At 36.1% G+C, this 452,181-nt stretch carries 365 protein-coding genes, 3 tRNA genes and 1 riboswitch; of the genes, 210 read left to right on the top strand and 158 right to left on the bottom strand.

Going from position 1 to position 452,181, the window contains the following annotated elements; translation table 11 throughout:
* Positions 1 to 269: 269 nt before the first annotated feature.
* The 13 genes from BUL40_RS08775 to rluF all read right to left on the bottom strand — a co-directional run bounded on the left by BUL40_RS08775 (position 270) and on the right by rluF (position 13,078).
* On the bottom strand, positions 270 to 1,319 hold the full coding sequence (locus BUL40_RS08775) for a tetratricopeptide repeat protein (RefSeq protein WP_080318943.1): 1,050 nt from the start codon (positions 1,317 to 1,319) through the stop codon (positions 270 to 272).
* A 334-nt stretch (positions 1,320 to 1,653) separates the two neighbouring features.
* Positions 1,654 to 3,870 carry an Ig-like domain-containing protein gene (locus tag BUL40_RS08770; protein WP_080318942.1) on the bottom strand — a complete coding sequence of 739 codons (2,217 nt, stop codon included), beginning with the start codon at positions 3,868 to 3,870 and terminating at the stop codon, positions 1,654 to 1,656.
* Positions 3,871 to 4,246: 376 nt separating this feature from the next.
* Positions 4,247 to 4,789, bottom strand: coding sequence for a DUF3592 domain-containing protein (locus tag BUL40_RS08765; protein WP_080318941.1), 543 nt, complete (start codon positions 4,787 to 4,789; stop codon positions 4,247 to 4,249).
* 97 nt (positions 4,790 to 4,886) lie between these two features.
* The gene (locus BUL40_RS08760; RefSeq protein ID WP_080318940.1) at positions 4,887 to 5,534 is read right to left on the bottom strand and encodes a hypothetical protein; all 648 of its coding nucleotides are present in this window, start codon (positions 5,532 to 5,534) and stop codon (positions 4,887 to 4,889) included.
* A 97-nt stretch (positions 5,535 to 5,631) separates the two neighbouring features.
* Complete coding sequence (locus tag BUL40_RS08755) at positions 5,632 to 5,859, bottom strand: hypothetical protein (protein ID WP_141239652.1); 228 nt, start codon at positions 5,857 to 5,859, stop codon at positions 5,632 to 5,634.
* Positions 5,860 to 6,393: 534 nt separating this feature from the next.
* Positions 6,394 to 6,801: a hypothetical protein gene (locus tag BUL40_RS08745; protein ID WP_080318937.1), complete on the bottom strand. Its 408-nt coding sequence runs from the start codon at positions 6,799 to 6,801 to the stop codon at positions 6,394 to 6,396.
* A gap of 1,096 nt (positions 6,802 to 7,897) precedes the next feature.
* A complete protein-coding gene (locus tag BUL40_RS08740) occupies positions 7,898 to 8,563 on the bottom strand; it encodes a hypothetical protein (RefSeq protein WP_080318936.1) in 666 nt (221 codons plus the stop codon).
* Between the two features lie 147 nt (positions 8,564 to 8,710).
* Entirely contained in the window at positions 8,711 to 9,373 is a 663-nt protein-coding gene (locus BUL40_RS08735) for a tetratricopeptide repeat protein (RefSeq protein WP_244901848.1), read from the bottom strand.
* A gap of 97 nt (positions 9,374 to 9,470) precedes the next feature.
* Positions 9,471 to 9,896, bottom strand: coding sequence for a hypothetical protein (locus BUL40_RS08730; protein WP_010518571.1), 426 nt, complete (start codon positions 9,894 to 9,896; stop codon positions 9,471 to 9,473).
* Positions 9,897 to 9,953: 57 nt separating this feature from the next.
* On the bottom strand, positions 9,954 to 11,081 hold the full coding sequence (xerA, locus tag BUL40_RS08725) for a site-specific tyrosine recombinase/integron integrase (RefSeq protein WP_244901847.1): 1,128 nt from the start codon (positions 11,079 to 11,081) through the stop codon (positions 9,954 to 9,956).
* 454 nt (positions 11,082 to 11,535) lie between these two features.
* Positions 11,536 to 11,784: a YgjV family protein gene (locus BUL40_RS08715; RefSeq protein ID WP_010517471.1), complete on the bottom strand. Its 249-nt coding sequence runs from the start codon at positions 11,782 to 11,784 to the stop codon at positions 11,536 to 11,538.
* Positions 11,781 to 12,260, bottom strand: coding sequence for a MarR family transcriptional regulator (locus BUL40_RS08710; RefSeq protein ID WP_080318934.1), 480 nt, complete (start codon positions 12,258 to 12,260; stop codon positions 11,781 to 11,783). Before BUL40_RS08710 ends, BUL40_RS08715 begins: the two co-directional genes overlap by 4 nt.
* 92 nt (positions 12,261 to 12,352) lie before the next feature.
* Positions 12,353 to 13,078 (bottom strand): 23S rRNA pseudouridine(2604) synthase RluF, encoded by a 726-nt coding sequence (gene rluF, locus BUL40_RS08705; RefSeq protein ID WP_080318933.1) that lies wholly within the window; start codon positions 13,076 to 13,078, stop codon positions 12,353 to 12,355.
* Positions 13,079 to 13,380: 302 nt separating this feature from the next.
* Here rluF and BUL40_RS08700 point away from each other — a divergent pair, with 302 nt between their 5' ends.
* The 5 genes from BUL40_RS08700 to BUL40_RS08680 all read left to right on the top strand — a co-directional run bounded on the left by BUL40_RS08700 (position 13,381) and on the right by BUL40_RS08680 (position 20,997).
* The gene (locus BUL40_RS08700) at positions 13,381 to 14,049 is read left to right on the top strand and encodes a hypothetical protein (RefSeq protein WP_080318932.1); all 669 of its coding nucleotides are present in this window, start codon (positions 13,381 to 13,383) and stop codon (positions 14,047 to 14,049) included.
* A 2-nt stretch (positions 14,050 to 14,051) separates the two neighbouring features.
* Positions 14,052 to 16,817, top strand: a complete 2,766-nt coding sequence (locus BUL40_RS08695; RefSeq protein ID WP_080318931.1) for a TonB-dependent receptor — start codon at positions 14,052 to 14,054, stop codon at positions 16,815 to 16,817.
* A gap of 1 nt (position 16,818) precedes the next feature.
* Positions 16,819 to 17,991, top strand: a complete 1,173-nt coding sequence (locus tag BUL40_RS08690) for a DUF4249 domain-containing protein (RefSeq protein ID WP_080318930.1) — start codon at positions 16,819 to 16,821, stop codon at positions 17,989 to 17,991.
* 6 nt (positions 17,992 to 17,997) lie between these two features.
* Positions 17,998 to 19,737, top strand: coding sequence for a hypothetical protein (locus tag BUL40_RS08685; RefSeq protein WP_080318929.1), 1,740 nt, complete (start codon positions 17,998 to 18,000; stop codon positions 19,735 to 19,737).
* Between the two features lie 78 nt (positions 19,738 to 19,815).
* Positions 19,816 to 20,997 carry a DUF4249 domain-containing protein gene (locus BUL40_RS08680; RefSeq protein WP_080318928.1) on the top strand — a complete coding sequence of 394 codons (1,182 nt, stop codon included), beginning with the start codon at positions 19,816 to 19,818 and terminating at the stop codon, positions 20,995 to 20,997.
* Positions 20,998 to 21,004: 7 nt separating this feature from the next.
* Here the strand turns inward: BUL40_RS08680 and BUL40_RS08675 are convergent, their stop codons facing one another.
* Positions 21,005 to 22,024, bottom strand: a complete 1,020-nt coding sequence (locus BUL40_RS08675; RefSeq protein WP_080318927.1) for a GntR family transcriptional regulator — start codon at positions 22,022 to 22,024, stop codon at positions 21,005 to 21,007.
* A gap of 262 nt (positions 22,025 to 22,286) precedes the next feature.
* On the opposite strand from BUL40_RS08675, the gene BUL40_RS08670 reads away from it, so the two are divergent.
* From BUL40_RS08670 to BUL40_RS08630, 9 genes are all read left to right on the top strand, one after another.
* Complete coding sequence (locus tag BUL40_RS08670) at positions 22,287 to 25,502, top strand: SusC/RagA family TonB-linked outer membrane protein (RefSeq protein ID WP_080318926.1); 3,216 nt, start codon at positions 22,287 to 22,289, stop codon at positions 25,500 to 25,502.
* Between the two features lie 10 nt (positions 25,503 to 25,512).
* Positions 25,513 to 27,384 (top strand): RagB/SusD family nutrient uptake outer membrane protein, encoded by a 1,872-nt coding sequence (locus BUL40_RS08665; protein ID WP_080318925.1) that lies wholly within the window; start codon positions 25,513 to 25,515, stop codon positions 27,382 to 27,384.
* Positions 27,385 to 27,491: 107 nt separating this feature from the next.
* The gene (locus BUL40_RS08660) at positions 27,492 to 30,833 is read left to right on the top strand and encodes a VCBS repeat-containing protein (RefSeq protein WP_080318924.1); all 3,342 of its coding nucleotides are present in this window, start codon (positions 27,492 to 27,494) and stop codon (positions 30,831 to 30,833) included.
* Between the two features lie 17 nt (positions 30,834 to 30,850).
* A complete protein-coding gene (locus tag BUL40_RS08655) occupies positions 30,851 to 32,176 on the top strand; it encodes a vanadium-dependent haloperoxidase (RefSeq protein WP_244901845.1) in 1,326 nt (441 codons plus the stop codon).
* Positions 32,169 to 33,842, top strand: a complete 1,674-nt coding sequence (locus tag BUL40_RS08650; RefSeq protein ID WP_080318922.1) for a CRTAC1 family protein — start codon at positions 32,169 to 32,171, stop codon at positions 33,840 to 33,842. Before BUL40_RS08655 ends, BUL40_RS08650 begins: the two co-directional genes overlap by 8 nt.
* Before the next feature lie 158 nt (positions 33,843 to 34,000).
* The gene (locus BUL40_RS08645) at positions 34,001 to 36,322 is read left to right on the top strand and encodes a GH92 family glycosyl hydrolase (protein ID WP_080318921.1); all 2,322 of its coding nucleotides are present in this window, start codon (positions 34,001 to 34,003) and stop codon (positions 36,320 to 36,322) included.
* Positions 36,323 to 36,353: 31 nt separating this feature from the next.
* A complete protein-coding gene (locus BUL40_RS08640; protein WP_080318920.1) occupies positions 36,354 to 37,877 on the top strand; it encodes a glycoside hydrolase family 28 protein in 1,524 nt (507 codons plus the stop codon).
* Between the two features lie 3 nt (positions 37,878 to 37,880).
* Positions 37,881 to 40,853, top strand: coding sequence for a glycosyl hydrolase 115 family protein (locus BUL40_RS08635; protein ID WP_080318919.1), 2,973 nt, complete (start codon positions 37,881 to 37,883; stop codon positions 40,851 to 40,853).
* A 48-nt stretch (positions 40,854 to 40,901) separates the two neighbouring features.
* Entirely contained in the window at positions 40,902 to 44,963 is a 4,062-nt protein-coding gene (locus tag BUL40_RS08630) for a hybrid sensor histidine kinase/response regulator transcription factor (RefSeq protein WP_080318918.1), read from the top strand.
* A gap of 3 nt (positions 44,964 to 44,966) precedes the next feature.
* Here BUL40_RS08630 and BUL40_RS08625 read toward each other — a convergent pair whose 3' ends face one another.
* Entirely contained in the window at positions 44,967 to 47,105 is a 2,139-nt protein-coding gene (locus BUL40_RS08625) for an alpha-N-acetylglucosaminidase (protein ID WP_080318917.1), read from the bottom strand.
* A gap of 263 nt (positions 47,106 to 47,368) precedes the next feature.
* Between BUL40_RS08625 and BUL40_RS08620 the strand changes: the two genes are divergently transcribed.
* From BUL40_RS08620 to BUL40_RS08570, 11 genes are all read left to right on the top strand, one after another.
* Entirely contained in the window at positions 47,369 to 48,241 is an 873-nt protein-coding gene (locus BUL40_RS08620; protein ID WP_080318916.1) for an inositol oxygenase family protein, read from the top strand.
* Positions 48,242 to 48,335: 94 nt separating this feature from the next.
* Complete coding sequence (locus BUL40_RS08615; RefSeq protein WP_080318915.1) at positions 48,336 to 49,916, top strand: solute:sodium symporter family transporter; 1,581 nt, start codon at positions 48,336 to 48,338, stop codon at positions 49,914 to 49,916.
* Positions 49,917 to 49,925: 9 nt separating this feature from the next.
* The gene (locus BUL40_RS08610) at positions 49,926 to 51,062 is read left to right on the top strand and encodes an acyltransferase family protein (protein WP_080318914.1); all 1,137 of its coding nucleotides are present in this window, start codon (positions 49,926 to 49,928) and stop codon (positions 51,060 to 51,062) included.
* A gap of 9 nt (positions 51,063 to 51,071) precedes the next feature.
* Positions 51,072 to 52,253: a mannonate dehydratase gene (uxuA, locus tag BUL40_RS08605; RefSeq protein WP_080318913.1), complete on the top strand. Its 1,182-nt coding sequence runs from the start codon at positions 51,072 to 51,074 to the stop codon at positions 52,251 to 52,253.
* A 285-nt stretch (positions 52,254 to 52,538) separates the two neighbouring features.
* On the top strand, positions 52,539 to 55,601 hold the full coding sequence (locus tag BUL40_RS08600; RefSeq protein ID WP_080318912.1) for a SusC/RagA family TonB-linked outer membrane protein: 3,063 nt from the start codon (positions 52,539 to 52,541) through the stop codon (positions 55,599 to 55,601).
* A 21-nt stretch (positions 55,602 to 55,622) separates the two neighbouring features.
* Complete coding sequence (locus BUL40_RS08595) at positions 55,623 to 57,266, top strand: RagB/SusD family nutrient uptake outer membrane protein (protein WP_080318911.1); 1,644 nt, start codon at positions 55,623 to 55,625, stop codon at positions 57,264 to 57,266.
* Between the two features lie 142 nt (positions 57,267 to 57,408).
* The gene (locus BUL40_RS08590) at positions 57,409 to 58,023 is read left to right on the top strand and encodes an MCP four helix bundle domain-containing protein (protein WP_080318910.1); all 615 of its coding nucleotides are present in this window, start codon (positions 57,409 to 57,411) and stop codon (positions 58,021 to 58,023) included.
* Between the two features lie 34 nt (positions 58,024 to 58,057).
* Complete coding sequence (locus BUL40_RS08585; RefSeq protein WP_080318909.1) at positions 58,058 to 58,651, top strand: NAD(P)H-dependent oxidoreductase; 594 nt, start codon at positions 58,058 to 58,060, stop codon at positions 58,649 to 58,651.
* A 3-nt stretch (positions 58,652 to 58,654) separates the two neighbouring features.
* Positions 58,655 to 60,553 (top strand): monovalent cation:proton antiporter-2 (CPA2) family protein, encoded by a 1,899-nt coding sequence (locus tag BUL40_RS08580; protein ID WP_080318908.1) that lies wholly within the window; start codon positions 58,655 to 58,657, stop codon positions 60,551 to 60,553.
* A gap of 232 nt (positions 60,554 to 60,785) precedes the next feature.
* Positions 60,786 to 62,507 carry a GMC family oxidoreductase gene (locus BUL40_RS08575; RefSeq protein ID WP_080318907.1) on the top strand — a complete coding sequence of 574 codons (1,722 nt, stop codon included), beginning with the start codon at positions 60,786 to 60,788 and terminating at the stop codon, positions 62,505 to 62,507.
* Between the two features lie 3 nt (positions 62,508 to 62,510).
* A complete protein-coding gene (locus tag BUL40_RS08570) occupies positions 62,511 to 63,224 on the top strand; it encodes a gluconate 2-dehydrogenase subunit 3 family protein (RefSeq protein ID WP_080318906.1) in 714 nt (237 codons plus the stop codon).
* Between the two features lie 93 nt (positions 63,225 to 63,317).
* Here the strand turns inward: BUL40_RS08570 and BUL40_RS08565 are convergent, their stop codons facing one another.
* A complete protein-coding gene (locus BUL40_RS08565; protein ID WP_080318905.1) occupies positions 63,318 to 65,342 on the bottom strand; it encodes a thioredoxin domain-containing protein in 2,025 nt (674 codons plus the stop codon).
* A 216-nt stretch (positions 65,343 to 65,558) separates the two neighbouring features.
* On the opposite strand from BUL40_RS08565, the gene BUL40_RS08560 reads away from it, so the two are divergent.
* On the top strand, positions 65,559 to 66,542 hold the full coding sequence (locus BUL40_RS08560; protein WP_244901844.1) for a sialidase family protein: 984 nt from the start codon (positions 65,559 to 65,561) through the stop codon (positions 66,540 to 66,542).
* Between the two features lie 18 nt (positions 66,543 to 66,560).
* On the opposite strand, the gene BUL40_RS08555 is transcribed toward BUL40_RS08560, so the two are convergent.
* Positions 66,561 to 67,259 carry a LytR/AlgR family response regulator transcription factor gene (locus BUL40_RS08555; RefSeq protein ID WP_010517425.1) on the bottom strand — a complete coding sequence of 233 codons (699 nt, stop codon included), beginning with the start codon at positions 67,257 to 67,259 and terminating at the stop codon, positions 66,561 to 66,563.
* Complete coding sequence (locus BUL40_RS08550) at positions 67,249 to 68,028, bottom strand: sensor histidine kinase (RefSeq protein ID WP_317044013.1); 780 nt, start codon at positions 68,026 to 68,028, stop codon at positions 67,249 to 67,251. The genes BUL40_RS08555 and BUL40_RS08550 overlap by 11 nt, the downstream gene beginning before the upstream one ends.
* Positions 68,029 to 68,477: 449 nt before the next feature.
* On the opposite strand from BUL40_RS08550, the gene BUL40_RS08545 reads away from it, so the two are divergent.
* From BUL40_RS08545 to BUL40_RS08490, 12 genes are all read left to right on the top strand, one after another.
* On the top strand, positions 68,478 to 70,736 hold the full coding sequence (locus BUL40_RS08545) for a GH92 family glycosyl hydrolase (protein WP_080318902.1): 2,259 nt from the start codon (positions 68,478 to 68,480) through the stop codon (positions 70,734 to 70,736).
* A 25-nt stretch (positions 70,737 to 70,761) separates the two neighbouring features.
* Positions 70,762 to 71,841: a carbohydrate-binding family 9-like protein gene (locus BUL40_RS08540; RefSeq protein ID WP_080318901.1), complete on the top strand. Its 1,080-nt coding sequence runs from the start codon at positions 70,762 to 70,764 to the stop codon at positions 71,839 to 71,841.
* Entirely contained in the window at positions 71,838 to 72,959 is a 1,122-nt protein-coding gene (locus BUL40_RS08535) for a family 10 glycosylhydrolase (RefSeq protein WP_080318900.1), read from the top strand. The genes BUL40_RS08540 and BUL40_RS08535 overlap by 4 nt, the downstream gene beginning before the upstream one ends.
* Positions 72,960 to 72,983: 24 nt before the next feature.
* Positions 72,984 to 75,314, top strand: a complete 2,331-nt coding sequence (locus tag BUL40_RS08530) for a beta-N-acetylhexosaminidase (RefSeq protein ID WP_080318899.1) — start codon at positions 72,984 to 72,986, stop codon at positions 75,312 to 75,314.
* Positions 75,315 to 75,316: 2 nt separating this feature from the next.
* The gene (locus BUL40_RS08525) at positions 75,317 to 77,701 is read left to right on the top strand and encodes a glycoside hydrolase family 3 N-terminal domain-containing protein (RefSeq protein WP_080318898.1); all 2,385 of its coding nucleotides are present in this window, start codon (positions 75,317 to 75,319) and stop codon (positions 77,699 to 77,701) included.
* A 264-nt stretch (positions 77,702 to 77,965) separates the two neighbouring features.
* Positions 77,966 to 81,064 carry a SusC/RagA family TonB-linked outer membrane protein gene (locus BUL40_RS08520; RefSeq protein WP_244901843.1) on the top strand — a complete coding sequence of 1,033 codons (3,099 nt, stop codon included), beginning with the start codon at positions 77,966 to 77,968 and terminating at the stop codon, positions 81,062 to 81,064.
* Positions 81,065 to 81,074: 10 nt separating this feature from the next.
* Entirely contained in the window at positions 81,075 to 82,580 is a 1,506-nt protein-coding gene (locus BUL40_RS08515) for a SusD/RagB family nutrient-binding outer membrane lipoprotein (protein WP_095529368.1), read from the top strand.
* A 113-nt stretch (positions 82,581 to 82,693) separates the two neighbouring features.
* Positions 82,694 to 86,026 (top strand): VCBS repeat-containing protein, encoded by a 3,333-nt coding sequence (locus BUL40_RS08510; protein ID WP_080318895.1) that lies wholly within the window; start codon positions 82,694 to 82,696, stop codon positions 86,024 to 86,026.
* Positions 86,027 to 86,063: 37 nt separating this feature from the next.
* Positions 86,064 to 87,479: an alpha-L-fucosidase gene (locus BUL40_RS08505; RefSeq protein WP_244901842.1), complete on the top strand. Its 1,416-nt coding sequence runs from the start codon at positions 86,064 to 86,066 to the stop codon at positions 87,477 to 87,479.
* A gap of 138 nt (positions 87,480 to 87,617) precedes the next feature.
* A complete protein-coding gene (locus BUL40_RS08500; protein ID WP_080318954.1) occupies positions 87,618 to 88,139 on the top strand; it encodes a 5' nucleotidase, NT5C type in 522 nt (173 codons plus the stop codon).
* A 1-nt stretch (position 88,140) separates the two neighbouring features.
* A complete protein-coding gene (locus BUL40_RS08495) occupies positions 88,141 to 88,845 on the top strand; it encodes a carboxylesterase family protein (RefSeq protein ID WP_010517405.1) in 705 nt (234 codons plus the stop codon).
* Position 88,846: 1 nt separating this feature from the next.
* Positions 88,847 to 89,578 (top strand): M15 family metallopeptidase, encoded by a 732-nt coding sequence (locus BUL40_RS08490; protein ID WP_080318893.1) that lies wholly within the window; start codon positions 88,847 to 88,849, stop codon positions 89,576 to 89,578.
* Here the strand turns inward: BUL40_RS08490 and BUL40_RS08485 are convergent.
* The 5 genes from BUL40_RS08485 to tsaD are packed head-to-tail and all read right to left on the bottom strand — an operon-like array spanning position 89,556 to position 94,312.
* The gene (locus BUL40_RS08485; RefSeq protein WP_080318892.1) at positions 89,556 to 90,758 is read right to left on the bottom strand and encodes a class I SAM-dependent methyltransferase; all 1,203 of its coding nucleotides are present in this window, start codon (positions 90,756 to 90,758) and stop codon (positions 89,556 to 89,558) included. The genes BUL40_RS08490 and BUL40_RS08485 overlap by 23 nt on opposite strands.
* Before the next feature lie 8 nt (positions 90,759 to 90,766).
* Positions 90,767 to 91,873, bottom strand: a complete 1,107-nt coding sequence (locus BUL40_RS08480) for an AI-2E family transporter (RefSeq protein WP_080318891.1) — start codon at positions 91,871 to 91,873, stop codon at positions 90,767 to 90,769.
* A complete protein-coding gene (locus tag BUL40_RS08475) occupies positions 91,870 to 92,511 on the bottom strand; it encodes a DUF4159 domain-containing protein (RefSeq protein ID WP_080318890.1) in 642 nt (213 codons plus the stop codon). Before BUL40_RS08475 ends, BUL40_RS08480 begins: the two co-directional genes overlap by 4 nt.
* A gap of 29 nt (positions 92,512 to 92,540) precedes the next feature.
* A complete protein-coding gene (locus tag BUL40_RS08470; protein WP_080318889.1) occupies positions 92,541 to 93,245 on the bottom strand; it encodes a 16S rRNA (uracil(1498)-N(3))-methyltransferase in 705 nt (234 codons plus the stop codon).
* 44 nt (positions 93,246 to 93,289) lie between these two features.
* The gene (tsaD, locus tag BUL40_RS08465) at positions 93,290 to 94,312 is read right to left on the bottom strand and encodes a tRNA (adenosine(37)-N6)-threonylcarbamoyltransferase complex transferase subunit TsaD (protein WP_080318888.1); all 1,023 of its coding nucleotides are present in this window, start codon (positions 94,310 to 94,312) and stop codon (positions 93,290 to 93,292) included.
* An 84-nt stretch (positions 94,313 to 94,396) separates the two neighbouring features.
* Here tsaD and BUL40_RS08460 point away from each other — a divergent pair, with 84 nt between their 5' ends.
* The 4 genes from BUL40_RS08460 to BUL40_RS08445 all read left to right on the top strand — a co-directional run bounded on the left by BUL40_RS08460 (position 94,397) and on the right by BUL40_RS08445 (position 101,892).
* Entirely contained in the window at positions 94,397 to 98,824 is a 4,428-nt protein-coding gene (locus BUL40_RS08460; protein ID WP_080318887.1) for a translocation/assembly module TamB domain-containing protein, read from the top strand.
* 133 nt (positions 98,825 to 98,957) lie between these two features.
* Positions 98,958 to 99,944: a 6-phosphofructokinase gene (pfkA, locus tag BUL40_RS08455; RefSeq protein WP_080318953.1), complete on the top strand. Its 987-nt coding sequence runs from the start codon at positions 98,958 to 98,960 to the stop codon at positions 99,942 to 99,944.
* Between the two features lie 42 nt (positions 99,945 to 99,986).
* Positions 99,987 to 100,988: a type I glyceraldehyde-3-phosphate dehydrogenase gene (gene gap / locus BUL40_RS08450; RefSeq protein ID WP_080318886.1), complete on the top strand. Its 1,002-nt coding sequence runs from the start codon at positions 99,987 to 99,989 to the stop codon at positions 100,986 to 100,988.
* Between the two features lie 52 nt (positions 100,989 to 101,040).
* Positions 101,041 to 101,892: an N-acetylglucosamine kinase gene (locus BUL40_RS08445; protein WP_080318885.1), complete on the top strand. Its 852-nt coding sequence runs from the start codon at positions 101,041 to 101,043 to the stop codon at positions 101,890 to 101,892.
* Here the strand turns inward: BUL40_RS08445 and BUL40_RS08440 are convergent.
* Positions 101,885 to 102,265 carry a RidA family protein gene (locus BUL40_RS08440; protein ID WP_010517386.1) on the bottom strand — a complete coding sequence of 127 codons (381 nt, stop codon included), beginning with the start codon at positions 102,263 to 102,265 and terminating at the stop codon, positions 101,885 to 101,887. The genes BUL40_RS08445 and BUL40_RS08440 overlap by 8 nt on opposite strands.
* Before the next feature lie 92 nt (positions 102,266 to 102,357).
* A complete protein-coding gene (locus tag BUL40_RS08435; RefSeq protein WP_080318884.1) occupies positions 102,358 to 105,135 on the bottom strand; it encodes a putative LPS assembly protein LptD in 2,778 nt (925 codons plus the stop codon).
* A gap of 78 nt (positions 105,136 to 105,213) precedes the next feature.
* Here BUL40_RS08435 and BUL40_RS08430 point away from each other — a divergent pair, with 78 nt between their 5' ends.
* From BUL40_RS08430 to BUL40_RS08395, 8 genes are all read left to right on the top strand, one after another.
* Positions 105,214 to 106,425, top strand: a complete 1,212-nt coding sequence (locus tag BUL40_RS08430) for an N-acetylmuramoyl-L-alanine amidase family protein (RefSeq protein WP_080318883.1) — start codon at positions 105,214 to 105,216, stop codon at positions 106,423 to 106,425.
* Positions 106,426 to 106,475: 50 nt separating this feature from the next.
* Entirely contained in the window at positions 106,476 to 107,444 is a 969-nt protein-coding gene (locus BUL40_RS08425) for an MlaD family protein (protein ID WP_080318882.1), read from the top strand.
* Between the two features lie 3 nt (positions 107,445 to 107,447).
* Positions 107,448 to 108,776, top strand: a complete 1,329-nt coding sequence (locus tag BUL40_RS08420) for a 4Fe-4S dicluster domain-containing protein (RefSeq protein ID WP_080318881.1) — start codon at positions 107,448 to 107,450, stop codon at positions 108,774 to 108,776.
* A 10-nt stretch (positions 108,777 to 108,786) separates the two neighbouring features.
* The gene (locus tag BUL40_RS08415) at positions 108,787 to 109,572 is read left to right on the top strand and encodes a (Fe-S)-binding protein (RefSeq protein ID WP_010517381.1); all 786 of its coding nucleotides are present in this window, start codon (positions 108,787 to 108,789) and stop codon (positions 109,570 to 109,572) included.
* Position 109,573: 1 nt separating this feature from the next.
* Positions 109,574 to 110,056 (top strand): hypothetical protein, encoded by a 483-nt coding sequence (locus BUL40_RS08410; protein WP_010517380.1) that lies wholly within the window; start codon positions 109,574 to 109,576, stop codon positions 110,054 to 110,056.
* Between the two features lie 97 nt (positions 110,057 to 110,153).
* Positions 110,154 to 113,075 (top strand): glycoside hydrolase family 3 N-terminal domain-containing protein, encoded by a 2,922-nt coding sequence (locus BUL40_RS08405; protein WP_080318880.1) that lies wholly within the window; start codon positions 110,154 to 110,156, stop codon positions 113,073 to 113,075.
* Between the two features lie 28 nt (positions 113,076 to 113,103).
* Positions 113,104 to 114,246: an N-acetyl-alpha-D-glucosaminyl L-malate synthase BshA gene (bshA, locus tag BUL40_RS08400; RefSeq protein WP_080318879.1), complete on the top strand. Its 1,143-nt coding sequence runs from the start codon at positions 113,104 to 113,106 to the stop codon at positions 114,244 to 114,246.
* A 96-nt stretch (positions 114,247 to 114,342) separates the two neighbouring features.
* On the top strand, positions 114,343 to 115,518 hold the full coding sequence (locus BUL40_RS08395) for an OmpA family protein (RefSeq protein ID WP_080318878.1): 1,176 nt from the start codon (positions 114,343 to 114,345) through the stop codon (positions 115,516 to 115,518).
* 2 nt (positions 115,519 to 115,520) lie between these two features.
* Here the strand turns inward: BUL40_RS08395 and BUL40_RS08390 are convergent, their stop codons facing one another.
* The 4 genes from BUL40_RS08390 to BUL40_RS15745 all read right to left on the bottom strand — a co-directional run bounded on the left by BUL40_RS08390 (position 115,521) and on the right by BUL40_RS15745 (position 121,571).
* Positions 115,521 to 116,216, bottom strand: coding sequence for a hypothetical protein (locus tag BUL40_RS08390; protein ID WP_080318877.1), 696 nt, complete (start codon positions 116,214 to 116,216; stop codon positions 115,521 to 115,523).
* The gene (locus BUL40_RS08385; RefSeq protein ID WP_080318876.1) at positions 116,213 to 119,761 is read right to left on the bottom strand and encodes a PQQ-dependent sugar dehydrogenase; all 3,549 of its coding nucleotides are present in this window, start codon (positions 119,759 to 119,761) and stop codon (positions 116,213 to 116,215) included. Before BUL40_RS08385 ends, BUL40_RS08390 begins: the two co-directional genes overlap by 4 nt.
* A gap of 74 nt (positions 119,762 to 119,835) precedes the next feature.
* Positions 119,836 to 121,344: an FAD/NAD(P)-binding protein gene (locus tag BUL40_RS08380; protein ID WP_080318875.1), complete on the bottom strand. Its 1,509-nt coding sequence runs from the start codon at positions 121,342 to 121,344 to the stop codon at positions 119,836 to 119,838.
* A gap of 135 nt (positions 121,345 to 121,479) precedes the next feature.
* A tRNA-OTHER gene (locus BUL40_RS15745) sits at positions 121,480 to 121,571 on the bottom strand.
* A 186-nt stretch (positions 121,572 to 121,757) separates the two neighbouring features.
* On the opposite strand from BUL40_RS15745, the gene BUL40_RS08375 reads away from it, so the two are divergent.
* Together BUL40_RS08375 and BUL40_RS08370 are read left to right on the top strand one after the other, a co-directional pair.
* On the top strand, positions 121,758 to 128,234 hold the full coding sequence (locus tag BUL40_RS08375) for a PKD domain-containing protein (protein WP_080318874.1): 6,477 nt from the start codon (positions 121,758 to 121,760) through the stop codon (positions 128,232 to 128,234).
* Positions 128,235 to 128,343: 109 nt separating this feature from the next.
* A complete protein-coding gene (locus BUL40_RS08370) occupies positions 128,344 to 129,855 on the top strand; it encodes a hypothetical protein (protein WP_080318873.1) in 1,512 nt (503 codons plus the stop codon).
* Between the two features lie 40 nt (positions 129,856 to 129,895).
* Here the strand turns inward: BUL40_RS08370 and BUL40_RS08365 are convergent, their stop codons facing one another.
* Both BUL40_RS08365 and BUL40_RS08360 read right to left on the bottom strand, forming a co-directional pair.
* Positions 129,896 to 130,672 (bottom strand): polyprenol monophosphomannose synthase, encoded by a 777-nt coding sequence (locus BUL40_RS08365; RefSeq protein WP_080318872.1) that lies wholly within the window; start codon positions 130,670 to 130,672, stop codon positions 129,896 to 129,898.
* 1 nt (position 130,673) lies between these two features.
* Positions 130,674 to 131,165, bottom strand: coding sequence for a GtrA family protein (locus BUL40_RS08360; protein ID WP_080318871.1), 492 nt, complete (start codon positions 131,163 to 131,165; stop codon positions 130,674 to 130,676).
* Between the two features lie 278 nt (positions 131,166 to 131,443).
* Between BUL40_RS08360 and BUL40_RS08355 the strand changes: the two genes are divergently transcribed.
* Together BUL40_RS08355 and BUL40_RS08350 are read left to right on the top strand one after the other, a co-directional pair.
* Positions 131,444 to 135,526, top strand: a complete 4,083-nt coding sequence (locus BUL40_RS08355; RefSeq protein ID WP_080318870.1) for a PQQ-dependent sugar dehydrogenase — start codon at positions 131,444 to 131,446, stop codon at positions 135,524 to 135,526.
* Positions 135,527 to 135,642: 116 nt separating this feature from the next.
* Positions 135,643 to 136,740, top strand: a complete 1,098-nt coding sequence (locus BUL40_RS08350) for a GNAT family N-acetyltransferase (RefSeq protein WP_080318869.1) — start codon at positions 135,643 to 135,645, stop codon at positions 136,738 to 136,740.
* Positions 136,741 to 136,790: 50 nt separating this feature from the next.
* Here the strand turns inward: BUL40_RS08350 and BUL40_RS08345 are convergent, their stop codons facing one another.
* The 11 genes from BUL40_RS08345 to BUL40_RS08295 are packed head-to-tail and all read right to left on the bottom strand — an operon-like array spanning position 136,791 to position 149,537.
* Positions 136,791 to 137,918, bottom strand: coding sequence for a glycosyltransferase family 4 protein (locus BUL40_RS08345; RefSeq protein ID WP_080318868.1), 1,128 nt, complete (start codon positions 137,916 to 137,918; stop codon positions 136,791 to 136,793).
* 4 nt (positions 137,919 to 137,922) lie between these two features.
* The gene (locus BUL40_RS08340) at positions 137,923 to 138,570 is read right to left on the bottom strand and encodes a sugar transferase (protein WP_080318867.1); all 648 of its coding nucleotides are present in this window, start codon (positions 138,568 to 138,570) and stop codon (positions 137,923 to 137,925) included.
* Positions 138,563 to 139,615, bottom strand: a complete 1,053-nt coding sequence (locus BUL40_RS08335) for a hypothetical protein (protein WP_080318866.1) — start codon at positions 139,613 to 139,615, stop codon at positions 138,563 to 138,565. The genes BUL40_RS08340 and BUL40_RS08335 overlap by 8 nt, the downstream gene beginning before the upstream one ends.
* A 7-nt stretch (positions 139,616 to 139,622) precedes the next feature.
* A complete protein-coding gene (locus BUL40_RS08330; RefSeq protein ID WP_080318865.1) occupies positions 139,623 to 140,801 on the bottom strand; it encodes a glycosyltransferase family 4 protein in 1,179 nt (392 codons plus the stop codon).
* Between the two features lie 4 nt (positions 140,802 to 140,805).
* Complete coding sequence (locus tag BUL40_RS08325) at positions 140,806 to 141,951, bottom strand: glycosyltransferase (protein ID WP_080318864.1); 1,146 nt, start codon at positions 141,949 to 141,951, stop codon at positions 140,806 to 140,808.
* 10 nt (positions 141,952 to 141,961) lie between these two features.
* Positions 141,962 to 143,806, bottom strand: a complete 1,845-nt coding sequence (gene asnB / locus BUL40_RS08320) for an asparagine synthase (glutamine-hydrolyzing) (protein ID WP_080318863.1) — start codon at positions 143,804 to 143,806, stop codon at positions 141,962 to 141,964.
* A 50-nt stretch (positions 143,807 to 143,856) separates the two neighbouring features.
* The gene (locus tag BUL40_RS08315) at positions 143,857 to 144,954 is read right to left on the bottom strand and encodes a glycosyltransferase (protein WP_176465465.1); all 1,098 of its coding nucleotides are present in this window, start codon (positions 144,952 to 144,954) and stop codon (positions 143,857 to 143,859) included.
* Positions 144,955 to 144,961: 7 nt separating this feature from the next.
* The gene (locus BUL40_RS08310) at positions 144,962 to 146,134 is read right to left on the bottom strand and encodes an O-antigen ligase family protein (RefSeq protein ID WP_080318861.1); all 1,173 of its coding nucleotides are present in this window, start codon (positions 146,132 to 146,134) and stop codon (positions 144,962 to 144,964) included.
* 10 nt (positions 146,135 to 146,144) lie between these two features.
* Positions 146,145 to 147,089 (bottom strand): ATP-grasp fold amidoligase family protein, encoded by a 945-nt coding sequence (locus BUL40_RS08305; RefSeq protein WP_080318860.1) that lies wholly within the window; start codon positions 147,087 to 147,089, stop codon positions 146,145 to 146,147.
* Positions 147,090 to 147,121: 32 nt separating this feature from the next.
* On the bottom strand, positions 147,122 to 148,414 hold the full coding sequence (gene murJ / locus BUL40_RS08300) for a murein biosynthesis integral membrane protein MurJ (protein ID WP_176465464.1): 1,293 nt from the start codon (positions 148,412 to 148,414) through the stop codon (positions 147,122 to 147,124).
* Between the two features lie 40 nt (positions 148,415 to 148,454).
* Positions 148,455 to 149,537: a glycosyltransferase family 4 protein gene (locus tag BUL40_RS08295; protein WP_080318858.1), complete on the bottom strand. Its 1,083-nt coding sequence runs from the start codon at positions 149,535 to 149,537 to the stop codon at positions 148,455 to 148,457.
* Positions 149,538 to 149,666: 129 nt separating this feature from the next.
* Here BUL40_RS08295 and BUL40_RS15920 point away from each other — a divergent pair, with 129 nt between their 5' ends.
* Positions 149,667 to 150,137, top strand: coding sequence for an acyltransferase (locus tag BUL40_RS15920; protein ID WP_317044011.1), 471 nt, complete (start codon positions 149,667 to 149,669; stop codon positions 150,135 to 150,137).
* Here BUL40_RS15920 and BUL40_RS08285 read toward each other — a convergent pair.
* From BUL40_RS08285 to BUL40_RS08265, 5 genes are all read right to left on the bottom strand, one after another.
* Positions 150,134 to 151,825 (bottom strand): Ig-like domain-containing protein, encoded by a 1,692-nt coding sequence (locus BUL40_RS08285; protein ID WP_141239651.1) that lies wholly within the window; start codon positions 151,823 to 151,825, stop codon positions 150,134 to 150,136. The two genes, BUL40_RS15920 and BUL40_RS08285, sit on opposite strands and share 4 nt — an antisense overlap.
* A 256-nt stretch (positions 151,826 to 152,081) precedes the next feature.
* The gene (locus tag BUL40_RS08280; RefSeq protein ID WP_080318855.1) at positions 152,082 to 153,365 is read right to left on the bottom strand and encodes a nucleotide sugar dehydrogenase; all 1,284 of its coding nucleotides are present in this window, start codon (positions 153,363 to 153,365) and stop codon (positions 152,082 to 152,084) included.
* 1 nt (position 153,366) lies between these two features.
* Positions 153,367 to 154,698 (bottom strand): UDP-glucose dehydrogenase family protein, encoded by a 1,332-nt coding sequence (locus tag BUL40_RS08275; protein WP_080318854.1) that lies wholly within the window; start codon positions 154,696 to 154,698, stop codon positions 153,367 to 153,369.
* A gap of 7 nt (positions 154,699 to 154,705) precedes the next feature.
* Complete coding sequence (locus tag BUL40_RS08270) at positions 154,706 to 155,704, bottom strand: SDR family oxidoreductase (RefSeq protein WP_080318853.1); 999 nt, start codon at positions 155,702 to 155,704, stop codon at positions 154,706 to 154,708.
* Positions 155,705 to 155,804: 100 nt separating this feature from the next.
* Positions 155,805 to 156,815 (bottom strand): NAD-dependent epimerase, encoded by a 1,011-nt coding sequence (locus tag BUL40_RS08265; protein WP_080318852.1) that lies wholly within the window; start codon positions 156,813 to 156,815, stop codon positions 155,805 to 155,807.
* A 241-nt stretch (positions 156,816 to 157,056) separates the two neighbouring features.
* Between BUL40_RS08265 and BUL40_RS08260 the strand changes: the two genes are divergently transcribed.
* From BUL40_RS08260 to BUL40_RS08245, 4 genes are read left to right on the top strand one after another with little or no spacing between them, the layout of a single operon-like run.
* Entirely contained in the window at positions 157,057 to 158,193 is a 1,137-nt protein-coding gene (locus BUL40_RS08260; protein ID WP_141239650.1) for a DegT/DnrJ/EryC1/StrS family aminotransferase, read from the top strand.
* Positions 158,190 to 160,136, top strand: a complete 1,947-nt coding sequence (locus BUL40_RS08255; RefSeq protein WP_080318851.1) for a polysaccharide biosynthesis protein — start codon at positions 158,190 to 158,192, stop codon at positions 160,134 to 160,136. Before BUL40_RS08260 ends, BUL40_RS08255 begins: the two co-directional genes overlap by 4 nt.
* Before the next feature lie 4 nt (positions 160,137 to 160,140).
* Positions 160,141 to 160,905 carry a polysaccharide biosynthesis/export family protein gene (locus BUL40_RS08250; RefSeq protein ID WP_080318850.1) on the top strand — a complete coding sequence of 255 codons (765 nt, stop codon included), beginning with the start codon at positions 160,141 to 160,143 and terminating at the stop codon, positions 160,903 to 160,905.
* 45 nt (positions 160,906 to 160,950) lie between these two features.
* A complete protein-coding gene (locus BUL40_RS08245) occupies positions 160,951 to 163,317 on the top strand; it encodes a GumC family protein (protein ID WP_080318849.1) in 2,367 nt (788 codons plus the stop codon).
* Here BUL40_RS08245 and BUL40_RS08240 read toward each other — a convergent pair.
* Positions 163,314 to 164,054, bottom strand: a complete 741-nt coding sequence (locus BUL40_RS08240) for a tyrosine-protein phosphatase (protein ID WP_080318848.1) — start codon at positions 164,052 to 164,054, stop codon at positions 163,314 to 163,316. The genes BUL40_RS08245 and BUL40_RS08240 overlap by 4 nt on opposite strands.
* Before the next feature lie 995 nt (positions 164,055 to 165,049).
* On the opposite strand from BUL40_RS08240, the gene BUL40_RS08235 reads away from it, so the two are divergent.
* From BUL40_RS08235 to BUL40_RS08215, 5 genes are all read left to right on the top strand, one after another.
* Positions 165,050 to 166,756 carry a sulfatase family protein gene (locus BUL40_RS08235; RefSeq protein WP_176465463.1) on the top strand — a complete coding sequence of 569 codons (1,707 nt, stop codon included), beginning with the start codon at positions 165,050 to 165,052 and terminating at the stop codon, positions 166,754 to 166,756.
* Between the two features lie 304 nt (positions 166,757 to 167,060).
* Complete coding sequence (locus BUL40_RS08230) at positions 167,061 to 167,900, top strand: MBL fold metallo-hydrolase (RefSeq protein WP_080318846.1); 840 nt, start codon at positions 167,061 to 167,063, stop codon at positions 167,898 to 167,900.
* A gap of 1,424 nt (positions 167,901 to 169,324) precedes the next feature.
* Positions 169,325 to 172,330 carry a SusC/RagA family TonB-linked outer membrane protein gene (locus tag BUL40_RS08225; protein WP_080318951.1) on the top strand — a complete coding sequence of 1,002 codons (3,006 nt, stop codon included), beginning with the start codon at positions 169,325 to 169,327 and terminating at the stop codon, positions 172,328 to 172,330.
* 11 nt (positions 172,331 to 172,341) lie between these two features.
* Entirely contained in the window at positions 172,342 to 173,997 is a 1,656-nt protein-coding gene (locus BUL40_RS08220) for a RagB/SusD family nutrient uptake outer membrane protein (protein WP_080318845.1), read from the top strand.
* 12 nt (positions 173,998 to 174,009) lie between these two features.
* On the top strand, positions 174,010 to 176,874 hold the full coding sequence (locus BUL40_RS08215) for a glycosyl hydrolase 115 family protein (RefSeq protein ID WP_080318844.1): 2,865 nt from the start codon (positions 174,010 to 174,012) through the stop codon (positions 176,872 to 176,874).
* Between the two features lie 123 nt (positions 176,875 to 176,997).
* On the opposite strand, the gene mnmE is transcribed toward BUL40_RS08215, so the two are convergent.
* On the bottom strand, positions 176,998 to 178,368 hold the full coding sequence (gene mnmE / locus BUL40_RS08210) for a tRNA uridine-5-carboxymethylaminomethyl(34) synthesis GTPase MnmE (RefSeq protein WP_080318843.1): 1,371 nt from the start codon (positions 178,366 to 178,368) through the stop codon (positions 176,998 to 177,000).
* Positions 178,369 to 178,454: 86 nt separating this feature from the next.
* Between mnmE and BUL40_RS08205 the strand changes: the two genes are divergently transcribed.
* The 5 genes from BUL40_RS08205 (at position 178,455) to BUL40_RS08185 (ending at position 182,189) form a co-directional block, all read left to right on the top strand.
* Positions 178,455 to 178,817 carry a DUF4870 domain-containing protein gene (locus tag BUL40_RS08205; protein WP_080318842.1) on the top strand — a complete coding sequence of 121 codons (363 nt, stop codon included), beginning with the start codon at positions 178,455 to 178,457 and terminating at the stop codon, positions 178,815 to 178,817.
* A 60-nt stretch (positions 178,818 to 178,877) separates the two neighbouring features.
* Positions 178,878 to 179,270, top strand: coding sequence for a hypothetical protein (locus BUL40_RS08200; RefSeq protein WP_080318841.1), 393 nt, complete (start codon positions 178,878 to 178,880; stop codon positions 179,268 to 179,270).
* 75 nt (positions 179,271 to 179,345) lie between these two features.
* Complete coding sequence (locus BUL40_RS08195) at positions 179,346 to 180,128, top strand: MbnP family protein (protein ID WP_080318840.1); 783 nt, start codon at positions 179,346 to 179,348, stop codon at positions 180,126 to 180,128.
* Positions 180,129 to 180,181: 53 nt separating this feature from the next.
* Positions 180,182 to 181,231 carry a cytochrome-c peroxidase gene (locus tag BUL40_RS08190; protein ID WP_080318839.1) on the top strand — a complete coding sequence of 350 codons (1,050 nt, stop codon included), beginning with the start codon at positions 180,182 to 180,184 and terminating at the stop codon, positions 181,229 to 181,231.
* Complete coding sequence (locus BUL40_RS08185; RefSeq protein ID WP_080318838.1) at positions 181,194 to 182,189, top strand: transporter family protein; 996 nt, start codon at positions 181,194 to 181,196, stop codon at positions 182,187 to 182,189. Before BUL40_RS08190 ends, BUL40_RS08185 begins: the two co-directional genes overlap by 38 nt.
* Before the next feature lie 59 nt (positions 182,190 to 182,248).
* On the opposite strand, the gene dnaN is transcribed toward BUL40_RS08185, so the two are convergent.
* The 5 genes from dnaN to BUL40_RS08160 all read right to left on the bottom strand — a co-directional run bounded on the left by dnaN (position 182,249) and on the right by BUL40_RS08160 (position 187,020).
* Positions 182,249 to 183,367, bottom strand: a complete 1,119-nt coding sequence (gene dnaN / locus BUL40_RS08180; RefSeq protein WP_010517307.1) for a DNA polymerase III subunit beta — start codon at positions 183,365 to 183,367, stop codon at positions 182,249 to 182,251.
* A gap of 123 nt (positions 183,368 to 183,490) precedes the next feature.
* Entirely contained in the window at positions 183,491 to 185,158 is a 1,668-nt protein-coding gene (gldG, locus tag BUL40_RS08175; protein ID WP_080318837.1) for a gliding motility-associated ABC transporter substrate-binding protein GldG, read from the bottom strand.
* Between the two features lie 2 nt (positions 185,159 to 185,160).
* Positions 185,161 to 185,889, bottom strand: coding sequence for a gliding motility-associated ABC transporter permease subunit GldF (gene gldF, locus BUL40_RS08170; protein WP_080318836.1), 729 nt, complete (start codon positions 185,887 to 185,889; stop codon positions 185,161 to 185,163).
* Between the two features lie 4 nt (positions 185,890 to 185,893).
* Complete coding sequence (locus tag BUL40_RS08165) at positions 185,894 to 186,190, bottom strand: putative quinol monooxygenase (RefSeq protein ID WP_080318835.1); 297 nt, start codon at positions 186,188 to 186,190, stop codon at positions 185,894 to 185,896.
* Positions 186,187 to 187,020: an SAM hydrolase/SAM-dependent halogenase family protein gene (locus BUL40_RS08160; protein ID WP_080318950.1), complete on the bottom strand. Its 834-nt coding sequence runs from the start codon at positions 187,018 to 187,020 to the stop codon at positions 186,187 to 186,189. The genes BUL40_RS08165 and BUL40_RS08160 overlap by 4 nt, the downstream gene beginning before the upstream one ends.
* 119 nt (positions 187,021 to 187,139) lie before the next feature.
* Here BUL40_RS08160 and BUL40_RS08155 point away from each other — a divergent pair, with 119 nt between their 5' ends.
* The 5 genes from BUL40_RS08155 (at position 187,140) to acs (ending at position 193,212) form a co-directional block, all read left to right on the top strand.
* Positions 187,140 to 188,099 carry a PhoH family protein gene (locus BUL40_RS08155; protein ID WP_010517300.1) on the top strand — a complete coding sequence of 320 codons (960 nt, stop codon included), beginning with the start codon at positions 187,140 to 187,142 and terminating at the stop codon, positions 188,097 to 188,099.
* Between the two features lie 3 nt (positions 188,100 to 188,102).
* Complete coding sequence (locus BUL40_RS08150; RefSeq protein ID WP_080318834.1) at positions 188,103 to 189,059, top strand: phosphoribosylaminoimidazolesuccinocarboxamide synthase; 957 nt, start codon at positions 188,103 to 188,105, stop codon at positions 189,057 to 189,059.
* 186 nt (positions 189,060 to 189,245) lie between these two features.
* On the top strand, positions 189,246 to 189,500 hold the full coding sequence (locus BUL40_RS08145) for a DUF4212 domain-containing protein (protein ID WP_080318833.1): 255 nt from the start codon (positions 189,246 to 189,248) through the stop codon (positions 189,498 to 189,500).
* Positions 189,500 to 191,275: a sodium:solute symporter family protein gene (locus BUL40_RS08140; protein WP_080318832.1), complete on the top strand. Its 1,776-nt coding sequence runs from the start codon at positions 189,500 to 189,502 to the stop codon at positions 191,273 to 191,275. Before BUL40_RS08145 ends, BUL40_RS08140 begins: the two co-directional genes overlap by 1 nt.
* A 29-nt stretch (positions 191,276 to 191,304) precedes the next feature.
* Entirely contained in the window at positions 191,305 to 193,212 is a 1,908-nt protein-coding gene (gene acs, locus BUL40_RS08135) for an acetate--CoA ligase (protein ID WP_080318831.1), read from the top strand.
* Positions 193,213 to 193,248: 36 nt separating this feature from the next.
* Here the strand turns inward: acs and BUL40_RS08130 are convergent, their stop codons facing one another.
* The 8 genes from BUL40_RS08130 to BUL40_RS08095 all read right to left on the bottom strand — a co-directional run bounded on the left by BUL40_RS08130 (position 193,249) and on the right by BUL40_RS08095 (position 203,820).
* On the bottom strand, positions 193,249 to 195,288 hold the full coding sequence (locus BUL40_RS08130) for a DUF2231 domain-containing protein (RefSeq protein ID WP_080318830.1): 2,040 nt from the start codon (positions 195,286 to 195,288) through the stop codon (positions 193,249 to 193,251).
* Between the two features lie 4 nt (positions 195,289 to 195,292).
* Positions 195,293 to 196,105: a hypothetical protein gene (locus tag BUL40_RS08125; protein WP_080318829.1), complete on the bottom strand. Its 813-nt coding sequence runs from the start codon at positions 196,103 to 196,105 to the stop codon at positions 195,293 to 195,295.
* Positions 196,105 to 197,136 carry an NHL repeat-containing protein gene (locus BUL40_RS08120; protein ID WP_080318828.1) on the bottom strand — a complete coding sequence of 344 codons (1,032 nt, stop codon included), beginning with the start codon at positions 197,134 to 197,136 and terminating at the stop codon, positions 196,105 to 196,107. Before BUL40_RS08120 ends, BUL40_RS08125 begins: the two co-directional genes overlap by 1 nt.
* On the bottom strand, positions 197,136 to 198,629 hold the full coding sequence (locus BUL40_RS08115; RefSeq protein WP_080318827.1) for a DUF1501 domain-containing protein: 1,494 nt from the start codon (positions 198,627 to 198,629) through the stop codon (positions 197,136 to 197,138). Before BUL40_RS08115 ends, BUL40_RS08120 begins: the two co-directional genes overlap by 1 nt.
* Positions 198,626 to 200,956, bottom strand: coding sequence for a PSD1 and planctomycete cytochrome C domain-containing protein (locus BUL40_RS08110; protein WP_080318826.1), 2,331 nt, complete (start codon positions 200,954 to 200,956; stop codon positions 198,626 to 198,628). Before BUL40_RS08110 ends, BUL40_RS08115 begins: the two co-directional genes overlap by 4 nt.
* A gap of 154 nt (positions 200,957 to 201,110) precedes the next feature.
* Positions 201,111 to 201,758: a 3'-5' exonuclease gene (locus BUL40_RS08105; RefSeq protein WP_080318825.1), complete on the bottom strand. Its 648-nt coding sequence runs from the start codon at positions 201,756 to 201,758 to the stop codon at positions 201,111 to 201,113.
* 1 nt (position 201,759) lies between these two features.
* Complete coding sequence (locus tag BUL40_RS08100; RefSeq protein WP_080318824.1) at positions 201,760 to 203,679, bottom strand: DUF294 nucleotidyltransferase-like domain-containing protein; 1,920 nt, start codon at positions 203,677 to 203,679, stop codon at positions 201,760 to 201,762.
* Positions 203,680 to 203,746: 67 nt separating this feature from the next.
* Positions 203,747 to 203,820 (bottom strand) — tRNA-Met (locus BUL40_RS08095).
* A gap of 132 nt (positions 203,821 to 203,952) precedes the next feature.
* Here BUL40_RS08095 and BUL40_RS08090 point away from each other — a divergent pair.
* Together BUL40_RS08090 and BUL40_RS08085 are read left to right on the top strand one after the other, a co-directional pair.
* Positions 203,953 to 204,336 (top strand): START-like domain-containing protein, encoded by a 384-nt coding sequence (locus tag BUL40_RS08090; protein WP_010517282.1) that lies wholly within the window; start codon positions 203,953 to 203,955, stop codon positions 204,334 to 204,336.
* A 54-nt stretch (positions 204,337 to 204,390) separates the two neighbouring features.
* Positions 204,391 to 205,245, top strand: coding sequence for an aminotransferase class IV (locus BUL40_RS08085; protein ID WP_080318823.1), 855 nt, complete (start codon positions 204,391 to 204,393; stop codon positions 205,243 to 205,245).
* Here the strand turns inward: BUL40_RS08085 and BUL40_RS08080 are convergent.
* The 5 genes from BUL40_RS08080 to BUL40_RS08060 form a co-directional block, all read right to left on the bottom strand.
* Positions 205,232 to 205,792 carry a YqgE/AlgH family protein gene (locus BUL40_RS08080; RefSeq protein WP_029511396.1) on the bottom strand — a complete coding sequence of 187 codons (561 nt, stop codon included), beginning with the start codon at positions 205,790 to 205,792 and terminating at the stop codon, positions 205,232 to 205,234. The genes BUL40_RS08085 and BUL40_RS08080 overlap by 14 nt on opposite strands.
* 115 nt (positions 205,793 to 205,907) lie before the next feature.
* Positions 205,908 to 206,180, bottom strand: a complete 273-nt coding sequence (locus tag BUL40_RS08075; RefSeq protein ID WP_010517279.1) for an HU family DNA-binding protein — start codon at positions 206,178 to 206,180, stop codon at positions 205,908 to 205,910.
* Positions 206,181 to 206,357: 177 nt separating this feature from the next.
* The gene (gene fmt / locus BUL40_RS08070; protein ID WP_080318822.1) at positions 206,358 to 207,314 is read right to left on the bottom strand and encodes a methionyl-tRNA formyltransferase; all 957 of its coding nucleotides are present in this window, start codon (positions 207,312 to 207,314) and stop codon (positions 206,358 to 206,360) included.
* Positions 207,304 to 209,190: a RecQ family ATP-dependent DNA helicase gene (locus tag BUL40_RS08065; RefSeq protein WP_080318821.1), complete on the bottom strand. Its 1,887-nt coding sequence runs from the start codon at positions 209,188 to 209,190 to the stop codon at positions 207,304 to 207,306. Before BUL40_RS08065 ends, fmt begins: the two co-directional genes overlap by 11 nt.
* A gap of 4 nt (positions 209,191 to 209,194) precedes the next feature.
* Positions 209,195 to 209,770, bottom strand: a complete 576-nt coding sequence (locus BUL40_RS08060; RefSeq protein ID WP_080318820.1) for an AAA family ATPase — start codon at positions 209,768 to 209,770, stop codon at positions 209,195 to 209,197.
* Between the two features lie 73 nt (positions 209,771 to 209,843).
* Between BUL40_RS08060 and BUL40_RS08055 the strand changes: the two genes are divergently transcribed.
* The 3 genes from BUL40_RS08055 (at position 209,844) to murA (ending at position 212,184) form a co-directional block, all read left to right on the top strand.
* Positions 209,844 to 210,131, top strand: a complete 288-nt coding sequence (locus BUL40_RS08055; RefSeq protein WP_010517274.1) for a DUF493 family protein — start codon at positions 209,844 to 209,846, stop codon at positions 210,129 to 210,131.
* Between the two features lie 68 nt (positions 210,132 to 210,199).
* Positions 210,200 to 210,856 (top strand): DUF4290 domain-containing protein, encoded by a 657-nt coding sequence (locus BUL40_RS08050; protein ID WP_010517273.1) that lies wholly within the window; start codon positions 210,200 to 210,202, stop codon positions 210,854 to 210,856.
* Positions 210,857 to 210,876: 20 nt separating this feature from the next.
* Positions 210,877 to 212,184 carry a UDP-N-acetylglucosamine 1-carboxyvinyltransferase gene (murA, locus tag BUL40_RS08045; RefSeq protein ID WP_010517272.1) on the top strand — a complete coding sequence of 436 codons (1,308 nt, stop codon included), beginning with the start codon at positions 210,877 to 210,879 and terminating at the stop codon, positions 212,182 to 212,184.
* On the opposite strand, the gene BUL40_RS08040 is transcribed toward murA, so the two are convergent.
* The 7 genes from BUL40_RS08040 to BUL40_RS08010 form a co-directional block, all read right to left on the bottom strand.
* Positions 212,181 to 212,609: a BLUF domain-containing protein gene (locus BUL40_RS08040; RefSeq protein WP_080318819.1), complete on the bottom strand. Its 429-nt coding sequence runs from the start codon at positions 212,607 to 212,609 to the stop codon at positions 212,181 to 212,183. The genes murA and BUL40_RS08040 overlap by 4 nt on opposite strands.
* 61 nt (positions 212,610 to 212,670) lie before the next feature.
* Entirely contained in the window at positions 212,671 to 213,675 is a 1,005-nt protein-coding gene (locus BUL40_RS08035) for a pirin family protein (protein WP_080318818.1), read from the bottom strand.
* A 7-nt stretch (positions 213,676 to 213,682) separates the two neighbouring features.
* A complete protein-coding gene (locus BUL40_RS08030; RefSeq protein ID WP_080318817.1) occupies positions 213,683 to 214,552 on the bottom strand; it encodes a VOC family protein in 870 nt (289 codons plus the stop codon).
* A gap of 8 nt (positions 214,553 to 214,560) precedes the next feature.
* Positions 214,561 to 215,991, bottom strand: coding sequence for an amidohydrolase (locus BUL40_RS08025; protein ID WP_080318816.1), 1,431 nt, complete (start codon positions 215,989 to 215,991; stop codon positions 214,561 to 214,563).
* Between the two features lie 45 nt (positions 215,992 to 216,036).
* Positions 216,037 to 217,347 carry a cryptochrome/photolyase family protein gene (locus tag BUL40_RS08020; RefSeq protein WP_080318949.1) on the bottom strand — a complete coding sequence of 437 codons (1,311 nt, stop codon included), beginning with the start codon at positions 217,345 to 217,347 and terminating at the stop codon, positions 216,037 to 216,039.
* A complete protein-coding gene (locus BUL40_RS08015; protein WP_080318815.1) occupies positions 217,347 to 218,042 on the bottom strand; it encodes an SDR family NAD(P)-dependent oxidoreductase in 696 nt (231 codons plus the stop codon). The genes BUL40_RS08020 and BUL40_RS08015 overlap by 1 nt, the downstream gene beginning before the upstream one ends.
* A gap of 1 nt (position 218,043) precedes the next feature.
* Positions 218,044 to 218,535 carry an SRPBCC family protein gene (locus BUL40_RS08010; protein ID WP_080318814.1) on the bottom strand — a complete coding sequence of 164 codons (492 nt, stop codon included), beginning with the start codon at positions 218,533 to 218,535 and terminating at the stop codon, positions 218,044 to 218,046.
* Positions 218,536 to 218,647: 112 nt separating this feature from the next.
* Between BUL40_RS08010 and BUL40_RS08005 the strand changes: the two genes are divergently transcribed.
* A complete protein-coding gene (locus BUL40_RS08005; protein ID WP_141239649.1) occupies positions 218,648 to 219,841 on the top strand; it encodes a hypothetical protein in 1,194 nt (397 codons plus the stop codon).
* Positions 219,842 to 219,917: 76 nt separating this feature from the next.
* Entirely contained in the window at positions 219,918 to 220,760 is an 843-nt protein-coding gene (locus BUL40_RS08000; protein WP_080318812.1) for a DUF2911 domain-containing protein, read from the top strand.
* A gap of 51 nt (positions 220,761 to 220,811) precedes the next feature.
* Here BUL40_RS08000 and BUL40_RS07995 read toward each other — a convergent pair whose 3' ends face one another.
* From BUL40_RS07995 to BUL40_RS07965, 7 genes are all read right to left on the bottom strand, one after another.
* Entirely contained in the window at positions 220,812 to 222,521 is a 1,710-nt protein-coding gene (locus BUL40_RS07995; protein WP_080318811.1) for a sodium:solute symporter, read from the bottom strand.
* A gap of 124 nt (positions 222,522 to 222,645) precedes the next feature.
* Positions 222,646 to 225,156 carry a PIG-L family deacetylase gene (locus BUL40_RS07990; RefSeq protein WP_080318810.1) on the bottom strand — a complete coding sequence of 837 codons (2,511 nt, stop codon included), beginning with the start codon at positions 225,154 to 225,156 and terminating at the stop codon, positions 222,646 to 222,648.
* A gap of 74 nt (positions 225,157 to 225,230) precedes the next feature.
* Positions 225,231 to 225,785 carry a mechanosensitive ion channel domain-containing protein gene (locus tag BUL40_RS07985; RefSeq protein WP_010517260.1) on the bottom strand — a complete coding sequence of 185 codons (555 nt, stop codon included), beginning with the start codon at positions 225,783 to 225,785 and terminating at the stop codon, positions 225,231 to 225,233.
* The gene (locus tag BUL40_RS07980; RefSeq protein ID WP_080318809.1) at positions 225,782 to 226,726 is read right to left on the bottom strand and encodes a septum formation inhibitor Maf; all 945 of its coding nucleotides are present in this window, start codon (positions 226,724 to 226,726) and stop codon (positions 225,782 to 225,784) included. The genes BUL40_RS07985 and BUL40_RS07980 overlap by 4 nt, the downstream gene beginning before the upstream one ends.
* Before the next feature lie 37 nt (positions 226,727 to 226,763).
* Entirely contained in the window at positions 226,764 to 227,360 is a 597-nt protein-coding gene (locus tag BUL40_RS07975) for a Maf family nucleotide pyrophosphatase (protein WP_080318808.1), read from the bottom strand.
* Positions 227,353 to 227,880: a KdsC family phosphatase gene (locus BUL40_RS07970; protein WP_080318807.1), complete on the bottom strand. Its 528-nt coding sequence runs from the start codon at positions 227,878 to 227,880 to the stop codon at positions 227,353 to 227,355. The genes BUL40_RS07975 and BUL40_RS07970 overlap by 8 nt, the downstream gene beginning before the upstream one ends.
* A complete protein-coding gene (locus BUL40_RS07965) occupies positions 227,864 to 228,622 on the bottom strand; it encodes a Rossmann-like and DUF2520 domain-containing protein (RefSeq protein WP_080318806.1) in 759 nt (252 codons plus the stop codon). The genes BUL40_RS07970 and BUL40_RS07965 overlap by 17 nt, the downstream gene beginning before the upstream one ends.
* 134 nt (positions 228,623 to 228,756) lie before the next feature.
* Between BUL40_RS07965 and ccsA the strand changes: the two genes are divergently transcribed.
* Together ccsA and BUL40_RS07955 are read left to right on the top strand one after the other, a co-directional pair.
* On the top strand, positions 228,757 to 231,945 hold the full coding sequence (gene ccsA, locus BUL40_RS07960; protein WP_080318805.1) for a cytochrome c biogenesis protein CcsA: 3,189 nt from the start codon (positions 228,757 to 228,759) through the stop codon (positions 231,943 to 231,945).
* A gap of 45 nt (positions 231,946 to 231,990) precedes the next feature.
* A complete protein-coding gene (locus tag BUL40_RS07955) occupies positions 231,991 to 232,542 on the top strand; it encodes a hypothetical protein (RefSeq protein ID WP_080318804.1) in 552 nt (183 codons plus the stop codon).
* 3 nt (positions 232,543 to 232,545) lie between these two features.
* On the opposite strand, the gene BUL40_RS07950 is transcribed toward BUL40_RS07955, so the two are convergent.
* Positions 232,546 to 233,829 carry a M14 family metallopeptidase gene (locus BUL40_RS07950; RefSeq protein WP_080318803.1) on the bottom strand — a complete coding sequence of 428 codons (1,284 nt, stop codon included), beginning with the start codon at positions 233,827 to 233,829 and terminating at the stop codon, positions 232,546 to 232,548.
* Positions 233,830 to 234,001: 172 nt separating this feature from the next.
* Here BUL40_RS07950 and BUL40_RS07945 point away from each other — a divergent pair, with 172 nt between their 5' ends.
* The 3 genes from BUL40_RS07945 to bshB1 are packed head-to-tail and all read left to right on the top strand — an operon-like array spanning position 234,002 to position 237,340.
* Positions 234,002 to 235,408, top strand: coding sequence for an MATE family efflux transporter (locus BUL40_RS07945; protein ID WP_080318802.1), 1,407 nt, complete (start codon positions 234,002 to 234,004; stop codon positions 235,406 to 235,408).
* Between the two features lie 38 nt (positions 235,409 to 235,446).
* The gene (locus tag BUL40_RS07940; RefSeq protein ID WP_080318801.1) at positions 235,447 to 236,616 is read left to right on the top strand and encodes a trans-sulfuration enzyme family protein; all 1,170 of its coding nucleotides are present in this window, start codon (positions 235,447 to 235,449) and stop codon (positions 236,614 to 236,616) included.
* A gap of 1 nt (position 236,617) precedes the next feature.
* Entirely contained in the window at positions 236,618 to 237,340 is a 723-nt protein-coding gene (gene bshB1 / locus BUL40_RS07935; protein ID WP_080318800.1) for a bacillithiol biosynthesis deacetylase BshB1, read from the top strand.
* Here the strand turns inward: bshB1 and BUL40_RS07930 are convergent, their stop codons facing one another.
* The 4 genes from BUL40_RS07930 to BUL40_RS07915 form a co-directional block, all read right to left on the bottom strand.
* On the bottom strand, positions 237,341 to 239,434 hold the full coding sequence (locus BUL40_RS07930; RefSeq protein ID WP_080318799.1) for a tetratricopeptide repeat-containing sensor histidine kinase: 2,094 nt from the start codon (positions 239,432 to 239,434) through the stop codon (positions 237,341 to 237,343).
* Positions 239,435 to 239,564: 130 nt separating this feature from the next.
* The gene (locus tag BUL40_RS07925) at positions 239,565 to 241,406 is read right to left on the bottom strand and encodes a hypothetical protein (protein ID WP_080318798.1); all 1,842 of its coding nucleotides are present in this window, start codon (positions 241,404 to 241,406) and stop codon (positions 239,565 to 239,567) included.
* A 112-nt stretch (positions 241,407 to 241,518) separates the two neighbouring features.
* Positions 241,519 to 243,435, bottom strand: coding sequence for an ATP-binding protein (locus tag BUL40_RS07920; RefSeq protein ID WP_176465462.1), 1,917 nt, complete (start codon positions 243,433 to 243,435; stop codon positions 241,519 to 241,521).
* A gap of 100 nt (positions 243,436 to 243,535) precedes the next feature.
* On the bottom strand, positions 243,536 to 245,449 hold the full coding sequence (locus BUL40_RS07915; RefSeq protein WP_176465461.1) for a tetratricopeptide repeat-containing sensor histidine kinase: 1,914 nt from the start codon (positions 245,447 to 245,449) through the stop codon (positions 243,536 to 243,538).
* Positions 245,450 to 245,635: 186 nt separating this feature from the next.
* On the opposite strand from BUL40_RS07915, the gene BUL40_RS07910 reads away from it, so the two are divergent.
* Positions 245,636 to 245,711 (top strand) — tRNA-His (locus BUL40_RS07910).
* 53 nt (positions 245,712 to 245,764) lie between these two features.
* Here the strand turns inward: BUL40_RS07910 and BUL40_RS07905 are convergent.
* A complete protein-coding gene (locus BUL40_RS07905) occupies positions 245,765 to 247,318 on the bottom strand; it encodes a M28 family peptidase (RefSeq protein ID WP_080318795.1) in 1,554 nt (517 codons plus the stop codon).
* A 158-nt stretch (positions 247,319 to 247,476) separates the two neighbouring features.
* Between BUL40_RS07905 and BUL40_RS07900 the strand changes: the two genes are divergently transcribed.
* Entirely contained in the window at positions 247,477 to 248,406 is a 930-nt protein-coding gene (locus tag BUL40_RS07900) for a hypothetical protein (RefSeq protein ID WP_080318794.1), read from the top strand.
* Here BUL40_RS07900 and BUL40_RS07895 read toward each other — a convergent pair.
* Complete coding sequence (locus BUL40_RS07895; protein ID WP_080318793.1) at positions 248,396 to 249,034, bottom strand: alpha/beta hydrolase; 639 nt, start codon at positions 249,032 to 249,034, stop codon at positions 248,396 to 248,398. The genes BUL40_RS07900 and BUL40_RS07895 overlap by 11 nt on opposite strands.
* 52 nt (positions 249,035 to 249,086) lie before the next feature.
* Here BUL40_RS07895 and BUL40_RS07890 point away from each other — a divergent pair, with 52 nt between their 5' ends.
* From BUL40_RS07890 to BUL40_RS07850, 9 genes are all read left to right on the top strand, one after another.
* Positions 249,087 to 249,509: a PaaI family thioesterase gene (locus BUL40_RS07890; protein ID WP_080318792.1), complete on the top strand. Its 423-nt coding sequence runs from the start codon at positions 249,087 to 249,089 to the stop codon at positions 249,507 to 249,509.
* A gap of 1 nt (position 249,510) precedes the next feature.
* Positions 249,511 to 250,545, top strand: coding sequence for an isochorismate synthase (locus BUL40_RS07885; protein WP_080318791.1), 1,035 nt, complete (start codon positions 249,511 to 249,513; stop codon positions 250,543 to 250,545).
* A 48-nt stretch (positions 250,546 to 250,593) separates the two neighbouring features.
* Positions 250,594 to 252,333 carry a 2-succinyl-5-enolpyruvyl-6-hydroxy-3-cyclohexene-1-carboxylic-acid synthase gene (gene menD / locus BUL40_RS07880; protein WP_080318790.1) on the top strand — a complete coding sequence of 580 codons (1,740 nt, stop codon included), beginning with the start codon at positions 250,594 to 250,596 and terminating at the stop codon, positions 252,331 to 252,333.
* Between the two features lie 33 nt (positions 252,334 to 252,366).
* Positions 252,367 to 252,708: a DUF2853 family protein gene (locus tag BUL40_RS07875; RefSeq protein ID WP_010517227.1), complete on the top strand. Its 342-nt coding sequence runs from the start codon at positions 252,367 to 252,369 to the stop codon at positions 252,706 to 252,708.
* 56 nt (positions 252,709 to 252,764) lie between these two features.
* Positions 252,765 to 253,604, top strand: a complete 840-nt coding sequence (locus BUL40_RS07870; protein WP_176465460.1) for a CvfB family protein — start codon at positions 252,765 to 252,767, stop codon at positions 253,602 to 253,604.
* 143 nt (positions 253,605 to 253,747) lie between these two features.
* Positions 253,748 to 254,341 carry an SPOR domain-containing protein gene (locus tag BUL40_RS07865; protein ID WP_010517223.1) on the top strand — a complete coding sequence of 198 codons (594 nt, stop codon included), beginning with the start codon at positions 253,748 to 253,750 and terminating at the stop codon, positions 254,339 to 254,341.
* On the top strand, positions 254,342 to 255,250 hold the full coding sequence (gene menA, locus BUL40_RS07860; protein ID WP_080318788.1) for a 1,4-dihydroxy-2-naphthoate octaprenyltransferase: 909 nt from the start codon (positions 254,342 to 254,344) through the stop codon (positions 255,248 to 255,250). It abuts the gene before it with no gap.
* 33 nt (positions 255,251 to 255,283) lie between these two features.
* A complete protein-coding gene (locus BUL40_RS07855; protein ID WP_080318787.1) occupies positions 255,284 to 256,042 on the top strand; it encodes a LytR/AlgR family response regulator transcription factor in 759 nt (252 codons plus the stop codon).
* A 638-nt stretch (positions 256,043 to 256,680) separates the two neighbouring features.
* On the top strand, positions 256,681 to 258,639 hold the full coding sequence (locus BUL40_RS07850; protein ID WP_080318786.1) for a sensor histidine kinase: 1,959 nt from the start codon (positions 256,681 to 256,683) through the stop codon (positions 258,637 to 258,639).
* A gap of 1 nt (position 258,640) precedes the next feature.
* Here the strand turns inward: BUL40_RS07850 and BUL40_RS07845 are convergent, their stop codons facing one another.
* Positions 258,641 to 259,429: an SDR family oxidoreductase gene (locus BUL40_RS07845; RefSeq protein WP_080318785.1), complete on the bottom strand. Its 789-nt coding sequence runs from the start codon at positions 259,427 to 259,429 to the stop codon at positions 258,641 to 258,643.
* A 45-nt stretch (positions 259,430 to 259,474) separates the two neighbouring features.
* Between BUL40_RS07845 and BUL40_RS07840 the strand changes: the two genes are divergently transcribed.
* From BUL40_RS07840 to BUL40_RS07795, 10 genes are all read left to right on the top strand, one after another.
* Positions 259,475 to 260,527 carry an o-succinylbenzoate synthase gene (locus tag BUL40_RS07840; RefSeq protein WP_080318784.1) on the top strand — a complete coding sequence of 351 codons (1,053 nt, stop codon included), beginning with the start codon at positions 259,475 to 259,477 and terminating at the stop codon, positions 260,525 to 260,527.
* Positions 260,518 to 261,450: a CPBP family intramembrane glutamic endopeptidase gene (locus tag BUL40_RS07835; RefSeq protein WP_080318783.1), complete on the top strand. Its 933-nt coding sequence runs from the start codon at positions 260,518 to 260,520 to the stop codon at positions 261,448 to 261,450. The genes BUL40_RS07840 and BUL40_RS07835 overlap by 10 nt, the downstream gene beginning before the upstream one ends.
* Complete coding sequence (locus BUL40_RS07830; RefSeq protein ID WP_080318782.1) at positions 261,422 to 262,486, top strand: AMP-binding protein; 1,065 nt, start codon at positions 261,422 to 261,424, stop codon at positions 262,484 to 262,486. The genes BUL40_RS07835 and BUL40_RS07830 overlap by 29 nt, the downstream gene beginning before the upstream one ends.
* Before the next feature lie 31 nt (positions 262,487 to 262,517).
* Entirely contained in the window at positions 262,518 to 263,864 is a 1,347-nt protein-coding gene (locus tag BUL40_RS07825; protein WP_080318781.1) for a M24 family metallopeptidase, read from the top strand.
* A 76-nt stretch (positions 263,865 to 263,940) separates the two neighbouring features.
* Positions 263,941 to 265,722 carry a carboxypeptidase-like regulatory domain-containing protein gene (locus BUL40_RS07820; RefSeq protein WP_080318780.1) on the top strand — a complete coding sequence of 594 codons (1,782 nt, stop codon included), beginning with the start codon at positions 263,941 to 263,943 and terminating at the stop codon, positions 265,720 to 265,722.
* 298 nt (positions 265,723 to 266,020) lie between these two features.
* Positions 266,021 to 267,217, top strand: coding sequence for a carboxypeptidase-like regulatory domain-containing protein (locus BUL40_RS07815; protein WP_080318779.1), 1,197 nt, complete (start codon positions 266,021 to 266,023; stop codon positions 267,215 to 267,217).
* Between the two features lie 118 nt (positions 267,218 to 267,335).
* A riboswitch (TPP riboswitch) is annotated at positions 267,336 to 267,429 on the top strand.
* Between the two features lie 60 nt (positions 267,430 to 267,489).
* On the top strand, positions 267,490 to 268,218 hold the full coding sequence (locus BUL40_RS07810) for a class I SAM-dependent methyltransferase (protein ID WP_080318778.1): 729 nt from the start codon (positions 267,490 to 267,492) through the stop codon (positions 268,216 to 268,218).
* Positions 268,218 to 269,279, top strand: coding sequence for an AIR synthase-related protein (locus tag BUL40_RS07805; RefSeq protein WP_080318777.1), 1,062 nt, complete (start codon positions 268,218 to 268,220; stop codon positions 269,277 to 269,279). The genes BUL40_RS07810 and BUL40_RS07805 overlap by 1 nt, the downstream gene beginning before the upstream one ends.
* On the top strand, positions 269,270 to 269,902 hold the full coding sequence (locus BUL40_RS07800; RefSeq protein ID WP_080318776.1) for a thiamine phosphate synthase: 633 nt from the start codon (positions 269,270 to 269,272) through the stop codon (positions 269,900 to 269,902). The genes BUL40_RS07805 and BUL40_RS07800 overlap by 10 nt, the downstream gene beginning before the upstream one ends.
* Positions 269,899 to 270,177, top strand: a complete 279-nt coding sequence (locus tag BUL40_RS07795) for a Trm112 family protein (protein WP_010517203.1) — start codon at positions 269,899 to 269,901, stop codon at positions 270,175 to 270,177. Before BUL40_RS07800 ends, BUL40_RS07795 begins: the two co-directional genes overlap by 4 nt.
* A gap of 10 nt (positions 270,178 to 270,187) precedes the next feature.
* Here the strand turns inward: BUL40_RS07795 and BUL40_RS07790 are convergent, their stop codons facing one another.
* Positions 270,188 to 271,816 carry an acyl-CoA carboxylase subunit beta gene (locus BUL40_RS07790; protein ID WP_080318775.1) on the bottom strand — a complete coding sequence of 543 codons (1,629 nt, stop codon included), beginning with the start codon at positions 271,814 to 271,816 and terminating at the stop codon, positions 270,188 to 270,190.
* Between the two features lie 74 nt (positions 271,817 to 271,890).
* Here BUL40_RS07790 and BUL40_RS07785 point away from each other — a divergent pair, with 74 nt between their 5' ends.
* Genes BUL40_RS07785 through ettA form a run of 3 tightly spaced genes read left to right on the top strand, consistent with a single transcriptional unit; the run spans position 271,891 to position 274,805 of the window.
* Positions 271,891 to 272,868, top strand: a complete 978-nt coding sequence (locus BUL40_RS07785; RefSeq protein WP_080318774.1) for a Gfo/Idh/MocA family protein — start codon at positions 271,891 to 271,893, stop codon at positions 272,866 to 272,868.
* Between the two features lie 49 nt (positions 272,869 to 272,917).
* Positions 272,918 to 273,094 carry a CAL67264 family membrane protein gene (locus BUL40_RS07780; protein WP_095529367.1) on the top strand — a complete coding sequence of 59 codons (177 nt, stop codon included), beginning with the start codon at positions 272,918 to 272,920 and terminating at the stop codon, positions 273,092 to 273,094.
* A gap of 19 nt (positions 273,095 to 273,113) precedes the next feature.
* Positions 273,114 to 274,805, top strand: coding sequence for an energy-dependent translational throttle protein EttA (gene ettA / locus BUL40_RS07775; RefSeq protein ID WP_010517196.1), 1,692 nt, complete (start codon positions 273,114 to 273,116; stop codon positions 274,803 to 274,805).
* Positions 274,806 to 274,849: 44 nt separating this feature from the next.
* On the opposite strand, the gene BUL40_RS07770 is transcribed toward ettA, so the two are convergent.
* On the bottom strand, positions 274,850 to 275,659 hold the full coding sequence (locus tag BUL40_RS07770) for an MBL fold metallo-hydrolase (RefSeq protein WP_080318773.1): 810 nt from the start codon (positions 275,657 to 275,659) through the stop codon (positions 274,850 to 274,852).
* 159 nt (positions 275,660 to 275,818) lie between these two features.
* On the opposite strand from BUL40_RS07770, the gene BUL40_RS07765 reads away from it, so the two are divergent.
* A complete protein-coding gene (locus BUL40_RS07765) occupies positions 275,819 to 276,706 on the top strand; it encodes a hypothetical protein (RefSeq protein ID WP_010517194.1) in 888 nt (295 codons plus the stop codon).
* A gap of 87 nt (positions 276,707 to 276,793) precedes the next feature.
* Here the strand turns inward: BUL40_RS07765 and fumC are convergent, their stop codons facing one another.
* Entirely contained in the window at positions 276,794 to 278,191 is a 1,398-nt protein-coding gene (fumC, locus tag BUL40_RS07760; protein WP_080318772.1) for a class II fumarate hydratase, read from the bottom strand.
* Between the two features lie 141 nt (positions 278,192 to 278,332).
* Between fumC and BUL40_RS15740 the strand changes: the two genes are divergently transcribed.
* A complete protein-coding gene (locus tag BUL40_RS15740; RefSeq protein ID WP_095529366.1) occupies positions 278,333 to 278,506 on the top strand; it encodes a hypothetical protein in 174 nt (57 codons plus the stop codon).
* A gap of 194 nt (positions 278,507 to 278,700) precedes the next feature.
* On the opposite strand, the gene BUL40_RS07750 is transcribed toward BUL40_RS15740, so the two are convergent.
* From BUL40_RS07750 to prfB, 3 genes are all read right to left on the bottom strand, one after another.
* Complete coding sequence (locus tag BUL40_RS07750) at positions 278,701 to 281,193, bottom strand: TonB-dependent receptor domain-containing protein (RefSeq protein ID WP_080318771.1); 2,493 nt, start codon at positions 281,191 to 281,193, stop codon at positions 278,701 to 278,703.
* Between the two features lies 1 nt (position 281,194).
* Positions 281,195 to 281,656, bottom strand: a complete 462-nt coding sequence (locus tag BUL40_RS07745) for a hypothetical protein (protein WP_244901841.1) — start codon at positions 281,654 to 281,656, stop codon at positions 281,195 to 281,197.
* Positions 281,657 to 281,755: 99 nt separating this feature from the next.
* Positions 281,756 to 282,854, bottom strand: a protein-coding gene (gene prfB / locus BUL40_RS07740) for a peptide chain release factor 2 (RefSeq protein ID WP_122950811.1) whose coding sequence is annotated in 2 segments (ribosomal slippage) — positions 281,756 to 282,790 and positions 282,792 to 282,854 — 1,098 coding nt in all. Because the reading frame shifts where the segments join, the coding sequence is not laid out codon by codon here.
* Between the two features lie 83 nt (positions 282,855 to 282,937).
* On the opposite strand from prfB, the gene BUL40_RS07735 reads away from it, so the two are divergent.
* From BUL40_RS07735 to BUL40_RS07725, 3 genes are all read left to right on the top strand, one after another.
* Positions 282,938 to 285,352 (top strand): zinc-dependent metalloprotease, encoded by a 2,415-nt coding sequence (locus BUL40_RS07735; protein WP_080318768.1) that lies wholly within the window; start codon positions 282,938 to 282,940, stop codon positions 285,350 to 285,352.
* Between the two features lie 9 nt (positions 285,353 to 285,361).
* Positions 285,362 to 286,384 carry a threonine aldolase family protein gene (locus tag BUL40_RS07730; protein WP_080318767.1) on the top strand — a complete coding sequence of 341 codons (1,023 nt, stop codon included), beginning with the start codon at positions 285,362 to 285,364 and terminating at the stop codon, positions 286,382 to 286,384.
* A 467-nt stretch (positions 286,385 to 286,851) separates the two neighbouring features.
* Positions 286,852 to 287,955, top strand: coding sequence for an OmpA family protein (locus tag BUL40_RS07725; RefSeq protein ID WP_010517185.1), 1,104 nt, complete (start codon positions 286,852 to 286,854; stop codon positions 287,953 to 287,955).
* A 51-nt stretch (positions 287,956 to 288,006) separates the two neighbouring features.
* On the opposite strand, the gene BUL40_RS07720 is transcribed toward BUL40_RS07725, so the two are convergent.
* Both BUL40_RS07720 and BUL40_RS07715 read right to left on the bottom strand, forming a co-directional pair.
* Complete coding sequence (locus BUL40_RS07720; protein ID WP_080318766.1) at positions 288,007 to 288,456, bottom strand: thioredoxin family protein; 450 nt, start codon at positions 288,454 to 288,456, stop codon at positions 288,007 to 288,009.
* Positions 288,457 to 288,466: 10 nt separating this feature from the next.
* Complete coding sequence (locus BUL40_RS07715) at positions 288,467 to 288,793, bottom strand: YbaB/EbfC family nucleoid-associated protein (RefSeq protein ID WP_080318765.1); 327 nt, start codon at positions 288,791 to 288,793, stop codon at positions 288,467 to 288,469.
* 63 nt (positions 288,794 to 288,856) lie between these two features.
* On the opposite strand from BUL40_RS07715, the gene BUL40_RS07710 reads away from it, so the two are divergent.
* From BUL40_RS07710 to BUL40_RS07700, 3 genes are all read left to right on the top strand, one after another.
* A complete protein-coding gene (locus tag BUL40_RS07710; protein ID WP_080318764.1) occupies positions 288,857 to 291,001 on the top strand; it encodes a S9 family peptidase in 2,145 nt (714 codons plus the stop codon).
* A gap of 52 nt (positions 291,002 to 291,053) precedes the next feature.
* Positions 291,054 to 292,094: a PLP-dependent cysteine synthase family protein gene (locus BUL40_RS07705; protein ID WP_080318763.1), complete on the top strand. Its 1,041-nt coding sequence runs from the start codon at positions 291,054 to 291,056 to the stop codon at positions 292,092 to 292,094.
* A 122-nt stretch (positions 292,095 to 292,216) separates the two neighbouring features.
* Positions 292,217 to 293,476 carry an aminotransferase class I/II-fold pyridoxal phosphate-dependent enzyme gene (locus BUL40_RS07700; protein WP_010517180.1) on the top strand — a complete coding sequence of 420 codons (1,260 nt, stop codon included), beginning with the start codon at positions 292,217 to 292,219 and terminating at the stop codon, positions 293,474 to 293,476.
* A 1-nt stretch (position 293,477) separates the two neighbouring features.
* On the opposite strand, the gene BUL40_RS07695 is transcribed toward BUL40_RS07700, so the two are convergent.
* From BUL40_RS07695 to BUL40_RS07685, 3 genes are read right to left on the bottom strand one after another with little or no spacing between them, the layout of a single operon-like run.
* The gene (locus BUL40_RS07695) at positions 293,478 to 294,332 is read right to left on the bottom strand and encodes a fructosamine kinase family protein (protein ID WP_080318762.1); all 855 of its coding nucleotides are present in this window, start codon (positions 294,330 to 294,332) and stop codon (positions 293,478 to 293,480) included.
* The gene (locus BUL40_RS07690) at positions 294,332 to 295,453 is read right to left on the bottom strand and encodes a GTP cyclohydrolase (protein WP_080318761.1); all 1,122 of its coding nucleotides are present in this window, start codon (positions 295,451 to 295,453) and stop codon (positions 294,332 to 294,334) included. Before BUL40_RS07690 ends, BUL40_RS07695 begins: the two co-directional genes overlap by 1 nt.
* A 60-nt stretch (positions 295,454 to 295,513) precedes the next feature.
* Positions 295,514 to 296,428: a transporter gene (locus tag BUL40_RS07685; protein WP_244901840.1), complete on the bottom strand. Its 915-nt coding sequence runs from the start codon at positions 296,426 to 296,428 to the stop codon at positions 295,514 to 295,516.
* Between the two features lie 135 nt (positions 296,429 to 296,563).
* Between BUL40_RS07685 and BUL40_RS07680 the strand changes: the two genes are divergently transcribed.
* From BUL40_RS07680 to BUL40_RS07665, 4 genes are read left to right on the top strand one after another with little or no spacing between them, the layout of a single operon-like run.
* A complete protein-coding gene (locus BUL40_RS07680; RefSeq protein WP_080318759.1) occupies positions 296,564 to 296,824 on the top strand; it encodes a DUF4834 family protein in 261 nt (86 codons plus the stop codon).
* A gap of 25 nt (positions 296,825 to 296,849) precedes the next feature.
* Positions 296,850 to 299,285, top strand: coding sequence for a YfhO family protein (locus BUL40_RS07675; protein WP_080318758.1), 2,436 nt, complete (start codon positions 296,850 to 296,852; stop codon positions 299,283 to 299,285).
* A complete protein-coding gene (locus BUL40_RS07670) occupies positions 299,285 to 300,571 on the top strand; it encodes a glycosyltransferase (protein ID WP_080318757.1) in 1,287 nt (428 codons plus the stop codon). The genes BUL40_RS07675 and BUL40_RS07670 overlap by 1 nt, the downstream gene beginning before the upstream one ends.
* On the top strand, positions 300,555 to 302,024 hold the full coding sequence (locus BUL40_RS07665; RefSeq protein WP_080318756.1) for a lipopolysaccharide biosynthesis protein: 1,470 nt from the start codon (positions 300,555 to 300,557) through the stop codon (positions 302,022 to 302,024). The genes BUL40_RS07670 and BUL40_RS07665 overlap by 17 nt, the downstream gene beginning before the upstream one ends.
* Positions 302,025 to 302,069: 45 nt before the next feature.
* Here the strand turns inward: BUL40_RS07665 and BUL40_RS07660 are convergent, their stop codons facing one another.
* Positions 302,070 to 303,326, bottom strand: a complete 1,257-nt coding sequence (locus tag BUL40_RS07660) for a hypothetical protein (protein ID WP_080318755.1) — start codon at positions 303,324 to 303,326, stop codon at positions 302,070 to 302,072.
* 220 nt (positions 303,327 to 303,546) lie between these two features.
* Entirely contained in the window at positions 303,547 to 306,327 is a 2,781-nt protein-coding gene (gene uvrA, locus BUL40_RS07655) for an excinuclease ABC subunit UvrA (protein WP_080318754.1), read from the bottom strand.
* A 252-nt stretch (positions 306,328 to 306,579) separates the two neighbouring features.
* On the opposite strand from uvrA, the gene BUL40_RS07650 reads away from it, so the two are divergent.
* Positions 306,580 to 307,161, top strand: coding sequence for an RNA polymerase sigma factor (locus BUL40_RS07650; RefSeq protein ID WP_010517168.1), 582 nt, complete (start codon positions 306,580 to 306,582; stop codon positions 307,159 to 307,161).
* Positions 307,162 to 307,232: 71 nt separating this feature from the next.
* Entirely contained in the window at positions 307,233 to 307,376 is a 144-nt protein-coding gene (locus tag BUL40_RS15735) for a hypothetical protein (protein WP_010517167.1), read from the top strand.
* Between the two features lie 36 nt (positions 307,377 to 307,412).
* On the opposite strand, the gene BUL40_RS07645 is transcribed toward BUL40_RS15735, so the two are convergent.
* On the bottom strand, positions 307,413 to 308,075 hold the full coding sequence (locus tag BUL40_RS07645; protein WP_080318753.1) for an endonuclease III domain-containing protein: 663 nt from the start codon (positions 308,073 to 308,075) through the stop codon (positions 307,413 to 307,415).
* A gap of 44 nt (positions 308,076 to 308,119) precedes the next feature.
* Between BUL40_RS07645 and bcp the strand changes: the two genes are divergently transcribed.
* Complete coding sequence (bcp, locus tag BUL40_RS07640) at positions 308,120 to 308,572, top strand: thioredoxin-dependent thiol peroxidase (RefSeq protein ID WP_080318752.1); 453 nt, start codon at positions 308,120 to 308,122, stop codon at positions 308,570 to 308,572.
* A 27-nt stretch (positions 308,573 to 308,599) separates the two neighbouring features.
* Here bcp and BUL40_RS07635 read toward each other — a convergent pair whose 3' ends face one another.
* The gene (locus BUL40_RS07635; RefSeq protein WP_010517163.1) at positions 308,600 to 310,069 is read right to left on the bottom strand and encodes a nucleotidyl transferase family protein; all 1,470 of its coding nucleotides are present in this window, start codon (positions 310,067 to 310,069) and stop codon (positions 308,600 to 308,602) included.
* A gap of 75 nt (positions 310,070 to 310,144) precedes the next feature.
* Here BUL40_RS07635 and BUL40_RS07630 point away from each other — a divergent pair, with 75 nt between their 5' ends.
* Together BUL40_RS07630 and BUL40_RS07625 are read left to right on the top strand one after the other, a co-directional pair.
* On the top strand, positions 310,145 to 310,921 hold the full coding sequence (locus BUL40_RS07630) for an MBL fold metallo-hydrolase (protein WP_244901839.1): 777 nt from the start codon (positions 310,145 to 310,147) through the stop codon (positions 310,919 to 310,921).
* Position 310,922: 1 nt separating this feature from the next.
* Positions 310,923 to 311,417: a hydrolase gene (locus BUL40_RS07625; protein WP_080318751.1), complete on the top strand. Its 495-nt coding sequence runs from the start codon at positions 310,923 to 310,925 to the stop codon at positions 311,415 to 311,417.
* Here BUL40_RS07625 and BUL40_RS07620 read toward each other — a convergent pair.
* From BUL40_RS07620 to BUL40_RS07600, 5 genes are read right to left on the bottom strand one after another with little or no spacing between them, the layout of a single operon-like run.
* Entirely contained in the window at positions 311,414 to 312,076 is a 663-nt protein-coding gene (locus BUL40_RS07620; protein ID WP_080318750.1) for an alpha/beta hydrolase, read from the bottom strand. The genes BUL40_RS07625 and BUL40_RS07620 overlap by 4 nt on opposite strands.
* A 13-nt stretch (positions 312,077 to 312,089) precedes the next feature.
* Positions 312,090 to 312,422, bottom strand: coding sequence for a DUF4870 domain-containing protein (locus tag BUL40_RS07615; RefSeq protein ID WP_080318749.1), 333 nt, complete (start codon positions 312,420 to 312,422; stop codon positions 312,090 to 312,092).
* Entirely contained in the window at positions 312,419 to 313,675 is a 1,257-nt protein-coding gene (locus BUL40_RS07610; RefSeq protein ID WP_080318748.1) for a dihydroorotase, read from the bottom strand. Before BUL40_RS07610 ends, BUL40_RS07615 begins: the two co-directional genes overlap by 4 nt.
* The gene (locus BUL40_RS07605; protein ID WP_080318747.1) at positions 313,672 to 315,585 is read right to left on the bottom strand and encodes a BatA domain-containing protein; all 1,914 of its coding nucleotides are present in this window, start codon (positions 315,583 to 315,585) and stop codon (positions 313,672 to 313,674) included. Before BUL40_RS07605 ends, BUL40_RS07610 begins: the two co-directional genes overlap by 4 nt.
* A gap of 35 nt (positions 315,586 to 315,620) precedes the next feature.
* On the bottom strand, positions 315,621 to 316,616 hold the full coding sequence (locus tag BUL40_RS07600; RefSeq protein WP_080318746.1) for a glycosyltransferase family 2 protein: 996 nt from the start codon (positions 316,614 to 316,616) through the stop codon (positions 315,621 to 315,623).
* A gap of 80 nt (positions 316,617 to 316,696) precedes the next feature.
* Between BUL40_RS07600 and BUL40_RS07595 the strand changes: the two genes are divergently transcribed.
* On the top strand, positions 316,697 to 318,097 hold the full coding sequence (locus tag BUL40_RS07595) for a glycoside hydrolase family 71/99-like protein (RefSeq protein WP_080318745.1): 1,401 nt from the start codon (positions 316,697 to 316,699) through the stop codon (positions 318,095 to 318,097).
* Here the strand turns inward: BUL40_RS07595 and BUL40_RS07590 are convergent.
* From BUL40_RS07590 to BUL40_RS07570, 5 genes are all read right to left on the bottom strand, one after another.
* A complete protein-coding gene (locus BUL40_RS07590; RefSeq protein WP_080318744.1) occupies positions 318,094 to 318,768 on the bottom strand; it encodes an SGNH/GDSL hydrolase family protein in 675 nt (224 codons plus the stop codon). The two genes, BUL40_RS07595 and BUL40_RS07590, sit on opposite strands and share 4 nt — an antisense overlap.
* Before the next feature lie 38 nt (positions 318,769 to 318,806).
* The gene (locus tag BUL40_RS07585; protein WP_244901838.1) at positions 318,807 to 319,829 is read right to left on the bottom strand and encodes an LLM class flavin-dependent oxidoreductase; all 1,023 of its coding nucleotides are present in this window, start codon (positions 319,827 to 319,829) and stop codon (positions 318,807 to 318,809) included.
* Between the two features lie 40 nt (positions 319,830 to 319,869).
* Entirely contained in the window at positions 319,870 to 320,139 is a 270-nt protein-coding gene (locus BUL40_RS07580) for a hypothetical protein (protein WP_080318743.1), read from the bottom strand.
* A gap of 140 nt (positions 320,140 to 320,279) precedes the next feature.
* Positions 320,280 to 320,912 (bottom strand): CatA-like O-acetyltransferase, encoded by a 633-nt coding sequence (locus BUL40_RS07575; RefSeq protein WP_080318742.1) that lies wholly within the window; start codon positions 320,910 to 320,912, stop codon positions 320,280 to 320,282.
* Positions 320,912 to 322,399, bottom strand: coding sequence for a S10 family peptidase (locus BUL40_RS07570; protein WP_080318741.1), 1,488 nt, complete (start codon positions 322,397 to 322,399; stop codon positions 320,912 to 320,914). Before BUL40_RS07570 ends, BUL40_RS07575 begins: the two co-directional genes overlap by 1 nt.
* 105 nt (positions 322,400 to 322,504) lie before the next feature.
* On the opposite strand from BUL40_RS07570, the gene BUL40_RS07565 reads away from it, so the two are divergent.
* Entirely contained in the window at positions 322,505 to 323,638 is a 1,134-nt protein-coding gene (locus BUL40_RS07565) for a Gfo/Idh/MocA family protein (RefSeq protein WP_080318740.1), read from the top strand.
* Positions 323,639 to 323,663: 25 nt separating this feature from the next.
* On the opposite strand, the gene BUL40_RS07560 is transcribed toward BUL40_RS07565, so the two are convergent.
* The 5 genes from BUL40_RS07560 to BUL40_RS07540 form a co-directional block, all read right to left on the bottom strand.
* Positions 323,664 to 325,481 carry a cytochrome-c peroxidase gene (locus tag BUL40_RS07560; RefSeq protein WP_080318739.1) on the bottom strand — a complete coding sequence of 606 codons (1,818 nt, stop codon included), beginning with the start codon at positions 325,479 to 325,481 and terminating at the stop codon, positions 323,664 to 323,666.
* An 8-nt stretch (positions 325,482 to 325,489) separates the two neighbouring features.
* Positions 325,490 to 326,962 (bottom strand): alkaline phosphatase PhoX, encoded by a 1,473-nt coding sequence (locus BUL40_RS07555; protein WP_080318738.1) that lies wholly within the window; start codon positions 326,960 to 326,962, stop codon positions 325,490 to 325,492.
* Between the two features lie 121 nt (positions 326,963 to 327,083).
* Positions 327,084 to 327,845: a TIGR02757 family protein gene (locus BUL40_RS07550; protein ID WP_080318737.1), complete on the bottom strand. Its 762-nt coding sequence runs from the start codon at positions 327,843 to 327,845 to the stop codon at positions 327,084 to 327,086.
* A complete protein-coding gene (locus BUL40_RS07545) occupies positions 327,842 to 328,402 on the bottom strand; it encodes a CPBP family intramembrane glutamic endopeptidase (protein ID WP_080318736.1) in 561 nt (186 codons plus the stop codon). The genes BUL40_RS07550 and BUL40_RS07545 overlap by 4 nt, the downstream gene beginning before the upstream one ends.
* Positions 328,402 to 329,061 carry an ABC transporter ATP-binding protein gene (locus BUL40_RS07540; protein WP_080318735.1) on the bottom strand — a complete coding sequence of 220 codons (660 nt, stop codon included), beginning with the start codon at positions 329,059 to 329,061 and terminating at the stop codon, positions 328,402 to 328,404. The genes BUL40_RS07545 and BUL40_RS07540 overlap by 1 nt, the downstream gene beginning before the upstream one ends.
* A 131-nt stretch (positions 329,062 to 329,192) precedes the next feature.
* On the opposite strand from BUL40_RS07540, the gene msrA reads away from it, so the two are divergent.
* The 3 genes from msrA to BUL40_RS07525 are packed head-to-tail and all read left to right on the top strand — an operon-like array spanning position 329,193 to position 330,689.
* Complete coding sequence (gene msrA, locus BUL40_RS07535) at positions 329,193 to 329,744, top strand: peptide-methionine (S)-S-oxide reductase MsrA (protein ID WP_080318734.1); 552 nt, start codon at positions 329,193 to 329,195, stop codon at positions 329,742 to 329,744.
* Position 329,745: 1 nt separating this feature from the next.
* A complete protein-coding gene (folE, locus tag BUL40_RS07530; protein WP_080318733.1) occupies positions 329,746 to 330,345 on the top strand; it encodes a GTP cyclohydrolase I FolE in 600 nt (199 codons plus the stop codon).
* Between the two features lie 44 nt (positions 330,346 to 330,389).
* Complete coding sequence (locus BUL40_RS07525) at positions 330,390 to 330,689, top strand: hypothetical protein (protein ID WP_010517123.1); 300 nt, start codon at positions 330,390 to 330,392, stop codon at positions 330,687 to 330,689.
* 49 nt (positions 330,690 to 330,738) lie between these two features.
* On the opposite strand, the gene BUL40_RS07520 is transcribed toward BUL40_RS07525, so the two are convergent.
* The 9 genes from BUL40_RS07520 to BUL40_RS07480 all read right to left on the bottom strand — a co-directional run bounded on the left by BUL40_RS07520 (position 330,739) and on the right by BUL40_RS07480 (position 338,966).
* A complete protein-coding gene (locus tag BUL40_RS07520; RefSeq protein WP_080318732.1) occupies positions 330,739 to 331,290 on the bottom strand; it encodes a type 1 periplasmic binding fold superfamily protein in 552 nt (183 codons plus the stop codon).
* Between the two features lie 10 nt (positions 331,291 to 331,300).
* Entirely contained in the window at positions 331,301 to 333,700 is a 2,400-nt protein-coding gene (locus tag BUL40_RS07515) for a TonB-dependent receptor (RefSeq protein ID WP_080318731.1), read from the bottom strand.
* A gap of 37 nt (positions 333,701 to 333,737) precedes the next feature.
* Positions 333,738 to 334,037 carry a hypothetical protein gene (locus BUL40_RS07510; RefSeq protein ID WP_080318730.1) on the bottom strand — a complete coding sequence of 100 codons (300 nt, stop codon included), beginning with the start codon at positions 334,035 to 334,037 and terminating at the stop codon, positions 333,738 to 333,740.
* Positions 334,038 to 334,092: 55 nt separating this feature from the next.
* Positions 334,093 to 334,608 carry a DUF6787 family protein gene (locus tag BUL40_RS07505; RefSeq protein WP_080318729.1) on the bottom strand — a complete coding sequence of 172 codons (516 nt, stop codon included), beginning with the start codon at positions 334,606 to 334,608 and terminating at the stop codon, positions 334,093 to 334,095.
* Between the two features lie 28 nt (positions 334,609 to 334,636).
* Entirely contained in the window at positions 334,637 to 335,077 is a 441-nt protein-coding gene (locus BUL40_RS07500) for a DUF6146 family protein (RefSeq protein WP_080318728.1), read from the bottom strand.
* Positions 335,078 to 335,146: 69 nt separating this feature from the next.
* Positions 335,147 to 335,788 carry a DUF937 domain-containing protein gene (locus BUL40_RS07495; protein WP_010517117.1) on the bottom strand — a complete coding sequence of 214 codons (642 nt, stop codon included), beginning with the start codon at positions 335,786 to 335,788 and terminating at the stop codon, positions 335,147 to 335,149.
* Between the two features lie 74 nt (positions 335,789 to 335,862).
* A complete protein-coding gene (locus tag BUL40_RS07490) occupies positions 335,863 to 336,792 on the bottom strand; it encodes an NAD(P)-dependent oxidoreductase (protein ID WP_080318727.1) in 930 nt (309 codons plus the stop codon).
* 5 nt (positions 336,793 to 336,797) lie between these two features.
* Positions 336,798 to 337,862 (bottom strand): 3-phosphoserine/phosphohydroxythreonine transaminase, encoded by a 1,065-nt coding sequence (serC, locus tag BUL40_RS07485; RefSeq protein WP_010517112.1) that lies wholly within the window; start codon positions 337,860 to 337,862, stop codon positions 336,798 to 336,800.
* A gap of 60 nt (positions 337,863 to 337,922) precedes the next feature.
* Positions 337,923 to 338,966: an acyl-CoA reductase gene (locus tag BUL40_RS07480; protein ID WP_080318726.1), complete on the bottom strand. Its 1,044-nt coding sequence runs from the start codon at positions 338,964 to 338,966 to the stop codon at positions 337,923 to 337,925.
* 67 nt (positions 338,967 to 339,033) lie between these two features.
* Here BUL40_RS07480 and BUL40_RS07475 point away from each other — a divergent pair, with 67 nt between their 5' ends.
* The gene (locus tag BUL40_RS07475; protein WP_010517110.1) at positions 339,034 to 339,387 is read left to right on the top strand and encodes a 4Fe-4S dicluster domain-containing protein; all 354 of its coding nucleotides are present in this window, start codon (positions 339,034 to 339,036) and stop codon (positions 339,385 to 339,387) included.
* 34 nt (positions 339,388 to 339,421) lie between these two features.
* Here BUL40_RS07475 and BUL40_RS07470 read toward each other — a convergent pair whose 3' ends face one another.
* The 4 genes from BUL40_RS07470 to BUL40_RS07455 form a co-directional block, all read right to left on the bottom strand.
* A complete protein-coding gene (locus BUL40_RS07470; protein ID WP_080318725.1) occupies positions 339,422 to 342,349 on the bottom strand; it encodes a TonB-dependent receptor in 2,928 nt (975 codons plus the stop codon).
* Positions 342,350 to 342,367: 18 nt separating this feature from the next.
* Positions 342,368 to 343,426 carry a FecR family protein gene (locus BUL40_RS07465; protein WP_080318724.1) on the bottom strand — a complete coding sequence of 353 codons (1,059 nt, stop codon included), beginning with the start codon at positions 343,424 to 343,426 and terminating at the stop codon, positions 342,368 to 342,370.
* A gap of 189 nt (positions 343,427 to 343,615) precedes the next feature.
* A complete protein-coding gene (locus BUL40_RS07460; protein ID WP_080318723.1) occupies positions 343,616 to 346,483 on the bottom strand; it encodes a TonB-dependent receptor in 2,868 nt (955 codons plus the stop codon).
* 145 nt (positions 346,484 to 346,628) lie between these two features.
* Positions 346,629 to 347,198 (bottom strand): RNA polymerase sigma factor, encoded by a 570-nt coding sequence (locus BUL40_RS07455; protein WP_080318722.1) that lies wholly within the window; start codon positions 347,196 to 347,198, stop codon positions 346,629 to 346,631.
* Between the two features lie 340 nt (positions 347,199 to 347,538).
* Here BUL40_RS07455 and ychF point away from each other — a divergent pair, with 340 nt between their 5' ends.
* The 5 genes from ychF (at position 347,539) to BUL40_RS07430 (ending at position 355,225) form a co-directional block, all read left to right on the top strand.
* A complete protein-coding gene (ychF, locus tag BUL40_RS07450; protein WP_080318721.1) occupies positions 347,539 to 348,633 on the top strand; it encodes a redox-regulated ATPase YchF in 1,095 nt (364 codons plus the stop codon).
* A 67-nt stretch (positions 348,634 to 348,700) separates the two neighbouring features.
* Positions 348,701 to 349,603, top strand: coding sequence for a DMT family transporter (locus tag BUL40_RS07445; RefSeq protein ID WP_080318720.1), 903 nt, complete (start codon positions 348,701 to 348,703; stop codon positions 349,601 to 349,603).
* Positions 349,604 to 349,712: 109 nt separating this feature from the next.
* Positions 349,713 to 351,563: a DNA topoisomerase IV subunit B gene (locus BUL40_RS07440; protein ID WP_010517101.1), complete on the top strand. Its 1,851-nt coding sequence runs from the start codon at positions 349,713 to 349,715 to the stop codon at positions 351,561 to 351,563.
* 30 nt (positions 351,564 to 351,593) lie between these two features.
* Positions 351,594 to 354,212, top strand: a complete 2,619-nt coding sequence (locus BUL40_RS07435; protein WP_080318719.1) for a DNA gyrase/topoisomerase IV subunit A — start codon at positions 351,594 to 351,596, stop codon at positions 354,210 to 354,212.
* Positions 354,213 to 354,271: 59 nt separating this feature from the next.
* On the top strand, positions 354,272 to 355,225 hold the full coding sequence (locus tag BUL40_RS07430; RefSeq protein ID WP_080318718.1) for a sterol desaturase family protein: 954 nt from the start codon (positions 354,272 to 354,274) through the stop codon (positions 355,223 to 355,225).
* 78 nt (positions 355,226 to 355,303) lie between these two features.
* On the opposite strand, the gene BUL40_RS07425 is transcribed toward BUL40_RS07430, so the two are convergent.
* Positions 355,304 to 355,675, bottom strand: a complete 372-nt coding sequence (locus BUL40_RS07425) for a hypothetical protein (RefSeq protein WP_010517094.1) — start codon at positions 355,673 to 355,675, stop codon at positions 355,304 to 355,306.
* Between the two features lie 32 nt (positions 355,676 to 355,707).
* Positions 355,708 to 356,058 carry a helix-turn-helix domain-containing protein gene (locus BUL40_RS07420; protein ID WP_080318717.1) on the bottom strand — a complete coding sequence of 117 codons (351 nt, stop codon included), beginning with the start codon at positions 356,056 to 356,058 and terminating at the stop codon, positions 355,708 to 355,710.
* Between the two features lie 349 nt (positions 356,059 to 356,407).
* Between BUL40_RS07420 and BUL40_RS07415 the strand changes: the two genes are divergently transcribed.
* The gene (locus BUL40_RS07415; protein WP_010517091.1) at positions 356,408 to 356,887 is read left to right on the top strand and encodes an Lrp/AsnC family transcriptional regulator; all 480 of its coding nucleotides are present in this window, start codon (positions 356,408 to 356,410) and stop codon (positions 356,885 to 356,887) included.
* A gap of 2 nt (positions 356,888 to 356,889) precedes the next feature.
* Positions 356,890 to 357,411, top strand: a complete 522-nt coding sequence (locus tag BUL40_RS07410; RefSeq protein ID WP_010517089.1) for a DinB family protein — start codon at positions 356,890 to 356,892, stop codon at positions 357,409 to 357,411.
* Here the strand turns inward: BUL40_RS07410 and BUL40_RS07405 are convergent.
* Positions 357,408 to 357,683, bottom strand: a complete 276-nt coding sequence (locus tag BUL40_RS07405) for a hypothetical protein (protein WP_080318716.1) — start codon at positions 357,681 to 357,683, stop codon at positions 357,408 to 357,410. The two genes, BUL40_RS07410 and BUL40_RS07405, sit on opposite strands and share 4 nt — an antisense overlap.
* 95 nt (positions 357,684 to 357,778) lie before the next feature.
* A complete protein-coding gene (gene aroB, locus BUL40_RS07400; protein WP_080318715.1) occupies positions 357,779 to 358,837 on the bottom strand; it encodes a 3-dehydroquinate synthase in 1,059 nt (352 codons plus the stop codon).
* Between the two features lie 90 nt (positions 358,838 to 358,927).
* On the opposite strand from aroB, the gene BUL40_RS07395 reads away from it, so the two are divergent.
* Positions 358,928 to 360,094 (top strand): proline dehydrogenase family protein, encoded by a 1,167-nt coding sequence (locus BUL40_RS07395; RefSeq protein WP_080318714.1) that lies wholly within the window; start codon positions 358,928 to 358,930, stop codon positions 360,092 to 360,094.
* 2 nt (positions 360,095 to 360,096) lie between these two features.
* Here the strand turns inward: BUL40_RS07395 and BUL40_RS07390 are convergent, their stop codons facing one another.
* From BUL40_RS07390 to porX, 5 genes are all read right to left on the bottom strand, one after another.
* Positions 360,097 to 360,456, bottom strand: a complete 360-nt coding sequence (locus BUL40_RS07390; RefSeq protein WP_010517083.1) for a hypothetical protein — start codon at positions 360,454 to 360,456, stop codon at positions 360,097 to 360,099.
* A gap of 2 nt (positions 360,457 to 360,458) precedes the next feature.
* The gene (locus BUL40_RS07385) at positions 360,459 to 361,655 is read right to left on the bottom strand and encodes an alanine dehydrogenase (protein WP_010517082.1); all 1,197 of its coding nucleotides are present in this window, start codon (positions 361,653 to 361,655) and stop codon (positions 360,459 to 360,461) included.
* Positions 361,656 to 361,681: 26 nt separating this feature from the next.
* Entirely contained in the window at positions 361,682 to 362,224 is a 543-nt protein-coding gene (locus tag BUL40_RS07380; RefSeq protein WP_080318713.1) for a hypothetical protein, read from the bottom strand.
* Positions 362,225 to 362,626: 402 nt separating this feature from the next.
* A complete protein-coding gene (tsaE, locus tag BUL40_RS07375; protein ID WP_080318712.1) occupies positions 362,627 to 363,037 on the bottom strand; it encodes a tRNA (adenosine(37)-N6)-threonylcarbamoyltransferase complex ATPase subunit type 1 TsaE in 411 nt (136 codons plus the stop codon).
* 1 nt (position 363,038) lies between these two features.
* Positions 363,039 to 364,580: a T9SS response regulator signal transducer PorX gene (gene porX / locus BUL40_RS07370; RefSeq protein ID WP_080318711.1), complete on the bottom strand. Its 1,542-nt coding sequence runs from the start codon at positions 364,578 to 364,580 to the stop codon at positions 363,039 to 363,041.
* Between the two features lie 114 nt (positions 364,581 to 364,694).
* Between porX and BUL40_RS07365 the strand changes: the two genes are divergently transcribed.
* The 20 genes from BUL40_RS07365 (at position 364,695) to hisIE (ending at position 386,119) form a co-directional block, all read left to right on the top strand.
* Complete coding sequence (locus tag BUL40_RS07365) at positions 364,695 to 365,921, top strand: HD domain-containing protein (protein WP_080318710.1); 1,227 nt, start codon at positions 364,695 to 364,697, stop codon at positions 365,919 to 365,921.
* Between the two features lie 23 nt (positions 365,922 to 365,944).
* Positions 365,945 to 366,976, top strand: coding sequence for a UDP-3-O-(3-hydroxymyristoyl)glucosamine N-acyltransferase (gene lpxD, locus BUL40_RS07360; protein WP_080318946.1), 1,032 nt, complete (start codon positions 365,945 to 365,947; stop codon positions 366,974 to 366,976).
* The gene (locus BUL40_RS07355; protein WP_080318709.1) at positions 366,963 to 368,369 is read left to right on the top strand and encodes a bifunctional UDP-3-O-[3-hydroxymyristoyl] N-acetylglucosamine deacetylase/3-hydroxyacyl-ACP dehydratase; all 1,407 of its coding nucleotides are present in this window, start codon (positions 366,963 to 366,965) and stop codon (positions 368,367 to 368,369) included. Before lpxD ends, BUL40_RS07355 begins: the two co-directional genes overlap by 14 nt.
* A gap of 3 nt (positions 368,370 to 368,372) precedes the next feature.
* Positions 368,373 to 369,158 carry an acyl-ACP--UDP-N-acetylglucosamine O-acyltransferase gene (lpxA, locus tag BUL40_RS07350; RefSeq protein ID WP_010517074.1) on the top strand — a complete coding sequence of 262 codons (786 nt, stop codon included), beginning with the start codon at positions 368,373 to 368,375 and terminating at the stop codon, positions 369,156 to 369,158.
* 6 nt (positions 369,159 to 369,164) lie between these two features.
* Positions 369,165 to 369,731 (top strand): elongation factor P, encoded by a 567-nt coding sequence (gene efp / locus BUL40_RS07345; RefSeq protein ID WP_010517072.1) that lies wholly within the window; start codon positions 369,165 to 369,167, stop codon positions 369,729 to 369,731.
* Positions 369,732 to 369,740: 9 nt separating this feature from the next.
* Entirely contained in the window at positions 369,741 to 370,676 is a 936-nt protein-coding gene (locus BUL40_RS07340) for a UDP-3-O-(3-hydroxymyristoyl)glucosamine N-acyltransferase (RefSeq protein ID WP_080318708.1), read from the top strand.
* Between the two features lie 62 nt (positions 370,677 to 370,738).
* On the top strand, positions 370,739 to 371,611 hold the full coding sequence (gene sucD, locus BUL40_RS07335) for a succinate--CoA ligase subunit alpha (protein WP_010517068.1): 873 nt from the start codon (positions 370,739 to 370,741) through the stop codon (positions 371,609 to 371,611).
* An 89-nt stretch (positions 371,612 to 371,700) separates the two neighbouring features.
* Positions 371,701 to 374,661, top strand: coding sequence for a M16 family metallopeptidase (locus BUL40_RS07330; RefSeq protein WP_080318707.1), 2,961 nt, complete (start codon positions 371,701 to 371,703; stop codon positions 374,659 to 374,661).
* 77 nt (positions 374,662 to 374,738) lie between these two features.
* The gene (gene fabG / locus BUL40_RS07325) at positions 374,739 to 375,485 is read left to right on the top strand and encodes a 3-oxoacyl-[acyl-carrier-protein] reductase (protein WP_080318706.1); all 747 of its coding nucleotides are present in this window, start codon (positions 374,739 to 374,741) and stop codon (positions 375,483 to 375,485) included.
* Positions 375,486 to 375,497: 12 nt separating this feature from the next.
* On the top strand, positions 375,498 to 377,519 hold the full coding sequence (locus BUL40_RS07320) for a hypothetical protein (RefSeq protein WP_080318705.1): 2,022 nt from the start codon (positions 375,498 to 375,500) through the stop codon (positions 377,517 to 377,519).
* A gap of 10 nt (positions 377,520 to 377,529) precedes the next feature.
* Positions 377,530 to 378,345, top strand: a complete 816-nt coding sequence (locus tag BUL40_RS07315; RefSeq protein ID WP_010517060.1) for a prohibitin family protein — start codon at positions 377,530 to 377,532, stop codon at positions 378,343 to 378,345.
* 218 nt (positions 378,346 to 378,563) lie between these two features.
* Entirely contained in the window at positions 378,564 to 379,418 is an 855-nt protein-coding gene (gene hisG / locus BUL40_RS07310) for an ATP phosphoribosyltransferase (RefSeq protein WP_010517058.1), read from the top strand.
* A gap of 1 nt (position 379,419) precedes the next feature.
* On the top strand, positions 379,420 to 380,706 hold the full coding sequence (gene hisD / locus BUL40_RS07305) for a histidinol dehydrogenase (RefSeq protein WP_080318704.1): 1,287 nt from the start codon (positions 379,420 to 379,422) through the stop codon (positions 380,704 to 380,706).
* A gap of 2 nt (positions 380,707 to 380,708) precedes the next feature.
* Positions 380,709 to 381,755 carry a histidinol-phosphate transaminase gene (gene hisC, locus BUL40_RS07300; protein WP_080318703.1) on the top strand — a complete coding sequence of 349 codons (1,047 nt, stop codon included), beginning with the start codon at positions 380,709 to 380,711 and terminating at the stop codon, positions 381,753 to 381,755.
* Positions 381,756 to 382,892 carry a bifunctional histidinol-phosphatase/imidazoleglycerol-phosphate dehydratase HisB gene (gene hisB, locus BUL40_RS07295; protein WP_080318702.1) on the top strand — a complete coding sequence of 379 codons (1,137 nt, stop codon included), beginning with the start codon at positions 381,756 to 381,758 and terminating at the stop codon, positions 382,890 to 382,892. It abuts the gene before it with no gap.
* Positions 382,889 to 383,467 carry an imidazole glycerol phosphate synthase subunit HisH gene (hisH, locus tag BUL40_RS07290; protein WP_080318701.1) on the top strand — a complete coding sequence of 193 codons (579 nt, stop codon included), beginning with the start codon at positions 382,889 to 382,891 and terminating at the stop codon, positions 383,465 to 383,467. The genes hisB and hisH overlap by 4 nt, the downstream gene beginning before the upstream one ends.
* 2 nt (positions 383,468 to 383,469) lie before the next feature.
* Complete coding sequence (locus BUL40_RS07285; RefSeq protein ID WP_080318700.1) at positions 383,470 to 383,889, top strand: GNAT family N-acetyltransferase; 420 nt, start codon at positions 383,470 to 383,472, stop codon at positions 383,887 to 383,889.
* A gap of 28 nt (positions 383,890 to 383,917) precedes the next feature.
* Entirely contained in the window at positions 383,918 to 384,691 is a 774-nt protein-coding gene (locus BUL40_RS07280; RefSeq protein WP_080318699.1) for a 1-(5-phosphoribosyl)-5-[(5-phosphoribosylamino)methylideneamino]imidazole-4-carboxamide isomerase, read from the top strand.
* 14 nt (positions 384,692 to 384,705) lie between these two features.
* Complete coding sequence (gene hisF, locus BUL40_RS07275) at positions 384,706 to 385,461, top strand: imidazole glycerol phosphate synthase subunit HisF (RefSeq protein WP_080318698.1); 756 nt, start codon at positions 384,706 to 384,708, stop codon at positions 385,459 to 385,461.
* Positions 385,462 to 385,522: 61 nt separating this feature from the next.
* A complete protein-coding gene (gene hisIE, locus BUL40_RS07270) occupies positions 385,523 to 386,119 on the top strand; it encodes a bifunctional phosphoribosyl-AMP cyclohydrolase/phosphoribosyl-ATP diphosphatase HisIE (RefSeq protein ID WP_080318697.1) in 597 nt (198 codons plus the stop codon).
* 1 nt (position 386,120) lies between these two features.
* On the opposite strand, the gene BUL40_RS07265 is transcribed toward hisIE, so the two are convergent.
* Positions 386,121 to 386,924: a DUF1853 family protein gene (locus BUL40_RS07265; RefSeq protein ID WP_080318696.1), complete on the bottom strand. Its 804-nt coding sequence runs from the start codon at positions 386,922 to 386,924 to the stop codon at positions 386,121 to 386,123.
* Between the two features lie 78 nt (positions 386,925 to 387,002).
* Between BUL40_RS07265 and BUL40_RS07260 the strand changes: the two genes are divergently transcribed.
* The 6 genes from BUL40_RS07260 (at position 387,003) to BUL40_RS07235 (ending at position 393,382) form a co-directional block, all read left to right on the top strand.
* Positions 387,003 to 388,163 carry a vWA domain-containing protein gene (locus BUL40_RS07260; protein ID WP_080318695.1) on the top strand — a complete coding sequence of 387 codons (1,161 nt, stop codon included), beginning with the start codon at positions 387,003 to 387,005 and terminating at the stop codon, positions 388,161 to 388,163.
* Positions 388,164 to 388,222: 59 nt separating this feature from the next.
* A complete protein-coding gene (locus tag BUL40_RS07255) occupies positions 388,223 to 389,686 on the top strand; it encodes a MoxR family ATPase (protein ID WP_080318694.1) in 1,464 nt (487 codons plus the stop codon).
* A 109-nt stretch (positions 389,687 to 389,795) separates the two neighbouring features.
* On the top strand, positions 389,796 to 390,953 hold the full coding sequence (locus BUL40_RS07250; protein ID WP_080318693.1) for a hypothetical protein: 1,158 nt from the start codon (positions 389,796 to 389,798) through the stop codon (positions 390,951 to 390,953).
* 85 nt (positions 390,954 to 391,038) lie between these two features.
* A complete protein-coding gene (gene corA / locus BUL40_RS07245) occupies positions 391,039 to 392,112 on the top strand; it encodes a magnesium/cobalt transporter CorA (RefSeq protein WP_080318692.1) in 1,074 nt (357 codons plus the stop codon).
* A gap of 189 nt (positions 392,113 to 392,301) precedes the next feature.
* Entirely contained in the window at positions 392,302 to 392,802 is a 501-nt protein-coding gene (locus tag BUL40_RS07240) for a Dps family protein (protein ID WP_080318691.1), read from the top strand.
* A gap of 40 nt (positions 392,803 to 392,842) precedes the next feature.
* Positions 392,843 to 393,382, top strand: a complete 540-nt coding sequence (locus tag BUL40_RS07235; RefSeq protein ID WP_141239647.1) for a hypothetical protein — start codon at positions 392,843 to 392,845, stop codon at positions 393,380 to 393,382.
* A gap of 50 nt (positions 393,383 to 393,432) precedes the next feature.
* Here the strand turns inward: BUL40_RS07235 and cysM are convergent, their stop codons facing one another.
* Both cysM and epsC read right to left on the bottom strand, forming a co-directional pair.
* Entirely contained in the window at positions 393,433 to 394,317 is an 885-nt protein-coding gene (gene cysM, locus BUL40_RS07230; RefSeq protein WP_080318689.1) for a cysteine synthase CysM, read from the bottom strand.
* On the bottom strand, positions 394,310 to 395,104 hold the full coding sequence (gene epsC / locus BUL40_RS07225) for a serine O-acetyltransferase EpsC (protein ID WP_080318688.1): 795 nt from the start codon (positions 395,102 to 395,104) through the stop codon (positions 394,310 to 394,312). Before epsC ends, cysM begins: the two co-directional genes overlap by 8 nt.
* Positions 395,105 to 395,207: 103 nt before the next feature.
* On the opposite strand from epsC, the gene BUL40_RS07220 reads away from it, so the two are divergent.
* Positions 395,208 to 395,885, top strand: a complete 678-nt coding sequence (locus BUL40_RS07220) for a DUF2461 domain-containing protein (protein WP_080318687.1) — start codon at positions 395,208 to 395,210, stop codon at positions 395,883 to 395,885.
* Here the strand turns inward: BUL40_RS07220 and BUL40_RS07215 are convergent.
* The gene (locus BUL40_RS07215) at positions 395,882 to 396,289 is read right to left on the bottom strand and encodes a glyoxalase (protein ID WP_080318686.1); all 408 of its coding nucleotides are present in this window, start codon (positions 396,287 to 396,289) and stop codon (positions 395,882 to 395,884) included. The genes BUL40_RS07220 and BUL40_RS07215 overlap by 4 nt on opposite strands.
* Positions 396,290 to 396,591: 302 nt before the next feature.
* Here BUL40_RS07215 and BUL40_RS07210 point away from each other — a divergent pair, with 302 nt between their 5' ends.
* Positions 396,592 to 397,011 carry an acyl-CoA thioesterase gene (locus BUL40_RS07210; protein ID WP_010518871.1) on the top strand — a complete coding sequence of 140 codons (420 nt, stop codon included), beginning with the start codon at positions 396,592 to 396,594 and terminating at the stop codon, positions 397,009 to 397,011.
* Here the strand turns inward: BUL40_RS07210 and BUL40_RS07205 are convergent.
* Positions 397,008 to 398,309 (bottom strand): dipeptidase, encoded by a 1,302-nt coding sequence (locus BUL40_RS07205; protein WP_080318685.1) that lies wholly within the window; start codon positions 398,307 to 398,309, stop codon positions 397,008 to 397,010. The two genes, BUL40_RS07210 and BUL40_RS07205, sit on opposite strands and share 4 nt — an antisense overlap.
* Before the next feature lie 166 nt (positions 398,310 to 398,475).
* Here BUL40_RS07205 and BUL40_RS07200 point away from each other — a divergent pair, with 166 nt between their 5' ends.
* The 6 genes from BUL40_RS07200 (at position 398,476) to BUL40_RS07175 (ending at position 407,609) form a co-directional block, all read left to right on the top strand.
* A complete protein-coding gene (locus tag BUL40_RS07200) occupies positions 398,476 to 400,212 on the top strand; it encodes an ATP-binding protein (RefSeq protein WP_080318684.1) in 1,737 nt (578 codons plus the stop codon).
* Positions 400,213 to 400,587, top strand: a complete 375-nt coding sequence (locus BUL40_RS07195) for a response regulator transcription factor (protein ID WP_080318683.1) — start codon at positions 400,213 to 400,215, stop codon at positions 400,585 to 400,587.
* 144 nt (positions 400,588 to 400,731) lie between these two features.
* A complete protein-coding gene (locus BUL40_RS07190) occupies positions 400,732 to 402,639 on the top strand; it encodes a HEAT repeat domain-containing protein (RefSeq protein ID WP_080318682.1) in 1,908 nt (635 codons plus the stop codon).
* 5 nt (positions 402,640 to 402,644) lie between these two features.
* Positions 402,645 to 404,075 carry a glycosyltransferase family 2 protein gene (locus BUL40_RS07185; RefSeq protein ID WP_080318681.1) on the top strand — a complete coding sequence of 477 codons (1,431 nt, stop codon included), beginning with the start codon at positions 402,645 to 402,647 and terminating at the stop codon, positions 404,073 to 404,075.
* Entirely contained in the window at positions 404,075 to 406,381 is a 2,307-nt protein-coding gene (locus BUL40_RS07180) for a sulfatase-like hydrolase/transferase (protein WP_080318680.1), read from the top strand. The genes BUL40_RS07185 and BUL40_RS07180 overlap by 1 nt, the downstream gene beginning before the upstream one ends.
* Before the next feature lie 4 nt (positions 406,382 to 406,385).
* Entirely contained in the window at positions 406,386 to 407,609 is a 1,224-nt protein-coding gene (locus BUL40_RS07175; RefSeq protein WP_080318679.1) for a YaiO family outer membrane beta-barrel protein, read from the top strand.
* Positions 407,610 to 408,179: 570 nt separating this feature from the next.
* Here the strand turns inward: BUL40_RS07175 and BUL40_RS07170 are convergent.
* Positions 408,180 to 409,043: a sigma-70 family RNA polymerase sigma factor gene (locus BUL40_RS07170; protein ID WP_010518862.1), complete on the bottom strand. Its 864-nt coding sequence runs from the start codon at positions 409,041 to 409,043 to the stop codon at positions 408,180 to 408,182.
* A 229-nt stretch (positions 409,044 to 409,272) separates the two neighbouring features.
* Here BUL40_RS07170 and BUL40_RS07165 point away from each other — a divergent pair, with 229 nt between their 5' ends.
* Complete coding sequence (locus tag BUL40_RS07165) at positions 409,273 to 410,784, top strand: DEAD/DEAH box helicase (protein WP_080318678.1); 1,512 nt, start codon at positions 409,273 to 409,275, stop codon at positions 410,782 to 410,784.
* Positions 410,784 to 412,016: a glycosyltransferase gene (locus tag BUL40_RS07160; RefSeq protein ID WP_080318677.1), complete on the top strand. Its 1,233-nt coding sequence runs from the start codon at positions 410,784 to 410,786 to the stop codon at positions 412,014 to 412,016. The genes BUL40_RS07165 and BUL40_RS07160 overlap by 1 nt, the downstream gene beginning before the upstream one ends.
* Before the next feature lie 68 nt (positions 412,017 to 412,084).
* Here the strand turns inward: BUL40_RS07160 and BUL40_RS07155 are convergent, their stop codons facing one another.
* The gene (locus BUL40_RS07155) at positions 412,085 to 412,918 is read right to left on the bottom strand and encodes a formate/nitrite transporter family protein (protein WP_080318676.1); all 834 of its coding nucleotides are present in this window, start codon (positions 412,916 to 412,918) and stop codon (positions 412,085 to 412,087) included.
* A 108-nt stretch (positions 412,919 to 413,026) separates the two neighbouring features.
* On the bottom strand, positions 413,027 to 413,449 hold the full coding sequence (locus BUL40_RS07150; protein ID WP_244901837.1) for a GNAT family N-acetyltransferase: 423 nt from the start codon (positions 413,447 to 413,449) through the stop codon (positions 413,027 to 413,029).
* A 111-nt stretch (positions 413,450 to 413,560) separates the two neighbouring features.
* Between BUL40_RS07150 and BUL40_RS07145 the strand changes: the two genes are divergently transcribed.
* Genes BUL40_RS07145 through BUL40_RS07135 form a run of 3 tightly spaced genes read left to right on the top strand, consistent with a single transcriptional unit; the run spans position 413,561 to position 415,399 of the window.
* Positions 413,561 to 414,205, top strand: a complete 645-nt coding sequence (locus tag BUL40_RS07145; protein ID WP_080318675.1) for a SatD family protein — start codon at positions 413,561 to 413,563, stop codon at positions 414,203 to 414,205.
* Entirely contained in the window at positions 414,192 to 414,551 is a 360-nt protein-coding gene (locus BUL40_RS07140) for a hypothetical protein (protein ID WP_010518855.1), read from the top strand. Before BUL40_RS07145 ends, BUL40_RS07140 begins: the two co-directional genes overlap by 14 nt.
* Before the next feature lie 2 nt (positions 414,552 to 414,553).
* The gene (locus tag BUL40_RS07135; RefSeq protein ID WP_010518854.1) at positions 414,554 to 415,399 is read left to right on the top strand and encodes a 1,4-dihydroxy-2-naphthoyl-CoA synthase; all 846 of its coding nucleotides are present in this window, start codon (positions 414,554 to 414,556) and stop codon (positions 415,397 to 415,399) included.
* A gap of 26 nt (positions 415,400 to 415,425) precedes the next feature.
* Here the strand turns inward: BUL40_RS07135 and BUL40_RS07130 are convergent, their stop codons facing one another.
* Positions 415,426 to 415,827 (bottom strand): hypothetical protein, encoded by a 402-nt coding sequence (locus tag BUL40_RS07130; RefSeq protein ID WP_141239646.1) that lies wholly within the window; start codon positions 415,825 to 415,827, stop codon positions 415,426 to 415,428.
* Positions 415,828 to 416,281: 454 nt separating this feature from the next.
* The gene (locus tag BUL40_RS07125; RefSeq protein WP_080318673.1) at positions 416,282 to 417,619 is read right to left on the bottom strand and encodes a serine hydrolase domain-containing protein; all 1,338 of its coding nucleotides are present in this window, start codon (positions 417,617 to 417,619) and stop codon (positions 416,282 to 416,284) included.
* A gap of 14 nt (positions 417,620 to 417,633) precedes the next feature.
* On the opposite strand from BUL40_RS07125, the gene BUL40_RS07120 reads away from it, so the two are divergent.
* A complete protein-coding gene (locus tag BUL40_RS07120; protein WP_080318672.1) occupies positions 417,634 to 418,392 on the top strand; it encodes a peptidoglycan recognition protein family protein in 759 nt (252 codons plus the stop codon).
* Positions 418,389 to 419,873, top strand: a complete 1,485-nt coding sequence (locus BUL40_RS07115) for a M14 family zinc carboxypeptidase (RefSeq protein ID WP_080318671.1) — start codon at positions 418,389 to 418,391, stop codon at positions 419,871 to 419,873. The genes BUL40_RS07120 and BUL40_RS07115 overlap by 4 nt, the downstream gene beginning before the upstream one ends.
* Positions 419,874 to 419,919: 46 nt before the next feature.
* On the opposite strand, the gene BUL40_RS07110 is transcribed toward BUL40_RS07115, so the two are convergent.
* The 3 genes from BUL40_RS07110 to BUL40_RS07100 form a co-directional block, all read right to left on the bottom strand.
* Positions 419,920 to 420,843: a 3-keto-disaccharide hydrolase gene (locus tag BUL40_RS07110; RefSeq protein WP_080318670.1), complete on the bottom strand. Its 924-nt coding sequence runs from the start codon at positions 420,841 to 420,843 to the stop codon at positions 419,920 to 419,922.
* Between the two features lie 93 nt (positions 420,844 to 420,936).
* Entirely contained in the window at positions 420,937 to 421,758 is an 822-nt protein-coding gene (locus BUL40_RS07105) for an OmpA family protein (RefSeq protein WP_080318669.1), read from the bottom strand.
* Between the two features lie 139 nt (positions 421,759 to 421,897).
* Positions 421,898 to 422,986 (bottom strand): vWA domain-containing protein, encoded by a 1,089-nt coding sequence (locus tag BUL40_RS07100; RefSeq protein WP_176465459.1) that lies wholly within the window; start codon positions 422,984 to 422,986, stop codon positions 421,898 to 421,900.
* Positions 422,987 to 423,152: 166 nt separating this feature from the next.
* On the opposite strand from BUL40_RS07100, the gene BUL40_RS07095 reads away from it, so the two are divergent.
* From BUL40_RS07095 to BUL40_RS07045, 11 genes are read left to right on the top strand one after another with little or no spacing between them, the layout of a single operon-like run.
* Positions 423,153 to 423,614: a (2Fe-2S)-binding protein gene (locus tag BUL40_RS07095; RefSeq protein ID WP_080318667.1), complete on the top strand. Its 462-nt coding sequence runs from the start codon at positions 423,153 to 423,155 to the stop codon at positions 423,612 to 423,614.
* 18 nt (positions 423,615 to 423,632) lie between these two features.
* Entirely contained in the window at positions 423,633 to 425,867 is a 2,235-nt protein-coding gene (locus tag BUL40_RS07090) for a xanthine dehydrogenase family protein molybdopterin-binding subunit (protein ID WP_080318666.1), read from the top strand.
* Between the two features lie 7 nt (positions 425,868 to 425,874).
* Positions 425,875 to 426,129, top strand: coding sequence for a MoaD/ThiS family protein (locus tag BUL40_RS07085; protein ID WP_080318665.1), 255 nt, complete (start codon positions 425,875 to 425,877; stop codon positions 426,127 to 426,129).
* Between the two features lie 6 nt (positions 426,130 to 426,135).
* Entirely contained in the window at positions 426,136 to 426,774 is a 639-nt protein-coding gene (locus tag BUL40_RS07080; protein WP_080318664.1) for a transglutaminase-like domain-containing protein, read from the top strand.
* Positions 426,775 to 426,783: 9 nt separating this feature from the next.
* Positions 426,784 to 427,767 (top strand): GTP 3',8-cyclase MoaA, encoded by a 984-nt coding sequence (gene moaA / locus BUL40_RS07075; RefSeq protein ID WP_080318663.1) that lies wholly within the window; start codon positions 426,784 to 426,786, stop codon positions 427,765 to 427,767.
* A gap of 10 nt (positions 427,768 to 427,777) precedes the next feature.
* On the top strand, positions 427,778 to 428,371 hold the full coding sequence (locus BUL40_RS07070; RefSeq protein ID WP_080318662.1) for an NTP transferase domain-containing protein: 594 nt from the start codon (positions 427,778 to 427,780) through the stop codon (positions 428,369 to 428,371).
* On the top strand, positions 428,358 to 429,428 hold the full coding sequence (locus tag BUL40_RS07065; RefSeq protein ID WP_080318661.1) for a HesA/MoeB/ThiF family protein: 1,071 nt from the start codon (positions 428,358 to 428,360) through the stop codon (positions 429,426 to 429,428). The genes BUL40_RS07070 and BUL40_RS07065 overlap by 14 nt, the downstream gene beginning before the upstream one ends.
* A complete protein-coding gene (locus BUL40_RS07060; RefSeq protein ID WP_080318660.1) occupies positions 429,415 to 430,185 on the top strand; it encodes a sulfite exporter TauE/SafE family protein in 771 nt (256 codons plus the stop codon). Before BUL40_RS07065 ends, BUL40_RS07060 begins: the two co-directional genes overlap by 14 nt.
* 2 nt (positions 430,186 to 430,187) lie before the next feature.
* A complete protein-coding gene (locus BUL40_RS07055; RefSeq protein ID WP_080318659.1) occupies positions 430,188 to 431,384 on the top strand; it encodes a molybdopterin molybdotransferase MoeA in 1,197 nt (398 codons plus the stop codon).
* On the top strand, positions 431,385 to 432,392 hold the full coding sequence (locus tag BUL40_RS07050; protein ID WP_080318658.1) for an XdhC family protein: 1,008 nt from the start codon (positions 431,385 to 431,387) through the stop codon (positions 432,390 to 432,392). It begins immediately after the preceding gene.
* Entirely contained in the window at positions 432,392 to 432,994 is a 603-nt protein-coding gene (locus BUL40_RS07045) for a nucleotidyltransferase family protein (protein WP_080318657.1), read from the top strand. Before BUL40_RS07050 ends, BUL40_RS07045 begins: the two co-directional genes overlap by 1 nt.
* Positions 432,995 to 433,167: 173 nt before the next feature.
* Here the strand turns inward: BUL40_RS07045 and BUL40_RS07040 are convergent, their stop codons facing one another.
* Positions 433,168 to 433,770, bottom strand: a complete 603-nt coding sequence (locus BUL40_RS07040; RefSeq protein WP_080318656.1) for a GntR family transcriptional regulator — start codon at positions 433,768 to 433,770, stop codon at positions 433,168 to 433,170.
* A gap of 103 nt (positions 433,771 to 433,873) precedes the next feature.
* Here BUL40_RS07040 and BUL40_RS07035 point away from each other — a divergent pair, with 103 nt between their 5' ends.
* Entirely contained in the window at positions 433,874 to 434,812 is a 939-nt protein-coding gene (locus tag BUL40_RS07035) for an EamA family transporter (RefSeq protein ID WP_080318655.1), read from the top strand.
* Positions 434,813 to 434,903: 91 nt separating this feature from the next.
* Positions 434,904 to 435,455, top strand: coding sequence for a DUF4251 domain-containing protein (locus tag BUL40_RS07030; RefSeq protein ID WP_080318654.1), 552 nt, complete (start codon positions 434,904 to 434,906; stop codon positions 435,453 to 435,455).
* A gap of 50 nt (positions 435,456 to 435,505) precedes the next feature.
* Here the strand turns inward: BUL40_RS07030 and BUL40_RS07025 are convergent, their stop codons facing one another.
* Together BUL40_RS07025 and BUL40_RS07020 are read right to left on the bottom strand one after the other, a co-directional pair.
* Complete coding sequence (locus BUL40_RS07025) at positions 435,506 to 435,856, bottom strand: DUF779 domain-containing protein (RefSeq protein WP_010516826.1); 351 nt, start codon at positions 435,854 to 435,856, stop codon at positions 435,506 to 435,508.
* A gap of 1 nt (position 435,857) precedes the next feature.
* Positions 435,858 to 437,381, bottom strand: coding sequence for an aldehyde dehydrogenase family protein (locus BUL40_RS07020; protein WP_080318653.1), 1,524 nt, complete (start codon positions 437,379 to 437,381; stop codon positions 435,858 to 435,860).
* 199 nt (positions 437,382 to 437,580) lie between these two features.
* Here BUL40_RS07020 and BUL40_RS07015 point away from each other — a divergent pair, with 199 nt between their 5' ends.
* The 5 genes from BUL40_RS07015 (at position 437,581) to BUL40_RS06995 (ending at position 441,396) form a co-directional block, all read left to right on the top strand.
* Positions 437,581 to 438,492, top strand: coding sequence for an AraC family transcriptional regulator (locus tag BUL40_RS07015; RefSeq protein WP_080318652.1), 912 nt, complete (start codon positions 437,581 to 437,583; stop codon positions 438,490 to 438,492).
* Positions 438,493 to 438,587: 95 nt separating this feature from the next.
* On the top strand, positions 438,588 to 439,016 hold the full coding sequence (locus tag BUL40_RS07010) for an FKBP-type peptidyl-prolyl cis-trans isomerase (protein ID WP_080318651.1): 429 nt from the start codon (positions 438,588 to 438,590) through the stop codon (positions 439,014 to 439,016).
* 186 nt (positions 439,017 to 439,202) lie between these two features.
* Positions 439,203 to 439,577 (top strand): hypothetical protein, encoded by a 375-nt coding sequence (locus BUL40_RS07005; RefSeq protein ID WP_080318650.1) that lies wholly within the window; start codon positions 439,203 to 439,205, stop codon positions 439,575 to 439,577.
* A 115-nt stretch (positions 439,578 to 439,692) separates the two neighbouring features.
* A complete protein-coding gene (locus tag BUL40_RS07000; RefSeq protein WP_176465458.1) occupies positions 439,693 to 440,142 on the top strand; it encodes a MarR family winged helix-turn-helix transcriptional regulator in 450 nt (149 codons plus the stop codon).
* Positions 440,143 to 440,298: 156 nt separating this feature from the next.
* Complete coding sequence (locus BUL40_RS06995) at positions 440,299 to 441,396, top strand: adenylate/guanylate cyclase domain-containing protein (protein ID WP_080318648.1); 1,098 nt, start codon at positions 440,299 to 440,301, stop codon at positions 441,394 to 441,396.
* Between the two features lie 11 nt (positions 441,397 to 441,407).
* On the opposite strand, the gene BUL40_RS06990 is transcribed toward BUL40_RS06995, so the two are convergent.
* The gene (locus tag BUL40_RS06990; protein WP_080318647.1) at positions 441,408 to 443,519 is read right to left on the bottom strand and encodes a sigma 54-interacting transcriptional regulator; all 2,112 of its coding nucleotides are present in this window, start codon (positions 443,517 to 443,519) and stop codon (positions 441,408 to 441,410) included.
* A gap of 190 nt (positions 443,520 to 443,709) precedes the next feature.
* Here BUL40_RS06990 and BUL40_RS06985 point away from each other — a divergent pair, with 190 nt between their 5' ends.
* The 10 genes from BUL40_RS06985 (at position 443,710) to BUL40_RS06940 (ending at position 452,016) form a co-directional block, all read left to right on the top strand.
* Positions 443,710 to 444,426, top strand: coding sequence for a pirin family protein (locus BUL40_RS06985; protein WP_080318646.1), 717 nt, complete (start codon positions 443,710 to 443,712; stop codon positions 444,424 to 444,426).
* A gap of 32 nt (positions 444,427 to 444,458) precedes the next feature.
* The gene (locus BUL40_RS06980; RefSeq protein ID WP_080318645.1) at positions 444,459 to 444,983 is read left to right on the top strand and encodes a YceI family protein; all 525 of its coding nucleotides are present in this window, start codon (positions 444,459 to 444,461) and stop codon (positions 444,981 to 444,983) included.
* A 108-nt stretch (positions 444,984 to 445,091) separates the two neighbouring features.
* On the top strand, positions 445,092 to 445,376 hold the full coding sequence (locus BUL40_RS06975) for a GNAT family N-acetyltransferase (protein WP_080318644.1): 285 nt from the start codon (positions 445,092 to 445,094) through the stop codon (positions 445,374 to 445,376).
* A gap of 40 nt (positions 445,377 to 445,416) precedes the next feature.
* A complete protein-coding gene (locus BUL40_RS06970; protein WP_080318643.1) occupies positions 445,417 to 446,307 on the top strand; it encodes a pirin family protein in 891 nt (296 codons plus the stop codon).
* Positions 446,308 to 446,417: 110 nt separating this feature from the next.
* Positions 446,418 to 446,990: a Crp/Fnr family transcriptional regulator gene (locus BUL40_RS06965; protein ID WP_080318944.1), complete on the top strand. Its 573-nt coding sequence runs from the start codon at positions 446,418 to 446,420 to the stop codon at positions 446,988 to 446,990.
* 120 nt (positions 446,991 to 447,110) lie between these two features.
* A complete protein-coding gene (locus BUL40_RS06960; protein WP_080318642.1) occupies positions 447,111 to 447,863 on the top strand; it encodes a type 1 glutamine amidotransferase domain-containing protein in 753 nt (250 codons plus the stop codon).
* Position 447,864: 1 nt separating this feature from the next.
* The gene (locus BUL40_RS06955) at positions 447,865 to 449,070 is read left to right on the top strand and encodes an MFS transporter (RefSeq protein WP_080318641.1); all 1,206 of its coding nucleotides are present in this window, start codon (positions 447,865 to 447,867) and stop codon (positions 449,068 to 449,070) included.
* 4 nt (positions 449,071 to 449,074) lie between these two features.
* Complete coding sequence (locus BUL40_RS06950) at positions 449,075 to 450,013, top strand: aldo/keto reductase (RefSeq protein ID WP_080318640.1); 939 nt, start codon at positions 449,075 to 449,077, stop codon at positions 450,011 to 450,013.
* Between the two features lie 51 nt (positions 450,014 to 450,064).
* The gene (locus BUL40_RS06945) at positions 450,065 to 451,063 is read left to right on the top strand and encodes a TIGR03571 family LLM class oxidoreductase (protein ID WP_080318639.1); all 999 of its coding nucleotides are present in this window, start codon (positions 450,065 to 450,067) and stop codon (positions 451,061 to 451,063) included.
* Between the two features lie 56 nt (positions 451,064 to 451,119).
* A complete protein-coding gene (locus BUL40_RS06940; protein WP_080318638.1) occupies positions 451,120 to 452,016 on the top strand; it encodes a metallophosphoesterase family protein in 897 nt (298 codons plus the stop codon).
* Positions 452,017 to 452,181: the final 165 nt, after the last annotated feature.

The raw sequence follows: 452,181 nt of genomic DNA, 5'->3' as shown, positions 1-452,181 counted from the left end.
CAGTTGCAAAAACCATTGAAGTGAACAATGCCAAAGTCAAAGTCAAAATTATTTTTCTCATAAATTCTATTTTTTTAGAAGACGACATTCAATTTCTTATGTTGCAAAATTTCGGTATTAAATGTATTAAAACGTTATCGGCTATGATTTCGTTGTGGAATTTCACGTAGTGAACATTCCGCCCGAAATCAAACCTTGGCTTGAAGTTAATGATTTCCGTTTAAGTAAATCCGCCCACAATGAATTATAGCCCGTGTTGTGCGCTGTTTTTATTGGCATTTATTCACCAACTCGATTTCGGCTTCTTTTTTTCCTAAGTCCAAAGCCTTTTTAAAATAATCGCAGGCCTTTGACTTATTTCCGATTTCATAGTTGATTAAACCAAGATTATAAAAAGTCCAGCTGTTTTCATTATTCAATTCCATCGCTTTTTGGCAGTCCTCAAGAGCTTCTTTTAGATTTCCAAGTTTATATTTTGTAAATCCCCGATTATTATATGCATAGTCATGATTTGAAATATCCACAGCTTTGTTGAAATCAGATAGAGCTTCATTATATCTTTCTAGGTTATTTAATGTCATGCCCCTTAAATTGAAGTACCTCCAGTTGGTTGCTTCCAGTTCAATTGCGCGATTTATACTAATCAATGAATTTGAATAGTTCTTTATCTGAAAATGAGCGCGGGCTTTCATGAAGTGTGCCCATGCTTTTTTGTCATTCAATTGTATAGCCCTTTCCAAATCAGTAATGGCCTTTTCATATTCCTTTGTTTCAAGAAACAAAACACCTCTATTCATAAAAGGCAATTGACTCTCCGAATTTTCTTCAAAACTTAGTGACTTATTAAAATCAGCTAATGCATTTGGAAAATCTTTTAAAATCTGATGCTTAATCAGACCCCTATTATTGTAGGCTATAGCAAGATTTCTATTTATGTTTGAATCTTGGGAAGGCTCAAATTTTGTAATAATGTAGTTCAATCCTTGAAGTGCGGAATCGTGCTGTTTTAATTTGATTTGCGTTACAGCCTTATTCACGTGGATGTAAATTAAATCTTCGTTTATAGCTATTGCCTTGTTGAAGTTCAGAATTGCTTTTTGATACTTTTGAGTGGATTGCAGTGCTCTTCCACGATAATAATATGCTAAATCTGTCCCACCGTTTAAATCTATATCCTTGGTTAATAATTCGATAGCCTTGGTATAGTTCCCTTCATCATATAATGACTTGCCCTTTTCATAGTATTGTGAAGTCCCATTATTACAGGAAAAAATCAAAAATTGAAAAATGGAAATTAGATATAAGTTCTTAATTGTCATTATCGAGGTTTAAATAGCGTACAACGGTTCGGCTAAGCGTAGTGCGGAGACAAGGAAACTTTTCGTTTCCGTCTGCCGACGTAGCTAAAGCTTATTGTTTTGCTTTTTCTTTTTTTTGTCCAAAGCTAAATCCATAAGATTTAGCGACATCATAAATATACACACACCTTTCAGTTTTGCCCTAAAGTCCGTATTACGTTTAGGTTTTGTTGTACTTAGTGCTTTCTGGACAGTTGGTCTCCTAGTAAAACAAGTAGGAACAGAATTCTCCAGATATCAAATTTAGTTGGCAATTCCTTTTAATAATCCTCTCCGGTATGAACTTATTTCCTACTTAATCCAATAAAAAATGAGACGCTTTTTTGTAATATCCCGGTACAGTTGATTTGAATTTAGATTCCATTACTGGTGACACTAAATATGAGTGACGATTATCTTTGATAACCTTATATAGGTATTCGTCATATGAGTTTATATTTTCATAGCGTTTTATCTCAACCTGTTGTACCTCCATATTCCCCTGTTCATACAATTCATAAAACCCCCATGTTTTTATTTCTTCAGGAATTTTTGGAAGTTTGATGTTATCTGTCTTTTGACTATCAAAAACCAGGCTCCAACGATAACTTATATTTAGTCCTTCTATAACCACATATGGGTCACTATTAATAAAAACCTTCCCAACAGTATGGTCCAATCCATTCTTAATTACTTCAATTTCGTTATTTGAATAAGAATAATCTATTGACCAATCTAAAGTATGAAATGACGGTGCAAGCTCCCCGGTTCGTTCTGTGTAATAGTCATTAATTCTAACATTGTACTTATAATTAGTAAAAATAGAATTGAAATAATAAGGTATACCCTCTAATCCCTGATAACCATATCCATGTCCGTCAATACGGTGGTAAACATTGTTTTGAAAATCATCATTGCTAAAATAACCCGCAATCCAGTAAGATGATGATTCAAACGTTTCTCCATTGCTTAGAATGGGTTGATAGAATCTTTTTTCTACATTTTCATTTGTAAATAGCTGTGGCGTGAAAACAAAATCCGACGGTATATCCCAATCAGCAACATAATAACTATATTCATTCAAAGTCAAATTAATTTGAGGAACATAAATGAACTCAGAATTTACGGCACTTGTTGTATTTCTTCTTCTATCTATGTTAAACTCTTCTGTTTCGCTATAGAAGCTACCCCCATATCCAAAACCTTCAGAATTCATTGAAATAATATCTTGAGAATCGAAACCTTGAGTTGGAAACTGAAAAGGATTCGTAGGGACGTAGTCAAATCGTGGATAAGTTTTAAAATTGATTTCACCTAAAGTGGATGGGGTTAAGTTTTGAAGTGTTGTAAACTCACTTGAATTTCCAAATGCACCTGTACTATATTCACCTATCGTGAGCATAAATTCCGAATTAGGGTTGATCTCTTCTATAGTACGTAGTATTATCTTGTCGGTGTCTTGGGTAACTCTTTTATTGTCAAGTAGATTTCCTTCTGCGTCGGAAGCAAACACGTATATTCTTGCTAATTGTGGGTCGTAAAAATTAGAGGGAAAATTCAAAGATATTAACCTTCGATATATTTCTATTGGAATAATTAACTCGGATACATTATCTAAACTATCAGTAGCTATAATCTTTACTGAATTGGCACCTGTTGCGTATAGGTTAGGGTCAAAGTCAAAGCTGTAGTCTGTCTGATTTGCTAAAGAAACTATCGTAGAATCTCCTAAAAACACTTTCAAAGAATCTACCTCAGAATATAAATCATTAACATTTGGACTTAATGTTATAAGGCTATCTAAAATTTGATTTTCAACCAATGATTCAATTGTTATTTCCGGTCCTGTGTTGTCAGAAATAAAGGTTACTTCAAACGTACCAAGATTTTCGCCAGAGTCTATTGCTTCTATTTTTAAAACGTTCTCCCCATCAGTAAGGTTAGTGGTGTTAATGTTGATTGATAAACTATCAAGCGGTAGGTCTATTAACAGCTCATTGTTTAAAAAAGCCTTAACTGAAGTCAATTCTTGATTATCCATAACATCAAAAGTTACAGTATTGGTATCTCCGTTAATAACTGCTCCAGTAAAAAGGCTGACCCCAGATATTGTTGGTTTCTCGTTGTCTACATTGATAATTGTGTTCTTTGATTCTGAATTACCAGAGTTGTCCGTAACAACTACCGTCAAGGTATAGTTCTTAAAAGTATTTGTTTTACCTATTTTAGAAGCTAAAGAAGAGACATCGACAATTATGGAGTATGGCGCACTAGTGTCTTCTCCCGCTTTTTCGTCATCTATAAAAGCTTCTACTTTCGAAATACCGCCTGCATCTTGGGCGTTAATATTGATTTCTATTTGATTGCTTACAACAATTGGAATAGCAGATGAATTATTGTTGAAACCGGTAATTGAAAAATTGAAGGTTGGCGCCGTTACATCTGGCTCAACAGTAGGGTTTGACGATTCTTTTGAACACGAATATGTAAAGATAAAAGTAATCGTTAAAAGTGTTAGAATTGATTTTTTCATAAAAAAATAATACGCTTGGTTTTCAGCTGTTGTAATTGGTTCGTAATTTGATTTGATTTGATTTCAAACTGTTGCTTTAAAAACTAAATACTGGCCATTTTATTTTAAAATAGAAAATAGGCAACTCAATACCTATTATCAATAGAGAGTATATGCTTTTATAAATAGCACTTGGAATTCTTGTGATTATTCACAAAAACATTATGTGAATTATATTTTCTTTTCATCATTAAGTACAACGGTTGGTATAACCGAAGTTACGGTATTTAGTTGGTAGTGTTAGAATTAAGTACAGGTTTTAGCAATTCGCGCTGGATTCGGACATAGTCGAATCCGCCGTAATTGCGGTTATACGTTGTTGTAGGTAGTTTTTTATTCATATTTTATTAATCAACCATATAATTCCAATTCCAGAAAATAAAAATCCACCGATTATAAAAATCATTGGGAAGTTTTTTTCCCACCAATCATTGTCCTTTATTATTTTGTATTCATTTCCTTTTTTCAGGTAAATAATGTCAATCAGTTCATTAATTCGTTTCGGGTTTTCACTTAAGTCCAACTTTTGAGTCGTTTCAACTCCATTTCGGTCGGTAAAACTTACTATCGGAAAATAATATTCATAAGAATCTCCATCAGCATCTTTATTCTGTTCTTTTTTAAAGTCAACTATTTTCGCTTTAGCTTTAATTCCGTTGGTTTTTATTCTGTAATTAATATTTCGAATATAGAATCCTGCGTATAAAAATCCGCAACCAACAATTAGAAAAACTAGTCCTCCAAGTAAATCTTGATTGTAAAAAAAGAAACTAAAAATGACTATCAAAAGTCCAATGGGTAATATGTGTTTTTTTATGTCGATACGCACTTTTAAATTACCTACAACGGTTCGTGTATGATTAGTTGCGGACTTTTCCAACGGAAAATGTCCGCCTGTACCGAAGATAGTTAATTGTAAGGATTTCCATTTGGGAAATCCACCCGCAATTAATTATACACCGTGTTGTAGAGCGTTTTTATAATTTTTCAAAGTCCACAAATTTGGACTTAAAATAAATTTTCATGTCCATTCTTGTTTTCTTCCTTTCACCATGCTCCTCATTATCCACTAGCATTGCCCCAGAATAATAATCTTTGCTTTTAAATTCGACAATTCCGTAAATTACGTCATTCATATTTGGTTCTGGAAATTTTGAAAGTGTGAGGGTGCTTTCGGTACATTGTACTTCAATTCTAAATTTTAGTTGTCCATCTGCAGACTCAGAATATTCGGGAAAATCGTCCCCAGCCAGCATGTGATAAACCATTGGTTTGTTTTCCACAAACTTTATTGAAAATCCAAAACCACCAAAAAGTCCATATGCGCCATCTATTGAAATAGTGTCGTTTTTAACGTAATAAAATGATTTAAAGGGCATCTTCCGCTCCTTTCCAATAGTAGAGACCATCAAAGAGTCATTTTCATAAAAATTAGCCAAAAGGACATTGTCATACACTAAGAAAAGTTCATTGAAAGATTCGCCAAATTCCGACTCAGACAGTTTAAAATCCACCTCTTTTTTTATGTTTTCGTCAATTTTAAAGTCTGACTTTCCGTTATTCTCTTTTTGTCCACAAGAAGAGATTGAAATTAGGATGGAAAATAATATTACTGTTTTTTTCAATTTTTGCTTTTAAATGCTCTACAACGGTTTGGCTATGCGCAGTGTCCCGCAGGATATTGCGTATAGGTGTTGTTGGCGTGTCGTGCTTTTTTCTTTTTTACCATTGCTTTTCTATTCTCTTCAAATAATCATTCTCGAAAATGAGAGTAAGTCGTTCAATTTCAATTGTGTCTGTTCTAAAGTCCATGTATTCATAAAGTCTATGGTCTTTAAGCACATTCTCAATTTCTTGTTTGGTTTGGTCAGTTTGTCCAACAATTTGAATGATTGTTTCTAAGTCCGATTCCGTGTCAGAATATCCTTCTTTCATGTGTGTTAATGCCACTGCTTGGTCGACAACTGAATAGAATCCAATTCCTGTCGTAACAATTAAAAGAAGGAGACAAATCCAAAATCCTATTTTCCACTTATTCTTCATCCTTCTTCAGTCCACTTCTTTGTTTCGGATCTGTAAATTTTGGATTCTCCAACACCGAGTCCATACCAAACCATATAAGTCGTGTCACTTGTTAGTTGGTAAAATGAAAGGTGCATTTGAGTATCGTCTAATCCTATTTCGGTCACATTCTTTGGAAGTCGTCCGTTTTCTTGTTTGAACTTCTCGACTTTCTCGATAATTAATTCAGCATATTCTTGTCGTTCACATAGAATGTCACAACATGAAGTTGTCACAAATAGTAAAGCAATGGTCAATATTTGAAAAAGTCGTTTCATTTTTTTTGCATGCACGCCAACGGTTGGTATAACCGAAGTTACGGTATTTAGTTGGTAGCGTTAGAATTAAGCACAGGTTTTAGCAATACGCGCTGGATTCGTACGTAGTCGAATCCGCCGTAATTGCGGTTATACATTGTTAGCTTTAGTTTTTTTGTTTTTCATTTACTCGTTTTCTAATATTCATAATGCTTGGAAAAATTAGAAATATTTGTACTAATATTACAAATCCAATTAGAGCAATTAAAATAGTCCAAATATTTTCCAATTCTATGTTTTCAAAATAAGTCAAAATGACCAAAGCTATTGGAATAAAAAGAAAAGTATAGAAATTCGGAATTGGTATTATTTTTAAATCGGTTTCTGTTTTAAAAATGAATTCAGGTGAATAATAGTAAGCAGAATTTCCAGGTAAATATTTCACGTAATATTTGAATTCAGATTTATATTTAGTTGTTATTGATGAACCGTTTTCAAACATAACTCTTCTTTTCCGTTCCATTTCAGTCGGAATAAAATGTTTTAAAAATAGTTGTTTGTCAATAGCGTTCATTCAAATTAAAGCTAACGTTAAATGTATGGCGAGTTGCGCCAAAAGAGCGCTTACCACACGGTTGGGAATAAATATAGTTAATACGGTTGAATTTCCGTCTGGAAATTCGACCGCAATTAGCTATACATCTTGTTATAAATTGCCTGCAGGGCAGAACAAACCCATGGCACGGCAGTAAAATTGATGTCTCAAAATTTTGCCGCATTAATCGTTCCGTTCCCGTCCACCTTGCGTAACCCTTGCGCACTGGCGGCAAAAAGGAAAGTAACAAGCCATACTTTATTTTAAAACCCAACCTTTGGCTTTGGACAGACTTAAGCAATGAAAGACAGGCATTTTTTGCTTTTCTGATAAACGTTCTACTTGCGTATTGTTGCGTCCGACTAGCACGTTAAAAGCAAAAAAAGGAAAGTAGCAGACCAAACTCTACTTTTTTAAGTGCGGGTTATTTATAACGTTAAATGTATGGCAAGTTGCGCCCAAAAGAGCGCGTACCAAACGGTTGCGAATAAATATAGTTAATACGGTTGAATTTCCGTCTGGAAATTCGACCGCAATTAGCTATACATCTTGTTATAAATTGCCTGCAGGGCAGAACAAACCCTTGGCACAACAGTAAAATTGATGTCTCAAAATTTTGCCGCTTTAATCGTTCCATACCCGTCCACCTTGCGTAATACTTGCGCACTGGCGGCAAAAAGTAGGGTAACAAGCCACAATCTACTTTAAGACCCAAACCTTTTGTTTTGGACAGACTTAAGCGATAAAAGAAAGGCATTTTTTGCTTTCCTGATAAACGTTCTGTTTGCGCATTGTTGGGTCCGACTAGCACGTTAAAAGCAAAAAAGGGAAGGTAGCGGACCAAACTCTACTTTTTTAAGTGCGGGTTATTTATAACGGTTTAGCTATGAACAGTACGGGGGCAAATTGGCGTTTGCTTTCCGCCACGCACATAGCAAAATCTTTTTATTTTGATTTATTTTTTCCTTTCTAGAGCAAAATCCAAAAGATTTTGCAGACTTCATAAAAATACGCAAACCTTCTGTTTAAGTCCGAAGCCCGTATTGTTTATAGGTTTTGTTGTACCACGTTATTTTTAGAACGTTAAGGGTAACGCAAATCCTCCACCAAAAAGTCCAACTGATTTATTCATATAAGTTGCAGGTTTGTATTCTGTTAAATTTTCTAATAGTTGACTTATTAATTCTCTTTTGTTCTCAGGAACTTCTCCACGTATTTTGGTTACTAATTTTCCGTTTATGTCAACATTTATTAGAATGCTTGCACGTCCTTTAATTTGTTTCAGTTCCTTAGAATTTTTTATTTCCGCTCTAATTAATTTCATGTAATTAGGATTCAGTTCCTTTTTGTTGATTATGAGTGGAAAAAATTTGTCTTTGTAGAGAAATTTTGGAAGCTCATCGACATGGAATAAGAACATTTTTTCAGAGTAATTAAGTTCTCCGCATTGTTCTTTAATCAGGTCATACGCTCCAAAGTCGCCCAGAGAATATGATTTTTGGAGCAGCTCGCATGCCCTAAATTTGTTCCCTAAATTCAACTCAGTTCCAGCTAAATTGTAAATAGCGTCTTTGTTAGTTGAGTCAATTTTAATTATAGATTCGTAATTGATTTTTGCATTTTGAAAATCAGAATTTTGATAGGCATCATTACCTTTAATTAAGAGTTTTTCAATTTCAGATTCCTGTCCGAATAAAGGGCAGATTGAATATAGAATAATTAAGATTAACAATTTTTTCATAATGTGGTACAACGGTCTCGGCTATGAATAGTTGCGTGGTTTAGTACGGACTTTTACAATTACACGACAAGCTGAAAATTCCGCAGGAATTTTTCAGGATAAGCCTGTAATAGCAATTGTTTATAGCCATTGTTGTAACCAGTTATTTTAGTTTATTTTTTGTTTAAATTTCTGTATCTCGGAAATATAAATTTCATTTAAAAACTCGTTATAAACATCATCTCGTTTATAATGCATATTATTTTCCGCTTTCAAGATTTGCTCTTTTGCTTTTTCGATTTGCCCAAGTTTTTGGTAGGATTTTGCCATTCCAAAATAAGATTCGGGAATGTGTTCCGATTGTTTTAAAGCCCGTTCAAATTCTGAAATCGCTTTTTTGTAATTCCCGAGTTCGTACTCACAAAGTCCGAGATAAACGAAACTATGAATATCTACCCAATCCTCTTTTTGATTTTTGATATTGCGATTAAACAATTCAATGGCTTTTTGATATTCCTTCTTTCCGAAAAAGCATTCTCCTCGCAAAAAGTCGATATCTTCTCCCCAAGGCGCATCTACGAAGTTTGGTGTTAAACTGTCAAGTCTGTCAAAATCTTCGAGAGCTTTGTCAAAATCTCGCATTTTTCTTAACCTTATCCAACCTCTGTAACCTAAATGTAATTTTGGGTCGAGTTCGACTGCTTTATTAAGATATTCAAATCCTTTCTCGAAATTTCCAGCTTTATTAAATGCAACTGAACGTTCCATCCAAGCATCGCTATTTTCTTGGTCATATTCAATGGCTTTTTCGTACTGGTGAGATTCTACCATTAACCTTGATTTTTCCTTGTCCGATTTTGTTTTCCACCAAATTGTAACTCCGATTATTAACAGAAGAATTATGGAACCTAAACCGATGAATAAATATTTAAAAAATTTCTTCAATTCTTCCGTCTTTGATTTTGAGTCTAATTAGGTTGTACGTTTTATAATCTTTATCTCTTTTCCAGTCTGTAAGTCCGATTGCAATTTGTTCCAATTCCTTTATTAGTTGTCCGTTATTAAACTCGGTACTTTTATAATTTTCATCGATTTGGAATGTTTCGATATCGCAAAGCTTTCCTGTTTTCGAGATATTTAACCTCAATGTTACAAATCCATTTTTTGGTTGAATTTCTGTTTCGGAAAGTTGGATTTTCTCAAAGGCTTTTCTTAAAGCGGGATTTTCGCCCTCAATTCGACTATTAATTCCGTTTGCCCAATATGGTAAAGTCCGTTCGTCACAATCATTTTTTTCTTGCGAAAAAGATTGAATAGTGAAAAGCAATATTGTTAGGACGAGAATTTTTTTCATAATTGGTTACAACAATTGGATATCCGTCATATGACGGATATTTCTTTTTTGTGAATACTAATCTAGTGGATTTTTAATTGCCGTAAAAGTATGTTTGGCTACATGGGTATATATTTCTGTTGTTTTGGTACTTCCATGGCCTAATAAAACTTGTATTTGCCGTAAATCGGTACCAGATTCTAGCAAATGTGTAGCAAAACTATGTCTTAGTACGTGTGGGGTAACCGTTGTGCGTATACCGGCTCTATTGGCTGCATCTTTTACTATTTTTAATACACTTACGGCACTGTAGGTTTCTTTATTTCTGCCTTCAAACAAATAGGTGGTAGGTTGCCACTCTTTATAATATCGTCTTAAATTCTCCAAAACATTTGAACTCAATATGGTAATTCTATCTTTTTTGCCTTTGGCTTGTTTTATACGTATTATCATACGTTTGCTGTCTATATCTTCTAGTTTAAGACTTACCAATTCACTTCGCCTTAATCCTGAAGAATACAGTAGTTGTACTATACATTGGTGTTTTAAGTTATTGGTATGGTCAATAATACGTAATACCTCTTCTTTAGATATAACTTTGGGTAAATGGCTTTCTTTTCTAGGTCTTTCTAGCTCATAAAACCGATTGGGCATACCCAAAACACCTTCGTAATAAAACTTAATGGCATTAATGGCCTGGTTTACGTAAGAGTTAGAACAATTACGGTTAATTAAACTTTTTAAGTATTCTCGTATTTCACTCTCGTTCAGGGTTTCCAGGTCTTTTTCTGGATATCGATTTATAAATTGTTCAAAAAACTGCACATACACTTTAACCGTGTTTTTAGCGTAGCGTTTAAGTTCTAAACGTTGTAAATAGGGCTCTGGACACCGCCGGTAGCTAGGCGGTAATTCGCGCGTTCTAAACCAATTGGCATCTACTTCTTGGTTATGTGTGTTTATAGGTCTGTTGGTTAAAAATTTATTGTAGTTAATCCATGCCACCCCTTTAAAAGTGCTATATATTCGGTTTAGATTGGTTTTGCTATTGGGTACATAGGCCATACGGTATTTGGTGCTCCACTTGCATTGTGGTAAGCCTTTAAGAAGGTCTTGTATTAGTTTATCTGGACTAAATTGAATGCCAATTATCCGTTTGTTGGCAATCATTAGATGATGCAGGGTTATGGATTTAGAAGAAATCATTTTACAATCCTAGCTTAAAAAAGAATCATAAGTCGTATTTTAAACGTATAATATTCATTTAAATGTAATGGAAACACGGCATTGTCCAATTTGCGGGGAGGTCATTAAAGGTCGTTCCGATAAAAAGTTCTGTGGTGCAAAATGTAAATCTAGCAGCCAATATGAAAAAAGACAGACAGAAGAAGTTTATTTTTTTAAAGTGGATAAGCAGTTGAAGGTGAACCGAAAAATCTTAAAACGTTTTAACCGGTCTGGTTACACTACAATAAGGCAAGCCTAATTAAAAAGGGAAGGGTTTAATCCAAGATTTCATACCCATTATTGGAAAAATAGTAAGGGCGAAATCTACTTTTTTGTGTATGAATATGGTTTTTTGGCAAAAACCATAAACGGTGTGCCAAAGTTTGTGTTGATAACATGGCAACCGTTTATGGACAAGGGGTAACAGATCTAGCTAGCACCCGCTACCGTTAAGCTTTTCATTTTTTGGTAACCGCATTTTATACAAGTGATAAATATGTATTATGCAGAAGATAATACCAGAAATTACTAAGGGGCCAGAGGCTAAAAATACCCCATATACTACGTAAAAAGCACTAGAAACTAGATGCCATACCCTAAAATGTGCCATTTCTTTTTTAGTAGCGGCAAAAAAGCCGGCTACAATGGCAATATAACCAATGGTTTCTACTATTACTGTCATTGCTCTAGTTGGGTTAATACACGTTGTTTATAATCTTGTTGTTTTAGTTGTTCCTCAATGTGGCCCAGTTCCGTTAAAAAATTGGGACTATCTTTTAATAGGTGAGTTAATACCGTTATTTGGGTTTGCCATAGCTGTTCTAATTGCGGTAGTTGTTTAAGTGCCTTTGGGGTTAGGAGTAAAAGTTGTTTGCGGCCATCGGTCTGGTCTGGTTGCGTTTTTACAAATCCTCTTTTTTTCATTTTTTTTATAATTTTTACCACTGCCGGATGCGAAAAATTAATTTGGTCCGCAATTTCCATCAAAGTCATTTGTTGGTTCTTCTGCAATAATCGAATAACCAAGTTCCAGTTGGGTTCAATGGCAATATCCAACTCATCGTACAAATCACGTGTGCTATACAACAGGTAATCACTTAATCGTTTTAACCTACTTGTAAATCCCTCAATATTTAATGTCAACAAAAAATCATCCATAACATATACGTAACTGGTTACGCAAATATATATAATATATGTAACTAGTTACGTATATGTCCTAAAAAAATGTATTGCATTAGGGTTTTTGGTTAAGGGGTGTATGTTTTGGTAGAGTGGGCCAGAAGTTTGTTTAAATCTGCCAATTCTTTTTCAGTTAGATGTCGCCATTTGCCTACGGGTACATCTAAATGAATATTCATAATACGGTAGCGTTTAAGACGGGTTACTTTATTGCCTAAATATTCGCACATACGGCGTATTTGCCGGTTAAGGCCTTGGGTAAGTATAATTTTAAATTGATGGGTATTTATCTGTTCTACATAACATTTATTGGTTACGGTATCTAAAATTGGTACGCCATTACCCATACGTTGAATAAATTTTGTGGTTATAGGATCTTTTACCGTTACAAGATATTCCTTTTCATGGTTGTTACGAGCCCTTAAAATCTTGTTTACGATATCTCCATCATTGGTTAGCAATAGTAGTCCCTGGCTATCCTTGTCTAGCCTACCAATAGGAAAAATACGATCTGGGTAGTTTACAAAATCTACAACATTATTTTTTTCTCTTTTGGTATCTGTAGTGCAAACAATACCTCTTGGTTTGTTCAATAGCAAATAGACTGGTTTAGGCTTATTGTTTTTTGCAGAAATTAGCTTGCCGTCTAATCTTATTTCGTCCGTTTGGGATACCTTGCTACCCATCTCGGCCACTTGTCCATTAATAGTTACCCGCTGTTGGGCAACCAACTTGTCTGCTTCTCTTCTAGAGCAATAGCCAATTTCACTAAAATACTTATTTATGCGTACCAATGGGGTTTGTTTAATGTGGCAAAATTAGGATGAATAAGACAAAATTAAAAGATGAACCGTAAATCTCTCTATGTATAAAGAATAGTTACTTAATTTAAGTCTTGGTATATTAAAAAATTACGGTAATATTCTCGTTACTAGATGGTTAAATTATTGAACATTAAAAATGTAACATTTTAACAAAAATATTAACTATATTTAACCAGACCAATTAGATATTTAAAACAAAATTGACCAATCCAAGTTTCTTGCTTCCATGTAATGGATGCACTTTCCGTAGTATTTTATCTCTTGTTTTTACCTTGCAGTTTACCTTTCATGCCTTGGGGCAAGACAATAAAGCAATATACAATTTGCACGATGCAGTTATAGGAGATCAAAATCTTGCTATCTACAATGGTATTCTATATAAAGAGGAGTACACCAATACCGAACTTGTTAATGTATTCTATAAAAATTTAAACTTTTTTGTTGGAGACCTTAACTATGATCAACAATCTTACTATGGTCAAAAGTTAAAATTAGATACCTATAATGATCAATTGTTAATTACGCCAAAAAATTTAGCTAACGCATTATTATTGGTGTTGGACAAATCTAAGGTATACTGGTTTACCCTAGACCAAGAAACATTTTATAATGCAGATAATCTTACAGAAAGTCCTAAAGTTACTGGTTACATAAAATTATTGGCCAAGGGAGATAAGGGCTGGGTTTTTAAGAAAAGTAGAAAGCTTAGGATTATCTATAGAAAAGATAAAAAAGAAGCGCTAAAGTATATTTTAAAAGAATCATTTTGGGTTTTTAAGGATAACATTTTAATAGAGGTAAAGGGTAAACAAGATTTAAGAGACCTATATCCGTTAAAAAAGGATTTAATTAATCAGTATTTTAAAGAAAACAGATTGTTATATAAAAATAATAAAGACCAGTTTTATTCAAGACTGTTTAATTTAAATATAAACAGTTAGTCATGTTAAAGAAAACTATCTTTCTTTTTGTCTTTTGTCTAATAGGATTCTCCATTTATGCTCAAGATAACCCTGCAAAGGATACCATTAAGATTAATGCACAAACGCTTAAGGAAGCCTTAAAGCAATTAAACTCTATAGCCGACTATTCTTTTTACTATGATGCCAATAGTTTGGACAGTATTAGATTAACCAAAACCTATACCAGTACTACAATACAAGAATTGTTGGAGGCGGTATTGCAAAACACAAATCTAAACTACTACGTATTTGAAGGTAACAAGATTATCTTAACCGAAAATAACATTATATACGATAAGCTGCCGGAAGGATTTTTTAAAAAAGATTCCGTGGTAAAACCAATAGAACCTGTTAGCAGACCCATATTTTACTCCAGAAACAATAAACAAACACGTTTAAGGAGTAGAATAGAAACGGTAAGATTGGGTAAAGAACAGAAAAATAATAGTAGAACTTCATTTAGGGTTTACGGCCGTGTAACCAATAATAACACTGGAGAACCCATTCCAGATATGACTATTATAGCTCAAAATGGAACATTGAAAGCATTGACATCTCTTGATGGAAATTTTGAAATGGAATTAAATCCGGGTGAAAACGTGCTCAATTTTAGGGCCCTGGGAATAAAGCAAGCTACAAAGCGATTGATTATTTTTAATGATGGTGAATTAAACTTTGGGTTTGATGAAAGTTTGGAGCAATTAGATGAAGTAGTAGTGCAGGGTAATATATACAGAAATGTAGAAGAAACTGCGGGAGCTCCAGAAGAAATAGACAGTGAAGAAAGTAAAACGGTGCCTTTGGTCTTAGGAGAAAGAGATGTTTTAAAAGTGGCAACCGCATTACCGGGTATATCTACAGCAGGTGAAGGTTCTACCGGTTTTAATGTAAGGGGTGGTAGGGCAGACCAGAATTTAATGCTGTTTGATGGTGCTACTATCTATAACCCACAACATTTCTTTGGTATATTTTCTGCTATTAACCCATTTAGTATTGGTAAATTAAGTGTTTACAAGGGTAATATACCCGCTGCTTACGGAGGTAGGTTATCTTCTGTTTTTGATATCAATACCAAAATTGGAGACACAACAGCTTTTAAAGGAGAGGCCTCCTTAGGACCCGTAACTGGTAATTTGGTATTGCAATCACCAGTTAAAAAAGGGAAATCTTCTATATTGTTTGGTGCCAGAGGAGCGTACGCAAACTGGATTCTAAGATCGCTCAATGAGAAGTCTTTGAACAAAAGTAGAGCGTCTTTTTATGATGGTGTTCTTAATTATAATGATAGAGTCAATGAAAATAATACGGTAAAGGTCACTACATATTACAGTGATGATAACTTTAGTATTTCATCAGACTCAACCTACATTTATAGGAATAAACTAGCTTCACTACAATGGCAACACAAGTTCAATGATAAGAACCTTGCCAATGTACAATTAAGTTATACAGGCTATGGTTTTAATATAGATTACGAGAGGGGCTCTAATGATGACTTTAAACTTGGTTTTGATATCGAAGAATATAGGGCCAAATTTGATTTTAATTATTTAAAAAGTACAAAAACAAGTTTTAATTACGGCATAGAGTCCGGACTCTATAGCGTAGTACCAGGGTATATTGAACCGTTGAATAATAATTCTATTGTTAAATCCAATGAGTTAAAAAGAGAAAAAGGACTAGAAACAGCAGCTTATCTTAGTGTTGAACAAGATATTTCTAAGGAATTTTCCATTAATATGGGAGTAAGGTACTCTTCCTACGCTGGTTTGGGTAGTAGCACACAATATACTTATGATCCCAATGCTCCAAGATCAGAAAGTACAAGACAAGATACCATTAATTACCAAAATAATGAGTTTATAGATTTTCAAGGAAATCCAGAATTTAGAATTGGTGCGCGCTATTTGTTAAATCCTTCTTTGTCCATTAAGGCTGGTTTTAATACGGCAACTCAGTATATTCATATTTTAACAAACAATACCACTATTTCGCCAATAGATACTTGGAAGTTAACAGATACGAATATAAAAGCACAAAAAGGGCAACAATTTTCCTTGGGTGTATTTAAAAATATTGAATCAAACACCTACGAGGTAAGCTTAGAAGGCTTTTATAAAACGGCTAGGAATGTAATTGATTTCAAAACTGGTGCGCAGTTACTCTTAAACGAAAATATTGAAACAGAAATTTTACAAGGAGACGGTAAGTCTTACGGTGTAGAATTTTTAATTCGAAAAAACCTAGGTAAGCTTAATGGCTGGTTGGGTTATACCTATTCAAGATCATTTTTAAAATTAGATAGCGAATTTGAAGAAGAGCGTGTCAATAACGGTGAATTCTTTGCCTCTAATTTTGATAAACCACATGATGTTAGCTTAGTTGCCAACTATAAATTCACAAAAAGATATAGTCTTTCTGCAAATTTTGTATACCAAACGGGTAGGCCTGTAACGGTCCCCGTAGGTAATTTTAATTTTAATGATGCGCAATATGCGGCTTACAGCGACCGTAACAGCCTTAGAATACCAGACTTTTACAGATTAGACCTTGGGTTTAATATAGAGGGTAACCATAAGCTAAACAAGGTAGGGCATAGCTTTTGGACCATATCTGTCTACAATGCCTTAGGGCGAAACAACCCATATTCTGTTTTTTATGTTACCGAGTCAGGAAGAATAAAAGCTTATAAAAGTTCTATTTTTTCTATACCTGTACCATCCATTACCTATAATTTTAAATTTTAAGATGTTGAGGAATAAGAGCATTACTAAAATAGTAGCGGTACTTGTTATAGGTATAGGGTTGTTAATAGCTTCTTGCACAGAACCCTTTATAGCGCCTACTTTAGAATTTGAGGATTTATTGATTATTGATGCTAGTATTACGGATGAGCTAAAACAACACGATATTAGATTAAGTAGAAGCTATCAAGAAGATTCAACAAATGTGAACATATCTAGCGCCAAGGTATACATAAAGGATAATAATGGTAATCAATTAGATTTTTTTGAAGTTAAAGAAGGGCTTTACCGTTCTAACGAAGCTTTTAGGGCATTGCCAGGTATGGAATACCAGTTATTTGTTACGGATGAAAAAGGGGAAGAGTACCTTTCTGACAAGGTGATGTTACCAGAAAAAGCGACAGTAGATAATGTAAGGGCGGCAAGGGTATTAAATGATGATGGTGTGGATGGGGTTGAAATTTACGTAGATGGCTCTAATACTACTAACACTACTTCATTTTTTAGGTATGAGTTTGTAGAAACGTATAAGTTTGAATCATTTTTTAAGCCAACAAAAGAATTTAGGTTAACCGCTAATCCAGCAGAACCTTTAGAATTGGTAGAGAAGCAAGAAGAAGAACGTATCTGTTATGTATCTAATAAATCCAATACAATTCTTTTAACGGCTACGACTAATTTAGGTAGTAATAGTATTAAAGATTTTCCTGTAACTTTTATTAATAGGAGAAATAGAAAGGTTGCCTTACGTTATAGTATTCTTGTAAGACAATTAAGTTCTAGTAGGACTGCCTATGAATTCTACAACACACTTCAAAATTTCTCTAGTAGTGAAAGTTTGTTTTCTCAAATACAGCCAGGACTTTTAGTCGGTAATATAGAACATGTTTCCAACTCTAATAAAAAAGTAGTTGGTTTGTTCGAGGTGGTATCCATATCCGAGAAGCGATTGTTTTTTAATTATAAAGAAATTTTTGGCAATGACATTCCTTATCTTGGTAATTGTGAAGCAGAAGGCTTTGGTATCAACAGCCCTTTATTGTTAGAAAGAATAGAATCAGGAGCATATCAATACACCTCCGAAAATCCACCGGGTATATTTAATATCTCTTCAATTAGATGTATAGACTGTACGTTGTTTGGTACAGCTGAAGTACCAGAATTTTGGACAGAATAGAAACACATGAAAAGATCACTCTATATAATTACGTTTTTTTTAATTGGCACCCTAAACGTACTTGGGCAAAATCAAGCCAAAATGGCCAACTTATCCCAAAAAGCTAGTATTGAATCTATTTATGTACACTACAGCAATAACCTTCTGCTCACTGGAGAGTATTTATTTTTTAGAATAGATGTTATAAATAAAAAACAAAGCAATTATTCCAATTTAAGTAAGTTGGGTTATGTGGAATTATTGTCTGCCAAAGGTGATCGTATTGCAATTAAAAAAGTAACTATTAAAGATGGTATGGGAGATGGAGACATCTTTATACCCACTAATACGCCATCTGGTTATTACAAACTAATTGGGTATACAAAGGCAACTAGGAGTGGGCAGTTTAGTACGTTTTTTAAAGATGACATTGTAATAATTAATCCCTATACAAACGAGCAAAAAGTATTTTGGCCAAATAATGAAAGTACTGTAGATGGCAATTTAGAAGACTTAAAAAGTGGTGCAAAGCTTGATAATAATTCAAATAGAAATCCTATAGAATTACAATTGAATAAAAGTGTTTTTTCTACCCGAGATAGGGTTGAGCTACATTTGGAAGCACCAAAAAATTTACAAGGAAGTTATTCGCTTTCGGTAAGAAAATTAACGAACTCTTTAACGTATTCAATAAAGAAAAACCCATTTAATGCAGGCTTGAAAAATGAGAAAGCAATAAATGAAAACAATAAAGTTATTCCTGAAGTTAGGTCAGAAATTATTCAAGGTACACTTAGGGCGCTAAATAATGAAGTTAGTGCGGCTAACAGAAAAATAGCATTTTCTCTACCTGGCTTCAACAATGAGTTTAGAATTGTAAATACAGATAACAACGGAGATTTTGCCTTCAATTTAGAAGGGCGTAACCTAGAGAGTAATTTATTTTATAAAATACTAGATGGTCAAATCCAAGATTTTAAAATTGAAATTGAAAATCTGCCAATATTAGAAGTAGCTGAAGAGGAAATACCTCCTTTTATCTTAACACCGGATATGGAAAATTCCATTACCAAAAGAAGTGTCTACAATCAAATAGAGAATGCATTTTATGGTTTAAAACCAGATACGGTTCTACTAGAAAACGTTAAAATTTCAGAATTTGGTAACAAATTCATTTCTTATGAATTAGATGAATATACCCGTTTTCCAAGTTTTAAAGAAACACTTGTAGAGGTAGTGGATAACGCTTGGATAACGAATCAAGGAGGTAAAAGTAGCATATTTGTGAGAGATACAGATGCAACCAGAGAAACAGTTGGTTATGAGCCATTGGTGGTTGTAGACGGTCTATATGTAACGGATCATCAAAGCGTAATTAATTATCCAGCTTCCAAGATAAAAACTATTAAAGTTTTCAGAAATCAGTACACCTTTGGTGGTACCATCTATCAAGGAATTTTTCAGATTGAAACGTTTGAAAAAGATTTTTTTAATCTATATGCGGATTTATATGCTAATTTGGAGTTGCTTAGACCAGATGTTCCAAAGAAAAGATTTAAACAATTGTATGGTAAAGAACAAGAAAAAAGTATTATCCCAGATTTTAGACATCAATTATATTGGAATCCAGATCTTAGGGTAAAGAACGCAATTACGGTAGATTACTTTTTTACATCAGATGTACCTGGTGAGTATGTAATTGAATTGGAAGGTTTTTCAGATAACCTCTCTCCAATTAGGTCAGTAAAAAAGTTTACGGTTAAGTAAACTGCATTTATTTTAAAATTTTCTTTAGGTATTTTTTCCTTACCTATTTTAAGCGTACTAAATGAACTATATCAATAGTTGAAAACGATTTATAAATATAAGGTAGTAAGGGGCTTATTATTGGGGATAGGAGTGTGCATAATTTCTTGTACCGAGCCATTTGAAGCTTCCAGTTTGGACTTTGAAGATATGTTAATTGTTGAAGCTAGCATTACAGATGAGTTAAAACAGCACGATATTAGAATTAGCAGGAGTTACCAAATAGATTCTACCAATGTAAATGTATCAGGTGCAAGTGTATATATAGAGAACCAAAATGGGGTTAAAACTAACTTTTTTGAGGTAAAAGAAGGTTTATACCGTTCATCAACCCCGTTTAAACCCCTAAAAGGAAATAGTTACAGATTATTTATTACGGATGAAAGGGGTATTTCTTATACCTCTGAGCAGGTAGGTTTACCAGAACCTTCAGTTCTAACTAATTTATGGGCAGAACGGGTTTTAAATGACGAAGGGGTCGACGGGGTTGAAATATATGTGGATGGTCTTTCGACAAATAACCAAACGGCATTTTTAAGATACCAATTTATAGAAACATATCGCTTTGACTCTTTTTATAAGCCTTTAAATGAATTTAGAGTTATTTCTAATGAACCACCTGTATTGGAATTAGTGCCAAAGTTGGATGAAGAACGGTTTTGTTACATAACTAATAATTCAAATACAATATTAACAACCACGACTAATAATAGTATTGATAATAGTACCAGAAAATTTCCCATAACTTTTATCGAACGAACGAATAGAAAAGTGCGTTATAGATATAGTATATTGGTAAAGCAGTTGAACTCTTCAAGACAATCTTTTGAGTTTTATTCAACCTTAAAGAACTTTTCTACAAACGTAAACTTATTTACGCAGGTACAACCAGGTCCTTTGGTTGGCAATATAAAAGGAATTTCAAATGAAGTAAATAATGTTATTGGTTTGTTTGAGTTGGTTTCGGTTTCACAACAACGTATCTTCTTTAATTATGAAGATATCTTTCAAGATGCATTACCCTTCATAGATTCATGTGAAAGCCCACAAGGTCCTTTTCCAATAGATGATACCTTCCTTTTTGAACGAATAGCATCTGGCACGCATCAATTTGTGTCAGAACAACCTGGCCTACCTATCAGCTACTTTATAGCGCCAATAAATTGTATAGATTGTACTTTATATGGTACCGCAATCCCACCTGATTTTTGGAAAGACTAGAAATATATTACAGAGAATTGCGCCAAACCATTTTTGTAGGAACAATTTCTTGCATTAGAGTATTCTCTCTAATATGCTGGGCAGCTAGTTCTGCCATTCTTTTAAAGTCAGTAGAAATAGTAGAGATTCCCTCACAAACCAATTCCTTTAATATGTTATCATCATAAGACAACACACCAACATCTTGGCCAACCACTAAACCTTTGTTTTTACAAGTTTTAATTAGAGGCCAAAGGCAACTATCATTTTTTACGAAGAAAAGAATTCCTTTTTTTACTTTGTCCTCTTGCATGGTTTTATAAATTTCATGATTCATGCTATTATTGGTTACAAATTCTAGAAATACTTTCTTCAATACTTCTGGTGAGTAATCGTTACTAGGATTGAATATAAAATGAATGGCACTGTATTTTGCAATTACATTTTTGTAATCTTCTAGAATGGAATAGGTATTTTTTTGAAATTCTTGTGTTACGTAAGATATATTGGGGCCAACATTAATATACCGATCTACTAACAATAATTTTTGGGCCTCCAATCCATTTAGTAAAGGAATCAAGGCTTCATTCTGTATTGGGGCCACCACATATTTACCATAATTTCCAATAATGCTTTTTAAAATTGATTTAAACAACGGAATATTGTTGTGATGAAAAAATATGTCTACCCTATATGTTGCTCCTAGGGCTTCGGTAAAAACAGTATGAAAATCTTCCTGTATGCTTTGATAAGCAAATAAGACCAAAGCTACTTTAGTATTTATTTGCGTATTGGTATCAACTATAAAGTAACCCTTGTTTTGTTTAGAAGCAACAAGTCCTTTTTCCTTTAAAACTTCATAGGCCTTAACAACGGTTCTTCTAGCATAGCCAATTTTAGATACCATCAAATTTATAGAGGGCAATTTATCTCCAATACCTAGCTTTTTTGCGTCAATAGCTTCTGTTATAGCTAAACTAATTCTCTGGTGTTTACTTAGCGTTTTGTGCTCCTGTAATGATTTTATTTTATGTATTAAAAAATCCATTTCTTAACCCTCAGCCTGTTATTTATACTATTATTTAACATAACGTTACAATATAAAATCTTTCACACTTAATTTATGTTAAAATACTAATAGAGCAATAATAAGGTGTTAATAATAAAAAAAATATAATTTTATATGTAAAAAAATGTATATATAATATATTATATACTATATTAGCAAGGTAGCACAGTGTATCACAGTTTTATTTTGTTTTTGTGAGAACTTTTGTGTTAACAAGCTTTTAACTAAAACTAAACTATTTATGAACAACCTATCTATTATGAAAAGGTGTGGTATTAGGCCCCACCTTTACTTATTTGCGTTGCTTTTTGGAAGTGTGTTCTGGACACTTGCTTTTGCCCAGACTATTACTATTTCAGGAACAGTAACTGCAACTGTAGACGGTATGCCCTTACCAGGAGTATCAATTGTAGACTTAAACGATAATACCAAAGGCGCTATTACCGATTTTGATGGAAATTACACAATTACAGGTGTAGATTCCAATTCAACTTTAATTTTTAGCTACGTAGGATTTAAAAGACAAGAAGTAGCCGTTAATGGCAGAACAACAATTAATCTATCTATGGAAGAAGATAGGGCCGCCTTGGATGAGGTGGTGGTTGTTGGCTACGGAACACAAAAGAAAGCCACGGTAACTGGAGCGGTTACGGCCGTAAAGGGTGCGGTTTTGGAAGAGTCGCCTACAATTAGTGTTTCTAATTCATTGGCGGGTCGTTTACCTGGTCTAGTGGTTATACAGACTAGTGGTGAACCAGGTAGTGATGCGGCAAGCATTAGTATACGGGGAACCAACACTTTGGGTAACAGTTCTCCCTTAATTGTAATAGATGGTATCCCGGATAGGGACGGCGGTATTGCAAGGTTAAATGGGATGGATATAGAGAATATTTCTGTTTTAAAAGATGCTTCTGCTGCTATCTATGGTGCAAGGGCTGCTAACGGAGCTATTATTGTTACCACAAAACAAGGTAAGGTGGGTAAACCAGAAGTTACCTACACAGCTGACTTTGGTATGGCGCAACCCACAAAAGTTCCAGAGATGGCCAGTGCAATTGAGTATGCCAATATTATGAACGAGATCACCATTTTTAATAGCAATATTCCTGTAGGTCAATGGGGGGCAGCTTGGGACTCTTTTAACACTAATGGTAGTTATACTATACCAAGTACAGATGAGACGGTAACTGGGGCATTTTCACCAACCGCTTTGCAAGGGTATGCAGCTGCGGAAGATCCGTGGATTTACCCAAACACCGATTGGTTTGATGCTACCTTTAAGGATTGGTCTTACCAAAGCAGACATAATATAACCTTGAGCGGAGGTAGTGAAGATGTAAAATATTTCTCTAGTATTGGATATTTTGACCAAGACGCATATTATAAAAATTCAGGAACAAGATATCAACAGTATAACTTTAGAATTAATACGGATATTAGAGTTTCAGATCACATAAAAACTAAATTGGGTTTTGGTTACAGAAAAGAAGATCGTAAGTATCCAACGGAAGGTGCTGGTGCAATTTTTAGAATGTTGATGCGTGGTAGGCCAACAGATCCTGCAATATGGCCAACGGGAGAACCTGGCCCGGATATTGAAAATGGGCAGCAGCCAGTGGTTATAACAACCAATGCGACAGGATATGACAGGCAACCAACAGATTATATACAGTTTACCGGGTCAGTAGACATTACTAATCCTTGGGTAGATGGTCTAAAATTAACCTTATTGGCCGGTGTTGATCAAAGCCAATTAAGAAGAAAATTATGGCAAACGCCTTGGGAGTTGTACTCTCTGGATAGGGAGACGTATATTAATACAGGTGTACCTGTTTTAGAGTCTGCGGTTCGTTCTAGTTTTACCGACCCTAGATTAACACAATCTGCTACCAATAATTTAAATACCAACCTTACCGCTTTGGTAAGTTATGACAGAATATTTGCAGAGGACCATACCGTAAATCTTATGGCGGGCGTAACAAGAGAACGTTTTCAAAACGAATTTTTCTCTGCATTTAGTAGAAATTTTATTTCGCCTTCAATTGATCAATTATTCTTTGGTGGTCAAGACGGACAACAAGTGGATGGTAGTGCCTTTAATAGAACAAGACTTGGTTATTATGGTAGGGCGCAATATAACTACAAGCAAAAATATCTAGCGGAATTTATTTGGAGATATGATGGCTCATATATTTTCCCAGAAGGCGATAGATTTGGTTTCTTTCCTGGTTTCTTAGCTGGTTGGAATGTCTCAAATGAAGATTGGTTTGATGTTAAAGCTATTGACTATTTAAAAATTAGGGGTTCTTACGGGCAAATGGGTAATGATCAGGTGTTTTTTGACGGTTCATTACAAGAATATGCTTTTTTATCTACCTACGCACCAAATCAATACCCTATTAATGGGCAAGTAGTAAATACGTTAACAGAATCTTTATTGGCTAATCCAAATTTCACATGGGAAAGAGCCAACAATTTCAACGTAGGATTGGACGCTGCCTTATTTAATAGCAACTTAACGGTGGGCTTTGAATATTTTTACAATAGAAGAGATCAAATTCTTATTCAGAAAACAGGATCTACGCCTGGATCCTCTGGTATAGCATCTAAATTACCACCTGTAAATGCTGGTAAGGTAGATAACAAAGGTTTTGAATTTGCTTTAAATTATTATGGAAATAGCCAAGGTGATTTTAAATGGGATGTAGGATTAAACGGTGGTTATGCCAAAAACGAAGTGGTTTTTATGGATGAAGTTCCAGGTGCTCCAGATTATCAGCGAATGGAAGGTAAACCAATTGGAGCATATTTGGTTTATGAATATGATGGGGTTTTTCGTGACAATGCCGATATTGCTTCAACAACTTTGGATTACAGCGAAGTAACTCCTAACTTAAGGCCTGGAGATATGAAATTTAAAGACATTAATAACGATGGTGTTATTAATGGAGACGATCAAGTAAGATTAGAGGAAAATATTGTACCAAAGTTCAATTTTGGAGCCACCTTTAATGCAGAATATAAGAACTTTAGATTGGCAGTATTGTTCCAAGGTGCTACCGGTGCTTCATTACCTATACAAACAGAGTCTGGAGATATTGGTAATTATTTAAAATACTCTTTTGATAATAGGTGGAGTATCACTAATCCAAGCAGTGTACACCCAAGGTTAGCTACGCGTGGCGATACTTATTACACTGGCGGAGGTTTTGGTAATAATACCTATTATTTGTTTAGTAAAGACTACATCAGATTAAAGAATATACAATTAGCATACAATTTTCCAGACAATATTATTGAACCATTTGGTTTAACTGGATTTAGTGTATATGTAAGTGCAAACAATGTATTTACTTGGGCTAAGAGTGATATTTATGATCCGGAATCTACTGTGAATAGTGGTCAGTTTTATCCACAAGCTAGAGTTGTCAATACTGGATTTACATTAAAATTTTAAATAAGCTGTTATGAAAATTAGAATTAAGGTTTTGTTGGCCTTTTCGGCTACAGTTCTTTTGACGGCGTGTGCGGAAGATTATTTAGAGACACGTCCGTTAGACAAGGTTTCGTCAGATGCTACATGGGCAGATGGATCATTGGCAGAGGCATTTGTTTTTGGCGTATACTCAAATCTAAATTATGGGGGGTTTGAGGAAGAAGGTCTTGCTTCCCTAACAGACGAAGCAATGTTTACCCATTCTGGGAGGGGTATCAATGTTATTAACGAGGGAACTTTATCTCCTACAGGTACCGGAAATGTAAATATTGTACCCCAATGGGATGAGCTTTATTCAGCCGTTAGGCAAGCTAATATTGCTATTCAGGAGCTGCCAAATGCTACTTTTGAAGATGAAGGTTTAAAAAATAAACTTTTAGGAGAGTCTTATTTTTTGAGAGCTTATTTTTATCACCAGTTAGTTCGCTATTATGGTGGTGCGCCAATAATAGAAGTGCCATATGGTTTGGATGATGATTACACCGTAGCAAGAAACACCTACGAAGAACTAGTGAATTTTATCACTAATGATATTGATCAAGCAATTTCTTTGTTAGGAGACGTTGCTGATCCAGGAAGGGCCACAAGATTTAGTGCAATGGGGTTAAAATCTAGAGTGCTTTTATATGCAGCTAGCGATTTGCGTCATGGTCCTACGGTCAGTGCCAGTTCAACTGCACATTCCGGTTATGGAAATCTAGAATTAGTTGCCTACACAGGAGGTGACCAAGCAGCAAGATGGAATGCCGCTAAGGTTGCATCCAAAGCATTGCTAGATGCCACAACTGGCTATAAACTTGATTTGACTGCACCAGTTTCTGCAGAGGAAGGTACTGCAAATTACGTGGCATTGTCAATGGGTGGTGGTAGTAACGCTGCCGATCCTGCAGGGCATGATGATATTTTGTTTGAAAGGACACATTCACCTTTATTTACCCAAGAAAGTAATTGGCCTTTAGGAGGTATTCATAATGGTATTAATAACGGACCTAATGGATATCATAATTGGGCCGGTAATACCCCAATTCAACAACTGGTAGATGACTATCAAATGATGGACGGTACAGACTTTGATTGGGATAACCCAGACCATGCAGCGGCACCATACGATGATAGAGACCCACGTTTATATGCAACCATATTATATGATGGTGCAGATTGGAAGCCGCGACCAAGTGATGTTGTATCTATCGATCCCTATGACCAAATTCAAACTGGTAGTTATGCAGATGGTTCTGGCGGTATAATACCAGGTGTAGATACTAGAAGTTCATCAATAGAAAATTGGAATGGTAGTAGAACTGGTTATTATGTAAGAAAGTTTATTGACCCGGATCCAGGTGTTATAGATAATATGTCTAGCGCTCAAGTGGTACCTTGGCCGTTTATAAGATACACAGAGATTGTTCTAAACTATGTTGAGGCTTGTTTGGAAACAGGTGATGAAGCCGAAGCTGTGGCATGGCTAAATAAAATTCGCTATAGAGCTGGTATGCCCGCAATCAATGCTTCGGGAACTGAGTTAGTAGATGCTTACAGAAACGAGCGTAGAATTGAGTTGGCATATGAAGAGCATAGATTCTTTGACGCAAGAAGATGGTTAATTGCAGATGAAACATTAGGAAGGGGAATAAAGGTTGTTCGTGTAACTGCAACTTTAAAACCCGGAGCAACTCCGCATGTACCTTATCGATATGACCCGGCTGTTTACGATTACGTTTACAATGTTGTAGATAATACTGAAAACGAAACGCGTACCTGGGACGATAAAATGTATTTTATGCCTATTAGCAGGGATGAGATAAATAAAAATGAACTTTTGGTCCAAAACCCAGGTTATTAAGGACCATCAAGAATTGATTTAGAGTAAGTTAATTTAAATTTGTAATCCTATTTCATTAATTTGAAATAGGATTACTACCTTTTGCTCCTAACCAAAAAACTATCGGATTGATCAATAAATTTATCTGTAATATATTACTCTGTATTTCTATTTTCTCCTTTCTAATATTAAGCTGTAAAGAAAAGGAGCATATCTCAGAAGATTCAGAATCCAGAAAAACACCTTTGTATACTTCATTATCGTATGATTTTACAGGTATAGATTTTCAAAATAAACTGAAGGAAGGGCCTAATACCAACGTTTTAATGTACGAGTACTTTTATAACGGTGGTGGTGTTGCTTTGGCAGATATTAATAATGATGGTTTATTGGATATTTATTTTACCTCCAATATGGGAGAAAATAAATGCTATTTAAACCTAGGTAATATGAAATTTAAGGATATTACCATTAAGGCTGGTTTGCTGGGTAGAAAAGGACCGTGGAAAACCGGTATTTCTGCTGCAGATGTAAACGGTGATGGGCTAATAGATTACTATTTGTGTTATTCTGGGGCACTTCCCGGTCATAAAAGGGTCAATCAGCTATTTATCAATCAAGGGGTTGGTACAGATGGCGTACCTCGGTTTAAAGAAAAGGCCAAGGAATTTGGCTTAGATTCAGAAGGCTATAGCAATCAAGGTTATTTTTTAGATTACGACAAAGATGGTGATTTGGATATGTTGTTGTTGAACCACAATCCAAAATCACTACCTATTCTTAATGTGGCCAGTACCAAAAGGTTTTTAAAAGAGGATGATACTAATTCTGGTTTAAGGCTTTTTAATAATCACAAAAATTACTTTACAGATGTTACATTAGAATCGGGAATTAATGGTTCACCTTTATCCTATGGTTTGGCAATTGGTATTGCAGATTTAAATGAAGATGGTTGGCCAGATTTTTATGTCTCCAATGATTATGCCGTGCCAGATTATCTATATATAAATCAAAAGAATGGCACTTTTACAGACCAACTTAAAGAGAAGATAGGCCACACCAGTCAGTTCTCTATGGGTAATGATATAGCTGATGTAGATAATGATGGTCTACTGGATATATATACTCTAGACATGTTGCCAGAAGATAACAAAAGACAAAAACTTTTATTGGCACCAGATAACTATGAGAAATTCGGATTAAATGTAAAAACAGGTTTCCACTATCAATACATGCGTAACATGTTGCAAAAAAATATCGGTAATGGAGTGTTTTCGGAAATAGGGCAATTGGCCGGTATAAGTAATACGGATTGGAGCTGGTCTGCCTTATGGGCAGACTATTCAAATAATGGAAGCAAGGAACTCTTTGTAACCAATGGGTATTTAAGGGATTATACAAACTTGGATTACATTGATTATATGGATAGTTATGTAGCCTCAAAAGGAAGGCTTCAAAGAGAAGATGTTCTTAAGCTGGTGAGTAATATGCCCTCATCCAAATTGCAAAACTATTTTTTTACCAAGCAAACCGATTTTAGATACCTTAATACGGCAAGTATCAATGGGTTAAATGAAAAGGTAAATAGTAATGGAGCAGCATATGGAGACCTGGACAATGATGGGGATTTAGATTTAGTAGTTAACAATATTAATGAACGGGCATTTATCTATCAAAATAACACCAACAGTACAATTAACAATTATTTGGATGTTGTTCTAAAAGGTTCTTCCAAAAATACTTTGGGTATTGGTGCAACTGTAAAGATTTTTACTGGAAAAGAACAGCAGATATTATATCAAATGCCTACCAGAGGGTATTTATCTACTGTTAGCCCAATTCTACATTTTGGATTGGGAACTCAGACCAAAATAGACTCATTAATAGTGATTTGGAATTCCGGAGAAAAACATAACCTGTACAACTTACAGAGTAATCAAAGAATAGAGCTAAAAGAATTAATACATAAAAGTAACACTGAGCAGGTATCAAAAGATTCAATTGATGCGATGTTCAAATGGGTAAAAAATTCTTTCTCTTTTAAGGATATACATAATAACATTAACGATTTTAATAGGCAGACACTGTTATTAAAGCAGTATTCCCATAAGACGCCCACCTTGGTTAAATCAGACTTTAATGGTGATGGTAAAGAAGATTTTATTGTAGCAGGAGGCGTTGGGAATGGCGTTTACCTTTATTTAGGAGATGGCAATGGCCAATTTAATATGGTTGGCAACACAGGTTTGCCAAAGGCTTTAAAATCTAACATACAAGCCATGTGTTCAGGTGATTTTAATGCGGATGGGTTTTTAGATATCTATTTAGGGTATGGTGGCTATCATAGCTTTAAAGAGGATGATAATGCCATGGTTGATCAATTGTACTTGGGTAACGGTCAAGGAAAATTTGTAAAATCACAAGAATCAATTGGCGCTTATGGCAGCAGTACCAACGTAGTGGTAAAAAATGATATTGATAAGGATGGTGATTTGGATCTATTTATTGGAAGTGGCGTTATTCCTGGTAATTATCCAAGAGCTTCTGAAAGTTATTTTTTGATTAACGATGGGAAAGGTAATTTTTTAAGAAAATCGTTGAAGTCACAAGCCTCCCAAAATCACATAATAACAGGGGCAAACTGGGTTGATATAGATAGGGACGGAAAAGAAGAACTCGCTCTAGTAGGAGAATTCATGCCATTTACAGTTTTAAAAATCAAGGGCTCCCAAGTAATAAATATGAATAAAGACTTGGGACTTAATAATAACAATGGTCTTTGGAACACTCTATCTATTGCGGATTTAAATGATGATGGAAAAGCAGATTTTGTTTTAGGTAACCTTGGAGAAAACACGCAGCTAAGGGCAACGGTAAAAGAACCAATAGAATTATTCTATTCGGATTTTGATAATAATGGATCGGTGGATCCCATATTAAATACCTACATTCAAGGAACTAGTTACCCTTATCTATCCAGAAAAGAACTGTTGAACCAATTGTCTTTCTTAAAGTCCAAATACACTACCTATGAAAGTTTCTCAGAGGCAACCATAGAAAATATATTAACTAAAGAACAGTTGGGGCAAGGAGATAAAAAAGAAATTAATACCCTTTCATCCCTTGTGTTGTTGAGTACTTCGGGTGGTAATTACAAAGAAATCACATTGCCAGTAGAAGCCCAGAAAACAGCAATAAAAAGTATTATTATTTCAGATTTCAATAAAGACGGGTTTAAAGATTTACTGCTATTTGGTAATGAAGGCTTCTTAAAACTTAGCCTTGGAAAACTTGATGCTGGTTACGGTTCTTTATTGCTGGGAGACGGTAATGGAAATTTTAATCCTATAGGTAATAAATCAAGTGGCTTAAAAGTAACGGGAGATGTACATGGTGCATTGTTCATAGATGATTATTTAATAATAGGTGCACATGGGCAACCTTTAGAAACTTATAAACTAAACTACTAATGCCTAAGAATAAATTAGTGAAAAATATATTTTTTGTTCTAGTTGGTATGCTACTGTTGGGTGGTTGCCAGAGTCCTAAAAAAAAATATGACGCTACTGAAACTGCATTGGAATGGGCCAAATTAACAACTTACATAACACAATACACACCTTCTAATTCGCCCACTTTTGCGTCTAGGGCATTTGCCTACATTTCATTAACAATGTATGAGTGTGTTGTACATAGCGATACCAGTTACAATTCAATGGCGTTAAAACTGAATGGACTGAACCAATTGCCGCAACCAGATAATCAAATAAAATATAACTGGACAGCTGTTTTAAATGCGGGCCAGGCAAAAATTATAAAATTGATTTATCAGCAAACTTCAGATGAGAATATAATCAAGATAGATTCTTTAAAAAATGTGATTCATGATCAACTAGTTCAAGATTCTACAATTGAAATTATAAAGAAATCAGAGTCATATGGAGAGCAAATTGCTCAATCTATCTTTAATTGGTCTAAAACGGATGGAGGGCACAGAGGTTATTTGAAAAACTTTGATAAAGACTTTTACAGAGAGGAATTTTTAGGTTCTTGGAAACCTCCTTTATTCGCACAGTCTTTTAGCCATAAACCATTGCACCCCTACTGGGGACAAAACCGGACTTTTGCCAAATCAAATAGAGCAATTTCTATTCCTGAGTACTTAAAATTTGATACGGTTCCCGGTAGTCCTTATTATGAACAGTTTTTGGCGGTTTATAAAAAAGAAAAAACGTTGACCCAAAAAGAAAAAGAGGCAGCTATCTGGTGGGGAGATGACCCAGATGTTAGTTTTACCCCGCCAGGACATTCGTATTATCTAGCTACCGTTGTATTAGATAAAGTTAGGCCAGATGTTGTAAAAACAGCACAAACTTTGGCGCAAACAGCTCTTGCCGTTGCTGATGCTTTTATAAAGTGCTGGGAATGGAAATACCACTATTTTTCAGAACGTCCAAATACCTATGTTCCAAAATATATTGATCAAGAATGGGAGTCTTTTTGGCCCGATCCACCATTTCCTGCTTTTCCATCTGGGCATGCCATACAAGCTGCAGCTGCAGCTACTGTATTGGAAGCAAATTTAGGTACTGTTTCATTTATTGATAAAGCCCATGAAGGTAGACCAAAAGATGAGGTTAGGGATACTGAGTTTGTAAGTAGACGTTTTGATTCTTTTTGGGATTTTGCACTTGAAACGGCAGATTCTAGATTTTATGGTGGTATACATACGCCCATTGATAATACCGTAGGTTTAGAAAATGGAAAACGTATAGCCAACAACATTTTGGATTTAAATTGGAAAAATGAATAAACAACAATTTTTGACCATTGCCTTTTGTTCACTAACTGTTTTTTTGCAGGCTCAAATTTTTAAAGAAGCTACTAAAGCATCCAATATTGATCATGTGTATAAAGTTTATGAGGGTACTTTTGGTGGTGGAGCCGTTGTTTTTGATTACAACGCAGACGGATTTGAAGACGTGTTTTTAACTGGAGGTATGGCACTAGATGCCTTGTATAAGAATAACAAGGACGGCACATTTACCAATGTTTATGAGTACTCCGGTCTTGGAGCCAGTAAAAACTACGTTACACAAGGAGCCATAAGCGCGGACGTTAATAAAGATGGTTGGGTAGATTTATTTATAACCACCATTAATACTAAAAATAATCCAAAAGAAATACCAAGGGCAAAAAACCTATTGTTTATAAATAATGGAAATGGCACATTTTTGGACAAGACAGATGATTACGGACTAGCAGACTTAAACTCGTTTAGCACCGGAGCGTGTTTTGGTGACTTTAATGCCGACGGTTATCCGGATATCTATGTTGGAAATTATTTTAAAAACTTTGAAGGTAAACTTGGTATTATAAAAGATGCTACCATCGTAAGTGCAAACCAGACGGCAGAAGGTTATCTATTATTGAATCAAGAAGGCAAAACATTTGTAAATGTTTATCAAGAATATGGCTTAAACCATAAAGGTTTTGGTTTTGGTGGGGTTTTTACGGATTTTGATAATGACGGAGACCAAGATTTGATAGTAAATCAAGATTTTGGATATAAGGCGGTGCCCAATTTATTATATCAAAATATGTACCCCAAAAAGACTTTTAAAGAAGTTGGGAAAGAATTGGGTATGGATTTGAAAATTAATGCCATGGGTTCTGCGGTGGGAGACATAGATAATGATGGCAATCTAGACTATTACATGACCAATATAAAATTCAATTGGTTAATGTACAATGAAGGTTCCAAAGGATTTAAAGATAGATCTAAAGAATTGGGCACTTATTCATTCGCAATTAGCTGGGGTGCTAATTTTGCCGATTTTGATAATGATGGTGATGTTGATTTATATGTTTCAAATGGAGATTTAAACCCAAACTGTGTGCCAATGGGTAATTTCTTTTTTGTAAACCAAGATGGAAGCTTTACAGATAATTCTAGATTTTCTAATACCAATGATTATGGTATTGGAAGGGGTTCTGTAGTTTTAGATGTGGAAAATGATGGAGATTTGGATATTCTGGTGGTAAATCAAGAACCTATTTTAGAGTATCCTGTGGAATCAAAAACACGACTATTTTTAAATGAAGGAACTGATAACGATTGGATAAAATTTAGACTAAAGGGAAAACACTTTGAATCTAATGGTACCGGAGCTAAGGTGTATGTTACTAGTGATAATAAGACGATGGTTAGAGAAGTGGATGGTGGCGGATCCAGTCATTTATCCCAAAATTCTTCAACACTTCATTTCGGCTTAGGTAAAAATAGTGTTATTGAAGCGGTTAAGGTGGTATGGCCAGATGGAAGTACGCAAGTTGTTCAGAATCCAAAGGTTAATCAACTTAACATAATTGAAGAAAATATTCCTAAAAAGTCAACTTTGAATTTATGGTTTATAGGAGCTCTGGTTTGTTTGCTTATTTTAATACTTTCCATTTTATATAATAGAACTAAAAGTTAGATTGTTCGCTACTTATAGCTACTGTACAATACATCCATATTTCTGCACAAACTGTCCATAAGGCGGCTAAAACCTTCCAGTATTTTAGCAGGTAAGCCCTAGTGCACACAATTTAGTGTGGGTTAGCGGCTATTAACGACTGAATAAATAAAAACGGATTGAGAATAATTAAACAGTGGGCAGCCTCCCTTTTAGTAGCCGCAACGCTAGGGTCTTGTAGCAACCAAAAAGTAGAAAATACGTCTAAGGAAAAACCAAAACCCAACCCGGTAGATTTGGTATACAATCAATTGGATACAGAAAATTCCAGATGGTTTTTCTTTAGTAGTGCTTGTAGGCCATTTGGTATGGTAAATCTTAACCCAGATACAGAGGTAGACGGGGCATGGGGCAGTGGCTACAGGTATATAACAGATACCATACGTGGTTTTAGCCATATACATGCTTGGCAAATGGCTGGTTTAACGGTAATGCCTATTTCAAAAGAAAAAGGAGCAACATTTAGTTATACTAAGTACCATTCTAGTTTTAGTCATGACAAAGAAGTTGTAGCACCCGGTTACCATAAGGTGGAGTTGGATAGGTATAATAGTACGGTAGAATTAACCAGTACCAAACGGGTAGGCTTTCATAAATACCAATTTGATAATACCAAAGAAAATCAATTGGTTATAGATTTAGAAGGTATATTAGGGCCATGTGAAATAACCAAAGGTGAGGTTGTTCAAGAAACCGAAACTAGTTTTTACGGTTCTTTTGTAATGCAGCCCACAATTAGAAGGCCAAAACCGTTTAAGGCCTATTTTAAAATTGAAATGAATACACCGGTTACCCATTTTGCAAAAGATAATTTATCTAACAATTATGTGCTAACCCTATCCAACAGTGCAAATCCGGTTTTAATGAAGGTTGCACTTTCTTATACCTCTGTAGAAAATGCATCCAATAATTTGAAACAGGAGTTGAACCACTGGAACTTTGATCAAGTGGTTGCGGATTCTAAGGAAGAATGGAATCAAATGTTGTCTCGTATTCAAGTTACCGGCAATACCCAACAGGCGCAGCGTAGATTCTACACAGATTTATGGCACGCGTTGCAGGGAAGACGCATTATTTCCGATGCCAATGGTGCTTACCCGGATAATACGGGTAACAGCTTTAGAATTGGCCATTTACCTCTAGATGATACAGGTAAACCCTTATTTAACCATTACAATTCTGATTCGTTCTGGGGTGCACAATGGACGTTAAATACCCTGTGGGGTTTGGTTTATCCTGAAATTATGCACGAATTTTCACAATCTTTAATGCAGTACTACAAAGATGGCGGCCTAGTACCAAGAGGCCCCTCTGGTGGTAATTATACCTACGTGATGACGGGTGCATCCTCAACGCCTTTTTTAGTAAGTGCTATACAAAAAGGTATTGTAAAAGATAGTTTGGAATTTATCTATGAGGCTTTAAAAAAGAACCATACGTTAGTGGGGTTAATGGCTAAAGCAGGTTATGAACATACTACCCATTTAGGTGGTGGTTTTAAGCATTACCTTACTAAAGGCTACGCGCCATTTCCTTTACCAACGGAAGAGCAGGGCCATGGTATTCATTTAGATGGTACGGGGCAAACTTTAGAATACAGCTACCAAGATTGGACCTTGGCACAGTTGGCTAAAAAATTGGGTAAAGATGAGGATGTAGAATTATTTCAAAATCGTGCCAAAAATTATAAGAATGTATATCATAAAGGTTTTGGTTGGATGGTTCCTAAAACAGCTTCTGGTGACTGGAAACTGGATTTTGACCCTTACCAATATGAAAATGGTTTTGTAGAGTCCAATAGTGCGCAGGCAACTTGGTTTGTTCCACATGATTTGGAAGGGCTGGCCAGTTTAATGGGGGGCAAGGAGGCTGCTGTTGCCAAGTTAGAAAATCAGTTTAAAGACGCAGAAAAATTAAAGTTTACCTCTGGAAATTCACATGATAAGGAGCTGCATCCGGAATATAGTAGGATACCGGTAAATTTTGGTAACCAGCCCTCTATACAAACAGCTTTTGTTTTTCATCTACTAGGAAGACCAGATTTGACCCAGCTTTGGTCAAGAAAAGTTGTAGAACAAGCTTTTAGCGGACTTTCGCCAGCAACGGGTTATTGCGGGGACGAGGACCAAGGTCTTATGGGGAGTTTAAATGTGCTACTCAAAATAGGGCTTTTTCAGATGAACGGCGGTACAGAGGCCAATCCGGTTTATCAAATTGGTAGTCCAATTTTTGACGAGGTAAAAATCAGTTTAAATCCAGATTACTACCCAGGAAATGTTTTAACCATAAAAGCTAACGGTGCCGCAGCAGGTAATTACTATGTAAATTCAGCAACGTTTAATGGAAGTAACCTAGCTAACTTCGCTATAGACCATAACCGCCTGGTTGCAGGAGGGGAGCTAGATTTACAAATGACCAAAACATTTGATCCAATGCCTTAAGATAAGGTGGTATAATTAAAAACTAATGTAAATGTATTCAAATTTAAAAGCGATTGTCTTCCTAGGATTTTTGCTTATAACCATGCTGGTTACGGCCCAAAAAAACCGCAAAACCTATAATGTTCTAGATTTTGGGGCAGATAGTAGTGGTGTGGCTTTAAGTACCCAGGCCATACAAAATGCCATAGATAAAGCAACTAAAAGTAAAGAAGGGGCCACGGTACTTTTGCCTAAAGGAACGTTTTTGTCTGGCAGTATAGAACTAAAAAGTAATGTAGAACTATATCTTGAAGATGGTACAACTCTATTAGGTAGCACGGATATTTACCAATATAGAAAAATAGATGGGGGGAATTTAGCGCTGCTTTTGGCCAAAGGTGCTACCAATTTTGCCATAAGTGGTAGCGGCACAATAGACGGACAAGGAAGGCCGTTGGCATTGGCGGTAGATAGCTTGCATCATATTGGTAAGCGCATAGACCCTAAATACAATACGCGTAGAATGCGGCCAAACGAACTGGCGCGTCCAGAACTAATAAACTTTTTCCAATGTAAGGGATACACCGTATCTGGTATTACTTTAAAAAATTCCGCGAGTTGGTTACAAACCATTGATCAATGTGAAGATGTCTTATATGACGGAGTAACTATTTTTAATAGGGCCTATTGGAATAACGACGGTTTTGACATAGTAGATTCCAAAAACATAACCGTACAGAACTGCAATTTAAATACTGCAGATGATGGCATTTGTTTAAAATCGCATTCCGCTAATCATTTTAATGATAGTATTACCATTAAAAATTGTACCATTAGGTCAAGTGCTAGTGCTATTAAGTTCGGTACGGCTTCTTTGGGTGGTTTTAAAAATGTAACCATAGATAGTATTCAAGTTTATGATACGTTTCGTTCGGCCATTGCTATTGAGTCGGTAGATGGTGGAGTTATAGAAAATATTAAGGTCTCTAATATCCTAGCCAAGAATACGGGCAATGCAATTTTTATTCGTTTAGGGCATAGGTCTGGAGAGAAACCAGGAGTGGTCCGTAACGTAAGCATTAGTAATATAGAGGTAGAAATACCCTTTGGAAGACCAGATATAGCTTATGACGTTCGGGGCCCCGAGGTAAATTTTTTCCATAACCCGTTTCCTTCTTCTATCACTGGCATTCCTGGTGCCCAAGTAGAAGATGTCCGTTTAAAGAATATTACAATTACCTATCCCGGTAGGTCTTCCAAAGCTATGGGTTATGTGCCCTTAAGTAGATTGTCTCAAGTACCGGAAGAGGTTAAAGGCTATCCTGAGTTTTCTATGTTTGGCGAGTTGCCGGCCTACGGTTTATATGTTAGGCACGTAAAAGGGCTTCAAATGAAGGATATCACCTTCAAATTAAAAGAAAAGGATTATAGGCCTGCTATGGTTTTTGATCAAGTAAGCAACCTGCAAATAAAAAAGGTAAACTTGCCAAATCCTAAATCAGAAGCCCTTATTCTAAAGGAAGTAAAAGACGTACAAATTGCCGACGAATTAATAAAACAGGTTAAAACCTATTAAGTTATGAGATATCTAAGCCTTGTTTTCTTCAATTTTTTAGTTTGTTCATTTTATGCCCAATCCAATGCTCCTTTTACAGTTGATTTGGTAACAGATGTGGCGCCAACCATAATTACGGATGCCAAAGATGCAGCAGTGGTTCATATTGCAGCGCAATTATTGGTAGAAGATATATTTACTGTTACTGGTAAAAAAGCGGTAATTTCTCATTCGCCTAAAACAACTAAATCCACCGTTATACTTGCGGGTACCCTTGGTCACAGTAAATTCATAGACCAATTGGTAAAAGCAAACAAAATAAATGTTGATGCATTTAAAGGTAGCTGGGAGCGTTACGGGTATTTTCTTGTGGCAAATCCACATAAAAATATAGACCAAGCTTTAATGGTAGTGGGTAGCGACCGTAGGGGCACTGCCTATGGATTATTACAACTTTCTAAAGAAATAGGTGTTTCTGCTTGGAAATGGTGGGCAGATGTGGAGCCTGCCAAACAAGAACGCATTTCGTTACAAATTAAAGACCCAATTTCTGAGTCGCCCTCAGTAAAATACCGTGGTATTTTTTTAAACGACGAAGATTGGGGCTTACAACCTTGGGCAGCTAAAACTTTTGAACCAGAAACAGGAGATATAGGTCCAAAAACGTATGCAAAAATATTTGAATTAATGTTGCGCCTAAAAGCCAATACCGTTTGGCCGGCAATGCATAGTAGTACACAGCCTTTCTATTACTATCCAGAAAACAAAGTAGTTGCAGACCAATATGCCATTGTGGTAGGTAGTTCTCATGCAGAACCCATGTTGTGCAATATTAATATGGAATGGAACAAAGAAACCATGGGGGAATATAGGTATGATACCAATGCGGAACCTATTAAAGAACTATTTACCAAAAGAGCCAAAGAAACCGCAAATTTTGAAGCTATATATACCACCGGTATGCGGGGAGAGCATGATTCTCCTATGATTTTGGGTGATTATGATATTGAAGGGCAAGTAAAACTATTGGAAACTATTATAAGCGACCAAAGAAGCATATTGGAAAAGACCCAAAAAAAACCGGCACATAAAATTCCACAAGCTTTTATTCCGTACAAAGAAGTATTAACTAGCTATCAAAATGGGCTAAAAGTACCAGAAGATATTACCCTTATTTGGACAGATGATAATTACGGATATATTAGACAACTAAGCACCCCAGAAGAACAACAGCGTAAAGGCGGGGCGGGCGTTTACTACCATACTTCTTATTGGGGTAGACCTCACGATTATCTCTGGTTAAATTCTACACACCCATTGCAGATGTGGTCCGAAATGAAAAAGGCCTATTTCTTTGGTGCCAAAGATATTTGGATACTTAATGTGGGCGATATTAAGCCACATGAATACAATCTAGAACTCTTCTTGGATATGGCCTGGAACATAGAAAGTTTTAAGGAGGTAACAGACGTTAAAAAACATAATGTTAAGTGGTTGCAAGCTTTGTATGGCGATACAATGGGTTTAGAGGCGTATACTATTTTAGAAGAAGAAAGATACTTGTCTTTTAAAAGAAGACCAGAATTTATGGCTTGGAGCCAAACAGAGCCTACAACAAAACCCAAAACGAACGAATTTAGTCAATTTCAGTATGGTGATGAGGTGGGTAAACGGCTGGCTGCTTTTAAACGTATAGAAGAAAAAGTAGAAAGGCTTTACAACGCTATTGATAAAGAAAACCAAAGCTCATTCTATCAATTGGTATATTATCCTGTTATGGCTTCAGTAAAAATGAACCAGAAATGGTTGTATACGTATAAAAATGAGTTTTATGCAAAGCAAAACAGACAAAGTGCTAACGATTATGCGGTATTGGCCCATAATGCTTATAAACGTATTGTAACAGAGACCAATTTTTATAATAACGAGTTGCTGGGGGGTAAATGGAAGCATATAATGAGTATGTCTCCTAGGTATTTGCCGGTTTACGATAAGCCTAGTCAATACGCTATTCCAGAAGAAAACACATCTAGTATAGGTGTACTATTAGAGGGCTATGATATGCCTGTAAACAATAAAACGGTAAACAGTTTTGCAGATGTACTGCCTGTTTTTAATCGGTATACCAATAGTAGTTATTTTATCGATCTGTTTTTAAAAGGTGAACAGGCACAAAGTTGGAGCATTAAACCTTTGGCAGATTGGATAAAAGTGAGTGCCACGGAAGGAACACTTTTAAATGAATTTGGAAAAAAAGAAGAGCGTTTATGGGTAACCATAGATTGGGAAATAGTACCTAAAGGGAAAGATGCCAAAGAGGCACCATTAGGCCACGATTACCAGTTAATACCGCCTAGCTTTAAAACCAACAGTGCCTTACAAATTAAGACAAAAGACACCACTTTTACTATTGGCGTTTCTGCTTACAATCCAAAATTTAAGGCGTTAAATAATTTTAATGGTTTTGTAGAAGACAAAGGTTATGTGTCTATAAAAGCAGCCAATTATACAACTAAAACGGATGCGGACAACCAAGGTTGGGTTACCATTTCTGGTTTGGGCTACAGTAAAGAACTAATAGGAGTTGGTTTTACTAAGAATGGCATAAACAAAACCACTACTAAAGATTTAGAGGGTTTGCCCGTATTAACTTATGATTTTTACAGCTTTAATCTAGGTGAGGCAATCGTTTCCGTTTCTGCATTGCCCACACATCCCGTTCATAAAGGAAGAGGGGTAAAATGTGCTATTGCAATAGATGATGGTGCACCAGTAATTTTAGATTTTGAAACCATAGGCAGAAGTGATGAATGGAAGCAGAATGTACTAAAAAATAAAGCCGTTGCCCTTAAAAAACAATTGGTAAAACAAGCCGGTAAACATACCCTTAAAATTTGGATGTTAGATGAAGGCTTGTTTCTAGACCAGATTTTAATAGACTTAGGGGGAAGAAAACAGAGCTATGATTTTCCTCCAGAAACAAGAATTAATAACTAAAAGAGTATATTTCCAATTCTATTTAAAAGAATAAACCTAATTGCAATAATGCAGGTATCAAACCATAAGTTTACAAAGAGCGGCCTTCTAATTCTGGCATGCTTGTTCTTGGTACAATTTCATTTTGCTCAAGAAATAAAGTTAGAGCACTATAACGACAATAATGGATTGTCTCACAATTCCATAAGGCATATAGTACAAGACAAGAACGGCTTTTTATGGTTTGGAACTTTTGCGGGTTTAAACCGTTTTGATGGTTATGAGTTTAAGACTTTTACGAGTAATTCTGAGGAAGGTAAATATTTAAATAATGATGATATAACTGCTTTAGAGTTAGATAATACCAATAATATTTTATGGATAGGTACCCGTAAAGGCTTAACCCGTTTTGAAATGGATACCTATACCTTTACCACTTTTTTGACTCAACCAGATAATCCCGCTAGTCTACCAGACGAAGAAGTTCGTTCCGTTTTGGTAGACCGGAAGGGTACTGTTTGGGTGGGTACCAAAACCAAAGGTTTGTATCGGTTTTTAGCAGATACGGACAGCTTTCAAAAAATTGAGCTTACGGGCTTTAATTATGTTAAAGAAATTTTTGAAGATAAAAATGGTAATATTTGGGTGGGTAGCTATGAAAACGTGGGCATAGCCAAACTACGTTTAGATGCGAACGGAAGGGTGACCCAGAAACAAACGTTTGAATTGGAAATACCACAAACCAACCAAAAAAACCCTTATATCAATTTTATTTACGAAGATTTAAAGCAAAATATTTTTGTAGGGACTAGGGCCGGTCTCTATAAATTGGATACGGAAACGGACCAATTTGTAAATCTTTATATACAAGACGAAACCAGAAGAAGAAGTCTTGGTCCTTATTTTTTATCGGTGGCACAAACCCAAGATGGTTCGTATTGGGTGGGTACCCTTGGCGGTTTGTTGGAATGTAAAAATTTAGAAGATATTCCTAATGGGGATTATACATGGTACTATTCTGTTTTATCTGATGATACCAGTTTAATAGACAATTTGGTTTCTTCACTCTATTTAGACGATTCTGGCGTATTATGGATTGGTACGGAAGATGGATTGGATAAATATGATCCTTTTCAAAACCAGTTTAAAATAAGTAAGGATATTTCAAAATATATTGGAAATAAGGCCCCTAGAATTAGAGGCTTTGCTAAAACCGCCAACAACCAAGTAGTGGTAGCTACCCGCCATAACGGTTTGTTTATAAGTGATAAAGGTAGATTTATTCCCCTGTATGATCAAAATGAGGACATTGCGAGCATTTATTCCGTAGACGGTAATTCTTTTTACTGCGGTTTATGGAACGGGAAAATACTGCATTACAATTTGGCGACCAAAAAGCATAAGGAACTCGATTTAGGTTTTGGAAATTTCCCAATCTTCGCTTTTCAAGAAATAAGCAATGCCCAACTATTGGTGGGCTCTTTTGGAGATGGGGCAAAACTACTAGATCTTAAAACCAACACGGTTGTTGATGCCAATATGCATTTGGTACCTGGTTTTAAGATCAATGCACTAGATAAAGATGAAAAGGGTATTGTTTGGATGGCTACGGAAACGGGTATTGTAAGGTATGTAGTAGACACCGGTTCTATTAGAACTTATAAAACCAAACCCCAAGATGGCGATAAATTGGTTTTTGAGGACAACGTAGGCGATGTATTGGTAGATAATCAAAACAAGGTTTGGATCGCAACGCGTGTAGGTTTAAGTTATTTTGATGCACAAACGGAGCAATTTGTAAATGTAAAAGAGCCCAAAGAGCTGGTAGGAAAATGGATTACCGATTTGGAAACAGATGGAATGGGTAATCTATGGTTAAACATTAATAACAATAATATCGCTAGGTTAAACCCGCAAAATAAAGACTTAAAAACCTTTCAGGTAAACTCTGGGAATCGGTTAGATGTGTTCAGTTCTAGTGGCTTTCTAAATGTTGATGGTAGAAATATTTATCTAGCGGGTAAGAACGGGATAGTTCATTTTGATACCCACCATATAAAAGAAAACCAATGGAGTCCTAGACCGTTTATTACAGATTTACGCGTTAAAAATAAGGAGGTGTTGCCACAGCAAGAAATTAACAACCAAATTCCTTTAAAAGAAGATATAAACCTGGGCGAAACAGTTCATCTTACCTATGACAATAGGGATTTTTCCGTGCAGTTTTCTACCCCTTCTTATACCAACCCCAAATTAAACCGTTACCAATATAAATTAGAGGGGTTTAATGAGGAATGGATTACGGTAAACAGCAATTCACGTACCGTACAGTATACCAATTTATTTCCTAACACGTACACCTTTAAAGTTAGGGCCACCAATAATTTTGGGGTTTGGAGCACGCCCAGATCATATACCATTAAGATTTCACCTCCATTCTGGTTAACCCCGCAAGCACTGGCCTTATTGCTGGCAATTATAGCAATTGCTACTTTTTTGATTAGAAGGGAATTAAAGCACAGAAGTAAGCTAAAGGCAGATTTGCTTACCGAAAAGGTGAACCGGGAACATGATGTAAAACTCAACAACGAAAAGCTACGTTTTTTTACCAACATTTCGCACGAATTACGTACACCGTTGACCTTAATTTTAGGTCCGTCCAAACAGCTATTGGAACATAATGAAGGGGCAACCGAATACCAAAAAAGTAGGTATAATTTAATTTATCAAAATGCCAGTAGGCTCCTAAACTTGGTAAATCAGGTTTTAGATTTTAGAAAAGCCCAGACCGGTGAACTAAAACTTAAAGTGGCACAAACAGATGTTGTCCTGTATACCAAGCACATATTTGAATCTTTTAAAGAACTTGCTTTTAAAAAGAACATCACCTATAATTTTATAGTAGAGGAAGAAGAAATTAAGGGCTGGATAGATTCTGATAAGTACGATAAAATCGTATATAACCTATTATCCAATGCGCTAAAATTTACCGAGGCATATGGAACGGTAGATTTGTTCTTACGTACCAAGGAGAACAACAAGAATATTCTGGTAGTAGAAATTTCTGATGATGGTATTGGTATACCTGCCAAAAGTTTAGATAAAATATTTAGTCGTTTTTATCAAGCTACCAACAATAAAGATTACAATACCGGCTCTGGAATTGGGTTATCCTTGGTAAAATCATTAATTGGGTTACATAAAGGAGACATTACCGTAAATAGTGCATTGGGCAAGGGTAGTTCTTTTGTGGTAGAATTGCCTATAGGTAGGGATAGTTATACAGAGGATGAAGTTTTTGAATATGTAGTAACTGCTAAACAGGATAGGCCAATTGAAGTTCTAGAAATAACAGCTAAAAAAGCCCAAAATAACACCCAAGTAAAGCAAAAAATACTGGTTGTAGAAGATAATGTAGAGCTACGTAAGTACTTGGTAGATTACCTATCTGATTTCTATAAGGTGTATATGGCAGAAAATGGAGAAGAAGGTTTAAATCTATGTAAAAAAATAAAGCCAATACTTTGTATTGCAGACGTAATGATGCCTGTAATGACCGGAATTGAATTTTGTAAAGCATTAAAACAAGACGAAGAGATAAGCCATATACCCGTAATTCTATTAACAGCTTTATCTGAAAATGAAGATAAAGTAAAGGGCTACGGAGCAGGTGCAGATGGGTACATTGTAAAACCTTTTGAACCGGCTCTGTTGCGAACTGTTGTAGACAACATGATAAAGAATAGATTAGAGCTAAAAGCTAAATTTTCTGAAGAGGTAGAGAGCGAAGTAAGTTTGCTAACACATTCGCCCATAGATGAAGAGTTTATGCAGAAAGTAACCCAAATCATTATGGATCAAATGGGCAATTCTGAACTAACTACTACCTATCTATGTAAAGAAATGGGAGTAAGTTCTTCTAAGTTATACAGAAAAATTAAGGAGCTTACAGATTTGTCTCCCAATGAGTTTATCCGTACGGTTAGGCTTAAAAAGTCCGCCCAATTACTAAAATCTAGAAAGTACAATGTTTCTGAAGTTGCATATACTACAGGCTTTAAAGATCCTCTATATTTTAGTAGATGTTTTAAAAAGCAATTTGGATTTCCACCTAGTAAATTATTGAACTAAAAATCAATGCGGATAGTCTAACCATAATTCATCCCATTCCTTGATGTTTTGCTCTATTCTTTCTTGGTTTAATTCACCGCCTAATTCTGAATTGGCTCTAAGAGAACCCAAAAAAATATCCCATCTTAATTTATAGAGTAATTGGTATTGATCTTTCCAAGCTCTGGAGGCATAATTATTTAAATTACCAACACCGCCCCACTGGTTAATTAATAAACGTGCGTTTTTATTATAAAATGCTTTAGTTTCCGGGGTGTCCCCATAATTTGTGGCTTCTTGCACCCAATAATCCAAACGGTCTAGTTTGCTATTTTCTAATAATTGTTCCGTGCTGTCTATTAAAGTATGGAATTGTAACTGTAAACTGTCTCCTTTTTCAAAATCGTTATTTATGTAGGCGTACGTAGCTTGTTGTAGTAGGGTATCTATTTTTAGAGAAAGTTCGTGCCTTTTGTGTGCTATAAAATCCTCTTGTATCAGCGGGTTGTTTTCTTTATTTTTTTCAAGCAAAAGATTCGCTTCTTCAAGCAATTTAAGATTGGTAGGATGCCCCTTAAAGGCTGTTATTTCTTTAGATGGTTGTTTAAAGAGTAAATAAGCTCCTGCTTGATCGTTCCACCAACGAGGTGTCCAATATTTAGTGCTATAAACCGCACTATCTAACTTTATCCAGGCGGTTAGCGTTTCTTTAGTAAAATCTTTGCCATACCTAGCTTTAACGTTAGTTTTTAGCCAATCTTTAACGGGTATTTTGCTATCCCAAGGTAAATCGTATAAATACTCATAAACCATAGAGTTCTGGTGTAAACCTTCTGGCATTACACCATAACCTAAAACTTTAGTGCTCTTATCATGCTCTAGCAAATAATTAATTTCTTCTTTGTAAAAATCAAAATCACCATAAATAGGATTAGAGCCGCCGTAGTTATGTACATAACCATACGTCCATTGCTTGCCATAAAATGCATCTTGTTTTTCCCAAACTTTGTATCTATCGTTTCCAAAGTCTTGGATTATCAACTTGTCGTTGGGTACTTTACTTAAAAAGGCAATAACGGCGTCTTTTTCCCAGAAGTCGGCATCATGTCCAAATAACCAACCTTGCATTACCCACGTGGCACCAGGAGCGGCTTCGTTCAAGGTTTCATAAATTACTTGGCCATAGGCGGCTAATTCATCTAGCTTATTTTCTGTACTAACAGGTGGTGTAACCTCATTAAAACTATCTGCCAAATAATATTCGGCCTTGCCGTATTCTTGATTATATAGTTCTATAAAACGCTTACCAATTTCTTTAAACAATGGGTCTTTAGGGTCTAATAAATAGGTGCTATCAAATCCGCCTCCAGACCAACCGTTAAGTTCACTAATTTTCGCATTCGGAAATTTCTCGGCCAAAGCAGCAGGTATGTAACCGCTAAAGGCCGGCACCACTGGTTTCATTCCCAAATCACGCATTTTTGACAGAATCTTTTTCTGTAGTTTGGCTTTTTTAGTAATCCATTCTTGGGGTATAGGTCCTGCATGTCCGTTTATATTGCCCATACGCTGCCAAGGTAAAAAAGCAGGGCCGGTAAAATGTTTGTCCAGTTCGGCTTGTGTTACGCCATACTCTTTCCATAATTTTTGCCAGATATATTCCTGCCCTTCCATAGCCGTGGGCATATTTATACCATGTAGGGCCATCCAGTTAATTTCCTGGTTCCATCTTTCCCAATCCCACCACGGTGTGGTGTAACCATAAGTAACCACATTCAAGTATTTTCTAAACTCAAAAGGTGTTTGCTTTCTAAGTTTTTTTTGGGGCCATTTTGCGGGTAAATCCAAAGCAGTACCCTCCCAGCTATTGAATGCCGCTCCAATTTGTTTTAAATAATAATAAGCTCCGTAGGTAAGGGCAATTTTAGAAGAAGCTTTAATACGTACTTCCTTTGGCTTGGCATCTACTTCAAAATAATCACCTTTAGTAGTAGAAAGGGTATCTAAGGTTAAAACAAATTCATTAGCTCTTTTGCCCAAAAGTTGCACTAAAACGTCTTGTTCAGGAGATACAGGTACTTTAGTTTTAGTGGTACATGCATTCATTAACAAGGTTATGGCAATGAGAATTAAGCAGGTGAAATTAGAAGTACGGTTTTTCATAGAATAAAGAAACTACATTGTATAAAAGTAGCCATGTAAAAATAAATCAAGTATATAGATGATTTTATAGATTGAAATTAGTAGTACTTAAAACTATTTTTTAACTATCTGTGCTATATGGTTTTAGGTTTATTTTTATCTATATTTAAATAAACAAGCCTTAAATATCCATGTATTTGAAAAATACATCCATTCTTAACATAATGGCAAGGTGTATCTTGAGCATTGCAACTGATAACGACTAAAATTTAAATTGACAATCTATGAAAGACCTAAAGAACCATAAAAATTTATTGAGTATTGAGGACGATTGGGAGGATGATTTAAAAAGAAGATATCCTAATCCAGATGAACCGGTAAAGGAAAAAGAGGAATTTAGAAATTATGTGGATTCTGATAGGGTAGCTATTGTTAGGGAATTTTATAAGGAAAACCATACGTACCAAACATATGATTTTGTCTGCAAGAAAGAAGAAGAATTTTTAAAACTACAAAAACGGGAAATGAGTGTCTGGGAGGCGGTAGAGTTTTTAAATACGCTTGTAGATGATAGTGATCCAGATATAGATTTAGACCAAACCCAACATTTGTTGCAAACGTCTGAAGCCATCCGCGCGGACGGACATCCAGACTGGTTTGTACTTACTGGGTTTTTACATGATTTAGGTAAAATACTATGCTTGTTTGGAGAGCCACAATGGGCAGTAGTAGGGGATACTTATCCAGTTGGGTGTGCTTTTTCTGAAAATATAGTGTATCCAGAGTTTTTTCAACTAAATCCTGATACCACCAACGATAAATTCAATACAAAATACGGTGTTTACGAAGCCAATTGCGGCTTGGATAAGGTAAAAATGAGCTGGGGGCATGATGAGTATCTATACCATGTAATGAAAGATTACCTGCCAGAACCAGCATTGTATATAATAAGATATCATTCTTTTTATGCGCAACATAAGGAAAATGCATACACCCATTTAATGAATCAAAAGGATCAAGAGATGTTTGAGTGGGTAAAGAAATTTAATCCGTACGATTTGTATACTAAAGCACCGGTAAAGCCAGATGTGGCTGCCTTGATGCCGTATTACAAAGAATTGGCTGCTAAATATTTACCTGAAAAGATTAAATTTTAGAAAGTAAACAATCACATTTTAACGTTGTAAAACCTTCATTCTAAATCAATAATGGATTTAGAAAGGGGGTTACTTGTCTAATTGTAAAGATATTATGTATACATTACTTTCATTTCTTGCCTTTACTTTATTTGTTGCATTTTTTAGTTGGTTTAAACTTAGAAAGGAGTCTTTAAAGACTAAAGATGGCTATTTTTTAGGAGGTAAAAGTCTAACAGGAGTGGTCATTGCCGGTTCCATGCTATTGACCAATATTTCTACGGAACATTTAATAGGCATGAATGGTTCCTCTTACAAGAACGGGTTTATCATCATAGCGTGGGAGGTAACTTCTGCCATAGCTTTGGTAATAGCGGCACTTTATTTTATACCCAAGTATTTAAAAATGGGCTTGACCACCATTCCAGAATATCTTGAAAGACGTTTTGATGGTACCACAAGAACCATGGTAGCCTTTTTTCTAATGGTTTCTTTTGTGGTTACTATTTTGCCCATTGTACTTTATACAGGCGCAATAAACCTTGAGAGCATATTTAATGTTTCTGAAGTGTTACAATTACCGAAGCAAGAGAGCCTATGGGTAACCGTTGTGGTAATTGGTAGTTTAGGTGCACTTTATGCAATTTTAGGAGGGTTAAAAGCAGTTGCAATATCAGACACCATTAATGGGTATGGTCTGTTAATAGGTGGTGCTGCTATCCCTATTTTCGCTTTATTGGCCATTGGAGACGGAAACCCATTGCAAGGCCTACAAAAAGTATATGAAAATAGCCCTGATAAATTTAATGTAATAGGTGACAAAGATTCCGTTTTACCTTTTGAAGTCCTTTTTACGGGCTTAATGATTAACCAGTTGTATTTCTGGGGTATGAACCAAACAATAATACAGCGTGCATTGGGTGCAAAAAACTTGAAAGAAGCGCAAAAAGGTCTTCTGTATACAGGGGTGCTCAAAATCATAATTCCTATAGTTATTATTTTGCCCGGCGTCATCGCTTTTTATTATCTAGGGGATAGTATGTATGCAGAACAGGATATGATTTATCCTGAATTAATAAAGCGGGTGTTACCAGTAGGTCTGGTGGGTATTTTTGCAGCTGTAGTTCTAGGGGCGGTATTAAGTACTTTTAATAGTGTACTTAATAGCGCTGCTACCATATTCTCTGTAGATATTTTTAAAAAGCATATAGACAAATCTAGTAGCGATGCAAAATTGGTACGTGTAGGTAAAACCACATCTATTATCTTAGCTGTATTTTCAATATTTGTTGCGCCTTTTGTAGCCAATGCGCCAGATGGCTTGTACCAGTTATTGCAGCAATTAAACGGTATCTTTTTTATTCCCATTGCCTCTATTTTATTGGCGGGGTTTTTCTTAAAAAACATATCTGCAATGGGCGCAAAAGTGGCGTTATTTGTGGGTCTTTTGTTCTACATCCTAACCACTTTTGTTTTTGATACGGGTATCCATTTTGTTCATTTATGGGGAATAGAATTTGTATTGAACCTCGTTATCATGTTTGGAGTTTCTTATCTGTATCCAAGAGTAAACAATACTGACGATATGCCAGAAAGTACCCAAGAGAAGTTAGAAACGTGGCGGTATGCCAAACCAATGGGGTTGGTGCTATGTGCCATTACCTTAGTTATTTACATTTTTATGGGTCAACTTTAAAATCAGAATATGTCTACCAGTATAAACAAAACAAACCGGTTTTTGGCCTTAGATGTATTTAGGGGCTTAACCATATGTTTAATGATTTTGGTAAACTCACCAGGTACGGGAGCAGATATTTACCCCTATTTGTCACATGCAAACTGGTTTGGTTTTACCTTGGCAGATTTGGTGTTTCCTTCATTTTTATTTGCTATGGGTAATGCCATGAGCTTTTCTATGGCAAAACTAAAAACTACTCCAGCATCTAAATTTTATAAGAAAGTAGTTAGAAGAACCCTCATTATTTTCCTTTTAGGATATCTAATGTATTGGTTCCCGTTTTTTGAATGGTCAGCGCAAGATTTCTCTTTAAAACCTGTTGCAGAAACCCGTATTATGGGGGTTTTACAGCGTATAGCCTTATGTTATTTTTTTGCTTCTGTCTTAATCTATCATTTAAACAGTAAACTTGTTGCCCTAATTTCAGCACTTATTTTACTGTTATATTGGTGTCTTTTGTATTGGTTTGATGGCAACGGGGGCGTATTGGAAATGGGCAGTAATGCAATTACAAGACTAGATTTATTTCTTTTAGGAGAAGGGCATGTTTACAAAAAAGACAGTGTGCCCTTTGATCCAGAAGGGTTGTTAAGTACATTACCATCTATTGTAAATGTATTAGGTGGTTATTTTGCGGGTGTTTATCTTAAAAAAAACGGCAACACTTTTAAATCAATAGCCGTTTTAATGGTAGCTGGTTTTTTGATTTACACGTTAGGTCAATGGTGGAACCTTATTTTTCCTATTTCTAAAAAATTATGGACCAGTAGTTTTGCCTTACATACTATTGGGTTAGATTTATTTATTATGGCCACTCTGGTTTATGCAATAGAAATAAAAAAAGTAAGATTTGGTGTATACTTTTTTGATGTCTTTGGTAAAAACCCACTTTTCATTTATTTATTTTCTGAATTGTTTTTCATCACTTTACGACTTATACCAGTAACCAAAAATCATGATGCGTTTGAGTGGTTTAGCGAAGCCATAGTACAACAGATTTTTCCGGGTGCTTTTGGTGCCTTAATTACTGGGGTTTTGTTTATGTTGTTGTGTTGGTTCGTTGGTTTATGGCTTCACAAAAAGAAAATTTACATAAAAATTTAAATAGCTAGAATGGCTTTAGAAGAAACTTGGAGATGGTATGGACCAGATGATGTGGTCTCTTTATCAGATATAAAAATGGCAGGGGCAACCGGTATTGTTACCGCTTTACATCAAATTCCAAATGGGGAAGTATGGTCCAAAAATGCCATTTTGGAACGTAAAAAGATAATCGAAAGGGCTGGCTTACAATGGTCTGTTGTGGAGAGTGTACCTGTACACGAAGATATCAAGAAGAGAACTGGTGCCTATCAAACCTACATTGCTAATTACCTAGAGACCATAAAAAATTTAGGAGCGTGTGGTATAAAAACCATTTGCTACAATTTTATGCCTGTTTTGGACTGGACTAGGACAGATTTGTCTTTTGAAATGCCAGATGGTTCAAAGGCCTTACGTTTTGATGCGGATCAATTTGCCGCTTTTGAACTTTTTATCTTAAAACGCCCAAATGCTGAAGCAGTATACAGCAAGGAGCAAGTAACTAGGGCAAAGACGGTTTTTAATTCCTTGACCAAGGAAGCAATAGCAGCGTTAACCAAAAATATAATTGCTGGTTTACCAGGGGCAGAAGAAGGGTATACTTTAGAACAATTTCAAGAAGTACTCACTAGTTATGCCCATGTAGATGATAAAAAGTTAAGGGAAAACTTATATGAATTTCTAAAGGAAATTATTCCCGTAGCCGAAGAACATGGCGTAAATATGGCAATACACCCCGATGATCCTCCGTATCCAATTTTAGGATTACCCAGGGTGGTGAGCACAGAAAAAGATGCCCAGCAACTGTTGGCGGCAGTAGATAGTCCAAATAACGGACTCTGTTTTTGTACCGGTTCTTATGGAGTAATTGTTGAGAATGATTTAGAGGGAATGGTGAAGCGTTTGGGCGATAAAATAAATTTTGTTCACCTAAGGAGTACCAAAAGGGATCAATGGGGCAGTTTTTTCGAAGCAGATCATTTGACTGGAGATGTAGATATGTATGCTGTAATGAAAGCCTTATTGGCTGAGCAAGCCAAAAGAAAAAAAAGTGGGAGACAAGACCACCAAATGCCAATGCGGCCAGATCATGGGCACCAAATGTTAGACGATTTAAAGAAGCAAACAAATCCAGGTTATTCTGGAATTGGTAGATTAAGGGGTTTGGCAGAGCTTAGAGGGTTAATGTTAGGTATAGAACGAAGTAATTAACAAATACAAATTAGGATTGTTAATCAAAATTAAAACGGGCATGGCCCGTTTTTTTTATTTCTAAATCGTTTTCGTGAAGTTAGCGGCTAAAAGTATGGACAGCTCGTTTATTTTGTAATCTTCTAATTAATATAAATGCTTTTTTTTGAGGTTTATATGGCTGTGAGCCCAGTAATGATAAGCTATTGAAGATATATCCATGTATTTGAAAAATACGTCCATGGTAAGAACATCCGTACCCTCCTAATTTTATGCAATAACTGAAATTTAACTAAACAATAAATTATGCTTAAATCATTTTTAACGCTACTCTTGGCGTTTGGTACTTGTCTGCTATCTTATGGGCAAGACCGTACAATTTCCGGAACGGTTACGGATGATACGGGTGCTCCCTTGCCTGGTGCAACTGTTGTCCAAAAAGGAACTAACAATGGGGCACAAACAGATTTTGATGGTAATTATACCATTAATGTTTCTGGAGATGCAGTTGTACTTACCTATTCCTATATAGGATTTAGTTCCAAAGATATTACGGTTGGCAGTCAAAATACAATTAACGTACAACTACTAGAAGATGTAAGTAAACTAGACGAGGTTGTGGTTATTGGTTATGGCGAGGTTAAAAGAGCAGACCTAACCGGTTCTGTTGCCTCTGTGGGTAGTGAGCAAATAGAGCAGGCCAATAAGGTAGATGCAGTTTCTGCATTACAAGGGCAGGCTCCTGGTGTTGTTATTCAACGTACGGACAATAAACCTGGTGCAGGTGGTTTTAACATTCGTATTCGTGGTGCCAGTACCATTAATTCTAATCAGACCGCAAATCAAGGTGGTTTTAATCCTGGACAAAATCCATTGTTTATCGTAGATGGAATATTTGTAGATGATATTTCCTTTTTAAACCCTGCGGATATTGATAAAATGGATATTCTTAAAGATGCTTCTGCTACGGCTATCTATGGTTCTAGGGGTAGTAATGGGGTGGTTATTATAGAGACTAAAAGAGGTAAGCAAGGTAAAATGCGTGTTAACTACAATAATTACATTGGTTTTAAACAAGCATACAATTTACCTTCTGTCTATGACGGTCCTGGTTATATTGAGTTTCTTAAGGATGTTGTTGTGGGTAATGAGTTTGCACAAACCAATGGTGATTTAAGTTTTAGAAGAGACCAAGTAGATTTAACCAATTATTTAGATAGTGAGGAACAGCAAAACGTAGCAGATGGTGTAAGTACGGATTGGGTAGATTTATTGTTGAAAAGTGGTTTGCAAAGCAACCATACCATAGATATGAGTGGTGGTAACGAAAACACTACCTATGCAGTAGGTCTTGGGTATACATTAGATGAAGGTACCGTAGAGGGCGAAGATTACAATAGATATAATATTAGAGGTAGCCTTTCTAGTGATTTAACAGATTGGTTAAATGTTAGTGTTAACAATTATGTAACTAGTGTGGTGCAAAATACCGGTAGCTGGGAGGCGTTTAGAAGTGCTTATCGATTAAAGCCAATTGGTAGACCTTATAATGAAGATGGTAGTTTACGATTTTTTCCTACACAAAAAGAAACGCAGATTACAAACCCATTGTTTGATACGCAAAATATAACAAGAGAAACACGTTTTCTTCAATATTTGGGAGATATTTCTTTAAAACTGACCCCAGTTAATGGATTAAGTTTTACCACAAAATTCTCCCCAAATATTAAATACCAAAGATATGGTGAGTATAGGGGGTTACTGTCTAAAAGTGTTTCTGGTAATCCTTCTAATAGGAGAGCGGTAGTAGATAACACCAATTATTTCTCATATACATGGGATAATATATTAAACTGGAACTGGTCTAAAGACATCCACTCTTTAAATGTAACCGGTGTTGTTTCTAGGTTTTTAGAACGTAGAGAAGGGTATTATTCTCAAGTAAGAAACTTTACTACAGATGAGTTTTCATTTTACAACTTAGATGCTGGTTTAGATATAAGGGACCTGTCTAGTGGTTTTTCTAAACAAACCCTTGAATCCTATACGGGTAGAATTAACTATACCTTAGACAACAAATATTTGTTTACGGTAACCGGCCGTTATGATGGTGCGTCTATCTTGTCTGATGAAAACAAATGGGCATTTTTCCCTTCGGCAGCTTTTGCTTGGAAAATGATGGAAGAAAATTTCCTTAAAGACCAAAATGTAATTTCTAATGCCAAACTTAGGTTAAGCTACGGGCAAACCGGTAATAATGGTCAAGGTGGCGGGTTGGCACCATTGGCTTCTCAATCTTTGTTGTCTTCTAGTGCAACCAATTTAGGTGATGCAGCAGTTTCTACGGCTTACATAGGTGGTTTGGCTAATGAAGATCTAACATGGGAGCGTACTACGGAAGTTAACGTAGGTATAGATTTTGGATTTTTACAAAACCGTATTTACGGTTCTGTAGATGTGTATAACAGAAAAAACTCAGATATTATTTTCTTTTCACCATTACCAGATGTTACCGGTTTCTCTGGAACATTTGATAACGTGGGTGAGTCTACCAACAAGGGTATAGAAATTGGTTTAAATACGGTAAATATTGATAATGAGAACCTAACGTGGACCACCAATTTCAATTTTGCTAGAAACAAAAACACCCTTGATAGATTGTATGGCGATTTAGATGAGATTATTTTCAATGTAAACGGTACTAATCTTATTCATAGAGTAGGAGAATCTATAGGTTCTATATATGACTATGAGTACGAAGGTATTTGGCAATTAGACGAAGCTGCCGAAGCGGCTACTTTTAACCAAAGACCTGGACAGGTAAAAGTAAGGGACATTAATGGAGATGGCCAGATTACCCCAGATGGTGACAGAACTATAATTGGTAATGTAGTTCCTAAATGGACGGGTAGTGTTACCAGTACGTTGAACTATAAAGATTTTGATTTTACGTTCTTAATTAGCACAAGTCAGGGAAATAGTATGATGAGTAACTTTCACAATGCTTTCTCTTTCCCATGGGACAGTGAACCAACCCGAACTTTTAACGGTTACAACGTAAATTATTGGACCCCTGAGAATCCTACGAACAACTGGTACCAACCTGGTAACGGCGGTACCTTCCAAAATGCTATAAAGTATAGGGATATTTCATTTACTAAAGTAGGTTTCATTACCCTAGGTTACAAGTTACCGGACAATGCATTGAATACTTTAGGTTTAGACAAATTAAGATTTTACGTAACTGCGCAGAATCCATTTATATTTACGGATTATGATGGTTGGGATCCAGAAAATGCTGGTAGAAACCACTGGGGAGCGGCATTCTTATCGCGCTCAATTATAACAGGTATCAACGTAAGTTTCTAACAAACGAATAAAACTGAAAAAATGAAATTAAATCGATATAAAATTGTAGCTGCCTCATTGGTCTTAGGACTATTTATGACTGGCTGTGAAGATTACTTGGAAGAAGAGAATAATGAGGCCCTAGGTTTGGATAACGTAGCAACAGACCCAGCAATATTTGGCCAATTGGTAGCTTCTGTTTACGAAAGGGCTAGAGAAACTACTACCAGATATACTGGAGATATGTATTATGTTTTGGAAGATCTAGGTACGGATATCGTCACAAGGGGTACGGCTTTAACGGGTACAGATGAGATTAACGATTATGTTAATCTAACTGGTAGAAATTGGCCCGTAGATGTATATTGGGGTAATCAATATAGGGTAATTGCAGCGGCTAATGTGGCCATTGAGGCCGCGGCAATTGCAGAAGATGTGCCACAAACAGAATTGTCTAGCGGGGTTGCAGAGTCTAAATTTTTTAGAGCTTTGGCCTACTTTAAACTGGTAGAAAACTTCGGTGGTGTTCCACTAATTACCAGTCAGGTAACAACCGCAGAGATTAATTATCCTAGAGCTTCAGAGGAAGAAGTGTATGCACAAATTGTTCTAGATTTGAACGATGCTTTAGCAGATCTTCCAGAAACTACGGATACGTATGGTAGGTTAACCAAAGATGCTGTAAGGCAGTTTATGGCCAGGGTTTTATTGACAAGAGGATATAAATCATTTGGATCATCCTCTGATTTTCAGACTGCTGTAAGTCTTTCAGAAACGGTTATTGCCAATCACCCATTGGTAGCTTCTTTTGAATCTTTGGTAAGCGAAGAAAATCAACGTAACTCAGAAGTTGTTTTTTCCTATTTATTTGGTACTAACTCTGTAAGTAGAGGTTGGGGTAATTCTAGGCACATGCTGTATAAATTCCGTTATTTTGATTATCCGGGTCTTATTCGTGGCGATAAATATCAAAAAGGGCTAGGTGCGGCGCCAACAGAATTTTTCTACTCTTTGTTTGAAGATGATGACGAACGTGCAGATGCTACGTTCCGCAGGGTACTCTTTGCAGATGAGGATTTTGAGTCTACCGCTAATGGTATTACCGTTAATGTAATGGCTGGCGATACGGCAATTTATTTTCCTAAGGTTGCATGGACGCAGGCCGAAATGGATGCGGTACCCTATAAAGTAATTAACCCAGGAACTTATTTTGAGAACAATGGTGTTACCGTAGTACATTACCCAATGTTTAAAAAGTTTGATGATCCAGGCGTTCCTTTTACACAACCAGATCAGTCTTCTCAAGGAGAAAGGGATATGGTGGTAATGCGTTCTGGTGAGGCATACTTAATTGCGGCAGAAGCATACTTACAGTTAAATGATGCTGCGAGCGCAGCAACCTTATTAACCACATTGCGTTCTAGAGCAGGATTAACAACAGCGGTAACTGCTGCGGAGGTAGACCTTGACTTTATTTTGGACGAAAGAGCAAGAGAACTTGCTGGAGAAGCAAATAGGTGGATGGATTTAAAACGTACGGGTAAGTTAATAGAGAGAACCTTAGCGAACAATCCGCATGCGGCATTAAATGGTGCTCTGGAACAAAAGCACTTACTAAGACCTATTCCACAGGCAGAAATAGATAATTCTGGTGGTAGTATTAGCCAAAATCCAGGATACGAATAAAAGTTGGTACAGTTAGAGTTAGTTTAGTTTAATCATTTTTAATTTGTTAAACCCCGTTGTGTCAGCAACGGGGTTTTTCTTTTTTAAGGACTAATTTTTAATTGGTATATTTAATTACAGACTTAAATTAATTAGACCTAAGATGAATTTTTTGACCAAACTAAAGTGGATACTGGGTATCCTACTGATTTTCTTCGTAATTGTTGCCACCAATTTAGTAGACCGTAATAGTTTTTCTTTGGTAAAAGAGTCTGTTGCCACCATTTATGAAGACCGGCTAGTAGCAAAAAATCTTATTTTTAATATGTATAAGATTCTGCAAGAGAAAAAGCTAGATGCTGTAACGGCTAAACCTTTTGCCACAACAGAATTGGCCGGCCAACAAAAAGAACTTAATTTATTGTTAGACCGTTTTGACAATACCAAGCTTACCAGAGAGGAGGGTGTAATTTATTCCGATTTTAAAACTGAGTTAGAAAATCTTTTTGCCTTAGAAAAGAATGAGAAAATTATGGAGGTAGATAACGCAGCTTATTTAAAACAACTTTCGGTATTGGAACGAAGCCTTAATCAATTGGCCAATATTCAATTAGAAGAAGGGAATAGGCAAGTGTCTATTAGTAGAAAAGCCTTGAATACAGTAGATCTATTTACCAAAATAGAAATCTATTTATTAATTATCCTAGCAGTAATTATTCAGGTAATTATTATGTACAATCCTAAAAAAGGGGATAAGGACAACCTAAGGGTTTCTTAGTCGCTTTTCTTAATTTAGGTGCCAAACTGGTAGTATGAGAAAAATACTTGTGCTTTTTGCGCATCCTAAATTGGAACAATCAAAAGCCAACCTAGCATTAATCAATGCAATAAAAGACTTGGAAGGGGTAACTTTTAGAGATTTGTATGAGCTCTACCCAGATTTTAATATTCACGTAAATGAAGAAAAAAAGATACTTGCCTTGCATGACATCATTGTTTGGCATCATCCATTTTATTGGTATAGCTGCCCGCCACTGTTAAAACAATGGATAGATTTGGTATTAGAATATAACTGGGCATATGGCCCTAACGGACGGGCATTATGGGATAAGACTTGTTTCAATGTCATAACTACAGGAGGCTCTAAAGAACTTTATTGTTCTTCTGGGTCTAACCATTATTCGGTGGCAGAGTTTCTAAGGCCTTTTGAACAAACTGCAATTTTATGTGGTATGGATTACCTATCGCCATTTACAGTAATGGGCACACATAGGGTAGAAGCAATAGACCTTAATGCTTATGCGGAAAAATATAGGGCCTTGTTAGAAGAAATGATGCGCGTACCAGATCTAGCGTATTTTAAAACCACTAATTTTCTTAGCGAGATTACACTACCAAATCAATAGCCCATGACTACTAGCATTTTATTTCAAGCCATAGTTTTTTTACTTGGGGCATTAATTTGTGTTCCGTTGGCCAAGCGGTTTGGTCTAAGTTCTGTAATAGGCTACTTATTAGCAGGTGTACTAATAGGTCCATTTTTATTGGGTTTCGTAGGTGAAGAAGGGGAAGATATATTGCATTTTGCAGAATTTGGTGTCGTAATGATGTTATTTCTAATTGGGTTGGAAATAGAACCCAAGACCTTTTGGCAGATGCGAAAGCGTATAGTAGGTTTAGGGGGGCTTCAAGTTGGGGTAACCTTGATATTAGGCTACTTGCTATTTTATTACATAGGTTTTGAAACAAATGTAGCTATTACCATAGCCATGGCAGTAGCCTTATCTTCCACCGCAATTACCTTACAAACCCTAAAAGAGAAAAATTTAATGGATAGTACCTACGGTACTTCCTCCTTTTCCATTTTGTTATTTCAAGATATAATTGTTATTCCCATGTTGGCGGTTTTACCATTATTGTCTTCAGGAGGGGAAAACAACACCACATCTCATACTACAGATAATTTTCATTTTTTAGATGGTCTATCTCTAGGCTGGCAAGCAGCTGCTATTCTACTATCCATTGTAGCAATTGTACTGGCGGGTAGGTATTTGATCGTACCGCTCCTACGATTGGTGGCACAGGCAAGAATTAGGGAGCTACTTACGGCATCCGCACTTTTTATTGTTCTAGGTATCTCTTTTTTAATGGAAATGGTTGGCCTTAGCCCAGCGCTAGGTGCTTTTTTGGGTGGGGTAGTTTTGGCTACTAGCGAATTTAAACATGAGTTAGAAAGTAATCTAGAACCATTTAAAGGGCTATTACTGGGGCTGTTTTTTATTACTGTTGGTGCCTCTATCAACTTTCAGGTCATAGCAGAAAATCCTATTATGATTATTGGATTGGTCATTGCCGTTATAGCCTTAAAAGCGTTGGTGATTTACGGTGTAGCCAAGGTATTTAAAATTAAGACAGACCAACGTCTATTGCTTATGATTGGTTTGGCGCAAATTGGTGAATTTGCGTTTGTGTTATTTTCTTTTGCCTTTCAACTGAATATCATAGATCAGTTTAATTTAGATATGATGTTGGTGATCACGGCGCTAAGTATGGCGCTAACACCCATTTTAAGTTTGCTAAATGAGCGGTTTTTATTGCCTAAAATAGGTACCAAAAGACAAGAAAATAGGCCCATGGACCATATTGCCAAAACGCATAAAGTAATTTTAGTTGGGTTTGGACATTTTGGTAGTACTGTTGGTCGCTTTTTACGCGCCCATGGTATTGAAGCTACTATCTTGGACCATGATTCAACTCGAGTTGATTTTTTGAGAAAAATGGGTTTTCAAGTATACTATGGAGATGCCACTCGTATGGAACTTTTAGAAGCTGCGGGTATTGCGGATGCTAAGCTGCTAATTTGTGCCATTGGCAGTACAGAAACCACCAACCATTTGGTAAAAATCGTTAAAGAAAAATATCCAAAATTAAAATTACTGGTTAGGGCAAGAAACCGGTATGATGCTTATGAATTAATGGATGCTGGAGTAAAGGATATTTATCGTGAATCGTTAGATACTTCTGTAAAATTAGCTAGCGATGCATTAACCCATCTAGGTTTTAGAAGATATTCTGTTTACAGACAGGCACAAAATTTTATTAGGTATGATGAGCAGGGTCTTAAGAATATGGCAGAAAGGCCAAAAGATAGAGACGCTTATATTTCTAAAGCCAGAAGAGAGTTAGAACAACAAGAAAAACTATTAGAAGAAGATTTTACCCGCGGTATCTTATCTCATGATAAACTTTGGGATAGTGATGAAATGCGTTCCGCTGCGCTGGCTAAACAGCGTGTAAAGAAGACCTAAACAAAAAAGTAGAGATGAGGTTAAAAGTTTTGTAGTTAATGGTTTATATGCGGTTGTTAAGCTTTTTAAAATTGTTGTTTATCTAAAAATTTAAACAAAATTCAGTAAGAATGTAGATAATTAAGGTAATGTTGTTGAATAGTTGAAGTGTAAAGTTATTTTTAATTATAATATCGTAATTTTTATCCATTTGATATTCAACCGATAAGACTAACAAACTAACGCACATTGCATGCAAATAAAAGAGAATGCTACTATCTATGATGTAATCATAGTAGGATCGGGAGCAGGTGGTGGTATGGCCACTAAAGTGCTTTCCGAGGCTGGATTAAAAGTAGCAGTAGTAGAAGCCGGTCCCTTTTTTGACCCTGCAGACCCAGAACAACGTACCCAATTAAGATGGCCTTATGAGTCCCCAAGAAGAGGGGCGTCTACCGTAAGGCCCTTTGGTGATTTTGATGCGGCTTATGGAGGATGGGAAATAGAAGGGGAACCGTACACGCGAGCAGAAGGCACCAAATTTGATTGGTTTAGATCTCATATGCTTGGAGGTAGAACCAATCACTGGGGTAGAATTTCTTTGCGCTTTGGTCCAGACGATTTTAAACATAAAAGTATAGATGGTTACGGGGACGATTGGCCAATTGGTTATGAAGATGTAAAACCGTACTATGATAAAGTAGATAAATTAATTGGTGTATTTGGTACCAATGAAGGGCTTAGGAATGATCCAGATGGCTTTTTCTTACCTCCGCCCAAACCAAGATTACATGAGCTTTTTTATATAAAAGGAGCCCGTAAAACCAATATACCGGTTTACCCTTCTAGAATGTCCATGCTAACCAAGCGTATCAATAATGAGCGCGGTGTTTGCTTTTACTGCGGGCAGTGTTCTAGGGCATGCCAAGTTTATGCAGATTTTTCTGCCGGTACCTGTTTAATATTTCCAGCTCAAAAAAATGGGGGTCAGGTAGACCTTTTTGTTAATTGTGTGGTGCGTACCGTTACCACAGATGAAGAAGGTAAGGCTACTGGAGTTTCTTACATTAACAAAGAAGACAGAACAGAATATAAACTAAAAGGTAAAGTAGTGGTATTGGGCGCTTCTGCCTGTAGCTCTGCACGAATTCTGTTAAATTCTAAAAGCAAACAACATCCTAATGGTTTAGGTAACAGCAGTGATCACGTTGGCAAATATTTACATGATTCTACTGGTGCCGATCGTGCTGCTTTTATCCCGGATTTGATGAACCGTAAGGTTTCCTACAATGAAGATGGGGTTGGCGGTATGCATGTCTATTCTCCATGGTGGGGAGATAATTCTAAATTAGATTTTCCAAGAGGTTACCACATAGAGGTTTGGGGTGGTATGGGTATGCCTAGTTATGGATTTGGGTTTAACGCCAACGAATTCAACAAATTTTTTGGAACTAAGGTTGGGGGCTATGGCGATGTACTTAGAAGCGATGTAAAAAAATATTATGGAGCCGTAGTAGGTATGGCAGGCCGGGGCGAATCTATTGCGCGTAAGGACAACTACTGCGAGATAGATGATACCGTAGTGGACGAATGGGGTATTCCTGTTTTAAAATTCAATTACAAATGGTCTGATCTGGAACGTAACCAAGCCAAACACATGCAAGATACTTTTGAAGAAATCTTGACCAATATGGGTGGGGAATTACTGGGAGAAAAACCCGGTAAGGATGTAGATTATGGGTTGCATGCTCCCGGACGTATTATACACGAGGTTGGAACCACCCGTATGGGAGATGACCCCAAAACTTCTGTAACCAACAAATACCAACAGTTGCATGATGTGGACAATGTTTTTATTGTAGATGCAGGGCCTTTTGTGTCTCAAGCAGACAAGAATTGTACATGGACAATTCTGGCGCTCTCCTGGAGGGCTTCGGATTATATTGTAGAACAATTTAAAAAGCAAAACTTCTAAGTTATGGATAGGAGAAAAAGTTTAAAATCTATAGTTTTTGGAGGTGTAGCCGGCGGATTGGCCTTGCATGGTTGCAAACCAGGTACGGATACGGAAATTGCCCCAGAGGTTGTAGAGAGTTCTATGGTTAAATGGCGAACCGCTAGCGAAAATGAACTTGTACAAGAATTACATGATGATCAATTCTTTAATAAGCACGAAATAGAAACCTTAACGGTGCTTTGCGATTTAATTTTACCTTCTAGCGAAACCTATAAAGGTGCCTCGGATGCAAATGTGGTAGACTTTATAGAATTTATGGCTAAAGATATTCCAGATTTGCAATTAGACCTTAGGGGTGGTTTAATGTGGTTAGATCACGAAGCCAATACACAGTTTAATACCAACTTTGATAGTTTACAAGAAAACCAACAAAAAGAAATTTTAGACGAAATAGCGTATTACGATCCAGAAACACCCCAAATGGAAAGACCCTTTGCCGTAAACTTTTTTAGTCTGGTCCGTAATTTAACCATGACCGGATTTTACACCTCTAAATTAGGAATAGAAGAATTGGGTTATAAAGGCAATTCGCCAAATGTTTGGGATGGTGTTCCACAAGATGTTTTGGACCAGCATGGCGTAGCTTATGATGAAGAATGGCTTGCTAAATGTGTGGATCAGAGTAAACGAAACGACATCGCCCAATGGGACGACGAAGGCAACTTGTTAACATAGTCAACAAAACAGACAACTACTTAACCAACAACCAACCTTTTAGTTGACTATTGAGAGAGCTATTGTGCAGACCAATGTGCAATAGCTTTTCTTTTAATTAAAATCCATTTGAAATAAGGCCTCTTCTACCGTCTCTACTGGTAGTTTGCAGCTATTATTTTGGCAAACGTATATGTAAGTTTGGTTAGGTTCATACCGGCCTTTAAAAAGCGGTTGGTCATTTGCAATAGTACTGTAAACAATTATACCATTTATAGGCTTTGCGCGGTTAAATTCTGCTGCCAGTGATTCGGCTTTGGGGCCTACTATGGCTATCTCATAAAAGGGATACGTGTAATTAAGGGCCAAAGCACCAATGCTAGGGTAGTGTTCCGGTTGGTCTTGATAAAGGTTATAGGTATTTTTCAAAATCTGTTCTGCCATTTGTAAATAGGCTTTCTGGTATAAAATATGCCCCCATTTAAAATAGTTGTCGGCTAAAACCAAAGTAGGACTAGGTAAAACATCATCATTGGTCTTATAAATTTTAGACACCAATTGGTTGTTACTGGCATATTTAAATAATCCCTCCTCTTTATCATAAAACAATTCCTTGGAAGCCTCTAAAAATTGCAGTGCATATACTTGATAAGCTTCATTTTGTGTGGCAAGGTATAATGCGGTTGCAGCGTCTGCCAAGTAGGCATAATCCTCTACAAAAGCATTTACATGATTTCCGTTTTCGCTTTTTAGATGTACTAATTCTCCGTTATAAAATTGATTATTTATAAGGTATGCAAAAAGGTTTTCGGCTTCTTTTAAATAAGATTCATTTGCCAACGCCCTGTACGCATCCACATAGCCTTTTACCAAAAGGGCATTCCAGCTAGTAATAATTTTACGGTCTTTTAAGGGCATTTGCTTGTTTTTTCTAATTTTTACCAGTGCTTTGTTCCATTCCGTAATTTGGGCTTTATGTTTTTTTGGTACTAATTTATTCTTGGTAATTATGTAGAAAGTTTCTTCAAAAGGTATTGGATTGTAAATTACTTTGAATAAAGTTTCCTTTTTTTGCGCAACTGTTTTTAATTCATCGGAGGAGTATACGTAATAACCACCTTCCATGCCATTACTATCTGCGTGTAAAGAAGCAAAGTAACCCCCATTTTGGTTTTTCATAGTATGCTTTAAAAAACCAATGGTTTGGATTATGGCTTCTTTGTAGGCCAATTCCTTGTATTGGTTATAAGCCTCGGCGTATACACTTAGCATTTGAGCATTGTCATACAACATTTTTTCAAAATGCGGCACCTGCCACATACTATCGGTACTGTAACGGTAAAAACCACCATCTACAGCATCAAACACACCATTGAAAAGTATATTGTTTAGGGTACGTTTGTTGTGGGCTAGGGTTATGGTATCCTTGCTTAGGTTTGCATATTTAATATTGTAAAGAAGGTTCTGGGGTAACAGAAATTTTTCTGTGCCCTTTAGACCACCATAGCGTATATCCCAAGTCTGATATAATTTTTGTTGAATTTTGTCAATATCTTTATTGGTAATGTCAATAGCTTCTTTAGGAGCTATTAAATTGAGTTCTTTTATACCTTTTGTGATTTTTTCCGCAAATGCAACTGCTTTTTCAGGTTCTTTTTTATAAAGTTCTTCGAGTTGTTTTAAAACAGATATCCATTGTGTTTTACTATGGTAGGTACCTGCATATATTGGTCTACCATCTGGCAGTGCAACCACATTCAAAGGCCAGCCCCCTTCTCCCTTTATCAATTGAAGGGCACGCATATATATTTGGTCAATATCTGGGCGTTCTTCACGGTCAACTTTAATATTTATAAAACTGGAATTCATTACTTTGGCTACGGTTTCGTCTTCAAAAGACTCTTGAGCCATTACATGGCACCAATGGCAACTAGCATAGCCAATACTTATGATTAGTAGTTTGTTTTCGTCTTTGGCTTTCTCTAAAAAAGTAGTGCGCCAAGGGTACCAGTTTACAGGATTATATGCGTGGGATTGTAGGTAGGGACTGGTTTCTTCTAAAAGGGCGTTTGGTTTTTGTTGTGCGGTTAAAAGGAAGCAAAAGCAAAAATAAACGATGCTGAATCTCAATAATCTCATTCGCGTTAAGAAAGTAATTGTTTTCTAATTTAAATGAAAAAATACGGTTGGTACAGGTAAAGAAAGAAATTCTTTTTGGCCTTTACGCTTAATGCCTGCCATAAGTTGTTTAGCGAAAATTTTTTGTGCAATACCAAATTAAGGCTATCTAGCTAGGTTATGAATTATAGCTCTTGTTTGCAGTGTGTTTGTTTACTATTTACAGTGCCTTTTTTGTTGGCACAAGAAGCAAACATCAACGTATCGGAATTTGTTTTTGAGAAAGGTCCTTTTAAAGAATGTCATGCGCCTACATTAGTTGTATTGGAAGATGGCAGCATAATGGCTTCTTGGTTTGCAGGTACTCATGAACGCCATGAGGATGTTGCTATTTATACGAGCATTAAAAAAGGGGGTTCTTGGTCTTATCCAAAATTAGTGGCCAATGGAGTTGCTGCAAATGGTAAAAAATATCCTACATGGAATCCAGTTTTATTTAAAAACCCAAACGGCTTGTTGTATCTGTATTACAAAGTTGGCCCTTCGCCATCTACTTGGTGGGGAATGTATAAAACAAGCAAAGACAATGGGAAAACTTGGAGTGAGGCAAAAAAACTTTCTGATGGTATTTTGGGCCCAATTAAGAATAAGCCTTTGCTCTTAAAAAATGGAAATATTCTTAGCCCTTCTAGTGTAGAACTGGAAAATGGAGAAATTTGGTTGGCCCATATGGAGCACAGTATTGATAGTGGTAAAACTTGGCAGAAAATAAAAATTCCACAAAAGAAAAAACACAAATTAATTCAGCCAACGTTACTCACCCTTAAAGACAAATCTATTTTAGCTTTGTTTAGAAGCAATCAAGATAAAGTAGTCTATTCTAAAAGCAAGGACAATGGAATTACATGGAGCAAGGCAAAGGCCATGGAATTAGAAAACCCTAATAGTGGAATAGATGCGCTTACCATGAAAAATGGCAACCATCTGCTTGTTTATAATCCTGCCCTAAGTGGAGATCAATGGTGGGATGGTAGAAGTAAACTAAACCTAGGATATAGCCAAAATGGAATGCAATGGAAATCTATAGTATCATTAGAAAATCACCAAAAGGGCGAATACAGTTATCCGGCAATTGTGCAGGACCAAGATGGATACATCCACCTGGTATACACCTATGATAGAAAAAAGATAAAATATGTTAAGTTAAAAATAGAGGATTAGCAATTAACGTCTTAAATATTAAGAATTGAAAATCTTTTCTTTAGCACTGTCTATATAGCTTCTACCAATAGTAAAACGCTGCCCACCTATTTCTAGACTGTTGCCTTCTACGGTGTCTATTTTGTCTATAGAAACCGTTATAGATCGGTGAATGCGTATAAACTGGTCTGCTGGTAATTGGTCTGTAAAGCTGCTAAGCGTACTGTGCACTACATAGTTTCCATTTTTGGTAATTATTTTTATGTAGTCTTTAAGGCTTTCCACATAGATAATTTCTTCAAAGCAGATTTTTTTCATCTTCTTTTTATCCACCTTAACAAATATATGTTCGCTACTACTTGCTTTTTCTTCTTGTTCTTTTCTATGTAAGCCAATGGCCTTGTTTACGGACTTGAGAAACCTTGGAAAAGATATTGGCTTTAATAAGTAGTCCAATACTTCTAATTCAAAACCTTTGATGGCGTGTTCCGCATGTGCAGAGGTAATTATAACCATAGGTTTTTGGTTAAGGCTTTCCAGAAATTTAAAACCGTCTAGCACAGGCATATTTACGTCTAGAAAGATTAAATCTGGTTGGTTGTCATGTAAAAATTTTAAACTTTCTACGGCATTGGTAAATGTAGCTACGGTTTCTAGCTCCTCTATTTGATCCACATGTTTTTTAATCACGTTAATGGCCAAGGGTTCATCGTCAATAATCACACATTTAAGCTTCATCTGGCATCAATTTTAAGTTTAATTCTACTTGAAAGTTAGTTTTGGTTTCGGTAATATTTAAATCATATTCATTTTCGGCATACCGCAATTCCAATCTCTTTTTAACGTTGGTTAACCCAACACCCCCTTTATCTTTTTTAGATACGGTGATAAATTTTTGAGTGGGTTTGGTGTTGTTGATTTTAAATGTTAACCAATCTTCTTTAATAATTAGGTCAATTAATATATCAACCTTTTCTATGCTTTTGTTAGCACCGTGTTTAAATGCATTTTCTACAAAATTTATCAGTAGTAACGGAATTATTTTTTTGTCTCTTGGATTGCCTTCTACATGGTAGACCAAATTTAGATTTTGAGTATGTCTTATGCGTTCTAGCTCTATATAGTTTTCCAAAAACTCTAATTCCTTCTTAAGACTTTGGTATTTTTTTTTGTTGGCATCATATATCAAATACCGCATTAAATCTGATAATTTTAAAATGGTGTCCGGAGTGTCTTTAGAATTATCAAGGCTTTGCGCGTAAATGTTGTTTAAGGTATTAAAGAAAAAGTGGGGAGATATCTGGTTTCGCAAAAATTTTAATTCTGTTTCTAACTGGGCCTTTTCCAGTTTTGCTATTCTACCACTTTCTCGCAGCCAATCTATAGTAAGCTTAATAGAGGCTACAAAGGTTATCACGTAAAGTTCTCCCAACATCATTACAATGGTGTAATCAAAGGTAAGGTAGTACGTTTCTGGACCTTCTGGCCATACGTTGTTACTGATCAAAAATTTTGTAAGCTCAAACTTAAAAAATACCATAATGAATATGGAGAGAATAAGTAAGACAACAAAACTTAAAAATTTCTTCCTGAATATATATCTGGGTATTAGATAGTAAATGGTAAAATAGGAGAGTATGATATGAATAGGAAAACCTAATAAGTTAGATTTAAAAGAGTACAGATAATCGCTATAAAAACTGCCCCAACGTAAAAAATTGAATAAAAAATAAAACGCCCAAAATACAACATGATGAAACGGTTTTATTTTAAAATTTGTAGCATTGGTAAGTGCTAACCGGTTTTTTACTTTCTTATTTAATGTATTCAAATTATAAGGAACTAATTTTATCGCGTTAAGCTAGTGTTAACTGTTGTTGGTCTAATAAATAACCAAATTCTGCCGTAAAATAGAAAAATTTATAATTCTATAAGTCCAAAAAGGATTTCATAAAGATGATTTTAGATAAAAAATATTGTTGCCTTTTAATAATTACACAATTCGTTTTTTTTGCGTGTAAGCAACACGAAAAAGACACTTCCCATAATTTAGAACAATCTAAAACCCCATTGGCCTACGTTGACCCTTTTATAGGTACAGGCGGTCATGGCCATACTTATCCTGGTGCAACCGTCCCTTTTGGAATGATTCAGTTGAGTCCAGATAATGGTACCAGTGGTTGGGATTGGAGCTCTGGTTATCATTTTTCTGACTCTATCATAGCTGGTTTTAGCCATTTGCATTTAAGTGGTACGGGCATTGGAGACTTATCTGATATACTTTTTACGCCAGCTACCAAATCACTGGATTTGGCAAACATGCCAAAAGAAAATAAACTTAAGCCTTACGTTTCCTCGTTTTCTCATTTGAATGAAAAGGCAACTCCAGGATTATATTCGGTTTATTTAGAGGATAGTAAAGTTGCGGTAGGGCTTACCGCTACGGAACGTGTAGGGTTTCAAAAATACGATTATAAACAAGCTAAAGTTAAAAGTGTTGTTCTAGATTTAGCTTTTGCCGTTAACTGGGATACACCCATTAATACGTCAATAAAGGTAGAAGATAGTGTAACTATTTCTGGATATAGGCATAGTAAAGGTTGGGCCAAAAATCAAAAAGTGTTTTTTGTTTCAAAGTTTTCCTCACCTATAAAGGATGCTAAGCTTTATACTAAACAGGAATTGGTAGAAAATTCTATGGCTGATGGTATTAGCGCAGCGCAATTCTTTTTTGATACTACCTTGGATACCCTGGAAGTTAAAACGGCCATTTCTAGTGTAAGCGTCGCAAATGCCAAATTAAATTTAGAAAGCGCAGCAAACGTAACATTTGAAGAAGCACAAAAAACGGCTCAAAAAGAATGGGAACAGGCATTATCTAAAATACAGGTTACCACAGCGGTAGACAGTCTAAAAACTATTTTTTATTCGGCATTATATCATAGTCAAGTAGCGCCTGTATTGTTTAGCGATAGTAATGGACAATTTAGATTTAGTAACGATAGCATAGGATCGGCTAAAAACTTTAAGGTTTATAGTACACTGTCCCTTTGGGATACCTTTAGGGCAGAACAGCCCCTACTAACCCTGGTAAACCCAACTGTAGTGTCTGATATTATTAACTCCATGCTGGTCTATTATAAGCAAAGTGGCAGTTTACCAGTTTGGACTTTATACGGTAATGAAACGGATACCATGACGGGTTACCATTCCATTCCCGTAATCGTGGAAGCATATTTTAAAGGTATTCAAGGTTTTGATGCTGAATTGGCATTTGAGGCCATGAAGCAAACCATGATGCAAGATAAGAGGGGCCTTAAGTATTTTAAGGAGGTTGGTTACGTACCTTTTGATAAAGTAGATGAGAATGTTACCTATACCCTAGAATACGCGTATAATGATTGGTGTGTTGCGCAACTGGCAAAGGCCTTAAAAAAGGAAGCGGATTACCAGTATTTTATTGAGCGTTCCAATGCCTACAAAAAGGTATTTGATGCAGAGACCCGTTTTATGCGAGGTAGGTCTTATGATGGTGGCCAATTTAGAACTCCGTTTGACCCTAAATATTCCAAACATATGGAAAATACGGATTATACGGAGGGTAATGCATGGCAACATAGTTGGTTTGTGCCACATGATGTTAATGGTTTAATAGAGCTGCATGGTGGCAAAACATCATTTTCAGAAATGTTGGAGCAGCTCTTTACGGAATCTTCAGAAATTACGGGAGAGGAAGCCTCTAATGATATAACGGGACTTATAGGGCAGTATGCCCACGGCAATGAACCAAGCCACCATATTGCTTATCTGTTCAACAAAGCAGGTAAACCATGGAAAACTCAATTTTGGGTAGATTCTATTTTGCAAACCCAATACAATACTACCCCAAACGGACTTAGCGGTAATGAAGATGCTGGCCAAATGTCTGCATGGTATGTGCTAAGTGCTATGGGTATTTATCCAATGAATCCGGCTAGTGGCACTTATGAAATAGGTAGGCCTTTATTTGCAAAATCAGAAATTAAATTACCAGGTGGTAATACCTTTTCCATTGTTGCAGAACAGGTTTCTAAAGAAAACAAATACATACAATCGGCCACCTTAAATGGGCAGCCATTCAATACTACCACATTAGAACATAAAACTATTCTAGCCGGTGGTACCCTTACGTTAATAATGGGGCCAGAACCCAATTATAAGTGGGGTTTAGATTAAGCTATAAAAGAGACAGGTAAAGCATATGAAAGTGAATATTATAAAATCTACTATTTTAATTTTACTGCTAATTGGTGGCGTTGCCAACACGTTGGCGCAAAATATTAGAACGCCAAGAACCTATGTGGTACATAAAGCGGAGAGTGCTATTAAAATTGATGGGAAGGCAGACGAGAAAACTTGGAACAATGCACCGTGGTCTGCAGATTTTATAGATATTGAAGGCAATAAAACACCAAAGTACAAGACCAATCTAAAAATGCTCTGGGATGAAGAAAACCTCTATTTCTATGCGCATTTAGAAGAGCCACATGTTTGGGCAACACTTAAACAACGAGACACCATTATTTTTTATAATAATGATTTTGAGGTTTTTATAGACCCGGATGGAGACACCCAAAATTATATGGAGTTTGAAATGAATGCCTTGAACACGGTGTGGGATTTGTTAATGGTGAAAGCCTACCGTGATGGTGGTCCAATTATCTACAATTGGGATATAAATGGCTTAAAATCTGCAGTATCTGTTGAAGGTAGTATAAATAATGCCTCTGACACGGATAAAAGTTGGAGTATTGAAATTGCAATGCCATGGTCTGTTTTAAAAGAACCTAGTGGTAGTAATAAATTGCCAATTGGAGATTTTTGGCGCATAAACTTTTCGCGGGTTAATTGGGATTTTGAGTTGAACGATGGCAAATACTATCGTAAAAAAGATGCTAAAGGTAATTTTTTGCCAGAATACAATTGGGTTTGGTCGCCACAGGGCGTCATTAATATGCACGAACCAGAACATTGGGGCTATGCCTATTTTTCAGAAAAAACAAAAGGGGATAGCTTTATTATCCCTAAAGACGAACAAATTAAATGGTATTTGTATAGTTTATACAGGGCGCAAAAATCGTACACAGAAAAATATGGTAGGCCTGCAAATGCCTTAACTGTTCTAGGTTTAGAACCTCATACCATTTTGGGTAAAACAATTATCGTAAAATTTACAAATACTATTGGCGGTTGGTTTATTACCGCTGTAAGTCCATTTACCGGCAACCAGTTAACGGTGCAAGAAGATGGCGATTTTCAACTTAAAAAAACAGACTCATGAAAAAAATAAGTTTATCGCTGCTAGCAGCTGTTTTAGTACTCACCAACTATGCTTGTTTGGATAATATTGGAGCAAAACCAATAACGGATACCAAAAAGGCCACCGATTTATCCATTATAGAAGAACCCTTTAAGTATTGGACTTGGATTACGGCGGATCCAGAACGTACAGACGAATCTTATACAGAAGAGTTTAAAAAGTATAAGCAAAATGGATTGGATGCTATTTTAATTAACACCAATGCAGATGCAAAGCTCTTAGCTAGATTGGCACCTTTGGCAAAAAAAGAAGGATTAGAGTTGCATGCGTGGATAATGGCCATGAATAGACCAGGAGATAAAGAGGTAAACAAACATCCAGAATGGTACGTGGTTAGCAGAAGTGGTAAATCTGCTTATGATAATAGACCTTACGTTGGTTATTATGAATTTTTATGTCCTACTAGAACAGAATCTAGAAACCACGTGCTAAAATTGGTTTCAGAATTGGCAGATGTTGAGGATGTTGCCAGTGTACACTTAGACTATATAAGATATCCAGACGTGTATTTGCCGGTTGGTCTATTGCCAAAGTATGATTTAAAGCAGGAGACAGAGCTACCAGATTATGATTTTTGCTATTGCGATGTATGTGTAGAAACCTTTGAGAAAGAGCATGGTAGAAATCCAAGAGAAATGGAAAACCCTGCAATAGATATTGAATGGAAACAATTTAGGTTAAATAAGATTAGAGCAGTGGTAAATGATGCTTATGACATCGTTCACAAGAAAAACAAAATATTGACCGCAGCTGTTTTTCCTTATCCAGAAATGGCCGATCATATGGTAAGACAACGTTGGGATAAATGGAATGTCGATGTAGTATTGCCAATGATTTACAATAACTTTTATAATGAACCTGTAGAGTGGGTGGGTTTTGCCACAAAACAAGGTGTGCAAGATTTAGCTGCTAAAAATACACAATTACATACGGGTATATATGTGCCAGAAATGTCTGGTGAAGATGTGGCCAAGGCAATACAATTGGCTAAAGATAACGGTGCCAAAGGTGTTGCTATTTTTGACGGCCCTGCAATAACAGAAGACCACTTTAAGGCCATTAGGGAGAGTAAGAAATAATAAGCCCGAACCAAACGAATTTCAATGAAAACCAACCAACCAAAAGCAGGAATAATGCTATTGATTGCAATGTCAATAGCGTTGTTTTCCTGTAATACAAATAATACTTCTTCTGTTTCAAAAGAAGATATTGCCTTAATACCGCAACCCAATTCGGTTGTAATGAATAAGGGTGGTTTTGTTCTAAACAAGAACACCCAATGGGTGGTTTCTAAACATCTTTCGGAGCAAAATCTTTACCTTGAGATTAAAGAAAAAATTCAAAATAGCAATGCTGTTCTAGCAGATGTCAAAGAGGTTTCAGAAGGTAATTATATCGTATTTGTTCTCAACAAAAGTCTAGATCCAGAAGCCTATGTCTTAGAAGTGTTAGAAGATAAAATTACTGTAGAAGCGGCATCAAAATTAGGTTTTAGCCATGCACAGCAAACGCTAAAACAAGTAATAGGTAAGGAATATTTTACTTCGTCCAGTCAGGAATTTACAATTCCTTTAGTACGGATAGAGGACAAACCAAGATATCAATGGAGAGGGGTAATGTTAGATGTATCTAGGCATTTCTTTGATAAATCTTACTTATTGAAAACGATTGACCGTTTAGCTTTCCTTAAAATGAATACCCTTCATTTGCATTTGGTAGATGATCAAGGTTGGCGAATGGAGATAAAGCAGTATCCAAGACTAACAGCAGTTGGGGGTTATAGGGTAGACCAAGAAGAAAAACACTGGAATGCCCGTACGCCAAATTCACCAACGGATAAAGCAACATTTGGAGGCTTTTATACGCAAGAAGAGTTAAAAGAGGTTGTTGCTTATGCTGCTAAATACGGTATACAGGTAATTCCAGAAATAGAAATGCCCGCGCACGTAATGAGTGCTATTGCGGCTTATCCAGAATTGGCTTGTTTTGATCAAGAGATTGGTGTGCCTTCTGGTGGCGTTTGGCCAATTACAGATATCTATTGCGCAGGCAAGGAATCTACTTTTGAATTTCTAGAAAATGTGTTAACAGAGGTTATGACGGTGTTCCCGTCTAAATACATACATATTGGTGGCGATGAGGCCACTAAAACCAATTGGGCCAAATGTCCGCATTGTAGAAAACGAATTGCGGAGGAAGGATTGCAAGATGTTGCCGAATTACAAAGCTATTTCATCAAACGTATAGAGACTTTCTTAGATAGCAAAGCCAAAACCTTAATTGGTTGGGACGAGATTTTAGAAGGTGGCTTGGCACCCAAAGCCACGGTTATGAGTTGGCGAGGTATTCAAGGTGGATGGGAAGCCTCAAAGCAAGGGCATGATGTAATTATGACTCCTGAATCTCACGTTTATCTAAACTTTTATCAAGGAGACCAAGATAGGGAGCCACAGGCGTTTGGAGGGTATACGCCTTTAGAAAAAGTATATGATTTTGACCCAGTGGTAGATTCCATGTCGGTTGAGCAGAAAAAACATGTGTTGGGCGCACAAGGAAATTTATGGTCAGAGTATATAGAGACGGAAGCTATATCAGAATACATGCTATATCCAAGACTGGTTGCCCTTTCTGAGGCATTATGGAGTTCAGGGAAGCAAAAAAATTATGTAGCATTTACATCTAGATTGGTTCCACTATTGGAAAGTTTGGATGCCATGGGCATTAACTATGCAGAAAGTGTTTATAATGTAAGCGCCTCAACAGAAACAGATTTTGAATCCAAGTCTATAAACATCGATTTAAAAACGGATTTTCCAGAAGCCACTATTTATTATGCTTTGGGTAATGAGGCATTAACGGAATCTTCCAAGGTTTATGATAGTACGCTACACTTTAAGGCTTCAGATTCTTTAAAAGCCGTTGTTTTTGTTGATGGTAAGAAAAAAGGTGTCGCCCTAAAAACGTATATCGATTTTCACAAAGGTTTTGGGTCAAAACTGGCCATGAGTCCAAATCCGCATAAAAATTACCAAGGAGAAGGTGCAAGTACTTTGATGGACATTCGCAAGGGTAGTAAAAACTTTGGCGATGGTAAATGGTTGGGTTGGTACAATAAAGAGGTTACGTTAACCATGGAACTACCTATTGCGGAAAACATAAGCTCTGTAGTGGTTAACGCTTTGGAAAACCAAGGAGCAGACATTTATTTCCCCAATAAAATTCAAGTAAGTACTTCTATGGATGGTGTACATTTTACCAAAAAGGTGAGTGTGGAAAGACCAGAGGTTGCTAACGGCGATGCTGCCATAGAAGGTTTTAAACTGGCATTTGAGCCACATGAGGCCAAGATTATAAAAATTGAAATTTCTCCCATAAAAAAATCCAGTAAAGGTCGTGGTACATTCATATTTGTAGATGAAATATTGGTAAAATAATTATGATTAAAAATATAGTATTACTGCTGTTAACCTGTAGTGCGCTAACAATACAAGGGCAAAATAAACCAAGTAAAAAGGCACCCTATAAAAATGCCTCTTTAACCATAGACGAGCGGGTAAACGATTTGCTACCAAGAATGACCATTGAAGAAAAAGTAGGTCAATTATTGTCTCCTCTAGGTTGGAAGATGTATGAAAAAACCGGTGATAAGGTGCAGGTAAGCGAACATTTTAGAGCAGACATAGCAAAGCGTCATATAGGAATGCTTTGGGGGTTTTTAAGGGCAGACCCTTGGACAAAGAAAACATTAAAAACAGGACTTAACCCATCGTTGGCCGCAAAGGCAACCAATGCCCTGCAGAAATATGCCAAAGAAGAAACGCGTTTAGGAATACCCATTTTTTTAGCAGAAGAAAGCATGCATGGGCATATGGGAATTGGTGCTACTGTTTTTCCTACCGCAATTGGGCAAGCCAGTACTTGGGATGTAGATTTATTAGAAGAAATGGCAAAAGCCACCGCCAAAGAGTTAAGGGCTCAAGGCGCGCATATAGGTTATGGTCCCATTTTAGATTTGGCCAGAGAACCAAGATGGTCTAGAGTAGAGGAAACTTTTGGAGAAGACCCGTATTTAGTCTCTAAAATGGGTAAGGCGGTTATAAAAGGTTTTCAGGGAGAAGGAATTTCTAATCCAGATAGGGTCTTGTCTACATTAAAACACTTTGCGGCCTATGGCGTTTCAGAGGGTGGTCATAACGGTGCTGCTGTTCATATGGGAGAAAGGGAATTGTTTCAATCCTATTTATTTCCGTTTAAAGAAGCTATTGCAACTGGAGCACTGTCTGTTATGACGGCCTATAGCTCTATAGATGGCATACCAAGTACATCCCACAAATACCTCTTACAAGATGTTTTAAAAGATAAGTGGGGGTTTAAGGGCTACGTGGTTTCAGATTTAGGAAGTATAGAGGGGTTATTGGGTGATCATAAAATTGTAAGCAGTAATGCAGAAGCGGCAGCTTTAAGCCTTAACTCTGGTGTAGATGTAGATTTGGGCAGTAATGCTTTTCAGTTATCGATAGAAGAAGTTAAAAAAGGCAATGTTTCAACAAAACGTATAGATGAAGCTGTGGCTAGGGTATTGCGTTTAAAATTTGAAATGGGTCTTTTTGATACTCCATATGTGGATGAAAATCAGGCCAACGAAATAGTAAGAAGTACTGAACATAAGCGTTTAGCAAGAAAAGTTGCCCAAAAATCAATAGTGTTGCTTAAGAATGAAGCGCAGTTATTGCCGCTATCAAAAAATCTTAAAACAATCGCCGTAATTGGTCCTAATGCGCACAATACGTATAATCAATTGGGAGATTATACGGCACCACAAGACCCCGAACATATTATTACCGTATTAGAAGGGATACAAAACAAATTACCCAATGCTAAGGTTAATTACGTAAAAGGTACAGCGGTAAGGGATACCACCCAAACGGATATTAATGCTGCTGTAGCAGCGGCCAAAGATGCAGAAGTAGCGGTTGTAGTTCTTGGCGGCTCAAGCGCAAGGGATTTTAAAACCGAGTATTTGGAAACAGGTGCGGCCACTGTGGCCAAAACTAAAAAAGAGGAAATTATAGGGGATATGGAAAGTGGCGAGGGTTATGACCGTGCTACATTAGATTTAATGGGTAAACAAAATGAATTACTGCAGGCAGTAGTGGCAACGGGCACACCTACCGTTGTGGTTTTTATAAAAGGTAGGCCGCTTTTGATTAATTGGCCTATGGAGAACGCCAAAGCCGTATTAGATGCTTGGTATCCTGGGGAACAAGGTGGTAATGCCATTGCAGATGTATTGTTTGGAGATTACAATCCTGCTGGTAGATTACCTGTTTCTATACCTAGGTCTGTAGGGCAACTTCCAGTTTATTATAATAATTGGAACCCTGCAAGAAGAGATTATGTAGAAGAAACGGCAAAGCCGTTATTGCCGTTCGGTTATGGTCTAAGTTACACACAGTTTAAATATTCCAATTTAGAAATAGCGGTTTCACAGGAAGAGGAGTTGGCTATAAAATGTACACTTACCCTACAAAATACAGGGGAAGTAGCTGGTGAAGAAGTAGTGCAAGTTTACGTAAAAGACCTAAAAGCAAGTACCGTGCAACCTATGCTGAATTTAAGAGGGTTTAAAAGGGTGGCGTTAGAACCGGGAGAGGTCAGACAATTAACCCTTTGGTTGAGTCAAGAAGATTTAGCCGTTTATACTAGTACTATGGATTTTGTTGTAGAAGCAGGAGCATTTAAGGTAATGGTAGGCGGTTCTTCAGAAGATATTAGGCTAGAACAAGATTTTGAAATTGTTAATTCTATTAAGGTAGAGTAGTTAATATTATAAAACATTAACAGAAAGCCGAATCAGTTTAATAACTGATTCGGCTTTTTATTTAATGGGGTTTTTGGCAATTGTGATAACCTAAAAGTTATGTAAACGTTAACGTAATGTGGTCCAAAAATGCCGCATTTAGCTTTTCGGCTTCGTTGTTGGTCGAAAAAGTTTCGAAAACCTTAGAGTTATTCGAAAATTAGGGTCGGATGTTAACTTCAAATTAACTGACTCATTCAAATTACTAACGAAAAAACAACTAGTATGAATCAAATGACAAAGTATCTACTAATTGCTCTGGCCTGCTTAGGTATTCAAGGTGCCGTAGCCCAGACAATTACTGGTACCGTATCTGATGAGGCCGGTATGCCATTACCAGGCGTCAATGTTGTAGAAAAGGGTACCTCTAATGGTACTTCTACAGATTTTGATGGTAATTATGCCATTAATGTTTCTAGCGATAATGCCGTATTGGTATTTTCTGCTTTAGGTTTTAAAACCACTGAAAGAAGTGTTAGCGGAGCTAGCCTTAATGTAACTCTAGCAGAAGATGCAGAATTACTTGGTGAAGTGGTAGTAACCGCTTTGGGTATCAAAAAAGAAACCAAGGCCTTAGGTTACTCTTTAACAGAGGTAGGCGGTGAAAAGCTATCTGAAGTTAAGCAAGTAAATGCAATCAATGCATTACAAGGGCAAGTTGCCGGTGTTAACGTAACTGGTGCTGCAACAGGTCCGTCTGGTACCAGTAAAGTGGTTATTCGTGGTGTTTCCTCTTTAAGTGGTACATCGCAACCCTTATATATTGTTGATGGTATTCCAATTAACAACCAAAACTTAGGTTCTGCTAGTAGATGGGGTGGTTCTGACTATGGTGATGGTATCTCTAGTATTAATGCAGATGATATTGAAAGTGTTAGTGTACTAAAAGGTGGTGCAGCTGGTGCATTGTATGGTTCTAGGGCCTCTAACGGGGTAATCGTAATTACTACTAAATCTGGTAAAAAACAGCAAGGTTTAGGGGTAGAATTGTCTAGTTCCGTTCAGTTAGAATCTGTAAATACAGATTTGTATGAGTTTCAAAATCAATACGGCCAAGGTTTAAATGGTGTTGCGCCAACAACCCAACAAGAAGCTTTGGATGCAGGTATGCAATCTTGGGGGTCTAGATTGGGAAGTGTTAGTACGGCAGCCCAGTTTGACGGTGTAAACAGACCTTATGTAGATACCGGTGATAATGTTAGTCGTTACTACAGAACGGCAAATACATTGATTAATACCGTTGCTATTAGTAAAGCAGGCGAGGGTTATAACTTGCGTTTTTCTGCTACAGACTTAAACAACAATGATATAACACCAAATTCTGGTTTAAATAGAAAATCTTTTTCATTAAATGGAGGTGCTGTTTTAGCAGACAAATTAACATTGGATGTTGCGGGTAAATTTGTTGTAGAAAAGGTTAACAATAGACCTAGGTCTTCAGATTCTCCAGGTAATGGTAATTTCTCTGTTGTGTTATCTCCTTCTAACATCAATGTTTTGGATTACCAACCGGGAATTGCAGAAGATGGTACGGAATTTAGAATTTCATCCAACACATTTCAACAAAACCCATATTGGACAGCGTATCGTTTTTCTAACGAGAGTAGAAAAAATAGATTTATCGGTTCTAGTACGCTAAGATACCAAGTTACAGATTGGTTGTATTTAATGGGTAGGGCCGGTATAGATAATTATACGGCTAGAATTACATCTGTAGAGCCCTTTGGTACGGCATACAAACCTTTAGGTGGCATGCAAGAACAAACTTTTAATGTAAGTACGGTAGACGCGGATTTCATTATAGGTATAGAAAAAGATATTACGGAGAATTTCTCTAACACCACTATTTTGGGTGCAAACAGTAATAGTCTTAAAAACGAATTTATTCAATTAGTAGGTAATGAATTCGTGATTCCTTCTTTAGAAGATATCGCTAATGTGGCAAACAGACAATACAGTTACTCAGATTCAAGAGTTAAGCGTAACGGTTTGTATTTCTCTACAGAATTTGCATATAAAAACTATTTGTACTTAACGGTTACCGGTAGAAATGACTGGTTCTCTACCTTATCTAAAGCGGGTAAAAGCGCGCCAAATAACTATTTCTACCCATCTGCTAATGCTAGTTTTGTATTCTCAGATGCGTTTGAGTTGCCTTCTTGGTTTAACTTTGGTAAGGTTAGAGCAGGTTATTCAGATGTTGGTGGGGGTGCCAATGATCCCTATCAGCTTTCTTTAAATTATGCTATCAACGACACCTATAACGGTCGCGGTACTGGGGTTTCTATTGGTAGTATTAGTAATAGCGGCGTACCTAATGAAAACTTGGAACCTTTTAGCAAGAAGGAATATGAAGTTGGTTTAGATATGCGATTCCTTAACAATAGATTGGGCTTGGATTTAGCATATTATAGCAATAAAACAACCAATGATATTGTAGGTATTAACACTTCTCAAGCATCTGGTTATAATAGTGCCTTTATTAATATAGGTGAATTAACCAACAAAGGAGTAGAGGTATTACTAACAGGTAAGCCTGTAGTTTCAGAAAACTTTAGTTGGGACATTAACTACAACATGACCTATAATGAAAATGAAGTGGTTAAAACAGACCCTGACGGAAATCCTATTTTCCCAGGTGATGCAGCTTACGGTGTAAACTCTCAAGCAGGTTATTTAGAAGGTTACCCAGCGGCAACACTTTACGGAACTACTTTTGTTAGGGATGAAGACGGTAACATACAGTACGATTCTGATGGTACCCCAACTGTAGGTGATAATGATGTTATTGGTAATGGAATTGCGCCTTGGACAATGGGTATTACCAATACATTTCGTTATAAAAACGTAAATCTATCTTTCTTGATTGATGCCAAATTTGGGGGAGAAATTTTCTCTGGAACTAGTGCTTTTGCCAATTTCTACGGAGCAAGTAAAAATACTTTGGTAGGTAGGGAAAATGGTTTGCCGGTTTCTGGTGTAGATGCAGATGGTAATGCTTTTAGCACTACTATACCTGCAGAGAATGTAAATATTTACTACCAGAGATTGTACAGTATTGCCGAGGCTAATGTGCAAGATGCAGATTTCATCAAGTTCAGACAAATAAGTCTTGGTTACCAATTTCCATCTGCAATGCTAGAAAAAACTTTTATAAAGAATGCTTCTATTTCTTTAATAGGTAGAAACTTATTTTTCTTAATGCGTAAAACGGAAAATATTGACCCAGAATCCGCATACAACAATACTGTAGCTAATGGTATTGAACGTTTTGGATTGCCTTCTACAAGAAGTTACGGACTAAGTTTAAATGTTAAGTTCTAAAAAAATCAATATGAAAAATATAATATACAAAGGGGTATTGACACTATTCGCATTAGCGATGGTAGTATCCTGTGATGAGGGTTTCGAGGACTTAAACGAAGACCCAACAAAAGCATCACAAATAGATGTAAAATTTAAGTTTCCCAACACGGTGCTATTTGCATCTGGCCAACGTTATGAAACGTGGAGAGGTAATTTAATTTATTGTTCTACCATGATGCAACACCTAGCCAATACACAGGGCTATTGGAGCGGTGATAAGTATTTTTGGAATGCTGCTTACTCTTCTGCATTTTGGGATGCTATGTATCCACAGGCGGTTAAGACTGTAGAAGATATGAAGTTCCAATTAGAAACAGAAGAATTAACCAGTTCTCCAGAATACGCAATGGTAAGAATACTTCGTGTTTTTATCTACCACAGGCTTACAGATTTGTATGGTGATATTCCTTATTCAGAAGCGGGTAAAGCTTTTATAGAAGGGAATACAAGACCTAGATATGATGCACAAGAAGACATCTATGCAGATATGCTTAAGGAGCTAGAAGAATCTGTAGCTCTATTGGGTACGGGTACTGCAGAGATAGGTACATCTGATATTTTGTTCCTAGGTAACCAAGATCAGTGGAAAAAGTGGGGCAACTCTTTAATGCTTCGTTTGGCACTAAGATTGGTTAAAGTGGATGAGACTGCTGCGCAAGCTTGGGCTACAAAGGCAATTAACGGTGGGGTTATGGAATCTAACGCAGATATTGCTTATGTACAGCACGAGGATGGTAATGGTATCTTACAAAACGCCAACGGTGAGGTATTTACTGCAGACCGTTCTGCACGTATTTCTACAACCTTTTTAGGATTGTTAGAGAACGACCCTAGAATGCGCGTTTATGCAGCATTGCCACCAGATGAAACAGGTTTTGTAAATGACGATCCTGCGGCACAAAAAGGTTTGCCTAATGGTTTGGATGGTACAACTATTCAAGATTATGAGGGTGGTGATGATTTGGCTACCTATTCTGAGCCTAATTCTAAATACTTAATGAGCGAAGCAGCTCCAATGTTTTGGCAAACCTATGCAGAAGTGGAATTAATGTTGGCAGAAGCAGGTGTAAGATGGGGATTGGCCGGTGATCCAGCTGCACATTACGAAGCTGGTGTTACCGCTGCAATGGAGTACTTGGAAATGTATAATGAAGGTGCTGCTATAGATGCAACTGAAATTGCAGATTATTTAGCTGCTAATCCGTTTGATGCTGCAAATGCTTTAGAGCAAATCAATACAGAGTATTACAAAGCTACTTTCTTAAACGAATACGAAACATATGCTAACTGGAGAAGAACTGGTTTTCCAAATCTAACTCCGGTTAACTACCCTGGTAACCAAACAAATGGTACTATACCAAGGAGATTAATATATCCTACAAACGAGCAGGCCTTGAACAAGGAAAATTACGATGCTGTAATTGCTTCTCAGGGTGCTGATTTGTTAACCACAAGAGTGTGGTGGGATCAATAGTAACGTAATTCAGATTTCATGAATTTTAGTTAATGTTAAGTTAGTTTAGTTCAAGCAAAGGAGGGGAGACTCTCCTTTGTTTTTTGTATTTTTTCTTTCCTAATTCTAAACATATGCTTGGTCACAAAACACATATTTCCAAATGGGCAATAGGCTTTCTTTCCTTTATATCTATTGCGGTAAATGGTCAGCAAAAGCAATTCACCTTACTTAAAAAAAAGCAAACAGGCATAACATTTAGCAACGAGATTAAAGATACCCAGGCGTCCAATATTTTATTGTATGATAATTTTTATGGTGGTGCGGGTGTTGGTATTGGTGATTTTAATAATGATGGTCTACAAGACATTTACTTTGCAGGTAATCTGGTTGCAGATCAATTGTATGTAAATGAAGGTGATTTTAAGTTTAAAGACATTACAAATACAGCCAAAATAGTAGATGATGGCGGGTGGACGTCCGGTGTTACCCTTGCCGATGTAAATAATGATGGTTTTTTAGATATTTACCTGAGTAGGGAATTATATGATTACAAACCAGAGCTGCGTAAAAACCTTTTGTACATAAACAATGGTGATCTAACATTTACAGAGCGTGCAGAAGAATACGGTATTGCGGATACCCAACGTACCAGACATGCTACATTTTTTGATTACAACAAAGATGGATTTTTAGACTTGCTACTGCTTACACAACCACCTAATCCTGGTAGTTACTCAGATTTTGCAGGTCAAGAGCTTATAAAGCCAGAGTACCATATAAAATTATTTAAAAATTTAGGGAACCAATCGTTTAAAGAAGTTACCCAAGAAGCAGGAGTATTTAAGTCTGGTTATCCAAATGCGGTTTCTACATCAGATTTTAATAATGATGGCTATACAGATATTTATATTGCCAATGATTTTGACGCCCCAGATTGGCTTTTTATAAATAACCAAGATGGTACGTTTACCAACACCATAGACAACGCGGTTAAACACATGTCTTTCTACAGCATGGGCGTAGATGTAGCGGATATTAACAATGACGGTTTATTGGACATTTTTACCTTGGATATGGCCGCAGAAGACAATTTTAGATCCAAAAGTAACATGAGTGGGATGAATCCTGACGAATTTTGGGATGTGGTGAACAATGGTGGTCATTACCAATACATGTATAACGCGTTTCATTTAAATAATGGCAACGGTACCTATAGTGATGTTGCACAGATGACGGGCATGGCTACAACGGACTGGAGTTGGGCCAATCTTATTGCTGATTTTGATAACGATGGTTTAAAAGACACCTATGTAACCAACGGTTTGCTACGAGATATTAGAAATACAGATGCCGATAAAAAAGTAGCTAAATACATTAACGACCTTACTTTTAACTACGTAAAGGAAAATCCAAACGGAGGGGACTTAAAAAGTATTTGGGAAATTTTAGATGTAGATAAGGTAGTGCCGCTTATTCCTTCACAACCTCTAAAAAATTATGCCTTTAAAAATAATGGTAACCTAGGTTTTACAAAATCAGTTGAAGAATGGGGTCTAGATCAAGAATCCTTTTCTAATGGGGCGGCATATGCAGATTTAGACAACGATGGTGATTTGGATTTGGTGGTTAATAACATTAACGCCCCAGCATTTTTATATCAAAATAATGCAACAGGTGGTACTACCAATTACTTACGAGTAAAACTAAACCATAAAGAACATAAAACTACTTTTGGTACACGTTTGTACGCCTATGTAAAAGGTGGTAAGCAATTAGTAGAAACCACAAATGTTAGGGGTATTTACTCTACGAGCGAACCAATAGCCCACTTTGGTCTAGGAGACGCTAAAATGGTAGATAGTCTAGTGGTTGTGTGGCCCAATGCTACCACTACAAAACTAAATAAGATCAAGGCCAACCAAGTATTAAGTTTGGAAATGACAGAAGCCAAACAGAATATTGGTATGGTAGAATCCGATACAAAAGCTAGATATTTTTTAGATGTAACCGATTCCAATGTACTTGACATAACACACCAAGAAAATGAATTTGACGATTATGCGCATCAAGTACTATTACCCCACAAAATGTCGCAATTTGGGCCGGCTATGGCTAAAGGTGATGTAAACGGTGATGGTCTAGAAGATTTGTTTTTTGGCGGCGCAACCGGCTTTGAGGCCAAGTTGATGCTGCAACTAGAAAATGGGAATTTTACGGTCGTAAACTCTGAATTTTGGGCGAAAGAAAAAGCCTATGAAGATGTAGATGCCACCTTTGTAGATATAAACCAAGATGGTTTTTTAGATTTATATGTTGTAAGTGGGGGTAATGAATATCCTGTAAACGCTTTTCACTATACCGATAGGCTATATTTAAATGATGGCATGGGTAACTTTTCCAAAGGCGCTATTCAAAATATTGGTAGGGATAGTGGTAGTATTGTAAAAGCAGCAGATTTTGATGCGGATGGCGATATAGATCTTTTTGTGGGCGGCAGGTTATGGCCACAACAATACCCCATGCCGGCAAGTAGCATGCTATTGGTAAATGTAGACGGGCAATTGGTAAACCAAACAAAAGAAATAGCCCCTGGTTTAGAGAATATCGGGATGGTTACGGATGCTACTTGGGCAGATTATGACTCAGATGGCGATTTAGATTTAATCCTGGTAGGTGAATGGATGCCAATAACCATATTAAACAATGATTCTGGACAGTTTTCTAAAGTTGATGATGAAAAGTTGGCCGCTACGGTTGGCTGGTGGTCTAGTATAGAGCAAGCAGATTTTGACCAAGACGGAGATATGGATTTTGTATTGGGTAACCTTGGGTTTAATTACAAATACAAAACTTCAAAAGAGGAACCTTTTGATGTGTATTACAATGATTTTGACCAAAATGGAAGTTTTGATATCGTATTGGGCTACTATGACGAAGAAAGTCATTTTCCGTTGCGTGGCTTTTCTTGTTCTTCACAGCAAATTCCGGGTCTTAAGAAAGACATTGGTAAGTATGATATTTTTGCCACAATGGAAATTGACCAAATATATGGTGAAGAAAAATTGCAAAAATCATTGCATTACATTGCCAACACCTTTGCTTCTGTATATTTAGAAAATGTAGGCAATGGCCAATTCAATTTAAAAGAATTACCCAGGGAAGCACAAACCAGTAGTTTAAATGATTTTAAAGTGTTGGACATAAACCAAGACGGTAATCTAGACATCTTGGGGGTAGGTAATTTATACGTATCAGAAATTGAAACACCACGTAACGATGCTGGTATAGGTGTTTGCCTTTTGGGTGATGGAAAAGGTAGTTTTAAGGCGATTTCGAATTTAGAATCAGGCTTATTTGCTTCTTTAGACGCCAAAAAACTAGAAACTATAACAATCAACGGTAAAAACTATATTCTAGTAGCTAACAACAATGCTAAACTGCAAATATTTAAAAGAAAATCATAATTAGAATTTGATGAAGAGACCAAACCAAAAAATGAAGATGAGAAGCCTACTTTTCCTTTTAGTATTTGTGGTAAAAGGAATGTTGGCCCAACAAGACAATACCCACAAAACCTCCTCAATTTATGTGCCACCTAAAGACCCTCATGTCTTGGCAAAATTAGAGCAGTGGCAAGATTTAAAATTTGGAATTTTAATTCATTGGGGTGTGTATGCCGTACCGGGAATTATAGAATCTTGGCAGTTGTGTTCAGAAGAATGGATTAATAGACCAGATGGAATGAGCTATGAAGACTATAAAAAATGGTATTGGAATCTAAGTTCTGTGTTTAATCCGGTAAATTTTAATCCAGAATCATGGGCAAAAGCATCTAAGGCCGCCGGTATGAAATACGTTGTGTTTACCACAAAACATCATGATGGTTTTAACATGTTCGATACACAACAAACAGACTATAAAATTACCAATGGGCCATTTAAAAACCATCCTAAGGCTAACGTTGCAAAGCATGTTTTTGAGGCCTACAGAAACCAAGATTTTATGATTGGGGCCTATTTTTCCAAGCCAGATTGGCATTCTCAAGACTTTTGGTGGGATAAGTATGCTACCCCAGATAGAAACGCAAATTATGACATACTAAAGTACCCTGAAAAGTGGAAAGCCTATCAAGATTTTACATTTAACCAAATTGATGAATTAATGCATGATTATGGAGCAATAGACATTCTTTGGTTAGATGGTGGTTGGGTAAGGCCTAAAGAAACGGTAAATGACGAGGTGCGTTCTTGGGGAGCTCCAATTCCAGAATTTAGCCAAGAGGTAGATATGCCTAAAATTGCACAAATGGCTAGAGAGGCCCAACCAGGAATTATTTTTGCAGATAGAACGGTTCACGGCCCTTTTGAAAATTACCAAACGCCAGAACGTAAAGTTCCAGAGCATAAAATAGACAACCCGTGGGAAACTTGTATGCCCTTGGCCAACAATTGGGGTTATGTACCAAATGATACGTATAAATCTACTACTAAAGTTATACATAGTTTAGTAGAAGTGGTGGCAAAAGGTGGTAATATGCTGTTGGGTATTGGTCCAAAATCTGATGGAACTTTACCGTACGAAGCCGTTACCAAAATGGAAGAAATTGGAAATTGGCTAACCGCAAATGGAGCTGCTATTTACGGAACAAGAACGGTAGATCATTACCAAGAAGATGGGATTTTCTTTACAAGCAAGGATAAAACAACTTATGCCATATACTTGGTAAAAGAAGGAGAAAAAGTGCCCAAAACAATAAGTTGGAGTATCAATCTGCCTAAAAAAGGCAGTAAATTAAGCCTAGTGGCAAACGGAAATAAAATTAAATACAGTGTTTCTAACGGAAAGCTAACGGCTCAAATACCGGCAAACCTTAGAAATACCAATACTGCTGCTATAGCTTTTGCGTTTAAGCAGTAAATTTTACATTAATAGTTTGATTGATTGGAGCGTCGTGCGGAGTAATCTGTATGGCGCTTTTGTATTAAACTCAGGTTAAGTTTACCGCCAAAATTGTGGGCGTTAGTTGGGTTGATTATCTTATACAAAAAAAGAAGCATGCGTATTTTTATAGACATGGACGAAGTAATTGCAGATACTTACCAACAACACATTAATGTACACAATCAAAAATATGGCACCAACTTTACAAAAGCAGATTGTTATGGTAAGGAGTTTTGGATGTGTGTGGCAGAAAAGCACCAGCAAGAGGTTAGGGACCATGCTTATCAAAAAGGTTTTTTTAAAGACATACCGGTAATTGGTAACGCAGTGGAAGTTATAAAAGAATTGGAAGCTAAGCACGAGGTCTTTATTGCTAGTGCCGCTATGCAATTTCCCAACTCTTTACAAGAAAAATCCGAATGGTTAGACCAGCATTTACCATTCATTACTTGGAAAAATAGGATTTTATGTGGCCATAAACACATTTTAAAAGGCGATGTGTTAATAGATGATAGAAGCTATAATCTACAGCATTTTGAAGGTAGGGGCATTCAATTTACATCGCCTCACAATGTACATACAACAGATTTTGAACGGGCAGACGATTGGAATACTATTGCTTCGTTACTTTTGTAAAATGCGGGCAATCCTTTTCTTTTTAATTCTAGTTTTATGCATAGCATGTAACTCAAAACAAGATACGGCTATCACAGCCGGTACGTATACATCGGTTAACAAAGAAAATTTGGAGTATTATTTGTATCGCCCTAAAAACCTTAAGGAAAAGAAACCTGGTTTGTTGCTATTTCTTCATGGAGGTGGTGAGGCCGGTGCACAGTTAAAACACCTAAAATTAGGTGGGCCTCCAAAATTGATGGAAGAAGCATATCCGTTTCCGTTCTTGGTTTTAGCTCCACAACACCCGTATGCAGACAAATGGTGGAACACCCAAGCGGTATACAATTTGTTGCAAGATGTAGTGGCAAAAAATAATGTAGATACCAATAGAATTTACCTTACAGGTTTAAGCAGAGGTGGTTATGCGGCTTGGGAATTGGCCATTAACCATAAAGAAACCTTTGCCGCTATGGCCGTAGTATCTGCTATGGCTCCGGTTCCATACGCACATTGGTTAAACCATGAGATGCCCATATGGCTATTTCACGGCGCCCAAGATTCCATTATGCCAGCTTCAGAGGCAGATAACATGGTAGCCAAGTTAAAAGAGTTAAAGTTTAATGTAAGATATACCAAATATCCAAAAACCGGACACAATGCCTGGGATAAGGCGTATACAACAGATTCCCTTTATATTTGGATGGCCCAACAAAAACGAAACTAAAATGAAACCAAGTGTTCTATTTGTAATTCTACTTGTCTTGGCAAGTTGCAGAAACGAAACCAAACCCTCGGAAAAGGGGCAAAATAAAAAAGATACGCTTAAGATTACAGAGAATAAGGTGGTAATGGAACAGATTACAGATACTACCCCTACATTAGTTTATAAATCTTTGGAGGGTTTGGCAGACACAACCTTTGTGCGTTTGGCAGATTATTCTGGAGATTTTGCATATGATTTGCGGTATGCCACCGAGAATAATTTTTTAAAAGCAAAGGTTTATGATTGTGCGGAATGTTATACCCGTGTAAAAACTGCCAAGGCCCTTCTAAAAGCGAATAAAGAATTTATTGATAAAGGATACAAAATAAAGTTTTTTGATTGTTACAGGCCTAATTCTGTACAATACAAGATGTGGAAAATTGTGCCCAATCCGCAATACGTTGCAAATCCGGTTAAAGGTAGTATCCATAACAAAGGTGGTGCGGTAGACATTACTTTGGTTACCTTAAAGGGGGAAGAACTTGACATGGGTACCGATTTTGATTTTTTTGGTAAAAGAGCCTACCATGATAATCTGGATTTACCCCAAGAAATACTTGATAATAGGTTGCTTTTAAAAACCACCATGGAAAAGCATGGATTTTGGTCTATACGAACGGAGTGGTGGCATTATAATTTATCTGCGGGATCAAATGATAAGGTAGCCAATTTTAAATGGGATTGTCCGGAGTAAACTTTTTACATTCCAAGACCATTCTTTTGCCCTCAAGATTGGTCGTAAAAAACAGGTAACGGCTGCCACCATCTTTTATTTTGTGTTTTTTACGTATTTGGGCCACACTTTCTGGGAAGTTACGCGTGGTTATGTTGGCTTGGGTAATGCCCGTTTTTTTAATCTCTTTTTTGTTGTAAGGTATGGTATTTTGTATGGCAAATATGCGACCGGGGAATTCTCGAGTTAAAACATCGCTTGTGTACAAATGGGTGTGTTCTTGCAATTTGCTAAGCTGGTAGGTATTACCTATACTTTTGAATGCCCCCGATTTTAAAATAGCGGCATTTGGCTCATACAGATAACGCATTGGCGGGCTATAATGGATCGTAGTATCTTTTTCATGTTCTAAATCAAAAGAAAAACGTTCTACGGTTTCTGCAGATAAAATATTGGCACAGATGATTTTCAGGTTTTCTGTGTAATCTTTTTTTAAGACCCAGAGTAGTTCTTTAACTTCATTTTTTACGGCTACTACATGAATTTCCTTCACAAACTGTAATTCGCGCAAACCGTTGGTTATGTCTAATAAAGGAGACGTTTTGATTAATAGTTTACTACAATTATTAAATAGTAACGGTAAGTTTTTTGGTACATCCGGTAGACAATCCGATAGCATAAAAACTTTTCCTTTAACCTCATTTCTTCTAGATGGGTCAATATAAACCCAATCAATTTTGTGTTGCGTTCGTGCTAAAAAATCCAGTCCGTCACCTTGGTGTTGGGTGTAATTATGTACGCCTAATTGGGCAAAGTTATGCTGAACTATTTCGGCCAATTCTGGATTTATTTCTGCATGAAAAACGTGCTCCATTTTTTGAGCAAAAAAGTAACTGTCTACGCCAAACCCTCCTGTTGCGTCCAATAGATTTTTTCCATCAACAAGATTAGCTTTATACTGTGCGGTATATTCTGAGCTAGTTTGTTCTAGATTTAGTTTTGGCGGGTAAATTATGTTTTTGGTGCCGAACCAACTTTTTAACTTACCGTTCGCTTTTTGCTTACCAATTAGTTGTTGTACTAACTCTTGCTGACTAACCCCAATAAAAAAAGGTTTTTTTAATAGGACTGACAGGGTGTCAGTATTGAAATTATTTTCAATATAATCCTGAATACCAGTATTTAAAAGGTTTTTATTCAAACTAAAAGTTAAACGTTTTTAGTAAAGCGTTTTACAAAGGAATTATCATTTAAAAACTGCTTTAATATTACCTTTAACGCCGTGTAACCGGGTACGGCCACAACCATTCCTACAGGTCCAAACAGCAAACCTGCAATAATAATTATCAAGAATATTTCTAAGGGGTGTGATCGCACGCTTGTTGAGAAAATAAACGGCTGTGAAAAGAAATTATCAATGAGCTGGCCAACTGTTATACCAATGAGTACATAGCCGGCTTTGGGTAAAATTATACTACTGAAATCCGCATCCAAATAACTGGTCATGGTTAGGGTAATCATAACGGCACCACCTAGTAGCGGACCTATATAGGGTATAATGTTGAATAGGGCACATAGAAAAGCAATTACTATAGCATTTTCTACACCTACAATTAATAGGGTTATAGTATAGATTACAAAGAGTATAGATAACTGTAGTAGTAAACCAACAAAATACCTAGAAAGTAGGCCGTTTATTTTTTCTATTGTGGCGGTTAATTTACTCTCTTTAGTTTCAGGGATAAAAACAAGCAACCCGCTTTGCATAAGCGAACTATCTTTTAGAAAGAAGAATGTGATGAACAAAACCGAAAAAAGACCAATACTAAATTCACTTAAAATATTAAATAGCGAGTTAAGAAAATCAGGTATAAAATTTAGGTTTAAACCATCTACTATGGTTTTCTCCAGCTCAGAATCTTCAATTAGCTGGTCTACATCAGATTTTGTAGTACCAAAATATTCCATTATTTGTAGGTACAGATTGTTTAGGTCTCGTTTTAGTTGATCAATATCCAACAAGGATAAACTTTCACTTTGTTTGCTTATTAAGGGAATAAACAAGGCTATTAATCCTGCCAAAACACCTAAAAATACCATCATGGTAGCCATAACTGCCAAGGTATCTGGAAACCTAAGTTTATTATTCAGAAATCGTTTTATGGGCCTTCCCAGTAAAGCTAAAACTGCCGCAATTAACAAATAGGCAATAACGGAACCTATTAAGTATATAAAATAGGCTACTAGTACTATGGCAGCAATAACACCTACTGCTTTAAGAATACCTTTTGCAATGTTGTTGGCTTCTTTGTTCATAAAGAAAATACGTATGATATAATGTTACTTCCCATCTTTAGGGCTTTTGTGCGTACCGGCTCTGGATCATTGTGTACGGTTGGGTCTTCCCAGCCATCACCTAAATCACATTCCAAAGTATATAATAACACTAATCTACCCTCGTGAAAAATACCCAAAGCTTGTGGTCTTTGGCCATCGTGTTCATGAATTTTTGGTAAACCTTGCGGAAATGGAAATTCTTGATTAAAAATGGGATGATTAACGGCCAGTTCTTCCAATTCTTTGTTCGGGAATAGTTTTTTTAACTCGCGTTTAATGTATTTCTCCATTCCATAATTATCGTCTATATGCAAAAAACCGCCAGCTAATAAATAACTGCTAAGATTTGTAATCTCTTCGTCCGTAAAATACACATTGCCATGCCCTGTCATATGTATAAACGGATATTCGAACAATTCTTGGGAACTTGGACTTACGGTTTTGGGTGCTAATTCCAATTTGGTGCCAATGTTGGTATTGCAAAACTTTATAAGATTGGGTAGTGCAGTTGGGTTGCTATACCAATCGCCACCCCCACCATATTTGAGAACGGCAATTTCTTGTCCGCTAAGGGTAAAGGTTACCAGTAACACTAATAATATTGGCAGTTGTTTCATACAACAGGTTTGGATAAAGGTAAACAATATTAACTATTGATTAAACGTACAGCGGTGCAAGCAAAAATAGCAGCCGTTTCTGTGCGCAATCTATTGTTTCCTAACATAACGGGCTTGTATTTTTTATCCAGTGCCGCATTAATTTCTTGGCTAGAAAAATCGCCCTCCGGACCAATAAGTATGGTGGTAGATTTATTGGGTAACACGCAATCCTTTAATGCATTTCTTTCGGTTTCTTCGCAATGCGCAATAAACAATTGTTCGGATTGTTGGTTGGTCACAAATTTAGAAAAAGTAGTTAGCGGGTTTATTTTGGGCAACCATGTTTGTAATGATTGTTTCATGGCGGCCTGTATTACCTTTTCAAAACGTTCTAGTTTAATTTGTTTGCGTTCAGAATGATCACATAGCAAAGGGGTTATTTCACTTATGCCAATTTCCGTAGCTTTTTCTAAAAACCATTCAAAACGGTCGTTCATTTTAGTTGGGGCAACAGCTATATGCAAATGGTAGGGTTCGGTTTCTTTTTCATCGGTTTCCAGTATTTTTACCACACACTTTTTAAAATCTGCCTGCAATAATTCTGCTTTAAATAATAAACCTTTACCGTTGGTTATGTATAGCACGTCGCCTTCTTTTTTCCGCAGTACTTTAGCAATATGCCTACTTTCTTCCTTGTCAAAAGAAAAGGTAGTTGTGTTCTTGTTAAGTAACGGGTTGTAAAACAATTGCATGGGCAAATTTTATTTTAGCTTGTTTAGGATTAATTCTATAGCAACTAAATATGATATCTGGCTTGCGCGGCTACATCCTGTTCTGCAAATTCGTTTCCTAAATATTTTAAATAGCCAACAATTCCAATCATACCAGCATTATCTGTACAATAAGAGAATTTAGGAATGTATGTGGTCCAGCCTTTATCGGTTTCCATCTGCTTTAATTTTCCTCTAATACCAGAATTGGCTGCCACTCCACCACCAATAGCAATATGTTTTATTCCTGTTTCCTTTACAGCTGCTTTTAATTTCTGCATAAGAATAGCAATTATGGTATGCTGTATAGAAGCGCAGATATCTGCTAGATTTTCTTGGATAAAATCTGGATTTTTTTGAACGTTACGTTGTATAAAGTAGAGTATACTTGTTTTGAGACCACTAAAACTAAAATTTAAACCATCTACCTTTGGTTTAGGAAATTCAAAAGCATGTGGGTTTCCTTCTTTTGCGTATTTATCTATTAGTGGTCCGCCGGGGTAGGGTAATCCTAACAATTTGGCACTTTTATCAAAGGCTTCACCAACCGCATCGTCTAGCGTTTCGCCCAAAACCGTCATATCAAAATAGTCTTTTACCAAAACAATTTGTGTATGCCCCCCACTAATGGTCATGGCCAAAAATGGGAAAGGAGGTGCTTTTTGCTCTGGGTCTTCTATAAAATGAGCCAAAATATGCGCCTGCATATGGTTTACTTGGATTAACGGAATGTTTAGGCCCAAGGCCAAAGATTTGGCAAAAGAGGTGCCAACAAGTAAAGAACCTAAAAGTCCTGGACCTTTGGTAAAAGCTATGGCAGATAGTTGTTTTTTGTCGATATTTGCCTTTACCAAGGCTTGGTGCACCACAGGTACTATATTTTGTTGATGGGCCCTTGAGGCCAGTTCAGGGACAACACCGCCATATTGCTTGTGTATCTCTTGGTTGGCCACTACGTTACTCAACACTGTTTTGTTGCACAAAACAGCAGCAGAAGTATCGTCACAAGACGATTCAATTGCTAGAATATATTTTTTCTGATTTTCCACCGGCTTTGGAATAATAATTGAACGTACAAAGATAAAGGGTATATCGCTATCAAAAAATTTAGAAAAATACTGTTAAAGACCATTTTGGTTATTTTGTTGCTAGGGGTCTTTGCAACACTATTCTTTTCTTTACCCATTGTACAAACCCGTTTGGCGCAATATGCAACTACGGAAATCAATAAAGAGTTTGGCACCAATATAAACATTGAACGCTTAAAGTTTTCTCCTTTTACTTTAAATGCAGATATAAAGGGTATTTACGTTCAAGACTACCAAAAAGACACATTAATACATATTAAGGAACTAACCACGTCTGTTTTGAACGCTAGAAATATGTTCAAGAGTAAATTGGAGTTTGGCGATATTGATGTGGATGGACTTTACTTTAAAATGCAAACATACAAGGGGCAATCTGAAACCAACTTAGACGTGTTTGTTGCTAAATTGGACGATGGTAAGCCTAGAGACCCCAATACGCCACCATTTTATATGAGTGCAACGGAAATTAACCTTGTAAACAGCAAATACCGGTTGTTGGATGAGAATTTGGAACAATCAAGTATTCTTAACTTTTTTGACCTAAACTTAAACGCAACGGATTTTTTAATTCTAGGCCCACAAGTTTCTCTAGATGTAGAACAGTTAGATTTTAATACCAAAAAAGGTATAAGAATGGAACAACTAGTTACTAAGTTTAAGTACACTAGGGAACGAATGGATTTTGAAGACTTGACTATAAAAACACCTGAATCTAGCTTGCAAGGAAACTTGGCCTTTACCTATGACAGGGAAGATTTTAAAGACTTTCTGAATCTGGTAAAAGTAGATGCTTACTTTGAGGAATCTGTAGTTGCTTTTAATGAAGTGAACAAGTATTTTAATGAATTTGGGAAAGATAAAACGGCCAATTTTACGGCTAATTTTGCTGGTGTTCTAAATGCGTTAGAGGTAGATGATTTATTGCTGTTCTCTGATAATACGGGGATTAGGGGCGATTTTGTTTTTACCAACATGTTTAACGAGTCTGAGCCATTTAAAATGGATGCCCAAATGGATAATGTAACCTCTAGTTATTACCAATTAAGAGGGTTGTTGCCACAAATATTGGGGGGTAGTATACCTTCTTCTTTTCAAAAATTAGGTCAATTTACCGTTAGGGGCGATGCCAAAGTAACCGAGACAAGCGTAGATGCCCAAGTAAATCTAAGTACTGCAATTGGTAGTAGCTATTCAGATTTGCAAATGACCAATATAGACGATATTGATAATGCCAGCTACCGTGGATTTATTTCTCTAATCGATTTTGAACTAGGTACTTTTCTTGAAAATCCCAATCTTGGAAAAACTTCCATGGATGTGAACGTAGAGGGTAGGGGCTTTGTGGCAGAATATCTAAATACCGAGGCAATTGGAGAAATATATAGTTTAGAATTCAATGGCTACAACTACAAGAACATAAAAATGTCTGGTATTATTAAGGATGAATTGTTTGATGGTAGTTTGGTAGGCAAAGACGAGAACCTAACATTTGATTTTAAAGGGCTAGCAGATTTTAGTCAGGAACTAAACGATTTTAATTTTATTGCCTCCGTAGATTATGCAGATTTTAAAAAACTAAATTTCATAAAAGATAGTGTATCTGTTTTTAAAGGGCAGGTAAATATGGATATTACGGGCAACAATTTGGATAACATTGTTGGTAATATTCAATTTAGAAACACCAGCTATCAGAATGCCAATGATACCTATTATTTTGAGGATTTTGCAGTTTCTTCCTCTTTTGAGGAAAACGGAGATAGAAATATAGATATAGAATCTCCCGATATTATCACGGGTTACATGCGTGGTAAGTTTAAGGTGAACGAGCTGGGTAAATTGGTACAGAATTCTGTGGGTAGCATTTATACCAATTACAAGCCGTTTAAAATATCAAAAGGCCAGCGTTTAGACTTCAATTTTCGTATTTACAATAAAATTGTTGATGTCTTTTTTCCGGAGGTTAATTTTGGTCCAGACACCTATATTAGGGGTAATATTATTGCAGATGAAGGGGATTTTAAGTTAACCTTTAAATCTCCACACATAGAGGCGTTCCAAAATAAATTGGACAATATAGAGCTTAAGATAGATAATAAAAACCCGCTGTTCAACACCTTCTTCTCGGTAGAAGAAATGTCTACGGTTTATTATGATGTAAAAGATTTTAACCTAATTAATACTACCTTAAAAGATACTTTGTTTTTTAGAACAGAATTTAAAGGGGGCAGCCAATTTAACGATAGTTATAACCTTAATTTCTACCATACCTTCAATAAAGAAAACAAATCCGTTATAGGTCTAAAGACATCAGATATAAGTTTTAAGGGCAACAAATGGGTGTTAAATAAAGAAGGTAATCGTAAGAACAAAGTAATTGTCAATAAAACCCTAGATAGTATTGAAATACAAGAAATTGTAATGAACCATGAAGATGAGCAAATTAGATTGCGGGGAGAATTTGCGGATTCTACCTATAAAGACATGGAGTTACAGTTTAAAAAAGTATCCTTAAATAAAATTACCCCTACCGTAGATAGCTTAAAATTAGAAGGTAAGATTAACGGATTTTTAAATATTCTTCAAAAGAACAATAAGTATCTACCATCTTCTAGCGTAGAAATTCAAGATTTAGCGGTAAACGACTATGTTTTAGGGACTATGGAGCTGGTTATTTTTGGTAATAACGATCTTACGCAGTTTGGTGTAAATGCCTGGATTAACAAAGAAGGTAAAGAACGTTTTGGGCTAAACGGTAAAATAAACAACGTTAACCGTAAGGCAACTTTTGATCTTATGGCATCTTTAAACGACTTTAACCTACAGCCTTTTGCGCCTTTGGGAGAAGATGTTATTAGTAATATTAGGGGTTTGGTAAATGGAAACGCGCGTATTACGGGAGATATGCAGAATCCAGATATTAATGGTGAACTAACCCTTACTGAAGCTGGTCTTGGAATAGCAGAGTTGAACGTGGATTATGATTTTGCGCCATTTTCTAAGGTTAAGTTAGATAATAAATCTTTTGTTTTTGAGAACTTACTACTCACAGATGTTGTGGAAGGTACAAAAGGGCAATTGAGCGGTTCCATTAGTCACTCTGGTTTTACGGATTGGCGTTTAGACCTAAACGTAGATACCCTTGGTGACCGCCTAATGATTTTGAATACAGAATACGACGAAGAAGCTTTGTATTATGGAACCGGATTTGTTAACGGTACCGGCAGTATTTTTGGGCCTATTAATGCATTGAACATAAATTTTGATGGGGCTACCGCAAGAGGCAGTGTTTTAAAAATACCCCTTAGTGACGTTACCAGTGTAGGCGATTATTCTTTTATAAACTTCATAGAAAGGGATAATGGAAAAATTATTGAACAACAACGGTCCTTGGATGATTATCAGGGTATAGAGATGATGTTCGATTTGGCCGTAACCCCAGAAGCAGAAATCGAAATTGTAGTAGACCAGCAAACTGGCAGTACGTTACGGGGTACGGGAGAAGGTCTGTTGTTAATGGAGATCAACACCAATGGCAAGTTTAATATGTATGGAGAGTTTGTTGTGGTAACTGGTGAATACCATTACAAATACGGTGGTTTAATAGATAAGCGGTTTAAGGTAAAACCCGGCGGAACCATACTATGGGAAAGAGAGCCTTTAGAGGCGCAATTAAACTTGGATGCGGTTTATGAGCTAAATGCAAATCCGGCACCATTATTAGATGGTAGTAATTACACCAGAAATATACCAACAGAGGTGGTGGTTAGTTTAACAGGTGAATTGGAGCAACCACAAATAGATTTCAATATAGAATTTCCAGGCACCAATTCGGTCATAAAATCAGAGTTGGAGTATAGATTGCAAGATCCTACTATAGAAAAGAACAATGCTTTGTTTTTAATGGCGCAGGGTACCTTTGTAAATGAATCTGTTGGCTTAAACCAACAGGCCGTAACTGGCAATTTAATACAAACGGCTTCTGGTATTTTAAATTCTGTATTAGGTAGTAATAACGATAAGCTTAATTTTGGATTGTCTTATGAGCAGGGTTATCAGGATATTAATTCGGGAATAGACACGGAAGACCGTATTGGTGTATCGGTTTCTACAAGAATATCAGACCGGGTGTTGGTAAATGGTAAAGTAGGTGTTCCGGTAAGTGGAGTTTCAGAAACCGTAGTTGCAGGTAATGTGGAGGTTCAGTTTTTACTCAACGAGGAAGGTACGTTGAGCGCCACCATTTTTAATAGGGAAAACAACGTATACCAAACTTATTTGGAGTCTCAAGGTTACACCCAAGGTATCGGGTTAAATTACCAGGTAGATTTTAATACTTTTAGAGAGTTAATGGCTAAAATTTTCAGAAAAAAAGAAAAGGAAAAGTCACAAAAAGAAAAATCTCTATCAGACGGACAAATGGGAGAAAAAGGATTGATTAATTTTCAATCAAAAGCAACTTCTAACCAAGAATAGTGTTGGTCAAATACAACAAATTCAAAATAATTTTTAACGAAATCGTTTGAAAAACGCTTTCTTCTCAATTTAGCGCTAGCTACACTTTTTTACTTTATTGAAGTTTGCTAGTTTTGGTTTTTCAATTTTTAAAATGGCCGATAAGATTAAGAAAATAGCTGTATTAACTTCGGGAGGAGACTCTCCAGGAATGAATGCAGCCATCCGATCCGTTGTAAGAACCTGCGCCTACATGAAATTGGAGTGTATAGCAATTTACAGGGGATATCAGGGGATGATAGAAGGGGATTTCAAGGAGATGAATGCCCGTAGTGTAAACAACATAATAAACAAAGGTGGTACTATACTAAAGTCTGCACGTTGTGAAGAATTTAGAACACCGGAAGGAAGGCAGAAAGCGCACGCCCAATTACTTAAAAACAACATTGATGGTCTTGTGGTTATTGGTGGTAACGGTAGTTTTACTGGTGCACTAAAATTGAACGATGAGTTCAATTTTCCGGTAATTGGAATTCCGGGAACCATAGATAATGATATTCTTGGCACCACCTATACGTTAGGTTTTGATACTGCAATTAATACGGTTGTAGATGCTATTGATAAGATTAGGGATACGGCTAGTTCTCACAACCGCCTCTTTTTTGTTGAGGTCATGGGTAGAGATGTGGGCCATATTGCTTTAAACGCTGGTGTTGGTGCCGGTGCCGAAGAAATTTTAATTCCAGAGCAAAATTTGGGATTAGACAGGCTTTTAGATTCTTTAAAAAGAAGTAAGGCATCCGGTAAATCGTCCAGTATTGTAATAGTTGCAGAAGGAGACAAGACGGGTAAAAACGTATTTGAACTTAAAGAATACGTAGAAGAGCATTTGCCTATTTATGACGTTAGAGTATCTGTTTTGGGCCATATGCAAAGAGGGGGTAACCCAACTTGTTTTGATAGGGTTTTGGCTTCTAGAATGGGCGTTAAAGCAGTAGAATCTTTAATAGAAGGTAAATCTAATTATATGGTAGGTATACGTGATAACCAACTTATTTTAACGCCAATTAGTGAGGCTATTAAAGCACACACGGCAATTGACGAAGAATTGGTGCGCGTATCGGATATCATGTCTACATAAGAACACACAATAAACACTTAAATTCAATTTAAAAGTAAAAACATGGGAACAGTTAAAATTGGTATAAACGGATTTGGTAGAATTGGAAGATTGGTATTTAGGGCTTCCGTTAAAAGAGGAGATTTGCAAGTAGTTGCAATTAATGATCTTTTAGACGTAGAGCACCTAGCTTACTTATTAAAGTACGATTCTGTTCATGGTAAGTTTGATGGTGAGGTAGCCGTAAAAGATGGAAACTTAGTAGTTAACGGTAACACAATTAGAATTACTGCAGAAAAGGATCCTAAAGCCCTAAAGTGGGATGAGATTGGTGCTGAGGTTGTGGCAGAATGTACTGGTATCTTTACTACATTGGAAACTGCACAGTATCATATAGATGGTGGTGCTAAAAAAGTAGTAATTTCTGCGCCATCTAAAGATGCACCAATGTTTGTAATGGGTGTAAACCACAAGGAAGTAAAAGCTACGGATACTATAGTTTCCAATGCATCTTGTACTACCAACTGTTTAGCGCCGTTGGCAAAAGTGGTTAATGATAATTTTGGTATTGAAGAAGCGTTGATGACAACCGTACACGCTACTACTGCTACGCAGTTAACCGTAGACGGTCCTTCTAGAAAAGATTATAGAGGTGGACGTTCTGCATTGTTAAACATTATTCCTGCTTCTACTGGTGCGGCTAAAGCCGTTGGTAAAGTAATACCAGAATTAGACGGTAAATTAACCGGTATGGCATTTAGAGTGCCAACTGCGGATGTTTCCGTTGTAGATTTAACAGTAAAAACAGTAAAAGAAACATCTTACGAGGAAATCAAGAAAGCTTTTAAAGCTGCTTCAGAAGGAGAACTTAAAGGTATCTTAGGATATACCGAGGATGATGTTGTATCTCAAGATTTTGTATCAGATATACACACAAGTACTTTTGATGCTGGTGCTGGTATTGAGTTGAATTCTAAATTCTTCAAGTTAATTTCTTGGTACGATAATGAAGCTGGTTTCTCTAACAAAATGTGTGATTTGATGTTGCACGTTAACAGTTTATAAACTAAAACGTATTCCTAAAGGCGATCTTATGCGTCTTTAGGAATTTTTTTATATGATACTTATTGTAGATAGTGGTGCAACCAAATCTGATTGGATTGCATTGGACGAAAAGGGAAACCAAATTTTTATGACCCAAACCTTGGGTCTTAGCCCTGAGGTTTTAACACGAGAGGTTATAGAAGACCGTTTGGCTAATAATTTTGAATTAGCTAAAAACAGGGAAAAGGTAACGCACCTTTATTTTTATGGTGCCGGTTGTGGTACCGATAGGATGAAAGTTTTTCTAAAGTCAATTTTTGGCGAGTTTTTTCCTAATGCAAAGGCCGATGTTAAAGAAGATACCTATGCTGCTATTTATGCAACTACCAAAATAGGGGAGCAGGGCATAGTATGTATTTTAGGCACTGGGTCTAATTGCAGTTATTATGATGGCCATCAATTGTTTCAAAAGGTAACCGCGCTTGGTTATATCTTAATGGATGATGGTAGTGGTAATTTCTTTGGTAGAAAATTGCTTAGAGACTATTACTATCATAAAATGCCGCAAGACTTGGGCATCAAATTCAATAAGGAATACAATCTAGATGCTGATCATATCAAGGAGCATTTGTACAAACAGCCAAACCCAAATACCTATTTAGCAACTTTTGCCCGTTTTATAATAGAAAATAAGGAGCATCCGTATTGCAAAGGGGTTATAGAAAAAGGCCTTCAGCAGTTTGTAAACAATAATATTATGCAATTTGAGCTGGCTACAAAAGTGCCAGTGCATTTTGTAGGTAGCATTGCTCACTTTTTAGAAGAAGAGCTTACTCAAGTTCTAGAACGTAACGATTTAATTAAAGGCGTAGTGCATAGAAGACCTATAGAAGGTTTGGTCAAATTTCACCAGTCTACTATTTAATAGCAATCATTGAGATTTCTACATTTACGAACTTAGGTAAATTAGCAACTTCTACCGTTTCCCTAGCAGGTGCGGTATCCGGATTAAAATAACTACCGTAAACTTCGTTGATAGCAGCAAATTGGTGCATATCCTTAACAAAAATGGTAGCCTTTACAACATCTTCAAAGGTCATTTGGGCTTCGGTCAAAATGGCCTTTAAATTTTCCATAGATTGTTGCGTTTCCTTTTTTATATCCCCAGAAACCAATTCACCGGTTTTTGGATCAATAGGAATTTGACCAGATATATACAGCGTGTCGTTAACTAGTGTTGCTTGGTTATATGGGCCAATAGGAGCAGGGGCGTTTGGAGTATTAATAATCTTTTTCACTGGTTTGTTTTAGATACCTAAGGTAGTAGGAATCTTTTTAGATTACCAATTTATAAGTCAACTTTTAACTTTAGGTTGATCAAAAAGCTGTTTTACCTTAAAATTCGTTGGCTACGTTTATCATATTTAAGGTCGCTAAGAATAGAACTGCTTATCCCTATAAAGAAATCCCATCGTTCATTACGTCCAAAGGGAACCCAGTTAAAACGTAAGTCAAAACTTTTTAATTGACGGGAAAATCGAAATTGGGTCTGTGCAAAACCTTTGTTCACAAAATCATAACCAGAGGATAATCCCAGATCCCATCTGGGCGATAATTGTACGTTGCCGCTAAACATCAAAGAAGCGGTATTTACTTGATTTTGTCTGTTGGAGTTTAGATACCCCATTGCAAATTGTATGTTTAAATCCCAGGGAATTTTAGTGCCATAAACAGGATTCTCTATATCCTCTCCATCGTCTTCTCTACGTTGGTATTGGCTTTGGTCAAAGCCTGCTCCAAACAAATCGTCGGTTCTACCACCACTAGCCGCCCTGTAATAATCACTCGCTTCCTCTGCCCGGTCTTCATCCTTTTTGCCGTCCTTTTTCTTAAAGGTTTCATTGCTCAAAGAATAACGCATGTTCATAGAAGCTCTGGTTAACCGTAACAAGCTCCCCCCATTTTTAACATTTAGTGTGTTTATTCGTCTACCATTATTGTCAATGGTGTATGGATCAAGACTACCACTAAAGTTCAAGGTTAGCTTTTTATCAAAAAAACTGGTGCCACCGTTCATATTTATGGGAGATAGCTTTAAACTATCTGCCTCCATGTTATAGCTAGTAGAGAAATTAAGGTTGCTTAATAACGATATTTTTTTAGGTTCTAGTTTTGTGGAATCTTTATCCCTTACCTTGGCTTCTAATGTGTTTTGTAAAGAGAACCCAAGTACGTTGGCCCTGTTAAGGCTGGGTACGGATCCAACGGCTATACCCTGAAAACGTGTGTACTGCTGGGTTTGTCCACTATAGTCTACGTATGTATCATAGAACTGCTCAAAAGAAGGGGTGTAAGACCAGCTTACCTGTGGGCGCATAACATGTCTAATAGCTTGTATTTTTTTGTCTTCGCCAAACGGAAAGGTACCGTAGACCGTAGTACCAATACTTGCAGAGAGGCCATATTTATTAAAACGGTCAAAACCTTCTATGGTATCTAAAACAACTTCACTATTGCTGGTAGGGTCATCTGGATCAAGACCTCTTTTGTAGGTTTCAAACGTCCAAACATCTTCATAATTACCCCCTAAGGTTACACTAAAGTATTTGGCTACTTTAAAGTTGGTACTTATGGGTAAGGTATGTCTAGCGCCTATTTGAGCATTTTCAAACATCCCTTTTCTAAACATTAAAGAGTCTGTAGTGGTTATTCTATTTTCTGCCCTTACGTTGTATTGAAAATTTACGTTTTGAATTATGCCTTTTTTAATGCCATCGCGTTTAGCAAACGGAAAAATACGTTCCATGCTACCTTGGAAGGTGGGTAAGGTAAGGTTTACCTGTTGGGTTTGTGTATTCTGATTATGTGAAGCGGTAAGGTTCAAATTCACCGATGGGTATTCCGGAAATGTTTTAGAATAGGAAATAGAAGAAGAAAGGTTGTTGTTCTGTGTGTTTTGTACGTTTATCTGATTAAAAGAATTGGTATAATATTGACTACTCCCCAAGTTTACCGAAGCACTAAATCGAGAATTAGGATTTGCCTTGGCGTCTTGTGAGTGCGAGATTTGAAGATTATAAAGTGTGCTACGCCGGTAATCGCTAAACCCTTTTTGACTGGTTATTTGATTTTCAAATCTAAAATTTACGTTACCCCTAAACTTATAGCGCTTTGCATAGATGGATTGGGTTCGTATACCATAACTTCCGTTGGTAAAAAAATCCCCCATTACACTTAAATCAACATAATCACTTATGGGTAAATAGTAGCCTCCGTTTTGTAAAGAAAACCCTCGATTTGGATCTTGGGTAAAAGTTGGAAAAATTAACCCAGCCGTTCTACCGGTGGTCAAAGGAAAATAGGCAAATGGAACAGCTATGGGAGTAGGAACGTCTACCAAATACATATTACTAAAACCTGCTATTATTTTTTTGCCCGGCACAAACTTTGCCTTTCTAATTTTTATAAAATAATCCGGGTCTACCGTGTCTTTTGAAGTGGTCATTTTGCCATCCTTTAAAAAGTAGACAGAATCGTTTTCTTTTTTAGTAATACTGGCCAGCACCTTCATGGCATCACTACCTAAAGAGCCCAAACCAGCTTGTTGCTCGGTTCTAGAGTTCCAAATCAGTGCTTTTTTGGTGTCAAAATTAAACCGAATACTATCTGGAATAACCACATTGTCTCCCTGTTTAAAGTACGGAGTTTGGGTATACGTTCCGGTGCTATCTTTAATCCTACCTGCATAGACTTCATTTTTAGTGTAGTCCATAACTATGATACCGGCTTTTAGTTCCGTGTCTTGGTATTTAATTTCCGCCTCGTTGTATAAGTATATCTTTTGGTCTTTTTGGCTCAGTTTTACGTAATCTTTAGCCTTATAATCTATAATGTCTACCAACATGGAATTTTTGGTATTGGTGCTATCCAGGTTAATAGAATCCTTTTTGCCAATAGAATCGTTTAAGATGTTTGGTGGTAGCAAGGGTGGGTTCAAGGTATCGCCAACAGCCTTAATAGGTAAGGGTACCAAAGGCTTTTCTTGTGCCGTTAAATATTGGGCTAACAAAGCAAATAGCAGCACTAAAAGAAAAGGATGTTTGTTTGTTTGCAACTTGATAAATCCTATTTTTGTAGAAGTTTGGCTCAGTTTTTGGAGCTCAAACATACATATATTTTTTATTCTGATTAGGAGGTGTTACCATAAATTTAACCTCAAAAGGATAATTAAAAACAATGCGTTCTTATGAAGAGAAATTGGTTAGCCTTTGCCATAGCCCTAGGATTTATATTTACACTTTTATCTTTTAGCAAAAATAATACCCAATTACAAAACAAAGATGAGTTTGTTGTTGTTTTGGATGCGGGTCATGGTGGGCATGATCCCGGTAACTTAGGTAATGGTTATTTGGAAAAAAATATTGCCCTGGCTATTGTTCTTGAGGCCGGTAAGGCTCTTAAACAACATCCGGGCGTTAAAGTGGTATACACAAGAGACGATGATACGTTTGTAGACTTATATGAAAGAGGGCAGATAGCCAATAAGGCCAATGCCGATCTATTCGTATCTGTACATTGTGATTCCCATACTTCTGATGCCCATGGAGCTGGAACTTTTGTTTTGGGTTTACACGCGAACAAGCAAAATTTTGAAGTAGCTAAAAAAGAGAACTCCGTAATTTATTTAGAGGATAATTACGAGCAAAAGTATTCGGATTATGATATCAACTCTCCAGAATCAGTAATTGGTTTAACGGTTATGCAAGAAGAATTCTTAGACCAGAGTATTCTTTTGGCCAAATTGATGCAAGATATATTTACAAAGCAATTAAAGCGTAAGGATCGTAAGGTAAAACAGGCTGGTTTTATTGTTTTGCACCAAACATTTATGCCTAGTGTATTGGTAGAAACAGGTTTTTTGACCAACAAAAGCGAGGGCGCTTTTCTAAATTCTGCAAAGGGTAAAAAAGAAATGGGTGCGGCTATAGCTAAGGCTGTAATCAATTATAAAAATGGTGTAGAAAGTAGTTTGGAAACCGTAACGCCTGTAAATGATGCGCCCATTGCCACAATTGAAGAAGTAGTGGAATCCAAACCAGAAGAACCCAAGGTAGCAGAAAAGGAAGATGAGCCTGCCAGAGTAGTAAAAACAGTAGTTAGCGATACCAAAACAGAAGAAGTTGCAGCTGCTGGTGTAACCTTTAAAATTCAACTAATGGCCAGTTCAAAAGTTATAGCTTTGGATGGTGATAATTTTAGGGGTTTAAACGATTTGTCTAAAGAACCGGTAAATAATTTATACCGATATTTATATGGGAATACGGATTCTTACCAGAAAGCTAAGTTGTTGAAGTCCAATGCAGATGCTAAAGGTTATACAGATTCTTACATTGTGGCCTATAAAGACGGAAAGCGCATAACAATGGCACAAGCCTTAAAAACGATAGCCAAAAAATAAAGGTGCCAAAAAATATTCCTAATTTTGTTTAGAACCATAAACAGTACCTTTTGAAATTATCTAGGGAAGTAAAGACGGGATTTTTGGTACTGCTGGGCATACTGGCAGTAGTATTTGGCTTTAGCTATCTAAAAGCTTCATCTATTTTTGACAATTCAAGAACATTTTATGCTGTTTACCAACATGTAGGTGGGCTACAGACAGGTACACAGGTAACCTTAAACGGTTTGGTAGTTGGTAACGTTACGGAAATTAGGTTTAAAGACAACTCTGGAAAATTACTGGTTACGTTTAGTGTCAATAATGATTTTCAGTTTTCAGAAAATAGTAAGGTAGAGCTATATGATACAGGCATAATTGGAGGCAAGGGATTACAGATTATTCCTGTTTTTGATGGTGCTGCTTTGGCAAAATCCGGTGATACATTGAATGCTAATTCTAAGCCGGGTTTAACAGAATTGGTGCAACAAAAGCTTACACCCCTGCAAATGAAGGTAGAAGGGGCCGTATCTGGAGCGGACTCGTTATTAACAAATATTAATGAGATTTTGGATGACCCAACCAAAAAGCAACTTCAAGAAACTATAGTAGGTCTAAATCAATTGGTTGCCTCTTTTCAGGGTAGTGCCCAAAAATTAGACCAGTTGTTAATGGCCAATAAGGGTCAATTGGATAATTCTATTAAGAATTTAGATAATATAACTTCCAACTTTTCTAAAATTTCAGACTCCCTAGCAGATGCCGGTTTGGCTAAAACCGTGAAACAATTGCAAGGAACTGTCGGAAATTTAAATATATTGCTTAACAATATTGAAAATGGTCAAGGTTCTTTAGGTAAATTGGCAACTAATGATGAGCTATATAACAACTTATCAGATGCCTCTAGGGAACTAGACTTATTATTGCAGGATTTTAGATTAAATCCAAAGCGCTATGTAAATGTTTCTGTTTTTGGTAAAAAACAGAAAGAATACGAGTTGCCAGAAGATGATCCTGCCGCAGAGAAAGAGACTAACTAAACTATGCAATACATTCCTAATTTTCTTTTCGCTTTGGCCCTTGGCTTTGGGGTCTGGTTTTTCTACAATAACGTTAGAAAACTTATAAGAAACATTAAACTTGGTAAAGAGGCAGACGTCTCCGGAGACCGTTCAGAAAGATGGTCCAATATGGCAAGAATAGCTCTTGGGCAATCCAAGATGGTGGTAAGGCCAATAGCCGGTTTTTTACATATAATTGTTTATGTAGGCTTTATAATTATTAACATAGAGGTTTTAGAAATTATACTAGATGGGCTATTGGGTACACACCGTTTATTTGCTTTCTTAGGTGGAACCTATGATTTTTTGATTGCATCATTTGAAATTTTGGCCTTCTTAGTAATTGTTTCCGTGGTTATTTTTTGGTTAAGAAGAAACGTTATTCGTTTGCAACGATTCTTAAAACCAGAAATGAAAGGATGGCCTAAACAAGATGGTAATCTAATTCTTTATATAGAATTGGTTTTAATGTTCTTGTTCTTAACCATGAATGGTGCCGATTATCAACTTCAGCAAATGGGGGCAGAACATTATGCGCAAGCAGGTTCGTTCCCTATTAGTCAGTTTTTAGCTCCTGTTTTTCAAGGATTATCAGAAAGCACTTTAATTATTATAGAGCGCGGTGCCTGGTGGTTACACATTTTAGGCATTCTGTTTTTTCTAAATTATTTATACTATTCCAAACACTTACATATTTTATTGGCCTTCCCTAACACTTTTTATGGTAGGGTAAAACCACAGGGGCAGTTTAACAATTTGGCTTCTGTAACAAATGAGGTAAAGTTAATGATGGACCCAAACGCAGATCCTTTTGCTGCAGATGCAGGAACAGAAGATGCTGGCGAACCGGAGAAATTTGGAGCTTCTGACGTTACGGATTTAAACTGGGTACAATTAATGAACGCCTACACTTGTACGGAATGTGGTAGGTGTACTTCAGAATGTCCGGCTAATCAAACGGGTAAAAAATTAAGTCCACGTAAAATAATGATGGATACCCGAGACCGTCTAGAAGAAGTGGGTAAAAATATGGATGCCAATAAAGGTACATTTGTCCCAGACGGAAAACAATTATTGGACGATTATATAACAAGAGAAGAATTATGGGCATGTACTACATGTAATGCTTGTGTACAGGCATGTCCGGTTAGTATAGACCCGCTTTCAATAATCGTAGAAATGCGTAGGTATTTAGTAATGGAGCAATCTGCAGCGCCAACCGAGCTGAATAATATGATGTCTAACATTGAAAACAACGGTGCGCCTTGGCCTTACAATCAAATGGACCGTTTAAACTGGGTTAACGAATAAAACTAGAACTATGAGTGAGCAATTAAAGGTTAAAACCATGGAAGCCTTCTTGGCCGAAGGTAAACAACCCGAAATTCTTTTTTGGGTAGGTTCTGCAGGAAGTTATGATGATAGGGCAAAAAAGATTTCTAGGGCATTTGTTCGATTGTTGAACAAGGCAGAAGTAGATTTTGCGGTTCTAGGCCCAGAAGAAAGTTCTACGGGAGATGTGGCCAAAAGAGCCGGAAACGAATTCCTCTTTCAGATGCAAGCCATGATGAATATTGAGTTATTAAATGGCTACGAAATTAAGCGTATCGTTACCTGTGATCCACACTCGTTTAATACCATAAAAAATGAATACCCCAGTTTAGGAGGGACTTATGAAGTTTTGCACCACACGCAATACTTGAAAGAGTTGATTGATGCAGGTAGGTTAAGCCTAACGGGTAATGAATATAAAGGTAAACGCGTAACCTTTCATGACCCTTGTTATCTTGGAAGGGCAAATAATGTATATGAAGCACCTAGAAACGTTTTAGCCAAAACCAACGCCAATTTGGTTGAAATGAAACGTAACAAGCAGACGGCCTTGTGTTGCGGTGCCGGTGGTGCGCAAATGTTCAAAGAGCCAGAAAAAGGAGATATGGATATTAATGTGCTTAGGACCAAGGATGCTTTGGAAACTAATCCAGATATTATTGCAACTGGTTGTCCCTATTGTAATACCATGATGACAGATGGTATAAAAGCTCATGAAAAAGAAGATAGTGTTACCGTACTGGACGTAGCAGAACTTTTAGCCAACTCTTTGTAATATGCTAGTAGAATTTGAAGCTTTACCAGAACATGCTAGAATTTGGGTTTATCAATGCAATAGAACGTTCACAGAAGAAGAAGTTGCACAAATTAAACTAGAAACCGAAGCTTTTTTAAACCAATGGACTGCACACGGAGCTGCCTTAAATGCAGGTTTTACCATGCCGTACAATCGGTTTTTGGTTATTGGTCTAGACCAAACGCAGGCAAGTGCATCAGGTTGTTCTATAGATGCTTCGGTACATTTTATCCAAGCTTTGGAACAAAAATACCAAGTAGACCTAATGGATAAAATGAACGTTTCTTATAAGCAAGGCGAATATATAGCCTATAAAGCGCTTAAGGATTTTAAGAAAATGGCAAAGGATAAGGCAGTTTCCAAAAACACGGTGGTCTTTAATAACTTGGTAGCTACAAAAGGGGAGTTTTTAGAGAATTGGGAAGTACCGGCTTCGGAAAGCTGGCATGCACGATTTATGTAAAAATTCTGCCAAAAAAAACAGATTTCTTCTTAATTTTTGTGCTTTGATCGGTGAAATACAATATTTTTAATCGCTCTAAGTGGACGACATCCGATTTATGAAGCAACAAAAATTCGCAGTACTTTCGATAGCCTTTTTTTTATTCCTAAATGTTTCAATTGCTCAAGTAGACCCGCTCTTAACCAGTGATTCCTTGGCGCAAAAAGCATGGGTCAATACTACCTATGATTCAATGTCCTTATCCGAAAAAATAGGACAGTTATTTATGGTTAGCGTAGCTTCTGACCAGTCTAAAACAGCTACGGATAAGATTAAAGCGCAAATAAAAAATTATCATTTGGGTGGGGTTATTTTTTCCAAAGGTGGGCCGGTAAGGCAGGCTAGGCTTACAAATGATTACCAATCTGTGGCAAAGATACCTTTGTTAATTGGTCAAGATGCAGAATGGGGATTGGCCATGCGGTTAGATTCTACTTTTAGTTATCCATGGAATATGACCTTGGGTGCTATTCAAAAAGATTCTATTGTAAAAGCAGTAGGCCGCAGTATAGGAAAGCATGCTAAACGAATAGGGGTACATATAAATTTTGCGCCCGATTTAGATATAAACAATAATGCTAAAAATCCAATAATTGGTAATCGTTCCTTTGGGGAAGATCGCGAGAATGTAACCCGAAAAGGCATTGCATTTTTACAAGGTATGGAAAGTGTTGGGGTATTGGGTTCTGGTAAGCATTTTCCGGGGCATGGAGATACTGCTACGGATAGTCATAAGGATTTACCGTTCTTAGATTTTACACAAAAACGGTTGGACAGTATTGAACTCTACCCCTTTAAAAAGTTAATAGATACAGGTATAAGCTCTATAATGGTAGGGCATTTAAGTATACCAGCTATGGAACCTAAGGCTGATTTTCCTTCTTCCCTCTCTAAAAACATAATCACGGATTATTTAAAAACGGAATTAAATTATAAGGGTATGGTACTAACAGATGCCCTAAACATGCAAGGGGTGCGGAAGTACGCTCCAGAAGGTGAGGTAGAATTAGCTGCTTTTATGGCTGGTAACGATATGTTATTAATGCCTGTTGATGTTGCCAGTGCCCATCAAAAATTAACCGCAGCTTACCAGAAGGGGAAAATAAGTGAGGCACGCTTAGAAGCTTCGGTAAAGAAAATTTTAAAAGCAAAATATAAAGTGGGCTTGGCAAACTACAAACCCGTTCCTTTAGAAAATTTAATTGCAGATTTAAATACTATAGAAGATGATTTGTTGTACGAAACCGCAATAGAAAATGCAATTACCGTAGTAAAGAACAAGTTCAACTTATTACCGTTAAGAAAACTAGACAATAAGAAGATTGCCTATGTCAAATTTGGCGATTCGGATAACACAACCTACGTAAACACCTTAAAAAAATACGCAGCCGTAGATGTAATAACCGCTAAAGATATTGCTGAATATAGAGACAAAATTAGACATTACAATTTTGTGATTATAGGTTTGCATAGAAGCAATGCATCACCTTGGAAAGCGCATAGTTTTACCGAAAATGAAAAATACTGGGTACAAGAAATTGCCAGAATGCGCACTAGTAATACCGTTTTAACGGTTTTTACCAAACCTTATGCTTTATTAGATGTTCAGGATTGGGAAGCTATGGATGGTATACTAGTAGCCTATCAAAATAGTAAAGTAGCCCAAGAAAAGGCTGCAGAGGTATTGTTCGGGGCCATAGGTGCAAAAGGGAGGTTACCGGTTACCGCACATCCTAGCTTTAAAGTCAATACTGGTATAACTACCAAAGCGATTGCCCGTTTAGGTTTTAGTAGACCAGAAAGGGTAGGGTTAAGTAGTACAGGTCTAGCGCAAGTAGATTCTTTGGTGCAAGAAGGGTTAGATTCATTAATGTTTCCAGGGGCACAAGTGTTAATTAGCAGAAAAGGTAAGGTGGTGTACCATAAAAGTTTTGGCAAACCTACCTACGATTCTAAAGATAGCATCCACAATAATTATTTGTTCGATTTGGCTTCGGTTACCAAGATACTTGGTACACTGCCATTGGTCATGAAATTGGAAGAAGAAGGAAAGCTAAAATTGGATTATACCTTTCAGGAGCTAATTCCCGCTTATGCGGAATCTGAATTAAAAGATGTAACCGTACTCAAAGCTTTGTCACATTATGGTAGGTTGCCTGCTTGGATTGCCTTTTACCTAAGTACGTTGGACGAAAATAGAAAACCTTCTGATTTTTATTATCGTAAAACGCCTTCAAAAGATTATGCTACTAAGGTGTTTGATGGGCTCTATTTAAGTAATGCCTATAAAGATTCTATCTACAATAGAATTGGCAGACAAGAACTTAAAAGTAATAAATACAGGTACTCTGACGTGGCCTACTACGTTATGAAAAAATATGTAGAGGATACCAACAAACAACGAATTGATACTCTTTTAACGGATTTTTTATTAAAGCCAATTGGTGCCACACATATGGCGTATAATCCTCTGGACCAATTTCCAAGGGATTCTATTGTGCCTACGGAAGAAGATAACTATTACCGCTATAAAAGAGTACAAGGTTATGTGCACGATATGGGTGCGGCCATGCAAGGCGGTGTTGGTGGGCATGCCGGTTTATTTAGTAATGCTTTAGATGTGGCCAAGATTATGCAAATGTATATTCAAGGAGGATATTACGGCGGAACACGTTTTTTTGATGCCCGAACCATTAAGAAATTTAATACCTGCTACTTTTGTGACGAAGATGTTAGAAGAGGGGTAGGGTTTGATAAGCCCCAATTAAAAAACTCAGGACCAACCTGTGGCTGCGTATCCAAAGAAAGTTTTGGTCATAGCGGATTTACAGGAACATATACTTGGGCAGACCCAGAGGAGGAAATAGTCTATGTTTTTTTAAGTAATAGGACCTATCCTACCATGACGAATAATCTTTTGGTAAAATCAGGATTGCGTACACGTATTCAACAAGCTATTTATGATTCCATTATCAATTAGGTTATAAATAAAGACCTAATTTAGGCGCATGAAAATTGCAATAGTTTGTTACCCTACTTTTGGAGGTAGTGGAGTTGTGGCCACAGAATTAGGTATTGCCTTGGCAGAAAGAGGACACGAGGTACATTTTGTAACGTACCAACAACCCGTAAGATTGGGATTGTTAAATAACAATATTTATTTCCATGAGGTGCACGTGCCACAATACCCATTGTTCCGCTACCAGCCCTATGAATTGGCATTGAGTAGTAAATTGGTAGATACTATTAAGCACTACGGTATAGAATTATTGCACGTACATTACGCCATACCCCATGCGTATGCCGGTTATATGGCCAAGAAAATGTTGAAAGAAGAAGATATTTATATACCAATGGTGACTACCTTACATGGTACGGATATTACTTTGGTGGGCAACCATCCCTTTTACAAATCAGCAGTAACCTTTAGCATAAATAAATCAGACGTGGTTACCGCGGTTTCGGCAGATTTGAGGCAAAAAACTTTGGATATTTTTGATGTAGAAAATGATATTGAAGTTATCCCCAACTTCATAGACTCTAGAAAGTACCAAAATGCATTTACGGATTGCCAGCGGAGTTTAATGGCATCGGCAGATGAACGTATTATTACCCATATCAGTAATTTTAGAAAAGTAAAACGAATTACGGATGTGGTATCCATTTTTTATAAGGTACAAAAAGAGATTCCCGCCAAATTAATTATGGTAGGAGATGGACCAGAAAAGGAAAAGGCAGAGCTACAGTGCGAAACGTTAGGAATAGAGGACAAAGTGTTATTCTTAGGAAACAGCAATGAAATAGACCGTATTCTTTGCTTCTCAGATTTATTTTTGTTGCCATCAGAAACGGAAAGTTTTGGCTTGGCAGCGTTGGAGGCTATGGCCAATAAAGTAGCGGTGGTTTCTAGTAATACAGGTGGTATTCCAGAAGTTAATGAACAGGGAATTACCGGCTATTTGAGTGATGTGGGCAATGTAGATGAAATGGCTGCGTACGCCCTGGATATCTTAAGAGATGACTCACGCATGGCTCAATTTAAAGAAAACGCTTATTTAGCCTCTAAAAAGTTCGAGATAACCAATATAGTGCCCTTATATGAGGAAGTTTACGAGAAAGCGTATAAATCTCGTTTTAAAAATTCCTATTAGCGTTAGTTTATCGATGTAATTTTCTTCTTACAGGGAATACAGTTTGTTTTTTTCAATTTCCATTACTTTTGATAAGAAATACCCAAATACGTTAAAATGAAATTAACCAAATTCGTTTTGTTTTTAGTTCTCGTCGTGAATTGTTATTCACTATGGTCTCAAGAGGAAATGCCAGTTTTAACCGCAAAAGATTCTATGGTGGTCAGCAGCTGGGTATTCGGTCTTGGTGTTAATGCCGTAGATGATGCGGGTTCAGAATTCAGTGATGTTTTTAATTTTTCCGATAACTGGAATATGGTTCCGCACCCTTCTAGAGTAAGCATTGGTAAATATTTTAAGAATGGTTTAGGCTTAGAATTGGTTGGTTCCTATAATCAATACCAAGAAGGCAAGGTAATCGACGGTCTAGTAAATACCGAAGAAAAAGATTATTACGCTGGAGATATTCGCATTAATTACGATTTAAATAAAATTCTAGGGGAAACTGGTTGGTTTGACCCCTATGTAGGTGTTGGAGCAGGTTATACCCAAGCCAATGAACAGGGTAGGGGAACTTATAATGCCAATGTAGGTTTTAGAACATGGTTTTCAGATAATTGGGGATTAGACTTTAGTTCTACAGGAAAGTGGACCATGAACAAAGAAAATTCTACCAATCATATACAACATGCAGCTGGTGTTGTTTACCGCTTTGGTGTAGAAAAGGATTTAAATCCGAAGGGCGAAGAAAAACTAGCCAAAATTATGGAGCTAGAAGAAGCCATGAAAAAGCGCCAAGATAGTATTGATGCTGCCAAGAGGGAGGCTGCAGCGCTGGCAGAACGATTAAAAAAGGAAAAAGAAGCGGCAGATTTGGCAGCAGCGGAAAAAGCAAAGCAAGATGCGCTGCAAGCTAAAAAAGATGCTTTGCGCAATGCTATAGACAATTTAGGATTGGTTTATTTTGACTTGAATTCTTCTTATTTGAATACAGCGTCTAAAAGCACCTTAGACAAGTTAGCTGTGCTTTTGCAGGAGAACCCTTCTTTAGTACTAGAAGTTAGTTCTTACACAGACGCTCGAGGTACCAATACGTATAACCAATGGTTATCTGAGCGTAGGGTAAAAAGAACTACAGATTATTTATTGGCCCAAGGAGTATCAGAGTCTAATTTAAAATCGCAAGCGTTTGGGGAAAACCAATTGACTAATGAATGTGCAGACGGAGTGTATTGTCCAGAAAGTAAGCATAGGGAAAACAGACGTTCAGAATTTAAGATATTGGAGTTTTAAACTCAATATCTTGTAAAAAATTCAAAAACATTTGATTTGGAGCTGTTATCATTAGCATCTGTACTAACAACGTACCAATAATATTCTGTGTTATTTTCCACTTGTATATTCTCTATCAAAGTAGCCGTGGTTTGTGAATACAGTTCAGGATTTTCATTAGGACCAAAATAAACCGAATACGAAACTACATCGTCATCAATATCTGTTACTTTCCATAAAAGCGTAATTGTAGCCGTATGTACTTCTTGTCCGTTATGTGGTGTTATGGCATTTGCAGGAAAGGGAACATAAGAGGTTATTTGCTCGGCAGAATTGTAAAAAACAGCTGTATCACTTTCAATATTTTCAGCTGTTTCGTCTAAATATGTAACTACCGACCATTGATAGGGTGTACCTTTTAAAAGTTCTATGTTTATACTACTATCCTCACTAGGATAGGTGGTTTGTTCGTTTGTGATAAGATTGGTTAAATTTACTTGATATCGATTTCCAATTGCAGCATCTGACCAATCAAATTCAACCTCACTTATTAACTCATTAATAGCAGTACCGGTGGTACAGATACCATTATTTTCTGGATAAACTAAATTAACTTTTGTAGGCGGGCCTATTATTTCATTTACTAGATCCAGATTTTTGCTACATCCAATGACGCAAAAAATGCTCAAAATGCTTAATAATGACGGTTTATTTTTCATCGTTTAATAATTTTAAACAATTGTTTTGACCCATTGTAGGAGCAGGTGAGTATGTATAATCCTGAGGTTAAACTTTCTGGCGAAAATCCATGTAATCTATCATTGGAATAAGAAGAGGTGTTAAAAATCATTTTTCCACTTAAATCGGTTAAAGTAATATCCAAAGAAGAACCTGAGCCGAATGGGACTTGTACAAATAATTGGTCATCGAACGGATTTGGATAGACTAACATGGTATCGTTTAAATTAATTTGTTCTTCAAAAATACCTTGGCAGGAGTCTAAGGAGGTTACCTTAATACTATTTGTTCCTTTTTGTAGTTTGAGAGAAACTTGTCCGGAAGAAGTTTCAAAACTATTGTCGTTTAAGGTTACTTTATGTTTGGTCCCAGCGGTTAAACTCAAAATATAAATTTCTTCTTGTGCATCTAAAACGCCATTAACCTCTAACTCCGAGGGCCCTCCAATAATTATTTCAACACAATATTCAAATTCTGGATATTCGTTTGCATAAAAGCATAAAGTATAATTTCCTTGACTTAAATTATCCAAACTTAAAATGTTGGTAAAAGAAAAGCTAGTCTCAACATTCTCAAATAGAAGTATCGCTCTATAATTAAGCATCAAATCTGTGGTAACTTTTAAGGCACCGTCATCAGAGTTATAACAACTAGTGTTTGTTTTTGTAATTCTAAAATTATCTGTGGCAATAGGTTCTATAACGCAACCTAATGAATCTACCGTGGCATTTTCGGGTGTATATGGGCAAATGTCGATAGCATCATTCACACCATCGTTATCTGTATCTAATTGACTCAAGGCACATCCATCCGCGTTAACAGAAGCTCCAAGTGGGGTGTCAGGACATAAATCAAGAATATTTAGTATGCCATCACCATCAATATCTTGTTGGGCAATACTACATCCATTATCGTCTACCGTTTCTCCTACTGGAGTATTTGGGCAAGCATCTAGACTGTTTATAACACCATCATTATCGCTATCCTCATCGGGAGCTTCAACTAATCGTAATTCTAAAATAGTGGAACATCCTTCTGTGGTACTAATAGTGTAGTCACCAGCTTGTGAGGCATTAAAGTTTTCTAGTGTTAAACTGCCATCATGGACTATAGTATTGGGGTCATGTATGTAGTAATCAATAGTGTTTAATAGGCTTATTGTTACAGTATTAGTTGCAACAACATCAACTACTAAATTATTGGTGCTTGTGCCTTCTACGGTAGTTTCTGTTCTAAATTCAAAGGTCGTACAAGGATTGGTAGTACTCCACTTAGTAATGTTATTCACAGATGTGGTACCAGCGTTGCTAAAATTTCCAGCTATGAATAACGCATCTTTCTCCGTAGTAAAACACAAATCTTCTATTAGGCCATCGGTGCCAATACTTGTATTAACTCCTAAAGGTTGCCAGCCATTAAGGTCATCCCATTGGGCAATATTATTGGCAATTACATTTACATTCGTTTCGTTGCTAAAGGTTTCAAAATTACCAACAGCGTAAATGGTGTTGTTATGGTTGGTTAATCCGTAAACCGTACCGCTTAGACCTAGGTTTAAGGGCTCAAAAGTATTCGTTTGCTTGTTGTATCTTGCAACTCTATTCGCGGTTTCATTGTTTGCTATTGTAAAATTACCTGCCAAATAAATATAATTATCCACAGGTAAAATGTCTAGTACAAAACCGCTTGTACCGGTGCCTAAAGTTCCCCACGTATTTGTAGAAAAGGTGGCAATTCTAGGGGCTGATATTCCTCCGGCAGTATCAAAATTACCCCCAACATATAAAGTTCCGGCAGCATCAAAGGCTAAAGCTCTTACCTCGTTGTTGGTTCCTGCTATGCCTGTATCAGTATTTGTCAGAGCATCCCAATTGGTGCCATTCCATATAGCAATATTATTTACTTCTACACCACCAGCAGTTATAAATGCACCTCCGGCATAAATCTGACTTTCATTGTTTATAACTATGGATGCTACAGGGCCATCTGTTCCGGATCCTAAGCTACTCCAATTTGTGCCATCAAATTTTGCAATATAGTTAGCTGTAATCCCTGCAATTTGAGTAAAAGCTCCACCTACATAAAGATTACCTTCATTATCTATGGCCAGTGCATCAATACTGCCATTACAATCTTGTAAAACCCTTTCCCATCCTTGGGTTACAGAATATTTAGCTAGGTTAACCGTATTGGTTAAATCTACAGAAGTAAATTCTCCACCCACATAAAAATTGTTATTACCATCATTTTGGATGGTATGTATAACACCATTGGTTCCGTTGATACCAGTTTCAGAAAAATAACCCAAACCAGGGAGGGCAGTGGTACTAGGACCAGCGTTTTCATCGGTTATTTTGTAAATCTTACCATTAAGCCCGTAACTAGCAAAGTAAAGCTCTCCGTTTTCGGCTTCTCCAAAAGAAGAAATAGGTAATCCACTAGTTCTAAATAATAGCTCAGAACTTGTAGAAAATGAATTGGTGTCATAGGTTAGCGCCCAAACTCTACCAGATTCAAAATCACCATAGATATACTTGCCAGTAAGCTGGCTATTGGTCATTGGACCACGATAAACATAACCACCGGTTATAGACTTATCTCCATTGGTATGGTTATAGGTAAAAAGGGGCTTAGTATCTGGGTTGGTGATAAGGTTATCACTAACTCTATAATCAGCATCACCTTCATATCTACTCCAGCCATAGTTTTCTCCATTGTTGATTAAATTAATTTCCTCAACAAAATCTTGCCCTACATCTGCTCCGAACAGTGTATTATTATAAAAAGAGAATTTCCACGTATTGCGTATGCCCCATGCATAAATTTCATCCAAACCAGTGCTTCCAACCAAAGGGTTGTCTATCGGAATTTCATAGTTGCCATTTTTACTGAGTATATTAGTACCGTCTACATCCACATCAATTCTCAAAAAACTTCCGTATGGGTTGTCCAGATTTTGAGCATTTCTTTGTGGATCGCCACCACCACCACCATCACCTACAGAAATATAGAGGTAACCATCTGGACCAAAAGCAATTTTGCCCCCATTATGATTGCTTTCTGGTTGATTTTTTTCAAATTGATAGAGTATTAGTTCCGAATTAGGGTCTGCTAAATTTGGATTGCTATCACTTATGGTGAATCTAGATATATTAAAACGATAATTGTTTGGGCGGTCTATATAGAATACATAGAAATACCCATTGATACTAAAGTTGGGATGAAAAGCCAGCCCTAACAGCCCAATTTCTTGCCCGCTAGAAAAAGAAACTTTATTTGTTATATCTAGAAGTGTATCAACATCATTTGCTTGGGTTGTACTAGCGTTCGCGAATACTTTTATTAATCCTTCTTGTTCTACAACAAATAGTCTGTTGGTGCCATCATTAGAATTTTGTATTTCAACGGGTAGTCTAAAGTTGAGATTTGAGAATGCATTTTCATACGAAATTTGTGCAAATGTTATTTGTGCTAACAGCGCAAAGCCTAGGTATAAATAAATATTAAATTTTAATGAAAATACCATTTGTCTTAAATCTTTGACAAATATACATTTACTATCTAAGCTATGTGTCTAATTTGTGTTAGATAAAAAATAATTTAAAGCTTATCAATAATTTGATGAGCCAAAAATCGGCTTGAATATATAATTCTTACACAATGCTCTAGGTGCCAAAAAATCTTATCTTTAATTTTATTGCCAGCTAACAACGGTCCTGCTATAAATAGGTTTTCAGAGGCTTGCATTTGCTTGTCTACAATAATTCCAATCTTGCTTGGAGCAATGGTTGCCAGATTATCTTTTTGTAATGATTTATATAAATTAGGTAAATTGTTGTCATCTAGTTTCATGCTTCCTAAGCAATTAATTACGACATCAAAAATTTCAGAATTTGATTCAGTTCCATTTGAAAAATTTACTTTTATTCCGTTGCTGTTATTTTCAATGCCAATAAACCTTCCTTTAAGATGTTTAAATCTTTTATTTTTTGTCAAACCTTCTATCACTGCGGTATAATGCTTTCCAGCACATCTTTGTCTGCTTCCTATTTGGTTTCCATGAAAATAGGCGAATTTTAAAAGCTCATTTTCGTTTAATTTTGGTAATAATTGAGCAAATGCTGGAGATATTGCTTTTACAGAAGTGGCAGCTCCTATTTGTAATGATTCTGCTAAATCAATATCTTTATTTGCTGCAATGCCAATATCTTCTGCAGTAATTTTCTTCTTTTCTTTTAAGGCATGTAAATGCTTAGGATAAAATTTTTCATATTTTTCTAAATTAAATTTAGAATCGGGCATTATACCGTGAGATGACATACTCGTATAAGAAACATTTAACTCGGAATCGATTTCTTCATTTAATCGATAAATCATTTCTAGCCCACTGGCATTTGCCCCTAAAACTAATATTTTAAAGAAAGGAATTTTAGTTTTGTTATGGTTTATAAATTCCTTTACACGTTTAATATTTTCTAGACTACTTGGGTCATAAGGTTGTTTTACATACAAAAATCTTGAATCTATATTTTCTGATCCTTTTAAAATTTTATAGGGTAGAGAACCTGTAGCCAGTACCGTTTTCTCTGAATATAGTGTAGTACCATTATCTAATTTAATAGCAAATTCAGTAGCGCTACTTTTTTTAATAGATGTTACTTCTCCTGTTATTGTTAAAACCTTGACGTTATTTATAGTCTTTATTGCGTTTTCTACTTTTTCACTAATGTAGTTGCCAAAAAAGAATCTAGGAACATATAGTTGATTCCATTGTTTTTTTTCAATAAAAGTTTTGTTATTGTTGATCCAATTTAATGCATATTCCTTACCGCTATTTCTAAAATCCAATAGAAGATTTTCTATATTTTCTTCCATCCATTTTATAAAATCAGACTTGTCGGGTTCTGAAATAAAATTTTCTAAATTTTGTATAAGTAATACAGCCTTGCCAGACCTTTCTCCATACGGGAACCCTTTAAAAAAGTCATTACTTTTATCAATTACCGTTATTGTTAGATCAATGTCTTTATCTTTTACTTGATTAAGTAACTCAAGAATACAATAGCTTGTTGCTATACCAGCACCAATAAAGGTTATGTTAGGGTTCATAAAAGTTGTTTTTTCAAAAGTCTATAATCTTCAAAAAATAGAAAACAATAAAGGTTGTTATTTGATTATCGGAATAAAAAAACGGTAAAGTGTAGGTAAAAAAGGCTTTCTATATATTGAAGAAAGCCTTTTGTGCGGAGGAAGAAGGGATTCGAACCCTCGGAAGTTTTACCCTCATTTAAAATGTTAAAATTTTAAATTGCAATAAGCCACTCTGCCATTCCTCCATTAATTCTTAGCAAAGATAACGATCCTATTTTATTTTTATTGTTTTCGCTAAAAATAGGTTTTAGAAACTCATCGTTTAATTTCTTCACTTAAACGATATTTACTGTTTTTTAAAAGGTTAAGCCTTTTTTTTGTAACGTTATTTACTTGAACACTAAATTGGATTACACGTTAAATTGCTCCCTATGAAAAAAAATTACAAATTATTAAAGAAACCAAATTGGCTATTAGGTATAGGTATTGCCTTTGCTTTCGCTTTAAGTACAGGTTTTGGTCCTTTGTTTTTTGGTCCTGGAATAACGGATGCGGAACCTATTGGTGGTTTTTTAAATAATAGTTTTCCCAATGTAGGGGCAGTTCAAACACCATATCAAGTGGCTTATCCTGGGGTGAAATTTGACTCACCAATCAAATATGTAACCGTTCCAAACCAAAATAGAGTGGTGGTAGGACAGTTGGATGGCCGTATATTTTGGATGGTCGACGACCAAACTACTACTACAAAAACTGAGGTAGTTGATTTTTCTGCAGAGGTTGGGGATCACACCAATGGAGAAGTTTGGGATGGCGGATTTTTAGGTTTGGCAATACATCCGCAATTTGGTACAGCAGGTAAAAATTATTTTTACATTTACTACACTACCGCAGAACCAGGAAATACTCTTGGTAGCCCACAAGGGTTTTCGTGTGGTTTGGAAAGGTATTTTGGAAATTTCTTGATATTGGAGCGATTTGAAGTAGACCCTACTAGTATGACATTTCTTCCTGGTAGTCGTCAACAAATGATTAAGCGAAGAATGTATAATACTACCCATAGAGGAGGAGATATGGTTTTTGGTAATGATGGCTACTTGTACATAACAACAGGAGACCAAGCCACTTACAGGAACGCTCAGGATATAGCAGAAAATTTGGATGGTGGTGTTTTGCGTTTAGATATAGATATGAATCCATTATCTAGTCATACTCCAATTAGAACGTTGGCTAGTTCAGGTGCAGGTGAATTAGATGAGTTTTCTGGCCGATATTATTTTATTCCTAATGACAATCCATTCCCAAGTCCCACAGGAGATACCTTTGAGGAATACTTTTCACTAGGTCATAGAAATCCACATAGAATTTCTAAAGATAGTGACACAGGTACAATGTACATTGGTGAGGTTGGGGAAAATACACATGAGGAGGTTAACATTTTGGAGAGTGGTAAAAATTATGGTTGGCCGTTTTTTGAAGGGGATGCAGTTTTCAATGTAGATTCTAACTGTATTTCCCAAATGTATAATAATATGCCGCATCAAGGGCCATTAACCAGTTTTGCCCCTGATGATGCAAATTCTATAATTGGTGGTTACGTATATAGGGGGAGTGAGATACCTGATTTGCAGGGGAAATATATTTGTGCAGATTACGGAGATGGTGATGAAATATTTTCAATTGATATCGCCACTGGAATTTATGAAATAATAGGTAATTTTTCCCCTGCTGATGTTATATCCTTTGGTCAAGGATACGACAATGAATTGTACCTATTAAAATATGGAAACGATGTAAATTTATATAAACTGACCACCCCGGGCATTAGCTATACCGGCATGCCTCAAAACTTATCTGATACAGGGGCATTTTCAGATTTAGGGACTTTAGAAGTTAATCCTGGTATTATTCCGTATGAAATGATTGACCCTTTTTGGTCAGATGGAGCTACAAAAAAACGTTGGATGGCCATACCCAACGATGGCGCCCATGATACTGCTGCTGAACAAATTCAATTTTCTGAGAATGGGGTTTGGGATTTTCCAGTAGGTTCAGTTCTGATTAAACATTTTGATTATCCCATAGATGAGAGAGATCCAACGATTACTCGTAAAGTGGAAACACGATTTTCTATTAAAGGACAAGACGGAAATTTTTATTTTTTAACTTATAGATGGTTGCCGGATGAAAGTGATGCAGTGTTACAGGAAATTGGAAGGGATGAACCCATTCAAGTTACTACCTTAACTGGAGGAACCAAGACAGAAACTTGGCATTATCCAAGTAATAGTGAGTGTATTAGTTGTCATAATCCTGCACTAGGAGGTACTTTAGGGCCTAGAACTAGATTTTTAAATAAAGATTATGATTATTCTGAAAAGGGAGGCGTTGTGGGTAACCAATTGGTTACGCTTAGTCATTTGGGTATTTTAAACGAAACCATAACTGATACGGACACTCCTAATTTTTTAACGCACACTTCTATTAATGATAATGCCGCGAGCTTGGAAGAGAAAGCCCGTTCTTATTTAGATTTAAATTGTGCTTATTGCCACCAACCTGCAACCGGTAACCGAGCAGATTTTGATTTAAGATTGGTAAATACCTTGGCGCAAACAGGGTTGTTAAACGCTGATATACTTACCCCTCTTGGTGTAGACGCAGAAGAGCGAATCCTCTATCCGAGTGATGCTAATAAAAGTATTTTATACCATAGGACCAATAGTGTAGATCCAAGTATTATGATGCCTCCTTTAGCAAAAGGAAAAATAGATGAAGCAGGCGTGGCATTGTTGGAAGCATGGATAAACCAATTGGCGCCACAGGCAGAATTACCAGATTTTGGTTTGTATAGATTGGTTAACGTTGAGACAGGAGGCACTTTACAAGTAGAAGATGGTATTGGCACAAATGAAGGAAATATTGATCAAGGAGCCTATCAGGTTTTAGATAGCCAGCATTTTGAATTGGAAAATGCTACGGGAGGGTATTATCAATTTAAAGCTGATCATAGTAACCGATATCTGGATGTGGCCAGCTCAAATACAAATCCAGGTGCCAATGTTTGGCAATATGCAGGCAACGGAACAGATGCTCAGTTATGGCAATTAGTAGATGCAGGAAATGATTCATATTATATCATAAGTAAATTAAGTGGGTATTTTTTAGGCGTACAGCCAGATGGAAATGTTGCCGTAATACCTGATGATGGATCAGACATTGTAAAATGGCAGTTTAGGGAGCCAGGAAACCTTTCGGGACGAGACATTGTTTTAAATAAAGAAATAGTATCTACTAGCGAAAACGGAAGTGCGGCAGAGTTTACGGTTGTTCTTGCAAGTGCTCCATCAGTAGATATTTCAGTTGATATCCAAGCCGTTTTAAATACTGATGAAATTGATTTGTCAACTAATCAAATTACATTTACTACTTTTGATTGGGATGTTCCACAAACCATTACCATTACTGGATTAGATGACACCGATGTAGACGGACCTCAACCTTATGAAATTTTAGTTAAGGTAAGCTCGCCAAGTGCAGATCCCGATTACGAAGGTTTTAGTAAAATTTTAGAAGGCACTAACTCAGATGATGATGGCGGTGGTATAGCACCCCCGGATCCTGGGACTTATAGAATCGTAAATGTTTCTAGTGGCCTCACCATGGAACTTCTAGGAGCTACTATTGATGATTTTGGGAATGTGCAACAAGGTAGTTATGAGCAAGCGTCACACGAGCAATTTGAATTAATTTATATTGGAAACGGACAATATAACTTACAAGCAGTTCACAGTGGTAAAGTAGTGGATGTTGCCAATTCTAGTACAAATGCAGGTGCCAATGTAATTCAATATAGAAACAATGGTACCAATGCTCAAAAATGGACCATTGTAGATGCCGGATTTAATAGTTATCATATTATAAGTGTACTGAGTGGTTATTATTTGGGTATAGATGCAACAGGTAATATTATAGTAGATAATGAGGATGGTACCGATATTTACAGATGGCAGTTTGTAGACCCTAGCCTAACAAGCTTAGCGGGAATTACGGCAAATAAGGATCAATTGTTTACAGATGAAGATGGACAATCAGAGACGTTTGCGGTTGTCTTAGACCAAGAACCCACAGACAATGTGACCATTGGTGTAGCTATTACAGGAGATGCCGATGAAATAAATCTGTCTACTACAACCCTAGTTTTTAGTCCCACAAATTGGAATATTCCACAAGAAATCACGGTGACGGGAGAGGATGATTTGCTTGTAGACGGGGTTAGAGAATATTTTATAGAACTAACTACCATAGCTCCGTTAATAGACCCTAATTATACCGGAATCGGAACTACTCTTAATGGAAGAAACCTTGATAACGATGGAGGTGATAATGGACCGCCACGCGAAGGTGAATATCGATTGGTAAATGTAGAAACCGGTGAAACCATACGGGCAGAAGCGGCAGGGACGGCAAATGAAACCAATTTCATTTCTGGAGGATATGATGGTTCAAATTATCAACATTTTGCTTTGGAATATGATGGTAATGACCTTTATAAATTAAGGGCTTTACATAGTGATAAATATTTTGATGTTCAGTTTTCAGATACAAGTGTTGGCGCTAACGTATGGCAATACACCGGAAATAATTCCAATGCACAAAAATGGAAATTGGTTTATGCTGGAGAGAATATGTATCATATAATAAGCGAACTTAGCGGCTATTATGTTACAATAGGAGCTGGCGGCAATATAGAAATAGCGGAAGATAATGGAACGGATATTTATAAATGGCAATTTTTAGCTACCGGATTTGCTCCCGAGGCTATAGCTACTGCAGACATTTTGGCCGGGAACACCCCTCTTGCGGTACAGTTTACGGGGTCTAACTCAACAGACGATAAAAATGATATTGTTACATACCATTGGGATTTTGGAAATGGTGATATCAGTAATGAAATAAATCCTTTATATACCTATGTAGATGCCGGGGTTTTTGAAGTATCACTTAGCGTTACGGATGGGGATGGTTACTCAAATACTAGTGCTCCACAAACAGTAACCGTTAATGGTACGCCAGTGGCAATTGCAAGTGCAGACATTACCTCTGGAGATGCTCCTCTATCTATTAATTTTATCGGTAGCAACTCTACAGATGATGTAGGAATAGTAAGTTACGCTTGGAATTTTGGAGATGGTTCAATTTCTAATGAACAAAATCCATCTTATACATATACAACACCAGGAGAATATACTGCTACCTTAGTCGTAACTGACGCTAATTCAGCTACAGATATGGCAGAAATAACAATTACGGTTAACGGAACACCCAATGCAGTAATATCTGCAGATGTATTGGCTGGCAACCCACCATTAACGGTTAATTTTATAGGAAGCAACTCTACGGATGATCAAGGTATAGTGAATTACCTATGGGACTTTGGAGATGGCGATACATCATCAGAAGCGGATCCCACTCATATATTCGCAAATCAGGGTATCTATACAGTAGTGTTAACAGTAACTGATGATTTTGGTAGTACTTCCACTGCAGAATTAACCATAACGGTTAACTCAAATCCGATTGCTATTGCAACCTCAGATATTACAACTGGAGAAGCACCATTGATGGTAAATTTCACAGGAAGCAATTCTACGGATGATGTTGAGATAGTTGATTATCTATGGGATTTTGGTGATGGTAATAGTTCAACAGAAGTAAATCCAAGCCATTCATTTATTACGGCAGGGGAATATACCGTTGTGCTTACAGTAACCGATGGCGAAGGCCTAACGGATACAGCTGAATTAATTATTCTAGTTACCGAACCGGAAAATATGGCACCGGTGGCTGTATCTAATGCAGATGTCACCTCAGGAGAAGCACCATTGATGGTAAATTTCACAGGAAGCAATTCTACGGATGATGTTGAGATAGTTGATTATCTATGGGATTTTGGTGATGGTAATATTTCAACAGAAGTAAATCCAAGCCATTCATTTATTACGGCAGGAGAATATACCGTTGTGCTTAAAGTAACCGATGGCGAAGGCCTAACGGATACAGCTGAATTAATTATTTTAGTTACCGAACCGGAAAATATGGCACCGGTGGCTGTGTCTAGTGCAGATGTTACCTCAGGAGAAGCACCATTGATGGTAAATTTCACAGGAAGCAATTCTACGGATGATGTTGAGATAGTTGATTATCTATGGGATTTTGGTGATGGTAATAGTTCAACAGAAGTAAATCCAAGCCATTCATTTACTATGGCAGGGGAATATACCGTTGTACTTACGGTAACTGATGCTGCTGGATTAATAGGAACCACTGAATTAATTATTACGGTAATAGACCCCGTAAATACCGCACCTGTCGCAGTCGCGAGTTCAAATGTATCCGAAGGTGAAACACCATTGACAGTTTTATTTACTGGTGATAATTCTATTGATGATGTTTCAATTGCAAAATATGAATGGAATTTTGGGGATGGTGGTACTTCTTCCGAAGTTAACCCTTCTTATGTATTTAACGAAGTAGGGACTTATAATGTGACATTAACGGTAACTGATGGAGAGGGATTAAATGATATAGCTGAATTGACTATTGTCGTATTGGAAAATGAAACAAATTCGGTTGATGAAGCAAAATTTATTATTTCACCTAATCCTGCTTCTGAAGGCAATACAACATTATATGTTAACGATTTACAGGATGATTTTTATATTACAAGATTCTTATTGCATGATGGTGCAGGAAGACTCTTAGGTAATTATGATCCTGCTCAATTATTTAGAAATGATAACGAATACACAGTTCCCATTTCAAGATTACGTAATGAGATTTATTATTTAACCATTATGTTTAATAATAGGGAGCCTGTTGTTAAGAGAATTTTAGTAGATAATTAAAAATGAAAAGGAGCTAACGCTCCTTTTTTATTTTAAGGATACATCATTTTTAAATGCGATAAATAATCTAATGCCTAATAAATCAACTTTTAATCCTATCTTTTGTAACATGGCCTATATAAAGAAGTTTTTTATTCCCTCTTTTGTTGCTTTTCTGTTTTTGTTGATAGCTACTAAATCATCTCCCTTATACCCTATAAATGATTGGGTAGATGCAAATGCAATATTTACTGTAGGTAAGGCTATGCTAGAGGGTTTAATTGTTTACAAAGATATATTTGAGCAAAAAGGCCCTTTACTGTATTTTATCCATGCCTTAGCAGCTACAATTTCAAAAGAATCGTTTATAGGTGTATTCTTAATGGAATGGATTGCTTTTACAGTATTTTTAATCTTTGCCCAAAAATTTATTGGCCTATATATTAAGGAAAAGTATCTGTTACTGGCTACAACTTTAGCTGGGTTCTTAATCTTGTTTATTAAGAATTTTTTGCACGGGGATAGTGCAGAAGAATATTGTGTTCCTCTCTTGGGTATCAGCATGTACTATCTAGCTAAAATACTTAAGAGTAATTCCAAACTTAATGTCTCGCCTTCTGTTCTTATCATAAATGGAATTTTTGCGGGTAGTGTTATTTTGATCAAGTATTCTATGATTGGTTATTGGTTTGGTTGGATGGTAGTTTTATTGGCTTATTGTATTTATATGAAACAATACCGAAAAACAATACAGTTTTCATTTCTGTTTTTATCTGGTATGGTAATATCTGGAATACCTTGGATAGTTTACTTTTCAATCCATAATGGATTACATGACTTTTTTAATGTCTACTTCTATACAAATATCAAGTACTATACTAGTTCACAAGGTCTACTAAATAATTTGGTAACTATGACAGGTAAGGTTGTTTTGGTATATTTTGTTCAAAATCCTTGGTTTGCCGTAGTTTTATTATTTGGACTTTTTAAATTCTTTTTTTCTAAAAAAATAGAATCGGACCCTTGGGTTAGGTTTGGTTTGCTGGTACCATTTTTGTTTTTATACTTTTCCGTTTATGGTGGTGGGGTAAGACATGATTATTATTTTCAAATCATGACCCCATTTATTCTATTTGGAATTATTACTCTCTTTATTCAACTAGATAGGTTTTCATATTTCAATTCCTTAAAAAATATCTGGCTGTATAGCATTATATCTTTGGTATCCTTATCAATAGTCATGTTTTTCTTTCATCACAATAGATATCTAATGGGTACTAAAAAGAAAGTTTTGTTTCAATATGCTTTTGCCGAGCATGTACAAGCTTATCCAGAATCTACCTTATTAAACTATGGGTTCTTAGATGTTGGGTTATACCATACCGCTTCCAAAACGCCCATAACGTACTATTTTATGAAGCATAATTTCGATTATGATGTATATCCTCATGATGTAGATGCTTTAAATTACTATGTTTCTGAGGCTATAACTGATTTTGTGGTTTTGCGTACACAAAAAGGAAAGGATTATAAAAATGCTAACCTAGAAAAAAACTATTTTAAGGTAATGGAGCAAGAACAGTTCTATGAAGGTAAGTTTCATAAGTATATTCTTTATGCAAAAAAAGGGCTAGCAAAATAGCCCTATTTGAAGACGTTTATTGTTTAAAGGAATAATTCAACTAGCTAACGGTAACGAATTTAGTGTTTACCTTCTTTTTTTTGGGTAAGCGCTTTTTTTGAAGGCGTAAAAGAATAATATTTTTAACCGCTTCTGAAAAAACTGTATTAGATAGTTTAGATTTTCCAGCTATACGATCGTGAAATACTATAGGTGTCTCTTTTATTGAATAACCCAATAGGTGTGTTCTGTAAGTTAATTCAATTTGAAAGGCATATCCATTAGACATAATATTATCCAAATCTAATGTTCTTAATACTTTGTTAGAAAAGCACTTATATCCCCCGGTTAAATCCCTGTAGGGTAGCCCTAGTATTAGCTTAGAATAAATATTTCCGCCTTTACTTATTAAAATTCTGTGTTTGCCCCAATTTACAACGCCACCGCCTGGCATATATCTAGTTCCTAACACCAAGTCTGCTTTTTCAGACTTTTTTAGGAACTCAGGAAGGTATTTTGGATCATGTGACAAATCTGCGTCCATTTCAAAAATTAAATCATAATTGGCCTTCAATGCCCATTTAAAACCTGTGATGTAAGCCGTACCCAAACCCAGTTTGCCCGGCCTGTTTAAAATGAAGAGTTTATCTCTATAAGTAACTTTCATTAGAGAATTCACTACAGCTGCGGTTCCGTCTGGAGAATTATCATCTACTATTAGAACATGCAATAGGTGTTCGTCCAAGTTGTTTTGTTCAGCAAATACCTTAGATAAGATTTCATTTATATTATCCTTTTCATTATACGTAGGTATAATAATTAGTACAGTCTTTTTCATATTAAGAATTAATATAGTGTTCTCTATTCTCGTTTTTAAATGTTATAAATTTATTGCCTAAATAATTTAATACAGTGGCAAATCCAATCCCTACAATCTGAGCAATTATTTTATTGTAAAAATCTGGTTCTTTGTTTAAGTATTCTTTAAGATTAGTAACAAGCATATTAGCAATACTACTATTGTTTTCTAAATACCATAAAGTAATGGTTAGAAAAAGAAGATTGGTTAAAAGATTTAAACTACTTATCCCAACAAATTCATAATACTTTTTAAAATAAGATTTGTGTTGTGCCCTATTTTTAAAAGTCCATTTAGAATTAAAATAATAGTTACTCGTAACAGCAATCATAAAAGAAGTTAATGATGCTAATAGATAATGTACATCAAAATTTATTAAAACGGCATAAACCACAAGGTTTATAACTGCTCCTGTACCTCCGACAATTAAAAATTTAAAAAATGTTGTTTTAAACACATTAATTTTTAGCATCTTGTTTAATTTATTTGAAGGGGAATATTTAGTAAAGGAAATCAAATTTGTTCATGGGGTTTATTTTACTCGTTAAACTACACTATTATGCACATAAGCTGCTGTTTTATTTAATTCATCACTTAATTATAGGGATAAACTAGTTCTAATAGTTCCTTATTTTGTAATTTATCGTATTTAACTGTAGTTCATCGATTTTAGAGAATGCTGTCAAGTTAATTTTTGAAGTAAGTATTTAACTTACTTACGGTTTCCCTGATAACTTTAAAAATTTGTGCATGAAACGTTATTCCCTCCAATGGATCTCGTTTCTGATTTTGTTATTAGGTTTATTTGGGTTTAAAGTAATTTTCAACGGCCCTGGACTAACAGAAGCAGAACCAATAGGTAAATATTTAAATGGTGCTTTTTTTGGTACGGAAATCACAAATCATCCTTACGATGTCGCTTTTAATCACTTAACATTTAATTCACCTCTTAATTTTAATATAGTTCCCAACCAATCTAAAATTGTTGTTGGGCAAAGGGATGGATTAGTATATTGGTTTGAAAATCAAGAACAAACTACCCAAAAAGAGTTGGTAATAGATTTAACTCAAGAAGTGGGCGTGGTTTGGGATGGCGGTTTCCTCGGGTTGGCCATTCATCCCAAGTTTGGTACTGAAGGGTATAATTATTTTTTTGTCTATTATACAACCAAATCTGCAGATAATACTTTGGAAGGTCCCTTAGGCTTTTCTTGTGGACTAGAACGTTTTCACGGCAATTATTTGAAACTGGACCGCTTTGAGGTAAATCCAAATACACTCTCCTACATACCTAATACGAAAGAATCCTTGTTTAAAATAAGAATGTATAATACAACTCATAGAGGAGGTGGCATGGAATTTGGTAATGATGGATTTTTATATTTAAGTACCGGTGATCAAGCCGCTTATAAGAACGCACAAGATATCACCAATAATTTAGATGGAGGCGTTTTACGGTTAGATGTAGATATGAATGCATTAAAAAGCCATATTCCTAGAAGAACCATGCCTGATGACGTAGGTAATGCCGACGAATTTACGGGAAGACACTATTATATACCAAATGATAATCCATTTTTAGATATAAGTGGTGAAAACTTTGAAGAATATTATTCCATAGGGCATAGAAATCCACATAGGATGACCAAGGATACCCAAACGGGAAAATTTTACATTGGTGAAGTGGGAGAAAGTAGTTTTGAAGAGATTAATGTATTAGATAGTGGCAAAAACTACGGTTGGCCTCTGTTCGAAGCTTTTTCCGGTCCTAAAACCTCTTGTGTACCTAGTTTATTAAACAACATGCCACATGAAACACCTTTAGTTGCATTTAACAGGTCTCAAGCTAATGCAATAATTGGAGGTTATGTATATAGAGGGTCAAGCATTCCTTCGCTATATGGAAAATATATTTGTGCAGATTACGGAAATGGAGAGGAAATTTGGGCTGTAGACATTCAAACAGGATCGTTTGAATTATTAGGAAATTTTTTACCTGAAAATATAATTTCTTTTGGCCAAGACAGTGCCGGAGAGCTTTACTTTTTAAAACAAGGCAATAATGTAAAATTATATAAATTAAAATCTTCTACACCAGATTACAATAACATCCCCACAACGTTGTCTGAAGTAGGAGCATTTTCTGATTTAGAAACTTTAACGCCTATTGAAGGATTAATTCCTTTTAAATTGATTGATGACTTTTGGTCGGATGGGGCTTCTAAAAGAAGATGGATGGCAATTCCCAACAATGGAAATCATGATACGGCTAACGAGCAAATCCAGTTTTCGGAACTTGGTGCATGGAGTTTTCCCACTGGCAGCGTTTTAATCAAACACTTTGATTATCCTGTTAATGAAAACAACCCTCAAATAACTCAAAAAATGGAAACTAGGTTTTCCGTTAAGGGAGAAGATGGAAGTTTTTATTTTTATACCTACAGATGGAACGAGGCTGGCACAGAAGCTTATTTAGAACAATCTGGGTTTGATCGTGAAATTCGTATTACTACTAAGAATGGCACTACTAAAACTGTTAATTGGCATTATCCAGATAATTCTGAGTGTCTCACTTGTCACAATAGCAACTCTGGCGGAACCTTAGGAACAAGGACTAGATATTTGAACACTACATATGATTACAGTAGTAAGGGAGGAGAAATAGGCAATCAATTAGTTACTTTAAGTGCCTTAGGTATCTTAAACGAGGTAATTGATGATACAAAAGCAGATACCTATTTAACACATACTAGTATAGATAATCCAACAGCAAGTACGGCGGATAAAGCTCGTTCTTACCTTGATTTAAATTGTGCGTATTGTCATCAACCCGGAACAGGAAATAGAGGTGATTTTGATTTGCAATCATTCTTAGACCTAAATCAAACCAATTTGTTGCAAGCAGGTGTTAATACACCCCTTAATATAGCAAATGACGAAGCTATACTTAAATCTGGTCAACCTAATAAATCAATATTGTTTCATCGATTAAATAGTTTAGACGAAAACACCATGATGCCTCCTTTGGCTAAAAGTCAATTAGATGCTAAGGGGCTTGCGTTAATTGAAAAATGGATTACGGAACTTGATGGTACCGTGCCTACGGTACCGGCCTTGCACTACCGGATCAATGCATCTGGCCCAATGGTCTTGGCAACGGACGGTGGTCCCGACTGGCAGGCGGGTGCCGGAGGTGGTGCCCAGGACATGGGTGGCTATCAGGTAAGTTCGGGTAGGTTGGGTGGCAACAATAGCAATGTATCGTATGCCAATCGTGATGTTTCCATCCCTTCATGGATGTCTGCCGCTACCTATGAGGGCCTGTTCCGTAACGAGCGTTGGGACGATGGCATAGCCCCGGAGCTTTCCTATGATTTTCCTTTGCCCAACGGAACCTATCAGGTTAACCTGTATATGGGAAATTGGTGCAGTTGCACCTCTGAAGTAGGTGAGCGGGTCTTTGATGTTTCCATGGAAGGAGGCGTTGTCCATTCTAAGGTAGACTTGGTAGCGCTGTTCGGCCATCGTTCCGGAGGAATGTTGGGCCATCGGGTAACGGTATCTGACGGGGAATTGAACTTGGAGTTCCTCCATGTAACGGAGAACCCTTTGGTCAACGCCATAGAGATTTATTCTTTGGATACGGTTCCGACGCCATTTCCGGATCCTCTGCAAGTTAGCGCGGTTCCCGATCAGCTTTCCAAGGAAGGTGACGCGGTTAGCCTGCGGTTATCTGCCACGGGCGGCGATCCGGCCTCGGGTATAACTTTTGCGGCATCAGGGCTACCTACCGGTCTTGCAATGCAGAGTACCACGGGTATTATCAGTGGAACCTTATCTAACCAGGGTTCTATTGGTGGCCCCCAAATGGATGGTTTACATACGGTCGTGGTCACGGTCACCCGAGGTACGGAGACCGTACAAACGGAATTTGAATGGCGGGTTACGGAACTTGACGGTACCGTGCCTACGATACCGGCCTTGCACTACCGGATCAATGCATCTGGCCCAATGGTCTTGGCAACGGACGGTGGTCCCGACTGGCAGGCGGGTGCCGGAGGTGGTGCCCAGGACATGGGTGGCTATCAGGTAAGTTCGGGTAGGTTGGGTGGCAACAATAGCAATGTATCGTATGCCAATCGTGATGTTTCCATCCCTTCATGGATGTCTGCCGCTACCTATGAGGGCCTGTTCCGTAACGAGCGTTGGGACGATGGCATTGCCCCGGAGCTCTCCTATGATTTTCCTTTGCCCAACGGAACCTATCAGGTTAACCTGTATATGGGAAATTGGTGCAGTTGCACCTCTGAAGTAGGTGAGCGGGTCTTTGATGTTTCCATGGAAGGAGGCGTTGTCCATTCTAAGGTAGACTTGGTAGCGCTGTTCGGCCATCGTTCCGGAGGAATGTTGGGCCATCGGGTAACGGTATCTGACGGGGAATTGAACTTGGAGTTCCTCCATGTAACGGAGAACCCTTTGGTCAACGCCATAGAAATTAAGGCGATAGATAACGACACGGGCATAATGTTAAAAAGTAAAGTGGTTTTAGAAGAAAAAGAAGAAGCGATACAAAGTTTGTCCGTTTTCCCAAATCCTTTAGCGCTAGGAGGACAATTAAATGTTCGCTTGCCACAAGAAATTACAAATCGGACTATTTACTTTGACTTATTCTCTGCAGCGGGCCAATTAGTTAATACTGGCAATTTGCATAAAACATATAAGAATAATTATACCACTATTTTAAGAACAGGGTTGGGTAGCGGTATACATATTTTGGTGCTTAAACTACAAGATGGTACCGTTTTAGGCACTAAGCACCTTTTATTAAGATAAACTAGGTATAATTCAAGGATAGTCATAGAACAGGTAAATTGTTATGTTGAACAAAAAAAGACAACTATTCTTTTTTGGTTGTATTTGTTTCCATTAATTCGTAAAAAAAAGTTTTCATGGAAGTTGGTACCGCTGTAATAGAACATTTACAAGTAATAAAATTAACTAATACAACCGCAATAAAGGAGTATAAACGGGCATTGAAAAGTATAGCTTGTGATAGCCCGTATTATTGTTTTGAATTGCTTAATAATAGCCAAGATGAAGAACAAACACTTTGCGCGGCTATTTATCGTAATACAGCTATGGAGATTATGGCGGTAATGCCTTTTTTTCTGCGTAAAATTAAAAAAACTACTTATTTCGATGTTACCAGCCCATGGGGTTACAACGGTCCTTTTTTTAATAAAGAATTTGGTAAAGAACAACAACGTTTATTTTGGAAACAGTTACATTGTTGGTATGAGCGAAATAATATAATTTCAGAGTTTTTGCGGTTTAACTTTTACGGAAACCATAAGTACTATGATGGCGATGTGGTACATACACTATTCAATGTTCAGGGTAATATAACGGATTGGGACGCGTTTTGGAGTGGTCAGAAGCCAAATACGCGTAACCAGTTTAGAAAGGCAGAAAAACTAGGGCTAAAATTTGAACTGCATTATAAAACGATTCCAGCAGAAAAAATAGCAGATTTTTATCAAGTTTACATAGGGACTATGGACCGCCGATCTGCAGTAGACTCGTTCTACCATACACTAGAATACTTTAAGGCTATTTGTGCCAACAATACAGAAAAATGTGCTATAGGCTTAGTCTATGATGAAACAGGAGAACCTATTTCAACAGAATTTTTCTTGGTGTCTCAAGATACCTTGTTCTCATTCTTAGGCGGTACGGATTCCAATCATTTTAAAAAACGCCCAAACGAGTATTTAAAAATATCGGCCATAAAATGGGCAGGAGAGAATGGACTCACCTTTTACATGATTGGTGGTGGTTTATCTAATAGCAAGGAAGACAATCTTTATCTTTACAAGAAAAAATATTTTCCCCATCATCCGGATATCGATTTCTATACCGGTCGTAAGATAATAAATAAAGAGGTATATACCTTATTGCTACAACAAGTAGGGGTTGTAAACGCTGCTTCTTTTATAGACAAAAACGGTACCTCTGGTTTTTTTCCGGCTTATCGTCAAAAAGTTTAAAACATTATGGTTCTATCCAAAATCAAATTCATTTGGTTTTGGATGGAACTTTATAACAGTTCTTGGTATACCGCTAGGGTATTGGAGACCATTTTATCCAAGGTAAACCGTTCCATAGCAGTATCTTTTGCATTGCTACCTAATCTTTGGCGTAGTTCTTTGTCTTGAATCACTTGGTCCAAAAGGCCGCCCAGGACCGTAAAATCCTCGGTGTCAAAAATAAAACCGTTTTTACCATGTTCTATTTGGTCAATTGCACCAAACCCATTTGATCTAATGGTACAACAGCCACTCATCATTGCTTCCACGGCCACTAGACCAAAGGTGTCAGACCTAGAGGGTAGTACAAAAACGTCGAACAGCTGATAGTATGGTTTAGGGTCGCAAAATGGAACTAAGGTAAATTGCTCTTCCAAATTATTTTCTTTCAATAGTTTGGCCAACCAAATTTTGTCTTTTTCTGTTTGATAGTCGCCAACAAAAACCAAATGTACTTGTTGTTTGGTTTTTTCTTTTGTAGCCTTTCCCAAGGCATTCAATAAGATATCTGTCCCTTTCATGGGGGTAATCCTACCTACAAATCCAAGAATAACTTTTTGATCTGGTATATGATGTTTTTGCTTAAGGGCAATTTGGTCTTCCCGTGATTCGGCTTGTGCAAAGCGTTTGGGTATACCGTGGTATACCAATCGTATACTTTCTGGCGGTGAGTGCATCACCCTTTGGGTAAAATCTTTAGATCCTTCACTTACCGCGATCAGTAAGTCTGGATGTTTATAACGCCAATTTGGCGTTATGGTATCTGCATGTACGGTAGAAACAAATTTTTTGCCCAATAACTTAGGGATAAAAGTTAGGTTTGGTGAATGGCAATGTATAATATCGGGTTTTATTTGGTTTAGGTGTTTTCGTATACCAGATATTAATGCGACTAAACCTAAAACTTTTTGTAGGGGGTTGCCTTTAGGTTCTTTAAAATAAATGAGCGGTACGCCCAAGATATTGAATTCTTTTTTCAGGTCCGTAAAGAACTGGTCGTCCGTTGAGGTTCCTTTTTTAAATCCGCTGGTTAAAATGCTAACCGCATGTCCTTGGTGTACCAGACCATGGGTTAGCTGTTGTATATTGGTGGCAAGGCCATCCTTACCTATACGCATAACTATGAATACAATCTTCATGACCCTAGTCTTTTGATAAATGCTTAAATTCTGGCCAATCTTTACGAGCAATGTCCATGGCTAACATAACAGGGTTGCTGTTTGGGTCTACCTCGATACCATCAGACTTAAAAATTTTGAGTATGGTGAGCCAAATTATTTTAAGATCCATGGTAAAGGACAGGTTTTCCAAATACTCCACGTCCTTTTTAAACTTATCCTCCCAGCTAATAAAATTTCTACCAGAAACCTGGGCTAACCCTGTTATTCCGGGTTTTAATAAAAAACGTTTTCTTTCTTCTTCCGTATAATAGGGTAAGTACCTTATTAAAAGGGGGCGCGGGCCTATTAAACTCATATCGCCTTTTAATACGTTTATAAGTTGTGGTAGCTCATCCAAAGAGGTTTTTCTAATAAAAATACCTAAGGGGGTAAGCCTATCCGTATCTGGCAAAAAATTTCCATGGGCATCTGTTTTACTGTTCATGGTCTTAAACTTAAGAACGGCAAAAATCTTTTCGTTCTTACCGGGTCTACGTTGAGTAAAAAACGGACTTTCCTTAAAACCAATAGCTAAGACTATGGCCGTAAGCAACATCACTGGTGCAAATAAGATTAGGGCGGTTAGTGCCATTAAAATGTCTAGCGGACGTTTAAAGTAGTTTTTATACATGATTATCGGGGTTCCATTGGTTTATAATGTTAGCCATGCGCTGCATATCAACTGGTGTGTAGCGCAAATCTACATGAATATTCAACATACAATTGTATGGTAAGTTTAAAAGATTATCTGGCCAAAGCTCTGCAGGGAATAGCTTGTTTTTTATGAGGTGGTCTTTACATAAAAGCATGGTTTTTCTGTCCTTGAATAAAAGAATCAAACCAAAGGGAGTGGTTTCTGGTTTTGCCAATATCTTAAAGTGTATACTAGGGCGTAATAAAGAGTATAGTTTATTTAAATTGTCTTTTTTCACCTTATTGTAGTCTTTAAACACAAAAAGTTCCAAAGCCTTCTGGTGTTCTGGCGCCATGGTGGTTACGCGCATGGTCTGCTTAAGTATTGCTTCTCCTTGGGCATAGGTTTGTAAATAGTTTTGCTTGTCTTGCTCGGTACGGCAAGTTGCTTTACTGTGCATGGCTTTGGCCATGGTATCCCAAGCCAACGCTAAATCCGTAAAATCGTGATCTTCTAAAAGATCAGGTTCTTTTAACGGTATTTGTAAACGGCTATTGTTAGGTTTCCAAACTATGCCGCCCAATGGTAGCGGTACGGTCTTACGTAAAGAAGCCACGCAGAAATCCGCTTTACTATTTAGTGCACCAGCACTTAACCATCCGTGGGAATGATCCTCTACGATTAAAGGGCGCTCCTTTACCATAGGAGGGTTAAATTGGTGTAACCCCCAATAGTTATTTAATAATACAACATCGGTAGGTAAGAAATAAGACCAAGGGATCTGTGGTTCATGGGCAAAAGGATCTACCGGATAGTATTTGATTTGGGTGAAATTTTTATGCATCCAGTCTTTAACGTACGGGCAATAATACTCCGGTAACCATATGGTGGCTATGTTTTGGTGTTTTTTGATACATTCCAAAATGTATTTAATGGCATACCTGCCGGCATAGAAAAAAAGATGGTCTTTAAAAGGGACAATTGTTTGCTTTGGCGTGTCTTTTAAACCAATTTCATGAAAAAAGGAGCCGTATCCAATCATTATAAAATTATTCTTGCGTTTGTGTATTTATAATACTTTGATATTCTTTTAAGATTTCATTCCAAACAAAGCTACGTTCAAATTTTTCTATTATCAGTTGGCGTGTACCTTCCTTATGTTTCTGGATGAGTTCTGGATTTTGCAAATAACTTTGCATGGCATCTATTAGGGCATCTGTATTTTGTGCTGGAATGACGGTACCGTTAACGTTATGTGTGATGATTTCATTACTTCCGTTAATATTGGTGACAATACAAGGCAATTGCATTGCACAGGCTTCTAGAACAACATTTGGAAACCCCTCTCTGTAACTAGGGAAAACAAACAGATTGCTAACAGCCAAAAAAGGTCTTATATCTTTTTGTTGCCCTACACTTATAAGATTTGGAACTGTACTTAATAAGGCAAGTGTTTTCTTGGGTAGTAGGTCGGTTTCACCTTCTGCACTCCCAACCAATAGTAAGGAACAGTTATCGTACTTATTTTTTAGGGTTGCATAAGCTGTGGCCAGTTCATTTATTCCCTTGTCATTTACAAGTCTACCCACATAAACAAAAACAATATGGTTTTTAGGAATACAGAGCGTAGCTTTTATAGTGTTAATCTCGGTTGGCGTGTAGCGTTCAGGATCAAAGTGATTTAAGTTAATACCATTTACGTTGCCATAGGCTATGATTTTTAAAGGTTTTTTTGTAATTCTATAATTTTGTAAATCTTTTTTAACCCCATTACCTTCTGGGTAAATATGTGTGGCTGCTTTACAAATAATACGATCAAAAAAGATAAGAAGCTTTTTTTTTAAACCGGTTTGAGTTGGAAATATTAGACCAGTAAAAGTATGTAGGCGGTAGGGTACACCTGCAAAATAGGCAGCTACCATACTCAATAATCCTGCTTTAGGTGTAATAGAGTGAACTAAAAGTGGTTTTTCTCTTTTTAAAAATAGATACAAAACAAACAGGCTCTTCAAATCTTGTATAGGACTAATGTTTCTCCTTATGGTAATTGCTTTTGTTCTTATCCCTTCTCTTTTGGCGGTTTCTTGCAATAGCGGGCCTTTACTTGCAACCCCAATTACGGTATAATACTGGTTTAAGAAAGCCAATTGCCCATGTAAAAGACCGTGTAAGGAACTAGGTACCGCAGCAGTTCTAATAATTTTAGGTTTGTTTTGTTCGGTATTCATGAAGTTAGGCAAGAATGTATTCGCAATATTGTTTAAGAATATGATTTTTATCGTAAGCTTTAATACGTTTTGGAGCGTTTTCTGTACAGGATTTTCTGAATTCTGGATTCGCAATCATAAAGGCGATTGCTTTTTGCATAAGCTCTAAATTATTTACGGGGGTAAGAATACCATATTTGGTAAACATAATATCCTGATCGGTAGCTTGCTCTAACTCCAACATTTCATCTGGACCAGATTGGCAATTGGTACTAATAACTGGCAAGCCACAAGAAAGCGCTTCCATTAAAACATTTGGAAATCCTTCAAATATAGAGGATAGGACAAAGATATCTGCTGCCTTTAGATAGGTAAAAGGATTCTGTTCAAAACCCATGAGAAAAACATTATTTTCTAGATTCAAAGCCATGATTTGGGTTTTTAGCTGGTCATATAATTCTCCATCACCAAAAATATACAAGCGCACATTTTTAAAAGGCTCCATGGCCTTAATTAAAAACGAATGGTTTTTTACGGTCATTAAGCGGCCCACCGTAACAAGGTTAATATAGTTGGAATCATAAAAATCATTGTTCGGTACAATGCCGCTAATCTTATCTAAATCTATTGGGTTGTATATATAGCTAATTTTTTCCTTAGGTATTTTAAAATGCGTTACCAAATCAATTTTACTTGCCTTAGCATTACTTAAAATAGCATCGGCCTTGGGGTATAACCATTTTACCATAAAACGATTGATCTTTGCTTGTAAATGATTGCCGGCATACTGTTTAGTTGGAAAACTTCTTTCGCTGATAATTAGCTTGTATTGGTGTTTAGTGAACCACCTTGCCATGATGTTGATATAACAGGGTCTAGTTAATAAGCTAAAAGAATGGGTAATTTGTAATGTTTTAAGTAACCTTGCGTATTTGAAGGCTAGATAGGGGAGCTTAAGTAATTTTAATATACCCGACTCATTTGGATTAGATTTTTCTAAATAATAGGTATCTATTGTACTGGGAATTGGATAGGCAATAGTATCGTTCATAAGTACCAAAACTACCGGGTATTGATGTTCTTCTAAGTAGTTTAGGAGATAAGACATAGCGCGTTCCGCACCGCCGCCAGCCAATGAATAAATAAATATGGAAATTTTTAATGAACTCATTATATTTCTTTTACGTTATGGAGAAAGCTTTTCCATTTTTATCTAACCATTGTTTTAAAATAATCAATTTCCATATTAAACTGTAGTTGTTTTCTTTGGATTGCATATGGTTCTCAATTTTATTTAATACCACATTTTTATTTATGTTCGGTATTTTATTCAATTGAGATTCGTTTAAAGAATCGTACACATATGTTTTAAGTTCATCTTTAAACCACTCTTGAAAAGGGATAGCAAATCCACTTTTAGGTCTATCAAAAATAGCTTTAGGCACATGGTCATATAATATTTCCTTTAAAATTCTTTTCTGATTTCCTTTTTGATATTTAAAATTTGTGGGTAATTTTTGTGCATATTCTACTACGCGATAGTCCAATAATGGAGACCTAGCTTCAAGAGAGAAAGCCATGGTGGCCCTATCAACTTTGGTATTAATATCAAAAGGTAAATAGGTCTTTAAATCAAAATCTCCCGCTTTTTGAAAAATATCTTTGTTTTTATGGTCTAAGTATATCTGTTGCGGAATATGTTGTTCAATAACCCTATTGAGATACACTGGGTTTTTATCATAAACCGTAGTTAAATATGCCTTTTCTATATTGGGATTGGAAATTACCTTACCTACAACATTTGCTTTGTAATTAGGGATACAAAGAAGGCTGTTAGCCGTTAATTTTCTAAGCCCGGTTGGCATTTTCATGAAGTAATTAATAATTCTTAACCAATCATATCTATGATATCCTAAAAACAATTCATCGCCGGCATCTCCAGACAAGGCCACGGTAACATGTTTTTTAGTGTGTTTTGCCAGCAACATGGATGGTATTGCCGAGGAGTCTGCAAAGGGCTCATCATAATAATGCGTAAAATTATCAATTAGACCCAAACCTTCCTTAACATCACAAAGTATGGTATGTTGATCTGTTTTTAAATGTTTGGCCACTTTTTCTGCATAACTACTTTCATCAAACCGATCATGACTAAACTTTATGGAAAAGGTTTTAATTTTCTCAGCTGTGGTTTGTGTGGCTAAGGCAGAGATTAAAGAACTATCTACTCCCCCAGATAAAAAAACACCCACGGGAACATCGGCGAACAGTCTAATTTTGGTAGCATCTACCAACAGTTCTTTTAATTCTTGTTTGGCTTGGTCAAAACTTAAAGTGGTATCTTGAGGTGCGGTATATGGGATATCCCAGTAAGGTTCAATATTTAATTGGCCAGAACCTAAAGCGTAGGTAAATATGTGGCCTCCCTCTAATTTATTAACCTCGTTAAATATAGTCTGAGATGCAGGGATATAATTCCATGAAAAATATTGCTGAATGGCACTAGAAGATATGCTTAAGGCCGGATTAAACATTTGAATAGATGATAGTTGACTTGCAAATTCAAACGCTAAACCATTATGGTAATAATAAAATGGTTTTTGACCTAAGCGATCTATAGCTCCAAATAGTATATTTTGTTTGGGATCATATAGTACAAAGGCAAACATTCCATTAAAAAGAGAAACGCATTTTTTGCCGTATTCTAAATAGGCGGCACAGATAACCTCTGTATCACTTGTAGTCTTAAAAACGTAATTTTTTTGTTCTAGTTGTTTTCGAATATCCTGAAAGTTAAATATTTCACCATTAAAAACTATAGTTAGGTCGTGATACGAGAATGGTTGGTTAGAACGTTCGTCCAAATCAATAATAGACAATCTGTTATGACCAAAAATTAAAGGGTTGGGTTTTGCGTCTAGGGTAGTGATGCCCATGTAATCTGGCCCTCTAAAAGCCGTTCTTTCTAACTTTTTTTGTACCTGTTTTTGGTTATAAAAAATGGTTGTGCCGTATATTCCACACATAGTTTTTTGTTTAAGGGCAGGGTTCTATTACTATATTGATTTTATGTAGCTTATTTTGCTATTAATTTTGCGAATAACAAATCGTATTGTTGTAAAATTTTGGTTTTATTTAGTCTATAGGTAATTGTGCTACTTACTTTTTCTGGTTTAAAACAATCTATTTCTTTCGTGATTTTTAATATTTTACTCTCCATTTCTTTTGACTCACTTACAATAAAACCGTTTACGTTGTTGATCATAATCTCATTTATGCCACCTGGGGCTTTAAAAACAACCGCAGGAGTGCCCGTAGCTAGGCTTTCTACTAGTGCATTTGGAAATCCTTCAACATAGGATCCCTGTAGGTAAAGATGACTATCCATTAATAATTCATTGATTCTTGTCGTAAAAGGAATATGCTCTATTTTTTTTTCTAGATTATACAATCTAGCTGTTTTCATAATGTTCTCTAACTCTTCACCGCTACCTATAATTTTATAAATAAAATCTATATCTAGGTCTTTTAATGCTTCTAATATCCTTAGATGTCCTTTTCGTTTGGCAAGACTAGCCACAGTAATAAAAATCCAATTATTTGTAAAGGCTGGTATACGATTTTTTACTTTAAAGCCATCCTGGATAGGATTATTTATAACCGCTAATTTATGTTTGGCAACTAATTTTCTTTTTAAGACCTCAATCTGCATATCTTTTGACTGGCAAACCAACGTATCTAAGCCTTTATGACCAATTTTAGCTATTATATTAAAAATACTTGATTTGATACCATTTTGTGCAATATGGTCTTTTTGCGTACTTCCAATAATAGTCTCACGACCAATAAATTTGGTTTTTGGGGTAACGAAAGAAATCAATCCTAATAGGGAGTTGATATGGGATAAAGTACCAAAAACAATATCTGGACGGTTTTTTCTTATTAATAAATATAAATCTAATACTGATTGGGAAACCCTTTTTTTATTTAAATATAAAATATCAATACCATTAGTATCATAAACTGTATCGGATTGAAAACCAATCACTATTAATTTAGATTTGTATTTTTGGTTATTAAATGATTTTGCCAAAAAAGTAAGAACTTTTTCTGCTCCTCCAGAACTTAAACTGGGCACTACGAAATAAATGGTTGTTATTTGAAATTTATTCACTATCATTTTAGGTAAGGTTAGTGGCTTTCTTCCTATATTTTTGGAATAATTGTTTCGTTTTATTGCCTTTTAACGCTCTTATTCTAAGAAATGCAAAGATTGATAAGGATACACTTTGGTGATTAAAGAAATAGGTGTGACTAGCCATAAGATTTAACATAACCACTAATAAAATATATAAGATAAATGGCTCTTCTTTAAAATAAAGAAATGCGTAGTACAACAAGTAGAGATAAATATAAATAAACGCCAAAAAAGGAATAATACCACTATCACCAATTATCATTAGGTAAGTGTTGTGTGATCCAGGTCTACCTGGGGCTTGTTCTTGAAAATATTTAAAGCCGTAGCCGAAAAAGGGTTTATCAAATATTAAATCATAATAAATAGCCCAAGTTTTATCTCTGGTATCATGGCTTACCGTGTTGGTTTTAACCTCTCCTTCCGTAAAAAAACTAGTTAATGCATCAAACCTATCTGTAGCAAAATTCTTTTTATTAGAAAACGTAATCATTATCACTAAGGCAAAAACTCCTATTATGGGAACCATTGCATTTCTTTTATCCCTGATGATTGCAAACACATTGATTAGAGTCCAAACGATTAAAAACGTCCGAGAAAGAGTCAATAAACCAGCAAAGGTTAAAATAGCTTGTGAACCAAGCTTTAAAACCTTGTTTTTTAAACTGTACGAAATAGCCATTCCTAATAAACAAACAGTGCCAGCTGTATTGGGGTTTAATAAAAAACCACTGAACCTTCCTCGTACTAACCCAAATTTTTCATTGATGTTAGGAAATAAAACGCCGTTAATAATTACACTTAAACCTGCAATTACCAAAATAAAAATTAATTCTTCATATTTGGTATCATGCATTACTTCTGTTATACAAGTAATTAGGATCAAAAACCTAATGATTTCTTTTATCAAATAAATTTCATCTCCATTATAACTTAATGCACTGATACTAAAATAGAGAATACTGAAAATATAAAATGGAAGTGCTGGCTTGGTCCATTTTCTATCCAAAAAAAAATAAACCAATAAAATACCAGTTGTAAATAAGCTACTAAGGGTTCCTAATGTATCCCCAAAATAGGTCAGTAAAAAATTAGGGATGTTACATAGCACCATTAAAAGTACTGTAAGCCTTGTTAGCAGCTTTATCTTTTGCCCCATAATATTTAAATTATGAAATTATTGAGAGTCTATTTAAATCTACCATGGCACCTAATTTGTAATCCCACTCTGATGGCTCAATAAGTCTACCTCCTCCATCGTGATGAAAAGTAATTTCACCAAAATATAATTTACCATCAACATCATACCAATCTATACGCACATAAGGGAAAGGCGTAGCCAGTTTATTGGATAATGCCAACATCTGTTCTAACGCCATAGGTCTTTTAATAATTTTATTAGTTGGATTTGTAATATAACCGTTGATATTTGATGTCCATTTAAACTTGGCTTTTTCCCAATTTTTATTATACCAATTTCTTGCGTGGTTATCAGTACCTCTATTTATATCTACTTGTATGTATTCTGCTTTTCCATTAAAACAATGAACCTTATAGTCCATCGGAATTTCTCCCTTTTGGTTTAATAGTAATTTTTCAATTATAATGCGTGGTTTAATATTCTTATACTGCCATTCTTTTTTTGCATGATAATAGTTCTGCTCTAATCTCTTTTTTAACTGTTCACGTATTTTATCGTAATTTGGTTTTGTGTCTTTGTAAATAAAAATACCACCGCCACTATCGTGGTTTGTTTTTATAATGCAAGGCCGCTGGCTTAGAGAATTTGCGTTTATCACATCTGTGGAAAAATCCTGATGGTAAAGATCAACAAGAAATTCACTACCAATCGTAGAGGATATATAATTTCTAACTTCATATTTGTCAGCGCAGAGAGTATGTATTTCACGCCTATCATACAATTTTAACCAATTAATTTTTTCGTTTAAGGTTTTTGGATTTTTCAAGTCCAATTTTTGTTTGGTTTTTTTCTTGTATAAGTGTTTGACAACCCAATTGTCAGGTAAAACCCTTTCGATTAAATAAGAATATAATTTCTGTAATAATCTGCCTAGACTTGTTTTTTTGTAAATAAATTCAAGTGGTTGTATCATAGTAAATTTTAAGGTACACAAACATAATAAGTTTAACCTGTTATTACTGAATTTTGCCGTTGTAAGTATCTTAAATAAAGATATATTGTTGTTGCCCTTAAAGCAGTAATTATAGTTGTGCAAAATGCAATGCCAAAGATGCCATAAAACCTTATTAAAATATAATCCAGTATAACGTTAATTACAACAGAAAGAAATGCGATGTACGCTAGGATATTATTTTTATTTATACTTGTTGAAAAGTTTACCATTATCATTCCACAAATTTTAAAGGGTAAATAAGCTAGAAATATTTGTTGGATATTGGAAACTACATAGCTATCTTCTTTTGTAAAATTATTTCGTTGAAATAATAATTCTACTATAAAATCACTACAAAGTATACCTGTGAAAGCTACAATAAGTGTGAAAAAAAAAACAAAATTTAAATTTTTAAATAAATTTTTAAAAGCTAAACCCCTATTATCCAAAGCTGCTTTAGAGAAATAAGGTAGCAACACATTATTAAGTGCTATTACAAGGATACTGGTTGCAAACGCTGGTATTTTTAATCCATAGTTTAAAGCCGCTAAAGAACCTATGATTAGTTGAGCAGCAAAAAATTGGTCTACCACCTCTATAAATGCCGTAAATAGAGAAGAGCTTATTTTTGCGGGTAATTGTTTAATTAATAAAATTATATTTTTTTCTTTGAAGTATACCTTTCCTAAAGGTTTTAATCTTTTAAAAAAAACGATTATTGTTAGAAATACAGCGGAAGATATTGCGCCTAATAACGTGCCCCAAGCAAGTATATTTGCTCTATTAAAAAATTTAGATAACAGTACCAGTACAATAATAAATATTGGAGTAAAAATATTAGCAATAGTACTTAATTTGTACTCTTCATGAGCATTAAGGAGGGCTCCTAGTATAGATGAATACCCCCAAAATAGTATAGAAGGACTTATAATATATAATTGACTTTTAATTAAATTATAATAAGATTCGTCTTTCCCCGGAAACATGTAATTTAAATAAGAACTATAGAATAAAGTAATTATTATAACTGACAATATGCTGAATACAAGCGTAATAGTTAAGCTTGTTGCAATAAAACTGGAAGAATCCTTGTTTTCTTTTAAATTAAGAATATAGTTAGGGATAAAAATAGTTTTGTAGGAACCTATGAAAACAGAATTGATTAATCCTGGTATAATTAAAGCAATAAAAAAGGTATCTAACTCTACAGATAGGCCAAACTCTGCAGCAATTATGGTTTCTTTATAAAATCCTAATAGACTTATTGCGAATGTAATTCCACTTACAACTAAGATATTTCTCAAAAGACTCTTTGAGAAAAGTCGTTTAATTTTGTCAAGGATATTATTCAAGATTATTTTCTATTAATGTTTTCCATTTTTCAATCACAGTCTCTACTTCAAATTGTTTGGCTGTTTCATGAGCCTCATTACCCATTAATTCTATTTTTTCTTGATTATTGACCAGTGTATTGATTTTTTGTGCTAATTCATCAACATTATCTACTTTAAATAAATAACCATTTTTGTTATTTATTATAATTTCATTTGGCCCAGAGTCACAATCCGATGAAATAACCGCTAACTTCAAATACATTGCTTCTATTAATGCATTTGGAAAACCTTCATACCTAGATGGGAAAGCAAAAATTTTAGCCCTATTGTAATGGCGAGAAATATCCATTTGTTTCCCTAATAATTTGATTTTTTGTGTTAAGCCTAATTCCTTTATTAGATTTTCATATTCTGTTCGCTTTGGCCCTTCTCCTATCAGAATTAGTTTCCAATCATCCAAAGCTAATTTAGCAAAGGCCTGGATAAGAATTTCTTGACCCTTTTGTTCTGATAATCTTCCCACATTGAGTATAATATTCTCTTTCGAAAGATTTGTAGGCAATTTTATATGCTTACTTAAGGGGTTAGGTAGTATTGAAATTTTTTTTGCATCTACATAGGGAAGAAAATAATTTTTAACAAAATTTGTCTGAACTACTAGATGATTTGCCCAAGGATAGGTTATTCTACGTAAGACCCTCCAATATTTAACAGTACAATTTTTATAAGGATTATTCCGCTCACTTATAATGGTTTTACTGGATATACCTAATGTAGCTATATTTATTAGAATATTAGTATTGGTAAGAAATGAAATAACAATATTAAATTTACCATTTTTAATAATTTTTCTAAGTTTGCTTATAAGCTTAATATTTAATTGAAGTGCATTTTTAATCCCCTTACTTGGTGGTATATAATCTAAACAATGTATGATTTTTATTTTTGGATTAATCCTATAAAAAGGCTTATTTTTTTCTAAAATTACAATTGAGACATCGTAATTTTGGCTAAGATTGTTTGCTAAAGTTACCAAAACTCTTTCTGCGCCACCAGAAGTTATCGAGTGTATGACAAAACAGATTTTTTTCATCTAATAATTTAAACAATAGGTGTATTTAACAGTCTTCAATTCAAACTAAAATCGTATTTAATCAATACTTATGTTAAACGATCAAAAGTAAAACTTATTGGTAAGAAAATTGTTTTTAACGGTAAGCCTTTGATTGAAAAAGATAAAAATGCAACAATTGTGATAGAGGATGAAGTTGTAATCAACTCAAACAATAAGACCTACCATGTAAATATGTTTGGTCCTTGTAAATTTAAAGCTGAAGATAAAGGGTCTATTATAATTGGTAGGAATAGTAGAATACATGGAACTTGTATTCATGCAAGAAAATCTATTTCAATTGGAAGTAATTGTCTAATTGCGGCCAATTGTCAAATATTTGATAGTAATGGCCATGATTTGTGTATGGAAGAACCAAGTAAACGTATAGGAACCAAAGGTACTTCCAAACCAATAGTCATAGAGGCTAATGTATGGTTAGGTGTTGGAGTGGTCGTTCTACCAGGTGTCACAATAGGCGAAGGAAGTGTTATTTCCGCAAACAGTGTAGTGCATAAAAATATTCCCGCCAATACAATCGCTGGCGGGAATCCTGTAAAACTTATTGGCAAAAACAGTTAGTATACTAAGCTGTTCAAATATTCTTCTATTATGGTGTAACCATCACCATCTAAATCTTCAGTGGGCTTTATTAGGGTAGAACCAAAATTTGTTACTTCCCATATATCGGAAATACCATCGTTGTCTGAGTCAAAATTTAAATCTCTACTAGTTTCACTTAGTGAAGGATATCCTCCTACTTGGTTTTCATGCGTAATCAGATTTCCTGTTTCATTAATAACCTGATCTATAATTCGTTGATCGGCTTCGTCTCTATGTAAATTATCACCAATGTAACTTAGAAAATCCTGTCCTAATGAAATAGCACTCTTAACATCATAATCGTTGTTGAAGTTTGGAGCAGATACTATGAACGGGTTTGCTCTAGCGTTCCAATTAGCTAACTTTCCGTCATCTATACAGTCATCGATGTAGACAGATGATTGGTTTATATCAAATTCGCCTTTCTCCATTTTATAAGTTTCATATAATCTATTGATGTTGGGGCCGGTGACATATTTATTGCCTACAAAATCTACTACATTTCCTTCTCTAAACCAAGTAGATCGAATGGTTCCATAGACGAAATTATTAATCATTTCTCCACCTTTTCCCGCTTCACTAGAAAAGGCCACATTTCTATCACTGGTATGTGCAATAAGATTATTATAAAAAGATACATTATAGGCAAGATTGACCAAAACACCATAACCTTTATCAATGTTCTCCGCTAATAGACAATTTTGGATAGAAATATTTTTTGTCTTAACGGATGTATCTGTTTGTGGAGAAGTTATATCCAAAATTCCATCATGTGCCCATGTAACGGAACAGTGATCTATTATAATGTTTTCTATTGAATTGCCCCCGGGCCATGAAACAATTCTTATACCGTCATCCGGTTCATCGCCTCCCGCTTGTCCTACACCGTTAGGGTCATATGCATTTTTTCCAGGTCTAATTTTAAGATATCTTACAATAACGTTTTCTGCTTCTATCCATAAAGAAGCACCACGTATACATATTCCCTTACTGGGTGCACTTTGTCCTGCAATCGTTATATTACCATTTTTAATTCTGATAGGAGTTTTAGCATTTATATAACCAGATACTTCAAAAACTATAGTTCTTGGTTCGCTAATTTGTTCAACACCATACCTTAAACTGCCTTCCCCTTCGTCATTTAAATTAGTAACTTTATATACAATACCTCCTCTTCCACCAGTAGCGTTTTTTCCGAATCCAAATGCTCCGGGAAATGCTTTCAATTCACCCGAATAATCAGTGGTGACATTAACAGATGCGTTCTTCACATCAGAGTTACCATCCGTATCTGTTACTTTTAAAGTATATTGAAACTCATCATTAACTTTGCCACCATTTAATTTTGCATTGGTGTTTTCAATAGGTTCATAATTAATAGTATTGTCATCGTTAATAGAAACTATTCCCTCTTTAGGTGTGCTTAAACTGATTAATTCAGAAGTGTAACCAGATGGAATTGTATCATTCCCAAGAACATTAAGTATGGAAATGTCTTTTTCTCCTGAGACATGAAAGGTATCATCATTGATAATGAAGTCTATGGAAGAGCTACTTTCGCTAATTTCTCCACTGTTTTTTTCATCTTCCGTTCTTTGTTCAATTTCTGTATCGAACAGTTCACTGTCTTTGTTGCATGAAGTGGTAAAAATAACAACGCATAGCAAACTAATTGTAAACATTAATTTGGGCCTTAAAGTTTTCATAAGTAGGTAGATACTATTTTGTGTTTATCAATGTAATTCGGGAAGTAAAATTATTACATTGTTTAACTCTATCGATAAAAAACTTAATTTTTTCGATGAAATGCATAAAAACAGTAAAACCTGTTAACTCTCATAGGTATAAAGTTAACTCATTTAAAGAACGTCAAATTTAAAATTTGACGTTCTTTAAAAAATTAAGATTAATGATCATCAATATTTACAACCTAGCATCCACACCTTTTTCTAGTATACCTTTTACATCATATAAAATACCTGGTTGGTTTAGTTTTGCCCGGAGGTCTAGCCCTAAAAATTCTTTGTGGGCTACGGTAAGTATAACGGCATCAAAGGTAGTTTTGGGTAGTTTGTTTACCGTATCTAACCCATACTCGTGCAAAACTTCTTCTGGGTTGGCCCATGGGTCATATACCGTTACCTCTGTGCCGTATTCCTGTAGCCCTGTAACTACATCTATTGCTTTGGTGTTACGTACATCTGGGCAGTTTTCTTTAAAGGTGATGCCCAACACCAAAATTTGGGCACCTTTTACCTTAACATCTTTTTTAAGCATTAACTTTACCACTTCGCCGGCCACATATTTGCCCATACCGTCATTTAAGCGCCTACCGGCCAAGATTATCTCTGGATGGTAGCCAAAGGTTTGGGCACGTTGTGCCAAGTAGTAGGGGTCTACCCCAATGCAGTGCCCACCTACCAAACCGGGTTTAAAGGGTAAAAAGTTCCATTTGGTGCCTGCCGCTTCCAATACGGCGTGGGTATCAATATCCATAAGGTTAAAAATCTTGGCCAGTTCGTTCACAAAGGCGATGTTGATATCTCGTTGTGAGTTCTCTATAACTTTGGCTGCCTCCGCTACTTTAATAGTAGGGGCCAAATGGGTGCCAGCCTCAATAACCGCAGCGTATATTCCATCTACTTTTTTACCTATTTCTGGCGTAGATCCAGAAGTTACCTTCAGTATTTTTTCTACGGTATGTAATTTGTCTCCCGGATTAATACGTTCTGGGGAATACCCTACATAAAAATCCTCGTTAAAGTGCAGGCCACTTACTTTTTCTAAAACAGGAACGCATTCTTCTTCCGTTACACCAGGATACACAGTAGATTCATATATGACCAGATCCCCTTTCTTAAGCACCTGCCCCACGGTTTCGCTGGCCTTATATAAAGGGGTTAGTATAGGTCTGTTGGTTGCATCTACGGGAGTTGGTACCGTAACCACAAAAACCGTACAATCTTTAATGTCTGCCAACTGATTGGTACAAAAGAGACCAGGTTCTGTAAGTTGTGCCTTTGGCATTAAAACGGCTTGCAATACTTTGTCTTCAACTTCTAAGGTGCTGTCTGTACCGTTCTGAAGTTCTTGTATGCGGTCCGTGTTAATATCAAAACCAATTACGGGGAATTTGGTAGCAAACAAACGGGCCAAGGGTAGGCCTACATAGCCTAAGCCTATAACAGCGATCTTGTGGTTGTTCATATTATATTTTTTTTCCTATTTGGTGGTATTCAAAACCTAAGCTTTCTAGGCGTTGATCGTTATATTGGTTACGACCGTCAAAAATTACGGGTTGTCTTAATCTTTCTTTAAGTTCTAAAAAGTCTGGAGATCTAAATTCTTTCCATTCGGTCAACAACAAAAGGGCATCCGCGTTATTTAATGCATCATATTTAGAAGATGCGTAATGAATGGCGGTAACTTCTTTTAAATAAAACTCTTGTGCCTCATGTACGGCTTTAGGATCGTAGGCTTGTATGTTGGCTCCCAAATCGGTTAGTTTTTTAATAATGTAGATGGCCGGTGCCTCGCGCATATCGTCCGTACCGGGTTTAAAAGCCAAGCCCCATACAGCAAACGTTTTTCCTTTAAGGTCTTTTCCATATTTTGCAATTACTTTTTCCGCGACAACTAATTTTTGCCTATCGTTTACATCTTCTACGGCGTGTAGCAATTGCGCTGTATACCCATTTTGTTCTGCTGTTTTCTTTAAAGCTTTAACGTCTTTAGGAAAGCAAGAGCCACCATATCCGCTTCCAGGATAAATAAAGCTATAGCCTATGCGACTATCCGATCCTATACCAACGCGAACTTTATTGACGTCTGCACCCACTTTTTCGCAAATATTGGCAACTTCGTTCATAAACGATATTTTAGTAGCCAGCATGGCGTTGGCCACATATTTGGTCATTTCCGCAGAGCGTACATCCATTACCAACATGCGGTCCATGGTACTTCTAAAAAATGGAGCATACAGTTGACGCATTTTTTCCGCGGTTTCTTTATTGTCCGTTCCGACTACCACGCGGTCTGGCTTTAAAAAGTCGTTAATGGCATCACCCTCTTTTAGGAACTCAGGGTTGGATACTACGTGAAAAGGAATTTCTGCGCCACGTTTGGCCAACTCATTTGCAATTACCGTCTTTACTTTGTCTGCCGTACCCACAGGAACGGTGGATTTATCTACAACAATTAAAGGATGGCTCATGTGCTGGCCTATGGTTTCTGCTACTTTTAAAACATATTGTAAATCTGCGGAGCCATCTTCTCCCATTGGGGTGCCTACGGCTATAAATGCCATGTCGCACTTATCCAAACAATCTTTTAGTTGGGTACTAAACAATAGGGTTTTATTAGCTACATTCCGTTGTACCATAGCCTCTAGGCCCGGTTCATATATTGGAATAATACCATTTTTTAGGTTTTCTATTTTTTGCTTATCTATATCTACGCAGGTAACCGTATTGCCCATTTCTGCAAAACAGGTTCCCGTTACTAAGCCAACATAGCCCGTACCAATTATGGTTAATTTCATTTGTATTTTATTTTAGGTTGTTCCAGTACCAGTGTACTGCTTCTTTAAGTCCTTTGTTTATATTGTATTGGGGGTTATAGCCCAGTAAGTTCTTAGCCTTATCTATCGCAGCCAAACTATGGGGTACATCACCTTGCCTATTGGGGCCATAGATGGTTTTTACCGAAGCAATTTTAGGGTCGTACTGGCTTAAATAGTCTTTTAGTAGTTCTAATAATTGATTTAGCGTGGTGCGTTCGCCATAGGCTACATTGTAAACGGTGTTGATCGCTTCTGGCTTTGTGGCTAAAATAGCCCTAATATTCATTTCAATTACATTATCTATGTAGGTGAAATCCCTAGAAAAACTACCATCTCCATTAACCGTGGGCGACTGGTAGGCCATTAATTGCATAACAAATTTTGGAATTACCGCCGCATAGGCGCCATTAGGATCTTGTTTTCTGCCAAAAACATTAAAATAACGTAATCCTATGGTTTCCAATCCATACGTTTTAGAAAAAATATCGGCATAAAGCTCGTTTACATATTTGGTAATGGCATAGGGTGATAATGGTTTTCCTATTACCGCTTCTACTTTAGGCAGGTTTTTAGAATCACCATAAGTAGAAGAGCTGGCCGCGTACATAAACCGTTTAACCTTGGCATCTCTTGCCGCAACCAACATATTAACAAAGCCAGACACATTTACATCATTGCTGGTTATAGGATCGTTGATTGATCTTGGTACAGACCCTAATGCCGCCTGATGTAATACATAATCTACGTGCGAACAAGCGGTTTGGCAATCTTCTAGATTACGTATATCTCCTTCTATAAAGTTAAAAGTGTCGTATGCTTGTAAGGGAATAAGATTTTCTTTTTTTCCGGTAGCAAAATTATCCAAGCCAATTACAGTATTGCCGTTTTTTAATAAGGCTTCGCATAGATTGGAGCCTATAAAACCGGCGCTACCCGTTACCAGTATGCGCAAGGTGGGTTTTAAGTTTAAATGAGAAATATCCATCTAAATAGGTGTATTATTTATAAAATAAGATTCAAAGATGCTAGAATTAAATCTGTTATACGTAGAATCTAGACAAAAATATAATTTTTGGGTTAAGCGGTTATAGTTTATAATATGCTTTGAACCAATCAACAAATTTTTTAACCCCAACCTGTATGCTGGTGTCTGGTTTGTAATTGTAATCTTGTTCAAGGGCACTACCATCTGCCCAAGTGCGTTCCACATCGCCAGGTTGTATGGGTAACCATTCTTTTTGCGCTTCTTTTTCCATATTTTTCTCTATTTCTTGGATAAAGGTACCCAGTTGCTGCGCACTGTTATTTCCAATGTTATACACTTTGTGGGTAGCCTGTTCTTTGGGCGTGGTCACAATTCTGGTTACGCCTTCTACAATATCATCTATGTATGTAAAATCTCGCTCCATTTTTCCATGGTTAAAGACTTTAATGGGTTTGTTTTTTGCTATGGCATCAGTAAACAGATAAATAGCCATATCTGGTCTTCCCCATGGCCCGTAAACTGTAAAAAAACGCAAACCCGTGGTAGAAAATTTATACAGATGGGTGTAGGTATGCGCCATTAACTCATTACTTTTTTTAGTTGCCGCATACAAGCTAACAGGGTGGTCAGTGCGATCTTCTGTTGAAAATGGAATTTTAGTGTTCATACCATACACACTAGAGCTACTGGCATAAACAAGATGTTTAATATTGTGCTTTCTACAACCTTCTAAAATTGTTAAAAAGCCAACTAAGTTACTATCTATATAGGATTCGGGATTTTCTAAACTGTAACGTACCCCAGCTTGAGCGGCCAGGTGGCAAACCACGTCAAATTTGAATTCTTCAAAAAGAGCCGGAACCGCCTCACGATCCTCAAGATTCAATTTAATAAAGGTAAAATTGTCTTGGTGTGTATTACTTGTCTCTAATTTACCATAAGCCAGATTTTTAGTATTGATGCCCAACTGTGCAAGGCGATCCAATTTTAGGGATGGTGCGTAATAGTTGTTTATATTATCTAAACCAACTACCTGGTGTCCTGCAAGTATTAATCTTTGGCTGGTATGGTAGCCTATAAAACCAGCGGCCCCAGTTACTAGAATTTTCATTACTACAATGTTTTAAAAGCGAAGGTAATATTAATTGAATTTAAAATTATAACTGCAAAGGAATACAAGGACTAAGTTGTAAAATTAAATTGTAGGTAAACGGTAAGAAATAATAGACCAACCTTACATTTGTAAAAGAAACCAACATTTAAACGAGTTAATTTTATCATATAACGAATTGAAGTTTACGAGTTCTTTCATAAATAGGATTTGGCTGTATATTCGTTTACAAATCAATTAAATGAGCAGCACCCTAACCCAAAAACGAATATGGTTATCTTCTCCCCACATGGGTGGCGAAGAGTTAGAGTTTGTAAAAGAGGCTTTTGCAACCAATTGGATCGCACCCCTAGGGCCGCATGTTAATGCTTTTGAACAAGCACTGGAGGGGCATGTGGCTCAAGACAAACAGGTAGCTTGTCTGAGTTCTGGTACCGCCGCATTGCATTTGGCTTTAATAATGGCAGGTGTTGGTCCAAAAGATGTTGTGCTTTGTCAAAGTTTTACTTTTGCCGCTAGTGCCAATCCTATAGTTTATTTGGGGGCAACTCCTGTTTTTGTGGATAGTGAAGAACGTACCTGGAATATTTGTCCGGAACTTTTGACACAGGCAATAGAAGATCAACTAGCCAAGGGTAAAAAACCCAAGGCTATTGTTGCGGTACACTTGTATGGTATGCCTTACGATCATGACGCCTTAGAAGCAATTTCTCTTACATATGATATTCCTATAATTGAAGATAGTGCAGAAGCCATGGGCAGTACTTATAAAGGGAAAAACTGTGGCGGATTAGGAGATTATGGTATCTACAGTTTTAATGGTAACAAGATAATTACTACCTCTGGTGGTGGTGCTCTTATTTGTAAAACAAAAGAAGAAAAGGAGAAAGCGGTATTTTTAGCGACACAGGCACGTGACCAAGCACCACACTATCAACATAGCACAATAGGTTACAATTACCGATTAAGTAACGTGCTTGCTGGAATTGGGCGAGGACAACTTAAAGTTTTAGCGCAGCGTGTGCAAAAAAGAAGGGCAAATTATGCTTTTTATGAGGAAGCGCTTAAGGAATTATCCGGTGTTACATTCTTGAAAGCCGCAGAAGGCTACTTTAGCAATAGGTGGTTGAGTTGTATACTTTTAGAAAACTTTGAACAACGAGAAACCTTGCGGTTAGCCTTGGAATCTCAAAACATAGAATCTAGGCCATTATGGAAACCCATGCATTTACAACCTGCTTTTAAACAAGAAAAATCTTATGTAAATGGTACAAGCGAAATACTTTTTAAGAGAGGTTTGTGTTTACCTAGCGGTTCCAATTTAACAACAGAAACCTTAAACCAAATCTGCCAAATTATTAAACAAACTTTATCATGATACAAAGATTGTTACGCAATAAAGAGTTCAAAATTGTATCTAAATGGACGGTTTTAGCTTTTGATGCCGGTATAATTTTATTTTGTTTCGTTTTAGCCTACTTAATACGCTTTAATTTAAGCTTGAATTTTGATACGGGTATGTTTTGGAAACAATTACCCATTGTCGTGTTCGCTTTTATTATCTCATTTGTAGTAACAGGCAGTCACAACGGCGTTGTTAGACATACAGGGGTAAAAGATGTATACCGTATTTTTAATGCCATTTGTATGGCAAGTATTGCCCTAATCTGTTTTATAATGCTAAACAGGGTATATATTATGGTGCCAGAATTTACTATTCCACTTTCTATTATTATCATAAATAGTTTGTTGGCATTTATTGGGTTAACCGTATCTAGATATTTTTTTAAATCTTGTTATGAGTACATTATTAGCAATAATTCCAGTGTAACCAAAAATATAATCATTTATGGAGCAGGTGAGTCTGGTATTCTAACCTACCATACCCTTACTAACCACTCTAAAATGAAGGTGAGAATTGCTGGATTTATAGATAGTGACTTGCAAAAAATAGGGAAGCAAATAAATGGTGTAAGGGTTTTTGATAAGAGTGTTTTAACGGAAGAATTCGTGTCTTTGCAAGGAGTGTCCGAAATTGTTTTTTGTATACAAGCCATAGAGCCCAGTAAACTACGTATATTGGTAAATGAGTTGGTAGATTTACCAGTAAAGGTGAAAATTGTACCGCCAGTGGAGGATTGGATAAATGGTGAGTTGAAACTATCGCAAATTAAAACCGTACAGATTGAAGATTTGTTAGATCGTAAACCCATACAAATTAAAAATAGTAAGGTTGCTAACGATTTTGATGGACAAACTATAGTAGTGACGGGAGCTGCTGGTTCTATTGGTAGTGAATTAGTAAGACAAATTGTGAGATACAATTACCACAAACTTATTTTAATAGACCAAGCAGAATCGCCGTTGTATGATTTACAGCAAGAACTAAAACAATCTGGTTTTCATAATTTTATTCCAATAGTAGGGGACATCCGGGATAAGAACAACATGGCAAATATTTTACAAGAACATATGCCAACGCGCGTTTTTCATGCCGCGGCGTATAAGCATGTACCGTTGATGGAGGCCAACCCTTATGAAGCCATACGTATAAACATAATGGGGACCAAGAATTTGGTGGATCTTTGCTTACGGTTTAAGGTAGAAAAATTTGTTTTTGTCTCTACAGATAAGGCTGTTAACCCAACCAATGTTATGGGCGCAACAAAGCGTATTGCAGAAATGTACATAAGTTGTAGGCAGCAAGAGAATAAGACAAAGTTTATTACCACAAGGTTTGGTAATGTTTTAGGTTCTAATGGTTCAGTAATACCTCTATTTAAAAAACAAATAGAAAAAGGAGGCCCTTTAACAGTAACGCATAAAGATATTACCCGTTATTTTATGACCATTCCAGAGGCAGCTCAATTAGTTTTAGAAGCAGGAGCTATGGGTAAGGGCGGTGAAATTTTTATTTTTGACATGGGTGAATCCGTGAAAATATTTGATTTGGCTAAAAATATGATTCGCTTATCTGGGTTAAGTTATCCAGATGATATTGATATCAAAATTACCGGATTAAGACCAGGTGAAAAATTATACGAGGAGTTATTGGCCAATGGTGAAAATACCTTACCTACGTATCACGAAAAAATAATGATAAGTAAAGTACGGGAATTGGATTATAAAGTTGTTAGAGGTTTAATTGATGAGTTATGTGTTTCCAATTTGTTCTTTAAAGAGAGTATTATTCCACTAATGAAGAAGATTGTGCCAGAATACGTTTCTAACAATTCGCAATTTTGTAGATTTGATGCTGTAGCAAAAACATCTGTAGAACCATTAAAAACACACTTGCTAAAACCTATTAAACAAAACTAACCAAATGAGAAAGTTTAAATTTATTTTTATATTCCTTGCCTTGATATCTGTTTTAACGGCTTGTACATCTGGTAAGGAGGTGGTTTACTTTGATGATGCGTCTCAATTTGAAACCCTCGTTTCCAAGGATATGTTCGAACCCAAGTTTAAAGTAGATGATTTACTGAGTATTCATATCTCTACCTTAGACCCAGAAGCCAGTGCTCCTTTTAATTTATTTAAAGGTGCAGAAGAAGGCGGTTTTAGAGGTGAACAAGTAAATTATTTGATTGATAAGGATGGAGAAATTGATTTTCCTGTCATTGGTAAAATCAAAATGGCTGGTCTATCACCTAGTGAGGCAAGGTTGTTTTTACGAGAACAATTAAAAGATTACCTAAAAGACCCAATAATCAATATTCGTATTAGAAACTTTAGTGTAACCGTTTTGGGAGCTGTCAATAGGCCAGGAACTTTTCCAATAAACGGAGAGCAAATTACTATTTTAGAAGCACTTGGGTATGCTGGTGATATTAATATAAAAGGTAGGCGTGACAATGTTTTGGTGGTACGTGATTTTGACGGTACTAAAGTGTACAATAGAATTAACTTAAACTCCAAAGAGGCCTTGAATTCTTCGGTATACTATTTAACGCAAAATGATGTGGTATATGTAGAACCCAATAAATCAGGTAAAACGCAATCTAGTTTGGATCAACGAGCATCCATAGCTGTTTCAATATTATCTGTTTTGGTAACATCAACAGTAGTTTTGTTAACTAGAAATTAGAGTAAACAGTTTATATAATTCTTAAGCTTTAAGTATTTCTTTTATATGGAAAAACAAGACATTGATTTTAGAGAGCTCTTATTCCGATATGTTAGGCATTGGAAATTATTTTTGCTTTTTGTTTTTGCTGCTCTATTTCTAGCTTTTTTAAAATTACGATACTCGGTACCTAAGTACCAAATAAATGCAAAAATTCAAATAGTTGAAGAGGGTGGTGCTGGTGAATTGAATGTTTTAAAAGACTTAAATGTATTTGGTGCAGAAGGAAATACCGAAATAACGGATGAAATTGAACTCTTAAAATCAAGAGAAAATTTTATTGAAGTTGTACGTAAATTAAAATTGAATATTAAATACTCCTTGTTGGGTAATGTACGCGATACTGAACTGTATGATAACTATCCATTTACAATAAATTTTATCACGGAAGATTCCTTATTAAATAAATATTCCCATACTTTTTTTGTTAAGGTCTTAAGCAAAACCGAATTTAGATATGCACTTGAAGCGGATGAAGAAGGTGAAAAAATAACCTTTGGGTCAAATATTAGTACCGATAATTTAGGTGATATTATTTTAATTCCTGAAGAAGAAAAGCGTTTAAAGGGTTTTTATAATAAATTGATAAAAGTATCGATAAATCCTGTTCCCTTTGTTGCAGAGAGTTATAGAAACAATGTTACCGTTAGTGCTGCAGGAGAATATTCTAGGATCTTAAATATTTCTTTTAAAGATGCGATACCTGAGCGTGGGATAGCTATTTTGAACTCACTAATTGCAAGAAATAACTTGAATGAAGTAGAAGATAAAAAAGCGGTTGCGGATAGGACTAGTGAGTTTATTAATGATCGTATTGCTGAGATTTATAGTAATCTGTCTTCTGTAGATGAGTCTGCTGAAAATTATAAGGAGAGTAAGGGCATTGCCGATTTAGGCGGACAATCTAGCGTAAACTTTCAACAAAGTGCTGCTAGTGAACAAGAATTGCAGAGTGCCAATATTCAATTGAGTATTGCAAGCTCTATGCAAAATGTAATCAGTGATCAAAATGGATATGAAGTTATCCCTACTAATGTGGGATTAACGGACTCTAACATTGACCGCGCTGCCGCACAGTATAATGAATTGGTTTCGCAACGAAACAGATTATTGGAAAGCTCAAACGAAAAAAACCCGGTAATTGTTAAGTTAGATCAACAATTGGAAGGACTAAAAAAGAGTATGCAGTCTAGTTTGAATAATGTAACTAATAATTTAAACTTAAGGGTAAATAGTTTAAGTAAATCTTTATCCAAGATTAACTCTAGAATATATGCTGCTCCTAGCAATGAAAGGGCGTTGAGAGATATTTCTAGAAAGCAACAAACAACCGAGTCATTGTATTTATACCTTTTGCAAAAAAGGGAAGAAGCACAGATTGCTTTTGCCTCTGCCGCACCTAAATCAAAAGTTGTAGATAATGCCCACCTGGCCAACCCTATTCCAGTAGAACCTAAAAGGAAAATCATATATTTAGCGGCTTTAATGTTAGGGTTATTTATACCGTTTTCAATCATTTACGTTAAAGACCTAATGGACAATAAGGTGGGTAATATGGTAACCCTGCAAAAAGTTATTGGGGAAGGGCATTCGGTCTTAGCAGAAATACCCAACGTAAAAAATAAAGAAGAGTTAATTGTAAAACGAAGAGACCGCTCTATTTTGGCGGAATCCTTACGTATTTTAAGGACAAATCTTGATTATGTGCTAAGAATGCGAAATAAAGAGCAAAGAGGACACCGTATTTTGGTAACTTCTAGTGTTTCTGGTGAAGGAAAAACGTTTGTTTCATCTAATCTTGCCCTAATTTTTTCATCTACAGACAAAAAAGTTTTATTAATTGGGGCCGATATTAGGAACCCAAAAATTTTTAGCTTTTTTGGGAATGAACAAAAAAGCAGAAAAGATAATGTAGGCTTTGGGTTAACAGAGTTTCTTTCTGGTGAGAAATTAGAGCCAGTAGACTTAATAAATACTTTACATATAGGAGAATCAAAAATTGATGTAATCTATTCAGGTGATATACCACCTAATCCTTCTGAGTTATTGCTTAGTGAGCGAATTACGGAGTTAATGGATATTGTTTCTAGTCAATATGATTACATAATCATTGATTCTGCACCATTATTAGCTGTTACAGATACTCTCTTAATTGAAAAGTATGCTGACCAAGTTCTGTATATCACAAAATCCGGAGTTACCGAAAAACGTATATTAGAATATCCTTTGAACCTATATAAAGAAGGTAAATTAAGAAGTTTGTCATTTATTGTTAATGGTGTTAAAGAAACGAACTTAGGTTACGGAGGAAAGTATGGATATGGCTATGGACAGGAAGTTAAACCATGGTGGAAGTTTTATTCCAAATCCTAATAAAACGTATTTATGGTGTTATGAATTAAGCAATCAATTTGATTGCTTTTTTTATGGCTTAATGTTATTTTTTTTAAACCATCTACATGTCGCATATGATGTATATCGGTGCCTATAAAGTCTATTAAGTTGTTATTCAAAAGATAATAAGCTATTTTCTGAATTTCTTTGCCATAATAACCACTTAAAGACAACATGTTAAGTTGTAATTTAATTCCATTTTCTTTAAAACGGTGATACACCTTTGGCGTTTTATGAAAATATAAATAGCGTTCTGGATGCGCTAGTAAAGGAAAGAGTTGCTTAGATTTTATTTTTTCCACAGCCCCATCAAAGTTAATACTGGGTTGTAGATAAGACATTTCAATCAATAAATGGTTATTCCCTAATCCTATAATTTCATTTTTCAATAGAAGGTTCTCAAAATTATCATCTATCATATGTTCTGCAGCAACTGTTAACTGAAGATTAGACAACCCATTTTTATTCATCGCTACCTTTAACAGTTCATAAGCTTTATTAATGCTAATTTTATCGTTGTCATGGTAATTATGCATTATATGTGGTGTACAAATTAATGATTTTACACCAAACTCATCAAGACTTTTAAGCAAAGCGATTGATTCTTCTACGTTTTTAGCACCATCGTCAATTCCTGGTAATATATGATTGTGTATGTCTACAAATCCATTTAACAAATCAACCAGATATTGCTTTTTGGTAAAAAAACTAAACATTTTGGAATTTTTAAGCAAATGTAAGCTTTGTTAAAGACAAATTTTGCTCCAATTAAATTTATGAATTTTGGTTAAACTCTAAAATGTTGATGGAATGATAAGTAATTGGATAAGGTATGAGCCCTATTTGAAAAAAGTTTCTTGAATTTAGTAAGATGGATTTAATAGATATAGCTCTTTTCGTCAGGTCGAGCGCAGTCGAGAGCTATTCTTAGTTATAAGTTAGAAGTTAAAAGTTAATAGTTAGAAGTAAAAAGTATTAAGTACAAAGTTCCTTGTGTTGCGTCATGCTGAACTTGTTTCAGCATCTCATTCTTAAGCAAAAAGTATAAAGTCCCATCAAATACTCGTTCAACGTCATTTCGATAGGAGTAGTGCAACTACAACTGAGAAATCTTATCAAAAGTATCGAGTATCAAGTACTAAGTAAAAAGGTTTCTATTCTTCGTCAAGCTGAACTTGTTTCAGCATCTCATTCTTAAGTAAAAAGTATTAAGTCCCATCAAGCACTAGCTCCGTGTCATTTCGATAGGAGTACTGCAGGTACGACTGAGAAATCTTTTTGAAAGTACAAAGTATTAAGTACTAAGTAAAATGGTTTCTATTCTTCGTCATGCTGAACTTGTTTCAGCATCTCTTGTTTTGAAGTTAAAAGTTATAAGATAGAAGTATTTCTGTTGTGAATACGAATGTCAGTGCTCCTTTAAGTATGGGAACTGTCCGCAGGACTGAGGGGTCTGTTTTAGAATTAGAAGTTATAACTTATAAGTCACTTCATTACTTAGAACTGGCTTGATAGCGGCTTTTCCTAAATCAAATTATTGAATCTGAAAACCTAGCACAAAATATACAGCTAACATTTAAAAGACAATAAAATTTAGTTTATCTAAAAATTAGATAGCTATTGTTGCGATATTAATAAGTAAATTAGAAAAACAATAAAAACAGATTAATATTTTCTCATGATTCCAACCAAACATAAGCAACCTGTAGCAATGAAACTTAATCTTTTAAATCTACTCTGTATTTGTCTGTTGTCAATTACTTATAGCTGCAAGGAGAAAGAAGAAAAACCTAAAAATGAAGAAGTAACAGAAAGACCTAACATAGTCTTTATTATGTCCGATGACCATGCGTATCAAGCAATTTCTGCCTATGATAACAGTCTAATCGAGACACCAAACATTGACCGAATTGCTAAGTTGGGTATGCTTTTTACCAACGCAAGTGTAACCAATTCAATCTGTGCGCCCTCAAGGGCCACTATATTAACGGGAAAACATTCGCATATCAATGGAAAAATAGACAATGTTTCCCCTTTTGATACTACAAATGTCACTTTTCCCCAATTATTGCAAAAGGCAGGATATCAAACAGCAATGTTTGGTAAACTTCATTTTGGTAACAATCCAAAGGGATTTGACCAATTTAAAATCCTGCCAGGACAAGGCTCCTATTATAATCCTGATTTTATCACAAAAGATCAAGGAGAAATAAACGTGAAGGGTTATGTAACGGATATTGTAACGGATATGACAATAGATTGGTTAGAAAACGAAAGAAAACCAGAGGATCCTTTTATGCTTATGTACTTGCACAAAGCTCCTCATCGTTCTTGGGTAATGGCAGAGCGCCATATGAAAGAATTTACCAATAAAACCTTTAGGGAGCCTGCAACATTGTTTGATACGCATGAAGGCATGCCAGCGGCCAAAGTTGCAGAAATGAAGGTTCATGGCGATATGGGGTGGGCAGCCGATAGCAAATTATATCCAGAGGTGATGGACCAATTGGGATTAAAGGAACAAATAGGTTTTGACAAACGTAGGTTTGAATCTAGCGTAGGCAGAATGGATTCCACCCAGCGCGCAAATTTTGATTTATACTACAAAAAAATTGCAGCTGATTTTGTAAAGGCATACCCCAATATGAGCGATAAGGATGTAGCCAAGTGGCGATACCAACGTTATATGCAGGATTATCTAGGAACTATAAAATCTGTTGATGAAAATGTTGGGCGTGTTTTGGATTATTTGGAAGAAAACAATCTTATGGACAACACCATTATAGTATATACTTCCGATCAGGGATTCTATTTAGGGGAGCACGGTTGGTTTGACAAACGTTTCGTGTACGATGAAAGTTTTAAGACCCCATTGATGGTTTCATGGCCAAATAGGGTTAAACCCGGTTCTGTTTCGGATGAGTTGGTTCAGAATTTAGATTTTGCACAGACCTTTTTGGAAGTTGCCGAAGTTGAAGAACCAACAGATATGCAAGGTGAAAGCTTACTACCTATTTTAACCGGTAATTTGGATAAATGGGATAGGGACGCCGTGTATTACCATTACTACGAGCATCCATCTGAACATAACGTAAATCGTCATTACGCAGCTGTAACCAAGGATTATAAACTGATTCACTACTATTTTGATAAAGACTATTGGGAACTTATAGATAGAAAAAAAGATTCGTTGGAGCAGCACAATTATTACGAAGATCCAGCCTACCAGCAGATAAAGGAAGAATTACACGAAAAATTAGCAGAATTACGAACGCTATATGGTGATTCCGATTCCATAAGCCAACAATACATAGATGAGTTTATGCCGTTAGCAAAAGAAGGCAAGGTCTGGGGTGTAGAAGAGGATATTCTTAAACCTATAGTTGAAAAATGGGAAAACGCTAAAAAAGTAGATTAGTTCAAATATTATATGATTTGAAAGTTTACAGTTTTGCCTAATGCGTAAATGCTGCGAGTGTAGCACTAATTAATTATGATATAAGATTTCTTAAAATGGTACATCCATGCATTGGATGCCTTGTACATGTTTAATTCATAGCTGTTATACATTTAAGAATATGAACATATTCTTAGCATTTCTTCCTTTGTTAAATCTATTGTAAAAAAATTTAGGCATTGGGATAGATGAAGGATAGTCCTACCTTTAAAAATGAGCCAAAAGGCTATTTAAGCGTGTTTTTAATTAGTAAACTATAGATAGGATGAGTCTAGAGAAGCAAGGTTTTAAGACAATAACTACCGATAAATTAAATCTAGAACTTTTCCATGCTTCAGAAAAGAGTTACGGTGTAGCATCCGTAATTATTTCTGGAAAGCAAGAAGCCGTTCTCGTAGATGCACAATTTACATTGTTAGAGGCAGAAAAAGTTGCCGAAGCTATTAAACATTCAAATAAAACCTTGACAATTATTTATATTTCGCATGGCGACCCGGATTTTTATTTTGGGTTAGAGGTGTTCAAGAAATATTTCCCAGAGGTTGTTGCCTACGCATCACCTGCAACTGTAGAGCATATTGCGGCCACAGCTCAAACAAAACTTGATGGTTATGGAGATGAATTAAGTCAAAAAATTACAACCAATGTTGTTTTACCTCAAGTTTTAAAAGAAAGTGTTATTGAGGTAGATGGAGAGAAAATAGAGATAATTGGTCTTAACAGTTTTCCTAAGAGAACTTTTTTATGGATTCCATCAATTAAAGCAGTATTAGGTGGAATTATTGTTTTTGGTACAACATTTCATGTATGGATGGCAGATACGCAAACAACGGAATCGCGCAATGATTGGATTACTATTTTAAATAATATTATTGATTTAAAGCCAGAAATAGTCATTCCCGCTCATGCTAAATCAGGTGCAGATGTATCTATGGCCTCAGTAAATCATACAAAAAACTACGTGCAATTTTACGAAGAAGCGTTAAAGGCCAATAGATCTTCAAAAGGCCTAATAGCAGCAATAAAATCAAAATATCCAGATTTAGGTTTTGAAGAGGCTTTAGAATTGGGAGCAAAAGTAAATACAGGGGAGATCAAATGGTAATGCCTTTAACAACCTTGGTTTTACAATAAGATTAAAAGTATTTACGTGTTGGTAGTCCTGTACCAACCACAGGTTTTTACATTGAAGAAGTATAAAATATCTTCTTATGGTTAACTGAACGTGAATCTAAATTACATTAGAACTTCAAAATTTCCGTCTTTTATATTTTTTAGAGACATCAACTAGCTAAATAGTCCCAGGTTCAAAGCAATGTTAGACTGCAGTGGCCGTAGTACAACTAGGACTGAGAAATCTCTTTAGAAGTACATAGTATGAAGTACTAAGTAAAAAGGTTTCTATTCTTCGTCATGCTGAACTTGTTTCAGCATCTCAACCTTAAGTAAAAAGTACAGCGTATTAAGTATAAAGTCCTATCAAATACTTGCTCAGTGTCATTTCGACGGGAGTAGTGTAACTACGACTGAGAAATCTCGTTATAACTACAAAGTATGAAGTAATAAGTAAAAAGGTTTCTGCTCTTCGTCATGCTAAACCTGTTTCAGCATCTTGTTTATTTTAAACGAAATCTAGTCTAAAAGAAGCAGCTAGCTGCTCCCCTAAGTTAGGGGAGCTGTCCGCAGGACTGAGGGGTCTGATTTTAAGTGAGAAGTTAGTAGGTAAGAGTTAAAAGTCCCATCAAACACTAGCTCCGTGTCATTTCGATAGTAGTAATGTAACTACGACTGAGAAATCTCTTTAGAAGTACAAAGTATTAAGTATTAAGTAAAAAGGTTTCTATTCTATGTCATGCTGAACTTGTTTCAGCATCTTGTTTATTTTAAACGAAATCTAGTCTAAAAGAAAGATCTAGCTGCTCCCTTAAGTTAGGGGAGCTGTCCGCAGGACTGAGGGGTCTGATTTTAAGTGAGAAGTTAGTAGGTAAGAGTTAAAAGTCCCATCAAACACTAGCTCCGTGTCATTTCGATAGGAGTAGTGCAGCTACGACTGAGAAATCTCTTTAGAAGTACAAAGTATTAAGTACTAAGTAAAAAGGTTTCTGCTCTTCGTCATGCTGAACTTGTTTCAGCATCTCATTCTTAAGTAAAACGTATTAAGTCCCATCAAGCACTAGCTCCGTGTCATTTCGATAGGAGTAGCGCAGCTACGACTGAGAAATCTCTTTTGAAGTACTAGATACAAAAACAATATTATCCCCATGGAATCAAACTTTCTTTAGCATCCACTTTAAAGAAGTTTTTAATTAAATCTTATAAATAATTCTGTTTTGATAATAGATAGGGCAATCCCGTTCTTAATTAATTATTAATATGATAAAAATTGAGTAAAATACTTAGCAGTAAATACTGTATTATTCAGGTTTTTTAATAAAACTTTAATGCAATCGATTGCGCAATATAAAATTTTTTATATATTTGAATGGTGTGATTATCACACGTATAATAATAACCACAAACTATGAATTTATGAAAACCTTTATTTCACCCCTTTCTATTTTGCTATTGGCGTTTGGTCTGGTCGTTGGCAATCAAGTAAAAGCGCAACAAACGGTTACCGGCACGGTAATGGATAGTAATAAACTTCCTATACCTTATGCTAGTATTATAGAAAAAGGAACTACAAACGGGGTCTCTTCGGATTTTGACGGAAAATTCACAATAAACGTTAATTCACTTAACAAAAGTGTTTTAAATGTTTCTTATGTTGGCTTTGTTGCGCAATCGATTACATTAAATGGTAGGTCATCTTTGAGCATCATTTTAAAAGAAGATGTGGAAACCCTAGATGAAATTGTTGTTGTAGGTTACGGAACGCAAAAAAAGTCAGATGTTACCGGTGCTGTTAGTAGTGCGGATATTGAAGCTTTTAAAGAAGCGCCAAATACCAACATAGCCCAAAGTTTACAAGGTGTTGTGCCGGGTCTTAATGTGGGTCAAGTTACGAGTGCCGGTGCCACACCCTCTATACGTATTAGAGGTGCTAGTACCATTTCTGGTAACTCAAACGTTTTAATTGTTTTAGATGGTATTCAGTACAACGGTTCGCTATCTTCTTTAAACCCGGACAATATTGAGTCTATAGATGTTTTAAAGGATGCGAGCTCTACAGCTGTCTATGGTGCGCAAGCAGCAAATGGCGTACTGTTGATCACTACTAAAAGTGGTAAGAAAAATAAAAAACCTGTCATTTCATTTTCTACTTCTTACACCTCCCAAGGTCCAAATGTTAATTTAAGGCCCATGAGAAGAAACGAGTATTTAGAAAAGGTAAGGGCGTTAAACTATGAAGATGCCTATTTAGGACCAGATTTTACTACACCTAATCCAGACTTTGATTTAGCGGATTATGTAGATGGAACCATGGTAGATGGTGATGGAAATTTATTGGATAATGATTATGATTGGTGGGATGAGGGTACCCGTACGGGCTATATTATAGAAAATAAGGCCAGCGTTGCTGGTGGCGGTGATAACGTTAGTTATTTATTATCTATTGGTCATACTGATCAAAAAGGGTTTATTTTAAATGATAATTTTCAAAGAAAGAATATCCGCGTAAATGTAGATATTGACGCCACGGACTGGTGGAAAGTGGGTATACAAACCTTTGGTTCTTTTGTTAACCAAGATGGTGATGAACCTAATATATGGGAATTGGTAACTTCTTCCCCTTTGTTGACACCTTATGATGATGAGGGAAATTTAATACTCTCACCATTCAATACCATTCAATTGAATCCTTTTCTTGCCTATGACGTTCAAGATTTAGAAAGACATGATTCTTTTTTCGCTAATCTCTATTCAGAAATCGATTTTGGATTTATAAAAGGATTAAAGTATAGAGTAAATTTTGGAAACAACTACAGGATAGATAAATATTATGGTTCTAGTGAGTATGGAGCTGGTTTTACCGGAGATGCTGGAAAAAACATTAATTTTTATTACGATTATACCTTAGATAATATATTAACGTATAATAGAACTTTTAACAAACATGATTTAGGCTTAACCCTTTTATACGGAGCCATTGAACGTAAAGGAGAAAGTACAAATGCTTATACCAACGGTTTTGAAAGACTTACTTTAGGGTATAATAGTTTGGAGTTAGGAGCAAACCAATTCACCAGTTCATCAGCTTTTAGTGAGCAGTTAAACTATCAGATGTTTCGTTTAAACTATAAATTTGATAATAGATATTTACTTACGGGTACTATTAGAAGAGATGGTTTTTCTGGTTTTGCCGCTAATAACAAATATGGCTATTTCCCTTCCGGGGCATTTGGCTGGATTGCTTCCAATGAGCAATTCTTGGATAATGTAGAATGGATAAATAATTTAAAGTTACGTGTTGGTTACGGTGTTAGTGGTAACCAAACTAGCAGATATAATTCATTGGCATCATTAGGTACTAGAGCGGCCTATGTATTTGGAGATGGGGGTACCCCCGCCTTTGGGCAAGAATTAAGTTCATTGCCCAATGCTGATTTAAAATGGGAGCGAACAACAGGTTTGAACATTGGTATGGACTTCGGCTTTATTAATAATCGTATTAATGGTAATGTAGAGGTTTATAGAAATATAACAAACGATTTATTGTTTAGCGTCGCAATTCCGTATATAACCGGTTTTGAAAGAATAAATACCAATGTTGGTAAAATTGAAAACAAAGGTGTAGAAATATCCCTTACGGGCGACATTGTTAGGTCTAATGATTTTAACTGGACCACAACGCTAAATTTTTCTACCAATAAGAATGAGATTCTTGAGCTTACCGGTCAAGACGAGGACGGAGACGGGGTTGAGGACGATTTAATTTCTAGTGGATTGTTTATTGGTGAGTCTTTAGGTACCTATTATAATTATGAAACAGACGGTATATACCAAGTAGGAGAAGAAAATATTCCAGATGGTTATTTTCCTGGAACATTTAGGGTGGTAGATCAAAATGGAGACGGAGAAATTACACCTGTAGATGATCGGGTGGTCTTGGGACGTAGTGAACCTGCCTATAGATTTTCAATTTTAAACACCTTTAGCCACAAAAACCTTTCGTTAAGCTTTTTTCTAAATTCTATACAAGGAGGTTCTGATTCTTATCTAGGGTATAATTCAAATGTGCTATACACTTCTGATAATTCTATTAGATTTAATTATTTAAGTGGTATAGATTATTGGCAACCCAATAATCCAAATGGTGTAAACCCCATCTCATCCACGGCACCAACCATTACCCCGCCAATATATATGGATAGGAGCTTTGTAAGGCTTCAAGATGTAAGTCTTAGATATAGTTTTGATCAAGAATTGCTAGATAAACTTTCTCTTTCAGGATTAAGTCTATTTTTAAGTGGAAAAAATTTAGCTACTTGGACAAGCTGGAGAGGTTGGGACCCTGAAACAAATCAAGGATTAACAAATGGTGGTAGGCCAGTGCTTAAAGGATATTCAATTGGCTTAAATGTATCATTTTAAAAATTAGTATAATGAAAAAATATATTTATATATTCTTAACCATTTCCTTACTATTTTCTTGTGATAAGGATTTCCTAGAAGAAAAACCAGAAGACTTTTTAAGCTCTGCGAACGCATTTACTACATATGAGGATTTTTTGGCTTCCGTAAATAATTTGTACTTTCTTTATAGAAGGCAATATTTTTCCAGGGATGAAAACCGACCCTTTGATTTTATTTACGGTACAGATATAGTATTTGATGGGCAAAGAAGTACACAGCGCCATAGCAATATGGTCGCGGCCTACGATCCTGTTGCAGAAATTCCTAGGGTACATTGGAACCTGTTGTTCAAAACAATTTCTGAAGCAAATGCGGTAATAGACCAAGTAGAACAGTCTAATTTAACTGATGACCAAAAAACGGATATTCTATCGCAAGCCAGATTTTTTAGGGGAATCTCGTACAGAAGCCTTGCCTATTTATATGGTGGGGTACCCCTTGTATTGGAGCAATTAACGGCACCTAAAACGGACTTTACCAGGAATACCAAGGAAGAAGTTTTGAACCAGGTAATAGAAGACCTTAATTACGCCAAGGATAATCTACCAAGTATTGAAGAGGCTGCTGATGGAAGGGTAAATAGCCTTGCCGCCTATCATTTACTAGCTGAAGTTTATTTGGCCGTCAATAGACCTCAAGATGCTGTTGCCGCTGCCACAGTAGTTATCAATAACCCTGCTACCGCGTTAATGACTACAAGATTTGGATCAAGGGCCAACGAAGAACCAGGTGATGTCTATTGGGATTTATTTAGGAAGAACAACCAGAATAGGTCTTCTGGAAATACAGAAGGTATATGGGTCATTCAATTTGAGACCGATGTTTTAGGTGGTGGAACTACTTCTACCGGTAGAGGAGGTTCCTATATGTTAGAAAGACACCACGGAACCTTTATGAGAGATTTGCGGGTAGATGGGGACCGTCCTTTTTCTTGGCCTATTGGTGACTATACCGCAGGTAGGGGTATTGGTTGGGCAATTTCTACCAGACATTTTAGCAACACGATATGGGAAACAGATTTTGATAGTGATATTAGAAACGCTGGCCACAATTTTGTAAGGGAGTTTACTTCAACCAATCCAAACTCGCCTTTATTTGGTCAAGTAATTTCAACTGAAAACCCTCCAGAGGGTGTAGAAGTTCCAAGTAGAACATTCTATGCGTATCAATCTAAATGTACAACACCATTTAATCATCCAGACGGTTTGTATGCAAATCCAGAAACCTATCAACTTACCAATGCCGCCGGTGCAACATATACAGATCAATATATGTTCAGATTAGCAGAAACTTATCTTTTAAGGGCAGAAGCATACCTTATGGCTGGTAATTTAACAGATGCCGCATCAGATATCAATACGGTAAGGGCAAGATCTAATGCAACGCCGGTAGCAGCTTCTAATGTGGATATGGATTATATTTTGGACGAAAGAATGCGAGAGCTAGGGATTGAAGAAAAAAGAAGACTAACCCTAATGCGTACAGGATTGTTATACGATAGGGTGTTGCGTTTTAATCCTTATTACGCAGATGAAATTCAAGAACACTATAATTTATGGCCCATACCGGCTAATGAAATTGAACGTAACAAGGACGGAAATTTAGAGCAAAATCCTGGTTATTAATTACATTTTTAAATGGATAAAAAGAGAATACAATTGGTAGTAATGGCTTTGCTCATTACTACCAATTTCTATCAACTTACCGCACAGCGTACTACTTCCAATACGGAAGAATTTCAACTATTCTATCAAAACGAGGTGGCTTCAATTGTTGTGGATAAATCAGATGCAGAAACAGTACATACTGTAGCGAATCATTTGGTGAAAGATATAGCATCCGTAACAGGTAAAACTCCCCAATTAAGCTATAAAAAAACCAAAGGTAAAACTGCGATTTTAATTGGTAGTTTGGATAGTCCGTTAATCCAAGGATTGATAAAAACAAACAAAATAACAGTTAACGATATTGAGGACCAATGGGAACGTTTTAAGTTGTTAACGGTGGCAAGCCCTTGGAAAGGATTGGATAAGGCACTAGTGATAGTGGGGAGCGATAGAAGGGGCACGGCTTACGGGGTATTTGAACTTTCTAAACGCATAGGTGTTTCCCCATGGTATTGGTGGGCAGACGTACCAATTGCAAAGCAATCTAAAGTGGTGCTTAAAAATCCAAATTATACCAGTAAAGCTCCTTCCGTTAAATATAGAGGGGTTTTCCTAAATGATGAAGATTGGGCGTTAAAACCATGGGCCAGTAAAATAATGGATCCTGAAATTGGTGATATTGGTCCCAATACCTATGCAAAGGTTTGTGAACTTTTATTACGATTAAAAGCAAATATGTTGGCCCCGGCCATGCATGAGGTAACCGGAGCTTTTTATAAATACCCTGAAAATAAAATAGTAACGGACCGTTATGGAATTCTAATGACTACGAGCCATGCAGAGCCTTTACTTTACAACAATACTACAGAATGGGATAAGCAAAAAAATGGGGAGTGGGATTATGTAACCAATAAAGATGGCGTACTGGCCGTAATGGATGCCCGCGTAAAAGAAGCGGCCCCCTTTGAGAATATTTATACCGTTGGAATGCGCGGTATACACGATACTGGTATGAAAGACGTACCAGAAGGGTATACCAAGGCGGGTGTATTGGAACAAGTAATTAGGGAGGAACGCAACATTTTACAAAAACATATTAAAAAAGAACCAGAGGCTATTCCTCAAATTTTTGTGCCCTATAAAGAGGTGTTGGATATCTATAAAAGCGGCATGCAATTACCAGAAGATGTTACCATTGTATGGCCAGACGATAATTACGGGTACATTAAAAAACTAAGCAATCCTACAGAAGCGAAACGCAAAGGAGGAATTGGCGTTTACTATCATATTTCGTATTTAGGTTCACCTAATGACTACCTCTGGCTCAACACCACACCACCAGCTTTAATGGTAGAAGAAATGGGCAAGGCCTACCGAACTGGAGCAGATACGTATTGGTTGCTTAATGTAGGCGATATAAAGCCAGGTGAGTTGGGTATGCAATTCTTTTTAGATATGGCTTGGGATGTTTCTGCTTTCGACTTTGGAAATAGTAACGATAAAATTCCAGCTTATTTGAGTGCGCTATTTGGAGCGCGGTACCAAGAGGACTTTAAGCAAATTTTTACTGAATATTTTAATCTAGGTTTTGAGCGAAAACCAGAATATATGGCTTGGGATTGGCGATGGAACAGTTTGGATGCCAAAGAAAACATACGGGATACTGAGTTTTCTTTTCAGAATTATAACGAAGCAGAAACACGTTTAAAACGCTATAATAGTATTTCCAAAAAAGCAAAATCCATTTATAAAACCCTTCCTAAAGAGTTGAAATCAGCTTATTACCAGCTGGTTTTATATCCGGTTGTAGGGGCGCATTTGGTAAACCATAAAATGCTTTTGGCCCAAAAAAACCGTTGGTATGCCCAACAAGGTAGGGCGGCAACCAATAGTTTGGTGGATAAAGTTAAAATGTATGACGATAGTTTAGGGCTAATTACCAAAGCATATAATAATTTAAGTAACGGTAAATGGAAGGGCATGATGACCGCTCCAGACCGTTTACCAGAATTGCAAATGCCACCCATGGAAACCATTTCGCTTTCAGAAGAACCGGCATTTTCACTTTTTATACCCAATGGAAATACCAATAGTGGTTATTATGAATTGCCAAAATTTTATAGAAGTACCCAAAAATCGCACAACATAACGCTTTATAATAAATCCAAAGAAGCCGTTTCTTGGCAAGTTATCAATGCACCAAAATGGGTTAAAATTGGTAAGACCAAAGGCAAGACCATTTTAGAAGAACAGATAGCTATTACCATTGATTGGAGCAATATTCCAGATAAACCTTTCCTTAAAGGAGAAATTATATTCAATATAGCTGGTAAGGAGGAAAGTGTCTTACTTGCAGTGGACAATAATAAGGTACCAGATGATGTGTTATATGTAGAAGATAACGGTGTAGTAAGTATTAATCCAGCAAAATTATCACGAAAAGAAGAAAAGAAAGGGTCAAAGGTAGCTGTGATTGATGGTTTAGGCTATTTAGGAACTTCGGTACAGCTGGGTAGCGTAACGGATAAAGGTTGGGCAAATACGACCGTATCCTATGATTTTTATGCTGATAAAGCTGGCTATGTAACGGTGTACACCTATGCCTTACCGGTTTTTGGAAAAGATGAAGACACCGGCACACGCTATGGCGTTCAAATAGACAATAGTCCCATACATTGGGAATCTACTGCGTCTGAAGAATATTCGTTTGAATGGCAGAGCAACGTAATCCGTAATGCAGCTATCAACACAAGTAAAATATGGCTTGCCAAACCGGGTAAACATACGTTAAAGTTAGTAGGTGGTAATCCGGGTATGGTAATCCAAAAAGCAATTATTGATTTCGGGGGATTGCAGGAATCTTACAAAGGTCCGGCACCTACCTACAGAAAATAGTTTTAGTTAATTAGTTTAGTTTTTAGTTTAGAAAAGCTTCCATGCATTTGGAAGCTTTTCTTCTTTAACAAATAATGTTTTCAACTAACAGAGAATCATCGATTCATATATTTTCTAGTAAGCCTACTTGCCGATACAGAAATTGGAAAAAATATTCCCCAACAATTCGTCATTGGTAACTTGGCCGGTAATCTCGCCTAAATGATATAAGGCTTCTCTGATATCAATAGCTACTAAATCGCTACTTAGCCCTATGTCCATACCTTCTTTTACTTTTGTAATTTCTTCTAGTGCTTTAAGTAAAGAATCATAATGCCTACTATTACTTACAATAGTATTATTATTACCCAATTGCCCTTTTACGGTTAGGTCTAGAAGCGTGTCTTGTAACTCTTTAAGACCCGTGCCGGTTTTGGCAGATAATAATAGGGCCTCTGGTAACCGTTCTTTTAAGCTGGTTTTTTCAGATTCATTAAGGTTTTCTGCCTTATTCGCTAGAACTAGAATACGTTTGTGCGGAAATTTATCTTGTAACAGTTTAATTTCTGCCAGTTTATCTTTACCGGCTTCAAACAAATAGAGCACCACTTGTGCTTTTTCAATTTTTTCAAAAGCCCGTTGGATTCCTATTTTTTCTACATGGTCTTCTGTTTCTCGTATACCTGCGGTATCTATGAACCTAAACGTAACCCCACCAATAGCTATTTGATCCTCAACGGTATCTCTAGTGGTACCGGGAATATCACTCACAATAGCCCTTTCCTCGTTTAGCAAAGCATTGAGCAAGGTAGATTTACCTACATTAGGTTCCCCTACAATAGCTACGGGTATCCCTTCTTTTAACACATTACCCAAGGCAAAAGAATCAATTAACCCTTTTAAAACTTCGGTAATCCGGTTTAATAAATTTAAAAATTGAGTACGGTCCGCAAACTCAACGTCTTCTTCGGAAAAATCCAATTCTAACTCTATTAAAGAGGCAAAATTTAATAGTTCTTCCCGTAGTTCTTGTATTTGATTGCTAAAACCACCCCGCATTTGTTGTAATGCAATTTCGTGACTTGCCTTACTGTCTGACGCAATTAAATCTGCCACGGCTTCTGCTTGGCTCAAATCCATTTTACCGTTTAAGAACGCGCGTAGGGTAAATTCGCCCTCTGTAGCCATGCGGCAGCCCTTTTTTAAAAATAGCTGTATTACTTGTTGTTGTATATACATAGAACCATGACAAGAGATTTCTATAACATGTTCTCCCGTGTACGAATTTGGTCCTTTAAAAATGGACACCAATACTTGGTCTAATGTCTTATCGCCATCTTTAATGTACCCCAGGTGTATAGTATGGCTTTTTTGGGTAGCCAGTCTTTTCTTATGGATAGATTGAAAATGGGCATCTACCCATTCAATTGCTTGTGGTCCAGAAATACGTATTACGGCAATGGCACCCATTCCAGAAGGGGTGGCCAAGGCTATTATGGTATCATCATATAACATGTTGCAAAAGTACAAATAAGAGCTGGGCTGTAACATTTTAAAACAAATTGCGTCACATAAGTGTATTCATCAATAAATCAATCAAAATGACAATTACACACACAAAGGCAATGCGTAAGGATAATACGCTTTTGGCCATAACCCACTTAAGTCAGTTATTGCACTACGTAACCGGATTTGGCGGTTTTATAGTACCGTTAATTCTATGGTTGGCATCTAAGAACGATGTTGAAGGTATGGACGAGCATGGTAAATCCATTATCAATTTTCAACTAAGTATGCTACTTTATATCCTTATAAGTATACCAGCCATACTTTTATTTGGTCTGGGCATTTTATCGCTAATTTTTGTTGGAATATTAGGTTTTGTGCTGCCGATTGTAAATGCCGTAAAAGCTGCCAATGGCGAAGCACCTAGTCAGTTCTTAACTATCCGTTTCATCGGTTAGGCAAAATAAGTTTGCGCCAAATATTTTTTATAACCTAAATACCTCCTAATTTTGTGTCCAATGGGAGCGGTAAAAAAGTATTTGGCCATTTTCTTCTTAGTTATCTTTGCATTAAGGCCCGCTTACTTTGTAGGGTACTTTTCCTATTTTCAATTCAATATTGACTATTTCATAGAAAACTACTGTATTAATAAAGAACGGCCAGAGCTAGAGTGTAATGGTAAATGTTACCTTATGGAGCAGTTGGCTGCTGCAGATCAAAGCAAAAAAGAGCAACAGGCAGATCATGCTGTACTATCATTACTAGAAGCTTTTGTTCCCTTATTTGTACCACAGGAGTACGGTGTTAGGCTACCTACACTAACCTTTAAAAAGGTATTGAACAACTACTTTAAAGAAGATATGTGGGAACAATACGCAGGTACGCCCAATTTAAGACCTCCAATAGGTTAAAACTTTCTTTCCCTTTATTTTTTAGGCTTTTTGTACTAGCCTTTAATAGTACTATTTACATATAAAAACAATTGAATGAAAGTTTTAAAATATGCGGCATTTGGTATGCTGCTAATTATAGGTATGTCTTGTAGTAAGGATGATGACAAGGTGGACCAAATATCAGGTGAAGGCACCTTAAAAATTGAATTTGATAATGCCTATGCAGGTTCCGATTTGTTATTGGGAACCTCTTACCCAGGAAATGGTACCGAACGCTTAACTATAGATACCTTTAAATACATTGTGAGCAACATAAGTGTTACGCAAGAAGACGGTACGGTATTTACCTATCCAAAAGACGAATCTCTTTTTGTTATTGATGAATCTGATAACGATTCTCGCTTTATTTCTTTACCCAACGTGCCAGCTGGTAATTACACGAAAATTAGTTTTGGTATTGGGGTAGACCAAGAGAAATACCTTCAAGGAGCTGAAGGGCAGGGCGATTTTTTAGCTATTGCAACAGATGCGGGTATGTTATGGTCTTGGCAAGCAGGATATAAATTTATTCGTTATGAGGGAAGTTTTAGTTCTGATGGCAGTACAGAAGAAACTGCTTTTGCCATACACATGGGAAGCCATGGTAGCGCCTTGGATAATTATAAGGAAATTACCCTAGATTTACCAGTTTCCGCCAAATTGCGAACCGACATAGCTCCAGAAATCCATATAGTTGCAGATTTGGCAGGCGTTCTAAACGCAGAAACAATCTTGTATTTGGCAGATAAGGCACAAATTCATGTAGATCCTGTAAAATCGCCACAAATAGCGGTGAATACTTCTAAAATCTTCACGGTAGACCACGTGCATAACTAAAAAATAAAACCTTCTCCTTGCTAATAACAAGGGGAAGGTAAATAGGTATTGCAATGCAAAAGTGGATAGTACTATTAGCTGTTGTTGCGGTAATTATAGCATGCCAAAACAACGCTGAGGAAGAATATATAGCGGTACCAACACCAATGGAACTTTCTATACCTACCAACTTTCCTGAGGTTGCCTACAATTTAGAGGTAAACCCTTTAACCGAGGAAGGTTTTGAATTGGGTAAGAAACTATTCTATGATGGAAGCTTGTCTTCTACCGGTGTTGTTAGCTGTGGTTTTTGCCATGAACAGGCGTTTTCCTTTACGCATCATGGGCATACGGTGAGTCACGGTGTTAATGGATTGGAAGGATTTAGAAACGCACAACCCTTGCATAATCTTGCTTTTTTTAATGAATTTACGTGGGATGGTGCAGCTACGCATTTAGACCTGCAACCAATAATTCCTATAACGAGCGAGGTGGAAATGAACGAGCGTATCCCTAACGTACTTTCTAAGTTAAGGGCAGACAAAGAATATCCTAAATTGTTTACCAAAGCCTATGGAGATGATGTGATAAATAGTGAGCGATTATTGAAAGCACTATCCCAATTTATGCTGCAAATGGTTTCTGGTAACAGTAGATATGACAAATACAGTAGGGGAGAAGGCGAAATACTAACGGACAAAGAATTGGCCGGTTTAGAAACTTTTAGACAAAAATGTGCTAATTGCCATGCAGGCGAATTGTTTACGGACCAAAGCTACAGAAACAATGGGTTACCCATGAACCCAAATTTTCCTGAAGAAGAAGGCCGAAAAAGAGTAAGTGGATTTCAAGAGGACCATTACAAATTTAGGGTGCCTAGTTTAAGGAATATAGAACTGACATTTCCTTACATGCATGATGGTAGGTTTGGAACCTTGGAAGCGGTAATGGATTTTTATGCCAATGGCATGGTTGCCAATGGTACTGTGGATCCAAGCTTAATAGATAGTAACGGAAGTTTGGGTATACCCTTATCAATTACTGAAAAGGAAAATATAATAGCATTTTTAAAAACATTAACGGATAATGAATTTATTGAAGACAAAAGGTTTGCGGAGTTTTAGTCTATTTCTCTATTCTATTTTGGTAGCATTTATGGCAAATGCCAATCCTTGCCCGAAACCTTTGGGAACATACAAATTTGATTGCGATTTCTGTGGCTGTGCCACAACGGGAGGGAATTTTGGCTTTGGAACGTTGGGTAATACCAACTTTATAGGTGTTCGCTATAGTTATCAGCAGTTTAAATCTAAGGATGGTATTTTTGAGAACAGTCCTACTAGTCAGGAACATTTTAATACCTATCAAGTATGGGCAAAAATACCAATTGCCTCTAATTTTCATATTACGGCAACGGTACCCTACCAAGATTTAAATAGGGAGTTTACAGACCGTACGGAGCAGTTGAACGGTCTAGGGGATATTAGTTTAATAGGTTGGTATACCCTAAATTTTAAAAAGAACCAGATTCAAGATGAGGATGCTGATGCAAGCAGGATTTCAATGCCGGTGTTTACAGGTCATTCCCTACGGTTTGGAATGGGAATAAAGCTACCAACGGGTGAATTTGAACAAGTACTTACGGAAAGGGTAAATCCAGGTTTTCAATTGGGTACCGGTAGTACCGATGCTATTTTTTCCGCTGGCTATAGCTATAGCAAGAACATGTTTGGGATTAACGCTACAGGAAGCTATTTTTTAAAAGGCGAAAACAGGAACGCGTATCGATTTGGAGACCAACTAAGCTATAATGCCAAGGTGTTCAATGGTTTTTTGGTAGGTACAAACGTATTAGCCCCATTTGTAGGGTTAAGTGGCGATTTTTTCCAAAAAATAGAACAGTACGGAGACCAATTACCAGATACCAATGGGTATATGCATTTGGGTACAATAGGGGCAGAGTTGAGTCTAAAAAGATTGGTTGTAGGTGCGGACATTGGTATTCCCTTACGTCAAGAATTATTTGCAGACGATGTTAAAATAAAACAGCGTTTGCTATTTTACTTGAATTACACGTTATAGAATAAAACAAAAAACCACCGTGAAAACGGTGGTTTTTATGAAGATTATCTCTTTTGGTATTATCCGTTTAACATAACTGGCATTACCAACATGGTTACTTTTTCTCCCTCATCAAGACCATCTGCGGGGGTTAATATACCCGCTCTGTTGGGCAAGCTCATTTCTAGGGTAACATCATCAGAAGAAAGGTTGTTTAACATTTCTACTAAAAAGCGCGAGTTAAAGCCAATTTGCATGTCGTCTCCTTGGTATGCACAAGACAAACGCTCTTCCGCTTTGTTGCTGTAATCTACATCTTCTGCAGAAATGTTTAATTCCGCGCCTGCAACTTTTAATCGTATTTGATGGGTTGTTTTGTTAGAGAAAATAGATACACGCTTTACACTACTCAAAAACTGGGAACGGGATATGCTTAGCACGTTTGGGTTTTCTTTTGGTATTACCGCTTCATAATTAGGGTACTTACCGTCAATTAACCTACAAATAAGTTCACTATTATCAAACGTAAACTTGGCGTTACTTTCGTTATATTCAATTTTTACCTCGCTTTCAGAACCAGCTAAAATTCCTTTTAAGAGATTCAAAGGTTTTTTAGGCATAATAAATTCTGCAACCTCAGAAGCACTAATATCTTCTCTCTGGTATTTTACCAATTTATGCGCATCTGTAGAAACAAATGTTAGGCTTTCTGGAGAAAATTGAAAAAACACTCCGCTCATCACCGGGCGTAGGTCATCATTACCCGCGGCAAAAATGGTTTTATTGATGGCCGTTGCCAACACATCGCCTAAAATAGTAGTAGAACTAGGTTCTGTAAGTTCTATTGCTTTAGGAAATTCTGCACCATCTGCATAGGCTAGGGCATACTTACCATGGTTAGAACTAATTTCTACCGTATTGTTGTCTTCTACCACAAAGGTTAGCGGTTGTTCCGGAAACGTTTTTAAGGTGTCCAATAGTAATTTTGCCGGTAAAGCAATTAGTCCCTCAGAATCTGAATCTACCTCGATTACGGAACTCATGGTGGTTTCCAAATCAGAAGCGGATACGGTTAAGCTGTTCTGTTTTAAATCGAACAAAAAGTTATCTAAAATTGGCAAGGTGTTACTATTGTTGATTACACCGCCCAAAACTTGTAGTTGTTTTAATAAATACGTACTAGATACTATGAATTTCATCAAATAGATTTTTGCAATCCGGTTTCTACATTTTTCAATTTTAGCCGTAGCTAAAGTGCTTACAAATGGCTAACAGCAAATATATCTTAAAACTACGGCGTTAAGAAACTAATTTATTAACACTTAGCTTTTATAGCTTTGCTTTCTATACCAACTATAAATCAATCCCAATAAAAGTAATAAACTTACTGGTAATAAGGTGTTTATAAGTTGCCATTTTTGTTTGGTATCCGCAATTTTTTGTGGGTCTAATACAGGAATACTTACTTTTTTATTTCGGATGTTTATAAGTCCTGTATCATCTAGCAAATAATTTACGCAGTTTACCAAGAATTCCTTGTTTCCGTAAAAGCTGTTGGTCCATTTATCAAAGCCCAACTCTAGTGGTCTTCCACGCTCCATTTGGTTTTTAACAATGTCCCCGTCTGCTATTACGATCATCTTGTTGTTTGGTCCTTCTTCTACTGAATTTTGATGCAAAATGGGTTTTACCCTGTTCTTATAGGCACTGGTGAACCTACCCTCTATCAATACGGCCAAAGGGGCACCTGCATTGGGTGTATAGTCTTCTTGTTTAGGGGGATTTGCTAATAGATTCAGATTAATTTCTTTAGGTATGCCCTCTGTTCTAGAAAGGGGTGAAGCCTGTAGCAAAACGGTTTTTTTGTAGGCATTGGACAACGTATCTATACCGTTTGCAAATTGCAACCGTACGGCTTCAATATTTTTGTTAATGGGGTGGTTTTCCCTTGAAAAAACCATAGGATTATAGGGCCAAGGATACGGATTATATTGGCTGTCGTTTCCACTACCATTCGCCATTACAATTGGTGTGTTATACAAGTCGTTCACCAAGACGGGATTAACACGTACACCATATTTAAACAACAAATCGTCTAGCTCCAAATTAAAAGGAAGCGCAATAGCGCTACCCGTATCGTTGTATAGACTATCCATTTCCATGGCCACTTGGTCTAATAACCATAAGGTTTTACCACCCTGTACCATGTATTGGTCCAATACATACTTCTCCTGATCATTAAAGGGCAATGTAGGCTTGGCAATTAGGGCCATATCAAAACCATTTAATTGCGCTAAAACACCATTGGCATTAGCACTCACGGAATCTAAGGTAATGGCCCCTATGTTGTAATATTCTTTTATGGAAGTTAGAAAATCGGCTAGGTATTGATCTGCTAATTCTCCATTACCTTTTAAAACTGCAATTTTCTTTTTATTCGTGGTGGTTAATTTGGTAAAAGCATCAGCAAAAGCATATTCCAAATTTTGTACGGAGTTATTGATGCGTTCCTCTGGTGTGGCCCCAAGTTTATTTTTTAATAAAGGAACTTTTACCGTTTTGTTACCATAGTTTATCATGGCCCAAGGAAAGACAAATTCTTGAGATGTTTTACCATCTTGGTTAATGGTTACAGAAGCTGGTTTCAAACCCAAATTCTGTAATTCTACTAGGGTTTGTTCTTTATTGGTTACACCTTCTAATGGATTAACCAGGTTATATGAAATTTTACTGTTTTCTGCCTTAAATTGGTCTAAGAGCAACAGGGTTTCATTTTTTAAACGATTGAATTCAGAAGGTAAGTTCCCTTCCAATAAAATGTCCACGATTACTGGTGCTTCAAATTGAATTACCGTTTCCTTTGCAGCTGCAGATAATGTATAGCGCTTATCTTCCGTTAAATCAATTCGAGTATATACTAACGCGGCTAATACATTTAAACCAACCAATACAACTAGTGCTAGCGCAACATTTTTTAGATTCTTCGCCATAACTATCTTTTATTTTTGATTTGTAAATAGCTTAAGCAAAGAAAGAATAGGATAAGACTAATAAAATAAACTAAGTCTCTAGTATCTATGATACCTCTTGCAATACTATTAAAATGAGCGTTTGCACCTAAATTGGAAACGAGTTCTTGCGTGCTACCATCTGTTAACAAAGAGGCAAGGGCATCAAACCCAAAAAAGATTAGAAAACACAATAGCACACCTAAGAGAAAAGAAAAAATCTGATTGTTGCTTACCGTAGAAGCAAATAAGCCAATTGCATGAAAAAGGCCAATTAAAAAGAACAGACCAAAATAAGAGCCTATAATTACACCTAAATCATAATTATTAGTGTCCATGCCCAGTGCACCAATACAAAAAACGTACACTAGGGTTGGTAATAGCATTAGCATGGAAACCAAAAGTGTTCCTAAATATTTGCCCAATATAATTTTAGGAATGCCAATAGGTTTTATCAAAAGCAATTCCATGGTACCCATTTTATATTCCTCTGAAAAGCTTTTCATGGTTATGGCCGGTATGATAAATAGGAATATCCACGGTGCAAAAAGAAAAAATTTACTTAAATCCGCAAAACCGTAATCTAAGATGTTAAAATCGCCTTTAAATACCCAAAGGAAAAGACTACTTAGGATTAAAAAAACACCTATGATTAAAAATCCTAGAGGTGAATTAAAGAAAGATTGAAGTTCTTTTTTTAGTATGGCATTCATTGATTTACGCTAAGGTATGTTTTTTGGTTACACTCCATGCTTCTGGTTTAGCTGCGAACAGCACCTTTGTTTTGCTCCAAACCGACTTGAAAAAATCGGATTGCCTGTAGCTTTCCAAATGATCTTGGGTTTCCCAATAGCTATAGGTGAAAAATTGCTGTGGCGAATTTACATCTTGATATAATTCTAAAAAATTACAACCTTCAAAATTTCGGATATTGGCCTTGGTTTCTTCAAAAATGTGCTCAAAGTTGGCAATTTCTTCGGTTTTAAAAGTCAGTTTTACAATTCTTACGATCATGCATCAAAATTAATGGTTATGATATCTCGGTATTGCAGCCCAATAAGGGTAGAAACACCACCAACGGTATTTAAATCACTTTTATAAATGGCCAGTTCTAGGTAGCCTGCTGCATTAAAAAGCGCCAATAGGTCTCCTGGTCCTTTACGTTGGTTTTTTTCTTTGTTGTAATCCACAATTCCGTTATAACTTTTTTGTATCGCTTTTATACGTTGCCTTCTTGCGGTTATTTCAAAGGTTCTGCCGTTGCGGTAAGCATCAAAGGTGCTGCGTTCTATGTTGGTTACAACATTACCGTAATTATCAATATAGATGACATTGCCAATTATGGTATTGCCGTTATTTTCAATTCTAGGCTTAAAATCACGTAATTCCTTTAGTTCGTCAAAAGGCGTACAAACCACCTCTGGTTGCCCACCTCTTGCCAAATGTGCTGCTACCGGAACAAAAATATCTTGGGTTGGAAAGCTTGATATTTCTCCGTTTGGGAGGTTTATCGCCATGATTTTTTCTGGAGGTTTTTCTGAGGTAACCAATGAAATTACCCCATTATTGGCACTAATAAAATAATGCCCATCTACTAATACCACAATATGTTCGTTTTCTGGAGACCATTCTGCATCAATACCAATAATATGGATACTGCCTTTGGGAAACGCTTTATAACTATTTTTGAGTAAATAGGCACATTCATGAATATTAAACGGCGAAATGGAATGCGAGATATCAACAATAGTGGTAGTAGGCACTTCTGTTAGTAAGGCCCCTTTTAACACGGCTACAAAGTGGTCCTTGGTTCCAAAGTCTGTGGTAAGAGTAATTATCGCCATATAGGCTGTTAATAGTTTTTTGCTAGTTAAAACTGTATTTTGGTTAAGTTTGTTTGTAAAATTAATTAAAAACAAAGAACAGCGAATTTATTACCCCACAACTTTAATACTTTCTTTTTTTGAACGAACTAATAATAGAACTTACAGAGATTAGTCCAAGAGATTTTTTTGGCAATCAGAACGAGAATATAGAATTACTCAAAAAGTATTTTCCTAAACTAAAAATTGTTGCCCGTGGCAACAAAATAAAGGTTTATGGCGATGAAGAATTGTTAGAAGAGTTTGATCGCCGTTTTGACATGATAACGGAGCACTTTGCCAAGTACAATAAAATAGATGAGAACGCAATTGAGCGGTTACTAACAAGTGATTCTAAAGAAGAAATACAATCTTCTGCAGCTAGTGGCGAGGTATTGGTACATGGGGTAAGTGGTAGGCTTATTAAAGCACAAACCGTAAACCAACGAAAGTTGGTAGACGCCATCATGAAAAACGATATGGTTTTTGCCATAGGACCAGCAGGTACGGGAAAAACCTACACCGGTGTAGCAATGGCTGTTAAGGCATTAAAGGAAAAACAGGTAAGACGCATAATTTTAACCAGACCAGCCGTTGAAGCTGGTGAAAACCTTGGTTTTTTACCAGGAGATCTAAAAGAGAAGTTAGACCCTTACATGCAACCATTGTACGATGCATTACGGGATATGATCGCTCCAGAAAAATTAGATAAATACATAGAAGACGGTACCATACAGATTGCACCCATGGCGTTTATGCGGGGTAGAACTTTAGACAATGCGTTCGTTATTTTGGATGAGGCACAGAATACTACCCATGCCCAGATGAAGATGTTCTTGACACGTATGGGTAAAAATGCAAAATTCTTATTAACGGGCGATCCTGGACAAATTGATCTTCCTAGAAGGGTAATCTCTGGTCTAAAGGAGGCTATCTTAATATTGAAAAATGTTGAGGGGATTAAAATTATCTATCTGGACGATAAAGACGTTATTAGACATAAACTTGTAAAAAAGGTAATAGAGGCTTATAAAGACATAGAGCATCAAAATCAATTTTAATAGATGGCTGTAAATACATTAATGGATACCCACTACACCTTTGCAAAACAGCAAGGGGTTTATAAGGGTAAGGTAAGAGAAGTATATACGTTAGAAAATGATATCCTTGTAATGGTGGCTACAGACCGTCTTTCCGCATTTGATGTGGTAATGCCAAAGGGTATACCTTACAAAGGGCAAATCTTAAACCAGATTGCCACAAAAATGATGCAGGCCACGGAAGATATTGTACCCAATTGGTTATTGGCAACCCCAGATCCTAATGTAGCGGTAGGTAAAGCTTGTGAACCTTTTAAGGTAGAAATGGTAATCCGTGGTTATTTATCTGGCCATGCAGCACGGGAGTACAAAGCAGGAAAACGTAGCTTATGTGGTGTTGCCATGCCAGAAGGTATGAAGGAAAACGATAAATTTCCTGAACCAATTATAACGCCGGCAACTAAGGCAGAACAGGGTGATCACGACGAGGATATAGCTAGAGAAGCTATTCTTTCTAGAGGTATTGTTGCCGAGGCAGATTATAAGGTATTAGAGAATTATACTAAAGCCCTTTTTGAGCGCGGAACCGAAATCGCGGCCAAAAGAGGCCTAATTTTGGTGGATACAAAATATGAATTTGGCAAAACCAAAGATGGGCAGATTGTATTAATAGATGAAATACACACACCGGATTCTTCTAGATATTTTTATGCAGATGGTTATGCCGAGCGCCAGCAAAAGGGAGAAGCACAAAAACAGCTTTCAAAAGAGTTTGTTCGCCAATGGTTAATCAGTAATGGTTTTCAAGGATTGGAAGGCCAAACTGTACCCCATATGTCAGATGAATATATTAATTCTGTTTCTGAAAGATATATAGAGCTATATGAGAGTATTACAGGCGAAACTTTTGTAAAAGCAGATGTAAGTAATATTCATGAGCGTATAGGTAACAATGTTAATAGTTACCTTAAAGAATTATAGTTTTAGATAATATTTAGTAAACAACCCCAATAGTTCGCCACTGGGATTGTTTTGTTTTATAAGAATTTAACTTTTAGGTTATTTAGTTAAAAATGTAGTAAACTCTCAGAATATTGCGTTGGTTGTATAGAAATGTTCATATCTACACTTTAAAAATTTTCTATCTTTCAGGTTCAAACTGAACCAATGCAAACTGAACAACACAAGAAATACTGGCGTTTTAATCTTACCTATTTAGCTATTTTATTGGCTATTTGGTTTTTAGTCTCTTATGGCTTTGGCATACTGTGGGTAGAACAATTAAATACCATCCGTTTAGGCGGTTTTAAATTGGGCTTTTGGTTTGCCCAACAAGGTTCTATATATGTTTTTGTGCTGCTTATTTTTATTTATGTTGTTCTTATGAATCGTTTGGACAAGAAATTTAATCTAGACGAGTAATGGGAATACAAACGTGGACATTTATTTTGGTGGGTATTACGTTTGCCCTTTATATAGGAATAGCCATTTGGTCTAGGGCAGGTTCTACAAAAGAATTTTATGTTGCCGGCGGAGGTGTTTCTCCTTTGGCAAATGGGTTAGCTACCGCAGCAGATTGGATGTCTGCCGCATCCTTTTTGGGCATGGCCGGTATAATTGCCTTTTCAGGTTATGATGGCTCGGTTTATCTAATGGGTTGGACAGGCGGTTATGTACTTCTAGCACTACTCTTGGCACCTTATTTGAGAAAATTTGGAAAATTTACCGTTCCGGATTTTATAGGAGATAGGTATTATTCAAATGTAGCAAGAACGGTGGCTATTGTGGCGGCGTTATTTGTTTCCTTTACCTATGTGGCGGGCCAAATGCGAGGTGTGGGCGTTGTATTTAGTCGTTTTTTAGACGTTGAGGTAAATACAGGAGTGTACATTGGTATGGCCGTGGTATTATTCTACGCTTTTTTAGGTGGAATGAAGGGAATAACCTATACCCAAGTGGCCCAATATTGTGTACTGATTTTTGCCTTTATGGTCCCCGCAATTTTTATTTCTTTGATGGCTACGGGTAATCCCGTACCACAGCTAGGAATGGGGGCAGCCGGAAGCGATGGTATTTATTTATTGGATAAGCTAGATGGTTTAATGACAGATTTAGGTTTTACCGCATATACAGATGGCACGAAGTCTAAAATGGATGTCTTTTTTATAACAGCGGCATTAATGATGGGTACTGCTGGTTTACCCCATGTAATTATTCGGTTTTTTACAGTTCCAAAGGTAAAAGATGCCCGTAAGTCTGCTGGTTTTGCTTTGCTTTTTATTGCAATTCTATATACCACTGCGCCCGCAATTGCTGTGTTTGCCCGTACCAATTTGATGGAAACGGTACAAAACACTCCATATAAAGAAATACCGGCCTGGTTTACCAAATGGGAAGATACAGGGCTTATTGCATGGACAGATAAGAACAAAGATGGAAAAATACAGTATGCTCCCGGTAATGCCTTAGCAGATGCCAAACCAATTTTTGAAACAAAAAGAGGGGTAAACGGAGAACGTTTAATAGCCAATCCAAGCCCAACAGTGAATGAATTGTATGTAGATCGGGACATTACCGTATTGGCCAATCCGGAAATAGCTAATTTACCCAATTGGATCATTGCTTTGGTTGCGGCTGGCGGTCTAGCAGCAGCTTTGTCTACCGCAGCAGGTTTACTGTTGGTAATTTCTACTTCAATTTCCCATGATTTGGTAAAAAAACAAATAGCCCCAGAAATATCAGATAAGAAAGAATTATTGATTGCGAGGTTATCATCGTTGGTTGCAGTCTTGGTAGCGGGCTATTTTGGTATTAATCCACCAGGATTTGTCGCATCCGTGGTAGCCTTGGCTTTTGGCTTGGCGGCATCGTCTTTTTTCCCTGCAATTGTTTTGGGTATTTTTAGTAAACGCATGAATAGGGAAGGTGCCATAACGGGTATGTTGGCCGGTTTGGCCATAACCTGCTATTACATAGCGCGCTTTAAACTGGGATGGATAGGAAATCCAGATACCGCAACTCAAGAATATTGGTGGTTTGGTATTTCTCCAGAAGGTTTTGGTACCGTAGGTATGTTGGTGAATTTTAGCATTGCACTAGTGGTTTCATCCGTTACAACCGCACCACCAGAACATGTACAAGAAATAGTGGAGAACATTAGAATACCTAGTGGTGCAGGTGAAGCTATAGAACATTAAACAGAAACAATAAAGACTTATATTTTACAATGAGTAATTACCACATTAAACATTTAGAAGAATATTTTCAAGTATACCGTAGATCCGTTAGAAATCCTGAAAATTTTTGGGAAGAGATAGCAGAAGAACACTTCTTATGGCGTAAAAAATGGAACAACGTATTAGAATGGGATTTTAGCAAACCAGAAGTAAAATGGTTTTCTGGTGCGCAATTGAACATTACTGAAAATTGTATTGACCGTCATTTACATGTTAGGGGAAATAAAACGGCCATTTTATTTGAACCTAACAATCCAGATGAAGCGGCGGAGCATATATCCTATTTAGAACTGCACAAACGCGTATCTAAGTTTGCCAATGTGTTAAAGGATAAGGGTATAAAAAAAGGGGATAGGGTAGTTATTTATTTACCTATGATTCCAGAATTGGCTATATCCCTATTGGCCTGCGCGCGTATTGGAGCCGTACACTCCGTAGTGTTTGCCGGTTTCTCGGCTTCGGCTTTAGCAACTAGAATTCAAGATTGTGAGGCTAAAATGGTGATTACCTCAGATGGTTCTTATCGTGGAGCAAAAACCATCGACTTAAAAGGTATTGTAGATGAGGCTTTAGAGGACTGCCCAACGGTAGAAAAAGTATTGGTAGCCAAGCGTATCCATTCCGATATCAAACTAAAAGAAAATAGAGATGAATGGTTACAACCTTTATTAGATGAAGCCTATGGCGATTGCGTGCCAGAAATAGTGGATTCTGAAGACCCACTATTTATTTTGTACACTTCTGGCTCTACGGGTAAACCCAAGGGAATGATGCATACTACGGGTGGTTATATGGTCTATTCTGCCTATTCATTTAAAAACGTTTTTCAGTATAGAGAAGAAGATGTGTATTGGTGTACTGCAGATATTGGTTGGATTACAGGGCATTCCTATATTGTTTACGGTCCTTTGGCCAACGGGGCTACAACGGTTATGTTTGAGGGTGTACCTTCGTATCCCGATTATGGCCGCTTCTGGGAAATTGTTCAAAAACATAAGGTTACACAATTTTATACAGCGCCAACGGCAATTAGGGCCCTGGCTAAAGAAAATATTGATTTTGTTACCAAATATGATTTATCGTCCTTGAAAGTTTTAGGAACGGTTGGAGAGCCTATAAATGAGGAAGCTTGGCATTGGTACAATGATCATGTTGGCGAAAAGAATTGCCCTATTGTAGATACCTGGTGGCAAACCGAAACCGGTGGCATTATGATATCTCCTATACCGTTTAGTACGCCAACAAAGCCTACTTACGCCACTTTACCCTTACCAGGAATACAACCCGCTTTAATGGATGAAAACGGCAAAGAGATAAAGGGTAATCAGGTAGACGGTAGATTGTGTATAAAATACCCTTGGCCTTCTATGGCTAGAACAATTTGGGGCAACCACCAACGCTATAAAGACACCTATTTTTCCGCTTTTGAGAACATGTATTTTACCGGGGATGGCGCATTACGTGATGAGGTAGGCTATTACCGTATTACGGGTAGGGTAGATGACGTAATTATTGTTTCTGGTCATAATTTGGGTACTGCACCTATAGAGGATGCCATAAACGAGCATCCTGCGGTTGCGGAATCTGCCATTGTTGGTTTTCCGCATGATATTAAGGGAAATGCACTTTACGGCTTCGTAATTTTAAAAGAAACCGGAGAATCTAGGGATAGAAATAACCTAAGAAATGAGATAAATCAGCAAATTTCTGATAAAATTGGCCCTATTGCGAAGCTGAATAAAATACAATTCGTTACCGGACTGCCTAAAACCCGTAGTGGTAAGATTATGAGGAGAATACTTAGAAAAATTGCTTCTAATGATTTAAGTAATTTAGGCGATACGTCTACGTTATTAAATCCTGAAGTGGTAGACCAGATTATAAAAGAGAAACTATAAATTAAAAAAAAGGTCTGGTATAAGCCAGACCTTTTTTTAATTTAAAACCACTTCATCAATAAAAATGAAACTATTACCTCCGGGGTCTGTGTGCCATTCTGGGTTTTTACCTTGGTTTACAATTTCCAATTGAATTCCTTTAACTTTTATCGCATCAAATTCTAAGGTGATGAGGTTGCGTTGTACATCAACATTAGGCTTGTTTTTACCTAAATCAATGGTTTTTATGGTTTTTTTAGCCCCATTTTCGGTAATTCCAATCACTTTATAGCCTATTGGCGAAAAAATCCAACTAGTGGGTGCGGATAAATGACTAACACTTATACTACTTATTTCTTTGTTATCATCAAATAGAAACGTACCCTTGAAGTTTTGTTCCTCGTATCCTAACCATTTACCATCTACAAAATTGGTGCTTCCTCGTTTACCATCAAATAAGGTTACTTCATGCTGTGCTGCATATTTTTCGTGTGGTTTGGCATGCAATTTTCCTTCTTTAATAGGGATGCCACTTTTTATAAAGTCGCGCTTGGCATATTCACTTTTGCCCCAACCTTCTTTTTCACTAAAAGCCAAAACTGTCTGGGTTTTAGAAATGAAAAATGGATTGGTATAGACCTTAAATAGCGTGTCGCTAGTTTTATTTACCACTCCAAAATAGGTGGTTGCTTCCTCAAATGAAGTTTCTATAGTTATACGTAGCGAATCTTTAAAAACTTCTTGATTGGCTACAATTACAGGCGATGTTATTTTACTCGCTTTAAATTTTTCATTGATATCCAATCCTTGCAAAATAATATTTGCGTTACTTAAGGATGTAATGCTTTCTTGCGTTAAAGATTGTGGCGTAACATAAACATGGGTCAATTTTTTGTGCTGCCCCAACTGTTCAGAATTGAGCTTTTTAATAGGAGTGCCAAAAAGGTTTAAAGAGGTTAGATACGGTTTGTTTTTTAGCTTTTCTATTCCCTTATCGGTTACCGTAGTATTATTAAGCTGCAGTTTTATAAGGTTGTTGTATGGCTTAAGCGCGGTTATTAAATCGTCATTGAAATTGGTGTAACTAAGATTGATTTCTACCACATTAGATGCTATATTTTCTAAAGCATCAAAATGGCTAGTTGTTATATTTTTTTGGCGGTTAAAATTGGCAATAAGTAAAGGATTATCTTCTGATAACTGCTGTAAAGAAATTCCCATTTTTGTAATTCTTTCCAAATCTTCTCTTGGAATAAAGTTTGCATTTTTCGCCAATTGAGACAAATCGCTCTGGTCTTCTTCTAAACTAGCAAAATAAGGTTCTAAACGACTATCTTTTTCTAAATCTTCAACAGTACAATCAAAACAGTTCTCGTTTTTAATCCACCAATCTAAGAGCGTAATCTCTTCTGCACTTAGTTGTTGTTTTCCTTTTGGAGGCATGTGTTCATCATCTTCCATAGGCAAGTGTAGCCGATGCATAAATAAATTGGTATAATGGCCAGAAATGGTATCGAATAACAGGCCACTTTCTCCGCCTGCTAAAATTTCTGCTTTAGATGTTAATAGCAAACCACCCTTAGTTTTGGATGTATTATGGCAGCTTACGCACTTTGCTTCTAGTACAGGTTGCACCAATTCTGCGTATACCTGAGCCTTTTCTATATTTGCAATTGCTATTGCCTTTGGACTATGGTCTGTAAATAAAAAGTCTTCACCATGCGTCATGTTACCACCAAAATGCCCTGTTAAGGATAGCAATACTATACCTATGACGAGTAATAGATTATAAATTTTTCTATAAATAGCTTTGGTACAATAGCGTAATACAAACAAGGTTATAGCGCATAGGGTAAAGGCAATACCCATCCATTTGTGATTGTTGAGCATGTCTACATCATAACCGCCATTATCTCCTAAAAACCAACCGGTAGCAATGGATAATAAAGAGAAGAATATGGTAGTGGCTAGTATAAATAATATGGTTTCTTTTTCGTCTTTTTTACGTATCCACTGCCATAATTCTAGTAAAAACGCTAGTATAAAAATGCCTATGGGCAAGTGTACCAATAAGGGGTGCAGGTTTGCTAAATTCATTTGGTCAATTAATCAGTAGTTCGTCTATAAACAGCCATGGAATTGTGCCTTGGCCCAAGTGCCATTGGGGTATAGTTGGTAATGTATTTATTTGGATTTGTAGCTCCTTGTAAGTGCCTTTTTTAATAGGAACGTGTAAAAAGGTAGAGGCTGTTTTTTCTCCCTCTTTTGGTATTTGGATGTTTACTTGTCCAATAATTTTCTTATTACTTTCTACAGTTATTTGTTTTGGTAGAAAAACCCAAGAACCATAATCTCTTAAAACTCCCAAACTTACTAAATATAGGGTAGTAGGTTCTTTTAAATTGATTGTGAAGTTTACCTCAGTAGTCTGGAAACCCAACCAATCGTTACCCGTTCTAAAATTGGTTGTGCCTTTAATCAAATCTTTGAGGCTGGCTTCTTTGTTACCCCTATAAGCAGCTTTAGGTTCTGGTTCTATGCTAATTTTTGCATCAGAAAGTAAACTATTCGCCTTAGTTAACTTTAGGGTTGTGGTATCACTAGTTTGATAATATGGATGGGTACTCCATACCTTTAAAGTGCTTGTTGTTTTAATTTCAATAGGCTTTTTATGATTTGCGGTTCTTGGTTTATCATCTGCTAATTGATAATGTAAAACACTCCCTTTTTCTCCTTCTGTAAAGCTTAACAAGGCTTGTTTTGTGAATAGAAGGGAATCTACATACACCACCGGTGCTGCCAACGCAAAAGTAGATTGTTGATTATTTTCTTGTCCAAAAGCTCCGGAAGTATAACCTACTAATACAATAATAAGTATGCCTTTAAAATAAATCCATCTTAAAACGTACTTCATTACACACGGGTTAATTTTATAGGGTAGGTTTTTCCACTATTCCATTGAGGAACGTACAAATTTTCGTCCTCATCAACACAAACATCATGTGGATGCTTAAAAATGGATAAGGTTTGGTACATGTTTCCTAATTTACCATCAGTATACTTAGGTACGCATCCTCCTGGAGCTGAAACCAATTGGTCGTTTTTGTCCAAAACACAAATAAAACCGGTATCCGGAGAACCATCATGAGACCAGATGGAAGCTAAGTACACGTTCTCATTATGTATTACTGGCCTACAGATATAAGCCCCAGGCAAGTCTATGGTGCTAATAAGTTCACCTGCCATTGAAAAACGTTTTAGTTTGTTCTGTTGTCTGGCTGTGATGAGCAGGGTAGGAGGTTTACCATTTCTAGTATCTATGCATATACCGTGGGCATTATCAAAATGATGCATTTGGGAGCCTTTGCCTCCAAAAATGTTTAGAAGTTCGCCCTTAGCATTGTAATGCGTTATATATTGTGCTCCATAACCATCTGCAATGTAAACATCCCCATTTGAAGCAATAGCCGTTTCCGTAGGAATAAAGCTTGACTTACTTTCGTATTTTTCACTTTCTAATGGACAAGAGTAGACTTGAATTACCTTTCCGTCTAAGGTTGTTTTAATAACCTCGTGCCTGTTGTTATCGCTTATGTACAAATATTCCGTACCATTTTCATCGTGTAGGGTTAAACCATGGGCACCAGGATACTGCGTTCCCCATGCGTTTAATAAGTCTCCATCCTTATTGTAAACCAAGACGTTATTTTTGGTATTATTGGTCAACAAATACAAACGCCCTTTTTTATCCATTACCATTTCATGGCAATCATTAACAGGGTAATATTGACTATTGAGCGCTCCCCAGTTCACATTTACCTTATATTTAAAATCACCATGGCCAACAATACCATTTTCATTGGTTCTTGCTTGGGCAAATAGGGGCAACGATACCAGACCAACAGATGCAACACTTGTCTTCTTAATAAAACTTCTACGCTGCATTAGGCTAAAATATCTTTTACAATATGGCCTTCCACATCGGTTAATCTAAAACGCCTACCTTGATATTTATAAGTAAGCTTTTCATGGTCTATACCCATTAGATGTAGCAATGTAGCTTGGAAGTCATGTACATGTACAGGGTTTTGGGTTATGTTGTAGCCAAAATCATCGGTTTCTCCATATACCAATCCCGGTTTAACACCACCGCCGGCCAGCCACATGGTAAAACATCTTGGATGGTGGTCTCTACCGTAATTGGTATCGGTAAGAATACCTTGGGAATAGTTGGTTCGGCCAAATTCTCCTCCCCAGATTACTAAGGTATCTTCTAATAAACCACGTTGTTTTAAATCTTCTACCAAAGCTGCGGAAGCTTGGTCTACATCTTTGGCTTGTTTTTCTATAGCTCCGGGTAAATTATCGTGCTGGTCCCAGCCCATGTGGTACAATTGTATAAAACGAACGTCTTGCTCTGCCAATTTTCTAGCCAACAGACAATTTGCGGCGTAAGTACCAGGAATTTTAGCATCTGCGCCGTACATTTTGTACACATAATCTGGTTCGTTGGAGGTGTCCATTACCTCTGGCACGGAAGTTTGCATGCGGTAGGCCATTTCATACTGGCTAATTCTACCTTGGGTCTCTGGGTCTCCGTAGTCGTTATAATGGTGCTCATTAAGTTCTGCCAACATATCTAGCATGGCCCGTTTCCCCATTTTGGTCATTCCCTCAGGGTCGTTCAAGTATAATACCGGGTCTTTGGCGGCTCTAAATTGTACTCCTTGGTGCTGAGAATGTAAAAAACCATTACCCCATAATCTAGTGTACAATGGTTGGCCATTTGGCCTTCCCGTGCCACGAGAAAGGAGCACGGTAAATGCAGGTAAATTATCATTTTCAGAACCCAACCCGTAACTCATCCATGAACCAATACAAGGTCTGCCCGGTTGTTGGGAACCCGTTTGAAAAAAGGTTACTGCAGGGTCATGGTTAATAGCTTCTGTATACATGGATTTGATAATACACAGGTCGTCTACAATCTTTGAAGTATAAGGAAGCAAATCGCTCATCCAGGTACCATTAGTTCCATGTTGATTAAAATTAAATAAGGAACCCACTAAAGGAAATTTATCCTGACCGGAAGTCATCCCCGTTAATCGTTGGCCGTTTCTGATGGATTCTGGTAGGTCTTCTCCTCTACGTTTGTTAAGTAAAGGCTTATAATCAAAAAGCTCTAATTGAGATGGGCCGCCACTTTGGAACAAATAGATTACTCGTTTTACTTTGGCATTATGGTGTAAATTTTCTAATATTCCTTTGGTGCCAATAGTCCCGTTGGTTTGCGTTAAAATTCCATTTTCATTTTTACTAAAAAAACTACAACCGGCAAGGGAACTTAACGCTAAACCACCAATACCTAAAGCAGATTTTTTTAAGAAAGCTCTTCTGTTTTCTTGCAGCAAACGTTCTTGTATAATTTTCTTTTCGCTCATCCTCTTGTTATTGTTTCGTCCAGGTTTAGTATGGCATGGGCGGTCAAGGCCAGGCAGGTCCATGCTTCTTGGTCCGTTATTTTTTCATTGGTATAGTTGCCAATAGCCAAATATTCTGTAGGTACAATAGCGCCTTCTGCCACTTTGGTTTTCATATCTTCATGAAATCTGGTTAGCCTGGTTAATTCATCAGCAGTAGGCATACGGCCTGTAGCGTTTCTAAACAATGCTTTTATAGCTGTATCTATAGTTCCATTTTTTTCAGCATATGGAGCAGCCATGGCCCTTGCGGCCTCTATTATCTGTGGGTCGTTAAGCAGTACCAGTGCTTGTAAAGGCGTATTGGTGTCTTCTCGCTTTACGGAGCATAAGTCTCTTGAAGAAGCATCAAAAGTTATCATACTTGGTGGCGGAACGGTACGTTTCCAAAAGGTGTATAAACTTTTGCGGTACAAATCGGTTCCAGAGCCCACCACATAAGTTGCCGTACTACCACCACCACCTCCGGTGGTTTCTTCCCATAAGCCATCTGGTTGATAAGGTTTTACACTAGGGCCACCTATTTCTTTATGCAGTAATCCGCCTAGTTGTAACGCTTGGTCGCGAATGGCACTTGCTGATAATCGAATACGGGGAGCGCGAGCCAACCAATCATTTTCCGGGTCTTTTTCTAAGGCCTCTGGGGTAATTTTGGACGATTGCTGATAGGTTGCCGAAAGCGCCATAAATTTTAGCATTTTTTTGATGTCCCAGTTTTCTTCTTGAAATTTTATGGCTAGGTAATCTAACAATTCTGGGTGCGTAGGCAAGGAACCTTGATTGCCAAAATCATAAGAAGAAGCAACAATACCTTTACCGTACATTTTTTGCCAAAGGCGATTAACCATAATACGTGTCGTTAGTGGATTGCCTTTGTGGAATAGCCATTTGGCCAACCCAAGCCTATTTTTTGGATAGGTTTCTGGATAGGGTAAAATGGCGGTAGGTGTCTCTGGAAAAACTTGCTCTCCCGGCTGGTCATAAACGCCACGATTTAATACATACGTTGGGCGTTCCTTAGCCTTATTGTCCATAACCAAAGAGGTGACATAAGATTCTTGAGATTTGGAAAGGTTAATAAAATCGAGCACTTTATCCGCTTCTTCTTGGGTGATTTTAATATAGGGTTTGGGTATTACCGAGCCATTGGCCATTAAACCATCTTCATCTATACCGTTGAAAAAACTAAAAAGCTGAAAATGCTCTTTTTGACTTATAGGATCGTACTTGTGGTCATGGCAACGGGCACATTCCATGGTCATTCCTAAAAATGCGGTACCAAACGTATTGGTGCGGTCTTCTACATATTCAATTCTGTATTCTTCAGGGATTACACCGCCTTCCGCAGTAATTTTGTGGTTTCTATTAAAACCTGTGGCTAAAATGGATTCCTTATTTGCGTTGGGCAACAAATCGCCTGCCAATTGCATAGTAACAAATTGATCATACGGCATATTTTCATCAAAAGCATGTATAACCCAATCGCGCCAAGGCCACATGGTCCTTTCAAAATCATCTTGGTAGCCGTGGGTGTCCGCATAGCGGGCCACTTCCATCCAATCTGCGGCCATGTGTTCCGCATAATCTGTAGAATTCAATAATTGATCAATCAATTTTTCCCAATTGATATCCTCTTTTAAACCAACTAGGGAATCTAACGCGTTTAAAGTTGGAGGCAAACCGGTAAGGTCTAAATACAGCCGTCTAACCAATATTTCCCTTGGCGCTTTTTCTGAAGGTTTAAACTGATTTTCCTCTAATTTTTGAAATACGAAAGCATCAATTTCATTTTGTATCCAATTGGTATTCTTAAACGCTGGCACTTTTGGTTGTACAGGAGGTATAAAAGCCCAATGTTTTTTATATTCAGCACCTTGCGTTATCCATTTACGTAATAACTCCTTTTCTACGTCAGTTAGGGTTAGATTGGATTCAGGAGGCGGCATAAGCAGACCCGAGTCATCTGTGTAGATACGTGCTACCAAAGAACTTTTTTCAGGATTACCTGGAACAACGGCAAAATGGCCTTGAGCCTCGCCCAATGCTTTATAAGCTTCTTCTGCGGTATGTAGGGATAAGTTGCCTTCTACCGCATTTTTATCGGGTCCATGACATTTGAAACAACGGTCTGATAATATGGGTTTAATATGAAGTGAAAAATCTACCTCGTTGGGAATTGCTTTGCTTTCAGCAATTTGGTCTATCCCAATTTCGGTAGTTTTTACTGCATCTTTACATCCTATAGCTATTAAACATAGTAAGGATAATGCATAAAACTTGTGGTTCATTGCAATTTATTGAGTTTAGTTTCATCAAAAGTTAATTTGATATATCAATAAAGTACTATTTTTTCGACAGATAACAAGTGTGAAGAGATTAGCGGCAAGCAGAAGAATCTTAATTTTCTTTACACATAGCAATGATTAGATAGCGTATTTTGTGCTAGAACCAGATAAAACGTTTTTTGGTTTCTAGATCTTTAAAAGATTTTGGTTTTATTCTATTTGTTATACGTAAAAATGCTAATGCCGTTATGTAGGCATCTCCAAGGGCGGTATGGCGATCTGCTTTACTAATCTTAAAAGTGTCTGCAAGAAAATCTAGTGTATAACGCTTTCGAGTTTGTTCCGATTTGGGAGCTACTTTTTTGTAAAGCAAGGCAGTGTCTAAGGTTTTGTTTTTTAAATCTGGTAATCCATTTCTATTTAGGGCTTCATTAATCATACCTACATCAAAAAATGCGTGGTGTGCAACTAAAACGGAACTTTCCAATAGTTTCAAGAGCTTTTTTAAACCGTCAATTTCAGTTATTCTTTTTGTTTTGCCATTTTTTAAAATTCCATGGATTTTTACCGTGCTAGCATCAAACGTTTCTTGGTCAATAAATACTTCCATAGCATCATTGACCTTAATCTCTTTGTTTTGTAATACAAGGGCGCCAATACTTAAAATACGGTCTTTTCTTAAATTAAAACCTGTAGTTTCTGTATCTAGAACTATATACCTTATTTGGTCTGGATGCTTATTTGTAGCATTTTTTAGTGAATGGATATAATCTTGCCAATAGGGTGGTAGAGATGGGTTTTCCATTTTATCTTATTTGAGCTACTTTAAACCTAAGATTTATCAACTCTTGTATTTCTTTTATGGTCTTAAAGGTTCTTTTTAACTTCATTTTTTCTTCCTTACTTAGCCTATCTAGTTTAATGTACCTGCCGGTATCCTTATTTTCTAATCCTTGTTTGGTCCTAAACTTCAATAATGCTTTAAATGCGTAACTGCAAGCCAAATATATTTCCTTATTGTTGGGTTCTAGCTCTGCTAATTTTTCGTAACGTTCCCAGGTATTGGAAATCCCGGTTATGTTGTGGGAAAGTATCAATACCCGTGCGGCATCACTTAAAGGCATTAAGGTTCTTTTCTTAAGGTCGAACTGGTCTTTGTGCTCACCGTCTTGTTCCACTAAAAAAGACCTAAAAAATCCGGAAGGAGATGGGTTGGTCAATGCATTGCCTGCAACATGGGTCAAGTATATGGGGTATCTGCCAATTTCTTTAAGGATGTATTCTGATAATTGAGCCACCAAGTGGTCGTCTCCGTAAGATTTAGAATAATCAAAAAAGATTAGGGATAACAAAACCTCATCTGGTCCTGGGTTGGTAATCCAGTTGGTAGTTAGTTCTTTAAAACCATCAATACTGGTGCACCATTTTGGGTTAGAGGCCATCATGTCTGCTGGGCAATAAGCATAACCAATATGGTGTAGCCCCTTGGTGATTTTTTTTGCCAAATCTAAAAAATAGGCTTGGGTAACCTCAAATAAATCTTCGGGTACGTTTTCAAATACCAGCGCATTGTCTTGATCGGTATGGAGCATTTGCTCTTGCCTGCCCTGACTGCCCATGGCTAACCATGCAAATTTTACAGGTGGTGCATCTTGCATTGTTTCTAGGCACAACTTTATTATTTGCTTAATGCAGGCGTCATTGATTTCAGAAATAATTTTTGCCACCAAACCCATTGGAATATTCTGGTCCAAATATCCCCTTAAAAGATTCATGGTACTTTTTCTAAGTGGTTTTAGTTGGGCAACAGTTTTGGTACGTTTAATTCCTTTAATCAATACAGATGGATTATTGCCTAAAGACAACATAATATCGTTCTTAGAAAGTATACCTACCGCTTTTGAATTCACAGTGCCGTCTTGGGTTAAAACCAAATGGCTAATGTCGTTTTTCATCATGGCCATTTGTGCCTGGGTAACCGTCATTTTTTTAGGGTAGGTAATAACCGGGCTACTCATAATCTGCTCTGCCGTGGCATGGGGTGTAAAAAGACCCGTAGCAATTTTATTTCTTAAATCTTTATCCGTGATAATTCCAATAGGCAGCTCGTTTTTGGTTATGAGCATAGCGCCTATACGATTTAAGGTCATTTGCTCTGCAATGGTTTTAATGGGGGTTGCAGCATTGCAACTAACTAGATTTTTGGCATATTTTACATCTTGTACATCTAAGAGAACACTTTTATCCTTAGTAGGGTTAAACTTAAAATCGTCTCCAAATAATTTGCCTTTATGACTTTTAGAGTAAGGATTTCTTGTATTGGAGGCAAAGCTTTCTACCAAAAAATCGGCTAGGCGCTCGTTGGATTTAAGTAGCGGCCTAAAACTAGAAAATGGAATGGCATAAAGGATACATTCTTCTTCTGTTCTAGCTTGTAATCTATACTTGTCTTGTGCCATTAAGGGGCGTAAGCCAAAAATATCTCCCTCATCACAAATATCTACAACAATTTGTTCCTGTACACTCCATAGGGCCACGGCACCTTTATGTACGGTATAAAAAACGTTATGTGCGGTTTCTTCTACATCAAAAACAAGCTCATTTTTTTCCTTGTAGATAATGGATACCTCTTCGGAAAGGGTTTCTATCTGGTTTTGTTGTAAATAAGAAAATGGGGGAAAACGTTTAAGAAAGTCCGCCACCCTAAAAGAAATTGTATTCTGCATGCCTTAAAAATAGTTAATTACCAAAACTATGGGCATAAAAAAAGACCACTAAACTAGTGGTCTTTTGTAGCGAGAGGGGGACTTGAACCCCCGGCCTCCGGGTTATGAATCCGACGCTCTAACCAGCTGAGCTACCTCGCCGTCTGTATTAAAACGGGTGCAAATATATGGGTAAATTTTCTCACCATCAAAATTCATTTTTATTTTATTTTTTGAAATATAATTTTATATATTGACGAATTATAAAAACTAATACGATAAACCACACTATACATGAGTGATAAGACGAAATTTGAATTAGAGTTTGTTATACAATCTTCCCCCCAATTATTATACAATTATATTTCTACCCCTTCCGGACTTTCTGAATGGTTTGCAGATAACGTAAATTCTAGAGGCGAGCTTTTTACCTTTATCTGGGATGGTGCAGAAGAAGAAGCGAAGTTATTAAAGAGAAAATCAGACGAGTTTGTTCGTTTTAGATGGGAAGAAACAGAAGACGATGCCTATTTTGAGATGCGTATTATAGTAGATGAAATTACCAAAGATGTTTCTTTGTTTATCTCTGATTTTGCAGAAGATGATGAAGTAGAGGAGGCCAAATTGTTATGGCAGAATCAAATTTCGGACTTAAAACAAGTGCTAGGTTCAAAATAGAATTCATAAAATATAGCAGTATCTTTGATCCCGATTTAAAAATCGGGATTTTTTATGGTAAATTTTAATGGAAACTTAGTAGCATCAGAAGAAAAGCTGTTTAGCGCTAATAGTAGTTTTCTTTTAAATGGAGATGCACTGATAGAACCAATTAGGGTTGTAGATAATTCAATAATTTATTGGGAAGAACATTATTTTAGGCTAATGGCAAGTATGCGTATACTACGCATGCAAATACCCATGAATTTTACCATGGAGTATCTTGAAGAAGAGATACAGCGAACCATACAAGCTTTATCGTTATCCAAAGCTGCTTTTACGGTAGAATTAATTGTGGCAAGACAATCAGCTAAGGAAGAAGATTTAATCAAATCTAAAACCGTTTATATAATTAAGGCAGAACCACAGGAAACTACCTTTTATACCAATAAGGAAGGTGGATATGAAGTAGAATTGTTTAAAGACTATTATTTTAATACTGATATGTTGTCTACCATTAATACTACCAACAAAATTGGAAAACAGGTAGCCAAGGTTTTTGCCTATGAGAACAATTTGGCCAATTGTTTGCTGTTAAATTTTAACAAACAAGTAATAGCGGGTATAGAAGAAGCCTTATTCTTAGTAAAGGATCAATTAATCAAAACACCACCTATTTCTGATGGCGCCCCAAATACCGTTATCAGGAAAAAATTAGTAGAAATGCTAGAAAAATTGGAAGATTTTGAAGTTCAAGAAGCCAGTATATCTCCTTTTGAATTACAAAAAGCGGATGAACTATTTTTACTGGATACCCAAAAAGGAATTACGGCTATTAGTAAGTACAGAAAAAAAGAATTTAAAACTACAGTAAGTACCAACTTACAGGGAAAATTGAATGCGCAGTTACGTTTAGCTAGTTTAGCGTAGGGTTTTCTGGTGCATTGGACCAAATCAAATAATCACCTCCAAGTTCTACCATTTTCTCTTTCCAGAAAGCTTCTGCAGATTTTTGGATAATATCACTTTCGTAGACGTTCGCGGTAACCACCCATGAGTTGGATTTAAGTTCATGGTCTAGTTGCAACGCCGCCCAACCAGAGTACCCTAGAAAAAAACGAATGTCCTTATCTGTAATAACACCATCATTGATTAAGGAAATGGTTTTTTCAAAATCGCCGCCCCAATAAATACCGTCAGAGATTTCAATGCTATTTTCTATTAGCTCAGGTACTTTATGAATAAAATATAGGTTATCTTGTTCTACGGGGCCACCGTTGTACACTTTAAATGGTAGTTTAATATCGCCTATTAGGTCGCAAATATCATAGTCTAGCGGTTTGTTTAAAATAAAGCCAACAGAGCCTTCCTCATTGTGCTCTGCCAAGAGCACAACCGATCTATTAAAAGATACGTCCCCTGTTAATGAGGGTTCTGCTATAAGGAGTTTCCCTTTTTTTGGCTTTGGTCCCATCATTTTTGAATAGCTAGATATTTTAAATGTAAGACTTTATGTAATAAAATACAATATGGTATAATAAAAAAAGCACCTATTCTTGAGAAATAGGTGCTTCATAAAAAGGAATATTTTGTTAGTTTACAGCATCGCTCAACTCAGAACCTGCTTTGAACTTTACAACGTTTTTAGCTGCAATTTGGATAGTTTGTCCAGTTTGTGGATTTCTACCTTCTCTTGCCTCTCTTTTAGATACAGACCAAGATCCGAAACCTACTAGAGAAACTCTGCCACCTTTTTTCAAAGATCCTTCAACATTGCCCAAGAAAGATTCCAATGCTTTTTTGGCTGCTGCCTTAGTGATGCCAGCATCAGCTGCCATAGCATCGATTAATTCTGTTTTGTTCATAATTGAATTAAATTAATTGTTGTTAAAATTATTTTAATGCTGAACAAATTTATACGGATTTGCCATCGACGCAAGTAAATACAAGGGAAATCGCCGTTTTTGTTAATAACTTGAATTGTTTGTTGATAACACTAGTGCAAAAAGTGCATTTCGTCGAAGCCTAGTAAACATAAGGGTTTAGAACATTTTAGCATTATTAGAAATATCCCAACCGTTCAAAAGATCATTTACGGCCATTTTTCGCTTACCAGGAAGTTGTATTTCGGTGGGGTATATAAAACCATCCTTAACGGCAATTTTTAATTTCTTTCCTTCCAAAATAACGGTCCCTATAGCCAAATCATGTGCAACAAGTTCTTTATCCGCATTATAAATTTTTACGGTTAGCACATCTTCACCGTTTTGTAAATGGGTCCAAGCGGCCGGATAAGGACTTAGCCCCCTGATTAAATTATAGATTGTCTCCATTGAAGCACTCCAGTCTATTTGGCAGGTTTCCCTATAAATTTTTGGAGCAGCTTTGAGTTCTTTGGCTTCCTTTTGAATTTGTGTAACCACATTACCTTCTTCAATGGCTTGTACGGTTTTACTAATGAGGGAAGCACCAAGGTGCATTAATTTATCATGCAGCTCTCCAGCGGTTTCATTTACCTTAATTTCCGTTTCTTCTTTAAAGATGATTGCTCCAGTATCAATTTTTTCATCAATAAAGAAGGTAGTAACACCAGTTTTACTTTCTCCATTAATTACGGCCCAGTTAATTGGTGCTGCCCCACGATATTGGGGTAATAAGGAAGCATGTAGATTAAATGTACCAAACTTTGGCATTTGCCAAACCGCTTTTGGAAGCATCCTAAAGGCAACTACCACTTGTAAATTGGCGTTTAAAGCTTTTAGTTCTTCCAAAAACTGCTCGCTTTTAAGATTGGTAGGTTGTAAAATAGGTATAGACTGGGCTAGGGCATATTTTTTTACAGCAGACTCAGAAAGTTTTCTTCCCCTGCCAGCAGGTTTGTCTGGAGCGGTAACCACACCAACTATGTTATAACCATCTTCTACTAATTTAGACAAACCGGCTACAGCAAACTCAGGAGTGCCCATAAAAACAATTCGTAATTCTCTTTTATTTACCATTTATATGATATCTGTTATCTGTTGACAAAGTTAAAGTACCATCTTCCAATAATTCTCTTAGTTCTCCAAGAATTTGCTCCGGATTACCCGCTACTACTAAGGAAAGCTCCCTAGAGCTCAGTGGTTGTTTACTTAAATGGAAAATTATTTCTGGTTTTAAAGGTTTGGATTTTACCTGTTTTAAGCAAATATCACAAGTACCGCAAGGTTCACTAGTTTCTCCAAAATACCGCAGTAAAAACTGTTGTCTACAAACCCTACTATTTACCGCATAGGCTATCATCTGCTTTAATTTCTGAATTTTAGTTTCGTTTAGCTTAGCAACCTTATCGGCAAAACTATTAATGGTTAGGTCATCTTCCCTAGGTACTAAGAAACGTAAAGTAAGGTCTTCTTGTTTGGCATTATAGGATATGAGACCATCCATTTTTAACCTTGTAAGGCAATTTTCTATTTTTTTTAGCGGCGAATTGTTTTTTTTAGCGATTAGGTTAGGATTAATATGTGTTTCAAATTCAAATACGCCACCGTAGGTTCTTAAGATGGTTTGTGTAACGGTTGCTAAAGACGGGTTAGCCTCTAACCAGTCAAAAACCTTATATTTATTTGCTGTAAATTGTATTATGGTACGCTGTACACTTTGCTGTTGTAATTGTATTATGGCATTTTGGTCTAGCATTCGCAAACCGTTATAAACCATACCTGGATTTAGTTTATAAAGTAAACTAAATTCATTAAGGTTAATGCCAAATTCTTCTCCGCTTCCTTCTCCGTAAGCTATCTGTAGGTAAGAACATACTTTTCTAAACAGCAACTTTAAAAATGCAATTGTTGGTAATTGATCAATAAATTGTTTTTGGGTTCTGGCAATTGTTTCCGCGTTAATGTAAAGTATTGCTTTTGCTGGTAAACCATTTCTGCCCGCCCTTCCTGCTTCTTGAAAATAGTTTTCTAAGCTATCGGGTAGGTGAAAATGAATAACCAAACCCACATCTGCCTTGTCTATGCCCATACCAAAAGCATTGGTAGCAACCATTACCTTGACTTTGTTGGTTAGCCATAGGTTTAAACGTTCTTTTTTTTCTGTTTGGGTTAGGCCACCATGATAGCTTTGGACGGTTATCCCTTTTTGTTGTAAATAGTTTTGTATTTGTAACGTACTTTTTCTAGTACGTGTATACACTATGGTGCTATTGGAAACCGAGTTAATACTAGATACCATTTGAAAATACGTATCTTCTGCTTGTACAACGGAAAAAGCAATATTTTTTCTAGCAAAGGAATCTTTGTAAAGATTAACATGGGTAAGGTCTAAGGCGTTTTTAATGTCTACAATAACTTGTTCTGTAGCAGTTGCCGTTAACGCTACAATAGGAGTTGTTGGGTGTAGCGCTCTTAAAATGGAACATTTTAAATACGCTGGTCTAAAATCTTGTCCCCAAACAGAAATACAGTGCGCCTCGTCTATGGCAATACAATTTACCGGCATCTGTTTAATGCGGTCCTGTACCAACTCTTGTTGTAGCCTTTCTGGGGATAAGTATAAAAATTTGTAATTACCATAGATACAATTATCCAATACATGGTCTACTTCTTCAAAAGACATACCTCCTAATAGGGCGGTGCATTTTATACCTTTATCTTTTAGGCCAGAAATTTGGTCCTGAATTAAAGCAACAAGTGGAGAAATAACAATGCAAATTCCATCTCTTGCTAAGGCGGGTACTTGGTAACAGATAGATTTACCACCCCCAGTGGGTAAAAGCGCAATAGTGTCCCTATTGGCCATTACATTTTGTATGATGTCTTCCTGTGAGCCCCTAAATTCAGAATAGCCCCAGAATTGTTTTAATATTACCAAAGGTTGCTCTTGCACAGCCTTAAGTTACATTATTTAGCACAAATTCTATTCGTTCTGGTATGGTGGTTTTTGGTACCATAATTAGTTTGTATCCAAAGCGTTGGTAGGCTTCTACTAAATGATGGTGCAATTCTTCTGCTTGTTCGTAGGTTTCTAACCTTTCGTTGTCAGACACGTAAATTTCCTTCCAAGGTGGAACCATAAAAATGGTATCGTATCTATTGGCATCACAAGTTTCTAAAAATTCATTCGGATATTCTTGCTCAAAATAATCCATGTAGGCTAAAACATCTGGTAAACCGCGATCAAAAAAACTAATAGCATCTTGTTTTTTCAATGCAGTCTCGTAATGGGCCAATCGCCCTTCTAGTAACATACGGTTAAACGCCATTGGGTCTTCTACAAAGTTCAACGGGTTTATGGTTAATTCGGCTGCTTTTTTTCCTTGCTTTTTAGCTTCTGCCGTCATGGTTCTAATTATTTCATGATAGCAGGTAAAGCCTTGTGCTTCTAAGCCCTCTACAAGAACTGTTTTTCCGGTACCGGGGGCACCTGTAATTACTATTTTTCTACGTTTTTCTTCCGCTACATTCATCCGGCAAAGTAACGAAATTGCGCTTTAGGAATAAAATTGAAAACAAGCACTTATCTTTGTGTAAAATAGAAAAATGGAGGAGAAAAATTCCGAAGCGTTCTATACGCGTCTTAAAGAGCAATTGTGGGAGAATACAAGTTGGCCAAGTAAGTATTTATATAAGTTTATAGTACCATCAGATAAGGATAAGGTAGAGCAAATTCATAATATATTCAATAACACGGGAGCTGTAATAACTTCTAAACAATCTAGTAAGGGTACTTATACCAGTGTATCTATTACGGTAGAATTAGAAAATCCGGATGCCGTAGTGGCCAAATACAAAGAAGTGGCCCAAGTAGAAGGTGTTATTTCGTTATAAAATGTAGTTACTGCTGATAAATTTCTTAATTTGCAGGCAGAATAATATACTTCCTAAAACTTTCCAGTTTGAATTTAGTAGAGAATTTAGAATACAATACAGAGCGCTCGCAATTGATTATTCCAGAATATGGAAGACATTTTCAGAAAATGGTAGATCACGCGGTTTCTATAGAAGATAGAGCGGAACGCAATAAAGTTGCACAAGCCATTATTAGTGTAATGGGTAATCTACAACCCCATCTTAGGGATGTTCCAGACTTTCAACACAAATTATGGGATCAATTGTTTATCATGTCTAATTTTCAGTTAGATGTAGACTCACCATTTCCTATTACAAGTGAAGAAGTGCTTAAACAAAGGCCAGAGCCTTTAAGTTATCCGCAGAACCATCCTAAATACAGGTTTTATGGTAACAATATCAAAAGAATGATAGATGTAGCCATAAAATGGGAAAAAGGAGATATGCGAGATGGATTGGAATATGCTATTGCCAATCATATGAAAAAGTGTTTTTTAAATTGGAACAAGGATACGGTTGAGGACCAAGTAATTTTTGAACATCTAAAAGAACTGAGTAACGGAGAAATAGATTTAGCTCCTGAAGGGGAAAGTCTAACAGATAGCGGTCAGTTTTTAAAGAATACCGGTAGGTCCAACACGCGTAGCAATACTAGAAACCACGGTAAAAAGCATACCAGAAACAACAGAAAAAAAAGAAACTAACCATTTTTCAAAATTTTTAAATGGGAACATTTAGAATTCAAGGGGGTATTAAGCTTAAAGGCGAAATCACCCCTCAAGGTGCAAAGAATGAAGCTCTGCAAATACTTTGTGCTGTTTTGCTTACACCGGAAAAGGTAACCATTCACAATATTCCAGATATTGTAGATGTAAACAAGTTAATAGCGCTTTTAGAAGATTTAGGCGTTAAAATCCAAAAAAAAGGCAAAGGTTCTTATACGTTTAAGGCAGATGATGTTAACCTAGAATACCTGCAATCCGAACAATTTAAAATAGATGGTAGGGGATTAAGAGGATCCATTATGCTAGTAGGACCGCTCTTGGGTAGATTTGGTCAAGGTTTTATACCAAAACCAGGTGGCGATAAGATTGGTAGAAGAAGATTAGATACCCATTTTGAAGGTTTTATAAAATTAGGGGCATCTTTTAGATATAACAAAGAGGAACACTTTTATGGTGTTGAAGCTAAGGAGCTTACAGGAACCTATATGCTATTAGATGAGGCATCGGTTACCGGTACGGCAAATATTGTTATGGCTGCCGTATTGGCAAAAGGTACCACTACTATCTATAATGCTGCCTGTGAACCTTATTTGCAACAACTCTGCAAGATGTTGGTGCGTATGGGGGCTAAAATTACGGGTATAGGTTCTAACCTTTTAACCATAGAGGGTGTAGAGGCGCTAGGTGGTACAGAGCATACCATGTTACCAGATATGATAGAGATTGGTAGTTGGGTTGGGCTCGCGGCCATGACCAAAAGCGAATTGACCATTAAGAATGTAAGCTGGGACGATTTAGGACAAATACCTTCAGTTTTTAGAAAGTTAGGAATAACATTAGAACGAAGGGGTGATGATATTTACATTCCTGAACATAAAGATGGCTATGAGATACAAAATTTTATAGATGGTTCTATTATGACTATTTCAGACGCGCCGTGGCCCGGTTTTACACCAGATTTGCTCAGTATTATTTTAGTTGTGGCAACACAGGCCAAGGGCGAGGTGGTTATTCATCAAAAAATGTTTGAAAGTAGATTGTTTTTTGTTGATAAACTGTTAGATATGGGAGCTAAAGTAATCTTGTGTGATCCCCATAGGGCAACAGTAATTGGGCACGACTTTAAATCTACCTTAAAGGCCACGACCATGACGTCTCCAGATATTAGAGCCGGTATTTCTTTGTTGATAGCCGCGCTATCTGCCAAAGGAACTTCTACTATTCATAACATTGAACAAATAGATAGAGGTTACGAAAATATAGACGAACGTTTACGTGCCATAGGTGCGGATATCGTTAGGATTTAGGATTTCTTAAATAGTATTTGATTTACGTTTTTAAAGAAATCCATAGAAAGCCTGCTTGGCTTTGTAAATGCGCTAGATTTATCGAAAATAGCATCGATTTGGCGCATTTTTTCATGTGGTACACTAGTATTGTCGGAAAAATCATGATAAGCCATATCCCAATCTATAAATATCCGCTCCGAAATTTCCATTTCGTCTAGCGTCTGGATTTTTTCGTGTCTTTTATCCTTCTTAATATTATCAAAAAGTGAATTAATTTTTTCTTTTTCACCTTCTAGAAGTTGTACAAATTCATTGTTATGATAAAGCAGGCATCCCGTAATATCATTATCATTATTGAAAGATCTTGCTTTACTGAGCATTTGATATATATCAAATTTTGAAAAATTAGGCACAGCTACCGAACGGTAGATAATAGAATACATATTTAGTTGTTAGGTTGTGGTATTTCAAATATAACTTTTAGTCTGTTACCATTCAAGTAGCTTATAGTTCCTTTTCAACTATTGTCCCATCTGGATAGTTGGCAAAACGTCCTCTACCATTTTCATGTACATTATCAGCATAGGGCCATGGCCAACCACCAAATTGGGTAAGCCTATATTCTTCAAAAGCTTGTTCGATCTCTTTTTTAGTATTCATGACAAATGGGCCATGCTGTGCTATGGGTTCAGCAATAGGCTTGCCCTGTAATAACAATAAACTGGCACTTTTTGCATTAGTGCTTATTTCTGTTTTGATGTTGGCGTTTAGGTCTATTCCATGATTAACCTTAATTGGTTCCTGGTTAATCTGTAATTGTTCTCCTTCGTAAAAGTAAAGCGTCCTGTTTATAGTAGCATTTGTTGTGGGTAAAGTAAATGTACTATTGGGCTTAAGTTTTAAAGTCCAAATAGCTACTTCGTTTTCATTAAGGTTTGCCCAGGAATTTGGAGCAGGAGATGGAGCTTTATTACCGTGGTACGTACCTGCAATTAGTTGTAATTCTGTGCCATTCTCCGTAACAATAGGTATATCTTCTCGCCAAAGCATTTTAAAATGTGGTTCTGTAAACTTATCCTTTTGTGGTAAATTCAACCAAATTTGAAAGAGTTCTAAAGTGTTGGGTTTGTCTTGGTGCAATAAAGGGAACATTTCTGAGTGTTGTACCCCACGGCCGGCCGTCATCCATTGTACATCTCCCATGCCAAACCTGCCGGCTGCCCCAAGGGAATCCGAATGGTCACAGTAACCTTTGTTTACTACGGTAATAGTTTCAAAACCACGATGGGGATGGTACGGAAAACCAGGTATGGTTTTACCATGATACATTCTAAAGCCATTCTTTTTCTGAAAATCATTGCCTAAAGGTCTCCCCTCTAAATGTTTTTGATCTGGCCCTAAGGTTTCTGTCCCTTCTGGATAATTATCTTGATGGTAAACACAGAATAAGAATGGGTCTTGTGTTAGCCAAGGAAAGCCAAGCGGAAAAATTTTATGTATTGCACTCATAAAACGATTAATTTACATTGCTAATCTCTATCCACTGCCCGTTTGGGTCTTGAATAAAAATTTGTTCTAGATACTCTGATTTATCTAAAGGATGTTCATCTTTTTTTGCACTCTTGTAATATGGAATGTTATTGCTTTTTAAGTGGCTAATAACCCTGTTTAAATAGGGCGTAGTTAAGTTGATGATATTATTTTCGGTTGAAGTTAAGGAGTCTTTTTTTAATAACTTTATTTGCGTCTGGGCATCTAGATACAAAAGCTTAAATTTTTCATGTTCGTTACCACTTGTTCTAAATCCGAATATTTGTTCGTAAAATTTAGCCGTATTGTCTATGTCTGTTGTAAATAAGTTGACTTGCTTAATGGTAAACTCAAATTGGTTGTTTAGGGCAAGAAATTGTGTTTTGAGAAAAATTTGCTCCCACTCGCCTTTATCATATACACCAACCGTATAGTTATAGGTATGATCATTTAGATATTCCCAATGGTCTGTAACTTGGGTACCCCCATAATCATAACTGTACCAAATGTCTTTATCTGTTATATATACTTTACCTTCGGTAGTGTTTCCCTCAATATCAAATTCCCAAAATTTAATTTTTCCTGTTCGGGGTTCAAATTTACGGATTCCATGGGCCCTATGCCCAAAGGCCTTTTGTTCGGGGTCTAGAAACCCTTTTGTTTCTGTTATTACCAGATTGCTATCTAGCGCTATTCTAAAAATTTGCTCTTGTTTAAAAGTAGAACCGTTACCCCAGACTCCTTCGGCTATCCAAGTTTTACCTAGTAGCGGAATAAACGCTTGCATATCTTTTTGTTGGGCGTTAAGCGACAAAAAGCCTGCTAAAAGCAGGCTATAAACGTAATTATTTGACATGTAATCAATTAGTTTTTTCCAATTGGAGGCGGTCCGTCTATCATGGCTTCGTACTTTTCGTCTCCTTTTCTTGTTTTAAACTCTTCTTTAACTTTGGTTACCAATTTAGGATTTTCAAATAAATCTACCATCGTCATTGCCATTGCTTTTGAGGCATAGACCATACCTTTATGACCAATGCTCATTCCACCACAGGCTACTACCGCCCACGAATGCCATGGCGTATCTTTTGGCGCTACGGTTACACTTAAATTTATATTGGGCACATTCCAACTAACATCGCCTACATCCGTAGAACCGCCACCAGGTAATTCTTGGGTTTCTAGTAATGGATTTATATTGCTGTCCATACCAACTTCTGGCTTGCCGGTAGCTTTTTGTATGGCTTTACCAAAGGCTTCTTCTTCCTGGGTATAGGAAATAGGCCCTAAAAGTTCTAGGTTTCCTTGCATAATTTCACCTCCAGTACGGTTTACCAATGTTTCGTAAATACCAGAGACCAAGCTAATTTTATAATCAACATTTGCCATAATTGCTGCACCCTCTGCCATTTTTTTTACCTGTTCATAAGTGGGTAGCATTACTTTTCTTTTTGGGTCTCTTACCCGTACCCAAATTTTAGAATAATCCGGAACTACATTAACCACTTGACCGCCATCTTGTATATGATAATGGATTCTAGAGGTAGGTTTAATATGTTCACGATAGTAATTGATGCCGGTGGTGTAAAGCTCTAACGCATCAGAAGCACTTCTTCCGTTCCAAGGGTCAGCAGAAGCATGCGCTGCTTGTCCGTAGAATTCTACTATAAAATCGATTAGGGAAAGACCGCTTTGTACATCTGCTTCAATATTGGCGCCAGGATGCCAGCTAATATTTACATCTACATCGTCCCAAAGGCCAGCCTCTACCATCCAAACCTTTGCAAAGTATTTTTCTTCTGCTGGTGTTCCCAAGAACTTAACGGTTCCTTTAATTGTACCCGCTTCTATTTGTTCTTTTATAGCAATTGCCGCACCTAAACTTGCTGCACCAAACATGTTATGACCACAACCATGGCCTGGAGCTCCCTCGTTTAACGGATTTTTTGTAGGTTCTGTTTTTTGTGATAACCCCGGTAATGCATCAAATTCTCCCAATATACTAATTACCGGTTTTCCAGAGCCGTAGGTGGCGGTAAAAGCCGTTGGAATGTTAGCTACGCCGCGCGCTACGGTAAGACCGTTTTTTTCTGCATAGCTTGCTAATATTTCTGCAGATTTACTCTCCTCAAAAGCTGTTTCTGCCAAAGCCCAAATAGAATCGCTAATTGCAATAAGGTTTTCTTTGTGGTTTTCTACAGAACTAATAACGGCTTTCTTGTTTTTGCCCATTTTTTGGGCAACGAGTAGGGTTGGTAGTGCTGCTGTAAAGAAACAACACAATAGTAGTTTTTTCATAATTAGTACTCTTTGGTTATCCCTAAATGTACTAATAAAAAAAAGTTATCCTACAGCTTCTTTATATACTTTTAAACAACGTTCTCTAGCTTCCTTATGGTTTACCATCTTATCTGGGTAGCTAAATTCATTTATATCCGTTACCCAACGGTTAATATATTTCTTGTCCTTATCAAATTTATCTACTTGGGTCATGGGATTAAATATCCTGAAGTAAGGTGCGGCATCTACACCACTGCCAGCTGCCCATTGCCAATTACCTACATTGCTGGCCATTTCATAATCCAATAACTTTTCTGCAAAATAAGCTTCGCCCCAACGCCAGTCTATAAGTAAATGTTTACATAAAAAACTAGCCACCAACATACGCACCCTGTTGTGCATATATCCGGTTTTGTTAAGTTGTCGCATACCTGCATCTACCAAGGCGTAGCCCGTTTTACCGGCTTTCCACTTTTCAAATTCCTCTTCGTTATTGCGCCAATTTATGCGGTCATATTTTTCGCGGAAGGCGTTATTTACCGTTTTTGGATAATGATATAGAATTTGCATAAAAAATTCTCTCCAAATCAATTCGTTCCAAAAGGTTTCATTTTTTTCCTCTGTGGCCTTCTTAACCATTTTTCTAACAGATACGGTACCAAACCTTAAATGTGGCCCAAGTCTAGATGTTCCATTTTTTAAATAAGGGTAGTTGCGGGTATCCTCATAATTGGCTATTAAATGTTGAGTGGTTAAATAATCTGGTATTTCTATTTTGGATTTTTCAAAACCCATATCTGAAAGACTAAGGTTGGGCAGTCTACTGTGCTTTACGTAACTATCAAAGTTTTTTTCGCTATCATAATTTACCAAGTCTTTAGATGGGTTAAATGTTTCTTTCCATTTTTTCATGTAGGGTGTGTACACCACATAAGGGTCGCCATCATTTTTAACAACTTCATCTTTTTCAAAAATTACTTGGTCCTTAAATGTTTTAAAATTGATTCCTTTGTCCTCAAGAAATTCTTTGACCGCGGTATCTCGTTGTTTAGCGTAAGGTTCGTAATCATGATTTGTAAAAACGGTCTCGATGTTGTAATCATCAACTAGTTTTTTAAAAACTGTTTTAGGCGTATCGTAAAATATTGCAAGACTGCTATCTACTTTATCCTGAAGCGTTTTTCGCATTTGTTGCAGCGTTTCAAAGATAAACGTGACCCTAGCGTCATCTTTGGGTAAATTTTCAAGAATTTCTTTATCGAAAATGAAAATGGGTAAGATGGGATAATCTCCAGATAGGGCCTGGTAAAGCCCAACATTATCCTCCAAACGTAAATCCCTCCTGAACCAAAATATCGAAATTTTATCTTGCATCATTGGGTGTTTAAGGTTGATAATCCGCCATCTACACCTATAATTTGTCCGGTAATCCAAGAAGATTTATCAGATAAAAGATAGGCAGCCAAATTAGCCACATCTTTAGGTTGGCCATAGCGGTTTAACGGATGCCTTTTGGCCATCATTTCTTTTTTCTTATCGTTACTTAATAAACGGTCTGCCAATGGAGTATCTATCAATGAAGGGGCTATAGCATTAACCCTTATTTTAGGAGCATATTCTGCGGCAAGCGATTTGGCAAAACCCTCTACGGCTCCTTTGGCGGCGGCAATGCTTGAATGGAACGGCATTCCTGTACCTACCGCAACGGTACTAAAGAAAACCATACTTGATTTTTCTTTTAGCAGGGGAATAACTTTTTGTACCACCTTTATCAATGAGAAAAAATTTAACCGCATGTCTTGCTCAAATGTTTCCAAGGATAACATTTTAAACGGTTTTAAGTTTATGCTTCCAGGTAGGTATGCAAAACCATCCAATTCTTTTGGTAAACTATCCGTATTTAAGGTGTCTGTTGTGGCATCAAAAACAATGTGATTAACCTCTAAATTTCCTAAATCGTCTTTTTCTCTAGATGCTACGTAAACGGTACAGCCTTCATCTACAAGTATTTTTGCTAATTCAAATCCTATTCCGTGAGAACCGCCGATAAGTAAAATATTCTTTTCCATTTTATTCAAAATTTATACTGTTTTTGTATCCGTTAAGCTTTCCAAATAGTTCATTCAATTTAGCCTCTCGGAACTCAAAAATTTTCTTTAATTGTTGCTTTACCAATAATGGATGCGCAAGCCTGCCAATAAAACCTAGAGGAATTTTATAGTCAATAATATCTTCCATTTCTACACCACCCGTAACCTCCTTTATAAAATGCTTATGGTGCCACAAGGCATAGGGGCCAAAGCGTTGCTCATCAACAAAATATTCTCCTTCTTTAACATGGGAAATTTCAGTGACCCATTTTGTGGCAATTCCAGGAAACGGATATACTTTATATTGGATTATTTGTCCTGGATACATGCCTTTATCCGCTCCGGATAAAATTTTAAATCCCATGTGTTCTGGGGTAATTTCCTTGAGGTTATTAGGATTGGACAAAAAGTCCCATGCTTTTTCCTTAGAAATAGCTAATCCTTGTTTTGCAACTAACCTGTACACTTTCATTCTTCAATTTTTAACAAATATATTAGCGAAAGTGTTTAATAAAAAATATAAATAGTTAAACAATTAAGAATTTAATGGATTCGGCTCATAGATAATTCTGTAAATTAGATTTATGAGAAACACGTTGTATGTTCTACTTTTCTTATTTAACTCAAGTTTAATGGCTCAAATACAAATACGGGAATTAGGTATTTTACCTGAGAATTTATTAGAAAGTAGTGGTCTATTAAATATAAATAACCAGATTTATTCTTTTAATGATTCTGGAAATACCACTGTTTTATATGAGTTGGATACGGTTGATGTTTCCATAAAAAATGAAGTTGACCTAACCAACATAGAAACCCAAGATTGGGAAGCTATAACGGCAGATGAAGCAACGGTTTACTTAGCAGATATTGGAAATAATAAAGGGGCTAGGAAAGATTTGGTCATTTATACCGTACCAAGGCAGCAAATTTTGGATAATACGGTAAGTTCTTTTGGCGAAATAAGTTTTTCTTATCCTGATCAAACTGATTTTAGCGGTACTGAAAATAGCGATTTTGATGCGGAAGCTATATTAGCTTCTACCAATCAGCTTTATATTTTTACAAAGCAATGGCAGAGTAATCAAACACGGATTTATAGCATACCCAAAACGGCGGGTTCTTATATTGCGCAAAATATTGGAACCATACAAATTGATGGTTTGGTAACGGATGCCACTTGGCAGCCAGATGCAAACGCCATAGCTGTGGTTGGCTATTCTAACACTTTACAACCATTTTTTGCCTTGATACCTTTTAATGTGGAGTCAATTGATGGTGTTACCATTAAAAAATATGATTTACCCATTGGTTTGGCCCAGGTTGAAGGTATAACCGCAATTGGCCAAAACCAATTTTTAATCTCTTGTGAAAAATTCACCAATCCACCTTTTATCAAAAGTCCAGCTAGGTTGTTCCTGTTAAAAATTCCTGAAGATGAAACCGATGCGGGTAGTACCAATTCAGATACCGATAATAATAACGACGAGAACAATGAAGAGGAAGATATTCCAAATCTCGATAGCGAAGATGTACCGTTAGATGTTTTACTTTATTTAGAAAAGGAAAGTGATTTCTTAAGTTTTAAGTTTACCGATGAGACTTCTATTTTGGGTGCAAAAATATTTGATGTAACGGGAAAACAAATACTCTCATTTACTCCTCAACAAATTTTAGATAAACAGTTTAATATAAGTACATTGAGTTCTTCTATTTATCATATTTCTTTTTTTACTAATGGCAGAACGTTGGTAAAGCCATTCTATAAAACGCAATAAGGTATTTAAGTTTTTATTAACGTTTAAGGCAGTGCTTTATCTCTAGTTTTGTTTTAAAACTAAAATATACTAGAACATGAAAAAACTAGCTTTATTAGGATTGGCATTCGCTTTATCATTTGGTGCAATGGCCCAGATACAAACACCACAGCCAAGCCCAAGCTCAACATTGACCCAAAAAGTGGGTCTAACAGACGTTACAGTAGAATATTCTAGACCTTCCATGAGAGGCAGAACTATTTTTGGTGACTTAGTACCTTATGGAAAATTATGGAGAACAGGTGCCAACCAAAATACCATTATTACATTTAGTGATGATGTTAAAGTAGGCGGTAAAGATCTTAAGGCTGGTTCTTATGCGGTATTTACAAAACCCGGTGAAGCAGTTTGGGAAGTAATTTTTTATGCAGATACCAATAATTGGGGTACACCACAAAATTGGGATGCTAGTAAGGTAGCCGCAACGGTAAAAACAGAAGTATATCCTGTAGAGATGCCTATTGAAACGTTTACCATTACCATTGATGATATTACCAATAATGATGCACTTTTTGGTATCCTTTGGGAAAAAGTATATGTAGGGGTAAAGTTTGAGGTGCCAACCCAACAGAAAGCCATGAAGAGCATTGAAGCTGCAATGGCTGGTCCAAGTGGAAATGACTATTATGCTGCCGCTTCGTATTATTTTGAAGAGGGACAAGACATTGCTAAAGCAAAAGAATGGATAGATAAGGCCGTAGCTGCCAATCCAAATGCATTTTGGATGATGCGTAAGCAATCTTTAATATATGCCAAGTCTGGCGATAAAAAAGGTGCAATTGAAGCGGCTAAAAAATCATTAGCTGCTGCTGAAGCTGCTGGAAATGCAGATTACGTAAAGATGAATAAAGATTCTTTAGCAGAGTGGGGAGCTAAATAAATTTCTATGAAACCCAAAGAAAAATTAACCCCGAATAGATTCGGGGTTTTTTTATATCCGTATTGGATTATTGTTTTTTAAGACACGATCTAAGGTCTCTAATAGTAGTGCAAATAAAATAACCAAAGCACACCCAAAAGCATTAAGCCATAAATAAGACATCCAATTCTGGTACCAGCCTACAATAACAATAATTTGGGTAATTATGGCCGCCATAAAAACGGCGTTTCCTTTTACAAATTTTATAAAAAACGCTAGCAAGAAAATCCCCAAAACGTTGCCATAAAAAATAGAGCCAATAATATTAACCAGCTGTATTAAATTATCAAAAAGGCTGGCAATATTTGCTATGAGAATAGCCACGATACCCCAAACTAAGGTGAAAATTTTGGTGGCCTTAACTTCTTGTTTGGCAGAAATCGGCTGTGTTTTATTTCGTTTATAAAGGTCTAATGCACTAATGGTTCCTAAGGCATTTAATTCCGAAGCCGTAGAAGACATTGCCGCAGATAAGATTACGGCCAAAAGTAGACCTATGAATCCCCTTGGTAAATTATTAAGGATAAAGTGAATAAATACATAATCCTTATCATTGGTTTCTACAGTAGGATCTGCTTCTTCAATAAGAATTCTTGCGGCCGCCCTGTTCTGTTCCTCGTGCTGGTTAACTGCCCTTAAATTGATTTTAGCTTGTTCAATTGCGTCATAATCTTTTAATTTAAGTGCGCTAACAAAGGCATTTTGCGCCGTACGTTTATCGGTTTCCGTATCACGATGTTCCGCTTCTAAAGCATTAAAATCCGAAGCTAAACTAGAGGCCTCAATGGCCATCTTGGCAGCTGGATTAAAATGTAAGGGTGCGGCATTGTATTGGTAAAATACAAAGACCATTACACCTACCAAGAGAATAAAAAACTGCATTGGTATTTTTAACAGTGCATTGAATATTAAACCCAACTGGCTCTCCCTAACACTTTTACCTGATAGATAGCGCTGCACCTGACTTTGATCGGTACCAAAATATGCCAGCATTAAGAAAAAACCTCCTGTGATACCACTCCAAAAGGTGTATCTGTTTTGCGTGTCTAATTCAAAATTTAGAATATTCAATTTATCATTGGCCCCAGCAATTTTTAGTGCTTCGCTAAAAGTTACGTCTGCCGGTAGGCTTCCTAAAATAAAAAAGAACGCAAAAAACATACCTACCATTATAACAAACATTTGTTGTTTTTGGGTAATATTCACTGCTTTGGTACCACCAGATACCGTATAAAGAATAACAAGAATACCAATAATAATGTTTAGCGTACTAAGGTCCCAACCCAGTACGGCAGATAGGATAATAGAAGGAGCAAAAATGGTTATACCAGCGGCGAGACCACGTTGTATCAAGAATAAGATAGCGGTTAATGTTCTAGTTTTTAAATCAAATCTATTTTCTAACATTTCATAGGCCGTATAAACTTTTAACCTATGATAGATAGGAATAAAAACCATACAGATTACAATCATGGCCATGGGTAAACCAAAATAGAATTGAACAAAGCCCATACCATCATGAAAAGCTTGGCCAGGCGTGGATAAAAAGGTAATAGCACTTGCTTGGGTAGCCATTACAGACAAACCAATTGTCCACCATTTAGTGTCTTTGCCACCTTTTACGTAATCTTCTACATCATTACTATTACGTGTTTTATAAATACCAAAGCCAACAATAAAGAGTAGGGTAGTAGCAAGAACTAGCCAATCTAATAATTCCATCAATTAGTTGTTTGCGTTCATTAAATACACAAAGTATAAAATATAGACTATGTTAAGTACCAGTACAAGCGTATACTCTTTTTTCCAAACGTATGTATTCTTTTGTTTTGGATGCTCTTTCATCTTACTCCTTACCTTTGCCTAAAGATAGCATATTAGCAAACAACTTATAAGCGCCTGGTACCCCAGCAGGTAATTCCCTAAAAAAGCTTAATCCAGTATAAACATAGTAGCCCTTACCATATTTAGCAACCAAAAGGCTGCCTTGGGTAAGTGCTTCCCCAGTATCATTCATGCCCAAAATAGGAGTAAATTCTTTGCTCCATTCGTTTGGAAAATAAAGTCCTCTTTCTTGTATCCAATTATTAAAATCTGCTTGCAGAATTTTATTTGGTTTGTTGAGGACGGGATGTTCTGGATTTAAAAATCGAACCGCTGCATTTTCATCTGTAACACGGTCCCTAGATATGGTTATGGGGTAGGGGGCAATATTTTCAAATTGAGAAGCCCATCTATTAGCAGTGTTATATTGAACGATCATAGTACCACCATTGGCCACATATTCTAGTAAAATTCCCTGTTTAAATTTAAGGTCGTTTAGAACATTGTATGCACGTATGCCCATTACAATACCATCAAACTGTGCCAAGTCTGAAGCATTTTCAATATTTTCCAAAGCTAGGATATTCACGTTATACCCTATTTGAGTAAGACTTTGCGGTACGTTGTCTCCAGCGCCCACTATATAACCTATATTTTCGCCTTCTTTTTTAATATCTAAGCGTACAACCTTACTTTGAGCCGGTAGTAAAACCGATTGCTTTGGAATATGGTCGTAGTCTATTTCTGTTAGGCTTTGATTATAGGTTTGGCCACTTGCGGTAAGAACAGGAGTTAATTCTCCAACACTTTCATTTATGGTAGGCGTTACCGTGAATTGCAGACTAACAGCTTCACCCTTTTGCGAAATTGTAAAGTCTTGAGCCGCACTAACGAGCCAACCTTTAGGCGCATTCAAAGCGATAGTACCATTTAGATTGTCTTTACCAGCTTTGATAAATACGGTAACTTCTTGGGGATTTTTATCAGCAAATAAAATAACTTCATCTTTAAAAGATGCCGTAGCAACAGGCAAGACTACAAAGGGTTCGTATTGCTCTCCTTTATCCGGTTTAGAAAAATGATATACTACTGGTTTTTCAATGGTTAAATCTGTACCATTAATAGATAGATCAAAGTAGGCTTTTAAGGCGGTTGGTGTTTCCGGCTTACCAATTAATTCTTGGTCGTTAACCTTATACATACCAAGGCTGCCCTTGCTAAGTAACCAATATGGTGCGGTATATTTAGAATTATTAGGTAAGGAAACCTCTATTTCAAAGGTTTTTTTCTGATTATTATCTAGCGAAACACTGGTGTTTAGATTAGCCAAATTTTGGTTTACGGAAATTGCATTCAACTTTGCATTAATTGAACTTCTGTTAACAGCTTCTAGATAAACTTTTACCGTACTACCCGGGCTAGCAGAACCTTGCTGTGTACCCGCTTCTAGGTAAATGCCAGAACAGGCCAAGATTACATTTTCTAATTCTTTAAGCTTGCGTTCTCTCCAAAATGCGTCTTCCACATTTTGTAGTAATTTATACGCCTGTAAAAGTTCTGGGATATGTACACTAGGGTTGGTAAAATTAAAATCTGCTTCTATTTTATTTAAAATCTCACCTATTGCTTTGCCGCCTTTAACCCTTGTCCATGTGGTATTGATTCCTTCAAAAATGTCATTATTGTTCTTAGGTTTTGAACCTTTCAAAAATTCAACATATTCCGTTTCTGAACCTCTAGAACCCATTTGCCCAAAACCTTGGCAAAGGTGTTGACTACGAGAAGCAGCAGCTATTTCATTATTGCTGAGTCCTAACTCAGGATAAAATACGCCAATATCCATTCCAATAAGATTGCTTTTATCGGCTTCTTCAAATTTTTCCCTAGATCCGTAAAACCACCAAGATGTATTGAAAAATAATCGTTTTGGTGTCCATGGTTGGGTATAGCGTAGTTGCTCTGGGTATTTAGTTTCGTCTTTGGCAAGGTCAAAGGCCTCTACACTTAACATAGCCGATCCGGTATGGTGACCGTGTGTAGAACCAGGTGTTCTATGGTCAAAACGGTTTATAATTACATCTGGTCTTAATTTTCTAATAGTCCAAACTACGTCTCCCAATACTTCTTCTTTGTTCCAGATATCAAAAGTTTCGTCTGGATGTTTAGAAAAACCAAAATCTACCGCCCTTGTAAAACGTTGATAGCCACCGTCTACATTTCTAGCCGCTAACAATTCTTGGGTACGTAATACGCCCAGCAATTCTTTAAACTCGGTTCCTATAAGGTTTTGCCCCCCATCTCCTCTGGTGATGGATAAATAGGTGGTGTGGGCTTTTACTTCATTAGCTAAATAGGAAATTAATCTAGTATTTTCATCATCTGGATGCGCGGCAACAAAGAGTACATTACCTAGAAAATTAAGCTTTTGAATTTCGTTATGTATTTCAGATGAAGATAACTTTTTGGGCTGCTGTGCCTTAAGTGTAATTGTAGACAATACCAAACAGCAGAATAATAGCTTGTATAATTGCATTTTGGGTTGGTTTGTTAACTTCAAATATAGGGACATACGAGGCAGGGATTATGCTTTTAGAGTTTCTTTAACAACTAAAAGTGCTGTTCTAGGTCTTCATCTGTGGCAACTTGTTTCTGTATTAAAACCACGCCTTTTTGAAGGATTAAATTATTGGGGTAGGTAAGTAATTCTCCCGTATCTTCCTTTATAAGAATCATACTAAAAGCTTGTATATCTGCAATAATGGCTTCTTCTGGAAAATCTTTATCCTGTATTCGTATACGGTCTCCTATTTTATAAGGGAAATAAAAAAACAAAATTATACCGGCGGTAACATTGCTAAGAATAGACCAGTTGGCAAATAAGGCAACACCCAACACCGCAAAAGCGGATGAAATTAAGAAGCCGACTTCTTTAAAATTAACACCCCAAATTAATATTAAGGCAACCATTAAAATAATAAATAGACCAAAGCTAACGTACCGCATTACCAAACGGGTACGCATTTGGTTAATATCACTGATTAAACCAATCCGCTTTACGGTTTTTAAGGTTAAAAATCTAATGATGCCAAATAATAATAGGGCTACAAACGAGCCAAATAGCTCGTTTTTATACGTTGAAATGATTGTTTCAAGATTTATCATAGACCTAGACTGTCTCTTAAGCTTGTATAGCTATTGGAATTTTGTTTCCAATACGGGGTTTTTAATTTTCTTATTTGGGTAGCCTTGGATGTCATTTTGCTTGCGTTTTTACCAAAACCACTAATAAAAGTTTCTTCCCATCCATTAATTTCATAGGGAAATTCAGTGTTAAAACTTATGCTTAGTTCCCGTTCATTATCAATGTACTTTATGGTATAAATACTTACCTCACCTTGGTTATCTAATGTAGCTTTTGCTTGCATCGCTTTTACCTCTTTGTGTTTTAACCTAAAGTATTCTAAAGAGGGTAATATTTCTATATTTCCCAAGGGTAGACTTTCAGGATTTATTCTAATAATATTCCAAATTTCGTTTTCTAAATGTGTCTTAGGTAAAACCAGTTGTTGGTCTGCTTCGCTTTCAAAATAACTATGGCTTATTACTTCAAAATCAGCTCTGTTGTTTAATTGTGCATAGACTTGCCCGCACCATTCTTGTGCAGAAAAACTGCTTTTTAATGCATGTTGATTGTTGTACACAGGGTAAAACGTACTGCTCATAATAGAGTAGGGGTAAATTCCCGTTAAATAGTTTTTAGTGGCATTTAGTTTTAAAACTGGAATATTATCTGGATTTCTATTATCTGCCTTTACTTGTTTGCCTTCTAAAAAAGGCTCTGTTACGTAAATTAGGACAGCATTACCCTCCCTAATTTCACCATACCTAGCCTGCTCAAGCCTATAACTGGTAATTTCTGCATCACCAGCATACCAATAGGCTTTAAAATCTTTAGAAAGCGGTTGTTTAGGCGGCAATTCCTTTTTTTCTGCTTGTAAAGTAGTGTCTATTGTATGGACCGCTTTTTTTTCTTCCGAACATTGAATTAAGCATAATCCAATGAATACGGTAGTGCCTTTTTTTAGTATGTTCAAGATTTTCATAGGCTGTATTTTATAAACAAAAGTAATGGGAAGGTACTTATTCTACCATATCCATTAACGTTTTATAAACTAGATGGGTGGGTAACCCTACCACATTGTTATAACTGCCTTTAATTTCTTCTATGCCAATAGCACCAATCCATTCTTGAATGCCATAGGCACCAGCTTTGTCAAATGGTGTGTATTGTTCTACATAGAAACTAATCTCTTCTGGGGTCAATTTTTTTAATTTAACCTCCGTATTTGCATGTACAGTTATTTGTTTTTGGATGGTTGTAAAACAAACGGAAGTAATTACACTATGCCATTGGCCAGATAATTTTTCTAACATTGCAATAGCTTCTTTCTTATTCCCAGCTTTTGCCAAAGACCTGCCATTGCACCACACTACCGTGTCCGAAGTGAGCAGAATTTCATTTTGTGCCAAGTTGGTAAAAGGGGTGGCTTTTAATTGGGCTAGGTAATCTGCAATAGCGGCACCCTCTAGATGTTCTGGGTAAACTTCTTCAACTGATTTTATAGAAATACGAAAAGGAATACCAAGTTCTTCTAGAAATTTTTTACGCCTGGGGGAACCAGAGGCAAGAATTATTGTTTTGTTCTCTAGTTTTTCTACTAATGGATTTTTAATCATTCTCCGCACTAAAATTTAAATTCCAATCTCCCCTAACTTTTAATACTTGTTCTATTATATCCCTGGCGCAACCTTCACCACCATTTTTATGCGAAACATAATCGCAAATGGCTTTTACTTCTGCCACTGCATCTTGTGGGCAGGTTGCCAACTGTACCATTTTCATGGGCGGAATATCCGGTAAATCGTCTCCCATGTATAAGATGTTTTCTTTTTTTAATCCATATACCTCCATAAACTCCTCCATAGGTTCCTCTTTATGGTGGGCACCCATATAAAATGTGGTTATGCCAAGACCTTGTAATCTTTCCTTAACCCCTGCATTGGTACCACCGGTGATGATACAAATATGGTACCCTTTATTTACAGCTGTTTTTAAAGCCAACCCGTCTTTTACGTTCATTTTACGTAATAGTTCTCCAGAGGTAGTAATGGTTACGGTACCATCTGTAAGTACCCCGTCTACATCAAAAACAAATGTGGTAATATCCTTAAGGTATTCTTTATAATTTTTCTTCATAGGTATGTATAATACTCTCGCTTAATAATTGGTATATTTTCTTGTGCAAGGGGTTTTCTAGCTGATCCATGTGAGATTGCATAGTTAATACATCTTTTCTTTTAGCGGGTCCCGTTTGCGCCTCTCTTGGACCAATGTGTTTAATTTTTTCTACGGTCTCTGTAATCAAAGGATGCAAAATAGCAAATGGCACTTTGTTTTCTTGGCAGATAGAACTGGCTATCGTAAATAAATGATTACTAAAATTATTTGCCAGAACGGCCGCCAAGTGTATAGTTTTTCTCTGATCAGAAGAGATTGTATAAACTTTACTAGAAAGTTTTCTGGCCAGTTCTAAAAGAGTTGCTTCTGTTTTGTTATTACTACCTTCAATACAAAACGGAATAGTAGAAAAGTCTACTCTTTTACCCTTTGTAAAGCTTTGCAAAGGATAGAAAACACCGCTATTACTTGTCTTAATATGAGCTAAAGGCGCAGCACCTGAAGTATGGGCAACGATACCATTTTTTTTTAGCAACAATTGGCTTACCGCTTTAATGGTATCATCGTTCACGGCTATTAAATAGACATCTGCATTTAAAATATGGTCTGGCTTATTGGTTACCGCTATATTTTTAAAATAGGATAGAGCCTCGGTGTTTCTTCCATAAACTTGCTTAAGATTAACAGTGTCCAGTGCTGCTAATGCATTATATAGGTGTTGGGCAACATTACCTGTGCCGAGTAGAATTACAGAAAGCATGTTCAAAATTACAAATATAATATGGCAACATTATAACATATGTTAACACATGTTCCGGGTTATTTTATGCTAAACACGCTCAAATATAATGAGTAAAACACCGTATTTTTGCAAGCCAAAGAACAAACCAGAATATGTTAGATACTTTAAAACAAACGCTCTTTTCTACTAGATTAATGGCTCTGTTATTTATACTATTTGCTGCGGCAATGGGTATAGGCACATTTGTAGAGAGTATGTACAGTACGGAAACGGCAAGAATCTACATATATAATGCTACTTGGTTTGAGGCCATAATGGTGTTTTTTGTCATCAATTTTATAGGTAATATTTTTAGATATCGTTTATTAACTTGGAAAAAATGGCCTGTTCTTATCTTACACCTTTCTTGGATTTTAATTATAGTTGGGGCTTTTGTTACCCGATATATAAGTTTTGAGGGGATGATGCCCATTAGGGAAGGGGAGTCTGAAAATGTATTCTATTCGGATAAGACTTATTTAACCGCATTTGTGGATGGTGATATTAACGGCGAAACCAAGCGTAAAATTCTTGAAGACGATATATTGGTAACTCCAGAAGGAAAAAGAAGTAGCTTACCCTGGAAAGGAGATTTTAACGGTACACCCTTTACAATTAGTTATGCTGGTTTTATAGATGGCGCCAAAAAAGGACTGGTACCGGACCCTAATGGCAAGAATTATCTTAAAATTGTGGAAGCGGGAGATGGGCAACGCCATGAACATTATCTGGAGGATGGTAAAATTGCTAGCATCCACAACGTTTTATTTGCATTGAACAAAGAAACAAACGGTGCCATAAATATCTTTTTTGATGGTGATAACTATTCTTTAAAAGCCCCTTTTGAAGGTGATTTTATGCGTATGGCAGACCAATTTAAAGGAGCTGTTGCAAAGGATAGTTTACAGCAACTTCAATTGCGTTCTCTTTACAATATGGCGGGTATGCAATTTGTTATTCCAGAGCCTATGGTAAAAGGTAGCTACGGAGTTGTAGCACTACCAGAAAACGAAATAACCAAAGAGTCTCAAGATGCTTTAATACTAGATGTTACGGTAAACGGGGAAACGGTAAAGAAAAAGATTTTAGGAGGTAAGGGTAGTGTGCCGTTTACCGATAAATTTATGGTAGGAGGTCTTGGTTTTATGCTCAAATATGGCTCTAAAGAACACACCTTGCCCTTTAATGTAAAGTTGAACGATTTTATTGCCGAAAAATACCCAGGTACGGTTAATAGCTACAAATCTTTTATGAGTAAGGTTACCATAGAAGATGAACGCCCTTTTGATTATGATATTTATATGAACCATATTTTGGACCATCAAGGTTATCGATTTTTTCAGTCTAGTTTTATGCCAGATGAAAAGGGTACCGTTCTAAGTGTTAATCATGACCAATGGGGAACTTGGATTACGTATATAGGATACTTTCTACTCTATTTAGGATTAATGGGTATTATGTTTTTTGGCAAATCCAGGTTTAGGGACCTAACGGCTAGTTTGGAAAAATTAAGTAAAAAAAGAAAGGGAATGGCCACGTTGATTTTATTATTAATGGCCGGGCCTACTTTTGCACAACAAGGAGAAAGCCATGAAGGGCACAATCAATTACCAACGGCTGCCCAAGTAGACTCTGTAATAGCTGCAACTACCGTAACCGAAGAACATGCCGATAAATTTGGAGCACTGGTAATTCAGGATGAAGGAGGGCGAATGAAACCCTTGCATACGTTTACATCTGAATTATTACGAAAATTAAGTGGTAAGGATAAGTATAACGGTTTAAACTCGGATCAGGTTTTTATTTCGATGATGTTAAACCCTTCGGCTTGGTATAATGTAGAATTTATTAATCTAGGTGAAATACAAAACGATAGTATAAGAGAAATAATTGGAGTTCCCTCCACTCAGAAAAGAGTAAAGGCTACAGATTTTTTTGATGCTACGGGCATGTACAAACTAAGGCCATATTTAGAAGAAGCCACTTCTACCACCAATCCAAATAAATTTCAGAAAGACTTTACTAAAGCCCATGAACGTTTTGGATTACTCAACACGGCATTAAGTGGTCAAATTTTAAAGATTTTTCCGTTGTTGAATGATGAAAATAACAAGTGGATATCTACTATAGAATTTAGGTCTGGCCAACATCAAGTTCAAGATTCGCTTTATGCCAATTTTATGCAAAATTCGGTCCCTTATTACTTGAACAGTGTACAAGCAGCTATTAAAACGGGAGATTACAGTACTGCCGATCGGTTGCTAGATGCTTTTAAGCAAAATCAAGAAAATCACGGATCGGAGGTTTTACCGTCAGACGAGAAAATAAAGACAGAGATTCTGTATAACAAGCTAGATATATTTAATAGACTTTATAAGTATTATGCCCTGATTGGTATTTTATACTTTTTGGTGTTAATATTTAGAATTTTTAAAGAAAGGGAAATCTGGAAAGCGGCTTCCTATTTATTTAAGGGTGTACTTATTATCTTCTTTTTATGGCACACAGCTGGTCTAGTTCTCAGATGGTATATTTCTGGTCACGCACCTTGGAGCGATGCTTATGAAAGTATTCTTTACGTTTCTTGGGCCACTATGGGAATGGGACTTTTGTTAGGAACACGCAAAAGTGAACTTACCTTAGCCTCTAGTGCTTTTGTAACATCTATGTTATTATGGATAGCGCATCAAAGCTGGGTGGATCCTGCAATAGCAAATCTTGTTCCTGTATTGGATAGTTATTGGTTAATGATACATGTTGCCGTTATAGTAGGTAGTTATGGACCTTTAACCGTAGGTATGATTTTAGGGGTTACAGCCATGATTTTAATTTTGCTTACTACTAAAAAGAACTATAAGCGAATGGAGCATAACCTTAAGGAATTAACGGTGATCAATGAACTCTCTTTAACTGTTGGTTTGGTTATGTTAACTATTGGTAACTTTTTAGGCGGCCAGTGGGCCAACGAAAGTTGGGGTAGGTATTGGGGTTGGGATCCAAAAGAGACTTGGGCGTTAATTTCAATTATGATCTATGCTTTTGTACTACATATGCGTTTGGTGCCCGGCCTAAGAGGTAAGTGGATTTTTAATTTCTTTAGTGTTATAGCCTTTGCCAGTATTATGATGACCTATTTTGGCGTAAATTTTTACTTAGTAGGCTTACATAGTTATGCTAGCGGGGACCAAGTTATTACACCATCTTTTGTTTGGTACTCAGTATTGGGGGTTTTTATTCTGGGAGGTCTTAGCTATTATAAACACAAAAAGTTTTATAGCAAAAATACAGCTACAGTTTCCTAGCAAAAAAGAATGTTTTTTTAAGGATTTTCTTTTTACTTTTCAAGTATGAAGAACAAGCTAAGTACCAATACGTTACTAAGTTTAACCGCTATGATGGTTAGCGTACTAACCTTGGTTATATTTATTTACCAAACCAGTTTAATGCGTAAGCAAAACTACTTGTCTATTTTACCATATGTTCAATTTGCAGAGCGTAACCACCCCAATAGTAAGATTTACGAACTAAGTTTAAAAAACCACGGTGTAGGTCCGGCAATTTTAGAAAGTGTGCAGATGATCTATCATGGCAAAGTAGAGAATTTAACTAGCTACAACAATGAATTGTTGTCTTACCTAAAGCAAAAACGACCAGCATTAGATAGTTTGGCCAATTATACCTATGCTACCTTGGACCCTGGAATTGCCCTACCTGCAAACGAAGTTTACACTTTCTTAAAAGTGGAGGGTAGTGAAAAGGATTGTAAGCTTATAGCCAATACCATTGAAAGTTTGTTGCAAGATGGCTTGGAGTATAAACTTATCTATAAATCCATACAAGACGAGCGTTGGCAAATTAAAAGTAATAGCCCTACCAATAGCCCAGAAAAATTACATTAATAGTTAAGGATATTTTGCTAACAAGAGTAGCATTAGTTCTTCTGCGGCAACTTTGCCTTTTTCTTTTAAAAACGGTCTTGGCGTATTGTCTCCCAATTCAAAAACAATGGCTGGCATTTTATGCTTTACATAAAAATAAGTTCTAGAAACCATAGTTGGGTCAAGGCTGGTAGATGGCTTAATATTGGTTTGTTTTTGTGGTAACCGATTGGAAATATTCTGTATCCAATCAAAAACGATTTTTCCTTTTTCTCCAGTAACGGTAGTATCTAATGGATAATAAATATCATCCCAAGTAGAATGAAAATCAGCTCCAAAAACAAACTCATAACCTTCTTGGCTTTTTTGCTCTAAAAAGTTTTTAACCGCTCTAGTTTCTGGCTGGTTAAAATTTTGCCAATCCCTATTCAAATCAATGCCCCCCATGTTGTGTCGCCAGTGCCCGTTGTCTACCCCATCGGGATTCATCAAGGGAACAGAAAAAACAGTAAACTTTTGCCTAAACTTTTTGGCAAGTTCAGACGGTCCATTGATTGTTTCGGTAAACGATTTCATTGCTAAAAAACCAGTCACCTCCGGGGGGTGCTGCCTAGAAATAATCATCAAGGCTTTTTTACTATTACCTTCGTTTGTTTTCAACAATTGTAGCGGTCTTTTCTCTGTACTGTAACCAATTATTTTAGATGTGTTATAGGTAAGTTGAGCAAGGCTATCTACCCATAGTTTTACTCTTTTAGACGTATACAACTCTTGTGCGCTTACCCATGTTGTATCTGGGCCTATGGCAAGTTTAATTTCTATTTGTTCTGGGGCCGCATTAATACCAAAATCACCCTTACCCGGATTAATTTCTTCGTAAAAAATGCTATCTATGGGTTTAAAATTTAACCCGTCAGTACTTATTTTAGGATAATACCGGCTTCTAATGTCTTGGTACGTAAATCTAATACTAATAACCTTTTTGGTTTTGCTCCATACTTTAAAGGCATACCAAGGGCTCACGTTAATAGGGGTATTCTCTGCGGTTATCCAGAGTGTATAGTGGTCATTAGCATCATGTACGATTCCATTTAGTCTTCCCCCATCAAAATTATTATCAAAAAAAACAGTGCTATCGTTTAGTGCCCAAGTTCCTTTCCACTGCTTTTGTATGGGTTTACTATTGGTAGGTACAACAGGAGATTTACCTTGACCTTGATACCCTTTGGTAGCGGTTTGGGTAACTGGTGCAGAATTTTTACAAGAAACAATGAAAATAAGGAGGAATAAAAACTTTAAATAATTCATTTTATGGATTTGATCAATGGAATTACGTAACGAATTAAAAAAAAATGCATCTTTGCAGCACTATGAAGTTATAGAAATTATACAATCCGTAATAATTCAGTTGTAAATACACGCAATGTGCATTTGTGGTGGTTTGCATTTACTTATTCTTTTATTCTTAATTCTATAACACGTGAAATCTTCAAACAATACACTACACTCATTTTTTAAAACTTTTTTAGCAGCTATTTCTGGTAAGGAATCAGATTTTACCAACGGCAGTATCAAAAAGGCCATCTTTCTATTAGCTATTCCTATGATTTTGGAAATGATGATGGAAAGTATTTTTGCTATTGTAGACATAGCTTACGTTTCTAAAGTAAGCGTTAATGCAGTAGCAACAATTGGTTTAACGGAATCTGTGATAACGCTGATATATGCACTTGCCATTGGTCTTAGCATGGCAGCTACCGCAATTGTTGCCAGAAGGGTGGGAGAGAAAAATATAGAAGCTGCCAAAAAGTCTGCGGCTCAGGCTATTATACTAGGCACCGCTATTGCAATTACGTTAGGAGTAATCGGTTATTACTATAACCAAGATATTCTTAGATTAATGGGGGCAGAACCAGAGGTGATTTTGGAAGGAGCTGGCTATACAAAATGGCTCCTAACGGGCAACATCACCATTATGCTTCTATTTCTTATCAACGCAATTTTTAGAGGTGCAGGCGATGCCAGTATGGCTATGTGGACGTTGGTCTTATCCAACGGATTAAATATACTATTAGACCCTATTTTTATTTTTGGATGGGGCCCAATTCCACAGTACGGTGTAACTGGGGCGGCAATGGCTACCAACATTGGTAGGGGTAGTGCTGTGCTTTTTCAACTAGTAATTTTATTCTTTGGTTGGGGCAAGATTAAATTGGCTATAACTGATCTGGGTATAAACCTTAAATTGATGTTCAATTTAGTTAAAGTTTCACTGGGTGGTATTGCTCAGTTTTTAATTGGTACCACTAGTTGGGTTTTTTTAATGCGAATCATGTCAGAATTTGGCAGTGAGGTTTTGGCAGGTTATACAATTGCCATAAGAGTAATGATGTTTACATTAATGCCTTCTTGGGGTATGAGTAATGCTGCGGCAACTTTGGTAGGACAGAATTTAGGTGCTAAAAAAGCAGAAAGGGCAGAGCGTTCGGTTTGGATTACGGGAAAATACAATGCCTTTTTTATGGGGTTGGTTTCTTTGGTTTATCTCTTTTTTTCAGAAACCATATTAAGATGGTTCAATACCAATTCGGTAGTTGTAGAAAACGGTTCACTTTGTTTAAAAGTTATGGCAGCAGGTTATGTTTTTTATGCCTACGGCATGGTTATGACCCAAGCATTCAATGGTGCAGGAGATACCCAGACCCCAACAAGAATAAACTTGTTTGCTTTTTGGCTTTTTCAATTGCCTTTAGCCTACGTCCTGGCTTTATGGCTAGGTTTTGGTCCTGTTGGCGTTTTTATGGCAATTACCTTAGCAGAGGTGCTTTTGGTAATATTGGCTTTTTATTGGTTTAAGAAAGGTACTTGGAAAACAGTTCAAGTTTAATGCTTTTTGTATTTTTAAGCTTGTTTTAAAAATTGAAAATGGATACGAAAAAAATAGGTTTAAATACCATCTGCACCCACATTGGCGAAGTTAAAGACGAACAGTTTAAAGGAGCAGTTTCTCCAATATATATGAGTTCTTCTTATGAATACGAAGATGTGGCGGTAAAACGGTATCCTAGGTATTATAATACCCCTAACCAAGCTGCTTTAGGCGAAAAAATAGCCCTTTTGGAACACACGGAGGCTGCTATGATCTTTGGTAGTGGTATGGCTGCTATTAGCCATGCATTAATGGCGTTTTTAAAAGCGGGAGACCATATTGTTTTGCAACAAACGCTCTATGGCGGCACCTATAATTTTGCCGTTACACAATTTGAAAAATATGGTATTTCTTATTCGTTTACAACGGGTTGGCAGCCGGAAGACTTTGCTAATGAATTAAAAGAGAACACAAAGGTAATCTATATAGAAACTCCATCTAACCCCTTATTAACCATTACGGATATTGAGGCCATAGCAAAACTAGCCAAAAGTAAGGGTATCGTGAGTATGATTGACAATACGTTTGCTAGTCCAGTTAATCAAAATCCTGTAGATTTTGGTATTGATATTGTGCTACATAGTGCAACAAAATATATGGGTGGGCACTCAGATATTTGTGCGGGTGCTGTTGCCGCTTCTAAAGAACATATAGAAAAAATTTGGCAGGCATCCATATGTTTTGGTGGTAGTCTAAGCGACCAAACGGTTTGGTTGTTAGAACGTAGTCTTAAAACTATGGGGTTAAGGGTAAAAGAACAAAACAAAAACGCCATGGTATTGGCATCTATGTTAGAGAAACATGATGCCGTAGAGCGGGTATATTATCCAGGTTTAGCATCACATCCTGACCATGAATTGGCTAAAAAACAAATGAAAGGTTTTGGAGGAATGTTGTCCTTTGAGTTATTAGAAACCATAGATGCTACAGCATTTTTAAAAGCTTTAAAATTGATAAAACCATCAATGAGCTTGGCCGGTGTTGAAAGTACTATGTTGTTACCTACCAAAACATCACACTCCCTTATGAGTGCGGCAGATAGGAAGGCACAAGGTATTAAGGACAATTTAATACGATTTAGTGTAGGGATTGAAGAACATGAAGATATTCTTGCCGATATAAACCAAGCCATAACAACAGTAACCAATAACCAAGTTTTAGCATAACATGAAGTTAGATATATTGGTTTTTGGTGCGCATCCAGACGATGCCGAGTTAGGCGCGGGCGCAACTATTGCAAAAGAAATTTCATTAGGAAAAAAAGTTGGAATTATAGATTTGACTCGCGGTGAATTGGGTACCAGGGGCACTGCAGAAATAAGGGACAAGGAGGCTGCAGATGCAGCTAAAATATTGGGTGTTGCCGTTAGAGAAAATTTAGAGTTTGCTGATGGTTTTTTTGTTAACGATAAAGACCATCAATTGGCCGTTATTAAAATGATAAGGAAATATCAGCCAGAAATTATTTTATGTAACGCAATAGATGATAGGCATATAGACCATGGCAAGGGTGCTTCCTTAGTTAGCGATGCCGCTTTTTTGAGTGGTTTGGTAAAGATTGAAACAAAACTATATGGTAGCAAAGAATATCAAACTCCATGGCGGCCAAAACTAATTTATCATTATATACAGTGGAAAAATTTGGTTCCGGATTTTGTTGTAGATGTTACTGGTTTTATGGATAAAAAGAATGAAGCCATACGGGCGTATGCTTCTCAGTTCTATGACCCCAATAGTGATGAACCAGAAACGCCTATTAGTAGTAGTAACTTTATTGAAAGTGTAACATATAGGGCTAGGGACCTAGGTAGGCTAATTGGTGTTGAGCACGCAGAAGGGTTTACAGTAGAACGTTTTGTGGCGGTAGAATCTTTGGATAGCCTAATTTAGTCAGCTAGCTTTTTTAAGGTTTTCAGACAGTTTGGGCACTGTAAAATGGAAAGTGGACCCTTTTTGTGGTGCACTTTCTACCCATATTTTACCATTGTTCTTCTCTATCATTTCTTTACATAGAGACAGGCCAAGACCAGTACCTTTTTCGTTGTTGGTGCCGTAGGTGGTAAAATTGGTATTTGCTTTAAAAATTTTCTCCTTGGTAGCATTATCCATGCCAACTCCGGTATCTTTAATTTTTATTTGAATATGATTTAGACTCTCTTCAGACTCCAACGTTATTAAACCATTATTCGGTGTAAACTTAATAGCGTTGCTAATAAGATTTCTCAACACTAAATCAATTTGATTTTCATCTATAAATGCATTACTTGCTTTTGCAATGTCATTGATTATTTTGATGTCTTTAGCTGCCGCCATTTCATCTAGAAAGTCCAAGTTGTTTTCTGCCAACTTATAAATATTAGTAGTAGTGGGTCTTGTATTGCCACCATTTAATTGTGTTCTTCCCCAAGAAAGAATGTTGTTAAGAGTAAATAGAACATGATCTACATCTGTTTTGGCCTTTCTTATAAATCTATTGGCTTCTTGTTGCCCTAAATCACCAGAGATAATCATCTCTAATAATCCTTGTAGGGCTCCAATAGGACCACGTAAATCGTGACCAACAATAGAGAATAATTTATCTTTAGTGGTGTTAGAACTTTCTAATTCTTTTTCTCTTTCTGTTAAACTAGCCGCTTGTATTTTTAACTCCCTATAGAGTTTTTTAAGTTTTTTCTGGTTTAGGTATAACGGAATTGCGGCTGCTATTAATACAATAAGCACTAAAAGCGCTAAAGTGATAAGGTTTTGTTGCTTGGCTAATTTTTTTTCGTTTTCTAAGATTAGTTCCTTTTTCTGCTGGTCATATTTTAGTTGGGTTTTAAATAATTTTAAACTTTTTGTATTAGACTCTTTAGCCAAGGTGTCTGATAGTGAAGTAAAGATTTCATGATAACACAGCGCTCTTTTATAATCTTCTTTTTCTTTAAAAATTTTGTATAAGGTTTCCGCGCAGTCTATTTGACCTTCTTTAGACTGTATATCCTTTGCAATGTCTAGTCCCTTTAGGGCATAATCTGTAGCCAAACTATCAGAACCCGTTCCCATGTAAGCCAAGGAAAGATTATTGTAAAGCGCAATTTCTCCCCGTTTATCATCTAAATTATTGTTGTAAAGCAGTTTGCTTTGGTCTAACCAATATAGCGCCCATTTCTCTTTTCCTTCTTTTAAATAAATTTCGCCTTTTACACTATAAGAATAGGCCAACCAATCATAAACTTCTTCTTGCTCAAAAGTGTTAATGCTCTGGTTAATGTGAAACATTGCCTGTTTGGTATCTCCAATTTCTGTGTAAATAGAGGCTAAATTGCTTAAGGTTTGCGCAGTAACTACTGGATTATTCAGTTTTTTGTTTATTTCCGTAACTTCTTTGTAAAAATCCAATGCAATGTCATATTCCTGTTGGGAAGCGTAGAGGTGTGCTATATTCTCATTTATAATAGATAGGATATCATTGTCTTGGCTTTTTTTGGCAAAGTCTAGGCCTTTTAAATAATTCATTAAAGATTTTTCATAATCGCCACCATATTGGTATTGCGATGCCAATCTATTTAAAGCGCTAGCTATTAATTTATCGTCATCCAAATTATAGGCTATATCTAGTGCTTTGTTTAGGTTTTCTATGGCTTTAGGAAACGCCCCTTTGTCTGAATAATATACACCATAGTTAAAATAGACATTATAATTGCCTTTTGGATGGTCTGCGTGGATTAAAAGTTTCTGAGCTTTTCTGGTTAAGTTATATAAGCTGTCAACATTGTAGTATCTATATTCTTTGGCTAAAGCTAATACGGCATCTATGTATGCTGTATTTTCACTATTATCTAACCCTTTATTTTTAAAACTTTTGATTTTGAGCGAAAGACTGTCTTTGGTACTTTGGTCTATATTGGAAATACCCAAAGCGTATTGCCCACTTAACAATACTATCAAGAGTTGTAATACCAAAATTTTGGCGTAGTAATTAGGGACTATTTTTTGTTCCAATTGTAGGTCAATAAATTCATAAACAAATCTATTTTACTAATACAAGTATTGAAAATAAATGTTGTGAACTTGGATTATTTGTGTGTTTTGACAGGTAATATTAGTATTTAATCGATGGAATGCAGGAAGATTAAACCATTGGAAATTTTAATCTAAGCTGTTTTATTTGTGCTTTTTGATGATAATCTACAAGTATTTCTCCGTTGTTTTTCGTAGTTAAATCTCCTATAATATTTAAGTCTAAATTACGTATTTTTTGATTGATTGCTTTTTCTTGCCGATGATTTTTGATTAAATTTTTTAGATAAAATTTTAATGTTAGTTTGTTGTTTTCTACCAGCTGTTCTATTATTAATTTTTGGCTTGTTAAAGCATCTTCAGTAAAGATTTTTAAAGTGTTTTTAATGACAAGTGCTAGATGTTTTTTATTTAATTCTAGTGTTATATTGTTTGCTAAAACCTTAAACTCAAAGGAAATACTTTCTGGTAGTTTACTGTATTCTTCTAAAGCTTTTGATAAAAATGAGGTTATTTCAACCTTGTCAGATGTATTTTGATTGTTTTCTAAGTTAGATTTAGCCCAGTGTAATAAGGTAGTGAGTTCGGTTTCGCTTTTATCTAGTTTTTGTTTTAAATCAGAGATGGTTTTTTCTAATTGTTCTGCATTTAGTTTATCCATTTCTGAATTGGACAAGAAAACTTTAAGGTTTTCGATAGGCGATTCTAGGTTTTTTCCAATTTTAGAGAACATCTCCGCTTTTTGCGTATTCTGCACAACCAAGTTCTCTTGTTTTTTTAGTTGAGCTAAGATTTTATTATAGAATATTATTCCTATGCCAATAATTATGATTAAAAGAAAAAAAGAAGCTAGTTTAACGTATTGGTTTTGAGATTTTATTCTTTCGTTTTCTAGGGCAATCAATTCTTCTTGGCTTTTTAAGTCTAAATTAGTTTTAATCAACCCCAGTCTTACTATTCTTCGATTATAATCTAGTTTATTACTCAATTTTTCTGCTTCCAATTTATATTCTAGGGCTTTTTTGGTAGCATTATTTTTCATTGCAATTTTAAATTTTGTTTGCAGAGATTCTATAATGCCAGAAGTATCTTTTAATTGAGATGCTAGTTTTTGTGTAGAATCTGCATAAAATGTAGCGCAAGCCAAATCGCCACGTTTTAAATTAATCTTACTTAATAGGTTCCCAACCAATACCCAATCATAAGGATTAACGGTTAACTTTAAAATGCTATCAGATTTAAAGGTATAATAAGCAGCACTGTCCAAACTATTGATTTTAAAATAGTAGTTGCCAAGACTTCTATAGCTTCTACTAGACCAAAGTGGGTCGTTATCGCTAATAAATTGTTTAAGACTTGTAAAGGCATACGTTTTGGCTTTTAAAAAATTGTCAACTTTTAAAGCGTTCAATGCAATATTGGATTTTGATCTAGCTGCTTGAGAAAAATTATTTATACTTAAATGCAAACTATCTGCAAGATGGTATTGGACGTCTGCTTCAGAATACATACCAATACCCGTATACATATAACCTAAATTATGCCTTATGGTTGCTTCTTCTGCCGCGAACCCTCTTTTTTTGCAAATATTAATTGCCTTAAAGGACAGTTCCAATGCTTTTTCCTCGTTTCCTGAAATAATAGATTGTATGGCAAACGTCTTATAAAATTCTACCTTTACCGCATCATCTTTTTCTTGTTTTATAAATTCGTTGATGCGGTTGTAATAGCGAGATGCATTATCATTATCCCCAATATCTGTGTAATACCCCGCAATACCATTTAAGGCCAATAACTCTCCTTTTTTATAGTTGAGTTTCTTACTAATACCTAATGCCTTTTGAGCGTAAATAAGAACACTGTCTGGTTGTCTAAAACGATATTTTTTAGAAACGGATAAAAGTAAATCTACATAGGGTTCATTTCTTAATCCACTGCTATCTTGAGCGCTCATTATTGGAGCAGATAGAAGAAGAACATAAAGACATATAATTTTTAGTATAAAACTTGGATTCATTACTTGCAATAAGTACTTAGTTTAAAGTTACCATATTTATTTAATTCAATTAAATAGCGTTGAAAAGTAGACTAATACAAGTACCCTTATTAATTTTACTATCTATTGTGTACTTAGTTTTGTTTAGGTCTATTAAGATCAATGCAGTTTTTAAACCAATACCCGTACCTTTTTCTAGATTGGTTCCAGGATAGGGATTAACCATTTCTGCTTCTCTAATTTCTTTTATAGTAGTCGCGGAGATCCCTACCCCTTTATCGCAAATGCTAAATATTACATTAGAATTATTGGTTTTTATTTTTAAAGATATTTTGCCAGAAGTAGGGGTAAACTTAATGGCATTAGAAATAAGATTTTCTAATACTACAATTAAATGTTCTTTGTCAAATACTACATAATGTCTAGCCAACTCATATTCTAGTTCAATGTTCTTTTCATCTATTTGACTCTTAAAGTGAGAGATACATTGTAATAAGATGTCTTCTAGATTTATTTCTGTTGGGTCTGGTTTAAGTTCACCAATTTGAGACTTTGCCCAGTATTGCATATTCTTAAGGGTAAAGCTACTGTGGTTTATGCCACCCTTCATTCTATCCAACGTGTTTCTTAAATCTTCTTCTGTAATATATTTAGATTTATAAAGTTCTATGCTCTGTTGGAGCGTGTTCAAAGGTGAGGTTAGATCATGCCCAATAATTGAAAAAATCTTTTGCTTTTCGTTTACCACATGGTCTAACTTTTTGTTCTCTTCAATTTTTCTCTTATGGTTCCAAAAACCAAAAAATAATAAAAGTAAGAGGCAAAATAGTATTATGCCAACTATTACCAAAGTGTTGCTTTGCTCTTCCTCTTGCTGTGTCCTAGTTTCTACTACAAGTTGCTTATCTTTTTGAAACCTGCTAGTTGCTTCTAACAATAACAATTTAGAATGCACATTGGTTTCTATTTGTAATTCTGATAGTTTTTGATAGGATTCTAAATGCGTTAAAGCTGCTTTGGTATCATTTTGTTCTAATGCAATTTGATACAATAGCTTCTCTCCTGTAATTCGGTTGGCAATGCTATTTGCACTTTCTGCATAAACCATGGCTGTTTTAGCATGTTCTTTGGCTATGGAAAGCTGGCTATTTGCGATGGCTAATCGGGATAGCGCTAAGTAATTTTCTGCAAGAAGTTCATTGTCTTCTAATTCTTTAGATAATCTATTGCTCTTTTCAAGGTAATCCGCGGCCTTGTCTAAACTATCTCTTTTTAAAGCTATATGGGCATTAGTAATATAATTATAGCTAAGCCAAGATTTTGCGCCTAATTGCTTCATTGTAGAAGTTGCCAAGTCAACAATATTGCTAGCTATTTCCAAACTATCTATTTTTTCATAAAGTCTTGCCATATTTGTGTTTACCATTGCTTTGGTAAACTCTTGGCTGGGTTCGTCCGCAAATTTTAATGCTTCTTTAAAGTAGGGTAGTGCAACGTCATTGTCTTCTAGAATGCCAAATATGGCACCAATGTTCATATTGAAAAGAACAATCATTTCTTTATTATTCTCCTTTTTAGCTAGATATAGCCCTTCTTGTGCATAGGTAAAAGCTTTGGTATAATCTTTTAATAAAAAATTGTTTAACGCTATTGCATTATAAATTTTTAAAAGTATAATACCGTTATTTGTTGTTTTACCAAAGCGCAGGGCTTTGGTCAATTCTATTTCTGCTTCTTTAAATTTACCAACTGTTGCAAAAGCGGTACCCTTATTTAGGAAAGACATGGCCTGACCAAGAATGTTGTGGGATGCCCTACTTTTTTCACCTAACAATTCCGCATAAAACAGTAAGCTATCATTGTTTTCTTGTATAAAAGTCCTAGCGTATTCATTTAGGGTACTAATATAAAGGGAGTCATTAGTGGTAACTTCTATGCTTTTTAACTTTAATCTTATACTATCTCTATATTTTTCTTGACCCAGCAATAAAAAAGAAGTTAAAAGAAAATTAGTAAAAACAATTCTTCTCCATAGCTTATTAGTAGTAAAAGGAATAAAGCAATTTCGTAACAACATAGTTTTTAATCTACTTAGAATAGAAAATAGCTTTAAAGGTACTTCCTTTTCCTAAGGAACTTTCAATAATGAGCTCGCCATTGTTTAATTTAATTAGTTCTTTGCATAGTGTTAGGCCTATACCTGTTCCTTTTTCACTATTGGTTCCGTATGTAGATTCAACATATTCTCCCTTTAATATTTCATTGACCTTTTTTTGGCTCATACCAGTTCCAGTATCCATGACCATTAGTTTAAACGTTTGTTCTGAATTAGAAAGGTTAATAGTAACGGTTCCATTTTCTGGGGTAAACTTAATGGCATTGGTAAATAGGTTTCTAAAAATAATTTCAAAATGATTTTCATCAATAAAAATTACTTTTTCCTCAGTTAGTTGGTTTTCTATGCGAATGGTAATTTTCTTTTCGGTTATTCTCTTATTAAAACTCGTAATGTACTTTTCAATTATTTGGGTTGGATAGAATGCTGTTGGTGTAGCTTTTAAACCTTCCATTTGGGTTCTAGACCAGTACAGAAGGTTATTAAGTATTTGTCCGCTATAATCGAGTTTTTGTTTTAACTCTGGTGCAAATTCTTTTATTTCTTTTTCAGTAATGGTATTAGAATTGTACAAATTCATAAGTTGTTGCAGTGTTCCAATAGGAGATTTTAAATCGTGACCAATAATTGAAAATATCTTGGCTTTGTCATTGTTGAGTTTGGCTAGTTTAAAGTTCGCTTTTCTTTGGTTGATATTATTTATACGAACTATACCCAGGATTATAATTAATGTTATAACTAGTAAGAGAAAAATATAATTAAGATTCTCTTTTTTTTGAATTCGGCCGGCAGTTTCTAACGCTATAATTTCTTTTTCTTTTTCTAAATTATTCTGGACCAGTAATAGTTTTAATTTATTGGAGTTTTCTTGAATTTTTATTGAATCTTGGAGTTGATTGAAATTTTTATAATAAGAGTTGGCGTTTTTGTACTGTTCTCTTTGTTCGTAAATCGTGTAAAGCAATTTCTGAGTTTCAATTAATGCCGAATGATAATTTTGTGCTTTTGCCCTTTCTTCTATTTTTAAGGCTTGTTCAAAAGCCAAATTTGTATTGGAAGTATCATAATTGATTAGTGCATATGCCAATGCAATGTCAATTTTTACTTTACTCTCACTAAAGTCTTTGGTAAGACTATCTGCAATTTTTATTTGATTTAAGGCTTCTTTTAGCTTTTTCTTTTTTCTAAAAATTTCAAATAGGGTGACTCTAGTTTTTGCCTCCCACATGGCATTTTTCTGATTGCTAAAGTATTTTTGTGCTTTAAGTGCTAAGGCTCTAGCTTGATTTAGGCTGTCTTTATTTGTGTATAATTGACTCATAAAATAACGTACTTGAGCACGTTCATAATCATCTTTATTGTCTAACAAGCCTAGGCTTTCTTTAAAAAAAAGTAAGGCTTGGTCCGTATCTCCTATTTGAGATAGAAGGGAGGCAGCATTTATAGTAAAGAGCTTCTGCTTATCTTTTAGATTATGTTTTAAAGCATATTCATAACCTTTCCTGTTAATTTCAAAAACTTTATCAAATTCTTTATTTCTAAAATAAGATGCACCTTTTATATTTAGAGCAAATAAGAAAAGTTGATGTGCATTTGTTTGCTGTGCAATTTTTAAAGTTATATCCGCATGTTTACGGCCCTCTTTGAATTTACCTAAAACAACAAGTGCCCTTCCTGCCAATTCGTTTCCTTTGGCCTTACCAATGGCATAATTGGCTTTAGTGCTTAAATCAATTAGCTTTAACCCCATTTTGTAAGCACTATCTGGATATTTCTCTAATAGTTTGTAAACATTGGTGTATTGTTCATCAATATATTTCGGGTCTAATTGATTTGTATTATCTGTAAAAAAATCATATTCATTAATACTTTCCTGAGCAACCAAAGTTTGGACAACTAGAAAATATATTATGAGAATAAACCCATATTTAAAATTTGATTTGAAATTATTTTTAGTTGTCATTATGGTGTAATTACTTCAACATCAAATTAATAATTTTTTTTAGTGTAATTACCTGTAAATATTTTATAGATTTTTAAAAATTTAATTACCTTTGCATCCGCTTTAAATGGTGGTTGTAGCTCAGTTGGTTAGAGCGCCGGATTGTGGTTCCGGAGGTCGCCGGTTCGAACCCGGTCTTCCACCCATAAAAAAAGCCCAACTTAGGTTGGGCTTTTTTGTTTTTATTTCTTAACTAGTTTATTCAATTTTATCTACCACTAAACGGTTTGGCCTATTGACTATTTCCCAAGCGGTATAGAATACCAATTGAGTTCTATTCTTCAATAAATCATAATTTATCTTGTCTGGGGTATCACTTGGTCTATGATAGTCCGCATGGGTACCATTAAAATAAAAGATAATAGGAATGTTGTTTTTAGCAAAATTATAATGATCACTTCGGTAGTAAAAACGATTAGGGTCATTTTCATCATTATAAGTGTAATCCAACTCTAATTGGGTATACTTTTTATTGGTTGCCTCAGACAAATCATGTAATTCCGTACTTAATTTGTCAGAGCCTATCAAATAAATGTAATTTCTATCGCCAGTTCTTTTTGGGTCAATTCTACCAATCATATCAATATTTAGGTTGGCAACGGTATTTTCTAAGGGTACCAGTGGTTCATGATCTGTGTAATATTTAGAACCTAATAATCCTTTTTCTTCGCCTGTTACATGTAAAAAAATAATTGAGCGCTCAGGACCTTCACCTTTATCTGCTGCTGTTTTAAAAGCTTGTGCAAGTTCTAATAATGCCACCGTACCAGACCCATCGTCATCTGCGCCATTATTTATGTCGCCATTGGCACTCACTCCTATATGGTCTAAGTGAGAAGATAAAATCAAATACTCATTTGGTTTGCTTTTTCCTTTTATAATTGCAGCAATATTTTCAGAGTCAACTGCCTCATCTCCACTTTTTATGCGCAAATCAATTTTTGTTTCTAAAATTTGCGGTTCGGCTATTGTTTCTATATTGGGTAAAATACTTTTTGCAAGATTCGTATTTAAAAGAATTATGAAGTTGTCGTTTTTGGCAGCTTTCAATTCCATTTTACCACTATTATTGGTTTTCATGTAATTGTAGTATTGCTTAAAACGCGCATAATTGGCAGAATCATAATATAGAATACCGGCGGCACCATTTTTAATGGCGGCCTCTAATCTTAGACCCATAGATTCTGACATGTTGCTCCATTCTGATTTTTCTGTATTACCAGACAGGATGTAATTGTTCTCAGAATTTTTGGGCTCTCCAAATTTTACCAAAACAATTTTATCTTTTACATCAAGTCCAACATAATCAGAATACGATTCGGTATCTATGCCGTAACCCACATAAACTAAATTGTCACGGTTAAGTACTGCTTTGTCAAATGTTATAAAATCTTCACCTATTTCAAACTCTTTTTGATTTACAACAATACTACCAGTTGGTAATTTACTAACGGCTAACGGTACTTTTTGTAAATAGTCGCCATCTTCTTTAAGAGCGGGAATTCCCATTTCTTTGTATTGCGATACCAAATAGGCTACAGCCTTCTTCTGACCTGGTTTCCCGGTCTCACGACCTTCAAACTCGTCTGAAGCATAGGTGTACAAATGGTTTTTTAGTTCTTCTTCGGTTATTGTATTAGCAATGGGCGACGGATCTTTTGCCATGGTCGCCGTTGTTTTGTCTGTAACTGCTTGCTGAGAAGAATTGCAAGCAAAGGCCAATATGGAGCTGGCCAAGAGTAGTTTTTTCATAAATAGTGTAATCCAAATTTTGGCTAAAATAGTTAAAACAGTTTTAGTAGATTGAATATCAAGTTGAACTAAATATTTTTAATTTAAAATTGAAAAAAAATTTTTCAATTAATCTATATATATTTTAGTTATGTAAGAATTGAATGTAATTTTGTTTTATGGTAAAATATTACATGTTTTTTTGTTTACTGTTTGTTTCAAAACTTGTTGCTTCTCAAGAATTAAAAACATTTACAATTAATGACTTTGATCTTAAGGGCCAGGTAAAAACATGTAGTATTATAACAGATTACGGCAAAGAAATTTTAGAGTTTAATAAAGAAGGTTTTCTTGTAAAGTCTACTACGGTTTACAACAATACGGATAGGGATGTAACACTTTATAAGTTTGACCAATCTACCCTAATAGAAGTAAGAAACGAAAGTTATAAAGAAAACAGGTTAGATACAGCTTCTTCACTGGCCTATCTGTACGAAAGGGATACTACGGATAATTTAAAAATTATAGAACATATTATTTCTTACGACAAAGAGTTTTTTGAGACCCAAGAATATTTTTATGACAAAGAAGACAGGCTTATTAAAATTATATCTTCTCATGAAAATGCGGTAGACGAAATAGTTTTTGAAAATACTACCTACAAGGGAGAAGAAACAATTACCAAGTTTGAAAATGGGATAATACAAAGTAGTACTAGAACTTCTTATAAACTAGGTGCGGGAGGTAAAAAATTGAAGGTGGTTCTAGAAAAACAATTTGTAGATGGAGACCCAAAAACCGCGATCGAAACCGTCCATGACCCCAAAGGACTGTTAAAATCTGAAGTTCATTACGTTTTCAACGAAAAAGCTGCACAATTTACGGCTACTGAAAGTCATTTATACTCGTATAATAAAAATATGATTCTAGAAAAGGCAACTATTAGAAAAGGTAATTCTGTTGCTACTAAAGGATTTGTTTTTCAGTTTGACAATCATGAGCCTAAAAATTGGGTTAAAAAAATTACTACTCCAGATAATACCTACATTACTAGAAAAATAAATTATTATGAACCAGAATTGGAGACAAAAGAAGTAATTAAGGGTTAAATACAATTTGCATCCAATTTTTTGGTATTTCATGACCTCCAGGAAAAGTAATTACTTCAACTTCAGTAGGGAACAAGATTTTCATAAATTCTTCTTCAATCATGATTTTTTCAGCGGTTATAAACTGGTCGTTAACTCCATAACCGTATTTAATTTTAGTTTTTTCTAGGTGTTGGAAATCCTTTGGCTCCAATTCTTTTGGTATACTACCGGCCAATAAGATTATTTCTGTGCACGGCACTTTACTATGGGCCAACCATCGTAATAGTATAGATACCCCTTGAGAAAACGCAAAGAGGACTAATTTTTTATCCTTATTTATTCGTTCTTCAGCCCAAATGGCATCTAGATAATTAAAATTGTTCTTGATTTCCCTCTGGGTATATTCTTTTGTGAGCCAACTGGCGCCAACGTATTTGTAATCATCCTTAAGATAATATTTAGAGGGGGCTTCTGGGGCTATTATGTAATTCTTTAATGAATCTAATTTAGAAAAGTGTCTTATAAAATACCTGCTTAAATAACCTATACCATGAAAAACAAGCCAAATATTTTCGGTATATGGCGTATTCCTATTTAATGTTTCATAATTATTGGTGCTGGTATAGCTAACCACTTTTCTATCCATTAGGTTATTGGGGTTTTGTGTTCTTAATACGTAATTTTACAAAAAAGAATTAATGGAAGCACACAAGGAAAAGATTTTAGCGGTATGTAATGAGGTATGCAAAGGTACTTTAATGGAAACTTTGGATATTGAATATGTAGATGTAGGCGAAAATTTTCTTGTTGCCAAAATGCCGGTTACACCAAAAGTGTACCAACCAGATGGTGTATTGCATGGTGGAGCCTCTGTAGCTTTGGCCGAAAGTGTAGGAAGCGCTGCATCCTATATATTTCTAGACGCCCAAAAGTTCATGATACGTGGGTTAGAAATTAGTGCTAACCATACCAAAAGTGTGAGAGATGGCTTTGTTTATGCCAAAGCTTCTATGATACACAAAGGCAGAACCACCCAATTATGGGAAATAAAAATAACCAATGAAGAGGGTGCATTGGTAAGTAATTGTAAACTAACAACCATTTCTTTGCCAAAAGGTTAATATGTGGAATACGGTTACAACACTTTTAAAGGATAAATTGCCTTTTGTACTTTACAGATTACCAAATACAGAAGAACTTGTTCTAATAGCTCAAAAAGATAGCACATTGCATTTTGCGCTAAGTTTTAAGGATGAGGGTTTTATATTTGCGCCTTTTGACTTCAAAAAGAAAAAAATTCTATTAAAACCAGATACGGTTTTAAATTTTAAGGTGAATTTAGAACCCTTGGCGAACAAGGTTTCATCAACCAAACCTAATTTTGATCAGGAAACTAAAGAACGGTACAAAGGGTTGATTGCGAATGCCATTTCAGAAATTAAAAATGGTAAATTAAATAAAGTGGTTTTGTCAAGGTCAATTACCGTTAACACCAAGAAATCACATTCCGCTATATTTCAGCAACTTTTATCTAAATATAACCAAGCATTTTGTTATTGGTTTTTTCACCCAGAAATTGGTACATGGATGGGAGCAACCCCCGAACGTTTGCTAGGGTTTACAAATAACAAGTTAACAACAACTGCTCTCGCAGGCACTATACCAGTAGAAGATGCTAAGAATCCATCTTGGACCAACAAGGAAATAGAAGAACAAAATATGGTTACTGAATTTATTGAAGCTTCCTTGACACCGTATTGTAAAGAATTGAATATTTCGGAAACCAAATCTTATAGGGCCGCCAATTTATGGCATTTAAAGACCAATATTGCTGCTGAAATAGACGGTGAAGATAAATTACCGCTAATTATAGAAGGTTTGCATCCAACTCCGGCAGTTTGCGGATTACCTAAATCGCTAGCACAGACTTTTATTGCTACTAACGAGGGGTACGACCGGGAGTATTATACTGGTTATTTGGGATCATTAAATTTGGAAAAAGACAAACTGGATTTATTTGTCAACTTAAGATGTATGCAATTAAAAGGAAATAAGGCAACCGTATACGTTGGTGGTGGTATTACAGAAAGCTCCGTTCCAGAAAAAGAATGGGAAGAAACAGTGAATAAAAGCCTTACCATGTTGGCAGTTTTATAGCCTAACAAACCTTTATTAAAACAACCTGCATTCGTATTTTTGTAATACATGAAGATATCAGAAATTCCGTCGGCCCAAGCTGTAGTGCAAGCTTGTAAATTTTATGGCGTAAAGAATATAGTAATTTCACCAGGATCAAGAAATGCTCCTTTGATTCTAAGTTTTACCAATGATGGTTATTTTAAATGCTATAGTATTGTAGATGAGCGCAGTGCTGCATTTTTTGCTTTAGGTATGGCACAGTATTTACAGGAACCTGTGGCAGTGGTTTGTACTTCTGGCAGTGCTCTTTTAAACTATTATCCTGCTATTGCAGAAGCATTTTATAGTGAAATACCGTTATTGGCCATATCTGCAGATAGGCCACCTTATAAAATTGATGTGGGCGATGGCCAAACTATTAGACAAGATCATGTGTATCATAGGCATATTGGGTACACGGCCAATTTAAAAATAGATGTAAATCATGCTATAGAAAGATTGGAACGCTATGCGCCTGAGTTGTTACTAACAAGCCAAGCAGATGTAATGACTGGCAATAAGAAGGCTCTAGAACATGCTTTTTCTATTTTATTAAACGAAAAATTGCCTGTTCACATAAACATCCCTTTTGAGGAACCTTTGTATAATTACGCTACAGAACCAATTGAGCGTATAAATTTTATTTCCCTATCTCCAGTTCAGGACAAGCCTTTTTTGCTTGATGACCAGTTTATTAAAGAATGGCAAAGCGCAAAGCGTAACCTTGTTTTAGTAGGGGTTAATGCGCCTAATTTTATTGACCAAAAATTTCTAGAAATTCTAGGTAATGATTCAAGTGTCTTAGTACTAACGGAGACCACCTCTAACCTGCATCATCCAAATTTCATTTCAAGTATTGATAGTCTAATTTTTCCTATTGAAAAATCAGAACATAAAGACCAATTGTTTCAAGACCTACAGCCAGAAATACTATTAACGTTTGGTGGTTTAGTGGTTTCAAAAAAAGTAAAGGCATTTTTGAGAAATTATCAGCCCAAAACCCATTGGCATGTTGGGGAAGGAAAGGCTAATGATACTTTTTTTGCTCTAAAGCAACATTTTAAAACCAACGTGAATAATTTTTTGGCAACGCTTCTTCAAGAGAATATTGCGGTAAATAGCCATTATTCTGAGTTTTGGAATGCCAAAATGCAAAAGCATTTAGAGAAAAGACAAGCGTATATTAACCAAATTCCGTTTTCAGATTTCTTGGCATTTTATCACATATTAAAAGCAATACCAAATGGTATTCAAGTGCATTTAAGTAATAGTTCTACTGTAAGGTATGCCCAGTTATTTAGTCTTAATCCTAGCAATCCAATTTATTGCAATAGGGGAACCAGTGGTATTGATGGTAGTACTTCTACAGCGGTCGGAGGCGCCGTTTTTTATGACTTACCAACGTTATTAATTACTGGCGATCTAAGTTTTTTTTATGACAGTAATGCCTTCTGGAACAATTATGTAAAATCCAATTTCAAAGTTATTCTGATAAATAACGGGGGAGGAGGTATTTTTAGGATTTTACCTGGTTTTGATGAGTCTGAAACCTTTTCTAAATATTTTGAGACGCAGCACAATTTAGATGCTAAGTACTTTTGTAAGCAATTTGGTATACATTACTCAATTGCCAATAATAAAGAGGACTTAATAGTTTCGTTAAAAGAATTTTTTAATCAAAATAAAGGACCTTCATTATTAGAGATTAAAACCCCTACTAACATTAATAACAAAATTTTGCTTGATTATTTCGATTTCATATCTTAGAAGCATATAAAACTTTAAATAGCACTAACAATCATGAGTAAAAGAGATGAATTAATTGAAAAGTATGCCGCAGACATCAAAGAGAAGTTCGGCGAAACTCCAGATATGGACTTGCTTACTAAAGTAGCTATTGGCTTAGGACCAGCTATTTATAACTTAGATGCCTCTAAAGTTTCTGGTAGTGACGATAAGGAACTAGAGACAGTTAAGAAGAACTTTTTGATGAAAAAATTGGGGTTGGCAGATAGTCCAGAGTTAATGGAGGCAATTAAGTCTGTGGTAACCAAATATGGTACTTCTGTAAAAAGTAAGCATAGGGCTGTTGTGTACTATCAATTAGCTAAGCATTTTAAAAAAGAGTCGGTATACAATTAAGATTTTAATATATCAGAATTAAAACCGTGCTTTGTGCACGGTTTTTTTGTTTTTATATGATTCATTTAGGAAATTACAATACGTTAGAAGTTTTAAGAAGTACCTCTGTTGGTGTTTTTTTAGGAGATGGAGAGGGTACGGAGGTCCTATTGCCCAATAAATATGTTCCAGACGGCATAGATTTAGGACAAGAAATAAAGGTTTTTTGTTATTTGGACCATATGGAAAGACCAATTGCCACAACACTTGAGCCCCTTATAATAAGAGATGGCTTTGCCAAGCTAAAAGTAATGGAGGTTAATGATTTTGGTGCTTTTGTGGATTGGGGCTTAGAGAAACAGCTATTAGTGCCCTTTAGGCAACAACAAATTAAACTAGAAGCAGGAAAATATTACGTTATTCATTGTTATTTAGACGAAAAGTCTTTTAGATTGGTAGGTAGCACAAAAATTGATAAATTTTTAAATAATGATCAGGTAGGACTGGAAATTAACCAAGAAGTAGACTTAATGGTCTACAAAAAGACAGATTTGGGCTTATCAGTTATTATAAATCAACGGCATCAAGGTTTGGTCTTTTCCAATGATGTATTTAAAAATGTTAGGGTAGGAGACCAATTAAAGGGATATATCAAAAACATAAGACCAGACAATAAAATTGATGTAACACTTCAACCCATTGGAGTAGAGGCTTTAGACTTTAATGCAAACAAAGTTTTGGAATTGGTTAAAAATGCTGGTGGTTATTTGCCCTTGCATGATAAATCTGATCCGGAAGCAATAAAAGAAAGTGTGCAACTAAGTAAAAAAGCTTTTAAGAAAGCTATAGGCATACTTTACAAAAAGAGACTGATTACCATTGACGAGGAAGGGATTACCCTAACCACCGAGGATTAATTTTTTTGTAGTTATAAGTAGAATAAGTAACTTTTAGCTGTTACTTTTTTTAATAATCTTTGAAAAAATTACATTTGTAACGTATTGCTTAGTAATTGTTTAAAGCTTAAGATTCATTTTAATCTATAAATTCCCCTATTAATATGCCTTTTATTGAAGAAACGGATTTACTGGATTTACACAAGGATATAGAAAAGTCTCAAATTATTAATGAACGACTTTTAGACCAGATAAAATTTAAAAATAAAGATTTAAGGAGAGTGCGTATTCAGCGCAACGTCTTGGTAGGGATAACAACCTTGTTTATTTTAGGAATAATTGGTTTAACTTCTTTTTCCGTTGGGGTCAATTCATCCAACAATCAACAAAACAACCTTTTAGTTTCTATTGATAGTCTGGATGCGATAAAAGCAAGGATAGACAATCTTAAAGAACAAAACCAAGAATTGAGTTTGGTTAAAGAATTTTATCTAGCAAAACAATTTTTAGAGAAAGAGAAGATATATTCCGTTCAAGTAAAATCATTTGTAGATAATAACGTAACACTAACTTCAGACGCTTTAACCAATACTCTATTTGTTAAAACCAATCCTTTTTATGCGTATTCTTTAGGTACTTTTGAAACCTTGGAAGAGGCGCAAAAATTTAGGAAACAATTGGTGAATATAGGTTTTGAAGATGCTTTTGTGGCTTCTTACAAAGATGGCGAACGTTTACAAATAGAAGATCCTTTTTAATTGACTAAAATTAAAGCGTGGTTTAGTGCCGCTCGTTTAAGAACGTTGCCTTTGTCGGTTTCGGGCATCATAGTTGGTGCTGCCTTGGCACATTTTGAAGGGTATACCAAGCCGTCAATTTTTTGGCTTTGCATATTGGTTACCGTGTTATTTCAAATTATTTCCAATTTTGCCAATGATTATGGCGATGGGGTTAAAGGAACGGATAATGAAGAAAGAATAGGTCCTGCCAGAGCCTTACAAAGTGGTTTGCTTACGGCTAAAGAATTAAGATTAGGAATAATAATGTTGTCCGTAATAGCCTTTGCAGCAACATTAATCTTAATTCTGAAGGTATTTACTAAAGAAGAATTGCCTTATATCTTTTTATTTATTGTGCTGGGTCTAGCTTCAATTTGGGCGGCTATTAAATATACCGTGGGTAAATCTGCTTACGGTTATAATGGGTTGGGAGATATTTTTGTCTTTTTGTTTTTTGGCTTGTTGGCCGTTTTAGGTACCTACTTTTTATTTACTAAGCAGTTTGCTGTTTTATTGCTTTTACCGGCAACCACAATAGGACTTTTGTGTGTGGCCGTTTTAAACTTGAATAACTTAAGAGATGTACAGTCAGATACAAAGGCCGGCAAGAATACTTTAATTGTAAAAATGGGTTTTAATGCTGGCAAAAAGTATCACCTGGTATTAATTGGTTTAAGTCTTATAACCTTACTATTTTACTTTTTACTTGTTGGGTGGTCTCCCGTAATTATGATTTGTTTACTGCCCTATGTGGTTTTGGGTTTCCATATCATAAGGGTTATTAAAATTAAAGAGCCCAAGCTGTTAGATCCAGAGCTTAAGGTAGTGGCTTTGAGCACTTTTTTATTAGCATTGTTAATTTATTTTTCGCTAAATTATTTTTTGTAATTTTGATGTTAAATTTTTCTAAAGCCTTATAATTTGGAACACCCTATCAAAATACTTATTGTTGAGGATAACGTTATTATAGCAGACGATATGCAATCTATGTTAGAAGAGATTGGGTATGAAGTTGTAGATAATGTTATTGTTTATGAACAAGCAGTAGAAGTTTTAAAAAACAATCATGTCGATTTAGTTTTAATCGATATTATTTTAGCCTCAGATAAAACGGGTATAGATTTAGGAAAACATATTAGAAAAAACTACAATATCCCTTTCATCTTTGTTACATCCAACTCAGATAAAGCAACCGTAGAAAATGCAAAAACCGTAAAGCCAGATGGTTACTTGGTTAAACCTTTTGAGCAGCAAGATTTGTATACCTCAATCGAAATTGCGCTTTCAAATTTTAATTATGCGCAAAAGGCTAATGAAAAATCTAATCTAGATACAAAAGCAGGGGAAAGTTTTACGTCCAATTCGGTTTTAAAGGATTCTATCTTTGTAAAGAAGCAACATCTTTATTACCGTATACAGTTTAGCGATATACAATTTATAAAGGCAGATAACGTCTATTTAGAAGTAAACACGGTAAATAAAAAATTCTTGGTGCGTTCTCCTTTAAAAGATTATTTAGAGAAGTTACCAAAGAATAAATTTTTTAGAGCACACAAATCTTACATTGTAAATGTTGATCATATAGATGCTATAAATTCTAAAGACATAATGATAAATAATAACTTAATTCCTATATCAAAAGAGTTTAAAGAATTTATTATTTCTTCTATGAACTCTTAAGTATAAGCTTATCATAAAAATTTATAAGGCACCTTAACAAGGTGCTTTTTTTATGCCACATTGTATTTAACCCAGTAGGCAACAGCATTTACTACTTACACAACAATAATTGTTGGCAGCGTTATTCTCCTTGTATATTTACAGTGTAATTCTTTGAGAGGGTTACCCAAAAACAAAACAAAATTTTTTCATTTTCATATAGTGTTCTCGTAAAAAAGCCTTGTTCTCCGGAACGGGGCTTTTTTCATTTTATACCATTGAATAACTAAAATTTCGATGAAATACCAAGTCTGCTTTGAGGATAACTATTTCACAACAGAATAGGTTCCTTTCACAACAAAATAAAAAACGCAGTACCATAATAACCTACTTTTGATACTGTTCTTAAAGAACACCCAAATCTTATCTTTAAACATAAACCGAAATGGTTAAGACTGTGCATAATCCCATATGCACAGTCTTTATTTAAAACTTAATGTTTTTACTGCTTTGCACACTAAAAAGATATAAGTTTTAGTTATGTAACCACCTTGTGCTTTGTAATAACAGCAAAATTTAAAAGAACTAGTTTTCTAGTTCTATATGTGATTTAGTTGTTTAGAATTGGAAAGAGAAAACTATAGTTACGAGAATAACATATGACACCCAAACAAACATTAGTAGTATTAACCTTTTTGGCCACAGCCCTTCTTTGCTTGCCTATGCAGGCACAAAATTCGCAAGAAGTAAATCCACTAGAGACCTTTAGTTCTTTAGAAGGAGCCCAAAATAAATTAGACTACTTTTTTAATACCCCTAATAGATACACAGAAAACTCTGCATACGATTGGTTAGAGTCCGTAAGGGTATCTCTAAGTACTTCAGAAAAAACAAATGATACCCTAGGCATATTGGCTTACAAATTAATGGAAGCCAAATTGTATAGCGATATTGGCGATAATGATAAGAGCATTGCTATTGCCAAAGAACTATATAATGGTACGGACAGTCTAGAGTTAGACAAAATGTCTTTGTTGTTGGAATTGATGGATGAAAATTACCAGCGACTCCAAATGTATGACAAGCAAATAGAGATAAGGGAACTAAAGAAGAGTTTAGGTTTAACAGAAAATGTAGCCTATCATGATATTTATGCTAGTATGGGTTTATACAGACAGGCCATGAAGCAGTATATAATGGATGTAAAACCAACTATTCCAGATAACGATTACTATGCCTTTGCACAATTTCATAATAAAATAGGGTATTTTCTGTATCAAGATAAATCAGCGCCTACGGCTCTCACGGAATTTAACAAATCCATTTCGTTCCTAAATCTTTACATTAACGATATTTCTATACAGAAAACAGAAATAGATATTTTTAACAGCGAAGCATTGCGTGCAGAGGTAGAAGGTAACATTGGTAAAAGTCAGGTTCTTTTAAAACAATATATAGAAGCCATACCAAACCTTAACAACAGCATAAAAACCTTTAAAGAGTTTAATCACGGAAAATTTACAAGTCAGATTACCGAGAATACTTTAAACCTAGCAGAAGCACATTTGCAGCTAGACAACAACAGAACCGCAAAAAAACTTTTAGAAGAAGAGTTTGAAGAAATGACAGTTGAGCAACGTATTAAACGAAATAGGTTGTTGGCCCAGTATTATGATAAAATAGAAAATTATAAAAGTGCGGCTCAGTTTTACAAGAAAAATGCTTTTATAAAAGACTCTTTAAAAGCCAATGAGGTTTCTATTTTAAAACAACAATTGGTTGCTATTGTAGGTACCTCGGATCTAGAAAATTCTAGAAAACTTATTGCGGAGCAAAAGATGGCAAATGAGAAAATTAGAAATGACCTCAAAGCTCAAGGAGAAAGAATTTATTTGGTATTAATATCGTTGATATTTACGGTTTTGGGTCTTATAGGGCTTGTATATGCGTATGCCAAGAGTATAAAAAACCAGCGCTTAATTGCGGAACAAAAGCATTTTATAGAAGACTCTTTAAAAGAAAAAGAATCTTTATTGAGGGAAATTCACCATAGGGTAAAGAACAATTTACAAATGGTATCTAGTTTATTGAGTTTACAGACCCGCAATACCAAGAGTAAAGCTGCTATTGCCGCTTTAGAAGAAGGAAAAAGTAGGGTAAAAGCAATGGCACTTATCCATCAAAAACTATATCAAAACGAAGACCTGTCTTACATTGAGATGCAAGGCTATATAGAAAGCTTAATCAATAGTGTACAATCTGTATTTAAAAAAGGAGGCCACAACATTAGTATTACCGTAGATGCAGAAGGTACCGAACTGGATATTGATAGGGCTATACCATTTGGACTTATCTTGAACGAATTGGTTTCCAATACGTTTAAGTACGCATTCCCAGATGGTGACGATAATGGTAAAATTTACATACACTTGCGTAAAGATGGCGATAAAGGATATTTTGAGTATTCTGATAATGGTGTAGGTTTACCAGAAGATATGGACGAGCGTACCAATACCTCTATGGGCTTTAGATTAATAAATAGATTGGTAAATCAATTACAATCTAAACTTAATGTAGACCATACAAAAGAAGGTGTTCGTTTTTGGTTCAATTTTTAAATTAACGCACCGTACTTTTAAGTACTAACCTGTGGAGAAGCTTAGGAAAAAATCGTTTTAGGTAAATGCCCAACAGTTCTTTTCCGCCAATGTAGATTTCAAATTTTTTCTTTTGTAACCCTACTCTTATTTTTCTGGCGGCAAGTTCAGGAGCTAAACCTTCACTTGTTGCTTTATCATCAGTACCCTGTTTTTGCCCAGAGCCTATTAAGGCATTTTTTGCTATTGAAGTGGCAACAAATCCAGGGCAAATTAAGGTTACGCTAATACCATCTTTTTGATGCTCTAAACGTAAAGCGTCAAAAAAACCATGTAAAGCATGTTTAGCTCCACAATAGCCAGATCGGTAGGGAGAGGCAAATTTACCCATTAAGCTAGTAACCACGCCAATTGTACCGTGCTTTTGGTTAATGTAATAAGGTAGTAAAGCCTTGGTCAAAGCCACAGTTCCTAGATAGTTAACCCGCATTAATTTCTCATAAACCGCTAAAGACGTTTCCGTTATTAATGATCTTTGGCTAATACCGGCATTATTTATTAAAATATCTATTCTTCCAAAACAATTGAATGCTTTTTCGGCCTTTGTTTCCATGGCGTCTAGCTCATTTAAATCCAACGGTAAAATGGCGGTACCTGTTCTATCTTTAATTGAATTGGCAATAGCGGTTAATTTTTCCGTATTACGTGCAGAAAGAATAATGTTATAATGTAAACTGGCATATTCGTACACCAAAGCTTCTCCAATTCCAGAGGAGGCCCCTGTTATCCAAACTACTTTTTTTTCGTTCATTTTAATTCTAGTAAAAAAGGTAATATACTTAAATTTGTTTAGGCTATGAAAGCATTTTACAAAAGGTATATTTTATATTTTAAAAGGCCAAGTGGTACTTCAAGAGGGGTGCTTACAAAAAAGGAAACTTGGTTTATAATTTTAGAAGAAAACGGTAAACAGGGTATTGGCGAGTGCGGTATTCTAAGGGGTCTAAGTATTGATGATAGACCAGATTATGAAAAAAAACTACACTATACTTGTTCAAATATCCATCTGGGCCTCTCCAAATTATTGGAAGAGCTGGTAGAATTTCCATCTATCCAGTTTGGTCTAGAACAGGCATTTTTATCGTTAAATAGTAATTCTCCTTTTGAACTGTTCCCTTCTGGTTTCGTTAAAAATGAAGCGCCTATCAATATAAACGGACTTATTTGGATGGGAGATAAGTCTTTTATGTTGGAGCAAATTCAGCAAAAACTTAAAGAAGGTTTTCATTGTATAAAAATGAAAATTGGCGCTATAGATTTTGATACCGAAATTTCCATACTAAAGTCCATAAGAAAGCGATATTCTGCTTCGGAAATAGAATTGAGAGTAGACGCCAATGGTGCGTTTGGCCCTTCTAAAGCATTGGAAAGATTAACTGTTTTAGCAAGTTTTGATTTGCATTCCATAGAACAGCCTATTAAGCAAGGTCAGTTGCAGTATATGTCTGATTTGTGTAGAAAATCACCTCTTCCAATTGCACTAGATGAAGAGTTAATAGGGATAGTTAAGTATAAGGATAAAAAAGCTTTGTTGGAAACTATAAAGCCCAATTATATTATTCTAAAACCAAGCTTGGTTGGTGGGTTTAAAGGTTCAGAAGAATGGATAACTATTGCAGAATCTTTAGGGATTAACTGGTGGATAACAAGTGCGTTAGAGAGCAACGTGGGATTAAATGCCATAGCGCAATGGACGGCAACGTTGAATACAACAATCCCACAAGGTTTAGGAACGGGCAGTCTTTTTACCAATAATTTTGATTCTCCCCTTACCGTTAGCAATGGAAAGTTGTTTTATAGAAATGACTTATCTTGGCAAGATAATCTAATCAACGCCTTATGTATATAGAACAAGGTTACAAAAGTACCCCTGGTTTATGGAAGTTTTTTGTGTTACCTATTGGTTTTATTGGTTTTATGCTACTCAACTATATTGCTACGTTAATGAGCAATATGGATGTGGAAGCTTCTATGGCCATGCTCATAGACAAACTTGGTAAAAATATTACATTAATATTTTTATTGGCACCATTGGTAGTTGGTTTATTTGTTGTTCTTGGATGGGTGCTTTTAGTGCATGGACAAAGTATTACGGCCTTAACTACATCAAGAAAAAAAATTGATTGGAAAAGGGTATTTTTTGCTTTTGGCGTCTGGGGTACCCTAACGGTTATTTTAACCATGACAGACATATTTATGTCTCCAGAAGATTATGTGTTCACGTTTCAACTAAATAAATTTATACCCATGGCAGTAATTGCCATTTTATTGGTGCCTTTACAGACCAGTTTTGAGGAGTATTTGTTTAGGGCCCACATGATGCAAGGATTGGGGTTGTTGGCTAAAAATAGATGGGTGCCTTTGTTTACCACATCAATTATCTTTGGTTTAATGCATATTGCAAATCCTGAGGTGGGTAAATTGGGTATGGGCATAATGGTGTATTACATTGGAACTGGTTTTTTTCTAGGAATATTAACCCTTATGGATGAGGGATTGGAGTTAGCTTTGGGTTTTCACGCAGCCAATAATTTAATTTCAGCCTTATTATTAACGGCAGAATGGACTGCTTTTCAAACAGATTCCATTTATACCGATGTATCTGAGCCAATTCTTGGCTGGGATGTTTTGGTCCCAGTTCTGGTTATTTTTCCAATATTGTTAGCATTGTTCGGAAAAATATACAATTGGAAAAATTGGAAAGAAAAATTGTTTGGCAGGATTTTAACTAAAGAAGAATTTTTTGCAAAAGAAAACGCGACTACATCCTGATTTTAAATTAAATGGGCAATCTTTTTCTGAAGAAGCCTTGTTGACCTTTGCACGGCTAGAACAAGCTTCGGATAAAGACTATAGAGTATCTGTAGGTGATTTTTTGGTGGATTGGTTATCTGAAACCGATAGTGTAAAGGTATTCACATCAGGTTCTACCGGAAAGCCTAAACAGATTATTTTGCAAAAAGAACACATGCGAAATTCGGCAATGGCCACAGGTAGATTTTTCAACCTACAGTCTGGTGAATCTGCATTATTGTGCTTATCAGCAGCATTCATTGCAGGTAAGATGATGTTGGTAAGAGCCATGGTCCTTGGTTTGGAATTAGTTATAGTACCTCCCTCTAATAATCCTTTAAAAGATTTAAAAGAAAATTTTGATTTTGTGGCGATGGTACCGTTACAAGTAACTAGCAGTTTAGCTTTATTAAATCAAGTAAAAACATTGATTATAGGAGGTGCCCCGGTATCTAAGGAACTAAGAGAGGAATTAGTGGTTTTGAACACTAATAGTTTTGAAACCTATGGAATGACGGAGACGATAACCCATATTGCCGCAAAAAATCTTAAAGAATCCAATTTTTTTCGAGTACTACCGGAGGTTACAATAGATAAAGACCAAAGAGGTTGTCTAGTAGTGAAGGCTCCCAGGGTTTCATTTGAAGTTATACAAACCAATGATATGGTTGAACTAAAAGGAAGCCAGATGTTTAAATGGTTGGGTAGGTGGGACAATGTTATCAATAGCGGGGGGATTAAATTGATTCCAGAGGTTATTGAGGAAAAGCTAAAGCCTCATATTCAAAACCGGTTTTTTCTATTTGGGGTAAAAGATGAGCGCTTAGGTCAAAAATTGTGTTTGCTTATAGAACAAGAATCGGTGGTATCCAAAAATATAATAGAAGGGATAAAGCAACATTCCAATTTAACCAAATTTGAAACGCCAAAGTCAATTTACACACTAGCCAAATTTGTAGAAACCGATACGGGTAAAGTAAAACGGCAAGCCACAATAGATAAATTATTTCTGTAATTTCATTCCAATCAAAATCAACCAATTCACAATGAAAAATTTTAAGTTATTAGTGGTATTATTTATTTCTACACTATGTTATTCGCAACAAATAGTTTCTGAAAAAGAAAGGGCGCAAATAGTAGATGAAATTTTAGAAGAACGTTTTAATGTGCTTTTACCAGAATTAATGGATAAAACCAAAATAGATATGTGGTTGGTTATTTCAAGGGAATATAATGAAGACCCTGTCATCAAAACTATGCTACCCGCAACTTGGTTAAATGCTAGACGTAGAACAATCTTATTATTCTACAGGGATAAAACTAAAAATACAATAGAAAAATTAGCTGTAGCCCGTTACAATGTGGGTAAGAGTATAGTTTCTGCCTGGGAAAAGGAAAAACAACCCAATCAATGGAAACGACTCGTAGAATTAATAGAAGAACGCAAGCCAAAAACTATAGCCTTAAATTTTTCTAAGGACCATAATATTGCAGACGGCTTGGTTAAAACAGATTATGAAGAATTATTGGCAGCTTTGCCAAAAAAGTACCATTCTAAAATAACTTCTGCGGAACAATTGGCTGTTAGATGGATAGAAACCAGAACAGCCAGAGAAATGGTAATCTACAATCAATTAGTGGATATTACCCACGATATTATTGCAGAAGCGTTTTCAGAAAAAGTTATTACCCCTGGTTTTACAACTACTACAGATGTAGAGTGGTGGATGCGACAAAAGGTTACAGATTTGGGCTTAGAAACATGGTTTCACCCAACAGTTGACGTGCAAAGAACTAGCGATGAATTAGTAGGGCACCTATATTCCTTTTCGGGCAGACCAGAAGACATGGTAATAATGCCCGGAGACTTGGTGCATTGTGATTTTGGCATAACCTATTTGCGTTTAAATACCGATTGTCAAGAACTGGCCTATGTTTTAAAACCAAATGAAACAAAAGCGCCTCAATTTCTTGTAGATGCTTTAAAGGACGGTAATAAAGTACAAGACTTTTTAACTAATAATATGATTAAGGGGCGTACTGGTAACGAAATCTTAGCAAAATCCTTAAAAGAAGCTAAAGAAGCAGGGTTTAAGCCAGCTATTTATACGCATCCATTGGGTCTTTACGGGCACTCTGCAGGTACAACAATTGGCATGTGGGATTCACAAGGAGGGGTGTTTAAAGACGATGGTGAAAATTATCCGTTAAACCCAAATACGGTTTACGCAATTGAGCTTAATACCACAGTTAATATTCCAGAATGGAAAAGGGATATCCGAATTATGCTAGAAGAAGCTGGATTTTACGGTGAAGATGGGTTTAGATACGTAAATGGCAGACAAACAAATTTATTGCTAATACCTAGGGTTAAACCGCAATTGGGGCAATAATAAAATTCGTATATTAGTGTAAAACAGCCGTTTAATTAAAATTGAGCATTTTCTTTAATCTTTTTAACGAAACACTATGAAAAAGAATATTTTATTTTTTGTTTTAATTGTGTTCACCAATTTAACTTGGGCACAAGAACGCAGTATTATAGGAATTATCACCGATGGCACCAACCCAATAGAAAATGTTAAGATTGCTATTGAAAACACGGAGAATACAGTGTTTACAAATACCAAAGGTGAATATGAGATTATTGCCAATAAGGGAGATATAGTCGTATTCAGTTCTATAGGTTTAAAAGAGGTTAAAATAAAGGTTGAAGATGTTACTACCCGCTTAAATTTGGTAATGACGCCAGACGTACAAGAGTTAGAAGAGGTAACCGTAGAGGCCAGTAAACGTAGATCGCAACAAGAATTATCAGAAGATTATTTTAGCAATAAAAATATTATCAAAACCGCTTATGGCTATCTAGATGCAGATAGGATAAGTGGAAAGGTAAGGATGTTATCTGAAGATGAAATTAATCCAGTTGGTCTTTGTTTACTTGATTTACTTCGTAATCGATTTTCAGGTATCCGTGTTGTTGGTAATTGCACAAGTGGCAAGCAAACCTTTGGCGTTGGTTCTATTTCTACCGCCTCATTAACAGGTGGAGCTGTTTTTATACGTGGGGGTGGGTCTTTGACCAATTCTAATCCAGCAATTTTTGATGTTGATGGACAAATCTTCACGAATGTTCCAATTTGGGTGGATATAAACAATATCAAAAGAATAGCAATTTTAGGAAATTTAGCAAGCACGGTGGCATACGGTAACCTAGGAGACGGTGGGGTTATTGTTGTGAATACGATTACAGGAACTGCAGGCAACAATAAAATAGTGGATCAAGCAAGGTTACGTAATAACTTTTTATCTTCAGCTGTTCTTTCTAGAGAAAAGGTTTTTGAGAACGAACCAACCTATTTAAAAGAACTTTATAAATCTAGTAGCTTAGATGAAGCTAGGAATATTTATGGAAAATTTGAAGCTACTTATAGCAATTCTCCTTATTTTATTTTAGATGCCTACAAGTATTTTTCTTCAAAAAATGATGATAATTTTGCTAAACTAATCATAACTGAAAATCAAGGGCTTTTTCAAGATAATCCTGTACTTTTAAAGGCTCTTGCTTATATGTATGACTTTTTTGGCAACCATACAAAAGCAAACGAGACTTATAAAGAAATTTTTGTTCAGCGCCCTAATTATGTTCAGAGTTATATGGACCTGGCAAATAGTTACAGGGATTTAGATGCTTCCAAGCAAGCCGCCTCAATTTATTCTAGATATCAATATCTTGTGCAGGAAGGTTTTTTAAGTCAAGACTCTATTGGTTTTGATCCAATAATTAGTAGAGAGTTTAATAATTTGCTGTTACTGGATAAAAATACAATAGTAAATAAATCTAAAAATCAATTATTTGTAGCGGAAGAGGAGTTTAAGGGTACTCGTCTGGTGTTTGAATGGAATGATAGTGAGGCGGAATTTGATTTACAGTTTGTAAATCCAGAAAATCAGTATTATTTATGGAAACATAGTCTTGCAGATTCTCAAGAAGAAATTAAAAGAGAAAAAGATTTTGGTTATAATGTAAAAGAGTACTTATTAGATAATTCTCTGCCAGGTACATGGAAGGTGAATATTACTTATTATGGCAACAAAAGTTTAACGCCAACTTACCTTAAAGCCACTATTTACGAAAACTATGGTACTCATATGCAAAATAAAACCGTGCAACTATTTAAATTAGGTATAAAGGGAGTAAACCATGAATTGTTCACTGTTAATTCTCCCCTTAAAGTGGTTTCTAGATAGGTAAATTACCAAAACCGTATTTATCGATGTTCTATTAGATATATATTTAAGCAATAATGGATTGAATGTAGACGAATTCACTTTTCCTCCAAGTCATTTATATCCCTAACGGTAAGAAATGGTGTTTGTTTCTTTTAAATTAAGAAACCGTAATAAGTAAAGTATCAAATTTACTTATTAGTGGCTCATATTCTTTTTTTAATGCATAGTAATTAAAAGAAACAAATTCATATTAATCCTTGCTGTCTAAAAGATTTAATATTTTGATTTACAATACAATAAATATAATATCTTATCAATGAGAATCTTTATCATTTTCATTTTCTTAATCTGTTTTGTTAATAAAATGTATCCCCAGCAAGACTATAAGGGTCAGGTTTTGAATGCTTCCAGTAAGAATCCAATTCCCTTTGTAAATATTGGTATATTAGAAAAAGGAATAGGTACGGTCAGTGATGAAGAAGGATTCTTTCATTTACCCTTGAATAATCTGCACATTAAACCCACAGATACACTGGTATTTTCTTCACTTGGTTATGAAACTAAAAAGATATTAGTTAAAGAAGCAGATATCGTTTATGCGGATTATCCTAAAGTAGAATTAATTCCAACTACCTACAATTTGAATGAAGTTGTAGTTACGGACAAAAGAGTTCTACTTGTTCCAGAGAATATTGGTTATGCTAACTTAGGAGAGGAAGTGTATGGATATTTTAAAGATAACATTGCTCTTGGTGGAGAATTAGCTACAAAAGTTGTTGTGAAAAGTGGATTAAGAAGGCTGGATAAATTTACTTTTGAGGTCGTAAACAATCCTTCTGATAGTTTATTGATAAGGGTAAATATTTATAATATAGATAGAAATTTAAGAATTCCTTTATCAAATTTAAATAAGTCTAACGAGAATATCGTTAAAACTATTACTCGTGGTGAACGTATGGTAAGTGTAGACTTAAAACCCTATTCAATTTTTGTAGAGAATGATTTTATAATCGCTATTGAATTACTTAAAATTTACGGTGAATCAGACTTGGGGCTAATATTAGCCGCAGTTAAAGATTTTACACAAGAAAAATTTAACCTAGAGAACAATGGATGGACAAATACAATAGATGATGGGCATGGTTCTTATAGGAGATATGCAAGCCAGTCAAAGTGGGAACGTTTTACAAATTTAAATATGGCTTATTCTCTAGAAAGTTCATTAATTGTAGATGAAAAAAAATATAACAGATACTTAAAACAAAGTGAAAAACGTCGATTAGCAAAGAAATTTTTATCTGGGTTCGCAATTTTGAATGGAAAAATGATAGCAGGAGTAGAGGTATTTAATCATAGAACTAAGCAAAGTGTATTTACCAATAAGAATGGCAGATACAAGATAGAAGGAAAAAAAGGCGATTTGATTAGTTACTTTAAAAAAGGTTTTGTCAATAAACAATTTAAAATAAAGAATAGATTTATTTTTAATATTCAATTGTCAAAAACAGATTAAATTATATAATTCCATTTTAAAAAAAGGTCATTCATTAGAATCTATTTTGGTTTTTTAAAGCTGTACAATTAATTTTTAAATCAAAAATTTATTACTTGCGTAAAAGGTTCGTACCTTAGCCTGTAGCTCGGGGTGCTCCTAATTGGTGCTGAGAATATACCCGTAAACCTGAACTGGATAATACCAGCGTAGGAAAGTTAAGGACACTTAGTTCAGCATAGAACCTATTCTACTTATCTAGCTTCAGGTGTATAATTAATGTATACCTGAATATGAGTAATTTACAAGAAAAAGAAAGCTTTCAATTAGTTACCCAGAATTTGCAACAATGGCAAGGTAGGGACGAGTGGTTTTTTAATAGAAAATATACCGATACTTACGAAGAATACTATGAAGGGCCTTACAAAAGAGCAGAAGTTTGGCAGAAAAAGGTGTTGGCCTCATTGGTAAAGAGCGATGACCGTATCAATACCCTGTTAGAATTTGGTTGTGGAACTACTAGATTTACGCGTTGGTGGCAAGAAATTGGAATAGAAGCATGCGGTGGCGATATTTCACCCTTTATGCTTGGGCAGGCCGCCCAACGTTTTCAGGGCGACTTGGTAATGGCAGATAGTCATCATATGCCATTTAAAGATCACACTTTTGATGTTTTGGCGTTTGTAACCACCTTTGAGTATTATAAAGACCCGGTTAAAGTAATACGAGAAGCCGTAAGGGTAGGAAAATATGGAATTGTTTTTGGTATGATGAATCGAAATACTCCCAAGTTAATTAGACGAAGGGTGCAACAACAGTTTGGTAGAAACCACTTTTATGTTACCGCAAACTTTTATACGCCTAAAACCTTAAAAGCGGTTATAGATAAAGCCCTAAAGGGCAGGGATTATTCTATTAATTGGACAACTACAGGTTTGCCTAAATGGTTTCCGGTACAACAATGGAACGTACCCGTGGGAGATTTTTTTGGATTGCATGTTAAACTAAATGATGTGGACTAATGAGTAAAGTTTTACCATTAGGCAAAATAACCAGTAGCGGATTTAAAAAAATGGTTTTTCCACTAACGGGAGCTAAGAGAGAAACCGTAATAAAAGGTCCTAAGTTTGGTGTGGATACAGCTGTTATAGATATAGGTAACGGTATGGCTTTAGCAACAAGTAGCGATCCTTTGTCTTTAATTCCTTCTATGGGGTTAAAGAAATCTGCTTGGTTATCGGTACAACTTTTAGCCAATGATATGGCCACTACAGGGTTTAAACCGCAATACGCACAGTATGTTTTAAATTTACCGGCATCTATGTCCAATGCTGATTTTGAGGAATATTGGAAATACATTCACGAATTCTCTGAGCGTTTAGGTATTGCCATTACAGGAGGGCATACTTGTAAAATAGAAGGACAACAAAGTACCATCTCCGGAGGGGGAACTATGTTCTTGACCGCACCAAAAGATGAAATTTTAACAAGTGATGGGGTACAAGAAGGTGATGCCATTATTGTGACCAAAAGCGCAGCGTTCAGTTCATCCGCGATTCTAGCAGCTAGTTTTCCAAATAAAGTTGGTGATTTAATAGGGGCAGAAATCCAAAAATTAGCTGCAGATCAATTTTACAAAACTTCGGTGGTAGAAGAAGCTATTATAACACGTGAGTTACTTATACCCAATGATGAACTTCATGCCATGCATGATGTTACGGAAGGTGGTGTTGTAGGTGGCCTTATGGAAGTTGCAGAAGCCTGCGGAATCGGTTTTGATATTAAAGATGAATTAATTCCTTTAGGTACTACCCAAAAGGCAATTACAGAGTTGTTTGGTATTGACCATAGATTCTCTTTAGGAACCGGGGCTATGTTAATAATGGTTAAGCAAGAAAAAGCTGAAAGCTTGGTTCAACATTTGGCCAAACATAAAATTGATGCCAAACAGATAGGTAACTTTTCTAAAGCAGGAGAAGCCTGTAGTATAAAAAAAGGTCAAACGTGGTCCAACATAACGTTTAACGGTATAGACCCTTATTGGGAGGCTTATTTTAAAGCTTTGGAAAACGGATGGAGTTAGATATAGGAGGACTTTATCTTGTTGTGGACCCTGCACTCCCTTTAGAGGAATTGCTGGATAAAGTAGAAATTGCATTGGAGAACGGAGTCAACCTAGTACAGATATGGAACAATTGGCCAACAGGTATTTCCGTTGAAGAAAAAGTGGTCTTAGTAGCTCGTTTATACGAACTAACTTCATACCATAAAATACCGCTTCTTATAAACGAAAATTTAGAATTGGAACCTTTTATTAAGGTGGATGGGTTTCATTTGGATACCATTCCAAATAACTTTAATAAAAACAATTTTGGGAATAACTACTTATTTGGGCTTACGTGTTCCAATGATTTGGAAGTCATAAAGAAGGCCGTGGCAAATAACCTAGATTATATATCATTCTGTGCCGTTTTTCCCTCCCAATCTGCTATAGATTGTGAACTGGTATCACTAGAGACCATAAAGAATGCAAGGGCAATAACAAAACTTCCCTTCTTTGTTTCTGGCGGCATCAATCATAAAACCATTAATAACCTAAAACAATATCCTATTCAAGGGATAGCTGTAATCTCTGGCATTATGAAAGCTAATGACATAGCTACGACCACAAAATCATATGCCCTAAAAATACGTACACTATTATGAGAAAAGAATTCTTGAATAAATTGTGTTGCCCTATAGATAAGGCAGATTTAAAAACACAGATATTTTTACAAGACGAAGAAGGTCAAATAATTGAGGCATTAATGACTTGCCCCAAATGCAAACGTTATTATCCGGTAATTTATGGTATTCCAATTATGACCCCAGATGAATTTAGGGAAAAAGCATTGGAAGAACCGTTACTTAAAAAATGGGGAAAACTAGAGACCTTAAATCTTGAAGATAATCAAGAGAAAATCCTAGAATTAGACAGTTAAAAAAAGGGGGCTACACTTGTAGCACCCCCATGTTAAATTGTTTTTCTATAGGAGCATGGTTGGCCGCTTCTATTCCGGTACTTATCCATTTTCTCGTATCCATTGGGTCAATTATAGCATCGGTCCAAATTCTAGCAGCTGCATAATAAGGAGATATTTGGTTGTCATATCGTGCTTTAATCTTACTGTACAGTGCTTTTTCTTTTTCAGCGTCAAAGGCTTCACCTTGTTTCTCTAATGATGCCTTTTCTATTTGCAATAATACTTTCGCGGCAGAGTTACCGCTCATTACGGCCAATTCGGCACTGGGCCAAGCACAAATTAATCTAGGGTCATAAGCTTTTCCGCACATGGCATAATTTCCTGCCCCATAACTATTACCAATTACAACGGTAAATTTGGGTACAACAGAATTGCTCACCGCATTTACCATTTTGGCGCCGTCTTTTATGATGCCACCATGTTCACTTTTACTACCAACCATAAAGCCAGTCACATCTTGCAAGAATACAAGTGGTATTTTCTTTTGATTACAATTTGCTATAAAACGAGTTGCTTTATCTGCAGAGTCAGAATAGATAACACCGCCAAACTGCATTTCGCCCTTACCGGTCTTTACTACCTTACGTTGGTTGGCAATTATACCAACTGCCCAACCATCTATTCTGGCATAGCCAGTTAAAATTGTTTTACCGTAGTCTTGTTTATATTGTTCAAATTTGGAATCGTCTACCAAACGTTCAATTATTTCCAACATATCGTACTGGTCCCCTCTAGATTTAGGTAAAATACCAAAAATATCTTCTTGGTTTTTTGCAGGTAATTTAGAAGGTTCCCGGTTAAAGCCTGCCTTGTCAAAATCTCCAATTTTACCCATTATAGACTTAATTTTATCTAAGGCGTCCTTATCATCTGCCGCTTTATAATCGGTAACTCCACTTATTTCGCAATGGGTTGTGGCCCCACCTAGGGTTTCATTATCAATTGATTCACCTATTGCAGCTTTTACCAAATAAGATCCGGCAAGAAAAATACTTGCGGTTTTGTCTACTATCAAGGCTTCGTCGCTCATAATGGGTAAATAAGCGCCACCTGCCACACAACTGCCCATTACCGCAGCAATTTGGGTAATGCCCATACTGCTCATTACGGCATTATTTCTAAAGATTCTGCCAAAATGTTCTTTATCAGGAAAAATTTCGTCTTGCATGGGTAGATAAACGCCAGCACTATCTACTAAATAAATTATGGGCAATTTGTTTTCTATGGCAATTTCCTGTGCTCTAAGGTTCTTTTTTCCAGTTATTGGAAACCAAGCTCCAGCTTTTACTGTAGCATCGTTTGCAACAACTATACATTGTTTGCCTTTTACTTTTCCTATTTTAACCACTACACCACCAGATGGGCAACCACCGTGTTCCGTGTACATATCTTCTCCTGCAAAGGCGGCAATTTCTATTGCTTCTTCATCACTGTCCAATAAATACCCTATTCTTTCTCTTGCAGTTAGTTTTCCTTTTGCTTTGTGTTTTTCAATACGTTTGGTTCCTCCACCTAATTTTACCTTGGCCAAGCGCCTATTAAGGTCTGAACGTAGCAGTTTGTTGTAATCTTCGTTTTTGTTAAAATTTAAGTCCATTCAGCATAAATTGTTGTAAACTCTTGTAAAGATACGGATGATTATTAAGTAACTTTATGCTTAGAACTTGGAGTATGAAAAAAACTAAATGGGGAATAATTGGCCTTGGTAATATAGCAGGAAAATTCGCAAAGGATTTAGCATTGGTTAAAGAAGCAGAATTATCGGCTGTAGCCTCAAGGGATTTGGAAAAGGCTAAAATGTTTGCAGAAACCTATAACGCAGATGCCGCCTATGGAAGTTATGAAAAACTTTTAATAGAAAGTGATGCAGAGGTTATTTATATAGCAACACCACATAATTTTCATTTTGCGCATACCATGTTGGCCTTACAACATGGTAAACATGTGTTATGCGAAAAGCCAATTGGGGTAAATAGTAAGCAGCTAGAAGAGATGATTGCTTTGGCAAAGCAAAAAAAGCGCTTTTTAATGGAGGCATTGTGGTCTAGGTTTAACCCAACTATTAAAATGGTGAAAGAATTAGTAGATGCGGAAACCATAGGTGACATAGGCTATGTTAATGCAGACTTTACCTTTTACGGATTAGATCGGGGTGATGGCAAACGATTATTGAATCCTAATTTGGCTGGCGGCTCGTTGCTAGATATTGGTATTTACCCGCTGTTTTTTGCTTATTTGTTTTTGGGTAAACCAAAAAAAATATATGCTAGTGCTAACTTTTATAAAACAGGAATAGAACAACAAGTTTCTATTATTCTTGATTATGAAAATGCCCAAGCCATCTTACATTCTGGTTTGGGAACCCACTTAGAGACCAAGGCAAAAGTGGTAGGAACCACAGGAAGTATCCATATAGGCCAACAGTGGCATATGGCAGAGACGTATAGGCTAGAAAGAAATAACGAAATAGAAGAATTCTCAATCCCTACAATTGGTATGGGTTACTATTATGAAATTCTTGAAGTTATGAACTGCTTAAATAACGGTAAAACAGAAAGTGAACTTTGGTCTTTACAAGACAGTAGAAATTTGCTCAAAATGATGGATGATGTTAGAAAAATCATTGGAGTGAAGTTTCCTTTTGAGTAAAATGTTCTATTTTCGGATATTTGTCAACTTTTAAAGAATTTGAAACATGATGGATAAGAATAAAGTATTGGCTATTGCTACCTTTATTATGATATTGGTAGGCTTAGGTATGATTGCTTTAGGGGCCTTTAAATATGATGAAGTAGCCGGATATGGTTTTGCAGCCGTGGGAATAGGTTTTTTTGCCGTTGCTTGGGTTTTTAATGCCTTAAAAGGTAGAGTTTAAACAAATTAATTTACGACAAATGTCTGACGATAAAAAAGTAATATTTTCAATGTCTGGGGTCACTAAGACCTACAAAAACGCCAATACCCCAGTATTAAAAAATATTTATTTAAGTTTCTTTTACGGAGCTAAAATAGGAATCTTAGGATTAAATGGTTCTGGTAAATCTACCTTATTAAAAATAATTGCGGGGGTAGATAAAAATTTTCAAGGAGATGTTGTTTTCTCACCAGGTTATTCTGTAGGTTATTTAGAACAAGAGCCACAGTTAGACGAGGAGAAAACGGTTTTAGATGTGGTTAAAGAAGGTGTAGCAGAAACGGTTGCGGTATTAGAAGAGTATAATAAAATCAACGACATGTTTGGTTTGCCAGAAGTTTACGAGGATGCGGACAAGATGCAGAAGCTTATGGACAAACAGGCCAAACTGCAAGATCAAATAGATGCCAGTAATGCATGGGAATTAGATACCAAGTTAGAAATTGCCATGGATGCTTTGAGAACCCCAGATGCCGATAAAAAAATTGGTGTACTTTCTGGAGGCGAAAGGCGTAGGGTAGCATTGTGTAGGTTGTTGTTGCAAGAACCAGATGTATTATTGCTAGATGAGCCTACCAACCACCTAGATGCAGAATCCGTACACTGGTTAGAGCATCATTTGGCTCAATATAAGGGAACGGTGATTGCAGTTACGCACGATAGATATTTTTTAGATAACGTTGCGGGATGGATCTTAGAATTGGATAGGGGAGAAGGCATTCCATGGAAAGGTAATTATTCTGGATGGTTGGATCAAAAAGCAAAACGTTTAGCGCAAGAAAGCAAACAAGCTTCTAAACGTCAAAAGACTTTGGAGCGAGAATTGGATTGGGTAAGACAAGGGGCAAAAGGTAGACAGGCCAAACAGAAAGCCCGTTTAAAAAATTACGATAAATTGGCCAACCAAGACCAAAAACAATTAGAAGAAAAGCTAGAGATTTACATACCAAATGGTCCTAGACTGGGCACAAATGTTATAGAAGCCAAAGGAGTTAGTAAAGCGTATGGCGATAAACTACTTTATGAAGACCTGAACTTTAATTTACCACAGGCAGGTATTGTTGGCATTATTGGACCTAACGGGGCCGGTAAAACTACCATTTTTAGAATGATTATGGGGGAAGAAACGGCAGATAAAGGTGAATTTGTGGTTGGAGACACCGCTAAGATTGCCTACGTGGACCAGTCGCATTCCAATATAGATCCTGAAAAGACCATTTGGCAAAATTTTAGTGATGAGCAAGAATTAATCATGATGGGGGGTAAGCAAGTTAATTCTAGAGCTTACTTAAGTCGTTTTAATTTTTCTGGAAGTGAGCAAAACAAAAAAGTAAACATGTTATCTGGTGGGGAAAGAAACCGTTTGCATTTGGCAATGACCCTTAAGGAAGAAGGTAATGTTTTACTATTAGATGAGCCTACTAACGATTTGGACGTAAATACGCTACGTGCACTGGAAGAAGGTTTGGAAAATTTTGCTGGTTGTGCGGTAATTATTTCTCACGATAGGTGGTTTTTAGATAGAATTTGTACGCACATCCTTGCCTTTGAAGGTGATTCCCAAGTATACTTTTTTGAAGGTTCTTTTTCGGATTATGAAGAGAATAAGAAAAAGCGACTGGGAGGTGATATTATGCCAAAACGTATTAAATACAAAAAATTGGTTAGGTAATAACTTAATAAAAGAAAAGCCAGCTATAAGCTGGCTTTTTTAATTTACTGTGCAGGATACCAATTTAAAAAGTTTACTTCAATGTTTGGCTTTTCTGCTAAGACCAAACGTTTAAATTCTTCAATATCGCTTAACCCTTGAGTTCCCCTATAGTGGTATGGGTAAACCACAGTTGGTTCAAAATCAGTTACAGCAGCAGCTGCACTGGCAACTGGCATTGTATAAGGTAGGTTCATACAAACAAAGGCCTTGTCAATATTTTTTAAATTTCGCATTTCTGGAATATCCTCAGTGTCGCCAGAAATATAAATTCTTTCATCAATCCAATTTAAAACATAACCGTTTCCACGTCCTTTCTCATGAAATTTTAGCGCTTCTTCTCTTAAATTATACATAGGAATGGCGTTAACGGAAAGTTCGGTGTTCAATTGTTCGGTATCACCATTATTTAGGACAATTGTTTTACCTTTTAAGTCTTCAGGTAATTTTTCGGCAACAGCGCTTGGTGCTATAATTTTTACATCATCTAACGATAATCCAGATAAAGTTTCCACATTTAAGTGATCTCCATGAATATCTGTTATTAAGATGTAATTGGGCATTTTGTATGATTCAAATTTCTCTGCTCCACCAACTGGGTCAATATAAACAACAGTTCCGTTTTTTTCTAAAACCATGGTAGCGTGCTCAATAGGATTAATAGTTAGCGTGCTAGCGGTTTTTGTAGCTAGTTCTTTGCTATTGCCTTCCTGTGTAAGATGATTAGGTTTAGAATTTTCTGATTTTTTTTTATTTCCACAAGAGAATAAAAAAACACAAGTTAAAGACGCGTAAAAGGCTGATTTCCAATTCATAATATAATTATCTTTTTAGTTAAAGCTATAAAATACCTAAGCTTGGTACTATTTATTTAACAATTTTTTCAAAAGGCAACATCCAAACCTTAACCAAGTACGTATATAAAACAGACACTAACAAATTTATATTTGTTTAAAGCGTTAAAACTTAATATTATGAGTGAAGCAAAAAGTAACAACAGTTTAAAGGTAATAGCCGGTTTATTAGGCGTTGTATTAGTAGGTTTGTTGATCTACACGGTTAGCCTTTACCAAGACAAGCAGAAAACTGCTGCAGCTCTTACACAAGAGAAAGAGATGGTTGTAGAGGATTTAAATAGTCTTAAATCTGAGTATGACAAAGCTATTTTAGAAAGTAATGCCACTAATGAAGAGTTGGTTGCAGCTAGAGACAACATTGCAAAATATATTGATTCTATTAAAACGATGAAGGCAGACGTTGCCACTCTATCTAGATATAGAAGACAAGTTTCTGTGTTAAAAGCAGAAAGAGAGCAATTGTTAAAACAAGTTGATAGCTTAACCCAAAGTAACACGCTATTGGCTATGCAAAGAGATAGTACCTATACAGAATTAGAAAAACAAACAGTTTTTAATGATTCTTTAGTAGTACAGAATACGCAATTGGCAGAAGCAGTAGAAAGAGGTTCTGCGTTAAATTTATCTAATTTTAAGATTGATGCCGTAAAAGAACGTAGTAGTGGAAAATTAGTTTCTACATCTAGGGCTCGTGCAACAGATAAATTTAAAGTATGTTTTACCGTTGCCGATAATTCTATTGCGCAAGCAGGAGACCGTGAGTTCTTTATTGAAGTATTGGATCCTCAAGGTAATGTATTGGGAGAGAGTTTTACCAAAAGCAACGAAAATGGCGCTAGTATAACTTATAGCAAGGGTACAAGTTTCTATTACGAAAATAGTGCTTTAGATGTTTGTGATTATATAAACAAACCAGCTGCAGAGTTCCAGAAAGGAAATTACATGGTTAATGTTTATGACGATGGTTTAAAATTGCTAGGAACATCTAAGTTCACTTTAAAATAAACAACACTATCCACATTACACTTAAAAAGGGCATCCGTTTAACGGATGCCCTTTTTTATTTTGGTGTTTTTTTTATGGATAAGCGGTTTATTTTAAACTACCTACCATATCTTCTGGCTTTACCCAGGCATCATACTCTTCTGCAGTAACATATCCTAGGTTAATGGCTTCTTCTTTTAACGTTGTGCCATTTTCATGAGCCGTATTAGCAATTTCTGCAGCTTTGTAATAACCAATTTTGGTATTTAGTGCAGTAACCAACATTAAGGAGTTGTTCAACAATTTTTTAATAGTTGTGTGGTTGGGCTCAATACCCACAGCACAGTTTTCTTCAAAACTTACACAGGCATCGCCAATTAATTGAGCAGACTGTAATAGGTTTGCAGCCATTAAAGGTTTAAAAACATTAAGCTCATAATGCCCTTGAGTACCACCTATTGTAATGGCAACGTCATTGCCCATTACTTGGGCGCAAACCATTGTTAGAGCTTCACACTGTGTTGGGTTTACCTTACCTGGCATTATAGAACTTCCAGGTTCGTTTGCTGGTATAATTAATTCACCTATTCCAGAGCGTGGACCAGAAGCCATTAATCGTATATCGTTTGCAATCTTATTTAATGAAACGGCTAATTGTTTTAGTGCTCCATGAGATTCTACAATAGCATCATGGGCAGCAAGTGCTTCAAATTTGTTATCTGCCGTTATAAACGGTAAACCCGTAAATTGAGCTATATATTTGGCAACCAAAACGTCATAACCTTTTGGTGTATTTAATCCTGTGCCAACTGCTGTTCCACCAAGAGCTAATTCTGCTAGATGTGGCAAGGTGTTTTCCAATGCCTTTAAACCGTGATCTAATTGAGAAACATAGCCAGAAAATTCTTGACCTAGGGTTAGGGGTGTTGCATCCATTAAATGCGTTCTACCTATCTTAACCACATCTTTAAAATCTTCTGCCTTCTTTTTTAAGGTATCTCGTAATTGCTTTACACCCGGAATAGTGGTTTCTACAATTTTCTTATAACCTGCAATATGCATTCCGGTGGGAAAGGTGTCATTAGAGGATTGTGACTTGTTTACGTCGTCATTTGGTTGAATGGTTTTTTCACCTTCACCAATTTTTTTACCTGCAATTTCGTGTGCTCTATTGGCAACAACCTCATTTACGTTCATATTACTCTGGGTTCCAGATCCAGTTTGCCAAATTACTAATGGAAATTGGTCGTCATGCTTACCAGTAAGAATTTCATCGCAAACTTGGGCAATTAAATCCCTTTTTTCTACGGTTAGCACACCTAGCTCATGATTGGTAAATGCCGCTGCTTTTTTAAGATAAGCAAAACCGTATACAACTTCTAACGGCATGGAACCGGCAGCTCCAATTTTAAAATTATTTCTAGAGCGTTCTGTTTGGGCACCCCAATATTTATCCGCAGGGACTTTTACTTCCCCCATGGTATCTTTTTCAATTCTATATTCCATAATGAAAATTCGTTTGTAGAAACACAAAGGTAAGGCTTAGCAGCCTTATTTTTATCTTCTAATAGCCGTTGTTACATTTTTTACGAATGTGTTTTGAATTTTGAAAATTTTAAGGGTATCTTTGTTTACAAATTGTATTTCATGGTAGAGTTTGACCAATATTTAGGATTTTTAGCTTTCTTGACCATTTTAACTATAGGTTTTTGGTTAATGATATTTCTTTTAACCTTTGTTGTACCATATTGGTTAACAGGTAACATTATGGAAATTTTAAAAGAGAAAAGAGCGGCTAAAAAAGCTAAACGTAACGAATAATAAAAAAGGAGCTAATTCAGCTCCTTTTTTTAGTTCTTGATTGGTGGTCTACCTATAATTGATAATTAGTGCAACGGATTTGATACCCTTGGATTTTAAAACACTCTTTTGCTTTTTATTAAACGAAACAACACATATACATATAAAAAAAGGAGCTGAATTAGCTCCTTTTTTATTTTATCTTGTATAAGTTGTTATGATTGACCTCCTTCAAATTCGTAATCATCATCTCCACCGCCGTTTCTATTTCCGTTGCGTTGTCTATCATTTTTAGACTGGTTAAATCTATAGAGGAATGAAAGGGTAACTTGTCTTTGTCTCCATTGAAATTCACTTCTAGAAGTAAAAAATTCGGTCTCCGTGAAAGACTTACGTCTACGGCTATTTAATAAGTCACTTACGTTTAAACTTACGGTGGCGTTATCCTTAAAAATGTCCTTACTAAATGCCAGGTTTATAGAGGTAATTCCTTTTGTTTCTGTTTGTGCGTTTGCTCTTGGTCCAAAATAAAAGGCATTGGTTTGCCAATTTATGTCTGCAGGTAGGGTAATTTTAGAACCCAATCTAGCAAAATAACTACTATTGTCGGTGCCGTAATCTACCCCATTAAAAAAACCTTCTGTAGAAAATTTAAAGTAATTAAAACTACTGGTTAGGCGTAACCATTTTGTTGGATTGTACAGTACAGAAGCTTCGGCTCCGTATCTGTTCTGGGTAGATAGGTTAATAGGAATGGAACGCACTATTTCTATACCATCAGTAGTAGTTTGTCCTGTTTCTTCTTGTACTCTTTCAAAAGAGTTGGTTTCTTTCTGGTAATATACAGAGCTGGTTAGTGTCAATTTTTTCCATCTCTTTAAATAACCTATATCAAAAGCATTAGAATAGGCTGGGTCCAAATCTGGATTCCCTTGAAAGATGTTTGTTCTACTAGAACGAGATGGGAATGGGTTAATAAACCAACCTCTTGGTCTATTTATTCTTCTGTTGTACCCAATACTAAAATTTTCTGTTTCAGAAATTTCGTAAACAAGGTTAACCGTAGGAAATAGGCCCAAATAATCTTTGTCAAAATTTACGTCTACGTCTATACCCAATTCTTCTTGCAAGGCTTCAGGATCAAACTCTGACTCTACCTTACCTTTTAAAATTGTATTCTCTAGCCTTAAACCAGCCAAAACCGAAAACTTACCGTATTTATTACCATACTGTACATAAGCGGCATGTACATTTTCATCATACGTAAATTTATTGGTCAAATTCTCATTGGTAACAAAATTACCAGAGGCTTGATCTAAACTATCTAATTGATAATCTGTAATCGATTGTTCTAAAGTACTTCTAAAACCGGCTTCAAACTGGGCTTCGCCCATGGGTAATACATAATCTGCCTGTATTAAATATTCTCGTTCTTCTTCGTCTTCAAAAACATTTTCCAAAGCGATAAGTTCGTTGGTGGGTATGTTTTGATTTTCTTCAATTACAGAGGTTTGTATTTGATTGTTTTTAGAATACTGGAAATCTGCCGTTAGCTTATGCCCGTCGTCATTAAAATTATTAACGTAGTTTAATGAAACTTGATAAGTATCTCCGTCTTCATTCTGGTCTTCTTCTCTAAAAGTCTCGCTAGTAACGCTACCATCGTTGAATCTTTGGTTGCTGTTCTCTGTTAAATCATTTTCATCTGATTGACGATAAAAACCAGCGGCCGTAATAGAAGAATTTTCTGTTAAGAAATATTCGATGCCCAAATTGGCATTCAAGTTCTTGTCTAACCTGTTGTAAGTTCTATCTTCAAAAACACGATCAAAGCTGCCAGATGTGTAGGTGTTATCAAAAATAGCATTACCAGGGGCATCTCTATATCTATAACCAAGGGTGGTAAACAAATTGAATTTTTTAGTTCTTAGGTTGCCATTAAAAGTAACTCCGGCATTTGCAGGGTCACCAACAAAAGCGTTTACGGATCCATTAAAACCTAAAACCTTTTCTTTTTTAAGTACAATATTTAGGATACCCGCTGTACCCTCAGCATCGTATCTGGCAGAAGGGCTGGTTATAACCTCTACTTTTTCAATGGCATCTGCAGGTAACTGTCTTAGGGCATCGGTAGAACCAAATCCTGCTAGGGCAGAGGGTTTACCATTAATCAGGATTCTAACATTTTCATTTCCTCTTAAACTAATAGCTCCTTCTACATCTACATCTACAGAAGGTATGTTGTTTAAGGCATCGCTTATTGTTGCGCCACTGTTGGTTAAATCTTTACCAACATTATAAATCTTTTTATCTAACCTTACCTCTACCGTAGTGCGCTCTCCAACAACTTCAACAGCTTCTAATTGGGTGGCATCTAAAGTCAAGGCTATTTTGCCCAAATCTTTATCGCTTGTAAGGTTCTGATTATTTAGGGTAAAACTTTTGTAAGAGATGTACTCTACTTTAAGGTTGTAGTTGCCTGCCGGTACGTTAACGGTAAATTTACCGTCAAAATCGGTAATACCACCATCTACTTTGCTGGGGTCATCTACGGATTGTACAACAAGCGTAGCAAACTCCAAAGGTTGTCCAGAGTCTTTATCTACTACTGTTCCGGTTATTTTTATCGGTTTGGTCTGTGTTGTTGGGCGTTGTGCAAATGTTGCTAATGTGGTCAGTGACAAAATTGTAAGGAACAGTTTTCTCATACTAGGTTTTGGATTTCTTTTTTTTCTTTTTCTGTTTTCGTTTGGTCTTTGTTGGATTTTCCCTCATGTCCAAATAAATCTGGTACTTTTCAGGAGGCAGTCCAGCCTTCAACTCTTTTTCTTGTTGATCTTGAATTTTTTTAAACTCTTCCCGCATTTTTTGGGGCTCCAAGTTTAATATTTGAAGCTCCATACGTTTCTTTACAGAATTTACCAATGTGGTTCTCATAATTGCTTCCTCAAAAGGGTCTAAGGCTAAAGTTTCTATAATCTTAGGCATCTCTTGTTCAACAATTTCTTCTGCTGTTAGTTTTTCTGGCTCTTTTTCGGGTGTCTGGGCTTGTGGAATGCTACTTCTTCTGCCATACCCACCGTATCTACTTCCATAACCATATTGTGCCATAGATAATACAGAGAAGAATAATAAGGATAGAGGTAAAATTTTACGTATAGCTGTTTTCATTTTAATGCGATTTTCAAATTTAGGTGTTGCCATTACACTGTTTTGCCAATGCTTTGTTAATTGGTAAAATACTATAAAATGTTTAAGAAAAGATTAACGCTAGGCTTTTTCTTGTTGTCCCATCATCATTAAATAGGCTTTTAAGAAAGCATCAATTTCACCATCCATAACAGCATCAACATTACCAGTCTCTTCACTAGTTCTTACATCTTTTACTAACTTATATGGATGCATTACGTAATTTCTTATTTGCGAGCCCCACTCAATTTTCATTTTAGACGATTCTATTTCTGCTCTTGCTTCTTGTTTTTTTCGTAGTTCTATCTCATACAATTGAGACTTTAACATTTTTAATGCCGTAGCCCTATTATCATGCTGAGACCTACTGTCTGAACATGAAATTTGGATTCCCGTTGGTTTATGGACCAATTGTACCTTGGTCTCAACTTTGTTTACGTTTTGTCCGCCGGCACCACTGGATCTTGCGGTGGTAATTTCAATTTCAGAAGGGTTTATTTCTATCTCTATACTATCGTCTACTAGCGGGTATACATAAACAGAAGCAAAAGAGGTATGCCGTTTTGCATTACTATCAAACGGGGAAATGCGCACCAATCGGTGTACTCCGTTTTCTCCTTTTAGCCAACCAAAGGCAAACTCACCCTCAATTTCCAAGGTTACTGTCTTTATTCCCGCAACGTCACCTTCCTGATAATTAAGTTCTTTTACTTTATAGCCATTTTTTTCTGCCCACATCATGTACATACGCATAAGCATAGAGGCCCAGTCACAGCTTTCCGTACCACCGGCACCGGCCGTTATTTGCAACACGGCGGTTAACTCATCGCCCTCATCAGAAAGCATATTTTTGAATTCTAATTTTTCAATTAAATCCAAACCTGTAGTGTATTTAGCTAAGACTTCTTGCTCCGTAACTTCACCCATTTGATGAAATTCTAGCAAAACTTCTAAATCACTTACTAAAGTTTCCGCTTCTTTATAATCCTGAACCCATTTCTTTTTAGATTTTATGGATTGCATTTGTTTTTGGGCCTCTTGAGGGTTGTTCCAAAAATCAGGTTCCAAGGTTTTTTCTTCCTCGTTTTCTATTTCAATAAGCTTGGCATCAATGTCAAAGATACCTCCTTAACGCACCAAGGCGATCAATAAGATCTTTATGTTGATCTGTAGTTACCATAATTGTCTTTTTCGCAAAAATAAGGTTTCATTATGGCTGTACAACTATATTATTTTATTTTAGGAACTTAAATAACTAGCTCCATGAAAAAATACTTTATTGTTTTAATTACCTTTCTTATGGGCCAGAATTTACTACTGGCGCAGAATTTTGAAAAGACCAAGGATTTAGAGCATTACAAAGGGTATTTTGATACCTTTTATGATGGCACTACTGATAAGCTGTATTTGCAAATAAATAATTTGGAGCAAGACTTTCTGTACGTTTATTCCCTTAGCAGCGGTATAGGAAGTAATGATATAGGTTTGGATAGGGGCCAGTTGGGCAATGAACAAGTGGTACATTTTAGAAAAATGGGCCAAAAAATCCTTTTGGTACAGCCTAATTTAAAATACAGGGCCAACACAGATAATGTTTTGGAAAAAAAATCTGTAGAGCAAGCGTTCGCAAAATCGGTTCTGTTTGGTTTTCCTATAGTTGAAGCTAAAAACGGAAGCTATTTAATTGAACTTACCGAATTTTTGATGCAAGATGCCCATGGAGTTACGGATCGTTTGGCTAGCAGAGGGCAAGGCAATTATAAATTAGACCAAAGCAAAAGTGCCTTGAATTTTGAACGTACAAAATCGTTTCCAGATAATATAGAGTTTGATGTACTACTGACTTTTTCTGGTAAAGCCAAGGGGGGCAATATACGCTCTGTAACACCTACATCTAGTAACGTTACGGTTAACCAACACCATTCATTTGTGAAATTACCGGACGATAAATTTGAAAAACGAAAGTTTGATCCTAGAAGTGGTGCGTATCCGTTTTCTTATTATGATTACGCAACACCAGTAGAAGAACCTATTGTTAAGCGATACATTCCAAGGCATAGGTTGGCAAAGAAAAATCCTGAAGCAGCTGTTAGCGAGGCCGTAGAGCCAATAATCTATTATTTGGATAATGGAACACCAGAACCTGTAAGGTCAGCATTGTTAGAAGGGGGGCAATGGTGGAACCAAGCATTTGAGGCCATTGGTTATAAAAATGCGTTTCAAGTAAAAATACTACCGGATGATGCAGATCCTATGGATGTACGATATAACGTGATACAGTGGGTGCACCGATCAACTAGAGGATGGAGTTATGGAGCAAGTGTTAGAGATCCAAGAACGGGAGAAATCATTAAAGGGCACGTTAGTTTAGGAAGTCTTCGTATAAGACAAGATTTCATGATCGCTCAAGCACTTATGAATGCACCCTTTAAAAATTCTGATGATAATGTAGATCCTATGTTAGAAATGGCCATAGCAAGGATTAGGCAATTATCTGCCCATGAAATTGGACATACCCTTGGTTTTGCGCACAATTTTGCGGCAAGTACCAATAATAGGGCATCGGTTATGGACTATCCGCATCCCTATCTAGAATTTAAAGATGGTCAAATGGATTTTTCTAACGCATATGCTACCGGAATTGGAGATTGGGATAAGGTAACCGTTGCTTATGCCTATTCGGACTTTCCAGCCGGAACTGATGAAGATTCCGCTTTGAACGCCATACTGGCAAAAGCAGAAAAGGATGGGCTTAGATATATTTCGGACCAAGATGCGAGGCCAATAGGCGGAGCCCATGCACTAGCACATTTATGGGATAATGGAGCCAATGCTTATGATGAATTAAACCGTATTTTATCTGTAAGAAAACAAGCTATTGATAACTTTTCTATAGATAATATTAAAACAGCAGAACCCTTTTCCGTAATGGAAGACGTTTTTGTACCATTGTACTTCTTACATAGGTATCAAACAGAAGCTGCAGCCAAAGTGGTTGGTGGCTTGGATTATAATTATAAGGTAAAAGGAGATAGCCAAATAGCTGTAAAATGGTTGCCTAAAAAAACACAACAACTGGCTTTAAATAGCATTATAAAAACGTTACAACCAGAACATTTAACTATACCAAAAGATAAACTTAACTTATTTGCCCCAAGAAGTATAGGTTACAATAGAACAAGGGAATCTTTTAAAAGTAAGATGGGTGTAGGTTTTGATGCCTTAGGGGCGGCGGAGACCGCGGCAGAAATGACGGCAAGCTTATTGCTGCATCCACAGAGAGCCAATAGAATGGTACAACAAAAGGGAATGGACCAAAATCAATTAGGATTGCAAGAAGTATTGGAGCAACTATTAAATGCAACGGTTAAAGCAAAATTACAAAGCGGATTGGAAGGGGAAGTGCAGCAAATTATAAATTGGACGGTTTTACAAGAAATGATGCATTTGGCCAGCAGTAAAGAAAGTTATCCGCAAGTTACGGCTACCGTGCTTTTTGAAATGATGAAGCTTAAGACCTATTTAGGGGAAGGTAAGCGCGCAACTGATCCTAGCGCTATTCTTTTAAAGAAGGAAGTGGAAGGGTTTATCGCCAATCCTAAAGGATATAAAGTAAAGACAGAAGCACCTACCATTCCAGATGGTTCTCCTATTGGAATGGATTGTATGCAAGATTAAAAAAAGCAAATGGAAATTAATTTAATTAGTGATACGGTAACTAGGCCTTCTAAAGGTATGCTAGATGCTATGATGCGTGCCAAGGTAGGCGATGATGTTTTTAAGAACGACCCTACTTTAAATGAATTAGAAGATAAAGTGGCCAAGCTTTTTAATATGGAGGCTGCTTTGTTTTTTCCGTCTGGAACTATGGCCAACCAAACTGCGATTAAAATTCATACGCAACCTGGTGATCAGGTTATTTGTGATAAATATGCCCACATTTATAATTATGAAGGAGGTGGCGTAAGTTTTAATAGTGGAGCTTCTTGTAAATTAGTAGATGGCCATAGAGGTATGATGACGGCAGAACAGGTAGAGACGGCAATAAATCCGCCTGATTTTTACCATAGTCCTTTAACTAGATTAGTTGCCATAGAGAATACTACAAATAAGGGTGGTGGTGCATGTTGGAGCTTTAAGGAGCTAGAACGAATAAAGGCAGTTTGTAATAAGCATAACTTGGGTTATCATTTAGATGGAGCTAGGTTATGGAACGCGCTTGCAGCTACTGTAGAGACAACTGAACAATATGGTTCACTTTTTGATACAATTAGCGTATGTCTTAGTAAGGGGTTGGGTTGTCCTATTGGTTCGGTATTGGTGGGATCAAATGAAAATATGCAAAAAGCCCTGCGTATCCGTAAAATTCTAGGTGGGGGTATGCGCCAAGTAGGTTATTTGGCAGCTGCTGGTATTTATGCTTTAGACCATAACAGAAATAGACTTAGTGAAGATCATAAAAGGGCTAAAGAATTAGGTATTTGCTTAACTAATTGTGATTGGGTAAAGCAAGTAGAACCGGTAGAGACCAATATTGTCATTTTTGAATTGGATACCGCACTAACCTCAGAAGAAAAGCTTGTTAGTTACTTGGCCGCTAAAAAAATATCCATAATAAATATGGGGCATGGTAAGTTAAGAATGGTTACCCACTTGGACTATACCAAAGAAATGCATGATATTGTTTTGGCTAGTCTCAAAGCATTCTAAGTCTAGTACTAAATATAAAATTCCCAGGTAAGAATATCCATACTTGCTTAAAAAAGTATGGATATTTTAATGTAGGCTAACTTCATTTGGTATCTTCAAAATAGAACAACTTCTTTAATTGAAATCATATTTTTTTGACCTGAGGGTCTATTTTTTTGCGATTTTAGTCTTTACCAGTTTATTTTCATTCTTCTCAAGCTATTGGTTGTTCTAAATGAATTCCACTTAATTATCCTTAACAAATATTTAGTAAAAAATAAATTTTTCCCAGCATTCAAGTTTAAGAATGTATAGCTTTATGTTGGTGTTAAACAGATATTTAAGGTTTTTAGGTTTTGTATAAGTGTTTAAACTTTAGTAGTTAGTTTAAATAATTAGATAAAAATTTTGTGACTTTTTTAAGATATAGGTTTCATAAGTACAGAATTAATTAAGTGGTCTAATAATTTAACAAACACTAACAAATTATGAAAAAAGTACTTTTTATTGCCGCCTTGTTTACCGCAGCGGCAACAACTTATGCGCAAGATTTGCCTACTAATCCAGAACCAGGTAAATGTTATGTTAGATGTACAACTCCAGATGTATATACTAATGAAACGGTTACTGTTACGGTAAAACCGGCTTACAAGGTATTGAAAACGGTACCAGCTACATTTAAAACGGTTACTGAACGTGTTTTGGTAAAAGAAGAGAGCAAAAAGTTGGTTGTAGTACCCGCTAAATGGGGCACGGAAACCGTATCTTATGTTTCAAAGGAAGCAGGTAGTTCTTTACGCATTGTACCTGCTGCATTTGCTCCAAGTTCTGAAACTATCGAGATAAAACCAGCTTATGCACAATGGGAATTGGGTTCGCCCGCTCCGGATTGCGCCAGTGGTAATCCAGACGATTGTAGATACTGGTGTTACAAAGGTTATCCGGCAGAATATACAACAGTGAGCACGCAAACACTTGCTAATGATGCTAGCTTTAATAGAATACCTGGTTCAGAAAAATCTGGTTCTTACACAAAAAGGGTATTGATTGAGCCAGCAAAGGTGGTAGAAGAAGTAATCCCTGCAGAGTATGCTACAATTACTAAAACGGTTTTAGATAAGGATGCTTATACCGTAGAAGAAGTAATCCCTGCGGTTACTAAAACGGTATCTAAGGAAGTATTACAGTCCAAAGGTGGTTTAACTTCTTGGAAGGAAGTTGAGTGTGCTTTGGTAGAGTATCAGGCATTACCAATAAATTGGAATTTGGGTAGTGCTACTTTAACAGCAGAAGCTAAAAGAATTATAGATACTAGATTAATGCCTGTTTTACAGCAAAATCCTGGAGTAAAGTTAGAGATAGCTTCACATACAGACGCAAGAGGCTCCGCTTCTTCTAATCAAAACCTTTCTGAAAGAAGAGCTAAAGCAGTTGCAGATTATTTAATTACTAAAGGTGTTAATTCTAGTTTGTTGGTAGCTAATGGTTATGGCGAAACAAGACTTAAAAACAGATGTGCAGACGGTGTATCTTGTACAGAAAGAGAGCATTCTGCAAACAGAAGAACAGAGTTTAGGTTAATTAACAACTAAACCTGGTAAACATTAAAATAAAAAAGCCCTCCAACATGGAGGGCTTTTTCATTATTTGTTCTTTTCTAAAAATTGTAGGTGGTAACCAACTTCACCGTTCATACTATAACCAGAGTATTCATCTAAAACTTTTTGTTTTGCAGATACTGCCAAAAGAAGCGGAAATACACCGCGTTTATTCCATTTTTGCAAAAGTTCTTTGTTCTGTTTGTATTCAGCTGGTGTTAATAAATCCTTATTCCTTGGTATATCTATATAAAGTAGAACGTAATCTTTTGAAAGGGTATTGAATGCTTCTGTCTCAAACAAATCTTTCTTTAGCATTTTACAAGGTCCACACCAATCACTCCCGGTAAAATAAACAAGCACATTCTTATTTTCCTTTTTGGCCATTTTAAAAGCCTGCTCGTAATTGGTTTCCCATTCAATGGTATTTCTAGCACCGGTATTGAGTTGAAATAGTGCTATCGCTATAGAAAATACGTATACTATCCACTTCATAAAACGTCTTTTATTTAAATAACGAATCCATTCCAGGAATATTGGGCATACCATCTTTAGCCACCGCAGCTAATTCGGCCTCGTTAACTTTTGTGGCTTGTTCAATGGCTTTATTTAGTGTAAGAATTAAATAATCCTCTAATTGTTCTTTGTCTTCCAACAAGGCTTCATCTATAGAAATACTTTTGATTGCTCTATTTGCGGTAATGGTTACCTTTAGCAAATCGTCGTTAGACTTTTCTTCCAGTAATACGGTGTCCAGTCTTTTTTTTGTTTCTTCTACTTTTTGTTGGGTTTCTTTTAGTTTACCCATCATGCCCATAATATCTCCAAACATATTTTTAAATTTTATAACCGTTCAAAATTACTAAATTGTATAACTAACACTAGTTTTTTAACCATGACAATTATATTAAGAAAGCTTGGCATTCTTTTATTCTGTACTACTTTTGCCAGCTCTTGTTCTAGTAATATGAAAGAAACAATCGTGCCACAACCTCCAAAGGCAAAAAAAATTCCGAAGGAATTGACCGTACATGGAGATACCAGAGTAGATAATTACTATTGGTTAAATAACCGGGAAGATGATGAAGTAATAGCTTATTTGGAAGCAGAAAATAAGTATTACAATGAAATGACTTCTCATACACACAAATTTCAAGAAGAGCTTTATAACGAATTAAAAGGGCGTATTAAACAAGATGATGAATCCGTGCCTTATAAGTTAAACGGCTATTTCTACAACAGTAGATTCGAAAAAGGAAAAGAATATCCTATCTATTTTAGGCAAAAAGGATCTTTAGATGCCGAAGAAGAAATTTTGTTTGATTGCAACCTAATGGCAAAAGGACACGAATTTTTCAATCTAAGGGGTATATCAGTGAGCCCGAATAACAAATTGGCCACTTTTGGTACAGATACTGTATCTAGAAGACAATACGATATTCAATTTAAAAATCTGGAAACCAATGAGATTTATCCAGACAAAATAGAGAATACCACAGGTAGTTCTGTTTGGGCGGCAGATAATAAAACGATATTCTACACAAAAAAAGACCCCGTAACACTAAGGTCAGATAAAATATATAAACATCAAATTGGTACCCCAACAAGCCAAGATGTTTTGGTTTTTGAAGAAGAGGATGAAACTTTCAATGTTTTTGTATACAAGACAAAGTCCAAAAAGTATATTGTAATAGGGTCTGTAAGTACGCTTACTTCAGAATATCGTTTTATCAAGGCAGATGAGCCAGATGCGGCATTTACTGTCTTTTCACCCAGGGAAAGAGGTTTAGAATATAGCATTTACCATTTTGGAGATACCTTTTACATTTTAACCAACAAAGACGATGCAACCAACTTTAAACTAATGCAGGTTGCGGAGAAGAACACAAACATAGCTAATTGGGAAGAGTTTATACCTCATAGGGAAGCCGTGCTATTGGAGGATATAGAGATTTTTGAAGATTATTATGTCCTATCGGAACGGGAAGAAGGTCTTAACAAGCTAAAAATTGTTAGGTGGGATGGTACGGATGCTTATTATCTACCTTTTGATAGTGAAACCTACGTGGCCGGCACCTATACTAATTTAGATTTTGAAACCGATAAACTGCGGTATTTCTACAATGCTATGGAATCTCCATACGCTATTGTAGAAATGGACATGAAAACTAAAGCAAAAACCATTCTAAAGGAACAAGAAGTCCTAGGCGGAAAATTTAATAAGCAGAATTATAAAGCAAAACGTATTTGGGCCAATGCAAGAGATGGTAAAAAGGTTCCAATATGTTTGGTTTATCATAAAGACACATCAATAAACGGTACCGCTCCATTGCTGCAGTATGCTTATGGATCGTATGGCTCTACCATAGATCCTTATTTTTCTACACAAAGGTTAAGTTTATTGGATAGAGGATTCATTTTTGCCATTGCCCATATTAGAGGGGGTGAATATTTGGGTAGACCTTGGTACGATGATGGTAAGTTGTTAAAAAAGAAAAACACCTTTACAGATTTTATAGATTGTTCTAAGTATTTGATAGAACAAAACTATACAAGTAGCCAACATTTGTATGCTATGGGTGGGTCTGCAGGTGGCTTACTAATGGGGGCCATAATAAACATGGAGCCCAATTTATACAACGGCGTAGTAGCACAGGTGCCGTTTGTAGATGTAATTACAACAATGTTAGATGATACTATTCCTTTGACTACAGGCGAATATGATGAGTGGGGAAATCCGAACGATAAAACCTATTATGAGTATATGAAATCGTATTCTCCTTATGATAATGTTACGGCTAAGGATTATCCAAATATGTATGTAAGCACCGGTTTGCATGATTCTCAAGTTCAATACTGGGAACCAGCTAAATGGGTGGCAAAATTGAGGGATTTAAAAACGGACAATAAGCTACTGTTTTTAGATACAAATATGGATGCAGGTCATGGTGGCGCTTCAGGCAGGTTCGAGGCTTTAAAGGAAACCGCTAAAGAGTATGCATTTCTTTTAGATTTGGAAGGAAAAATCCCATCAAATTAAAAAATAGTACTTTTGCAGGCAGATGGCGAATAGCTGTCTAAATACTATCGATATGAAAAACCAAATAAAAGCCTACGACAGTATTTTAGATTTAGTTGGTAACACCCCCTTGGTAAAGCTAAATCGATTAACAGAATCGCTTTTGGGTGATTTCTATGCCAAAGTCGAGGCATTTAATCCTGGGCACTCTGCTAAAGATAGGATTGCTACATATATTATAGCGGAGGCAGAACGCAAGGGCATTTTAAAGGCCAATAGCACCATCATAGAAACCACATCTGGTAACACAGGCTTTAGTTTAGCTATGGCCAGTATGGTTAAAGGTTATGAATGTATTTTGGCCGTTAGCTCTAAATCTTCTCCAGATAAAATAGATATGTTAAGGGCAATGGGTGCAAAGGTTTATGTATGTCCTGCGCACGTAAGCGCAGACGACCCACGTTCCTATTATGAAGTTGCCAAACGTTTACACAAAGAAACACCTGGATCTATCTATATTAACCAGTATTTTAATGAGCTTAATATTGAAGCACATTATAAAAGTACCGGGCCGGAAATCTGGGAGCAAACAGCAGGGCAGATTACCCACTTGGTGGCCTGTAGTGGTACTGGTGGCACCATTTCTGGAACAGCAAGATACCTAAAGGAACAGAACCCTAATATTAAGGTTTTGGCAGTAGATGCCTATGGTTCTGTACTAAAAAAGTATCATGAAACCGGAGAGTTTGATCATAACGAGGTGTATCCTTACCGTATTGAAGGTTTGGGCAAAAACCTAATACCTACAGCAACGGATTTTAATATCATAGACCGTTACATAAAAGTTACCGATTCTGAAAGTGCACATATGGCAAGACGTATAGCAACAGAAGAAGGTATGTTTGTTGGCTATACTAGTGGAGCGGCAATGCAGGCTATTATGCAATACCATTTAGAAGGAGAGTTTGACTCTGATAGCAAGGTAGTGGTAATTTTTCCAGATCATGGGTCTAGATATATGAGTAAGGTATATAGTGACGAGTGGATGGATAATCAAGGCTTTTTTGAAGGTGAAAAAGCATTTAAACCCAAAGAAATAGAATACATCAAATAAGAATATATTAAACATAGAAAAGAAGACAATGAAATTTATATTCATTGTCTTTTTTTGTGTTGAAACAAAATTGTATGGTTGTAGAAAATCCATACTTTTGCATTTAAATCAATTTTAGGTAGATGAGGGATATTTTTGATAGAATCATTGAAAACAAAGGCCCCTTGGGCAAATGGGCTTCTCAGGCCGAAGGTTATTTCGTATTTCCAAAATTGGAAGGCCCCATTTCAAATAGAATGAAGTTTAGGGGTAAAGAAGTGATAACCTGGAGTATAAATGACTATCTAGGTTTAGCTAATTTACCGGAAATCAAACAAGTAGATTCCGATGCAGCTTTAGAGCACGGTACGGCATACCCTATGGGTGCACGTATGATGAGCGGACATACCAACTACCATGAACAATTGGAGCAAGAACTTGCCGCTTTTGTTAATAAAGAAGCATCTTACTTATTAAATTTTGGTTACCAAGGTTTTATGTCCGTAATAGACGCATTGGTGTCTAAGGATGATATTATTGTTTATGATGTAGATTGCCACGCATGTATCATAGACGGTGTTCGTTTACATGTTGGTAAACGTTTCACTTTTAAACATAACGATGTTGAAAGTCTAGAAAAAAACCTAGAGCGTGCTACCAAAATGGCCAACGAAACCGGTGGTGGTATACTAGTTATTTCAGAAGGTGTCTTTGGCATGCGTGGGGAACAAGGTATTCTTAAAGAAATTGTTGCCTTAAAAGAAAAATTCCAGTTTAGATTATTGGTAGACGATGCACACGGTTTTGGTACTTTAGGTAAAACTGGTGCCGGAGCAGGAGAGGAGCAGGGCGTTCAAGACCAGATAGACGTTTATTTGGCAACATTTGCCAAGTCTATGGCTGGTATTGGTGCTTTTGTTGCAGCAGACCAAGAAATTATAAACTTCTTAAAATATAATATGCGTTCCCAAATGTTCGCAAAATCGTTACCAATGGTATTTGTAAAAGGTGCCTTAAAACGATTGGATATGTTGCGAAGCATGCCAGAACTTAAAGCCAAACTTTGGGAGAATGTAAATGCCTTGCAAAGTGGTTTAAGAGAAAGAGGTTTTGACTTGGGTACCACACAAAGTTGTGTAACGCCTGTATATCTTAATGGTAGTATACCAGAGGCAATGGCTTTGGTTAAAGATTTAAGAGAGAATTATGGCATATTCTGCTCAATTGTGGTTTATCCTGTAATACCTAAAGGATTAATATTATTACGTTTAATACCTACTGCAACCCATACAATGGCAGATATTGAAGAAACGTTAGAGGCTTTTTCTGCTATTAGAGAACGTTTACAGAATGGTACGTACAAAAGATTATCTGCGGCCGTAGCTGCTGCAATGGGAGAATAGGTTAATTAAAATAGCGCTTTACAATTGTATTGGCGCTATCAAAATAGCTTTTTCCAAATAGATTAAGATGCACTAACAGGTAGTATAGTTGATATATTTCGGTTAGTGCATTTTTATTTTCATGTGGGGCCACAACTTCATAGTAAGCTTCATAAAATGAATTGTCAAAACCTCCAAAAAGTTTGGTCATGGCCAAGTCTACTTCATTATGACCGTAATGGATAGATGGATCAATTAAATAAGGAGTACCATTATGGTGTATTAGATAATTACCATTCCATAAATCACCATGAAGTAGAGATGGTGTTACGTCACCAATTAAAGCGTTCAATTGTTTGTATAAAATAGTTTCAGAAGGTATTTTATGCTTGTCCCATAATTTGTTTTCTACTGCTAGTTTAAATTGTGGTATTAGCCGTTGGGTAAGGTAAAATGTAGACCAATCCTTGCTCCAACAATTCCGTTGAGGTAGGCTTCCAATAAAGTTGTTGGAATCAAAACCAAACTTGGTAAAGCTTGTATGTTTATGTAACAAGGCTAATTTATGTCCTAACTTTTTAAAGGATTTGGCATTTGGTGGTTTTGAGGGTATATATTCTAAAAGTAAATAAGATAGATTATCCTTTGTACCTACTTTAAACACTTTGGGCACATTTATCGTATTAGATTTTCGTATAGTCTCTAAGCCTATGGCCTCACTGCTAAATAAATCATTTGTTGGGTATAATTGATTTGTTTTTAATAGATAGCTTTTGTTTTTAGCTTCGATTTTAAAAACCTTCGCAGTGTCACCCCCGGAAAGTGGTTTTATATGAATTAGTGTTTCGGGTATTAGATTTTTTACCCAAGTATACATTAAACCAAGTTTTTGCGATACGTTCTTCTGCGTTTATGTGTAATAGGATCAAAATGCTTCCACATTTGACGTATTGCTGTATTTTCTTCCAATTCTGGTGTTCTAATACAGTTTTCCACACCTTTTTCTTTGAACGTGTGGTAGTACTCGTTAAAAATTATTGCGGTAATTCCCTTATTTTGAAAGTCAGGTCTAATTCCAATTAAGTAAAAGATAACGTCTTTGCTATTCTTTCTTGCGTTTAAAAGATGTAAGAACCCAAACGGAAATAACTTGCCATTGGCTTTTTGCAACGCCTTTGAAAAAGAAGGCATAACAATAGCAAAAGCAACCAATTCATCATCCTTATCAACTACAAATTTAATATACTCCGGGTTAATGAAAGAAATGTACTTCTTTTTAAAATACGCTTTTTGGTCATCTGTTATTTTTACAAAAGAAGATAGTTTAGCATAGGTTCCATTGAACAAATCAAACATTTTATCAACCCAGGGCATTATTTCATCGCTATTAGAGAAGTTTAATACTCGTAATTGAAATCGTTTTTTGATGAGCATGTTGGCTTTTTCAAAAAGCTTAGGATCTGCCGCAGAAGCTTTAAATTTATTTTCTAAATATTCTTTTTCTTTTACAAAACCATGTTGCTCATAATGGTCTTTATAATAAGGATGGTTGTACCAGGTAATCATTGTGCCAATATGTTCAAAGCCTTCTATTAGTACGCCAACCTTATCTAAATTAGAAAATCCCACGGGTCCTTCCATAAAATCTAATTTATGGCTATCCCCAATAGCTTTTACTTTATCTAACAAAGCTTTGGATACTTCTAGATCATCTACAAAGTCAAAATACCCAAAACGCATTTTTTTTAAACCTTGGTCTTTTACTTCTAACCAATTAATAATAGCAGCAACCCTACCTACTATTTTACCCTTTTTCTTTGCAAGAAAAAGCTGTGCTTCCGCATTTTTAAACACAGGATTTTTATTGGTATCAAAAGACTCCATCTCGTCTTTTATTATAGGAGGAACCCAGTATGGATTGTTTTTGTAAAGTGAAAACGGGAATTTTACAAATTCTTTTAGTTCAGATTTGTTGGTAACCTCGTGTATGCTGATCATTGTGCTCTGTTAGGAGCACAATATTAAAAAAATAAAAGTGATGGTTTTTTAAATCGGGGCTTAAAAATCTAGTTTGTTCTTTTTTCTTTTCTTCTTTTTAGACTTCATGGCCTTCTTTTTTATTTTATTCTTTGGAGCCTGATCGTTTATGGGTACTAACTTATCTTTATGAAAGTCCAAACGATAAGATAAACCAGTTCTTCCAAAAAGGCGCATAGGTGTATCCTTGAAACTGCCGCCAATACTAAAATCAACCTGGAAATCTGGGCTAAATAGATGGGCAATACCGGTACGAAGCAATAAATCTGAATGCCTGTCGCTTTTTATGCCTTGATGCTCTACAAATACACTCCATTTAGGATTTCTAAAGGCTCTAGAATAGGATACGGCATAGCTTAGTTCTGGAAAATCAGTAGTAATACGGTCGTATGCAATATTGGTTATTAAAACAGATTTAGGAGTAAGCCTACTTTGTGTGGCTATCATGGCCCTGTAGCTAATAGTACCATCTTCTGGATAAAAAGGATTTTCGCCAAGGTTAAAGGTTGCACCACCATACAAAGACACCGCGGGAACTAAATTTTTTAATTGAAACTTATTATTCGCCCGCCAGCTATATAGATTAGGTTTATTGGCTTCAGCGCTCTTGTAGGGATCAAAGATTAAATATTTAAGTCCCATTCTATTTCTAGTAAAATCTGTTCGGTTATCTGTGAAACCAAAATTTTTATAGGTAATATTTTCTTTTAAAAAAGTACCTTCATATATAACTTCTAATTGCTCAAATAACAAACCATACCTAAGTGCTAACTCCCCTCCAAACCTACTGGCATCCGTATTTAATGTGGAATGGTTTCTTTTTTCATATAAAAAACCGGTCTCTGCCTGAATTACGTTGGTGCCAACGGCATAAGCGCTAACCGCAATACCTGGTCTATTAGAATTGATAACGTCTGTATATTGTGCTTTAACCAAAAATGGTAAAACTAGAAAAACAAGTAATAGGTATCTGCTGGATGAGGCCACGGCAATAGATTTAATACTATTTTATGAAACAAAAACTATGATTATGCTACCAACCTTTTACTTTTGAACTATTAGAGCATAACTATGGTTTTATTAAAAACGATATTAATCCTTATTATTGTATACTACGGTGCTAAATTACTGCTAAAATTGTTGGCGCCTAGAATGCTTAAATATGCAGCAAAAAAAGCTGAAGAAAAGTTTGGGTCACAATTTCAAGGTTTTGAACAAAACGGTGAAAAAGTAAAGCAAGAGGGCCAGACCACTGTCTACAAAAAATCAAATCCTAAATCCAATCCTTCAAAAAAAGTTGGAGAATACATAGAATTTGAAGAAATTGAGTGATCTTTAGCCACTCAAAATTATATTGATGAAGCTTACCACCAAAGCAGTTTTTACCCATTTAGCAGTACTCCTTTTCTTTATAGCCGCATCGGTAATTTATTTTTACCCTGTTATTCAAGGTAAGGGTATATTCCAATCAGACATAGCCCAATACAAAGGAATGGCCCAGGAAAGGGAAATTTATAAAGAATCTACTGGCGAAGAATCGTATTGGACCAATAGTGCTTTTGGCGGTATGCCAACGTACCAATTAGGCGCTAACTATCCTCATGATTATGTGAAGAAATTAGACCGTTTAATTCGGTTTTTACCTAGACCTGCAGACTATCTATTTCTATATTTTATTGGATTTTATATTCTAATGTTATGTTTAAAAGTAGACTATAGACTAGCTATATTGGGTAGCCTTGCCTTTGGTTTTTCTACCTACTACATTATTATACTTGGAGTAGGGCATAATGCTAAGGCACATGCCATTGCCTATTTACCAATGTTATTGGGGGGTATTCTATTGGCATTTAGAAGAAAATACATTGCTGGTTTTTTACTAACTGCAGTAGCTATGGCATTAGAAGTAAGTGCTAACCATTATCAGATGACATACTATTTTATGTTATTGGTATTACTTGTTGGTTTGGTTTATTTTATTTATGCCATTAAAAATAAAAAGTTGATGGCTTATGCCAAGGCTATTGGGGTTTTAGTTTTGGCTGTGATTTTAGGGATTGCAACCAATACTACCAGTCTTTTGGCAACCAAGGAATATGCAGAGTGGAGTACAAGAGGAAAATCAGAATTAAGTATTAACCCAGATGGAAGTGCAAAAGAAGCTGCAACAGGCTTGGATAAAGAGTATATTACCCAATATAGTTACGGTATAGCGGAATCGCTTAATTTACTAGTACCAAGATTATATGGTGGTAGCAATAGCGAAGATTTAGGAAAAAGCTCCAAGGCTTATGATTTTTTAACTGCCCAAGGGCTATCTGTTTCCAAAGCACTTGAATTTACAGAGGGTTTGCCCTTGTATTGGGGACAACAACCTATAGTAGCAGGGCCTGCTTATATAGGGGCGGTGGTATTCTTTTTGGCAATTTTAGCTTTGTTTTTAATAAAGCAAAAACATAAATGGTGGTTATTGGGCGGTGTTATACTTTCTTTACTCTTATCCTGGGGTAAAAACTTTAGTGTACTTACAGATTTTATGATAGACTACTTTCCCCTCTACAATAAGTTTAGGGCCGTTTCTTCCATTCAAATAGTTCTGGAACTCTGTATGCCAATTCTGGCGGTTCTTGGTTTAAAATCACTCTTTAAAAAAAATATAGAAAAGAAAGCAAAACTAAATGCATTGCGTAATGCGGTATTTATTTGTTTTGGATTGTTAATAGGGCTGTTTTTGCTTAAGGGTACTTTTAGTTTTGAAGGTTTGAGTGATGGTACTTACAGGCAATATTTTGGGGAAGAACTAATGCAAATGATTCAACGTGATCGTGAAACAGTATTTACACAAGACGTATTTAGATCCTTCTTTTTGTTACTTGCCTCTGCTACTGTGTTGTTTCTTTTTATTAGAGAAAAACTAAACCAGAATGTCGCTATAGTTGGTTTAGGTCTAATAATATTGATAGACTTGGTGGGTGTAGACAAGCGTTATGTGAATCAAGACGACTTTGTAAGTCAGCGCCAAATCAATAGACCGTTCACTGCGTCTGAATTGGATAAAGCCATTCAACAAGATAAAAGCGTTTTTAGGGTATTTGATCCTCAAGAAGGTTTAAATGGTGCACGTACCTCTTACTTTCATAAGTCTATAGGTGGTTACCATGCAGCTAAACCACAGAAAATGCAGAACCTGTTCGATTTTCATTTGTATGCCAACAATGTGGAAGTATTGAACATGCTCAACGTTAAATACATAGTTCAACAAGATGAAGAGGGTAGGAGTTATCCTGCGTTAAATCCAGATGTTAATGGGCCGGCTTGGTTCGTAGATACAATAGAGCCTGTTGCCTCTGCAGATGAAGCTATTTTGGGCCTTAAAGATTTAAATACTAGAAAGAAGGCACTTGTTGAGTCAACTGATAATAAACAGTTAGTTAAAACCAATTTTGCTTTGGATAGTACGGCCCAGATTGTAGTAAAAGATTATAGACCTAACTTTATAAGTTATCAATCTGAGAATAAAAATGAGGGTTTTGCCGTTTTTTCAGAAATGTTCTATGCTAATGGTTGGAAAGCGTCCATAGACGGTAAGCCTGCTTCAATTTATAAGGTTAACTATGCTTTAAGAGGTTTATTAATACCTCCTGGAAACCATAAAATAGTTTTTGAATTTGAACCGGATGTTGTTCAATTAGGAAGTACAATTTCATTGATAGGTAACATCGTTTTAGCCCTCTTGCTCGTATCTGGATTGTTCCTTCTTTTTAATAGAAAAAAGGATAAAATCCAAGAATAATGAAAAAAGTTCTAATCGTAACCTATTATTGGCCGCCTGCTGGTGGTCCAGGGGTTCAACGATGGTTAAATTTTGTTCGATTTCTTCCTGAATTTGAGGTAGCGCCAACGGTTTATATACCAAAAAATCCTCACTATCCGCTAACTGATAAAAGTTTAGTGGACAAAGTACCAGAAAATGTAACCATACTAAAACAACCCATTTGGGAACCTTATGGTTTGGCCAAATTATTTTCTGGTAAAAAAACCAAGCGAATAAGTTCTGGAATTATAGCGAATAAGGAAAAGCAATCTGTTCTTGAACGTTTGATGCTATGGATAAGAGGTAATTTATTTGTTCCAGATGCGAGAAAATTTTGGGTTAAGCCTTCTGTATTATATTTAGAGTCGTATTTAAAAGAACATCAAATAGATACGCTTATAACCACTGGGCCGCCTCATAGTCTTCATTTAATAGGACTCAAATTAAAAAACAAGCTTCAAATAAATTGGATTGCAGATTTTAGGGATCCGTGGACAAGCATTGGATATCATTCCAAATTAAAACTGTCTAAAAGTACCCGCAAAACGCACAAGCAATTAGAGCTAGAAGTACTAAACCAAGCAGATACCGTAATCGTTACTAGTAAACATACCCAGTTAGAATTTTCTAAATTAACCAATAGGCCCATTAAGGTAATTACAAATGGATATTTACCAAATACGGCTAATTGCCAGGTAGACCAAACATTTACGCTATCGCATATAGGCTCTTTACTTACGGATCGTAATCCTAAACTGCTATGGGAGGTGTTACGGGAGTTAAGCATGGAATTGTCTGATTTTAAAGCGCATCTAAAAATTAAATTGGTAGGAACTACTGGAAAAGCTATCATAGATTCCTTAAAGAGTAATGGTTTGGAAAATAACTTGGAATTAATTCCATATGTGGCACATGATTCTGTTTTGATGCATCAAAAAAGTGCACAAGTATTGCTACTTTTAGAAATAGATTCTGATAGAACTAGGGGTATAATTCCAGGTAAATTGTTTGAATATTTTAACGCAAAACGACCAATTTTGGCCATAGGACCAAACAATTGGGAAGCTGGGAATATGGTTGTTGACCACAGGGTTGGCAGTTATGCCCCTGCCAATGAAAAAGAACAAATAAAAAATGCTGTTTTGGCCTTTTATTCTGATTTTAAAAATGGCAATTTAAGTGTTGAAGCAGAGGGGATACAAAAATACCAACGCAGCTATTTGGCCAAAGATTTAGCAAAAGTGATTCATGGGAATCGTAATTAAACAATCTATTAAAAATATGGTAGTTACCTACATTGGTTTTGGTGTAGGAGCTATCAATATTCTATTCTTGTACACCCACATTCTAACCCCGGCCTATTTTGGCTTGGTAAACTTTATATTGGCTACTGCTGCCATTTTAATGCCTTTGTTGGCATTTGGAATTCAAAACACCTTAGTTAAATTTTATAGTGGCCAGCCAGAAGAAGAAAAAGATACGTTTTTAATATTAATGTTATTGGGTCCCTTACTTGCAATACTTCCGGTATCTGCAATACTACTTGTTTTTGAACAAGAAATAAAGGCGTTTCTTTCAAAAGAAAACGAACTGGTGGGCGATTATATTTGGTACATTTTCTGGATTGGCGTGGCCATGTCCTATTTTGAGGTTTTTTATGCCTGGAGCAAAGTATACTTGAAAAGTGTTTTTGGCAATTTCATGAAAGAAGTTTTTGTACGTCTTGGCACCATGGTTTTACTTCTCCTATTGTATTTTGAAGTACTTTCTGTGCCTATTTTTTTGAAATTAATGGTAATTACTTACGTGGTAAGAACCATTATTATGAATGTCTATGTGTTTAGGCTTAAACGTCCTAGATTATCGTTTTCATTACCAAGCAATGTTAAAGAAATATTAGGTTATAGTCTTTACATTATCCTGGGCGGTTCTGCTGCCTTGATTCTCTTGGAGGTGGATAAATTTATGATTAATCAATTTGAGGAAATCGCTAACGTAGCTTATTACAGTGTAGCAATCTTTATTGCTACGGTAATTATAGTACCGTCTAGGGCAATGCATCAAATTACCTACCCACTAACCGCCAAGTTGTTGAATGATGATGATTTAGATGGTTTAAATCAATTATATAAAAAAACTTCCTTAACCTTATTTATTGCTTCCGGAATCATATTTCTATTGATTATACTAAATATTAATGATCTCTATCTTCTTCTGCCTAAAGAATATGCAAAAGGGTTTAGTGTTGTGTTCTTAATTGGTTTAGCAAAAGTTATGGAGTCACTTACGGGCAATGTTAACTCTATTCTATATAATTCTAAATACTATAAAACTATCCTTATTTTAGGTGTGTTACTAGCGATGTCTACTATTGTCCTCAACTTATATTTTATTCCTAAATACGGGATTTTTGGTGCGGCATTAGCTAGTTTTATTGCATTGTTCGTTTTTAATGTAGTTAAGCTTCTTTTTGTTAAACAAAAGTTTGGTTTATGGCCTTTGACCACAAGCACGCTAAAAACGTTTGTATTAATTGCCGGTATTACATTGATTTTTTGGTATGTCTCATTACCATTTAGCCCAATTATAAATATTGGATTCAAAACTATGCTAATAGTAATGGTCTATACCTTGGTAATTTACAAATTCCGTATTTCTATAGAAATCAATGAAATAATAATAGGTATACTGCAAAAGTTCAAAAGAAAAACCCCCTGATAAACTTAATTTACCAAGGGGTTAAACAACTAACCAACCTATATTTTATTGCATTCTTCTTGTTGTACTTCTAGCGCTACTACTTCTAGCACTAGAGGATCTACTGGTTCTACTAGGTGCAGATTTCTTAACAGCGCTTGTACTTCTTTTTGTTACTGATCTACTGCTATTATTACTCTTAGATGCCGTTGTGCTTCTTTTAGCGTAACTTCTAGAAGAAGTGTTATTATTAGGCTTTCTATAAGTAGATGTACTTCTTTTAGTTACCGTACGGTTGCTATTTGGCGCTTTGGTTACACTACGTTTAGTAACCGTTGTTCTATTTGGTGTTTTAGTTACCGTACGCTTAGTAGTGGTATTACCTCTTTGAGCAGTACTACTTCTTCTATACACATCGTTTCTATTAGAAGAATTTGTTGCTTGCCCTCTAGAAACCTTAGTATTACTTCTAGAATTGATGTTACTTCTATTTGCTTTAGAAGTACTAGAACGTTGACTATTTCTATAGCTTTTATTATTAGTAGCAACTGGTGTTCTTCTATTAGCGCTTCTATTGGCCGCGTAATCTAAATTACTTCTACCGCTATTAGAAGACCTTCTTACCGCTCTATCGTTAACAGCTACACGATTATCGTTTCTATAAATTGTACTTCTTCTTGCTTTGTTATATCTATACTCTTTACCAATATGCGCATAAGACCTTCTATAATTGTTTCTATATGGCTTATACCATGTATATCTAACAGGTGTATAATACCTTCTGTATGGGGTTGTGTATACATTGCAGAAACCTACTGCTGGTCTTGCAAACCACCTATGGAAAGGCCTATATACATATCTTCTATTATAAATGTTTATAAAACCGGTATAATGACTTATTGCACCTCCATTATAAAATACGTTTAGTCCACCCAATCTTCTAACCCTACCATTTCTATACCAAACATCTACATCTCCAATTTGAGATACCCTACCGTAGTAATCGTAAAAAATAGGAACGTTTTCTACCTGGATTATTGCCCCATAATCATCATATTGAACAAAAGGATTGTAATCCCAACCAGAATTAAAGGTGATACCTACGTTACCTATACGGGCACCTACACCTACATTTACCTGATTATCTATATAAAAATCAAATTCACCATCTGGATATACAGAAAAGGTTATACCACCCTCTGTAAAAATAAATGAGTTACCGTATGTATAAGACCTAATTGTTGTTGATTCTTCCAAAGTCTCTGCGTGGATGTTAGTAGCTCCAAACAAGACTGCCGCCATTAATAGTACTAACTTTTTCATACGTTCTGTTTTAAATTAAGAATACAATTATTTGTACTCGACTAAAACAAAACAAACAGCGTGCCAAAAACTCTATATGTTTTTAAGTCATTGATAATCAATTAAATAAAATAATGCTGCTTTTGGTTGAAACGAGATTTTCTTAGGATGATATCAGTTTTAGGGATTCTTTGCCTTGTAGGCCTCTATGAAATACCTTAACCGAAAAAAAATTTGAATTCTATATCTTATCTTTTAAATAATTAGCTGTAAACGAAGCGTTGTTTTTGACTACTTCTTCTGGTGTACCTTCTGCCAATAAATTACCACCGTTTTCACCCCCTTCAGGACCTAAATCAACAAGATAATCGGCACACTTTATTAAATCGATATTATGCTCAATAACTACTATGGAATGTCCTTTATCAATAAGTTCGTTAAAGGATTTGAGTAGTTTTTTAATATCGTGAAAGTGAAGTCCTGTTGTTGGTTCATCAAAAATAAAAAGTGCTTTATCTTTTGTATGGCCCTTAACCAAAAATGATGCTAATTTAATGCGTTGGGCCTCACCACCAGACAGGGTAGAAGAGCTTTGCCCTAAGGTTACGTATCCTAAACCAACATCTTGTAATGGTTTTAGTTTTTGAACAATTTTTTTCTGGCCATAGGTTTCAAAATGTGCAACCGCATCATCAATGGTTAGGTTTAAAATGTCATTAATGTTTTTTTCTTCAAACTTTACTTCTAGCACTTCCTTTTTAAACCGTTTACCTTCACAAACATCACAGACTAAATGCACGTCTGCCATAAACTGCATTTCTACGGTAATTTCTCCTTCACCTTTGCATTTTTCGCATCTACCACCATCAACGTTGAACGAAAAATGCTTGGTTTTGTAGCCTCTTAAAACACTTAGTTTTTGTGCTGCGAAAAGCGCCCTAATATCATCATAGGCCTTAATGTAGGTTACTGGATTTGATCTTGAGGAACGCCCAATAGGATTCTGATCAACAAATTCTACATGTTTTATTTGCGAGTATTTACCTTTTAGTTCAGAAAACTGACCTACTTTTTCACCATAACCACCAACTTCTTTTAGCATAGCAGGATATAGTATCTTTTTAATCAAGGTGCTTTTGCCACTTCCAGATACCCCAGTAATCACCGTAAGCATGTTTAACGGAAAGGTTACATCTATATTTTTAAGGTTATTTTCTCTTGCTCCTATTATTTGCACATAATTTTTGGAGGTTCTTCTCTCCATAGGAACGGATATTTCCAAATCGCCATTTAAATATTTGGCAGTAAGCGATTCTGCTTTTAATATGGCTTCAAAACTTCCGGTTGCAACAACATTTCCACCTAAAGTTCCGGCTTCTGGTCCAATATCTATAATGCTATCCGCGGCTTTCATGATATCTTCGTCGTGTTCTACCACTATTACCGTATTGCCTAGGTCCCTTAATGATTTTAGAACTTCTATAAGGTTTTCTGTATCTTTTGGGTGTAGGCCAATACTGGGTTCGTCTAGGATATACATGGAACCGACCAAGCTACTACCTAAACTGGTTGCTAGATTAATTCGTTGGCTTTCCCCTCCAGAAAGGGTATTAGATTTACGGTTTAAAGTTAAATAGCTTAAACCTACTTTATCCAAAAAGGATAATCTGGTAGTTATTTCTTTTAAAAGTCTTTTTGCTATAGCAGCATCATGCTCAGATAATTGTAAATCATCAAAAAATGGAATAAGATTTTTAATTGGTAATGCAATTAATTCTGAAATGGATTTCCCATTAATCTTTACATAATTTGCTTCTTCCCTAAGCCTTTTTCCATTACAAACAGGGCACTTAGTTTTACCGCGGTACCTAGATAGCATAACCCTATTCTGTATTTTATAGCTTTTTTCTTCTAGTTGGTCAAAAAACTTATGTAGCCCAATAAAGTGCTGATTACCGTTCCAAACTAACTCTTTTTGAGCCTCGGTTAACTTAAACCAAGGTTTGTGAATTGGAAAATCAAATTTGTAAGCAGAATTTACCAATTGCTCTCTATACCAACCCATACTTTCTCCTCGCCACGGAAAAACAGCTTCTTCATAGATCGATAAAGCGGTATTTGGTATTACCAAGTCCGGGTCTATACCTATAATATCACCATAACCTTCGCATTTAGGACAAGCTCCGTAGGGATTATTAAAACTGAATAAGTGTACATTGGGCTCTAAGAACTTTATCCCGTCCAAATCAAATTGATTACTGAATTGTTTTTCGTTATTGGTATCTAAGTCCTCTATTACACAATAGCCTTTGCCTTCAAAAAATGCATTATCTACAGCATTTCCCAAGCGGTTTAAAAAGTCTTCATCTTCTTTCTTTACCACAATACGATCAACAACCAAGTAAAACGATTTACCAATATCTTCTGGAACTTGATTTATACGGTATACCTTATTATTATATTTTATTCTTGCATACCCCTGTTTTGAAAATAAGGTTAAGGATTTTAAAGTGTCTTTATCCTCACTAATTTGTATAGGAGCCAGCAATAGCATTTTAGTACCTTCAGAAAAAGACTTTACATAGTCTACCACATCGGAAACGGTTTCTTTTTTTACTTCGTTACCAGAAATAGGGGAAATGGTCTTTCCAATACGCGCATACAAGAGTTTTAGATAATCATATACTTCTGTAGTGGTACCTACCGTAGATCTAGGATTGGTAGAGTTAACTTTTTGTTCAATGGCAATTGCGGGAGCAATACCTTTAATATAATCTACCTTAGGTTTATCCAGTTTACCCAAAAATTGTCTAGCATAAGAAGAAAGACTCTCTACGTATCTTCTTTGGCCTTCTGCATATAAAGTGTCAAACGCTAAACTAGATTTACCGGAACCTGATAATCCAGTAATAACTACTAGCTTATTTCTTGGAATTATAACATCAATGTTCTTGAGGTTGTGTAGTTTGGCACCTTTAATGATTATATTTTGCTTGGGATCTACGTCTTTAATAAGGGTCATTTACCAGAAAATTAAAGAATAAAGATACGATTGAATGCAGTTTATACCAATATTGTTAACTTTGACATCACAAATACCGCAGATCACAACATAGTTTTTTCACAGGTATACCTAATATCTATATTTGAAGTGTAATTAAATCTCTGATAGGCCTATACAGTAAATAATTACTTTTTTATTTAATAACTAATAACAATAGACTTCCTAACTAGTTGTAGGACAGGACTGTTATAACCAAAAAAAGTAATTTGTATGGAACTGCAAATAGATGACTCGGTATTAGTAAAGAACTACATTCAAGGAGACGAAAAAGCCCTAGAAGTGCTTATTAACAGGCACAACCAAAAAATTTCCAGCTTTATTTATTCTAAAGTATTGGACAAAGACATTACAGAAGACATTTTCCAAGATACCTTTATTAAGGTAATTAAGACGCTTAAACGTGGATCGTATAGTGAAGAAGGTAAATTTTTACCTTGGGTAATGCGTATAGCACACAATCTAATTATTGATCACTTTAGAAAAAATAAGAGGATGCCAAAATTTGAAGGAAGTGATGACTTCAACATCTTCTCTGTTATTCATGACGACAAGCTAAATGCTGAAAAGCAAATGATCAAAAATCAGATAGATAGTGATTTATCCGTGCTAATTGATGAATTACCAGATGATCAAAGAGAAGTTTTAATTATGCGTATCTATAAGGATATGAGTTTTAAGGAAATTTCTGAAAACACAGGTGTTAGCATAAATACGGCATTGGGTAGAATGCGTTATGCTTTAATCAACCTAAGAAAGATAGTTGAGCGCAACAATATCGTTTTAACGAATTAATCGGCATTAGAACGATACCAACAATAAATCCATTTTACTGGCGTTATTATTTAGAATTTAAACGCTAGAATATGGAAAAAATTTACTCTGAAGAACCTAAAGTTTGTAGAATTGCTAGCGCAAAACCAGAAACGGTTCAGTTTCTACTTGGGTTCTCTAAATCATTGAAAGTTATCAATTATGATAACATGCAGTTCGAAACGGTCTTAAATTAAGACACAAACCATACAAATAAACAAAACCGCTATTTTTTAGCGGTTTTTTTTTGTTTTTAAATAGGTGTTAATTACAGATTTTCTTCCTATTGTTTTGGTTATGATATCTTTCTCTAAATTCCAGCCTCTAGCAGGAGAATATTCCCTTCCATACCAAATTATTTGTAAATGCAAACGGTTCCAAATTTCTTTAGGAAACAACCTTTTGGCATCTTTTTCTGTTTGCACTACATTTTTTCCATTGCTAAATCCCCATCTATACATTAACCTGTGAATATGTGTATCTACTGGGAACGCGGGTATACCAAAGGCTTGCGAAACCACAACGCTAGCGGTTTTATGTCCCACGGCGGGTAATTCTTCCAATAATTCGATTTCTTGTGGAACCTCTCCCTTATATTTTTCAATTAAAATATGCGATAGGCCGTGTATACCTTTTGCCTTCATGGGAGATAAACCTACTGGACGTATAATTTCTCGTATTTCTTCTACGGTTAATTTAACCATATCAAATGGGTTATCTGCTACCCTAAATAATATTGGGGTAATCTGATTTACCTTAACATCTGTGCTTTGTGCTGATAATAATACGGCAATTAATAGGGTATAGGGGTCTTTATGATCTAGGGGGATTGGAATTTCTGGATATAAATTATCTAGTGTTTTAATGGTAAAATCTACCTTCTCTGCTTTGGTCATTATTGTTTAATTTTGAAAGAAAATAATTTAAACAATACAAAGCTATGAAAACATTAAAGGTTGGGGATAAAGTTCCAGATTTTTCCGCAGTAGATCAGGATGGTAATACGGTGAAATTATCTGATTACGTAGGAAAAAAATTAGTTGTTTTTTTCTATCCAAAGGCAAGTACACCGGGCTGTACGGCAGAAGCCTGTAATTTAAGGGATAACTATAAGGCCCTGCGGGAACAAGGTTTTGAGCTTTTGGGAGTGAGTGCGGATTCCCAGAAAAGACAGGCTAATTTTAAGAACAAGTATGAATTTCCTTTTCCGCTATTGGCAGATGAGGACCATACGGTTATCAATGCTTTTGGTGTTTGGGGACCAAAAAAATTCATGGGTAGGGAATATGACGGTATTCACCGTACTACATTTCTAATTAATGAAGAAGGTATTGTAGATGAAGTAATATCAAAAGTTAAAACAAAAGAGCATGCGGCTCAAATTTTGAAATAAAAAAAGCGGCTTTTACAGCCGCTTTTTTTATTTATCAATCTTCTCTTTTTCTGGTAAGGTATTTTCTTTTCTAATGAACAAGTTTTCCTCCTTGATCATATCGGCTACACCTTCTGGTAGCATTTTTTCCCAACCTTCTTCTTTGTTTATTATGCGTTTAAGAACATCTCTAGAGAAAATGTGTAAAATTTCTGGATCGTAATCTATAATATCCATAACCTTACCGTTATACTTAAAGAATTTGTAAAGTTCTTTCATCCTAGGATGTACTCGTACATTATTAGAGGTAAGTATTTGTCCTGTTTCCGGGTCTTTCATTGGATACAGGTATACTTTTAAGTCTTTAAAGAATAATTTACCAAAGGCCTCAAGAATACCACCACTTAAATGGCGATAATATTTTTCATCAAAAACATCAACCAAGTTATTGACACCCATAGTAAGTCCAATTTTATTCTTGGTATAGTTATTAAAATATTCTACCAGCTTATAGTATTCCTGAAATTTAGAAATCATAACCGTATGCCCCATAGAACATAGCAGTTCTGCACGATCCATAAAATCTTGCTCGTCTATTTCTCCAGAAGCTTTTAGGTTAGATAGTGTAATTTCAAAAATAACAATGGTGTTGTCGTGGTCTACCGTGGGCTCTCTAATAAAAATATCGTGCGATTTATGGAACATATCCATATTTACCTTGGTAACTGGCCTAAAACTACCACGCAAAGCTAAAATGTTCTTTTTGTATAGAACGGCTGCAGGTAGTAGATTGTTTCCGTCTGGTCCAAACATTACCGCATCTGTCATATCGTTTTTAATAAGCTGTAAGCTCATTAAACGATTGTCTACATGACTAAAACTTGGACCCATAAAGTTGATCATATCAATTTCAAGGGTATCCTTATCAATATGATCGTATAGATATTTCAAGATTTTCTTTGGCTTGTCAAATTTGTAGAAAGCACCATATATAAGATTTACACCAAGGATACCAAGGGTTTCCTGTTGTAACCTAGCTTCATTCTGCTTAAAACGTACGTGTAGAATAATTTCATCAAACTCCTTTTGCTCAGGGTCTAATTGAAATCTTAGACCAATCCACCCATGACCTTTGTAACGCTTAGAAAAATCTATGGTAGCTACAGTATTGGCGTAGGTAAAGAATAAGTAGTTTGGATTATCTTCCCTAGAAATACGCTCCTCTACCAATTCCATTTCATAGGCCAACATTTTACGTAACCTAGATTGGGTTACATACCTACCATCTTCCTCAATACCATAAATGGCATCACTAAAAGCCTTATCATAAGCACTCATGGCTTTTGCTATGGTACCAGAGGCACCACCAGCCCTAAAAAAATGGCGTGCGGTTTCTTGGCCCGCACCAATTTCTGCAAAGGTTCCGTAAATGTTGTTGTTCAAATTTATCCGTAAGGTTTTTGCCTTTATGGATGGTACATTTTCAAACTCGTATTCTTTATGCGGTGCAATGGGCATATCTAATATTTTGTTAGGCCAAAGTTAATAAGTTATATAAAGCTTTTAAATTTTTATGTTATAATTTTGAAATACATGAGCGATAGGTTGAAAGTCACATTTTTAGGAACTGGTACTTCTCAAGGTATTCCAATTATAGGGAGCAAACACCCAGTATGTTTGAGTAATGATCCTAAAGATAAACGCTTAAGAGTTTCTGTTCTTATATCTTGGAAAGAATTTAATTATGTAATTGATTGCGGTCCTGATTTTAGGCAACAAATGTTAAAACACCCCATTCCTAAATTGGACGGTGTGCTATTTACTCATGAACATTCTGATCATACAGCAGGTATAGATGATATACGTCCTTTCTTTTTTAGGCAGGGAGATATCCCCGTATATGCGCATGAAAGGGTAATTGCATCCCTAAAGCAACGTTTTGATTATATTTTTGCAACAGAAAATAGATATCCAGGTGCACCAGCTGTTAATATTAATTTAGTAAATAAAGACCAACCGTTTTTGCTGAACAATTTAAAAGTTACCCCAATTGAAGCCTTTCATAATCGCTTACCTGTTTTAGGGTATCGTTTTAAAGATTTTGCTTATTTAACAGATGTTAAAAAAGTGGAACCAAGCGAGTGCGAAAAATTAGAAAATTTAGATGTATTGGTAATTAATGCCTTACGGATAGAGCCTCATTATTCACATTTTAATTTGGAAGAAGCAATAGCTTTTGCTCAAAAAGTGGGTGCTAAAAAAACGTATTTTACCCATATAAGTCATTTATTGGGTTTTCATTCTGAAGTAGAGAAAGAACTGCCAGAAAATGTACATTTGGCCTACGATAATTTAACTATAGAAATCTAGCATGAAAAAGAATCTGTTTCTTTATTTATTTGTTTTTGCCAGTTTAATTGCCCTTTATGCACTGGTTACCGGTAATAAAAAATCCAATGCCAACGATAATAAGATTAATGAGTTGATGGTAACCATAACCCAATTAGAAGATTCTTTGCAAGCCGCACGGATAAAACAGGCAGATTTGCAGTATTTTTCTTTGGATAACAACGATGATGCCCTAGCATTTTATGACCATTTGGGATTAGAAAACCCTACGCGTTATGTAGAGGATAAACTAATGGAAACCAATGAACAGAAAGGAGATAACCCACTAATTCCTTATGAGGGTATGAACAGCGATTTTAAATTAAATAAAATTAAAGTTTTAAACCACAAGTGGATCGTTACTGATTTTAGTGACGGTAAATATTGGGGAGACTTAATTATTAAATACCAAATAAACGATGATCGCAGCGTAGACTTTACCCTTATGGATCATTTGCTTTATAGCAGAAGCAATTAAGATTTACGCTCTAACCAAGCTTTAAAATCATAAAAATTTTGCGGTGCAACACCATGACCTACTGGGTATTCACTGTATTTGTGATCAACACCTAGTTTTTCTAATAATTCAGGAGCTTTTTGTGCCCATTCTACTGGTATTACTTGATCCACAAGACCGTGTGATGCATAAATACTTAACTGTGAAAAATCATTATTTTCATAGTTTTCTTTTAAAATACCCTCGTTAATATAACCACTTAAGGCAATTACCCGTTTAATTTTATTTGGGTAAGATAGGGCTAAGGCATAGCTAAGTATACAACCTTGGCTAAAACCAATTAATGTTATCTCTTCATGATTTAAATTATAGCTTTCACAAGCTTCATTTATAAAATCTAAAATTTTTCCAATTGAGGTTTTAGCTTGTTCATCATCGCTCCATTTTCCATGTTCTGCATCAAAGTTAATAGCATACCAAGCATAACCAAAAGGCTCTAGATTGTAAGGAGCTCTAACTGAAATTATGAATTGGTCTTCTGGTAATTCCGGAGCAAAAGAAAATAGATCCTCTTCATTACTTCCATACCCATGTAATAAAAAAGTTACCGCCGGTTTATTAGTTTTTTTTACACTATTTGGTCTAATTAGGTGCTCTAAGGATAAGGTCTGGGTATTCATGATATTGTGGGGATTAATTAATGAAAGTGAACCATTTTTGAAAATGGTTACCTAATAGGGGCAATTCTGTTTCTTTTTCGTTAAGAACTTGCACAAAGCCAAATATCCACATTGCCATATAAAACAAATAAAGTATTGTAGAAATAGAAGCTACGGCAATTCCAGAAAATGTAGCTACTATAGCCATAGCATGGAACAATAAATGAATCCCAAAAGCTTGTCTTATATGAAAACGTGCAAAACTATTTTTGGGTTCTAGATTCATGGTAATAGCTATTAAACAGCCAACTATGGTTATGTAAGATACAATAGCGGTAGTTTTACCGTTTTTTATGTCGTTTTTCATAAGCTCTTCATATACTTATTGTTATTGATAGTACCGTATACAGTGCCCTTGATTTTTGTATTTAAAAAAGCAGTGTTTTTAGAGGTAGACCAAATTTTTTCAGCATTAAAAACATGTTCCCCTTCCGGATTAAACAGCGTTAAATTTGCATCACTCCCTTCTTTCCAATCTGGTTCTTCAATTCCATAAATGGATCTTCCTTTGGTAAGCAAGCTAATTGCGGTTTCCATTCCCATTGCCTGGTTTATAAGACCAAAACCAGATTCAAGACCAATACTTCCATATTCAGCATTATCAAATTCCACCTTTTTTTGTTCAACATCTATAGGCGTATGATCTGTAGTAACTAAATCAATGGTACCATTTTCTAGTCCTTTTAACAAGGCAAGCACATCTTTTTTTGTGCGTAGGGGAGGCATGACCTTATAACTGGTTTCAAACTCGGTTAAACTTTCGTCCGTTAGAATTAAATTGTGAACGGCAACACTACAGCTAACGTTTAACCCTTTCTTTTTGGCAGCGGCAATGAGTTTTACGGATCCAGCGGTAGAAATTGTAGGTATATGTAATTTACCACCGGTATATTCCAATAAAAACAAATCCCTAGAAACTTGTAATTCTTCTGCAAGCGCAGGAATACCTTTTAATCCAAGGGTAGTACTTACTTTTCCTTCATTAACTATACCTTTTCCTTTTATTTTTACATCCATTGGAAAAGAATAGATTAATCCATCGAAATTCTGTGCATATTGTAAACCAATCTTAAGCAGGTTTGGATTGGCAATGGCTCTTTTGTAATCATAAAATGCTACTGCACCTGCACTTTTCATGTCGTACAATTCCGCTAAGTCTACACCTTTAGCATCTATGGTAAAATTGCCTAAGGGATGTAAGCCCGTAAGTTTGTGGTTTGCACGGTTTTTTAGGAAAACTATGGTGCTGTTAGCGTTTGGGCTGGGTTTAGTGTTTGGATTTAGTACAATATCCGTAAAACCGCTCTTTGCCGCAACATCTAAACCATGGTCTATTGTTTCACGTTCTTCATATCCTGGTTCCCCAAAACAAACACTAGAATCAAACCATCCAAGGCTAACATGTAGATTTTTATAACTAATGTTTTCTACCGTAGCATCTTCAATTTTAGATGCAATAGAGGTTATTTTGCCCTCTCTAATAAGAATATCTCTTTTTTTTAGGTGGTATTCTGGTTGTTCTGGCGCCACAATCTTGGCCGATTTTAGCAGTACGTTCATGATAGAAATTTTTGTATGCCCACCTCTAAAAGCAAAAATAGTAAGGCAAAAATAACAAACCATTTCCAATAGGCGGTGCTATTATTGGCCGCTTTTAAAGCTGTAAATAAATTTTCAATAGAGTCTATAACCTTAAAATTGGTATATGTTTCTGTAGCACTATATTTTAAGGCACTTTCTGTACGATTGTAATTAAAACTTATACTGCCGCTAGGGGCTTTATCTATTAGTAAGGTATAAATGCCATCACGTTCAGGTGCGTCTTTGAAATTGAGTAAACTGTATTTGGCAAAAGATTGCTGCAACGGTATAATTTCATTAACACCTTTACTTAATTTTATAATGGAATTGCCGTTAGCTTGGTTAACAGCAAGGTTACTATTTTCGCCTACCGTAAAATACAACTGCTGATTTGGAAAACTAAAGAAACCAATATTGAAAAATGTAGGAACTATTAAAGGAGCGTTGGTAAAGTTGCTGTTCTGCTCATCTAAACTAGCTGTAAATACATAAAGTCTATCTACAACCTGTAAAAATGGTTTTCCGTTATCAAAAGCCAAAGCCGTACCTGTAGTACTACTAAGGTTGTAGTAGCTATCTACCCTAGGAAAATCAAAATTACGCACCTCTTTTTCAAATACATTTTTATACAAGGGGTGTTTAAATTGGATGTTGCTTATTTTTTGGGTGTTCAAAATGTTTTCTGTAAAAGAAATCCCCTCTAATGGTAGTAGCAATTTATTATATTGTTCAGTAGGCATTTTTACCGGAGGTATAACAACCAATGAACCACCATTTTTATAAAAACTGGTTAGCGAAGTTATTAAATTTGAAGGTATATTCTTTAAATTGTTTAATACTATGGTATGTTGTTCATCAATTAGACTATAGTTTAAATCTGAAGCTGTAAATCCTATAAAAGAGAATGTATCTTCTGTGTAGATTCGTTTTAAAAAACCATCGCTACCATCAGAAATACCCATCACCTTTATTTTAGATGTTGCATCTTTTGAGAAATAGAAATGATTGTCATACGGTAATAAATTGTCTGCTAATACAGCATGCGCATTTAGTTCTTTTTTATCAGGTAGGTCTACGGTTACATTGGTTTTAAGCTCACTAGTTCCTACAGCGGCCAGTTTGCTAATCAACGTATCGTTTTGATAAATAGAAAGTGGTAGTTGTTCTCCTTCTGGTATTCCTGTAAACGCTAGGGTGTACCTATTAGGATTACCTTTATCTTCTATGTAAACAGAGTCTATACTAGCATTGTTTTGTATAGTTGGTTTTAAAGGTACCAAAAAAGTACTGATTCCGGGTATAGGTGTATTGTTCCAATTTATAACCTCTTGAAAATCAGAAATTACAATAAATTGCTTTTCTGTTGTGGTAGACTTTGTAAAGAGTGAGTTGGCCTTTAGTTGAATTTGTTCTTTATTGAGCTGTTTAGCACTTGCCTTGATATTCAATAAACGATTGGTGAGACTGGACAGTTTGCTGTTTTGGTATGTTAGGTAATTTGTAAATAGGGATATTTCTTCATCTCTATCTGCATGTTGTAAAACTTCTTGTATTGCTTTTTGTAATAAAGGTACACCATCATTGGTTGCCTCCATGCTAAAAGAATCATCAATATAGATAACTGTTTCTTTTTCTTTCAGGGCTAAAAAGTTTGCAGTAAAAGGTTGTGCAAATGCAAGTATAATACAGCTTAAGATGGCTAGCCTGCATAAAAGCAGCAACCATTTTTTTAATGTATTACTCTTACGCGATTCAGAAAAAACCTTTTGTAACATTACCACATTGGTAAAGGCAGTTTTCTTAAATTTTCTTAGTTGAAATAAATGGATGAGGATTGGAATAATCAGTAGAAGTAGTGCCCAAAGAATTTCAGGATGTTTAAACTGCATTCCGTGTTTTAATTTTCAAAGATACGCTTTTGGTCTTAGCAGAAAAAGAAATAATCAACTGCTTGTCTTTGTCCTTGTTTCCCTAAAAAGCCTCTAATTTCTAATTGCGCCTTTTCATTAGCAACCGTAACAATGCTTTGTGGGTTCTGGATGCTTTTTAAAACGGAATAATGCTTAAGGGTAGTTCCGTAAATGTTCTTTCCTATTTTATTAGGATTATCGCACACCCAGATAAATGGTACCTGTTTTTTGGTCAACTTTTTTGCTATTGTTTTTCCTTTAAAACCTGCGCCCCATAAAACTAGGGGCCTGTTAAAAGTATATTCAAGCTTTAAGAAATAGTGTAGTTTAATATCTAAAAAATAGTTTTGCGCATAATGCTCATGAGTTCTAGAGGTTCGCGTACCGTAATCGCGCCAGTAGTGCAGTATTTTATTACACGGAATTATTTTAAGACCGTTTGCGTAAAAGCGAAAAGTTAAATCATAATCTTCTGGGTATCTTAATGGGTTAAATCCGTTACTGGCATCAAAATCGGTTTTGTAAACCATCCAACAAGGGGAGGGGATAACACATTCTTTATATATTTCTTCATAATTAGTGCCCTGTGCCGTAAGTTGATTTAACCAAGATTCGTATTTCGCATAGCCATCACTTATACCTTCATCAGAAAAATACTTTACTTGGCCAACGGCTACATGACCTTTTCCAGCGTTTTTTAAGGCGTTTACCATTGTACTAAGCCTTTTTTTGGTCATGATGTCATCAGAATCCATCCGGGTAATAAACATACCGGTTGCTTGTTCGTATCCTGTTTGTAAGGCAGGAATAATTCCCTTTCCCTTATTTTTTAGATAATGAATTTTATCATGTCTACTGGCTAGGTTTTTAACCGTCTCGGTACTGTTATCCGTAGAGCTATCATCTATTGCCAAGACTTCCCAATTTTTATAATCTTGTTTTATAATAGAATTTAGGCAAGCCTCTATATAGTTTTCTGTGTTTTTAAAGGGGATTATAATACTTACCATTGGGGCTAAATATACCGCTTATCGAAATTATATAAAACAATGTAGGTTAATTCTTACTTTTGCTGTCTAAAACCAACACCATGCACCAGAAACAACCCAATATCTACCTCTATGTAGCATTAGCTGTGATATTTCTTATTTCTTGTGAAAAGGAGGTAGACAACAGCTTTGATAATACATCTATACCATCTGAAACTACTTTATCCGCCATAGACTTAAAACAACTATTAAAAGAAGAAGACAGTCTTCTAGAACAAGGAGAAACTGGCAAAATAATGGATATTACCGGCATGGATGTCGTAAAAACCAATCCTAAAAAAGTATTTGCCCATTATATGCCGTGGTTTCAAAGTAAACCGATTGATGGGTACTGGGGTAAGCATTGGACAATGGCCAATAAAAACCCAGATTCAATTGATGCTAGCGGTAAACGAGAGATTGCTTCCCATTTTTATCCCTTAATTGGTCCGTATTCATCAATTGATCCAGATTTACAGGAATATCATTTTTTAATGATGAAATTGGCAGGAATTGATGGGGTAATTTTTGATTGGTACGGAAGCCGAGATTTCTATGACTATCAAATCATAAAAGAAGCAACCGAATCTTTTATGTGGCGCTTAGAAGATTTAGGGCTCGATTTTTCAGTAATGTATGAAGATAGAACGGCCGTACAGGCAGTAGAATTGGGTTTTGCACCTAATAAAATAGAGGCCGCAAAGCAGGATTTTAATTACATAAAAGACACTTATTTTACCAGTCCACGGTATATGAAATGGCGTAACCAACCCTTCCTTTTTGTTTTTGGACCACACCACATTCAAGAACCAGAAGCTTGGGACGAGATATTTAATATTTTTACACCTGAAAATAAGCCCAATTACCTAAGCTTATGGGGTACTGCCGCAAATTGGGTTGGAGAAAATGCAAGTGGCGAGTTTACCTGGGTAGACCGTACGCATTTAGAGGCACATGACCACTATTATTGGTATTACCCACAGTTTAATAAAATGACAGTTGGCAGTACATATCCCGGTTTTATTAATTTTAGTGAAAACGGTGGTTGGGGATTGCAACACGATTGGCAAATACCCCATAACAATGGTGATACTTTTGTAGAGACCTTAAACTATACCCACCATCAGGATGCCGATTTTATACAACTAATTACATGGAATGATTTTGGCGAGGGTACTATGATAGAACCTACGGAAGAATTTGGTTTTATGTACTTGCAATTATTACAACAATACACCGGCGTACCTTATACACCAGAAGATTTACAAACGGCTTTGGAACTTTACCAGTTAAGAAAGGTGCTTTCTAGTTCTACAACTGTGGCAAAAAGCAAAACACAAAAAGAATATTCAAATCCAGTTAAATACTTGGATAGGGCCTATTTATATATGAAAAAGGGACAAACCAAACGTGCCAAGTTACTATTACAAGCTGTAAGGTTGTTTTATGGAAACAAATACTAAAGCTGTTTTTTTAAACAGGCCGCAACCATTTTTTCTAGTTCCTTATAACCCTCTTCTGTAAGGTGTACCTCGTCATAAGAGTGTTTTTTTGGTAGACCGTTGCGTTCATCTGCCAACGATGTAAAGTAATCTAAATAAACCGCCCCAGTTTTGGTACACATATCTTCTAGAAGTGCGTTCAATTTAGGAATCTTTATATTGGGTTGTAGACCAGGTCGCCACGGATAGTCGTAAGCAGGTAAAACAGAGCATACTATTGGCAGAATGTCATTGGCTTGTGCCAACTCTACCATAGATAAAATATTATCTCTAATTTGTTCTAAGGTAATAGGTCCTGTATTGCCAGCAATATCATTGGTGCCAGCCAATATAACAACAGCTTTAGGTTTTAAAGAGATTACGTCCTGTCTAAAACGTAAGAGCATTTGTGGTGTAGTTTGCCCACTAATACCTCTATTTGCATAATTATTAGCAGTAAAAAAGTCTGGATTTACATTTGCCCAGCCCTCTGTAATGGAGTTCCCCATGAAGACCACAGATGCAGTTTTTGCCTTTGTATTGGCTTCTTTATACTTGGTTAGATTGGCCCAGTCTTGTTCTTGTGCCGTACTGTTTTTTGAAAATCCTAAAAACGATAACATAATTAGAACTATAATTTTGGTCAATTTCATAATTGGTGCAGTTAGACCACAAAAGATAAAACAAAATATTAGACCAATACCAAATCTTCTAGAACTTTTGCTGCTAGTGTGTAAGATTTTTTACGTGCCTCATGTTCAAATATATTGGTGGTGATAATTAGCTCTTTAATTTTTGTTTTTTCTACAAATTCAGCTAATTGTTCCCGTATAGTTTCTATAGAACCAATAAAGGTATAATGCATCATATTTTTTATAATCATTTCTTGTTCTAAAGACCATATGCCCGCCATACTCTTTACTGGTGGAGGCAAAGGTTTTCTAACGTTGGTGATTATGCCCATAGCAAATTGATAAAAACTAGTTGCTAAATATTGGGCTTCTTGGTCTGTGTCTGCGGCAATAACATTAACGCAGGCCATAGGGTAGGGAGTAACCAAGGCATTACTTGGCTTAAATAATGTATGGTACTTTTCTAACGCATGGTATAAGTGGGTAGGTGCAAAATGACTGGCAAAAGCGTAAGGCAATCCTAATTTTGCTGCCAATTCTGCACTAAAGGTGCTAGAACCTAATAAATAGATAGGAATATTAGCGCCTTCTCCCGGTAAAGCCCTTACCAATGAATTCCAATTACCTTCCGATAAAAACTGCTGCAATTCCAAAACTTCTTTTGGAAAATCTTGTACACTTTCCTGTATACCGCGTCTAAGGGCGTGAGCAGTTGCTTGGTCTGTACCCGGAGCTCGGCCCAAACCAAGATCTATTCGGTCTGGATACAAAGCCGCTAGGGTACCAAATTGTTCGGCCACAACCAAAGGAGCATGGTTGGGCAACATTATACCGCCAGAACCAATACGTATATGCTCTGTTCCCTGCAATAAATGGCTTAAAATAATTACCGTGGCAGAGCTGGCCAAACTGGGTGTATTGTGGTGTTCCGAAACCCAAAACCTTTCGTAGCCTAATTTTTCTACATGCCTTGCTAAATCTAAGCTCTTATCAATAGCTTGGGAAGTATCGTCACCCGCTGCAATGGGTACTAAATCTAATACTGAATATTTTATTGGCTCCATACAATTACGCTTCTTCATATGCTATTTAATTGTACGCAAAATGATGGTAGGGCTTACATTATTTAAGATAGATTAACACGAATAAAAAACCAATAGCAACTAAAACTAAGGGTAGTGCAATTGTAATGCTATTCCAGAATACCTCCCGTTTTTTGTTTTGGGCTATTATAGATTGAATATCCACTCTTCTAGTTGTATTCTTTAAATTGAATTCAAGTTTTGTTGCTTTATTCTTTTTGCCAAAAACGTCTTTATAATCTTTGTGTGGTCTTTTTCCTAACTGATTTAAATTGAATTTAACACTACGTGCTGCGCTTGAAAATCCCATGATTGTTTGTTTTTATGATTGATGTAGAAAGGCTTTATAGCTCTTAAAAACGAAATAAGTACATTCCACGATTGATACTTATACGTAGCTTTAAAACCTAAAACGTTACATAAAAATGAAAATAAACAGCAAACGTTTGCTTATAATTTAAAATTAAGCGCGTTTTCTTCAAGATTGTTAAAATACATTCCCATATGCCTACCATCTACTAATGCGTGGTGCGCTTGTACGCTAACCGGCATTAGAATTTCCGTATTTTCTTCATAGATTTTGCCCCAAGAAATTCTAGGAACGGAATCATGAGGGTGGTAATTCATGGCATGTTGTATACCGGTAAACTTAACCCAAGGTATGGCAGACATAAATAAATAGTTATCCATTCCTTCTTCGTCTTCAAAAGACGGATTGGTACGCATTAATTCTTGGATTCTTGAGGCTTCAGCTAAAAAAGCTTCATAATCTGTTATATAATCTACTGTACAAAAGCTAAAAACATCTGCTTGCTCCGTAGGAACGGTAAAAGAAGGTCTTGCCATTGGGTGCTCAACAACTTCTTCTCCACGAATACGCCATCTAAACTCTTTAATATCATTGGCGGTCTTGGATAAAAGATACACCAAACTGTTGTTAAGCGGCTTGTTGTAAGTCTTTAATGTTTTATAAAAGTTGGTTATAACAATGTTGGCCGTTAACTGAAAGTGGGGATGACTCATGCCATTGAAAAAAGCAAAATGCTTTTTTCGATGGGCAGAATCAAATTTTATTTTTTTCATTAATACTTGGCGCTTTTACCGTTTGTAGTTGTTCTTAAAATAAAGGCCCTAATATCATCATTTGCCTTTTTCAAGTCTTCTTTTCTTAAATACATCATATGACCAGATCTGTATCCTTTAAATTCAAAACGGTCTTTCATTCTACCACTTGGGTCTACCTGCCACATCGTATATTTAGCATTAAAATAGGTGGTAGCCCCATCATAATAACCAGATTGGATCAAAACGTTCAAATAAGGGTTTTGTGCCATAGCTTGTCTTAAATTATCTCTGGTATTATCATTTTCATTATTCCATGGGCGTACAGGACCAAACATATTATATTTTACATCGGTCTTAAAATTTAGTTCTTCTTGTAGGTAATAATTAATTGCAGGAGTAAAGCTATGTAGCCACGAGGTAATTTCAGAATTATAATCAGGGCTGTCTCCAAATACTTGTTTATCTATACCCAAATAACGGCTATCTAACCTACCAACTGTATATGCTCCTTTATCTTTTAATAGATTTTTCCAGAAAAAACGGGTAGGCACATCTAGATTATGGTCTAAAATATCTTGTTTGTTTAAGCCTGAGTATTCGGCCATTTTTGCTGCAATTGAATTTTTTTCTGTTTCCCCAATAAATCCGCCTTTGGCTATTGCGGGTATTAACTCGTTTATGGTAAAATCTTCCACTGTTGGTAAAATCGCTAATAAATCTTTAGATTGAAGCGAAGATGGCAAAGCTTTATGATGCCAGGCAGCAGCTGTGTAATAAGGTAAATTTAATGCAGAAGAAACAGGTCCACCCACACGGATTACTTTATAATCTGCAGGAGAAACCATTATTACCCCATTTAGATACATCCACTGTTGGTTTTGTAGCGCCAATGAAAGTCCCATGACGCGAGTGCCACCATAACTTTCTCCAATAATATATTTTGGAGAACGCCAGCGGTTGTTGCGGGTAACAAAGGTGTTCATCCATTCCGCTAAGTACTTAATATCAGCATTGATACCAAAAAAATGATCGCGGTCTACTTCTTTGCCGCTTTCTGGAATAGTCCTAGAATAGCCTGTATTAACAGGGTTTATGTAAACGATGTCTGTTACGTCTAATACGGAATAGGGGTTCTCTTTTACACCATACGGTTGTACAGGATAACCTTCGTCGTCTATTTTTAAAATCCTAGGTCCTGTATAGGCCAAGTGCATCCATACCGATCCTGATCCTGGACCGCCATTAAAAGAAAACAAAAGGGGCCTATTTTCTCTATTTTTCACACCATTCTTGGTGTAGTAGGTATAATGTACGGCAGCTATAGCTTTACCATTGTTATCCCAAACAGGTTGGGTGCCAGTTACTGCTGTGTAATTTAATGCGTTACCATTTATAGTTACGCTGTGTTGTGTGGTAACAGTAGTATCTACCGGTATAGTTCTTTGTGCACTACCGCACAATACGGTAAAACCTGTAATTAAGGTAAGTAAAAAGGTCTTATTCATTTTAGGTCTATTTAGTTATTCCTAAAAATAAGGATTTTTTAATGGTATGTAATTGGGTATAGGCTTAGGTAATTTTATATATTTAGAGAAAACAACTAAAGACTTATGAATAAGCTTACTAGACGCGATTTTACAAGTAAAATAACTAAGGGAACAGGGGCTGCCATGGTAGCCGCTAGTTTGCCAATGGGTATTTATGCCGCATGCACACCAGATAAAAAGTTAGGTATAGCTTTGGTAGGTTTGGGTAGTTACAGTACTTACCAATTGGCTCCGGCTTTGCAAGATACCAAGAATTGTTATTTAGCAGGTATTGTAACGGGCACACCCTCTAAGGCAATAAGTTGGGCCAAAAAATATAGTCTTGCTGAACATTGTATCTATAATTATGAAAATTTTGATACGATAAAAGATAACAAGGATATAGATATAGTTTATGTGGTGCTGCCCAATGCTATGCATGCAGATTTTTGTATACGTGCCGCAAAAGCTGGCAAACATGTTATTTGTGAAAAGCCTATGGCAATGAATGTAGCAGAATGCGAACAGATAATTAGTGCTTGTAAAAAAGCAAACGTAAAATTAGGCATGGGTTATAGGTTGCATTCAGAACCCTATACCCAACAGGTTCAAGAATTTGTAAAAAAGAAAACGTATGGAGATGTAACCTTTGTTTCTGCAGAGGCAGCCTACCGTTCTACCGGTAACCCAGATCAATGGCGATTAAATAGAGAATTATCTGGAGGCGGTGCCTTAGTTAATATGGGGGTTTATGCCATACAAAGTGCAATTTACGGTACCGGTGAAAATCCTATTTCTGTAGCGGCACAAGAGTTTTCTACTAGGCCAGAATATTTTAAAGACACTGATGAAACCATAACCGCACAATTAAATTTCCCCAGTGGGGCCATAGCTAACATTACCACCTCACATAATTTTAGCGCAAATAGTATGTATGTAGCAGGTACCAATGGCTGGTTTAAATTACAACCTGCCAACAACTACGGGCCGTTAAGCGGTAGCACCTCTGATGGTAAAATTTTGGATTTTCCGCATGAAAGTCAACAAAAGTTACAGATGGACGATTTTGCCTCCCATATTTTACACGGTTCTACCAATTTGGCTCCGGGAGAAATGGGTAAACGAGATATGATAATTGTTAGTGCAATTTATGAGTCTATTGCTAAAGGAGGCAAAACGATACGCCTGGATATACCAAAAGATTACGGATTTGCATAATAGAATAAAGCCCCAAATTGGGGCTTTATTTTTTAAAGTTGCTATCTGTTAAAGACGCCATAAAATCTACTACCGCTTGTTGTTCTTTTTTGGTAAGTTGTAATGGGTCTGGTGGTAATGTTTGTAAGGGTAAATCTATACCAATACCGGCACCGCCACCACGATTGTAAAAATCTACCACTTCTGCTAATTCCGTATATACACCATTGTGCATGTAAGGTGCCGTAAGAGCAGCATTTCTAACAGTAGGTGTTTTAAAAAAGTACTTACGTTCTGCTGTGCCAAATAAATGAAATCCACCCAAATCTGCATCTACCAAAGCACTTATAGTATCATTTTTAGAAGGCACCCCTAAAAGTTCTACTTCAGTCTCATTAAATGCGGGTGGAATAGTACCATTGAATACCGGTGGAAAATGACATGTTGCACATTTTCCTTTCCCCATAAATATATTGAAACCTAGTTTTTCACTATCTGTAATCGTATTTTCTAATCCATTTATATTGTTATCGAATTTCGAATTAAATGGTGAAAGGCTACGAATGTATTCTGCTATGGCGTTACGGATGGTAAAATCGGTAATCTTGCCATTATAGGTACTATCAAACAAGGGTTTATATGCTGTATTTTGTTCTACTTTTTCCAATAAATAGTCTAAATCTGCATGAAACTCCGTTTGGTTGGTAACTACCGCTACAATTTGGCCTTCTAGACTGCCTGCTCTGGTGTCATAAAAGAATTTTTGTTGCAAAGCGGCATAGGTAAGGGTAGGGGCGTTTCTTTTTTGACCTCTAGATATTTGTAGGCCATCTGTAAATGCCTTGTCTTTGTGGTGACACGTGGCACAGCTCATGTTCCCTTTTTTAGACAAATTTGGGTCATTAAATAATAGTTGACCTAATTGTACAACGGCATCTCCTGTTTTAGGATTTTTTAAATCCGTAAAGTGTTTGGTATTAAAAGTGGCATTAGAGAAAGCCGAGGTAGCATCATTGTTAATGGCCATGGTAAACGGAAACTTTACCTTCCAATCGGCAACTGTTTTATTAAAAAGGGTAAGTTGTTTGTTGGTGTGATTTTTTATAAAACTAAACCGGTCAAAACTGATAAATTCTCCTTTACTCAACAACCCAATGGTCTGGTTAATTTCGTTTAACCATGCATCGTAAAGAGCTTTATCTTGGAATTTTGGTTTTGCTGCGATTATAATGCTTTTTAAGGTATTATAAACCGTTGCACTTTCTGAAAGGGAAGCTTCTAGAACGGGAGAATCATAACCGGTAATTCCTGTTAATGCTACACGCAATAAAGCATCGCGAAGCATCCATAAAATATGATGGTCTTTTAAATACGATAGATCTGTATTCTTTTCTAAAAGTTTAAGGCGTTGGGTAATTAAATGTGCTGCTCCATGAATGGTTTGCATATCCAAATTATCCGCATAAATGCTTTCTTCTAAAGTTTGGAAACTTTTAGGGTCGTTGAGGCGAATATTGGTTAAATCTTCCTCTTCTATTTTTAAAATATTGGGAGCGTTTAAAAAGGTGTAATTGCTAACATCTTGAAAAGCTAAAACAGGTTCCGCTGCTTTAAAAAGTGAACGTGCCTCAAGATAATAACGTTCTAGCTCTTGTCTACTTTGGGTATGTTGAATACTATCTACATAAGCAGCACAATTTATTAGATTTTCCTTATAGGTTTGAGCAATAAAGGAGTTTAAAGAGGGTTTGTTCGCATTATTTGCTTCGCCATTCTCTGTGTTTTTACAAGAAATAGACAAAATAGCAAAGAGGCCTATGCAAGCATAAACCCCTTTGGTAATAGTTTTAAAATAGTATATCATAACTAATATTAGTTGGCCAATCCTTTCACTACAAACATTTGGCTTCCTTCTTTTCTTGAGTTAGGGTCTGTACTTGCCTTTGGGTCTGTAAACGCAGAACCGTCTGTAGGCTCCCACCCATGATTTTGGGTAATCATGATAAAAGTATCTTCTACACCAATGGTCTCAGAAATATCTATCATACCCGTAATTTCCCAAGTACTTGTTGCATTACCAATGCCATTAGACGCAGCAGCTAATTGGTCGCATTCTAGTACAGTTTTAATTTCTCCAGTATTTAAGTTATACTGGTATAAACGAGCGTAATGTGCTTTATCATCAGTATCTGGATAACCATTTGGATCTTCTTGTATGTAAGCATAGTTTTGAGTAACTACTATGTTATCTGGGCTATGAAATTCTTTGGCTTTGCCATCTAATTTATCGCCATCTAATACACAAGAGATAGTAGCTTTAGTTGGGTCATCCGCACTCAACACCACTTTATAAACTCTACCATAAAGGGTACCCTTACCCACTAAGCCATCTTTTTTTCTACCTGTTACGGCAAAATAGATTTCTCTTTGGTTAGCGCCAACACCTCTTCTCCAGTCTATATCTTCTAATCTAGAAAAGCCCATTGCACCCTTTTCTTTAGCCTCGGCATCCAAAAGCTCAATAGTTCTTTCTTCCATTTCAATAAACTCAGCTTCGTAAGTTTCACCCTCTACCATATCCATTTCGTAGTTGATGCCTTCTGTAATTACCTTTAAGGTGTATAGTTTACCTCCGTTTAAATCGCCATGATCACCAACGTACATACCCAATTGTCCAGAAGGAACTTCGTTGTCTGAATGGTCATCACCTATAAAAGCTACAGTTTTACCAGGAAAAGCATCTTTGCCAATAACTACTGCATTTTCTGTAGACCATTGTCCAAAATTTGGTAACAAAGAAGCTACGCCAGCGTTGGTGGTGCTTTTGTAAGGGTCTGTCGCAAAAACCCCTTTGGAAGAACCGCCCCATTCGCCACCAGAAAGGTAGATAGGACCAAATCCATGTTCTTCTGGAGTAATTAAGGAACCAGAACATTGGGCTGTATATGCAGTGGCTTCCGCATTAAGAATATATTCTCCTTTTACCGGCTTAAACGTTTCGTCTAAAGTAATTCTGGCTATGGAATAATCTGCTTCTATGTTGTTAATAAGCGTAAAGGTACCATCATCTTCTGCAATTAAACCAGCACCATCTGCCATGGAACCGTAAACAAAATTTGGAGAATCTGGTAATTGGTCTCCAGAACTTAACAAAGAATAAATCTCAACGTTCTCAAAACCAGGCATGGTTTTAAAGTAAGCAGCGGTATTAGAGTGGTTGGCAAGCTCAATACCTTTTGGTTCTTCGCCTTCATTGCCTCCTTCTCCGATAAAATCTTCAATTCTATCGCAAGAAGCGAATGTAGCAAGACCAATAAAAATTAGGGTGTTTTTAAGTGTTCTCATTTTTTAATAAAGGTTTTTCTTTTAATTGTGCTAAAAGTACCTGGAGAACATTAAGAATATCTTAAGTGGATATTTTGATTGGTTTAGCTGAATCTTAACTGCATTAAGCTTGTGTTACTATTTAGAATGATTCAAAAACACCAAGACCAAAAAGCGCAAAATCATATTTAACCGGATCTTTATGATTTAATTTTCTAAGGGAATGGTCTAGCTCTAACAATGTTTTTGCATCGTTTTGTTTGCGTTTAATCAGTTTTAGCTTGCGTGCAACATTTCCAGAATGCACATCCAATGGGCACGATAGTTTAGCAGTAGAAATATTCCAAAGCCCAAAATCTACCCCTTTGGTTGCTGGTCTGCACATCCATCTTAAAAACATGTTTATACGTTTGGCGGCAGAGCCTTTGCTTGGATCACTTAGGTGTTTTTGGCTTCTTGGCAAATGTTCAATTTCAAAAAAGTGCTTTTTTAGCTCCGTAATAGCAGGTTGCAAACTGTCTTTGGATTGATATTGTGTAAAGATTGCTTCTAGCCCACCGTGAAACGTATATAGATGCTGTAGTGCCTTTATAAAAAATGTAAAATCTGTTCCGTTAAAGGTCCTATGAACAAAATTGCTAAGTGGTTCTAAATTTTCTTGTGTGTGGTTTAGAACAAAATCATAGGGCGAATTACCCATAAACGCCACCATTTTATGTGCATTGTTAATAATACTTTTACGGTTGCCCCAAGCTATTGTGGCCGTTAAAAAGCCAATAATCTCTATATCTTCTTTAAGTGAAAATAAATGTGGAATCTGAATGGGATCTGAATCCAAAAAAGTTGGATTTTCATAATAAGCGGCCTTTTCGTCCAAAAACGATTTTAATTCGGATTTTTTCAAGAAACAACTCCTTTTAATAGTTTAAGAATTAAAACAGGACTAACAAGAATTAGATTAAACAATGCATGTAAGGCCATAGAATACAATAGCCCAAGTTTATTACGTGTATAACCTAAAAATATACCCGCTATGAGCTGGGGAGAAACCAAAATTGGGGCAAACCAAATAGCTGTACCCATATTTTCAAAATTCATTAGGTGCACAAGACCAAAAGCTATGGTAAAAAAATAGAACCAATACGTATAGAAGCTTTTGTTTCTAAAAAGTCCAAGAGGTGCTCTAAATAGTAATTCCTCTAAAACTGGAGCTATTACTACCGTCAAGAAAAAGATTTTTAAAAAAGAATTTTTTGCAACCATTTCTCTTATGGCATGTTCTCCCAATTCTAGTTTAAAAAAAGTAACGAACAGCCCCATGACCATACCTGCTGTAAAGGCCAATACGAGCTGCCAAAAAAGTAAACTAAGAAATAATTTAGCTTTTAAACGGTTATTTGCCTTGATTGGGCCATAATAGGGAGCTTTTACAAATTTCCATATCTTAGACAACAAATTCATTATACAATTTTACCATCTACCATGGTTAAACACCGATCTGCCATTTGCGCTAGTTCTTTATTATGGGTAACAAGAACAAAGGTTTGCTCAAATTCTTGCCTTAACTTAAAGAAAAGATTGTGCAAGTTATCTGCACTTTCAGAGTCTAGGTTACCACTAGGTTCATCTGCAAATACAACGGCTGGGTTATTTATTAAGGAACGTGCCACGGCAACCCGTTGCTGTTCACCGCCACTCAAGGCATTGGGTTTATGATTAATTCGGTTAGATAGTCCAAGAAACGATAATAGCTCTTTAGCTTTCTTTTCGGTTTCAGATTTTGGTGTTTTCTTGATAAATGCCGGAATACAAACGTTCTCTAGAGCCGTAAACTCTGGTAGTAGTTGATGAAATTGAAAAATAAACCCAATATGTTTGTTTCTAAATCTGGCAAGTTCCTTATCGTTTAATTGATTAAGTGAAGTACCATTTATTTCCAAAGAACTTTCCCTGGGGTTGCTGGGTGTATCTAGGGTTCCTAAAATTTGTAGTAATGTGGTTTTACCTGCTCCAGAGGCACCTACTATAGAAACAATTTCTTGTTTGGCAATATGTAGGTCTACTCCCTTTAATACCTGTAAGTCCCCGTAATATTTTTGAATGTTCTTTGCTATTATCATGTACTAATTATAAAGAGGTAAAAATACTAATTGTACTGTTTTATAAGAAATTGGCCATTGTAAAGCCGTTTACAAAATAACGACTGTTAACTTAGCAGAAAAAATGCTAATTTAAATTCTAAAAATTGAAAATGAACAAAGATACAGCAACAGCTATTTTTGCCAATGGATGCTTTTGGTGTACAGAGGCTGTTTTTCAGAGACTTAATGGTGTTTTGTCTGTTTTGTCTGGTTATACAGGAGGTACAATTAAAAACCCAGCTTATAGAGAAATCTGTACGGGGAGAACAGGACATGCAGAGGCCATTAAGATTGAATTTGATCAAAATAAGATTTCCTATAACGAATTGTTAGAGGTGTTTTTTGCAACGCATGATCCTACAACCCTAAACAGACAGGGTAATGATGTTGGTACACAATATAGAAGTGAAATATTCTATACAACAGAGGAACAGCGCGTACAAGCTGAAGCCTTTATTGCGTTGTTAACAGAAAAATCTATTTTTGAATCTCCTATAGTAACGGCAGTTAGTCCAGAAAAACCATTTTATCCTGCAGAAGAAGAGCATTGGAATTATTATAATGATAATCGAAATCAGCCTTATTGTAGGGTTATTATTGATCCAAAAATCAAAAAAATACAACACTATTTTTCGGATAAACTAAAGACAGAAAAAGCATAGTATGGCACCATATAGAAATTTAGAAGAATACAATATAGAAGTAGCTAATGAAGTAAAAGATCGTTACGCCAAAATTATTGATGAGATTGGAGAAGATGTAACAAGAGAAGGTTTATTAAAAACACCTGAACGAGCGGCAAAGGCAATGCTTTTTTTAACACAAGGGTATAAACAAGACGCAGAACAAATCTTAAAAAGTGCCATGTTTAAAGAAGACTATGATGACATGGTGATCATAAAAGATATTGAGTTATATTCTTTGTGTGAACACCATATGCTACCTTTCTTTGGCAAGGCACACGTGGCCTATATACCTAACGGGCAAATTGTTGGACTTAGTAAAATACCTAGAATTGTAGATGTTTTTGCCAGAAGGTTGCAGGTACAAGAACGGTTAACCCATGATATTTTGGAATGTTTAAACAATACATTACAACCTAAGGGAGTAGCAGTAGTAATTGAGGCTAGCCATATGTGTATGATGATGCGCGGAGTTCAAAAGCAAAATTCTGTAACTACTACTTCTGGTTTTCGGGGACAATTTGAAAAAATTGAAACTAGAAACGAATTTTTGAAATTGATTAGCGCAAAGTTATCTTAACTTTTCTGGAACGATAATTGCTAGTTTTTAGTTAAATTACAGCTATGACCAAAACGAAAGATAAAAAGCTCAAATATTTAATTCTTGGAATTTTATTAGACCTTGTAGGCATGTCATCTTTATTATTACCGGGTTTGGGTGATATGTTAGATGTGGTTTGGGCTCCTTTTGCCGGCTGGCTCATGACCCGTATGTACAAAGGTAAAGCAGGAAAAGCTGCTGGTGTTATAACTTTTGTAGAAGAGCTGGTACCAGGTTTGGATGTTATACCTACATTTACCATAATGTGGTTATATACCTATGTACTTTCTAGTAAAAAGGTAGGTAAAATAATAGATGTTTAAATATAAAAGGCCGCTTTTAGCGGCCTTATTCTTATTATGATTTTAATAGTTAGTCGGCAACTATAAAATCAAATTCTGCTGTAAATTCGTTTTCACCACCAGAACCTTCAAACGTTCCATTGTTTGGTTTGGTTGGTTCATGCTTTAAGTAGATGTTTAAACTAGCTTCGCCAGCTGTTAATGTAACCAACGTAAATTCAAGTCCTAGTGGGTCTCCGTTTCCGTCACTATCTGTTACCGTAACAGAATCTAATGCTCCACCTATTTCGTAAATAAGTTGATGCTCTTCATCCTCTTCTTTAATTTCTTCTGTAATATCTTCTGGTTCTTCTTCAGATTCGTTCAAAATTTCAATGGTACCCATATAGGTAGTGTTTCCCGCTAAATTTGGGGCAGACACTACAGGTGGGTTTGGCCCATCTCCATCCAAATCTACAGAAGTAAAGGTAATTACATCACCGCCACCTTCTGGTGTTAGTGTTATATTCATTGTGGTAATGGTCTCTTCTTCATTAATTACCTCTGGAGTGTCATTGTCATCAGAACAGGCCAAAAAGAACGCTGTAGAAGCTAAAACGGATAAGAATTTAATTGTTTTCATAAAGTAGTTATTAATAATTGAGTTTTAATTGTAATAGAAAATTTCTGCCCAAATCGTCGGCAAAATAACGTTGTCTATTTAAATAGTCTCTGTAAGAGGTATCTAGTATATTATTCACCATAAATGATGTTGTTAGCCTGGTTTTATCACTTAGTTTAAATTGAATTTTTGAACTAAAATTTAGTAGGTGATAGGTGTCTGGCGCCGTATTAATGTCCAGTTCTACTTCCTGATCTTGTCTTGGGGAGTATACACTTATGTTTTCAGGAGTTTCATTTTGCCTAAAAACAAGATTGCTACTTATTTTCAGTTCTAGATTGTTTAGTTGCTCGATTTTATAGCTAATACTGTTGGTAGTGCGTGCAGATGGTATATTTACAACTGGTCCATCTTTTTGGGTATCTTTAGCTTTAACTATGGAGAATAGATGGTTGGTCCTTATTTTACTGGACCAATTGGCATAAGTACTTACATCTAACCCAAACATACTTAGATTAGTTTGCCTGTAAGACCAAACAGGAAACGCGCCCCTTGTAGTAAATTCAACACCAGAAGGCTCTAACAATATAAAATCATTTATAAAATTATAATAGGGCTCAAAAGCATAGCCCCAATGGTTATAATCATGCTCTTTGGAGATGGCTATTTTGTGCGAAGTTTCACTTTTAATACGCAAATCTCCTAGCTCTATTCTAGATGCAGAATGGTGTAGCCCATCACTAAATAATTCTGAAGGGTTGGGTGCGCGCTGTGCTAACGCATAATTGACCTTAAAACTATCAAAATTAGATGGCGCATACTTAGCACCTATGGTAGTAGAAATATTATGAAAATCAAATTTTGGATTGGTTAAAAGCTGGTTGCCTAAGTCCTCTACTACCCAATCTCCAAATTCTTCGTCATATCCTTGTTGTTCCCATCTAGTGGTTATGTAGAATTTATCAGCATCAATATGCGAAAAATCATACCTAAAACCTGCATCTAGGGTCCAGTTATCGTTTGCATTATACGTAAGAATATTAAAAAGGCCGGCATCATACTTTTTATAATCGGGTATTAACCTACGTACTTGGGTACTTGGGTCTGGAAAGTTTTTTTGGTAACGCCCCATTACTCCTGATTGTAAACTAAACTTGCCCCAATTTATCCATTCTATGTCTAAGCCAGCAGTGTGTGTGGTTAATTCCAAATCTACGGATGCCCTATCTGCATTTTCGCCTCGTCTTATATCAAACTCTTTTCTATTGTTCAATTGAAAATCGTACTGTAGCCGTATTTTTCCAAGATTTTTAAAGCGTTTGTAATATTCTAGTTTGGCTAAATGATGATTTACCTTTTGTCGTGGATTGTTTATATCGTGCGTAAAATCGTTTATCACCAAAGGTGTGTCGCTATTAATGGCCAAAATTAAATCGTCTACACTACCAATATGAGAGGCTCTTAGAATCCCAATTTCTGTATTAAAATAAGAGTATTTAGCATTGAACCCTTGCTTGTAACCATGCTTGCCAAAATCAAAAGACAATCCGTATTCTTGAACACCGGTATTGCTCAAAATATAGTCTGGAGCCTCTTGGTCTCCCAATTTTTTATAAGAACCGTTAACGTTTATATGCCAATGGTTTTCAAATACTTTGGTAAGGGTAGAGGTAATATTACCCCCACGACCATTAGTTATACCATTTACTATAGTTTTACCGTAAAGGGTATCCTTATTAAAATAATTGTTTTGGTCCATTACAATTACGCCACCAATGGCATCGCCTCCGTATTGTAGGGCAGAAGCACCCTTAATAATACGGATGTTACCTACGCTATTGGGGTCAACATTTGGAGCATGTTCATCTCCCCATTCCATATCTTGCATACGTACCCCATCATTTAATATGAGTACACGACTACCATTTAAACCATGAATAGCGGGTTTAGAAATTGTAGCTCCAGTATTTAATGTGGTAATACCACTAATGTTCTTTAAGATGTCTCCTAGATTACCTGCACTGTTTTCCTCTAAATTTGAAGTAGTTATTGATGCTTCTTGCCCAGAATTGGTCTTGTCATGTACAGCATCACCAATAACTTTAACCTCCTTTAATTCTTCAAAATGGTGTTCTAGATTAAAGTTCTTGGTAGAATCTTCTACTAATTCTATTTCTTGCAATAGCGTGTTGCATGAAATGTGTGAAATTTCAACTTCTATTGAACCTGGGCATAAGTTTTCAAGTTTATAAAAACCATTTTTATCAGTAACGGCATATTGATTGGTAGCCACAACTACTATAGTGGCTCCTTCTAAATAGGAATTATCATGAAAATCTTTTACAGTACCTTGTAAGGTAAGGCTGCATTGTTGACCATAGCCAACTATTACTATTCCCAAAAGGAATATTGTGAACACAAGTGTTCTCATCTAAATAAAATTGAATTATTACTAATCTAAGGTTTGCTTAAGCAAAGCGGGCTGGTGGTGGGCGAGAGGTATGCCTAAAGTAAAAATAGGAAGTAGAGGGTACTTCCGTCTGTATTGGTAATGGAATTGAAATCGCAGTAAACGACTCAACTTTGAAATCAATTGTAGTAGGCGCTATTAATACCTCTTGTTGTTGTGCAAATGTAACTTCACACAAAATACAATTTTCAATTTCTGTTTCTTCGTTTTCTGAATGAGAAAAGACATGAAAAGTAGACACCTTAAAGAATAACAAGGTAAACAACAGTATATATGTGAAAATCTGTTTTGTTTTCATGTTACCACAAAACTAAGCTTTTCATAATTGAACTGGCTGTTAACAAAATCACAATTTAGGGAATCAAAAAACCAAGGCGCATTTTTTTTAGCATTCGCTTTTCAAAAGCCCAAAAAAATTGAAATTGCCCAAATAACCAGCCAATTGCTACTAATAATAGTTGATAAATGGGAAATATAATTAATATACGAACTGGCCAATAGAGCCAACCACTGCTGGTTTCATAATCTAATCCCAATAAATGTACAAGGGGCGCTGCCAATCTTGCAGAAAGACTACCGGTAATGGCGAATACAATAAAAATGGCTATCATTTCCCATCGGTATTGCGTTACCCATTTGTTTTTTAATTTTTGAAAACACCACAAAAAGAACTTTAATAACAGGTATGTTAACAGACACGTACCCAATAACGTAATTGGCCATTCCCAAGGTGTATTATTAAAATCTATTAAATGGAGCACTTTTCTTGCAAAATAATAACCAGTTGCCAGCGTCAATAGAAATCCAATTATAGGGAATACCAATTGCCAGTTTTTAACTATGTCCCAGCGTTTTTTTATTTTTTCCATAGTTGCTTAAAGGCTGCAAAGTTACGCATTATATGCGTGGAAAAAAGGGGCCAAGTCTTTGGTTATACTTACGCTGAAAAAAAATGAAGTAATTGTAAAGTTTATAATTTACTTCATAACCATAATCTATATTTGGATCATAATTTATTTGTAGTTCATACAAATTGGGGTTGAATGCAGTAGGGTTTAATACACGCTGGTTCCAATTCATCACATATATTTGGTTTCTGTTTTCTAAAAAATCTTGAGAATAATAACCCTCTGGTCTTGCAATACTATTTAGCCATGCATAAAAGCCAGGTTCAATGATGATGATTTCGTACTCGGTTTCTTCATCTGCAATGGTTACTTCTTGCTGATCCTTACTATTTAAAATTTCTTTTTCCTGATCAGAAATAGTTAGGTTCTCCTTTGCGCTAGTACAAGCTGCTAGCAATACCGGGATTAGAATTAATGCAATCTTTTTCATAACTAAAAGGTACAAAAAAAGCCGTTTGAAGATTTCAAACGACTTGTTAATGTATGTGTAAACGGTATATTATTTTCCAAAAAGGCCGCCAAGTAAACTACCTATACCACCTTTTTTCTGTGAATTTCCACTTAATACCATTCCAGCTAAATCATCTATAATGCTACCGTCTCCATCAGAATCTAAGAAAGATTCAATTAAAGATTGTTGCTTGTTTGCCGCAGCATTTCCACCCATAAGCCCGCCTAGTAAACCATTTAAACCTTCTGGGGAACTTATATTTTGCTGACGTTGTTGTCTTCCAAGGTAACCCATTAGTATGGGTGCGGCAATTTTTAGGATTTGTGCCACGGAACCACTATCCATACCTGTTTTACTACTTAGGGCGTTCTCTACTTGAGATTGCTTTCCTCCTAAAATATGACCTAATATACCAGCGCCATCATCCATTACAGATTGGTCTACGCCACCACCGAACAAACCGGTTAGGTTATCTAGTATGCCGCCATCATGTTTTGAGTTTAAGGCGTTCATTAATCCTTGAGCTCCTTCCGTAGAAGTAGTATTCTTTTTCATGGCTCCCATTAATAATGGCATAGCCATAGAAATAACTTCTGCAGTTTTATTGGAAGATTGCCCTGTTTGTCCTGCAACCCCACTTACCAATTGTTGTCCAATTGGGCTATTGATTAAATCTAATAATCCTGACATTTTATATAATAATTAGTGTTTACTATTTTCTACTTGGTAATTTACAAAAACTAAGCCAAACTTATAATGAAATGTTAATAGCTTTCTGCAATTATTTTAGCCATTTCTATTTCCATGTTCATTTTAGAATCTTTGGTGTATTTTGCGATGTTTGGCGATAGCGAAATTTTGGGATTCATTAGAATAGGAATTTCAGGACTAGGTTCTGATTCAAAAGTATCTAGACCTGCAAACAACAATTTGTTCTTGTCCAAGTATTCTACCAGGGCCACTTCATCCAAAGCTCCCTTTCCATCTACGTTTATTATGCCAACCGTTGGTTTTAACTGTGCTAGTTCATCTTTTCCAAACCAGTGTTTCTCTACTGGTCCAGTATGAAAACTAATAAAATCGACTTCACCCAAAAATTCAGATTTTGATTTAGCCGGTATATTCACTGAAATTGAATTGCCTAAAATTTCAATTGATAATTGGACATTTTCCAAAGAAGGGTCGTAATAAATTACGTGCATGCCAAAAGCCACTGCTTTTTTTGCTACTTTTTCTGCGGCTTTGTTTACACCTACCAAGCCTAAGGTTTTCCCTTCTAATTCTATTCCTTTTTGATAAAGAGTATTTAATTGGTTAAAATTAGCATCACCCTCTAACGGCATATATCTGTTGGCATCATGTAAATTTCTTGCACCATTTAATAAATGTGCAAAAACTAATTCTGATACTGCATTGGCATTAACAAGGTCTAATTTTATAAGTTGCTTTTTATCTGATAAAGCAATGGCACATTCTTTTAGGTTGGTATTGGCAATAAATGTTAAATTTTGCAATTGATCTAAAATCGAAGTTTCCAATTTGGATGTATTGATAATTAGACCGTTAATCTGGTTATCTTGTATATAATTTACAATTTGATTATCTGCTACATTTATGGTAATCAACTCGTGACCTGCATCTTCTAATAATTTAGCTGCAGCAGGCTGTAAGGGTTCCTTACTAAGGATTTTCATTGCAGTTATGCTTTTCGTTCTACTTCGCTCATTATATCTACCAAAACACCCACGCTCTCTAAAGGTAAGGCATTGTACATAGAAGCCCTATACCCACCAACGGATCTATGACCTTTTATGCCGCTAATACCAGCTTCTAAGCACATTTTATCAAAAGTTTCTACCAGTGTATCATCAGTAATATTAAATGTCGCATTCATATTAGAACGGTCTTCTTTTTTTGCGATACCTGAAAAAACAGGATTTAAATCTATTTCTGAATAGATAAGATTAGCTTTCTTTTCGTTTAATTCCTCAATGGCAGCAATACCTCCTAAATCTTTGAGCCATTGCATGGTAAGCATGGACACATATACAGGAAATACTGCTGGCGTGTTAAACATGCTATCTTTTTCTATATGTACTTGGTAATTACACATAGAAGGAATTTTCCTTGAAACCTTGCCTAGAATATCTTCTTTTACCACTACTAATACCGTACCTGCCGGACCCATATTTTTTTGTGCACCAGCATAAATCAAGTCAAATTTTGAAAAATCCAATTGCCTGGAAAATATATCGGAGCTCATATCGCACACCAACGGAACCGCTACATCTGGAAAAGATTTAAATTGTGTTCCATAAATTGTGTTGTTACTGGTTAAGTGTAAGTAATCTAAATCTGAGGGAACTACGATGTTTTTTGGAATATGGTTAAAGTTTTGTTCCTGAGAGCTAGCTACTTCAATAACTTCTCCAAACAAACGAGCCTCTTTAATAGCCTTTAAACTCCAAGTACCTGTATTGATATAACCTGCCTTGTTTTCTAATAAGTTATAAGCAACGTTTAGAAATTGGGTACTTGCGCCACCTTGCAAAAACAAGGCTTGATATCCTTTGTTTTCTAAACCCAATAATTCTAACGCTAGGGAGCGGGCCTTTTCTATAATTGCTACAAATTCTTTGCTTCTGTGGGATATTTCTATTAAGGATAAACCTATACCATCTAATTCTTGGACTGCAGCGGCCGCCTTTAACATTACCTCTTGTGGTAAAATGCAGGGCCCTGCGCTAAAGTTATGCTTTTTCATGCTGTTGCTTTAAAGCCGTTAAAGGTCTAACTTTTTTTAATTATTTTAAAGAAAAGACCGCTAGAGTGTAGATAAAAATTTTAAGGTATCTACACCATCTGCATAATCATCTAAACTGGGCTTTTGACTTATGCCAAAAGGAAGTGCGTTAGTAATTTCAAGATTGGACAAAACACATTGTAACGCTTCCTTTTCTTTCTGTAAATTACTGTTTAATTCTTCAACAGTTTCATAAGTCTCATAAAACAAACACCCAATAGGGGAGGCAAAACCTTTATCTTCTTTCAATAACAAAAAATTGTTGTCCAGAATTTGAACATCAGACATTAAATAGACGGCTTTGTTGTAGTCATAATTATTAGCATATTTATGATGGTCTATCACCGTCTTAAAGCTATAAATACCTTGATAAAAATGGTCAAAATTATAATCTTTTGGCACATATATTTTGGAAACACTCCTACAACCCAACCCAAAATAGGTAAAAATATCCGTTCCTAATTTTTGTAAATCATCGGCGCCTTCTGTTCCAGATAAAACCGCTACCGAATTTCTGTTTTTTCTAATGATGTTAGGATACTTTCCAAAGTAATAATCAAAATAACGTCCTGTATTATTGCTTCCAGTAGCAATTACGGCATCAAAATCACCTAATTTATCTTCTGTTAGGGTAATTTTTTGGCTTAACAAATCATCATTCTCTTTTAGATAGGCAACAATAAAATGCATCAATACCTTATCATTACTAGATAGTTTTGCGATTACTTGATGACCAGAGAGTACTACGGAAATAAAATCATGCAAACCAACTAGAGGAATATTTCCTGCCATAATTATAGCAACGCGCTTTGAATGTTCAGCAGGAATATTATAAATGTTTAACCAAGTGGTAAGGCTATCAGAAGTTAAGACTTTTGCCCAACTTTTTAAGGCGAATAACACATTTTCTTTGGTGAACCAACCATTATGATTGCCAGCAACGATAACTGTTTCCGTTAATCTATGATGCCAATTTTCCTCTTTAGAGGTATCATTATCACAAAAATTCTGGAATAAGTTGCCGAGTTTAACAAAAGCTTCTAAATGAGGAATCTGATCTGCCATTATATTTGTAGACTAAATTAGTAGGGATTACCTTTGTACAAAAGTACGGATTGAAAAAGCAAAAATAATGGCAATAATTATAACAGACGAATGTATAAATTGTGGGGCTTGTGAACCAGAGTGTCCTAACACGGCAATTTACGAGGGTGCAGATGAGTGGCGTTATAGCGATGGAACTTCTTTGAACGGTGCTGTAGTATTACCAGATGGTAAAGCGGTAGATGCCGATGAAGTACAGGAACCTATAAGTGACGAGTTCTATTATATAGCTCCAGATAAATGTACGGAATGTATGGGTTTTCATGAAGAACCCCAATGTGCTGCAGTTTGCCCGGTAGATTGCTGCGTACCAGATGAAGATAGGGAGGAAACGGAAGAAGAGCTATTGGCAAAACAGAAATTTATGCATCCAAACGGATAAAAAATAGCGAAAAGGAGCCCTTGGGCTCCTTTTTTTATAATTTAATTCTTAGTCCACCATTCAAAGTAGTGCCATTAAAACCAAATTGATTTACCTCCCAAGCATATTTAAAACGTCCACCCAAATCGGTTAAGACATCACCTTTATTATCCAATTCATCTGGGTAAACATTAAAAATATTATTTACGGCACAGTAAAAACTAATATTTGTATTTAGTTGGTAATTTAGGGTAATATCGGTAAGAATTTTACCTGTAAACGTTTGGTCTTTGCCCGGGTCTTCTGCATGTTGCCATTTTACGGAACCAAAAAAAGTATTGTTTAGACCTAGGTTTAATCTTCTAAGATTGTAATTAAATCCCAATAAAACTTTAGTCCTTGGTCTTGCACTTAAAATTCTTGCTTGTTCTTTTCTATTGAATATCTCGTAATTATTGTTTTTTAAAATAGTAGGCGCCGCAATATCATCTACAATACGGGTTTTGTTAAAATTAGCAGCCAATGTGAGCTTACCCCAACCTTCCCCTAATTTAATATTGGTATAATTGCCCACCAAATCTAACCCGTTTGTATTGGTATTTACGGCATTTATAAAGAATTTTAGAGAAGTAATATTATTGGCTATTAAAATAGATTCTACCGGATTTGTTTGCGCAAAATCCTCATCAAAACCAATTTCATTGGTAAATAACACTCTATTCTTAACATAGACGTTATAAAAATCTGCTGAGAAAAATAAGTTTTCCAATGGTTTAATGGTGATGCCAGCGGTAATATTTCTAGACCTTTCTGCTGTTAATTGTTTAACGCCTAAATTATCCCTTATAATGGGGTCTTGATTAGAAAAAGTCCCTTGATTGGAAACCGACTCTCCAGAGACCAATGTTTGTGTATTGCTTAAATATATTTGATGTAAAGAAGGGGCTCTAAAACCGGTGCTTACAGAAGCGCGTAAGGCGCCTTTATCTTCCTTGAAAGTGTATCTGCTAGACGCTTTCCAAGAGATGTTTTTACCAAAATCACTAAAGTATTCATATCTAATAGCGGTTCCTAACATAAACCTTTTAGAAAATTCATGGTCTACCTCTGCATAAGAGCCAAAGTTATTTCTAGTGGCAATAAGTTGATCTCTTGGTTGTATGCCAGGAAAAGAAACCGTTCCTTCGCCTAAGTAGGAGGCAGGTTCTCCTGCGGTAGACCTAAAGCGTTCCTTTCTAACTTCCCAACCAAAATTTATATTGGTTTTACCAAATGCCTTGGTAAAGTCCATATTGGTCAATATGTGGTCAAAGGCATATGATCCTACATCAAACCGGGTAGGACTATTGGCCCCCAAACTTTGGTTAAGGCTATTCGCTACAAGGTAATCTACTGCATTCCTGCCCTGAGTGGCACTTATGTCTGTTTTAAAACCTAAAATTTGGCATTTAAAGCCTAGTGTAAAATAATTATCCCTAATATCTGTCTCAAAAGTGGGTTGAAACCCCTCGTAGGCTTCGCTTTGCTCATGAAATAGGTTGTTTGGGTCTTCTATCCAATACGGAGCGCGATAAAGCGCAAAACTTTCACCAATTCTATAGGAAAGTCCACCAAATGAATACCAACTACAGGTGGGGGATACAGGTAATTCAAAATTGTAGTTTAGATTATAGTTTTTGGTTTTTGGCTGACCAACGGTCATGCCTAAATCGGGATATTTTTGCAACCAATTGGCCCATTCCGTATCATTTTCAGTAATGTTATATAGTGCATCAAATCCTAAATTATTAGTTCTACTGGTAAAATCTTGTTGGTAAAATGCAGCTGTTAGATTAAGGTAGCCATCTGAATTTTGAAAAGGAATTCCTGAATTTATGGAGACACCATTGCTAAAGCCATCACCTCTAGTGGTAATGCCAGTTTGGGTCTCTATTTGTGTATACTGTTTGTTCTTTTTTAAAACTATATTTAAAACCCCCGCTATAGCATCAGAACCATACTGTGCGGACGCACCATCTCTTAAAACTTCTACGCGTTCAATAGCAGCAGCGGGTATACTTTTTAAATCTACACCAACCTCTCCTTTACCAGGCGTATCATTAATGTAGACCAAGGCGCTTTGGTTTTTTCTTTTACCATTAATCAATACCAATGTTCTACTTGGGCCAAGACCTCTTAAATCGGCTGGGTCAAAATGTGCCGTTGCATCAGATATTGCTTGGTTTGTAGAATTAAAAGAAGGAATCTTATAGTTCAACATCTGGTCTAAAGTAGATTGTCCCGTACTGCTTAAATCAACAGCAGAAATATTATCTATAGGTACGGCCGAATTAATTACCGTTCTTGGTTTAGACCGGTTACCAATCATAACCACTTCGTTTAAGGATATACCCTCAATTAATACTATATTTATTACGTTTTTATCTGCCTTTCTTTCTTTTGTCTTAAATCCAATGTAACTGTAAACCAGCATATCATTGGGGTTGGCATCCAAATTATAATTGCCATCAAAATTGCTTGTGGTTCCAATGGTAGTGCCTTTAATTCTAATGTTTACACCAGCCAAGGGTAGCCCGTTTAAATCAGTTATTTTTCCAATAACTTTATTTTGCAACCTTAATTTATTCTGATGGGTTAATAGCCCCCCTTTTATTTTGTTGTTAGACTTGTTTAAATCTTTACTAGAATAAATAACATAATATCTTGAACCTAAACTTTCTATTTTTAATTCCGTTAAGTGTTCAATTTGTTTTAATTTCTTTTTTAATCTTACGCCTTCAAGGCTGGAAGTATTTAAGGAAATGTTTTTTAAATCTTCTGGATTGTAATTAAAATATACGTTGTAATCTTTACTTAATTGATGTAGAAGCGTAACAAGGTTTGTTTCCGACTTTAAATTTTGGGCATAAATTGCTGTGTTAAAAGTCGAAAAACAAAAAAATACTAGAGAAAGCAATAAGTTAGATAAGCCTCTTATAGTCATATAATAAAAGCTATGCTTTTAAGGCTTCAATTTAATACTTATTGTATCATCATTTTTAATAATCTCTGTATTTGTTGCTCCAGAAATAGCTTTGAGGCAAATTTCTAGGTTATTTATAGGTAAACCACCAGTTAATAATTGATTAGGTGCTTCGCCGTCCATAAATTCAACGGACACGTTATAAATGTCTTCTATTCGTTCAGCAACTTTATGCAAGGGCACACCATTAAATTCCAATGCACCATTTTTCCAAGAAGAAATTTCTTTAATGTTTTTGGGACTACTAGCCTTTACGGTTTGGTCCATGCTATGTGAATAGCTTACATGTTCCCCGGGCAACATGCTTTTGGTAACACCATTGGCCAATTTAAGCTTTACCAAACCTTCGTCTAGGGTAACTGAGGTTTTGTTTCTATGTGCGTTAACGTTAAATTTAGTACCAAACACTTCTACCAGTAAATCATTGGTCTTAACAGCAAATTTTGCATTGGTTTTTAATTTTTTTGCTACCTCAAAATATGCTTCTCCTGTAAGCTTTATGGCCCTTGGATTATCTTTTTCAAAATTTATTTTAGAATTAGAATTTAATTGAACCCTAGTACCATCAGTTAGATTTACCACTAAAGTTTCTCCAATACCTGTGCTATACGTGGTAATAGAAGTGCTGGTGAAATTTAGATATAAAACTATTAATAGCGCTATAGATGCGGCAACACCACTTAAAATATACCAATTGATTGTTTTACTGGAAGTATCTTGTTGTTGCTGTTGTTGTTGCTGTTGTTGTTGTTGTTGTTGTTGTTGTTGTTGTTGTTGTTGTTGTTGTTGTTGTTGGGTCAATTTGGCCTCTAGGTCTTGCCATGCCGTATCTAATTCAGATGCCGTTAACTCTTGTGTGTTAAAGGTAATGCCAACTATACAATCTTTTGCTTCTGTAACAATGGCTATTTTATCCGGATTATTGACAATCCACTTGTTCCAATACTCAATATCGTTTTGGTTTAAACCCTTTGCCCAATTTACAAAAGAAGTGTCTTTGATTAAACCAGAAACAGAAAGCTCTTTATTATTAGCCATTTAACTGTGCAACTTTATGGTAAAGAGAGAAAATCTCAAAAATATACCCTAATAAAACGGAGCAAGTTAAAATATTTTAGTTGAAAATATATAATTCTTAAAAATTGATTGTCCTATTAAATAAAGAAGGCTGCCAATTGGCAGCCTTTCCATGAATAACTCAAAAATAATTAGAAATCATAATTCATCTTAGAACTTGTAATTCACAGACAAATTAAACAGTGTCCCTAATTGACTAAAATGGTAACCATCATATGTCATTTGGGAATATCTTTGGTTGAATGTAATTAAGTTAGATTGCGTTTTAACTTGTGCTGGGTCTGCAAGTAAGGTTTCACCTGCAGCATTTTCTGCTTTAAAACTCCATTCTGGTAGTACATTCAAAATGTTGTTGATGTTTAATGCTAGGGTCAATTTATCCGTAGCATTGTAATTGAACCCTAAATCTGTTACCACTTTAGGTGTAAACTCTGTTCTTATATTTGGGTCCATACCTTGTTGTTTAAAGGTAGTTTTGCCAAAGTAAGTGTTGTTTAAAGAGATACCTAATTTATCTAATTGGTAATTAGCGCCTAAAATCCATTTTGTTCTAGGTCTAGAGGTAAAGAAAAGGGCCTCTTGGGTGTCATTAACAACAGACTGCCCAGCATTCTCTACCAAAGTTGGATTTTTTACCGCCCCATCTCTTTCGTTTTGAAAAGTGTAATTTCCAGATAGGTTAAAGTCTAAATTACCAGCCCCTAGCGCAATGTCTTTATAGCTAAATACCACGTCTAATCCAGAAGTTCTAGTATCCAATGCGTTAACAAAGAAGCTTACATCGGATAAATTATTGTCTGCCAATACTTGGTCTAGAGCGGTATTACCAGCTTCTGTAGGACCAATCTCCGTACTTAAAACAATTCTATCTTTTACCGCTATATTATAGTAATCTAAGGTATAGCTAAAGTGATTGTTTATTTTGCCACCAACCCCAATAGTAAAGTTATTGGAAGTTTCTGCGTCTAACTGTGGAATACCCAATAATTGTGCTTGTGAGGAAACGTTGTTTACCAAACCACCTACTTGTATACCTTGACCTGGAATAAAGCTGTATTGTGCTTTTTGCGTATAAATTTGATGAAGAGTAGGAGCTCTAAATCCTGATGAAACAGAACCTCTTAAGGTTAATGCATCACTGAATTTGTATCTAGAACTGAATTTATATACAAATGCGCCACCAAAATCTGAGTAGTTTTCTGCCCTTACCGTACCACTTAGTAAGAAAGCATCCGTAACATCATAATCCAAACTAAAATAACCACCAATGTTGTAACGGTTAAATTTACCGGAATTTTGTGGTGTGTTACCTGCAAAAGAATCCGCACCACCACCGTCATATGAAGCAAGGCCTCCTTCTATTACCTCAAAGGTTTCTGTTCTAAACTCTGCACCAAATCCAATACTTACCTTATCAGAAAGTAATCTAGAAATATCTATGTTTCCAACGTTATGGGAAAAGCGTGTGCCTCCTGGATCAAAAGAACGTGGAGAATTTTCCCTGTAAAGCTGAGAACTTTCTGTTACCTCACCATCGTCTATTGTTCCATTACCATTGGCATCTACCCATGTAGACGGAGAATACACAAAGTTTCTATTGTGCGAGTTGTTCACTTTGTAAGTTTGCAAATTTCCACCTGTAGTGAAACTTAAATCAACATTCCAGTCGTTTATGGTAGAACGAAAACCTACCGTACCGTTATAATCACTCAATAAACCTTCAAAAGTTGGTAAATAACCATCATAACCGCCAGCGGTATTGGGGTTATTTCCAGGGAAAAAATCTGCCAAATAAGGAAAATCATCAACCGTTCTCCAATAAGGAGTTCTATAATTGGCAAAACTGTTTACGTTTTTATAGACATATGCTGCATTTGCGTACAATTCTGTGTTGTCGCTAATATCATATCCAAAATTTGCCGAAAATTTAGCAGCTGCTGTTTCTGGAGAACCATTAATGTTACCTGCGTCTGGTCTTCTACCTAAAAACTCTTGAACCGTAGCTAAATCAGCCCCAAAATCACCGGCTTCTCCTTCTGCGTCTACAGTGCCAGGTCTGTTTGCAAGATTAACTTTAGAAAGGTCTACGGTATAATTTACAAATCCCTTATCGTCTCCAATTGGGGTGCCGTTGTTTACCGCAATTCCATACATTTCACCGTCTCCTTCAGAGGTAATGCCACCTCTAAGTGTAGCCGAACCGGTTTCCGGGCTATCTTTTAAAATAATGTTCATTACCCCTGCAATGGCATCAGAACCGTATTGTGCAGAAGCACCATCTCTAAGTATTTCTACACGCTTTATGGCATCTGTAGGTATGGCAGAAATATCCGCACCGGTTTCCCCACGACCTGGAGAAGTTTGTGTATATAATAAAGCACTTAAGTTTTTTCTTTTTCCGTTTATTAGAATCAATGTTCTACTTGGCCCCATATTTCTAATTTCATATGGGTCTAAAAGAGAAGTAGCATCGTTTACCGGTGTTTGTACCGTATTAAAAGATGGAATCTTGTATTGTAATGCCTTATCAAAAGTAACTTGTCCGGTAGACGTAAGTTCTTTTGCCGGCAATACATCTACAGGCAAAGGTGTGTCTGTGTTACTTCTTGGAGCGGTTCTAGATCCAACAACAATAAATTCTTCTAACTGTACTCCTTCGCTCAATGTTACATTAATGGTAGACTGCCCGGCTACTTTAATTTCATTGGTTCCAAAACCAATATAACTAAAAACTAAAGTGGCATCGTTAGCTACCGAAATGGAGTAATTTCCATCAAAATCAGAAGTTGTTCCATTAGATGTGCCTTTTTCCAAAATGTTTACCCCTGCTAAGGCAATACCATTTTCATCGGTTACCTTACCGGTTACCACATTTTGATAACGATTAATGGATACATTAATTTTTGTTTTTTCCTCCTTGTTTTCTGCAATGGGGTTTGAGGAGGCATTGGTAACGGTGGGTAAAGCCACCATTGCTGCCGTAAGTAAGCCCCAATACGTTAATTTAGGTTTTTTCATAATATTTAGTATGAGTTAGATGTTCACACTAGAAAATTCAAAATGCATTAAAAGTAGCGCGAACGCTAAATAGTGCGTATTGAAATTTCAGTATTCAAACCTATAGAGCAAAAAAAATAAGAATATACCCTACTAAGGGAATAATTTATTTAAGAATAGACAGAATTTGGTCAGATTCTATGGATTTTCTCAATTTAGAAAAAGCCTTTTGAAGGGTGTTGGAAACACTTTGAGCACTTATTTCCATAACATCTGCTATTTGCTTAACAGACAGGTTGTTATAAAACTTTAAATAAATTACTTCTTTTTGCCTTTCTGGTAGTTGATTTAGGTGCTTAAGAAGTGTAACATTATCCGCAAAAGAATTATTTTGATTTTTATTTAATTCTTCTTCTAAAAAGTTGAAAACAGCCCCTGTTTCGATAGATGTGGTCTGTTGCATTACTTTTCTTTGTTTGGCAATTTCCTTTAAAATTAATCTTCTAAAAGAAATCATTAGATAGGCTTTAACGTTTTCTACTTGCGAAAAATTAGCAGCGTTAGTATGTAAATACACAAAAAAGTCTTGTAAAACCTCTTTGGTCATATCTTGGTTGGCAGATAACTTTAATCCATAAAAATATAATGGAGAGTAGTATTTTTTAAAAAGGCTCTTGAAAGCATCTTGCTTGCCTTTTTTAAATTCTGACCAGAGTATTTGATCTATTACTTCCATTAATTATAGCTTCTCGTGGTTAAATGTATAAAAATAATTTAACGTTAATTATAGGTTAAAGCTAGATTAGCAGGAATAAGCTATTAATTTGATGCTAATTGTTGGTAAGAAGTACTGGGCTAATTTATATTTGTGGCTTAAATTTTAAAATGCAAGAAAACGAAGAATATTCTGGTATTTGGATGAAGATAGGATGCTTTCTATCCGCATTAGCACTTTTGGGTATAGTTTTTCTTCTGGGTTATCTAGCCTATTCAATGTTTAATAGGTTGTAGTATAAATTGTTTTCTTCAACTTATCTTTGCAGCCTTTAATAAATAAGCAATAAACTTCTCTAACTATGAAAGCAGGTATCGTAGGTTTACCAAACGTTGGAAAATCCACCCTTTTTAACTGTTTATCTAATGCCAAAGCGCAGAGTGCAAATTTTCCATTTTGTACAATAGAACCAAATATAGGTGTGGTAAATGTTCCAGACCCGCGGTTGGAAAAACTAGAATCTCTTGTTAATCCAGAAAGAGTAGTGCCGGCCACGGTAGAGATTGTAGATATTGCTGGTTTGGTAAAAGGCGCTAGTAAGGGAGAAGGTTTAGGAAATCAATTTCTAGGAAATATTAGAGAAACGGATGCGATTTTACATGTTCTACGTTGTTTTGATAATGATAATGTGGTGCACGTAGATGGTTCCGTTGATCCCATAAGGGACAAAGAAACCATCGATATGGAATTACAGCTTAAAGATTTGGAAAGTGTAGAGAAAAAACTGGACAAAGTCAAAAGAGCTGCAAGGACCGGTAATAAAGAAGCGCAAAAAGAAGAAGCTGTTTTAATTCAACTAAAAGAAGGATTAGAGGCGGGGCAATCCGTGCGCGCCATTACGGTTTCTGATGAGGATAAGATAGAATTTGTAAAGCCATTACAATTAATTACGGATAAGCCCGTAATGTATGTTTGTAATGTAGATGAGGCGGCCGCCGTAGAAGGAAATGCTTATGTGGATAAGGTTAAGGAAGCCGTTAAGAACGAAAATGCAGAAGTTATTTTCTTGGCGGTTGGTACCGAGGCGGATATTAACGAACTAGAATCTTATGATGAACGTCAAATGTTCTTAGAAGATTTAGGTTTAACAGAGCCTGGTGCGGCAAAATTAATCCGTGGCGCCTATAAATTACTAGACTTAGAAACGTACTTTACTGCCGGGGTTAAAGAAGTAAGGGCGTGGACCATTCCCGTAGGGGCCACAGCGCCACAAGCTGCCGGTGTAATCCATACCGATTTTGAAAAGGGTTTTATTAGGGCAGAGGTAATTGCATATGACGATTACGTTCAATTTGGTAGTGAATCTAAAGTAAAAGAGGCCGGTAAAATGCGTGTAGAAGGTAAAGAATACATTGTTAAAGATGGCGATGTAATGCATTTCAGGTTTAATGTGTAACCTTTGGGCATTCCATTTACTATCTAAAGAATAGAAACCTACGTTTTTTACTAAGTAGGTTAGCGCTATGGTTAAGCCTGCGTCTAAAAATCTTGGAATCCTAATTGGCCTAATAGGAGTGGTTCTTTTTTCTTCTAAAGCAATTATGGTAAAGCTTGCGTATCTCTATCAAGTTGATACGTTGAGCTTATTGCTTTTGAGGATGGGATTCGCGCTTCCTTTTTACATTGCTATTTTATGTTATTTGGAGTACAAAAAATCCAGTAAAATAGGTGCTAAAACCTTTTTATGGCTGCTATTGTTTGGTTTTGTGGGCTATTATCTGGCCAGCTATTTTGATTTTTTAGGTCTAAAATATATAAAGGCAGGTCTAGAGCGTATTATTTTATTTATTTACCCTACAATAGTTGTGCTACTTTCTTATGTGTTTTTGAAAATTAAAGTTTCTAAAAAACAGAGAATAGCTATTGCTATCACTTATCTGGGTGTATTAATTACCTTTTGGAAAGAGTTGAGTGTAACTGGGAGTAATGTTTGGTTAGGAGTACTCTTAGTTATATTCAGTGCTATAACATATGCATCTTATTTAGTGGGTAGTGGTTGGTTAATTCCAAAATTAGGCGTATTACGTTTTACATGTTACGCAATGATTGTATCTACGGTTTGCATTCTAATTCATTATAGTGCCACAACTCCTTTAAAAACCGTATTAAATTTGGCTACTCCCGTATATATTTATGGTTTAGGAATGGCCATTATTGCAACCTTGATGCCCTCGTTTTTGGTATCTTGTTCCATCAAGACAATCGGCGCCAATAGCTTTTCAATTCTTGGTAGTGTTGGGCCTATTTCTACCATAGTATTGGCTTATCTATTTTTGGGAGAAAAACTATCCTGGTTGCAGCTTTTGGGAATGTTGGTAGTTATTATGGGAATTATTTATTTGTCGATCAATAAGCAAAAACCTTGATAATCACATATCAACAATAGCAGCTTTTTATTTGTTGATTAAATTATAGCGCTCCCATTTTTATTTTTCGCACATAATTTTATATTCGTTGGGATAATCCTACTACATAATGGCACAAACACAATATACCGAAGATAATATTCGCTCGTTAGACTGGAAAGAGCATATTCGTATGCGACCCGGTATGTATATTGGTAAATTGGGCGATGGTTCTTCTGCTGATGATGGTATTTACATCCTATTAAAAGAGGTTTTGGACAACAGTATTGATGAATTTGTCATGGGTACTGGTAAAACCATTGAAATCACTATTAAGGACAACACGGTAAAGGTTAGGGATTATGGTCGTGGTATTCCTTTAGGAAAGGTGGTAGATGTGGTGTCTAAAATGAATACTGGCGGTAAATATGATACCCGCGCATTTAAAAAATCTGTTGGATTAAATGGTGTAGGTACCAAAGCGGTTAATGCATTGTCCACTTTTTTTAAGGTAGAATCCGTAAGGGATGGTCAGGCTAAAAGTGCTGAATTTTCTGTAGGAAATTTGGTAGAGGAGGAGTTAGTAGATTCCACCAAGCGTAAAGGGACCATGGTAACCTTTACCCCAGACGAGACTATTTTCAAAAAGTATAAGTATCGAAATGAGTATGTAGAACGTATGCTCAAAAACTATGTATACCTAAATCCTGGGTTAACCATAGTTTTTAATGGTGAAAAATACTACTCAGAAAATGGTTTAAAGGATTTATTGGAAGACAATAATAACGAAGATGATTTTCTGTATCCAATTATCCATTTAAAAGGTAATGACATTGAAATTGCCATTACACATAGTAAAACCCAATATAGTGAGTCCTATCATTCTTTTGTAAATGGCCAACACACTACACAAGGGGGTACACACCAAGCCGCTTTTAGGGAAGCTGTTGTAAAAACAGTTAGAGACCATTTTGGTAAAAACTACGATGCATCAGACGTTAGAAAGTCTATAATTTCTGCCATTTCCATTAAAGTAATGGAACCAGTGTTTGAAAGCCAGACCAAAACCAAACTAGGTTCTACGGATATGGGCGGGGATTTACCCACGGTTAGAACATACATAAACGATTTTGTAGGGAAATATTTAGACAATTATCTGCATAAGAACCCTGAAACAAGAGATGCCTTACAACGTAAGATTGTACAGGCCGAAAAGGAGCGTAAAGAACTTTCCGGCATTCGAAAATTAGCAAGAGAAAGAGCTAAGAAAGCAAGCTTGCACAATAAAAAATTACGAGATTGCAGGGTGCATTTAGGCGACATGAAAAATGACCGACGTCTAGAAACTACCTTGTTTATAACGGAGGGCGATTCTGCATCTGGTTCCATTACCAAGTCCAGGGACGTAAATACACAGGCTGTATTCAGTTTAAGGGGTAAGCCCTTGAATTCTTACGGAATGAGCAAGAAAATTGTTTATGAGAACGAAGAATTTAATCTTTTGCAGGCAGCTTTGAATATTGAAGATTCCTTAGAGGACCTTAGATATAACAATATTGTCATTGCTACAGATGCTGATGTGGACGGTATGCATATTAGATTGTTGTTGATAACCTTCTTTTTACAGTTTTTTCCTGAACTAATAAGAGAAAACCACCTTTACATATTGCAAACCCCATTATTTAGGGTAAGAAATAAAAAGGAGACAATATACTGTTATAGCGATGAAGAAAAGGCCAACGCCATAAATAAATTAAGTGGTAAACCAGAAATAACACGTTTTAAAGGTTTGGGTGAAATTTCGCCAGATGAATTCCAGCATTTTATTGGAGATGATATTCGTCTAGAACCTGTAATGTTAGACAAAGCCATGTCTATAGACCAATTGTTACAGTTCTATATGGGAAAGAACACACCAGACCGTCAAAAATTCATCATAAACAACCTTAAAGTAGAGCTTGATCTAGTAGAAGAGAACTAACCCAATACCATATACCAAACTAATCTTTCAATGGAAGAAAATGAAGCCTTGAATAATGGCGAAGGACAATCAGAAAATCAACAAGAAGAAGCATTGACCCGGGTTACGGGAATGTACAAAGATTGGTTTTTAGATTATGCATCCTATGTAATTTTAGAGCGTGCCGTGCCTGCAATTGAAGATGGTTTTAAGCCAGTTCAACGTAGAATTATGCATTCGCTAAAAGAATTAGATGACGGTAGGTATAACAAGGTTGCCAATGTGGTAGGGCACACGATGCAGTACCATCCTCATGGTGATGCTAGTATTGGTGACGCAATGGTTCAAATTGGCCAAAAAGATTTATTAATTGATACTCAAGGAAACTGGGGTAATATATTGACAGGAGATGGGGCAGCGGCATCACGTTACATAGAAGCCAGATTATCCAAATTTGCTCTCGATGTTGTCTTTAGTCCTAAAATTACCGAGTGGCAACAATCTTATGATGGCCGTAAAAAAGAACCTGTAAACCTGCCCGTTAAGTTTCCGTTGTTGTTGGCACAGGGTGCGGAAGGAATTGCGGTGGGGCTATCTACCAAAATTTTACCCCATAACTTTAATGAGCTTATAGATGCGTCTATTAGTCATTTAAAAGGTAGGAGCTTTAAGCTGTATCCAGACTTTCCAACGGCGGGTATCATAGACGTAAGTAATTATAATGATGGTCTAAGGGGCGGTAAAATACGGGTAAGGGCTAAAATAGAAAGTTTAGATAAAAACACATTGGTAATTAAGGAAATACCCTATGGTACCAATACCTCTTCCTTAATCGATTCTATTTTAAAGGCCAATGATAAGGGTAAAATCAAGGTTAAAAAAATAGAGGATAATACGGCGGCAGAGGTAGAGATTTTGGTGCATTTACCAAGCGGACTTTCTCCAGACAAAAGTATTGATGCTTTGTATGCATTTACCTCTTGTGAGTCGTCTATTTCTCCACTGGCTTGTATTATTGAAGATAATAAGCCCGTATTTATGGGGGTTTCTGAGATTCTAAAACGTTCTACGGACAACACCGTGAGCATGCTAAGGCAAGAATTGGAAATTCAGTTACACGAATTAGAAGAGCAATGGCATTTTTCTTCCTTAGAGCGCATTTTTATTGAAAACAGAATTTACCGCGAAATAGAAGAGGAAGAAACTTGGGAGGGAGTAATAGCTGCTATAGACAAAGGTTTAAAGCCGCATATTGGTCATCTTAAAAGAGCTATAACCGAAGATGACATTGTCCGTTTAACAGAAATACGAATCAAACGTATTTCTAAATTTGATTTGGATAAGGCTAAACAATACTTAGAGAGTTTAGAAGACCGCATTGCAGAAACAAAACATCATTTAGATAATTTAATCGATTTTGCAATAGCCTACTTTAAAGAGTTGAAGACGAAGTATGGTAAAGGTAGGGAGCGTAAATCTGAAATTCGAATCTTTGATGATATCGAAGCAACCAAAGTGGTTATAAGAAATACCAAACTTTATGTAAATAGGGAAGAGGGTTTCATTGGCACATCTTTAAGAAGAGATGAATATGTTACCGATTGTAGTGATATTGACGATATCATTGTCTTTACGCAATCTGGTAAAATGATGGTAACCAAGGTGGATAGTAAGACATTTGTTGAGAAAGGTATTATACATGTGGCCGTCTTTAAGAAAAAAGACAAGCGTACAACCTATAATATGGTCTATAAAGATGGTAAAGGTGGCCCCAGTTATATTAAACGATTTAATGTTACTAGTATAACTAGGGATAAAATGTATGATTTAACCAACGGGAAAGCAGGTAGTGAATTACTGTATTTTTCTGCAAACCCTAACGGGGAGGCAGAGGTTATTACGGTGCATTTGAGGCAATCTGGAAGTATAAAAAAGTTAAAGTGGGACATTGATTTTGCCGATATTCTTATTAAAGGGAGAAGCTCTAAAGGTAATACGGTATCCAAATATGCAGTTAAACGTATAGAGCTTAAAGAAAAAGGAGTTTCTACCTTAAAACCTAGAAAAATTTGGTTCGATGATGTTGTACGCCGTCTAAATACCGATGAGCGAGGCGAGCTTTTAGGTGCTTTTAAAGGGGAAGATTTGCTTTTGGTGGCCAATCAAAAAGGTGTTGTTAAGACCATTGCTCCAGACTTAAATACACGTTTTGATGACGATATGATTGTGTTGGAAAAATGGGTTCCAGAAAAACCCATCTCCGTAATCTACTATGATGGTGAAAAGGAAAGATATTACCTAAAACGTTTTTTAATAGAGAACACAAACAAAGAAGAGCTTGTAATAAGTGAACATTCTAAAACACAGTTAGAGTTAATTTTAACAGATTGGAGACCTATGGTGGAATTGGAGTTTGTAAAACCAAGAGGAAAAGACCCAAAACCTAACGAAACGGTTAATGTAGAAGAATTTATAGCTATTAAAGGAATAAAAGCCCAAGGAAACCAATTAACTACAGATAAATTAAAGAACGTAAACGTTTTGGAAGCGTTGCCTTTTGAAATAGAAGAAGAAGCGGAGGTGGAAGAGGACAGCAATGAGGCTATAAGCGAGGACAATACCAAAATTGATACAAACAATGACGAATCTGACCAAACAACGTTGTTTTAAATCAATATTAAATCTATATTACCGTCCTTGAATATTAACACTAATTACAATTTTAATTTATGGATTTTACAAACCCGTTAGTATACGGTGTGCCAGTATTTATAGCTTTTATATTGGTAGAGCTTACCTATAGCAAAACACATGGAGATGATCATATTTATGAATGGAAAGATTTAGCCGCTAGTGGTTTTATGGGTATTGGCTCTGCAATTTTAGGGCCTCTTTTTAAAGTTATTTTTATGGTGGTCCTATTTAATGCTACCTATAATTTCTTTAATCCAGAAACTATAGATGGTGTGCGCACTAATATTCTGGGTTATCAATCCTTTGGTTATGCTTGGTATGTTTGGTTGCTTTGTATGTTGGCAGATGATTTTACGTATTATTGGTTTCACAGGGCTAACCATGAAATAAGAATATTATGGGCTGCACATATAGTTCATCATTCTTCAGATAACTTTAATTTGGGCACTGCTATTAGAAATGGCTGGTTCACTATTCTTTATAAGCCATTATTTTACATGTGGATGCCTGCCATTGGTTTTCCGCCAGAAATGGTAATCGTTTGCTTGGGTATAGAAGCGCTATGGCAGTTTCAACTCCATTCCCAGTACATTCCTAAAATGGGTTTTTTAGAAAAAATCCTTAATACACATACTATGCACCAGGTGCATCATGCACAGAACGTAGAATATTTAGATAAAAACCACGGCGGTTTTCTAAATATCTTTGATAAACTATTTGGTACTTGGAAAGAGTACGATGAAGAAATAGAGGTAAAGTATGGGGTAATACACGCGCCAAATTCTTACAATCCTATCGTTATTTTAACACATGAATTTAAAGACATCTGGAATGATGTTAAAAAAGTAGATAAGCTATCCCATAAATTAATGTACATATTTGGTCCTCCTGGTTGGAGCCATGATGGTAGCACAATGACGGTTAAACAACAACAGGCAGAGTTTAAAGAACATAAGAAAAAAGGGTTTGCTTTTAAGAGACCAAATTAACTAAAAATGGCGCGGATATTAACCGCGCCATTTTTAGTTTACCATGGTATCATTGAAATTTATAATAGCTTGTAAAAATTAATCCTTTATAGCGGTTCCTTTTAGTTTGTTGGTTTCATCAACAGCACTAAATTCAAAAGTATAAGAACTGTCTGTTGTTGTTAATATCTTAATATGTACAGCTTTTTCTTCAGACCTGTTTTTTGGATTGGTATTTTTTAAAATACATTCGCAATCATTTATCCACCTAACGGAACTAGTGTCTATATTTCCATTAAAATAGTCTATCTCAAAATTTTTGTTTCTGGTAAACTTAGTGTGCAGGGTATCCCCATTTACAACACTAGAAAAATTATAAGTTCCCGTTTGGTGTTTTTTGCAATCCCTTTCTGGTTGCTTTAAGCATGAAGTAAATAAATATATAAAGACAAGAGGGGTAAAGTACTTCATAATCTAGTTCTATTTAAGATTACAAAAATACCCTAAATTTTAGGCAAATAAGATTCAAACGTTCCATCCTCGTAAAAAATTACAATGTTTTTAACAGCTACTGAATTTCTAATGTTAATCTCATTTTTTGTCTTAATCTCTTTATTTGGCCCTTGTTCTTTTTCTTTATTTGAAATTGTATGCATAGTTCCCTTACCATATAAAAACCAATGTAGATTAATATCAGGAAAAGCTTCAAATAGTTTTAATATAAAATCAAGACTGGGTTTGTTTCTACCGGTTAAAATATGCGAAATGCTAGAGCGGGGCACCCCAATTTTATCGGCAAAGCTAGATGCGGTTTCATCGTAATAGGAAATTATATTTTTTATTCTATCTAACATAAATGTTTACAAATGTAAATTACCTGTAAATATCTAGAAAATTTATCAATTTATTTGAATAATATCAATAATTACTATTTAAATTAAAAATACATGTAAAATAATTTAATTAGCTGAAATATAACTATATAAATATTTGGATGCAGAAATAGTTACAATTGTAAACATTGAAATTCAGAAGTATGGATGCTGCCTTTTTCAATTTGATAGGAATGATTGTTTAAAATGTTCGGATTATTGTTTTTTTTGTGTCGATTATCGGTAAAAACTTACATTATACTCAAAAAACCATACATTTTATTATGTTATATTTCTTAATTAATTACTTTTACTGCAAAATATTTTAATAATGAGTAAAGTTAAGCTTGACGAAATAGACCATCAGATATTAGATATGCTGATTGACAATACGAGAACTCCTTTTACGGATATCGCAAAAAAATTGTTGATTTCTGCTGGTACTGTTCACGTTAGAGTAAAGAAAATGGAAGAGGCTGGTATTATAAAAGGCTCTTCCTTAACCTTGGATTATGTAAAATTAGGTTACTCTTTTATTGCCTACGTAGGTATCTTTTTGGAGAAAACCCACCAAACCAAATTTGTTTTGGAGCGTTTATCTCAAATTCCCTATGTGACAGTGGCTCACATTACAACAGGTAAATTCAATATCTTTTGTAAAATACGAGCAAGAGATACAACACACGCAAAAAATATAATTTTTAAAATTGATGATATTGATGGGATTAGTAGAACTGAGACCATGATATCTCTTGAAGAAAGTATCAACGACAAGAAGCGCTTAATGCATACAATTTTTAATGAGCTTTAAATTTGAAAGCATCAGATTTACCGGAAATAGAATATCCACAATTCTATAAACCTTATATAATTGCTTTAAAAGATTTGGAATTGGATCAAATTTTGGTTCATTCCAAATCTTCTTTTTTAGAAACGCTATCTCTTTTAAAAGAAACAGATTTAAATTTTAGATATGCTAAGGGAAAATGGTCTGTAGCAGAATTATTGATTCATATTATTGATACAGAACGTATTTTTCAATATCGGGTGTTAAGGTTGGCTCGTAATGATAAAACCAAATTACCTGGTTTTGAACAGGACGATTATATCAACTTTAGCAATGCTGAAAATAGAACGCTAGAAAGTTTAATACAAGAATTTGATGTAGTGCGCGATTCAAGCATTTTGTTGAAAGAAAGCTTGACCCAATCTTCATTAGAATACATGGGCAATGTAAGCGGTGGTTCAATGTCTGTTCGTGCAATACTTTTCATGTTGGCCGGTCATGTGGTCCATCATGAAAAAATATTGCGAGAACGTTATTTAAACCTTTAATCTGTTAAAGGTAAATCTACTTGACCTAACTCTTTATTTAATTCCGCTTCAATAACTTTATCAAAGTTTTCTATAAAGGCGGTAAGACTATTGCTGATTTTGACGAGGTAGATAGTATCTTCTGTTTTTATTTCTACGGCTTCAATTATTTCGCCATTTGGTTTTTTTAAGGTGTAGATGTCTTCATCACCATATCCATGAGGATATTTATCAAGTAATAAAGAAGCTGTTTTGTGGTCTAAATTCTTGTAACTTACTATTTTACGTTGCATGGTGTAATGTGGTTTAGGTTATACACCTAAGCTACTAAAAACCAACGTTTTCTATTTAATATTAGTTGTATAAGCCTAAATATTTGTTGGGAAACCTAGGGTAATTTGTAGTAAGTAAAAGCTTCATCTATCAATTCATCAGGAACTTTTATATCTACCACTGCATCTCCAATTTCATTTAAAAGAACAAAATTTATATTACCATGACTGTTCTTTTTATCATGGATTAATAAGGATTTGATTTTTGAAATTTCTTTAGTTGAAATATCCACTTTAGGGTAGAACCTTAGAAATGTTTCTTTTATTTCATCTAAATCTAATTTAGATAATCCAGTTAATTTGTGAGCTAGATAAGCTTCTAATATCATACCAATAGCAATAGCTTCTCCATGTAGCAAAGTATCTCTATTATTAGACTCTAGAAAAAAAGATTCTACAGCATGGCCAAGAGTGTGTCCAAAATTGAGTTTTTTACGAACGCCGTTTTCTCTTGGATCTTCGGTAATAATATCACTTTTAATGTTTACAGATTTGAGTATAGACTGTACATCCTTACTAACTCCATTACTTCTTAGTGTGTTCCAATATTCCCGATCAACAATCAATCCATGTTTAAGCATTTCTGCAAAACCACTTATAATTTCTCTTTCGGGTAAGGTTTTAAGAAAACTGGGCAAAACCAAGACCATTTTTGGTTGTCGAATTACTCCTATTTGATTTTTGAGAGGACCAAGGTCTACACCGTTTTTGCCGCCAACGGAAGCATCAACCATGGCGAGTAAAGTTGTGGGTATATTTATAAAGTCAATTCCCCTTTTAAAGGTACAGGCAACAAAACCGCCTAAGTCAGTTACAACACCTCCTCCTAAATTTATTAATAAACTTTTTCGGTCTCCACCTAAATCTGATAAAGATTCCCAAACTTTAAGACAGGTTTCTATATGTTTGTTTGGTTCTCCCGGTGCAATGGTGATTATAGCATCAACTTCGCCATCAAACATCTTATGAAATAATGGAAGGCAATACGTATTGGTATTCTGGTCTACCAAAACAAATATTTTGGAGTAAGTATTGGCTTTAATACTTTGGTTTAAAGCTTCTTTAGCAACCGCATCAAAATGTACCTCATGGGAGGTTGTAATTACAGACTGCATAGTTTAGTTTTATTTTCAAAGAAAGAAATATTTTGAAGATATATTTATGTATTCCTTGCTTATATTCGCAACTTTATTGAATGTGTAAAAATGAAGCAAATTTTTGAGGATACTTCAATTGCTTTTCGTCTAAAAAGCGATTCTGAATTAGAGCGAGCTTATTTTTTATTTAAACTAATTGCGAACCAACCTCTGGTTAAGATTGGTACAGCGGTGACCAACTTTGCATTGAATGCACATTTACCCGTTGAAGGTTTAATAAGAGCAACTGTTTTTGATCATTTCTGTGGAGGTGTAAATGAAAAAGATTGCATGTCTGTAATTGATAACATGTACGAAGCAGGGGTTTATTCGATTTTAGATTATTCTGTAGAAGGTAAAACGGTAGAGAATCAATTAGACCATGCCCTAGGAAAAATTTTAAAAGTTTTAGACTTTGTTAAGGAAAAGCAAGCCATACCATTTGCTGTTTTTAAGCCTACCGCTTTTGCGCGTTTTGGGTTATTAGAAAAGGTTAACCAGAAAGCCAATCTTTCTGAAGATGAAAAAGCTGAATGGCAACGCGTGGTAAATAGATACGATCAGGTTTGTAAAAAAGCACATCAGTTAGATGTTTCTTTGTTGATAGATGCTGAGGAAAGTTGGATACAGGAAGCAGCAGACACTTTAGCATGGGAAATGATGTTAAAGTACAATAAAGAAAAGCCTGTAGTTTTTAATACAGCACAAATGTACCGTTGGGATCGTTTGGAATTCTTAAATCGGTTATACCAAAATGCCAAAGAGTATGGTGTAAAAGTGGGTATTAAGGCGGTTAGGGGTGCTTATATGGAAAAGGAAAATAATAGGGCAGAAGAACATAATTACAAAAGCCCAATTTGCGAATCTAAACAGGCAACGGACATAAATTTTGATGAAGGCATTGTATTTATGGCAGAGCGTTTGGATGTGTTTACCATTTTTGCAGGTACCCATAACGAGGAGAGTTCTTACAAGCTAATGCAAATAATGGCAGACAAAGGTATTGATAACAGTGACCAATCCATATGGTTTGGTCAACTTTATGGTATGAGTGATAATATAAGCTATAATTTAGCAGCTAATGGCTATAATGCGGCAAAATACCTGCCCTACGGTCCCGTAAGAGATGTTATGCCTTATTTGATTAGAAGGGCAGAGGAGAATACTTCGGTTGCCGGACAGACCTCTAGAGAATTAGAGCTTCTTAGAAAAGAGCGAAATAGAAGGAAGATGTAGGGTTATGGCTTGTTTATGGTAACTTTATCTTTACAATTGGTTGCTTTGATTTTTTCGCCTTTATCATTTTCTATAATATAAAATTTACAAGGCTCGGCTTTGGTGTCACTGGCGCCAAAGTCAACATTGCCTTCCTCAAAAAAGGCTTTCCAGGCAATACTGTCGTTAGCCAGAAACTGTTGCATATTATCTTCATAAACAAATGTTTTGCTTCTAATGTCTTTTAACACCCTGCAATTGGGCAAATAACAAAAATCTAAAGATTTGCCGCCAGAAGTTTGCTTAAGAATAAAGACAAAGAAAACCAATCCTATAGACAGTCCCACAAGGTACCAGCCTAAACGTTTAATAAATCCGAACATTCTTAAAAAATCAAGAAATTAATATCATTGTACGAGAGTCCAAACCAATCGCCAACACTTTTGTTAGTTAAAATACCATGATACATATAAAGGCCATTTCGTAACCCACGGTCAAAGCGCAGTGAATTTTCTAATCCGCCATCTTCTCCTATTTTTAAAAGATACGGTGTAAAAATATTGCTTATAGAAATAGAAGAAGTTCTTGGATATCTAGACGGTATATTGGGAACACCGTAGTGTAAAACGCCATACTTTTCTAAAACTGGCTTTTTGTGGGTAGTAATTTCTGAAGATTCAAAACAACCACCCATATCAATACTTACATCTATGATTACGGCCCCCTTTTTCATATGCTCTACCATAGTATTGGTAACTACTACCGGTGAACGGTCCTTACCTCTTACGGCTCCAATCGCAACATCGCACCTTTTTAGCGCTTTAAGCAAGTTTTTGGGTTGTATGGTAGAAGTGTATACAGTCTGATTTAAGTTGGTCTGGATATTTCTAAGTTTTGTTATGCTATTGTCAAAGATTTTAATATTGGCACCTAAACCCAGCGCGGATCGAGCAGCAAATTGCCCTACGGTACCTGCCCCAATAATAACAACTTCAACTGGTGGTACGCCACTAATATTACCAAACATAAGACCATTGCCGCCATTAGAAGTAGCCATTAATTCTGATGCAATTAGTATGGAAGAAATTCCAGCAATTTCGCTTAAAGATCTAACGGCTGGGTACTTACCATCCTCATCTCTTATATATTCAAAAGCTATTGCTGTTATTCTTTTTTTTGCTAAGGCCTCAAAATACTTTTTCTCTTGTGTTTTAATCTGCAATGCAGAGATTATTATTGTTTGCGGATTAATAAGTTCAATTTCCGCCAAGGTAGGTGGCTCCACCTTTAAAATTAAAGGGCAGGAAAATACTTTCTTAATATCATTAGTAATTTCTCCGCCGGCATTGGTATAATCTATATCCGTATAATTGGCAGCTTCGCCTGCACCTGATTCAATTAAAACGCGGTGCCCGTTGGATGTTAATGCATTGACGGCATCCGGTGTTAAGCAAATTCTTTTTTCTTGATATTGATTTTCTTTAGGTAAACCTATAAAGAGCTCTCCTTTTTGTTTTAATACTTCTAAAGTTTCTTCTTGTGGTAAAAGTTGTTGTTTACTAAAAGGAAAGGGTTGGTCCATAAATCTATCGCACTAGGAAGACAAATTTACATTTTTTTTAAAAGGGCAGCTTTTTGTTGCTCTAGCTTTTCCCATTCTTTTTTAAGTGCTTCTTTTTCCTTTAAAAATTTTAATTCTTGGTCCATGGCTTTTAAATCAATACCATGCACATATTTATCCACTAATTTTAATCGAATAAAATATATGATAGGCGTGATTACCATGCTTATAGCAACAATATATAAAATCTCATTTTCGTCCATGATATTGGATTCGAATGTTAATACATAAAGAAGCTGAAAAGCATACATGGTAATTGGTAATATAATTGCATGATACCACCACTCTTTGCAGGTTATAAACCATATCAATAATAGCATCAATGGTACAAACTTCATTAGGTAGTAATAAATAGCATTATTAATATCATCAAAACCATTTGCGTCTATCTTTATACCAAAAAAATATATTTCTTGAATTCCATATGGGATGTATTTCCAAGCATAATGAAGTAAAGGAGATACAACAATAATGACTGAAATCAATCCTTCGATTAAAAATTTATTTCTAAGTGTGTTTTTTTTTGCCATATAGTAATGATAACTAAGAAACTTTAAAATTATTGTTCAAAAAAAAAGCTCCATACTAATGGAGCTTTTTAATTCAGAAAAGATGCAAATTAAATTTGTATTTGACCTTTTCTCTTGATGCTGGTTTCTTGTTTAACAGTGTCTTCGTTAAGAACTGTAGTTGAAACAGTCGCCATGGCTAAAAATGCTACAGCCATCATGCCAAATAATACTTTTTTAGTGTTCATCGTAATAAAAGTAATTGGTTAATAAATAAATTGAATCAATTCACAACAAATGTAGGAAAATATTTCACTTAAAAAGCGTTTAGTCGACATATTTAGCTTTTAAACGATAATATCATCTATTCATCGAGGGAATTTTTGTTGCTTTGAATATAGAAAAAATCTATTTAAGAAAAAATTAATACTCGATAGACCTTGTATTTTCATCGATAAACGACAGCTTTATAATAGACCTAACCGTTGGTAATAAATTAGCTATTACATCTGGCCATTCTATGAATACATATTTACCAGAATATAAATACTCTTCAATCCCTAAATCAAACGCTTCTTCTTCTGAGTTTAAACGATAACAATCAAAATGATATGCTATTATTTCACCATTTTTATTATGGTATTCATTAACAATTCCAAATGTTGGACTGTTACCTTGGTCAACCACTTCTAATTCTTTTAACAAATGTTTAATAGTCGTAGTTTTTCCTGCTCCCATTTCACCTTTAAAACATAGTACGTTATCATTAATATCCATTAATAACTTTTTGGCTATATTGGGTAGTTCGCTTTTATTAAAATTGATTTTTGGCATTTTACCTTGGGTCTAGAATAATAAATGGTACAATCATCTCTTCTAAAGATATACCCCCATGCTGGTACGTATTTCTATAATAACTAACATAATGGTTGTAGTTGTTCGGGTATGCAAAAAACAAATCGTTTTTAGCAAAAATATATGAACTACTTACATTTATTGCTGGCAATTGTATGTTTGCTGGGTTAGTTGCCGATAAAACATCTTTTTCGTTGAATGTTAGACTTTTACCGGTTTTATACCTAAGGTTTAGGCTTGTTTGTTTGTCGCCTATAACTTTTGAGGGTTGTTTAACATTAATGGTACCATGATCTGTGGTTATAATCAATTTTAATCCCAACTGTTGGGCTTGTTGTATAATTTCTAAAAGGGGACTGTTTTTAAACCAGCTTAAAGTTAAACTACGGTAAGCTTTATCGTCGCCAGCCAACTCTTGTATCACATCCATTTCAGTTTTTGAGTGCGAAAGCATATCTACAAAATTATAAACAACCACTGTTAAATCATTGTTTTTTTGACTATTGAAATTAGAGGCCAAATGTTTCCCTTGTTTTAAGCTGCTAATTTTATGGTATTCCCAATTAATATCTAGTCTCAGTCGTTTTAATTGTGCGCCTAAAAAGTCGGCTTCGTGTAGATTTTTCCCTCCGTCATCCGTGTCATTTTTCCACCAATTTGGATGTTTCTTAGACATTTCTAGTGGTGTTAATCCTGAAAAAATAGCATTTCTGGCATATTGGGTTGCCGTAGGTAGAATAGAACAATAGGCGTTTTCTTGTCTTTTTTTATAATGGTTGCTCAACGTTTCTTCAAATGCATACCATTGATCATATCTTAAATTGTCAATCACAACCAATAGGGTTTTGTCTTTTTCAATTTCAGGTGCAATTAAAGTTTTAAATAAGGTATGGCTTAAAATAGGTCCATTATTAGCAAACCAATCTGGATAGTTAGCATCTATAAATTTGCTAAATTGATGGTTTGCCTCAGTTTTTTGAGAATCTAAAATTTCGCACATACTGTTGTCCTCAATAGCTTCTAACTGAAGCTCCCAATACATAAGTTTTTTATATAAATCAACCCATTCTTCCCAGATATTGACCATAGCTAAGTCCATAGCTATTTTTCTAAACTCTTGCTGGTAGTTAGCAGTTGTTTTTTCAGAAACTAACCTAGAATGGTCTAAGTTCTTTTTTAAAGAAAGTAATATCTGATTTGGGTTAACCGGTTTTATAAGATAATCTGCAATTTTGCTACCAATGGCTTCTTCCATTATGTATTCTTCCTCGCTTTTTGTGATCATGACAATTGGCAAAGTGCTATCAATTAATTTAATTTCAGATAGGGTTTCTAAGCCACTAAGGCCTGGCATATTCTCGTCTAGAAAAACTATATCAAAATTATTTTCCTTTACTTCGGAAAGGGCTTCTTGCCCGCTCGGTGCGGTAATTACCTTGTATCCTTTTTTCTCCAAAAAAAGTATGTGTGGTTTTAACAAGTCAATCTCGTCATCGACCCATAAAATGATAAATTCTTTCATTTCCAATTTTAACTGTACTGTTCGTATTACTTTTTTTTGGTCTTGGTAAGGTGTGTAAAGAAACTACAACCATTTAAAGGAGTGTGTTATCTTTGTTAGGTAAAAATATAAACCTTGGCACAGACCAACAAGCTCAAAATATTTAATGACCCAATTTACGGGTTTATAGGCACGCCTAACGAACTTATTTTCAACCTAATAGCTCATCCTTACTTTCAAAGATTAAGGCGTATTAGTCAAATGGGGCTATCTTATTTGGTGTATCCTGGAGCGCACCATACTAGGTTTCATCATGCTTTAGGCTGCATGCACCTTATGCGAAAGGCAATTGAAATTCTCCGATTTAAGCAAGTTGCTATTTCTCAAGAAGAAGAAAACGCACTGTTGTGTGCCATTTTATTACATGATATTGGTCATGGCCCCTTCTCTCATGCATTAGAACACACTTTAGTTTTGGGTCATAGTCATGAAAGTCTTTCTTTGCGATTAATGGAGGAGTTGAATAAAGAATTCAATGGACGATTAACATTGGCAATTCAAATATTTCAAAATAAGCACGATAAGAAATTTTTAAATCAGCTAGTATCCAGTCAATTAGACATGGATCGGTTGGATTATTTAAGAAGGGATAGTTTTTACACAGGAGTCACCGAGGGTAATATAAGTTCTGAACGATTAATTACCATGCTTAATGTAAAAAACAATGAGTTAGTTGTTGAAGAAAAAGGACTGTATTCTGTGGAAAAATTCTTGATGGCTCGTCGTTTTATGTATTGGCAGGTTTATTTGCATAAAACAAGCTTAGCGGCAGAACAGCTTTTGGTGCGTATTTTGAACAGAGCAAGAGAACTTGCAGCTAGTGGCGTTCCACTAAATATTTCTAAAACGCTAGAGTTTTTTATAACCAGAGAAGAAGATGCCCTACTTGATCAAGATGCTTTGTTAATGTTTACCCAACTAGACGATGTAGATGTATTGGCTGCTCTTAAAGGTTGGCAGTTTCATGAGGATTTTATCCTTTCGGAATTATCAAAAATTATTTTGAACAGGAATTTATTGAAGGTAAAAGTCAAGAATAAGCCGTTTAATCAAGCAAAACTTAATCACAAAAGAGAATTGGTAAAAAAAGAATTTAATCTAGATGATTCACAAGTAGATTATTTGGTTTTCACGGGGGCTGTGGGTAATCAGGCCTATAACATAGAAAATGAAAACATTCATATTCTTTCCAAAAACGGAAAGTTGGTAGACGTTGCAAAAGCATCGGACCACTTTAATTTGGCGGCACTTTCTGAAAAAGTTACCAAATACTATGCGTGTTACCCAAAGATAAGCGTATAACAAATTTTCTTACTTTTGCGGCAATGAAATTTACAGCCACTCAAATAGCCGGCATTTTAGAAGGAGAGGTTCTAGGTAATCCTGAAATCACCGTTCATAAACTTTCTAAAATTGAAGAAGGGGAAAATGGTTCTTTAACCTTTTTAGCAAATCCAAAATATACCCATTATATCTATAGTACAAAGGCATCGGTTACCATAGTTAATAAAGACTTTGAACCAGAGCAAGATTTGAGTACTACACTTATTAAGGTTGAGGACGCGTACAATGCATTTTCCAAACTTCTGGAATATTACAATCAAGTTAAAAACAATAAAGTAGGCGTTGAAAATCCATCCTACATTGCAGAAAGTGCCACCTATGGAACCGATATTTACCTAGGGGCTTTTGCATATCTAGGAGAGAACGTTAAACTTGGCAATAATGTTAAAATATATCCTAATGTATACATTGGAGACAATGTAACCATAGGCGATAACAGTGTAGTTTTTGCTGGAGCAAAAATATATTCTGACTGTAGTATTGGTAAGGAATGTGTTATACATAGTGGAGCCATCATTGGAGCAGACGGATTTGGTTTTTCTCCAGATGAAAACGGTGTTTACAAAAAGGTGCCACAAACCGGCAACGTTATCATTGAAGATCATGTAGACGTTGGAGCGGGCACAACCGTAGATAGGGCAACCTTAGGTTCTACTATCCTTAGAAATGGAGTAAAATTGGATAATCAGATAATGATTGCCCATAATGTAGAAATTGGAGAACATACGGCGATTGCTGCACAAACGGGGGTTGCTGGGTCTACAAAGATTGGAAAACACTGCTTAATTGGTGGTCAAGTTGGTATTGTAGGCCATATTGTAATTGGAGACAGGGTTAAAATACAAGCACAGTCTGGTATAGGACGCAATATAAAAGATGATGAAGTGTTACAAGGTTCACCAGCACTAAATTATGGTGATTACAACAAGTCTTATGTACACTTTAAAAATTTACCAAAAATAGTTCAAAAGATTTCTGAATTAGAAAAGAGAACACAAAATGGAAGTCATTAAGACAAAACAAAAAACAATATCTAAACCAATTACCCTAAAAGGTGTTGGTCTACATACCGGTGAAGATGTAACTATGACGTTTTTACCTGCAGAGCCAAACATGGGATTCGCTTTTAAACGTGTAGATTTAGAAGGAGAACCTATTATAGAGGCAGATGCCAACTATGTAGTAAATACCCAAAGGGGTACTAATTTAGAAAAAAGAGGTGTTAAAATACAGACTTCAGAACATGTATTGGCAGCCTTGGTAGGCTTAGGTATAGACAACGTACTTATAGAGTTAAACGCTCCTGAACCACCAATTATGGATGGTTCTTCTAAATATTTTGTAGAAGCTTTAGAAGAAGCCGGTATCGTAGAACAAGACGCCGAAAGAGACGAATATGTGGTGAAAAATGTTATTTCTTACCGTGATGAAAATACCGGAAGTGAAATTACTATTATTCCATCAGATACATATCAAGTTACTACAATGGTTGATTTTGGTACCAAGGTTTTAGGTACCCAAAATGCCACTTTGGAAAAGATGTCAGACTTTAAGAAGGAGATTTCCTATGCAAGAACTTTTTCCTTTCTGCATGAGTTGGAAGCACTGTTGGAGCATGGTTTGATAAAAGGAGGAGATTTAAACAATGCTATTGTATATGTAGATAAAGAAATCTCTGAAAGCACCATGAAAAAGCTCGAAAAAGCTTTTGACAAAGAAAAACTGTCGGTTAAGCCAAACGGTATTTTAGATAACCTAACCCTGCATCAACCTAATGAGGCAGCCAGGCATAAACTTTTAGATGTTATTGGAGACCTTGCTTTAATAGGTACTCCAATAAGAGGTAAAGTAATAGCCAACAAGCCAGGACATTTTGTAAATACTCAATTTGCCAAAAAGCTAAAGAAAATTATTAAGCAAGAAAGGCGAAATAATGTTCCGGATATTGATTTGCACGCAAAGCCTGTGAAGGATATTCATCAAATCATGGATATGTTGCCACACAGGCCACCATTTTTGTTGGTAGATAAAATCATGGAATTGTCAGATAAGCATGTAGTAGGTGTTAAAAACGTAACCATGAACGAGCCCTTTTTCGTTGGGCATTTTCCTGGTGCTCCGGTTATGCCGGGCGTGCTACAGGTAGAAGCAATGGCGCAAACAGGTGGTATCTTAGTACTAAGTACGGTGCCTGACCCGGAAAACTATTTAACTTTCTTCATGAAAATAGATAAGGTTAAGTTTAAGCAACAAGTTTTACCAGGAGATACGTTAATATTTAAATGTGATTTAATATCACCAATTCGTAGGGGAATTTGCCATATGCAAGCCTATGCTTACGCCAATGGCAAGTTGGTATCGGAAGCAGAGTTAATGGCCCAAATTGTAAAAACTAAAGGAAATTAAGAGATGAATCAGCCATTAGCATATGTACATCCTGGGGCAAAAATTGCCAAAAACGTTGTAATTGAGCCTTTTACCACTATTCATAATAATGTCACCATAGGTGAAGGTACTTGGATTGGTTCCAATGTAACTATAATGGAAGGGGCGCGCATCGGTAAAAATTGCAACATTTTTCCTGGTGCCGTTATTTCGGCTATGCCACAAGACTTAAAATACCAAGGAGAAGAAACTACGGTGCATATTGGTGATAATACCACAATTAGAGAATGTGCAACTATAAATAAAGGTACCACAGATCGTATGAAAACGGTAATTGGAAACAATTGCCTTATAATGGCCTACAGCCATATTGCCCATGACTGTTTGGTAGGAGATGGGTGTGTGTTTAGTAACAACTCTACACTTGCTGGTCATGTAACCATAGGAGATAACGTTGTTCTGGCAGGTATGGTTGCCGTACATCAATTTGTGTCTGTTGGGCATCATGCGTTCGTTACGGGAGGTTCTTTAGTTCGTAAAGACGTACCCCCTTTTGTTAAGGCCGCTAGAGAACCACTTTCCTATGTTGGCATTAATTCAATAGGATTGCGTAGAAGAGGTTTTACCGCAGAAAAAATACGTGAAATCCAAAACATTTATAGAATTTTATATCAAGGAAATTATAATAATTCTCAAGCTGCGGAAATTATAGAGGCAGAGATGGAGGCAACTCCAGAAAGAGATGAAATACTTCAATTTATCCGTGATTCACAACGAGGAATCATGAAAGGTTATTTTAGCAACAATTAATAGAATATGGCAAGTACATCAGACATTAGAAAAGGGTTATGTATCCGTTACAACAATGATATCTATAAAATCATAGAGTTTTTGCACGTAAAACCAGGTAAGGGACCTGCTTTTGTTAGAACAAAACTTAAGAGTGTTACTTCGGGCAAGGTTATAGATAATACTTTTTCTTCCGGGCATAAAATAGAAGATGTTCGAGTAGAAACACGATCGTATCAATTTTTATATCCAGAAGGTGACACCTTTCATTTCATGAATACGGATGATTATAACCAAATTGCCCTGCAAAAAGATAATTTGGATACGCCAGATTTATTAAAAGAAGGTGAAGTGGTTACTATCATCTTTAATGCAGAAGATCAAATGCCATTATCTGTAGATATGCCTGCCAGTGTTGTTTTGGAAGTAACGCATACAGAGCCAGGGGTTAAGGGTAATACGGCTACAAATGCTACTAAGCCGGCAACGGTAGAAACGGGTGCTCGTATCAATGTTCCTTTATTTATCAATGAAGGAGATAAAATAAAGATAGACACTGAAAAAGGTGCCTATATGGAACGAGCTAAAGAATAATTGGCTTAAATGAAATTCCCAAAAACCTATAATTTAGGAGAAATTGCTCAGCTAATTAATGCGGAGTATGTAGGTCCAGAAGACTTTCCCATTACGGGCATGAATGAAATTCATGTGGTGGAGAAGGGGGACATTGTTTTTGTAGACCATCCTAAATATTACAATAAGGCAATGGAATCTAATGCCACTACTGTACTTATTAATAAAAAGGTAGACTGTCCTAAGGGGAAATCACTTTTAATTTCTGATGACCCTTTTAGGGACTTTAATAAGTTAACCCAATATTTTAAACCGTTTAATCAATCAAATAAAAACATTGCGGACAACGCTGTTATTGGTGCCGGTACTATTGTGCAGCCCAACGTATTTATTGGTAATAATGTAGTAATTGGAAAAAACTGTTTAATACAGGCCAACGTTGCCATTTATGATGATTGTGTTGTTGGGGATAATGTTACCATACATGCTGGAACGGTGTTAGGTGCAGATGCTTTTTACTACAAAAAAAGGCCAGAAGGTTTTGATAAATTACTTTCTGGAGGTAGGGTTGTGATTGAAAATAATGTTGACATTGGGGCAGGTTGTACCATAGATCGCGGCGTTACAGGAGATACTACCATTAAATCAGGCACCAAGTTAGACAATCAAATACAGGTAGGGCATGATACGGTTATAGGACAAAAGTGCTTAATTGCTTCCCAATGTGGAATTGCTGGTTGTGTGGTTATAGAAGATGAAGTTACGTTATGGGGGCAAGTTGGTGTTACCAGTGGTATAACTATTGGAACCAAGGCCGTAGTCTTGGCCCAAACTGGAATTTCCAAATCTCTTGAAGGACATAAGACCTATTTTGGAAGCCCCGTAGAGGAGGCCCGGGAAAAGCTGAAACAATTGGCACATGTGAAGCAAATACCAGGAATCATTCAAAAATTAAAAAACATTTAAAAGGGATACTTTATTTTTCATAGGTAATACCATATTTTTGTACAACTTACAAACAAGATAATATGAGCGTTCTAGTCAACAAAGACTCAAAAATAATTGTTCAAGGCTTCACAGGAAGCGAAGGAACTTTCCATGCAGAGCAAATGATAGAATACGGTACCAATGTTGTTGGTGGTGTAACTCCAGGAAAAGGTGGTCAAGAGCATCTTGGTAAACCGGTATTTAACACAGTTGAAGAAGCAGTAGAGAAAGTTGGTGCGGATACCACTATTATTTTTGTACCACCGGCATTTGCTGCTGATGCTATTATGGAAGCTGCAGATGCAGGTATTAAAGTAATTATTACCATTACAGAGGGTATTCCAGTTGCCGATATGGTTAAGGCATATGATTACATTCAAAGTAAAGACTGTAGGTTAATAGGTCCTAACTGTCCAGGTGTAATTACGCCGGAAGAAGCTAAAGTTGGTATTATGCCTGGTTTTGTATTTAAAAAAGGTGGTGTAGGTATCGTATCTAAATCTGGTACTTTAACATATGAAGCTTCTGATCAAGTTGTACGTCAAGGATTGGGTATATCTACTGCTATTGGAATTGGTGGTGATCCAATAATTGGTACTACAACTAAAGAAGCATTGGAAATGCTGGTTAATGATCCAGAAACCAATTGTGTAGTTATGATTGGCGAAATTGGCGGTCAATTAGAAGCAGAAGCTGCTAAATGGTATAAAGAGAGCGGAAGTGAAAAACCAGTTGTTGGTTTTATTGCTGGTGAAACTGCTCCTGCCGGTAGAACTATGGGGCATGCTGGTGCAATTGTAGGTGGTAGTGATGATACTGCACAAGCTAAGAAAAAAATTATGGCAGATTGTGGAATTCATGTAGTAGATTCCCCTGCGGAAATAGGTAAAAAAGTTAAAGAAGTGGTAAGTTAATTGTGTAACAACTTCCTTCTAAGTATTTTAAAGCCGTAGGACATTTTTCTACGGCTTTTTTTATGTCAATCAACAATCATCAAACTATTATGAAAAAAACGCTCTTCTTAGGAATGGTTGCGGCTTTTGTCGCGCTCCAATCCTGTAAAAAAACAACTGAAAAACAAGATTTTGCTGTAAGCGAGCAAACGGATCAAAATGGATTTTCTTACACAACCGTTAGTAATGATCCCACTGGTACACGTATTTACAAATTAGAAAATGGCCTAACCGTTTATCTAAGCCAAAACAAATCGGAACCAAAAATTCAAACATTTGTACCAGTAAGGGCTGGATCGGTCTATGACCCCGTAGATAATACGGGCTTGGCGCATTACTTAGAGCATATGATGTTCAAGGGAACATCTAAATTTGGAACTTCGGATTGGAAAACAGAAAAAGTACTGCTAGATTCTATTGCTAATTTATACGAATTGCATAAAGCGGAAAACGATGAAGAAAAGAAAAAGGAAATTTACAAGCAAATAGACAAAGTATCCTACGAAGCTTCTACCGTATCCATTGCTAACGAATATGATAAAATGGTGGCCTCCTATGGCGCACAAGGTACAAATGCTTGGACTTGGCACGAAGAGACCGTATATACCAATAAAATACCTTCCAACGCACTAGAAAAATGGTTGTTGTTGGAGAGTGAACGCTTTGGTGAATTGGTATTACGCATTTTCCATACCGAGTTGGAAGCGGTTTATGAAGAGTTTAACCGAAGTCAGGACAATGACTTTAGACGTTCTAGCTTTGCAATGAACGATGCTCTTTTTCCTAAACACCCCTACGGACAACAAACTACTATTGGCACCTCTGAGCATTTAAAAAATCCGTCCATGGTAGCAATTCGAGATTATTTTAATACCTACTACGTTCCCAATAATATGGCCGTTATTTTGGTGGGCGATTTGGATTTTGACAATACCATTAAAATGGTAAACGAAACCTTTGGCAAAATGAAGTATAAAGAGGTTAACCATCCAGAAAGACCTACGGAAGACCCTTTAACTAGTGTTGTTAAACGAGAAGTGTTTGGGCCAGAAAGTGAACGCATAAACATTGCATTTAGAACTCCAGCTATGGGGACAGAAGATGAAATTAAAATCATGATGATTGATATGATTTTAAATAATTCTACTGCAGGTCTAATGGATTTAAATTTAAATAAAGCACAAAAAGTTCAACAGTCTGGTAGCTATACACAATTTTTGAACGATTACGGGATGCACGTTTTTTACGGTAACCCCAAGTCTGGACAAACATTAGAAGAGGTAGAAGAATTAATTCTTTCGCAATTAGACGAAATAAAGAAGGGTAATTTTGACGATTGGTTAACGGATGCTGTGGTTAATGACCTTAAACTTAAGAAAATGAAAGACTTTGAGGAAGCATCTAATGTTGCTTATGAACTGGTACAGTCTTTTGTACATTTTCAGGATTGGGAAGATAGGCTTGCTCTTTTAGATAAAATGAAAAAAGTTACTAAGGAAGAATTAGTAGCGTATGCAAACGATTTTTATAAGGACAATTATGTGGTGGTATATAAGAGACAAGGAGAACCGTCTAATGTGGTTAAAGTAGAGAATCCCGGTATTACTCCAGTTGAATTAAATAGGGATAAAAAGTCAGATTTTTTTGTGCAATTAGATAGTATACAAATGCCCAATTTAGAACCTGTTTTTATCGATTATGAAAAAGCAATAACCAATAGTGAGGTAAATAATGTGCCACTTTCTTATGTTGCCAATGAAAAGAACGATTTAATGGAGCTGAATATCATTTTTGATATGGGTAGCGAGCATGATAAAAAATTACCAATCGCCTTAAATTATTTGGAATATTTGGGAACAGATGAATTGTCTGCAGAAGAGATTAGCAAAGAATTCTATAAACTGGGTGTGGAATACGGTGTTCGAACTCGGGGAGAACAAACGGTCATATATCTTAATGGATTAAGGGAAAATTTAGGCAAAGGCTTGCAATTACTAGAAAATTTATGGACCAATGCAGTGCCAGACCAGAATGCATATGATAAGTATGTGCTAAAAATTGCTAAAGGAAGGGAGGATACCAAGTCTAATAAAGGAGCTATTTTATGGAACGGATTGTTCAATTATGGGCAATATGGTGAAGATTCCCCTACAAGGGATATTTTTACCATTGCAGAATTGAAACAAATGAATCCTCAAGAATTGGTAGCAATTATTAAAGGTCTTAAGGATTATAAGCATCGTTTCTTCTACTATGGCAAAGATTTGGCAGAGGCAGAAGTAGCAATCCAAGAAAACCATAAGGTAAGTGAATTAAAAGACTATCCTGCTAAGAAAGAATATACTAAGGTTGCAACTGGGGATAATGTGTTCTTTACCAACTATGATATGGTACAAGCAGAAATGGTATTCTTAGGAAAAGGAGATACATTCAACGCGGACCAAATGGCAAAAGCCCAAGTGTTCAATTCTTATTTTGGTTCGGGTCTATCTTCTATTGTGTTCCAGGAAATTAGGGAATCTCAATCCTTGGCTTATTCAGCTTTTGCGGCACATAGTTTAGCTTCTAAAAAAGGAGAGCCCAATTACACGTATGCCTACATTGGCACACAGGCCAATAAGTTAAATCAGGCCGTAGATGCTATGCTAGATTTAATGACAAAAATGCCCGAAGTGCAAGCAAATTTTGATGCGGCAAAAGAGGCGACATTAAATAAAATGGCAGCAGAAAGAGTATTGGATAAAGATATTTTCTGGAATTATGAATCATTAAAAAAGCGTGGTATAACAGAGAATAACGCCAAGGCCATTTATAATGAAGTACAACAAATGGAGCTTGAAGATCTATCTACTTTCTTTACAGATAATATAGCAAAGACAGACTATAACATTCTTGTTGTTGGTAATAAGAAAGATTTGGATGTCAAGGCGTTAGAGAAATTAGGCAAGGTAAAAGAATTAGACGTAGACTATTTGTTCAATTTTGAAACGCCACCTCCTATAAAAAACTAATTTTTATTTCTTTAAAACCCTGTTTTTTAACAGGGTTTTTAATTGATATATTTGTCCACCAACTAAAATCATATCAAATGAAATTACTTCAAGATAAAAATGTAATCATTACCGGGGCCAGTAGAGGTATTGGTAGGGGTATTGCTGAAGTTTTTGCCAATCATGGAGCCAATGTGGCATTTACTTTTAGCTCAAGTGAGGCACCTGCTTTAGAATTAGAAAAAGAATTAACTGGCTTAGGTGTTAAGGCTAAGGCATACAAAAGTAATGCTGCCGATTTTGCAGAAGCGGAAAAATTAGTAGCAGATGTTTTATCAGATTTTGGCGGTATAGATGTATTGATTAATAATGCAGGTATAACCAAAGATAATTTGTTGATGCGTATGGGTGAAGAAGATTTTGACAAGGTTATAGAAGTAAACCTTAAATCTGTCTTTAACATGACCAAAGCGGTACAACGTACTTTTCTTAAGCAGCGTAAGGGCTCTATTATAAATATGAGTAGCGTAGTTGGGGTAAAAGGTAATGCAGGGCAAACCAATTATGCTGCATCTAAAGCTGGTATGATTGGATTTACCAAATCAGTAGCCTTGGAATTAGGTTCTAGAAACATACGTTGTAATGCTATTGCCCCTGGTTTTATAGAAACAGAAATGACCGAAAAACTAGATGAAAAAACAGTTCAAAGTTGGCGAGATGGCATACCTTTAAAAAGAGGTGGTTCTCCTGACGATGTTGCTAACGCATGCCTGTTTTTTGCGTCAGATCTTTCTGCGTATGTTACCGGTCAAGTATTAAATGTAGATGGAGGTATGCTAACCTAAAATAGCTAAACTATGAATAGTTATACCGTATTGCTTATAATCTTAGCTAGTGTTTTGGCTTTTGCAATTTCGGTGTTTCAATATAAGTACAAGGAAAAACGGTCTAGATGGAAGAACATCTTGGCCGTTTTGCGTTTTGTAAGTCTGTTGACCGTCTTTTTATTATTATTAAATCCAAAATTTAATAGTACAAGCAATACTATAATTAAACCCAATCTTTTTTTACTAGTAGATAATTCTGAATCCATTAAGCCTTATCAACAAGAGCTTTTAAAAGTCTACAATGACCTAAGCCAAGATGCAAAGGTAGATAAGCGCTTTACAATAAAATCTTTTACATACGGTGCTGATTTTAAAGAACTGGACTCTATTAGCTTTACAGACGAAACCACTGATATTGCTAGTGCCTTACTAAATATAGAACAGATTTATACAACAGAGCAAACTAAAATAGTATTGTTTGGAGATGGTATACAAAATATCGGTGAAGAATACCAGTACCTACAATTAGGCGAAAATTTTAGCTTAGATGCTATTGCTATAGGAGATACCACCCAGTATGACGATTTAAATGTTGTTTCCCTATTTGCCAATGACTATTCGTTTGTTGGCAATCAATTTCCTTTAGAAGCTAATATTGCTTATACGGGTAAACAACCTGTTAAGGCTGTTATTCGTGTAACTATGAACAATAAAGAGGTTGCTAAAAAGAATATCACCCTAGATAAAAATAATAGTACGAAAAATTTTAGTACAACGCTTAAGGCCGCTAGCGCTGGAATCAAAAATATTGCAGTTACCGTCTCTTCTTCCTTAAATGAGAAAAATCTAACAAATAATTCTTTGGAAACGGCCGTAGAGGTTATAGATGAACGTACTAAGGTTGGTATCATATCAGATTATAAACATCCAGATCTAGGAACGCTAAAGACAAGTATAGAGGCCAATAAACAACGAGAAGTATTGTTTTTAGATAAGCCGTATACAGACGAAAAGCTTGCAGATATAGATTTGTTCATTTTTTATCAAATTGGAGCTGGCGATAAGCGTGTTGTCGAATATGCAAAATCCAAAATTGTAGGCAGCTTTTTCATCTTTGGAGCAAATACAGATTGGAATGGAGTAAATAAGTTAAACCTAGGTTTCGAGAAAGAAGATTTGGGACAAAAGGAGGCAATTTTTGCTTCGGACAACCAAGGATTTTCACTTTTTGACGTTTCTGATTTCACTCCCACCAACTATCCACCTTTATCAGGTGAGCTAGGAGATATTCTAATTACCGATCCACATGAAATATTATTTTTTCAAAAAATCAGAGGAATTGATTTAAAAGACCCATTGTTAGCCTTTTTTACGGGAGAACATAAAGTAGCGGTTTTGTTTGCTTCGGATATTTGGAAATGGCGTATGCAAACTTATAGAAACGAAAACGACTTTACATCTTTTGATAGCTTTATGGGGAAAATAGCTTTTTATCTTTCCTCCAGCCAACAGAAAAACAGGCTCCAATTAAATTATGACAAAGTTTTTCCCACGCCTAAACAAGCGCTTATTTCTGCAACATTTTATGACAAAACATATCGTTTTGATGAAAAAGCGCAATTAGAGATTACGGTAAGCAGAACAACAGATGGTTTTAGCCAAAAAACGCCTTTTGTGCTAAAAAACTCAAGCTATCAAGTAGATTTAAGTAATCTGGAAGCCGGTGATTATACGTTTACCGTCAAAGAAAAAAAAGAGGGGATATCAACTTCTGGATCGTTTAAGATTTCCATGTTTAGTTTAGAAGCGCAAGTAAATACTACGGATAAAACCAGGTTAACCCAAATTGCAAACAATAATAACGGAAAAGTCTATTATCCCAATCAGCTTGCCAATCTAAAAGAACAACTTTTAGAAGATGATAGCTTTAAACCAATTCAGAGAAGCACTAAAAATGTAGTACCTTTAATAGGTTTTAAATGGCTGCTGGTTATTTTATGTATAACGTTGACAGCAGAATGGTTTATTAGAAAATACAACGGATTACTTTAATATTTTAATTATGGATAAATTACCCAAGATTGCCTTACCTGTGGTATTCGCAATTATTTTGTTAATCATATTAATATCAAAATCTGCCATTACCATTGGATCGGGAGAGGCGGGTGTGCTCTATCAAACCTTTGGAGGTGGTGTAGTAACAGAAAAACCGCCTTTAGGAGAAGGGTTTCACTTAGTAGCTCCTTGGAACAAAGTTTATGTTTATGAAGTAAGAAGACAAGAGATTTTTGAAAAAATGAAAGTACTTTCTTCTAACGGATTAGATATTCAGTTAGATGCTTCTGCTTGGTACAAACCAGATATTGTTAATTTAGGTAAATTACACCAAGAAATTGGCGAAGATTACTTGCAACGGATTATTTTACCCACCATACGCTCTGCGGCAAGAAGTGTTGTAGGCCGCTATACACCAGAACAATTGTATTCTAGTAAGCGAGATGCCATACAACGTGAAATTTTTGAGGAAACTAAAAAAATTGTGGACAAGCAATTTATTGTGCTAGATGAAATTTTGGTACGTGATGTTACCTTGCCACCAACAATAAAAGACGCAATAGAACGTAAATTAAAGCAAGAGCAAGAATCTTTAGAGTACGAGTTTAGATTGGTAACCGCGGAAAAAGAAGCTGAACGTCAACGTATAGAAGCTCAAGGTAAAGCAGACGCTAATAAAATTTTAAGCGCTTCTTTAACAGATAAAATTCTACAGGATAAAGGAATTGAAGCCACGTTAGAATTAGCTAAAAGCCCTAATTCTAAAGTGGTAGTAGTTGGTTCTGGAGACGATGGTTTACCATTAATTTTAGGAAATAACTAAAATTTTCTTTTTTGTAAAAGATTTTCGTTTTACTTTTGATGCATTATGAAAAGAAACCATGTACATCATCATACTTTTACAATCGCTCAAGCGAGGTAACTGTATTTTGTGTATATCAAAATAATAAAGACCCGTTTGAGCATTCAAACGGGTTTTTTTATGTCTATAACTGAAAAAGAAAAGTAAAACAAGCGTAAAGCGAAACACGTAAACTTAAAATGAAACTAAGAATTGCTATTCAAAAAAGCGGCCGTTTAAATGAAGATTCTCTAGATATCTTAAAGAATTGCGGCGTATCCATAGATAATGGTAAAGACCAATTAAAGGCCTCTGCCCGTAATTTTCCTATGGAAGTTTTTTACCTGCGTAACGGAGATATTCCACAGTACCTTAAAGATGGTGTGGTAGACATTGCAATTATTGGTGAAAATGTACTGTTTGAAAAAGGGGAAGGCATTACCGTAGCGGAAAAACTAGGGTTTTCTAAATGCAAGGTAAGTATGGCTATTCCTAAAGGTAAACAGTACACTTCGTTTAAAGATTTTGAAGGTAAACGTATTGCTACCTCATACCCAAACACCGTAAATAAATTTCTAGAGCAAAATGGAATTAATGCGGATATTCATCTAATTAATGGTTCTGTAGAAATTGCACCAAATATTGGTCTTGCAGACGCTATTTGTGATATTGTTTCTAGTGGTAGCACGTTGTTCAAGAATAATCTTAAAGAAGTTGAAGTTTTACTAAAGAGTGAGGCAGTTTTAGCGGTTTCTCCAAAGATTGATAACGAACGCAAGGTTATTCTAGATAAATTATTATTTCGTATTCAATCCGTTTTAAAAGCAAGGCAGAGCAAGTACGTTTTAATGAATGTACCTAATAATAGTTTAGATACAATACTCAACATCTTACCAGGTATGCGTAGCCCTACGGTTTTGCCTTTGGCAGAAGAGGGTTGGAGCTCTGTACACACAGTGATTAATAAAGATACTTTTTGGGAAGTTATAGACGAATTAAAACAGGCTGGGGCAGAAGGTATTTTAGTTTGTCCTATAGAAAAAATGGTGCTTTAAAATGAAAAGTTATACAAATCCGCCTAAAAGTGAATGGGCTACCATTTTAGCAAGACCTACACAATCTTATGAAGCTTTAGAGCCCATTGTAAAAGAGGTTTTTGATGCTATTCAAGACCAAGGAGATGAAGCCTTAAAGGCGTACACTCAAAAATTTGATGGTGCCAATCTGGATAACTTATTGGTTTCTGAAGAAGAAATTAAAGAGGGTGTATCCTTGGTCTCAACAGATTTGCAAGAGGCGATTAAAGTTGCTAAAGCTAATATTGAAGCATTTCACCAAGCACAGAAAACAGAACGCGTAGCGGTTACTACCATGCCAGGTGTAGACTGTTGGCAAGAAAAACGAGCTATACAAAAAGTTGGTCTTTACATTCCTGGTGGCACAGCACCTTTGTTTTCTACCATTTTAATGCTAGCCCTACCTGCAAAAATTGCAGGTTGTCAAGAAATTGTACTATGTAGCCCGCCTAATAAAGAAGGGAAATTGAATCCTGCTATTTTATTTGCTGCTCAATTATGCGGGGTTACCAAAATTGTAAAGGTTGGTGGTATACAAGCTATTGGTGCAATGACCTTTGGTACGGAGAGCGTGCCACAGGTGTATAAAATATTTGGCCCTGGGAACCAATACGTAACCACTGCCAAACAAATGGCAACCAAATTTGGAGTAAGTATAGATATGCCGGCAGGTCCTAGCGAATTGTTAGTAGTGGCAGATGATACTGCAAATGCCGATTTTGTAGCTTCAGATTTATTGAGTCAGGCAGAACACGGGGTGGATAGTCAGGTGGTTTTGGTAACCACATCAGAAGCCTTTGCCTCTAAGGTTACTGTAGCATTGGAAAAGCAATTGGCGGTTTTGCCAAGAAAAGAAATTGCAGCAAAGGCAATCGAAAATAGCAAGCTAATTATTGTAGATAATGATGAAACTGCGTTGGCTATAATCAACCAATACGCACCAGAACACTACATTGTTTGTGTAGAAAATGAAGATTTTTATGTAGAAAACACCTATAATGCGGGTTCTGTGTTTATAGGCAATTATACGCCAGAAAGTGCGGGAGATTATGCCTCTGGCACCAACCATACCTTACCAACTAACGGTTATGCTAAGCAATATAGTGGGGTTAATCTTGACAGTTTTACTAAGAGCATGACGTTCCAACGTTTGAGCAAGGAAGGGATTAAAAAACTAGGAAAAAGTATAGAATTAATGGCAGAAGCAGAAGGGTTACAAGCACACAAAAATGCGGTTACCTTGCGCCTTAAAGCTCTAGAGGAATAGGAATGAATACACTATTTAATTTGGACCTGTTGGTTCGTGAAAACGTAAAGGCATTAAAACCATATTCTTCTGCTAGAGACGAGTATGTTTCTTCTGGTGAACAGATGGTTTTTTTAGATGCGAATGAAAATCCGTTTGAAAATGGTTTAAATCGATATCCAGATCCACACCAGCGTAATTTAAAACAACTGATTTCTAAGGTAAAGCAAGTAGAGGCCTGTCAGATTTTAGTAGGTAATGGTAGCGATGAAGTACTCGATTTAATTTTTAGAGCTTTCTGTGAACCAGGGAAAGACAATATTATAACCTTGCCACCAACTTACGGTATGTACAAGGTGCTTTCTGGTATCAACAATATTGAGAATAGAGAAGTACTGCTAACAGATAAGTTTCAACCCAATGTGGATGAAATTTTGGCTGCTACAGATGAAAATACCAAGTTGTTATTTTTGTGCACCCCAAACAATCCAACCGGAAATAGTTTTGATTTTGAAGCGATAGAACGCTTGTTGTTTGAGTTTCCTGGATTAGTTGTTGTAGACGAGGCCTACATCGATTTTGCAACAAATGGTAGTTGGAGTTTTCGTTTAAACGATTTCCCTAATCTTATTGTAACACAGACACTTTCCAAAGCTTTTGCTATGGCGGGTATTCGTCTTGGCTTGTGTTTTGCTTCGGAAGAAATCATAGCGGTTTTAAAGAAAATTAAACCGCCCTATAACGTAAATGAATTGACGCAACAAAAGGCATTTGAAGCTTTGGAGAATTATGAAACGGTAAAAGAGCAGGTGCAAACCTTACTTAAAGAACGTAAGCGATTATCAGAAGCCATAGCTACAATTCCGTACATCGAAACAATTTATGATAGCGACGCTAATTTCATTTTAATTAAAGTAGATGATGCCAATAAGCGATACAACCAATTGTTAGAAAAAGGAATCGTAATACGAAACCGGAGTACACAACCATTGTGCGAAAATACGCTTAGACTAACCGTTGGTACAATAGAAGAGAACGACAAACTAATTTCAACCCTTAAAGCCCTATAAATGGCTAAAAAAGTATTATTTATAGACCGTGATGGCACCATCATCAAAGAAACTGTTGATGAGCAAATAGATGCCTTTGAAAAAATGATTTTCTATCCTAAAGCGTTTACCTATTTGGGTAAAATTGCTAAAGAGTTAGACTATACCTTGGTCATGATAACCAATCAAGATGGTTTGGGTACAGAAGCGTTTCCTGAAGATACATTTTGGCCCGTGCATAACTTTATCATCACGGCATTTGAAAATGAGGGCGTACACTTTGATGCGGTTTATATTGATAGAACTTTTCCGCATGAAAATGCAGATACCCGTAAACCAGGCACTGGAATGTTAACGGAATATTTTTCTGATGCGTACGACTTAGAAAATTCGTTTGTAATAGGAGATAGGCTAACCGATGTGGAGTTGGCAAAAAATTTAGGTGCAAAGGGTATTTTTATCAATGATAACACCAATTTGGGTACTGGCGAAATTACAGTAGACCGTAAAGATTTGGATGACTACATTGCTTTAGAAAGCAATGATTGGCAAGCTATTTATGAGTTCTTAAAGGTACAAGATAGAGTTGCCGAAATAAAAAGAGAAACCAAGGAAACCAAAATTCATATTAAAGTAAATCTAGATGGTACTGGTAAAGCTAGTATAGATACTGGTTTAAAGTTTTTTGACCATATGTTAGACCAAATTGCACGCCATGGTCAAATGGACTTGGATATAAAAGTGAATGGTGATTTGGAGGTAGATGAACACCACACCATTGAAGATACCGGTATAGCCCTAGGCGAAGTCTTCCACAAAGCGCTAGGAAATAAGTTGGGCATAGAACGTTACGGATTTTGTTTGCCTATGGACGATTGTTTGGCTTCTGCAGCTATAGACTTTGGTGGTAGAAATTGGTTGGTTTGGGAAGCCGATTTTAAACGAGAAAAGGTAGGAGATATGCCAACAGAAATGTTTCATCATTTCTTTAAATCGTTTACAGATGGTGCAAAGGCGAATTTAAATATTAAGGCAGAAGGTACCAACGAGCACCACAAAATAGAGGCAATCTTTAAAGCGTTGGCAAAGGCTATAAAAATGGCGGTAAAACAAGACAAAGAAAAAATGATTTTACCATCTACAAAAGGAATGTTATGAGTTTGGTAATCATAGATTATGGAGCTGGGAATATACAAAGCATCAAATTTGCCTTTCAACGTTTGGGGGTAAGTGCTGTGCTAAGTAATGACCCAGAAGTTATCCGTAAGGCAGAAAAAGTTATTTTTCCTGGAGTAGGGGAAGCAAGTTCCGCTATGCGTAAGCTAAGAGAAAGCGGTTTAGACACTGTTATTCCAACCCTAAAACAACCTGTTTTGGGTATCTGCTTGGGTATGCAGCTTATGTGTAATGCTTCGGAAGAAGGCAATACTAAGGGGTTGGGCATATTTGACGTGGATGTAATTAAGTTTGATTCTAATGTAAAAGTACCTCAGATTGGGTGGAATAAGATTGAAAATCTGCAGTCGCCCTTGTTTAAAAATTTGGAAAACGATTTTATATATCTGGTTCATAGTTTTTATGCTCCAAAGTGTGAGGAAACCATAGCTACCTGTACCTACGGACTAGAATACGCAGCAGCTTTGGCAAAAGACAACTTTTACGGGGTGCAGTTTCACCCAGAAAAGTCGGGCCAATATGGCGCTCAAATACTTAATAACTTCCTGAGTCTCTAGTTATGATTGGTTACACCATTTCCAAGGATAAGAATTTATTGCAATTCGATAAAATCCATAAGACGATAAAAACATCGTATTGGGGTGGATATAGAACCGAAAAGCAAACTAAAACTACCATTGAAAACACGATTTGCTTTGGTGTTTACAACAATAATATGGAACAGGTAGGTTTTGCAAGAGTACTAACAGACCAAGTTGTTTTTGCTTATATCATGGACGTTATCATATTTGATGGATATCAAGGTAAAGGATTGGGCAAATGGCTAGTTGCCCATATTTTAGAAGATGATAGCCTAAAAAATGTACTAACCATTAGTCTTAAAACTAAAGATGCGCATAAACTGTATGAAAAATATGGTTTTAAATCTGTAGGCAATTCAGAATTATGGATGGCAATAGATAAGGCAAAATTAGATTAGCTGTTTTAAGTACTTAATACTATAAAAAATGAGAATAATCCCAGCAATAGATATTATAGACGGTAAATGTGTTCGCTTGTCTAAGGGTGATTATGACACCAAAAAAATATACAATGAGAATCCGCTAGAAGTAGCTAAAGAGTTTCAAGATCACGGAATTCAATACTTACATTTGGTGGATTTAGATGGTGCTAAGTCCAAGCATATTGTAAACCATAAGGTATTAGAACAAATTGCAACAAAAACTGATTTAAAAATAGATTTTGGAGGCGGATTAAAAACAGATGAAGATTTACGTATTGCCTTTGAAAGTGGTGCAAATCAAATTACTGGTGGTAGTATTGCGGTTAAAGACCCTGACACTTTTTTAGGGTGGATCAAACAACATGGTAGCGATAAAATAATTCTCGGTGCGGATGCCAATAATGAGAAAATTGCGGTCTCTGGATGGCAAGAAGAATCGGACCAAGAATTAATTCCCTTTATAAAAGCATATCAAGCCAAGGGCATATCTTATGTTATTTGTACAGATATTTCGAAAGATGGCATGTTGCAAGGGCCGGCATTTGATTTGTATCAGAAAATATTAAAAGAAACAAAAACGGTAACAACAGAAATTACGGGTAGTGGTGTACAAGATTTTGAGCATCAAATAAAATTGATTGCCAGTGGTGGCATTTCTACTTTTGATGAGCTTCCAAAATTAAAAGAAATAGGCTGTGAAGGAGTAATTATTGGCAAAGCCATTTATGAAAATAGAATTAGTTTAAAACAATTGGAAGGATATATTCTTTCGTTGTAATAACGATATAAATTATGCTTACAAAAAGAATTATACCCTGTTTAGATATAAAAGACGGTAGAACCGTAAAAGGTGTCAACTTTGTGGATTTACGTGATGCGGGTGACCCTGTAGAATTGGCACAGCGTTATGCGGATGAGGGTGCAGATGAACTCGTTTTTCTCGATATTTCTGCTACTGAACAAAAACGTAAAACTTTAGCCGAACTAGTTTACAATGTTGCCGAAAAATTAAATATTCCCTTTACTGTGGGGGGTGGAATTTCTTCCGTGGAAGACGTGGATATCTTACTTAAAAACGGCGCTGATAAAGTTTCTATCAATTCCTCAGCGGTTAAGAATCCAGATTTAATCAATGAGTTGGTTGCCAAATTTGGTTCGCAATGTATTGTTGTGGCCATAGATGCCCGTAAAACCGATGATGGCTGGAAAGTGCATTTGGTAGGCGGTAAAGTACCTACGGAATTGGATTTGTTTGACTGGGCAAAAGAGGTAGAGCAGCGTGGCGCTGGCGAAATTCTGTTTACCTCCATGGACCATGACGGCACTAAAAATGGTTTTGCTGATGGGGAATTAGCAAAACTCTCTAGTTTGGTGAACATTCCTGTAATTGCTTCTGGTGGTGCGGGAGCGGTTTCTCATTTTACAAATACCTTTATAAAAGGTAAAGCAGATGCAGCTTTAGCGGCTAGTGTATTTCACTTTAAAGAAATAGCCATTCCAGATTTAAAACAACAATTAGAAAAAGAAGGAATACCCGTACGGATTTGATGGTTCACATACTATGTAAATTCAAAAAGATTATATAAAATAAACAAGAGAATACAGCATAATGAAAATCGATTTTTCAAAAGATAAGGACGGTTTAGTACCCGCAATAATTCAAGATGCACGCACAAAAAACGTGTTGATGCTAGGGTATATGAACCAAGAAGCATTTAATAAAACCCAAGAAACAGGTAAAGTCACTTTTTTTAGTCGTTCTAAAAATAGATTATGGACCAAGGGAGAGGAAAGTGGCAACTTTTTAGAACTGGTTTCTATGAAGGTGGATTGTGATAAGGATGCCCTGTTAGTGCAAGTGAAACCAATTGGGCCTACTTGCCATACAGGTACAGACACCTGTTGGGACGAAGAAAACGTAGCAAATTTTAGCTTTTTGTCTGAGTTAGAAAATGTTATTACTTCCCGAAAAGAAAATAAAGAGGATGAAAAAAGCTATGTAGCATCCCTCTTTAGAAAAGGTATAAACAAAATTGCTCAAAAAGTAGGGGAAGAAGCTGTAGAAACGGTAATTGAAGCAAAAGACGATAATGAAGAATTGTTTTTAAATGAGAGTGCTGATTTGCTTTTTCATTATTTAATCTTATTGCAAGCTAAAGGGTATACCTTAAAAGATATTGAAAAGGTACTTATAGATAGACATTAGACTACCACCATACTACAAATAACTTAAATAATTCGCCTTCTGTAGTTTGCACCCAAACCATAGGAGCATACTGTTTTAGGTGTTTTAAATTGATGTCTAATAATGTGTTGTAATGGTTGTTCCACAATACTTGATTATGTACTTGTAACGGCCATTCCCTTTTGGTAGGAATATAAAATTGATACTTTTTAAATGCAATACTGTTGAATTGCTCAAAGCGTACCCAATAACCTGCATGGCAAGCTGTATTTAGTGGTCTTATTGCCAACTTTTCTTCCTTAAATGGCGAAAATAATTGCGCTTTAAAACAACACTGTTGTTTCACCTTTAAAGGGTCAATGTCTAAACTTACCCATTTTTGTTTAAGACTGGGATGCTGTAGGAGTGGAAATTGTTTTTCCTTAACCTTGTCCAATTTGGTATAAAACATATCTCGCTTGTTTGGGCCCATGAGTCGGTGAATTGGCTCCGAGATATCAGGATTTATGATATAGAATTTGTACGCCAATTCTACATGCAGATAGCTGTTGCTACTGATATCTTTCAATATAAAATCTAACTCCCCCAAACGCACTTTTCCCTCATCTATTAAAATATTAGATGCAATTACTTGATAGTTTTTAGCTAGTGTAATTAGGTGTTTAAACACGTATTCCATTTGGTGCCCTAAACGCAGTTTTTCTGGAATGGCAACATTTTCTATTATAGCCATGTCAATTGAAGGAAATTCAAATTGTTGCAATCCAAATTGTTCATGGGTCCATAGGGGCTTGGTATTGTAAAATGCTTGTATCAATTCTTTCATCCTTAAACAAACTTACGGAAAGCGTTAAGTTTTTATAAAAAATACCGACAACTAAGCATTATACAGTAATTTTAAGGTATGGCTATGAAAACAAAAAAAGGATTCCTTTTTACCACGTATAGTGCGCCAGACCAAAGTCCGTTTGAAAAATTGTTTGATATTTTTCAAGAGCTAATCACACATACTTCCGGTGATTTTGATGAGGCAATAGATTGGTTGCGTCAGTTAGATGAAGAATACCAATTAACTACTCCAGACTATACTATAGACGATTTTATAGAAGACCTTAAAAAGAAAGGTTATATCCGTGAAGAGTTTGAACAAGGTGATGGAACGGCAGGTGAAGGTGAGGAAGGACAAGATGGTGAAGGCGGTGGCACCATAATTATCACGGCTAAATTAGAACGGATGCTACGCCAACGTGCGTTGGACCAAATCTTTGGTAAAATTAAACGTAGTGGCTCTGGCAATCATAAGACCGGAAAATTAGGGAAAGGGGATGAACACTCGGGCGATTTTAGAGAATACCGCTACGGAGATGGTCTAGAGCATATTTCTATGACAGAGAGTTTACGCAATGCACAAATAAACCATGGCATAGGTAATTTTATATTAGACGAAAATGATTTGGTGGTAGAGGATACAGAGCATAAAGCACAAATGAGTACCGTGCTTATGATAGATATAAGTCACTCAATGATTTTGTATGGAGAAGACCGGATAACTCCTGCTAAAAAAGTGGCCATGGCGTTGGCAGAATTAATCACCACTAGATACCCAAAGGACACTTTGGATATTCTGGTTTTTGGGAACGATGCTTGGCCAATTCCCATCAAGGATTTACCCTACCTAAAGGTAGGTCCATACCATACTAATACAGTGGCTGGGTTGCAATTGGCTATGGATATGTTACGTAGAAAGCGTAATACCAATAAACAAATATTTATGATAACGGATGGCAAACCAAGTTGTTTGCGTTTGCCTAATGGTGATTACTATAAAAACAGCGTTGGTCTGGACGAGTATATAGTGGAGAAATGCTACAATATGGCCGCACAAGCAAGAAAATTACATATACCCATTACTACCTTTATGATTGCGCAAGACCCTTATTTAATGCAGTTTGTACGGGAGTTTACCGCAGCAAATAAAGGAAAAGCATTTTATACAGGTCTCAAAGGTCTTGGAGAAATGATTTTTGAAGACTACGAAAACAATAGAAGAAAGAGAATTAAATAAAAGCCTCACACGTTGTGGGCTATAAAACCCTGAAGCGTTAGGGTAATAAAAAAATACATATGAATATAGAGAACATTCAAACGTTGGGAGCTTTAAAAAAAGTTGGTTATGTCACAAAATCGGTTAAGGACGAATTAAGGGATAACCTCATTGGTAAAATCAAAAGTAAAGAAACTGTTTTTGAGGGTATTTGGGGATACGAGGATTCTGTAATTCCAGAGCTAGAGCGTGCCATTTTATCCAAGCATAACATTAATTTGTTAGGTTTAAGAGGGCAAGCAAAAACACGTTTGGCCAGGCAAATGCTTAACCTATTGGATGATTATGTTCCGTATGTAACAGGTTCAGAAATCCATGACGATCCGTTTAATCCTTTATCCCGATTTGCAAAAGAACTTATAGCAGAAAAAGGGGATGACACCCCCATTTCTTGGTTACCAAAAGAAGACCGTTTTTACGAGAAATTGGCAACGCCAGATGTGACGGTAGCTGATTTAATTGGAGATGTTGATCCTATAAAAGCAGCAAATCTAAAACTGAGTTATGCAGACGATAGGGTAATCCATTTTGGAATGATACCACGCGCGAATCGTTGTATTTTTGTGATTAACGAATTACCAGATTTGCAGGCAAGAATCCAAGTGTCTTTGTTTAATATTTTACAAGAAGGCGATATTCAAATACGTGGATTTAAATTACGATTGCCATTAGATATCCAATTTGTATTTACCGCTAATCCAGAAGATTATACTAATAGAGGTAGTATTGTAACTCCGCTGAAAGACAGGATTGGTTCTCAAATTCTGACACATTATCCAGAGGAATTAGAGGTCGCTAAAAAAATCACACAACAAGAAGTAAGTGCGCTACTTTCTGAAAATAAGGAAATTTATGTGCCAGAATTAGCGAAAGATGTATTGGAACAGATAAGCTTTGAAGCGCGAGATAGTGAATATGTAGATGCCAAAAGTGGTGTAAGTGCTCGTATGAGTATTACCGCTTATGAAAACTTGTTGAGCACCGCTAAAAGAAGAATGCTAATTAATGGTGATTCAGAAACACAAGTACGTTTAACGGATTTTATGGGTATTATTCCCGCTATTACAGGAAAGATAGAATTGGTTTATGAGGGCGAACAAGAAGGCGCCGCCTTTGTAGCCGAAACACTAATAGAAGAGGCTATAAAATCCATTTTTCCCAAGTATTTTCCTGAGATAAGCAAATTAGAGCGTAAAGGGGAGCCTACTGCTTATGATGATATTATAAGTTGGTTTTTTGATCAAGACGGATTTGAACTGATAGATGGTGATAGCGACAAAGAATATCAGCAAAAATTAAACGCAATTGCTCCTTTAAACGATTTGGCACAGGAATATGGACATGATGTTAGCCAACAAGACCAGTATTTTTTAAAGGAATTGTTACTATGGGGGTTAGTGGCTTATAAAAAATTAAGTAAACAACGTATTAATAAGGGGTTGCAATTCAACGACTTGTATGGAAACTACATTAGCGGATTGTAATTATTTTCTACATTTTTAATTATTTTAAGAATATTTTTAGATTTATAACGTTATGCATAAGGGTTAGTGGATTATTAGCCTGTCAATTAACTTATATCTATCTAAAAACATGAGAAAATCCCTTTTAACACTAGGTGCTGTTGCAATTTTTGCTTCTTGTACAAAAACAGAAATTGAAGAAAAAATTGTAGAAGTTCCGGTAGAGGTTCCAGTAGAAGTTCCTGTTTACATAGAACCTGAAACAGTTAGCCTTAGTAGTACTTCAACCATGACTACAGAAGCAGATGCTGAAGTTATTACTCTTACAGCAACTATTCCAAATGCTGTTGAGGGAACTGCTGAAATCAATCTTAATTTTAATGGATCGGCTACCTTAGGAGAAGATTATACTGTTAGCAGTGAATCTATTTCTATAGCCGCAGGCTCAACTACAGGTACTATTGAATTATCTATTGTATCGGATGCTGAATTTGAATCTGGTGTAGAGAATATAATCATAAGTATGGCCGATTTGTCAAGTTCTGTAAGTCCATCATCTTCTAGTGCAGTCCAAATTGATGTAACCGATGGCGCTGCTATTGTAGCTTTTGAATCTGATATATCTAGTGTAGAAGAATATTACTATTTAACTTTTACGGCAACCCTAAGTAAACCCTTAAATGAAGACGTTGTTGTGAATTTTGATTTGGAATCATCAAACCCATTATATAGATTCTATGAAACAAATAGAAGTTCTGTAATTATTCCTGCGGGTATGATAAATGCTACAGTTGTACTCGATTTGGACGATAGTACAATTACGCCGGAAGCAAACAGACAAGCTACTTTGATTATTGAATCTGTTGCAAATGACGATGTAGTTATTGGAACTTATAATGAGATTGATATTACTACAACGGAAACTGACCAAGGGATTTCCATTATTGCTACATGGGATTCTGGAGATCAGTTTGATATGGATATCGTAGATCAATCAAGTAACGGTATTTATTCTTCGTCCTCAAGTATTAGCGGTTTTGAAGACATTTTTATTGCAGAGGGAAATTTAGCTGATGGTTCCTACGTAATTGAACTAGACGCTTATAACTTTAACGGTTCGGAGCCAGAAGTTGTAACATTTGAATTTTTAGACGATTCTGGAAATACTTATGGAGGTCCATATACCTTTACAGCTAACACACTGCCAACAAGTGGCCAAATACCAGTATTTAATCTAGAAGTATCTGGCGGCGTTTACACGGTAACACAGATTGCTACTTCCAATTAAAATAGCACAAAACTAGTTTTAGTTAAAAGCCCTTTCTTCCCGAAAGGGCTTTTTTTAGTTACTTTGTTTTAATACATACTTTATTATGGCTAAGAAAAAGAAAATCATTCCTAAATTCTCTAGATCTAAATCAAAATTAGGTAAAGCACCAGGTCATATTTCGTATGTAGGCTCAAGAGATAAGGTTCCTTCCCATTTACAGCTTATTACCTATAATGAGAATGACTTTCAACAAAGAGAAGTTCCCTACATTAAACTACCCATTAAGAACGAACTGGAAACATCCATGTTAAATGTGGTGGGCATCTCAGACGAAGATGCAATAAACAGTATAGGCATACATTATAACTTAAATAATCTTCTGCTAGAAGATGTAATGGATACTTTACAAAGACCAAAGGTAGATGAATATGAGGAGCATCTTTTTGGTGTTTTTAAAATGTTGTATCTGGATACAACCAAACAAATAAAAATAGAACATGTAAGTTTAATCTTGTTAGACAAACAGGTACTAATTTTTCAAGAAACAGACGATGATGTTTTTAACGGTGTTAGAGAAAGGATCATCAACAAATATGGCCGTATTAGGAGTAGGGGGGCAGATTATTTATTTTTTGCCTTACTGGATGCTATAGTAGACAATTATTATGTAGCCCTGGACGATGTTAGAGAAGAATTAGAAAGTTTGGAAGAGGAAGTTTATGAAAATCCAACCAAAGATACCGCCCGAAAAATACAGACATTAAAAAAAGAAATACTTCGTATACGTAAATGGGTGTTCCCTGTAAAAGAAATAGTAAATAGGTTATTGACAACAGAGCACCAACTAATTCAAGAAGATACAAAACTGTTTTTGCGAGACACTTTTGATCATTGCACAGAAATCAATGAAGATATAGTTCTTTACCGCGAAATGGTTACTAGTCTTATGGAAATGTATATGACAAATATGAGTAATAAAATGAACGAGGTCATGAAAGTTTTAACCGTAATTGCCTCTATTTTTATTCCGCTTACATTTATTGCCGGTATTTACGGAATGAATTTTACCAACATGCCAGAGCTAAACAGTCCTTATGGTTACCCATTGGTATGGGCATCCTTTTTCATTATCGGACTTGGTTTGTTAATATACTTTAAAAAGAAGGGTTGGCTTTAACACTTCTTATGTTAACAGTTTCCTTATTGGGTTAAAGCCCGTTAAATCACTTGACAAAATAGCTGCACGCTTTATATTGAAAGTGTTGGTTTGTTATTCACAAACAGGCATTTAGCTAAAGTGGCTATTATTAGCGGTAAAAATCTTCACTACCAACATTACTGTATGTTGAATCTTAAAATATTAAAAATGAACTATTTAAATTTAGATGAAGAAAAAGTCTTACCCGTAGTTATAGAGTTAAACACACTATTGGCAGACTATCATTTGTACTATCAGAAACTTAGAAACTACCATTGGAATATTGTAGGTAGAAACTTTTTTGATTTACATGAAAAATTTGAAGAACTCTATACAGACGCTAGGGTAAAGATAGACGAAATAGCAGAACGTGTACTCACCTTGCGTTATCATCCCATGAGTAATCTATCTTCTTATCTGGAAACTTCTAGCATTGAAGAGACCACAAAAATTTTGAACGATAATGAAATGGTAGAGGATTTATTAAAAGCGCATGCAATCCTAATTAAACAGATGGGCAACGTAGTAACCGAAGCGGACAAAATTGAAGATGAGGGTACAATAGATTTGATTGGTGCGTACATCAGAGAATTAGAAAAAAGTAGTTGGATGTTGGATGCATGGACAAAGACGACTACAGATACGTTGAAACGCAGCGTTCCTGCATAGACGAATGATAAATACTATTATTAATTTAAAAAAAATTGAAATGAAAAATTTAAGAAATATATTATTAGCAAGTTCTTTATTCGCTGTAACAGCATTATCTGCTCAACATAATTGGCAAGAAAAAGGTAAGGACGAAATTAAGAATGAGACAACTACAAAGACGTTAAGTTTCTATGAAAACGGAAAGAAAGTAAAGAATTCCGTGATGATTAATACAATGGTAGATGCTGAAGTAAAAACAGACCCCAAAGATAAGGGACAGGTAAACGAGGATAGAATCTTTCCACCGGTGAAGGTGACCAAAACCGTAAAAATTGATAGGGACGCGGATGATGATATAGATGAAATTATCAAGTTTAGTTACATGACCAAGGAAAAGACAGATTTTGCTCTAGTAAGTAATGGCGATGATGTTATAATTGCGGTAGAAGATGGTAACAACTTGAAAATATTGGAAGAGCAAAATTTTAAAATGAAAAGTCAAAACGAGTCAAATACAACTTATGTATATACCAATAAAAAAGGTGAAGAAATAGAGTTTGTTGTAGAAAACTTGAAAAAAGCTAGCATGAGCAAATAATTCATGTCAGTAAAATTCAATAAAAAAAACAGGGCAACGGCCCTGTTTTTTTATTTATAAATATCGGAGGATAAATACCTATCTCCTCGGTCACAAACAATAGAGACAATTGTTCCAGAGTCTATTTTATTTGCAATCCGTTGTGCAATAACAGCGGCACCACCACTGCTCATTCCGGCAAAGATACCTTCTTCCTTAGCCAGTCTTTTGGTCATTTCCACAGCCTCATCTTCAGATACATATAAAATTTCATCAACTTTGCTATCATCATAAATACTGGGTACGTAATCTGGAGACCATTTACGTATACCTGGAATTTTTGCTCCTTCTTTTGGTTGTACCCCAATTATTTTAACAGCTGGGTTTTGTTCTTTCAAAAAAGTAGACGTCCCTGTTATGGTTCCTGTTGTTCCCATGCTGGATACAAAATGGGTAACTTGTCCTTTCGTATCTCGCCATATTTCTGGTCCTGTAGTTTTATAATGCGCTTGCCAATTATCTGTATTGCCAAATTGGTCTAGCATTACATAACCTTGAGTAGAAACTTTATCCAACACATAGTCTCTTGCTCCCTCTATACCTATGTCTGCTGGGGTAAGTGTAACCTTTGCCCCGTAGGCCTCCATGGTTTTAACGCGTTCTATAGTAGAATTTTCTGGCATTACTAGTTCAATGTTTAAACCAAATATTCCCGCAACCATGGCTAAGCCAATTCCTGTATTTCCACTAGTGGCCTCTATTAATTTGGTATTGCCATCGAAATCACCACGTTCCAATCCACTTTTGATCATGTTCAAAGCAGGCCTATCTTTTACACTTCCACCAGGATTCTGGCCTTCTAATTTAAACAGCAAGTTTACATTTGGATTTGGGTTTATCTTTTTGGCGGTAACAAGGGGCGTATTGCCAATTAGCTCTAAAATATGTTTAGACATGATTCTTAGTAGGTTTTATTTTAATTGTAGGTGTATGAAAAACGGTAGAATTTGCTGGTACGGATTCTGTTATCCAAGCATTACCACCAATAATAGAATTTTCCCCAACAATAGTATCACCACCCAGGATAGTAGCGTTAGCATAAATAGTTACATTACTTTCAATTGTGGGGTGCCTTTTAATTTTTTGTAAATCCTTGGCTACATATAAGCCGCCTAAAGTTACCCCTTGGTAAATTTTTACGTTGTTCTTAATTACAGCGGTCTCTCCAATAACTACACCAGTCCCATGATCAATATGAAAAGAGTTGCCAATTTGCGCACCAGGATTTATATCTACACCGGTTTGCCTATGTGCATACTCCGTCATTAATCTAGGCACTAACGGAAAACCTTCTGCATATAACTCATGAGATAGTCTGTAAATAGCGATAGCGTAAAATCCTGGATAGGCCATATATACCTCCTCAATGGACAATGATGCTGGGTCACAATTTAAAGTGGCTTGTGCATCTTTATTTAATTTTTCTAAGATAGCAGGTAATTTTTGAACATAACGATCCCAAACTTTACTGCATGGTTTATCCGCATCCCAACAAGCCAAATCAACTAAAATCTCAAATTGTTGCTCTAATTTTTCTAGGTTCTCTAGTAAGGGCGTATTGGTGTCGAACAATGTATAAAACAAGGTATTGGTAAAGGCTTCGGTAGTTGTTTTAAGCCTAAAATCCAAGCAAGGCTGATTCTTATGTGCTCTTATTTGTTCAATTATCTTTTGCTTATCCATAAGCATTTTCTTTGTTTGCAAGAACTAAATTAGCCAAATACAAATTAGTGGTGGGGTTATATTTGGTTAACTTTAGCATTAATGTATAAACAGCATTAATCGAATGGAAAAAAGCATCATTACAAAAAATACCATAAAGTTTTTAGAAGATTTACAAGAAAACAATAATAGGGATTGGTTTGCTATACATAAACCCATATTTGAAACTCACAAAGAAGAGGCCAAGAATTTCTTTACCGCCATTAAGTCTAACTTGGAAAAACATGATACCATAGAACGGTTAAAAATGTTCAGAATTTATAGAGATGTTCGTTTTTCCAAGGATAAAACTCCCTTTAAAGCTCATTTTGCCGCTTCATTTTCCAGAATGGGAATAGCGTTGAGGGGCGGTTATTATGTAAGGATAAAACCTGGTGCTACATTTATTGCAACTGGATTTTTTGGCCCTAATAAAGAAGACCTTTATAGAATTCGAAAGGAATTTGAATTTGATATTAGTGAACTTAAAGAAATACTTGAAGATAGTCACTTTAAAGCTTTATGGGGCAAAATGGAAGGTGAAGAAGTTAAAACTGCACCAAAGGGTTTTGATAAGGCTCACCCCAACATTGAATTTATAAAAAAGAAGCAGTTTATCTTTACTAGAAAATTTACGGACAAGGAGGTGCTGTCCAATAATTTCATAGTAGAAATAGACCAATCGTTTAAAACCGTTCGTCCTTTTTTTGATTTAATGAGCGATGTCTTAACTACAAATCTAAATGGAGAATCTTTGCTTTAAACGGCTAGCTCTCTATCTAACAATTGAATTTGATCCTTTAATCGCTCTATTACCATATTCATCATTCTTTTATTTAGGGCCGAAGAATTTTTAATATAGGTCTCATACTCTTCTATGGTAAAATGGGCAATAATCATTCCTTTTAATGAATTCCTAAACTTAATATCTTTCTGTATCGCTTTTTCTATGTATAGCAATTGTTGTGGAAGGGTTAGTTCATAAAACTTATACTTATGCTTTACAATATAATTTTTGAAAACCGCAATCAACAGATTGTTTTGAAACTTAATTATTGGACGCAGCGTTAAATTTTGAAAACGCTCATCGTTACTTGTACCTTCGTGTACTTTCGCGGCTTTAATAACCGGACGTGCCTGTAAAAGGAGGGATGCCCTATTTTCCATAATTAAAATGGTTTTATCTAAAGTTACGGCTAAACAAGGTCGTTTAAATTTGTGTTTAACTTAGTTTTTAACCATGATATGAACAATTGGTATTTTCTAAAAACAAAAAAGGGCTACTAGCTAGCTAAGTTTTATTGATTATTTATTGAATTTATCCATTTTGCGTTATTGTAGTTTAGAATTTAGAAGGAATGGATTTTTTTAAGACCTACAATAATAGATTATTAAAAGTAAAAGGTTTAGGAGCTTAAAAGTGATTAGTTGAAAATAGTTGGCTAATTTTGTGGTTAAATATGGCTATCATGAGATTTCATACCAGAAAATGGGTAAAACCAGAAGATTTAAATGCAAATGGGACATTGTTTGCAGGTAAGGTACTTACTTGGTTAGATGAACAAGCGGTTATCTATGGTATAATTCAACTTGAAAATAAACGAGTAGTAACTAAATACATGTCTGAAATCAATTTTATGAGCACCGCCAATCAAGGCGATATCGTAGAAATAGGTTTAGAGGTTAAGAAATTTGGCCATAGTAGTTTAACCTTAAATTGTGAGGTTAGAAATAAAATGACCCATGAAACAATAGTTACCGTAGACAATATTATTTTAGTTAACCTAAATGAGGCCGGAAAACCGGCCCCACATGGTAAAACTAAAGTAGAATATGTAAAGGATCGTCTGGAGAAAAAAGAGAAAGAGCAAGAGGGTAAAAAGCCCTAAGATTGCTGTTGCAATTCTTTTGCTACTTGTTCTACCTGGTCTAACACCCTAAAAAGATTCCCGCCCCATAATTTCGCAATATCTTCTTTGTCGTATCCTCTTTTAACAAGTTCCAGAGTAACATTATAGGTTTCAGAAGCATCTTGCCATCCCGTGATGCCACCACCTCCATCAAAATCGGAACTTATACCTACATGGTCAATACCCATTTTTTCAACTAGATAATCTATATGATCTACAAAATCAGAAACGGTAACTCCTTTAGGTGCATCTGGCATTAAAGCGGCCATATCTGTTCCTATTTTTACAACTTTTCTATAATTCTGCATAAAATCTTGGCGCTGCTCTGCGGTTAGACTAGAAAATTGAGACCGCTCATACCATTTTATATCTAGACTATCTGCTACCTTTTGGTATATTTTTTTCATGAAAGCAGATTTTTCTTCATGTTTTTCCGTGTTTAGATAAGAACTAAACCCAACTGTTTGTACCACACCACCATTTTCTTTCAACAAGGTCAATTGTTCATCATCCAAATTTCGGGAATGGTCACATAGGGCCCTTGCGGATGAATGGGATGCAATTATAGGGGCTTTTGACAAAGCTATCATTTGTTTCATAGACTCTTTTGATGGATGGGAGATGTCTATCATTATACCAAGTCTATTCATTTCATTTACAGCTTTTTTGCCTAATTCACTTAAACCATTATATAACCATTCATCTTCTGCTTCTCCTGTATTGGAATCACAGAATTGACTGTGGCCGTTGTGCGACAAAGAAATATATCTTGCTCCTTTGTCATAATAGGTTTTAAATAAACTTAAATCTTCGCCTATAGGATATGCATTTTCCACACCGATCATAGCTACTTTTTTGCCAGAAGCAGCAATAGCTTTAGCCTCTTTGCTAGAGGTTGCTAAACCAATTCTATCTGGTGCATATTCTTCACATAGTTTGTGTATCGCATCAAATTTTGCCATGGCATTTTCAGCGGCCTTTTCGTAACCTTTAGTGGTTAAGGTATCCTGTCCTGTATAAACAATAAACCAAGCAACATCCAAGCCACCTTCTTCCATTTTAGGTAAATCAACTTGAGTCTCTAATCGTTGGGAATAATTAATACTATCCGTGAAGTTTTTAACATTGATATCTATATGGGTATCAACGGTTAACACCTCTTCATGTATTTTTTTAGCTAAGTGTTCCGTAGAAACTTCTTCTGATTGGTCTTGAGCTTGTTTTTGTTTGCAACTTAGAATCGTTAGTGCTAAACAGATAAAAATGAGTTTTTTCATTGGTCTTGAGTTTTATACCTACAAGAAAAGCAATTTGACAACAAAAAACGAAGCATAGGTAACAATTAGTTGTATGTGGGGGGTTAAATAAGGAGTTTTAATATTAATAAAACCAGCTATTTACGGTATTTAAACAGCCAAAATTCAACCACAAAAACACAACGCATTGGATACTAGAGAGTTATTAGATTATTTGACAAAAATAGAGAGCGGACTAGAAAATTTTTCTTACGCTGAGCTAAAAAGTCAAGATGCCGCGGCCCTAAAAGCGTCTTTTAATGCGTTTAAAAACGGCTTGGAGTCTCGAGTATTTGGTGATGTTGAAACTGTTCCGAGATTAAATTTAAATAATTCCAATAAGGCAAATCAAACTAATGAAACCGATTTGCATTTGGTTGCTAATGTTAGTCATGAAATAAGAACGCCGTTAAACAGTATAATGGGGTTTCTAGATTTACTTAAAGATACCGGATTGGATACACGGCAACTAGAACTTGTTAAGGCAATGGATGTGGCTTCTAATAGCATGTTTAACCTAGTTAACGAGTTGTTGGAATTTAGTAAAATAGCTACTGGTCATGAAACTTATGAGCAAGTTAGCTTTAAACCAAAAAATGTTATTGACGAGGTTGCATTTTTATGTAAAACGTTAATCAATCAAAAGAACGAGGTAAAATTCTCTCTTAATTACGATAGCGGTATTCCAGAGATTTTAATTGGAGACCCGGCAAAGTTGTCTCAAGTTCTATTGAATCTAATTGGAAATGCAATAAAATTTGTAGAAAAAGGCAGTATTAACCTTACCGTTAAACTTAAAGAAGACCGCTCAAAAAAAGTGTTTTTAGAGTTTGTAGTAGCAGATACTGGAATTGGTATCGCAAACGACCAATTAAAACACATTTTTGAGTCTTATAGGCAAGCAGACCAATTAAATCATAAAAAATATGGTGGTTCTGGTCTTGGGCTTAGCATCATAAAAGCAATAATTGAGCAACAAATGGGTTGTATAGCAGTTTCTAGCCAATTAGGCATGGGAACCACATTCAACGTTATATTGCCCTATCAAAAAGCATCGCTTATGGCAGCTAATATACAAACACAAGAGACCAAGCAAACAAGTGTAAGTATAGCCGGAGCTAATATTCTAGTTGTAGAAGACGATTTTCTTTCCAGAAAATTAATGGAAAGTAGATTAAAACAACAAGGCGGACATCCTTATTTGGCAGAGAATAAAGAGGAATGTCTTTATATTTTAAAAACAGAAAAAATAGACCTCATACTAATGGATATGCGGTTACCAGATACTACGGGTGTACAATTGGCCAAAGACATCCAAATTAAAGTAGACGGTCCACAAATTCCAATTATTTTGCTTTCCGCGGATATACAGGCTTGCTTAGAAGAGTCTTATAAAGATTACGGGATAGTAGATTTTATGCTTAAACCTTGTAAAACAGAAGAACTTTTGACCAAAATAGACCAGTACATTAACAACGACAAAAAGGAGAGTAATAACCCGGAACTAACTTTGAATAATCTTGAAAATAAACCTTTGGTTGATTTAGAAAGTTTATTTAATGAGTGCTTGCAAAAACCCGATTTGTTGGAAGAATTGGTAACCATGCTCAAAAACAATGTAGTGGAGTTCATTGGTAAAACCAAGGTACATTTAATAGAAGAAAATTATTCTGGTATTGGCTTTGCCGCCCATAAAATAAAGTCTTCTTTAAAAATGGTAAAAGCAAACGGTCTACTTAATTATGTAGAGCAGATTCAAGATTTTAGCAACAATACAGCTAATCTTGAAGGTATTAAAACACAGTACGCTTGTTTTATTGAGGCTTACAAAGCAGTAGAAGTACAAATTGACAAAGAGTTAGCCCGTTTGTTGAATGGAAAATAAATGGATAGCAAGAGTTTAATATTGGCAGAAGACGATGTAATGTTGGCATCGTTATTAAAATATAGACTAGAAAAAGAAGGGTTTTCCGTAACCCTATGCCAAGATGGCAAAAAAGTTAAAGAAGAATTAGAAGCACAACTACCAGATTTAATAGTTTCGGATATAATGATGCCTTACTTTTCAGGTATTGAGCTTACAGACTATCTAAGAAATCAGCTAAATAGTCAAATTCCAATAATACTAATCAGTGCAGCATCAAACGACGAGAACGTAGTAAGCGCGTTTGAATTGGGTGCCAACGATTTTATTTCAAAACCCGTAAGTCCTTCAGAACTGTTGGTCCGTGTAAAAAGAGAACTTATAAGAAAAAGATAAAAATACTAGTACGTAACTAACCCCCTAAATTACCTACTTATCGAAATCCCCCAAATACATACCAGCCTTTTATGGGATCTAACAGTTTTATTTGTTCTGTTAGGTGCACTTTACTTTCTGTTTATTTTTTATTACAGAAATAAAATGAGTGCTACCACTAAAAAAATTGAAGCCAAACGAGCAGAATTGGCTCCGGTTATCAGTAATTTTTTGTTTCATACACCAGAAGGTCCAAAAGAGGAACAAAAAGAATATGTAGAGCTTAAAATTACCATTAGAGACTACCTAAAAGACAAACAATTTAGAAGGGTTGTTTCTGAGGTGCTTTTCGATTTACAAAAAGACGTATCTGGCTCAACTAGAGAACGTTTGTTTAAACTATACCAAGAATTGGGTTTACATGAAGATGCCTATAAAAAATTGAATAGTTGGCAGTGGCATAAGATAGCCAAGGGTATATTGCAATTGTCTAAAATGAATGTTAAGGATGCCTACCATATTATTAAGCGTTTTGTAAACGATAGGCGTAGTGTGGTTCGCAAACAGGCCGAGTTGGCCACCGTTAGTTTGAGAACAGAAGGTATTGAGTATGTTTTAGATTCTACACGTTTTGCAATTAGTGAATGGCAACAATTAAAACTTATAGAAGTATTAGGAAATAAAGAAGGGTATAGGCCACCAGAATTTAAAGACTGGCTAATCTCTAGTAATAAAGATGTAGTGCTTTTTGCTTTACGCCTAATTAAACATTACAACCAAATTGGCGCAGAAGCTGCTATAACTACTCTGGTAAAACATAAGAACGATACAATAAAGGCGGCTGCTGTAAACTGTATAATCGATTTTAATTTTCATTCAGCCCTTCCTACTATGAAACGGGTTTTTTGGAAAAGCAATAACGACGTTAAAATTGCTATTTTAAACGCTTTTGCAGAAATGGGCACTCCTAGTGATTTATTTTTCCTAGAGGACGTAAGCAAAAACGAAAAGAATTTTCTTGTCGCTAGTAAGGCTCAAAGTGCCATGAACCGTATACAGCCAGATGCTGTATTACCATCTAAAGATTTAATAGATGTAGAAGAAGTACCAGTAGTAGAAAGTAGTACAAAAGAAGATACGGAACTAGACTTTTTGTCCTTATTGGATATAGCAGTAATTTATGAGGAAGTTCTTCCTGCCGAACAAGCCAGTATAGAGTTCTCAGAAGTAGAAGTTTATGATGTAGTAACAGTTACAGAAGAAACAGTAGAAAGCTACTATGAAAATCACTTAAATCCAGAAAAGGGCTTAGATGCGGCAAACGCACATACCATGTCTACCCAAGAAAAAATGGATATCTACATACATATGACCCAAGAAGAGCGAATTAATTTATTACTTGAATTAAAAGAAAGCTCCAAACCACAGGATATTAAGTTCTTAGAATTTATAGCTGAAAAAGAAGACCATTCCGAAATTAGATACAAAGCCTTTAGAATATTACAAGGTTTGGAAAAAAACGAAAACCAACATGTAAACGGTGGTGTTGATACCCCTGCCGTTACAGAAACAAACGAAACAGATTATACTGTGGTAGATTACGATACCATTTATAAACCAGAAGATAGTGTATTTTATCCCTTGTTTAATTACGGAGACCGCACGGGTAAAGTAGTATTGGTTAAAGAAGCTGGAAAAATTGGTACAGACAAAGAGGTAGTTTTTCTAAATCATTTACTAGAAACCGAAACAGATAAGGTACTCTTAACTGCAGTAAAAGAAGCATTGGATAGATTACAGCCAAAACCATCTGATACGGGAAAAGATGAATCGGAAACAGTAAATCTAGATAGTATTAGAAATCTAGAGGTAATCGTTGATGTTGAAACGTTAGATGAGCACAATTCAGAAGAGAAAGAAGAGGCAGATCAAAGATTACCTCTTGAATTGTTGTTCCTAAACGAAAGTTTGGAAGACGAAAATCCAAATCAAGAAGAGGAGATAGAGCAATTGTTCAGTTTTGAAATTGCACCAGAATATTTTAAAGATGATTATAATAAGCTAGTTTCTTAATCCTCATGAGTAGTGGTTCCATAGAAATATTGATACAGTACATGAACATGGTGTTTCTCACCTTTTCCGTAGTACTGTTCAGTTTATTTACCATAATGGGCTATTTATCTGCAAGGAACTCATTGCATTACCGTAAAAAAAATAGTTTTAATGATCTTTCTAAAATAATGGCTTCACCTTTGGCGCCGTCAATAACCATTATTGCGCCCGCCTATAATGAAGGTATGACCATTGTGGAAAACGTACGTTCCCTGTTAAGTTTAAAATACGTTAACTATGAAGTTATGGTAGTTAACGATGGTAGCAAAGATGACACACTAGAGAAACTTATTGCTGCTTTTCATCTGGAAAAAATAGAAAAGCAGATTGATCCCAATTGGCGATCTAAACCCATTCGCGGTATTTATAAATCTACACAAAAGTCTTTTGGTAAGTTAACCGTAATAGACAAGGAAAATGGTGGTAAGAGCGATGCTTTAAATACAGGTATGTATTTATCGGAAAACAGATATGTAGGTTGTATAGACGTAGATTGCCTTTTATTACCAGACGCATTACTGCACATTGTAAAATCGTTTTCTCAGCGTAGTAAAAAGAAGGTGATTGCCGTAGGTGGGGTAATACGCGTGGCTAATTCCTGTACTATTTCTGGAGGTACCTTGGAACAAATTAATTTGCCTACCAACTGGTTGGCCCGTTTTCAATTGTTAGAATACACGCGTTCTTTCCTTTTAGGTAGAATGGCTTGGGGTAGAATAGATAGTTTATTGATTATTTCTGGGGCTTTTGGGTTCTTTGATCGCGAAGTTGCCATAGCTGCCGGCGGTTATGACACCAATACCGTTGGGGAAGATATGGAAATTGTTTTTAGAATGCGTAGATATATGCATGACCAAAAGATTCCATATACCATAGAGTATATTCCAGATCCGTTGTGTTGGACAGAGGTACCAGAAAGTCTGGAGGTCTTGGTTAAACAACGAGATAGATGGTCTAGAGGTAATTTAGAAACACTTAAAAAACACAAAGAGATGTTTTTTAATCCCAAATACGGAACATTGGGTTTATTAAGTTATCCGTATTGGTTTTTTTATGAGTGGTTGTCTCCAATCTTAGAATTCTTTGGGTTCTTTTCCATTATCATATTCTACTTCATGGGCATATTAAACTGGGAGTTTTTTGTTGCCATTACAGCCGCAATATATGCCTTTAGTATTATGTTCTCTTTTTATGCCATTTTATGGGATGTTTACTCTTATAACCAATACAACAAGACCAAGGACATACTAATTCTTATGTTCTGTGCAATTATAGAACCGGTAGCTTTTCATCCTATAGTGGTTTGGTCTGCCATAAAGGGAAATTATAAAAAATTGTTCAACATACAGTCGGGTTGGGGCGCCATGACCCGTAAAGGATTTAGTAAAGCAGCCTAATGCAAGTTAAAGCCAACATAAAAAAAATTCGCACCCTAAAAGATTACACCCGGTTGTATCTTGGTTTTGCTATTTCCCTTATTGTTTTAGGGATCTATCAGCAAATTCAATTGTATGACCAAGGAGTTATTGCTACAGTATTTAATCGTGCATTTTACATTTTATTTGTAAACCAGCTTGGTTTTGCTTCCATAGTTGCTTTTATATTTTTATTTGCCTTTCGCTTTTTTGAAAAACGTAAGCCTGGTTTAGGATACCGATTAAGTATGGTTTTCTATGGTATTCTGCTTTTTTTGGAGGCTATTTTGGTACTCTATTTTGTAAAAAACTACTCGCTTTTAAGTTACGATGCCTTAAACGAAGGTTTTAACCTTACGCTTACTCTTAATAATATTTTCCACTTTCTAGTATTAATGGTTATCCTTGTTGGTTCGTATGTCCTTAGTTATAAATTTGCTTCTAGGCTCAACGCAATTTTAGGTCATCTATATCCGTATATTTTCTTTTTATTGGTTTTTATAATAGGTAGTCTATTTGTTGAAAAAAATTATATAAACGAGAATAAAACCCAATACCTGTTCGCTAATAAAATAAAGGAGGTCTTAGATTTAAATACCTATAAAGGAGAAAAGGAATTTCCTTTGCTAAAGCCAAGCTTGCAAAACCATGAGCTGTCCCAGTTTATCAAACAAAACAATAAGCCGCCTAATATATTTATCATAATATTAGACGGAATACCAAAATCTTTAACGGATGCTACAGACCCAATGGCAGTCTTTATGCCTAATCTGGTAGAAATGACAAAGGTCTCCGTTCAATGGCAGAATTTTTATAGCAACGGAACAGAAATAAATGATGCCGTAACCAACATTACCGGTTCGTTGCCTTATGGTTATAATGGCTTCTCGATGCTACCGCAGACCATAAATAGAAACACCCTTTATGGTTTCTTGAAAAAGAATGGTTACCGAAGCTATTTTCATTATGGTGGTAATTTAGGAATTAGCGGTCTAGATACCTACTTAAAGCAAGAACGTGTGGATGTGGTCTTGGATAAAAGTAAATTTGGACCTAATTATAAATTACAGTTGGCGGATAGGGCAGGAGTAAGTTTAGGCTATCCAGATGGTGAATTGTATAGAAAGTGGGCTTCTTCTTACCAAATACCTAATACTCCCAAAATAGAATTACTCGTAAATCTAAGTAGTCAAAAACCCTTTAATTTTCCAGACAAAGAAAAGTTTATCGCTCAAGTAGAAAAAATTTCATTAAACCCTAATTTTTCTAGGCAAGTTCAAAAGCAAATCCAAAAAAACAAAGCATATTTTGCTTCTTTACCGTACGTGGACCAACAACTGCAGAAGTTTATTAATCTTCATAAAGAAACCAATGAACATCAGAATACTTTATTTGTAGTTACCAGTACGGCAAATAAATATCTACCTTCAGAAAATGCAATAGAAAGGCATCATGTTCCATTCTTTCTCTATGGTCCGCTAATTAAAAATCCGCAAGTGATTACTACGGTGGCCTCCCACCAAGATGTGGCCCCAAGCCTCTTAGGTTATTTAGAAGAAAACTATAATATAAAGACAGCGCCACAGGTTACTTGGTTAGGTAGTGGTTTGTTAAAAGATAAAAAGGATTTTGCGTTGCATAATAAGAAAGGCTATTTAGAGGATTTCTACAGTAACGGTTATTTTTTACTAGATGATCAACTGGTTAAGGTGGAATCAAAAGGAGAATTACAACCAATAGAAAATACAACGGAAGCACAGCGAGTAAAGTCAAGGTTTAAAGCGTACAAAGCAGTATCCAAATATGTTACTACGCATGATAAGTTATTACCTAAAGAATTAGCCATTTTCCCGGCAGATAACAAAGTATTTAGTGATGCTGACCTGGTCTACATTAACAGTGTGTTTTCAGGTCTTGATTATGATAAAGGATACCAAACAGCCAAAGAGCTGGCCCATTCTGGCAACCTAGAAGGTGCCTTATTATTGGCAAATTACATATTGCATAAAGTTCCTGGGCATGTAGATGCTAAAATATTAAAAGGTAGAATATTCTCTTGGTCTAAACGTTATTATGACAGTATAGAGTTGTTAGAACAGGTGGTAGAATTGTACCCGCAATATGAAGATGGTTACGCTGCGCTTTTAGACGTATACTACTGGTCTGGAAACAATCATAGAGCTGCTTTTTTAGCTGATAAACTAAAAGAAAATAGGGTTGGTTCAGATGATTTGGATTTCAAGTTAAAAAGATGTAACCAACAAATTAAAGCTTTAAGCTCCTTGTAATTGAATGAAATTTTACTACCTACATATTAGTTTGTTATTCTTCTTCTTTACCATAATTGGTAAATCTTTGGCGCAGACAACTATGGATGCCGATGCCAATTTTATCACCGCCAGAGACTTAGCTTTTAGTGGTGAGAAAGTTGCTGCTAGAAAACAATTAAATGCACTATTGAAACATTACCCAGAATACTCAGATGCTTCTGTTTTGTTGGCAAAATTAGATAGTTGGGACGGCAATTATGACAATGCACGCAGGCAACTAAATAAGATAACTTCAAACAAGCGTAACCATAGGGAGGCTTGGATGGCAGCTATACGTAATGAGAAGTATGCTCAGAACAATCAAATAGCATTAGGTTTAACCCAAAAGGCTATATCGTACTTAGGTACAGATGAGGAATTAGAAACGTTAAGAGAGGAGTTAATCACCACCCTTACCACAACGCCGGAAATACAAGAAACCCTTAAAAAAGAAAATCAGGAATTAAATAGAAGAAATACAATTGGTGTTTTTACAGGCGCTGAGGCTTTTGATATGGTTTATGATCCAATTTATAGGGGAGAATTAAATTATCAGCACCGTTCCAAAATTGGTACGGTAATTCCACAAATTCAATTTTCTCAAAGATTAGATACCATAGGGGCACAATATGGTTTAGAGTATTACCCTAAGATAAATAAATCATGGCATGGTTACTTGGGCTACTTTTATTCAAAAGCAACCATTTTTCCAAACCATACGGCAGGAGCAGAAATTTATAAGGAACTTCCTAAAGGCTTTGAAGCTTCTATTGGCGGAAGGTATATTCAATTTGGAGCTGGAGGTTCCGTAATAATTGGCACGGGTTCTTTTGGATGGTATAAAGGTAATTCTTATTTCTCTGCTAGGCCATATGTAGCCATCAAAGATGATGGAGGTATTGGTGTTTCGGGCACCTTATTGGCTAGACGCTATTTCAGGGATGGGGATACTTATTTTGGTGCAAGGTTAACTTACGGATTTGATTCGCAATTGAACCAATTCATAGCCAATGATAGGTTACTGTCAGAAACTATACTGTATTTGGAAAGTCAACGTGTAGATTTAGAATATCAATTTGCCAACAAAAATAACTCTAACGTGTATACCGTAAATGCAGGTGTACGTAGGCAGGAGTTGGCTTTTGACTCTGGAAACTATTTCTGGGGATTTAATGTGGGTTTGCGTTACCAAATTCGATTCAAGTAGGGTAACGGTTCGATAGACTACTTAATATTGTCTGGTCCTAACCAACTACGCTTGATAATTACCATAATTCTAACTCATTCCGATACTTTTATAACCGCTATGTACTTTCTACTAAGTAACAGCAACTACTGCAATAAAGTCGTTTAAAAGAACCTTTTAAAAATACTTTTAACTAAACTTTCACAACAAAATTAAAAGCATACACCACAAATTGTTGAAGAGCTGACCAGATTGAAATAAGTTAGTATCAGTTAATAACCCAAATTAAATTAACTTAATCACTACCACTATGTTATACGATACCTACGGTGAAGAGTACTTAGCTTTCTTGCAAGAATTGAATGAAATTTTAAGTGTAAACCAATTAGTAGAATTAGATTACCTATAGTCAAAACCAAATCAAAAATCTTAGTCATGAAAAACTACAAAAACGAAAATAGTGCTTACACCAATTTTATTCAGAACCTGAATGAAATTTTAAATCATTTTGAAATTAATCAACTAAATTGTTCTTAGTTTAAGTGTGTGTTAATAGAAAAGGGAGCTTTGAATAAAAGCTCCCTTTTTTATTTAGCCTAAATAGGTTTTTAGTATTTTGCTCTTAGAGCTATGTCTTAGCTTTCTAATGGCTTTTTCCCGTATCTGGCGTACGCGTTCACGTGTCAAATCAAACGTAGAGCCTATCTCTTCAAGCGTCATGCTTGGGTTTTCACCAATTCCGTAATATAGGCGTACCACGTCAGCCTCTCTAGGCGAAAGGGTTTCCAATGCTCGATTTATCTCTGTGTATAAAGACTCGTGCAACAAAGATTTATCTGGTTTTGGAGATTCTCCCGAGCGCATAACATCATATAGATTAGACGTCTCTCCCTCTTTTAAGGGTGCATCCATAGATACATGTCTACCTGTATTCTTTAAAGATTGTTTTACCTCAGAAACGGTCATATCTAATTCCTTGGCAATTTCTTCGGGAGATGGTGGTCTTTCATGCGCTTGCTCTAAATAAGAAAACGTCTTTTTAATCTTATTTATAGATCCAATCTTATTTAAAGGTAAACGCACAACTCTAGACTGTTCTGCCAGCGCCTGTAAGATAGATTGTCTGATCCACCAAACTGCATAAGAAATAAACTTAAAACCTCGGGTCTCATCAAATCGTTTAGCCGCTTTAACCAGACCAACATTTCCTTCATTTATTAAATCTGGTAGTTTTAAACCTTGATTTTGGTATTGTTTGGCCACAGAAACTACAAACCTCAAATTGGCATTGGTTAACTTTTCCAAAGCAACTTGATCACCGGCTTTAATTCGCTGTGCTAATTCTACTTCTTCTTGGGCAGTTATTAAATCAATTTTACTTATATCTTGTAGGTATTTATCTAAGGATTTGGATTCACGGTTAGTTACCTGCTTAATGATTTTTAATTGCCTCATTCTCTATATAATTCAGATTTGTATATAAGTACTCATTATAGGCTTTTTAGCCCGTTTTTCCAAATGGCAAATGGTAATGTTTTCCAAAATTTACCAAGAGTGCTAAATCATGGGTTTTCAGACAGATATCAATTTTTACCAAGGAAAGCGGTTGTTTTTCTTTTTACCGGGGCAAAAATCTGCTAATTTTGTAGGGTTTTTTAAAAATCGCCTAAACCATAAATAGATTTTGGAGTTACAAAAAGAAGTTGCCAAAAAGAACTTATACGATTACCAATTGGCCGATCTTAAAAAGATTTTTGCCGAGTTGGATAAAATGCCAGAAGGAAGCAACATGCTTTACCAATTACCAACTGGTGGTGGTAAAACCGTTGTATTTTCTGAAATTACCAGAAGATACATAGAACAGACCGGAAAAAAGGTAGTTGTACTTACCCATAGAATAGAATTGAGCGGGCAAACCTCTAAAATGCTTAAGGGCTTTGGGGTTAGCAACAAGATTATTAATAGCGAGGTTAAAGAATTAACGGACCAAGACAAATACAAATGTTTTGTGGCCATGGTAGAAACCTTGAACAATAGGCTACAGGAAGATAAAATTAAGTTAGAGAACGTTGGTCTTGTAATTATTGATGAAGCCCACTACAATAGTTTTAGAAAGCTTTTTAAATTCTTTGAAAAAGCAAATATCTTAGGTGTTACCGCAACGCCACTAAGTAGCAACATTAAATTACCTATGAAAGACAACTATAAAAAGTTGATTGTAGGTAAGAGTATCAAATCTTTAATAGAGGATGGTTTTTTGGCCAAAGCTAACCTGTATAATTATGACGTAAGCCTTAGGACCTTGAAACTAGGTATGAACGGAGACTACACCGTTAAATCTTCTGAGGAATTCTATGGTAACCATAGCATGCTTGGTAAATTACTTGCTGCTTATGAGGAAATAGGGAAGGGAACCAAAACACTTATTTTCAACAACGGTATCAATACCTCTTATTATGTTTATGAAACCTTTAAAAAAGCAGGTTATAATGTAAGGCATTTAGATAACCGTAACACGGCCACAGAGCGTAAAGAAATATTAGAATGGTTTCATAAAACACCAGACGCTATTTTGTCCTCCGTAAGTATCCTAACCACAGGTTTTGACGAACCTTCTGTAGAAACCATTATTTTAAATCGTGCAACCCGATCATTGACTTTATATTTTCAAATGATTGGTAGGGGATCTAGAACGTATAAGAACAAAGAATCATTCAACGTGGTGGATTTGGGTAACAATATAGCTCGTTTTGGCCCCTGGGACGAACCTATAGATTGGCAAGAAATCTTTCACTTTCCAGATTTTTATTTAGAAAATATCAAGAACGATGAAGATATTGAACGGGAATTTGTTTATCAAATGCCAGATGAATTAAGAGCCAAGTTCAAGAATTCTGAAAATATTAAGTTTGATATTAAAGCGGAATACAAAAAAGTTTTTGCCGAAGGCCTAAAATCTAAAATAGTCCTAGAACGTAGTATTGAACAACACGCTCAGATCTGCGTAGAAAATTCTGAAGATGTGTTTGATGCTCGCATTTTGGCCAAAGAGTTAAAAGATGAGATTCAATTTCGAGTGCGCCAATATTCCTACTGCATCATGAACAATACCAAGAATTATAAAGAGTGGTTAGAAGAAGACTACGAGCGTAAATTGCGTTCTAGTATTTCTAAGAAGTTTGCGCAACGTATGTAATGGATAAAATATTGATTGTAGGATATGTTTGGCCAGAACCCGATACCACAGCGGCTGGTGAGCGTATGATGCAACTATTGGAGTTGTTTTTAACCCACAATTTTGAAGTACATTTTGCCACCACCGCTGCCAAAACCGAATACTCTGCCAACTTAGAAGCACTTGGTGTGCATTACCAAGCAATTGCATTAAACAGTGATACATTTGATAGTTATTTACAGCAGCTAAATCCTCATGTAGTTGTTTTTGACCGTTATATGTTGGAAGAACAATTTGGTTGGCGAGTACGGGAACAGTGCCCAGATGCCTTGCGGATTCTAAATACGGAAGATTTACATTCTTTGCGTGAAGCACGGCAAATAGCGCATAAAAAGAAGAATCCATTTAAATTACAAGATTGGTACACCCATCCAAAAACGCAACGAGAAATTGGTAGTATTTATCGCTGTGATTTAACCCTGCTTGTCTCAGAGTACGAAATGCAGCTTTTACAGCAAGAGATAGGTATACAACCAGACTATCTTCTGCATTTGCCCTTTTTATTAAATCCACGGACGCAAGAAAAACCAGTTTATGATAGGCGTAAAGATTTAATCACCTTTGGTAATGGAAAACATGCACCAAATGTAGATAGCATTACCTATTTAAAACATGAGATTTGGCCTCTGTTACGCCAAAAATTACCCAAAGACACAAAATTGCACGTGTACGGGGCATACTTACCGCAACAGGTGAAAGAATGGCATAATCCAAAAGAAGGTTTTATGGTACATGGTTGGGTAAAAGATTTAAAAGACAAAGTACAACAGGCACGTTTGGTATTGGCACCATTGCGGTTTGGAGCGGGAATTAAGGGTAAATTAAGTTTAGGAATGGAATGCGGAACGCCTAGCGTTACCACGAAGATAGGAATAGAAGGTATGGGTGACCCTAATAATTGGCCGGGGGTTGTAGCAAATACTCTAAAAGAATTTGTTGATGAAACCATACGCTTTTATCAAGATGAAAAGCTCTGGAAAGAAGCGCAAGAAAAAGGATTTCAGTTTTTAAAAAATCATTTTGATAAAGCTTTACAATCACAAAAGTTCCTAAACACTCTCCATAATATTCAAGAGAATATCGTCTCGCATCGTGCTAAAAATATAATAGGGAATCTTTTGCATTCCAATAGCTTAAATGCAACTAAATATATGGGAAAGTGGATTACGGAAAAAAATAAAGGAAACCATTAGAGCTTTCTGCTTTCTTTACTGAAGACACAGTTTAAATCCTAGTTTATATAATTGTTCTTTGAATGCATCTAAAAATTAGAGGCAAAAGCACGGTAACGTAAACCCGCTACAAACACTACACCACCTATGGCATTACCCAGTAGGGCTAGACCTTGAAAACCCAGGTAATCGCTTATAGAAACCTTTTGCGTAAAAATAAGTCCTGCAAATACCTCAATATTTCCTACAATGCTATGGTGAAAACCAGCAAAACCTACTGTAAAGGTTATTAAATAGATAATAACAATTCGACTAATGGTATCTCTAGAAGAACTTAAAAGCCAAGATAATACGGCCATAAGCCATCCCGCGAAAATAGCACTACCTAAGGTCAATAGCGGTCCCGATTTTGAAACGTGATGTGCAATTTCTTCTATGCTTTCTATGGTTATAATCTCTAAAGATAGCCCAGTATGGCCGCCTAGAAAGGCAAAAATATATCCACCTAATAAATTCCCAAGAATAACAATACCCCATAATTGTAATAGTTCTTTTACGGAACGTCTTTTGTGTAAAACAGGAAGGGTAAGCAACGAAGTTTGTTCGGTAAACAATATAGATTTTCCAAGAACTACAATTATAAATCCCACAGGATAGGCAAACGCCAAAAGAGGAAACAGAAGGTCTTCTGAGACTTTACCTTTTAACAAATGGTGTAAAATGGCCAAGAGTAAAAAACTAAACCCGATTTCTAATCCGGCGATTAAGGCACTAATAAAAACATTGGTCTTTTTATTTTTATAGGTCTCCAAGCCTTCGCAAAGTTGGTCTACCAAGATAGCTTCTTCAGTTTTTACCTGCTCTTGGTTCGCATTTTCATGCACCTCCTCAATTTTTTTATCCAGTTCTTCTTTTTCTGCCATAGCCACGCAAATTACTAGATTTAAATATCTTGGATTAACTGAATTGGTGTTTTTAGGTGCTTTTACCCATACTGTTTAGTATAATTTATGCAGTATTAAGAGCTTGGTTTATGAACAAAACAATTTCTCCATCACTACAAACGCTATACCACCTTTTCTATAGGTTTTATTGGTTCTTTGCAGACCAAAACGCTCGTAGTACTTAGCCTTTTCAACGCGTGCATTGCACCAAATACGAGAAACGGAACCATTAGAGTACCTCTTAAATACTTCGGTTAACAATTGGGTGCCGTATCCTTTTCCTTGGGCTTCGGTTAGTGTGGCGAACTTTCTAAATTGCACCCCCTCTTGGGTTTGGAACAAAGAAATGATGCTGGTTAAGTGTTCTCCTACAAATAACCCCAAATGCGAACCTTCTGCGTCTTTTTCTAGTTTTATAAATTCTATGGACTGGTTGGGCCACATTACGCTATGCCTTATAGGCCATGTTTTGGTGTAATGGATAGGTTTAATATGGATTTCAGTTTTCACTGGGTTAAAGATACTGGCTTTCTGTTATTTTTTATTTCCATATTAAGGAAATTTTGTATATTGTTTCCGTTTATAAGAAATATTACTTATAATTTCCAATAATAGGAAAATATGGCAGAGCAGTATTACATAATTATGGCAGATGTTATCGATAGCCGCTCCATTACTAAAGATAAAGGTTTTATGGAGGCGTTTAAATCGCTCATAAAACAGGCCAATTCTACTTTTTCGGATGCTATTTTATCGCCCTTGACCATAACGCTAGGAGACGAGTTTCAAGGAGTGGTAGCTAATAAAAATACATTATTTGCTCTTCTATTTTATTTAGACGAACAATTGTTGGCATTGGGCTATCCTTTTAAATTACGCTATGCACTGGTCTATGGTGAAATAGAAACACCTATAAACCCTAAAATAGCTCATGAGATGTATGGTAGTGGTTTAACGCGGGCCAGAGAAGGTTTAGAATCGCTCAAAGACATGGAACCCCATTATTATGTACAATTGCAATCGTATACAGACATGCAACTACAACTGAGTTTATATTTGTACCAGAATATAAAAACAGGGTGGAAAAGCAGTGAATCTAAAATTATTTCCGCATTTTTAACCCATAAGGATTATAAAAAATTACAAGAAATAGGATTGTACAAAACACGTTCTGGAGCTTGGAAAAAGTACAATTCTTTACAAATTGAGGCCTACGAAACGGTAAAAAAATTGATTTTAAATATCATAGCAAATGAGCGAACTTAAATTTCACATCTTATACTATGTAATTATAGAAGTCTTTTTGCTCATTATCTTCTATGCGGTATCTAAATGGTTAGACCCTAAGAACAGCAGAAAAAGTATAGGGCAAAAAAGTACCTCTTGGCTCAAAGGCTTTTTAGAGCGTGTATTTTTAACTTTTTTATTGCTAACTGGTTTTCAAGGTTCTGCCTTGATTCTTTTTGGTGCTATTAAATTAGGGACCCGTTTGGACAGTGATAAAGAGGCCAAAGTAAATAATGATTATTTTATAGTAGGAAATTTTATCTCTATTGCAGCTGCGGTATTGGCATTCCTACTTTTTAAACCTTTTATAAAAATTAATTTATAACAATGGATAATACACCCAATTGGCAAACGGCCATAGAATTTGAAGACATTACCTATAAAAAGTGCGATGGTGTGGCACGTATTGCCTTTAATAGACCTAATGTACGTAACGCATTTAGACCAAAAACCACGGCGGAATTGTATAAGGCATTTTATGACGCACAAGAAGACACTTCTATTGGCGTAGTTTTACTCTCTGGCGAAGGACCATCTACCAAAGATGGTAAATGGGCATTTTGTAGCGGTGGCGACCAAAAGGCTAGGGGACATAAAGGCTATGTAGGTGAAGATGGTTACCACAGGTTAAACATACTAGAGGTACAACGTTTAATACGCTTTATGCCTAAAGTAGTTATAGCCGTTGTACCTGGTTGGGCCGTTGGCGGTGGCCACAGTCTGCACGTTGTGTGCGATATGACGCTAGCAAGTAAGGAACACGCTATTTTTAAGCAGACAGATGCCGATGTAACAAGCTTTGATGGCGGATATGGCTCTGCCTATTTGGCCAAAATGGTGGGCCAAAAGAAGGCGCGTGAAATTTTCTTTTTAGGTAGAAATTACTCGGCGCAAGAAGCCTACGAAATGGGAATGGTAAATGCAGTAATACCCCATGATGAACTAGAAGCAACTGCTTATCAATGGGCACAAGAAGTATTGGCTAAATCGCCTACATCTATAAAAATGTTGAAGTTTGCCATGAACTTAACGGATGATGGCATGGTTGGCCAGCAAGTATTTGCAGGAGAAGCTACCCGTTTGGCCTATATGACGGAAGAAGCCAAAGAGGGAAGAAATGCTTTCTTAGAAAAACGTAAGCCTAACTTTGGTGAAAATAAATGGATTCCCTAATACAACAAAAAAAGGAAACCCGTTCCTTAATAAAGTTTGGAACGGGTTTTATTTAATTTTTTTTGATTGCCTTCTAATTCTTTTTCAGCCTTAGCTAGTTGGTATTCTAGCTTTTCTTTTTTTACAGGTTCCAATTCTTCTGCCATTTTTAATTTATTTCTCAACTTGGCAATGCGTCTTTCATTAGAACGTACCTTTTTTTGAGCTTTTAAAAGCTTTTTCTCTGCACTTTGTTGTTTTTTAAGGGCTTTTTCCGCCTGTTTGGCAGCTTTTTGTTCCGCCTTTATCGCCTTTTCGCGCTCTTTGATTATGTTTTCAGACGTTTCTATGGTTACCTGGTCCGTAACTACAGGTGAAGTAGTGGTTTGTGCAGTAACCTGCATAAACCCCATGAATCCTATTGCTAATAAAAGTATATTCCTTATCATCTATAAAAGTGTTATCGTTATACACAATTAAGACACAAAAAGGGAAGAGAAGTCACATAGTAATATTGGGAGTAGGTTAAAATTGAAAAGAGCCTTGTCAGATGACGAAGGCCCTTTTACGAGAACACTATATGAAAATGAAAATTTTGTTTTTCTTATTTAATACGTTGTAAATGTAGTAGGCAAGGAAGCTAATCTGAAATTATTGTTGTAAAGTGCCTTTAAATTGTGGTGAAGTTCAAAAATTCTGTTTGTAGCCTCTTAAGAACCCATTTAAATTGAAAAGAGCCTTGTCAGATGACGAAGGCCCTTTTACGAGAACACTATATGAAAATGAAAAAATTTACTTCTTTGTTTATTACGTTGTAAATGTATATTGCTTGTTCTCATAAAAGAAAATATTGTTGTGTAAGCCCTGTAAACTGTGGTATGTTTATGAAATACTGTTATATGCTTATTCTACCACTGCGGCAGCCACCATACTTAGAAAAGCATTGGCATCATAATCTGGCCTTTCGGCCAAACCGGTTCTAACGATTACCAAATTTTTAGATGGAATAATGTATACATGTTGCCCTTGGTAACCATTCATCGAATATAAATCTTTTGGAACATCTGGGTAATCTCCTTTGCTATTTAGCCAAAATTGACCACCATAAGTACCATTGGAATTTGCCGTTGGTCTGGTTATGTACGTTATCCAATTTTTATCAAAGAGTTCTTCTCCATTCCAAACTCCGTTATCTAAATACAATTGCCCAACACGTGCCCAATCTCTTGTACTGGCCCAGCCATAAGAGGAACCTACAAAATTACCAGCCAAATCGGTTTCAATTAAAAAACTATGTGCACCAATTTTATCTAAAAATTCCGCGTAAGGAAAATCCAAATAATCTTGGTAATTTCTAAACTGTTGCCGTAAAATACCAGATAATAAATTGGTAGTCCCAGAAGAATAGTTCCAAATTTCGCCTGGCTTTGCAATAGCTTCTTTATTTTTTTGTGCAATTGTCATATCATTATCTAGAAACAACATTTGGGTAACATCAGATATTTTGGTGTAATCTTCCTCCCAGGCCAAACCGCTTTGCATTCGTAATAAGTGGTTTAAGGTTATGTTTTTTCGGGTGTCATCTTTCCATTCCGTAATTGGTGCTGGCCAATTCACTTCAATCTTACCTTGGTGCTCTAGAATACCAAAACAGGTGGCAAGCAAACTTTTGGTCATAGACCAACCTAAAATAGGGGTGTTCGCATTAAAACCATCTGCATAACGTTCTGCGATCAAATGTCCTTTGTACAATACTAATGCCGTTCTTGTTTTTTGAATTTCCGGGTCTGAAAAGACCTGTGCCATGGCCATACTCAGTTGGTCGTAATCTATTTCCTTAAATGTGCTATCCTTGGGTGGTAAATGACCATATGGATAAGCAATAGAATCAAAATGCTGGTTTCTGTTTGGTCTTATATATGTTTTGGAAGATTTAAAATCATCAGGTACTAGTGCTCCGCCTAAACCAGTTCTAAATATGGCCTTCCGGTTCTGTAAGCCATATACATTTGCCGTCGCTTCTTTTTTAGAATGATTGTAGTTGACATCTGCTAATTTTATTAAAGGTGCGTCTAGATCAATAGCTTTTACACTATCTGGCACATGGTTGGCAATCAATACACTAGATACCATATACTTAGCAGCATAGCCAGAAATCATAGTTAGTTTTTTATGGTTTACATAGAAGACTATACCTATAAATACCAGTAGTAAAAGGGCAATTCTTTTAAACCATTTCATAAACTTGATTTTTAATGTACACTAAATATACCATTTATAAGCAAGGTAGAAGAATGCAATTACAAAAGGGTTGTGCATTGTTTTTTGGTTCTGGTTCAAGAATAGTTTACTTTAGAATTATGCATAGAGTTTGGGTAATATTGTTTGGTTTTTTACTAATGGGTTGTGCAACGGGCGCCAAGATTATTGATAAGCCAATAGATTTTGATAAAAGCCGTATAGCTTTGACACAGTCTTATTTAAAACAGCATTATGGGTTAGAACAAGAGCATATTACCATAATACCAAAAATGATTGTAGTACATTGGACGGCCATACCTACTTTAGAAGGTTCTTTTAACGCTTTTAAAACCAACACACTACCTAGCTCTAGAGATGATATTACCAGTGCAGGAAATTTAAATGTGTCTAGTCAGTTTTTAATAGACCAAGATGGTACAATCTATCGTTTAATGCCAGAAACATATATGGCAAGGCATGTAATTGGTTTAAACCATTGTGCCATTGGTATTGAAAATGTAGGAGGTACCAAAAACAAACCCTTGACCAAGAAACAATTAAAAGCGAATATTGATTTAATTACCTATTTAAAAAATAAATATCCATTAGATTATCTTATTGGACATTATGAATATACTTTTTTTGAAGGTCATCCACTTTGGTTAGAGGTAGACCAGGATTACCGTACCATTAAAACAGACCCAGGAAAAGATTTTATGACTAATTTACGCAGGGCTACAAAGGCCTTAAATTTTAAACCATTACCTAAATGATTAAACCAAAGAGTAATATCTTTTATGCTTTCTTAATTTGTTTGCTGTGGCAGTCTAATTTTTATGCTCAAGATTTAACTGAAAGTTTATACGGTACTTATAATGATTACAAGGAAAAGTCACTAGATAAAAGAAGAATAAAGCACCATCAATTACAACCGTTGATCAACAACTTAAAAACGAATTCTAGGTACACAGTTAAAAAGGTTGGAGAATCCATAGAGGGGAGAGATTTACGTTTAATAAGTATTGGAGAAGGTCCGGTTAATGTTTTTCTTTGGAGTCAAATGCATGGAGATGAGCCAACGGCTACCCAAGCCATTTTTGATATTTTTAATTTCTTGAATGGAGATGCCTTTAAGGCAGAAAAGAAAGCCATTCTTAGTAAACTAACCTTGCATTTTTTACCTATGCTCAACCCAGACGGGGCAGAGGTATTTACACGAAGGAATGCGCTAGGTATTGATATAAACAGGGATGCCTTGAGGCTACAGTCTCCAGAAGGTCAAGTTTTAAAGCGAATTCGAGATAGCGTAAATGCAGATTTTGGATTTAATTTACATGACCAGAGCCGGTATTATAACGCAGAACGCACCAATAAACCAGCTACCATCTCTTATTTGGCAACCGCATACAATTATGAAAAAGATATCAATGATGTACGGGCAAATGCCATGAAAGTTATTGTATATATGAACAATATAATTCAAAAATATGCACCCGGTCAAGTAGGTAGATATGGAGATGATTTTGAACCCCGTGCGTTTGGAGACAACATAGCCAAATGGGGAACAAGTTTAATTCTGATTGAATCTGGTGGTTATGGTGGGGACCGGGAAAAGCAAGAAATACGTAAGCTCAATTATGTTTCCATTTTATCTGCTTTATATACCATTGCCAATGAAAGTTATAAGGATATATCCGTAGAAGCTTATGAAGAAATACCCAGAAATGATCGTAAGATGTTCGATTTAAAAATAGAAAATGCCACCTATATTTTAAATGAGAAAGAGTATACTATAGATTTAGGTATTTACAGAAATGAAATAGACGATGTTTACCACAATAATTTTTATTACAAGAGTAGTATCATAGATCAAGGCGATTTATCTACTTTTTACGGTTATGAAACTTTTGACGCTACCGGATATACCATTGTACCTCCAAAAATAGCATCCGCCGAGGTACAGCCTAGTGGTAAAGAATTCTTTGTGCTAAACGCGAAAGATTTGTTGAAAACAGGTAATGCTTATGTTAGGGCAACTAGCATTCCAAAAGAATTAACCTTTTCTAAGTCTCCAATTAACTTGGTTTCTAAAAATTATAGGTTATCGGATTTTAGGTTGCAACCTGGGGTTAATCCTACTTTCTTTTTGGCAAAAAATGACAAAATTACCCACGCAGTTATTAACGGATTTCTTATTGATTTAAGTAAATCTATGGAATCACAAAATACTGGAAACGGTATCCTTATAAAATAGAATTGAAAAATCTAATACAAAAAAGAGGGCTATTTAGCCCTCTTTTTTATTGAATTGGTGTTACTTCAAATTTTCTAAATTCTACTGGACCATGGTCGCCCTGAATCATAAAAGCTCCGGGCTCACCCTCTTTACTATCTAAGGCGCCACCAGTAATACCAGGAATAGTTTGGTCTGTTATAATTTGTTTACCGTTTGCTATGATAGTAATACGGTTTCCTATTAACGTAATTTCATATCGTTGCCATTCATTTGCTTTTTTGGCCGCATTCTCATTGGGTTCTAAAAACCCATAAATACCGCCAAAATAAATATCACTAGGTTTAAGACCAAAGTTATCCGCAATTTGTACCTCATATCGGCCACGTAAATAAATACCGCTATTGCTTTCTGCTGGATATTTAAACTCAATTACGGCCTTAAAATCATCAAACTTTTGGTCACTTATTAAGTTAGCACCACTTTTAGGGCTTTTTAGAATTCCATTTTCAACAATCCATTGGTTTTGGTCTCGGTCTGCATGCCAGCCGTCTAAATTTTTACCATTGAATAGTTTTATGGTTTTTCCTATTCTAGGTGTAGTATTATACGGTAAAGTAGGTGCCGGTACACCAGTAAAGTTTACTTTGTCGCCATTGGTATAAGTCATAACACCAACTAATGCACCATTTTTTAAATTACCCTTAAAATGCATGTCTTGTCCTTTGGGTTCCCACTGCCTAGGAATACTAAATTCAAAACTGGTACCATCTAGTTTAACTTCAGAAATAGGCCTTGCGCTGCCAAAAGCAAAAACGAACCGTCCAACAAATGTTTCGTGTCCAGAATGTCTTATCTCTAGCCAGGAAGGTTGTGTTTTTCCTTCAAAATCCATTTCTAAATCCCATCTACCCTCTAGTGGGTTTTCTTGCGCAGATGCAATTTGGGTTGATAGTATTACCAGAAGTAAGGTCAAAATTTTGTTGGTCATGGTCTATATCTTTTAACCCGAAAGATAACCAAAATAAAAAAGGAAGGTATTACCCTTCCTTTTTCGAAAATATTTATGTGATGTTTTCCTATTCTAGCTCTCAGAATCTAACAGCGCGAAGAATTTATCCAAATCTGGAATAATTACAATACGTGTTCTTCTATTTTTTGCCATGCTGTCCTTATCCGTGTTTTCTACCAATGGTTGGTACTCACTTCTACCGGCAGCTATTAACTGGGTTGGGTCTACGTTATATTTTTCTTGTAACGTACGTACAACAGAAGTAGCACGTTTTACACTTAAATCCCAGTTGTCTTCTACCACAGCCGTGTTAATAGATCTAGAATCTGTATGGCCTTCTACCATTACTTCCATGCTTGGTTCAGAATTTATTACTTCTGCAAGTTTACCTAAAACGGCGTTAGCCTTATCATTTATACGATAACTACCTGTTCTAAAAAGTAGATTATCAGAAATATTGATCATAACAACAGTTTTATCTACAAAAACGTCTATATCATCATTTTCATCAGAAATTGAATTCTTAAGATTATAGGATATAGCTAAGTTTACAGAATCTTCCATAGTTTTGGCTTGTGCTAGTTTAGCAGGATCAACCTTAGCTAAAGTAGCTTCCATCTTAGCTTTATTACTATTGCTCATTACCGTGTTCCCTTTAATTTGGAACTGGCTATCGTTTACCTCTTTTAAAGAGTTGATTTTGGCATTATATTCTGCTACACGAGCTTCTATTTTGGAAAGTTTAGAGGCTAATTCCTCTTTCTCTACCTGTGTCTTGGTTAGTTGACTTTGAGTCTGTGCTAAATTTTCTTCTAAGGCTACATACTTCTTTTTAGATACACAGCCCGTAAGCACTACAGAAGCCACAAGACCGGTAAACAATACTTTTTTCATTTTGAAAATTTTAAGTGTTCATTAATCGTTTTCAATGGTATGTACGGATTTAATACCGTTTTGGATTATATAAAAAAAAGCCCGTCTGTAATTAGACGGGCTTTTAATGCTCTATTAGAGCGGATTATCATTTAAAAATTTATTCGCATCCACCGGTAAATCCATTGGCGCTAAATTCTGTTTGTACGGCTCCTTGCAATGAACCATCAATTACCCGAATTACTAAATTACTAGTGCCACTACCATCTCTTTTTGGCGTACAATATTCAAACAAATAGAAACTATTGGCCTGTTCTGAGACTCTAGCAGAAATTTGATTAAAAGTGGCTTCAAGTTCAGATGCGTTAGCGGCGACAACACTTGCTGTTTTACCTATACTTTGCAGCACTTGTGTGTCTATTTCTGCACCTAGACCAATACTAAAAAAGGAAATATTGGGGTTGGCATCTTCAACTTTCTTAATGGCATCTGCCTCTTTATACCTAGAAGCTTGGTCGGTACCATCTGTGAACAATACCACAGAGGCTGCTCCAATTACACTACTACTGGTATTTTGCTTTAAAACGTTTTCCGCAATGTTGGTAGATTTTAATACGGCCCCATACAAATCGGTTGAAGGGTCGTTACTAATATCTGCCGTTATACCTTCAATGGCAGTGGTTAATTCCGTTGCAGATGATGTAAGTTCATTCAAAAGATGTAATTCATCTTCACCATCAAACCAATAAATAGCCATTTTAAAAGAATCTGTTGGAGTAGCCGGCATTACATTATTCACAAATGAAGTAGATGCGGATTTTAGTTCTTCTAAACTACCTTGTAACACGGAATTACTTAAATCTAAAACCAATATGGTGTTATTGCTAAATATCTGGGTGTTTGGAGAAATACGAGCAAAAGATTCACTAGAAGAAATAGTATTAAAGCAATCATCGTTTCTACCTTGTTCGTAAATGGTAAACTTATTGGCAGTTAAACCAGGAACGGGGTTGCCATCTGTATCACTAACTTTAAATAGAATGGAAACTTTACCTGGTAGGGTGGTGTATTTTTCCTGTATATTCAATATTAAATCGTTCTCGCCAAAGTTCAAGCAATCGTCAACTTCTTCTCCTTTTCCTAATTCGTTCTGGTTTAGGTTAAAATTGACATCGTCATCTGCATTGCCACAAGCTACAGCTAGTGCTAGCATAAATAGGCAGGAAATTTGCCTAAAGAAGTTTTTCATTTTTTTCATATTTCGGTTCAGGTACTACAACGCAATAATCGTGCAGAAATTTTTCTGCCCTATCATTTTACACCGCTAAATAAAAGTTAAATTAAATATGTAGCGGGTTAAAAATGCACCAAGCTCATTAGAAATTGATAACTTACTTTTGAAAAAAAATAAGGTTATGCCAACGTATCAAATCAACGTAAACGGAAAACAAGAATCCGTGGAAGTAGCATCAGACACACCGGTATTATGGGTTTTAAGAGACCATTTAAATTTGGTAGGTACTAAATTTGGTTGTGGAATTGGTCAATGTGGGGCCTGCACCATTCATGTAGACGGTATTGCCATGCGTAGTTGTGGGTTAACCTTAGAAATGATATCAGGAAAAGCAATACGCACCATAGAGGGTTTGTCTGAATATGGGGAGCACCCGGTACAACAGGCATGGAAAGAAATTGATGTGCCGCAATGCGGTTATTGCCAAGCTGGACAAATAATGACGGCATCCGCGTTTTTAGAACAAAATCCTACACCTTCAACGGAAGAGATTAAAAATGCCATGCATGGTAATATTTGCCGTTGCGGTACTTACAATAGAATTTACAAAGCGGTAGAAAAAGCCGCTAAAGACATGAATTAATCAGAAATAACCCATAAAATGGCAACATCAAAAAAACAGAATTTTAGCAGAAGAGCCTTTATGCGTACTTCTGGTTTGGCCGGTGGCGGTCTTTTAATTGGATTCAATCTTTTCCATGCATGTAAAGAAAAATCCAATTTTGTACCACCGGCGGACTTATCTAAACTTGATTATCAAGACTTTAATGCTTATATAAAGATTGCAGAAGATGGTACGGTAACTATTTTTGCACCAAATCCAGAGATTGGCCAAGGCGTTAAAACAGCCATGCCCATGCTCATAGCGGAAGAACTAGACGTAAGTTGGGACAAGGTTTATGTACAACAAGCCAAACTAGACACGGTAAATTACCAACGGCAGGTAGCTGGGGGTAGTCAATCCTTACGTCATGGTTGGGAACCTTTAAGAAGAACAGGGGCTACCGCTAAACAAATGTTGGTAAATGCGGCCGCCGCACAATGGAATATAGATTCTGCCGACTGTACGGCCAAAGAGGGTGTTATTACCAATAACAAGACAAAGGAAACCCTAGGTTATGGAGATGTGGTTAATGCAGCAGCACAACTGCCAATACCAGAAGAGGTAACTTTAAAAAAGCCTAAAGATTTTACCATAATAGGTACAGATACTCCTAATGTAGATATAGATGAAATAATTACCGGAAAGCCTTTGTTTGGTGTGGATTATAAACCTGAAGGCACTTTGTTTGCCGCTATGGCAAGGCCACCTGCTTTTGGTATGGCACTGGAAGACTATAATGCCACATCCGTAAAGAAAATGGACGGAGTGGTAGATGTTTTTACCATTGGTGAAAAAGCGCGTAAACTAATTGCGGCACAACCTAACATAGCAGAAATACTTTCAACATCAGACAAGGTGGTTATTCTTGCCAAAAGTACTTGGCAGGCATTTAAGGCAAAAAAAGCATTGGAAACCAAATGGAAAGAGGTAACCCCATTAGAAGATACCAAAGAACATGATGATGCCATGTTGGCCCTGTTAGATGGCAAGGAGTTTACGACCATGCGCGAAGACGGAGACGTAGAAAAAGCATTTGCAGAAGCAGACCAAATAATAGAACGTACCTATGAAGCGCCCTTTTTGCCGCACAATTGTATGGAACCTATGAATTTTTATGCCCATGTAACGGATGAACGTGTACATTTAGTTGGGCCCATACAAACCCCTGCATGGAAAGCGGGTGCTGTTGCAGCAATGTTAGACCGAAAACCAGAAGACGTTACCTTAGAAATGACCCGAATGGGAGGTGGATTTGGTAGAAGGTTGTATGGTGATTTTGTTTTAGAAGCAGCGGAAATAGCCGATAGGGTAAGAAAGCCAGTAAAGGTGGTTTATTCTAGAGAAGATGATATGAACGATGGTATCTACCGGATGGCCACTAAGTATAGAATAAAGGCAGGAATTAAAGAAGGTAAAATTACCGCCTACCATTTAAAAGAAGCGGCCATTAATTCTAATATGTACGGATTAATACCTAATTTTTTCCCCGCCGGAGCCATTGAAAATTACAAAGTGGATGTAGCCAGTCATAAAAGTAATATTACCACTGGGGCATGGCGTGCACCCTACACAAATTTTTTGGCCTATGCGGAACAAAGCTTTTTTGATGAACTGGCGGAAAGTATGAACGTAGACCGCGTACAGTTACGCCTAGATTTACTTAAAAAGGTAAACCCAGAAGCAGATGAACGTATCCAGTATTCGCCCGAACGAATGATTAAGGTAATTGAAACAGCCGTGGAAAAATCTGGTTGGGGCAGAAAAGATAATGTTTATCAAGGGTTTGTAAATTATTATTGTCATAATACACATGTTGCAGAAGTAGCAGATGTTGTTATAGAAGATGGTATTCCTGTAATTAAAAAAGTTACCTGTGTGGTAGATTGTGGTATAGTGGTTAACCCATTGGGCGCATTAAACCAAATAGAAGGAGGTATCGTAGATGGGGTGGGGCATGCCCTTTATGGTGATTTTAGCTTTAAAGATGGCAAACCTAGCGCTTCCAATTTCGATACATATCGTTTAATACGAATGAAAGAAGCACCTATTGTGGAAACACATTTAATTCAAAATGAGATTGCACCTACTGGTCTAGGTGAACCAACCTTACCACCAGCGGGCGGTGCCATAGCAAATGCCTTAAAAGCGGCAACGGGCAATCGATTTTACCAACAACCGTTCACCAAATTTCCAGAATTGTTTCAACCAAAAGAAAAAGAAATAATAGGATAATTAATTTATGACCATATTACTATTTGGGGTAACCAAAGATATTATTGGCACCCCAACCTTATCTATACCTACAGCTAATTTTACAGGTAATAAAACCTTGAAAACCGTAGGTGATTTAAGAAGATTTTTAACTAATGGGTATCCAGAATTGGCCAAGCTAACATCCTTGGCTATTGCCGTTAATAACAATTATGCAAAGGACACAGAGCCCATTAATTCATACGACGAAATTGCTTTAATACCTCCTGTAAGTGGAGGGTAAATCTATATGGAACAATATCTTAAAGAGACTGCGTATTTAAATTATAGCGCCAAGGAAATTCAAGACCTAATAGAACCTTTTAAAAACAAAGGGCTTACTCCGGTTGAAATAGCCAAGCAGGTGTACCTATTGGTCAGGGACGGTTATAGGTATGATCCTTACACGATCAGCATAGATAAAAACCATTATATCGCCAGTAATTTGGCGGTCAAAACCAAAGGGCATTGTATAGATAAGGCAATCATATTAATAGCTGCTTTAAGGGGATTGGGAATACCCGCTAGGTTAAGATTGGCTAAGGTAACCAACCACATAGCAGTAGAACGTTTAACGGAACGTTTTGGCACCAATGTGCTTACCCCTCATGGTATGGCAGAAGTTTATTTAAACGGAAACTGGGTTAAGGCAACTCCTGCGTTTAACAAAGAACTATGTATCTTGTGCAAGGTAGCTCCCTTGGAATTTGATGGAGAAACCGACTCGATGTTTCAAGAGTACAATCAAGAAGGTGCGGCGTTTATGGAGTATTTAGAGGACTACGGCACCTTTGATGATGTGCCGCTGAATTTTATGTTGGAAAATATTAGAGAACACTATCCTACGGTATTTGCCGTGGATACTGATAAAACCACATTTAAGTTTTAAATTCGTTTTATGTTGATAGACAATCACAATAGGGTAATCAATTACTTAAGACTTGCGGTTACAGACCGTTGTAACCTTAGGTGTAATTACTGCATGCCTAGTGAGGGAATCAACTTTGTGAAAAAAGACAAGCTACTTTCTATAGATGAGTTAAAACGAGTGGCTCTAATTGCTGTTGAGCAAGGCATTGAAAAGATACGAATTACTGGTGGCGAACCTTTTGTGCGAAGAGATTTAATGGAATTGCTTAGGTACTTAAGTAATCTTGATGGCCTAAAGGATATAAGTATTACCACAAACGCCACGCTAATAGGTCCTTATATACAAGAACTAAAAGAATTGGGTATTACCAATATTAACGTAAGCTTAGATGCTATTGAAAAAGCCACTTTTGAGCGGATTACCAGGCGAAAGCAATTTGAAACGGTCTATGGTAACTTGGTGAAATTAATTAATGAGGGCTTTAATGTTCGTATTAATTTTATTGTGCTAGAAAACCAAAACGAAGGAGACATTCTATCCATTTTAGATTGGTTCAAAAATTACCCGGTGAGCATCCGATTTTTAGAAGAAATGCCTTTTAACGGTGGTACTAAAGGGTTTTCTAGTATTAAATGGAATTATAAAGCCATTTTGGAACACATACGTACCGTATATCCAAATTTCAACAAATTAGAAGTACCAGCCACCGCTACTGCTATAAATTACCAAATAGAAGGGCATACAGCTACCTTTGGCATAATACCATCTTTTAGTAGAACTTTTTGTGGCAGTTGTAATAGATTAAGAATCACCGCTACAGGAGATATAATTACCTGCCTATACGGAAAACCAAAGGCCAACCTAAGAACATTTTTGCGAAACACTGCCAACAATTCTGAAATCGGCGGTATTTTAAAGCAGGTTATAGGCAATAGAGCTAAAACAGGGTTTGAAGCGCAGGAAGAACATAGTACGGTGTTTGATAACTCCATGACTTCAATTGGTGGATAATTTAATGCAGATGAACAAATTATTTGGACTAGTATTGACCGGTGGTAAAAGTAGCCGTATGGGAACGGATAAAGCGTCAATTAACTATCATAAAGAACCTCAAAGCAAATACCTCTATAAACTTTTAGAACAGGTTTGCGATCGTACATTTTATAGTATTGGGGATCAACAGAAAATAGTAGATTATCCTGATGAAAAATGCATTTTAGATTTAAATGAATACCGAGGCCCTCTTAATGGTATTTTAAGTGCCCACAAAGCACACCCAGATGCTGGCTGGTTGGTTTTGGCGTGTGATTTACCCTTAATAGATCTTGAAAATTTAAAATTGCTTAAAAAGGAGCGCGATACCCAAAAAACTGCCACGGCCATGGCCACTCACAAAACAAAACTCCCAGAGCCACTTGTTGCTATTTGGGAGCCTGAAGGATTAAAAGAAGCCATAGCTTATATGGAAGCTGCTCAGAGTTCTTGCCCAAGAAAATTTTTAATCAATTCAGATACAAAGTTGGTATTTCCCATACATGATAAGGTATTATTTAACGCTAATACATTGGCAGAATATGAACATGCCAAATCCATACTAGCCAATGAATCCATCTAGGTACTTAAGACAAACGTCACTCATTGGTTTTGGGGCCATTAATCAAAATAAACTACTGCAGGCAAAGGTATTAGTGGTTGGTTTAGGAGGTCTGGGTGTACCAATAGCTCAATACTTAAATGCAATGGGAGTTGGCACTATTGGTATTGTAGAAAATGATGTTATAGCGCTACACAACCTACAAAGACAAGTATTGTATGCAGAAAACGAAGTGGGAGCGCCTAAATTGGCAGTTGGTTTAAAAAAGTTACAAGGACAAAACACGAACACCAAGTTCATCCCTTTCAATACCTATTTAAATGCCACAAATGCCTTAGAGATAATTGCACAATTTGATGTTGTCGTAGATGCTACGGATAATTTTGGAACTAGATATTTGATTAACGATGCCTGTGTTATATTAAATAAACCATTTGTTTACGGAGCCTTACATGGTTTTGAAGGACAAATAAGTGTTTTTAACTTCAAAAACGGACCTACATATAGATGTTTGTTTCCCCATCCACCAAAACAGGATAGTATTCCAGATTGCAACGTTAACGGCATTTTGGGAGTACTACCTGGTATAATTGGTACGTTACAAGCTCTAGAGGTTATTAAAGTGATAACGGATATTGGTGAACCCCTAACGGGAAAACTATTGCTGTATGATGGTCTTACCCAACAAACTAGAAGCATTCAGTTTAAAAGACAAGCGAGCTCTACAAAAATTAGTCAACTTAAAGCTGCTTACGAAACACCAGATTGTGTTAATGATTTAGATACCATAACTATTGAGGAATTTTTAAGATTGAAAACACCTTTTGATTTATGGGATGTTCGTGAGCCCAGTGAATTTAAGGATTTTCATTTGCCCAATGCAATTAACGTACCCTTGGGTCAGTTGCAAAATCGTTTAAACGAATTGTCGACGATTAATTACACGTATTTGGTATGCCAATCTGGTAAAAGAAGTGCTACAGCTTATCAAAAAATAAAAGCTCATAAACCAAACGCGAAGGTTATTAATGTTTCTGGAGGCATAAACCACTATTTACATCATTATGGAAATAGTTGATTTTATGCTATTGGCAGTATTTTTTTTTGTAATCGCACTTTTATATTCTAGTGTAGGTTTTGGTGGTGGTAGTAGTTATTTGGCCTTGTTAACCCTGGTGCTCGTCAATTTTTATACCATTAGAAGTACGGCATTAATCTGCAATTTAACGGTGGTTACGGGTAGTTGTATATTATATTATAAAAAAGGACATCTTTCTCTAAGGAAATTCCTCCCATTTATAATAGCTAGTATTCCTTTTGCTTTTCTAGGCGCTATGTTCAAACTCACACAAGATGTGTTTTTTATTATTTTAGGTTGTTCCCTAATCGTTTCTGCATTGGCCCTGGCATACCAAACACTTAAAGCAAATTTTAAGGCAGAGCCTAAACATTACCCATCATGGGTGAGTTATGCGTTAGGGGGCACAATTGGGTTTTTATCGGGTTTGGTAGGTATAGGTGGTGGTATTTTTTTAGCACCCCTTTTAAATCATTTAAAGTGGGATAAACCGGTAGTAATTGCCGCTTTGGCCAGTTTTTTCATTTGGGTAAATTCTATTTCCGGACTTGGAGGGCTAATGGTATCAAATACGCTATCCTTGTTTTGGCCGCATATAATTGGGCTTCTTATAGCCGTTTTTTTGGGTGGACAATTGGGAGTTAGAATAAGTCTGGGTAAATTATCTGCCAAGGCAATTCGCTTAATCACTGCCATATTGGTATTTTTAGTAGGCATACGTGTGGTTTGGGTTAATGGACTACAATTAAATTTCTAATTATGATTCCTTTTGAAGAAGCAAAAGCCATTGTTTTGGATAATACGGCCAATTTTGGTGCGATAAAAGTAGACTTAGATACCGCAGTAGGTCAGTATTTAGCAGAAACGGTACGTACAGATAGAGATTTTCCGCCATTTAACCGGGTTACCAAAGATGGTATAGCAATAGCGTTTGAGGCATACGAAAGCGGACAAAGGGAATTTAAATTAACTGGTATAGCGGCAGCAGGCACACCAGAATTAGAATTAAATGATAAGTTGCAAGCCATAGAAGTGATGACAGGAGCTATGTTACCATTAGGTACGGATACTGTAATCATGTACGAACAGCTTAACATACAAGATGGAACAGCAATTATTGAAAAAACAGTTAAGCAAGGTCAAAATATTCATAAACAAGGCTCAGACGAACCTCGAGGCAGTGTAGTTTTAGAAAAAGGCCTAAGAATATCACCTGCGGAAATTGGTGTTTTAGCTTCTGTAGGTAAAAAACAAGTTGCGGTTTATAGAAAGCCAAAAGTAGCCATAATAGCTACCGGTAATGAATTGGTAGCGGTAGAAACAACTCCCAAACCACATCAAATAAGAACAAGTAATGCCTATAGCATTGCTGCAGCCCTTGAAGAATTGGGAGTTTCTTGGGAACGCTTTCATTTAAAGGACCAACCAGAAGAACTTAAATCAGCTTTAAAAAACCTTTCACTTAAGTTTGATGTTTTGGTTTTAAGTGGTGGGGTATCTAAAGGTAAATACGATTATATTCCAGAAATATTAGAAGCCATTGGTACCTCCAAGTTGTTTCATCGGGTACAACAGCGCCCGGGCAAACCGTTTTGGTTTGGTAAAAATAAAAAGGAGAATACCACCATTTTTGCTTTTCCAGGTAATCCAGCATCTACATTTGCAAATTTTCATATCTATTTTGTACCCTGGCTATACAAATGCTTGCATCAAGAACCAGAATTACATAAAATACAATTGGTTGACGCTTTTAATAACGACCTTCCGCTTACCCGTTTTGTTAGAAGCTATGCTAGCCTAACTAAAAATAGGCTAGAAGCAAAATTAATTTTAGGCAATGGTTCTGGGGACTTAACTAGTTTATGCAAAGCCAATGGATTTGTAGAATTAGCCCCAGATTGTTTACATAAAATAGGAGATTGGGTACCTTTTATACCTACTAAAAGAATCATTTAGATGACACACGAATTCAAAAAAATTATAGCCGCTTACAAAGAAAAACACACTATGGGTGTTACCTGTGTACTTGCTAGTGTAGTAGGCTTAGAAGGCTCTTCTTATAGAAGGCCTGGGGTACGTATGTTATTAGCCGCTAACGGTAAAATAGTTGGTGCCGTTAGTGGTGGGTGCATAGAAAAGGAAGTTGCAGTACAGGCGGTTAGTGTTTTTAAAACTGGTATACCTAAGGTAATAACCTATGATGGTCGTTACCGTTTAGGTTGTGAAGGTATTCTACAAATTTTAATCGAGCCGTTCGCTCCTACAGTAGAAGGATTGCACAAAATAGAAGCTGTCTTACGATCAAGGGACTATTTAGAAATACATAGTTATTATTTACCAGAATTCAAGGAGGATAGTGCATTTGGTTCCACCGTGGTACTGGCAGAAGAACAAATTCCTCTAGGAAATACCCTTGTAGACCCCAAAGACTTGAATTGTTTTAAACAAAAACTTGCACCCTGTTTTAGATTGCTAATTATTGGTGGGGAGCACGATGCCGTAAAACTATCTGAATTTGCCACTTTAACCGGTTGGGAGGTCACAGTTGTGGTAGATCCTAGGGATGCAAAACATATTTCTGATTTTCCAGGAGCAATTAAACTTATAGAAACAGACGCTGCAGCTTTAGAAGTAAGTATAGATAAGCAGACCGCAGTAGTATTAATGACTCATAGTTTTTCTAAAGATTTGAGTTATTTAATAAAACTTAAAGATTGTTTTCCTGCCTATTTTGGATTATTAGGTCCTGCAAAGAGAAGAGAAAATCTCTTTGCCGAATTATGGGAACAGCAACCTAATATTTCAGAAGATTTTATGGCTCAAATTAAAGGCCCGGCAGGTTTGGATTTAGGAGCAGAAACCCCAGAGGAAATTTGCTTATCCATTCTATCCGAAATTTTGACAGTGATACGTAGAAAAGATGCTAAACCTTTACTGCAAAAAAAAGACAGAATACACCTGTAATGAGTAAATTACGATTTTCAGGAGTGGTAATCTTAGCTGCAGGCGAAGCAAGCCGTATGGGAGCGCCTAAGCAATTATTACCATGGAAAAATAGTACCTTGTTAGAACAAGCCTGTGATAAAGCTAAAAGCCTATCAGATACGGTTGTTGTTGTTTTGGGAGCTCATGCGAACGTAATATTAAAAGATTTAACGTTATCGGTTCCTTATATTATCAATGACAAGTGGATGCAGGGCATGGGTACAAGTATTAGTATGGGGGTAGATTATTTAAGTAAGAATCAAGAACTACAAAATATTCTAATTCTTTTGGCCGATCAGCCGTTACTGGAGAGTACGTACTTAGAAAAGTTAATTTTAAACTGTGACGTAGATAAAATCTGTGTAACGAAGTATTCTGGCTCGGTAGGGGTACCTGCAGTTTTTGATAAAAAATACTTTACAGCGCTTGTAAGTTTAACAGGTAGAGTAGGGGCTAAAAAACTGATTTGCACTTATGAAAAAAACCTGGTCAAAATTACTCCTGAAAATGAGCAGTTGGTAGATATAGATGACAGGGAAACCTACGAAAAGCTATATGCAAAATTTGGAAAACCGAATTAGGTGTCCATTTTTTTTACTTCTTTACTTTTGTTGCTATCCAGTTCCTGAAAAATACCACAAGAAATTTGTCTTCTAACCAAAGAACTCTTTTTGGTTTTTGACTTTGCCTTTATTTGATCGTTCAAAAATTTCATACAACCATAACGTTCAGTGTTCTAGTTGATTGTTCTGAATTAAAAATTTACATTTTGATTTAACATTACCCGTTGTTCCATTAATTCCAAAATGGAAATCCAATTCATTTTTAAAAGTAATTTGGCGGTTGGTATATTTTCTTCTAGAACGGCATTCTGTATACTGTCCCATTGTTGTAAAAAAGAATCGGTAAGTAATTTATCTTTTAGATAAATACCTTCATAAAAACCAATCTTGGTGTGTAAATTTAAAACCAAACGTTGCAATACTTTATTTTTCCCTAATTGTAGCAATCGCTTATTAATTTCCAGTCTATTTTTAACAGTATATACTGTGGTTTTCACCTCAAAATTTGCCGCAACACTTTCTTTAAGGGAATCTAAGGCCAAAACTTCCAATTCGGATACTGTTTGGTATAAATCCTGTAAAATATTTAGATTAAGATTCGGGATTATAAATCCTCTATTTGGAGCAGAAACTACGATTTCGCTTTGCTCTAATTGACTTAAAGCCTCACGAACTGGAGTAACGCTTAAATTTAATTCACGTGCTATTTTAGCTAGATTTAAGGTTTGTTCCATTTGAAGGTTACCTTTTTCTATTTGGTGTAATAAGTGTTCTCTAACGTGGTCTCGTAACATAATTAAAATCGTATACGATTTAAAAATACTAAAAAATTGCCTTTCTATTGAAAAGTACGTTTACAAGGTTAAAAAGAATAACTTTGGTCTTTGTTTTATGCACATGAAAAAAGACTCCAACCCGCAAACCCTATTTATAGTATTGGCATTTTTTGCAATCTATGTTATTTGGGGTTCAACATACTTGTTAAATAAAATAGCGGTTACGGAATTACCTCCTTTTATGCTAGCCTCTTTTCGATTTGTTACTGCCGGAATCCTCATTTTTCTTCTGGCTAAATTAATGGGCAAGCCTATTGGTATATCTATGCGGCAGTTTAAAAATACGGTCATAGCCGGATTTCTATTTTTAAGTTTTGGCAATGGGGTAGTAGTTTGGGCCTTACGGTTTATAGATAGCGGTTTTGCCGCGCTTGTAATTTCTATACAACCTTTAATAGTGCTTTTGTTAATGCGTATTTTACAGGGTAAAAAAATAGTACCTATGAGCCTTATTGGCGTAGGTCTTGGTATGATAGGGATTTACCTTTTGGTGGGGCAAGAAGAATTGCTCCAAAATGAGAATAGCGTTCTTGGGTTAATCATGATATTTGCGTGTTTACTAAGTTGGGCATATGGCAGCCTTTTTGTTGGAAAGGCAGATTTACCTAAAAATTACTTTGTAAATACAGGTTACCAAATGTTTACAGGTGGTATTCTATTGGCATTTATGAGTCTAATTTTTCAGGAAGAATGGAGTTCGCCAACTCAATGGACAGGTAAAACCCAAATAGTTATGATTCTTTTGGTTCTTTTTGGCAGTATAATAGCCTTCACCGCTTTTAATTACCTGTTAAAAACCGTTTCACCAGAAAAAGTAGCTACATCTACGTACATAAACCCAATTGTAGCCTTATTCCTAGGCTGGTTTTTCTTAGATGAAATTGTTACCAACCAATCTATACTAGCCGCTGCTGTTTTGCTTACCGGTGTGTATTTTATCAACACCAAAAAGAAGTTGGTTATTTTTTCTAGGTTTAGACGTAAACAAGGTGAAATTTAGGCACATTTTTTGGTACTTAAAATAGTAGTTTTTATATGAAATAACCATTTCATTAAGAATCCTTATATTTTTATATATCAAATTATTAGCTATGAAAAAAATATTCAGCTTTTTGTTCTTGGCGACTTTGGTTTTAGTCGGTTGTAAAGCAGTAAAAGATTCCAATAGTCTAACTTTTAATCCTGAGTTAAAAACAAGCTTAGAAAATGCCCATTTTAAATTTGAGGCAAAAGAAATACAACCCCTAACCACAACCGCATTATCTGCCGTTACCAATAGTGGTTTAATTCCTCCTGGTAGTAGCCCATCTAGAATTGTAATTAATGGCGGCAGCAACTTTTTAATAGTGAAGAATGATACTTTAACGGTAGATTTACCTTATTACGGCGAACGACAATTTGGTGGGGCGTATAACGCGGAAACTGCTGGTATTAAAGTTGAAAAAGCACTTAGTACTATTAATTTAGAGTATGTTCCTAAAAAAAATACATTTGTTTTTAGTTTTAAAGCAAATGGGGTAGATGGTGAAGGTTTTGACTTTAGGGGTACCGTATTTACCAATGGTAACGCAAACTTACAAGTATATAGCTCTTATAGAAACACTATAGCCTATAGCGGTAAAATAGATACTTTGGATGAATAAAAAACCGCTTGTTTTTACACAAGCGGTTTTTAAAACTAAAATGCAATGGTTTAAATACGGGCAAGTTCTTCTGGAGCAAATATTCTTGATTTGACCACAAAGCGTAATCCCAGTGGAATTTCCAAAGAAAAACTAGAACCCCTTCCGGTTACCACATCAATAGTGAGTTGCGTATGCCTCCAATATTCAAATTGATCTTTACTCATGTAAAAGTCACAGCCGTAAATTGTTCCTAGTAGCACATCGGTTTCGTTTAACATAAGTTCTCCTTTAGGAAAACACATAGGTGAAGAACCATCACAACACCCTCCACTTTGGTGAAACATAAGTTCTCCATGTTTATTCCGTAATTGGTCCACCACTTGTTTTGCGGCATCCGTTATTAATACACGTTCTACCATTTTAGAAAAAGCCTAAGGCATTTTTATCATGGCTAACCAGCATATTTTTAGTTTGCCTATAGTGGTCTAACATCATTTTATGGTTTTCCCTGCCAATACCAGACTTTTTATAACCGCCAAAAGGGGCGTGTGCCGGATACAAATGGTAACAATTTACCCAAACCCTACCGGCTTGTACGGCCCTAGAAATTTGGTATGCTTGGTGCGTATCTCTTGTCCATACCCCCGCACCTAAACCATAAAGCGTATCGTTGGCAATTTCAATGGCTTCTGCTTCATCTTTAAAGGTGGTTACACACGCTACCGGTCCAAAAATTTCTTCTTGAAAAACGCGCATTTTATTGTTCCCTTTAAGTAAGGTAGGTTGTATGTAGTACCCACCTTCTAGACCTTCGTTATAAGCGGCAGCCCCACCGGCCAAAACCTCACAACCTTCGTCTTTGCCAATATCCAAGTAATTTAGAATTTTCTCGTATTGATCATTACTGGCTTGTGCCCCCATCATAGTGGTTGGGTCTAATGGGTGACCAAGCTTTATGGCCTTTACACGTTCAATTACACGTTCTATAAACTGGTCGTAGATACTTTCTTGTATTAAAATCCTAGACGGACAGGTACAAACTTCGCCTTGGTTTAATGCAAACATAGCGGCACCCTCTAGGCATTTGTCAAAAAATGCATCATCTGCGTCCATAATACTCTCAAAGAAAATGTTAGGCGATTTACCGCCCAGTTCCAAGGTTACCGGTATAATATTTTTAGAAGCATATTGCATAATCAATTGGCCAGTGGTGGTTTCTCCCGTAAAAGCGATTTTATTAATTCGTGTGCTAGAGGCCAATGGTTTACCCGCTTCAACCCCAAAGCCATTTACTACATTTAGCACCCCATCTGGTAAAACACCTTCTATCAATTCCATTAATAATAGAATACCAACTGGTGTTTGTTCTGCAGGTTTTATAACCACACAGTTACCAGCAGCTAAGGCAGGAGCCAATTTCCAAGCGGCCATTAAAATTGGAAAATTCCAAGGAATAATCTGCCCAACAACCCCTAAAGGCTCTTTTACGTTCATACAAATAGTGGTACTATCCAGTTCGCTTAACGAACCTTCTTCAGCTCTAATTACCCCTGCAAAATACCTGAAGTGGTCTATGGCCAAAGGTATATCCGCTGCCATTGTTTCTCTAATAGCCTTACCATTATCCCATGTTTCTGCCCTTGCCAAAGCTTCAAGGTTCTCCTCCATAATAGCTGCAATCTTGAGTAGTTTATTGCTACGTTCGGTTGCAGAGGAGTTGTTCCACGCTGGTGCAGCCGCCCATGCCGCATCAAGGGCAAGATTAATATCTTCTTCGGTAGATCTTGCAATTTTGGTGAAACTATTACCATCTACAGGAGATATGTTATCAAAATACTGCCCTTTTACAGGAGGTATCCATTTGCCACCTATATAGTTATCGTATTGATTTTTAAACTGTGGCTTTCTAAGCACATCTTGTTCGGTAGTTTTTACATTGCTCATAATTATATCTATTTATACAGTTTGTGAATACGGCTAAATGCCTAATAGCCAAATTAGTAGAAATAGAGGCTATCTTTTATGAACATTTCTATCTACTGTTTGCACAATTCTATCAAATTGTAGTAAATTGATAATTATTAACGCTAATTTTAAGAATATTACAGAATTGAAATTGAATAATTAGCAAATTAACAAAGCAATGATGCAGCTGCCAAAATCATTCTATGAAAGCCGAAGATTAACCACATTGGTAGAGAACTATACGTCCTATACCATGGATGAAGTTGCCATGCATGTATTTGAAACGCATAAGATAGCCCAACAGGTACATTTACAATTTAATACTCCGGTGCTGGCCAGTATGTTGCAGGGAAAGAAAATAATGCACCTTAGGGATAAGCAATCTTTTGATTTTTTACCAGGTGAATCACTTATCTTACCTGCTAACGAATTAATGCGGATAGACTTTCCGGAGGCAAAAACAGATAATGCCACGCGCTGTTTGGCCATGGAAATTTCAGAAGAACGTATTGCTAGGGTAGTACAGCGTATGAACGAACAAATGCAGCGTACGGATGGTAGGGAGTGGAATTTGATGGATTATAATTTTCATTTCACCAATGATGGTGGTATTTATCAAATACTGCAGCGTTTGGTTTACCTGTTTACAGAGAATCATCCATCCAAGGAGTTATTTGTTACCAATATGGTACAAGAACTTATCATAAGGATTTTACAGGCCAATTCAAGAAAAGCTTATAGTGCTCAAAGTAAGTCTTTAGCTAGTACGCACAAATTGGCTTATGTAATTGAATATATAAAAGAAAATATCCAAAGGCCTATAAGTAATGAGGAACTAGCTGCTAAAGCGTATATGAGCACGTCTAATTTTTACAAAGTCTTTAAAAACGAAATGGGATGTTCTCCTGTAGAATTTATAAATCAGGAACGTATAACCAAGGCTACGCAGTTGTTGCAAAATCCAGACTTTAACCTTACTGAAGTTTTCATGGCCTGTGGCTTTACCAACCGTTCTTACTTTAATCGCGTTTTCAAAAGGACGAAAAACAGTACTCCAAAGGCCTATAGAGACCGTTTTATGGCACTTTAGTACTAGTTATCAATACTTTTTGCCCAAATCTTTCTTGGTTTCGGTTAGTACCTGTACCTTCGCCCTAAATAGATAAGAAAGCGAAATATACGTTTATGAGTACAGTAAAACAGAACGACACCGTACAAGTACATTACACCGGAAAATTAACCAATGGTCAAGTTTTTGATTCTTCTGAAGGGCGCGAACCTTTAGAAATTCAATTAGGTCAAGGTATGTTAATTCCCGGATTTGAAGAAGGTTTATTGGATATGGGTGTTAGTGAAAAGAAGACAATTACTATTCCAGTTGATAAAGCATATGGGGAAGTTCAAGATAACTTGTTTCAGACCATTAACCGTAGTGAACTACCTGGCGAAATAGAACCAGAAGTAGGTATGGGTTTGGTAGCTCGTAATCCGGATGGTAGGGAGCAACAGTTGCGTATTGCTAAAGTAGAGGCAGATACGGTTACTTTAGATGCCAACCACCCATTAGCTGGGCAAGATTTAGTGTTTGATTTAGAATTGGTTGCTATTAAATAAGGTAGACAAAACCAATGCACTTTAATATAAAGTCGTTCTAAAAATTAGGACGACTTTTTTTATGGATTTCTGTTTTAAACATCGATAAACGAGCAGAAATTATCGTCCAAAAAGCAACTTTGTTACCATTTAGTTCCTTGTTCGGTTTTATTACTATTTTTAAATAGAGAACACTATTTATTGAAAATGAAAAACGGACTACTAACGCTTTTGTTGGGTGTAGTTGCTGCGGGTACCACATATGCCCAACAAACGGCTAAATCTACTATGCTACAACAAAAAAAAGCGTACGAAAACATGCCTGTCGCGCATCGTTTTGACAATGGATTAACTTTAAACGCTAAGGAAATTGCTAAAAAGCAGGCCGCACATGAGGATAAAAAACAATTTTTAATCCTTTTTATACAAGGTCTAGATGAGTTAAAAGACAAGGAAAAGGAAAAGCTCATTTCAGATGTAAAGCATAACCCTTTTTCTAATAGGCTTAAAAAATTCACATCATCTTATAAATCACAATTGGCCAAACCAGAAACACTAAATTGGGTGGGTTTAAATAAATAGCAATACGTTCTGTTTACATTATTAACCCTTGTGTTTATAGGCAAACTAGAGACGTTGGTCTACTTAAATGTGCAAGGAACAGCAAATTATTTACTTTTGCCGTAAGCAGTATAACATGGAAGAAAAGGCAAGTAATCGTTCTATTTTTTATAGCATTGAAAATGCTATAAAAGAATACCGTAAAATGGCTCAAAAAAGAATTAATGCCGTTGTAAAAGATATTACCATAGACCAGGCCATGTTACTCTTTCAGTTAAGTAAAAAACCACGTTTTACCAAGAGTGAAATGGCCAACTTTGTATATAAAGATCATGCGTCCATTACACGTATTATTCGCTTAATGGAAAAAGCCGGGTATATTACCACTGTTCAAGATAAAGAAGATAAAAGAAAAGCCTATTTGGTAATCACTGAATTTGGTAGCGAAGTATTGCAAAAAATTGCTCCTATCATAAACGAAAACAGAAGCATTGGTTTAAAGGGGCTATCTAAAGAACAAGTAGAACAAACGCAGGTTGTTCTAGATTTAATAGCCAACAACTCCCAAAACATAAAAAAACCCTAGAATCCACTAACCAATAATTCTAGGGTTATAGTTACTACCACGTAACTGTGCATTTTTTAATCGATGTTAAACAAATTTACTAATTATACTAATTTGATTGACATATCAAATAATAATTTAACGTCTTTTTAATTAGCTTTACGCCAAATTGCAGAGATGAACCCAATCTTGGCCCGTAATTGGCGCAGAATTTTACCATTTGGACTCATTTGGTTTGTGCTAGGTTTCTTTTTTATGGCTAATGATTATTTTGCCTTGGGAGACAATCCTGTAGCTTCTGGCGCTATAGACCCAACATTTAGTGTGTTGGTTTTTGCCTTACTAGCTATATTTAGCCTAGGATTACTCATAGGTATTTTTGAAACCCTATATGTAAACAAGCTGTTCAGAAATTTCAGTTTTATCCGCACCATACTTTCCAAGTTTGTGCTATATAGTATGCTGTTTACATTAATGGTTGGGTTTTCTTACCCCATTGCTGCGGCTTTAGAACTAGATACTGATTTAAAAAGTCCGTTGGTTTGGTTCAAGTTTAGACAATTTTGGCAAAGCGATGCCTTGTACGGAACAGCTATTCAATTATTATTCAGTTTAACCATCTCACTAATTTACGCAGAGATTAGAGATAATCTTGGTGATTCTGTATTGCTAAATATTTTTACCGGCAAATACCACAAGCCCATACAAGAAGAGCGAATTTTTATGTTCGTAGACATGAAAGATAGTACTACCATAGCCGAAAAACTGGGGCATGTTAGCTATTTTACGTTTTTACAACAGTACTATAACGATATGGCAGAACCTATAGTAAAACACAGGGGAGAAGTATATCAATATATTGGGGACGAGATTGTAATAAGTTGGCCAAAAGCTAAGGGTATTGCTTACAATAACGCTGTTAATTGCTTTTTTGCCATGCAAAAGGCTATGAATAAGCGAGATACATTTTACATTAACACCTATGGCGTAGTGCCAAAATTTAAAGCGGCGCTGCATATGGGTATGGTAACGACTGGCGAGTTGGGTGCGTTAAAAAAAGAAATAGTCTTTACCGGCGATGTGCTGAATACCACCGCACGCATACAGGATTTATGTAATAACCTAAAAAGTAAGTTATTGGTATCTGAACATTTGCGAATGGCTTTAAAGGAAGAGACTAAAATAGAGTTTGTTCCCAAAGGTGCCGTAGAATTAAAAGGAAAACATGAAATAGTTAACCTTTACGCAGTGCATAAAAAAATACCTTATTCTTAAATAGAAACCAATCACTTTTTCAATCGCACTTCTTTTTCTATACCTAAGCGCTTCATTTTGGCAAATAAGGTTTTGGCATTCATGTTTAAAATACGTGCCGCTCCTTTAGTGCCGCTAACCCGCCAATTGGTGTAATTAAGCACATCTACAATATAGTCTCGCTGCATGGTCTCAAACGATTTAAAATTGTCCGCAGCTTTGAAATTTGTAGGCTTGGGCAACCAAGAACCCGGATTCAAGGTAGTGCCACTTTCAATAATTACCCCACGCTCTATTAGGTTTTCTAATTCGCGAATGTTGCCAGGGAAATTATAGGCCAGTAAGGCTTCAATTGTTTTTTTAGACAAACGTTTAAACGCTTTTCCGGCTTTGGCCGAATACTTTTCTAAAAAATACTGGGCCAGTATTGGAATATCTTCTTTTCTAGCGCGCAACGGAATATTGTGAATGGGAAATACGTTTAGCCGGTAATATAAATCTTCTCTAAAACTACCTTCTTTTATCATTTCTTCTAAATGCCTGTTGGTGGCAGCAACAATACGCACATTTACCTTTATGGTTTTGGTACCTCCCAATTCATCAAACTCACCTTCTTGTAATACCCGCAGTAGTTTTGGTTGCAAATCAATTGGCATTTCACCAATTTCATCCAAAAACAACGTACCCCCATCTGCTAAGGCAAACTTACCCACCTTATCTGCAACTGCTCCCGTGAATGCTCCTTTTTTATGGCCAAATAATTCACTTTCTATAAGTTCTTTAGGTAAGGTGGCGCAATTTATTTTAATCAGTGGTCTTTCTTTTCGTAGACTTGTATTGTGTATGGCGCTAGCCAACAACTCTTTTCCGGTACCAGACTCACCGGTAATCAACACCGTAGTATCTGTTGGCGCAACCTGGTCTACCAATTGCAATACTTTTGCATAAGCTTCGCTTCTACAGATAATATTGCTAAAGTTTATTTTGCTATTAATTTCCTCCTGTAAATATTCATTTTCACTTTCTAGTCGGTCTTTTAGCGACTTTATTTCCTCCAAGGCCTCATACAGCTTTAAATCACGGGCCTTACGTTCAGATACATCTCGTATAATGGCGCAGTTGTAATCTTCCTGGTTATAGGATAAATGGTTAGCGGTTATTTCTACGGGAAATTTGGTTCCATTTTTTCGCATGGTCAACCATTCAAATCGTACGGAACCTTTAGCAACAATTTCTTCAAAATGGTTTTGCCACCATTCTGGGGTAACCGCGGGGTCTAGTTCAAAAATGGTTGTATCCTCTAGTTCCTTTCTATCATAACCCAATTGGGTTAGGGCGGAAGTGCTATAGTCCAAAAGGGTACCATCCTTTTTTATAACGTAAATAATATCTTCAGCATTATTAATAACTTCTTTGAACAATTGCAAACTGTTTTCTTTACGCTGTTGTTCGGTTACGTCTTGGTATACACCAATTAACTTGTAAATGGTATCCCCTTTAAGCACAGGCTTGGTAACACATCGTATAAATTTTAACGGACTACCGTTTGTTTCTAGTACTACATCATAAGCTATGCCTTTTCTAATAGCATTGGCCATTAGGGTTTTTAAGTGTTCACTTTCTTTAAAACGATGAATTATGTGTGGGGGCGTAAGAAATTCGGTTTCCTTTAGGTCGAAAATAGAAAGGGCTTCTGAGGTTGAAACGATACTCCCGTCTTGTAAATTCAGTTCCCAACCGCCCACATGTGCAATAGTTTGGGTATTGTCCATCAATTTTTGATAGAAACTAGATTCTGAAATATCATTAATAATAGCACAAATCAAATTATTTCTCATATTTGAGAAATATCGCGCAAAAACTTCTACTTCGTAATACTTGTCTTTTTTGTTTTTATGTGTTTCTTTAAATCGATGTACTTTATTTTTCTGAACGAAATCCCAATGTTTCTTCCAACCTTCTTTTGTTAACGTTGGGTTGATTTCAAAAATAGAGAGCTTTGTAATGGCTGATTTTTCGTAACCTAAACGCTTGCAGAATTTATGGTTTGCATATACCACCTTGCCTCGTTCATTCATCCATAACACCTCATACGGTAAGGTTTCTACCAACCAATCCTTTATTTCTAAACCTTCTTGCTGCACGTTTACACAATTTATTTCCTATAAAATTATCTAAATATATCTGATATATAAGAATATTCTAATATATGCGTAATATTAAAATAAGCTAAGCAGACTTATTTGGTTGTTATTCAGCAACTTAATGTTTAGGCACGCTTTTGGCTTTAAACACGTCAAATAATTGAAATACTCACAATAAAAATTATAACTAATGAAAACAGTTTTACATAAAGCGGACACTAGGGGAGATGCCAACCATGGATGGTTACATTCCAAGCACACCTTTAGTTTTGCCAATTACCACAATCCAGAGCGTATGAATTTTGGCGTTTTAAGGGTGTTAAATGATGATACGGTGGCCGCCGGTATGGGTTTTGGCACCCACCCGCATCAGAATATGGAAATAATTTCCATTCCCCTGGAAGGTGATTTGGAGCACAAAGACAGTATGGACAATGTAGCGGTCATAAAATCTGGAGACATTCAGGTATTAAGCGCAGGCACCGGTATCACCCATTCAGAATACAACAAGAATAAAGACCAACAGGTGAAATTTTTACAAATTTGGGTGTTTCCTAATCAGCAAAATGTTACGCCAAGGTATGATCAAGTAACCCTAAATACGGCCGATAGGAAAAACCAATTTCAACAAATTTTATCTCCAAATCCAGACGATGCTGGTGTTTGGATACACCAAGATGCATGGTTTAACATGACCGATTTGGAACAAGGGAAATCACTAACCTATAGCGTACATGAACCTAAAAAAAATGGTGTTTATGTTTTTGTGCTTAGTGGCGATGCCACTATTAACGGACAAGAGTTAAATCCACGTGATGGTTTTGGTATCTGGGATACAAATACATTCGAAATTACGGCAAATTCCAATACGGAATTATTACTTATGGAAGTACCCATGGCCTTATAAAACAACTATTTATTAAAAACTAAAAATTGTATATGGAGACAGCAGTTAAAACAACTTGGAAAATTGACACAGCACACTCAGAAATCGCTTTTAAAGTAAAGCATATGATGATTTCTACCGTAACCGGTTATTTTGAGGATTATAATGCCGAGGTAAACACAACTAAGGAAGATTTCTCGGATGCAGAGTTTAGCTTTACCGCCCAAACCGCGTCTATCAATACCAAAAATGCGGACAGGGATGCGCACTTAAAGTCAGACGATTTTTTCAATACCAAAACGTATCCAGAAATGAAGTTTACATCAACCTCATTTGATGGTACTACTTTAGTGGGTGATTTAACCATAAGGGATGTTACTAAAAAAATAAGTCTAGAAGTGGATTTTAATGGGGTAGTGGTAGACCCTTACGGACAAACTAAAGCAGGCTTTGAAATTTCGGGAGAACTTAATAGAAAAGATTTTAACCTTACTTGGAGTGCGGTTACAGAAGCTGGTAAAATTGTAGTTAGCGATAAGGTAAAGCTACAATTGAACTTGCAGTTTATAAAATCTTAAAATTCAATTTATTAAGAAAGATTTGAATTGCTTTTCTAAAAAGGAAAATTCAAGTCTTTCTTTTCTTTTTTAATTCTTATAATTATAGTCAATTAAAATAGATTCCAAATGGAAATAACCATTAAAGAACAACACAATAAGGGGTATGCCGTTGCCACAATAGATGGTAAACGGGCAGGGGTTATGACGTATTCCATACCTAAAGGAGATTTTATAATTGTAGACCATACAGAGGTAGATTCCACCTTTAAAGGACAAGGAGTGGGTAAGGAATTATTGTATAAGGTGGTAGCTATGGCAAGGGAAAAGCATATTAAAATTCTACCTTTATGTCCGTTTGCCAATGCTATGTTTAAAAAGTTAGATGCTATAAAAGACGTTTTAAAGTCTTAGTACTATCCATAAACTATTTATAAAGCAACTAGATTATACTATGTCTAACACAGAACTTATTATAGAAGAACGTGCGGCCAACATTGGTAATTTTATGGTGGGGCGGTTGTTGCCTTTTCGTCAAAAGCGAATGGTAGGACCGTTTATTTTTATAGACCATATGGGACCCGCCCATATGACAGCAGAACAAAATATGGATGTTGGTATGCACCCGCATATTGGACTTTCTACATTGACATTTTTGTTTGAAGGTTCTGTTTTTCATAGAGACAGTTTAGGTACAGCTGTAGAAATTAAACCGGGTGCCGTTAATTGGATGACCGCCGGTAAAGGAGTTGTACATACCGAACGTACACCAGATTATCTTCGCAACCAGAGTAAAACATTGCATGGGTTACAAATTTGGGTAGCGCTACCAAAAGACCAAGAAGAATGCGAACCTTCTTTTACGCACGTTAGGGCAGAACAGCTACCTAGTTGGGTAGAAGATGGTGTTGAGTTTAAATTGATAGCAGGTGAAGCTTTTGGCAAACAATCCGCAGTTCCAGTTTATAGTCCATTATATTTTATAGAGATTAAATCAACAACAACTAAAACTGTAGCAATAGGTGAATACCTCTATGGTGAAAGCGCGTTGTATATTCTAGAGGGTGCAATAAAGCTAGAAGGCAACCAATATGGGCCCAAACAGATTCTAGTAGCAAAAAACAGCACACTATGTGCGTTTGAACTACAGGCTAACACCACGGTGTATATTTTTGGAGGTGACCCGTTTCCAGAAGAACGGTTCATCGAATGGAATTTTGTGGCCTCTGATAGGGCGCTGATAAAAAAAGCCAAAGAAGATTGGGTAAACAACAAATTTCCTATGGTGCCCAATGAAACTATGCGCGTTCCCATACCCCAACCTAAAGGATTAAAAAATAAATAGCGTTAGTACTTTTCAGGAATAAGGGAAGTAAGAACCGAACAAGATTCAATTAAAAAAATAGTGGTTGTTTGTGTACTATTTTACCTTTGTACCTCCTAAAAAAAAATGGCGTGCAAGAAAATTACGGCCTTTTAAGACAACATTTTGAGGAAATAGTAAACCTAACGGATGCGGAATGGGAGCAAATAGCGCCTCATTTTGAGTATCGGAAATTAAAAAAGCACCAATTTCTAATACAAACAGATCAGCCAGTAGAATGTGAGTTTTGGATTATCAGCGGTTTGGTAAAATCGTATGCTATAGACCAAAAGGGAAACGAACACATTTTACAGTTTGGTATGGAGCAATACTGGGTTAGCGACTATTTCGCTTTTCAACACCAATTACCGGCCACCATCTTTGTGGATTGTATAGAAGATTCCGAATTCTTTTGCCTGTCTTTAGAAAGTAGGGAATCCATTTGCCAGCAAATACCCGCCATTGCTAATTTTTATCGGATTAAGTCCAACAACGGCTTTATCAACTTGCAACAGCGTATTCTGTCCCTTTTAACTTTATCCGCAGAAGAACGGTACGATGAATTACTGAACAAACTGCCCAAATTATTACAACGGGTTCCTAAAAAATTGATTGCCGCCTACCTAGGCGTTTCCAGGGAAACTTTGAGCCGTTTTAAAAATTAGATTTTGTGATGTATATCACTTTTATGGGTTGTGTTACCTCACTTTAAAATGGTGATATAGCTCCTCGCACAGCCTTTCGTTTTCATACACCTTTGTCACATAAAATTTAAGATAAAGAAAATGAAAACAAGAATTAACACAACAGTGGCAATGCTACTATTTGCCCTATTGGGAACGGCACAACATCAAAATGAGCCTATAAAAGTCTTAATGGTGCTGTCCAGTCATCAAGAATTGGGAGATACGGGCAAGGAAACGGGCTATTACCTAAGTGAGGTAACCCACGCCTACGAAGTTTTTGAGGAGAATAATTTCGACATTACCTTGGTAAGCCCAGAAGGAGGGAACCCTCCGGTAGATGGTTTTGATTTAGAAGATCCAGTGAATAAAAAATACTGGAATGACACCACCTTTCAACAAAAGCTAAAAAATACCCTAAAGCCTTCAAAAATCAAGGCAAAGGATTATGATGTAATCTACTATGCCGGTGGTCACGGTACCATGTGGGATTTTCCTAACCATAAGAAGTTGGCCAAAATAGCAGCCAGTATTTATGAGAATGATGGAATAGTGGCGGCCGTATGTCACGGACCTTCCGCATTGGTGAACATTCAATTGTATAACGGTGCCTATTTGGTAAACGGTAAAACACTAAGCGTTTTTACCAATGAAGAAGAAGCCAATGTAGGCTTAGAAAATGTGGTTCCTTTCCTTTTGGAAACAAAATTGGAAGCACGTGGAGCAACCATAGATAAAGCCGATATGTGGCAAGAAAAAGTAAGCGTGGACCAGCGTTTGGTCACTGGTCAAAATCCAGCCTCTGCCAAATTAGCGGCCCAAAAGATTGTGGAACTGGTTAAAGCAACGTACTAAGATGGCTACAGATTCAGCAGTTTTAAACGCAAAGACCGAAAAGAAAAGTCTACCAGCGGCCTTATGGGCACTGACCATTAGTGCCTTTGGTATTGGAACTACAGAGTTTGTTATCGTGGGCTTGTTGCCCACGGTAGCCAACGATTTAAATACCTCTATTTCCTCAGCGGGATTGTTAGTGAGCTTGTACGCCTTGGGAGTGGCCATTGGTGCACCCGTATTAACGGCTTTGACCAGTAAAATAGCGCGCAAACGGTTATTGATTGGCATTATGCTATTATTTATTATCGGTAACGGATTGGCCACCATTGCGCCTAGTTTTACGTTATTGGTCCTAGCACGAATCCTAACCGGGTTTGCACATGGGGTCTTTTTCTCCATTGGCTCTACCATAGCGGCCAGTCTGGTACCAGAAGATAAAAGGGCCTCTGCCATTTCTATAATGTTCGCCGGGCTTACGGTAGCTATTGTTACGGGCGTGCCATTGGGTACGTACATTGGCCAAAACTTTGGGTGGCGTGCCACTTTTGTGGGCGTTGCCATTTTAGGAGTTATCGGTGCTTTGGCCAGTTACTTTTTGGTTCCTTCAAATATTAAAAAATCACAGCCCTTACGTTTGGTAGATCAGCTAAAAGTGCTCAAAAACCCTTCTATCCTGTTGGTGTTGGCCATTACGGCACTTGGTTATGGCGGTACGTTTGTAACCTTTACCTACTTGGCGCCTTTGTTGGAAGAGGTTACCGGATTTTCCGCTAGTATGACCAGTGTTCTACTCTTGGTCTACGGTATAGCCATTGCCTTGGGCAATATTATTGGGGGAAAGGTTTCCAACAAAACCCCGGGAAAAGCCTTAATGGTCATGTTCGCTTTGCAAGCCGTGGTACTGGTGGTATTATATTTTACGGCAAGCAGCACTACTTGGTCTGTGGTAACCCTATTTTTCATGGGAATCTTGGCGTTCTCCAACGTACCCGCACTGCAATTGTATGTGGTTAAAATGGCAGAAAAATACCTGCCGGGCACAGAAGATGTAGCCTCGGCATTGAACATTGCGGCTTTTAACGTAGGAATCGCCATTGGGGCCTATGTTGGCGGATTAATAGTGGAATCTACACTAGGCGTAGCAGCAACACCATGGGTAGGCAGTATACTTGTGGTGGTAGGCTTTATACTTACGCTGGCTTTATATAAAAAAGAAAAAATTTAAACAGATGCATACCTTATCATTTAAACATAACGATCAAATGCCCATTTTAGGGCTTGGAACCTTTCGTTCTGAACCTAAAGCGGTTTATTCCGCTGTTTTGGAAGCCTTAAAAATGGGGTATAGGCACATAGACTGTGCGGCAGCCTACGGAAACGAAAAAGAAGTAGGCGAGGCGATTGCGGAAGCCATTGATTCTGGTGTGGTAACCAGGGAAGAACTGTGGATTACCTCCAAGCTTTGGAGTGATTCTCACGGGATGGACAACGTACAACCGGCCTTGGAAAAAACGCTGAAAGACCTAAAGTTGGATTATTTGGACCTCTATTTGGTTCATTGGCCGGTAGCCTTTAAAAAAGGAGTTGAAATGCCAGAGAAGGCAGATCAATTTATTCCTTTGGAAGAAGTGCCACTGACCGATACCTGGGCCGGTATGGAAGCAGCTTTGGAAAAAGGACTAGTCAAGCATATCGGTGTCAGTAATTTCAATACTCAATATTTGAAAGCTCTTTTGGAAACGGCAAAACAGAAACCAGAAGTGAATCAAATAGAGATACACCCGTTTTTACAGCAAGATACCTTGGTAGATTTCTGTAAACAAGTGGGTATTCACCTAACAGCATACGCACCAATTGGTTCAGGTGGGGCAGAAGATGATGCCCTTAACCTTTTCAAAAATGTGGTGCTCTTGGATATTGCCCAGGCCCATGGTAAGACGGTGGCGCAAGTAGCCTTAAAATGGGGTATACAGCGCGGTATTTCGGTAATACCAAAATCTACCAATGTGTCCCGATTACAAGAAAATTTGGATGCCCTAAAATTTGAATTGAGCGCTTCGGATATGGAGAAGATCGCTACCCTTAACAAAGACCATCGTTTTGTAGATGCAAAATTCTGGGAAGTTGAAGGCGGCCCGTATACTGCGGAGGAAATCTGGAATGCTTAATTAAAAAGTCAGGGGTCGTTCTGCGACCCTTGGTTAAAAAAAAAAATTGCTATGAAAAATTTTGATAAACTATACCGACCCGGTAAAATGACCTTGGGAATAGAATTTCCGCTCGATAACGATTGGTCCTTGGCAGGGGATAAAAAACGAAGAGAAACGGGAAGGCCTTTCGGTATTCCGGATATGACAAATCATTTGGAGTTGGTACAACAGGCAGATGCTGCTGGTTTTGCATCGGTTTGGGTGCGGGAAGTACCGGTTTACGATCCCAATTTTGGGGATGGCGCCCAGTTGTTCGATACTATTGGTTATTTGGGCTATTTATCCGCGGCTACCCAGCATATATTGCTGGGCACGGCCGCTATCGTTTCACCCTTACATCAACCCATACATTTGGCAAAAGCCGCCGCAACTATTGAAAATTTAAGCAAGGGTAGGTTTCTGTTGGGTTTAGGGCTAGGGGACAGGCCCGTGGAATTTCCTATGTATAAAATAGCCTATGAGGAACGCCCCAAATTGTTTCGGAAACATTTAAAAATTATGCAAGAGGCTTGGAAATTGGAAAGCGATTTAACCGATTTTTATCCTTTTTTAAACCCAGGTGTGGATGTCTATCCCAAACCCGAGAACCCAATTCCGTTGGTGGTTGCTGGCCACTCGGGACAATCCATAGATTGGATTGCAAAAGAAGCGAACGGGTGGTTCAATTATCCCCGAACGCCAGAGGAAACCTATTTACAGCAAAAGAAGTGGTGCGAGGCCTTATACGATAACGACCAAGCCTGTAAACCTTATATTTCCGCCTTTCATTTAAACCTACTTACGGACGATAATGCCGATTTTAGACCGCATCGGTTTGGAGGTGCCATAGGGGTAAACAAGCTTACGGAATTACTAAAACGCTACGAAGAAGCAGGGGTAAACCACATGGCGTTGCACTTGCGAAAATCAGACACACCAGTTAAAGAAGCATTAAATAAAATAGCAGAAATCGTATTACCTCATTTTAAAAAGTCAACTGTTACCAGCAAAGAGATGTCGGTAGGTTAACCAGACCCAACGGTAACTTTTGTATTTTGCACCGAAAGTAAAAGGAAACCGAATTCATGGAAAGACGCACCTTTGTTAAACAGTCTACATTATTTTGTGCCTCCACATTGGTATTACCCCTAAAACCAGGTTTAAGCAATACCCAACAGGTACGTATTGGTTTGGCCTCAGACACGCATTATGCCGAACGAAAGGTGGCAGGTACGCGATACTACGCGGGGGCACTCCAAAAGATGGAAGAATTTGTAAACACCATGAACACCGAGCAGGTGGACTTTGTAATGCATTTGGGCGATTTTAAAGATGAGGACGAAACCAAAAGTGAGGCCAATACTTTGGGGTATTTACAAACCATAGAGGCTGCATATGCTAAATTTAACGGGCCCAGATACCACTGTATCGGCAACCATGATGTGGATAGCATTACCAAGACCCAATTTTTAGAACAGGTTACCAATACTGGGGTAGCCACCAAAAAAGGCTATTATTCATTTGATGCCAATGGCTTTCATTTTGTGGTCTTGGATGGCAACCATACCCAAAAAGGAAAAGACCATTTTTACAAAACAGGGCAAGACTGGCAAGACACTAACTTGGGTACCGCACAATTAACTTGGCTGGCTAAAGATTTGGCAGCAACGGCATTACCGGTAGTTGCATTCTGCCATCATCCATTGTACGAATTTTTTAGAGATGGCCACAAATACCATGTAAACGATTATAAAGCGGTTCAAAAACTGTTGGAAGTTAACGGGAATGTTCTGGCCGTATTTCAGGGACACGTTCATGCCGAAGACCACGTAACCCATAATGGAATACATTATGTAACCGTTTTAGGAATGGTAGATTTTGAAGGATTGGACAACAACAGCTTTTCACTTTTAGAAATTAAGGACAACCAAATGGTACTAAAAGGATACAAACGCTCCAATAGTTTTACGTATTCACTTTAAATATGATAAAAACCGTTTTAGGTAGAAGCGCAACGTTTTGCTGAAAATACTATTTGGTAGGGGTTTTAAATTATTCTATTTTACATAATATAAATTATAGGACAAGTAACAGCATGTTTAAACCCCTTTTAAGGTCTGTAAATGAGTGAAAAAGGCGGATTGTAG

The sequence above is a fragment of the Croceivirga radicis genome (genome assembly GCF_002072105.2).
GTDB classification, from domain to species: domain Bacteria; phylum Bacteroidota; class Bacteroidia; order Flavobacteriales; family Flavobacteriaceae; genus Croceivirga; species Croceivirga radicis.
Note: the sequence above shows the minus strand (reverse complement) of the source record. Positions and strands in the feature narration are given on the sequence as shown.

Bases quoted from the DNA above. Each gene is read 5' to 3' on its own strand.
- BUL40_RS07630 (WP_244901839.1), top strand. From the start codon at position 310,145: ATGAGCGATAGGTTGAAAGTCACATTTTTAGGAACTGGTACTTCTCAA.
- BUL40_RS08430 (WP_080318883.1), top strand. From the start codon at position 105,214: ATGAAGAGAAATTGGTTAGCCTTTGCCATAGCCCTAGGATTTATATTT.
- BUL40_RS08675 (WP_080318927.1), bottom strand. From the start codon at position 22,024: ATGGATTTTTTAATACATAAAATAAAATCATTACAGGAGCACAAAACG.
- BUL40_RS07125 (WP_080318673.1), bottom strand. From the start codon at position 417,619: ATGAAATGGTTTAAAAGAATTGCCCTTTTACTACTGGTATTTATAGGT.
- BUL40_RS07430 (WP_080318718.1), top strand. From the start codon at position 354,272: ATGGATTTTACAAACCCGTTAGTATACGGTGTGCCAGTATTTATAGCT.
- BUL40_RS08105 (WP_080318825.1), bottom strand. From the start codon at position 201,758: ATGGAAAACCCATCTCTACCACCCTATTGGCAAGATTATATCCATTCA.
- BUL40_RS07905 (WP_080318795.1), bottom strand. From the start codon at position 247,318: ATGAAAAAACTACTCTTGGCCAGCTCCATATTGGCCTTTGCTTGCAAT.
- hisC (WP_080318703.1), top strand. From the start codon at position 380,709: ATGAATACACTATTTAATTTGGACCTGTTGGTTCGTGAAAACGTAAAG.
- BUL40_RS07785 (WP_080318774.1), top strand. From the start codon at position 271,891: ATGAAAAAAACTAAATGGGGAATAATTGGCCTTGGTAATATAGCAGGA.
- ccsA (WP_080318805.1), top strand. From the start codon at position 228,757: ATGTTAGATACTTTAAAACAAACGCTCTTTTCTACTAGATTAATGGCT.
- BUL40_RS07820 (WP_080318780.1), top strand. From the start codon at position 263,941: ATGAAAAAGAATATTTTATTTTTTGTTTTAATTGTGTTCACCAATTTA.
- BUL40_RS07810 (WP_080318778.1), top strand. From the start codon at position 267,490: ATGAGTAATTTACAAGAAAAAGAAAGCTTTCAATTAGTTACCCAGAAT.
- BUL40_RS07395 (WP_080318714.1), top strand. From the start codon at position 358,928: ATGAAGCAAATTTTTGAGGATACTTCAATTGCTTTTCGTCTAAAAAGC.
- BUL40_RS07460 (WP_080318723.1), bottom strand. From the start codon at position 346,483: ATGAAAAAACCTAAATTAACGTATTGGGGCTTACTTACGGCAGCAATG.
- BUL40_RS08030 (WP_080318817.1), bottom strand. From the start codon at position 214,552: ATGTCAAATAATTACGTTTATAGCCTGCTTTTAGCAGGCTTTTTGTCG.
- BUL40_RS08090 (WP_010517282.1), top strand. From the start codon at position 203,953: ATGAGTGATAAGACGAAATTTGAATTAGAGTTTGTTATACAATCTTCC.
- BUL40_RS07595 (WP_080318745.1), top strand. From the start codon at position 316,697: ATGCACCAGAAACAACCCAATATCTACCTCTATGTAGCATTAGCTGTG.
- BUL40_RS08665 (WP_080318925.1), top strand. From the start codon at position 25,513: ATGAAAATTAGAATTAAGGTTTTGTTGGCCTTTTCGGCTACAGTTCTT.
- BUL40_RS07320 (WP_080318705.1), top strand. From the start codon at position 375,498: ATGAATAGTTATACCGTATTGCTTATAATCTTAGCTAGTGTTTTGGCT.
- BUL40_RS08685 (WP_080318929.1), top strand. From the start codon at position 17,998: ATGAAAAGATCACTCTATATAATTACGTTTTTTTTAATTGGCACCCTA.
- gldF (WP_080318836.1), bottom strand. From the start codon at position 185,889: ATGAATGCCATACTAAAAAAAGAACTTCAATCTTTCTTTAATTCACCT.
- BUL40_RS08670 (WP_080318926.1), top strand. From the start codon at position 22,287: ATGAACAACCTATCTATTATGAAAAGGTGTGGTATTAGGCCCCACCTT.
- BUL40_RS08215 (WP_080318844.1), top strand. From the start codon at position 174,010: ATGGATAAAAAGAGAATACAATTGGTAGTAATGGCTTTGCTCATTACT.
- BUL40_RS08735 (WP_244901848.1), bottom strand. From the start codon at position 9,373: ATGGTAGAATCTCACCAGTACGAAAAAGCCATTGAATATGACCAAGAA.
- BUL40_RS06960 (WP_080318642.1), top strand. From the start codon at position 447,111: ATGAAAACAAGAATTAACACAACAGTGGCAATGCTACTATTTGCCCTA.
- epsC (WP_080318688.1), bottom strand. From the start codon at position 395,104: ATGGATAAGCAAAAGATAATTGAACAAATAAGAGCACATAAGAATCAG.
- BUL40_RS08615 (WP_080318915.1), top strand. From the start codon at position 48,336: ATGTATACATTACTTTCATTTCTTGCCTTTACTTTATTTGTTGCATTT.
- BUL40_RS08380 (WP_080318875.1), bottom strand. From the start codon at position 121,344: ATGAACCCTAACATAACCTTTATTGGTGCTGGTATAGCAACAAGCTAT.
- BUL40_RS07380 (WP_080318713.1), bottom strand. From the start codon at position 362,224: ATGGCAAAAAAAAACACACTTAGAAATAAATTTTTAATCGAAGGATTG.
- BUL40_RS08540 (WP_080318901.1), top strand. From the start codon at position 70,762: ATGAAAGTGAATATTATAAAATCTACTATTTTAATTTTACTGCTAATT.
- pfkA (WP_080318953.1), top strand. From the start codon at position 98,958: ATGGCCGATAAGATTAAGAAAATAGCTGTATTAACTTCGGGAGGAGAC.
- BUL40_RS07570 (WP_080318741.1), bottom strand. From the start codon at position 322,399: ATGAATAAGACCTTTTTACTTACCTTAATTACAGGTTTTACCGTATTG.
- BUL40_RS08690 (WP_080318930.1), top strand. From the start codon at position 16,819: ATGTTGAGGAATAAGAGCATTACTAAAATAGTAGCGGTACTTGTTATA.
- fmt (WP_080318822.1), bottom strand. From the start codon at position 207,314: ATGGTAAATAAAAGAGAATTACGAATTGTTTTTATGGGCACTCCTGAG.
- BUL40_RS07425 (WP_010517094.1), bottom strand. From the start codon at position 355,675: ATGAAGTACTTTACCCCTCTTGTCTTTATATATTTATTTACTTCATGC.
- BUL40_RS15740 (WP_095529366.1), top strand. From the start codon at position 278,333: ATGGTAGAGTTTGACCAATATTTAGGATTTTTAGCTTTCTTGACCATT.
- hisD (WP_080318704.1), top strand. From the start codon at position 379,420: ATGAAAAGTTATACAAATCCGCCTAAAAGTGAATGGGCTACCATTTTA.
- BUL40_RS07010 (WP_080318651.1), top strand. From the start codon at position 438,588: ATGAGTACAGTAAAACAGAACGACACCGTACAAGTACATTACACCGGA.
- BUL40_RS07105 (WP_080318669.1), bottom strand. From the start codon at position 421,758: ATGAAAAAAGTATTGTTTACCGGTCTTGTGGCTTCTGTAGTGCTTACG.
- BUL40_RS08390 (WP_080318877.1), bottom strand. From the start codon at position 116,216: ATGAAAAATAAACCGTCATTATTAAGCATTTTGAGCATTTTTTGCGTC.
- BUL40_RS08200 (WP_080318841.1), top strand. From the start codon at position 178,878: ATGGGAGCGGTAAAAAAGTATTTGGCCATTTTCTTCTTAGTTATCTTT.
- BUL40_RS07590 (WP_080318744.1), bottom strand. From the start codon at position 318,768: ATGAAATTGACCAAAATTATAGTTCTAATTATGTTATCGTTTTTAGGA.
- BUL40_RS08580 (WP_080318908.1), top strand. From the start codon at position 58,655: ATGACTACTAGCATTTTATTTCAAGCCATAGTTTTTTTACTTGGGGCA.
- BUL40_RS07095 (WP_080318667.1), top strand. From the start codon at position 423,153: ATGCCAACGTATCAAATCAACGTAAACGGAAAACAAGAATCCGTGGAA.
- BUL40_RS07715 (WP_080318765.1), bottom strand. From the start codon at position 288,793: ATGTTTGGAGATATTATGGGCATGATGGGTAAACTAAAAGAAACCCAA.
- BUL40_RS08355 (WP_080318870.1), top strand. From the start codon at position 131,444: ATGAAACGTTATTCCCTCCAATGGATCTCGTTTCTGATTTTGTTATTA.
- BUL40_RS07135 (WP_010518854.1), top strand. From the start codon at position 414,554: ATGGATAATACACCCAATTGGCAAACGGCCATAGAATTTGAAGACATT.
- BUL40_RS08775 (WP_080318943.1), bottom strand. From the start codon at position 1,319: ATGACAATTAAGAACTTATATCTAATTTCCATTTTTCAATTTTTGATT.
- BUL40_RS08365 (WP_080318872.1), bottom strand. From the start codon at position 130,672: ATGAAAAAGACTGTACTAATTATTATACCTACGTATAATGAAAAGGAT.
- BUL40_RS07315 (WP_010517060.1), top strand. From the start codon at position 377,530: ATGGATAAATTACCCAAGATTGCCTTACCTGTGGTATTCGCAATTATT.
- uvrA (WP_080318754.1), bottom strand. From the start codon at position 306,327: ATGACCCTTATTAAAGACGTAGATCCCAAGCAAAATATAATCATTAAA.
- BUL40_RS08635 (WP_080318919.1), top strand. From the start codon at position 37,881: ATGAGATATCTAAGCCTTGTTTTCTTCAATTTTTTAGTTTGTTCATTT.
- BUL40_RS07840 (WP_080318784.1), top strand. From the start codon at position 259,475: ATGAAAGCATTTTACAAAAGGTATATTTTATATTTTAAAAGGCCAAGT.
- BUL40_RS08270 (WP_080318853.1), bottom strand. From the start codon at position 155,704: ATGGATATTTCTCATTTAAACTTAAAACCCACCTTGCGCATACTGGTA.
- BUL40_RS07495 (WP_010517117.1), bottom strand. From the start codon at position 335,788: ATGTCAGGATTATTAGATTTAATCAATAGCCCAATTGGACAACAATTG.
- BUL40_RS08340 (WP_080318867.1), bottom strand. From the start codon at position 138,570: ATGTATAAAAACTACTTTAAACGTCCGCTAGACATTTTAATGGCACTA.
- BUL40_RS07180 (WP_080318680.1), top strand. From the start codon at position 404,075: ATGCAAGTTAAAGCCAACATAAAAAAAATTCGCACCCTAAAAGATTAC.
- BUL40_RS07620 (WP_080318750.1), bottom strand. From the start codon at position 312,076: ATGAATACCCAGACCTTATCCTTAGAGCACCTAATTAGACCAAATAGT.
- BUL40_RS07815 (WP_080318779.1), top strand. From the start codon at position 266,021: ATGAGAATCTTTATCATTTTCATTTTCTTAATCTGTTTTGTTAATAAA.
- BUL40_RS07235 (WP_141239647.1), top strand. From the start codon at position 392,843: ATGAAAAATTTAAGAAATATATTATTAGCAAGTTCTTTATTCGCTGTA.
- BUL40_RS07455 (WP_080318722.1), bottom strand. From the start codon at position 347,198: ATGGAAGTAATAGATCAAATACTCTGGTCAGAATTTAAAAAAGGCAAG.
- BUL40_RS08480 (WP_080318891.1), bottom strand. From the start codon at position 91,873: ATGAACAAAGAAGCCAACAACATTGCAAAAGGTATTCTTAAAGCAGTA.
- BUL40_RS07850 (WP_080318786.1), top strand. From the start codon at position 256,681: ATGACACCCAAACAAACATTAGTAGTATTAACCTTTTTGGCCACAGCC.
- BUL40_RS07970 (WP_080318807.1), bottom strand. From the start codon at position 227,880: ATGAAGAAAAATTATAAAGAATACCTTAAGGATATTACCACATTTGTT.
- BUL40_RS08470 (WP_080318889.1), bottom strand. From the start codon at position 93,245: ATGCAATTGTTTTACAACCCGTTACTTAACAAGAACACAACTACCTTT.
- BUL40_RS07220 (WP_080318687.1), top strand. From the start codon at position 395,208: ATGGAAAAAAGCATCATTACAAAAAATACCATAAAGTTTTTAGAAGAT.
- BUL40_RS07195 (WP_080318683.1), top strand. From the start codon at position 400,213: ATGGATAGCAAGAGTTTAATATTGGCAGAAGACGATGTAATGTTGGCA.
- BUL40_RS07005 (WP_080318650.1), top strand. From the start codon at position 439,203: ATGAAAAACGGACTACTAACGCTTTTGTTGGGTGTAGTTGCTGCGGGT.
- BUL40_RS07705 (WP_080318763.1), top strand. From the start codon at position 291,054: ATGAAAAACCAAATAAAAGCCTACGACAGTATTTTAGATTTAGTTGGT.
- BUL40_RS07665 (WP_080318756.1), top strand. From the start codon at position 300,555: ATGGGAATCGTAATTAAACAATCTATTAAAAATATGGTAGTTACCTAC.
- hisH (WP_080318701.1), top strand. From the start codon at position 382,889: ATGAGTTTGGTAATCATAGATTATGGAGCTGGGAATATACAAAGCATC.
- BUL40_RS08375 (WP_080318874.1), top strand. From the start codon at position 121,758: ATGAAAAAAAATTACAAATTATTAAAGAAACCAAATTGGCTATTAGGT.
- BUL40_RS07890 (WP_080318792.1), top strand. From the start codon at position 249,087: ATGGAAGCACACAAGGAAAAGATTTTAGCGGTATGTAATGAGGTATGC.
- BUL40_RS08165 (WP_080318835.1), bottom strand. From the start codon at position 186,190: ATGATCGTAAGAATTGTAAAACTGACTTTTAAAACCGAAGAAATTGCC.
- BUL40_RS07795 (WP_010517203.1), top strand. From the start codon at position 269,899: ATGAGAAAAGAATTCTTGAATAAATTGTGTTGCCCTATAGATAAGGCA.
- BUL40_RS07605 (WP_080318747.1), bottom strand. From the start codon at position 315,585: ATGCAGTTTAAACATCCTGAAATTCTTTGGGCACTACTTCTACTGATT.
- BUL40_RS07725 (WP_010517185.1), top strand. From the start codon at position 286,852: ATGAAAAAAGTACTTTTTATTGCCGCCTTGTTTACCGCAGCGGCAACA.
- fabG (WP_080318706.1), top strand. From the start codon at position 374,739: ATGAAATTACTTCAAGATAAAAATGTAATCATTACCGGGGCCAGTAGA.
- BUL40_RS08445 (WP_080318885.1), top strand. From the start codon at position 101,041: ATGATACTTATTGTAGATAGTGGTGCAACCAAATCTGATTGGATTGCA.
- BUL40_RS07060 (WP_080318660.1), top strand. From the start codon at position 429,415: ATGGAAATAGTTGATTTTATGCTATTGGCAGTATTTTTTTTTGTAATC.
- BUL40_RS08415 (WP_010517381.1), top strand. From the start codon at position 108,787: ATGAGTGAGCAATTAAAGGTTAAAACCATGGAAGCCTTCTTGGCCGAA.
- BUL40_RS08475 (WP_080318890.1), bottom strand. From the start codon at position 92,511: ATGAAACAACTGCCAATATTATTAGTGTTACTGGTAACCTTTACCCTT.
- BUL40_RS07385 (WP_010517082.1), bottom strand. From the start codon at position 361,655: ATGGACCAACCCTTTCCTTTTAGTAAACAACAACTTTTACCACAAGAA.
- BUL40_RS07625 (WP_080318751.1), top strand. From the start codon at position 310,923: ATGAAAAAGAATCTGTTTCTTTATTTATTTGTTTTTGCCAGTTTAATT.
- tsaE (WP_080318712.1), bottom strand. From the start codon at position 363,037: ATGCCAAAAATCAATTTTAATAAAAGCGAACTACCCAATATAGCCAAA.
- BUL40_RS06955 (WP_080318641.1), top strand. From the start codon at position 447,865: ATGGCTACAGATTCAGCAGTTTTAAACGCAAAGACCGAAAAGAAAAGT.
- BUL40_RS06950 (WP_080318640.1), top strand. From the start codon at position 449,075: ATGCATACCTTATCATTTAAACATAACGATCAAATGCCCATTTTAGGG.
- BUL40_RS07090 (WP_080318666.1), top strand. From the start codon at position 423,633: ATGGCAACATCAAAAAAACAGAATTTTAGCAGAAGAGCCTTTATGCGT.
- menD (WP_080318790.1), top strand. From the start codon at position 250,594: ATGAAGATATCAGAAATTCCGTCGGCCCAAGCTGTAGTGCAAGCTTGT.
- BUL40_RS08555 (WP_010517425.1), bottom strand. From the start codon at position 67,259: ATGAAGCTTAAATGTGTGATTATTGACGATGAACCCTTGGCCATTAAC.
- fumC (WP_080318772.1), bottom strand. From the start codon at position 278,191: ATGGAATATAGAATTGAAAAAGATACCATGGGGGAAGTAAAAGTCCCT.
- BUL40_RS08220 (WP_080318845.1), top strand. From the start codon at position 172,342: ATGAAAAAATATATTTATATATTCTTAACCATTTCCTTACTATTTTCT.
- ychF (WP_080318721.1), top strand. From the start codon at position 347,539: ATGAAAGCAGGTATCGTAGGTTTACCAAACGTTGGAAAATCCACCCTT.
- BUL40_RS08695 (WP_080318931.1), top strand. From the start codon at position 14,052: ATGTTAAAGAAAACTATCTTTCTTTTTGTCTTTTGTCTAATAGGATTC.
- BUL40_RS07100 (WP_176465459.1), bottom strand. From the start codon at position 422,986: ATGAAAAACTTCTTTAGGCAAATTTCCTGCCTATTTATGCTAGCACTA.
- BUL40_RS07780 (WP_095529367.1), top strand. From the start codon at position 272,918: ATGGATAAGAATAAAGTATTGGCTATTGCTACCTTTATTATGATATTG.
- BUL40_RS08745 (WP_080318937.1), bottom strand. From the start codon at position 6,801: ATGAACGCTATTGACAAACAACTATTTTTAAAACATTTTATTCCGACT.
- BUL40_RS07000 (WP_176465458.1), top strand. From the start codon at position 439,693: ATGGAAGAAAAGGCAAGTAATCGTTCTATTTTTTATAGCATTGAAAAT.
- BUL40_RS07405 (WP_080318716.1), bottom strand. From the start codon at position 357,683: ATGCAACGTAAAATAGTAAGTTACAAGAATTTAGACCACAAAACAGCT.
- BUL40_RS07610 (WP_080318748.1), bottom strand. From the start codon at position 313,675: ATGAACGTACTGCTAAAATCGGCCAAGATTGTGGCGCCAGAACAACCA.
- BUL40_RS08620 (WP_080318916.1), top strand. From the start codon at position 47,369: ATGAAAGACCTAAAGAACCATAAAAATTTATTGAGTATTGAGGACGAT.
- BUL40_RS07050 (WP_080318658.1), top strand. From the start codon at position 431,385: ATGACACACGAATTCAAAAAAATTATAGCCGCTTACAAAGAAAAACAC.
- BUL40_RS08080 (WP_029511396.1), bottom strand. From the start codon at position 205,792: ATGATGGGACCAAAGCCAAAAAAAGGGAAACTCCTTATAGCAGAACCC.
- BUL40_RS08250 (WP_080318850.1), top strand. From the start codon at position 160,141: ATGAGAAAGTTTAAATTTATTTTTATATTCCTTGCCTTGATATCTGTT.
- BUL40_RS07720 (WP_080318766.1), bottom strand. From the start codon at position 288,456: ATGAAGTGGATAGTATACGTATTTTCTATAGCGATAGCACTATTTCAA.
- BUL40_RS08585 (WP_080318909.1), top strand. From the start codon at position 58,058: ATGAGAAAAATACTTGTGCTTTTTGCGCATCCTAAATTGGAACAATCA.
- BUL40_RS08495 (WP_010517405.1), top strand. From the start codon at position 88,141: ATGCGGGCAATCCTTTTCTTTTTAATTCTAGTTTTATGCATAGCATGT.
- BUL40_RS08350 (WP_080318869.1), top strand. From the start codon at position 135,643: ATGGAAGTTGGTACCGCTGTAATAGAACATTTACAAGTAATAAAATTA.
- BUL40_RS07735 (WP_080318768.1), top strand. From the start codon at position 282,938: ATGAAAAAATACTTTATTGTTTTAATTACCTTTCTTATGGGCCAGAAT.
- BUL40_RS07510 (WP_080318730.1), bottom strand. From the start codon at position 334,037: ATGAAAACAAAACAGATTTTCACATATATACTGTTGTTTACCTTGTTA.
- cysM (WP_080318689.1), bottom strand. From the start codon at position 394,317: ATGTCTAAACATATTTTAGAGCTAATTGGCAATACGCCCCTTGTTACC.
- BUL40_RS07675 (WP_080318758.1), top strand. From the start codon at position 296,850: ATGAAGCTTACCACCAAAGCAGTTTTTACCCATTTAGCAGTACTCCTT.
- BUL40_RS08565 (WP_080318905.1), bottom strand. From the start codon at position 65,342: ATGAGATTATTGAGATTCAGCATCGTTTATTTTTGCTTTTGCTTCCTT.
- BUL40_RS08345 (WP_080318868.1), bottom strand. From the start codon at position 137,918: ATGAAGATTGTATTCATAGTTATGCGTATAGGTAAGGATGGCCTTGCC.
- BUL40_RS07240 (WP_080318691.1), top strand. From the start codon at position 392,302: ATGAACTATTTAAATTTAGATGAAGAAAAAGTCTTACCCGTAGTTATA.
- BUL40_RS07215 (WP_080318686.1), bottom strand. From the start codon at position 396,289: ATGGAAAATAGGGCATCCCTCCTTTTACAGGCACGTCCGGTTATTAAA.
- BUL40_RS08505 (WP_244901842.1), top strand. From the start codon at position 86,064: ATGAGAAGCCTACTTTTCCTTTTAGTATTTGTGGTAAAAGGAATGTTG.
- BUL40_RS08120 (WP_080318828.1), bottom strand. From the start codon at position 197,136: ATGCAGCGTAGAAGTTTTATTAAGAAGACAAGTGTTGCATCTGTTGGT.
- BUL40_RS07250 (WP_080318693.1), top strand. From the start codon at position 389,796: ATGAGAAAATCCCTTTTAACACTAGGTGCTGTTGCAATTTTTGCTTCT.
- BUL40_RS08310 (WP_080318861.1), bottom strand. From the start codon at position 146,134: ATGGGGCAAAAGATAAAGCTGCTAACAAGGCTTACAGTACTTTTAATG.
- BUL40_RS08115 (WP_080318827.1), bottom strand. From the start codon at position 198,629: ATGAGCGAAAAGAAAATTATACAAGAACGTTTGCTGCAAGAAAACAGA.
- BUL40_RS07340 (WP_080318708.1), top strand. From the start codon at position 369,741: ATGAAATTCCCAAAAACCTATAATTTAGGAGAAATTGCTCAGCTAATT.
- BUL40_RS08530 (WP_080318899.1), top strand. From the start codon at position 72,984: ATGAAAACCAACCAACCAAAAGCAGGAATAATGCTATTGATTGCAATG.
- BUL40_RS07575 (WP_080318742.1), bottom strand. From the start codon at position 320,912: ATGAAAAAAATAAAATTTGATTCTGCCCATCGAAAAAAGCATTTTGCT.
- acs (WP_080318831.1), top strand. From the start codon at position 191,305: ATGAGTAATTACCACATTAAACATTTAGAAGAATATTTTCAAGTATAC.
- BUL40_RS08630 (WP_080318918.1), top strand. From the start codon at position 40,902: ATGCAGGTATCAAACCATAAGTTTACAAAGAGCGGCCTTCTAATTCTG.
- BUL40_RS07055 (WP_080318659.1), top strand. From the start codon at position 430,188: ATGATTCCTTTTGAAGAAGCAAAAGCCATTGTTTTGGATAATACGGCC.
- BUL40_RS08145 (WP_080318833.1), top strand. From the start codon at position 189,246: ATGCAAACTGAACAACACAAGAAATACTGGCGTTTTAATCTTACCTAT.
- BUL40_RS07445 (WP_080318720.1), top strand. From the start codon at position 348,701: ATGGTTAAGCCTGCGTCTAAAAATCTTGGAATCCTAATTGGCCTAATA.
- BUL40_RS08040 (WP_080318819.1), bottom strand. From the start codon at position 212,609: ATGTATTCTATTATCTACCGTTCGGTAGCTGTGCCTAATTTTTCAAAA.
- BUL40_RS08640 (WP_080318920.1), top strand. From the start codon at position 36,354: ATGTATTCAAATTTAAAAGCGATTGTCTTCCTAGGATTTTTGCTTATA.
- BUL40_RS08035 (WP_080318818.1), bottom strand. From the start codon at position 213,675: ATGAGTGCAATACATAAAATTTTTCCGCTTGGCTTTCCTTGGCTAACA.
- BUL40_RS07115 (WP_080318671.1), top strand. From the start codon at position 418,389: ATGATTAAACCAAAGAGTAATATCTTTTATGCTTTCTTAATTTGTTTG.
- BUL40_RS08100 (WP_080318824.1), bottom strand. From the start codon at position 203,679: ATGCAGAATACAATTTCTTTTAGGGTGGCGGACTTTCTTAAACGTTTT.
- BUL40_RS07140 (WP_010518855.1), top strand. From the start codon at position 414,192: ATGAGCGAACTTAAATTTCACATCTTATACTATGTAATTATAGAAGTC.
- BUL40_RS07545 (WP_080318736.1), bottom strand. From the start codon at position 328,402: ATGAATTTGTTGTCTAAGATATGGAAATTTGTAAAAGCTCCCTATTAT.
- BUL40_RS08410 (WP_010517380.1), top strand. From the start codon at position 109,574: ATGCTAGTAGAATTTGAAGCTTTACCAGAACATGCTAGAATTTGGGTT.
- BUL40_RS07650 (WP_010517168.1), top strand. From the start codon at position 306,580: ATGGAACTGCAAATAGATGACTCGGTATTAGTAAAGAACTACATTCAA.
- BUL40_RS07030 (WP_080318654.1), top strand. From the start codon at position 434,904: ATGAAAAAAATATTCAGCTTTTTGTTCTTGGCGACTTTGGTTTTAGTC.
- folE (WP_080318733.1), top strand. From the start codon at position 329,746: ATGGCACCATATAGAAATTTAGAAGAATACAATATAGAAGTAGCTAAT.
- BUL40_RS07120 (WP_080318672.1), top strand. From the start codon at position 417,634: ATGTACACTAAATATACCATTTATAAGCAAGGTAGAAGAATGCAATTA.
- BUL40_RS07040 (WP_080318656.1), bottom strand. From the start codon at position 433,770: ATGTTACGAGACCACGTTAGAGAACACTTATTACACCAAATAGAAAAA.
- BUL40_RS08385 (WP_080318876.1), bottom strand. From the start codon at position 119,761: ATGGTATTTTCATTAAAATTTAATATTTATTTATACCTAGGCTTTGCG.
- BUL40_RS08160 (WP_080318950.1), bottom strand. From the start codon at position 187,020: ATGGCGATAATTACTCTTACCACAGACTTTGGAACCAAGGACCACTTT.
- BUL40_RS07190 (WP_080318682.1), top strand. From the start codon at position 400,732: ATGAGTGCTACCACTAAAAAAATTGAAGCCAAACGAGCAGAATTGGCT.
- BUL40_RS08650 (WP_080318922.1), top strand. From the start codon at position 32,169: ATGAATAAACAACAATTTTTGACCATTGCCTTTTGTTCACTAACTGTT.
- gldG (WP_080318837.1), bottom strand. From the start codon at position 185,158: ATGGCGAAGAATCTAAAAAATGTTGCGCTAGCACTAGTTGTATTGGTT.
- lpxD (WP_080318946.1), top strand. From the start codon at position 365,945: ATGAAATTTACAGCCACTCAAATAGCCGGCATTTTAGAAGGAGAGGTT.
- BUL40_RS06975 (WP_080318644.1), top strand. From the start codon at position 445,092: ATGGAAATAACCATTAAAGAACAACACAATAAGGGGTATGCCGTTGCC.
- BUL40_RS07885 (WP_080318791.1), top strand. From the start codon at position 249,511: ATGTGGAATACGGTTACAACACTTTTAAAGGATAAATTGCCTTTTGTA.
- BUL40_RS08060 (WP_080318820.1), bottom strand. From the start codon at position 209,770: ATGAATGTAGCGGAAGAAAAACGTAGAAAAATAGTAATTACAGGTGCC.
- BUL40_RS07070 (WP_080318662.1), top strand. From the start codon at position 427,778: ATGAACAAATTATTTGGACTAGTATTGACCGGTGGTAAAAGTAGCCGT.
- BUL40_RS08600 (WP_080318912.1), top strand. From the start codon at position 52,539: ATGCTTAAATCATTTTTAACGCTACTCTTGGCGTTTGGTACTTGTCTG.
- BUL40_RS07440 (WP_010517101.1), top strand. From the start codon at position 349,713: ATGGCACAAACACAATATACCGAAGATAATATTCGCTCGTTAGACTGG.
- BUL40_RS07255 (WP_080318694.1), top strand. From the start codon at position 388,223: ATGAATATAGAGAACATTCAAACGTTGGGAGCTTTAAAAAAAGTTGGT.
- hisF (WP_080318698.1), top strand. From the start codon at position 384,706: ATGCTTACAAAAAGAATTATACCCTGTTTAGATATAAAAGACGGTAGA.
- BUL40_RS07475 (WP_010517110.1), top strand. From the start codon at position 339,034: ATGGCAATAATTATAACAGACGAATGTATAAATTGTGGGGCTTGTGAA.
- BUL40_RS08140 (WP_080318832.1), top strand. From the start codon at position 189,500: ATGGGAATACAAACGTGGACATTTATTTTGGTGGGTATTACGTTTGCC.
- BUL40_RS07660 (WP_080318755.1), bottom strand. From the start codon at position 303,326: ATGAAAAAGTTAGTACTATTAATGGCGGCAGTCTTGTTTGGAGCTACT.
- uxuA (WP_080318913.1), top strand. From the start codon at position 51,072: ATGGCTTTAGAAGAAACTTGGAGATGGTATGGACCAGATGATGTGGTC.
- BUL40_RS07805 (WP_080318777.1), top strand. From the start codon at position 268,218: ATGAGTAAAGTTTTACCATTAGGCAAAATAACCAGTAGCGGATTTAAA.
- BUL40_RS07600 (WP_080318746.1), bottom strand. From the start codon at position 316,616: ATGGTAAGTATTATAATCCCCTTTAAAAACACAGAAAACTATATAGAG.
- BUL40_RS07895 (WP_080318793.1), bottom strand. From the start codon at position 249,034: ATGGATAGAAAAGTGGTTAGCTATACCAGCACCAATAATTATGAAACA.
- BUL40_RS07435 (WP_080318719.1), top strand. From the start codon at position 351,594: ATGGAAGAAAATGAAGCCTTGAATAATGGCGAAGGACAATCAGAAAAT.
- BUL40_RS07500 (WP_080318728.1), bottom strand. From the start codon at position 335,077: ATGAAAAAGATTGCATTAATTCTAATCCCGGTATTGCTAGCAGCTTGT.
- BUL40_RS08710 (WP_080318934.1), bottom strand. From the start codon at position 12,260: ATGGATGATTTTTTGTTGACATTAAATATTGAGGGATTTACAAGTAGG.
- BUL40_RS07900 (WP_080318794.1), top strand. From the start codon at position 247,477: ATGGTAAAATATTACATGTTTTTTTGTTTACTGTTTGTTTCAAAACTT.
- BUL40_RS07940 (WP_080318801.1), top strand. From the start codon at position 235,447: ATGGATACGAAAAAAATAGGTTTAAATACCATCTGCACCCACATTGGC.
- BUL40_RS07415 (WP_010517091.1), top strand. From the start codon at position 356,408: ATGAGTAAAGTTAAGCTTGACGAAATAGACCATCAGATATTAGATATG.
- BUL40_RS07980 (WP_080318809.1), bottom strand. From the start codon at position 226,726: ATGAAAATCTTGAACATACTAAAAAAAGGCACTACCGTATTCATTGGA.
- BUL40_RS08570 (WP_080318906.1), top strand. From the start codon at position 62,511: ATGGATAGGAGAAAAAGTTTAAAATCTATAGTTTTTGGAGGTGTAGCC.
- moaA (WP_080318663.1), top strand. From the start codon at position 426,784: ATGTTGATAGACAATCACAATAGGGTAATCAATTACTTAAGACTTGCG.
- BUL40_RS06985 (WP_080318646.1), top strand. From the start codon at position 443,710: ATGAAAACAGTTTTACATAAAGCGGACACTAGGGGAGATGCCAACCAT.
- BUL40_RS07845 (WP_080318785.1), bottom strand. From the start codon at position 259,429: ATGAACGAAAAAAAAGTAGTTTGGATAACAGGGGCCTCCTCTGGAATT.
- BUL40_RS08405 (WP_080318880.1), top strand. From the start codon at position 110,154: ATGAAGCAACAAAAATTCGCAGTACTTTCGATAGCCTTTTTTTTATTC.
- BUL40_RS07770 (WP_080318773.1), bottom strand. From the start codon at position 275,659: ATGAATTGGAAATCAGCCTTTTACGCGTCTTTAACTTGTGTTTTTTTA.
- BUL40_RS07505 (WP_080318729.1), bottom strand. From the start codon at position 334,608: ATGGAAAAAATAAAAAAACGCTGGGACATAGTTAAAAACTGGCAATTG.
- BUL40_RS08010 (WP_080318814.1), bottom strand. From the start codon at position 218,535: ATGAAAGTGTACAGGTTAGTTGCAAAACAAGGATTAGCTATTTCTAAG.
- BUL40_RS07750 (WP_080318771.1), bottom strand. From the start codon at position 281,193: ATGAGAAAACTGTTCCTTACAATTTTGTCACTGACCACATTAGCAACA.
- BUL40_RS07985 (WP_010517260.1), bottom strand. From the start codon at position 225,785: ATGATAAATCTTGAAACAATCATTTCAACGTATAAAAACGAGCTATTT.
- BUL40_RS07185 (WP_080318681.1), top strand. From the start codon at position 402,645: ATGAGTAGTGGTTCCATAGAAATATTGATACAGTACATGAACATGGTG.
- BUL40_RS07065 (WP_080318661.1), top strand. From the start codon at position 428,358: ATGAATCCATCTAGGTACTTAAGACAAACGTCACTCATTGGTTTTGGG.
- BUL40_RS07145 (WP_080318675.1), top strand. From the start codon at position 413,561: ATGGCAGAGCAGTATTACATAATTATGGCAGATGTTATCGATAGCCGC.
- BUL40_RS07730 (WP_080318767.1), top strand. From the start codon at position 285,362: ATGGAAATTAATTTAATTAGTGATACGGTAACTAGGCCTTCTAAAGGT.
- BUL40_RS07790 (WP_080318775.1), bottom strand. From the start codon at position 271,816: ATGGACTTAAATTTTAACAAAAACGAAGATTACAACAAACTGCTACGT.
- BUL40_RS08770 (WP_080318942.1), bottom strand. From the start codon at position 3,870: ATGAAAAAATCAATTCTAACACTTTTAACGATTACTTTTATCTTTACA.
- BUL40_RS07015 (WP_080318652.1), top strand. From the start codon at position 437,581: ATGATGCAGCTGCCAAAATCATTCTATGAAAGCCGAAGATTAACCACA.
- BUL40_RS07020 (WP_080318653.1), bottom strand. From the start codon at position 437,381: ATGAGCAATGTAAAAACTACCGAACAAGATGTGCTTAGAAAGCCACAG.
- BUL40_RS07175 (WP_080318679.1), top strand. From the start codon at position 406,386: ATGAAATTTTACTACCTACATATTAGTTTGTTATTCTTCTTCTTTACC.
- BUL40_RS07585 (WP_244901838.1), bottom strand. From the start codon at position 319,829: ATGAAGAAGCGTAATTGTATGGAGCCAATAAAATATTCAGTATTAGAT.
- BUL40_RS07355 (WP_080318709.1), top strand. From the start codon at position 366,963: ATGGAAGTCATTAAGACAAAACAAAAAACAATATCTAAACCAATTACC.
- BUL40_RS08420 (WP_080318881.1), top strand. From the start codon at position 107,448: ATGCAATACATTCCTAATTTTCTTTTCGCTTTGGCCCTTGGCTTTGGG.
- BUL40_RS08510 (WP_080318895.1), top strand. From the start codon at position 82,694: ATGCTTGGTCACAAAACACATATTTCCAAATGGGCAATAGGCTTTCTT.
- BUL40_RS07025 (WP_010516826.1), bottom strand. From the start codon at position 435,856: ATGGTAGAACGTGTATTAATAACGGATGCCGCAAAACAAGTGGTGGAC.
- gap (WP_080318886.1), top strand. From the start codon at position 99,987: ATGGGAACAGTTAAAATTGGTATAAACGGATTTGGTAGAATTGGAAGA.
- BUL40_RS08730 (WP_010518571.1), bottom strand. From the start codon at position 9,896: ATGAAAAAAATTCTCGTCCTAACAATATTGCTTTTCACTATTCAATCT.
- BUL40_RS08085 (WP_080318823.1), top strand. From the start codon at position 204,391: ATGGTAAATTTTAATGGAAACTTAGTAGCATCAGAAGAAAAGCTGTTT.
- BUL40_RS08370 (WP_080318873.1), top strand. From the start codon at position 128,344: ATGGCCTATATAAAGAAGTTTTTTATTCCCTCTTTTGTTGCTTTTCTG.
- BUL40_RS07995 (WP_080318811.1), bottom strand. From the start codon at position 222,521: ATGGAATTATTAGATTGGCTAGTTCTTGCTACTACCCTACTCTTTATT.
- BUL40_RS07555 (WP_080318738.1), bottom strand. From the start codon at position 326,962: ATGAGAACACTTAAAAACACCCTAATTTTTATTGGTCTTGCTACATTC.
- corA (WP_080318692.1), top strand. From the start codon at position 391,039: ATGGCTAAGAAAAAGAAAATCATTCCTAAATTCTCTAGATCTAAATCA.
- hisB (WP_080318702.1), top strand. From the start codon at position 381,756: ATGGCTAAAAAAGTATTATTTATAGACCGTGATGGCACCATCATCAAA.
- efp (WP_010517072.1), top strand. From the start codon at position 369,165: ATGGCAAGTACATCAGACATTAGAAAAGGGTTATGTATCCGTTACAAC.
- BUL40_RS08235 (WP_176465463.1), top strand. From the start codon at position 165,050: ATGAAACTTAATCTTTTAAATCTACTCTGTATTTGTCTGTTGTCAATT.
- msrA (WP_080318734.1), top strand. From the start codon at position 329,193: ATGAACAAAGATACAGCAACAGCTATTTTTGCCAATGGATGCTTTTGG.
- BUL40_RS08005 (WP_141239649.1), top strand. From the start codon at position 218,648: ATGAGAAACACGTTGTATGTTCTACTTTTCTTATTTAACTCAAGTTTA.
- BUL40_RS08275 (WP_080318854.1), bottom strand. From the start codon at position 154,698: ATGAAATTAACCATAATTGGTACGGGCTATGTTGGCTTAGTAACGGGA.
- BUL40_RS08395 (WP_080318878.1), top strand. From the start codon at position 114,343: ATGAAATTAACCAAATTCGTTTTGTTTTTAGTTCTCGTCGTGAATTGT.
- BUL40_RS08335 (WP_080318866.1), bottom strand. From the start codon at position 139,615: ATGATTGGATACGGCTCCTTTTTTCATGAAATTGGTTTAAAAGACACG.
- BUL40_RS07690 (WP_080318761.1), bottom strand. From the start codon at position 295,453: ATGATCAGCATACACGAGGTTACCAACAAATCTGAACTAAAAGAATTT.
- BUL40_RS06970 (WP_080318643.1), top strand. From the start codon at position 445,417: ATGTCTAACACAGAACTTATTATAGAAGAACGTGCGGCCAACATTGGT.
- aroB (WP_080318715.1), bottom strand. From the start codon at position 358,837: ATGCAGTCTGTAATTACAACCTCCCATGAGGTACATTTTGATGCGGTT.
- BUL40_RS08265 (WP_080318852.1), bottom strand. From the start codon at position 156,815: ATGAAAATTCTAGTAACTGGGGCCGCTGGTTTTATAGGCTACCATACC.
- BUL40_RS07710 (WP_080318764.1), top strand. From the start codon at position 288,857: ATGACAATTATATTAAGAAAGCTTGGCATTCTTTTATTCTGTACTACT.
- hisIE (WP_080318697.1), top strand. From the start codon at position 385,523: ATGAAAATCGATTTTTCAAAAGATAAGGACGGTTTAGTACCCGCAATA.
- BUL40_RS08150 (WP_080318834.1), top strand. From the start codon at position 188,103: ATGGCTGTAAATACATTAATGGATACCCACTACACCTTTGCAAAACAG.
- BUL40_RS07045 (WP_080318657.1), top strand. From the start codon at position 432,392: ATGAGTAAATTACGATTTTCAGGAGTGGTAATCTTAGCTGCAGGCGAA.
- BUL40_RS06945 (WP_080318639.1), top strand. From the start codon at position 450,065: ATGAAAAATTTTGATAAACTATACCGACCCGGTAAAATGACCTTGGGA.
- bshB1 (WP_080318800.1), top strand. From the start codon at position 236,618: ATGAAGTTAGATATATTGGTTTTTGGTGCGCATCCAGACGATGCCGAG.
- BUL40_RS07700 (WP_010517180.1), top strand. From the start codon at position 292,217: ATGAGGGATATTTTTGATAGAATCATTGAAAACAAAGGCCCCTTGGGC.
- bcp (WP_080318752.1), top strand. From the start codon at position 308,120: ATGAAAACATTAAAGGTTGGGGATAAAGTTCCAGATTTTTCCGCAGTA.
- BUL40_RS06980 (WP_080318645.1), top strand. From the start codon at position 444,459: ATGGAGACAGCAGTTAAAACAACTTGGAAAATTGACACAGCACACTCA.
- BUL40_RS08075 (WP_010517279.1), bottom strand. From the start codon at position 206,180: ATGAACAAAACAGAATTAATCGATGCTATGGCAGCTGATGCTGGCATC.
- BUL40_RS08255 (WP_080318851.1), top strand. From the start codon at position 158,190: ATGATACAAAGATTGTTACGCAATAAAGAGTTCAAAATTGTATCTAAA.
- BUL40_RS08110 (WP_080318826.1), bottom strand. From the start codon at position 200,956: ATGAACCACAAGTTTTATGCATTATCCTTACTATGTTTAATAGCTATA.
- BUL40_RS08195 (WP_080318840.1), top strand. From the start codon at position 179,346: ATGAAAGTTTTAAAATATGCGGCATTTGGTATGCTGCTAATTATAGGT.
- BUL40_RS07835 (WP_080318783.1), top strand. From the start codon at position 260,518: ATGTATATAGAACAAGGTTACAAAAGTACCCCTGGTTTATGGAAGTTT.
- BUL40_RS07080 (WP_080318664.1), top strand. From the start codon at position 426,136: ATGGAACAATATCTTAAAGAGACTGCGTATTTAAATTATAGCGCCAAG.
- BUL40_RS07210 (WP_010518871.1), top strand. From the start codon at position 396,592: ATGAGATTTCATACCAGAAAATGGGTAAAACCAGAAGATTTAAATGCA.
- sucD (WP_010517068.1), top strand. From the start codon at position 370,739: ATGAGCGTTCTAGTCAACAAAGACTCAAAAATAATTGTTCAAGGCTTC.
- BUL40_RS08490 (WP_080318893.1), top strand. From the start codon at position 88,847: ATGAAACCAAGTGTTCTATTTGTAATTCTACTTGTCTTGGCAAGTTGC.
- BUL40_RS08740 (WP_080318936.1), bottom strand. From the start codon at position 8,563: ATGAAAAAATTGTTAATCTTAATTATTCTATATTCAATCTGCCCTTTA.
- BUL40_RS07265 (WP_080318696.1), bottom strand. From the start codon at position 386,924: ATGAAAGAATTGATACAAGCATTTTACAATACCAAGCCCCTATGGACC.
- BUL40_RS07420 (WP_080318717.1), bottom strand. From the start codon at position 356,058: ATGTTAGATAGAATAAAAAATATAATTTCCTATTACGATGAAACCGCA.
- BUL40_RS07615 (WP_080318749.1), bottom strand. From the start codon at position 312,422: ATGAAAAACGACATAAAAAACGGTAAAACTACCGCTATTGTATCTTAC.
- BUL40_RS06995 (WP_080318648.1), top strand. From the start codon at position 440,299: ATGAACCCAATCTTGGCCCGTAATTGGCGCAGAATTTTACCATTTGGA.
- BUL40_RS07285 (WP_080318700.1), top strand. From the start codon at position 383,470: ATGATTGGTTACACCATTTCCAAGGATAAGAATTTATTGCAATTCGAT.
- BUL40_RS08525 (WP_080318898.1), top strand. From the start codon at position 75,317: ATGATTAAAAATATAGTATTACTGCTGTTAACCTGTAGTGCGCTAACA.
- BUL40_RS08000 (WP_080318812.1), top strand. From the start codon at position 219,918: ATGAAAAAACTAGCTTTATTAGGATTGGCATTCGCTTTATCATTTGGT.
- BUL40_RS08515 (WP_095529368.1), top strand. From the start codon at position 81,075: ATGAAAAATATAATATACAAAGGGGTATTGACACTATTCGCATTAGCG.
- BUL40_RS07565 (WP_080318740.1), top strand. From the start codon at position 322,505: ATGAATAAGCTTACTAGACGCGATTTTACAAGTAAAATAACTAAGGGA.
- BUL40_RS07765 (WP_010517194.1), top strand. From the start codon at position 275,819: ATGAGTGAAGCAAAAAGTAACAACAGTTTAAAGGTAATAGCCGGTTTA.
- BUL40_RS07205 (WP_080318685.1), bottom strand. From the start codon at position 398,309: ATGAAAAAACTCATTTTTATCTGTTTAGCACTAACGATTCTAAGTTGC.
- BUL40_RS08500 (WP_080318954.1), top strand. From the start codon at position 87,618: ATGCGTATTTTTATAGACATGGACGAAGTAATTGCAGATACTTACCAA.
- BUL40_RS07130 (WP_141239646.1), bottom strand. From the start codon at position 415,827: ATGATAAGGAATATACTTTTATTAGCAATAGGATTCATGGGGTTTATG.
- BUL40_RS08595 (WP_080318911.1), top strand. From the start codon at position 55,623: ATGAAATTAAATCGATATAAAATTGTAGCTGCCTCATTGGTCTTAGGA.
- BUL40_RS07160 (WP_080318677.1), top strand. From the start codon at position 410,784: ATGGATAAAATATTGATTGTAGGATATGTTTGGCCAGAACCCGATACC.
- BUL40_RS08610 (WP_080318914.1), top strand. From the start codon at position 49,926: ATGTCTACCAGTATAAACAAAACAAACCGGTTTTTGGCCTTAGATGTA.
- BUL40_RS07695 (WP_080318762.1), bottom strand. From the start codon at position 294,332: ATGTATACTTGGGTAAAAAATCTAATACCCGAAACACTAATTCATATA.
- BUL40_RS07480 (WP_080318726.1), bottom strand. From the start codon at position 338,966: ATGGCAGATCAGATTCCTCATTTAGAAGCTTTTGTTAAACTCGGCAAC.
- BUL40_RS07085 (WP_080318665.1), top strand. From the start codon at position 425,875: ATGACCATATTACTATTTGGGGTAACCAAAGATATTATTGGCACCCCA.
- BUL40_RS07955 (WP_080318804.1), top strand. From the start codon at position 231,991: ATGAAGAACAAGCTAAGTACCAATACGTTACTAAGTTTAACCGCTATG.
- BUL40_RS08360 (WP_080318871.1), bottom strand. From the start codon at position 131,165: ATGCTAAAAATTAATGTGTTTAAAACAACATTTTTTAAATTTTTAATT.
- BUL40_RS07950 (WP_080318803.1), bottom strand. From the start codon at position 233,829: ATGAATTATTTAAAGTTTTTATTCCTCCTTATTTTCATTGTTTCTTGT.
- BUL40_RS07865 (WP_010517223.1), top strand. From the start codon at position 253,748: ATGCCTTTTATTGAAGAAACGGATTTACTGGATTTACACAAGGATATA.
- BUL40_RS08305 (WP_080318860.1), bottom strand. From the start codon at position 147,089: ATGATACAACCACTTGAATTTATTTACAAAAAAACAAGTCTAGGCAGA.
- hisG (WP_010517058.1), top strand. From the start codon at position 378,564: ATGAAACTAAGAATTGCTATTCAAAAAAGCGGCCGTTTAAATGAAGAT.
- BUL40_RS07520 (WP_080318732.1), bottom strand. From the start codon at position 331,290: ATGAAAACAATTAAATTCTTATCCGTTTTAGCTTCTACAGCGTTCTTT.
- BUL40_RS08125 (WP_080318829.1), bottom strand. From the start codon at position 196,105: ATGAAGTACGTTTTAAGATGGATTTATTTTAAAGGCATACTTATTATT.
- BUL40_RS07390 (WP_010517083.1), bottom strand. From the start codon at position 360,456: ATGTTCGGATTTATTAAACGTTTAGGCTGGTACCTTGTGGGACTGTCT.
- BUL40_RS07260 (WP_080318695.1), top strand. From the start codon at position 387,003: ATGGCTATGAAAACAAAAAAAGGATTCCTTTTTACCACGTATAGTGCG.
- BUL40_RS07540 (WP_080318735.1), bottom strand. From the start codon at position 329,061: ATGATAATAGCAAAGAACATTCAAAAATATTACGGGGACTTACAGGTA.
- BUL40_RS08190 (WP_080318839.1), top strand. From the start codon at position 180,182: ATGCAAAAGTGGATAGTACTATTAGCTGTTGTTGCGGTAATTATAGCA.
- BUL40_RS07110 (WP_080318670.1), bottom strand. From the start codon at position 420,843: ATGACCAACAAAATTTTGACCTTACTTCTGGTAATACTATCAACCCAA.
- BUL40_RS07515 (WP_080318731.1), bottom strand. From the start codon at position 333,700: ATGAGAACACTTGTGTTCACAATATTCCTTTTGGGAATAGTAATAGTT.
- BUL40_RS08715 (WP_010517471.1), bottom strand. From the start codon at position 11,784: ATGACAGTAATAGTAGAAACCATTGGTTATATTGCCATTGTAGCCGGC.
- BUL40_RS07280 (WP_080318699.1), top strand. From the start codon at position 383,918: ATGAGAATAATCCCAGCAATAGATATTATAGACGGTAAATGTGTTCGC.
- BUL40_RS07155 (WP_080318676.1), bottom strand. From the start codon at position 412,918: ATGGCAGAAAAAGAAGAACTGGATAAAAAAATTGAGGAGGTGCATGAA.
- BUL40_RS08520 (WP_244901843.1), top strand. From the start codon at position 77,966: ATGAATCAAATGACAAAGTATCTACTAATTGCTCTGGCCTGCTTAGGT.
- bshA (WP_080318879.1), top strand. From the start codon at position 113,104: ATGAAAATTGCAATAGTTTGTTACCCTACTTTTGGAGGTAGTGGAGTT.
- BUL40_RS08015 (WP_080318815.1), bottom strand. From the start codon at position 218,042: ATGGAAAAGAATATTTTACTTATCGGCGGTTCTCACGGAATAGGATTT.
- BUL40_RS08625 (WP_080318917.1), bottom strand. From the start codon at position 47,105: ATGAAAAACCGTACTTCTAATTTCACCTGCTTAATTCTCATTGCCATA.
- BUL40_RS08575 (WP_080318907.1), top strand. From the start codon at position 60,786: ATGCAAATAAAAGAGAATGCTACTATCTATGATGTAATCATAGTAGGA.
- BUL40_RS07925 (WP_080318798.1), bottom strand. From the start codon at position 241,406: ATGAGCGCTCAAGATAGCAGTGGATTAAGAAATGAACCCTATGTAGAT.
- BUL40_RS07330 (WP_080318707.1), top strand. From the start codon at position 371,701: ATGAAAAAAACGCTCTTCTTAGGAATGGTTGCGGCTTTTGTCGCGCTC.
- BUL40_RS15735 (WP_010517167.1), top strand. From the start codon at position 307,233: ATGGAAAAAATTTACTCTGAAGAACCTAAAGTTTGTAGAATTGCTAGC.
- BUL40_RS08295 (WP_080318858.1), bottom strand. From the start codon at position 149,537: ATGAAAAAAATCTGTTTTGTCATACACTCGATAACTTCTGGTGGCGCA.
- serC (WP_010517112.1), bottom strand. From the start codon at position 337,862: ATGAAAAAGCATAACTTTAGCGCAGGGCCCTGCATTTTACCACAAGAG.
- BUL40_RS07875 (WP_010517227.1), top strand. From the start codon at position 252,367: ATGAGTAAAAGAGATGAATTAATTGAAAAGTATGCCGCAGACATCAAA.
- BUL40_RS07525 (WP_010517123.1), top strand. From the start codon at position 330,390: ATGACCAAAACGAAAGATAAAAAGCTCAAATATTTAATTCTTGGAATT.
- BUL40_RS08025 (WP_080318816.1), bottom strand. From the start codon at position 215,991: ATGAAAAAACTACTATTGTGTTGTTTCTTTACAGCAGCACTACCAACC.
- BUL40_RS07580 (WP_080318743.1), bottom strand. From the start codon at position 320,139: ATGGGATTTTCAAGCGCAGCACGTAGTGTTAAATTCAATTTAAATCAG.
- BUL40_RS07470 (WP_080318725.1), bottom strand. From the start codon at position 342,349: ATGACTATAAGAGGCTTATCTAACTTATTGCTTTCTCTAGTATTTTTT.
- BUL40_RS08545 (WP_080318902.1), top strand. From the start codon at position 68,478: ATGATTTTAGATAAAAAATATTGTTGCCTTTTAATAATTACACAATTC.
- BUL40_RS08260 (WP_141239650.1), top strand. From the start codon at position 157,057: ATGAGCAGCACCCTAACCCAAAAACGAATATGGTTATCTTCTCCCCAC.
- BUL40_RS08245 (WP_080318849.1), top strand. From the start codon at position 160,951: ATGGAAAAACAAGACATTGATTTTAGAGAGCTCTTATTCCGATATGTT.
- BUL40_RS07670 (WP_080318757.1), top strand. From the start codon at position 299,285: ATGAAAAAAGTTCTAATCGTAACCTATTATTGGCCGCCTGCTGGTGGT.
- BUL40_RS07990 (WP_080318810.1), bottom strand. From the start codon at position 225,156: ATGCAATTATACAAGCTATTATTCTGCTGTTTGGTATTGTCTACAATT.
- BUL40_RS08590 (WP_080318910.1), top strand. From the start codon at position 57,409: ATGAATTTTTTGACCAAACTAAAGTGGATACTGGGTATCCTACTGATT.
- dnaN (WP_010517307.1), bottom strand. From the start codon at position 183,367: ATGAAATTCATAGTATCTAGTACGTATTTATTAAAACAACTACAAGTT.
- BUL40_RS07635 (WP_010517163.1), bottom strand. From the start codon at position 310,069: ATGCCCATTGCACCGCATAAAGAATACGAGTTTGAAAATGTACCATCC.
- BUL40_RS08330 (WP_080318865.1), bottom strand. From the start codon at position 140,801: ATGAATACCGAACAAAACAAACCTAAAATTATTAGAACTGCTGCGGTA.
- BUL40_RS07645 (WP_080318753.1), bottom strand. From the start codon at position 308,075: ATGACCAAAGCAGAGAAGGTAGATTTTACCATTAAAACACTAGATAAT.
- BUL40_RS07680 (WP_080318759.1), top strand. From the start codon at position 296,564: ATGGTTTTATTAAAAACGATATTAATCCTTATTATTGTATACTACGGT.
- BUL40_RS07560 (WP_080318739.1), bottom strand. From the start codon at position 325,481: ATGATATACTATTTTAAAACTATTACCAAAGGGGTTTATGCTTGCATA.
- porX (WP_080318711.1), bottom strand. From the start codon at position 364,580: ATGAAAGAATTTATCATTTTATGGGTCGATGACGAGATTGACTTGTTA.
- BUL40_RS08325 (WP_080318864.1), bottom strand. From the start codon at position 141,951: ATGAGTTCATTAAAAATTTCCATATTTATTTATTCATTGGCTGGCGGC.
- xerA (WP_244901847.1), bottom strand. From the start codon at position 11,081: ATGATTTCTTCTAAATCCATAACCCTGCATCATCTAATGATTGCCAAC.
- mnmE (WP_080318843.1), bottom strand. From the start codon at position 178,368: ATGTTATATGATGATACCATAATAGCCTTGGCCACCCCTTCTGGAATG.
- BUL40_RS07035 (WP_080318655.1), top strand. From the start codon at position 433,874: ATGAAAAAAGACTCCAACCCGCAAACCCTATTTATAGTATTGGCATTT.
- BUL40_RS08435 (WP_080318884.1), bottom strand. From the start codon at position 105,135: ATGTTTGAGCTCCAAAAACTGAGCCAAACTTCTACAAAAATAGGATTT.
- murA (WP_010517272.1), top strand. From the start codon at position 210,877: ATGGGAACATTTAGAATTCAAGGGGGTATTAAGCTTAAAGGCGAAATC.
- BUL40_RS07800 (WP_080318776.1), top strand. From the start codon at position 269,270: ATGGAGTTAGATATAGGAGGACTTTATCTTGTTGTGGACCCTGCACTC.
- BUL40_RS08205 (WP_080318842.1), top strand. From the start codon at position 178,455: ATGACAATTACACACACAAAGGCAATGCGTAAGGATAATACGCTTTTG.
- BUL40_RS07465 (WP_080318724.1), bottom strand. From the start codon at position 343,426: ATGGCTAATAATAAAGAGCTTTCTGTTTCTGGTTTAATCAAAGACACT.
- BUL40_RS07825 (WP_080318781.1), top strand. From the start codon at position 262,518: ATGAAAAATTTTAAGTTATTAGTGGTATTATTTATTTCTACACTATGT.
- BUL40_RS06940 (WP_080318638.1), top strand. From the start codon at position 451,120: ATGGAAAGACGCACCTTTGTTAAACAGTCTACATTATTTTGTGCCTCC.
- lpxA (WP_010517074.1), top strand. From the start codon at position 368,373: ATGAATCAGCCATTAGCATATGTACATCCTGGGGCAAAAATTGCCAAA.
- BUL40_RS08240 (WP_080318848.1), bottom strand. From the start codon at position 164,054: ATGTTTAGTTTTTTTACCAAAAAGCAATATCTGGTTGATTTGTTAAAT.
- BUL40_RS08230 (WP_080318846.1), top strand. From the start codon at position 167,061: ATGAGTCTAGAGAAGCAAGGTTTTAAGACAATAACTACCGATAAATTA.
- BUL40_RS08130 (WP_080318830.1), bottom strand. From the start codon at position 195,288: ATGAATTTAGCAAACCTGCACCCCTTATTGGTACACTTGCCCATAGGC.
- BUL40_RS08055 (WP_010517274.1), top strand. From the start codon at position 209,844: ATGGAGGAGAAAAATTCCGAAGCGTTCTATACGCGTCTTAAAGAGCAA.
- BUL40_RS07490 (WP_080318727.1), bottom strand. From the start codon at position 336,792: ATGAAAATCCTTAGTAAGGAACCCTTACAGCCTGCTGCAGCTAAATTA.
- ettA (WP_010517196.1), top strand. From the start codon at position 273,114: ATGTCTGACGATAAAAAAGTAATATTTTCAATGTCTGGGGTCACTAAG.
- BUL40_RS08185 (WP_080318838.1), top strand. From the start codon at position 181,194: ATGAATTTATTGAAGACAAAAGGTTTGCGGAGTTTTAGTCTATTTCTC.
- BUL40_RS08535 (WP_080318900.1), top strand. From the start codon at position 71,838: ATGAAAAAAATAAGTTTATCGCTGCTAGCAGCTGTTTTAGTACTCACC.
- BUL40_RS07975 (WP_080318808.1), bottom strand. From the start codon at position 227,360: ATGATTAAAAATCCATTAGTAGAAAAACTAGAGAACAAAACAATAATT.
- BUL40_RS07965 (WP_080318806.1), bottom strand. From the start codon at position 228,622: ATGCTTTCTGTAATTCTACTCGGCACAGGTAATGTTGCCCAACACCTA.
- BUL40_RS08225 (WP_080318951.1), top strand. From the start codon at position 169,325: ATGAAAACCTTTATTTCACCCCTTTCTATTTTGCTATTGGCGTTTGGT.
- asnB (WP_080318863.1), bottom strand. From the start codon at position 143,806: ATGTGTGGAATATACGGCACAACCATTTTTTATAACCAAAAACAGGTA.
- BUL40_RS08280 (WP_080318855.1), bottom strand. From the start codon at position 153,365: ATGAACAACCACAAGATCGCTGTTATAGGCTTAGGCTATGTAGGCCTA.
- BUL40_RS07870 (WP_176465460.1), top strand. From the start codon at position 252,765: ATGATTCATTTAGGAAATTACAATACGTTAGAAGTTTTAAGAAGTACC.
- BUL40_RS07170 (WP_010518862.1), bottom strand. From the start codon at position 409,043: ATGAGGCAATTAAAAATCATTAAGCAGGTAACTAACCGTGAATCCAAA.
- BUL40_RS07745 (WP_244901841.1), bottom strand. From the start codon at position 281,656: ATGAAAACAGCTATACGTAAAATTTTACCTCTATCCTTATTATTCTTC.
- BUL40_RS08020 (WP_080318949.1), bottom strand. From the start codon at position 217,347: ATGCAAGATAAAATTTCGATATTTTGGTTCAGGAGGGATTTACGTTTG.